This window comes from Chryseobacterium wanjuense (genome assembly GCF_900111495.1).
Taxonomy (GTDB): domain Bacteria; phylum Bacteroidota; class Bacteroidia; order Flavobacteriales; family Weeksellaceae; genus Chryseobacterium; species Chryseobacterium wanjuense.
The window spans coordinates 519,044-980,416 of sequence record NZ_FOIU01000002.1 but is presented as its reverse complement, the minus strand read 5'-3'; the positions used below and the strand labels follow the sequence as shown (position 1 = coordinate 980,416).

434 protein-coding genes, 7 tRNA genes, 2 pseudogenes and 2 riboswitches (2 of these 445 only partly in view) are annotated in these 461,373 nt (G+C 36.3%); of the genes and pseudogenes, 210 read left to right on the top strand and 233 right to left on the bottom strand.

The annotated features are described in order from the left end of the window. From BMX24_RS16260 to BMX24_RS16235, 6 genes are all read right to left on the bottom strand, one after another. On the bottom strand, positions 1-645 hold the start of the coding sequence (locus BMX24_RS16260) for a phytoene desaturase family protein (RefSeq protein ID WP_089794762.1). The gene continues 894 nt to the left of window position 1, outside the view; only the first 645 of its 1,539 coding nucleotides appear in the window; it begins with the start codon at positions 643-645; the stop codon falls past the left edge of the window. Between the two features lie 134 nt (positions 646-779). Further along, entirely contained in the window at positions 780-1,664 is an 885-nt protein-coding gene (locus tag BMX24_RS16255; RefSeq protein ID WP_089794555.1) for an LpxL/LpxP family acyltransferase, read from the bottom strand. A 113-nt stretch (positions 1,665-1,777) separates the two neighbouring features. Then, positions 1,778-2,032, bottom strand: a complete 255-nt coding sequence (locus BMX24_RS16250; protein WP_089794760.1) for a phosphopantetheine-binding protein — start codon at positions 2,030-2,032, stop codon at positions 1,778-1,780. 4 nt (positions 2,033-2,036) lie between these two features. Continuing rightward, positions 2,037-3,257 carry a beta-ketoacyl-[acyl-carrier-protein] synthase family protein gene (locus BMX24_RS16245; protein WP_089794552.1) on the bottom strand — a complete coding sequence of 407 codons (1,221 nt, stop codon included), beginning with the start codon at positions 3,255-3,257 and terminating at the stop codon, positions 2,037-2,039. A gap of 80 nt (positions 3,258-3,337) precedes the next feature. Further along, positions 3,338-4,069, bottom strand: a complete 732-nt coding sequence (gene fabG, locus BMX24_RS16240; protein WP_089794550.1) for a flexirubin biosynthesis SDR family reductase FlxB — start codon at positions 4,067-4,069, stop codon at positions 3,338-3,340. Positions 4,070-4,143: 74 nt separating this feature from the next. Then, entirely contained in the window at positions 4,144-5,664 is a 1,521-nt protein-coding gene (locus BMX24_RS16235) for a flexirubin biosynthesis tyrosine ammonia-lyase FlxA (RefSeq protein ID WP_089794548.1), read from the bottom strand. A 98-nt stretch (positions 5,665-5,762) separates the two neighbouring features. Here BMX24_RS16235 and BMX24_RS16230 point away from each other — a divergent pair, with 98 nt between their 5' ends. Next, entirely contained in the window at positions 5,763-7,007 is a 1,245-nt protein-coding gene (locus tag BMX24_RS16230; protein ID WP_089794545.1) for an NAD(P)/FAD-dependent oxidoreductase, read from the top strand. Between the two features lie 32 nt (positions 7,008-7,039). Here BMX24_RS16230 and BMX24_RS16225 read toward each other — a convergent pair whose 3' ends face one another. From BMX24_RS16225 to BMX24_RS21465, 3 genes are all read right to left on the bottom strand, one after another. Beyond that, positions 7,040-7,639: a hypothetical protein gene (locus tag BMX24_RS16225; RefSeq protein WP_089794544.1), complete on the bottom strand. Its 600-nt coding sequence runs from the start codon at positions 7,637-7,639 to the stop codon at positions 7,040-7,042. Positions 7,640-7,728: 89 nt separating this feature from the next. Further along, a complete protein-coding gene (locus BMX24_RS16220; RefSeq protein WP_089794542.1) occupies positions 7,729-9,021 on the bottom strand; it encodes a flexirubin biosynthesis putative acyl-CoA ligase FlxY in 1,293 nt (430 codons plus the stop codon). Positions 9,022-9,358: 337 nt separating this feature from the next. Then, positions 9,359-11,038, bottom strand: a complete 1,680-nt coding sequence (locus BMX24_RS21465) for a M23 family metallopeptidase (RefSeq protein WP_089794540.1) — start codon at positions 11,036-11,038, stop codon at positions 9,359-9,361. Between the two features lie 229 nt (positions 11,039-11,267). Here BMX24_RS21465 and BMX24_RS16210 point away from each other — a divergent pair, with 229 nt between their 5' ends. The 10 genes from BMX24_RS16210 (at position 11,268) to trpS (ending at position 21,808) form a co-directional block, all read left to right on the top strand. Continuing rightward, positions 11,268-13,901 (top strand): hypothetical protein, encoded by a 2,634-nt coding sequence (locus tag BMX24_RS16210; RefSeq protein WP_089794538.1) that lies wholly within the window; start codon positions 11,268-11,270, stop codon positions 13,899-13,901. 1 nt (position 13,902) lies between these two features. After that, positions 13,903-14,217 carry a hypothetical protein gene (locus BMX24_RS16205; RefSeq protein ID WP_089794536.1) on the top strand — a complete coding sequence of 105 codons (315 nt, stop codon included), beginning with the start codon at positions 13,903-13,905 and terminating at the stop codon, positions 14,215-14,217. Positions 14,218-14,253: 36 nt separating this feature from the next. Continuing rightward, on the top strand, positions 14,254-14,529 hold the full coding sequence (locus BMX24_RS16200; RefSeq protein WP_089794534.1) for a hypothetical protein: 276 nt from the start codon (positions 14,254-14,256) through the stop codon (positions 14,527-14,529). Positions 14,530-14,542: 13 nt separating this feature from the next. Further along, positions 14,543-14,866 (top strand): hypothetical protein, encoded by a 324-nt coding sequence (locus tag BMX24_RS16195; protein WP_089794532.1) that lies wholly within the window; start codon positions 14,543-14,545, stop codon positions 14,864-14,866. 236 nt (positions 14,867-15,102) lie between these two features. Next, positions 15,103-18,489, top strand: coding sequence for an isoleucine--tRNA ligase (gene ileS, locus BMX24_RS16190; protein WP_089794530.1), 3,387 nt, complete (start codon positions 15,103-15,105; stop codon positions 18,487-18,489). Between the two features lie 59 nt (positions 18,490-18,548). Next, entirely contained in the window at positions 18,549-18,929 is a 381-nt protein-coding gene (locus BMX24_RS16185) for a TraR/DksA family transcriptional regulator (RefSeq protein ID WP_089794528.1), read from the top strand. A gap of 80 nt (positions 18,930-19,009) precedes the next feature. Further along, complete coding sequence (locus BMX24_RS16180) at positions 19,010-19,255, top strand: DUF6576 domain-containing protein (protein ID WP_089794526.1); 246 nt, start codon at positions 19,010-19,012, stop codon at positions 19,253-19,255. A gap of 27 nt (positions 19,256-19,282) precedes the next feature. After that, positions 19,283-19,921 (top strand): lipoprotein signal peptidase, encoded by a 639-nt coding sequence (locus BMX24_RS16175; protein ID WP_089794524.1) that lies wholly within the window; start codon positions 19,283-19,285, stop codon positions 19,919-19,921. Between the two features lie 15 nt (positions 19,922-19,936). Continuing rightward, entirely contained in the window at positions 19,937-20,581 is a 645-nt protein-coding gene (locus BMX24_RS16170) for a SanA/YdcF family protein (RefSeq protein ID WP_089794522.1), read from the top strand. A 258-nt stretch (positions 20,582-20,839) separates the two neighbouring features. After that, a complete protein-coding gene (trpS, locus tag BMX24_RS16165; protein WP_089794520.1) occupies positions 20,840-21,808 on the top strand; it encodes a tryptophan--tRNA ligase in 969 nt (322 codons plus the stop codon). A 46-nt stretch (positions 21,809-21,854) separates the two neighbouring features. Here the strand turns inward: trpS and BMX24_RS16160 are convergent, their stop codons facing one another. Further along, complete coding sequence (locus BMX24_RS16160; RefSeq protein ID WP_089794758.1) at positions 21,855-22,265, bottom strand: winged helix-turn-helix transcriptional regulator; 411 nt, start codon at positions 22,263-22,265, stop codon at positions 21,855-21,857. 99 nt (positions 22,266-22,364) lie between these two features. On the opposite strand from BMX24_RS16160, the gene BMX24_RS16155 reads away from it, so the two are divergent. Beyond that, a complete protein-coding gene (locus BMX24_RS16155; protein WP_089794519.1) occupies positions 22,365-23,069 on the top strand; it encodes an isochorismatase family protein in 705 nt (234 codons plus the stop codon). Between the two features lie 42 nt (positions 23,070-23,111). Further along, complete coding sequence (locus BMX24_RS16150; RefSeq protein ID WP_089794517.1) at positions 23,112-23,711, top strand: FMN-dependent NADH-azoreductase; 600 nt, start codon at positions 23,112-23,114, stop codon at positions 23,709-23,711. Between the two features lie 42 nt (positions 23,712-23,753). Here BMX24_RS16150 and BMX24_RS16145 read toward each other — a convergent pair whose 3' ends face one another. The 5 genes from BMX24_RS16145 to BMX24_RS16125 all read right to left on the bottom strand — a co-directional run bounded on the left by BMX24_RS16145 (position 23,754) and on the right by BMX24_RS16125 (position 28,485). Next, positions 23,754-24,449, bottom strand: a complete 696-nt coding sequence (locus tag BMX24_RS16145) for a YjjG family noncanonical pyrimidine nucleotidase (protein ID WP_089794515.1) — start codon at positions 24,447-24,449, stop codon at positions 23,754-23,756. A 203-nt stretch (positions 24,450-24,652) separates the two neighbouring features. Further along, positions 24,653-25,243 (bottom strand): RNA polymerase sigma factor, encoded by a 591-nt coding sequence (locus BMX24_RS16140; protein WP_089794514.1) that lies wholly within the window; start codon positions 25,241-25,243, stop codon positions 24,653-24,655. A 198-nt stretch (positions 25,244-25,441) separates the two neighbouring features. Next, complete coding sequence (locus BMX24_RS16135; protein ID WP_089794511.1) at positions 25,442-25,933, bottom strand: hypothetical protein; 492 nt, start codon at positions 25,931-25,933, stop codon at positions 25,442-25,444. Between the two features lie 83 nt (positions 25,934-26,016). Then, complete coding sequence (gene metK, locus BMX24_RS16130; RefSeq protein WP_089794509.1) at positions 26,017-27,297, bottom strand: methionine adenosyltransferase; 1,281 nt, start codon at positions 27,295-27,297, stop codon at positions 26,017-26,019. A 237-nt stretch (positions 27,298-27,534) separates the two neighbouring features. Beyond that, positions 27,535-28,485: a LysR substrate-binding domain-containing protein gene (locus BMX24_RS16125; protein ID WP_089794507.1), complete on the bottom strand. Its 951-nt coding sequence runs from the start codon at positions 28,483-28,485 to the stop codon at positions 27,535-27,537. Between the two features lie 132 nt (positions 28,486-28,617). On the opposite strand from BMX24_RS16125, the gene BMX24_RS16120 reads away from it, so the two are divergent. The 5 genes from BMX24_RS16120 to BMX24_RS16100 all read left to right on the top strand — a co-directional run bounded on the left by BMX24_RS16120 (position 28,618) and on the right by BMX24_RS16100 (position 32,882). Next, positions 28,618-30,105: a catalase gene (locus BMX24_RS16120; protein WP_089794505.1), complete on the top strand. Its 1,488-nt coding sequence runs from the start codon at positions 28,618-28,620 to the stop codon at positions 30,103-30,105. A 104-nt stretch (positions 30,106-30,209) separates the two neighbouring features. Beyond that, entirely contained in the window at positions 30,210-30,977 is a 768-nt protein-coding gene (locus tag BMX24_RS16115) for an enoyl-CoA hydratase-related protein (protein WP_089794755.1), read from the top strand. A 48-nt stretch (positions 30,978-31,025) separates the two neighbouring features. After that, complete coding sequence (locus tag BMX24_RS16110; protein WP_089794503.1) at positions 31,026-31,448, top strand: deoxycytidylate deaminase; 423 nt, start codon at positions 31,026-31,028, stop codon at positions 31,446-31,448. A 7-nt stretch (positions 31,449-31,455) separates the two neighbouring features. Then, positions 31,456-32,370: a site-specific tyrosine recombinase XerD gene (xerD, locus tag BMX24_RS16105; protein ID WP_089794501.1), complete on the top strand. Its 915-nt coding sequence runs from the start codon at positions 31,456-31,458 to the stop codon at positions 32,368-32,370. Further along, positions 32,367-32,882, top strand: a complete 516-nt coding sequence (locus BMX24_RS16100) for an NUDIX hydrolase (protein ID WP_089794498.1) — start codon at positions 32,367-32,369, stop codon at positions 32,880-32,882. The genes xerD and BMX24_RS16100 overlap by 4 nt, the downstream gene beginning before the upstream one ends. Before the next feature lie 113 nt (positions 32,883-32,995). On the opposite strand, the gene BMX24_RS16095 is transcribed toward BMX24_RS16100, so the two are convergent. The 8 genes from BMX24_RS16095 to BMX24_RS16060 all read right to left on the bottom strand — a co-directional run bounded on the left by BMX24_RS16095 (position 32,996) and on the right by BMX24_RS16060 (position 43,270). Next, a complete protein-coding gene (locus BMX24_RS16095) occupies positions 32,996-33,454 on the bottom strand; it encodes a heme-binding domain-containing protein (protein ID WP_089794496.1) in 459 nt (152 codons plus the stop codon). A 6-nt stretch (positions 33,455-33,460) separates the two neighbouring features. After that, on the bottom strand, positions 33,461-35,188 hold the full coding sequence (locus BMX24_RS16090) for an Ig-like domain-containing domain (RefSeq protein ID WP_089794753.1): 1,728 nt from the start codon (positions 35,186-35,188) through the stop codon (positions 33,461-33,463). Positions 35,189-35,213: 25 nt separating this feature from the next. Continuing rightward, a complete protein-coding gene (locus tag BMX24_RS16085) occupies positions 35,214-36,476 on the bottom strand; it encodes a serine hydrolase domain-containing protein (RefSeq protein ID WP_089794494.1) in 1,263 nt (420 codons plus the stop codon). 233 nt (positions 36,477-36,709) lie between these two features. Further along, positions 36,710-37,642, bottom strand: coding sequence for a 2-hydroxyacid dehydrogenase (locus BMX24_RS16080; RefSeq protein ID WP_089794492.1), 933 nt, complete (start codon positions 37,640-37,642; stop codon positions 36,710-36,712). A gap of 444 nt (positions 37,643-38,086) precedes the next feature. Then, positions 38,087-38,629: an acyl-CoA thioesterase gene (locus BMX24_RS16075; protein ID WP_089794490.1), complete on the bottom strand. Its 543-nt coding sequence runs from the start codon at positions 38,627-38,629 to the stop codon at positions 38,087-38,089. Next, positions 38,617-39,387, bottom strand: a complete 771-nt coding sequence (locus BMX24_RS16070; RefSeq protein ID WP_170835730.1) for a hypothetical protein — start codon at positions 39,385-39,387, stop codon at positions 38,617-38,619. The genes BMX24_RS16075 and BMX24_RS16070 overlap by 13 nt, the downstream gene beginning before the upstream one ends. Before the next feature lie 653 nt (positions 39,388-40,040). Continuing rightward, complete coding sequence (locus BMX24_RS16065) at positions 40,041-42,146, bottom strand: TonB-dependent receptor (RefSeq protein WP_089794488.1); 2,106 nt, start codon at positions 42,144-42,146, stop codon at positions 40,041-40,043. Between the two features lie 356 nt (positions 42,147-42,502). Continuing rightward, on the bottom strand, positions 42,503-43,270 hold the full coding sequence (locus tag BMX24_RS16060; protein ID WP_170835729.1) for a WG repeat-containing protein: 768 nt from the start codon (positions 43,268-43,270) through the stop codon (positions 42,503-42,505). Positions 43,271-43,723: 453 nt separating this feature from the next. Between BMX24_RS16060 and BMX24_RS16055 the strand changes: the two genes are divergently transcribed. From BMX24_RS16055 to BMX24_RS16045, 3 genes are all read left to right on the top strand, one after another. After that, the gene (locus BMX24_RS16055) at positions 43,724-46,495 is read left to right on the top strand and encodes a bifunctional aconitate hydratase 2/2-methylisocitrate dehydratase (RefSeq protein ID WP_089794484.1); all 2,772 of its coding nucleotides are present in this window, start codon (positions 43,724-43,726) and stop codon (positions 46,493-46,495) included. 56 nt (positions 46,496-46,551) lie between these two features. Beyond that, complete coding sequence (locus tag BMX24_RS16050) at positions 46,552-48,822, top strand: aconitate hydratase (RefSeq protein ID WP_089794482.1); 2,271 nt, start codon at positions 46,552-46,554, stop codon at positions 48,820-48,822. A 300-nt stretch (positions 48,823-49,122) separates the two neighbouring features. Then, positions 49,123-51,354, top strand: coding sequence for an outer membrane beta-barrel family protein (locus BMX24_RS16045; protein ID WP_089794480.1), 2,232 nt, complete (start codon positions 49,123-49,125; stop codon positions 51,352-51,354). Positions 51,355-51,397: 43 nt separating this feature from the next. Here the strand turns inward: BMX24_RS16045 and BMX24_RS16040 are convergent, their stop codons facing one another. The 9 genes from BMX24_RS16040 to thiS all read right to left on the bottom strand — a co-directional run bounded on the left by BMX24_RS16040 (position 51,398) and on the right by thiS (position 60,415). Then, complete coding sequence (locus tag BMX24_RS16040) at positions 51,398-53,449, bottom strand: Ig-like domain-containing protein (RefSeq protein WP_089794478.1); 2,052 nt, start codon at positions 53,447-53,449, stop codon at positions 51,398-51,400. A 167-nt stretch (positions 53,450-53,616) separates the two neighbouring features. Beyond that, positions 53,617-54,327: a HesA/MoeB/ThiF family protein gene (locus BMX24_RS16035; protein WP_089794477.1), complete on the bottom strand. Its 711-nt coding sequence runs from the start codon at positions 54,325-54,327 to the stop codon at positions 53,617-53,619. Between the two features lie 145 nt (positions 54,328-54,472). Further along, positions 54,473-55,591 (bottom strand): 2-iminoacetate synthase ThiH, encoded by a 1,119-nt coding sequence (gene thiH / locus BMX24_RS16030; RefSeq protein WP_089794475.1) that lies wholly within the window; start codon positions 55,589-55,591, stop codon positions 54,473-54,475. 10 nt (positions 55,592-55,601) lie between these two features. After that, entirely contained in the window at positions 55,602-56,378 is a 777-nt protein-coding gene (locus BMX24_RS16025; RefSeq protein ID WP_089794473.1) for a thiazole synthase, read from the bottom strand. Then, the gene (locus BMX24_RS16020) at positions 56,375-56,989 is read right to left on the bottom strand and encodes a thiamine phosphate synthase (RefSeq protein ID WP_089794471.1); all 615 of its coding nucleotides are present in this window, start codon (positions 56,987-56,989) and stop codon (positions 56,375-56,377) included. The genes BMX24_RS16025 and BMX24_RS16020 overlap by 4 nt, the downstream gene beginning before the upstream one ends. Before the next feature lie 83 nt (positions 56,990-57,072). Beyond that, positions 57,073-57,816, bottom strand: a complete 744-nt coding sequence (locus tag BMX24_RS16015) for a hydroxymethylpyrimidine/phosphomethylpyrimidine kinase (RefSeq protein WP_089794469.1) — start codon at positions 57,814-57,816, stop codon at positions 57,073-57,075. Continuing rightward, a complete protein-coding gene (locus BMX24_RS16010) occupies positions 57,792-58,376 on the bottom strand; it encodes a thiamine phosphate synthase (RefSeq protein WP_089794467.1) in 585 nt (194 codons plus the stop codon). Before BMX24_RS16010 ends, BMX24_RS16015 begins: the two co-directional genes overlap by 25 nt. Then, on the bottom strand, positions 58,373-60,184 hold the full coding sequence (gene thiC, locus BMX24_RS16005) for a phosphomethylpyrimidine synthase ThiC (protein ID WP_089794465.1): 1,812 nt from the start codon (positions 60,182-60,184) through the stop codon (positions 58,373-58,375). The genes BMX24_RS16010 and thiC overlap by 4 nt, the downstream gene beginning before the upstream one ends. Before the next feature lie 24 nt (positions 60,185-60,208). Continuing rightward, positions 60,209-60,415, bottom strand: a complete 207-nt coding sequence (gene thiS / locus BMX24_RS16000; protein ID WP_089794462.1) for a sulfur carrier protein ThiS — start codon at positions 60,413-60,415, stop codon at positions 60,209-60,211. Between the two features lie 58 nt (positions 60,416-60,473). Continuing rightward, positions 60,474-60,573, bottom strand: a riboswitch (TPP riboswitch). On the opposite strand from thiS, the gene BMX24_RS21240 reads away from it, so the two are divergent. Then, the gene (locus BMX24_RS21240) at positions 60,546-60,713 is read left to right on the top strand and encodes a hypothetical protein (protein WP_170835728.1); all 168 of its coding nucleotides are present in this window, start codon (positions 60,546-60,548) and stop codon (positions 60,711-60,713) included. It overlaps the preceding riboswitch by 28 nt. A gap of 19 nt (positions 60,714-60,732) precedes the next feature. Here BMX24_RS21240 and BMX24_RS15995 read toward each other — a convergent pair whose 3' ends face one another. The 4 genes from BMX24_RS15995 to BMX24_RS15980 form a co-directional block, all read right to left on the bottom strand. Beyond that, the gene (locus tag BMX24_RS15995) at positions 60,733-61,410 is read right to left on the bottom strand and encodes an RluA family pseudouridine synthase (RefSeq protein ID WP_089794459.1); all 678 of its coding nucleotides are present in this window, start codon (positions 61,408-61,410) and stop codon (positions 60,733-60,735) included. A 3-nt stretch (positions 61,411-61,413) separates the two neighbouring features. Continuing rightward, positions 61,414-61,737 carry a hypothetical protein gene (locus BMX24_RS15990; protein WP_089794457.1) on the bottom strand — a complete coding sequence of 108 codons (324 nt, stop codon included), beginning with the start codon at positions 61,735-61,737 and terminating at the stop codon, positions 61,414-61,416. A gap of 9 nt (positions 61,738-61,746) precedes the next feature. Then, the gene (gene panB / locus BMX24_RS15985; RefSeq protein ID WP_089794455.1) at positions 61,747-62,562 is read right to left on the bottom strand and encodes a 3-methyl-2-oxobutanoate hydroxymethyltransferase; all 816 of its coding nucleotides are present in this window, start codon (positions 62,560-62,562) and stop codon (positions 61,747-61,749) included. 63 nt (positions 62,563-62,625) lie between these two features. Further along, positions 62,626-63,339: a Crp/Fnr family transcriptional regulator gene (locus BMX24_RS15980; RefSeq protein ID WP_089794453.1), complete on the bottom strand. Its 714-nt coding sequence runs from the start codon at positions 63,337-63,339 to the stop codon at positions 62,626-62,628. An 89-nt stretch (positions 63,340-63,428) separates the two neighbouring features. Between BMX24_RS15980 and BMX24_RS15975 the strand changes: the two genes are divergently transcribed. From BMX24_RS15975 to BMX24_RS15935, 9 genes are all read left to right on the top strand, one after another. After that, positions 63,429-65,807 (top strand): heavy metal translocating P-type ATPase, encoded by a 2,379-nt coding sequence (locus BMX24_RS15975; RefSeq protein ID WP_089794751.1) that lies wholly within the window; start codon positions 63,429-63,431, stop codon positions 65,805-65,807. A 109-nt stretch (positions 65,808-65,916) separates the two neighbouring features. Continuing rightward, positions 65,917-66,141: a cbb3-type cytochrome oxidase assembly protein CcoS gene (gene ccoS, locus BMX24_RS15970; protein ID WP_089794451.1), complete on the top strand. Its 225-nt coding sequence runs from the start codon at positions 65,917-65,919 to the stop codon at positions 66,139-66,141. Between the two features lie 5 nt (positions 66,142-66,146). Continuing rightward, complete coding sequence (gene ccoN, locus BMX24_RS15965) at positions 66,147-68,405, top strand: cytochrome-c oxidase, cbb3-type subunit I (protein WP_089794449.1); 2,259 nt, start codon at positions 66,147-66,149, stop codon at positions 68,403-68,405. A 21-nt stretch (positions 68,406-68,426) separates the two neighbouring features. Beyond that, a complete protein-coding gene (locus tag BMX24_RS15960) occupies positions 68,427-68,630 on the top strand; it encodes a cbb3-type cytochrome oxidase subunit 3 (RefSeq protein ID WP_089794447.1) in 204 nt (67 codons plus the stop codon). 10 nt (positions 68,631-68,640) lie between these two features. Beyond that, positions 68,641-69,522, top strand: coding sequence for a cbb3-type cytochrome c oxidase N-terminal domain-containing protein (locus tag BMX24_RS15955; protein ID WP_089794446.1), 882 nt, complete (start codon positions 68,641-68,643; stop codon positions 69,520-69,522). A 99-nt stretch (positions 69,523-69,621) separates the two neighbouring features. After that, on the top strand, positions 69,622-71,076 hold the full coding sequence (ccoG, locus tag BMX24_RS15950) for a cytochrome c oxidase accessory protein CcoG (RefSeq protein WP_089794444.1): 1,455 nt from the start codon (positions 69,622-69,624) through the stop codon (positions 71,074-71,076). A gap of 27 nt (positions 71,077-71,103) precedes the next feature. Then, a complete protein-coding gene (locus tag BMX24_RS15945; protein ID WP_089794442.1) occupies positions 71,104-71,556 on the top strand; it encodes a FixH family protein in 453 nt (150 codons plus the stop codon). After that, positions 71,547-72,314, top strand: coding sequence for a sulfite exporter TauE/SafE family protein (locus BMX24_RS15940; protein ID WP_089794440.1), 768 nt, complete (start codon positions 71,547-71,549; stop codon positions 72,312-72,314). The genes BMX24_RS15945 and BMX24_RS15940 overlap by 10 nt, the downstream gene beginning before the upstream one ends. A 228-nt stretch (positions 72,315-72,542) precedes the next feature. Further along, complete coding sequence (locus BMX24_RS15935) at positions 72,543-73,298, top strand: hypothetical protein (RefSeq protein WP_089794438.1); 756 nt, start codon at positions 72,543-72,545, stop codon at positions 73,296-73,298. Positions 73,299-73,434: 136 nt separating this feature from the next. Here BMX24_RS15935 and serS read toward each other — a convergent pair whose 3' ends face one another. The 9 genes from serS to BMX24_RS15890 form a co-directional block, all read right to left on the bottom strand. Next, positions 73,435-74,703, bottom strand: a complete 1,269-nt coding sequence (gene serS, locus BMX24_RS15930) for a serine--tRNA ligase (protein ID WP_089794436.1) — start codon at positions 74,701-74,703, stop codon at positions 73,435-73,437. A 69-nt stretch (positions 74,704-74,772) separates the two neighbouring features. Then, positions 74,773-75,279 carry a hypothetical protein gene (locus BMX24_RS15925; RefSeq protein WP_089794433.1) on the bottom strand — a complete coding sequence of 169 codons (507 nt, stop codon included), beginning with the start codon at positions 75,277-75,279 and terminating at the stop codon, positions 74,773-74,775. A 138-nt stretch (positions 75,280-75,417) separates the two neighbouring features. Further along, positions 75,418-76,668: a lipopolysaccharide biosynthesis protein gene (locus tag BMX24_RS15920; RefSeq protein ID WP_089794431.1), complete on the bottom strand. Its 1,251-nt coding sequence runs from the start codon at positions 76,666-76,668 to the stop codon at positions 75,418-75,420. A gap of 1 nt (position 76,669) precedes the next feature. After that, positions 76,670-77,800, bottom strand: coding sequence for a glycosyltransferase (locus BMX24_RS15915; protein WP_089794430.1), 1,131 nt, complete (start codon positions 77,798-77,800; stop codon positions 76,670-76,672). Positions 77,801-77,914: 114 nt separating this feature from the next. Next, positions 77,915-78,403 (bottom strand): hypothetical protein, encoded by a 489-nt coding sequence (locus BMX24_RS15910; RefSeq protein WP_089794428.1) that lies wholly within the window; start codon positions 78,401-78,403, stop codon positions 77,915-77,917. 80 nt (positions 78,404-78,483) lie between these two features. Next, complete coding sequence (locus BMX24_RS15905) at positions 78,484-79,269, bottom strand: (Fe-S)-binding protein (protein ID WP_089794426.1); 786 nt, start codon at positions 79,267-79,269, stop codon at positions 78,484-78,486. 87 nt (positions 79,270-79,356) lie between these two features. Then, a complete protein-coding gene (locus BMX24_RS15900; RefSeq protein ID WP_089794424.1) occupies positions 79,357-80,691 on the bottom strand; it encodes a 4Fe-4S dicluster domain-containing protein in 1,335 nt (444 codons plus the stop codon). Between the two features lie 10 nt (positions 80,692-80,701). Beyond that, positions 80,702-81,652: an MlaD family protein gene (locus tag BMX24_RS15895; RefSeq protein WP_089794422.1), complete on the bottom strand. Its 951-nt coding sequence runs from the start codon at positions 81,650-81,652 to the stop codon at positions 80,702-80,704. 128 nt (positions 81,653-81,780) lie between these two features. After that, positions 81,781-83,928: a peptidylprolyl isomerase gene (locus tag BMX24_RS15890; protein WP_089794420.1), complete on the bottom strand. Its 2,148-nt coding sequence runs from the start codon at positions 83,926-83,928 to the stop codon at positions 81,781-81,783. 260 nt (positions 83,929-84,188) lie between these two features. On the opposite strand from BMX24_RS15890, the gene lon reads away from it, so the two are divergent. Then, positions 84,189-86,594, top strand: a complete 2,406-nt coding sequence (gene lon, locus BMX24_RS15885) for an endopeptidase La (RefSeq protein WP_089794418.1) — start codon at positions 84,189-84,191, stop codon at positions 86,592-86,594. Between the two features lie 124 nt (positions 86,595-86,718). On the opposite strand, the gene BMX24_RS15880 is transcribed toward lon, so the two are convergent. Next, the gene (locus BMX24_RS15880; protein WP_089794416.1) at positions 86,719-87,633 is read right to left on the bottom strand and encodes a helix-turn-helix domain-containing protein; all 915 of its coding nucleotides are present in this window, start codon (positions 87,631-87,633) and stop codon (positions 86,719-86,721) included. Between the two features lie 169 nt (positions 87,634-87,802). Here BMX24_RS15880 and BMX24_RS15875 point away from each other — a divergent pair, with 169 nt between their 5' ends. The 5 genes from BMX24_RS15875 (at position 87,803) to BMX24_RS15855 (ending at position 91,402) form a co-directional block, all read left to right on the top strand. Next, positions 87,803-88,216: a GlcG/HbpS family heme-binding protein gene (locus BMX24_RS15875; RefSeq protein WP_089794748.1), complete on the top strand. Its 414-nt coding sequence runs from the start codon at positions 87,803-87,805 to the stop codon at positions 88,214-88,216. Positions 88,217-88,266: 50 nt separating this feature from the next. Continuing rightward, positions 88,267-89,076: an SDR family oxidoreductase gene (locus BMX24_RS15870; protein WP_089794414.1), complete on the top strand. Its 810-nt coding sequence runs from the start codon at positions 88,267-88,269 to the stop codon at positions 89,074-89,076. Between the two features lie 77 nt (positions 89,077-89,153). After that, complete coding sequence (locus BMX24_RS15865; RefSeq protein WP_228404874.1) at positions 89,154-89,588, top strand: nuclear transport factor 2 family protein; 435 nt, start codon at positions 89,154-89,156, stop codon at positions 89,586-89,588. Positions 89,589-89,686: 98 nt separating this feature from the next. Then, positions 89,687-90,799 carry an AI-2E family transporter gene (locus tag BMX24_RS15860; RefSeq protein ID WP_089794412.1) on the top strand — a complete coding sequence of 371 codons (1,113 nt, stop codon included), beginning with the start codon at positions 89,687-89,689 and terminating at the stop codon, positions 90,797-90,799. 225 nt (positions 90,800-91,024) lie between these two features. Further along, on the top strand, positions 91,025-91,402 hold the full coding sequence (locus tag BMX24_RS15855) for a DoxX family protein (protein WP_089794410.1): 378 nt from the start codon (positions 91,025-91,027) through the stop codon (positions 91,400-91,402). A gap of 98 nt (positions 91,403-91,500) precedes the next feature. Here the strand turns inward: BMX24_RS15855 and BMX24_RS15850 are convergent, their stop codons facing one another. Continuing rightward, entirely contained in the window at positions 91,501-92,859 is a 1,359-nt protein-coding gene (locus BMX24_RS15850) for an acyl-CoA dehydrogenase family protein (RefSeq protein ID WP_089794408.1), read from the bottom strand. A 204-nt stretch (positions 92,860-93,063) separates the two neighbouring features. Between BMX24_RS15850 and BMX24_RS15845 the strand changes: the two genes are divergently transcribed. Beyond that, positions 93,064-93,972 carry a DUF4349 domain-containing protein gene (locus BMX24_RS15845; protein WP_089794745.1) on the top strand — a complete coding sequence of 303 codons (909 nt, stop codon included), beginning with the start codon at positions 93,064-93,066 and terminating at the stop codon, positions 93,970-93,972. A gap of 78 nt (positions 93,973-94,050) precedes the next feature. Here BMX24_RS15845 and BMX24_RS15840 read toward each other — a convergent pair whose 3' ends face one another. After that, a complete protein-coding gene (locus tag BMX24_RS15840; RefSeq protein WP_089794406.1) occupies positions 94,051-95,481 on the bottom strand; it encodes a glycoside hydrolase family 125 protein in 1,431 nt (476 codons plus the stop codon). A 194-nt stretch (positions 95,482-95,675) separates the two neighbouring features. On the opposite strand from BMX24_RS15840, the gene pgi reads away from it, so the two are divergent. The 8 genes from pgi to BMX24_RS15800 all read left to right on the top strand — a co-directional run bounded on the left by pgi (position 95,676) and on the right by BMX24_RS15800 (position 103,239). Further along, positions 95,676-97,316: a glucose-6-phosphate isomerase gene (gene pgi, locus BMX24_RS15835; RefSeq protein WP_089794404.1), complete on the top strand. Its 1,641-nt coding sequence runs from the start codon at positions 95,676-95,678 to the stop codon at positions 97,314-97,316. 100 nt (positions 97,317-97,416) lie between these two features. Beyond that, positions 97,417-98,037 carry an FkbM family methyltransferase gene (locus BMX24_RS15830; protein WP_170835727.1) on the top strand — a complete coding sequence of 207 codons (621 nt, stop codon included), beginning with the start codon at positions 97,417-97,419 and terminating at the stop codon, positions 98,035-98,037. Between the two features lies 1 nt (position 98,038). Beyond that, positions 98,039-98,923, top strand: a complete 885-nt coding sequence (locus BMX24_RS15825; protein WP_089794401.1) for a bifunctional 5,10-methylenetetrahydrofolate dehydrogenase/5,10-methenyltetrahydrofolate cyclohydrolase — start codon at positions 98,039-98,041, stop codon at positions 98,921-98,923. Between the two features lie 7 nt (positions 98,924-98,930). Next, complete coding sequence (locus tag BMX24_RS15820; protein ID WP_089794399.1) at positions 98,931-99,560, top strand: 7-carboxy-7-deazaguanine synthase QueE; 630 nt, start codon at positions 98,931-98,933, stop codon at positions 99,558-99,560. Positions 99,561-99,601: 41 nt separating this feature from the next. After that, the gene (locus tag BMX24_RS15815) at positions 99,602-100,972 is read left to right on the top strand and encodes an exopolysaccharide biosynthesis polyprenyl glycosylphosphotransferase (protein ID WP_089794397.1); all 1,371 of its coding nucleotides are present in this window, start codon (positions 99,602-99,604) and stop codon (positions 100,970-100,972) included. A 104-nt stretch (positions 100,973-101,076) separates the two neighbouring features. Further along, entirely contained in the window at positions 101,077-101,829 is a 753-nt protein-coding gene (locus tag BMX24_RS15810; protein ID WP_089794396.1) for an MlaE family ABC transporter permease, read from the top strand. Continuing rightward, positions 101,829-102,644: an ABC transporter ATP-binding protein gene (locus BMX24_RS15805; protein WP_089794393.1), complete on the top strand. Its 816-nt coding sequence runs from the start codon at positions 101,829-101,831 to the stop codon at positions 102,642-102,644. Before BMX24_RS15810 ends, BMX24_RS15805 begins: the two co-directional genes overlap by 1 nt. Further along, positions 102,628-103,239: an outer membrane beta-barrel protein gene (locus tag BMX24_RS15800; protein ID WP_089794391.1), complete on the top strand. Its 612-nt coding sequence runs from the start codon at positions 102,628-102,630 to the stop codon at positions 103,237-103,239. Before BMX24_RS15805 ends, BMX24_RS15800 begins: the two co-directional genes overlap by 17 nt. Positions 103,240-103,276: 37 nt before the next feature. Here the strand turns inward: BMX24_RS15800 and BMX24_RS15795 are convergent, their stop codons facing one another. Both BMX24_RS15795 and BMX24_RS15790 read right to left on the bottom strand, forming a co-directional pair. Next, positions 103,277-103,591 (bottom strand): DUF1049 domain-containing protein, encoded by a 315-nt coding sequence (locus tag BMX24_RS15795; protein WP_089794389.1) that lies wholly within the window; start codon positions 103,589-103,591, stop codon positions 103,277-103,279. 93 nt (positions 103,592-103,684) lie between these two features. Further along, positions 103,685-104,491, bottom strand: a complete 807-nt coding sequence (locus BMX24_RS15790) for a M48 family metallopeptidase (RefSeq protein WP_089794387.1) — start codon at positions 104,489-104,491, stop codon at positions 103,685-103,687. Between the two features lie 107 nt (positions 104,492-104,598). Between BMX24_RS15790 and BMX24_RS15785 the strand changes: the two genes are divergently transcribed. Further along, the gene (locus BMX24_RS15785) at positions 104,599-105,141 is read left to right on the top strand and encodes a DUF4251 domain-containing protein (RefSeq protein WP_089794385.1); all 543 of its coding nucleotides are present in this window, start codon (positions 104,599-104,601) and stop codon (positions 105,139-105,141) included. 54 nt (positions 105,142-105,195) lie between these two features. Here the strand turns inward: BMX24_RS15785 and meaB are convergent, their stop codons facing one another. Beyond that, positions 105,196-106,206: a methylmalonyl Co-A mutase-associated GTPase MeaB gene (meaB, locus tag BMX24_RS15780; RefSeq protein ID WP_089794383.1), complete on the bottom strand. Its 1,011-nt coding sequence runs from the start codon at positions 106,204-106,206 to the stop codon at positions 105,196-105,198. A 401-nt stretch (positions 106,207-106,607) separates the two neighbouring features. On the opposite strand from meaB, the gene BMX24_RS15775 reads away from it, so the two are divergent. Beyond that, the gene (locus BMX24_RS15775) at positions 106,608-106,901 is read left to right on the top strand and encodes a c-type cytochrome (RefSeq protein ID WP_089794381.1); all 294 of its coding nucleotides are present in this window, start codon (positions 106,608-106,610) and stop codon (positions 106,899-106,901) included. 20 nt (positions 106,902-106,921) lie between these two features. Next, positions 106,922-107,212 (top strand): c-type cytochrome, encoded by a 291-nt coding sequence (locus tag BMX24_RS15770; protein WP_089794379.1) that lies wholly within the window; start codon positions 106,922-106,924, stop codon positions 107,210-107,212. A gap of 187 nt (positions 107,213-107,399) precedes the next feature. Here BMX24_RS15770 and BMX24_RS15765 read toward each other — a convergent pair whose 3' ends face one another. The 13 genes from BMX24_RS15765 to BMX24_RS15705 form a co-directional block, all read right to left on the bottom strand. Then, on the bottom strand, positions 107,400-108,392 hold the full coding sequence (locus tag BMX24_RS15765) for an enolase C-terminal domain-like protein (RefSeq protein ID WP_089794377.1): 993 nt from the start codon (positions 108,390-108,392) through the stop codon (positions 107,400-107,402). Between the two features lie 25 nt (positions 108,393-108,417). After that, a complete protein-coding gene (locus BMX24_RS15760; RefSeq protein WP_089794375.1) occupies positions 108,418-108,942 on the bottom strand; it encodes a hypothetical protein in 525 nt (174 codons plus the stop codon). Continuing rightward, positions 108,929-109,627: a peptide chain release factor H gene (prfH, locus tag BMX24_RS15755; RefSeq protein WP_089794373.1), complete on the bottom strand. Its 699-nt coding sequence runs from the start codon at positions 109,625-109,627 to the stop codon at positions 108,929-108,931. The genes BMX24_RS15760 and prfH overlap by 14 nt, the downstream gene beginning before the upstream one ends. Before the next feature lie 2 nt (positions 109,628-109,629). Continuing rightward, positions 109,630-110,175 (bottom strand): nucleotidyltransferase domain-containing protein, encoded by a 546-nt coding sequence (locus BMX24_RS15750; protein ID WP_089794371.1) that lies wholly within the window; start codon positions 110,173-110,175, stop codon positions 109,630-109,632. An 89-nt stretch (positions 110,176-110,264) separates the two neighbouring features. Next, complete coding sequence (locus BMX24_RS15745; RefSeq protein ID WP_089794369.1) at positions 110,265-111,656, bottom strand: RtcB family protein; 1,392 nt, start codon at positions 111,654-111,656, stop codon at positions 110,265-110,267. 610 nt (positions 111,657-112,266) lie between these two features. Beyond that, positions 112,267-112,758 carry a hypothetical protein gene (locus BMX24_RS15740; protein WP_139176864.1) on the bottom strand — a complete coding sequence of 164 codons (492 nt, stop codon included), beginning with the start codon at positions 112,756-112,758 and terminating at the stop codon, positions 112,267-112,269. Positions 112,759-112,818: 60 nt separating this feature from the next. Next, positions 112,819-114,936, bottom strand: coding sequence for a methylmalonyl-CoA mutase (gene scpA, locus BMX24_RS15735; RefSeq protein ID WP_089794364.1), 2,118 nt, complete (start codon positions 114,934-114,936; stop codon positions 112,819-112,821). Positions 114,937-115,291: 355 nt separating this feature from the next. Further along, positions 115,292-117,403, bottom strand: coding sequence for a prolyl oligopeptidase family serine peptidase (locus tag BMX24_RS15730; protein ID WP_089794743.1), 2,112 nt, complete (start codon positions 117,401-117,403; stop codon positions 115,292-115,294). 76 nt (positions 117,404-117,479) lie between these two features. Beyond that, the gene (locus BMX24_RS15725) at positions 117,480-118,145 is read right to left on the bottom strand and encodes a hypothetical protein (protein WP_139176862.1); all 666 of its coding nucleotides are present in this window, start codon (positions 118,143-118,145) and stop codon (positions 117,480-117,482) included. A gap of 235 nt (positions 118,146-118,380) precedes the next feature. Continuing rightward, on the bottom strand, positions 118,381-119,466 hold the full coding sequence (gene prfA / locus BMX24_RS15720) for a peptide chain release factor 1 (protein WP_089794359.1): 1,086 nt from the start codon (positions 119,464-119,466) through the stop codon (positions 118,381-118,383). Between the two features lie 977 nt (positions 119,467-120,443). Beyond that, the gene (locus BMX24_RS15715; RefSeq protein ID WP_089794356.1) at positions 120,444-121,751 is read right to left on the bottom strand and encodes an APC family permease; all 1,308 of its coding nucleotides are present in this window, start codon (positions 121,749-121,751) and stop codon (positions 120,444-120,446) included. 4 nt (positions 121,752-121,755) lie between these two features. Further along, positions 121,756-124,206, bottom strand: coding sequence for a TonB-dependent receptor plug domain-containing protein (locus BMX24_RS15710; protein ID WP_089794354.1), 2,451 nt, complete (start codon positions 124,204-124,206; stop codon positions 121,756-121,758). Positions 124,207-124,301: 95 nt separating this feature from the next. Beyond that, positions 124,302-124,408: riboswitch (SAM riboswitch) on the bottom strand. A gap of 136 nt (positions 124,409-124,544) precedes the next feature. Further along, on the bottom strand, positions 124,545-127,385 hold the full coding sequence (locus BMX24_RS15705; protein ID WP_089794351.1) for an alpha-amylase family glycosyl hydrolase: 2,841 nt from the start codon (positions 127,383-127,385) through the stop codon (positions 124,545-124,547). Between the two features lie 251 nt (positions 127,386-127,636). Between BMX24_RS15705 and BMX24_RS15700 the strand changes: the two genes are divergently transcribed. Together BMX24_RS15700 and BMX24_RS15695 are read left to right on the top strand one after the other, a co-directional pair. Next, positions 127,637-128,644, top strand: coding sequence for an alpha/beta fold hydrolase (locus BMX24_RS15700; protein WP_089794350.1), 1,008 nt, complete (start codon positions 127,637-127,639; stop codon positions 128,642-128,644). A gap of 136 nt (positions 128,645-128,780) precedes the next feature. Next, positions 128,781-129,212 (top strand): organic hydroperoxide resistance protein, encoded by a 432-nt coding sequence (locus BMX24_RS15695; protein ID WP_089794348.1) that lies wholly within the window; start codon positions 128,781-128,783, stop codon positions 129,210-129,212. A 152-nt stretch (positions 129,213-129,364) separates the two neighbouring features. Here the strand turns inward: BMX24_RS15695 and BMX24_RS15690 are convergent, their stop codons facing one another. Next, positions 129,365-131,422 (bottom strand): T9SS type A sorting domain-containing protein, encoded by a 2,058-nt coding sequence (locus tag BMX24_RS15690; RefSeq protein ID WP_089794346.1) that lies wholly within the window; start codon positions 131,420-131,422, stop codon positions 129,365-129,367. A gap of 149 nt (positions 131,423-131,571) precedes the next feature. Between BMX24_RS15690 and BMX24_RS15685 the strand changes: the two genes are divergently transcribed. Next, the gene (locus tag BMX24_RS15685) at positions 131,572-132,441 is read left to right on the top strand and encodes an AraC family transcriptional regulator (RefSeq protein ID WP_089794343.1); all 870 of its coding nucleotides are present in this window, start codon (positions 131,572-131,574) and stop codon (positions 132,439-132,441) included. 99 nt (positions 132,442-132,540) lie between these two features. On the opposite strand, the gene BMX24_RS15680 is transcribed toward BMX24_RS15685, so the two are convergent. Both BMX24_RS15680 and BMX24_RS15675 read right to left on the bottom strand, forming a co-directional pair. Continuing rightward, on the bottom strand, positions 132,541-132,822 hold the full coding sequence (locus BMX24_RS15680; protein WP_089794341.1) for a hypothetical protein: 282 nt from the start codon (positions 132,820-132,822) through the stop codon (positions 132,541-132,543). Positions 132,823-133,008: 186 nt separating this feature from the next. Further along, positions 133,009-134,616: a fumarate hydratase gene (locus BMX24_RS15675; protein ID WP_089794340.1), complete on the bottom strand. Its 1,608-nt coding sequence runs from the start codon at positions 134,614-134,616 to the stop codon at positions 133,009-133,011. A gap of 318 nt (positions 134,617-134,934) precedes the next feature. Here BMX24_RS15675 and fumC point away from each other — a divergent pair, with 318 nt between their 5' ends. Then, complete coding sequence (gene fumC, locus BMX24_RS15670; protein WP_089794338.1) at positions 134,935-136,329, top strand: class II fumarate hydratase; 1,395 nt, start codon at positions 134,935-134,937, stop codon at positions 136,327-136,329. Between the two features lie 65 nt (positions 136,330-136,394). On the opposite strand, the gene BMX24_RS15665 is transcribed toward fumC, so the two are convergent. The 9 genes from BMX24_RS15665 to BMX24_RS15625 all read right to left on the bottom strand — a co-directional run bounded on the left by BMX24_RS15665 (position 136,395) and on the right by BMX24_RS15625 (position 145,841). Then, positions 136,395-137,330, bottom strand: coding sequence for a Dyp-type peroxidase (locus BMX24_RS15665; RefSeq protein ID WP_089794336.1), 936 nt, complete (start codon positions 137,328-137,330; stop codon positions 136,395-136,397). 49 nt (positions 137,331-137,379) lie between these two features. Continuing rightward, positions 137,380-138,120: an ABC transporter ATP-binding protein gene (locus BMX24_RS15660; RefSeq protein WP_089794334.1), complete on the bottom strand. Its 741-nt coding sequence runs from the start codon at positions 138,118-138,120 to the stop codon at positions 137,380-137,382. Position 138,121: 1 nt separating this feature from the next. Continuing rightward, the gene (locus BMX24_RS15655; protein WP_089794332.1) at positions 138,122-139,588 is read right to left on the bottom strand and encodes a DUF5687 family protein; all 1,467 of its coding nucleotides are present in this window, start codon (positions 139,586-139,588) and stop codon (positions 138,122-138,124) included. 175 nt (positions 139,589-139,763) lie between these two features. Then, on the bottom strand, positions 139,764-141,413 hold the full coding sequence (locus tag BMX24_RS15650) for a DNA repair protein RecN (RefSeq protein ID WP_089794330.1): 1,650 nt from the start codon (positions 141,411-141,413) through the stop codon (positions 139,764-139,766). 65 nt (positions 141,414-141,478) lie between these two features. Further along, complete coding sequence (porD, locus tag BMX24_RS15645) at positions 141,479-142,387, bottom strand: type IX secretion system protein PorD (RefSeq protein WP_089794328.1); 909 nt, start codon at positions 142,385-142,387, stop codon at positions 141,479-141,481. 36 nt (positions 142,388-142,423) lie between these two features. Beyond that, positions 142,424-143,626, bottom strand: a complete 1,203-nt coding sequence (gene coaBC, locus BMX24_RS15640; RefSeq protein WP_089794326.1) for a bifunctional phosphopantothenoylcysteine decarboxylase/phosphopantothenate--cysteine ligase CoaBC — start codon at positions 143,624-143,626, stop codon at positions 142,424-142,426. Between the two features lie 122 nt (positions 143,627-143,748). Beyond that, positions 143,749-144,072, bottom strand: a complete 324-nt coding sequence (locus BMX24_RS15635; protein WP_027378789.1) for a DNA-directed RNA polymerase subunit omega — start codon at positions 144,070-144,072, stop codon at positions 143,749-143,751. A 41-nt stretch (positions 144,073-144,113) separates the two neighbouring features. Continuing rightward, positions 144,114-145,109 carry an outer membrane protein assembly factor BamD gene (locus BMX24_RS15630; protein ID WP_089794324.1) on the bottom strand — a complete coding sequence of 332 codons (996 nt, stop codon included), beginning with the start codon at positions 145,107-145,109 and terminating at the stop codon, positions 144,114-144,116. A gap of 102 nt (positions 145,110-145,211) precedes the next feature. Then, positions 145,212-145,841: a TetR/AcrR family transcriptional regulator gene (locus BMX24_RS15625; protein ID WP_089794322.1), complete on the bottom strand. Its 630-nt coding sequence runs from the start codon at positions 145,839-145,841 to the stop codon at positions 145,212-145,214. 97 nt (positions 145,842-145,938) lie between these two features. Here BMX24_RS15625 and BMX24_RS15620 point away from each other — a divergent pair, with 97 nt between their 5' ends. From BMX24_RS15620 to BMX24_RS15605, 4 genes are all read left to right on the top strand, one after another. After that, positions 145,939-146,565 (top strand): TatD family hydrolase, encoded by a 627-nt coding sequence (locus BMX24_RS15620; protein WP_089794320.1) that lies wholly within the window; start codon positions 145,939-145,941, stop codon positions 146,563-146,565. Beyond that, positions 146,558-147,283, top strand: a complete 726-nt coding sequence (locus BMX24_RS15615) for a tRNA threonylcarbamoyladenosine dehydratase (protein WP_089794318.1) — start codon at positions 146,558-146,560, stop codon at positions 147,281-147,283. The genes BMX24_RS15620 and BMX24_RS15615 overlap by 8 nt, the downstream gene beginning before the upstream one ends. Before the next feature lie 149 nt (positions 147,284-147,432). Beyond that, complete coding sequence (rnpA, locus tag BMX24_RS15610) at positions 147,433-147,807, top strand: ribonuclease P protein component (protein ID WP_089794316.1); 375 nt, start codon at positions 147,433-147,435, stop codon at positions 147,805-147,807. A 152-nt stretch (positions 147,808-147,959) separates the two neighbouring features. Next, on the top strand, positions 147,960-148,568 hold the full coding sequence (locus tag BMX24_RS15605) for a DUF4126 domain-containing protein (protein ID WP_089794313.1): 609 nt from the start codon (positions 147,960-147,962) through the stop codon (positions 148,566-148,568). Positions 148,569-148,603: 35 nt separating this feature from the next. Here BMX24_RS15605 and BMX24_RS15600 read toward each other — a convergent pair whose 3' ends face one another. The 12 genes from BMX24_RS15600 to BMX24_RS15545 form a co-directional block, all read right to left on the bottom strand. Continuing rightward, entirely contained in the window at positions 148,604-148,795 is a 192-nt protein-coding gene (locus BMX24_RS15600) for a hypothetical protein (protein ID WP_089794311.1), read from the bottom strand. An 11-nt stretch (positions 148,796-148,806) separates the two neighbouring features. Beyond that, entirely contained in the window at positions 148,807-150,912 is a 2,106-nt protein-coding gene (locus BMX24_RS15595; protein WP_089794309.1) for a hypothetical protein, read from the bottom strand. A gap of 1 nt (position 150,913) precedes the next feature. Then, positions 150,914-151,465 carry an LptE family protein gene (locus tag BMX24_RS15590; protein ID WP_089794307.1) on the bottom strand — a complete coding sequence of 184 codons (552 nt, stop codon included), beginning with the start codon at positions 151,463-151,465 and terminating at the stop codon, positions 150,914-150,916. Next, complete coding sequence (locus BMX24_RS15585) at positions 151,455-152,153, bottom strand: DUF2975 domain-containing protein (RefSeq protein WP_139176860.1); 699 nt, start codon at positions 152,151-152,153, stop codon at positions 151,455-151,457. The genes BMX24_RS15590 and BMX24_RS15585 overlap by 11 nt, the downstream gene beginning before the upstream one ends. A gap of 12 nt (positions 152,154-152,165) precedes the next feature. After that, positions 152,166-153,461, bottom strand: a complete 1,296-nt coding sequence (locus BMX24_RS15580) for a sigma-54 interaction domain-containing protein (protein ID WP_089794741.1) — start codon at positions 153,459-153,461, stop codon at positions 152,166-152,168. Positions 153,462-153,547: 86 nt separating this feature from the next. Continuing rightward, the gene (locus BMX24_RS15575; RefSeq protein WP_089794303.1) at positions 153,548-153,976 is read right to left on the bottom strand and encodes a hypothetical protein; all 429 of its coding nucleotides are present in this window, start codon (positions 153,974-153,976) and stop codon (positions 153,548-153,550) included. A gap of 64 nt (positions 153,977-154,040) precedes the next feature. Continuing rightward, positions 154,041-155,480: a tRNA (N6-isopentenyl adenosine(37)-C2)-methylthiotransferase MiaB gene (gene miaB, locus BMX24_RS15570; protein ID WP_089794301.1), complete on the bottom strand. Its 1,440-nt coding sequence runs from the start codon at positions 155,478-155,480 to the stop codon at positions 154,041-154,043. 163 nt (positions 155,481-155,643) lie between these two features. Next, positions 155,644-156,060, bottom strand: coding sequence for an energy transducer TonB (locus tag BMX24_RS15565; RefSeq protein WP_170835726.1), 417 nt, complete (start codon positions 156,058-156,060; stop codon positions 155,644-155,646). A 19-nt stretch (positions 156,061-156,079) separates the two neighbouring features. Then, positions 156,080-156,565, bottom strand: coding sequence for an energy transducer TonB (locus BMX24_RS15560; RefSeq protein ID WP_089794297.1), 486 nt, complete (start codon positions 156,563-156,565; stop codon positions 156,080-156,082). Between the two features lie 100 nt (positions 156,566-156,665). Next, positions 156,666-157,865: a diaminopimelate decarboxylase gene (gene lysA, locus BMX24_RS15555; protein WP_170835725.1), complete on the bottom strand. Its 1,200-nt coding sequence runs from the start codon at positions 157,863-157,865 to the stop codon at positions 156,666-156,668. Between the two features lie 296 nt (positions 157,866-158,161). Then, positions 158,162-159,385, bottom strand: coding sequence for a 3'-5' exonuclease (locus tag BMX24_RS15550; RefSeq protein ID WP_089794293.1), 1,224 nt, complete (start codon positions 159,383-159,385; stop codon positions 158,162-158,164). 139 nt (positions 159,386-159,524) lie between these two features. Then, on the bottom strand, positions 159,525-161,054 hold the full coding sequence (locus BMX24_RS15545) for a helicase HerA-like domain-containing protein (protein WP_089794291.1): 1,530 nt from the start codon (positions 161,052-161,054) through the stop codon (positions 159,525-159,527). Positions 161,055-161,311: 257 nt separating this feature from the next. Here BMX24_RS15545 and BMX24_RS15540 point away from each other — a divergent pair, with 257 nt between their 5' ends. From BMX24_RS15540 to BMX24_RS15530, 3 genes are all read left to right on the top strand, one after another. Further along, a complete protein-coding gene (locus BMX24_RS15540) occupies positions 161,312-162,721 on the top strand; it encodes an MBL fold metallo-hydrolase (protein WP_089794739.1) in 1,410 nt (469 codons plus the stop codon). A gap of 9 nt (positions 162,722-162,730) precedes the next feature. Beyond that, positions 162,731-163,114 (top strand): rhodanese-like domain-containing protein, encoded by a 384-nt coding sequence (locus BMX24_RS15535; protein ID WP_089794289.1) that lies wholly within the window; start codon positions 162,731-162,733, stop codon positions 163,112-163,114. A gap of 131 nt (positions 163,115-163,245) precedes the next feature. Further along, positions 163,246-163,545, top strand: coding sequence for a thioredoxin family protein (locus BMX24_RS15530; protein WP_089794287.1), 300 nt, complete (start codon positions 163,246-163,248; stop codon positions 163,543-163,545). Positions 163,546-163,693: 148 nt separating this feature from the next. Here BMX24_RS15530 and BMX24_RS15525 read toward each other — a convergent pair whose 3' ends face one another. Continuing rightward, entirely contained in the window at positions 163,694-164,446 is a 753-nt protein-coding gene (locus BMX24_RS15525; protein ID WP_089794285.1) for a nitrilase family protein, read from the bottom strand. A gap of 103 nt (positions 164,447-164,549) precedes the next feature. Between BMX24_RS15525 and BMX24_RS15520 the strand changes: the two genes are divergently transcribed. The 7 genes from BMX24_RS15520 (at position 164,550) to BMX24_RS15490 (ending at position 172,167) form a co-directional block, all read left to right on the top strand. Beyond that, complete coding sequence (locus BMX24_RS15520; protein WP_089794283.1) at positions 164,550-164,990, top strand: DUF6646 family protein; 441 nt, start codon at positions 164,550-164,552, stop codon at positions 164,988-164,990. 104 nt (positions 164,991-165,094) lie between these two features. After that, complete coding sequence (rseP, locus tag BMX24_RS15515) at positions 165,095-166,576, top strand: RIP metalloprotease RseP (protein ID WP_089794281.1); 1,482 nt, start codon at positions 165,095-165,097, stop codon at positions 166,574-166,576. Between the two features lie 79 nt (positions 166,577-166,655). Then, positions 166,656-166,732: transfer RNA gene (locus BMX24_RS15510), tRNA-Asn, on the top strand. Positions 166,733-166,830: 98 nt separating this feature from the next. Next, positions 166,831-167,382, top strand: coding sequence for a GNAT family N-acetyltransferase (locus BMX24_RS15505; RefSeq protein WP_228404872.1), 552 nt, complete (start codon positions 166,831-166,833; stop codon positions 167,380-167,382). A 246-nt stretch (positions 167,383-167,628) separates the two neighbouring features. Then, positions 167,629-167,705, top strand: a tRNA-Asn gene (locus BMX24_RS15500). A 172-nt stretch (positions 167,706-167,877) separates the two neighbouring features. Then, positions 167,878-169,467: a hypothetical protein gene (locus BMX24_RS15495; protein ID WP_089794280.1), complete on the top strand. Its 1,590-nt coding sequence runs from the start codon at positions 167,878-167,880 to the stop codon at positions 169,465-169,467. 174 nt (positions 169,468-169,641) lie between these two features. Further along, a complete protein-coding gene (locus BMX24_RS15490; RefSeq protein WP_089794278.1) occupies positions 169,642-172,167 on the top strand; it encodes a DUF5686 family protein in 2,526 nt (841 codons plus the stop codon). A 40-nt stretch (positions 172,168-172,207) separates the two neighbouring features. On the opposite strand, the gene BMX24_RS15485 is transcribed toward BMX24_RS15490, so the two are convergent. The 3 genes from BMX24_RS15485 to rplU all read right to left on the bottom strand — a co-directional run bounded on the left by BMX24_RS15485 (position 172,208) and on the right by rplU (position 173,411). Then, positions 172,208-172,393, bottom strand: coding sequence for a bacteriocin-like protein (locus BMX24_RS15485; protein WP_089794275.1), 186 nt, complete (start codon positions 172,391-172,393; stop codon positions 172,208-172,210). Positions 172,394-172,562: 169 nt separating this feature from the next. After that, entirely contained in the window at positions 172,563-172,820 is a 258-nt protein-coding gene (gene rpmA / locus BMX24_RS15480) for a 50S ribosomal protein L27 (protein WP_089794273.1), read from the bottom strand. Between the two features lie 15 nt (positions 172,821-172,835). After that, positions 172,836-173,411 carry a 50S ribosomal protein L21 gene (gene rplU, locus BMX24_RS15475; RefSeq protein WP_089794271.1) on the bottom strand — a complete coding sequence of 192 codons (576 nt, stop codon included), beginning with the start codon at positions 173,409-173,411 and terminating at the stop codon, positions 172,836-172,838. A 183-nt stretch (positions 173,412-173,594) separates the two neighbouring features. Here rplU and BMX24_RS15470 point away from each other — a divergent pair, with 183 nt between their 5' ends. Both BMX24_RS15470 and BMX24_RS15465 read left to right on the top strand, forming a co-directional pair. Further along, the gene (locus BMX24_RS15470) at positions 173,595-174,482 is read left to right on the top strand and encodes a neutral zinc metallopeptidase (protein ID WP_089794269.1); all 888 of its coding nucleotides are present in this window, start codon (positions 173,595-173,597) and stop codon (positions 174,480-174,482) included. A 201-nt stretch (positions 174,483-174,683) separates the two neighbouring features. After that, entirely contained in the window at positions 174,684-175,775 is a 1,092-nt protein-coding gene (locus BMX24_RS15465) for an acyltransferase family protein (protein ID WP_089794267.1), read from the top strand. A 5-nt stretch (positions 175,776-175,780) separates the two neighbouring features. Here BMX24_RS15465 and BMX24_RS15460 read toward each other — a convergent pair whose 3' ends face one another. After that, the gene (locus BMX24_RS15460) at positions 175,781-176,020 is read right to left on the bottom strand and encodes a hypothetical protein (RefSeq protein ID WP_089794265.1); all 240 of its coding nucleotides are present in this window, start codon (positions 176,018-176,020) and stop codon (positions 175,781-175,783) included. 157 nt (positions 176,021-176,177) lie between these two features. Here BMX24_RS15460 and miaE point away from each other — a divergent pair, with 157 nt between their 5' ends. The 5 genes from miaE to BMX24_RS15435 all read left to right on the top strand — a co-directional run bounded on the left by miaE (position 176,178) and on the right by BMX24_RS15435 (position 182,427). Further along, positions 176,178-176,759: a MiaE family protein gene (gene miaE, locus BMX24_RS15455; RefSeq protein ID WP_089794263.1), complete on the top strand. Its 582-nt coding sequence runs from the start codon at positions 176,178-176,180 to the stop codon at positions 176,757-176,759. 18 nt (positions 176,760-176,777) lie between these two features. Further along, complete coding sequence (locus BMX24_RS15450; RefSeq protein ID WP_089794261.1) at positions 176,778-177,395, top strand: DUF502 domain-containing protein; 618 nt, start codon at positions 176,778-176,780, stop codon at positions 177,393-177,395. Between the two features lie 189 nt (positions 177,396-177,584). Next, positions 177,585-178,667 (top strand): FAD-dependent oxidoreductase, encoded by a 1,083-nt coding sequence (locus BMX24_RS15445; RefSeq protein ID WP_089794260.1) that lies wholly within the window; start codon positions 177,585-177,587, stop codon positions 178,665-178,667. A 1-nt stretch (position 178,668) separates the two neighbouring features. Continuing rightward, the gene (locus BMX24_RS15440; protein ID WP_089794258.1) at positions 178,669-179,826 is read left to right on the top strand and encodes a pyridoxal phosphate-dependent aminotransferase; all 1,158 of its coding nucleotides are present in this window, start codon (positions 178,669-178,671) and stop codon (positions 179,824-179,826) included. A gap of 165 nt (positions 179,827-179,991) precedes the next feature. Next, on the top strand, positions 179,992-182,427 hold the full coding sequence (locus tag BMX24_RS15435; RefSeq protein ID WP_089794256.1) for a TonB-dependent receptor plug domain-containing protein: 2,436 nt from the start codon (positions 179,992-179,994) through the stop codon (positions 182,425-182,427). A gap of 202 nt (positions 182,428-182,629) precedes the next feature. Here BMX24_RS15435 and BMX24_RS15430 read toward each other — a convergent pair whose 3' ends face one another. Beyond that, entirely contained in the window at positions 182,630-183,841 is a 1,212-nt protein-coding gene (locus tag BMX24_RS15430) for a PQQ-dependent sugar dehydrogenase (protein ID WP_089794254.1), read from the bottom strand. A gap of 84 nt (positions 183,842-183,925) precedes the next feature. Continuing rightward, entirely contained in the window at positions 183,926-185,278 is a 1,353-nt protein-coding gene (locus tag BMX24_RS15425) for a peptide-N-glycosidase F-related protein (protein ID WP_089794252.1), read from the bottom strand. A 291-nt stretch (positions 185,279-185,569) separates the two neighbouring features. Between BMX24_RS15425 and uvrB the strand changes: the two genes are divergently transcribed. From uvrB to BMX24_RS15410, 3 genes are all read left to right on the top strand, one after another. Continuing rightward, positions 185,570-187,561, top strand: coding sequence for an excinuclease ABC subunit UvrB (uvrB, locus tag BMX24_RS15420; RefSeq protein WP_089794250.1), 1,992 nt, complete (start codon positions 185,570-185,572; stop codon positions 187,559-187,561). A 78-nt stretch (positions 187,562-187,639) separates the two neighbouring features. Beyond that, a complete protein-coding gene (locus tag BMX24_RS15415; RefSeq protein WP_089794248.1) occupies positions 187,640-188,014 on the top strand; it encodes a VOC family protein in 375 nt (124 codons plus the stop codon). 66 nt (positions 188,015-188,080) lie between these two features. Then, positions 188,081-188,830 carry an amidohydrolase family protein gene (locus BMX24_RS15410; protein ID WP_089794246.1) on the top strand — a complete coding sequence of 250 codons (750 nt, stop codon included), beginning with the start codon at positions 188,081-188,083 and terminating at the stop codon, positions 188,828-188,830. Positions 188,831-188,894: 64 nt separating this feature from the next. On the opposite strand, the gene BMX24_RS15405 is transcribed toward BMX24_RS15410, so the two are convergent. From BMX24_RS15405 to BMX24_RS15385, 5 genes are all read right to left on the bottom strand, one after another. Continuing rightward, a complete protein-coding gene (locus BMX24_RS15405; protein WP_089794244.1) occupies positions 188,895-189,890 on the bottom strand; it encodes a terpene synthase family protein in 996 nt (331 codons plus the stop codon). Positions 189,891-189,986: 96 nt separating this feature from the next. Next, a complete protein-coding gene (locus BMX24_RS15400; RefSeq protein ID WP_089794735.1) occupies positions 189,987-190,241 on the bottom strand; it encodes a DUF3820 family protein in 255 nt (84 codons plus the stop codon). 13 nt (positions 190,242-190,254) lie between these two features. Continuing rightward, positions 190,255-191,343 carry an AI-2E family transporter gene (locus BMX24_RS15395; protein ID WP_089794242.1) on the bottom strand — a complete coding sequence of 363 codons (1,089 nt, stop codon included), beginning with the start codon at positions 191,341-191,343 and terminating at the stop codon, positions 190,255-190,257. After that, complete coding sequence (locus BMX24_RS15390) at positions 191,343-192,080, bottom strand: beta-carotene 15,15'-monooxygenase (RefSeq protein WP_089794240.1); 738 nt, start codon at positions 192,078-192,080, stop codon at positions 191,343-191,345. The genes BMX24_RS15395 and BMX24_RS15390 overlap by 1 nt, the downstream gene beginning before the upstream one ends. A 74-nt stretch (positions 192,081-192,154) precedes the next feature. After that, positions 192,155-192,877 (bottom strand): hypothetical protein, encoded by a 723-nt coding sequence (locus BMX24_RS15385; RefSeq protein ID WP_089794238.1) that lies wholly within the window; start codon positions 192,875-192,877, stop codon positions 192,155-192,157. Positions 192,878-192,924: 47 nt separating this feature from the next. Between BMX24_RS15385 and BMX24_RS15380 the strand changes: the two genes are divergently transcribed. Both BMX24_RS15380 and BMX24_RS15375 read left to right on the top strand, forming a co-directional pair. Beyond that, positions 192,925-193,902 (top strand): aminodeoxychorismate synthase component I, encoded by a 978-nt coding sequence (locus tag BMX24_RS15380; RefSeq protein WP_089794236.1) that lies wholly within the window; start codon positions 192,925-192,927, stop codon positions 193,900-193,902. After that, positions 193,886-194,512 (top strand): aminotransferase class IV, encoded by a 627-nt coding sequence (locus BMX24_RS15375; protein WP_089794234.1) that lies wholly within the window; start codon positions 193,886-193,888, stop codon positions 194,510-194,512. Before BMX24_RS15380 ends, BMX24_RS15375 begins: the two co-directional genes overlap by 17 nt. Here the strand turns inward: BMX24_RS15375 and menD are convergent. After that, positions 194,509-196,188, bottom strand: a complete 1,680-nt coding sequence (menD, locus tag BMX24_RS15370) for a 2-succinyl-5-enolpyruvyl-6-hydroxy-3-cyclohexene-1-carboxylic-acid synthase (protein ID WP_089794233.1) — start codon at positions 196,186-196,188, stop codon at positions 194,509-194,511. The two genes, BMX24_RS15375 and menD, sit on opposite strands and share 4 nt — an antisense overlap. A gap of 84 nt (positions 196,189-196,272) precedes the next feature. Here menD and BMX24_RS15365 point away from each other — a divergent pair, with 84 nt between their 5' ends. After that, positions 196,273-197,223 carry an isopenicillin N synthase family dioxygenase gene (locus BMX24_RS15365; protein ID WP_089794232.1) on the top strand — a complete coding sequence of 317 codons (951 nt, stop codon included), beginning with the start codon at positions 196,273-196,275 and terminating at the stop codon, positions 197,221-197,223. 82 nt (positions 197,224-197,305) lie between these two features. After that, positions 197,306-197,467: a bacteriocin-like protein gene (locus BMX24_RS21235; RefSeq protein ID WP_170835724.1), complete on the top strand. Its 162-nt coding sequence runs from the start codon at positions 197,306-197,308 to the stop codon at positions 197,465-197,467. A gap of 219 nt (positions 197,468-197,686) precedes the next feature. Here the strand turns inward: BMX24_RS21235 and BMX24_RS15360 are convergent, their stop codons facing one another. Continuing rightward, positions 197,687-198,733, bottom strand: coding sequence for a PA0069 family radical SAM protein (locus tag BMX24_RS15360; protein ID WP_089794733.1), 1,047 nt, complete (start codon positions 198,731-198,733; stop codon positions 197,687-197,689). 123 nt (positions 198,734-198,856) lie between these two features. Next, positions 198,857-199,051 (bottom strand): hypothetical protein, encoded by a 195-nt coding sequence (locus tag BMX24_RS15355; RefSeq protein WP_089794231.1) that lies wholly within the window; start codon positions 199,049-199,051, stop codon positions 198,857-198,859. 172 nt (positions 199,052-199,223) lie between these two features. On the opposite strand from BMX24_RS15355, the gene BMX24_RS15350 reads away from it, so the two are divergent. Further along, on the top strand, positions 199,224-199,574 hold the full coding sequence (locus BMX24_RS15350; RefSeq protein ID WP_089794229.1) for a hypothetical protein: 351 nt from the start codon (positions 199,224-199,226) through the stop codon (positions 199,572-199,574). A gap of 18 nt (positions 199,575-199,592) precedes the next feature. Here the strand turns inward: BMX24_RS15350 and BMX24_RS15345 are convergent, their stop codons facing one another. Both BMX24_RS15345 and BMX24_RS15340 read right to left on the bottom strand, forming a co-directional pair. Continuing rightward, positions 199,593-202,250 (bottom strand): hypothetical protein, encoded by a 2,658-nt coding sequence (locus BMX24_RS15345; protein WP_089794227.1) that lies wholly within the window; start codon positions 202,248-202,250, stop codon positions 199,593-199,595. Between the two features lie 36 nt (positions 202,251-202,286). Beyond that, the gene (locus BMX24_RS15340; protein WP_089794225.1) at positions 202,287-203,084 is read right to left on the bottom strand and encodes a DUF2797 domain-containing protein; all 798 of its coding nucleotides are present in this window, start codon (positions 203,082-203,084) and stop codon (positions 202,287-202,289) included. An 89-nt stretch (positions 203,085-203,173) separates the two neighbouring features. Between BMX24_RS15340 and BMX24_RS15335 the strand changes: the two genes are divergently transcribed. From BMX24_RS15335 to msrA, 9 genes are all read left to right on the top strand, one after another. Further along, positions 203,174-204,196: a GDP-mannose 4,6-dehydratase gene (locus BMX24_RS15335; protein WP_089794223.1), complete on the top strand. Its 1,023-nt coding sequence runs from the start codon at positions 203,174-203,176 to the stop codon at positions 204,194-204,196. Positions 204,197-204,338: 142 nt separating this feature from the next. Beyond that, positions 204,339-204,560: a DUF2795 domain-containing protein gene (locus BMX24_RS15330; RefSeq protein WP_002662059.1), complete on the top strand. Its 222-nt coding sequence runs from the start codon at positions 204,339-204,341 to the stop codon at positions 204,558-204,560. A gap of 128 nt (positions 204,561-204,688) precedes the next feature. Next, positions 204,689-207,763, top strand: a complete 3,075-nt coding sequence (gene secA / locus BMX24_RS15325; RefSeq protein ID WP_089794221.1) for a preprotein translocase subunit SecA — start codon at positions 204,689-204,691, stop codon at positions 207,761-207,763. A 152-nt stretch (positions 207,764-207,915) separates the two neighbouring features. Then, positions 207,916-210,108 (top strand): TonB-dependent siderophore receptor, encoded by a 2,193-nt coding sequence (locus tag BMX24_RS15320; protein ID WP_089794220.1) that lies wholly within the window; start codon positions 207,916-207,918, stop codon positions 210,106-210,108. A gap of 34 nt (positions 210,109-210,142) precedes the next feature. Beyond that, positions 210,143-211,342 (top strand): PepSY-associated TM helix domain-containing protein, encoded by a 1,200-nt coding sequence (locus tag BMX24_RS15315; RefSeq protein ID WP_089794218.1) that lies wholly within the window; start codon positions 210,143-210,145, stop codon positions 211,340-211,342. Beyond that, positions 211,342-213,459 carry a TonB-dependent receptor gene (locus BMX24_RS15310; RefSeq protein WP_089794215.1) on the top strand — a complete coding sequence of 706 codons (2,118 nt, stop codon included), beginning with the start codon at positions 211,342-211,344 and terminating at the stop codon, positions 213,457-213,459. Before BMX24_RS15315 ends, BMX24_RS15310 begins: the two co-directional genes overlap by 1 nt. Positions 213,460-213,732: 273 nt before the next feature. After that, positions 213,733-214,944: a PepSY-associated TM helix domain-containing protein gene (locus BMX24_RS15305; protein ID WP_089794213.1), complete on the top strand. Its 1,212-nt coding sequence runs from the start codon at positions 213,733-213,735 to the stop codon at positions 214,942-214,944. A gap of 85 nt (positions 214,945-215,029) precedes the next feature. Then, entirely contained in the window at positions 215,030-215,998 is a 969-nt protein-coding gene (locus tag BMX24_RS15300; RefSeq protein WP_089794211.1) for an ROK family protein, read from the top strand. A 663-nt stretch (positions 215,999-216,661) separates the two neighbouring features. After that, positions 216,662-217,216: a peptide-methionine (S)-S-oxide reductase MsrA gene (gene msrA / locus BMX24_RS15295; protein ID WP_089794209.1), complete on the top strand. Its 555-nt coding sequence runs from the start codon at positions 216,662-216,664 to the stop codon at positions 217,214-217,216. 120 nt (positions 217,217-217,336) lie between these two features. Here the strand turns inward: msrA and BMX24_RS15290 are convergent, their stop codons facing one another. Then, positions 217,337-219,103, bottom strand: a complete 1,767-nt coding sequence (locus tag BMX24_RS15290; protein WP_089794207.1) for a RagB/SusD family nutrient uptake outer membrane protein — start codon at positions 219,101-219,103, stop codon at positions 217,337-217,339. A gap of 18 nt (positions 219,104-219,121) precedes the next feature. After that, positions 219,122-222,163 carry a SusC/RagA family TonB-linked outer membrane protein gene (locus BMX24_RS15285; protein ID WP_089794205.1) on the bottom strand — a complete coding sequence of 1,014 codons (3,042 nt, stop codon included), beginning with the start codon at positions 222,161-222,163 and terminating at the stop codon, positions 219,122-219,124. A gap of 331 nt (positions 222,164-222,494) precedes the next feature. On the opposite strand from BMX24_RS15285, the gene BMX24_RS15280 reads away from it, so the two are divergent. Further along, positions 222,495-223,562 (top strand): phosphatidylinositol-specific phospholipase C1-like protein, encoded by a 1,068-nt coding sequence (locus BMX24_RS15280; RefSeq protein ID WP_089794203.1) that lies wholly within the window; start codon positions 222,495-222,497, stop codon positions 223,560-223,562. A gap of 183 nt (positions 223,563-223,745) precedes the next feature. Here the strand turns inward: BMX24_RS15280 and BMX24_RS15275 are convergent, their stop codons facing one another. Both BMX24_RS15275 and BMX24_RS15270 read right to left on the bottom strand, forming a co-directional pair. Then, positions 223,746-225,533 (bottom strand): metallophosphoesterase family protein, encoded by a 1,788-nt coding sequence (locus BMX24_RS15275; RefSeq protein WP_089794201.1) that lies wholly within the window; start codon positions 225,531-225,533, stop codon positions 223,746-223,748. 73 nt (positions 225,534-225,606) lie between these two features. Continuing rightward, positions 225,607-226,422 carry a hypothetical protein gene (locus BMX24_RS15270; protein WP_089794199.1) on the bottom strand — a complete coding sequence of 272 codons (816 nt, stop codon included), beginning with the start codon at positions 226,420-226,422 and terminating at the stop codon, positions 225,607-225,609. 378 nt (positions 226,423-226,800) lie between these two features. Here BMX24_RS15270 and BMX24_RS15265 point away from each other — a divergent pair, with 378 nt between their 5' ends. The 11 genes from BMX24_RS15265 to BMX24_RS15215 all read left to right on the top strand — a co-directional run bounded on the left by BMX24_RS15265 (position 226,801) and on the right by BMX24_RS15215 (position 233,825). After that, positions 226,801-227,007, top strand: coding sequence for a hypothetical protein (locus tag BMX24_RS15265; RefSeq protein ID WP_139176858.1), 207 nt, complete (start codon positions 226,801-226,803; stop codon positions 227,005-227,007). Between the two features lie 65 nt (positions 227,008-227,072). Further along, on the top strand, positions 227,073-228,746 hold the full coding sequence (locus BMX24_RS15260; protein WP_089794196.1) for a tetratricopeptide repeat-containing sensor histidine kinase: 1,674 nt from the start codon (positions 227,073-227,075) through the stop codon (positions 228,744-228,746). Next, positions 228,739-229,401, top strand: a complete 663-nt coding sequence (locus BMX24_RS15255; protein WP_089794194.1) for a response regulator — start codon at positions 228,739-228,741, stop codon at positions 229,399-229,401. The genes BMX24_RS15260 and BMX24_RS15255 overlap by 8 nt, the downstream gene beginning before the upstream one ends. 138 nt (positions 229,402-229,539) lie before the next feature. After that, positions 229,540-229,689 carry a hypothetical protein gene (locus BMX24_RS21230; RefSeq protein ID WP_089794192.1) on the top strand — a complete coding sequence of 50 codons (150 nt, stop codon included), beginning with the start codon at positions 229,540-229,542 and terminating at the stop codon, positions 229,687-229,689. 5 nt (positions 229,690-229,694) lie between these two features. Beyond that, positions 229,695-230,030 (top strand): YegP family protein, encoded by a 336-nt coding sequence (locus tag BMX24_RS15245; protein WP_089794189.1) that lies wholly within the window; start codon positions 229,695-229,697, stop codon positions 230,028-230,030. 22 nt (positions 230,031-230,052) lie between these two features. Continuing rightward, positions 230,053-230,433, top strand: a complete 381-nt coding sequence (locus tag BMX24_RS15240; protein ID WP_089794187.1) for a DUF6232 family protein — start codon at positions 230,053-230,055, stop codon at positions 230,431-230,433. Positions 230,434-230,459: 26 nt separating this feature from the next. Beyond that, positions 230,460-230,765, top strand: a complete 306-nt coding sequence (locus tag BMX24_RS15235; protein ID WP_089794185.1) for a hypothetical protein — start codon at positions 230,460-230,462, stop codon at positions 230,763-230,765. Between the two features lie 28 nt (positions 230,766-230,793). Beyond that, positions 230,794-231,156 (top strand): DUF6804 family protein, encoded by a 363-nt coding sequence (locus BMX24_RS15230; protein ID WP_139176856.1) that lies wholly within the window; start codon positions 230,794-230,796, stop codon positions 231,154-231,156. A 6-nt stretch (positions 231,157-231,162) separates the two neighbouring features. Beyond that, on the top strand, positions 231,163-231,570 hold the full coding sequence (locus BMX24_RS15225) for a tellurite resistance TerB family protein (RefSeq protein WP_089794181.1): 408 nt from the start codon (positions 231,163-231,165) through the stop codon (positions 231,568-231,570). A gap of 16 nt (positions 231,571-231,586) precedes the next feature. After that, on the top strand, positions 231,587-232,924 hold the full coding sequence (locus BMX24_RS15220; RefSeq protein WP_089794179.1) for a beta-carotene 15,15'-monooxygenase: 1,338 nt from the start codon (positions 231,587-231,589) through the stop codon (positions 232,922-232,924). Between the two features lie 10 nt (positions 232,925-232,934). Then, positions 232,935-233,825 carry a hypothetical protein gene (locus BMX24_RS15215; RefSeq protein ID WP_089794177.1) on the top strand — a complete coding sequence of 297 codons (891 nt, stop codon included), beginning with the start codon at positions 232,935-232,937 and terminating at the stop codon, positions 233,823-233,825. Positions 233,826-233,884: 59 nt separating this feature from the next. Here BMX24_RS15215 and BMX24_RS15210 read toward each other — a convergent pair whose 3' ends face one another. The 3 genes from BMX24_RS15210 to BMX24_RS15200 all read right to left on the bottom strand — a co-directional run bounded on the left by BMX24_RS15210 (position 233,885) and on the right by BMX24_RS15200 (position 235,780). Further along, positions 233,885-234,334, bottom strand: coding sequence for a GNAT family N-acetyltransferase (locus BMX24_RS15210; protein ID WP_089794175.1), 450 nt, complete (start codon positions 234,332-234,334; stop codon positions 233,885-233,887). Next, a complete protein-coding gene (gene yihA, locus BMX24_RS15205) occupies positions 234,327-234,950 on the bottom strand; it encodes a ribosome biogenesis GTP-binding protein YihA/YsxC (protein WP_089794173.1) in 624 nt (207 codons plus the stop codon). Before yihA ends, BMX24_RS15210 begins: the two co-directional genes overlap by 8 nt. Positions 234,951-235,018: 68 nt before the next feature. Then, the gene (locus BMX24_RS15200) at positions 235,019-235,780 is read right to left on the bottom strand and encodes an alpha/beta fold hydrolase (RefSeq protein ID WP_089794171.1); all 762 of its coding nucleotides are present in this window, start codon (positions 235,778-235,780) and stop codon (positions 235,019-235,021) included. 272 nt (positions 235,781-236,052) lie between these two features. Here BMX24_RS15200 and mraZ point away from each other — a divergent pair, with 272 nt between their 5' ends. The 18 genes from mraZ (at position 236,053) to BMX24_RS15110 (ending at position 256,843) form a co-directional block, all read left to right on the top strand. Then, positions 236,053-236,511, top strand: coding sequence for a division/cell wall cluster transcriptional repressor MraZ (mraZ, locus tag BMX24_RS15195; protein ID WP_089794168.1), 459 nt, complete (start codon positions 236,053-236,055; stop codon positions 236,509-236,511). Between the two features lie 46 nt (positions 236,512-236,557). After that, positions 236,558-237,454 carry a 16S rRNA (cytosine(1402)-N(4))-methyltransferase RsmH gene (rsmH, locus tag BMX24_RS15190; RefSeq protein WP_089794166.1) on the top strand — a complete coding sequence of 299 codons (897 nt, stop codon included), beginning with the start codon at positions 236,558-236,560 and terminating at the stop codon, positions 237,452-237,454. A gap of 112 nt (positions 237,455-237,566) precedes the next feature. Beyond that, complete coding sequence (locus tag BMX24_RS15185) at positions 237,567-237,932, top strand: FtsL-like putative cell division protein (protein ID WP_089794164.1); 366 nt, start codon at positions 237,567-237,569, stop codon at positions 237,930-237,932. After that, positions 237,916-239,907, top strand: a complete 1,992-nt coding sequence (locus BMX24_RS15180) for a penicillin-binding transpeptidase domain-containing protein (RefSeq protein WP_089794162.1) — start codon at positions 237,916-237,918, stop codon at positions 239,905-239,907. Before BMX24_RS15185 ends, BMX24_RS15180 begins: the two co-directional genes overlap by 17 nt. 18 nt (positions 239,908-239,925) lie before the next feature. Further along, positions 239,926-241,386, top strand: coding sequence for a UDP-N-acetylmuramoyl-L-alanyl-D-glutamate--2,6-diaminopimelate ligase (locus BMX24_RS15175; protein ID WP_089794160.1), 1,461 nt, complete (start codon positions 239,926-239,928; stop codon positions 241,384-241,386). A gap of 50 nt (positions 241,387-241,436) precedes the next feature. Next, positions 241,437-242,678, top strand: coding sequence for a phospho-N-acetylmuramoyl-pentapeptide-transferase (gene mraY / locus BMX24_RS15170; RefSeq protein ID WP_089794158.1), 1,242 nt, complete (start codon positions 241,437-241,439; stop codon positions 242,676-242,678). A gap of 59 nt (positions 242,679-242,737) precedes the next feature. Then, the gene (gene murD / locus BMX24_RS15165) at positions 242,738-244,066 is read left to right on the top strand and encodes a UDP-N-acetylmuramoyl-L-alanine--D-glutamate ligase (RefSeq protein WP_089794156.1); all 1,329 of its coding nucleotides are present in this window, start codon (positions 242,738-242,740) and stop codon (positions 244,064-244,066) included. A gap of 70 nt (positions 244,067-244,136) precedes the next feature. Beyond that, positions 244,137-245,375, top strand: coding sequence for an FtsW/RodA/SpoVE family cell cycle protein (locus BMX24_RS15160; RefSeq protein WP_089794153.1), 1,239 nt, complete (start codon positions 244,137-244,139; stop codon positions 245,373-245,375). A gap of 17 nt (positions 245,376-245,392) precedes the next feature. Next, complete coding sequence (locus BMX24_RS15155; protein ID WP_089794151.1) at positions 245,393-245,635, top strand: hypothetical protein; 243 nt, start codon at positions 245,393-245,395, stop codon at positions 245,633-245,635. 10 nt (positions 245,636-245,645) lie between these two features. Next, complete coding sequence (gene murG / locus BMX24_RS15150) at positions 245,646-246,749, top strand: undecaprenyldiphospho-muramoylpentapeptide beta-N-acetylglucosaminyltransferase (RefSeq protein ID WP_089794150.1); 1,104 nt, start codon at positions 245,646-245,648, stop codon at positions 246,747-246,749. Beyond that, positions 246,749-247,399, top strand: a complete 651-nt coding sequence (locus tag BMX24_RS15145; RefSeq protein ID WP_089794148.1) for a hypothetical protein — start codon at positions 246,749-246,751, stop codon at positions 247,397-247,399. Before murG ends, BMX24_RS15145 begins: the two co-directional genes overlap by 1 nt. Positions 247,400-247,409: 10 nt before the next feature. After that, positions 247,410-248,768 carry a UDP-N-acetylmuramate--L-alanine ligase gene (murC, locus tag BMX24_RS15140; protein ID WP_089794146.1) on the top strand — a complete coding sequence of 453 codons (1,359 nt, stop codon included), beginning with the start codon at positions 247,410-247,412 and terminating at the stop codon, positions 248,766-248,768. A 425-nt stretch (positions 248,769-249,193) separates the two neighbouring features. After that, positions 249,194-250,180 (top strand): cell division protein FtsQ/DivIB, encoded by a 987-nt coding sequence (locus BMX24_RS15135; protein WP_089794144.1) that lies wholly within the window; start codon positions 249,194-249,196, stop codon positions 250,178-250,180. 70 nt (positions 250,181-250,250) lie between these two features. After that, on the top strand, positions 250,251-251,642 hold the full coding sequence (ftsA, locus tag BMX24_RS15130; RefSeq protein WP_089794142.1) for a cell division protein FtsA: 1,392 nt from the start codon (positions 250,251-250,253) through the stop codon (positions 251,640-251,642). A 95-nt stretch (positions 251,643-251,737) separates the two neighbouring features. Next, positions 251,738-253,663, top strand: coding sequence for a cell division protein FtsZ (ftsZ, locus tag BMX24_RS15125; protein ID WP_089794139.1), 1,926 nt, complete (start codon positions 251,738-251,740; stop codon positions 253,661-253,663). An 88-nt stretch (positions 253,664-253,751) separates the two neighbouring features. Beyond that, a complete protein-coding gene (locus tag BMX24_RS15120; RefSeq protein WP_089794137.1) occupies positions 253,752-254,198 on the top strand; it encodes a GatB/YqeY domain-containing protein in 447 nt (148 codons plus the stop codon). 426 nt (positions 254,199-254,624) lie between these two features. Next, on the top strand, positions 254,625-255,035 hold the full coding sequence (locus BMX24_RS15115) for a BrxA/BrxB family bacilliredoxin (RefSeq protein WP_089794135.1): 411 nt from the start codon (positions 254,625-254,627) through the stop codon (positions 255,033-255,035). A gap of 278 nt (positions 255,036-255,313) precedes the next feature. Continuing rightward, complete coding sequence (locus tag BMX24_RS15110; protein WP_089794133.1) at positions 255,314-256,843, top strand: GH3 auxin-responsive promoter family protein; 1,530 nt, start codon at positions 255,314-255,316, stop codon at positions 256,841-256,843. A 55-nt stretch (positions 256,844-256,898) separates the two neighbouring features. Here BMX24_RS15110 and BMX24_RS15105 read toward each other — a convergent pair whose 3' ends face one another. The 6 genes from BMX24_RS15105 to mutL form a co-directional block, all read right to left on the bottom strand. Next, complete coding sequence (locus tag BMX24_RS15105) at positions 256,899-257,309, bottom strand: hypothetical protein (RefSeq protein ID WP_089794131.1); 411 nt, start codon at positions 257,307-257,309, stop codon at positions 256,899-256,901. Between the two features lie 41 nt (positions 257,310-257,350). Continuing rightward, a complete protein-coding gene (locus BMX24_RS15100) occupies positions 257,351-257,713 on the bottom strand; it encodes a hypothetical protein (protein ID WP_089794129.1) in 363 nt (120 codons plus the stop codon). Between the two features lie 4 nt (positions 257,714-257,717). After that, positions 257,718-258,692: an endonuclease/exonuclease/phosphatase family protein gene (locus tag BMX24_RS15095; protein WP_089794127.1), complete on the bottom strand. Its 975-nt coding sequence runs from the start codon at positions 258,690-258,692 to the stop codon at positions 257,718-257,720. A 73-nt stretch (positions 258,693-258,765) separates the two neighbouring features. Next, the gene (locus BMX24_RS15090) at positions 258,766-259,770 is read right to left on the bottom strand and encodes an endonuclease/exonuclease/phosphatase family protein (protein ID WP_089794125.1); all 1,005 of its coding nucleotides are present in this window, start codon (positions 259,768-259,770) and stop codon (positions 258,766-258,768) included. A gap of 5 nt (positions 259,771-259,775) precedes the next feature. Then, positions 259,776-260,540 carry a rhomboid family intramembrane serine protease gene (locus tag BMX24_RS15085; protein ID WP_089794123.1) on the bottom strand — a complete coding sequence of 255 codons (765 nt, stop codon included), beginning with the start codon at positions 260,538-260,540 and terminating at the stop codon, positions 259,776-259,778. 5 nt (positions 260,541-260,545) lie between these two features. Beyond that, positions 260,546-262,333 carry a DNA mismatch repair endonuclease MutL gene (mutL, locus tag BMX24_RS15080; protein WP_089794121.1) on the bottom strand — a complete coding sequence of 596 codons (1,788 nt, stop codon included), beginning with the start codon at positions 262,331-262,333 and terminating at the stop codon, positions 260,546-260,548. 403 nt (positions 262,334-262,736) lie between these two features. Here mutL and BMX24_RS15075 point away from each other — a divergent pair, with 403 nt between their 5' ends. Together BMX24_RS15075 and BMX24_RS15070 are read left to right on the top strand one after the other, a co-directional pair. After that, on the top strand, positions 262,737-264,386 hold the full coding sequence (locus tag BMX24_RS15075; RefSeq protein ID WP_089794119.1) for a tail fiber domain-containing protein: 1,650 nt from the start codon (positions 262,737-262,739) through the stop codon (positions 264,384-264,386). A gap of 376 nt (positions 264,387-264,762) precedes the next feature. Then, a complete protein-coding gene (locus BMX24_RS15070) occupies positions 264,763-265,707 on the top strand; it encodes a hypothetical protein (RefSeq protein WP_089794117.1) in 945 nt (314 codons plus the stop codon). Between the two features lie 133 nt (positions 265,708-265,840). On the opposite strand, the gene BMX24_RS15065 is transcribed toward BMX24_RS15070, so the two are convergent. From BMX24_RS15065 to BMX24_RS15030, 8 genes are all read right to left on the bottom strand, one after another. After that, positions 265,841-266,680, bottom strand: coding sequence for a YoaK family protein (locus BMX24_RS15065; protein ID WP_089794115.1), 840 nt, complete (start codon positions 266,678-266,680; stop codon positions 265,841-265,843). Between the two features lie 33 nt (positions 266,681-266,713). Next, complete coding sequence (locus BMX24_RS15060) at positions 266,714-267,208, bottom strand: hypothetical protein (protein WP_089794113.1); 495 nt, start codon at positions 267,206-267,208, stop codon at positions 266,714-266,716. A 349-nt stretch (positions 267,209-267,557) separates the two neighbouring features. After that, a complete protein-coding gene (locus tag BMX24_RS15055) occupies positions 267,558-268,961 on the bottom strand; it encodes a sensor histidine kinase (protein WP_089794111.1) in 1,404 nt (467 codons plus the stop codon). Between the two features lie 3 nt (positions 268,962-268,964). Next, complete coding sequence (locus tag BMX24_RS15050; protein ID WP_089794109.1) at positions 268,965-269,672, bottom strand: response regulator transcription factor; 708 nt, start codon at positions 269,670-269,672, stop codon at positions 268,965-268,967. Positions 269,673-269,753: 81 nt separating this feature from the next. Beyond that, entirely contained in the window at positions 269,754-270,302 is a 549-nt protein-coding gene (locus tag BMX24_RS15045) for a GNAT family N-acetyltransferase (RefSeq protein ID WP_228404870.1), read from the bottom strand. A 172-nt stretch (positions 270,303-270,474) separates the two neighbouring features. Further along, a tRNA-Leu gene (locus tag BMX24_RS15040) sits at positions 270,475-270,558 on the bottom strand. Positions 270,559-270,564: 6 nt separating this feature from the next. Next, a tRNA-Gly gene (locus BMX24_RS15035) sits at positions 270,565-270,640 on the bottom strand. An 8-nt stretch (positions 270,641-270,648) separates the two neighbouring features. Continuing rightward, positions 270,649-270,730, bottom strand: a tRNA-Leu gene (locus tag BMX24_RS15030). 177 nt (positions 270,731-270,907) lie between these two features. Here BMX24_RS15030 and BMX24_RS15025 point away from each other — a divergent pair. The 3 genes from BMX24_RS15025 (at position 270,908) to BMX24_RS15015 (ending at position 272,879) form a co-directional block, all read left to right on the top strand. Beyond that, positions 270,908-271,285, top strand: a complete 378-nt coding sequence (locus BMX24_RS15025; protein ID WP_089794729.1) for a DUF3127 domain-containing protein — start codon at positions 270,908-270,910, stop codon at positions 271,283-271,285. 63 nt (positions 271,286-271,348) lie between these two features. Continuing rightward, positions 271,349-272,002 (top strand): leucyl/phenylalanyl-tRNA--protein transferase, encoded by a 654-nt coding sequence (gene aat, locus BMX24_RS15020; RefSeq protein WP_089794107.1) that lies wholly within the window; start codon positions 271,349-271,351, stop codon positions 272,000-272,002. Continuing rightward, complete coding sequence (locus tag BMX24_RS15015) at positions 271,989-272,879, top strand: DMT family transporter (RefSeq protein ID WP_089794105.1); 891 nt, start codon at positions 271,989-271,991, stop codon at positions 272,877-272,879. Before aat ends, BMX24_RS15015 begins: the two co-directional genes overlap by 14 nt. A 151-nt stretch (positions 272,880-273,030) precedes the next feature. Here BMX24_RS15015 and BMX24_RS15010 read toward each other — a convergent pair whose 3' ends face one another. The 7 genes from BMX24_RS15010 to BMX24_RS14980 form a co-directional block, all read right to left on the bottom strand. Continuing rightward, positions 273,031-274,413, bottom strand: coding sequence for a tetratricopeptide repeat protein (locus BMX24_RS15010; RefSeq protein ID WP_089794103.1), 1,383 nt, complete (start codon positions 274,411-274,413; stop codon positions 273,031-273,033). A 124-nt stretch (positions 274,414-274,537) separates the two neighbouring features. Continuing rightward, positions 274,538-275,920: a phosphoglucosamine mutase gene (glmM, locus tag BMX24_RS15005; protein ID WP_089794101.1), complete on the bottom strand. Its 1,383-nt coding sequence runs from the start codon at positions 275,918-275,920 to the stop codon at positions 274,538-274,540. A 70-nt stretch (positions 275,921-275,990) separates the two neighbouring features. Continuing rightward, positions 275,991-277,004: a DUF4421 family protein gene (locus tag BMX24_RS15000; RefSeq protein ID WP_089794099.1), complete on the bottom strand. Its 1,014-nt coding sequence runs from the start codon at positions 277,002-277,004 to the stop codon at positions 275,991-275,993. Between the two features lie 230 nt (positions 277,005-277,234). Beyond that, positions 277,235-279,268 (bottom strand): ferrous iron transport protein B, encoded by a 2,034-nt coding sequence (feoB, locus tag BMX24_RS14995; RefSeq protein WP_089794097.1) that lies wholly within the window; start codon positions 279,266-279,268, stop codon positions 277,235-277,237. Further along, on the bottom strand, positions 279,268-279,522 hold the full coding sequence (locus BMX24_RS14990; RefSeq protein ID WP_089794095.1) for a FeoA family protein: 255 nt from the start codon (positions 279,520-279,522) through the stop codon (positions 279,268-279,270). The genes feoB and BMX24_RS14990 overlap by 1 nt, the downstream gene beginning before the upstream one ends. A gap of 115 nt (positions 279,523-279,637) precedes the next feature. Beyond that, positions 279,638-280,513, bottom strand: coding sequence for a GLPGLI family protein (locus BMX24_RS14985; RefSeq protein WP_089794093.1), 876 nt, complete (start codon positions 280,511-280,513; stop codon positions 279,638-279,640). Positions 280,514-280,628: 115 nt separating this feature from the next. Continuing rightward, positions 280,629-281,537: a GLPGLI family protein gene (locus BMX24_RS14980; protein ID WP_089794091.1), complete on the bottom strand. Its 909-nt coding sequence runs from the start codon at positions 281,535-281,537 to the stop codon at positions 280,629-280,631. A gap of 366 nt (positions 281,538-281,903) precedes the next feature. Here BMX24_RS14980 and BMX24_RS14975 point away from each other — a divergent pair, with 366 nt between their 5' ends. Then, positions 281,904-282,401, top strand: a complete 498-nt coding sequence (locus tag BMX24_RS14975; protein WP_089794089.1) for a DinB family protein — start codon at positions 281,904-281,906, stop codon at positions 282,399-282,401. Positions 282,402-282,545: 144 nt separating this feature from the next. On the opposite strand, the gene BMX24_RS14970 is transcribed toward BMX24_RS14975, so the two are convergent. Further along, on the bottom strand, positions 282,546-285,257 hold the full coding sequence (locus BMX24_RS14970; RefSeq protein WP_089794087.1) for a carboxypeptidase-like regulatory domain-containing protein: 2,712 nt from the start codon (positions 285,255-285,257) through the stop codon (positions 282,546-282,548). Between the two features lie 1,207 nt (positions 285,258-286,464). On the opposite strand from BMX24_RS14970, the gene BMX24_RS14960 reads away from it, so the two are divergent. Further along, the gene (locus BMX24_RS14960; protein WP_089794083.1) at positions 286,465-287,346 is read left to right on the top strand and encodes a cupin-like domain-containing protein; all 882 of its coding nucleotides are present in this window, start codon (positions 286,465-286,467) and stop codon (positions 287,344-287,346) included. Between the two features lie 120 nt (positions 287,347-287,466). Next, the gene (locus tag BMX24_RS21225) at positions 287,467-287,625 is read left to right on the top strand and encodes a hypothetical protein (protein WP_170835722.1); all 159 of its coding nucleotides are present in this window, start codon (positions 287,467-287,469) and stop codon (positions 287,623-287,625) included. A 57-nt stretch (positions 287,626-287,682) separates the two neighbouring features. On the opposite strand, the gene BMX24_RS14955 is transcribed toward BMX24_RS21225, so the two are convergent. From BMX24_RS14955 to BMX24_RS14890, 14 genes are all read right to left on the bottom strand, one after another. Further along, positions 287,683-288,078: a hypothetical protein gene (locus BMX24_RS14955; protein ID WP_139176855.1), complete on the bottom strand. Its 396-nt coding sequence runs from the start codon at positions 288,076-288,078 to the stop codon at positions 287,683-287,685. Further along, positions 288,068-288,349: a hypothetical protein gene (locus BMX24_RS14950; protein ID WP_089794079.1), complete on the bottom strand. Its 282-nt coding sequence runs from the start codon at positions 288,347-288,349 to the stop codon at positions 288,068-288,070. The genes BMX24_RS14955 and BMX24_RS14950 overlap by 11 nt, the downstream gene beginning before the upstream one ends. Before the next feature lie 313 nt (positions 288,350-288,662). After that, positions 288,663-290,387, bottom strand: a complete 1,725-nt coding sequence (locus BMX24_RS14945; RefSeq protein ID WP_089794077.1) for a M14 family metallopeptidase — start codon at positions 290,385-290,387, stop codon at positions 288,663-288,665. 312 nt (positions 290,388-290,699) lie between these two features. Beyond that, on the bottom strand, positions 290,700-291,437 hold the full coding sequence (locus BMX24_RS14940; protein WP_089794075.1) for a metallophosphoesterase family protein: 738 nt from the start codon (positions 291,435-291,437) through the stop codon (positions 290,700-290,702). Beyond that, positions 291,434-291,976, bottom strand: coding sequence for an RNA 2'-phosphotransferase (locus tag BMX24_RS14935; protein ID WP_089794073.1), 543 nt, complete (start codon positions 291,974-291,976; stop codon positions 291,434-291,436). Before BMX24_RS14935 ends, BMX24_RS14940 begins: the two co-directional genes overlap by 4 nt. 10 nt (positions 291,977-291,986) lie before the next feature. After that, the gene (locus tag BMX24_RS14930) at positions 291,987-292,928 is read right to left on the bottom strand and encodes an ADP-ribosylglycohydrolase family protein (RefSeq protein WP_089794071.1); all 942 of its coding nucleotides are present in this window, start codon (positions 292,926-292,928) and stop codon (positions 291,987-291,989) included. Next, a complete protein-coding gene (locus BMX24_RS14925; protein WP_089794070.1) occupies positions 292,928-293,614 on the bottom strand; it encodes a Sir2 family NAD-dependent protein deacetylase in 687 nt (228 codons plus the stop codon). Before BMX24_RS14925 ends, BMX24_RS14930 begins: the two co-directional genes overlap by 1 nt. Before the next feature lie 97 nt (positions 293,615-293,711). Then, positions 293,712-294,707: an AAA family ATPase gene (locus tag BMX24_RS14920; protein ID WP_089794068.1), complete on the bottom strand. Its 996-nt coding sequence runs from the start codon at positions 294,705-294,707 to the stop codon at positions 293,712-293,714. Between the two features lies 1 nt (position 294,708). Then, positions 294,709-296,688, bottom strand: coding sequence for a TonB-dependent receptor (locus BMX24_RS14915; protein WP_089794066.1), 1,980 nt, complete (start codon positions 296,686-296,688; stop codon positions 294,709-294,711). Positions 296,689-296,700: 12 nt separating this feature from the next. Beyond that, positions 296,701-297,615, bottom strand: a complete 915-nt coding sequence (locus BMX24_RS14910; protein WP_089794064.1) for an ADP-ribosylglycohydrolase family protein — start codon at positions 297,613-297,615, stop codon at positions 296,701-296,703. Further along, a complete protein-coding gene (locus BMX24_RS14905) occupies positions 297,605-298,246 on the bottom strand; it encodes a DUF4291 domain-containing protein (RefSeq protein WP_089794062.1) in 642 nt (213 codons plus the stop codon). The genes BMX24_RS14910 and BMX24_RS14905 overlap by 11 nt, the downstream gene beginning before the upstream one ends. Positions 298,247-298,251: 5 nt before the next feature. Beyond that, on the bottom strand, positions 298,252-298,725 hold the full coding sequence (locus tag BMX24_RS14900; RefSeq protein ID WP_089794060.1) for a macro domain-containing protein: 474 nt from the start codon (positions 298,723-298,725) through the stop codon (positions 298,252-298,254). Between the two features lie 2 nt (positions 298,726-298,727). After that, positions 298,728-299,135, bottom strand: a complete 408-nt coding sequence (locus tag BMX24_RS14895; protein ID WP_089794058.1) for a hypothetical protein — start codon at positions 299,133-299,135, stop codon at positions 298,728-298,730. Positions 299,136-299,447: 312 nt separating this feature from the next. Next, the gene (locus tag BMX24_RS14890; RefSeq protein ID WP_089794056.1) at positions 299,448-300,143 is read right to left on the bottom strand and encodes an NUDIX hydrolase; all 696 of its coding nucleotides are present in this window, start codon (positions 300,141-300,143) and stop codon (positions 299,448-299,450) included. 124 nt (positions 300,144-300,267) lie between these two features. On the opposite strand from BMX24_RS14890, the gene BMX24_RS14885 reads away from it, so the two are divergent. Both BMX24_RS14885 and BMX24_RS14880 read left to right on the top strand, forming a co-directional pair. Beyond that, complete coding sequence (locus BMX24_RS14885) at positions 300,268-300,888, top strand: DUF1579 domain-containing protein (RefSeq protein WP_089794054.1); 621 nt, start codon at positions 300,268-300,270, stop codon at positions 300,886-300,888. Between the two features lie 133 nt (positions 300,889-301,021). Beyond that, a complete protein-coding gene (locus BMX24_RS14880; protein WP_089794051.1) occupies positions 301,022-301,231 on the top strand; it encodes a hypothetical protein in 210 nt (69 codons plus the stop codon). Positions 301,232-301,434: 203 nt separating this feature from the next. On the opposite strand, the gene lepA is transcribed toward BMX24_RS14880, so the two are convergent. Beyond that, positions 301,435-303,231, bottom strand: coding sequence for a translation elongation factor 4 (lepA, locus tag BMX24_RS14875; RefSeq protein ID WP_089794049.1), 1,797 nt, complete (start codon positions 303,229-303,231; stop codon positions 301,435-301,437). Between the two features lie 183 nt (positions 303,232-303,414). Between lepA and BMX24_RS14870 the strand changes: the two genes are divergently transcribed. Beyond that, positions 303,415-305,703 carry a GH92 family glycosyl hydrolase gene (locus BMX24_RS14870; RefSeq protein WP_089794047.1) on the top strand — a complete coding sequence of 763 codons (2,289 nt, stop codon included), beginning with the start codon at positions 303,415-303,417 and terminating at the stop codon, positions 305,701-305,703. Positions 305,704-305,735: 32 nt separating this feature from the next. Here the strand turns inward: BMX24_RS14870 and BMX24_RS14865 are convergent, their stop codons facing one another. The 5 genes from BMX24_RS14865 to BMX24_RS14845 form a co-directional block, all read right to left on the bottom strand. Beyond that, positions 305,736-306,767, bottom strand: coding sequence for a hypothetical protein (locus BMX24_RS14865; RefSeq protein WP_089794045.1), 1,032 nt, complete (start codon positions 306,765-306,767; stop codon positions 305,736-305,738). A 93-nt stretch (positions 306,768-306,860) separates the two neighbouring features. After that, entirely contained in the window at positions 306,861-307,889 is a 1,029-nt protein-coding gene (locus tag BMX24_RS14860) for a glycine zipper family protein (protein WP_089794042.1), read from the bottom strand. Between the two features lie 101 nt (positions 307,890-307,990). After that, on the bottom strand, positions 307,991-308,512 hold the full coding sequence (locus BMX24_RS14855) for a hypothetical protein (RefSeq protein WP_089794727.1): 522 nt from the start codon (positions 308,510-308,512) through the stop codon (positions 307,991-307,993). A gap of 8 nt (positions 308,513-308,520) precedes the next feature. Then, positions 308,521-309,150, bottom strand: a complete 630-nt coding sequence (locus BMX24_RS14850; RefSeq protein ID WP_228404867.1) for a hypothetical protein — start codon at positions 309,148-309,150, stop codon at positions 308,521-308,523. Between the two features lie 18 nt (positions 309,151-309,168). Continuing rightward, entirely contained in the window at positions 309,169-309,720 is a 552-nt protein-coding gene (locus tag BMX24_RS14845) for an RNA polymerase sigma factor (RefSeq protein WP_089794040.1), read from the bottom strand. 324 nt (positions 309,721-310,044) lie between these two features. On the opposite strand from BMX24_RS14845, the gene BMX24_RS14840 reads away from it, so the two are divergent. The 4 genes from BMX24_RS14840 (at position 310,045) to porW (ending at position 314,594) form a co-directional block, all read left to right on the top strand. Next, the gene (locus tag BMX24_RS14840; RefSeq protein ID WP_089794038.1) at positions 310,045-310,794 is read left to right on the top strand and encodes a Rossmann-like and DUF2520 domain-containing protein; all 750 of its coding nucleotides are present in this window, start codon (positions 310,045-310,047) and stop codon (positions 310,792-310,794) included. Then, positions 310,784-311,302 carry a KdsC family phosphatase gene (locus BMX24_RS14835; RefSeq protein WP_089794036.1) on the top strand — a complete coding sequence of 173 codons (519 nt, stop codon included), beginning with the start codon at positions 310,784-310,786 and terminating at the stop codon, positions 311,300-311,302. The genes BMX24_RS14840 and BMX24_RS14835 overlap by 11 nt, the downstream gene beginning before the upstream one ends. Positions 311,303-311,312: 10 nt before the next feature. Further along, positions 311,313-311,867: a Maf family protein gene (locus tag BMX24_RS14830; protein ID WP_089794035.1), complete on the top strand. Its 555-nt coding sequence runs from the start codon at positions 311,313-311,315 to the stop codon at positions 311,865-311,867. A gap of 87 nt (positions 311,868-311,954) precedes the next feature. Further along, positions 311,955-314,594 carry a type IX secretion system periplasmic lipoprotein PorW/SprE gene (gene porW / locus BMX24_RS14825; RefSeq protein ID WP_089794033.1) on the top strand — a complete coding sequence of 880 codons (2,640 nt, stop codon included), beginning with the start codon at positions 311,955-311,957 and terminating at the stop codon, positions 314,592-314,594. 19 nt (positions 314,595-314,613) lie between these two features. On the opposite strand, the gene tsaB is transcribed toward porW, so the two are convergent. The 7 genes from tsaB to rnr form a co-directional block, all read right to left on the bottom strand. After that, complete coding sequence (gene tsaB / locus BMX24_RS14820; protein ID WP_089794031.1) at positions 314,614-315,294, bottom strand: tRNA (adenosine(37)-N6)-threonylcarbamoyltransferase complex dimerization subunit type 1 TsaB; 681 nt, start codon at positions 315,292-315,294, stop codon at positions 314,614-314,616. Between the two features lie 88 nt (positions 315,295-315,382). Next, complete coding sequence (locus BMX24_RS14815) at positions 315,383-316,132, bottom strand: SDR family NAD(P)-dependent oxidoreductase (RefSeq protein WP_089794030.1); 750 nt, start codon at positions 316,130-316,132, stop codon at positions 315,383-315,385. 93 nt (positions 316,133-316,225) lie between these two features. Continuing rightward, entirely contained in the window at positions 316,226-316,597 is a 372-nt protein-coding gene (locus BMX24_RS14810) for a YraN family protein (protein WP_089794028.1), read from the bottom strand. A 15-nt stretch (positions 316,598-316,612) separates the two neighbouring features. Beyond that, positions 316,613-317,035: a hypothetical protein gene (locus BMX24_RS14805; RefSeq protein ID WP_089794026.1), complete on the bottom strand. Its 423-nt coding sequence runs from the start codon at positions 317,033-317,035 to the stop codon at positions 316,613-316,615. 3 nt (positions 317,036-317,038) lie between these two features. Continuing rightward, complete coding sequence (locus tag BMX24_RS14800) at positions 317,039-317,968, bottom strand: S66 peptidase family protein (protein ID WP_089794024.1); 930 nt, start codon at positions 317,966-317,968, stop codon at positions 317,039-317,041. Next, complete coding sequence (locus BMX24_RS14795; RefSeq protein WP_089794022.1) at positions 317,965-318,651, bottom strand: LysE family translocator; 687 nt, start codon at positions 318,649-318,651, stop codon at positions 317,965-317,967. Before BMX24_RS14795 ends, BMX24_RS14800 begins: the two co-directional genes overlap by 4 nt. A 68-nt stretch (positions 318,652-318,719) precedes the next feature. Beyond that, on the bottom strand, positions 318,720-320,873 hold the full coding sequence (gene rnr, locus BMX24_RS14790; protein ID WP_089794020.1) for a ribonuclease R: 2,154 nt from the start codon (positions 320,871-320,873) through the stop codon (positions 318,720-318,722). 69 nt (positions 320,874-320,942) lie between these two features. Between rnr and BMX24_RS14785 the strand changes: the two genes are divergently transcribed. After that, positions 320,943-321,173 carry a hypothetical protein gene (locus tag BMX24_RS14785; protein WP_089794018.1) on the top strand — a complete coding sequence of 77 codons (231 nt, stop codon included), beginning with the start codon at positions 320,943-320,945 and terminating at the stop codon, positions 321,171-321,173. A 44-nt stretch (positions 321,174-321,217) separates the two neighbouring features. On the opposite strand, the gene rpiB is transcribed toward BMX24_RS14785, so the two are convergent. Then, positions 321,218-321,652 carry a ribose 5-phosphate isomerase B gene (rpiB, locus tag BMX24_RS14780; protein WP_089794016.1) on the bottom strand — a complete coding sequence of 145 codons (435 nt, stop codon included), beginning with the start codon at positions 321,650-321,652 and terminating at the stop codon, positions 321,218-321,220. Positions 321,653-322,207: 555 nt separating this feature from the next. On the opposite strand from rpiB, the gene BMX24_RS14775 reads away from it, so the two are divergent. Next, positions 322,208-323,398, top strand: coding sequence for a phosphoglycerate kinase (locus BMX24_RS14775; protein ID WP_089794014.1), 1,191 nt, complete (start codon positions 322,208-322,210; stop codon positions 323,396-323,398). Positions 323,399-324,045: 647 nt separating this feature from the next. Here BMX24_RS14775 and BMX24_RS14770 read toward each other — a convergent pair. The 8 genes from BMX24_RS14770 to BMX24_RS14735 all read right to left on the bottom strand — a co-directional run bounded on the left by BMX24_RS14770 (position 324,046) and on the right by BMX24_RS14735 (position 333,310). Beyond that, positions 324,046-324,867, bottom strand: coding sequence for a class I SAM-dependent methyltransferase (locus tag BMX24_RS14770; protein WP_089794012.1), 822 nt, complete (start codon positions 324,865-324,867; stop codon positions 324,046-324,048). A 102-nt stretch (positions 324,868-324,969) separates the two neighbouring features. Beyond that, positions 324,970-326,832, bottom strand: coding sequence for a tRNA uridine-5-carboxymethylaminomethyl(34) synthesis enzyme MnmG (gene mnmG / locus BMX24_RS14765; RefSeq protein WP_089794010.1), 1,863 nt, complete (start codon positions 326,830-326,832; stop codon positions 324,970-324,972). Positions 326,833-327,038: 206 nt separating this feature from the next. After that, positions 327,039-327,446 (bottom strand): rRNA maturation RNase YbeY, encoded by a 408-nt coding sequence (ybeY, locus tag BMX24_RS14760; RefSeq protein ID WP_089794008.1) that lies wholly within the window; start codon positions 327,444-327,446, stop codon positions 327,039-327,041. 4 nt (positions 327,447-327,450) lie between these two features. Beyond that, entirely contained in the window at positions 327,451-329,610 is a 2,160-nt protein-coding gene (locus tag BMX24_RS14755) for a patatin-like phospholipase family protein (RefSeq protein WP_089794006.1), read from the bottom strand. 3 nt (positions 329,611-329,613) lie between these two features. Then, the gene (locus tag BMX24_RS14750; protein ID WP_089794003.1) at positions 329,614-332,061 is read right to left on the bottom strand and encodes a bifunctional UDP-N-acetylmuramoyl-tripeptide:D-alanyl-D-alanine ligase/alanine racemase; all 2,448 of its coding nucleotides are present in this window, start codon (positions 332,059-332,061) and stop codon (positions 329,614-329,616) included. After that, entirely contained in the window at positions 332,062-332,364 is a 303-nt protein-coding gene (locus BMX24_RS14745; RefSeq protein WP_089794001.1) for a hypothetical protein, read from the bottom strand. After that, positions 332,345-332,665: a hypothetical protein gene (locus tag BMX24_RS14740; protein WP_185116625.1), complete on the bottom strand. Its 321-nt coding sequence runs from the start codon at positions 332,663-332,665 to the stop codon at positions 332,345-332,347. Before BMX24_RS14740 ends, BMX24_RS14745 begins: the two co-directional genes overlap by 20 nt. A 54-nt stretch (positions 332,666-332,719) precedes the next feature. Further along, positions 332,720-333,310 carry a thymidine kinase gene (locus tag BMX24_RS14735; protein ID WP_089793999.1) on the bottom strand — a complete coding sequence of 197 codons (591 nt, stop codon included), beginning with the start codon at positions 333,308-333,310 and terminating at the stop codon, positions 332,720-332,722. 60 nt (positions 333,311-333,370) lie between these two features. Here BMX24_RS14735 and BMX24_RS14730 point away from each other — a divergent pair, with 60 nt between their 5' ends. From BMX24_RS14730 to BMX24_RS14710, 5 genes are all read left to right on the top strand, one after another. Then, positions 333,371-334,900, top strand: a complete 1,530-nt coding sequence (locus BMX24_RS14730; RefSeq protein ID WP_089793997.1) for a hypothetical protein — start codon at positions 333,371-333,373, stop codon at positions 334,898-334,900. An 8-nt stretch (positions 334,901-334,908) separates the two neighbouring features. After that, positions 334,909-335,583, top strand: a complete 675-nt coding sequence (rsmI, locus tag BMX24_RS14725) for a 16S rRNA (cytidine(1402)-2'-O)-methyltransferase (protein ID WP_089793995.1) — start codon at positions 334,909-334,911, stop codon at positions 335,581-335,583. Then, the gene (locus tag BMX24_RS14720) at positions 335,584-337,059 is read left to right on the top strand and encodes a WG repeat-containing protein (RefSeq protein WP_089793993.1); all 1,476 of its coding nucleotides are present in this window, start codon (positions 335,584-335,586) and stop codon (positions 337,057-337,059) included. Positions 337,060-337,244: 185 nt separating this feature from the next. Continuing rightward, on the top strand, positions 337,245-337,988 hold the full coding sequence (fabG, locus tag BMX24_RS14715; protein WP_089793991.1) for a 3-oxoacyl-[acyl-carrier-protein] reductase: 744 nt from the start codon (positions 337,245-337,247) through the stop codon (positions 337,986-337,988). 5 nt (positions 337,989-337,993) lie between these two features. After that, the gene (locus BMX24_RS14710) at positions 337,994-339,313 is read left to right on the top strand and encodes a DUF6056 family protein (RefSeq protein ID WP_089793988.1); all 1,320 of its coding nucleotides are present in this window, start codon (positions 337,994-337,996) and stop codon (positions 339,311-339,313) included. 16 nt (positions 339,314-339,329) lie between these two features. Here the strand turns inward: BMX24_RS14710 and BMX24_RS14705 are convergent, their stop codons facing one another. Both BMX24_RS14705 and BMX24_RS14700 read right to left on the bottom strand, forming a co-directional pair. Further along, the gene (locus BMX24_RS14705; protein WP_089793985.1) at positions 339,330-340,067 is read right to left on the bottom strand and encodes a DUF1835 domain-containing protein; all 738 of its coding nucleotides are present in this window, start codon (positions 340,065-340,067) and stop codon (positions 339,330-339,332) included. A gap of 3 nt (positions 340,068-340,070) precedes the next feature. Then, positions 340,071-341,111: a GMP reductase gene (locus tag BMX24_RS14700; protein ID WP_089793983.1), complete on the bottom strand. Its 1,041-nt coding sequence runs from the start codon at positions 341,109-341,111 to the stop codon at positions 340,071-340,073. A 275-nt stretch (positions 341,112-341,386) separates the two neighbouring features. Between BMX24_RS14700 and BMX24_RS14695 the strand changes: the two genes are divergently transcribed. Genes BMX24_RS14695 through BMX24_RS14685 form a run of 3 tightly spaced genes read left to right on the top strand, consistent with a single transcriptional unit; the run spans position 341,387 to position 343,793 of the window. Further along, positions 341,387-342,133, top strand: a complete 747-nt coding sequence (locus tag BMX24_RS14695) for a prolipoprotein diacylglyceryl transferase (protein WP_089793981.1) — start codon at positions 341,387-341,389, stop codon at positions 342,131-342,133. 10 nt (positions 342,134-342,143) lie between these two features. Next, on the top strand, positions 342,144-342,380 hold the full coding sequence (locus BMX24_RS14690) for a hypothetical protein (protein WP_089793979.1): 237 nt from the start codon (positions 342,144-342,146) through the stop codon (positions 342,378-342,380). Positions 342,381-342,389: 9 nt separating this feature from the next. Next, on the top strand, positions 342,390-343,793 hold the full coding sequence (locus BMX24_RS14685; protein WP_089793977.1) for a radical SAM protein: 1,404 nt from the start codon (positions 342,390-342,392) through the stop codon (positions 343,791-343,793). Positions 343,794-344,113: 320 nt separating this feature from the next. Here the strand turns inward: BMX24_RS14685 and surE are convergent, their stop codons facing one another. From surE to BMX24_RS21525, 7 genes are all read right to left on the bottom strand, one after another. Next, positions 344,114-344,884, bottom strand: coding sequence for a 5'/3'-nucleotidase SurE (gene surE, locus BMX24_RS14680; RefSeq protein ID WP_089793975.1), 771 nt, complete (start codon positions 344,882-344,884; stop codon positions 344,114-344,116). Positions 344,885-345,140: 256 nt separating this feature from the next. Continuing rightward, on the bottom strand, positions 345,141-345,935 hold the full coding sequence (locus BMX24_RS14675) for a DJ-1/PfpI/YhbO family deglycase/protease (protein WP_089793973.1): 795 nt from the start codon (positions 345,933-345,935) through the stop codon (positions 345,141-345,143). Positions 345,936-345,977: 42 nt separating this feature from the next. Then, the gene (locus BMX24_RS14670) at positions 345,978-346,724 is read right to left on the bottom strand and encodes a putative quinol monooxygenase (RefSeq protein ID WP_089793971.1); all 747 of its coding nucleotides are present in this window, start codon (positions 346,722-346,724) and stop codon (positions 345,978-345,980) included. 218 nt (positions 346,725-346,942) lie between these two features. Further along, positions 346,943-347,758, bottom strand: coding sequence for an alpha/beta fold hydrolase (locus BMX24_RS14665; protein WP_089793968.1), 816 nt, complete (start codon positions 347,756-347,758; stop codon positions 346,943-346,945). 135 nt (positions 347,759-347,893) lie between these two features. Further along, positions 347,894-348,463: a carboxymuconolactone decarboxylase family protein gene (locus BMX24_RS14660; RefSeq protein ID WP_089793966.1), complete on the bottom strand. Its 570-nt coding sequence runs from the start codon at positions 348,461-348,463 to the stop codon at positions 347,894-347,896. 4 nt (positions 348,464-348,467) lie between these two features. Continuing rightward, positions 348,468-349,046, bottom strand: coding sequence for a cupin domain-containing protein (locus BMX24_RS14655; RefSeq protein WP_089793964.1), 579 nt, complete (start codon positions 349,044-349,046; stop codon positions 348,468-348,470). Positions 349,047-349,048: 2 nt separating this feature from the next. Beyond that, positions 349,049-349,237, bottom strand: coding sequence for a 2TM domain-containing protein (locus BMX24_RS21525; RefSeq protein WP_394332542.1), 189 nt, complete (start codon positions 349,235-349,237; stop codon positions 349,049-349,051). A gap of 572 nt (positions 349,238-349,809) precedes the next feature. Here BMX24_RS21525 and BMX24_RS14645 point away from each other — a divergent pair. The 3 genes from BMX24_RS14645 to BMX24_RS14635 all read left to right on the top strand — a co-directional run bounded on the left by BMX24_RS14645 (position 349,810) and on the right by BMX24_RS14635 (position 352,695). Continuing rightward, on the top strand, positions 349,810-351,939 hold the full coding sequence (locus tag BMX24_RS14645) for a carboxy terminal-processing peptidase (protein WP_089793960.1): 2,130 nt from the start codon (positions 349,810-349,812) through the stop codon (positions 351,937-351,939). Between the two features lie 92 nt (positions 351,940-352,031). Beyond that, positions 352,032-352,358 carry a type II toxin-antitoxin system RelE/ParE family toxin gene (locus tag BMX24_RS14640; RefSeq protein WP_089793958.1) on the top strand — a complete coding sequence of 109 codons (327 nt, stop codon included), beginning with the start codon at positions 352,032-352,034 and terminating at the stop codon, positions 352,356-352,358. A 4-nt stretch (positions 352,359-352,362) separates the two neighbouring features. Then, on the top strand, positions 352,363-352,695 hold the full coding sequence (locus BMX24_RS14635) for a helix-turn-helix domain-containing protein (RefSeq protein ID WP_089793956.1): 333 nt from the start codon (positions 352,363-352,365) through the stop codon (positions 352,693-352,695). A 65-nt stretch (positions 352,696-352,760) separates the two neighbouring features. Here the strand turns inward: BMX24_RS14635 and BMX24_RS14630 are convergent, their stop codons facing one another. Then, positions 352,761-353,264 carry a superoxide dismutase family protein gene (locus BMX24_RS14630; protein WP_089793954.1) on the bottom strand — a complete coding sequence of 168 codons (504 nt, stop codon included), beginning with the start codon at positions 353,262-353,264 and terminating at the stop codon, positions 352,761-352,763. Positions 353,265-353,589: 325 nt separating this feature from the next. On the opposite strand from BMX24_RS14630, the gene BMX24_RS14625 reads away from it, so the two are divergent. From BMX24_RS14625 to BMX24_RS14590, 8 genes are all read left to right on the top strand, one after another. Then, positions 353,590-355,836, top strand: coding sequence for a TonB-dependent receptor (locus tag BMX24_RS14625; RefSeq protein ID WP_089793952.1), 2,247 nt, complete (start codon positions 353,590-353,592; stop codon positions 355,834-355,836). 95 nt (positions 355,837-355,931) lie between these two features. Then, positions 355,932-356,582, top strand: a complete 651-nt coding sequence (locus BMX24_RS14620) for a hypothetical protein (RefSeq protein ID WP_089793950.1) — start codon at positions 355,932-355,934, stop codon at positions 356,580-356,582. Positions 356,583-356,724: 142 nt separating this feature from the next. Continuing rightward, positions 356,725-358,041, top strand: coding sequence for a 2TM domain-containing protein (locus BMX24_RS14615; protein WP_089793948.1), 1,317 nt, complete (start codon positions 356,725-356,727; stop codon positions 358,039-358,041). 12 nt (positions 358,042-358,053) lie between these two features. After that, positions 358,054-358,362, top strand: coding sequence for a 2TM domain-containing protein (locus BMX24_RS14610; protein WP_089793946.1), 309 nt, complete (start codon positions 358,054-358,056; stop codon positions 358,360-358,362). Positions 358,363-358,503: 141 nt separating this feature from the next. Further along, positions 358,504-359,073 (top strand): methyltransferase family protein, encoded by a 570-nt coding sequence (locus tag BMX24_RS14605; protein WP_089793944.1) that lies wholly within the window; start codon positions 358,504-358,506, stop codon positions 359,071-359,073. A 303-nt stretch (positions 359,074-359,376) separates the two neighbouring features. Beyond that, the gene (locus tag BMX24_RS14600; RefSeq protein WP_089793942.1) at positions 359,377-359,673 is read left to right on the top strand and encodes a 2TM domain-containing protein; all 297 of its coding nucleotides are present in this window, start codon (positions 359,377-359,379) and stop codon (positions 359,671-359,673) included. Between the two features lie 24 nt (positions 359,674-359,697). Beyond that, positions 359,698-359,973: a 2TM domain-containing protein gene (locus BMX24_RS14595; RefSeq protein WP_089793940.1), complete on the top strand. Its 276-nt coding sequence runs from the start codon at positions 359,698-359,700 to the stop codon at positions 359,971-359,973. Positions 359,974-360,031: 58 nt separating this feature from the next. Next, on the top strand, positions 360,032-360,775 hold the full coding sequence (locus BMX24_RS14590; RefSeq protein ID WP_089793938.1) for a LytR/AlgR family response regulator transcription factor: 744 nt from the start codon (positions 360,032-360,034) through the stop codon (positions 360,773-360,775). A gap of 116 nt (positions 360,776-360,891) precedes the next feature. Here BMX24_RS14590 and BMX24_RS14585 read toward each other — a convergent pair whose 3' ends face one another. Continuing rightward, the gene (locus BMX24_RS14585) at positions 360,892-361,788 is read right to left on the bottom strand and encodes a hypothetical protein (protein WP_089793936.1); all 897 of its coding nucleotides are present in this window, start codon (positions 361,786-361,788) and stop codon (positions 360,892-360,894) included. Between the two features lie 118 nt (positions 361,789-361,906). On the opposite strand from BMX24_RS14585, the gene BMX24_RS14580 reads away from it, so the two are divergent. From BMX24_RS14580 to BMX24_RS14565, 4 genes are all read left to right on the top strand, one after another. Further along, on the top strand, positions 361,907-362,632 hold the full coding sequence (locus BMX24_RS14580; RefSeq protein ID WP_089793934.1) for a glycine-rich domain-containing protein: 726 nt from the start codon (positions 361,907-361,909) through the stop codon (positions 362,630-362,632). 12 nt (positions 362,633-362,644) lie between these two features. Beyond that, a complete protein-coding gene (locus BMX24_RS14575) occupies positions 362,645-363,007 on the top strand; it encodes a hypothetical protein (RefSeq protein ID WP_089793932.1) in 363 nt (120 codons plus the stop codon). A 247-nt stretch (positions 363,008-363,254) separates the two neighbouring features. After that, the gene (locus BMX24_RS14570; protein WP_089793930.1) at positions 363,255-365,504 is read left to right on the top strand and encodes a TonB-dependent receptor; all 2,250 of its coding nucleotides are present in this window, start codon (positions 363,255-363,257) and stop codon (positions 365,502-365,504) included. Positions 365,505-365,520: 16 nt separating this feature from the next. Then, a complete protein-coding gene (locus BMX24_RS14565) occupies positions 365,521-366,324 on the top strand; it encodes a DUF4249 domain-containing protein (RefSeq protein WP_170835720.1) in 804 nt (267 codons plus the stop codon). 132 nt (positions 366,325-366,456) lie between these two features. Here the strand turns inward: BMX24_RS14565 and mnmA are convergent, their stop codons facing one another. Continuing rightward, positions 366,457-367,644 carry a tRNA 2-thiouridine(34) synthase MnmA gene (gene mnmA, locus BMX24_RS14560; RefSeq protein ID WP_089793924.1) on the bottom strand — a complete coding sequence of 396 codons (1,188 nt, stop codon included), beginning with the start codon at positions 367,642-367,644 and terminating at the stop codon, positions 366,457-366,459. Between the two features lie 116 nt (positions 367,645-367,760). Between mnmA and BMX24_RS14555 the strand changes: the two genes are divergently transcribed. After that, entirely contained in the window at positions 367,761-368,288 is a 528-nt protein-coding gene (locus BMX24_RS14555; protein WP_089793922.1) for a hypothetical protein, read from the top strand. A 189-nt stretch (positions 368,289-368,477) separates the two neighbouring features. Here the strand turns inward: BMX24_RS14555 and BMX24_RS14550 are convergent, their stop codons facing one another. Continuing rightward, a complete protein-coding gene (locus tag BMX24_RS14550) occupies positions 368,478-371,015 on the bottom strand; it encodes an ATP-dependent Clp protease ATP-binding subunit (RefSeq protein WP_089793920.1) in 2,538 nt (845 codons plus the stop codon). Between the two features lie 152 nt (positions 371,016-371,167). Here BMX24_RS14550 and BMX24_RS14545 point away from each other — a divergent pair, with 152 nt between their 5' ends. From BMX24_RS14545 to BMX24_RS21220, 5 genes are all read left to right on the top strand, one after another. Continuing rightward, positions 371,168-371,392, top strand: a complete 225-nt coding sequence (locus BMX24_RS14545; RefSeq protein WP_089793918.1) for a uroporphyrinogen decarboxylase — start codon at positions 371,168-371,170, stop codon at positions 371,390-371,392. Then, complete coding sequence (locus BMX24_RS14540) at positions 371,392-372,489, top strand: glycosyltransferase family 4 protein (RefSeq protein ID WP_089793916.1); 1,098 nt, start codon at positions 371,392-371,394, stop codon at positions 372,487-372,489. The genes BMX24_RS14545 and BMX24_RS14540 overlap by 1 nt, the downstream gene beginning before the upstream one ends. A gap of 252 nt (positions 372,490-372,741) precedes the next feature. After that, positions 372,742-373,161, top strand: coding sequence for a SufE family protein (locus BMX24_RS14535; RefSeq protein WP_089793914.1), 420 nt, complete (start codon positions 372,742-372,744; stop codon positions 373,159-373,161). Between the two features lie 2 nt (positions 373,162-373,163). Further along, positions 373,164-374,132: a glycosyltransferase family 9 protein gene (locus BMX24_RS14530; RefSeq protein WP_228404865.1), complete on the top strand. Its 969-nt coding sequence runs from the start codon at positions 373,164-373,166 to the stop codon at positions 374,130-374,132. Positions 374,133-374,208: 76 nt separating this feature from the next. Then, positions 374,209-374,376 (top strand): hypothetical protein, encoded by a 168-nt coding sequence (locus BMX24_RS21220; protein WP_170835719.1) that lies wholly within the window; start codon positions 374,209-374,211, stop codon positions 374,374-374,376. 75 nt (positions 374,377-374,451) lie between these two features. Here BMX24_RS21220 and BMX24_RS14525 read toward each other — a convergent pair. From BMX24_RS14525 to BMX24_RS14515, 3 genes are all read right to left on the bottom strand, one after another. Next, positions 374,452-374,526, bottom strand: a tRNA-Val gene (locus tag BMX24_RS14525). Positions 374,527-374,558: 32 nt separating this feature from the next. Then, positions 374,559-374,633 (bottom strand) — tRNA-Val (locus BMX24_RS14520). Between the two features lie 42 nt (positions 374,634-374,675). Further along, positions 374,676-375,920 carry a bifunctional folylpolyglutamate synthase/dihydrofolate synthase gene (locus BMX24_RS14515; protein ID WP_089793911.1) on the bottom strand — a complete coding sequence of 415 codons (1,245 nt, stop codon included), beginning with the start codon at positions 375,918-375,920 and terminating at the stop codon, positions 374,676-374,678. 98 nt (positions 375,921-376,018) lie between these two features. Between BMX24_RS14515 and BMX24_RS14510 the strand changes: the two genes are divergently transcribed. Genes BMX24_RS14510 through BMX24_RS14490 form a run of 5 tightly spaced genes read left to right on the top strand, consistent with a single transcriptional unit; the run spans position 376,019 to position 380,240 of the window. After that, a complete protein-coding gene (locus BMX24_RS14510) occupies positions 376,019-377,353 on the top strand; it encodes a TolC family protein (protein WP_089793908.1) in 1,335 nt (444 codons plus the stop codon). Position 377,354: 1 nt separating this feature from the next. Continuing rightward, entirely contained in the window at positions 377,355-377,945 is a 591-nt protein-coding gene (locus tag BMX24_RS14505; protein ID WP_089793906.1) for a SprT-like domain-containing protein, read from the top strand. A 2-nt stretch (positions 377,946-377,947) separates the two neighbouring features. Continuing rightward, entirely contained in the window at positions 377,948-379,030 is a 1,083-nt protein-coding gene (locus BMX24_RS14500) for a mannose-1-phosphate guanylyltransferase (RefSeq protein WP_228404863.1), read from the top strand. A 33-nt stretch (positions 379,031-379,063) separates the two neighbouring features. Further along, positions 379,064-379,738, top strand: a complete 675-nt coding sequence (locus tag BMX24_RS14495) for a hypothetical protein (protein ID WP_089793904.1) — start codon at positions 379,064-379,066, stop codon at positions 379,736-379,738. Further along, on the top strand, positions 379,698-380,240 hold the full coding sequence (locus tag BMX24_RS14490) for a GNAT family N-acetyltransferase (RefSeq protein ID WP_089793902.1): 543 nt from the start codon (positions 379,698-379,700) through the stop codon (positions 380,238-380,240). Before BMX24_RS14495 ends, BMX24_RS14490 begins: the two co-directional genes overlap by 41 nt. A gap of 88 nt (positions 380,241-380,328) precedes the next feature. Here the strand turns inward: BMX24_RS14490 and bcp are convergent, their stop codons facing one another. Further along, positions 380,329-380,778, bottom strand: a complete 450-nt coding sequence (gene bcp / locus BMX24_RS14485; protein ID WP_089793900.1) for a thioredoxin-dependent thiol peroxidase — start codon at positions 380,776-380,778, stop codon at positions 380,329-380,331. Between the two features lie 33 nt (positions 380,779-380,811). On the opposite strand from bcp, the gene BMX24_RS14480 reads away from it, so the two are divergent. Continuing rightward, the gene (locus tag BMX24_RS14480) at positions 380,812-381,435 is read left to right on the top strand and encodes an endonuclease III domain-containing protein (protein ID WP_089793898.1); all 624 of its coding nucleotides are present in this window, start codon (positions 380,812-380,814) and stop codon (positions 381,433-381,435) included. 97 nt (positions 381,436-381,532) lie between these two features. Here BMX24_RS14480 and BMX24_RS14475 read toward each other — a convergent pair whose 3' ends face one another. From BMX24_RS14475 to BMX24_RS21460, 3 genes and pseudogenes are all read right to left on the bottom strand, one after another. Next, positions 381,533-381,982 carry a DinB family protein gene (locus BMX24_RS14475; RefSeq protein ID WP_089793895.1) on the bottom strand — a complete coding sequence of 150 codons (450 nt, stop codon included), beginning with the start codon at positions 381,980-381,982 and terminating at the stop codon, positions 381,533-381,535. A gap of 166 nt (positions 381,983-382,148) precedes the next feature. Further along, positions 382,149-383,075, bottom strand: a pseudogene (locus BMX24_RS14470) (DUF885 domain-containing protein); the annotation flags it as partial. Beyond that, on the bottom strand, positions 383,075-383,206 hold the full coding sequence (locus tag BMX24_RS21460; protein WP_262485642.1) for a hypothetical protein: 132 nt from the start codon (positions 383,204-383,206) through the stop codon (positions 383,075-383,077). The pseudogene BMX24_RS14470 and the gene BMX24_RS21460, both read right to left, overlap by 1 nt. 361 nt (positions 383,207-383,567) lie before the next feature. Here BMX24_RS21460 and BMX24_RS14465 point away from each other — a divergent pair, with 361 nt between their 5' ends. From BMX24_RS14465 to BMX24_RS14450, 4 genes are all read left to right on the top strand, one after another. Next, positions 383,568-384,029, top strand: coding sequence for a hypothetical protein (locus tag BMX24_RS14465; RefSeq protein ID WP_089793893.1), 462 nt, complete (start codon positions 383,568-383,570; stop codon positions 384,027-384,029). A gap of 174 nt (positions 384,030-384,203) precedes the next feature. Beyond that, the gene (locus tag BMX24_RS14460; protein WP_089793891.1) at positions 384,204-384,908 is read left to right on the top strand and encodes a MotA/TolQ/ExbB proton channel family protein; all 705 of its coding nucleotides are present in this window, start codon (positions 384,204-384,206) and stop codon (positions 384,906-384,908) included. A gap of 59 nt (positions 384,909-384,967) precedes the next feature. Next, on the top strand, positions 384,968-385,366 hold the full coding sequence (locus BMX24_RS14455) for an ExbD/TolR family protein (protein ID WP_089793890.1): 399 nt from the start codon (positions 384,968-384,970) through the stop codon (positions 385,364-385,366). Positions 385,367-385,400: 34 nt separating this feature from the next. Continuing rightward, positions 385,401-386,285: a ferric siderophore ABC transporter substrate-binding protein gene (locus BMX24_RS14450; protein ID WP_089793888.1), complete on the top strand. Its 885-nt coding sequence runs from the start codon at positions 385,401-385,403 to the stop codon at positions 386,283-386,285. Between the two features lie 14 nt (positions 386,286-386,299). Here the strand turns inward: BMX24_RS14450 and BMX24_RS14445 are convergent, their stop codons facing one another. The 8 genes from BMX24_RS14445 to BMX24_RS14415 all read right to left on the bottom strand — a co-directional run bounded on the left by BMX24_RS14445 (position 386,300) and on the right by BMX24_RS14415 (position 393,134). Beyond that, on the bottom strand, positions 386,300-386,692 hold the full coding sequence (locus BMX24_RS14445) for a hypothetical protein (RefSeq protein ID WP_089793886.1): 393 nt from the start codon (positions 386,690-386,692) through the stop codon (positions 386,300-386,302). A 17-nt stretch (positions 386,693-386,709) separates the two neighbouring features. Further along, positions 386,710-387,075, bottom strand: a complete 366-nt coding sequence (locus BMX24_RS21295) for a four helix bundle protein (RefSeq protein ID WP_194294626.1) — start codon at positions 387,073-387,075, stop codon at positions 386,710-386,712. Positions 387,076-387,126: 51 nt separating this feature from the next. Then, a complete protein-coding gene (locus BMX24_RS14440; protein WP_089793885.1) occupies positions 387,127-388,530 on the bottom strand; it encodes a nucleoside recognition domain-containing protein in 1,404 nt (467 codons plus the stop codon). 477 nt (positions 388,531-389,007) lie between these two features. Then, positions 389,008-389,520: a DUF6973 domain-containing protein gene (locus BMX24_RS14435; RefSeq protein WP_089793883.1), complete on the bottom strand. Its 513-nt coding sequence runs from the start codon at positions 389,518-389,520 to the stop codon at positions 389,008-389,010. Positions 389,521-389,574: 54 nt separating this feature from the next. Next, a complete protein-coding gene (gene accD, locus BMX24_RS14430) occupies positions 389,575-390,429 on the bottom strand; it encodes an acetyl-CoA carboxylase, carboxyltransferase subunit beta (protein ID WP_089793881.1) in 855 nt (284 codons plus the stop codon). 113 nt (positions 390,430-390,542) lie between these two features. Continuing rightward, positions 390,543-391,613, bottom strand: a complete 1,071-nt coding sequence (gene fbaA, locus BMX24_RS14425) for a class II fructose-bisphosphate aldolase (protein ID WP_089793879.1) — start codon at positions 391,611-391,613, stop codon at positions 390,543-390,545. Positions 391,614-391,685: 72 nt separating this feature from the next. After that, a complete protein-coding gene (locus BMX24_RS14420; protein WP_089793877.1) occupies positions 391,686-392,552 on the bottom strand; it encodes an NAD kinase in 867 nt (288 codons plus the stop codon). 6 nt (positions 392,553-392,558) lie between these two features. Next, positions 392,559-393,134, bottom strand: a complete 576-nt coding sequence (locus tag BMX24_RS14415; protein WP_228404861.1) for a CBS domain-containing protein — start codon at positions 393,132-393,134, stop codon at positions 392,559-392,561. A gap of 273 nt (positions 393,135-393,407) precedes the next feature. Between BMX24_RS14415 and BMX24_RS14410 the strand changes: the two are divergent. Further along, a pseudogene (locus BMX24_RS14410) lies at positions 393,408-393,890 on the top strand (GLPGLI family protein). A gap of 11 nt (positions 393,891-393,901) precedes the next feature. Further along, on the top strand, positions 393,902-394,180 hold the full coding sequence (locus BMX24_RS14400) for a hypothetical protein (RefSeq protein WP_089793870.1): 279 nt from the start codon (positions 393,902-393,904) through the stop codon (positions 394,178-394,180). A 170-nt stretch (positions 394,181-394,350) separates the two neighbouring features. Here the strand turns inward: BMX24_RS14400 and BMX24_RS14395 are convergent, their stop codons facing one another. Together BMX24_RS14395 and BMX24_RS14390 are read right to left on the bottom strand one after the other, a co-directional pair. Then, positions 394,351-394,881 carry an RNA methyltransferase gene (locus BMX24_RS14395; protein WP_089793868.1) on the bottom strand — a complete coding sequence of 177 codons (531 nt, stop codon included), beginning with the start codon at positions 394,879-394,881 and terminating at the stop codon, positions 394,351-394,353. Between the two features lie 61 nt (positions 394,882-394,942). Further along, the gene (locus BMX24_RS14390) at positions 394,943-395,821 is read right to left on the bottom strand and encodes a bestrophin family protein (RefSeq protein WP_089793866.1); all 879 of its coding nucleotides are present in this window, start codon (positions 395,819-395,821) and stop codon (positions 394,943-394,945) included. A 1,245-nt stretch (positions 395,822-397,066) separates the two neighbouring features. Here BMX24_RS14390 and BMX24_RS14385 point away from each other — a divergent pair. Then, positions 397,067-397,936: a cupin-like domain-containing protein gene (locus BMX24_RS14385; RefSeq protein WP_089793864.1), complete on the top strand. Its 870-nt coding sequence runs from the start codon at positions 397,067-397,069 to the stop codon at positions 397,934-397,936. 160 nt (positions 397,937-398,096) lie between these two features. Beyond that, positions 398,097-400,685, top strand: a complete 2,589-nt coding sequence (gene mutS / locus BMX24_RS14380) for a DNA mismatch repair protein MutS (RefSeq protein ID WP_089793862.1) — start codon at positions 398,097-398,099, stop codon at positions 400,683-400,685. A 19-nt stretch (positions 400,686-400,704) separates the two neighbouring features. Here mutS and BMX24_RS14375 read toward each other — a convergent pair whose 3' ends face one another. Beyond that, a complete protein-coding gene (locus BMX24_RS14375; RefSeq protein WP_089793859.1) occupies positions 400,705-401,136 on the bottom strand; it encodes an energy transducer TonB in 432 nt (143 codons plus the stop codon). A 145-nt stretch (positions 401,137-401,281) separates the two neighbouring features. Between BMX24_RS14375 and BMX24_RS14370 the strand changes: the two genes are divergently transcribed. The 3 genes from BMX24_RS14370 to BMX24_RS14360 all read left to right on the top strand — a co-directional run bounded on the left by BMX24_RS14370 (position 401,282) and on the right by BMX24_RS14360 (position 402,932). Beyond that, the gene (locus BMX24_RS14370) at positions 401,282-401,770 is read left to right on the top strand and encodes a TlpA family protein disulfide reductase (RefSeq protein WP_089793857.1); all 489 of its coding nucleotides are present in this window, start codon (positions 401,282-401,284) and stop codon (positions 401,768-401,770) included. 12 nt (positions 401,771-401,782) lie between these two features. Further along, the gene (locus BMX24_RS14365; RefSeq protein WP_170835718.1) at positions 401,783-402,439 is read left to right on the top strand and encodes a thioredoxin family protein; all 657 of its coding nucleotides are present in this window, start codon (positions 401,783-401,785) and stop codon (positions 402,437-402,439) included. Positions 402,440-402,524: 85 nt separating this feature from the next. After that, positions 402,525-402,932, top strand: a complete 408-nt coding sequence (locus BMX24_RS14360; RefSeq protein ID WP_089793855.1) for a ribosomal maturation YjgA family protein — start codon at positions 402,525-402,527, stop codon at positions 402,930-402,932. Positions 402,933-403,035: 103 nt separating this feature from the next. On the opposite strand, the gene BMX24_RS14355 is transcribed toward BMX24_RS14360, so the two are convergent. The 3 genes from BMX24_RS14355 to BMX24_RS14345 form a co-directional block, all read right to left on the bottom strand. Next, the gene (locus tag BMX24_RS14355; protein ID WP_170835717.1) at positions 403,036-403,953 is read right to left on the bottom strand and encodes a YARHG domain-containing protein; all 918 of its coding nucleotides are present in this window, start codon (positions 403,951-403,953) and stop codon (positions 403,036-403,038) included. An 80-nt stretch (positions 403,954-404,033) separates the two neighbouring features. Beyond that, positions 404,034-404,672, bottom strand: coding sequence for a DUF2306 domain-containing protein (locus tag BMX24_RS14350; RefSeq protein WP_089794715.1), 639 nt, complete (start codon positions 404,670-404,672; stop codon positions 404,034-404,036). 100 nt (positions 404,673-404,772) lie between these two features. After that, a complete protein-coding gene (locus BMX24_RS14345) occupies positions 404,773-405,975 on the bottom strand; it encodes a BaiN/RdsA family NAD(P)/FAD-dependent oxidoreductase (RefSeq protein ID WP_089793853.1) in 1,203 nt (400 codons plus the stop codon). Between the two features lie 318 nt (positions 405,976-406,293). On the opposite strand from BMX24_RS14345, the gene BMX24_RS14340 reads away from it, so the two are divergent. Together BMX24_RS14340 and thiL are read left to right on the top strand one after the other, a co-directional pair. Beyond that, positions 406,294-406,785 carry an acyl-CoA thioesterase gene (locus tag BMX24_RS14340; protein WP_089793851.1) on the top strand — a complete coding sequence of 164 codons (492 nt, stop codon included), beginning with the start codon at positions 406,294-406,296 and terminating at the stop codon, positions 406,783-406,785. A gap of 86 nt (positions 406,786-406,871) precedes the next feature. Beyond that, entirely contained in the window at positions 406,872-407,933 is a 1,062-nt protein-coding gene (gene thiL / locus BMX24_RS14335) for a thiamine-phosphate kinase (RefSeq protein ID WP_089793849.1), read from the top strand. Between the two features lie 71 nt (positions 407,934-408,004). Here thiL and BMX24_RS14330 read toward each other — a convergent pair whose 3' ends face one another. Both BMX24_RS14330 and pepT read right to left on the bottom strand, forming a co-directional pair. Further along, the gene (locus BMX24_RS14330; protein ID WP_089793846.1) at positions 408,005-408,292 is read right to left on the bottom strand and encodes a hypothetical protein; all 288 of its coding nucleotides are present in this window, start codon (positions 408,290-408,292) and stop codon (positions 408,005-408,007) included. 215 nt (positions 408,293-408,507) lie between these two features. Continuing rightward, positions 408,508-409,755, bottom strand: a complete 1,248-nt coding sequence (gene pepT, locus BMX24_RS14325) for a peptidase T (protein ID WP_089793843.1) — start codon at positions 409,753-409,755, stop codon at positions 408,508-408,510. Between the two features lie 186 nt (positions 409,756-409,941). Here pepT and BMX24_RS14320 point away from each other — a divergent pair, with 186 nt between their 5' ends. Both BMX24_RS14320 and BMX24_RS14315 read left to right on the top strand, forming a co-directional pair. Next, positions 409,942-410,790, top strand: a complete 849-nt coding sequence (locus BMX24_RS14320; protein WP_089793840.1) for a hydroxymethylglutaryl-CoA lyase — start codon at positions 409,942-409,944, stop codon at positions 410,788-410,790. Positions 410,791-410,977: 187 nt separating this feature from the next. Continuing rightward, a complete protein-coding gene (locus BMX24_RS14315; protein WP_089793839.1) occupies positions 410,978-411,814 on the top strand; it encodes a sulfurtransferase in 837 nt (278 codons plus the stop codon). A gap of 184 nt (positions 411,815-411,998) precedes the next feature. On the opposite strand, the gene BMX24_RS14310 is transcribed toward BMX24_RS14315, so the two are convergent. The 4 genes from BMX24_RS14310 to BMX24_RS14295 are packed head-to-tail and all read right to left on the bottom strand — an operon-like array spanning position 411,999 to position 413,908. Continuing rightward, the gene (locus BMX24_RS14310) at positions 411,999-412,325 is read right to left on the bottom strand and encodes an SUF system Fe-S cluster assembly protein (RefSeq protein ID WP_089793837.1); all 327 of its coding nucleotides are present in this window, start codon (positions 412,323-412,325) and stop codon (positions 411,999-412,001) included. Positions 412,326-412,328: 3 nt separating this feature from the next. Further along, complete coding sequence (locus tag BMX24_RS14305; protein ID WP_089793835.1) at positions 412,329-413,033, bottom strand: 3'-5' exonuclease; 705 nt, start codon at positions 413,031-413,033, stop codon at positions 412,329-412,331. 21 nt (positions 413,034-413,054) lie between these two features. Beyond that, positions 413,055-413,402 carry a tRNA-binding protein gene (locus BMX24_RS14300; protein ID WP_089793833.1) on the bottom strand — a complete coding sequence of 116 codons (348 nt, stop codon included), beginning with the start codon at positions 413,400-413,402 and terminating at the stop codon, positions 413,055-413,057. Next, positions 413,399-413,908 carry a hypothetical protein gene (locus BMX24_RS14295; protein WP_089793831.1) on the bottom strand — a complete coding sequence of 170 codons (510 nt, stop codon included), beginning with the start codon at positions 413,906-413,908 and terminating at the stop codon, positions 413,399-413,401. Before BMX24_RS14295 ends, BMX24_RS14300 begins: the two co-directional genes overlap by 4 nt. Before the next feature lie 202 nt (positions 413,909-414,110). On the opposite strand from BMX24_RS14295, the gene BMX24_RS14290 reads away from it, so the two are divergent. From BMX24_RS14290 to BMX24_RS14265, 6 genes are all read left to right on the top strand, one after another. Beyond that, positions 414,111-414,686, top strand: coding sequence for a DUF4840 domain-containing protein (locus BMX24_RS14290; protein WP_089793829.1), 576 nt, complete (start codon positions 414,111-414,113; stop codon positions 414,684-414,686). A gap of 102 nt (positions 414,687-414,788) precedes the next feature. After that, positions 414,789-415,355 (top strand): RNA polymerase sigma factor, encoded by a 567-nt coding sequence (locus BMX24_RS14285; RefSeq protein ID WP_089793827.1) that lies wholly within the window; start codon positions 414,789-414,791, stop codon positions 415,353-415,355. Further along, positions 415,348-416,757 carry an outer membrane beta-barrel protein gene (locus BMX24_RS14280; RefSeq protein ID WP_139176852.1) on the top strand — a complete coding sequence of 470 codons (1,410 nt, stop codon included), beginning with the start codon at positions 415,348-415,350 and terminating at the stop codon, positions 416,755-416,757. The genes BMX24_RS14285 and BMX24_RS14280 overlap by 8 nt, the downstream gene beginning before the upstream one ends. Before the next feature lie 39 nt (positions 416,758-416,796). Further along, the gene (locus BMX24_RS14275; RefSeq protein ID WP_089793823.1) at positions 416,797-417,759 is read left to right on the top strand and encodes a T9SS type A sorting domain-containing protein; all 963 of its coding nucleotides are present in this window, start codon (positions 416,797-416,799) and stop codon (positions 417,757-417,759) included. Between the two features lie 340 nt (positions 417,760-418,099). After that, on the top strand, positions 418,100-419,635 hold the full coding sequence (locus BMX24_RS14270; RefSeq protein ID WP_089793821.1) for a YifB family Mg chelatase-like AAA ATPase: 1,536 nt from the start codon (positions 418,100-418,102) through the stop codon (positions 419,633-419,635). 480 nt (positions 419,636-420,115) lie between these two features. Beyond that, positions 420,116-423,220, top strand: coding sequence for a non-ribosomal peptide synthetase family protein (locus BMX24_RS14265; protein WP_089793819.1), 3,105 nt, complete (start codon positions 420,116-420,118; stop codon positions 423,218-423,220). A 105-nt stretch (positions 423,221-423,325) separates the two neighbouring features. Here the strand turns inward: BMX24_RS14265 and BMX24_RS14260 are convergent, their stop codons facing one another. The 3 genes from BMX24_RS14260 to BMX24_RS14250 form a co-directional block, all read right to left on the bottom strand. Continuing rightward, the gene (locus BMX24_RS14260) at positions 423,326-423,757 is read right to left on the bottom strand and encodes a thioredoxin family protein (RefSeq protein WP_089793817.1); all 432 of its coding nucleotides are present in this window, start codon (positions 423,755-423,757) and stop codon (positions 423,326-423,328) included. 7 nt (positions 423,758-423,764) lie between these two features. After that, the gene (locus BMX24_RS14255) at positions 423,765-424,985 is read right to left on the bottom strand and encodes a spondin domain-containing protein (protein WP_089793815.1); all 1,221 of its coding nucleotides are present in this window, start codon (positions 424,983-424,985) and stop codon (positions 423,765-423,767) included. 187 nt (positions 424,986-425,172) lie between these two features. Further along, positions 425,173-427,380 (bottom strand): S46 family peptidase, encoded by a 2,208-nt coding sequence (locus BMX24_RS14250; protein ID WP_089793813.1) that lies wholly within the window; start codon positions 427,378-427,380, stop codon positions 425,173-425,175. 85 nt (positions 427,381-427,465) lie between these two features. Between BMX24_RS14250 and BMX24_RS14245 the strand changes: the two genes are divergently transcribed. After that, a complete protein-coding gene (locus tag BMX24_RS14245; protein ID WP_089793811.1) occupies positions 427,466-427,921 on the top strand; it encodes an META domain-containing protein in 456 nt (151 codons plus the stop codon). A gap of 214 nt (positions 427,922-428,135) precedes the next feature. On the opposite strand, the gene BMX24_RS14240 is transcribed toward BMX24_RS14245, so the two are convergent. From BMX24_RS14240 to BMX24_RS14225, 4 genes are all read right to left on the bottom strand, one after another. Continuing rightward, on the bottom strand, positions 428,136-428,546 hold the full coding sequence (locus tag BMX24_RS14240) for a hypothetical protein (protein ID WP_089793808.1): 411 nt from the start codon (positions 428,544-428,546) through the stop codon (positions 428,136-428,138). A gap of 6 nt (positions 428,547-428,552) precedes the next feature. Next, a complete protein-coding gene (locus tag BMX24_RS14235) occupies positions 428,553-431,075 on the bottom strand; it encodes a beta strand repeat-containing protein (protein WP_089793806.1) in 2,523 nt (840 codons plus the stop codon). 5 nt (positions 431,076-431,080) lie between these two features. After that, a complete protein-coding gene (locus BMX24_RS14230) occupies positions 431,081-431,563 on the bottom strand; it encodes a T9SS type A sorting domain-containing protein (protein WP_089793804.1) in 483 nt (160 codons plus the stop codon). 193 nt (positions 431,564-431,756) lie between these two features. Further along, positions 431,757-432,470, bottom strand: coding sequence for a LytR/AlgR family response regulator transcription factor (locus BMX24_RS14225; RefSeq protein ID WP_089793802.1), 714 nt, complete (start codon positions 432,468-432,470; stop codon positions 431,757-431,759). A gap of 207 nt (positions 432,471-432,677) precedes the next feature. Between BMX24_RS14225 and hflX the strand changes: the two genes are divergently transcribed. The 7 genes from hflX to BMX24_RS14185 all read left to right on the top strand — a co-directional run bounded on the left by hflX (position 432,678) and on the right by BMX24_RS14185 (position 439,239). Further along, positions 432,678-433,907 (top strand): GTPase HflX, encoded by a 1,230-nt coding sequence (hflX, locus tag BMX24_RS14215; RefSeq protein ID WP_089793798.1) that lies wholly within the window; start codon positions 432,678-432,680, stop codon positions 433,905-433,907. Further along, positions 433,907-434,536: a DUF4919 domain-containing protein gene (locus tag BMX24_RS14210; RefSeq protein WP_089793796.1), complete on the top strand. Its 630-nt coding sequence runs from the start codon at positions 433,907-433,909 to the stop codon at positions 434,534-434,536. The genes hflX and BMX24_RS14210 overlap by 1 nt, the downstream gene beginning before the upstream one ends. Positions 434,537-434,562: 26 nt before the next feature. Further along, entirely contained in the window at positions 434,563-435,849 is a 1,287-nt protein-coding gene (locus BMX24_RS14205; RefSeq protein ID WP_089793793.1) for a cation:proton antiporter, read from the top strand. A gap of 135 nt (positions 435,850-435,984) precedes the next feature. Further along, positions 435,985-436,920 carry a terpene synthase family protein gene (locus tag BMX24_RS14200; protein ID WP_089793791.1) on the top strand — a complete coding sequence of 312 codons (936 nt, stop codon included), beginning with the start codon at positions 435,985-435,987 and terminating at the stop codon, positions 436,918-436,920. A gap of 130 nt (positions 436,921-437,050) precedes the next feature. Then, complete coding sequence (locus BMX24_RS14195) at positions 437,051-437,773, top strand: DNA alkylation repair protein (RefSeq protein WP_089793789.1); 723 nt, start codon at positions 437,051-437,053, stop codon at positions 437,771-437,773. Further along, positions 437,773-438,102, top strand: coding sequence for a DUF6122 family protein (locus tag BMX24_RS14190; RefSeq protein WP_089793787.1), 330 nt, complete (start codon positions 437,773-437,775; stop codon positions 438,100-438,102). The genes BMX24_RS14195 and BMX24_RS14190 overlap by 1 nt, the downstream gene beginning before the upstream one ends. A gap of 66 nt (positions 438,103-438,168) precedes the next feature. After that, on the top strand, positions 438,169-439,239 hold the full coding sequence (locus tag BMX24_RS14185) for a calcium:cation antiporter (protein ID WP_089793784.1): 1,071 nt from the start codon (positions 438,169-438,171) through the stop codon (positions 439,237-439,239). Positions 439,240-439,284: 45 nt separating this feature from the next. Here BMX24_RS14185 and BMX24_RS14180 read toward each other — a convergent pair whose 3' ends face one another. After that, entirely contained in the window at positions 439,285-439,665 is a 381-nt protein-coding gene (locus tag BMX24_RS14180) for a group III truncated hemoglobin (protein WP_089793781.1), read from the bottom strand. A gap of 139 nt (positions 439,666-439,804) precedes the next feature. On the opposite strand from BMX24_RS14180, the gene BMX24_RS14175 reads away from it, so the two are divergent. The 4 genes from BMX24_RS14175 to BMX24_RS14160 all read left to right on the top strand — a co-directional run bounded on the left by BMX24_RS14175 (position 439,805) and on the right by BMX24_RS14160 (position 442,153). Further along, positions 439,805-440,776, top strand: coding sequence for an ion channel (locus BMX24_RS14175; RefSeq protein ID WP_089793779.1), 972 nt, complete (start codon positions 439,805-439,807; stop codon positions 440,774-440,776). Next, the gene (locus BMX24_RS14170) at positions 440,777-441,265 is read left to right on the top strand and encodes a YkgJ family cysteine cluster protein (RefSeq protein ID WP_089793777.1); all 489 of its coding nucleotides are present in this window, start codon (positions 440,777-440,779) and stop codon (positions 441,263-441,265) included. A gap of 121 nt (positions 441,266-441,386) precedes the next feature. After that, the gene (locus BMX24_RS14165; RefSeq protein ID WP_089793775.1) at positions 441,387-441,734 is read left to right on the top strand and encodes a hypothetical protein; all 348 of its coding nucleotides are present in this window, start codon (positions 441,387-441,389) and stop codon (positions 441,732-441,734) included. Positions 441,735-441,919: 185 nt separating this feature from the next. Beyond that, on the top strand, positions 441,920-442,153 hold the full coding sequence (locus BMX24_RS14160) for a hypothetical protein (protein ID WP_089793773.1): 234 nt from the start codon (positions 441,920-441,922) through the stop codon (positions 442,151-442,153). A gap of 31 nt (positions 442,154-442,184) precedes the next feature. Here the strand turns inward: BMX24_RS14160 and BMX24_RS14155 are convergent, their stop codons facing one another. From BMX24_RS14155 to BMX24_RS14140, 4 genes are all read right to left on the bottom strand, one after another. Beyond that, complete coding sequence (locus tag BMX24_RS14155) at positions 442,185-442,553, bottom strand: iron chaperone (protein ID WP_089793771.1); 369 nt, start codon at positions 442,551-442,553, stop codon at positions 442,185-442,187. A gap of 323 nt (positions 442,554-442,876) precedes the next feature. Further along, on the bottom strand, positions 442,877-444,235 hold the full coding sequence (gene gdhA / locus BMX24_RS14150) for an NADP-specific glutamate dehydrogenase (protein WP_089793769.1): 1,359 nt from the start codon (positions 444,233-444,235) through the stop codon (positions 442,877-442,879). A 190-nt stretch (positions 444,236-444,425) separates the two neighbouring features. Continuing rightward, positions 444,426-445,535: a DNA-processing protein DprA gene (gene dprA, locus BMX24_RS14145; protein WP_089793767.1), complete on the bottom strand. Its 1,110-nt coding sequence runs from the start codon at positions 445,533-445,535 to the stop codon at positions 444,426-444,428. A 226-nt stretch (positions 445,536-445,761) separates the two neighbouring features. Then, complete coding sequence (locus BMX24_RS14140) at positions 445,762-446,532, bottom strand: rhomboid family intramembrane serine protease (protein WP_170835716.1); 771 nt, start codon at positions 446,530-446,532, stop codon at positions 445,762-445,764. 284 nt (positions 446,533-446,816) lie between these two features. On the opposite strand from BMX24_RS14140, the gene BMX24_RS14135 reads away from it, so the two are divergent. Beyond that, positions 446,817-447,743: a DUF3078 domain-containing protein gene (locus BMX24_RS14135; protein WP_089794711.1), complete on the top strand. Its 927-nt coding sequence runs from the start codon at positions 446,817-446,819 to the stop codon at positions 447,741-447,743. 181 nt (positions 447,744-447,924) lie between these two features. Here the strand turns inward: BMX24_RS14135 and sufD are convergent, their stop codons facing one another. From sufD to BMX24_RS14115, 4 genes are all read right to left on the bottom strand, one after another. After that, positions 447,925-449,232, bottom strand: a complete 1,308-nt coding sequence (gene sufD / locus BMX24_RS14130; protein ID WP_170835732.1) for a Fe-S cluster assembly protein SufD — start codon at positions 449,230-449,232, stop codon at positions 447,925-447,927. A gap of 168 nt (positions 449,233-449,400) precedes the next feature. Further along, on the bottom strand, positions 449,401-450,144 hold the full coding sequence (gene sufC / locus BMX24_RS14125; protein ID WP_089793765.1) for a Fe-S cluster assembly ATPase SufC: 744 nt from the start codon (positions 450,142-450,144) through the stop codon (positions 449,401-449,403). Positions 450,145-450,396: 252 nt separating this feature from the next. Beyond that, the gene (gene sufB, locus BMX24_RS14120; protein ID WP_089793763.1) at positions 450,397-451,845 is read right to left on the bottom strand and encodes a Fe-S cluster assembly protein SufB; all 1,449 of its coding nucleotides are present in this window, start codon (positions 451,843-451,845) and stop codon (positions 450,397-450,399) included. Between the two features lie 65 nt (positions 451,846-451,910). Next, entirely contained in the window at positions 451,911-452,240 is a 330-nt protein-coding gene (locus BMX24_RS14115; protein WP_089793761.1) for a HesB/IscA family protein, read from the bottom strand. Positions 452,241-452,454: 214 nt separating this feature from the next. Here BMX24_RS14115 and BMX24_RS14110 point away from each other — a divergent pair, with 214 nt between their 5' ends. Genes BMX24_RS14110 through BMX24_RS14105 form a run of 3 tightly spaced genes read left to right on the top strand, consistent with a single transcriptional unit; the run spans position 452,455 to position 454,263 of the window. Beyond that, entirely contained in the window at positions 452,455-453,207 is a 753-nt protein-coding gene (locus BMX24_RS14110) for a GLPGLI family protein (protein ID WP_089793759.1), read from the top strand. Positions 453,208-453,237: 30 nt separating this feature from the next. Continuing rightward, positions 453,238-453,390, top strand: coding sequence for a hypothetical protein (locus BMX24_RS21215; RefSeq protein WP_170835715.1), 153 nt, complete (start codon positions 453,238-453,240; stop codon positions 453,388-453,390). 9 nt (positions 453,391-453,399) lie between these two features. Next, entirely contained in the window at positions 453,400-454,263 is an 864-nt protein-coding gene (locus BMX24_RS14105) for a GLPGLI family protein (protein ID WP_089793758.1), read from the top strand. A 55-nt stretch (positions 454,264-454,318) separates the two neighbouring features. On the opposite strand, the gene ypfJ is transcribed toward BMX24_RS14105, so the two are convergent. From ypfJ to BMX24_RS14070, 7 genes are all read right to left on the bottom strand, one after another. After that, on the bottom strand, positions 454,319-455,167 hold the full coding sequence (ypfJ, locus tag BMX24_RS14100) for a KPN_02809 family neutral zinc metallopeptidase (RefSeq protein WP_089793756.1): 849 nt from the start codon (positions 455,165-455,167) through the stop codon (positions 454,319-454,321). A 75-nt stretch (positions 455,168-455,242) separates the two neighbouring features. Then, positions 455,243-457,327 (bottom strand): LTA synthase family protein, encoded by a 2,085-nt coding sequence (locus tag BMX24_RS14095; RefSeq protein WP_089793754.1) that lies wholly within the window; start codon positions 457,325-457,327, stop codon positions 455,243-455,245. A 221-nt stretch (positions 457,328-457,548) separates the two neighbouring features. Next, positions 457,549-458,067: a 6,7-dimethyl-8-ribityllumazine synthase gene (ribH, locus tag BMX24_RS14090; protein WP_089793752.1), complete on the bottom strand. Its 519-nt coding sequence runs from the start codon at positions 458,065-458,067 to the stop codon at positions 457,549-457,551. A gap of 3 nt (positions 458,068-458,070) precedes the next feature. Further along, positions 458,071-458,778, bottom strand: a complete 708-nt coding sequence (locus BMX24_RS14085; protein ID WP_089793750.1) for a YfgM family protein — start codon at positions 458,776-458,778, stop codon at positions 458,071-458,073. A 260-nt stretch (positions 458,779-459,038) separates the two neighbouring features. Continuing rightward, a complete protein-coding gene (locus tag BMX24_RS14080; RefSeq protein ID WP_089793748.1) occupies positions 459,039-459,575 on the bottom strand; it encodes an adenine phosphoribosyltransferase in 537 nt (178 codons plus the stop codon). After that, positions 459,576-460,778, bottom strand: coding sequence for a RodZ family helix-turn-helix domain-containing protein (locus BMX24_RS14075; protein WP_089793746.1), 1,203 nt, complete (start codon positions 460,776-460,778; stop codon positions 459,576-459,578). 51 nt (positions 460,779-460,829) lie between these two features. Next, a protein-coding gene (locus tag BMX24_RS14070; protein ID WP_089793744.1) for a hypothetical protein crosses the window boundary here: on the bottom strand, positions 460,830-461,373 show its 3' portion. 470 nt of this gene lie beyond the right edge of the window; only the last 544 of its 1,014 coding nucleotides appear in the window; its start codon lies beyond the right edge, outside the window — the gene reads right to left on this strand; it ends in the stop codon at positions 460,830-460,832.

Below are 461,373 nucleotides of genomic sequence, written 5' to 3'. Positions count from 1 at the left end.
TCCTTTTACACATTTATAGGCACTCTGAATGTAAGAATTCACCGTCAAAGCATGCACATAAAACGGGACATTTTCAGAATCCCCGCCGTATAAAAAATTTGAACCTAATAAGACAGATTGTAGTTTTTTATTCTGGGTAATCGATTCGATGAATCTCTTGGTATTGAGATGGAGAATTTCTTCACTGTAATAGTCTCTTCCGACCACATTATATCTCGGAAAATGGTTACAAACCCGCTGAATCTCTTCACAGTAATCTTCCAGATTTTCTCTTTCTTCAGGAAAATATTTTGACAGCTGTTCTACAAAATTTTCGTAACCCTGAGCGTGAGAATACTCAATTTCATCGTTGCCGAAAGTGATTTTGTCATATCCGTTTTCATCCATTTTCTGAAGTTCCAGCTCATCCATGATCTCCAGATAAGAAAAGAACTGATGAAGATTTTGTCCTTTTGAAAGCCCGCCAAGATAATGAACTCCGGTATCGAAAATCATTTTGTCCCGTGAAAATGTCTGCAGATTTCCGCCATATTGGTTGTTTTTCTCCAAGACACAGACTTTCAGACCTTCTTTCGCTAAAACAAGAGCCGAAACAAGACCTCCCAGTCCGCTGCCGATAACCAATATGTCGTATGTTTTTTTCAAGGAGATTAATTTTTCATCAACGTTGAATTGTTCGCAGCCCGACTTGAGCGGAAATCCTTTTTTGCTTTGGGAAAGCTTAGGCAAAAAAGATTGGGAGCGGAAGGCGGAAAAGCTGCCCTAAAAATATTGAAAAATTAATCAATATCGTCCCAAAAATCGAAGTAATTGAACCATTGAAGAGGATATTTTTTAATCATAGATTCCAAATTTTGGGTATAAGAATTCAAAAGTCCCTGTGCATCACGCTTTTTGACGTTTTGAGCCACCCTTGCAAATAAATGATAATGAAGATTTTTTTCCTTCATCACATAGACATATACCACAGGAACGCCCAATCGGGAGGCAATAAGGAAAGGACCTGCCGGGAATTTGGCACTTTTTCCGAGAAGATCGCCCTCAAGGAACTTGGATCCTTCGAAATACCGGTCGCCTGTAAAACAGATCAGTTCATTTTTCGACAACGCTTCATTGATGTCGAAAATATGCGACATATCGCCTTTTACGTAAATAAATTTGATATTGCTTTTTTTAACAGAAACACTTTCAAGATATTCTTTAATGACCGTAACTTCCTGGTCTGTAGTCACTAAATTAATCTGGCAATCGAAATCAATCTCAGCAAAAAAATGTTCTGCGATTTCGAAATTTCCGATGTGGGCACTAATAAGTACGCCGCCTTTTTTTTCTGCCAAAAGGTTTCGAAGATTTTCTATTCCGTCGAATTCGTAGGTATATTTATCTCTTAATCCCGCGGAAATAGCTGTTTTATCAATCAAAACCTTTCCAAAGGTGAAATAACTTTTATAAACAGAAAGTTTTGTCTTCCAGGAGTCGTAGCTGAGTCTTTTTTTGAAATAGTATGAAATATACCGGTTGCTCTTTTTTTCGAATATAAAGTAATAGGCAGCAACAAAATAAAGCACAAAATATGAACTCCGGATCCCGATATTTCTAATGCACCAGACGAATATTTTGTATCCTAATATTGTGCCTTTAGATTTACCTTTCCACTTGTTCATAATTTTAATTTAACAATGTATCAGTCTAACAATGTAACAATATTTTTAAACATTGGTAAACTGCTAGATTGCTATATTGTTACATTTTTTTAGAGTAGATTTTCAATCAATAATTAAGCTTTTTTTTCAGCGATTTTGTTCTCGATAGTTGAGTAGAAGTCATCAAAAGTGATCATTTTCTTGAAGTCTGCTTCGCCCAATTTCACTCCGAAATTAGATTCTATCACCACAACCATATCAATATAATCTAAGCTGTCTAAGCCTAAAGTCGTTTTTAAATTTGCCTCATTGCTGATTTCATCGCCGTCTACCTCAAACTCATTAACCAAAAAGTCGTTGACGATCGCAACAATTTTTTCCCTTTCCATGTTTTTATTCAAATTTTTTAACAATTAGTGCCGAATTTGTTCCCCCAAATCCGAAAGAATTCGACAAAAATACGTCAATTTTTTGACTTTTTGTTTTAGCGACCAAATTTATCTTTTTCGCCTCATCGTCAGGACTTTCCAGATTGATATTGGGTGCTACGAAATCATTCTGCATCATCAGAATCGAGTAGATCACTTCACTTGCCCCTGCCATCCAGCATTCGTGGCCGGTCATGGATTTTGTAGAACTCACCGGAACTTCACTTCCGAAAATTTCGTAGATCGCTTTGGCTTCGTTTGCATCGCCAATCGGTGTGGAAGTCGCATGAGCATTAATATAATCGATGTCTTTTGCTGCCAATCCCGATTGTTTCAAGGCTCTGTCCATCGCTAAAGCCGGCCCGTCGACATTCGGTGTGGAAATATGTCCGCCGTTTGAAGAAAACCCATAACCAACGATTTCAGCTAAAATAGTTGCGCCTCTTTTCTGTGCAGATTCCAAGCTTTCAACAATTAAAGTTGCCGCACCTCCACTCGGAATAAGCCCGTCTCTGTCTTTATCGAAAGGTCTTGATGCTTTTGTCGGCTCGTCTTCTCTTACCGAAAAAACGCCTAATCCGTCGAAGCTCGCCATCGAATATTTGTTGGTTTCCTGAGCTCCACCGCAGACGATCATATCCTGAAACCCATTTTTAATCATCATATAAGCCAGTCCCAAAGAATGGGAACCGCTCGCACAAGCCGCACTGATGGTAAGGTTGATTCCTCTTAATTTAAAAATTGTGGAAAGGTTCATGGTCACGGTGGAATTCATAGATTTGAAAATCGCACCGGATCCCATTAAAGTTGTATCTTTTTTCTCTCTTGCAATGTCGATAGATTCTACAACTGCTTGAGAAACACTGTCGTTGCCGTATAAAATTCCGACTTCGTTATGATCCAGAAAGTCTTGGTCAATATTAGCCTGTTTTAATGCATCCAGCGTGGCAATATAAGCATATTCGCTTTCTTCGCCCATGCTTACGCGTTGTCTTCGGCTTAAAAGATTTTTCAGATCCGGTTTCGGAACAACACCTGTAAGTCCTGATCTGAAGCCAAATTCTTTTCTTTCACCCACTAAAACAATCCCGGATTTTCCCTGAAATAAAGATTCTTTCACTTCTTCCAAAGAAGTTCCGATGCAGGAATAAATTCCCATTCCGGTAATTACAACCCTATTTTCCATCTTTATAAATTTAACAATGTATCAATCTAGCAATGTAACAATAATTGGTAAACTGGTACATTGGTATATTTTTACATTAATTAAGAATAAATTCCTCCGTTAATATTAATAATTTCACCCGTAATGTACGATGACTTTTTAGAAGCTAAAAACGCCACTAAATCCGCCACTTCTTCGGCTTCACCGAATCTGTTGGCAGGAATCATTGCTTTTAATTCATCTTCGTTGAAATCCTGCGTCATATCCGTTCTGATGAAACCCGGAGCCACTGCATTTACAGTAATATTTCTTTTTGCGACTTCCTGTGCGAGAGCTTTTGTAGCTCCGACTAAAGCGCCTTTTGCTGCAGAATAATTCGTCTGGCCTGCTGTTCCTTTTACTCCGGAAACAGAAACCATGTTGATGATTCTGCCGTATTTATTTCGCAATAATTTTTGGATAAAGAAATTGGTTACGTTGAAAAAACCATTTAAGCTTGTGTTGATCACAGCGTTCCAATCTTCACTTGGCATCCACATGAATAAGCCGTCTCTTGTAATTCCGGCATTGTTTACGATCACCTCAACCACATCATCAGGATGGGCATCCTGCCATTCCGTTAAAACTTTTTGAGTTTCTTCGGCATTTCCCACATCAAATTTCAGGATTTCTCCCGTTGCTCCCAATTCTTCAACTTTAGCCAGTGTTTCCTTTGCTGCAGCTTCATTTGAAGTGTAGTTGATGAGTATATGATAATTTTTTTCTTCTGCCAGTTTTATACAGATTGCTCTTCCAATTCCTCTAGAGCCGCCTGTGACGATTGCACATTTCATGTGTTAGTTAGTAATTTTAGTTTTTAAAAGTAATTCTCTTCATCTTAGTTTAAACAATCAATTATATCAAATAATTACATTGCTTTTAAATATTTTTTCACTTCCTCCAAATACGGATACATCACCATATCATCTGAGAAAGCCGGAATAATCTTCCTGATCTCATCGTACAACTCTTTCGTTGCTGATGAAACTTTATCCTGGAAACCAAGATATTCAATAGCCTGAACGATGGTAATTGCTTCAATCGTTAATACTTCAAAAGCATTTTCGATAACTTTTCTGCAGATCACAGCTGCGTTTGTTCCCATGCTTACAATATCCTGATTATCATTATTGTTCGGAATACTGTGAACATACATCGGATTCGACAACATCTGGCTTTCCGCCGTTGTGGAAGTTGCCGTAAACTGAACACCCTGCATCCCGAAATTGAAACCTAATTTACCTAAATTTACAAAAGGAGGCAAAATTTCGTTGATTTTTGCATTTAAAAGATAATTTAATTGTCTTTCTGCGAGCATTGTAAGTTTTGTTACCACAATTTTCAGCTTGTCCATTTCCAAAGAAATATAATCTCCGTGGAAGTTTCCGCCGTGGTAAACGTGCTGATCTTCAACATTGATGATCGGGTTATCATTGGCTGAATTGATTTCGTTTTCCAATACTTTTTCAGTGTATTCTAACGTATCCAAAACAGGACCTAAAATCTGCGGAACACATCGTAAAGAATAATATTCCTGAACTTTTTCCTTGAATACTTTTTCCTGCTCTTCAAAGTGAGTATATAAATGATCTGCTCTTTTTCTGATCAATTGACTGTCAGATAAATGATCGCGCATTTTGGCAGCTATTTTCTGCTGGCCTTCATGAAGTTTTGTTCCGTTTAAAGCTTCAGACAAGTGATCATCGTAAGCCTGAACAATCTCATTGATCGCGCAAGATAATTTAATGGAAATATTGGTTAATTGATTGGCTTTGTATGCATTAACAGCACCAATTCCCGACATCACGGAAGTTCCGTTCATTAAGGCAAGACCTTCACGGATTTCCACCTGAATCGGCTGTAAATTTTCAATCTCAAAAACTTGTTTTGTAGATTTTCTTTCACCTTTATAAAAAACCTCACCTTCACCGATTAAAACCAACGCCAGGTGAGCCAATTGTACCAAGTCACCGCTTGCTCCTACTCCTCCGTGCTCGAAAATCAATGGTATAATATCTCTGTTTATTAATTCTTTAAGTAAATTAACTACAGATTGATGCACCCCTGAATTCCCCAACGATAAAGTATTTAATCTTGCCAGCATGCAGGCTTTAACTTCAGCCGCAGGAAGCGGATTTCCGATACCCGAAGAGTGGCTTCTGATCAGATTATACTGAAGCTGGTGTGTATCTTCATCACTGATTTTGAACTGAGCCATCGGCCCAAAACCGGTATTCACACCATATATTACTTTATTTTTCGAAAATTCTTTCAAAAACTGAAAACTTGCGTCCACTCTGGCAAGAAGTGTGTCATCCAGTTCTATTTTTTCATTTTCAATGATAATCCTCTGAAAATCTTTCAGTTCTAAAAAGTTATTTATTTTCATTAATTAAAAGTAATAATAAGATAATTTTGTAATTATTAATTAATTGTCATTAATTTTGCGGCAAAGATAGAAGTTATTATTAAAATAAAAAATCAAAGATGAGCAAAGAATTTGTTGACGTGCTTGTAATCGGGGCTGGGCCTTCCGGATGCGTATCTTCTTCATACTTAAAGAAGAACAATGTCAACGTAAAAGTTGTCGAAAAAACAAAATTTCCAAGACTGGTCGTTGGAGAAAGCTTGATTCCAAGGGTGATGGATCACTTTGATGAAGCGGGACTTTTTCCTGCATTGGATAAAATGGGCTTTGAAAAAAAACTGGGAGCGCGTTTTTTGCGTGGCGACGAAGTTTGTCTTTTTGATTTCAGCGACAAATTCGGGGAAGGCTGGGACTGGACGTGGCAGGTTCCGAGAGCTGATTTTGATAATACTCTTGCTCAGGAAGTGATGAACAAAGGTATTGATCTTGAATTTGAAACAGAAGTGATCGGTATTGAATTTAATGGCACAGATTCTATCACTACCGTAAAAAATAAAGATGGTGAAACGAAGGAAATTCACGCCAAATTCGTGATCGATTCCAGTGGTTACGGAAGAGTTTTACCGAGACTTTTAGATTTGGAAAAACCTTCAAAATTATCTCCTCACTCTGCGATTTTTGCCCATGTAGAGGATACTAACAGAGAGGAAGGTGTGGAAGGAACTCTAATTTCTTTTGATATTATTGAAACTGAAGTTTGGCTATGGGTAATTCCTTTTTCTAATGGGAATACAAGTTTGGGAATTGTAGGGCCTACAGAATATATTGAAAAACTGATCGAAAACGGAGACACTACGGAAGCCTTGAGAAAAGCTATTTCTCTTTCCGATTATTATGTAAAACGTTTTGGAAATGTAGATTTTCTTTTCGAGCCGAGACATCTGAAAGATTATTCATGCTCGGTGAAGAGCTTATTCGGAGACGGATTTGCGTTGACGGGAAATGCTTCAGAATTCCTCGACCCGGTTTTCTCTTCGGGAATGGCGTTTGCAACGGAAGGCGGAATGACCGCTGCAAAATTAGCAATAAGACAGCTGAACGGCGAGAAAGTGGACTGGCAAAAAGAATTTGCAGATTATATTCTGTACGGAGTTGATGTTTTCACAACCTACGTGAAGGAATGGTACACCGGAAATCTTCAGGAGTTATTTTTCCACAGACCGGAAAATCCCGATGTTAAAAGAAAAATCTGCGCAGTTTTGGCAGGCTATGTCTGGAATAAAGACAATCCTTTCGTGAAAAAACACGATACAGTAGTAAAAAATCTTGCGAACCTCATCAGAATGGAGAAGCAGCAACAATAAAAAAACGGTCTGATTTTTCAGACCGTTTTCGTTTATTTTAAAGCATTTTTAATTTCTTTTCCTAATTCTTTTCCTGTCTTTTCGTATGCTGCAGAGATTCTGCCATACTCCATTCCATAATTCACTTTGCTTCCTGTACCTTCAATTTTATCGGTTTGAATTTTGGTTAAAACTTTAGAAGGATTATCTGTTTCTACAATTCTTATTTCCGTTGATAATTTACCGGGCTGCATCACAAATCCGCTCCATCCTGCATAAATCCATTTTGAATCGATGATAAGAGTATATTTTGTTTTTAAATCTTTTCCAAATTTAATTTTCTTTGCTTTTTCATTTAACCCATCAATAAATTTATTAAAGAAAACAACATTTCTATGATTATTCCATTCTCCAATCCATGATTCCCAGAACTTTTCAGTTTTCTTTTCCAAAGATTCTTTTTTTCTTCTCTCAAGATACTGTTCTTCTGTGTAATTGTCCGTTTGAAATTTGGCATTTTCAAATAAAAATTGAACGTTCACCTCACTCTGACCTTTAAGGATATCTAAATTTCCGGATTCGAAATTAATTTTACTTTGGGCAAAAACTGTCGTTGCAATTGCCATGAATACCATTAGAAATAATTTTTTCATAGTTATTAATATTTTGAGTCCGCAAATATATTACAAAAAAGCAGCTCTTGCGAACTGCCCTATTATTTTTTACTGATTTCATTATTAATCTATCTCAAATCAATAAACGTGATCGGTTTTCTGCTGTTTGGATTAAATACCACTTTAGACAAAACATCAAAATCAATCAATTCAATTTTCGGACTTACCCTCAATTTTGCACGGAAATGGTCGCGAATTTCATTCACAAAATTTTCGTTGTCTTTGTCTGTGCTTACTTTAATGATAATTTCATCCAACCCTATTTCATTCGACTGAATTACAATCTGATAACACAAGATGTTATTAAAATCATTTAAAATATCATTCATCGCAGGCGGATACAAAGTCGTCCCTTTATATTTGATCATCTGTTGTTTTCTTCCGATCACCGGACCCAGTCTCATCGTTTTTCTGCCACATCCACAAGGTTCGTAGTGTGCTTTTACAATATCTCCTGTTTTGAATCTTAATAAAGGAATGGCTTCAACCCCTAAAGTCGTAATGGTTAATTCCCCGCTTTCCCCTTCTTTAACGAGATTTCCCTCGTCATCTAGAATTTCGGTGATGATTAATTCCGGATGATGGTGACCTCCCTGTTGAAATTCGCACTCTGTAAAAGCAGTGCTCATTTCCGTAGAAGCGTAGGTTGAAAATAATTTAATATTCCACTTTTCTTTGATCTTTTGCGAAAGAATATTATCCGTAAAATCCTGATTCTTGATACTTTCACCGATACAAACTGCACCGTAAACACTGGAATTGTTATAATCGATTCCATGTTTTTCGGCATAATCGATCATTTTTAACAAAAATGACGGAACGGTAATCAGATATTTTGGCTTATATCTAAAAATAGAATCCCACTGAAGTTCCGGAATGCCCGGCCCCATTCTCACGACGCTTGCTCCCATTTTTCTCAACCCTAAAAAATAAGCAAGTCCGGCCATGAATCTTTTATCAATCGTTGTAATCATCTGGACAACGTCCCCTTTTTGAATTCCGGCGCAGGCAAAGGAAATTGCTTCATTGTACGCCAGCCTTTCAAGGTCATTGTCTGACAATCCAAAAGTTACAGGATCGCCCAAAGTACCTGAAGTGGTGCTGTAATCCACAATTTTATCGGGAGTGATGCAGAAAAAGTCATCGTTGTTCTGCTGAATATCATTCTTCGTGGTTGTGGGGATTTTTTGCAAATCTTCCAACGTCTGAATATCAGCAATGTTGATATTATTTTCTTTGAATAATTTTTGATAAAAAGGTGAATGGGTTTCAAGATACATCAAAAGTTCCTGAAGTTTTTGCTCCTGAAACTTTTTTATTTCCTGAATGTCTGATTTTTCGATCGATGGATAGAATTCCAATGGTTTTTATTTTTAGAAGACAAATTTATTTAATTAAAATTAAAAGATTGGATTATTAAATTTTTCTCCCACAGATTTACACAAATTTTCACAGATGATTGTGTTTCATTTTCGTGTCTATTTGTGAAAACATTTGTGCTATTTGTGCTTAAATAATTTAAACGCAAAGATTTTATTTACTTTATCCTCATTTTTAAGGCTGCAAAGGCAAATAAATTTGCATCGCGAAGCTTGAAAATATAGCTTCATCAAATCAACTTGTTGATTCATCTTTGCTCACTTAAATTTAATTATCAATGAAATAAAACTTTGCGTCAAAAAAATAAATCTAGACAGTTTATCTCGAAAATGTAAAAGTCTGCACATTGGTATTTCCTGCCGTATTAATCGTTGTTACTTTCAATGTATGAGAACCCGAACTCTTCGGACATTTTTCATCAAAAATATAGACGAAATCATCTTTTACCCTGGCAAAACGAAGCCATTTCCCATCCAATTCTGCGCGGAAAGATTCTATATCGCCGATTTTGGTTGTTCCTTTTAATCTTAATAATCCGGAACTTATCAAAGCTCCGTCTTTCCAGCTTGGAGAAATGGATGGTAAAGAATTGTCGAATAAAAGCCTTGCCGTTCCAAGCCTGTTGAATTCTTCTTCTGCCCAATCGCCATTCCATTTTGCTTTGATGATATTTTTATCGCTTCCGTAATTGAGTTCTATGACTGTTTTGTTTTTTTCTTCGTCTGTTAATCTTCTATTGGACTTTATTTTTAAAGTAAAATAATCATGAACCGGAATGTATGAACCATTTAAAACAACAGCATTCGACACCGCTTCAGGATCGGATTTTTCGAACATGGTGAAATTTACAGCATCGTAAACTGCGTTTTTGCTTAAATTAATTTCCGCATTTTCTGTTTTAATTGTTTTGGCTTCGTTGGGTTTTACTGTTTTATCACCTGATGAAACTTTATCTGAGTTTTTGGCTAACTGAATTTTTGTTGTTAATCGGCTCGTGTTTCCTTTGATATCTTTTAAAATAATTTCAATATTGTGAATTTCGTTATCCTGAAGATTGATAATTCCATCTGATCCGGAGCTGTAATCTTTCAATTTCATTCCCGGTAAAGTCGACAAATGCTGAATGCTCATTTTATCGCGGACGAATTTTGTATAATCAATACAGCCATTCAAATAACGGGTATCATTGTAATGTACTTTATCAATTTTAAAATGATAAATTAATTTTCCATCCATCAATAATTCTGCATCATAAATTCCCAGATTAAACCCTTGATTAGCCTTATCAACCGCTTTTATGGCGAAACTTATTTGAGAAGAATTAACCTGAACAACATTTGAAGTATAGACATTTCCTGCTTTTTTCACCGCAATTCCATTCGCTCCGGGTTCATAGGTACTGAAACGTCGATCGTACCAATACAATCCACTGATAATCGGCGCAACATTATCTGGAATAGCAAACCCAAAAAGCAGCGGATTGATGCATTCTTCCGTTTTTGTGTCCCTGATTTCAAAATGCAAATGCGGACCAGCGGAACCTCCCGTATTCCCACTCAAAGCAATGAGCTGTCCTTTCGTCACAGGAAACTGATCCGGTGAGAAAATAATATCCTGTTCCCATTTTTCGTCTTTATATTGCCGCTCTTTTACGTATTCATCGAGCTTATCGAAATACTTATTTAAATGGGCATAAACGGTGGTGTAGCCATTCGGATGGGTGATATAAACGGCATTTCCAAAACCATATCGTTCCACTTTTATCCGACTTACATATCCATCTGCGGCGGCAACTACTTGTAAATTTTCTTGACTGTTGGTTCGAATATCCAATCCCATGTGAAAATGATTGGAACGGACAGCGCCAAAATTAGCCGCAAGATTTATTGGAATATTTAAAGGGTTTCTGAAATAATTCTGGGGATAATTATTCTGAGCCTGAGTTATCATTCCGATAAGAAAACAAACAGCAAATATCAATCGGGAAAAGGCTTTCATACAACGTTTTGGGTTATAGGTTTAATTAAATGTACAAAATTCCGGCAAATAAGCGGCTGTTCGCACAAACTATTTTTCGAATCAATTTTATTTTTATACGCCAGTTTTTGTCGTTACCAGCATTGATATTTGCCCTATAAAGGTTCAGACGAAAGAGTAATTTCTTTTAACCTGAATTTATTTATCAACAACTGGAACATAAAAATATTATTAATGAAAAAACTTAAAGATGAATTTTAAAAACCCTTTAAAAAGGATGGGCGATTTTGATAAGATAAGTAGAGAAATATGGGCAGATATGAGAGGAGAAAAGGTTGCAACCAATTCCATAGAGCCCTTTTTTACAAATCTGTGGGTAGATGAAGGCAAACTTTTCAGATTACTTGCTTCTTCAACAGATTTCAATACTTATGTTTTTGATGCAGAAAAAAACTTTATCAACTATTCGCAAGAAGTAGAAAAAGTAAACCTGAAAGAAATACCTCCTGCAAAAATTGACAATGTAAAAGTGAAGGCCAAGATGATTGAAAAATTAGTCATACAGGAGCCTAAAGTAGACCCAAAACAATTTGAAAACTCTTTTTTAGAGCGCATTGATAATAAGGTCTGGGTAAACATTAGCCCCGGATATATTGACCCTCAAAATTATACCCATCATACTGAGATAGGTATCAAAGAGAGAAAAATCGAATGTACAATTAACATCCCCTACCGTGAATATAATAGAGAGGTAACAAAAACCGTAATTAATGAGGTTGAGTCCACTTTAACCTATTCTTCTAAATCTCCTGATGCCATAAAAATTAACCTCAGCGATGTGGAGGACTATATGGATACTATCATCTATCTTTTTCCTCATCACCGGGAAATGGCTCAAGTAGGTCTCATAGCCCGCTTTGAAGAAGCAGGAAGCAGCCTTACCACAATCGATGATCTGATGTTCTTCTATAATCAGCTTCCCAATTTTGCCCTTACAGGTGTGGATTACAAAGGAAAAGCAAAGAAACTTTCAGACGAGATGTTATGGGACCACTTTTTAAAGTTTTTAAATTTTGATTCCCAACTCACCCGTGATGTAGATTCAATAAGCAAAGCAGCTGCAATGGCAGTAGAACCATTCAGAGACAAAAGCCGTTATGCCATCCGTATTCTCACAGCAATTTCCGGAGAATTCGTTTATAAAAAGATTAAAAATGATCCCAAGCTCATTCTTCACATTTATCATTCCTTAGACGGAGAAAGTGTATATATGGGAAAAGGCATTATTTCGGATACCAATCAGGTTGCCTATGGGCAGATGTTTGAAAACAAAGAGCTTTTTGTCATTTCCGTTATGGCTTTCATGCAGGCTCAACATGCAATGGATGATGCTCATCAGCCTCTGCAAAGAGGTTCTCTTTTCGCGTTGGGAGTCAGCAGAGATTCCGATACCATAGAAAGACATTGTGAGCTTACAGGATATTTTATGGAAGGAGACCCTGATAATATCGTAACTTTAATTAATACCGTAAAAGTATTTAATCTAAAAACAAAGGAAATTGAAGCTGAAAATGAAATTGAAAACGGAGAATTCAGACCTCTTGATATGCTGCATCTCAAAGTGTATGAAAAGGTAAAACTTCGTACGGGTAAAATTCAAACTCTTGAAACAGATACTGAAGTTCCTGCATTATTCCTTTATCATATAGCTCAAAAAAAAGCGGCAGAAGATGCATTAAGATGTCTGCGCGTTGCTGCCGACCTTATCGTTATATCGGCCAGTCTTGCAACTATTGAATCCGGGGTATCAGGATTACCTTTATATGTTGCTTATGCGGATATTGGGGTTGCTCTTTCAGATTTTTATATAGAGACTCAGCTCAGAGATGAGCTTAAAATGACCACCAAAGGAAAGAAGCTTTTAGAATTATGGGATGATATTTACATGGTTCAGGGCGCAACAAGTGCAATGGTGAGTATGCTGCCTAAGGCAGAAAAAGCACTGGATGCCACAGTAGAAGTCCTGTATACTTCCAGATTTCCGCGTCAACAGGAAAGTGTACAAAAGTTAATCAAAAATACATTATATTCGTTTCCTTTAAGGGATTATTCTAAAAATGGATTAAAAGTTCTTTTAAAAGACGGCATTAAAAATATCACCAAGCATTCTTCTGATTTTGAGAAGTTGAGAGTGCTTTTTGTGGAAAATGCAGCGAAAGAGATTGCAGTACTTTATAAAGGAAAAAAATTCTTTCATGCTAATTCCGCCAGAAGAACAGGTAAATTTTTAGATTATCTTTACAGGAAAGCTGGCGGTAATATTACAAAGCTTGATCAAGAGATAAGCCGCCTTGCAGGAATGGCGGAAAATCTTCCTCCTAACTTCAGTATGAAAGCAGAAGAGTTTGAAGCAGGATGGAAAGCTCTTCAGGAAGCTATAGTTGAAGGTAAAATTACTAGTGAAAATGCGATTGATTATATTTATGAAGTATTACCATATTTTAATCATCACGTGGTAAATGGAGAAGTTGTTATGATTTCTAATACTAATTGTGTAAATGTGGTTAAAAATGTAATAGAATATCTAACAACAGGTGAATTAAAGACTGCATTACCTTCTGAAGGACAAGAAGTTGATTTATTAGAACAAATTTATAATAATAAGTTTAAACCAACAACTTTAGAAGATCTTAAGGCAGAGAAAGGAATGAAAGAAGGAGAAATTGGGATTATTTTTGCCTACAAAAATATTTCCACAACTATTAAAGGACATGTTTTTAATATTGTTAAAAAGAATAACAGGCTGATTCTGCCCGATGGACAGTTTGGAATATTAGCCAGAACAAGAGACTATAAATATTTTGAATATATTAAAGTAAAATAAGATGATGCTAAGTAATGAAAAAATAGATAAAATCGCGGAAAGATATGTAAAAATGATATCTGAAAATATAAACGTAGAATTAATTATTCCCAAAGATATTATAATTGATAAACCTTATGGAAGAATTTATTTTTATGGAGCTAAAGATTACAAGAAACATCGATTGGCAGGTAATGGGCCTTTTTTGATTAAAAATGATACCGGTATTGTTATTCCATTTGGCACTGCTATGGATGTTGATTACTATATTAAGGGATATGAGGACGGCACCTGGAAACCTGCATCATATGGTGTTTGGGATCCTAATCAGAATTAACATCAAGACTTACTTTCAGATTAAATAAAAATCATAATGACAATAGAAGAAAAAGAAGAAAAGATGACCTCAACAATAAAGTTAAAGCTTGACGAGATCGATTACAGAATAACCAGTATTATATCCTATTATCATGAAAATATGAAATTAAGAGATAATACCTATAAAAATACAATTATAACTAGCTTTACTGAGCCACTACTAAACTCGGAGACTTCAATTATTACAGATTCTGAAACTTTAGAAATGCTTTATGTGTGGACTGGACCAACCCGATATATGGAAATTAATGATTTCTTTATAAAAAAATAGAATTAATAAAGTAATGTTAACAGAACAACAAGTAATAGAGATTGCAGAAAAATATGTAAAAAAAAGAAGCGCAAAAAGTAAATATGATCTTGTCATTTTAGATAACGAAGCAATAAAAAAGCCTTATGGTATTATATTTTTCTACAATACAAAAAAATATAATGACACTAGAAATGATGATGATAATACTTTACTTGGGAATGCTCCTTTCTTGTTAGAAAACAAAACAGGAAACATTGTCGTATTTGGAACCAGCAAATCTGAAGAATATTATATTCAAGAATACGAAGCAGGAAGATTTACTAACATTTTAGGGTTAAATAGTAGCCTGGAATAATTTACAGCCACCTTCCGGTGGCTTTTTCATAGATAATATGGCTTCAATTTCATGCTCGAAACAGGCAGAAAAATTCACTTATTGACTATTCACCATTCACTTTTTCTCACTTTCTCCATTTATATTTCTGAAATTGAACTTTTTAATAGAAATTACCTAAATAAAACATATATTATAAACCGACAAATTTTAGTAAATTTGCCAACTTAATTAATCAACGATATTGATATATTACAATGAGCCAATTTAAAGAATACAAAAACCTCAACCTTATTGACGTAGCAGAGAATGTAGCGGAATTTTGGAAACAAAATAAAACTTTCAATAAGAGTGTTGAGATTCGTGAGGGGAAACCTGAGTTTGTTTTTTATGAAGGTCCGCCTTCAGCAAACGGTATGCCCGGAATTCACCACGTTATGGCTAGAGCATTAAAGGATATTTTCTGTCGTTATCAGACCCAAAACGGGAAGCAGGTTTTCCGTAAAGCGGGTTGGGATACACACGGACTTCCTGTGGAACTAGGCGTAGAAAAAGAATTAGGAATCACTAAAGAAGATATTGGCCAGAAAATTTCTATTGAAGACTACAACAAAGCTTGTCGTGAAGCGGTAATGCGTTATACAGATGTTTGGAATAACCTTACTGAGAAAATCGGATATTGGGTAGACCTTGAGGATCCGTATATCACGTATAAGTCAAAATATATGGAAACCGTTTGGTGGTTGTTGAAGCAATTGTACGATAAAGGATTATTGTACAAAGGATACACGATCCAGCCTTATTCGCCGAAAGCGGGAACAGGACTTTCTTCGCACGAAGTTAATCAACCCGGAGCTTACCGTGATGTTTCAGATACGACAATTGTAGCGCAATTCAAGACACTTCCGGAAACTTTGCCTTCGTTTTTACAAGGTTTTGGAGACGTACATTTCTTAGCCTGGACGACAACTCCATGGACGCTGCCTTCCAATACAGCATTGACAGTAGGTCCGAAAATCGATTATGTTTTAGTAAAAACTTTCAATCAATATACTTTTGAGCCGATTAATATTGTTTTGGCTAAAGCTTTGGTCGGAAAACAGTTTGGGAAGAAATATGCAGAAGGAGCTGATGAAGATTTTGCTAATTACACTTCAGAAAACAAAGTTATCCCTTATCAAATTCTGGCAGAATTCAAAGGTGCTGATTTGGTAGGAATTAAATATGAGCAGCTATTGCCTTACGCTTTACCGTATCAAAATCCGGAAAATGCTTTCCGAGTAATTTCAGGAGATTTCGTAACGACAGAAGACGGAACAGGTATCGTTCACACAGCTCCGACTTTTGGTGCTGATGATGCAAAAGTGGCTAAAGAAGCTACCCCGGAAGTTCCGCCAATGTTGGTTTTAAACGAAAACGGAAATCCGGTGCCTTTGGTAGATCTACAAGGAAGGTTCACTTCGCATATGGGAGAATTTGCCGGCAAATATGTGAAAAACGAATATTATGATGCAGGAACAGCACCAGAAAAATCTGTTGATGTAGAAATTGCAATTCGTTTAAAAGAAGAGAATAAAGCTTTCAAAGTAGAAAAATACGTTCACAGTTACCCGCACAGCTGGAGAACTGATGAGCCATTGTTATATTATCCATTGGATTCTTGGTTTGTTAAAATGACTGCTGTAAAAGACAATTTGGTTAATTTAAACAAAGAAATCAACTGGAAGCCAAAATCAACCGGAGAAGGACGTTTCGCCAACTGGCTGGAAAATGTAAACGACTGGAACTTGTCCCGTTCAAGATATTGGGGAATTCCGTTGCCAATCTGGAGAACAGATGATTTGAAAGAAGAAAGAATCATCGGTTCCGTAGAAGAATTGTACAATGAGATCGAAAAATCTGTTGAGGCGGGATTAATGAAAGAAAATCCTTTCAAGGGCTTCATCATCGGAAATATGTCTGAGCAGAATTATGCTTTGGTTGATCTGCACAAAAATATCGTCGACAAAGTAATCTTGGTTTCAGATTCAGGAAAAGCCATGAGACGTGAGAGCGACCTGATCGACGTTTGGTTCGATTCCGGGGCGATGCCTTATGCGCAGCTGCATTACCCTTTTGAAAATAAAGAATTAATTGATACAAATAAAGCATTCCCGGCAGATTTCATCGCGGAAGGGGTTGACCAGACCCGTGGTTGGTTTTACACACTTCATGCGATCGGAACAGCAGTTTTTGATTCAGTTGCTTATAAAAATGTAATGAGTAACGGACTTGTTTTGGATAAAAACGGTCAGAAAATGTCAAAACGTTTAGGAAATGCAGTTGATCCGTTTGAAACTTTAGCGATCTACGGACCGGATGCAACGCGTTGGTACATGATTTCGAATGCAAATCCTTGGGAAAACCTGAAATTTGATATCGAAGGAATAGATGAAGTAAGAAGAAAATTCTTCGGTACATTGTATAATACCTATTCATTCTTTGCTTTGTATGCGAATGTTGACGGATTCAATTATTCTGAAAAAGATGTTGAAAACAGACCTGAAATCGACCGATGGATTTTATCTGAATTAAATTTATTAATCAAAGAAGTAAAAGCATTCTACGAAGATTACGAACCGACAAGAGTTGCAAGAGCCATCAACACTTTTATAAATGATAACTTATCCAACTGGTACGTAAGATTGTGCAGAAGACGTTTCTGGAAAGGAGATTACACAGAAGACAAAATCTCGGCTTATCAGACTTTATATACCTGTCTGGAAACGGTTGCCAAATTATCCGCGCCAATTGCTCCGTTCTTTATGGATCAATTGTATCAGGATTTAAATAAAGTAACAGGTAAAGAAAGTGCCGAATCTATTCACCTGACAGACTTCCCTGTTGCTGATGAAAGCCTGATCGATGAAGATCTGGTTGAAAAAACACACTTGGCACAGAGCATCACAAGTATGGTTTTCTCTTTAAGAAAAAAAGAAAACGTAAAAGTTCGCCAGCCTTTGCAAAAAGTATTGGTTCCTGTGATGGATTCTAAAGCGGAAGGCCAGATCATGGCGGTTGCAGAATTAATCAAGCAGGAAGTTAATGTTAAAGAATTGCAATTAATTAATGCAGAAGAAGCATCCCATTTAATTGTAAAACAGATAAAACCCAATTTCAAAGCGCTTGGTCCTAAGCTAGGAAAAGACATGAAAGTGGTTGGAGGAGAGATCACAAATTTTGATGCAGAACAGATTTCAAAACTTGAAAAAGAAGGAAAATTAGACGTTCAGGGATACGAAATTACACTTGATGATGTGGAAATTTCTACAAAAGATATCCCGGGATGGACAGTAACTTCTGATGGAAAAACAACTGTGGCATTAGATTTGACATTAACAGACGAATTAAAATCTGAAGGTATCGCAAGAGAATTCATCAACAGAATTCAGAACTTGAGAAAAGATAAGGATTTCGATTTGACAGACAGAATTACTATCTTCCTGGAAGAAGACACCCCTTTCCTGAATGATATTAAGAAAAATGAAGAATATATTTCTTCAGAAGTCTTGTCAAATAAAATAGAAATTGTATCTTCACTTTCAAATTTTAACGAAATCGAAATAGATGAGGTTAATTTTAAACTAAATATTGAAAAAAATTAACATATAGTTATTGTTTTTCAAATTCCATTTCATAATTTTATTAAAAAAGAGAAAAGAACATGTCAGACGAAAGAGTAAGATACAGTGATGCTGATTTACAGGAATTTAAAGCAGTCATCAAAGAAAAAATTGCGAAAGCTGAGAAAGATTTAGCATTGATCAACGAAAGTTTCATTAATGACCAGAATAATGGTACTGATGATACATCGCCTACTTTTAAGGCTTTCGAAGAAGGTGCGGAAACTTTAAGTAAAGAACAGAACGCAATTTTGGCAGGAAGACAAGAAAAATTCATCCGTGACCTGAAAAATGCTTTAATAAGAATTGAAAACAAAACTTATGGCGTTTGCAGAGTAACCGGTAAATTGATTCCTAAAGAAAGACTTTTGGCAGTTCCTCACGCTACACTAAGCATCGAAGCGAAAAATATGCAGAAATAACCCACTGGGTTAGTAAATAAATTTGGGTTTATATCGTATTTCATGAAATACTTTATAAACCTAATTTTTAATTTATATCCATGAGCGAATTGTTAATTTTAGGAATTATTATCATTGCCGTTTTAGCGTTTTTCAATAGAGACTGGATCCAGAAGAGATTCTTTCCGGACAGACAAAAAAACTATACGATTGATGATAAGTTTAATTCCGATAAACGCGAAAGGGAAAAAGAAATCGACAAACTTTTGAGTAAGATGGGCAAAAACGGGATCAACGATTTATCTGAAAAAGACAGAAAAAGACTTGATGAATTGTCCAAAATGTAGAATAAAAGCAGTTAAAACTTAGAAATCTTGAAAAAAATCTTAGCCGTAACATTTTTAATACTGTTAATAGATCAGGCTTCAAAAATTTACGTAAAAACACATTTCAATCTGGATGACAGCATTTCGGTCTTTCCGGGATTCAAATTAACTTTTGTAGAAAATCCGGGAATGGCTTACGGGCTTCATTTCGGTGGAATTTTAGGGAAATATTTCCTTGTATTCATTAGAATTATTCTAATCGGAGGAATGATTTATTTATTCAAGAAATGGCTGCAAAGAGGAGAATCCAATTACCTTCTGATTCCTATGGCAATGATTTTTGCGGGAGCGATCGGGAATTTAATTGACGGGATGTTTTACGGTCTTATTTTCGACAGCGGAACGGTGTATGACCAAAGTATCGACCGATGGATCGGCTATGGCGGAATATCAAAATTTGTTCCTGTAGGCGAAGGCTATTCTACTTTTATGAAAGGATGTGTGGTTGATATGCTCCACTTCCCTTTGGTAGACTGGAACGTTCCTGAAAATTTTCCGTTAATAGGAGGAAAACATATTGAATTTTTTAAATATATATTCAATGTAGCAGATTCGGCGATTACGGTAGGAGCAGTTTTATTACTGGTATTCAGAAAAAAAGCTTTCCCGAACGGCCTCGAATTTTAGAATATTTTTACACAGATGAAAAAAATCATTAAAATCTTATTTAAATTTTTCCTGCTTCTTCTCGTTGCAGGAATTATTTTTATTGCCTGGGCAAATTACAGCATCAAAGAAAACAGCGATTCTTATATCTCTTACAATATTGCAGATATCCCCGAAACCAAAACCGCACTACTCCTGGGAACAAGTAAAAACCTGAACAGCGGACTTCCCAACGCTTATTTTTACAACCGGATTCAGGCTGCGGTAGATCTGTACAAGAGTGGGAAAATAGAATACATCATTGTAAGCGGTGACAATAGCCGAAAAAGCTATAATGAGCCTGAGGATATGCTTTTAACATTGGTTCATTACGGGATTCCCCATGACCGGATTTTCCTGGATCATGCAGGCTTCAGAACACTGGATTCTGTAGTGAGGGCAAAAGAAATTTTCGGGCAGACCAAACTGGTGATTATTTCTCAGAAATTTCATAATGAAAGAGCCGTGTTTTTAGCCAAAAAGAATGGCATTGATGCATTCGGATATAATGCGAAAGACGTCAATAAATATATGGGCGTTAAAACAAATATCAGGGAATATTTTGCTAAAGCAAAAGCGTATTATGATTTAATTTTGGGTGTTAAACCTAAGTTTGGAGGGAAGAAGATTTTGATTCCTTGATTTTTGCTCTCTGTTTTTTTTAATGCAAAGTTTTAATCTAAATAATAATTAATATAAAGTGGACAAAGAATAGTCAACAAGTTGATTGATGAAGCTTCGCGTGGCAAATTCATTTGCCTTTGCCTTCTAAAAAATAATAGGTTTGGAAATAAAATCTTTGCACTTAAATTGATTTTTACATAAACATAAAAATCCGAGTAATCAGAGGAAAATAATTAAATTTGCAATTCATTAATTTTTAAATATAAATTTTAAACAATGTCAAGAATTCTTACCGGCATTCAAGCCACCGGAACACCGCACCTTGGTAATTTGTTGGGTGCTATCATTCCTGCGATTGAGCTATCAAAACAGGAAGGAAACGAATCATTTTTATTTATCGCCAACCTGCATGCTTTAACACAGATTAAGGATGCTGAAGTGATGAAACAATATACCTACGAGATTGCTGCGGCTTGGCTCGCTTGTGGGTTGGATACCGAAAAAACATACTTTTACAGACAAAGCGATATCGCGGAAGCCTGTGAACTTTCTTGGCATTTATCATGTTTTTTTCCTTATCAAAGACTTACTTTAGCGCATTCTTTTAAAGATAAAGCAGACAGACTGCAGGATGTAAACGCAGGTTTATTTACCTACCCGATCCTGATGGCTGCAGATATTCTGTTGTATGATGCAGAAATTGTTCCTGTAGGGAAAGACCAGCTTCAGCACTTGGAAATTGCGCGTGATGTAGCTGCCAGATTCAACAATCAGATGGGTGAAGTTTTGGTACTTCCTCAGGCTGAGCTTCAGGAAAATACGAAATATGTTCCCGGAATTGATGGCCAGAAAATGTCAAAATCCAGAGGAAACATCATCAATATTTTCTTACCTGAAAAAGAACTGAAAAAGCAGGTCATGAGCATCGAAACCGATTCGAAATCACTGGAAGAAGCTAAAGATCCTGAAACGGATAAGGTTTTTGCCATTTATCAATTGATCGCCACTCCTGAGCAGACAGAAGAGCTGAGAGCAAAATATTTAGCCGGAAACTTTGGCTACGGTCATGCTAAAAAAGAGCTTTTGGATCTGATTCTGACAAGATTCGAGAAGGAAAGAGAAACTTATAATTATTATATGAATAATCTTAGTGAGCTGGAGGCAAAACTTCAGGAAGGAGCAACGAAAACAAGAGTAATTGCTACTGAAACACTTAAAAGAGTAAGGGAAAGTTTGGGATTTTAATAATTCCTTAAACATAAATCGGGATCAGCATTGCTGATCCTTTTTTTTATATTTTATGTACAGATTGAGAGTCTTCACGATGATGCTCAAGAATTTTTTCCCTATGAAGCTCACCCCATTCTCTTAGTACCATTAAAATCCTTGTGAGAGACAGTCCGTGCTCCGTAATTTCATATTCTATAGATAAAGGATATTCATCAATAATGTTTCTGCTAATTAATAAATTTTCTTCCAAATACTTTAATTCTTTGGATAAGGTACGGTCTGTAATAGTTTTTAATTCCTTTGAAATTTCGCTAAATCTTTTTGGCTTGAACGAAAGACAAACGATAATAGGAATTTTCCATTTTCCTGCTAAAACATCAAGAGTATCAGCCATATTTAATATTTTGTTGTAACAAATATTCTGCTCGAGCTTTTTAAGATACTCATCGTCGAAATTTAATTTATTTATCATCTTTATTGAGTGCATTTATGATTCCCTATACTCCAAGATAGCAACTGAAAAAAACAACAATTGCATCCCTAACTTTGCATTATAAAATTAAAAAAAATAATGAAAACAAAATTTTTAAGTTTAATTATACTTGCAATAATCGGGCTGACAAATCTTAATGCACAGACAAAAAATATGATGAAAACAAAATCCTCACCTATTCTTCAAAAAGAAAATACGGTATTGTTATTGGTAGATGAGCAAGTCGGGCTACTTTCCGGAGTAAGGGACATCAGTACTGCCGATCTTAGAAAAAATGTAGTAGCTATGGCAAAGGCAGCTCAAATTATGGGTGTGCCGGTAATTATTACAGCCGTAGGTTCAGACGGATTATGGGGACCTGTAATACCCGAACTTACCGCTGCCTTACCTAATGTAACTGTTATTAAAAGAAGCCTAATCAATGCATGGGATGATCCGAATGTTGTAAAAGCCATAGAAGCTACAGGTCGTAAGCAAATTCTGATTGCCGGTATTTCCCTTGAAGTGTGTGCATCTCTTCCTGCAATCTCAGCTACACAGGCCGGATATGATGCAAGAGTGGTACTGGATGCTTCAGGAACTTTTAATGAAAATAAAAGAGTTGCAGGTATCCAAAGACTTACGACTCTTGGAATTCCGTTGACTGATTATGCAACGGCAGCTGTAGAATTATTAAGAGATAATGCAGACCCTAAAGCTCATGACGTATATGGTGTGCTGGGCTTAGACTTTGCAACGACAGTTTGGCAATTAAATGATGCCGTAAAAAAAGGTTATAAATAACAGATAGTTTTTCAGAAAATAAAAACATATATAAATAATAAAATGATGAAAATTTTAAATATAATTTCAAGCCCTATACATGAGGCTTCCGCAAGTACAAAATTAGGTAATGCTATTGTACATAAATTACAGGGAAAATACCCAAACAGTACCGTAACAGTAAGAAATCTGACAAAACAAACACTCCCACATCTGGAAGAAATTCAAATGAGATCATTTTTTACTGCTGATGAAAATAGAACACCAGAACAGAAGGAAGCATTAAAATTATCCGATGAAGTAGTGAATGAAGTGATGAATGCAGATATTATCGTGATTAATGTTCCGATGTATAATTTCGGAATCTCTTCTACTTTAAAAGTCTGGATAGACCATCTGATCAGAAAAGATGTTACCTTCAAACATTCTGCCAGTGGAGCCCAGGGAATGCTGAATGATAAGAAAGTATATCTTGCAATTTCCTCAGGTGGTATCTATAGTGAAGGGCCAAGAAAGCATCTGGATTATACCGAAAATTACCTTCGTTCTGTTCTTGATTTTATCGGAATCACAGATGTGACTGTCTTTAGAATAGAAGCCCAGAGCAAACCCGATTTAAAAGAAGAATTTGCTGCAAAAGCAATGGAAAGTATTTCAATATAAAATCTATCAACAGGAAAGCCTTCACCGAAGTGAAGGCTTTTATTATAAATATTCTTTAATCTGTAGAAGATGCTTAATTACTTTTAAACCTTCTTCTTTTGGATTTTCATTAAAAACATCAAAAAAAATAACATCCATTCCGAAATTCTGTGCGCCGACAACATCCGCGATCCAGTCGTCTCCGATCAGAATACTTTCTTCTTTTGAGGCTTCTGCCAACTGTAACGAATATTCAAAAATCTTAGGATTCGGTTTTCTTACACCAACAGAATCTGCGCTGGTAATGGTTTGAAAATATTTGTCGATTCTGGATAAAATACATTTTCTTTCCGTCACTTCTTTGAACCCGTTTGAGATCACATGCAGCGTATAATTTTTAGCTTTTAAATAATCCAAAATATACTGTGCGCCTTCCACCAACTCATTATGATTGAGAATTTTATCTAAAAAGTGTTCTTCGAAATACATCGACAACTCTAAGTCATCGACATTAAAATGTTTGAACGTGTCATAAAAACGATGCTTTCTTAAGTATTCTTTATCGATAATTCCGTCTCTTATTTTTTCCCATAGACTTTCGTTGATATTGTGGTAGACAGAATGAAACTCCTCAAAATCAATATTATATTTTAAAGTAATTTCTTCCGTTTCGAAAAGATCTTTGATGGTAAGGTACGCGTTCTTGCGATGATCCCAGAGCGTATTGTCGAGGTCAAAAAAAATGTGCTGAATATTCATACAGCACAAAAATAATAATTTTAATTTTTGGAAATCGGATAATTCTTGCTCTTGGTTTTTACAACCTCAAGGTTCTTCGAAAAATTGAGTAAAAACTCAATTGTTTGTTTCTTAGGTTTCAAAGTTTTCACTTTTAAGGAATCATTTTTTCTCATAGGCGATAAATGTTTTTCCTTAAAACGAGAATTTCCCGAAATTATTATCTATCTGGTCAAGATAATATTATTTTCGTCCATGATTTTTCTCAGGTTGATTAAAGCGTAGCGTACCCTTCCCAACGTGGTATTAATACTCATATCGGTATGGTCTGCAATTTCTTTAAAACTCAGTCCGTCGAAAAATCTTAATTTAATGACTTCCTGCTGATTTAGGGGAAGAAATTGAAGCATTCTCAGAAGATCCTCCTGAATCTGGTTACTTACCAGCTGATCTTCAATGTTTTCTGATGGTTCTCTTAGTAAGTCGAAAATAGAATACTCATCTGTTTCAAAAGTAGTTTCTGAAACTTTGATGTTTTTGGCTTTTGCTCTGAAATGGTCTATAATAAGATTGTGGGCGATTCTTTTTGCCCAAAGAATGAACTTTCCTTCTTCGTTGTAGCGTCCTTCTTTCAGCATTACAATGATCTTCATGAATGTATCCTGAAATACATCATTGGCAAGATCTTCATCATTAATTTTGTAAAAAATGAATGTAAACAGTTCTCTCTGATGACGATGAATAAGGGTTGACAACGCCTCCTCGTCTCCTTTCTGGTAAAGGGAAATTAGTAAACTATCCGATTTTGATTTCATAACTTTCTTCTCAATAAATATTTTTGCTGACAATCAATTATCCAGATATTTTATCTGGCTAAAACTGTAAAAACAAAACAATTCTTCAGAGTAAAGTCTAATCAATAGGCGGTACAATTTTTTATAGGTGTAAATATAATAAAATTTTAATAACTGTTAACCTATTATTAATTTTTTACAAGAAAAATTTAAAAAAAATCATTTAAACATATCGTGAATGAATACAGTAGGGATATTTAGTGTAAAATTAACATTCAGACCTTTCAGTTCTTTTCCGTTAATTCCGCTGTTTCCGATCGGGAAAGCATATCCTCCCGTCAAATCTAAGATCCCAAAAAGGGTAACACCGATTTTCGGAGCGACATATTTATTCGTTCCTTCTGCTCCGATCAGGAAATAATAAGAGTGATAAAAATCCACATTTTTTTCAAAATTTAACAAAACATCGGCCTGTAATTTCGGCATTATGGCAAATTTCGAATGGGCAGAACCCATCAAAGCAGATGCTCCCAGTCTGTATATCACATCATCGTTTTTCAGAAAAAGCAATTTCCCACCAAGTTCCCCGAAACTCTGATTTTGATAAGTATATCCTACACTTATCATTTTATGCATCGTATATTGAGCTTTTACAAACGTCGTCAGGAAAAATATGGATAGGAATGTAATTGCGAATCGAAAATTCATCATCTTTAATTATTATTTAAATGTAAAATTAAAAAAAACTGCCTTATCGGAAAGATAAAGCAGTTATTTATTATTAATAGAAAAAATTAAATTCCGAAAGAAGCTTTAATTTCGTCTACTTTGTCAAGTTTTTCCCAAGTAAAGAACTCAAGTCCTTTAAGAGTTAACTCATTTTTTTGTCCTTTATTGAAAGTCTTATCAGCTACATAGCTTTCTCTACCCATGTGTCCGTAAGAAGCTGTGTCCTGGTAAATTGGGTTTCTCAATTTCAAGTTTTGTTCGATCGCGTAAGGTCTTAAATCGAAAATTGTAGAAACTTTTTTAGCGATTTCACCATCATGAAGATCAACTTTTGCTGTTCCGTAAGTATTGATGTATAAACCACAAGGCTCAGCAACACCGATCGCGTAAGAAACCTGTACCAAAACTTCATCCGCAACACCCGCAGCCACTAAATTTTTAGCAATGTGTCTTGTTGCATAAGCAGCACTTCTGTCTACTTTTGAAGGATCTTTTCCAGAGAACGCACCACCACCGTGAGCTCCTTTTCCACCGTAAGTATCTACGATGATCTTTCTTCCCGTAAGACCTGTATCTCCGTGAGGGCCACCGATTACAAACTTACCTGTCGGGTTGATATGATATTTGATCTGATCGTTGAATAACGCTTTAATCTCTTCAGTCTGCTGAGCTACCACTCTTGGAATCAAAATATTTTTGATGTCTTCGCGGATTTTGTTCAGCATTTCTTCTTCAGTTCCGAAATCGTCATGTTGCGTAGAAACTACGATAGAATCGATTCTGATTGGCTTATGATCATCAGAATACTCGATTGTCACCTGGCTTTTTGCATCCGGACGAAGATATTTGATCTCAGAATCTTCTCTTCTGACAGCAGAAAGTTCTTTAAGAATAGTATGTGCCAAATCCAGTGCAAGAGGCATATAGTTCGCAGTTTCGTTGGTTGCATATCCAAACATCATCCCCTGGTCACCAGCTCCCTGTGCATTTGCTTTAGCTTCGAAAGATTCGTCGTTTACAGCTCTGTCAACCCCTTGGTTGATATCCGGAGACTGTTCGTGAATGGCTGAAATAACTCCACAAGAATCACCATTGAACATGTACTCACCTTTTGTATACCCGATTCCGTTGATAACGTCTCTTGCAATAGTCTGCACATCAAGATACGCATCAGACTTCACCTCACCTGCCAAAACTACCTGTCCCGTTGTTACAAGTGTTTCACAAGCTACTTTTGAAGATTTGTCGTATGCTAAAAAGTGGTCGATTAATGCATCGGAAATCTGATCGGCAATTTTATCCGGATGTCCTTCTGAAACTGATTCAGACGTAAATAAATAAGACATATTATTCTTTGTTTTTTAGATTAAAAATTACGAAGAAAAAATAAGAATAAATTGCCGGAAAGTCTAAAAAAGAAATACTGTTTTAGCATTTTTTTATAGAGGTTGCAATCAGGTCAAATTTTTCCTCGTTCGTAAACGTTGGCAAATTTAAGTACTATTTTTTTAATACTCAAATTTTTGTTTACTAATTATAAAATTCTTTAAATTAATGATTTATCAGACATTAGTAATAAAAAACTATTGCGGTTTTATGCTTACGAATTCTTTTGGACTTTCATTATAATTTAGCTTTTTCTCTAATGAAGCTCTAATAGAATGCGATAATTCATCAATAATTTTTTGTTTAAATGTCGGTTTGTAGTAAATGATACTGATCTCTCTGTACGGGAAAGGCTTCTTAAATCTGAATACATTTTCCTTTTGTGTATCAGAAAGCTGATTCAGTGCAAGCTCCGGTAAGATACTGATTCCGCCCACTTTATCTACCATATGTACCAAAGTCTGGATATTTGATGCAAGGAAATCCAAGTTTTTAGGCTTCAAAGTATTTTCCTTCAAATGACAGATATTTTCAAACTGATTTCTCAGACAGTTTCCTTCCTCAAGAAGCCATACTTTTTCTACATTAAGATCTTCAGGAACTACATAAGAGTTCTTTTTATTTGCTTCCGTATCGGAACTGTAGATCATCAATTCTTCATTGAATAAGAAATCCTGATAAAATTCATCCGCCGTATCGTAAGGTGTCGAAATAATTCCGGCATCCAGTTCACCCGCCTTTAAAGCTTTAATAATATTATCTGTTGTCATCTCTTTTACATTCATCTGGATTTTCGGGTTTTCCTCAAGGAATTTGAAAATCTCAGTCGGTAAAATAAAAGATGAAACAGTAGGGATAATTCCAATATTAATGGTACCTCCTAAAATATTATTGAGCAGGTTTGCTTTATTTTTCAATTCATTGACAGACTCTATGATCACCTTCGCCTGATCGATGATCTGAAGCCCTACATCTGTGGTACGAATCGGGTGTGTCGTTCTGTCGAAAACCTTTACATCCAGTTCATCCTCAAATTTCTGTATCATTGCACTTAAAGTAGGCTGCGTAATGAAGCATGCTTGGGCTGCTTTACCAAAATGTTTGTACTTATCTACGGCGATAAGATACTCCAGTTGCTGAATGTTCATCTGATTAATATTATCTATTACAAAGATATAATGTTTTTGCTATTGGCAATCAAAAATTCAAGTAAATTTGATATTTAGTACCTTTACATAATTCAATATAAATATCAACTCAATTATTCAAATTATAACCTTATGGATTCTAAGAAATTAACGTTAAGCAGCGGCGCTCCATATTACGAACATCAGGACTCGCAAACGGTTGGTCCGAGAGGGCCGGTTCTTTTACAAGATTTTATCCTTCAGGAAAACCTTGCCCATTTCGTAAGAGAAAGAATCCCCGAAAGAATTGTTCATGCAAAAGGAAGCGGTGCATACGGGACTTTTACCGTGACGCATGACATCAGTAATTATACAAAAGCAAAATTATTTTCCAAAGTCGGAAACTCGTGCAGAATGTTTGCCCGTTTTTCTACCGTGGGAGGTGAAAAAGGAAGTGCAGATACGGCAAGAGATCCGAGAGGTTTTGCTTTAAAATTTTATACAGAAGACGGAAACTGGGATCTTGTGGGAAACAATACGCCTGTTTTCTTTATCAAGGATGCTAAAAAGTTTCCTGATTTTATTCATACTCAAAAAAGAGTTCCGAAAACCAATCTGAAAAGCGCAACAATGATGTGGGATTTCTGGAGCCTGAATCCAGAATCTTTGCATCAGGTTTTAATTTTAATGTCAGACAGGGGAACACCTCATGGCTATAGACATATGCACGGTTTCGGCTCCCATACATTCTCGATGATTAATGATAAAAATGAGCGAGTTTGGGTGAAATTCCATTTCAAAACAAAGCAGGGAATTAAAAATTTCACAGATTCTGAAGCGGTAAAAATGGCAGGAGAAAATCCTGATTTTGCTCAGGAAGACCTTTGCAACGCCATTGAAAATGGAGATTTCCCGAAATGGACCATGTACATCCAGGTCATGACAGAAGATCAGGCAAGAGATTTCAGATGGAATCCTTTTGATGTAACGAAAGTATGGTTCCATGAAGATTTCCCGATGATCGAAGTGGGAGAAATGGAGCTTAATGAAGTTCCCGTCAATTATTTTGCTCATGTAGAGCAATCTACTTTTTCACCAAGCAATTTAATTAACGGAATCAGCTTTTCACCCGATAAAATGCTTCAGGGAAGATTATTTTCCTATCCGGATGCTCACAGATACAGAGTGGGAGTGAATTCTCATCAACTGGAAGTGAACAGATGCCCGTTTGCTGTTAATAATTATCAGCGTGACGGTTTCATGGCAGATTCCAGCCAGTATCAGGATAAACCGAATTATCATCCCAATAGTTTTGATGATATCAAAGCAGATATTTCCTATAAAAATTACGAATATGAACTGGACAGCGCTCATGTAGCGTCTTACAACCGAAATGAAAATGATGACGATCATTATACTCAGCCCGGATTGCTTTATTCCAAAGCGATGAGTCCGGAAGACCGACAGAATCTTGTCAATAATATTGTCGGAAGCATGAGAGCCATCAACGGACCAAAAAAAGACGAGATCATCAACCGCCAGTTATGCCATTTTTTCAGGGCTAATATTGAGCTTGGCATGAAAGTGGCATCTCAACTGAATGTCATTATTGATCCCAATATGATGAATCACTCAAAATAATTATATTGAACAATAATTTCATTAAGAGGAAAAAAAGTTAATATTTTTTCCTTTTTTTTATAAAAAATTTATAATTTGCACGAGATAATATTTTAATGTGGAAAATGAGTTACGAAAATATATTATTAAATAAAGAAGATAAAGTATCTATCATTACTATAAACAGACCTGAAAGTTTAAATGCATTAAATGCTCAAACGATTAAGGAAATCAGTTCAGCGCTGGACGAATTAAATTCTGACCCATCTTGTAGGGTGATCATCATTACAGGAAGTGGGGAAAAATCTTTCGTTGCAGGAGCGGACATTAAAGAATTTAGTGATTTTGGAAAAGAAAAGGCAGAAGAGCTTGCCAGAAACGGACAAAACATTTTATTCAACAAAATTGAAAATATGACCAAACCTGTGATTGCAGCCGTAAACGGTTTTGCATTGGGAGGAGGTCTGGAGCTTGCAATGGCTTGCCACATCAGATACGCATCGGAAAATGCAAGATTGGGTCTTCCGGAAGTAACACTGGGATTAATTCCGGGTTATGGAGGTACTCAGAGACTGCCGAAGCTTGTAGGAAAAGGCATCGCCAACGAAATGATCTTCTCTGCCAAAATGGTTCCTGCCCAAAGAGCAAAAGAAACCGGATTGGTAAATGAAGTATATCCTATTGAAGAATTATTAACTAAAACAAAAGAATTAGCAAACGTAATTGCCCACAATTCACCGATGGCAATTTCCAAGGCAATTCACGCTGTGAACTTATCTGATACGGATAAAGGTTTTGAAACCGAAATTACCTATTTTGGAGAGCTTTTTGAACTTGATGATAAAAAAGAAGGAGTTTCTGCGTTTCTTGAAAAAAGAAAACCAAACTTCTAAACTTATCAACCTTAATACAAATTATTTCGAAAAACCTAATGCTGCTGTATGAATAAGTTTGACAAAGCTTATCTAAAAATGGCTCAGGAATGGGCAAAACTATCCTACTGTAAACGAAAGCAAGTAGGGGCTCTTATCGTAAAAGATAGGATGATTATTTCAGATGGTTATAACGGAACTCCTTCAGGATTTGAAAACTGCTGTGAGGATGGAGACGGGAAAACACACTGGTATGTACTTCACGCAGAAGCTAATGCAATATTAAAATTAGCAGCTTCCACACAATCTGCAAAAGGAGCCACATTGTATCTCACACTCTCGCCATGTAAAGAATGCAGCAAGCTCATTCTTCAGGCAGGAATCACGAGGCTGGTGTATATTAATGAGTATTCGGACGATGACGGGATATCGTTCCTTAGAAACCATAACATTGAAATAGAGCAAATTTCGGACTGTGAACTAAAAAAATAACACAACAATGACTTGGGATGAAAAAATTAAGGATTTTGAAATCTTTCTTCGCTTCGAAAGAAATTTTTCAGAAAACACTCTCGACGCCTATATTCGAGACATCAGAAAACTAAAAGAATACGCAGAAGAAGATCTGGCAAACGTCGGTCCAGATATTATAGGGTACGAAAATCTGCAGGAATACATCTTCAATCTTTCCAAACAAAAATTCAGCGAAAGGTCTCAGGCAAGATGGATATCATCGATTAAAGCATTCTTCAAATTCCTTTTGGAGGATGAATATCGTGAAGATAATCCGGCTGCACTGCTTGAAGGGCCTAAGTTGGGATTGTATTTACCGGACACATTAAGCCTTCTTGATATCAACAAAATTATCAGTGCTATTGAGGTAAATTCTGACCTTGGAAAGAGAAACCAGTGCATCATCGAAGTACTTTACGGATGCGGTCTTCGTGTTTCGGAACTTATCGATCTGAAAATTTCCAATATTAATTTTAAAGAACAGTACATCAAGGTAAATGGAAAGGGAAACAAAACCCGTTTCGTTCCTTTGGCAGATTATACGGCAGAATTGCTGGAAAACTATATTCAGGATGTACGTTCAAAAAGTAAGATTAATAAAAAGTACGAAGACACCCTTTTCTTAAACAGCAGGGGAACATCAATGTCCAGAGTAATCGTATTTTTAATTATAAAAGAATTAACAGATAAAGCGGGGGTAAGCAAGAAAATTTCTCCACACACTTTCAGACATTCTTTTGCTACGCATTTACTTCAAAACGGGGCAGATCTTCGTTATATTCAGGAAATGCTCGGCCATTCCAGCATTACCACAACGGAAATCTACACGCATTTGAAAACGGAAGAACTCAGAGATGTCATTCTGAACTACCACCCGAGAAACATTAATATTGTTCAATGAAAATATTGAAATATTGCCCAAGCTGCGGCAAAGAAACTCTACACTGGGACGGTGAAAAAAAATGGAGCTGCCCGGAATGCAATTTCACCTTGTATAATAATGTCGCCGGAGCTGTAGCTGTGGTTATACGATATCAGGATGAAATTTACCTTACAAGAAGAAACAGAGACCCAAAAAAGGGAAAACTCGATCTTGCCGGAGGTTTTGTAGATCCCAAAGAAAGCGCCGAAGAAACATGCAAAAGAGAGCTTTTTGAGGAACTGCAGCTGGGTGTGGATATTTCAAATTTAAAATACTTGACAAGTCTTCCGAATGTATATCAGTACAAAGAGATAGATTACAATACGATCGATCTTTTTTACGAATATCATGTTTCGGAAAAATTTGAAGTGAATCTTGAGCTTTCTGAAATTTCAGAAGCCGTATGGATTCCTTTGAAAGAATTGGATCTTGAAGATATCGCTTTCGATTCTCAGAAAAATTTTTTTGAAGGGTATTTGAAGAATATTTAATTTCTTATTGAAAAAAATATCTCTCGCAGATTAGCAAATAATGCAGATTTTTAACGCAATCATCTGCTCAGTCCGCTAATTTGTGAGAGTTTTTTATTTAAATTAAATGAGAATTAATACGTTTTCGATTTCAGCATTTCCTCGAAATACTTTACCAGCAAAGTTCTCTCTGCGTCGGAAAGATTAGCCTGTTTATGATAAACGATATATCCCGGCATCGGCATTGTTTTTCCCTGAATCGTCTGGATCGTTTTACTCAACATATTTTCTTTTAAATCTTTATTATAAGTTTCCCAGACAGAAAAATTGAGATGTTCGCGACCCTCGTTTACGTGGCTTTTTACCGACCATGAAACGGGCGCAATGTAAGCGTACTTGGGATATACGGTTTCATTCGAGTGGCAGTCGTAGCACGCTCCTTTTATTAATCCTTTTATTTTTCCAGGGGTATGTTTGGCATCCACAAAATTCAGTTTGTGGTCAACAGGTTTATTCATCTTATCCGTCGGAATAAACTGAATCAACGCAAAACCAAGCACGCTCCAGAAAAGTATTTGTTTAAAGATCTTCATTATTTCTTACCTCGTGGGAGTCAGCATTGTGTTATTACTCTTCAAGTCCGTTTTTTTGGCATCCTGTGGAGGAGCTGTTGTTTTAGGAACCGTCAGTTTCGATGTATCTAATGTTCTTGTATCCTTCAGATCCCAATCTTCTACACTATCCCAAAGCGGTCGTACAATTACCACTTTGTAATAAATATAAGAATCTTCCGCAAAGACATCGTTTTGGAAATCTGCTTCGTCCCAATATTTATTTTCATTGTTGTCTGCCAGAATCCTTACAATGTATTCTCCAGGTTTTATGATATTAAATTTAACCTCATCCCCTTTTGCATATTTTTCAAACAAAACTTTATCGGAAGTGTCCAATAACTGAATCCAATAGCTGGAAGTTGGGGCATTTTGTAATTTAAATGTCAGACTACCAAAATTCTCCACTTTATCAACTTCAAAATCAAAACGTTTTGACTGATAATTTTTAGCATAAAAAGAAGAAACTGTTTCTTTCGGAACCGTCAGCTGATATTTTTTGCCAGAGATAAAATCTGATTTAACTAAAATCTGATACGGATTTGTTTCTGAAATTTTCGCAGTGAAAGGTATCGTATTTACAGAATCTCCTTCCGCTCTCAACAGCCATTTATCGGTATTGATTTTATCTAAATAATAATTGGAACTGATTTTAAAATCTGATTTCGGAGCCAGCATTCCGCCACCGTTATCACTGTTGATGTCCATTGCATTTTTCGTATTGTACTTATAAAATACAGAAACGGTGTCCTGCTTTTTGTCGGCATCATAGCTGAATTTTAAATTCTCCGTTGTACCTTGTCCGACATTATTTTTCACCGCATCAAACCAGATGTTTACCGAATCTGATTTTGGTCTGTGCGTCACTTTAATATCCTGAAGTTTATCATTAATGGAAAGAACTTTCACATCGTTTGGTCTTCCTTCGAACGTCATTAAAATTCCGCCCGGAGTTTCCTTCATTTCAACATATTTTAACGATTTTCTGGAAGGGTAAACCTTTAAATTCAGTCCTGAAATTGATTTCTCCAGCACCAGAGGATCTTTCTGGAAACCAACTTTTTCTTTTCCTGCATCATACATAGAATTTCCGTTTTCATCTTCGAAAGCAATGATTTTATATTTTCCCGGAGAAAGGTAGTTCAGTTCGTAATACCCATCATCATCCACCTTTGTAATGTAATAAGGTTTTTGTTTGTAATCGATGGTATCTTTTGCCTGATACAAGCCAACCACAAACTTATTTTCACTTCCTTTTTTAATAGACAAAGCATCCTTAACTTCCCCGCTGATGTACAAATCATCCAGCTTATCTCCCGTAGAAAAGGCAAAATTGAAATATCGCAAAATATTTCCTTCATTATTATCTGCAATCGAATTCCCGAAATTGAAATTGTAGGTCGTATTTGCCTGCAAAGTATCCTTCCATTGAATCAGAATAAACTTGTTCGCAATATTGGAGGGGATAATTCTTGTAATGCTTTTAATAGGCGGAGAAATAATCAGATTTTTATTAATATCCTTCAATGTTATATATTCATCAAAATCAAGGCGGAGTTCTCTGATATCTCTGGAAACATTAATTCTTGTTGTATCAATGTTTGAACTTAAAAATTTCGGAGCCAGTGAATCTTTTGGCCCACCAACAGGCGACCCTACTCTCGCACAAGACTGCAAAAGAAAACCGATGACGAATAATAGAAGAAGTCTTTTCATGAATATGTTTAAGCAAAAATAAACATTATTCTCCATAAACTTCGCTATGACTGTTCAAAGTATCCTTATCCTCGCTCATGATGCTGTGAAGTTTGTCTTTCTGAGGCGGGAAATCTTCAAATAATCCCGACAAAGCCAGCGCTGTATATACTCTGTTTGAATATTTATTCCCGATCGCAATAATCGTCACTTTTGATTTTAATAAATGGGCAAAAACAGAATTCGTTCCGTGCCACCAACCGTTGTGGTAGGTCAGTTTTTCACCGTTATCAAAAATTTTCATCCTGAAACCAAGACCATAATTATTCATCCCGAATTTTTCATTGCTGTAAGGCGTGAAAACCATTTCCATCAAATCCTGATTTAAAAAATCTTTTGAAAACATTGCCTTTGAAAAATTATACAAATCTCTTGGCGTCGTGTAGACATTTTTATCACCGTAAATAAGATCCAGCCTGTCTAAAGGATACAACCTGTTCCCTCCGTAATAAAACGACTGAGAAGCCGTCGGAATATCTTTTTCCTGAAAAATAAAAGTGTTTTTCATTTTTAAAGGATCAAAAATCATTTCCTTCATTGCTTGCGGGAACGCCTTTTTCGTTATTTTTTCTACCAGCAAAGCCAGTAAGGCGTAGTTTGTATTGCAATACATAAATCCCGTATCTGTTTCTCTTGCCAGCTCAGGTTTGTATTTGATAATCATATTCAATACATCTTCATTGGTGATGAATTGTTTTGAAAGTTCTGCCGGAGCCGGTTGAATTTTTGTGATAAAATATTCGTATTTCGGAAGACCGCTTCTTTGGTCTAATAATGTTTTAACGGTAACATTCGGATAAGGAAACCCGGGGAAAAACTGTGTTAAATGATCTGATAATTTTATTTTCCCGGCTTCTATCAATTTAAGCATTGCCATCGCCGTCAATGTTTTTGAAACGGATGCTACATGAAGCGGCGTATTTTTGTCAATTACTTTTTGATTATCTTCTCTTGCGAAACCTCTGTAATTTTCATAAAGAATATCGTCTCCTTTTGCCACCAATATTCCACCACTCAAATTACTTCCTACCCAAACTTTGTTGTAGTACTGATCGATGTAACGAACCAATGATGCTTTATCCGAAATCTGGCTGTCACCTTTGGTAAAAACTTTACTTAAATCTACATTCCCGTAATTAGGGAGATCGGTCGTATTTCCGACAACAGTTTCGTTGCTTTCAGATTTGTTTTTGCAGGAGAAAAGGAATAAAAAGGCAGTTAAAATGAGTACAAAATTACACTTCTTCATGAGTTTCAAAAATGAGCGGCAATTTAATAAAACTCAAAATAATTATTTTATGTTGAGGGTAAATTATGAATTATTTAACATAAAATGGTGAGATGAAGGAAAGGTGAAAATTGTTTTGTATTCTTTGTATATATGCTTTGAGAACCTCAGCCTGACAGCATTAAAAAACAACTACTAAATTAAAATGATTAGTATTAGAGATGTAATGCTGAGGCTCTCGAAGCATTTAAAATTCATTGCACAAACTGCGCGACAATCTTATCGACAATCACCTGCGCCAGTTTTTCTTTACTTTGAAGCGTCCAGCCAGCGATGTGTGGTGTAACGATCACTTTTTCGGACTCTAACAAATATTTTAAGTCTTCATTTTCTGTTTCGAGATTTTCAAAAGATGACTTTTCGTATTCCAGAACGTCGAGACATGCGCCTTTTACTTTTCCGGCTTTTAACGCTTCAACTAAACTTTTAGTTTCTACATTTTTTCCTCTTGCTGTATTCACAAAATAGAAATCGTTTTTCATATCGGAAATGAATGGTCCATCTATTAAATAATAGGAAACATCAGTCAATGGAATATGTAAGCTTAAAACCCCAGCCTGTTCTTTTAATTCCTTTAAAGAAACCTGAGTTGCATATTCATCAGAAAGATCAGGTAAAATATCATGAAAAATCACTTTACAGCCAAACCCCGAAAGTCTTTTTGCCGTGGCTTTTCCCATATTTCCGTAACCGATGAGTCCAACGGTTTTCCCGAGTAATTCGTCGCCTCTGTTTTCTTCACGAAGCCAGATTCCGTTTTTTACTTCCTGGGAAGCGATGAACAGCCGGTTCATTAAAATTAATAACATTCCGACAACGTGCTCTGCGACCGAATCTCTGTTCCCTTCCGGAGAATTGATCAACTGAATTCCCAACTTTTCAGCAACGGGAATATCGATATTTTCCATTCCGGCTCCTACTCTCGCAATGAATTTCAGATTTTTTGCTTTTTCTAAAAAGTTTTTATCTAAAGGAATTCGGCTTCGGATAATAACCCCGTCGTAGTTTTCAATTTTGCTGCAAACCTCATCGTATGAAGACATGAAATCTTCTTCCAAAATGAAGTTTTTTGCTAAAAGCTGTTCGGTGATTAATGGGTGGTTTTTATCTAAAAGTAAAATTTTCATTTCTACAATATTTGTCTTAATGCAAAGTTCGCGAAGATTTTATTAAACTTATGTAACGTTTTATGTTTTTTATGCTAAGTTTTTTTCACAATGCTTGTCATGCTGGAAGCATCTAAACCTAGTATGATTCGAATTTGGATCCTTTCAGGATGACAAACAGGGTGTTGAAGTTGTGAGCCTTGTCAAGGTTTAAAACCTTGACAAGGCTTTGACTCTTGAAATAACGACAAATACCCTAGCCCCGATTGGAACGACATCCTTTTTAGTTGCGGTGGAGCGAAGCGGAGCCGTAACCAAAAAGATATAGCACTTCGGCAGGCTCAGTATAAATTCCAAGCGGGAAAAAACTTCAAAAAAGTCAATATATAAAAAATGCTTTTAAAGCTCACAAAGGCGTTAACACTCAGCAAAGTTTAAAAGCATTAATCTTATAAAATATTTTTTTTATTTTTTGTCTTTCTTTGGCTCTTGAGGTTCCTGGAACAATTTCTTCAATTCCACAGAATCTAAAGGTTTCATTCTTCCGGAAAGAATCAATGACAGTTCTTTTCTTCTGAAAGCTGCTGCGTGTCTTGATATTTCCTCTTCTGTTTCCGGAATCATATCAGGAATCGGAATCGGTCTGTTGAATTCATCTACTGCTACAAAAGTATAAATTCCCTCGTTGGTATGCACTTTTTTCTGATTGATGGGATCATCCAGCCAAACATCAACATATACTTCCATGGAAGTTGAAAATGCTCTGGAAACTTTAGATTCCAGCACCACAACTCCACCTTCCGGAATCGGGTGATTGAAAGAAACGTGGTTTACAGAAGCCGTAACAACCCTTCTTTCGCAATGTCTTGCAGCAGAAATCGATGCACAACGATCCATTTTTGCTAGAAGCTCACCTCCGAAAAGGTTTCTCAGAGAATTTGTTTCGTTCGGAAGAACAATATTGGTCATGATAGTCAGTGATTCTGACGCCTTTTTTACTTTTGCCATTTCGTCTTAGTGTTGTTGTTTTTGGTTGTCAGAGTTTTGACACCTTTTTCCGTTACCGGCTGAGCTGGTTGCTGTACCACCGAGTCTTTTTTCAAAGAATCTGCAACCGGCGGAGTATACGGATGTACCTTCACCGTATCTTTTTCGATCCTGTGGGTTTTTGTCTGCACAGAAATATTGGTTTTGTCAAAGGATTTTTTCCCGAAAAGAAGTTCCTGCTGCGTGTAAGCCACATACAAAATCCCTAAAACCGGAATAATAATCAGGAAAGCCCAAAGAATTGATTTGTTGAATGTATAATCCTTTTCAGAATTTACGGGTACATTTTGTTTCAGGTTTTTATTATTAATGTCTGAAATTTTAATTTCTTCAAGACCGTAAAAATCAGGATGGTCAGATTGCAGCCTGTTTCCTTTAAAATGAGTTTCTCCGTCTTCAATAAAGATCGTTCCTAAGCCCTGAATTTCCAGGATTTGATCTGCCTGCAACTTTTTCTTCCAAAAGTCTGTCTGGATCTGCAGATCTGTTTTTGAAGCTTCCAATGGCATCTGTTTCTGGCTTGCGATAAAAGCCGCCAGTTCATCGGATTTCACTTCGTAATCCGGTGTGTAAACAATTTTACTTGCAGGAGGAAGGATGCTCCCATTTTCGGAATTGATAATTGCCTTGGAGTTCTCAAGAGAAAACACTCCAAAACCCGGAACCGTAACTGTCCCAAACTGTTTCAAATATTCTAAAATGTAAGCTGAAATATTCATTTGGTGGCAAATTTATGACTTTTTCGTGACTTTTTGTGAGATTTATTTATTGTGAATAAGAGTTTAAAATTGTTTTAATTTTCAGAGATTTTCAAATTGGCAATGTATGTTTGATATTGTTTGGAATTCTTTATTTTAAAGATGAAAAGAAACGGAGATTGATTTTTTTCAGGGTTGTGAGCCCTGTCAAGGTTTGGAACCTTGACAGGGCTTTTTCTGCAGGTTTTGGCTAAAGCCAATTCGGATATTCTGTTATGATGAACGGGCTAAAGCCCGTTCCTATTGATCTTTCAGGTTTTTAATATTGTAAAAAAGCTAATTTCCTAAAAAATTAATGGAAAAAGGTCGTGGCTAGATGCTTTCAGCATGACGAAGTTAATGGTTAACCTTAATGCTCAAATCCCGACTGCAACCCTAGCCCCGATAGGAACGGCATCCTTTTTTGTTGCGGCCGGAGCAAAGCGGAGGCCGTAACAAAAAAGATATAGTGGATAGCGGGAAATAGCTCCTTATTGCGTGAGAGGATTTGATAATGAGGGAGTTTGAGAGTGGAGCGTTGGAGAGTTTTGTAAAATAAAAAAGACTGCCGAGGCAGCCTTAAAAAATCTAACTTTTACTTTTTACTATAATTATTTTAAATATAGCCTGATTGATTACTGAATTTTCCAGCTGATCCCGAACATGAAATTGGTTCCGGCCTGGGAAAAATAGTAAGGAGTGCCGTCATAAACCGCACCGTTGTTCACATATTTTTTGTTGAAAATATTATTCACCAAAAGTTTCAATGCAATGTCATTGTTTTTGATTTTAAACTGATATTGCGCATTAAAATCCGTCAAAAGATAATCTTTTAATTGCAAATTTTCATCTTCCGAATTATCCAGATATTGTTTTCCAACGTATTGATTCATCAAAGCAAACATGAAATTTTTATTCGGACTGAATTTCAATCCCAAATTCGCGATAATGTCCGGAGAGAAAGAAATCTGCGTGTTTCCAAGATCTTTTACTTCCGTTTCGTTTTCGATTTTAAAATCCAAGTTTCTGTTGTTGCTGAAGCTGACATTACCCGTCAGTTCCCACTGCTTCGAAAGTTTTGCCAAGGCACCCAATTCGATCCCGCTTCTGTAACTTTTCCCGGAGTTGGTTCTGATGAATGCTCCGACATTGTTCAGTTCGCCATTCAAGACTAACTGATTAACGTAATACATATAATATAAATTCGCCGTAAACGATACAATACCGAATTGTCTTTCAATACCTGCTTCAAAATCATGTAATTTTTCCGCTTTTACATCATTATTGGCTAATAAATCGTCTCTGTTGGGTTCGCGGTGAGCGTGTGCATAGGAGAAGAAAACTTTCCCTCTTGCTATTTTATAATTCACCCCTAATTTCGGATTGAAAAACAGCCAGTTTTTGTCCAGATTCGCTCCTTCATCGTCTCCGACAGTGATAATTTTCGTATTATAATCGATATTTCTCAACTGTAAATCTCCGAAGAATTCGAAATCATTTACCCTTACCAAAGCCTTTGCAAATCCTGCAACCTCGTTTTTCACAGAACGGTTTCTGTAATATTCGTGCTCATCAATCTGCGGGAAGAAAACCCCGGTAACATTTCCAAAATGCCTTCCGTAGTATTGATTGGCAACGGCTCCGAAATTAACGTCCACCATTCCCAGTTTTCCGTAAAGTGTTGAAACGATACCATAGAAATCGTTATTCAGCCATTTTTTCCTGATAAAATCCGAATATTCCTCTCCGTTAAAATCCGGTAAATTGTATCTCGCAAAAGGATCGCCCTGCTTGTAGTTTTCGTAGTATCCTTTTCCTTTTGTATAATGCAAGGTTGTTTCCAGATTCCAACGGTCATTGAATTTCTGTTCCCAAAGCAACTGATAATGGCTTTGTCTGTAATTATCCGTCTCATTATCATAAAACCCAACAATATTTTCCCAATTGGAATCATAAATTGCCCCGGAATAATTGAATTTCGGATCTGTTTCCCAAGTTTTTCTGTCGATTCCATTCCACGCCTGATATGTTTTTTCTTTTCCTCCGAAAGCCATCAGACGAATTTTTGTGTTCCCTTCTTCATACAAAGCCGTGAAATTGTAAGAATCTAATTTTGAGAAAGCCCTGTCGATGTATCCGTCAGAATTAATATGGGTATACCGTCCCATCACAGAAAGCCTGTTTCCCCAGAATTTCCCGGAACCTATTTCCGCAGAATATTTATAGGTATTAAATGAGCCGTAACTGTCATCTGTCTTAAAATAAAATTTCTCTTCCGGATCTTTGGAAAGTACATTGATGCTTGCTCCAAACGCAGCCGCTCCGTTGTTGGAAGTTCCCACTCCCCTTTGGATCACGATTTGTGAAGCCGAGCTCGTGAGATCCGGTACATTCACGAAGAAAGTTCCCTGACTTTCAGAATCATTGTACGGAACTCCATTCATCATCACATTGATAGCGCTTCCCGCAACCCCACGAATTCTGAAACCCGTGTAACCAACACCGTTTCCGGCATCAGAAGTAGAAATGATGGAAGTTTGGTTTTTAAGAAGAATGGGTAAATCCTGTCCCAAATTTCTGCTGTCAACATCTTTGGCAACGTTGATGATTTCTTTAGCAACAGGAAGTCTCTTGGTAAAATTAACAGCTTCGATTTCCTTTACTTTCAAGGAATCGGTATTTTGCGCCCGTAAAAAAGCGAACGAGCCAACGGTAAGCCCTAAAAAAAATAATCCTTTCATTCTATAAATTTTTAAAATTTAATGAATAAAAGGGGCAGATTAAATAATGTAGCAATTTATCAATTTAACAGTCTAACAATCAAATTGGCACATTGTTATATTGTTCCATCGGTACATTTAACTTCCCTAAACAGCATTACCCGTTCAAGGTTCATTGGGTATAATCTCAGCCTGTTACAGCACCCCTTTATTTCAGCCGCAAAATTACGAAAAATTAATGATATGTTGGGAATTGGTTTTTGGGGTGAAGAGTTTTTTGGTTTAAATGGATTTTAATTAATTTTAATTTTATAGATACTTCGACTCTGCTCAGCACCAATTCGTGATATTCGTGAAAAAATTCGTAAAATTTGTGTTTAATAAGTTTTGTTTTTAGAATCAATATAATAATAATCCTTCCCATCCTTAGAAACATCAAACATTCTGCCCAGTTTCCAGCTGAAATTACGTTTGATATCAGAATATTCAAAAGGGATAATAATATTATTATTAACATCGATTACTCCGAAAGCATCATTTTTAGAAGCAATAATCATCGGGTTTACAACATCATCCCCTTCCAGAATATATAAATAATCGTATTGAGGATAGACCTGGAACTGCTTATAATCTTTAGGATCTTTAAATTTAGATTTTTCTATAATTCCATAAAAACCATTTAAAACATACGCCTGAAACAGCTGTTGAGTATATTCTTTAGGAGCACATTGAGCAAGATCGGATTGTTTAAATTGATACACTCTTTTCCCTTTTTTATCTATTCTGTATGATATTTCATCTTTTTCTACAGTCGCGTATTCTGCTGTCCCGAATTTTCTTACTTTTTCATTAGGAGAATTTAAAAGATTACAATCTTCATAGAAAAAAACCGCAATATGATATTGAGGAGGAATGACAAACTTCCCTTTTTGGTTGACATAGCCAAAATTTCCGTCTTTCTTTTTCGGAATTAATACAGGAAGCTCCTTATTGATAATGACAAGATCAGAAGTTTTCGGTGCTGTCAATGTCTTTTTACCTGCAGTTTTTGTGGTGTTTTTAATCGGCAGTTTCTTCACAGATTTGGCCTGCGAAAAAACAAAAACTGAAATAAATACACACAAAAATTGAACTACATTTTTCATATTCACCATTTACTTACAAAAATATGACCAAAAATAGAAAATATAAAATTCATATTTATAAAGAATCTAAATAATTTCAAGTGCAGAAAATATTAAAAATCCGTAAATTTGGGAACATTTTTAAGTGTTTGATAATCTAAAAACGTTTTGGAGATATGATTTTTTGATCATTAATGATATCAAAAAAGTGTACAAATCTTAGCCCAAAGAGAGTTTTTACAATAAGACAGATCGCAGGTAAGCCGCTTACACTCCCGAAAATCATATACTTAACCTTTAAGACGGAGCATTATCTCACATTTTGAATGAAGTAGATTATGTTGTATCACTACAGTCGTTTTTTTGCGGCAGCTTTAAATAATTTTATTGTAATTTAAACACTGTTAAGAAAAATGACAGTACATAAACAACTGTTTCAACTCTACATTTACAATTGAAAAGACTTCTATTATTATGAATATTTATCAGGATTACATCCAAGAAATTGAAGAACGTAAAAACCAAGGGCTTCATCCAAAGCCAATCGACAGTGCAGAACTATTAAGTGAAATCATTGCACAGATTAAAGATACAGCTAATGAGCACAGAGCTGATTCTCTTAAATTTTTTATTTATAACACTTTACCCGGAACAACAAGTGCTGCCGCTGTAAAAGCTAAGTTTTTAAAAGAAATTATTCTTGGTGAATCCGTAGTAGAAGAAATATCTCCCGCTTTTGCTTTTGAATTGCTGTCTCACATGAAAGGCGGCAAGTCAATCGAAGTATTATTAGATCTGGCTTTAGGTAACGATGTTGCTATTGCTAAAGAAGCGGCAAAAGTTCTTAAAACTCAGGTTTTCCTTTATGAAGCGGATACAAACCGTCTGAAGGAAGCATATCATAGCGGTAACGAAATCGCAAAAGAAATCCTTGAAAGCTACGCGCAGGCTGAATTCTTCACCAAACTTCCTGAAGTTGCTGAGGAAATTAAAGTCGTAACGTTCATCGCGGGTGAAGGAGACATCTCAACAGATTTACTTTCTCCGGGAAATCAGGCTCACTCGAGATCCGACCGTGAATTGCACGGAAAATGTATGATCACTCCTGAAGCACAGGCAGAAATCAAAGCTTTACAGGCACAGCATCCTGATGCAAGCGTAATGCTTATTGCAGAAAAAGGAACAATGGGTGTTGGCTCATCTCGTATGTCAGGGGTAAACAATGTTGCTCTCTGGACAGGAAAACAGGCAAGTCCGTACGTACCATTCGTAAATATCGCTCCGATTGTTGGAGGTACAAACGGTATTTCTCCGATTTTCCTTACGACAGTTGACGTTACCGGAGGCATCGGTATCGACCTTAAAAACTGGGTGAAAAAAGTTGACGAAAACGGAAATCCTATTCGTAATGAAGCCGGAGAAGTTGTTCTTGAAGAAGCTTATTCGGTAGCTACAGGAACGGTTCTTACCATTAATACAAAAACAAAAAAATTATATAACGGAGATAAAGAATTAATAGACCTTACTAAATCTTTCACTCCGCAAAAGATGGAATTCATCAAAGCTGGTGGCTCTTACGCCATTGTATTTGGTAAAAAATTACAAACATTCGCAGCTCAGGTTTTAGGAATTGAAGCTCCGTTGGTTTTTGCTCCATCTAAAGAAATTTCTCATGAAGGGCAGGGTCTTACAGCGGTTGAAAAAATCTTCAACAGAAATGCTGTTGGCATCACGCCGGGAAAAGTTTTACATGCAGGATCTGATGTTCGTGTACAGGTAAACATCGTTGGATCTCAGGACACAACCGGTTTGATGACTTCTCAGGAATTGGAATCGATGGCGGCAACTGTGATTTCTCCGATCGTTGACGGTGCTTATCAGTCAGGTTGTCACACAGCTTCCGTTTGGGATAAAAAAGCTCAGGCTAATATTCCTAAATTAATGAAATTCATGAACGAATTCGGTTTGATCACAGCCCGTGACCCGAAAGGTAAATATCACGCCATGACAGACGTAATTCATAAAGTTCTTAACGATATTACGGTTGACGAGTGGGCGATCATCATCGGTGGTGACTCTCACACAAGAATGTCTAAAGGGGTTGCTTTCGGAGCAGACTCCGGAACGGTTGCTCTTGCATTAGCGACAGGTGAAGCATCTATGCCGATCCCTGAATCTGTAAAAGTAACGTTCAAAGGAGAAATGAAAGAACATATGGATTTCCGTGATGTTGTTCATGCAACTCAGGCTCAGATGTTGAAGCAGTTTGGAGGGGAAAACGTATTTCAGGGTAGAATCATTGAGGTTCATATCGGAACACTTCCTGCTGACCAGGCATTTACCTTTACAGACTGGACTGCCGAAATGAAGGCTAAAGCTTCCATTAATATTTCTGAAGACAATACTTTGATCGAATCATTGGAAATTGCAAAAGGCAGAATCCAGATCATGATCGACAAGGGTATGGATAATAAAAACCAGGTTCTTAAAGGATTAATTGAAAAAGCAGACAAGAGAATTGCAGAAATTAAATCTGGCGAAAAACCAGCGTTAACTCCGGATGCAAATGCAAAATATTACGCAGAAGTAGTTGTAGATCTTGACGTCATCGTAGAACCGATGATTGCTGACCCGGATGTAAACAACGAAGATGTTTCGAAGAGATACACTCACGATACGATCAGAGCGCTTTCTTATTACGGAGGTGAGAAAAAAGTAGATCTTGGATTTGTAGGATCTTGTATGGTACACAAAGGAGATTTAAAAATCGTTTCTCAAATGCTTAAAAACATTGAAAAACAACAAGGTAAAGTAGAATTCAACGCTCCTCTTGTGGTAGCCGCTCCGACTTATAATATTATTGATGAATTAAAAGCGGAAGGAGACTGGGAATTTTTAGAAAAATACTCTGGCTTCGAATTTGATGATAATGCTCCTAAAGGCGAAGCTCGTGTTGAATATAAAAATATGATGTACCTTGAGCGTCCGGGATGTAACCTTTGTATGGGTAACCAGGAAAAAGCAGCTAAAGGAGACACCGTATTAGCAACTTCTACCCGCCTTTTCCAGGGAAGAGTAGTTGAAGATTCCGAACGTAAAAAAGGAGAATCTTTATTGGCTTCAACACCGGTTGTTGTTTTATCTGCCATCATTGGAAGAATTCCTAATATAGATGAATATAAAGCTGCAGTTGAGGGCATTGATCTGACTAAATTTGCACCTCCTATCAAGGAGCTTGTTAAATAAATCAGACAACATGTTTCAGCTGTCAATATAAATGTATAAACATTAATTTAACAGATATGACCTTTGATATTGATATGATCAAAAAGGTGTATGAGCGTTACCCTGAGAGAATTGCTGCGGCAAGACAAATCGTGGGAAAACCTCTTACCCTTTCAGAAAAAATCCTTTACACCCACCTTTGGGAAGGGAATGCTACAAAAGTACATGAAAGAGGAAACTCTTATGTAGACTTCGCACCAGACAGAGTAGCCATGCAGGATGCAACTGCACAGATGGCACTTTTGCAATTCATGCAGGCAGGAAAAGCTAAAGTTGCTGTTCCTTCAACTGCTCACGCCGATCACTTGATTCAGGCGAGAATAGGTGCAGAAGCAGATTTACAGGAAGGTATCAACAAAAACTCAGAGGTTTTCAACTTCCTTAGTTCAGTTTGCGATAAATACGGAATCGGTTTCTGGAAGCCGGGTGCCGGAATTATCCACCAGGTTGTATTAGAAAATTATGCTTTCCCCGGAGGTATGATGATCGGTACAGACTCTCATACGGTAAATGCAGGAGGTTTAGGAATGGTTGCTATCGGTGTAGGTGGTGCTGATGCGGTAGACGTAATGGCAGGAATGGCTTGGGAACTTAAAATGCCAAAATTAATTGGGGTAAAGTTAACAGGTAAAATGTCTGGCTGGACTTCCGCAAAAGACGTTATCCTAAAAGTTGCAGGAATCCTTACTGTAAAAGGAGGAACAGGATGCATCGTAGAATATTTCGGAGAAGGAGCAGAATCTCTTTCGGCAACAGGTAAAGGAACAATCTGTAACATGGGTGCTGAAATCGGGGCTACAACTTCTACTTTCGGATACGATGATTCAATGAGAAGATATCTGGCTGCTACAGGAAGACAGGATGTTGTAGATGCAGCTGACAAAATTGCTGAACACTTAACAGGTGATGCAGAAGTATATGCAAACCCTGAACAATATTTCGATCAATTAATAGAAATCAACCTTTCTGAATTGGCTCCTCACCTGAACGGACCTTTCACTCCGGATTTAGCTACACCGGTTTCTGAATTCAGAGCGAAAGCTGAAGCCAACGGATGGCCATTAGAAGTAGAATGGGCTTTGATCGGTTCTTGTACCAACTCTTCTTACGAAGATTTATCAAGAGCAGCTTCTATCGTGGAAGATGCTGTTGCTAAAGGAGTTAAACCTAAAGCTATCCTGGGTATCAATCCCGGATCTGAGCAGGTGAAATTCACAGCAGAAAGAGACGGTTTCTTAGATTCTTTCAGAAAATTTGAAAATGCAAGAATCTTTACCAACGCTTGTGGACCTTGTATCGGACAATGGGACAGAGAAGGTGCTGAAAAAGGAGAGAAAAATTCAATTATTCACTCTTTCAACAGAAACTTTGCAAAAAGAGCAGACGGTAACCCGAATACTCACGCTTTCGTAGCCTCTCCTGAAATGGTAGCTGCCATCGCAATCTCTGGAAGATTAGACTTTAACCCAATCACAGATACGTTAACCAACGAATCCGGAGAACAGATAAAATTAAACGAACCTCAAGGTTTTGAATTACCTGCAAAAGGATTTGCGGTAGATGACAACGGATATCAGGCTCCATCTGCTGACGGATCTTCTGTTGTTGTAAACGTAAGCCCGACTTCTGACAGACTTCAGTTATTAGAAGAATTCCCGGCTTGGGATGGCAAAAACATTACCGGAGCAAGACTTTTAATTAAAGCTTTCGGAAAATGTACAACCGACCACATTTCTATGGCTGGACCATGGTTGAAATACAGAGGTCACTTGGACAATATTTCAAACAACATGTTGATCGGAGCTGTAAATGCTTTCAATATGGAAACCAATAAGGTGAAAAATGTATTGACTGCAGAATATGGAGAAGTTCCTGCCGTACAGAGAGCTTACAAAGCTGCTGGTGTGCCTTCAATCGTTGTGGGAGATCAGAACTATGGTGAAGGTTCTTCAAGAGAACATGCAGCCATGGAGCCAAGACACCTTGGAGTAAAAGCAGTATTGGTAAAATCATTTGCGAGAATCCATGAAACGAACCTTAAAAAACAAGGAATGTTGGGGTTAACTTTTGCTAATGAAGCTGATTACGATAAAATTTTAGAAGACGATGTGATCAACTTCTTAGATCTTGATCAGTTTGCTCCTGGAAAACAATTGACTTTAGAGTTCATCCACGCAGACGGAACTAAAGATATTATCATAGCAAACCATACGTACAACGATCAGCAGATTGACTGGTTCAAGGCGGGTTCTGCCCTGAATTTGATTAAACAACAAGAAAAAAATTAATTGCTAGATTTAATTTAATCATAGAAAAAGCAACTTCAATTTTGGAGTTGCTTTTTTATTTTAGTTTTAAAAATTAATTAAAATCCTTCGACAGCTTCGCGATCAGGATGACACCGCTAATACTAACTGTTTAAAAATATTCATAGTGATTTTTCAGTGTTATCCTGAACGGAGTCGAAGGATTTTATATTTTAATAAAATTTTAATCTTTACTAAAAAATTAAAAAATCCAAAAGACATTCTTTGTAACAAAAATCATTTTTCTGCGTCTAACAAATTAGAAGAAGTAGAAAAAACATTATGAAAAAAACTATTATTGCATCACTTTTTTTGGGAACCATATTCACGTATGCCCAGGAAAAAACTAATAGTCATACCAAAGAAAAGCAAATAGAAGGTGTCACCATCACCAAAACTAAAAAAGCCGTTGAACAAAAAGCCGATCGTACAATTTTCGATTTTTCGGAACAACCTCAGCTGAATAACGGAAATGTGTTGGAAGGGATAAAAAAACTTCCCGGACTGGTATCTACCGACATCGCAGGAATGATGTATCAGGGGAAAGTTCTTGATGTTTATTTAAATGGAAGACCTTTAAATATTACTTCCAACGAACTGAATTCTTTTCTTGAAGGTATGCCCGCAAACTCTGTCGACAGAATTGAAGTGATCACCCAACCCGGAGCAGAATTTCCGGCAACTTCAGGCGGAGCCATCATGAATATCATTACGAATAAAAATGCAAATAAATATTTAACAGCAACGTATTCAGGGAATTATTCTTTTACAAATTATGATAAATTCAGAAGCAGAACGAGCAATTCCATGAATCTGAATGCCAGAAATAAACTGTTCGGCTGGCAATTAAATTTTGGACAGAACTACCGTGAAAGTATGCTTACAACCAATCAGAATGACTTGTTACGAAGCAATACAGACCGATATGGCCGTGGATATTTTGCAAAATCAGGTTTGACTTTTGATCTGGGAATGGACAGATTGCTACTGAATTACGACATTTATCACAATAATAACGACAACTATACGCTGAGTGACGGTGAAGGTAATGTAAAAATCCCGATTGAAAATACTGATCCACAGGAATATACTTACAGAGATTTTATTTTTAATGCATCGGATGCAGCACATACATTAAACACAAGACAGGAGGCTGTTGTTACCTATCAAAAACGTTTTGACGATAAAGCTCAGAAATTGGATTTCCAGTTTGGATATACAAAATCCAGCAGCAAATTTGATCAGGATAATATCTTCAGAGAGGGAAAATATTTCGACCCAGAAGAATCTTACTATATCGTCGGAGGACGGGTTTTGAGCAATAGATCTGATATGAAAATTGCCAATTTTAAAGTTGATTATTCCCAACCCTTAAAAATTCTAGATGGTGGAAAAGTAAGCTTGGGAGGGTTGTATGAAAATCAGGATTTTGATACGGAAAGCAAAGGCTTAACCAACTTAGAATACAAAAGACAAACGACAGCAACGTATCTGGAATTTCAGGCTAAGCTGAAAAAGTTTGACTTCATTTTAGGAACGCGTGCGGAAAACTATGATATTTCAGGAGTTACGAGAGTTCTTGACAGTACGAATGCGGTGGTTCAGAAAGACTTAATTCCTTTTAATAAATTTAAATTATTCCCGAATGCAAGCGTTCAGTATAATTTAATGAACCAAGTGTATGTTTCTGCGAATTATAATAAAAAGATCAGCTTACCGAGTATTTCTGCCTTAAATCCGAATAACACGACATTCCAGGGACCAAATACACAGGTAACGGGTAACCCGAATCTTCAGCCGACGATTTTTGATAATTATGAATTGAAAGTTTCTGCGTTTGATTATGCATTCATCGGATATAGTGTGAGTTCTGCAAGCAACCAGGTGGCGCAGATCATCAGAAAAGACGGTAAAAATCTATTCAATGAGCAGGTGAATATCTCAAATATGAAAATTCATAACTTTAATGTCGGACTTCCGGTTCCGTTTATGATTTTCAGCAAGCCGATCAGCGAGATTATGAAGTTTAATTTTAATCCTGATAAGATTAATTTCATGTATCTATACGCCGGATATCAAAAGCATGATATTGATAATCTGAACAATAAAGGCTTCTGGATCTTTAATATTATGACTCAGCTGATCTTGCCGAAAGATATAAAACTGACGGCAAATTACAGTTATTTGACCCCGAAAGCGGGATATTTCTACTTTACGGCAGAAAAGCCATTCAACAACTCGCTTGATATTACGTTAACGAAAAAATTCATGGATAATCGCCTGACGGTTTCTGTTTTTGCCAATGACATTTTCAACGGACAGGTAATGCAGGTGCGTTCTAATCCACCTTCAGGAGAAGCAGTTTATATGAGAAATAAGTATGATACGAGAAATTTCGGACTTTCTATCAATTATAAAATTCCAACCAAAAATAAGCTGGCGAAAGAAGATCCAAACATTTTAAACAGTACCAAAAAAGAAGATAACGGCGGCGTGATGCAGCAGGGACAATAATTAAAAATAAAAACGGCTCCGATGAAGAGCCGTTTTTTTATTGTTATTTCTTAATTGCTTTTACGGATTGTCTGGTTCCGTTTTTCATATCAAGAATCAGGATGTATAAACCTTGAGGAAGATCATTAAGCTTAATAACAGATTCCGGAAGCATATTATTTTTAATTAATTTTCCGGAAGCATCGGTCACCTGTATCGATTTTACCATTTCAGGTCTGTCGATATGAATGACATCTGTAAAAGGATTCGGATATATTTTCATCATATCTTTAGCTTTCACTTCGGAAGTAGATAAACAATTAACATCTACTGTTGCCGTTACCGCAGTTCTTGCAGATTCACATCCGGAGTTTACTTTCAGATTATACATAAAATAATAAGAATTCGAAGCTACATTAGATCCCGTTGTAATGCTGAAATTAGGAATCGAATATGGGAAAACCGCATTACTCTGATAGTTTCTGTAATAGTTTCCACCGGAAATTCTCATTCTGTACGTTCCCGGAGTCAGCAGCATATTAATAGGAACCGTTTGCGGAGTCGTTCCGTCACTTGCAATGGTCGAAGTAAAAGGAATTGTATTAATAACATTAAAAGTCGTCGGCCCCTGTAAAATTTCCAGTGTGGTGCTTTGTCCTGCCGAAGCCGGAAATACATCGGTAGAAACCAAAGTTACCGCCTGATTTGTTACTTCAAACTGAATATAATACGTCGTAATAGCTCCTGTAGTAGCCGGAGCCGTTAATGAATTCGGGTTTTGCGGCCCTACAAACATTGAAGTTCCGTTACTTGCAGAAACATAATATGGTGTCGTTGCAGACAACGCAGGTGTTGTAAACGTTGATCCTGCTCCTACCACATTTCCACCCGTGCTTGCATCATACCAAGTCAGGATAGCGGTCGGATCCGTTGTCATTGCAGACAATGTCGCTGAACTTCCCGGACAAACGGTAGCCGGTGTAGTAGATGATATGACAGGCGGTTGACAAGCCGTTGTAAACTGAACCGACTGTAAAGACCAAACACTAGTATCTCCTGCACCACAGTTTGATCTTACCCAAACATAATAGGTCGTTGCCGGAGCCAATGCTGTTAATGTTGCTGATGTTCCCGTAACATTAGGTATTGTCGGCGGCGTAGAAGATGTCGGCGGTGTAGATGAAGTACTGTAATAAATATCATAACTAGATGGAGCAGAGCTTGGAGCCGTCCAGGTGATCGCTGCAGTACTTGTAGTTGTTGATGTAACTGTTATCGCCTGCGGAACCCAGCACGTTGGAGGTGTCCAAGTGTAAGTTAATCCTGAGGACGGCATTCCCGGAGTGGCATTTACGGTATTAAAATTCTGTGAACTGGTGTTCGCTGTACCTGCCGTAGAATTTATAAATTCCAGTGTTGTGGCATTAAGCCTGTTGTTATAATCTGCATTGGAAGTTCCTCTCAGTCCGATCTGGGCTGTTCCTGAAATACTTGTATTTCCGACTATATAAGAACCCGTTTCATAGACTGTATTGATAACATTAGATGTTTCATGAAGCCTGATCTGGAACGAAAATGCATACGCAGATGTAGTAGAAGTGCTGTTGTTGGGACGGAAATTTTTCCATTGAACAATCACTTCACGATTGGGAGCCGTACCTATCGTTTCCCAAGTGATGCTTCCAGTTGTAGCATTGATATCAAACATACTGCTGATATCTCTTCCGAATGCTGCAATAGCTCCTTCATAAGCTGCCGTATTGGAAATCGGGGTTGTATTTGTGGTAGACGGTGCGGTAGATCCGAAAGTCACAAAACCATTGGTAGACACATTCATTGAACTGTAAGAAGTACCATTAAAGGTAAAATTAAAAGGCAATGTCACTGCATACACACTGCTGTTCAGATTGGTTGTGGAAGTGTTTCCTGTCGCCGTATCTAAAATTGTTCCGCCAATTCCCGTAAAGCTCCCCGTAGATTGTGAAAAACTATAGGTACTTACCTGTGCATTTACGAAAGTACTGGCCCCTAATAATAAGGCCAAACCAGCTGCAGTACGCCTAAAGAGATTTTTTCCTTTCGCCTGAAGCGAAAGAAACGTGTAAAAATGTTTCATGGGATATGGATTAAAAATTTATCTTAAATATACATTTAAAACAAACATTACCCAAAATAATTAACAAATTCAAAACAAAACTCTTAATTTATTAGCCAAAACAAAATATTATTCTTTTTTAGGTACCACAAAAAATAGAAATGTTCTTTTATGTTAAAAAAATAAATTTAAAAGTCTATCGTCTGAAATGTCCAGTTTAAAGTATCAATTAAGGTTAACTGATTTATATTCAATGGCAAATCGGTGATCATCTTTAAAGTCAGGTTGGCCATCATACTTCCCACAATTCCCGGCAAAGCTCCCAACACACCAAGGCTGTCACAGTCGGGAAGGTTTTCATCAAAAGGTGGTTCAGAGAAAATATCCCTTAAATTTTTACTTCCTTTATAATTAAAAACCGCGACCTGTCCGGAAAATCCCAGAATACTTCCGTAAATCAATGGCTTTTTTAATTTTATGCAAGTGTCATTAATCAAGTATCTTGTTTTAAAATTGTCAGACCCGTCAATAATAATATCAAATTGTGAAATGATTTCTTCTGCATTGGAGTCATCAATTTTTTGATCAATTCCAATATACTTTACCTGATGATTAAGGTTTTTTACAAATTCTCCGGCACTTTTTACCTTCAATTTCCCGATAGAATTTTCATTATGAATAATTTGTCGGTTTAAGTTGTGCAATTCAACCTCATCAAAATCCACAACACCTAATGTCCCAACTCCAGCCGCCGCTAAATATTGAATCACAGGACTTCCCAATCCACCCGCTCCGATCACAAGAACTTTTGAGTTCATTATTTTTCTTTGACCTTCCAAACCTATTTCTTCAATGAAAATCTGTCGGCTATATCGTGCAAAAATGTCTTCGTTTTTCATTAATAATTTGTTGTTAAATTGTTTTTAACACAAGGTAATTTTAAAATTATACAGAATATTTTTCGTTCGCAAGGGCATTTCATTCAGCAATTGATAGCAATTTTTAAGTCTTTGCAATTTTGCGTTTAAAATAGTTTTCAATTTTTTAAATTCCACTGTAAACTGCATCCCAATCCTTCATTATCGGATCGTAACCTGCTTTTTTAATGATATTTTTAATTTCATCCATGCTTCTCTCATCGCTGGTTTCAAATTGTTCCAAAGACTCTTTGTCAACCGCATAACCACCGGGATTGGTTTTCGAAGCCGCACTCATCGCCGTCGCTCCTAGTGAAATAATATTGTCTCTAAATTTTTCATTTTCTCTTGTGGAAATCGAAATTTCCAGATCTTCATTCCAAATTCTGTAGGCACAGATTAATTGCAATAAATCTTTGTCTGACATGATAAAATTAGGTTCGATAATTCCCTCCGCTGGCCGAAGTCTCGGAAATGAAACAGAAAATTTGCTCTTCCAATATTGCTTCTGAAGATAATCGATGTGAAGTGCATTGAAAAAACTGTCAACACGCCAATCTTCCAACCCTAGCAAAACACCCAATCCCATTTTATGAATTCCCGCTTTTCCGATTCTGTCGGGTGTTTCCAGACGAAAATTGAAATTTGATTTCTTGCCTTTCGGATGATATTCTTTGTAAACTTCCTGATGATACGTTTCCTGGTATACTAAAACGGCATTCACTCCCGCCTCGTGAAGCTGTTGATATTCTTCCTCAGACAAAGGCTGTACTTCAATGGAAATATTGGCAAAATGGGGCTTCAACAAACGAATGGCATTCAGAAAATAATCAATTCCGACCGTTTTATTCGCTTCTCCGCTCACCAGCAACACATGATTCACGCCCATTGATTTTAAAACTGTAGCTTCAATCATCAATTCGGTATCAGAAAGGGTTTTCCTTTTAATCGAATTATCTAAGCTAAAGCCACAATACGTACAGATATTCTGGCATTCGTTGCTCAAATATAACGGTGCATACAGCTGAATGGTTTTCCCGAATCGTTTTTGGGTAAGCTGCTGTGTCATTTTCGCCATTAACTCTAATTTCTGAGCAGCAACAGGTGAAAGAAAATTCAGGAAATCTTCTATAGTTCTATTCTTTTTTTGAAGGCTGCTTTCCACATCAGATAACGTCACTTTTTCAAGCTTTGTTCTGACCTCTTCCCATTGATATTTTTCAAAAAAATCTTTAAAACTCTTCATAAAATTTAGTTTAATCAAACAAAAAAGAAGTCAATGGACTTGAAGCTTCCGCATGTTGTGCAATTGCTCCCAAACCCGCTTCAAAAGCTCTTCTTCCCGCAATTACTCCTTCTTTAAAAGCCAAAGCCATATTTACAGGATTTCTGGCAACCGCGATTGCTGTATTCACTAAAACCGCATCAGCACCCATTTCCATAGCTTTTGCAGCATCGGAAGGCGCACCAATTCCGGCATCTACGACAACAGGAACATTACTCTGACTGATAATGATTTCTAAAAAATCCAGCGTTCTCAAGCCTTTATTCGTTCCAATCGGTGCTCCCAAGGGCATTACAACAGCTGTCCCTGCGTCTTCCAAACGTTTACACAACACCGGATCGGCGTGAATGTAGGGCATTACGATAAATCCTAATTTTGCCAATTCTTCCGTTGCATACAATGTTTCAATCGGGTCGGGTAATAGATATTTTGGATCTGGATGGATTTCCAGTTTTACCCAGTTTGTTTCCAACGCTTCTCTTGCCAATTGCGCTGCCAAAACGGCTTCTTTCGCTGTTCTGGCTCCGGAAGTATTGGGTAAAAGATGAGATTTTGTGGGTTTTAAAGCATTCAGCAGATCATCTTCTGAAGATTGGGAGTCGATTCTTTTCAATGCCATTGTTACCATTTCACTTCCTGAAGCGATGATGGAATCGGTCATTTCTGAAAGGTTCCCGAATTTTCCTGTTCCTAAAAACAATCTTGATTCGAAAGTTCTGTCTGCTATAATTAATGGTTGATTTTTCATTGTAAAACGGTTTTAAATTGGTTGATAATGGAAGGCTGATTCGTAATCTGTCCGGAAACCGCTGCTCCGTAAATCCCAATTGGCTGTAGTAATTCGATGTCATTCAGAACTACTCCACCGATCGCGAATATTTTTGGGATTTCTAATGACCTTTCTTTTAGATTTTGAATAATTTCTTCGTATCCTTCAAAACCTAAAATCGGACTCAATTGTTCTTTGGTAGAGGTAAATCGTAAAGGTCCCAAACCGATATAATCGCATGGTTCGTTCATTCTTTGAAGAACATCTGAAATGGTATTTGCCGTTCCTCCGATGATTTTATTTGTCCCTAAAATATGTCTCGCAATTTCGATGGAAGTATCTTTTAAACCCAGATGAACACCGTCTGCATCGATCTCTTTTGCAATCTGAACATGATCGTTAATAATACAAACCGTCTGATTGTCGGAGCATAATTTTTTTGAAATTTCACAAAGTTTGATGAATTCATTTTCGGGAGCATTTTTCCAGCGAACCTGAATCCATTTTATCCCATGATCAAGAGCTTTTCGGATATTGAGTTCCTGATCTTCTATGGTGAAGCCTTGAGAGATGTACTGTAATTTTTCCATTTTTTATTTCTTTTTTAATGCAAAGGGCTCTAAGATTTTTTTTTACTACTAACTGTTTTTAAGTTTACAAAGACCACAAAGTTTTAATGGTGAAATCCTAATAAAATAGAATTGCTTGTTAAAAATTTTTCGATGTATAATTTTCCGTTTCGGCAAGCTTCTTCCACATTTTTTCCTAAAGCTAAATAACTCGCAATAGCCGAAGAAAGCACACAACCCGAACCGTGTTTTGGATAATAAACAGAAGTTTCATCAGTGGGATAAATTGAAACTTCTTTTCCATTTTCAATCAAAATATCTGTTCCTAGCTTATCTTCGCGATGGCCGCCTTTTATTAAAACTGAGCATGTATTTTCTGATTTTTCAAAAAGATGATTTTTTTGTAAAACTTTGTATTCATTATAGTTTGGTGTGATTAAATCAATTTGTTTTAAAACATTTTCCAGCTCAGAAATTGTATTCAAATCAAAAAAAGAAAACTCGGAAGTGCTCTTCAAAACCGGATCCCAAACAATTTTGGTTTCAGAATTATTTATTTTAATGATTTTAATAATTTCACTTAAAAATTCAGCATCTTTTATCACTCCTATTTTAACGACTTCAAGGTGATAATTTTTCATTAAAACATCAATTGCAGATAAAATTTCTTCCAAAGGTTGCCAATTTAAGCTTAGACATTCAGATTCTGTCTGTAAAGTCATTGCCGTACAAACTCCCAATCCTTGAACTTTCAATTGTTCAAATGTCTTAATGTCTGCCAATAAACCCGCTCCACCACTTGGGTCGTAGCCGGCAATACTCATTACGAAAGGGCGTTCTGTCTGCATTTTTTAAAAACATTTAAAGGTTCATCACTTTCCCAGATGGCGCCTAATAAAGCCACTCCGTCTACTCCATTGTTGAAAACTTCATGAATATTATTTTCATTAATTCCTCCCAAAGCCATCAATTTTACATTTGAATGAGTTCGTTTTTTAATATCATTCAAAATTGTTGAATTTTCTCCATATCCTTTTTTAGAAATACTCGGAAAAACCGGACTGATAAAAGCATATTCCCAATCTTCATTCAATTCATTAAAAGTTTCAATATCATGAACGGACGTTGAAATCGTTTTATCAGCAAAAGATTTATATAAATCATTTTGCCTGTCAATTTCTCTAAAATGAAATCTTGAGATATTAAAATCTTTCGCCAAATCATAATGACTGTGCAAAACCAATTGATGATGAAACTCAGAATCTATCTTTTGAATAAAATCCGCCATTTCTTCTGAATTAATGAAAGGTTTTCTGATATGAAGCAAATTCAAACCTTCCTGAAATAATTCATTAATCAATTCAGTTTCGTTCTTCATCATTTCTTCAGGAGTGATTACGATGATCATATATAAATTTCTTTCCCTTTTTCGATGAATTCCTGTGATTTGTCGAACATTCCTTTTTCTGCAGATTCACGGATTTCCTGTGTAATTTTCATTGAACAGAATTTTGGTCCGCACATCGAACAGAAATGAGCAATCTTCGCTCCGTCCGCAGGAAGTGTTTCATCGTGATACGATCGTGCTGTTTCCGGATCCAGAGAAAGATTGAACTGGTCTTCCCATCGGAATTCGAATCTAGCCTTACTCAAAGCATTGTCTCTGTACTGCGCTCCGGGATGACCTTTTGCTAAATCGGCGGCATGAGCAGCCAATTTATAGGTAATAACTCCAACTTTTACGTCTTCCTTATTTGGAAGCCCCAAATGTTCTTTCGGTGTTACATAACACAACATCGCGCAACCAAACCAGCCAATCATCGCGGCTCCAATTCCTGAAGTGATGTGGTCGTAACCCGGTGCAATATCCGTCGTCAAAGGACCTAATGTGTAAAATGGCGCTTCGTCACATACTTCCAGTTGCTTCTCCATATTTTCTTTGATCATGTGCATCGGAACGTGACCGGGACCTTCAATCATTACCTGAACATTGTGTTTCCATGCAATTTTTGTCAACTCACCTAAAGTTTCTAATTCTGCAAACTGTGCTTCATCATTGGCATCGGCAATTGAACCCGGACGAAGACCGTCACCCAAAGAAAAGGCAACGTCATATTTTTTCATGATCTCACAGATTTCCTCGAAGTGTGTGTACAAAAAGTTTTCTTTATGATGAAAAAGACACCATTTTGCCATGATAGAACCGCCTCTGGAAACAATTCCTGTCACACGTTTTGCCGTCAGATGAATATATCTCAACAAAACGCCGGCGTGAATGGTGAAGTAAGAAACTCCCTGTTCTGCCTGTTCGATTAAGGTATCTTTAAAAATTTCCCAAGTTAAATCTTCTGCAACCCCCTTTACTTTTTCCAACGCCTGGTAAATAGGAACAGTCCCGATCGGAACCGGACTGTTTCTGATGATCCATTCTCTGGTTTCGTGGATATTTTTTCCGGTCGACAGATCCATAATTGTGTCTGCTCCCCATCTGCAAGCCCAGACTGTTTTTTCAACTTCTTCTTCAATACTTGATGAAATGGCACTGTTTCCAATGTTGGCATTAATTTTAACCAAGAAGTTTCGTCCGATAATCATCGGCTCACTTTCGGGGTGATTGATGTTGTTGGGGATGATTGCTCTTCCGGCCGCAATTTCATCTCTTACAAATTCCGGTGTGATTTTGCTTTTTGGAGTTTTTGCTCCAAAACTATTTCCTGGATGTTGAAAAGCCATTTCTTTTGAAACAGAATCAAGCTGCTCGATTCTTTGATTTTCTCTGATGGCAATATATTCCATTTCAGGCGTGATGATGCCCTGTTTTGCGTAGTACAATTGGGTAACTTCTTGTCCTTCTTTAGCAACTTTTGGTTTGTGATTGTAAGAAAACCGCAGTTCATCCAGTTTTGAATCGGCAAGACGGGTTTTTCCGTATTCGGATGTAATTCCGTCGAGAATTTCTACATCATTTCTATCCAAAATCCATTGTTCTCGGATTCTCGGAAGGCCTTTTTCGATATTAATATCTGAATTTTCGTCGGTGTAAGGTCCTGATGTATCGTAAATCGTGACTGGCAGGTTTTCCTCTAAAGTTCCGTTGGACAATTTTGTCGGACTTAGCTGTATTTCGCGCATCGCTACATTGATCGGGTGAATTTTTCCTTCAACGTAGATTTTTTTTGAGTTCGGAAACGGCGAACGTGTGATGTTGTGAGCCATAAAATGATTGGTTTTTTATGAGAATTAACCGCCCTGAGTGGCAGTGATAATTAAAATTGAATCTTTGTCGTTGAGAAATGTTTCCGCCCAGAATGACTGCGGAATAATGCGATTGTTGAGGGCTACCGCGATACCTTTTCGTTTTTGGGGTATTTCAATAGCCATTAATGCTTCCAGAGTTTCGGGAAGTACATCAAATGTTCTGATTGTGTGATTAATTGTGAGCTCCATTCCTAAATTTTTAAATATACTTTAGGAATGCCCATCATTGTACAATGGAATGTACAGCAAAAGTCATCTCACTTTTCCCTACGCTAGTATGATCTAGAAATCAGGTTCAAAGGGTAAAATCTCAGCCTGTTTGTCAACAGACACCCCTAAAGTCAGGACGAAGGTAGACATTTTTTTGAAATGGGCAAAATTTTTTGATGAAGATGGAAGTGGGAAGATGGAGGATGGAAGTTTGAAAATATTTAAAATTTATAATTATAAAATGGAAACCGAATTACCTCCAGCTTCCATCTTCTAACTTCCTTTCTATAATCAAATTACTCCTCACAAGCCCGCCAAACCGCATCATTCTGCGGAACCGGAGCTGTGATTTCAATATTTTCTTTGGTAACGGGATGAATAAATTCCAGTTTTCTGGCGTGAAGATTAATCCCTCCATCCGGATTGGAACGGGGTGAACCGTATTTTAGATCCCCTTTAATCGGAGTTCCTATTTTTGATAACTGAGCTCTGATCTGGTGATGCCTTCCGGTTTCCAGATCAACTTCGAGCAAAAGATAATTATCTAAATTTTTAATAATATGATACGTTAAAATTGCTTCTTTCGCCCCTTCCGTAGCTTTTGGGAAAACAATGGCCTTATTATTTTTTTCGTTTTTCTTTAAATAATGAACCAATCGCTGGGTTTGAGGAATCATTTCCTTTGCTACAACTGCCCAATATGTTTTCTTGATCTCACGGTTTTTTACCATTTGAGTCAAACGTGATAAAGCCTTCGAAGTTTTAGCATAAATCACCAAACCGGAAGTTGGCCTGTCGATGCGATGAACCAAACCGAGAAAAACATTTCCCGGCTTGTCATCTCTTTTTTTTATGAAATTCTTGATTGATTCTAATAAAGATTCATCGCCGGTTTTATCGCCCTGTACAAGCTGTCCGACTTTTTTATTGATGACCAAAAGATGGTTGTCTTCATAAACAATCTGCTCCTCCATACATTATTGTCGATAAGTTGGTCTGTTGGTAAAAGAAAGGATGATCCCCGCCAAAAGACCTATAGTTTTAAGTCCTGAAAGTTTCGAATCCTCCGGCATAAAAGCTCCGATCACACAAACAGCAGCAGCAGCGTACATCGCATACATGAAATTTTTGTTCGTAAGCATAGGTGCCTGTAAAAAGAAACTTATCCCGATTAAAATGTAAAAAACTTTTCGGGAAAGTAAATTATTGATTTCAGGAGAAAAGAAATTGAACCATCCCGCCGCAAGACAAAGCAGCGCTATGATAGATAAAATTCCTTGTATAGATTGTTGATTTTTCATTTAGTTTAATTAATAACTTTCGTTTTCGTTCGGGAAACTCACATCTTTCACATCTTTCACGTACTGAGCAACTGCTCCTGTGATTTCTGTGTAAAGATCTAAATATCTTCTTAAAAATTTTGGGCTGAAACCTTTGTTCATTCCAACCATATCGTGATATACTAGAACCTGTCCGTCGCAATGAGCTCCCGCCCCGATTCCGATGGTCGGGATAGAGATCGATTCTGTAACTTTTTTAGCCAAATCTGCTGGAATTTTCTCCAAAACAACTGAAAAACATCCCAATTCTTCCAACAACTGAGCATCAGCAATTAATTTTTCGGCTTCCGCTTCTTCTTTAGCCCTTACTTTATAGGTTCCGAATTTGTAGATAGATTGTGGAGTTAATCCCAAATGTCCCATCACAGGAATTCCTGCATTGATTATTTTTTTAATTGATTTTGAAATCTCTTTTCCGCCTTCTATTTTTACGGCATGAGCGCCCCCTTCTTTCATCATTCTTACTGCAGATTCCAGTGCTTTTTCAGGATTACTCTGGTATGTTCCGAAAGGAAGATCGGCTACTACCAAAGCTCTGTCGGTTCCTCTGGCAACACTTTGAGCATGATAGATCATCTGATCCAAAGTAATTGGCAGTGTCGTTTCAAAACCGGCCATTACGTTCGCTGCAGAATCTCCGATCAGAATAGCATCAATTCCTCCCGCATCTACCATTTTCGCAGTGGTAAAATCATATGCTGTAAGCATCGTTATTTTTTCCTTGTCGAATTTCATTTTTCGCAAGGTTTCAGTCGTAACTTTTTTAATTTCAGAGTGAACAGACATAATGTATCTATTTTTTAAAAGTTAAAAAGTCGGCGCTGGGCCGACTTCAAGTTTGTATGATTTTTATAAAACTACGTGACCTAGTTTCATTAATTTGTCGTGGTTGAGAATTTTGATATTTCGTCCGTCTACTTCAATGAGATTATCCCCTTTGAATTCAGAAATCAGACGAATTGCACTTTCTGTAGCCGTTCCGATGATGTTGGCGATTTCTTCTCTCGTTAAAGAAATTTTGATGAAGCCTTCAGGATCAACACCAAGTTTTTGTTCCAACAGCAATAAAATTTCTGCCAATCTTTCTCTTACCGTTTTCTGGGCAAGGAAAGTGATCGTATTGGAAGATTCTCCCAATTCGTAAGAAATTTTCTGAAGCATCACAAAAGAAAGCTGTGGATCAACTTCCAGAAGATACATGAAAACATCTGCGGGTAAAAACGTTGCCTCGATGTCTGTCATAGCCTCCGCTTTTGCCTGGAAATTTTCTCCGCAAAGCAAAGAACGATAGCCGATGATATCGCCTTCTTTGATAAATCTTAAAATCTGATCTTTTCCGAATGCTCCTGATTTTGACAGCTTAGCCGCACCTTTTTCCAAAACGTACACTCCTTTTGGAGTTTCCCCGTCCTCGAAAATGGTATCGTGCTTCTGAAAACTCAGTTTCTTTTTTCCGTTGATATATTTCTCAAAATCTGCACTAGAAAGTCTTTCCTTAAATGATTTATCATTAAAAACTCTGGCGAACCTCTCTTCAATTGCAATCTGTTGTTCCTGCGACATTTTATATGACATTTATCACAAAAATAGAACTTTTTAACTCGATAAACAAAAAAATTTGTTATAATTTTGTAGTTCAATAATTTATGGAGGTGAGCGAGAACTGTTTTCATTGTGGTCAAGGGATAGAAAAGGAACGAATTCTATTTGACGAAAAGACTTTCTGCTGCAACGGCTGCAAGTCTGTCTACGAAATACTGAATATCAACAACTTAACTAATTTTTATGAATTAAATAAAAGAGCGGGAATCCGTCCGAGCGATGAAAATACCACTCAGTTTGACTATTTGGATACTCCCGAGATCTTTGAAAAGGTGACCGATTTCTCCGAAGGAAACACCAGTCTTGTTACTTTCAAAATTCCTGTAATTCACTGTTCTTCTTGTATTTGGCTATTGGAAAGCTTACATACTTTAAATAAAAATATTAAATATTCCCAGGTTAATTTCACAAGAAAGACCTTACAGATCTCCTTCAGCCATAACGATTTAAAATTAAGCGAATTAGCTAATTTTTTAACGAATTTAGGATACAAACCAGTCATCAGCCTTGAAACAGCCGATAAAAATGTCGAAAATCTTGACAAATCTTTATTGATAAAATTCGCCATTGCAGCCTTCGCTTTTGGTAACGGAATGTTCCTTACTTTCCCGGAATACATAGGTGGTGAAGACTATTGGATGGAGCATTACAAAGGTCTTTTCAGAACCTTAATGTTCCTGCTGGCAACTCCGGTTGTATTTTATTCTGCTTCAGACTATTATAAATCAGCTTGGTATGGCTTAAAAAACAAAATCGTGAATATCGATGTTCCGATCGTGTTAGGAATTCTGGTTCTTTACGGCAGAAGTATCTACGAAGTCGTAACAGATTATGGTCCAGGTTATTTCGACACCCTTTGCGGCTTGTTATTCTTTATGCTTTTGGGTAAAATTTTCCAGAAAAGAACATACAATGCCCTTTCATACGACAGAGATTATAAGTCTTTCTATCCGATCGCTGTGACAAAAGTTGATTTTGAAGGAAAACAAGAGAATATATTGCTTTCTGATGTAAAAGTTGGAGACAGAATTCTCGTTAGAAATCAAGAAATTATCCCTGTAGATGCGATATTGATTAATGGTGAAGGAAATATAGATAACAGCTTTATCACCGGTGAAAGCGAAAGCATCAGCAAACAGCCGGGAGATAAAATTTTTGCGGGAGGAAAACAGGTAGGTTCATCTTTGGAGCTGGAAGTTATTAAAAATGTGGATCAAAGTTACCTAACCCAACTTTGGAACAAAGAAGCCTTCAAAAAACATGAAACAGGACTTGACACACTGACCAATACCATCAGTAAATATTTCACATTCATTATTTTAGGCATTGCATTACTCTCCGGAATTTATTGGGCGACAGTCGATTTGGAAAAAATGTTCCAGGTTGTGTCTGCGATCCTGATCATTGCCTGTCCTTGTGCACTTGCGTTGTCTGCGCCGTTTACTTTCGGACACATTATGAGGATTTTAGGTCGAAATAAGTTTTATGTAAAAGATACTTTAACGATCGAGAAAATTGCAAAATTAAACACCATTGTTTTCGACAAAACAGGAACCATCACTCACAGAAAAAAATCAAACATCAAATATGAAGGCTCCGAAATAAAAGAGTTTGATTTACTGAATATTAAAACATTATTAAAGAACTCCAACCACCCGCTTTCCAAATCTTTATATGAATTTATTGATGTAAAAGATGATTATTTCCCGGTTGAAAATTTTCAGGAAATCTCAGGAAAAGGATATCAAGGGGAAGTGAGAGGAAATCTTTATAAAATTGGTTCGGCAAAATACAATAATCAGGAATCCAAAAACCTGGAAACGGCCGTTTATATCAGCAAAAATGCTGAGTTTATCGGTAAATTTATCTTTAAAAACGAATATCGCCAAAACCTGAAAGACCTTTTCAAAAAACTGACAAATTATAAAGTTTTCATCCTGAGCGGAGACAATTCTTCGGAGGAAAATCAATTGAAAGAATTAATCCCGAATTACCAGGGAATGGCTTTCAACCAGAGTCCGGAGGATAAACTGAATTATATTAAAAATCTTCAGGATCAGAATTTGAAGGTGGCGATGCTTGGAGACGGGTTAAATGATGCCGGAGCCTTAAAACAAAGCAACGTAGGAATCGCTATTTCTGATGATTCCAATAGTTTTACACCTTCTTCTGATGTCATCATGAATGGTGAAAAAGTGGTAACGCTCAACAAATACCTGAATGTCTGTAAAGGCTCGATCACGATTGTAAAAATGACATTTATAATCAGTTTTCTTTACAATATTGTTGGTTTAAGTTACGCAGTTACAGGACACATGCATCCTCTTTTCGCTGCCTTGATCATGCCGGCAAGTTCTATAACGGTAGTTTCGTTTACTACATTTTCGACATGGATCTTGGGGAGAAAACATTTTAAAAAACAAGCGTAAACACCCTTATTTAGACTGATTTTAAATTAGCCAAAACCCGTATTTCGTGATGAATGTCATTATTTTTCCTTAAATTTGAACCCCGAAAATAGGTTAATTTTGTTGTCTGATGGATATTCTATATTTAATGATCCTTTGCAGCGTTTCTTTGGCTGCTGTTTTCTTGGTCGTTTTTATAGTGAATGCCAAGAAAGGACAGTTTGAAGACGATGAGTCTCCTGCTGTAAGAATCCTTTTTGACTCCGATGAAATCAAGGAAAAAGAGGAAGACGGCAACAAAGAAAGCGAGAATGAAAAAGGAGAAAATAATAAAATTGAAGAAAAAAGTGAATAGTTGATATGGAAACACAAAAGTTTAGTTATGACAACAGTATTGTTCGGGCATTTCTTTATGCGACCATAGTTTTTGGGATCATAGGGTTTTTGTTCGGGCTTACAGCGGCATTAATGCTTTTCTACCCCGAACTTCCGGAATTTTTATTCGGAACCGATGATGAAACCATTAAAAGTTTAGGCGGAGGGATAAAAGGTTTAATAAGCACACATGGTGCATTTGGATTCGGAAGAATCAGAATGTTGCACACAACCACTGTAATCTTTGCATTCGTATGTAATATCGTATACGTAGGAGTTTATTACTCTTTACAACGATTACTAAAAACAAGAATGTATAGTGATACATTGTCTTGGATCCACTTCTGGACTTGGCAGATCATGATTGTAGTGACTTACATTACATTCTTTATGGGAATTAATACTTCCAAAGAATATGCAGAGCACGAATGGCCAATCGATATTTTGATCGCATTCTCATGGATCATTTTCGGGGCAAATATGTTCCTGACTATTGCCAAAAGAAGAGTAAGACACCTTTATGTAGCAATCTGGTTCTACATCGGTACTTGGATTGCCGTAGCCATGCTTCATATCTTTAACAACTTAGAAGTTCCATTATCATTCACAGGCTGGAAATCATATTCAGCATATGCAGGGGTAAAAGATGCCATCGTACAATGGTGGTACGGTCACAATGCGGTAGCATTCGTATTGACGACTCCGGTTCTTGGTCTGATGTATTACTTCTTACCAAAAGCGGCAGACAGACCGGTATTCTCGTATAAATTGTCTATTATTCACTTCTGGTCATTAATCTTCGTATATATCTGGGCTGGGCCTCACCACCTTCAGTATACAGCTTTACCGGCTTGGGCTCAGGCAGTGGGAACAGGTTTCTCTATCATGCTTATCGCACCGTCTTGGGGAGGTATGCTGAACGGGCTTCTTACCTTAAGAGGAGCTTGGGATAAAGTAAGAGAAAATCCTATTTTGAAGTTCTTCGTCGTAGCTGTTACTTGTTATGGTATGGCAACATTCGAGGGTCCGCTTTTAGCAACTAAAAACATTAACAAAATTGGTCACTTTACAGACTGGGTAATTGGTCACGTACACTTAGGTGCACTAGGATGGAATGGTTTCATGGCATTCGGTGTTATCTATTACCTGATCCCGATCTTGTGGAGAACTAAATTATATTCTACAAAATTAGCTAACTGGCATTTCTGGTTAGGAACATTGGGTATCATTTTCTATGCAGTACCAATGTATATTTCAGGTTTCACGCAAGGATTAATGTGGAAACAGTTTAATCCGGACGGAACTTTAGTTTGGAAAAACTGGCTGGATACAGTAACGGCTATTATTCCTTACTTTAAAATGAGATTCGTAGGAGGATTATTCTATCTTTCAGGAGCATTATTAATGGTTGTTAACCTTATTGCCACTGTAAGAAAAGGATCATTCCAGAAGGATGTACCGGCAGAAGCTCCTGCATTGGCAAACATCAGCGGTAAACGTAAAGAAGGAGAAGGAACTCACCTTTGGTTGGAAAGAACTCCTGTATTGCTAGGTATTTTATCTTTATTGACGATCTCAATCGGTAGTATGGTGGAAATCATCCCTACACTATCTCTAAAGAAAAGTGTACCTACCATTTCAGCAGTAAAACCATATTCTCCACTGGAATTAGAAGGTAGAGATATCTATATCAGAGAAGGATGTAACGCTTGTCACTCACAGATGGTAAGACCATTCAGAGATGAGATCGTAAGATTTAACGGTAAAAACGGACAGTACTCTAAAGCAGGGGAATTCGTATATGACAGACCGTTCCTTTGGGGATCTAAGAGAACAGGACCGGATTTACAGAGAGAAGGTGGTAAAAACCCAAGTTCTTGGCATTACAAACACATGTACAATCCAAGATCTACATCTGCAGGTTCTATCATGCCTCGTTACCCTTGGTTGATCGCTACAAATCTTGACAGATCTAAAATGGTAGATAAAATGAAGCTTATGAAAAGTGCATTCGATGTACCTTACACAAAAGCTCAAATAGATTCTGCAAACTCTTGGGCTGATAATCAGGCTTCAAAAATTGTAAAAGATATCTTCTCTGAAGCAGCCGACCTGAAAGACGAATATGCTAAGAGACCTAAAGGTGAATTGGAGAAAAAAGAAGTTGTAGCTCTTATCTCTTATTTACAAAGATTAGGAACAGATATCAAGACAACTGAAATCAAAACAGCAAGTAATAACTAAAAATATTAAAAAGTTCACATCATGATACCTCAGAACTTTAAAGACATATTATCCAATACCGACAATGCTGGTTTTTACCAGACCTTGGCTCTGATTTTCTTTATGCTGTTCTTTGTTGCTCTGGTAATATATGTTTTTAGCAGGCCTAAAAAATATTACAAGGAAGAAGAAGAAGCTCCTCTGCAGGATGATGAAAATGATGATGATTTTAATTTAAAAAATTAACTAATTTATTATGAAACAAAGAACACCGGTTGTTGTAAACATTTTAATAATAATTGGACTTTTAATAGTTTTTTATTATCTGTTTGTACAAAGTTATGCTTTCTTGGGATCACCGTATTTCTGGGGAACTGTAGTAATCGCTGGTATTTTAGCATACATCCACAGTGCCATTGGAGATTTGATTGAGAATAACAAGTTTAAAAAATTATCTCCGGAAGAAAAAGCAGCTTATCTGGCTGAGAAAAAAGTACCTTATCTTAGGAGATTATATGATGCAGCATTCAAGAAACAATCTGCAGCAGAAGAAAAGGATATCCTTATCGACCACGGTTTCGATGGAATCATGGAGTTGGACAACCAATTACCAAAATGGTGGGTAGGTTTATTCTACTTTGGGACTGCTTTTTGTATTGTTTATATATGTGCGTTTTCTTTCACAAATTTTGCTCACCCGTTAAGCGAATATGAGCAGGAATATAAAGAACAATTGGCAAGCATAGAAGAATACCAGAAGACTCAGCCTCCTGTAACGATCGAAACAGCTAAATATTCGGCTGATAATATTGCAGAAGGTAAAGAATTATTCAAAACCAACTGTGCATCTTGCCACAAAGAAGACGGTAGTGGAGGTATTGGTCCGAACCTAACGGATAACTACTGGATCAACCAACCAGAGAAGACATTATTTAAGAATGTATTCCACATGGACTGGAACGGTTCACCTACCAACCCGGCGATGAGACCATTCGGTAAAAACGGAGAAGTTTCTGGTGCTGAAATTGAAAAAATTGCAGCGTATGTATACCACATCAACCAAGAACAACCTCCTGTAACAAAGGATAAAGGTGGCGCTGCTCCTCAGGGAACTGAAGCTCATTGGGAAAAAGAATAATTTTAAATAAAAAATTAAACCATATGAAAAAACATAATTTGTTATTAGAAAAAAAATAATAACGAATTATGTTTTTCTTTTTTTAAAATACTTACAAACATGTCAGACATAGAGGAAACAGAAGTACGCGGCGGACAGGGACAGGTTCTGGACCCTGAAACTTACAGAGATTCTATAGGGACAATGGATCAATCCGGTAAAAGGAAATGGGTATATCCTAGAAAACCAAAAGGAAAGTATACCAACTATAGAAACCTTGTAAGCTATATTTTACTGGTTATTTATTTTACAGTGCCATTTATGAAAATCAATGGCAACCCATTAATATTATTTAATGTAATTGATAGGGAGTTTTTCATTTTCGGGCAACCTTTCTATCCGCAGGATTTTTTCATCCTTACTCTCGGAGCTATTGCTTCCTTAATATTCATTATTGTATTTACGATTGCTTTCGGTAGAATTTTCTGCGGGTGGATTTGTCCTCAGACAATTTTTCTAGAAATGATTTTCCGTAAAATAGAATATCTTATTGAAGGAGATAGAAACAGACAGATGAAGCTCGACAGACAGGAATGGAACAGCGAAAAAATCTGGAAAAGAACTCTGAAATGGACGGTTTATCTTGTCATTTCACTCATTATTACGCACTTTATGCTCATGTATATTGTGGGTTATAAAGAAATTTTCAAGATCATTTCTGAAGGACCTTTTGCACATCCTACCAATTTCATCATCATGATTCTCTTTACGGCGGCATTTTATTTTGTATTTGCTTGGTTCAGAGAGCAGGTTTGTACATTGGTTTGTCCGTACGGAAGATTGCAGGGAGTTTTAATTGATAAAGATACCATCAATGTTTTCTACGATTTCAACAGAGGTGAAAACAGGGCAAAATGGAGAAAAGGAGAAGACAGAAAAGCTGCCGGAAAAGGAGATTGTATCGACTGCCATCAGTGTGTGGTGGTTTGCCCTACGGGAATTGACATCAGAGACGGACAGCAATTGGAATGTGTAAACTGTACAGCTTGTATCGATGCCTGTGATGAAGTCATGGAAAAAGTGGGACTTCCGAAAGGATTGATCAGATACGCTTCTGAGAATGAAATTGAAAAGCAGACTGAGTTTAAGTTTACGGGCAGAATGAAAGGTTTTGCTATATTTCTTGTTCTTTTGGTGGGATTCTTAGGATATCTTCTTTACAACAGAGGTGAAATGGAGGCTAAGTTTATTAAGCCAGCTGGAAGTACATTCTTCGTAAGAGACGGAAAAATTACCAATACTTACAATTATACTTTCTTAAATAAAACCAACGAGAAAAAGCTTGTAACAATCAAAGTAATCGAGCCTAAACACGGGGAAGTTATTTACAGTGCTTCAAGCAAAATTCCTGTAGAAAGAGATAAAATTACAAAAGGAACCATCAATATCAGCTTCCCGGAAAAGGAAATGAATCTTTCGAAACAGAATATTACCATCGGAGTATATGATATGAAAGGAAAGCTGGTAGATTCTTATCAGACGTATTTTGAGGGACCTTTTAAATTACAATTTTAATTTTTAGAAATAAATAAATCCGGAAAAATGAAAAACTTTAGTTGGGGACACGGTGTTGTAATTGCTTTATTTGCATTCATTGTTTTTATTTTATCGATGTTGTTTCTTTTCCCGAACGGGCAGAAGAACTCAGAAATGGTAACGGATAATTATTATGAAGAAGAATTAAAATACCAGGATGTCATTGATGCTAAAAAAAGAGCCGACCAGTTGCAGGAAAAACCTGTTTACAGCCAAAACAAGAACGGAATTACCATCACTTTCCCGAAAGATTACGACAATTCAAATACTACGGTAAAATTTGTTTTAAACAGAACCGACGACCAGAATTTAGACATAAAAAAATCTGTGCAGCTTGAGGCCAACAAATCATTTTTAATTCCTTCCAAGGTTTTAAGACTAGGAAATTATACCCTGAGATTAAATTGGACCAAAGACAAAACAGACTACAGAATGGATTATGATGTGATATGGAAATAGCACTTATTGTATCGGCAATCGGATTGGGTTTTGCTTCCGGATTTCACTGTATCGGAATGTGCGGACCTATTGCCTTGTCGATGGGATTAACAAAAAAACAGGCTACCAATTTTTACCTTCAAAATCTTACCTATCAATTTGGGAGAATTTTCACGTATTCGCTTTTAGGAGCAATTTTAGGAATCATTGGGGAAGGTTTTGAGATGGCCGGTTTTCAAAAATATCTTACCATTGCTGTCGGAATTTTATTAATTGTAATGGCGGTTTTTTCATTTGGAGGAAAAGATTTTGCTTCAAAAATTCCTTTCTTTTCAAAGTTTTTATTTAAAGTTAAATCAAACTTAGGAAGATTGCTTCAGAAAGCAGATTACCGCTCAAGATTCACCACAGGATTATTAAACGGATTTTTGCCCTGCGGAATGGTTTATATGGCTCTTACCGCAAGTCTGGCAAGCGGAGGAATAGGGCAGGGAGCTTTATATATGGCTTTATTCGGATTGGGAACACTTCCATTCATGTTTGCCGTAGTTCTGGCCGGAAATCTCATGAATCAGGCGTTTAGAATAAAAGTTTTAAAAGTAATTCCGGTTGTGATGATCGTTTTGGGAGGATTATTCATTGTAAGAGGCCTGGAACTGGGAATTCCTTACATTTCTCCAAGAGCAGAAGCAATGACGATATCCAAAGACAACAACGGGCAATGCCATTTACCCGGAGATCACAGCACTCACAGTCACAGCAATGTAAATTGTCATTGAGTCTGTTTTAAACTAATTTTATTAACCACAAAAGACACAAAAGTTATACGCATAATTATTGTTAGATAATCAAGGCTCTCAAAAGAATAAAAATCAGAGATTTTTTAAATGTTATGTGTTCTTCTTTTCAGTTTAGTGATAAACTTTAAATATAAATATCTGGATCTTTTGTTTCTTTTGTGTTTAAAAAAAGTTTAAACAAGTTTATTAATTAAAAAATAATACACCATGAAAAAAATCTTATTTCTACTTGTAATCGGTCTTTTTACTTTACAGTCGTGCTCCATCAATTCTGAAGTGACGTATCATAAAGATTCTGCTTCTACAACGATGATGGATATTGACATGAAAGAAGCGATGACCATGTTTAAATCCATGATTCCGGACTCGGCGAAAACTGATAAAAAAGAATTTGGAGAGCTTGAAAAACTTCCAAGAACGTGGACGAGCCTTTATGAATTGGAAAAGAAAGAAGGAAAGTTGAAAACCGATAATCCCGATTCGATAAGAATCATGAAAAAGGTTTTTATGAAATCTAATTTCGACAACGATGAGCTTGCCGGATTCTCGATGAAAATGGATCATTTTACAAAAGCGGATTATACGGCAGTAGGCAAATTATCGAAAAATGAACAGCTTCCTATCGATCAATTGGCCATGAATTCCTGGGACGGAAAAACATTGACAATCGATACCGAAAAGCTTGGTTTAAACGGGATTAAAGAAATTTTAGCTGACAAAGGCATTTCCGATGAAAAAGCAGAAATGTCGATGGGTACGCTGAAAATGATGTACAAAAAAATCGGAACTACTTTAAAATTCGAAAACAAAATAAAATCCATCTCCGGAAAACACGACTGGATCACCAAAGCGGATGATTACTCGGTAAAAATAAACTATGATCTTGATTATCTATTCGGTGAAGAGAAGGACAAAAAACCTTTGAAAAACATGGACAAGAAAATCGTTATTGTAACGGAGTAATATATTAAAACAAAGAGTTTAGATTCCTACGGAATGACAAGCTTTATGTTAAATTCTTTAGAATATTAAATATAATCGCATAAACAAACCCACCGAAAATTTCGATGGGTTTTTATTTAAATCAAATATTTGAATTTTAATTAATCAAATCAAACCTCGCATACTCCGCAATCTTCTTCGGAAGCTTAATTCCTTCCTCCGTCTGATTGTTTTCAAGCAACGCTGCCATAATTCTCGGCAAAGCCATTGCAGAACCATTCAAAGTATGTACCAGCTGAGATTTTCCGTCTGCTTTGTAACGGCATTTTAATCTGTTGGCCTGGAAGGTTTCAAAATTAGAAACAGAACTTACTTCCAGCCATTTTTCCTGTGCAGCACTCCACACCTCAAAATCATACGTCATTGCAGAAGCAAAACCCGTATCTCCGCCGCAAAGTCTCAATACTCTGTAAGGAAGCTCAAGATCGGATAAAATTTCTTTAATATGTTCCACCATTTCTTCCAAAACAGCGTAAGAATTTTCAGGTTTTTCAATTCTTACAATTTCCACTTTTTCGAATTGGTGAAGACGGTTCAAACCTCTTACGTGTGCTCCGTAACTTCCCGCTTCTCTTCTGTAACATTGAGAAAATGCTGTATTTTTAATAGGCAAATCTTTCTCGTCAAATAAAACATCACGATACAGATTCGTTACCGGAACTTCTGCAGTCGGAATTAAATATAGATCATCCGCCTGAATATAATACATCTGCCCTTCTTTATCCGGCAATTGCCCTGTTCCGTAGCCTGAAGCTTCGTTTACTACGTGAGGAGGATTAACTTCCATATACCCTTTCTCAACATTTTTGTCCAGAAAATACTGAACCAAAGCTCTCTGCAATCTCGCTCCTTTACCCAAATACACAGGGAAACCGGCTCCGGCAATTTTTACACCCAATTCAAAATCGATAAGGTTGTATTTTTTTGCCAGCTCCCAGTGAGGAATTGCTCCTTCACCAAGACCTTCTACGTCGTGAGACTGGTAAATAATTTCGTTATCATCTGCAGATGCGCCACTTTTTACCAACTCATTCGGGATATTCGGAAGCTGATACAGGATGTTGATTAAATCCTTTTCTTTTACATCTAATTGAGATTGTAATTCTTTACTCGACTCTTTAAATTGCGATGTTTTAGATTTTGCAGATTCAGCTTCTTCTTTTTTTCCTTCTTTCATCAAAAGTCCGATTTCTTTGGATATTTTGTTGATTTCGGAAAGTTGGGAATCTAATTCAAACTGAATTTTTTTTCTTTCGTCGTCAGTAGCAATAGCCTCGTCTACCAACTCAAGATTTTTGAATTGTCTTTTTTTAAGACCCTCTAAAACGCGCTCTTTATTGTCGCGCAAAAAATTGACTTGTAACATTTTATTTAGATGTTAGTTATTAGAATGTTGAGCATCAAAAAATGTCAACAGTTTTGCAAATTTAAAAAATTATTTTACGATAGTAACTACGTTTGAAGCTCCAGGTGTTTTTGTAAACCTCAAAGTATCATTATAATATATTTTCGAGACTTCAAAAACGGAGGGAGTCCATCGGTATTGAATTTCAAGAGTATCCCGAATGGTGTCCTGAACGGTATTATTCAATCTTTTTATCAATGAAAGCGCAATGACCGAATGATAGGTTTTATTGTTGGGATCAATCGTGTCCAGCCCTACTCTTTTTGCTCCTGCGATATATTCTATAAATAACGTGGAATCTGCAGTAGCCTTAAGCAAACTGCTTACCGGCGCCAAATCGGCATTACCATTCACATCATTCATGGAATAGGTGAAATAGGCCGTATCTTTCTTTTTATGGAATAAATCACGCCCTGCCCCATTTTTCATATAAAGATTGATAATCTGATCAATTTTCTGCAAATCTTCATCATCACCAGTTCTACAACTTAGAAAGGCAACGAAAACTACCAGAAATCCAAAAACAATATTCCTCATTCCCACAAAGATAAAACTTATTTTAATTTGTTGCGAAAAGTTTTACAATCACAAACCTAACAGGTTTTAAAAACCTGTTAGGTTTAGGAAACTCTTTCTAAATCATAGACCATTAATTATTGAACTTGTTTAAACTTATTATCTAAAAACTTTTCGCAACAATAAATCGACTTCTTTTTTCGACAAAATAAAATCATGAATATGAAATTCTGTGATCTGATAAAACCTCCAAAATAATAACGCAGACGACAGGCAATATGAAACCGAACTAATCACACAAGCTCCTCTGATTCCCCATTTTGGAATAATATAAAATGATGAAATGATAGTGAAAATAAGCCCGACAATGGCCTTTACATTCAGAATCCGGAGTTTGTTAATGCCTGCAAAATAATATCCGATAATATTACTTACTGCAATTGCTAAAATTCCGGGTGAAAGAAATAAAACAATTTCCTTTGTCTGATGAAAATCTTTCCCAAAAATCATCGCATAAAAATTAGCCGGAATCAGCAACATAATACCAAGAAATAAAGAAGTAATCAAAAAACTGATTCTCAATGAAATTTTTGTCTTTTCAATTGCCTCGTTGGAGTTTGTATTATTCACAATATCAGCATAAAGCACGAGAGAAAGGCTTCGGCTTACCGTCCAGATCGCTTCCGAAAAAGCAACCCCGATCGAAAAAATTCCCACGCTTACAATGCCTTTAAAATATTCAAGAAAATAAAATGATAATCTGTTGTTTAAAAACTGTAAAAAAGCACTCAGCTGAGTTTTCCAGCCATAATCGAATAATTTACTCCCAATTTGCCTAGAAAACGAAATATTTTTAAAATCACAACGCCTTAAAACCTGATAAGAACTGATCAAAAACAACAATCCGAAACAGCTAATCTGAGCAATAAAGTAAGAATTAACCGAAGTAATTTTAATAATATAAACAATAATGACAATAAATACAATGTGAATAATTTGCTGTAAAACAGTGTATAAATTGAACATTTTTATGTTCTGCTGACCGACAAATAAATTTACATTGGCAGCCAGAAGTGATGATAAAACCGAAAGAATGATCAGGTAATTGGAATATTCCAACGCATGATTAAAACTAAAAATCACAGGAATCAAAATTCCAACCAAAATTGACCATAAATAGGCAAAAGGCAGGATTTCTTCCGCTTTATATTTTGAAGCAAAATAGCTCATGCTGCTTCCCACAAAAATATTGGCAAAAAAACTGATGATAGTAAGATCGGCTATGACAATCGAAATAACCCCTTTGCCCTCGCTTCCCCACATGTTGGTGGAATAAATGACGAGTCCGAAATTTAATATTAAAATTAAAAACCGGGAAACAAAAGTCTTAAAGATTGTATTCTGCTTCATCTTATTCTATGGATTTTTTGATGAAGTTTACAAACGAATTCCGAATACCATTCCAGTTGTATTTTTTTTCGTATTCTTTTCTTGCATTTTGAGCATGAGCAGAATATAATTCAGGATTCTCAATATAATTCAAAACAATTTCCGCAATTGCGTCGGCTTTTTCAGGATCAACAAGAAATCCAAACTTTGAAACATCGACATGTTGTCTTGTCGCTTTCAGATCTGTATAAATTACAGGCTTTCCTGATGCTGCGTAGTAAAATATTTTAATGGGCAAACAATGATGATTTTCGTAATTCATTGTCCTTAAATCAAAACAAATATCTGCTTCAGCATAGGATTCGGTAAAGGTTTCAAAAGAAGTTACCTTTTCAATTTTCATGTTTTCAAATCGATATTTCGAAAGTAAATCTGAAAAATATTTTTCATCTTTTTCCTTTCTGGCTCCTCCTATTAACAAAACTGAAACATCAAGGTCAGGCTTTTTTTTCTTTACACTATCAATGACAGCGAAAAAATTACCAATTCCTTTTTCTTCTGAAAATTGTCCGGTGTAGCAAAGTGTAATTTTATTGGATTCTAATTTTTTAATATTCCGGTGAATATATTGATCATCCGGATAATACGGAGAAATGATATTTTTTTTAAACCAGAAAATATAAGCAAGCGGAAATTTTTTCGTTTCCTCTCCGAAAATAAAATGGGTGCTTACCCAGCCTGCATACAACTGGATCAGAAAAAATTTAATTGCTTGAAATACATTCAATGGAAAACGAAAATTTTCAACCATTCGCATCGATGGATACCATTCTGTAATATCGTAAATAACGCTGATTTTTTTCTCTTTTTTAATCTTTTTCGTTGAAATGACAGCCAACGGTTCAGAACAGATGATACAATCCGGTTGGAATGTTTTATACACTCTTTCGAAAACTTTCGTTTTCTCTTCCGTGCTTTTCTCCAAAATTGAATAAGACTCGATCTCAATTCCATCAACAAAACCCTGAAAATCTGACGATAAACTGCAAATTTCAACCTGATTTCCTTCATCTTTGAGCGCCTTCGCCTGATGATAAAAAATTCTATCATCGTCGTATCGGTGGGCAGTAGTTAAAAAAAGAATTTTCGGCATGTTTTATCAGAAAGAAATTAATCAAATTTTACTTCTTCAAAGATTTTTACAAATATACTTAATGCAAAAAAAGTGGAATAGTTCCACTTTTTATTTATTTGATTCCATTTAAATTTATATAATAGAAGCAGCCCAGCTCTTCTCAAATGGCAAAAGAAAATGACTCAGGAAATCCAAATACGTGTTTTTTGAAAAATCAAAAACCTGGATATCTTTAGAAATTTCTCCATTTCTCACTTTTGACTTAAAATCCAAAAGCTTCAATGTTTTTACTTCTCCATTTTCCACAAAACTTGCTTTCATTCTATCGAAAAGTCCCAGCTGATATTCTTCGTCGATCTCTCTCATCACCTTTCCCAATGCATCAATACTGCATCCGGAAGCCATTTCTTTCTCCTCATCCACACAAATGATAATAAACTGATTTTTCTCAATTTTAAAAGATGATGAAAGCGGTTTCCCGTGTGCTGCCCAAGTCGCCAGAAAATCGAATAATTTTTCGGTGATCACTTTCGCTTCTTTGGTTTCCAAAGGTCTTGATGCGGGATATATGATCACTCTATAATCGTTTGTTTCTACTATGTTTGATTCTTCAATTTTCATAATAATCTTATTTAGAAATAAAAAAGAAAAATATTAAGAGGTTTATAAAATTATACGCTCTCAATTTTTAAATTAAAATTTTACAGATCTTCTGCCTCCGCAAGAAGTTCTACAATATCTTTTACTGCAACCTCTGTATTTTTGTTGAAATGCTTCACTCCGTCAGTCATCATCGTGTTACAGAAAGGGCACCCTGTTGCAATCACTTTAGGTTCAAAAGACAAAGCTTCCTCCGTTCTTTCGATGTTGATGTCTTTATTCCCCTTTTCAGGTTCTTTGAACATTTGCGCTCCACCTGCACCGCAGCAAAGTCCATTGGTTTTGCAGCGTTTCATTTCCACAAGTTCAGCGTCCAGTTTTTCCAATAAAACTCTCGGAGCTTCGTATTCATCGTTTGCTCTTCCAAGGTAACAAGGATCATGGAAAGTGATCTTTTTCCCTTTGAAAGCACCTCCTTCAACCTTCAATCGGCCTTCTTCCATTAAGGTTTTCAGGAATTGTGTATGGTGAACAACGTCATAGTTCCCACCCAGACTTGGATATTCATTTTTAAGGGTATTGAAACAGTGCGGACAAGCCGTAACGATTTTCTTTACTTCATAAGCATTCAGCACTTCGATATTCGTCAAAGCCATCATCTGGAACACAAACTCGTTTCCGGCGCGCTTTGCAGGATCACCCGTGCAGCTTTCTTCCTGTCCTAAAACAGCAAATTCAACCCCTATTTTATTTAATATTTTGCAAAATGCTTTCGTAATTTTCTTGGCACGGTCATCAAAACTTCCGGCACAGCCCACCCAAAATAAAACTTCAGGTGATTTTCCTTCGGCAGCATATTCTGCCATTGTTTTTATATTGAAATCCATTTTAATTCAAATTTATCAATATACAATGTAACAGTTTATCAATGGAATGATTGTTACATCGTTACATTTTTTACATTGTTACATTAATTAATCATTTGCCCAGTTCAAACGATCTGCCTGGTTGTACTGCCAAGGTGCGGCATTGTTTTCCACGTTGGTCATCATCAGGTTCAATTCCTGTGGTGCAGCAGACTGTTCCATTACAAGAAATCTTCTCATTTCAAAGATGATAGAAAGCGGATCCAGCAATACCGGACAAGCTTCTGTACATGCATTACACGTTGTACAAGCCCAAAGCTCTTCTTTGGTGATATAATCGTTCAATAATTTTTTCCCGTCGTCTTCAAACTTTCCGTTTTTGTCGATGTTTCTTCCTACTTCTTCCAGACGGTCTCTGGTTTTCATTAAAATTAATCTCGGGGATAATTTTTTACCTGTAATATTAGCAGGACAAACAGCCGTACAACGACCGCATTCCGTGCAAGAATAGGCATTCAATAATTGAACTTGATTTAAATCAAAAACATCTTCCGCGCCAAATTTTGAAGGAGCCTCTGCTTCATTCCCTTCTGCCGGAGCAGCATAGGGATCTGCGTTTGGATCCATCATTAATTTAATTTCTTTGGTAACAGATTCCAAATTATTGAATTTTCCTTTTTTCTCCAGATTCGCATACCAAGTACTTGGAAAAGCCAGAATGATATGCAAATGTTTTGAATAATAAAGGTAATTCATGAAGAACAAAATCCCCACAAAATGGAACCACCAAGCTCCTCTTTCTACCAGGAACAAAAATCCGTTATCAAAACTGAAAACTTCAAGAAATGGCACAAAAGTCATCTCACTGATCGGGAAGCTTCCGTGCTCCGGAAGAACTCCTCTCTGCTGAAGAATAAAATCTGAGGAATTCATGGTAAGGAAAGCCATCATTAAGGCAAACTCGATGATAAGAATCCAGTTGGCATCCTGTTTTGGCCATCCGAAAAGTTCTTTCATCGTTAATCTTTTCACCCCGTAAAAATTTCTACGGATGAAAAAAGTAACAACACCGATCACCACCAAAAGAGCTAAAATCTCTAATGTTGCCGTAAAGAAATTGTAAAAACCATGTCCTAAAATGGTGGCTAAAAATCTATGCGTCCCGAAAATTCCGTCAACAATGATTTCAATCAACTCAATATTAATAATGATAAAACCTACGTAAACGAAAAGGTGTAACATCCCTGCAATGGGTCTTTTACTCATTTTGCTCTGTCCCATAGCTACTCGAGCCATGGTTTCCCAGCGTTCTCCTTTTCTGTCGTTTCGGTTGATTTCTCTGCCTAATCTGATGTTTCTATATATCTTTTGCAGACTTTTTGCAAACAGCCCAAAACCTGCAATTAATAAAATCAGAAAAATAATATTATCGATATATTGCATGGCTTATGTATTAGTCTTTATTATTCTTGCCAAATACCGAGAAATTGATGTATCTCTTCGGATTTGCTTTCATGTCTTCGATTAATGAATTCAGGTTGGTAGATGCAGAATTTAAATTGTTATACAACTGCTCGTCTTTCATCAGTTTTCCTAAACTTCCCTGTCCGTTGTTGATCCCTCCAATTACATCATTCAGTCTTCCTACTGTTGCATCTAAATTGGAAATGGCAGCATTCAATTTTTTAGTATCAATGCTTTCTGCGAGGTTTCCGTATTTATCTAAAGTAACTTTACCTGTCTGCATCGTAACACTTGCATCATCCAGTACTTTCTGAAGCTTCGGATCATTGTGGCCAACCAAAGTATTAACACTTCCTGCTGTTGTTTGTAGTGCTCCTACTGTTTTATTAAGATTTGAAAGCAAAGCTCTTATTTCTGCCCTGTTTTGCTCATCAACGATTTGGTTTGCATTAGACATTAAGGAATCTACACGATATAACACCGTCTGTAATTGATCTTTCACCGGACCTACCTGAGAAGAAAGACTTCCCAAAGTTCCCAGTTTGAAAGCCCCTTGTAATGTATCACCATCTTTTGCTGTAGCTCCTCCGTATGCAAGATTTACCCTCATCTCTTTTCCGGACATCAATCCCGGCTCAAAAATCTCCAGTGTTGAATTTTTTGAAAACTCAAAATTATTATCAACCGTGATTTTTACAACGAAATCGATTTTACCGTCTTTTGCCGTATGAGGAATGATCTTATCAACCTGCCCCACCTTCAAACCATTGATAGAAACGGGTGAAGATTGTGCCAGTCCCTCTACATTGTCGTACTTTGCGTAAAATATATTATCGGTAGTAAATAGGCTTCTGCCCTTCATAAATTGAAATAAGATCACGAAACCAACTATGGCTATAAGTGCGATCACACCAGCTTTTAATTCTTTACTGAACTTCACTTGCTAAATTTTTTCTAATGAGCAAATATACTACATTTAAATTAATGTTTTTCTCTATTGCTCTGCGTTAAATACAAAAAAAGCGGCAAAAACTTTGCCGCTTTTTATCCTCTATGGAAATTAATTTCTTATTGTTGCTGAGAACCTAATTTGTTCCAGATCTCGATTCTGTAATCATCGATTTTTGCATTGTCCTGTAAGCTCTTTAACCAAGCCTGACCGAACATTCCTGCACTTCTCTGGGTAACAGATTCTGTGAACTGTTTAAGATCTCCAGGTTGTTTGTTTACGATTTCGTTCTTTTTAACTAATACATAAACTCCAGTCCCTCCTTCAACCGGCTTAGAAAGCTGTCCTTTCTTAGCTCCAAATGCCGCTCCTGCAACTTTTGGCTCCATAGAACCTGCTACAGATGGATTCAACAAGTTAACCTGTGCAGATTGTTTCGTTGCTCCGAATTGTTTAGCGATCTGATCTAAGCTTCCTGCTTTACCGATTTTCTCAGAAATTTGTTTTGCAGCCAATTTGTTTTTAACCACTACTTCAATCTGATCTCTTACCGATTCAGGATCTGCAGTGCCTTTTGCCTGCTTACCGTTTAAGTAAACTACGATTTTATCTCCAGTTCCGTCTACGGTAAAGAATTCTGTATCTCCTTTTTCTCTCTTCTTATCAAATGCCCAAGCAAGGATTTCAGCATCTTTGTCCGTACCTAACCCTTGAAGCTGGCCATCGAATCTCTTCGCCTGCTTAGGATTTGAGAACTGATAGTTTCCTTTTTTAGCAATATTCACGAAATCGTTGAAAGACTTCCCTTGAACCTGCTGGATAAATCTTCTTGCTTTTTTATCTGTTTCAGCTTCAGTAGCATCAGAAGGCTTCACTGCTTTTACCAGGTTGGCCACTTTATAACCCATTGCTCCCGGTTTTTTATCTTCAATATTAATGATATGATATCCGAATTGAGTTTCTACCACCCCTGTTGCTCCTTTAGGATTGTTTGCCAAATACGTTAAGAATTCTGGAACGAAAGGAGTTTCCGGAGTTGTCCATCCAAGACTACCACCTTGAGCGGCAGAGTTAGGATCATTTGATAACTTAAGGAATTCTGTGAATTTACCAGGATTTGCTTTTACAATAGCTCCGATAGAATCTGCTAATTTCTTAGCTTGCTCTTTAGATCTTGTAACGCCCTCTCCTGCAGGACTTCCTTTAAACGCGATAAGAATATGTCTTGATAATGTAGAATCTGAAGTCTTTTTATCCAAAAGTTTAGAAACTACGTAGAAGTTTTGCTCTTTGTAAGGTCCGAAAGTCTGTCCGATAGCTGCAGACGGAATCTGAGCCTGAATAGTCTGTGGCAATTGGTTTGGCTTCAAATACTGATTGTTGAAAGGCATATCAGAATTGGCCATGACAAACATAGAGTCGTTCTTTGTATTCTGGAAATTTTCTGTACCTCCGCTTGCGTCAGTTCCTGCTGAGAATAATTTAGTGATTTCTTTCTGAGCCGCCGCATCATCTGCTGCACTTGGCTGAGAAGGGAAATAAACGATACCTAAATTTCTGCTCTCCTCTGCTTTGAACATGATCGGATGCTGATTGATATAGTTTGCTAAATCTTCAGTAGTAACTTTGATATTATTTTTTTGAAGGTAAGAAGCATAATCTATCTTTACAAAATCGATATCAGCCAGCTGATCTCTTTCTTTCATTAGCTCCTCCGCTTCTTTTTTACCAGTAGTGATTCCTGTAGAAATATTTGCAAATACCTGTCTTGCCATCAATCTGTACTCGATTGATTTTCTGGTTTTCAACCATTGGTTGTAACCTTCAGGACTCGTAGCCTTCATTTCTTCGATCTGTTTTTTCAGTTCCTGGGTTTTGAAATTACCTTTCTCATCAAAAAACTGCTTTTGCTGAGCAAACATCTGATCATACTGGATTTGGTTCCAGAAATAATCTTCCGTCATTTCGAAGCCCAATTTTTCGAATTGCTGCTTGATCAGTTTCGACTGCACAAGCAATTGCCAAGCCTGCTCCTCAAGACCAGCCTTTGGCTGCCCCTGTTGATCTGCCTGCTGCTGCAGCACGAAAAGTTGATCATTAAACTCTTCACGGGTAATTTTTTCACCATTTACTTTTCCTAAAACATCAGGATTTTTACCAAAAACCTTATCAATACTTTCGGGGTTTACAAGGAACGCCAAAAGCGCCAATGCAATTACTCCCATCAAAAGCCAAGGCTTACTCCTAATTTGTCCTAAAATTGCCATTATATAAATTATAGTTTTTTATCAGGTTGCGAAAATACACATTTTTAAGAAATTACGGAAATCCAAGTCCTTTTTTTAATTTTTAAAATTTAATTTCTGTAAAATAAGGAAATTTTGACCATATTTTTTACCAAAAAACAAATGGCATAAGTCTTGTGCAATTTAAGCACACATGCTATGCTCCCCTTTTTTAAAGCATATTATGAAATTTCACGTTAAACGAATTAAAACGACAATGACAATTTGTCATTCGATTTACTATGACAGAATTTGAAGATATTAGTCTAGAAGAAATGATAAGCGACGGATTTGACATCGTTGCCGAAGAGATCAACCTTGCCGATCTTTCGGAAACCGAGAAAAATTCTGAGCAAAAAATATTCCCCATCCTTCCTGTAAGAAATATGGTAATGTTCCCGAACGTTGTCATTCCTATTACAGCAGGGAGAAAAACATCCATACAACTTCTTGAAGAAGCCCAGAAAAACGGAGATTTTATCGGAATTGTAAGCCAGAAAAACTCTGATCTGGAGCAGCCGGCTGAAAAAGATATTTTCCAGACCGGAACTTTAGCAAAGATTATTAAGATCATTAAACTTCCCGAAGGCAATATTACCGCCATTACAAAAGGTTTTCACCGATTTAAGATCAAAAAAATGATTGAAACACAGCCTTATTTTAAAGCTGAAATTTCAAAATTAAAAGACGGAAAACCAAAAAATAAGGAAGAATACGAAGCATTACTGGAAAACATTAAAGATCTTGCCTTAAAAATCATTGAGCTTGATCCCAACATTCCGAATGCTGCGAATTTTGCAATAAAGAATATTAACAATAATGATGATTTATTAAATTTCATCTGCACAAACGCTAATTTTCCCTCTCCCGAAAAGCAGAAACTGCTTGAAGAAAAAAACCTGATGGAAAGAGCCAACAAATGTTATGAAATGATGCACGAAGATTTCAGAAAGCTGGAATTGAGAAATCAGATTCATCAGAAAACATCAAAGGATCTTGACAAACAGCAGAGAGAATATTTTCTGAATCAGCAAATAAGAACCATCCAGGAAGAATTGGGCGGCGGACCTGAAAGTGATGTGGAAGATTTGATTGACAAGGCAAGAAAAAAAACATGGAGTAAGGAAGTTGAAGAACATTTCCAAAAGGAAATCAACAGGTTACAACGTCAAAACCCCAATTCGCCGGATTATAATGTTCAGAGAAATTATCTTGATTTCTTCACCGATCTTCCTTGGGAAACGTATACTAAGGATGTTTTTGATATTGAAAAAGCTGAGAAAATTTTAGATAAAGCTCATTTCGGATTAGAAGATATTAAGAAAAGAATTTTGGAGCACATGGCTGTTTTAAAACTGAAAAACAACATGAAATCCCCTATTCTTCTATTGGTAGGACCTCCGGGAGTGGGTAAAACTTCATTAGGCAAATCCATTGCAGACGCGTTGGGAAGAAAATATGTAAGGCTTTCTTTGGGCGGGCTTCACGATGAAAGTGAGATCCGTGGACATAGAAAAACGTACATCGGAGCGATGGCCGGAAGAATACTGCAGTCCATCAAGAAATCCGGGACTTCCAATCCTGTGATTGTTTTGGATGAAATTGATAAAATCGGGCAAGGGTTACACGGTGATCCGAGTTCAGCATTACTGGAAGTTCTTGATCCTGAACAAAATAAGTCTTTCTATGATAATTTCTTAGAAATGGGTTATGATTTGTCTAAAGTAATGTTCATTGCAACAGCCAATTCTCTTTCAACGATTCAGACTCCGCTGTTGGACAGAACGGAGATCATCCAGATTGCAGGCTATACTTTGGAGGAAAAAATTGAAATCGCTAAAAGACATTTAATAAAAAAACAGCAGGAAGAAACAGGTTTGGATTCAAAATCATTCAAGCTTGGAAATTCTGAACTGAAACATATTATCGAAGCTCATACTTCCGAAAGCGGGGTAAGATCTTTAGAAAAAAGAATTGCGGCGATCGCACGTTGGGTTGCCCTGCAGACCGCTTTAGTAAAAGAATATGATTCTAAAATTTCCATTAAAAAAATTGATGAGATTTTAGGAGTTCCAAGACCGAAAAGCCTGTCTGAAATCACCGGAGTTCCGGGGGTTGTAACAGGTCTCGCATGGACGAGCGTAGGAGGAGATATCCTATTCATTGAAAGTATTTTAAGCAGTGGAAAAGGAACTCTAACAATGACCGGAAACCTGGGAACGGTAATGAAAGAATCTGCAACGATCGCTTTGGAATATATTAAGGCAAAGCATGATGAGCTGGGCATTTCGCAGGATGATATCGAAAAGAAAAACATCCACGTTCACGTTCCGGAAGGTGCGACTCCGAAAGACGGACCTTCTGCAGGGATTGCGATGCTGACTTCAATGGTTTCTTCGTTTAAAAATAAAAAAGTAAAACCTCATCTTGCCATGACCGGTGAGATTACATTAAGAGGAAAAGTGCTTCCTGTAGGCGGAATTAAAGAAAAACTACTGGCTGCGACAAGAGCCGGAATTCAGGATGTTATTCTTTGCGAAGCCAATAGAAAAGATGTAGAGGAAATCAAAAAAGATTATTTGAAAAACCTTAAAGTACATTACGTCAACCGAATGGAAGAAGTAATCGACATCGCTATTGAAAAATAATTCATAACATATCAACATTCTCAATAAAAGAAAACACGTCTCAGATTTTTGGGACGTGTTTTTGATTTATGCAGCTCGGTGTCATTCTAAATGACTGCCATCCGTTAAATTTTACTTTTAAAAATCACTCCAAAATCCCCTTCCTAAAAGCATTCGGAGTAAAGCCCGTATTCTTTTTAAAGAAAAAATTAAAATTCGGCTGGTCGGAAAAACCTACCGCATAGCTGATCTGTTCCAACGTCCAGGATGTCTGTAGCAAAAGTGCTTTACATTCATCCAAAAGTCTGCCTTTGATGTGTTTGCTCACGTTTTGACCAGTTCGTTTCTTTAAAATTCTGTTTAAATAATTCGGATGAAGTTTCAAAGAATCCGCAAATTCCTGCGCTGTTCTCAATTTGATGGGTTTTTCATAATTAATATTCGAAACCTCCTCTTCCAATAGTCCAAAAAAACGATGAATATGATCATATTCTTCCCCCGTATTTTCAGGAGCCGGAAAGTTTGACATTCTTGCGCTGTCGATCATCATCAGCTGAATATATGCCTGAATCGCCTCGTCTCCCAATTGATTTTCCTGTTCGTTGTACATGCTTTCCCAAAGCCTGATGAAACCTGGCAAATCATTTTCTCCAACACAAATTATACTTTTAGATTTATCATTAAATAAAGCCAGCCTTTCTATCGTAGCCCTCAGCATCGGATGTTTGTTGATAAAATCTTTTTTAAACAATAAATAATACCCCGCCGATTCTCCCGAAGTTTTCTGCCACGAAATAATATCGTTGGGATGAATGAAAATCATGGTCGGTTTATCAATGATGTATTTATTTAAACCTAAAGTAAAAATTCCGTCACCTCCTGTAATCATCAGAATTTTATAAAAATCCCTTCTGTTGGCGGAAAGATAATTTCTACAATCTACAATTTCACGATTAAAAACTTTAATCTGTTTAGAATCATGCGCTTCTCTATAGATCGGCGTAAGTTCCGGAAACTCGCGAAGAAGGTCAATTTCTTTAAGATCTAAACTTGTTTTCATGATTTCGGGTAAGTTTTTAATTCATAAAGGTAAAAAAATATATAAAATTTTCAAAAGGTTTGATTTTCATAAAAACGGGCATTTTTTTCCTATAAAAATCCATCTCAATCTGGTGCAACTTTGCCATAACAAAATGAAACAACAAAAACAAAATTTAAAAAACAACATTATGGAAATCAATCTCAACGAATCTAGACAGGTTGTACAACAGGCAAGAGCCAAAGCCATACAACTGAATGTAAATGTGAACATTGCAATTCTTGACACTGCAGGACACATGAAAAGTTTTGAAAGAATGGACGACGCTTTTTTAGGATCAATGGACATCGCCATCAAGAAAGCAAAAACAGCAAGCCTTTTCAGAACAAGCAGCGAAAACGTAGGTGAATATCTGAAACCAGAAGCCGGAACCTACGGGATGACAGCCACCAACGACGGATTAGTAGGTTTTGCAGGCGGACTTCCTATCCTTAAAAACAATGAAATCATAGGATATATCGGCGTTTCGGGAGGAGCTGTTTCAGAAGACCTTCAGATCGCAACAGCCGGAGCGGAAATTTTAAATCAAACTCAAATTCAATAATTAAAAATTTAAACTTAATAATTAATCACTAACACTAAAAATTTTACAAAATGGAAATTAAAACAATTTTAATCACAGGAGCAGGTACAGGATTCGGAAAAGGAGCAGCTATCGGAATGGCAAAAAACGGACACAACATCATCGCAACCGTACACGTTTCATCACAGGTAACACCCCTTCGCGAAGAAGTTGCAGCCTTAGGTTTATCAGATAAAATAAGAGTAGAACGTCTGGATCTTACCGATCAGTACGACATCAAACAAGCGTTAAAATGGGATTTTGATATCCTTTGGAACAACGCAGGAATGGGAGAAGCAGGACCTGTTTGGGAAATCCCGGTGGATATTGTCAGAAAAAATTATGAAGTGAATGTTTTCTTACCATTAATTCTTACCCAAGGCGTAGTTCAAAAATGGGTAAGAGAAGGCAAAAAAGGAAAAGTAGTGTTCACATCCTCAATGGGCGGATTGTTCACCCCTGCAAACTGGGGAACTTACGTATCTACAAAACATGCATTGGAAGCCTTTGCAGAAGCGATGCAGCAGGAACTTGCCGCATACGGAATCAAAGTACAGACCATCAATCCGGGAGCTTATTATACAGGATATAATGAAACGATGGCAGACAACCCGTTCCGTTGGCTGGATGATGAAGTAAACTTTACCAAAAGAGCTGATCTTCGTAAAGGTTTTGATGATTTCTTTGCTACACCTGAAGGAAAAATGGATCCTCAGGAAATGATCGACCGTATGATTGAAATCGTTCCTGCCGATGAAGGAAAATTCAGAAATGTAGTTCCAAAAGTGATTGAAGATATGTTGAAAGATCATCAATTAAAAGCCTGGGAAAACACAATTTAATTTCTCAAAATACAAAACAAGCCTGAAATTTTTCGGGTTTGTTTTACTTATTAAAATCAATTTTAAAATTAATTATAATGAAAACCTTATTAACACTCTTTGCTATGATTATTTTCTCTACAACAGAAGCTCAGCATTATACTCAGGAAGAACTTTCCAATAAAGAAATCATCACAAAAGCCTTTCAGGAATGGCACAACGGAAACGGAAACTTTTTTGATCTTTTGAATGACGACATGCATTGGGAAATTACAGGTTCTACTCCTTACTCCAAAATTTATACCTCAAAACAGGAGTTTCTGGATGAAGTGATTATTCCTTTAAACAAAAAACTAAAGGTGAAAATAAAACCAACCGTCCGAAATATTTTTGCGGATAATGATATGGTGATTGCCCTTTGGGACGGAGAAGCCACAGCGCTGGATGACAAGCCTTACCGCTCTTCTTACGCCTGGTTTATGAAAATGAAAAACGGGAAAATCACAAATGTGGTAGCATTTCTCGACGTATAGAATTTTCGGATGTGATGAAAAGAATTATAGTTAATTAATGAAATAAGCCCTTCAAATCGGAGGGTTTTTCTTATTTTTATGCAGCAAATTTTGAAATTATGAATTTTATTCGATTGCCTTTTCTTGTTAAACTCACCCTGGTAGTCATATCGATTATTGGGATTGTTTATATACTGGCATTAGGAGAAAGTATTTTGGCGCCTTTCTTTCTGGCTTTTTTAATGGCCATGCTTTTTTTACCGGCTGCCACTTTTATGGAAAGAAAACTAAGATTTACAAGATCCATGTCTACCATAACTTCCGTGATGATCATGTTGGTGATCTTAACAGGATTGGTCTATTTCTTTGGCTCGCAGCTGTCGGATTTCAGTAAAGATGTTCCGCATTTGCGGGTGCAGTTTACACAGGTTTTTAATGAACTTCAGAACTGGGTTTCGGAAACTTTTCATGTGAAGATCGATGAACAGCTGGATTATCTCGATCAGGGTCTGGATAAACTTCTGTCTTCTACAGGAGTGATTTTAGGCTTTACTTTCGGGATATTTTCTACGGGGCTTGGTTTTATCGTATTCTTTATTCTGTTTTTTATTTTCATCTTAAATTACAGAAGGATTTTAAATAATTTCATCGTAACGGTTTTTAACGAAAAACATAAAGCAAGCGTTCAGGAAGTGGTAAACGAAGTAAGAATCATGACGAAAAAATATATCTTCGGACTTTGTTTGCAGGTTGTTATCGTCTCGATCTTAACATCAATTGTCCTGACCATTTTAGGCGTAAAATACGCTATTCTTTTGGGTATTTTGACAGGTTTATTAAACGTCATTCCTTATTTGGGAATTTGTATTGCACTTTTAATTTCATGTTTTATCGCTTTTGCGACGACAACTCCATCGACCTGTATTTATGTGATCATCGGCTACATTGCAGTTCATATTGTTGACGGGAATATCATTCTGCCTTTTGTGGTAGGTTCAAAAGTGAAAATCAACGCCTTATTTTCCTTCATCGGAATTGTTATCGGGGAACATCTTTGGGGCATTGCAGGAATGTTTTTGTGTATTCCGGCGATCGCAATCATTAAAATTGTTTTTGAAAGAGTGGAAGGTTTAAAACCCTGGGGAAAACTACTCGGCGAAGAGGAAAAACCTCACAAAAAGAAAAAGAAATACAAAATTTCAAAGAATATTACTTTAGAGGAAATGGATTAAAAAGCCTGCAAAAGAATAAAAATCAAAGATTTTTAAAACGTATGTATTCTTATTTTCGGTTTAATAATGAACTTAAATAACCAACATGTTAGATCTTTTGTATCTTTTGTGGTTAAAATAAAAGTTTAAACAAGTTCAGAGATAATTATCAATACATTTAAAAATTATTTTAATTTTAATCAGCAAATTACAATTTTATTTAAATTTGATCAAAAATTACCAAACATGAAAATCGTAAAATTTATCTTTGCCCTCCTTTTCGGTCTGATGTTCATTAATGCAGGATTAGACAAATTCTTTCACTACAATCCAATGCCAAAACTCACACCTGAACAAATGAAAGTCTATGCTGCTTTCGGAGAAATCGGATGGCTGATGCCTTTAGTGGGTGCCGTGGAAGTGATCGGAGGAGTATTATTTATTTTCCCTAAAACAAGAGCTTTAGGTGCCATTATTATTTTACCTGTAATGGTAGGAATCCTATTGCATAATGTTTGTAAAGACCAGTCTCAGATGGGAATCATAATAGCAGTAGTTCTATTTATTATCAACATCTGGATGATTATCGACAATAAAGAAAAATATAAAGCTCTAGTCAGCTGATAAAATGTAAATGGTCAATTGCCAATTCGCTTTGCTTGTTAATTTTAAAAATTCACGGCGGAGCAAAATTCACAATTGACCATTCATTGACACTCACATCATACAAATGCGCTGAACCCGGTGATCGATCTTCCCACAATCAGTGAGTTGATTTCTTTTGTTCCTTCATAAGAATAAATGGCTTCTGCGTCGGCAACGAATCTTGCGACATCATATTCAAGCAGAATTCCGTTTCCGCCCATTACTTCACGCGCTCTGGAAACGATATCTCTTGTTCTTAATGTACAGAAAACTTTGGCTAAAGAAGCGTGTTCGTCCTTTAAAATCCCTTCATCCTGCATTTCAGAAAGCCTGAAAACCATCGTCTGCATCGCTGTAAGATTCGACAGCATTTCCACCAAATGCCCCTGAATCATCTGAAACGAAGCAATCGGTTTTCCGAACTGTTCTCTTTTTCTGGTGTAATCCAAAGCACTTTCGTAGGCACCTCTCGCACAGCCTGTTGCCATCCATGCGACTCCGGCTCTTGTCATTCTTAATACTTTTGCCGTGTCTTTAAATGAATTGGCATTTTGCAATCTGTTTTCTTCTGTCACTAAGCAATCTTTCAGGGTAATTAACCCGTTCTGAACGATTCTTAATGCCATTTTACCTTTAATTTTCTCTACAGAATAACCGGGATTATCTTTTTCAACAATAAAACCTTTCACTTCACCATCATCCATATCTCTTGCCCAGATTATGATTATGTCAGCGAATGTTGCATTTCCGATCCATTTTTTCTGGCCATTCAGAACCCAGCCTTCCGGAGTTTTTTTACAGGTCACCGTTAAACCTCCCGCTGCACCGGATCCCACTTCAGGCTCCGTTAAACCAAATGCACCGATTTTTTCAAATTTTTGCATCTGAGGAAGCCATTTTTGTTTTTGCTCTTCAGAACCGCATATATAAATGGATCCCATTGACAAACCCGATTGAACTCCGAAGAAAGTAGCAATAGAAGCATCAATTCTAGCCATTTCCATCGCCAGAACTCCTTCCATTAAAAAAGGTAATCCCGGACAACCATAGCCTTGATACGTCACTCCACAAATATCTAGTTTCTGGAATTTTGGAATTAATTCATGAGGAAATTCGTCTCTCAGCCAGTAATGATTCACCAGAGGTTTTACTTCTTTTTCCATGAAAGCTCTTACTTTAAGCTGAATTTCCCGCTGTTCCGGACTTAAGGTGTGATAAATATCGTAGAAATCCCCATCAACAGGCGGAAGTTCTTTCTTTTTCTTATTCGGATCGAGCATTTTCATTAAACCTCCAAGTTGTTTATCGTCCAACTTTGAAAAGTTTTGCATCAGTTTTGGCAAATCAATTTTCTGAGAAATAGCACTCAACTGATCAAAATCTATGGATCTGAATAATTCTATGGCGTTTCTGATTTTGGAAAACGTATTTGACATAGTGTATGGTGTGTTTGATTTGTAAAAGTTATGCAAAAATTAATCCGAAAACAAGCACATTTTATTGAAGTTATTTTACAAAACATTGATTTTAAAATATTTAAAACAGAATTTTTCTTTACAAAATTTTTACCTGCGATTTTCAAACATTACAAAAAATTCAGCACCAACTTTGGGATAAGCAAAACATTAAAAATCAATAGTATGAAAACCACTTACATCAGATTATCCATCGCAGGAGCACTTTTATTAGGAATCTATTCATGCAAAAAAGGGGAAGTTTCCGCAACAGATCTTGAAGCGTATGCAACGACAGATTCCGCAGCAGTCGTGGCGTCCGACAGCATTTCTTCAGTGGCAACCATGAAAGTAAAAGACAAGCAGTTCATTAAAACAGCAGACGTAAATATGGAAGTGAAAGATGTCTATAAAGCCACCATTTCCATTGAAAAATCGGTTCAGGAATTGGGCGGATTTGTCACCCAAAGCAACCTTCACAGTAATGTAATCTCCGAAGACACATACAATACATCCAATGAAAATGCTGTTTTGGTGAAAAAATATCAGACTGAAAACAGAATGCAATTAAGAGTTCCGACTGATAAACTGAGCGAATTATTGACTTTAATTAATGATAAAAAATTATTCCTAAACTCAAGATCAATCAACGCGGAAGATGTTACTGCCAACATCAAATATTCGGCTCTGGAAGCTCAAAGAAACAAAAAAACCACCGACAATATCGCTCAACTGAAGGTAAATAAAGACAAAGTAACCTTGAGTGATGAAAATATGCGAGAAGGAAACGACCAGCAATTGGAAAGCATGAATATGACGGATCAGTTAAAATACAGCACGATTGACATTTACATCAAAGAACCCAAAATCAGAGTCGCCGAAATCGGTATTACCAATACAAAAAGCATCGATGATAAATACAAGTTTGCTTTCGTTTACAGCGCAAAATCTGCCTTTGTAGAAGGATATTATTTAATTCAGAGAATTATTGTGGGACTAATTACGGTTTGGCCAATTTTACTGATCGGGGCGGTGATTGTTTATTTTTTAAGAAAAAGAAAACCTGCTAAAAAGCAAACTACAACAGAAGTGTAAGCTATCCTAACCTTTGGTTATCTATATATATTTTAAATTTTACAAGAAACCTCCAGAAAAATCTGGGGGTTTTTATGTCTACAACTTTCTTTTTAAAATGTCGGGTTTTGTTTTGTACAGATGCAAAATCAGTTCTCCGAAAAGAGTATTGGCCCAGGAAAACCATGATCTCGTATAGTCTTTCGGATTATCAACATGAAAAGATTCGTGGATAAATCCTGTTCCGGCATGTGTTGCTTTTAATGTTTTTAAACAATAAAGAATTTCTTCATCATCATCTGTCGTCAACGCCTGCATGATTAGACCTAAAGGCCAGATTTTATGCTCACCAATGTGAGGCCCGCCGATTCCTTTCGCAAATTTCCCTTCACTGAACCACGGATTGGCTTTACTTAAAGAAAATTTCCGGGTGTTTTTATACACTTCATCTTCTTTTGAAGCATATCCCAAATAGGGAATTGAAAGCAGATTCGGAACATTCGCATCATCCATGAATAAAGCATTTCCGAAGCCATCAATTTCCAAAGCGTAAATTTTCCCAGCTTCAGGATGATTCAAAATGGCATATTTCTGTATGGCTTCATCCACTTCTTTTGCCAGATTTTTATATTGACTGGAAAAATTTTCATCTTTTAAAACTTTAGAAAAAATCTCAGCTGTTTCTCTTAATGAAACGACCGCAAACATATTGGAAGAAATCAAAAAAGGATAAAAAGTAGCATCGTCAGAAGGCCGGAACATCGAATGAATCAGACCGATTTTCTTCGTTGGATTTCCGTAACCTTTTCCAAATTGTGTATCCAGAGGATTTCCGTTTGCCCTTTCAAAAGAATAAGTCCCTTTAGAATCTTTTCGCTGCTGTTCTTTGAAAGTCTGTAAAATTAAAAGCATCGCTTTTTTCCAATCTGCATCAAAAACCGAAGAATCTCCGGTTGTTTTCCAATAATTGTAAGACAAACGCATCACGTAGCATAAAGAATCAATTTCCCATTTTCGCTCATGAATTCCCGGTTTCATTTGTGTAGAATCGTCTTTCCATTCGCTTATTTTACTCGCATCATCGAAAAATGCATTCGCATAAGGATCAAGAAGAACGCACTCAACCTGCTTATTGATGACACCTTTCGACAGATTTTTCAATTTTTTGTCTTCATTGGCCAGACTTAAATAGGGATAAACCTGTGCAGAAGAATCACGAAGCCACATGGCATCGATATCTCCCGTGATTACGTAGGTATAAAATTTATTATTTTTCTGATAAAATTTCACCGTCGTATCCAAAGTATTGGGGAAACAATTTTCAAACATCCATGCCAGTTCTTTATCTCCAATTGATTTTTTAATGGTTTTAATGGTATTTTCAACCGCCAGAGAAGTAAATTTTCTTTGTTCCAAACTTGGTCTTTTTGAAACATAATCATCTGTATATAAAAATTTTGCAGAACCGGGCAAAGCCAAAAAGCCCACTCCCAGTGATGATTTTTTAATGAAATTTCTTCTACTAAGCATGATTTTTAATGAAAATTTTAAATTTAAAAGTAATAATTTTTAAGCTAATAGACTGTAACTTCTTGTCTATTTTTAATTATCAATTAACATCATTGAAGTAAAATTCCGTAAATTTGCAAATCAATAATTTTGCATGAGGATTTGGCGTTCAACAATCCTGGATCCGGTGCCTTAAAACCCTAATTTCTAAATATATGCTATCAAAAATAAATCCTACTCAAACCAACAGCTGGAAAGCTCTCGATGAACATTTCGGAGACAACGATTTTGATCTGAGAAGTCTTTTTCAATATAACCCGAATCGTTTCAGTGAATTTTCTTTACAGAGAGATCATTTTCTTTTTGATTATTCTAAAAACCTGATCGATGCAAGAACCAAAGAACTTCTTTTAAACCTTGCAGAAGAATGCCAATTGAAAGATGCGATTGCTAAAATGTTTTCAGGTGACAAAATCAATGAAACTGAAGGAAGAGCAGTTCTGCATACCGCTTTGAGAGATTTTTCCGATAGAGAAATTTTGGTAGACGGGGAAAATATCAAGCCTCAGATCAAAAGAGTGCTGGATCATATGAAAACTTTTTCTGAAAGCATTATTTCAGGGGCTCACAAAGGTTTTAGCGGAAAAGAAATTACGGATGTTGTGAATATCGGAATCGGAGGTTCAGACTTAGGACCTGTGATGATAGTTTCTGCTTTAAAACATTTTAAAACAAGATTAAACGTTCATTTTGTTTCCAATGTAGATGGAAATCATATTGCAGAAGTTGTAAAGAATTTAAACCCTGAAACAACTTTATTCATCATTGCTTCCAAGACATTCACCACTCAGGAAACCATGACAAACGCCAATTCGGCAAAAGACTGGTTTTTAAAAGCCGGAAAACAAGAAGATGTAGCTAAACATTTTGTTGCTTTATCCACTAACGTTCAATTCGTTAAAGACTTCGGAATCGCAGAAGAAAATATCTTCGAATTCTGGGATTGGGTGGGCGGAAGATATTCACTTTGGAGTGCGATTGGTTTAAGCATCGTCCTTTCGGTGGGTTATGAAAATTTTGAACAATTATTAAAGGGGGCTTACGATACAGACCAACATTTCCAGACTGCCAATTTCTCTGAAAACGTTCCGGTTTTAATGGGATTATTAGGAATCTGGTATCGTAATTTTTATGCAGCGACAAGCTATGCGATTCTTCCTTATTCTCAATATTTAGACAGGTTTGCAGCCTATCTTCAACAGGGAGATATGGAAAGTAACGGAAAATGTGTCGACAGAAACGGAGAATTTGTAGAGTATGAAACAGGACCCATCATTTGGGGTGAGCCGGGAACAAACGGACAACACGCATTTTATCAGCTGATCCACCAGGGAACAGAATTGATTCCTGCAGATTTTATCGCTTATGCAAAAAGCCCGAATAAAGTTTCTGATCATCAGGATAAATTATTAGCTAACTTTTTCGCTCAGACTGAAGCACTTGCCTTCGGAAAAACGGAAGAGGAAGTTGAGGAAGAATTAAAAAATTCAGGGAAGTCTGATGAAGAGATTGATTTCCTGTTAAATTATAAGGTCTTTCATGGAAATACGCCAACTAACTCCATATTATTCAAAGAATTAACGCCTTTTTCATTGGGACAGTTAATTGCCATGTATGAACATAAAATTTTTGTTCAGGGTGTGATTTGGAATATCTTCAGCTTCGACCAGTTTGGCGTGGAATTAGGAAAAGTTTTAGCTAACAAAATCTTACCGGAACTTGAAAGTAATGAGCCGATCAGCTCTCATGACTCTTCGACGAACGGGTTGATTAATTATTATAAAAAGAATGCTTAACACAATACACAAATTAAAAAGGAAAATTAAATTTATTCAATTATCCTTAAGCCCGACAACAAACCATCTAAAAAAGGATATTAGTATCCAAAAAAAATGGTTGGGAAATGATTATGGAGGATTTTATGTTGCTACAGAATTTTTAGATAAAAACTCCATTGTTTATTCTTTCGGTATCGGGGAAGATATTTCTTTTGATGAAGAGATGATTAAGGATAATAATTGCCTTGTTTTCGGCTTTGATCCCACTCCCAAATCAATTAATTGGATAAAATCCAGACAGGTTCCTGAGAATTTTAAATTTTACAGTTCCGGAATTGGAGATAAAACTACTGTAGATTATTTTTATCTTCCTAAAAATCCAAATTATGTTTCAGGAAGTCTTGTTCAGCAAAATAATGTTGATTCAGACTCAAAGATTGAAGTTCAGCTGCAATCTCTTCAAGACATTGCTCATATGCTGGAACATAAAAAAATTGATGTTTTAAAGATGGATATTGAAGGCTTTGAATATAATGTTATTGAAAGTATATTAAATTCAAATGTTGAAATTGGACAGATTCTCGTAGAAGTTCATGAGCGTTTTTTTGAAAACGGACAGCAAAGAACAATTGACATGCTGGAAAAATTAAGAAAACATGATTTTCTGGTTTTTGGTATTTCTGAGACATTTGAAGAAATATCTTTAATTAATAAAAATCTAATAAATAATAAAAAGTAAAATGGCAGAAATTCTTGACGGATTAAAAGTATCCAAAGAAATAAAACAGGAAATCAAGGCTGAAGTTGAAAAAATTGTTGCAGGGAAAAGAAGAGCGCCGCATTTGGTGGCCATTCTTGTCGGAAACAACGGAGCAAGCAAGGCTTATGTAAATGCTAAAGTAAAAGATTGTGAAGAAGTAGGATTTCAATCGAGCCTGATCAAATTTCCAAGTACGGTTTCTGAATCTGAATTATTGGAAAAAATCGAGGAACTTAATAAAGATAAATCTGTAGACGGATTCATCGTTCAGTTGCCTTTACCAGATCAGGTTGATCAGGAAAAAATTATCAATGCGATTGATCCAAGAAAAGATGTTGACGGTTTCCACCCTACAAATTTCGGGAAAATGGCGTTGGAAATGGATACTTTCCTGCCCGCAACTCCATTCGGAATTTTAACATTATTGGAGAGATACAATATTGAAACAAAAGGGAAAGACTGTGTCATCATCGGAAGAAGTAAAATCGTAGGAAGACCAATGAGTATCCTGATGGGAAGAAAAGATTTCCCGGGAAATTCTACGGTTACGTTGACACACTCTTATACAAAAGACATCGAAGAATATACTAAAAAAGCAGACATCGTCATTACAGCTTTAGGCGATCCTCATTTCCTGAAAGGAGACATGATCAAAGACGGAGCGGTGATTGTAGACGTAGGTATCACAAGAGTAGACGACGATTCTCCGAAAGGATATTATCTGGCTGGTGACGTAGATTTTGACAGCTGCGCTGCCAAAGCAAGCTGGATCACGCCTGTTCCGGGAGGTGTAGGACCTATGACAAGAGCGATGTTGATGAAAAATACCATCATTGCTTATAAAACTTCGGTCTATAACGACTAATTTTAAAATGAATTTAACAGAAGAAATATTATTAAAAGAAGGTAAAATGCTCCCAGTGATGGAGCATTTTTACACTCTTCAGGGAGAAGGAGCACACACCGGAAAAGCAGCCTATTTCATCAGACTGGGCGGTTGCGACGTCGGGTGTCACTGGTGTGATGTAAAGGAAAGCTGGGATCCGAATTTACATCCGCTGATGAATGCAGAAGAAATTGCCGAAACTGCAGCAAAGCACTGTAAGACAATCGTTTTAACAGGCGGAGAACCTTTAATGTGGAATCTTGATATTTTAACATCCAAATTAAAAGAATTGGGTTGCACCATTCATATTGAAACATCCGGAGCCTATCCGATGAGCGGACAAATCGACTGGATTACCCTTTCACCAAAAAAAACAGGACTGCCAAAAGAGGAAATTTATGCTAAAGCTCATGAGCTTAAAGTAATTGTATTTAATAATAATGATTTTAAATTTGCTCAGGAACAGGCCGCTAAAGTTTCAGGAAACTGCACATTATATCTTCAGAGTGAATGGAGCAAGCGTGATGAAATGTATCCAAAAATTACAGATTTCATTCTGGAACACCCTGAATGGCGGGCTTCAGTGCAGACCCATAAATATCTTAATATCCCGTAAAAAATATGTAACTTAGCTCTTCGTATCCGTAATACAGATAGATGCAGAGAATTCGATACTCTAGATACCTAAAATCGATCATTATTTTGCTTGACCTTTTGGTTATTGCATCTATTTTCATATTCTTTTTTGTCAGCAGAAACCAAAATCTTAAATACAATCAGGAAACCTGGTATCAAAACGTTTTTTCTTTGGTATTATTGTTTTTGTTCTGGATGCTTCTCAGTGGCAGGACAAGGATTTATAATATTCCCAGAAACCTGACCTACACTCTGTTTTTGGAAAGACTCCTGGTTCATTTTTTATTGTTTATTCTTGGGGTTTTGCTGATTGGGAAAGTCAGTTACAATGTATTTTTCAATTCGGATATTTACTGGCTGTCGTTTTATCTGTTTTTCTTTATTTTCCTTACAAAATCTTTGATTTATTTTGGAATTAAATACGTCCGTAGTCTGGGGATCAACCACAGGAATATTATGTTTCTGCATGAAGACAGCTCTACAGAAGTTTTAAAAAACATTTTAACGGAAAGAAGAGATTACGGGTATAAAATTTTCGAATATAAAAATCCTGAGATAAAACCGGAAGAATTAATCGAATTCTGGAAAACAAACGGAATTCACACGCTTTTTATTCCTATAGAAAATTCATTCAACGAGAAAACTGAGAAAGAAATTTTCAAATTGGCAGAGGCGAACAAAGTTCATATTTCTCTGATTCCCAGTATTACACAAAGTGATTTCTTTTTGTATGATATGGGATATATCCAGACACAGCCGGTTTTAAACCAAGCCAAATATCCGTTGGATTATTATTCTAATTTTTTATTAAAAAGAATATTCGACATCGTTTTTTCATCCATTATTTTGGTGTGTATCTGCTCGTGGCTGTTTCCGCTTATTGCAATTTTAATTAAATCTTCATCAAAAGGGCCCGTTTTTTTCATACAGAAAAGATATGGTTTTCATGAAGAAGTTTTTGATTGTATTAAGTTCAGAACAATGGTCGTTAATAACGAATCTTCAACGAAAACCACCAGTGAAAATGATTCCAGAATTACACGGATCGGAAAATTTTTAAGAAAAACCAGTCTCGACGAGATGCCGCAGTTTTTGAATGTTTTGAAAGGTGAAATGTCAATCGTCGGACCAAGACCACATATGCTGGCTGTTGATAATTACTACAAACCAAAAATCGGGCGATACAGTCTGAGAAGCATGGTAAGCCCGGGAATTACAGGCTTGGCGCAGGTAAACGGACTTCGCGGTGATGCAGGAGATGTGGAAGTGGAGATGAATAAGCGGGTTTTGGCAGATGCATTCTACGTAAGAAACTGGAGTTTCGTCCTGGATCTGGTTATTATTTTAAAAACCGTTTTACTGGTGATCACCGGAGATAAAAATGCAAAATAAATAGGTAAAACAGGTAAGTTTTGAGCTGATTTTTAATCATAAATGAGCGTCAGACTTAACCTCAATCTTAATCTAATTAAATAAAAAAAGTCTAATTTAGCAGAATGTTAAAAAAGTTTTTTACAGCAATAGGAGAATACATTATCCTTCTAGGTAAATCCATACAGAAACCTCAGAAAATGAGAGTGTTCTGGAAGCTGTTCATGAGAGAGATCAATGATTTGGGAGTCAATTCATTCGGATTGGTGATCTTCACATCCATATTCGTAGGAGCGGTAGTTGCCATCCAGATGTTTAATAATTTTGATGCATCTTCGTTCCCTATTCCTCCATCATTTGTAGGATATGCTACAAAGGCGGTTTTAGTCCTAGAGTTTTCCCCTACCATTATCAGCTTGATTTTAGCAGGAAAAGTAGGTTCATACATCGCTTCGAGTATCGGAACAATGAGGGTTTCTGAGCAGATCGACGCATTGGATATTATGGGAGTAAACTCTCCGAATTTTCTGATTTTACCTAAAATAATCGCCTGTGTTATTTTTAATCCTTTACTCATCGCAATCAGTATCGTTTTCGGTATCGGAGGCGGATATGTTGCAGGTATTTTAACGGGAAACTGGACGACAAATGATTATGTAGTGGGTATTCAGATGTATATGCCCAACTTATTCATTTTTTATGCATTCACAAAAACCATCGTTTTTGCATTCATTATTGCTTCAGTTCCTGCTTATTTCGGATATAATGTAAAAGGTGGTTCACTGGAAGTAGGTAGAGCTAGTACGCAGGCAGTAGTTTGGACAATGGTATTCATTATCCTTTCCGAATTATTATTAACCCAATTAATATTAAGCTAATGATTGAGGTAAAAAATCTTAAAAAAAGTTTTGATGAAGTTGAAGTACTTAAAGGAATTTCAACCTCTTTTGATAAAGGAAAAGTAAACTTAATTATTGGACAGAGTGGATCGGGAAAAACCGTTTTCCTAAAAAGCTTACTGAATGTTTACCAGCCAACTTCTGGAGAAATTCTTTTCGACGGAAGAGATATCAACGTAATGAGCCGTGAGGAGAAGCAGCATCTTCGCTCAGAAATCGGAACGGTATTCCAGGGAAGTGCTTTGTTTGACTCTTTAACAGTGGAAGAAAATATCATGTTTCCGCTGGATATGTTTACCAATCTTACTTTCCGTGAAAAAAAGAAAAGGGTTTTTGAAGTAATCGGAAGAGTGCATCTTGATAAAGCCAACAGAAAATTCCCGTCCGAGATTTCCGGGGGGATGCAAAAAAGGGTGGCCATCGCAAGAGCTATTGTAAACAACCCGAAATATCTTTTCTGTGACGAACCAAACTCCGGTCTGGATCCTTATACATCCAACGTAATCGATGACCTTTTGCTGGAAATCACAAAAGAATATAATACTACTACAATCATCAATACGCACGATATGAACTCCGTAATGACGATTGGCGAGAAAATTGTTTATCTAAGATTAGGAATTAAAGAATGGGAAGGAAATAAAGATATCCTGATCACGGCAGGCAATAAAAATTTGATTGACTTCGTTTATTCATCAGAACTCTTTAAAGAACTGAGAGAATATTTACTTGAAAATAATAAAACTATTGATAATACAATCACAAAAATAGACGAAAATGAAAAAGGTTTTTAGTATAGCATTAATAGGTTTTTCGATGTTTGCATCTGCTCAGATTTCTCTGGCGGGAAAGGCAAATATCATATTTCCGACAGGATCTCCTTCCTGGAAGAACATTAAAGGAACAGTAAACCAGGCGATTGAAGGAGAAGGAAAGAATAATGTAGGTTTCAACGTAGGACTTTCATTAAAAGTGGGCTTGCCTACATCATTTTACTTAATGCCGGAATTGTATTACACCAATTTCAAAAACGAGTTCACTGCAGACAATACAACATTTGATGTAAAAAGCAGCAGAATCGACGTTCCTATATTGTTAGGATACAATATTTTAGGAAATACGTTGGGTGTTTTTGTAGGTCCGGTAGCAAGTTATAATCTGAGCAAGGAAGATACTTTCAACGATTTTACGGAAAATGCAAGGGATAATTTCACGGTAGGTTACCAGTTCGGCGCCCAGGTTGAAATTTCAAAATTAATTCTGAATGCAAGATATGAAGGTGCTTTCAGCAAAGATTCCAGAAACTTTATCAACAGAGTTTCGGGTGAAGAAATAAGATACGACAACAGACCCAACTTATTTATGGTGGGCGTTGGATACAAATTTTAATTCCTGAAAATAACAACTATAAAAAATCCTCAGATCACTAGATCTGAGGATTTTGATTTTGCTGATTCCGAAGTTCGGCTTCACGTTTTGCGATTTCGGCCGCCTGCTTTTCCAGCTCTTCTTTATCTTTTTGTAATTGTTTGTATTCTTTTCTTTTCTGCTCTTGTTTAATAGCGCTTCCCTTACTTACATATCCTACCAATCCGCCGATAATGAGGCCAATTCCTACCCCCGCCATAACTCCCATAATATGTGAAAGGGTAATTTTCTCAACGGTAAAATCTGTCGTTAGGTAAAAAAGTAAAGCTGAAACAGCCAAAAGTACAAGTCCGGTAAGTGATAAACTCTTCATGATATTGTGTTTAAGGATTAAAAATTAAAAAGCCTTACCAAATTTACAAATTTTTGATAAGGCTTTTACTCAAGATTAAAAATTCTTTATGAATTAGATTTTTCCTCCAGCAGCCTTATAATATTCAAGCGCCTGAGGTAAATCTTTGTTGATATCTGAAATTCTCGTTTCCGGATTCGGGTGCGTAGAAAGGAATTCCGGTTGTCTTGCTCCTTTAGAAGCCGCTTCCATTCTTCCCCAGAAAGGAATTGCCTCTCTTGGATCGTAGCCTGCCATTCCCATTAAATATAATCCCATTTTATCTGCTTCAGACTCCTGATTTCTACCATATTTCAATAAAGCAACCTGTGAACCGATAGGATAAACTTTCTGGAAAACACTTGCCCACTGCGCATTGGAAATCGTCCCTCCTAAAATAGCACCACCGTATTGTGCTACCATTGCCTGAGAAATTCTCTCATTTCCGTGTCCTGCCAAAGCGTGAGAAACTTCGTGTCCCATTACTACAGCAAGTCCGTTATCATTTTTTGTAATCGGTAAAATTCCCGTATAAACAGCTACTTTTCCACCAGGCATACACCAGGCATTCAGCTCGTTGCTTTGTAAAAGATTAAATTCCCAGTTATAATTCGCAAGGTCTGCAGAACGCCCGATTGACTGATAATATCTTTCGGCAGCAGATTTTATTCTTGTTCCTACATTTACCACTCTTTTTGCATCTGCCGTTCCTGTGATTACCTTTCCTTTAGACAATGTTGTTTTATATTCCTGTGCAGACATCGTCAGAATTTCCGAATTATTTGCTAGCTGCAAAGAAGATCTTCCCGTAATCGGGTTTGTAGTACATGCTACAACTGACAGAGCAATGGCTCCTATTCCTAATAAATGTTTTATTTTCATAGTTTCGAGTGTATTAGTTCAACCTTAACAATTTTTATTCCAAAATTTTCAGAAGCGATATATTTGCATGTAATTTGCTATTTAAATTTAATAATTATTTTACTATCATGAAAAAGTATATTTCGATCATATGGATTTTTGGATTTTTATTTCTTTTCCAAAACTGTACAGCTCAGGACATGGACACCCAAACAGTGACGAATCTTGTGAATTCTAAGGATTTCTCATTTCACGCGCAAAGGGCAACTCCTACCAATTATGATGTCATTAATGTAATGAATTCTCTGCCGAATTCTACATCCACCAGATTTTTGGATCTTTCGGGAGACAATTATTCAATAGATTTAAGAAAAGATAAGCTGGAAGTGGTTTTACCTTATTTTGGAAGGGTTTTTAATCCAACTTACGGAAACACAAGCCAGAATAGCTACAGGTTTACTTCAAAAGATTTTACGGTGACTACAACTCAGGGTAGAAAAGGAAAATCGATTGTAAAAATTAAGGTGAATGATCAAAGTTCGGTGGATGAAATTACCATTGAGGTTTTCAAAAACGGAAAAGCATTTACGTCCATCCGAAGCAACGACAGACAGCCGATTTCTTATGACGGATACATTTCAAAAAATGAAGAGGAAAAAGAGAAACCCTAGGTGAGTTTATCGAGGTACGGGATGCGAGATACGGGATTTTATTTGTGAAAAATATTAATTCTCAGAATCTCGAAGCTCGGATTCCGAATTCCGTAAAAACTTTTCAACAAATAATTTTGCTTCGGTACTGGGACTTGAAACCATTGTCGAAGCATTTTTTTTATGCTGAATATAGGCTTCCTCCACAGAATTATTTTTTTTCATCATCGATAAAATATATGCCTGAACCCAATATTCAAAACGCTTTTCGGCCTGTTGTATTCTCACTTCCTCGAATCTGTGGGTTTTCTTTTTAAGGCTAATAAATTCATTAATTTTTTCGAAAACTTCTCCCAAACCTTCATTATACAAAGCAGAACCCAATAAAACAGGAACTTTCCAGTCTTTTTCTTTTGGTGGAATAAAATCCAGTGCCCGCTTCAATTCCAGTCTTGTGTTTTTTGCTTTCTGAAGATTTTCTTTTTCAACTTTATTAATGAAAATAACATCTACCATTTCCATAATTCCGCGTTTGATTCCCTGAAGCTCATCACCGCCGCCGATGATTTTTAGAAATAAAAAAACATCGGTAATATCCGCAACCAGCACTTCAGACTGCCCTACACCAACGGTTTCTATTAAAATATAATCATAGCCCGCAGCTTCACAGATCATCATGGTTTCGAAAGTGGTATTGGCAACACCTCCCAAAAATCCCGAACTCGGGGAAGGTCGGATGAAGGCATTTTCTTCTTTTGCGAGCTCTTCCATTCTGGTTTTATCGCCCAAAATACTTCCTTTATTGATTGCCGAACTGGGATCAATAGCGAGAACCGCCACTTTTTTACCATTTGAAATCGCCAACCGTCCGAAATTTTCTATAAAAGTTGATTTTCCGGCACCCGGAACTCCTGTCACTCCCACCCGGATAGAATTTCCCGTCAGCGGCATGATTTGTTTTAAAAGCTCTTCAGCTTGCGTTCTGTGTTCGGCTTTTTTACTTTCAACCAATGTAATAGCTTTTGCAATCAGGCGTTTGTTTCCCGATTTTATTCCTTCTATTAGCTCTTCTGTAGAAAATTTCATTGATTCAAAAATAATGATTTATAAGTCAATGGTCAATAGTCAATTCGCTTTGCTTGTTAATTTTTTTGATGAAAATTACTCTTAGCTTAAATTTGTTTTCTAAATTTTAATGAATGACTGCAGTCCTAGCCCTGATTGCAACGGCATCCTTTTTGGTTGCGGCGGAGCGAAGCGGAGCCGTAACCAAAAAGATATAGTGGAAAGCAGGATAAAGCTCCTGAAATTTTTATTAATAATTCTTTTTCACAACTCTAGCCACAGGGAATTTTCACTCTTTTTAAAAATTCACAATTCACAATTCACCAAATCCCTCTCTATTTGTATTTCTTCTAAATTGTCCGGCTCTACATCAATCACACAGGGAATTTGCTACATTTGTTTTAATCAAAATTTTAAAACGAATGAAAAAACTCATTGCTATAGCGTCATTTACTGCTGTTCTTTTGGCTTCCTGTACTCCAAAAACTTCTACAGCAACGGCGCCTATAGGGCCTGCAACTTCTACTGCCGAACAGATCGCTCAAGGAAAAACGATTTTTGAAAACTCTTGCGGAAGATGCCACAAATTACCGGATCCGATCTCTCATACTTCGGTACAATGGGTAGGAATCATGAATTCTATGGCTCCAAAAGCGAAACTGACAGATGAACAGCACCAATGGGTTTATGATTATATCGTTTCTGTAAAGAAATAATCACTTCAAAAAATATTATTATGAAAAAATTGATTTTGGGTATGATCTTGGGCTCCGCGGCGATGATGGTATCGTGCGGACCGAAAAGTGTAGCCGTTACCGGGCCAAAATACACCTCATCCGAACAATTGGCTCAGGGAAAAACGATTTTTGAAAACTCATGCAACAAGTGTCACGGGCTGCCAAATCCCGAAAAGCATGACGATCAGGGATGGATAAAAACGTTAAGCAGAATGGCTCCGAGAGCTAAGCTGAGCGATGACCAACATCAAATGGTTTATGATTATCTTATTTCTGTAAATAAAAAATAGGCTTCTTTTGAAGTCTATTTTTGTTTTTTGATACTATTCTTTGTTTAATTTTAATGCTAAGACGCAAAGATTTTTTGACTGTTAGAATGTTGATTTTTCGTTTGCCAGGGCGCTTCGCTCAACAAATGATATATTTCCTAAAATTCACTAGCAAAGCGAATTGACTATTGACCATTTACAATTAAATTCATTTCAAATCAATTCCCAAACCCGGTTTTTGCGAAAGCATTATTTTACCGTTTTCTACAGAATTTCCGGTCGCATAATCATTGGAAATGAGATTGGCCCCGTCTAAATCGGTATAATCGACAAGCCCTGTCAAGACACAACCCGCGGAAATTCCGACGGTGGATTCTGTCATGCAGCCGATCATGATTTTGTAGTTTAATTCCCTTGCTTTTTTGATCATTTCCAGTGCGGGAGTCAGTCCGCCACATTTCATTAATTTGATATTGATGCTTTTATAATACGGAATTAATTCGTCCAGAGAATCTAAGTTCTGACAATCTTCGTCTGCCATCCAGTTCGCAAAGCTTTCTTTTTTTAAGATTTTGTAATTGTCAATCGGTCTTGGTTGTTCGAGATAAGTAAACTTCTGAACATTAATATTTTCCTGAAGCCAAAGACAATCTTCATCGGTAAAACTTGCATTGGAATCTAATGCGATGTTTTTATTTAATTCTAAAAGTTTTTCAACAGTATTTGTATCAAGACCTTTGCATTTTACTTTGAATTTGTTCCAACTACTTTTCTCAATTTTTTGAATCTGTTTATCAATATCTCCAACGGAAATAGTGATCGAACTTTCCACCAGATTGTCAGAAGGAAGCTGATTTAATTCAATAAAACTTTTATTTTCCAGTTTTCCGAAAAGATCCCAATACGCGCAATCCAGCGCAGAAAGCAAAAACGGATGAAGATCAAGGCTCAATAAAAAATGAAAAAATTCTTTCGGATGAATGATTTTCTGAGCTTCAATTTTTCCCTTAATTTCCTTTAATTTTAAAACAAAATACTGAAGATCGATTTTATAATAGTCTATCGCAACACATTCACCGTAGCCTTTACTATTCTGATGAGAAAGTTCTATAAGTAATGCTTCCCTTTTGTTGTAGTTCCCGTAAGCAATTGAAAATGTTTCTTTTAATTGAAGATGTTTTAGTTCAAACCGTAATTCCATTATTAAATTTACAAAAAAAGGAGACTTATTTCGTCTCCTTCTTCTTTTTAATTTGTTTTTTCTTCGGCTTTTTAGGCATTTTTGCTTTGATGAATTTTTCTCTGCTGCTTAAAAAATCAAGCATACTCTGACCATAAGCGAATTTTTTTGCTTCCTGTAAAGGTTTCAAAGCTTTGTCATATTCAAATTTTATTTCGAACAGCAACGATTGATGAATAAGAATCCTGCACTTATCTATCCCTTTGATTTTCAGTGAATATTCTATCAGTTTTTCTGCTTCATCCAGATCTTCATTATCCAAAAGACATTTGATAAAATATTGTGGTGTGTTGAGATTCGACATATTGCACTGCATCGCTTCTTCAAAATACAGTTTTGCTCTTTCGTAGTCAGTCAGCATTTCGCTGTAGATTCTTCCCATCAGACACAGGCTGTCTGCATCTTCAGGATCGTAGGACAAGGCGTAGTTCAACGCTTCCAGGCAAGCTGGGAGGCTGTAAGGATAATTATCTAAGGCCTCGAAGTAGTATTTATTTTTAGTTAAGGTCATTTTTATAGTTTTTTAATTCGTTTTTCAGTTGATTTCTTTGTTTTTTGAAAGATTTTTCCTGATAATTCTTTTTAAAATCCGTTCCGGAAAATGTGCGAACCGGATTTCCTCTCTGTACCTGCAAATGATTGTTCCACGTTTCCTGCATTCGTTTCTGAAGCTGAATGATGTTCTGCTCCAAAACTTTTTCTTTCAATCTTGTGACAGACAATTTTTTATTCTCCAGCTGCGAGCGCGAATCCTGTACGAAAACACTTTGCCCCGTCGGAATATGAGTCGCCCGAACAGCAGTGTTCACTTTATTCACGTTTTGTCCGCCACTTCCCTGGCTTCTTGTCGTCTGAAACTGAATATCTTTTTCATTAAAATTAATTTTCTCCAGTCCTTCCAATTCGAAAATACCGATGAACCAATTGCTTCTTTTATGCAGTTTTCGGAATGTGCTTTTTCCCGTCCAGCAAATACTTCCCAACCATGTTTGTAAAAATTCATTTACATTTTTTGATTTTAAAAGTAGGGTTGCTGATTTTAAGGTCAGGTTTTCATCCCCATTTTCGCGGTGGATGATTTCGTAGTCTATTTTGTTATCTTTTGCTTCCTCAAGAAAGACCTTCAGAACTTTGGCAACTACCCATTGACATTCCAAAGGTCCTCTTCCTGAGGTGATTTGTATTAATTTTTCCATTGCTATTTTGGCATTTCACTTAATCTCGGGTGACCGACAGGATCAATTCCTCTTTCCAATAAATCTTTTGCAGCCATCACTGCCCAACATTTATCGCTCGAATGAATATTTCTGTAAAATGAAAGTAAAACATCAGGCTTTACCACTATAAATCCGTTGGTTGCCACCGTTTCCAAATCGTTTCTTTCGAAAAAATCGATGGTGATTCTGTGAAACTTTCCGTTTTCCAGTTCGATTGTTTTCTCATATCTGCGGAAGTTTTCTTCGCTGGGCAGATGATCGTACCTCGTCCAGACTTTCTGAAAGCCTTCCTGCTGAAGAATCATTACCACTTCAGCTACATTTTCTTTCTTTACAAAAACATCAATATCCTTATGGTCGTGAGCGTGTTTGTATTCCGTATGCCCTGTTTCAGACATAAAATGCCACGCCCATCCTCCTGATAAAATGACTTTATTTTTTAATTTTTCTAAAATTTTCAGTCCGTGTTGAATTCTAAATTCCGGCCAGACTTCACCGTATCGTTTTATGTTGTGTGGTGCTCCCATTTTTTTTTATTTTGTTAATAGCTTGTTGTTGATGGTTGCTTGCTACTAGTTATCAGATTATCAACCAGAAACTATCAACTAGCAACACATTACTTATCCATTCTCACAATTCTTGGCTGGAAAGTTCCCAGAATATCGACTAATTCGCTCTGTGCGTTCATGACTTCATTGATGTCTTTGTACGCCATCGGAGCTTCTTCGGTATTTCCGCCCATCAAAGTGACATTTTTGAGTTTTAATTCTTTTTTGATGTCATTTTGGGTGAAAAGACTTCTGCATTCTCCTCTCGAGTGTGCTCTTCCTGCTCCGTGAGAAGCCGAATTCAGCGAATCCGGGTTTCCTTTTCCACGAACGATGAAACCTTTTGCAGTCATCGATCCGGGGATCATTCCCAATTCATTTTCATTCGCCGGAGTTGCTCCTTTTCTGTGAACAATCACCTCTTTTCCGTTATGAATTTCTTTCCATGCGAAGTTGTGGTGGTTTTCAATTCTGGCTTTTACCCGGCCTCCGACAGCTTTCACCAATCTTCTGTGAATGTCGTCGTGACAAGCTGAAGCGTAATCTCCTGCCAAGTTCATAGCCGTCCAGTATTCCAAACCGAGATGCGTGTTCAAATCCAGCCAGGCGAAGTTTTGGGCTTCTTTCGGCAATGGACATTGTTCTGCCGCCACTCTTGAATAATACTGAGCTATTTCTGCTCCCAATCCACGCGATCCGCTGTGAGAAAGGATTCCAAGGTATTTTCCTTTTGGAAGTCCGATCTGGTCGTCTTCTTCCGTAATTTCAACCTCTCCGAATTCTACAAAATGATTTCCGCCTCCGGAAGTTCCCATCTGCTTAATGGCTTTTCCTTTTAATCTCCTCAAAATCGGAATCATATCGAACGTATCTCTGTCGAAAATTTCATGTTCGATGTGAGATTTATGGGTTTCATACATCCCGAATTTGGTGTGTTCGGCGAGCGCTTTTTCGTATTTATCTCTCGCACCGTCAAGATATGAAACAGGAGTATCCAAAATACTGAGCGACATTCTACAGCCGATATCCATGCCGACTCCATAAGGAATCACGGCATTTTCTACGGCGAGAACTCCACCGATCGGAAGTCCGTAACCACTGTGTGCATCGGGCATCAAAGCTCCCTGTGTTGAAATCGGAAGTTTCAATGCGGTGTACAGCTGGTTTTTTGCTTCATCCGAAATATTGTTTCCGAAAATCTGGAAAGAAGCACGGTTGGTATTGAGCATTCTTTTTTCAGTTTTCTTAGATGAAAGCAAGGCTTCTGCGATTTGTCCGAAGGTTAAATCTTTTTCATAATTTTCCGGATTGAGCAAAATTTCCTTTAAAAGAGATTTCACATGATGAATATTTTTCGTTGCAAAATTTCTTTTCATGACTTCCAAAGCGATATTGACACTCTGATTGTTTGGATAGCCTATTTTTAATATATCTTTTCCTTTTAGTTTTAAATTTCCCATTGTTTTAGATTTAAGATAATAGATGCGAGATGATAGACATTTTGCATCTATTATTTTTCCAACTAAAATTTTAGTTGATTGTTTTATTCAAACCTAACAGGTTTTTGAAACCTGCTAGGTTTTGATTGGTAGAGCGTTATCATTAGCCCCGATTGTAGCGACATCCTTTTTTGTTGCGGCCGCAGCGAAGCGGAGGCCGTAATGAAAAAGATATAGCACTTCGACTTCGCTCAGTATAAACTACAAGCGGGGAATAGCTTCAAATAAAAATTATCTGCTATTCGAAAAAGCTCCTAAATTTTATAAAAAAAGATTTCGGGGAAACTGTTTTGAGTTTGAAATATTGCGCAATAAAAAACCTGAAATCTCTACGACTTCGGGTTTTGATATTTCATTGTATTGTTATTCTAAGAGTGTACCAAACCACGAAGCCTTACCACCATAAGCGGTAATCCAACTGTAAAATTCTGTGTTGCTTTGAACATTGCTTCGTTGTTTTTTTAAATGGTTAAACTTGATTTTCAGGTGCAAATATATTAATTTTTCTGAATATCCAAATTTTTTAATAAAAAAACCTGAATACTTTCTCATTCAGGTTTTGTATTTTGTTTTAATCTTTTGATCCGAGATCGTCCATCGGGTCATCCATTCCCTTGACAACATTGGGGTGATACACCCTTTCTGATCCCAGAAAATAAATATTATGCTTTGCTTTGGCAATGATTCCGTTGTATTCTTCTTCTGTCATTCCTTCCGTAATATCCTGGTGATCCGAAGGTCTTCTGTAGACTTCAAGAGCTCCTTTTTCATTGAGAACGGTTTTTGCCAGTCTTGCGTGCTCGAGATTATCTGCATAGACAACAACGTTGTTTCGCCCTATGCTGTGTTTGCGGTAGGCATCCAACATTTCGGCGTCGTGAGCAAACACGTAATCGAAAAAGCTTTTCGTCTGCTCATCTTCCTGATAATCATCCAATCCGCTTTCTACTTTAGACTTTGAGATGATAATATTTGCTTCGTCAAAGCCTTTATCTTTTAAATCTTTTTTAATTTCCTCTGTATCTACAGTCACCGGAAATACTGAAACTACTGTATAAGCCATAATGAAATTTTTCATTAAACTATACAAAAGCTGTGCAACTTACACTTTCTAAAAGTTAATTTAATTTAAAAATTTCTCCAAAATATCTACGGCGCACTTAGGAAGATTTGTTCCCGGACCGAAGATGAAATCTGCTCCGTTGGCATATAGGAATTCATAATCCTGTTGCGGAATTACTCCACCAACAACGATGGTAATATCGTCTGCACCAAGCTTTTTCAATTCTTCAACCACCTGCGGAACCAATGTTTTGTGCCCCGCCGCCAATGATGAAACTCCCAAAATGTGAATATCATTTTCTACCGCCTGTTTTGCCACCTCTTCCGGAGTCTGGAATAACGGCGCAACGTCTACGTCAAATCCCATGTCCGCAAATGCCGTGGCTACTACTTTTGCTCCTCTGTCGTGCCCGTCCTGACCCATTTTGGCCACCATTAATCTTGGTCGGCGTCCTTCTTCTTCTTCAAATTTCTGAGTAAGGTTCAGGGCTTTTTCGAAATATTCATTTTTTCCTGCATTCATAGCATATACACCGGAAATTGTTTTAATATTTGCTTTATATCTTCCGAAGCTTTCTTCCATCGCATCGCTCATTTCACCAAGCGTCACTCTTCTGCGAGCCGCTTCGATACACAATGCGAGAAGGTTTCCTTTTCCTGTTTTTGCAGATTCTCTGATTTCATTTAAAATCTGTTCAACCGCTTCTGAATTTCTATTTTTCTTTATTGATTCTAATCTTTCGATTTGCTTTCTTCGAACTTCCGTATTATCAATATCCAAGATCTCAATAGCTTCTTGTTTTAAAGAAGACCTAAATGAATTAACTCCAATGATAAATTCTTCCCCACTATCGATTTTTGCCTGTTTTCTTGCTGCCGCTTCTTCGATTCTCATCTTTGGAATTCCTGCTTCGATGGCTTTTGTCATTCCGCCTTCCTGCTCCACCTCATCGATGTATTTCATGGCTTCCTCAATCATCTGTTGAGTCAGACTTTCCACCAGATTACTTCCACCCATCGGATCTACAACATCACAGATTCCGCTCTCCTGCTGAAGAATGATCTGTGTATTTCTCGCAATTTTCGCAGAATAATCTGTCGGAAGCGCAATGGCTTCATCCAAAGCATTGGTGTGAAGAGACTGAGTGCCGCCCAACGCTGAAGATAGTGCTTCAATCGCTGTTCTTGTAATATTGTTAAATGGTTCCTGCTCCGTTAAAGACCATCCTGATGTCTGAGAATGCGTTCTTAAAGCTAACGATTTTGGATTTTGCGGATTGAATTGCTTCAACAATTCTGCCCAGATATATCTTGCAGCACGCATTTTTGCAATTTCCATGAAGTGATTCATTCCGATAGCCCAGAAGAAGGATAATCTTGGGGCGAAATCATCGACATTCATTCCTGCTTTTATCCCTGTTCTTACATATTCCAGTCCGTCTGCAAGCGTGTAAGCCATTTCCAGAACCGGCGTTGCCCCGGCTTCCTGCATGTGATACCCGGAAATTGAAATTGAATTAAACTTAGGGATATTCTGAGAAGTGTATTCAAAAATATCGGCAATGATTTTCATTGAAGGCGCAGGTGGATAAATGTAGGTATTTCTCACCATGAATTCCTTCAAAATATCATTCTGAATGGTTCCTGAAAGTAATTCCTGCTTCACACCCTGCTCTTCCGCAGCCACGATATAAAAAGATAAAATCGGTAAAACCGCACCGTTCATCGTCATGGAAACTGAAATCTGATCTAATGGAATTTCATTAAATAAAATCTTCATATCCTCCACAGAATCAATCGCAACGCCAGCTTTTCCCACGTCACCCACCACTCTGGCGTGATCGGAATCGTATCCTCTGTGTGTCGCTAAATCGAAGGCTACGGATAGTCCTTTCTGCCCGGCTGCCAGATTTCTTCTGTAAAAAGCATTGGATTCTTCCGCTGTTGAAAATCCTGCATACTGACGGATCGTCCAAGGTTTTTGAACATACATTGTGGAATAGGGCCCTCTTAAATAGGGTGCAATTCCGGGAGCAGTGTGTGTTAATTCTTGATTTTTAACATCTTCTGCTTTGTAAGAAGATTTCAGCTGCAATCCATCTTTCTCGAATGGATAGACTTCCGTGTGTTTTTCAATGATATTAAATTGAGGAGTTTTATTCTGAACTTCCCGTCTCATACTTTCAGATTTATTAGATGGCTAAAATTACGCATTTTTGAAATAATAATTTTGGATTCATTTTTTAGCTGTTTGTGGTGTGGGAAGCATTGATTTTATTTTTTTGCTCTCGCGAATTTTGCTGATTAGGCAGATGATTGTGGGATATTTATGCTAAAAGCCGTGGATTGGTTTTAATTAAAAATACATTTTTAGTTCAGGGATGATGAAATGGGTGTCTTTTTTGTTTTCCACAGATTTCACGGATTTACACAGATTATTGTGGGTATTTGTGAAAAAATTTGTACTGATTTGTGTTTAAAATAAAAAAACGGGCTAAAGCCCGTTTCTATTGATGTTTATATTGATTTATTAATTATTTTCCTAATTTTCTAATTCCCATTTCGTATAAAGCAAAAGAAATCAGATCTGCATTTTCGCTGATCACCTGTTCGGTTGACCTTCCTGCTCCGTGTCCTGCATTTTTTTCGATTCTTAATAAAATAGGATTGTCGCAAGCCTGTTTTTCCTGTAGCTCTGCCCCGAATTTAAAAGAATGTGCCGGAACAACTCTGTCATCATGATCACTTGTAATAATCATTGTTGATGGGTAGCAAGTTCCCGCTTTTACATTATGAACCGGAGAATAAGATTTTAAATATTCGAACATTTCCTTGCTGTCTTCCGCTGTTCCATAATCGTAAGACCAACCTGCACCGGCCGTGAATTTATTATATCTCAACATATCCAAAACGCCTACCCCCGGAAAAGCAACTTTTGCCAGATCAGGACGCATCGTCATGGTTGCACCAACCAGCAATCCTCCATTTGATCGACCTGAAAGTGCCATATATTCTTTGGAAGTATATCCTTTAGTTTGTAAATATTCTCCTGCGGCAATGAAGTCGTTGAAAACATTTTTCTTTTGCTGCTTCGTTCCTGCGTCGTGCCATTTTTTACCATACTCACCACCACCACGGATGTTCGGAACGGCGTAGATACCTCCGTTTTCCATCCAGATTGCATTAACAACGGAAAAAGCAGGCTGCAAACTGATGTTGAACCCACCGTAAGAGTACAAAATAGTTGGATTTTTACCATCCAGTTTTGTTCCTTTTTTGTAATTGATCATCATCGGGATTTTTGTGCCGTCGTTGGACGTGTAAAATACCTGTTCAGAAACATAATCATCAGGATTAAACATCACTTTCGGCTTTTGATAAACCTCTGATTTTCCCGTATCTGCATTGAATTTATAGGTAGTTCCCGGAGTGATATAATTGGTAAACGAAAAATAGAGTTCTTTCTCTTTTTCTTTACCTCCGAAACCTGAAACATTTCCTTTTCCCGGAAGAGAAATTTCTCTCACCAGTTTCCCGTTTTTATCATACTGTTTTACTTTATCAATCGCATCGATCATATATGTTGCGAAGAAATAGCCTCCTCCAGTAGTGATTCCCAGTACATTTTCAGTTTGAGGGATAACATCTTTCCAGGTTTCCGGTGCCGGATTTTTAATGGTCGTTTTCACCAAACGTCCGTTCGGAGCATCTTTATCGGTATAAATAAAAATATCATCACCCTGTGTATCTACAACATTGGCATTGATATCAAAACCTTTGTTGATCTGAACAAAGTCTCCTCCGTTTTTTAAATCTTTTATATATAATTCATTTCCGTTGGTAGCGTTTGCTGCAGAAATAATCAGGTATCTCTGATCTTCAGAAACATCAGCTCCCAGATATCTTCTCGGAGTTTTTTCGCCTCCGAAAATCAATTGATCTTCAGACTGTTTTGTTCCTAATTTATGAAAATACACCTTGTGTTTATCTGTCATTCCGGAAAGTACGGTTCCTTCTTTCGGCTTGTCATAGCTTGAATAGTAGAACCCTTCATCTCCCTGCCATGCAATGCCGCTGAATTTTACATCGATTAAAGTTTCATCGATCTGTTTTTTAGAAATAGCATCAATGATGATGATTTTATTCCAGTCGCTACCGCCTTCCGAAATCGAATAAGCTGCAAGATTTCCTTTTTTGTTGAAAGATAATTGAGATAATGAAGTGGTTCCTTTTGCCGAAAATTTATTCGGATCCAGAAATACTTCCGTTACTTTTGTTTTATTATCTGTTCTGTATAAAACCGATTGTGCCTGTAATCCGTCATTTTTATAAAAATAGGTGTAATCGCCTTCTTTGAAAGGGGCAGAAATTTTTTCATAATTCCAGATATTCGTGAGCTGTTTTTTAATATCCTCTCTGAAAGGAATCTGCGAAAGGTAATTCTGGCTGTACGCCACTTCTTCATCCACCCATTTTTTCGTTGCATCAGAATCTTTTTCCAAATCCCGGAACGGGTCTGCCACTGCAGTTCCGAAATAGGTATCTTTCTGGCTGCCTTTTAATGCTTTAGGATACATCATTTTTTGTGAATACAATGTTGCCGAAAACAAAACTCCGGCGGTTAATAAGATCGGTTTAAAATTCATATCAAATTTCGATTTTACCAAAAATAATGAATCTCAACCAAATAAAAAAACCACTGAAAAGTAGTGGCTTTTAATATCAGTTTATATTTTTAAAATAAAACTCGTTCAGCTTCCAGGCCAGTTCCTGCGGTCCGCCGTTCCAGTAATAGGTGTCGCGGCCGTACTTGACCTCGTACAAATTAAAAGTGTGTTCAACTGAAATAGTCTTATCCGAATTTTTAAAATGATCTGTAAGATCTGTAAGATACTTTTTTATGGTTCCGGCATCGATAGTTTTAATATTTCCCATTTCGAATCCTGAAATATCTGAGGGAACTTTAAAACTCGCTTCATAAACAACCTCCGACAAATCCTCATTTTGCCCGTATTTATTATGAACTGATTTTACGCTTTTAATGATATATTTTCCTTCTTTAAAATTATTCACCAAAACATTAAAATAATCCTGAGCTTCTTTCTTACATTCCGAAGCAACATCAGGAGGAAGATTGGAAAGGAAAATCTTGGTAAAATATTCTACTCTCTCATTATAAGCGTCTCTAAGATTCATTCTATAAGTATTGTCTTTGCCCAAAAAATTGATGAGATAGCTATTAAGCTCTTTTACAGAATCATCGTCATATTTTACAAAGGAATTAAAATACAAACTAAAAACAGTTTCAGGCTTTAAAATATTTTGTGATTTTAAGTTTTGGATACAAAGTATCATCATCGCTACCAGAATAGCTTTAAAGATTTTCATAAGTATAGTTTTTCTCAGTTTTAGTGTAAAAAAGCCCCTGAATTCAAGAGCGGGATAAATATATTTAATTTTAATTAAAAAATATCCAATATTGATTGATTTTTTCAATAATATTCAATTATAGATAGTTATTTTTTAATGAAATACCATGTTTTCATAAAAATTAATTTTAAAACCAAAAAAAAGAAAAGCCCCCGGAAACCCGGAGACTTTAAAAAGATTTTATGTAAAGATTTTATAAACTTTCTTCTTCGCCTTTCATTTTTTCGGCGTTTTCAGCCATGATTACGGCATCGATCATTTCGGAAATATCTCCGTTCATATAGGCATCGAGGTTGTACATAGACTTGTTGATTCTATGATCTGTCACCCTTCCCTGAGGATAATTGTATGTTTTGATCTTCGCAGAACGATCACCTGTAGAAACCATCGTTTTTCTCTGTGCGGCAATATCTCCCTGCACTTCCTGCAGCTTGATATCGTATAATTTGGCACGAAGCATTTCCATCGCCAATTCACGGTTGGCCAACTGAGAACGCGCCTGCTGACAAACCACCACAATTCCTGAAGGTTTGTGTGTCAACTGAACTTTTGTTTCTACCTTGTTTACGTTCTGACCTCCGGCTCCACCTGAACGTGAAGTCTGCATCTCGATATCCGCAGGATTGATTTCAACATCCACCTCTTCAGCTTCCGGAAGAACTGCTATTGTGATTGCGGAAGTGTGAACTCTACCCTGAGATTCCGTTTCAGGAACACGCTGTACACGGTGAACTCCCGATTCAAACTTCATGATTCCGTAAACGCCTTCTCCTTCTACCTTCATGATGAGTTCTTTGTAGCCTTTCGCCGCTTCATTGGAATCCGTCACTTCATGTTTCCATCCTTTCGTTTTGAAATACATGGAATACATTCTGTAAATATCCTCCACAAAAATTGCGGCTTCATCACCACCCGTTCCGGCACGCAATTCCACGATTACGTTTTTATCATCTGCAGGATCTTTAGGAATTAATAATACTTTTAATTCTTCTTCCAATCCCGGAATTCTCGCCTGTGCTTCAAGTTTTTCTTCTTTTGCCAGATCTACCAGATCTCTGTCTGATCCATCGGCAATGATTTCGTCGGATTCTTCAATAGAATCTAAAGCACCTTTATATTGATCATAAACTTTTACAATTTTCCCCAAATCGCTATATTCTTTGTTCAGAGAAGAATATCTTTTCTGATCAGAAATAACATCAGGCTGAATAATAAGGTCTGCCACCTCATTATATCGTTGTTTTATAGCTTCTAATTTTGGAATTAATGATTTAGACATTATGAAAATTTTGTGGGTGCAAAGATAAGAATTATTAATTCAAAACTCAATAACCCATCTTATTACATTATTTTTTTGATTCTAATTTTCTATGTTTTTTTAGTTTTTACTTGATTTTATCATTCTGAATGGAGTTGGAACGTAGTAGACAATCTATTTTAAGGCATCTAGCCAGTGTCAGTTTGAGCGGAATCGAAGACTTTAACTTAAAAAATTCTTTATTAATAATGGATTTGTTTTAACGCAATGTTCGCGAAGCTTTTTCTTTGAATTAAATGTGGGTATTTTTCGTTCGCTAAGGCGTTTCACTTAGCGAATGATAGATGATTTTTAATTATTTTTTAAACCCTTTTTGTCAGTCTGAGCGGAGTCGAAGACTTTAACTTAAGATTCTATATTAAAGACGGATTTGTTTTAACGCAATGATCGCGAAGTTTTTTCTTTGAAATAATTGTAAATATTTTTCGTTTGCTAAGGCGTTTCACTCAGCGAATGATAAATGATTTTTTAATTATTTTTAAAACCTTTTTGTCAGTCTGAGCGGAGTCGAAGACTTTAACTTAAGATTCTATATTAATGACGGATTTGTTTTAACACAATGATCGCGAAGTTTTTTCTTTGAAATAATTGTAAATATTTTTTGTTCGCTAAGACGTTTCACTCAGCGAATGATAGATGATTTTTTAATTATTTTTAAAACCTTTTTGTCAGACTGGAAGAATCTAGGCTGCATTATTAGATATTCTTCGGTTTCGCTTAGAATGACATGCTAATACTAATTGTGTCTAAGTTTTTTTAACGCAAAGATTTAATTTAAAGAGTAATACATTCAAGTGAGCAAAGATTATCAACAAGTTGATTTGATGAAGTGGTATTTTCAAGCTTCGCGAAGTAAATCTATTTGCCTTTTCCTTCTAAAAATCAAAAGTTTACATAATTAATTTTTGCGTTAAAATTAAATTAATGATTCAAAAAAATCAGGAATCAATTTGAGATCTTGTAATTTTTCTATCGATCCAATACAAAACAATTCCTACCGCCACAATTCCCAAGCCGATAATGCTTTCCTTCGGATTATGAACTAAAGTGAAGTATAAAATATACACACTGAACAACAGAAAAACCGTTGGGAAAATGTAAAATAAGTTTGATTTAAAAATCTTCCTCTGATCTTTTTTAATAAAATAAGCCGTAGAAATCGCCAGACTGGCAAACAACTGAAGTATAAAAGAAGTATACACAAAAATCTCTTTAAAGCTTCCCGTTAAAATAATCAGTGATGCAATGACGGCATGTGCAAAAATAGCACGAACCGGAATTCTTTTATTATTACTGGCTGATAAGGTTTTCCATAATTTATTTTCTTTAGCAAAAGCCTGCGTCAATCTCGAACCTACCCACAAATACCCGCTGATTGTCGCCACCAATTGTAAAGCGATGAAAATATTCACCACCTTTCCAAAGGTATGACCAAGCATATTATTCGCGGCTTCTCCCATCACATCTTCTTTCCCTGCCAGCTGATGCAGGGGCGCATGTTTTAGCATAATAAAATTCACAAAAAGATAGCAAACTGTTACGAAAACCGTCCCGACAATTAATGATTTGGGAAGATTTTTTTGTACATCTTCAATTTCTCCCGCAATGTAAGAAGCCGAGTTCCATCCTGTATATGAATAGGTTACAAAAACCAAAGAAGTCGCAAAAGCAGGAAGCATGATCTCATTCTGCCAGGAATTATCAAAGTTTAAACTGTTCCCGATTTCCGGCTCAGAAAGTCCGACGCCGAGGATAATTAAGACAATGATAAAAACGATTTTAATGACTGTAAAAAAATTATGAAATCTACTCGAAGCTTTTAAACTAAATGATAAAAATATAGCAACCAGAAAAATCATTCCGATGGCAAATCCGTTTCCGAAAGAATAATTAAAAGCCGACAAATATTTTGACATCGCAAGAGCCGCGAGAGCTACCGGAGAAGAGAATCCGATAATCAGAGAAATCCAGCTCACCAGATATCCCAACAGCGGATGGTAGGTTTCTTTAAGATAAATAAAATCGCCGCCGTTCCCTTTGAAATGAGACCCTAATTCGGCATAGCAAAAAGCCCCGAATAAAGCCAGAATACCCCCGATAATCCAAAGCAGGAAAATGCTGTACGTATTGGTAACATCAACAAGCTGAAAACCCAGTGTCGTAAAAATACCCGTCCCGATCATATTCGAAACGACGATGGCTACAGCGGTTTTCCAGCCGATCTGGTGTGAAGTGGTGGTACTCATTTAATTAAAATGTAAAATTAAGTCTTCCAAAGAAATAATTCCCCAATGTTCCCATCTGAACAGGAGCATATTTGAAGACTCCAAAATAAGAATTTTCATAGATCTGCAGATCCGGGAAGACGTCAAAAACGTTGTTGGCTCCTGCGGTAAGGTTGATGTTTTTTGTAAAATTATAGCCCACACTCACGTCTGTCACTACTTTTGGGGTAAATTCTTGCACTCCTCCAAAAGGATATCCGTCTCTGGTCACTTTTCCGAAATAGGTATTTCTTACGAGAAAATTAAACTTGCCCATTCCGTAATTCAATCCCAGAGTAGCCTTTGTTTTTGGGGATAATGTTTCGATGATGTTCACCTGATCCGGTCCGAAAAATTCATTTTGCGGAGTCTGTAAATTGGCAGGAAAATGAAAATCTGTGATTTTTGTTTCGGTGTAATTTCCGGCGAGATTGATATTTAAATTTCCTCCTCCCACTTTCCAGTCGTAGGAAACCACTAGATCAACACCTTTTGTTTCCGTATCGACAGCGTTTGTGAAAAATCTCGCACTTTCCACCTCATTTCCGGCACCTACAATATTTGGATCCTGTAATCTCGAATCTGTAATATTACTTGTAATTACAATTCTGTCTTTCACGCCAATCCAGTAGCCGTCCAATGTTATGAATAATCCTCTGGCCGGTTTTAAAGTAAATCCTACACTTCCATTCACAGAAGTTTCCTGTTTTAATTTATCAAAGCCTAAAACTTCCGCAGCCTTACTGTAATTCGTGAAAATTCCTTTTGTTACAATTCCGTCTCCGGTTGTTGAGATGTCTGCATAAGAATTATTAAAATACTGCTGCTGCAAAGATGGCGCTCTGAAACCCGTTCCTACCGCAGCACGAATCGCATAGTTTTTCACAAATTCGTATCTCACCGCCAATTTCCCGTTCAATGTACTTCCAAAATCCGAGTAATTCTCGAATCTTCCGGCCAGATCAATATTTAATTTTTTATCTAAATCATAGGAAACATCCGCATAAACAGCTGTTGAATTTCTCGATTTAGACAAAGCATTTTTCGGTGAAAAACCAATGAACGATTGTGAGCCGCCAGCTCCGATAATATCACCAGAAGGAGTGGAAGCCGTCACCAAATTTCCGTAAATGTCATATCTCGCGTAAGATGCTTCATCTCCGGCTTTTATTTCATACTGTTCAAACCTGAATTCTCCTCCGAAAGCCACATTGAAATTCTTAATATTTTTAGAAACATCAAGATTAATGGTATTTTGAAGGAAACTGTGTGCTCCGGCATAAAAACTTGTAGGTGATTTTATTCCTAATGATGCATTGTTTGTGTTGCTTACATTATAATTAAAAATATTATTTCCGAAAGTATTGCTCAAATCAAAAAACCAGTCATTTTTATTATATTTTAATCCGATGGCATAAGACAGATCATACACCTTTGATCCTAAAACCGGCTGAAATCCGTTGGGATAAAGTTCCGCCACAACATTGGAAGTCTCGCTTGGAAGCCTTCTGAAACCAAAACCCTCCCCTTCTTTAATACTGAATCCTCCAAAAGAATAAAATTTCAGATGATCATTAAAAGAATATTCTGAATTGAAAAACAGCTGTGCCTGCTTTATTTGAGCATCCCCGATCTGGAAATTGAAATCATCACGGGTTAAGCCTCTTTCTTTGATGATGGCATCATCCGCAGCTCTTGCCGCCGCCGGATCTGCAGCGAAATCATAGGCAAAATTACTTCCGAAAATATCAAGATTATGATTTTGTGTTCGTATTGTTTTTCCTCTTTGGTTTAATTGTAAAGAGAGATTGATATAACTTCCTTTTTTTCCAAGAGAAGCTCCGTAATTTACTCCTGCCTGATATGTTTCTCCGTCGTTTCTTCCTGTTATTCCGTAATTTAAGCTGGCTGATCCACCGATATCTTTTTTAAGAATAATATTGATAACCCCTGCAATGGCGTCTGAACCGTACTGAGCTGCCGCTCCGTCTCTCAATACTTCTATTCTGTCGATGGCGATAACCGGAATTGTGCTTAAATCCGTTCCTACAGAACCATTTCCGACTGTATTTTGATAATTAACCAGAGATGTTGTATGTCTTCTTTTACCATTCACCAAAACCAGCACCTGATCAGGTCCCATTCCTCTCAACGTTACGGGATCGATGTGTTCCGTACCATCGGAAGCCGATTGTCTTACGGAATTGAATGACGGAATTACATAATTTAATAAATCCTGAACGGTAATCTGTGGTGAAGACTTTTGTATTTTTTCGATATTGATCACATCCACCGGAACCGGAGTTTCCACTTTCGTGCGTTTGGCATTACGGTTTCCGACGATGATCACGTCCTCTATCTGTTGTTCTTTTTCCTTTTCCTGCGCTGACGCGAAAACTGCTCCAAGCAATAAAATTGAAATGCTTAGTTTTTTCATCTTTTGTTTTTTGCAAAATTAATAATAAACCTGAACGGACAAAATCCGTAGACACAAAGACTTCAAGAAAATGGAATAACAGCAGAATTGCCATGGCATTATCTTCCCCCGATCGGGTTGGAATTAGCACCTTTACACACTGGAATTGTGTTGGTTGCTAAGGTTTCACAGGGCCAAATCCCTCCACCTTTCTTGATAAATCTACTGCAAAGGTAGACTAATTTTTGAAAACAGCAAAATGTCAATTGTGAATGGTGAATCTTGATGCCATAGAAAAGAGAGGTAGAAACTACCTCTCTTTATTTATTATTTTTGTCATTAGAATTACAAATTGTATCTTATTTTACAATCATCTTCTGAATGGCAACTCCGGTTTCAGATTTTAAATGCACCAGATAAGTTCCGGTCTGATAATTTGTTTTTAATTCATAGGTTCCGTCTTCATTTTTTAATTTAAATGAATCCATTTTTTTACCGCTCATATCGTAGATTGTGATTTCTCCGTTTTTGGCTTTGTGGTAAATTAATCTTGCCAAACCATTCTTCACAGGGTTATCAGCAATCTGTAGTGATAATTTGTTTTCAACATTTTCATCGATGGTCGACAAGCTTCCCACATAATTTCCAAAGATTCTGAATTCTCCTGGCAGAAGGGTGATCGGAGCTGTTGTAGAAGTGATATTTGAGATCGAATTATCCTTTAAATTCTGCCATTGCCCTGTGTAAGGAAAATAAGGCACAACATTTTGAGATGCAGTCGTATAATTCGCCAAAACCACAATATTTTTCACTCCGTTTGTAAGCGTATTATCATACACATAAATTCTTGTAATCAAACCATCCGGATCATTTGCAAGATTATTGGATTCTACACTGTATGTTTTTGACTTAAATACAGGATAGGTGTTTCTGATATTAATGATTTTCGCCCAAGTATCATACACTGCTTTTCTATTGGCGTTCGTGTCATATCCTAAAGTGAAGGCGATAGGTTTTTCATCTGTTCTGCAGCCGCTGTTGATAGATCCGTCCGCACATCTGTTGATGCTGAATTCATAGCCCAACTCTCCAAATTGCCAGATCATTTTCGGACCGGGAATTGTGAAGAATGTAGCACCGAAAGTTTTCATTCTTTCAAGGGCAGTGTTTAAATTTTTAACATCATAACTTCCGTTCACTGCACCATAAGCAAGATTTTTAAACATTAATCTTTCTTCATCATGGCTTTCCCCGTATCCTACGGCATGCATATTAGTAAAACCGTGAAGCGCATGATTCATTCTGTCATAGTTGCTGTTTTCTTTGTAGCCCATCGTATTCTGGTTGTAAGGATCGGTCTGCTTATTCCAAAGCATAACGCCTTTTCCTTCTGCAATTCTGTAATTTGCCCATTGCTGCTCTTCCTGATCGGTTCCCAAATGTTCAAAAATCATATAAGAATTCGGATCGATTGCCCATTGTTTGTCGGCATAATATTTCATGATGTCTACCCTGTCCTGCTGATAAGCGTTGGTACAGGTTTCATCATTTTCAGAGCAGCTTTGCGTGAATCCTTTCGTCAGATCCCAACGGAATCCGTCGATATGATATTCCGTAAGCCATTGCTGAAGACATCTTTCAACGTAATACTTAGTTGAAGAACTTGTGTGGTTAAAATCATTGAAAACATTGTATGAATGTTTCGGTACTGTATTGAAATATGGGTTGTTGGCTGCAACATTACCATAGCCGTCGCCATCCGGATCTACATTCCACAGTCTTACCAGAGGCGATCTTCCCGTTGCGTGGTTGAAGGCAACATCCAGAATAACAGCGATACCATTCTGATGGCACAGATCCACAAATTCTTTGAATTTTTCAGGCGTTCCGTACGCTTTATCCAAAGCATAATGGAAAGACGTATTGTATCCCCATGAAAGATTGCCTTCAAATTCCATGATTGGCATTAGCTCGATCGCGTTGATATTTAATCCTTTTAAATAATTGATTTTGTTAATCAATGACTGCCAGTTTTTTTCCTGGGTAAAATCTCTTAATAATAATTCATAAACAACCAAGTTTTCTTTAGCCGGCCTTGTGAAATTGGTCATCTGCCAATTGTAAGGAGTCTGCCCTGTTTTGAATAGAGAAACTTCAAATCCCTGTCCGGCAGGAAATGCAGGTAAATTCGGGTATGTTGCGGGAGAAATCCATTGATCGTCATAAGAAGATAAAATCTGTGGAGAGTAAGGATCTGCCACTTTTCTCAGGTCATTTGTCCTGTATTGGAAAGTATATAATTGCTGCGGGGTTAACCCACTCAATTCAATCCAGTATAAATCCGGATTTGTAGTGTCTCTTTTCATTAAATAAGCATCATCTACCGCCCAATTGTTGAAGCTTCCGATCACATGAACGAAATCTTTAGTCGGAGCATATAAAGCCAACCCTACTTTTGTATTATCGGTCGGATGATAATTGATTCCCTGTCTGATCCAATTCGGAATGGCTTCAGAAATTACATTCCTTGGAACCTGTAAAATAAAAGTTGCATTTTTCGAATTTGAATTTGTATCCGTTGCGATCAATTCCATATTGGCATCGCCAGTTACGGTGTAATTATATGAGTAAGAAGTTGTCGCTGTTGAAGTAGAATTTACAACAGTTCCGTTTGCTTTTAACTGAAAAGTAGCATTAACATTTGTTGTGGCCGTAATGTTGATTGAATTTCCCGTCGGAACCGAAGTCAAGCTGTTCGCGGCAGGATTTGTCATAGTTAAATTTAAAATACCAACATTTACAAAAATATCAGGAGATGTCTGATGAGAACCCGTTTTATCTTTTAATAAAAATCCAAATCTTCCGATTCCTGTTCTACCGTAAAAAGTAGTTGGTGTAAATGATAGTGAATAAGTATCTGTGACGGAATTGTAATTTAATTTATTCAACTCATTAGAATTGTTCCAGCTTCCATTGGTAGGGCAATCCTGACTGTTCTGGTAATTGGTGTCCAAAGACCACGACCAGATATAAATAGCATTATTTGAAACTCCCCATGCAGATTCATCAATCTGATTTCCAGGGACGGTAAGTGTAATGGCATCCGTTTCATTGAACGGATTTGGAGTAATGGTGTAGCTGATCTGTCCAAAAAACAGAGCAACGATAAACACCAGAACACCAGAATAAAATTTCTTCATAAAAATTGTTTTTTTCAAGTTAGTACGATACGAAAGTAATTTATTTTTTGAGAATTATTCATTTTTTATTGAAAAAAGATGAATATTAACCTGTTGAAATACTATGCATTAACTAATAAATTTAATACTTTGATTTAACCTTGCGTTTTGTCTTATTTAACGTAAGTTTTGTCCGGTTCGGCTAATTTACAATGGCTTTAAGCTGAGTAAGAACCTACTTTTGAATCATCAAATTTAAAATCTTAATAATTATGCTTTACAACTCAACACCCCAACAGATTTTTATTATTAAAAAATATTTGATCAGTGCGATCTTAGTTTTAATTTTCAGTTTTGGGTTAAACGCTCAACAAACAAAAGGCTCATTAGGCACTTTAAAACAAATCGACGCAGGAGTTCTGAATATTGGTTATACAGAAGCAGGTTCCTCTGACGGAACACCAGTCATTTTACTTCACGGATGGCCTTATGACATCCACAGTTACGAGGAAGTAGTTCCTATGCTGACAGCGAAAGGATACAGAGTAATCACCCCTTATTTAAGAGGTTTCGGAACCACTCGTTTTCTTTCTGACAAGACCATGAGAAACGGGCAGCAATCGGCTGTTGCAAGTGATATTATTGCTTTGATGGATGCATTAAAGATCGACAAAGCGATCGTTGGAGGATTTGATTGGGGAGCAAGAACGGCAGATGTAATGGCGGCACTTTGGCCGGAGCGAGTGAAAGGACTGGTTTCCGTAAGCGGATATTTGATCACTAATCTTGAAGCCAACAAAAAACCTTTGCCTCCTGCAGCGGAATTGGGATGGTGGTATCAATATTACTTCTCCACAGAGCGCGGTGAAAAAGGATATAAAGACAATACGTATGACTTTAATAAGCTGATCTGGAAAATCGCTTCTCCTTTATGGAATTTTGATAAAGCAACTTACGACCAAACCGCTCAGTCTTTCAATAATCCTGATCATGTGGCGATCGTTATTCACAATTACCGTTGGAGGTTGTCTTTAGCAAAAGGAGAAACAAAATATGATGCTTTGGAGAAAAAACTTTTTACCCGCCCGGTGATTACAGTTCCTTCAATTACCATCAGCAGTGATTTTGACGGAGCGGCCATTGACGGAAAAGCTTATGCAGACCGATTTACAGGAAAATATTCACATAAAATTTTAAAAGGAATCGGGCACAATGTTCCTCAGGAAGATCCGAAATCTTTCGCAGATGCCATTGTTGAAGTGGATGGATATTCAAAATAATTCAGGACTCGGAATGTCTTATTTAAGTTAAAAAATGTCTGGTTCATGTATTTTATAGTTACACAGAATTTTTAACAAAGCTAATTTTGACACAGAAATTTAAAAACCAATTAATAACAATCTAAATTTTTTAAAGATGGAAAATAATCAAACTTTACAAGCAAAAAAAGTACTATACACAGGAAAAACCCACACCACAGGAGGACGTGACGGATTTTCAAAAAGTTCAGACGATAATCTTAATGTAAAACTTTCAACTCCCGGAGGAACAGAACCCGGTACAAACCCTGAACAGCTTTTTGCAGCAGGATGGTCGGCTTGTTTTATCGGTGCTTTGGGAATCGCAGCGAGAAAAAGAAAAATCAGACTTTCATCTGAAACCGCTGTAGACGCAGAAGTAGATCTATGTATGGAAGATGATGCTTATTTTTTACAGGCCCGTTTGAATGTAAGCCTTCCGGGAATCGATAATGAAACTGCCAAACTGCTTACCGAAGAAGCTCATCAGACTTGTCCTTATTCTAAAATGTCAAGAGGAAATATTCATGTAGAAATTAATATCATTTAATCTTTTCAGATTTTACCTATATTTTTTATTTAAACAGAATCCGGCGCGGGACTTCGTCCCGCGCCGGATTTCCTATGTAATTTAAATGAACTCGATATTTAAAGCAAAAGGCTTAGTAAAAGCTTTTTGTCAATTAATCAAATAGGTGTAAATTAATTTTTCACCACTTTTTTAGAGAAGCTCTGCCCGTTCTTTAATGTTAATTCTACAATATACATCCCGTTCGGAAGACCTTGTATATTAATCTGATGATTAGAGAACTGAACATTTATTTTTTGTCCGACAGCATTGATAACATTTACATTTTCAATGGATGAATCTGTTTTAATATTTAAAATTCCATTGGTAGGATTTGGATATATTCCGATTGAATTCATTTTACTATTGACATCTGAAGTTGCTAATCCGGTAAAATCTTTGACACACCTTACCGACTCGCCCTGTCCCCTTGGTGCACCGGATGAAGGATTGGCGATAGTGGTTCCGATGTACAGATATTTCCCGCCTGTATTGGCTGTGTCTGAGCTCCAGTAATATCCTCTCTGCCCAACATAAGAGAAACTACCCGTGGTATTGCTTCTGTTACCTCCGGCTGGTAACTTCAGATAACTTGAATAAGCTGTGGCAGGATTGGCAATTCCTTCTGCGCTCACCAAACCTGTCCAATCTGCCTGGGAAGGCATTTTCCAACCCGAACCGATTGCTTTGCACGGATCTGCACCGATTGCCTGAGAAATTGCCGCTGCTGAATCTGCATTCCAGGCATCACTCGTTGCATTTGTCGCCCACCATGAGCCGGAACCTGAACCAATGATGAAAGCACTGATTCCTGATAATCCGTCCGGAGAATTTGTAGAAGGAGTAGTAGCCGTGGCAGAATTTCTCAACTGGTGACCGTCATCCCATCTTCCCCACTGGAAAAGGTCTCCGAAAGAATCTACATCATCAAAAGAAGAAGCAACCTTTGTGCTGCCCAAATTCTGTTGAAACCACACTTTTCCATCTGCACCTCTTACCGTTGTATAAGTCACAGACTGGCCTCTGTAATTGAATGTAACACAGCCCAGATCTCCCGTATTCGTTCCCGGATCCGTGTTATTGCAAGCCGGAGTAAGGGAAATTCTCTTCACTTTCGTTCCGTTTTGTGAATAGGCTGCAGCAAGGTAATTATTGGCTTTATCAATTGCCAAATCATTGAAGGTTGCCTGACCGTCTGAAATAAAATTTCCTCCAAAAGTCGTCCAGGTTTGGGATGCGTTATCTAATCTGTAAGCTGTATTTCTTAAATAATCATCATTTTCCCAACGGCTTGCAATCACATAAGGCGTTCCTGTGGAAGTCACCGCAATGGCAACGTGTTGCACTTTCCCACTGGAAAAATTGCTATTTCCCAGTTGTATCCAGTTTGTTCCGTCGAATTTTTTTACATTTAATTTTTGTCCGTTTGCTACATTGGAAACATAAGCGACATACAAATTATTATTGGCGTCGATCGCTATGTCTGAAGTATATTGCTCACCGGAGGAAGAAGCATCTACAATACTTCCGCCCACTAAAGTCCAGTTATCTGAAGCCGTTGCTGTCGTTGTATTCTCGTAAACTTTTACTCCGCTTGAAGTATTACAGGTATAGACTTTATTATTTGTCCCGATCACCATTTCGGCAAAAGCAGCTCCGTTTGAAAATCCTGTGTTTCCTACCTGTTCCCAGGTTCCGTTTACATACCTTTGAACCGTTCCGGAATTGTGAGTGGAATAGGTAAATAAAACATTGGAAGCAGAAACTGCCGAAGCCTGATAATTAATTGTGCTTGTGGTCGGACTTGGTAATTGTGTCCACGAATTTCCGTTGAACTGACGAACTTCAAGCCCCGTTCCCTGATTGGTATAATATAAGTTACCTACGCCATCCAAACTTAAAGAATTAAAAGTTGCCGTCCCGTTGGTAATTCCCGCACTTCCTCCTACGTACGACCATGAAGCTCCGTCAAACATCTGTACAGAACCTTTTGCAACAGAAGTATCATAATAAGAAACATAATATTTTCCATTGTTGATTACCAGATTATTATAACTGCTTCCTCCCGCGGAAATGGTTGCCACACCTCCTACATCTTCCCATTGCTGGGCATATGCATAACTCACCGCGATAGCCAAAACTCCTAAACCCACGCTCATTTTTCGCACCGCAATATGTAATTTTCCAAACATAATTATTATTATTTTTATTTATTCTAAATTATATTTAATTTTGTGCAAAATTAGCTGACATTATTAACCGCAGGTTATCATTATCAAACTTTTTGTTATCCTGTACTCAGCTTTTGCTTAAAATTGTACCATACCGTAAAAATGCTCGAATGAAGAATCAACCTGATAGAAAAATATTGTTCAGATCCGATGACATTGAAATTTGTTTGCAGGAAGATTTGTATCCTGAAAAATTTTCAAGATCGATGATGATTGAGGGGAAATCGAGTTTTAACTTACTTTTTTTGCTGAGCCAGAATATTCATCTCGAAGCCCAGGATTGCGGGACAAGATTTAGTTTTAAAAAAAATCAGTACATACTTCATTATTCGCCGCAGGAAAGTACAGCTGAGCTCTGGACGGAAAATCTGGAAACTCTGCATTATCTACAAATTCAGATTAATTATGACTATATTTTCCACCTCATCAATCCTGAATCCAATAAAGAAAATGCTGATATTCTCGAAAATATGATCAAAAACAATTATATTTTTCTTCATAAGCAGACTCCGCCTTACATGACGGTTGAAATGCATATGATTGTAAAGGAAATTGTAAGCTATTCTAAAAAAGGAGTGATGCAGAAACTTTTCATTGAAGCAAAAATTATTAAACTTTTAATCCTGATTTTCGAACAGTTTAATGAAAAAAACACCGTTGAAGAAAGTCCGGAAATCCCTTCGATGATCAAAAAATTTGTTGATGAAAATTATCACGAAAACATCAAAGTTGAAGAAATCGGAAAACGCATCGGTATTAATCAGAATAAAATCCGAAAAGAATTCAAGGCTCAGTACAACATTACTGTGAGTGATTATATTGCAGAATTAAGAATGCTGAAAGCAAAAAAAATGATCATTAATAAAAAAATCATGATTAAAGAAATTGCCATAGAATGCGGATATGAATATGTACAGAATTTTACAAGGGCATTTAAAAAGAAATTCGGCATCTCACCGGAAAAACTGAGAAATGGGTAAACGAAAAAACCACTTACAAAAATAAGTGGTTTAATATATGTTGTTTTGCTTTGATATTGCTTTCTCAGAATTCAGGTGAGAAAACAATGACAAAATCAATTAATGATGATGTCCGTGACTATCGTGTAAGAAAGGACCGTTCCCTTTAGGCTCGCTGAAGATTACTTCCACTCCTTCCTGTTCATAAATCATTTTTCTTCTGATATCTTCCGGATCGAATGGCTTCACTTTTCCGAAATACTCCTTTAAACCTTCAGTCAACCACAATGGAATTACAAAACCGAAGAACATAAAAATACACCAGAATCCTACAAGGAACATTGTAAAGAAAAAGATTGTCCAAAGGAACTGGTAAAACGGCCAAAATGCTGATAAAATCATTATCATTTCTTAAAGATTTTAGGCAAAAATAGGACTTTTTATTTTTGTACACAAAAGATATACGCCCTATTTTTATTATTTATTTTAATTTTAAACTAATAAGTAGACAAAGAAGATAATACACAAATAGAGAATAGACCAACAATCTACTATCTTTTCGTCTATCATCAATTTGTCTTTTTTATTTTAATGCGCCAAATTTGCAAAGAAATCATTCCCTTTATCATCCGTAATGATGAACGCAGGGAAGTCTTTTACTTCAATTTTTCTTACCGCTTCCATACCCAATTCCGGGAAATCTACTACATCTACAGACACAATATTATCTTTTGCCAGGATTGCAGCAGGTCCTCCGATAGATCCCAAATAGAAACCTCCGTATTTATTACAAGCATTTGTCACATCTTTACTTCTGTTTCCTTTTGCCAGCATGATCATGCTTCCGCCATGGCTTTGGAATTCATCCACATACACATCCATTCTACCTGCCGTTGTCGGCCCGAAGCTTCCTGAAGCCATTCCTTCCGGAGTTTTTGCAGGTCCGGCATAATAAATCGGGTGATTTTTAAAATATTCAGGCATCGGTTTTCCGCTATCGATAATTTCTTTGATTTTTGCGTGAGCAATGTCTCTTGCAACGATCAGCGTTCCGTTTAATTTTAATCTAGTTTTGATTGGATATTTTGAAAGTTCCGCTAAAATTTCCTGCATGGGTTTATTTAAATCAATTTCTACCGCTTCCTCCAAATGTGGTGGCGTTGCCGGTAAAAATCTTTTCGGATCCTGCTCCAGTTGCTCAAGGAAAATACCTTCTTTCGTAATTTTTCCTTTAATATTTCTGTCTGCCGAACAAGAAACTCCCATTCCAACAGGGCAAGAAGCCGCGTGACGAGGAAGCCTGATCACTCTCACGTCGTGTGTCAGATATTTCCCACCAAACTGTGCTCCAATTGCACTTTCCTGGCAGATTTTCTGAACTTTAGCTTCCCACTCCAGATCTCTGAAAGCCTGGCCCGCTTCGTTTCCTTCCGTCGGAAGATTGTCGTAATATTTTGCAGATGCTTTTTTCACAGCCGCCAAATTAGCTTCAGCAGAAGTTCCACCGATTACCAAAGCCAAATGATAAGGCGGACAGGCAGCAGTTCCCAAATCTGAAATTTTCTCCTTGATAAACTCTTCCAGAGATTTTTCGTTCAGTAAAGATTTTGTTTTTTGATATAAGAATGTTTTGTTGGCAGAACCCCCTCCTTTTGTTAAAAATAAAAATTCGTAGTAATCTCCTTTTTTAGCATAAATATCAATTTGTGCCGGAAGATTGGAACCTGAGTTTTTCTCATCAAACATCGTTAAAGGAACCACCTGAGAATATCTTAAATTTCTTTTTTGATAAGTATTAAAAATTCCTTTGCTTAAATATTCGCCGTCATCTACTCCCGTATACACATTTTCTCCTTTTTTCCCCATCACGATTGCCGTTCCCGTATCCTGGCAAGAAGGTAAAGCTCCTTCAGCAGCTACAGCAGCATTTTGCAATAAATTGTAAGCAACGAATCTGTCGTTATCTGTAGCTTCAGGATCGTCGATAATTCTCCTCAAACTTTCCAAATGAGAAGAACGAAGCATGAAGGAAACATCTGCCATCGCTTCTTCTGCCAATAGCTCAAGACCTTTCGGATCAACGGTTAAAATCTCTCTGTCACCCAGTTTTTCAACTTTTACATAATCTGATGTAAGCTTCTTGTACACCGTATCATCTTTCTGAATCGGATACGGATCCTGATATCTAAATTCCATTCTACTTTTTCTTTGGGTGCAAAAATACGGCTTACGCAAAAAACATGAGTAAAATCAGTGACTTAGATTGATATTTATAATGATTATAAATTGCGAGGGTTTTTATTATTGAGTAATTTTATTGGAGAATATTTTTAACCATAAAAGACCCAAAATTTTTTTAAACACATTAGTAATTTTTAAGTTTAATTAAATAGTGTTTTAGAAGAACTCATTAGATTTTCATTTTTGTGAACTTTTAAAGATTTTATTATTCAACTTAAAATTTAAAATAAATCTTTTGTGGTCAAATAAAAATTAAAATAAATTTCAATCACAATGAATTACAGAATAGAAAAAGACACCATGGGTGAAGTGCAGGTTCCTGCGGATAAGTTTTGGGGCGCACAGACAGAACGCTCCAGAAATAATTTCAAAATCGGTCCGGAAGGTTCTATGCCACACGAGATCATCGAAGCTTTTGCTTATTTAAAAAAAGCGGCAGCATTTACCAATACTGATTTGGGCGTTCTTCCCGCCGAAAAAAGAGATATGATCGCTACTGTTTGTGATGAAATCTTAGAAGGAAAACTAAACGAGCAATTTCCTTTGGTGATCTGGCAAACCGGTTCGGGAACCCAGTCTAACATGAATGTGAATGAAGTGATTTCAAACAGAGCTCATGTCAACAACGGCGGAACTTTAGGGGACAAATCGGAAATTCACCCGAATGATGATGTGAATAAATCCCAATCTTCCAACGACACGTATCCAACTGCCATGCATATCGCTGCTTATAAAAAAGTGGTGGAAGTAACCATTCCTGCTGTTGAAAAATTAAAAAATACACTAGCTGAAAAATCGGCTGCTTTTAAAGATATCGTTAAAATCGGGAGAACACATTTAATGGACGCTACTCCATTAACTTTAGGTCAGGAATTTTCAGGATATGTGGCTCAGTTGGAATTTGGATTGAGAGCCTTAAAAAACACGTTGCCTCACCTTTCAGAACTTGCTTTGGGAGGAACTGCAGTAGGAACAGGATTGAACACTCCTCAAGGGTATGATGTAAAAGTTGCCGAATATATTGCAAAATTTACCAACCTTCCTTTTGTAACCGCAGAAAATAAATTTGAGGCTTTGGCCGCTCATGACGCTATCGTAGAATCACACGGAGCATTGAAGCAACTGGCTGTTTCTTTATATAAAATTGCTCAAGACATTAGATTACTGGCTTCAGGGCCACGTTCGGGGATCGGGGAAATTCATATTCCGGAAAACGAACCAGGTTCATCTATCATGCCGGGAAAAGTAAATCCTACACAAAATGAAGCGATGACAATGGTTTGCGCTCAGGTGTTAGGAAATGATACAACGATCTCATTTGCAGGAACTCAGGGAAATTATGAATTGAACGTTTTCAAACCTGTGATGGCTTACAATTTCTTACAATCTGCTCAATTAATTGCTGATGCTTGCATCTCGTTTAACGACCATTGTGCAGTGGGAATTGAGCCAAATCATGAAAGAATCAAAGAACTGGTTGATAAATCTTTGATGCTGGTAACTGCTTTGAACACTCATATAGGTTACGAAAATGCAGCAAAAATCGCAAAAACCGCCCACAAGAACGGAACTACTTTAAAAGAAGAAGCCGTAAATCTGGGACTTTTAACCGCCGAGCAATTTGACGAGTGGGTAAAACCGGAAGATATGGTGGGAAGTTTAAAATAAAATGATTTTTTAATTGATAGATTAAATGTTAGAAAACCTCAGAAATTCTGAGGTTTTTATTTTGTTTAGCCTGAAAAATCATCCAGCATATTTTTTGTCGGAATAAAGAAAAGCGTTCCCGTAACTGCCGTACTGAAATCTAAAATCCGGTCATGGTTTCCCGGAGGATCACCGATGAACATATTCGTCAGCATTTTTTTTGTAGTGCTGAAAGTACTCGCATAAGAAATAAAATAAGTTCCAAATTCACCCATGGAAGGACTCCCGAAAGGCATGTTGTCTCTTACAATTTTTAATTCTTCGCCGTTTTCGCCTTCGATATTTGCCAATGCGATGTGAGAATTGGAAGGTTTTACATCATCAGACATTTCAATATCATTTTCCTTCGACCGACCGATTACTTTCTCCTGTTCCTCTACCGAAAGACTTCTCCAAGCGTTGATATTGTGAAGGTATTTTTGAGTAAAAAGATAACTTCCTCCTTTATATTGTAAATCTTCGTCCCCTATTTTAGCGAAAAAATCCCGGTCTTCATTGTGCGGATTTTCCGTTCCGTCTACAAAACCGAGAATTGAACGGTCGTCCCAATATTTAAATCCATGAATTTCCAGAATACTTTCCGCAACTGGCGTTAATAATTTTGAAATCTCAATCGCCATATCAAAAATGATACTTTTATCGTCTGCCCTCAAATGAAAATGCAAGTCTCCCGGTGTTGAAACTGCGGTATGCTTATCTCCTCTGATTTCTTCAAAATTCACCAGTTCTTTGGGAAGCGGAGTCGGAAGCTCCAGGATTTTCCATGCATTATGCCCGATTCCCATCACGCAGCTCGCCCTGCTGTCGGGAAATCTGTTGAAAACGGAATTATTAAGATTCAATACCAAAGCGCTTAATTGCTGGAAAATTTCCTTCAGCTTGGGATCATCTACCAATCTCCAAACCATGAAAATTGTATTGCTGTTCGGATAGTCGGTGACGTTTTGCGATTCTATTTTCATTATTATTAGTTTTTACTTATTCAAACCTTGAAGGTTTAATTTATATCGATTATTTTAAATCAGAGACCTCAACAGCTTCCAGCGGACTAGAAATCTGATCTGCAAAGTACTGCTCAAGATCTTTCAAAGTTTCCGGATTGGTCTGAATATCTTTTACCAATAACCCTTTATTCACAACAACAATCCTGTTGCATACCTCTGTCGTATGCGAAAGATCGTGGCTGGAAATAAGGAAGGTTACCCCGTCTTGTTTTGATAATTCTTTAATTAAATTCTTCAATTTGATCTGTGTAGAAGGATCAAGATTGGCAAAAGGCTCATCCAGAATAATGATTTCAGGATTTCCGATAATGGCTCCTACAATTCCTACTTTCTTCTGGTTTCCTTTGGATAAATCACGGACATATTTCCCTGAATTTAAAATTTCACCATTAAAAAGATCATGAAACTGTTTTAAAAATTCATCTACCGAAGCTTTGTTCTGCCCTCTCAGTTCTCCGATGAAATAGAAATATTCCTCCGGCGTCAAATATCCGATGAGGAAAGAATCGTCCACAAAAGCTGAAACTTTATTTTTCCATGCTTCAGACTCACTTACCTTGATTCCGTCGATGCTTACAAAACCGGTTGTCGCCTGGATAAGATCCAACATCAAGCTGAAAAGAGTTGTTTTCCCTGCTCCGTTGTTTCCTACCAGACCGAAAGTTTCTCCATTGGGAATTTCAAGATGCTCGATATTTAAAACGGTTGCTTTTCCGTATGTTTTTGATAAATTATTGATAGTAATCATATTAATCTTTGTTTTTGAATGCTTCTAATGTACTGTACTTTTCTACTTTGTAATGTTTTACGATGGTATCGAAAATCTTTTCTCTTAATAAAAACCCGATCAAGCCCATCACTGCAACACTCGCAACCCCGGCTTCGATTCCGAAGAAACGTTGTACAATTGCGAAAACGGCCATCGGCAGAAACATTTTTGGAATTAACAGTAACAATGCCTTTATATTAAAGCTATTTTTTTGTCCGAATCTTTTTTCTTTAGCATTAAGATCGATCTGTGTTTTGTTGAAAGCTCCCGACCAAAGCGTAAACTGGGAATTGACCCCGATGTTATACAATCCTGCCGCAAAGAACGTTAAATAAACATTCCAACCAAAATAGGCATAACACAATGCCACCACGATGGAAGCAGCTGTCACGATATTCATAAGCCACCATTTTGCCTTTAAATATTCTTTGTAAGGAACATTAAGCGTCATCATCAAAGGGTAATAAGAGCTGTCAAAAGCCGGAACCCTCTGCCCAAACATGAATTGAAAACCTCCCGTCACAAACAATCCCATAAACATCATCATCGCCGGAGTTTTGTAGATAGATGAAGTGAACATCAGCAATCCGTAAAAAAGGAACATAAAACTTCCGAGTAGAATGCCTTTTGTCACTTTATTACGTTTCAGCATTTTAATATCATTATTAATGAAAGTTCCGATGGCACCGTATTTATTTAAAAAAGCAATATTTTCCGTTTTTCCGACTGCCTTTTTTGCTTCAAGCCCCTGATCCAGATAAAAAACTTTATGGATATGATGAAAACAGATCTTCCATAAACCAAAAAACAAAATGATCGGTATCACAGTAAGATAAGGTCTTTCATAAAAATTAAAGAAAAATCTTTCGGAATAATCTAGTACGGGAACGATATTATAGTAAGTTAAACCTGCAACCGCCGTAATAATACAGCCGATAACAATGGCAACCGTTTCTTTATCATTAAAAATGATATTGATAAAATTATTAAGATAAAACAGCAGCGAGACACCGACAAACCATCCCAAGATCCCTGTAAAACTATACCCATAAAAAAGGGCAATTCCACAAAAAGTAATGAAGAATAAAGAATTGAGCCAGCTGAATACAGATAGAAAAGTCTTGGTTAACATATAATTGACCAATGTTTTCTTAGAAATATTGAGGGTAAGAAAAGGCTTGATATTTTGCGTCGGCAATTCCTGCCACAAATATTTGATAATCAAGTCAACCGCCCAGGCTGCAATTAAAAATCTGGAGACAATTTTCACCGGATTCTGTTGCATTTTTTCCTGAGTTAAGAAAAATATAAGGAATGCAGCTCCCGCAAAACACGCCATAAAATAAAGAATCCCGATAAAACGGAGAATCTTCATCGCCAGATTGATCCCTAAAGAAGAACCACGAAAAAAACTTTTGAACTCTAATCTCAGGAATTTAAAAAACATAGTTATTTTTTTTACATTAGTAAATATAATGCAAAATATGTTACAGGATTTTGTTCTATTTTAAAAGATATATTTGCATAAATCCTTTAAGGGCTTGAGGATGATATCTCTAAACACTAAATGTTTTTTGAAGTAATTTCTCTAATGATGTGAGATTGAAATGTTATTTCAAACTTTATCCAATAAGCTCTTTCGCCTGTGCCAAAGCCGCTTCCGTGATCTTGCTTCCGGAAAGTAGTTGGGCAATTTCGTTCAGCTTTTCGTCGTCGCTCAAAGGAACGATTGTGGATTGAGTTTTACCCGCAACATCCTGTTTTACCACTTTGTAGTTATTATTTCCTTTCGCGGCAACCTGCGCCAGGTGAGAGATAACGATCAGCTGCATATCTGCGGACATTTCACGCATCAGATTTCCGATTTCTTCGGCTACTTTTCCTGAAACTCCGGTGTCGATTTCATCTAAAATCAAGGTAGGAAGATCGTCGCTTTCGGCAATGATTTTCTTTACCGCCAGCATTACTCTTGATCTTTCACCGCCTGAAATAGCCGTTTGAATCGGTCTTAAAGGAAAACCGGAATTCGCCTGGAACAAAAGCTGGATATTTTCTTTTCCGAATTGGTTGAAATCAGGAGAATCCTGCAATTCTATATCAACTTTCGCCTTTTCCAGCCCTAGTTTTTTAAGCAGCTCTTCTGCTTTTTTAATGAAAACAGGAATATTTTTCTTTCTGTTTTTAGACAATTTTTCGGCTAAAGTCTGAAGTGTTTTTTCTTTTTTAGAAATACTTTCTTCAATGCCTGCAATCAGGGCTTCCAGTTCGGAGGCACCTTTCTGTTCACCTGCCAATTGATCTCTGATTTCCTTTAATTCCGTAATACCAACAACATTATGCTTTAGAAATAATGCGTTGATTTTATTATTAAGTTCGGAAAGTATCGCTAAATTTTCAGGATTGATTTCAATTTTTTCCGCTTCATTTTCGAGCTCGGAAATGATATCTTTTAATTCAACAAAAGAAGTTTCCAGCCTGCCATCAAGCTCCGCAAATCCGTTTGAAACCTCTGCGATTTTTGAAAGTTTGTTTTTAGCTTCATTAAAAAAAGACAAGATCCCGACTTCTTCCTGATGGAATCTCGATAAAACCTGAACCAGATTTTCAGAAATCATCTCTGCATTTTCCTGGATAGAAAGCTGGTTTTGCAGATCTTCATAATCTACATCATCCAATTTCAGCTCTTCCAGTTCGTTTAACAAAAATTCTTTGTAATCGCTTTCTTTATTGGTTTCGGAAAGCTGAGTCTGATATTTTTTAAGCTGAATCTTTAAACTTTGAAAATCTGAAAACTCTTTCTGATATTCTTCGATAATCTGTTTATTTCCGGAAAGTCCGTCGATAATTTTAAACTGATATTCTGAAGTAAAAAGATTGGATGTTTCAAATTGAGAATGAATATCAATCAGTTGAGAAGATAATTCTTTCAAGATATCCAGCGTCACCGGAACATCATTGATGAATGCCCTGGATTTTCCGGAAGGCAGAATTTCTCTTCGGATAATTGTCTGAAGCTCGTAATCCAGATCGTTTTCGATGAAGAATTTTTTGAATTGATTATTTAAAGCAAATTCTGTCTCTACAATGCTTTTTTCTTCTGCATTTGAGATCGACTTCACATCTGCCCTTTCCCCCAGAATAAGCCGCAAAGCACCTAAAATAATAGATTTTCCGGCACCAGTTTCACCAGTGATCACCTGTAAACCATTGTGCAGTGATACCTCCAGGGTATCAATCAGGGCAAAGTTTTTAATATAAATTCTCGAAAGCATTGATAATAGCAGATTACTTAGCTATTGCAAATATAGAACTTTAGACTTCAGGATTCAAGTTAACATTACTGTTTCCACTTACTCCATTTCTCTTCTGTGTATTTTGGAGCGAGAATGGTCATTTCGTTTTTGAGATCGGCAAGTGCAATTCCCCCGTTATTCCCTGAATTGAAGATATTAAAAATTTCGTCAGACTTATTATCCAGGAAAAGATTGAAGTAATAAGATTGTTGGAAGGTGTTTTCATACATTTTCAACTGCATTAAGGCATCAAAAATCACTTTTTTTGCTGCAGCCTGATCCTGGTTGAATAAATTATCCAGACCGGCTCTATGATAAGTGTACATCGTTGCACGCACCTGGCTCCAGTTCGGACTCATTATTTCTTTGATCAGGACGGAACGGCCTCTTGGTTCTTTGATCAGCTTCCACCCTTCATACGTATTCTGAGATTCTCCGTTTTGTGCAATCTGCTGAGCTTTTTGAAACCATTGGGTTCCACCCATCGATTGAAAGCTGTCTGCATCGTATCCTAAAATTATATATATATAAAAACTGATAACATCAATTAAATTTTTTCCGGAAAACTGTCTTTCATTAAAAATAAGATTCTCATTTTCTACATAATCGAACGAAAACCTTGTATCCTGAAGATTGATCAGCGGGGATTCATAGGTTGTATTAAAAACCGGGCGAACTGCCTGAACCACAATATTTCCTCTGAAACGGTTCCCTTCCCTTTCTGTGATAACGATCGCAAAATTGGATTTAATTTTTTCAAAATTCTGAAGTTTCTTCCCTGTCCAGCTCGTATTGTTGATAAAATCTCTAAGACTTTTCTCCAATGCCTTGTAAGCCGACTGGTTGGTTCCCCCGATCTGCTGGGAATTTACCTGAACAGTGGCTAATAATTCCTGAGAAAAATTAAGATTAAATAAAAACAGAAGTAAAAATATGCTTAAAATTTTTTTCATTATCTATTAAAAATTGAGAACGGAAATTTATTAAAATTATTTTAAAAGTTGAGCTTCAACGAAATCCAAAATATCTTTGGCTACATCATCTTTAGATTTCAGGTCAAATTCTTTCTTTTCCGTCGGGGTGAATATTTTTATTTTATTGGTATCATTTTTAAAACCGGCACCTTCATCTCGAAGTGAGTTTAAAACGATCATATCCAGATTTTTCTTGGCTAATTTTCCTTTGGCATTCTCTTCTTCATTCTGCGTTTCTAAAGCAAAACCTACCAAAAACTGATGCGTTTTCTTCTCTCCCATTGTTCTGAGAATGTCAGGATTTTTTACTAATTCAATCGTAAGATTATCATCATCTTTTTTGATTTTTTCCTTCGCAACATCCTTCGGAGCGTAGTCTGCAACGGCGGCACTGGCAATTCCGATGTCTATTTTATCATAAAATTCGAATACTTTCGCCAGCATTTCTTTTGCAGACGTAACTTTATGTACATCAACATTTTTATTATTAATTGACTGAGAGCTCGGTCCCGAGATCAGGATAACCTTAGCTCCTCTTTTTGCTGCTTCTTCAGCCAAAGAAAATCCCATTTTTCCGGAAGAATGATTTCCGATAAAACGTACAGGATCAATGGCTTCGTAAGTTGGCCCGGCGGTAATTAAAACCGTTTTTCCTTCCAATGTTTTTGTACGGTTTGCATCAAAAAAATCTTCTACCGCTTTTGCAATTGTTTCCGGTTCTGCCAATCTTCCCTGTCCGATCAATCCGCTGGCCAGTTCTCCGTTTTCCGCAGGGATGATGATGTGTCCATAGCTTTCAGCCAATTCCAGATTTTTTATTGTGGAAGGGTGAGCATACATATCCAGATCCATCGCAGGCGCAATGAATACGGGACATTTTGCAGACATATAGGTTGCAATAAGCAAATTATCACAAATCCCGTGAACCATTTTAGCCAATGTATTTGCCGTACAAGGCGCCACAACCATGACATCTGCCCACAAAGCCATTTCCACATGACTGTTCCAGCTTCCGTTGTCACCATAAAAATCTGTGTAAACAGGGTTTTTCGATAATGTTGAAATGCTCAGTTTGGTCACAAAATGTTCTGCATCAGGAGTCATAATTACCTGAACTTCCGCTCCTTTTTTCACAAAATCTCTGATGAGAAAATGAATTTTGAAAGCAGCAATTCCCCCAGAAATCGCGATGAGAATTTTTTTCCCAGAAAGACTCATTTAGTTTTAATTTTTTAAAATACTAAATTACTTATTTTTTCTCACAAACACATGGAAACAACAAAGGTCATAAAAGAACTCATTTCCTTTATGACCTTCATATATAAAAAACACACCGGTTTTTATTTTCTTTCTTCAGTTTTTCTGAAGTAAATGTCTTCGTTTAGCCACTCTTCGATCGCAATAGAAGTTGGTTTCGGAAGTTTTTCGTAATGTTTAGAGATTTCGATCTGCTCTCTGTTTTCGAAAACTTCTTCTAATGTAGAATTGTGAACTGCAAACTCATCAAGCTTATTGTGCAATTCTGTACGAATTTCAGCGTTGATCTGTTCTGCTCTCTTTCCCATGATAACAATCGCTTCGTAGATTGAACCTACTTTGTCTTCAATCTTATCCTTATCGTAAGTAATCGTGTTTACTTCTGCTTTTGTATCTTTTACACTCATTTTGAGAATATTAATTTTATTTAAGTTCGCAAATTTACGAATTATCTTTGAATTTTGAAAGTCGCTGCCGGCGGAGGTGTCTGAAGTGCCGCACTATCCCTCTGGATCTGCATTGCTTTCTTCTCTGCATCTACCTGATCTTTCATTTGTTGTTCCGTTTTTGTCTTTTCAGCGTTCTTCGCTTCCAGCTTTTTTTGTCTTTCCGTTAAAGCTGCGATTCTTGCTTCCGTCTGTTTTTTAACGACAACAAAATCTTTCTTTTCCTTTTCAAGTTTTTCTCTGATGTCTAAAGCTGTTTTCGCAACATCGGTATTCGGCATTTCTTTTTCGATCTGTCTTGTAAAAGCCAATGCGTTTTCAATACGCTCATCTTTAAGGTCATAAACAGATTTTGTAGCCAGCTCATAACGGGATTTTACGATATAATCATAAATTTTCGGACGAAGTTTTGTACTCGGGAAATCTTCCAGTACATTTTCCAAAGCTACGTTGGCAGCCTTGTAATCTCCCATACTGAAATATTGTCTTGCATTTTCGTAAGATTTAAACTCCAACTTATAAGACAATTCCTCGATAAGAGTATTGATATTTTTAGATCTTTCCGAATTCGGATAATTGTTCAAAAAGTCCTGAAGCTCATTAATTGCCAGTTCCGTACTCGACTGATCCAGGTTATAATCCATAGATCCTTCGTAGTAACATAAAGCCGACATATAAGCCGCCTCCTCCTTTCTGCTATCCTGAGGAAAGCTTATGGAAAAGTTCTTAAATTGGTGACCCGCCAATTTGTAGTTTTTATCATAATAATTCGCATATGCAGAATTAAAAACCACATTCGGAGCATCATCCGTTCCTGCCACAAGATTCGGAAGCCTGTCATAAAGCGCCAAAGCATTCTTCCACTTCTTTTTAGCAAAGTTTTCATTAGCTGCTTTCAAAATGAAATTCTTATCAGCACTTTTCATCGCTTTTTCCTGCTGACTCACGCATGACGCCACTACAGATACAGCAAAAAGACCTAAAATATATTTTTTCATATAAAAATTCAACAGTTTTCGGATTATACAGCCGATTTACTAATTTGCAAAAATATAACTTTTTTGCCAATAGATTTTTTTTTATGATTATTTAACGTAATTTTAGTCTGCAGCGTATCCCAAAATTGCAAAAACACTCATTAAAAGATTCATTCTCACTTTTTTTTCGGCTTCTTTCGAGTAAGTTTCCTCGCTTTTGTTCGGAACATAAAGCTCGTAAAAATTTCTGTTGCGGATGACAAACAATGTCGAGCCTATAATCGTCGTAAGAATATCTTCAGGTTTTGGGGTAAAGGTAAAAACTCCGGAAGCCACGCCTTTTTTAATGACTTCATCTAATTTTTTAACAAAAAGCTGATAAAAATCCAGCAATTCATCCTTTAAATTGTCGGTGTGGCGAAGTTCCTGGGTGACAAATCCATGAAAATAATTATATTTAAATAACTGAGCGACAATATATTTAATAATTTCTTTCATCTGCATTTCCGGTTTTCCGTCTTTAATGGTATCGGCAAATTCTGAAAAATTTTCTCTGGTTTTCAATACCCTGTACTGATAGAGATACGACATCATCTTTTCTTTGGAACCGAAATAATAAGAGATCATCGCAACGTTGATATTGGCTTTGGAACAAATGTCTCTTACGGATGTGCCTTCGTAACCTTTTTTTGCAATCAGCTCTTCGGCTATGTCTAAAATGTGGATTTGTTTTTCTGTAAATTTTTTCTTCATGAAGTGTACTTTGAGTAAAGTTAAGAAATTTTTAACAGATTTATAAACGTTTGTTTAAGAAATTTACGTTAATTCTAAATTAATAGTATTTTTGAAAATGGAATTTTTTGATTTTCATCATCATAAAAAAAATATTTCTTGCGGAATCTACAACCTCGATTGGAAGGGCATTCCGGCGGATTCTCCATATTCAATCGGCATCCATCCGAAAGATATTGAGGTGAATGATCTTGAAAATCAGTTCAATTGGCTGGAATCAAACATTACGGAAAATTGTTTTGCCATCGGAGAATGCGGGTTGGATTCTTTTGTAGAAATTGACCAGAAAATCCAGGGAGATGTTTTTTTAAGGCAGATTACCATTTCAAATGAAGTGAAAAAGCCTGTGATCATTCATTGTGTACGAAAATTTTATGAGGTGATTTCCTTTAAAAAATTCGCCAAACAACCGATGATCATTCATGGTTTTAATAAAAAACAAAGTATTGCGGAAGATTTGCTTAAAAATAATTTTTATCTGAGTTTTGGAAATGCTGTTTTGTATAATTTATCTTTGCAAAATACTTTGAAAATTACTCCTTTAGACAAAATCTTTTTAGAAACAGACAATGAAGATTTCAATATCGAAGAATTGTACCGGAAAGTATCTGAAATAAAGGAAATTTCTCTGGAAAATTTAAATAAACAAATCTTAGAAAATTTAGAGACGATAAAAAATGGATAAATATTGGCTGGAAAGGACGGAGCTTCTTATCAAGGAAAAAGGATTGGAAAAGTTGAATAAAGCGACAGTACTTGTTGTCGGTTTGGGTGGTGTAGGTTCCTTCGCTGCCGAATTTCTGGCAAGAGCAGGCGTCGGAAATATGACCATCGTAGATGGAGACACTGTTGATATCACCAACATAAACAGACAGTTACCCGCTTTACACTCCACCGTAGGAATGCACAAAGTAGAGGTGGTTGCCGAAAGACTTTTAGATATTAATCCGAAGCTTAACTTAACCAAAATCAATGAATTCCTGAATCCCGAAAGAATGCACCAGATTTTAGATGAAGGAAAATTTGACTATATTCTTGACTGTATCGACAGTGTAACACCAAAATTAACCTTATTAATCGCTGCAAGAAGAAGAAAAATAAAAGTAGTAAGTTCTATGGGCGCCGGCGGAAAAAGCGACCCGAGCAAGGTGATGGTAAGGGATCTCAGTAAAACCCACAATTGCTATCTTGCCAAACAGGTAAGAAAAAGGCTGAAAAAAGAAAAAATAAACAAAGGAATTCGTTGCGTTTTTTCTAATGAGCTTCAAAATGAAGACAGCCTGAAAATGACAGACGGAACCAACTATAAAAGATCTTTTTACGGGACGATCAGCTTTATTCCTGCGATTTTTGGGTTGTATGCAGCAGCGGAAGTTATTAATCATTTAATTAAAAAAGATTAAAATTATAACATTTAGATGCTTCGAGAGCCTCGGCATGACATTTCTAATGCTAACTGTTTTTTTAGCGGTTAATTTGTTAACGATGTCACGCTAAAGTTCTCGAAGCATCTTCCAAACAAATAAAATTCCCTTATATTTACACTCCGTAAATGACAAATTTCAAATATCCCAAAGCCGAAAAACTCAAAAAAAATGCTGAGATCACTTTACTTTTCGAAAAAGGTAAATGGAAAACGAATGGGAATTTGAGAATTATTATCCTTAAAAATAAACCGACGGTACCGATCGAAAGTACAAAATTTGCGGTTTCCGTTTCTAAAAAATATTTCAAAAGAGCCGTTCACAGAAATCGTATAAAAAGACTTCTGAGAGAATGTTACCGTCTGAATAAAGATCTGTTTAAAGAAACTTTTGGCGACAAGACGATGGCGATGCTTTTTTGGGTTTCTCCGGAAATGCCTGAGAAATTTCAGGATGTTCAGGAACAGTTTATTAAGCTTTGTCAGGCTCAGAAAAAACCTTAGTTTATTTTATTTTCGAAAAATTTGTGGTTATTTTTCCCCCCACAGATTACACTGATTTTTACAGATGATTGTGGTTATTTTTTTAATGATCTCTTGTTGATTTTGAGAATTTATTTTTTGTAACTTTATAAAAAACAAATCTGAAAATTAATATGTTAGACAACGTTCCTTATTTACCTTATGTGATAAGTGCATTTATTGGCATCGGCTTGGCTGCTGCAACGGGTTTCCGGGTTTTTCTTCCGATGTTTGCCGTAAGCCTGGCTTCTTATCTTCACTGGATTCCCATGAATGAGCATTTTGAATGGCTTGCCGGACTTCCAACATTAATTACTACAGGAATTGCGACCATCGTGGAAATTCTTGCGTATTACATCCCTTTTGTCGATCATTTGCTGGATACGGTTTCGGTTCCGATGGCTACTGTTGCGGGATCTGTTTTATTTGCAAGTCAGTTTGCAGATTTAGGAACGTTTCCGCAGTGGGCATTGGCTCTGATTGCGGGAGGCGGAACGGCGGCAACCATAAGTTCGGGATTTGCAGGAATTCGGGCGGCATCGACTGCTACGACGGGCGGACTGGGAAATTCTGTGGTGGGAACTACGGAAACTGCAGGAGCGGGAATTATGTCTGTTTTGGCAATGGCAGCCCCCATTATCGCTGGGATTTGTGCCATTGCATTGGTAATAGTTGTTATTTTTGTAGGGCGAAAAGCTTGGCGAAAATTAAGGCGTAATAAAGATGTAATCGATCATACATAAAAGAAGCGGCGGAAAAATTTCCGCCGCTTTTATTTTTATTTTGTTTTATTTAATTGATTTCCGAAAATGATTCCCAAAGGGCCAATCACCGGAAAAAGAATCAGTGCCAAATAAGGCAAAATACCTGATTTTGTTTTAAATAAAACCGTAATGGCTGAAATATATAATACGATCACTGCAATGGCTGCAAATATTATTTCGAAAGGTGTAATTACTAAAATATTCATTATGATCAATCTTATCCTTTAGTTCTAAAATCTTTTATTTCCTGGATTCTAGTTTCGTAGTACGCTTTCTTTTCAGGCGTCTTTCTGATCAGGGTTTCAAATGCTTTGATGGCTTTTGTATACAATTTCTGTTCAAAATAAAGATTCGCCAACGTTTCAGTCATTAAATGTGAAATATCGTCTCCTTTTTCCCTTACAACGAAACTGCTTTCTTCTTTTAACTGACTGATTTTTGGATTATTCTCGATGAAAGTTTCAATCACTTTGCTCTTTACTTCCAGCTTTTCTTTTTCGTTTTCAGGAGTTCTGTCGATTTTCAGCCAGCTTTGCCACGTGTTGATGAATCCCGGAATATTGCTGTCCGAAGGAGTTGGTTGTACGGCTTCTGGTTTAGCAGGAATTTCTTCTGTTGTATTTACATTTTCTTCAGGTTCCGTTTGTTCCTCTTTTGCAGGCTCCGGTGTCATCCATTTTGCAATATCGGATCCAAAAAAAGACACATTCATCACCGGAACTTCTTGTTTCTCAGAAGTTTCTTCTATGATAGGTGCTTCTTTGTCAATTTGAAGTTCTTCTGTAAGTTCCTCAAACTTTTCGGATTTATCTTTGGTAAATTCAGGAATTTCTTCAACTTCAGGTAAAATTTCTTCCTGTTTTGGAGCTTCTTTTTTTTCTGTTTCCTTTTCTACAATTTCCGTTTTAGGAACAACGGGTTCGGCTTTTGGCTGAGGAGTTTCTGCTGATTTATTGAGTAGAGAATCCGGAAGATTAGATTCAAAAGACATTGGTTTCCAAGTAGATTTCGCTTCGGTTGGAGTTTCTTCTTTTGGAGTTTCTTTTTTCTCTGCAATAATTTCTTTTTGGGGCTCTTCAACAACTTCAGGCTGAACAGTTTCAACTCTATTTTCTGCTTCCGGCTCTATGGGTTTTACTTCAAAACTTTGAGTTTCTGCAAAACTGATGTCGTGCCCGATATCTTCTGATTCTTCTTCTTTTTTAATTTCCTGAGAAGCCGCTTTTTCCTTCATTTTTTTCTCAACCTCCTCGATCAGACGACGCATTTCGTCTTCGTGTTTGTTGATGCTGGTTTTGGGAATTTCTGTTTTTGCTTCTTCAGCATTAGCATTAATTTTTACTTCAGGTAAGAAAGATTCCATTCCATGAAAACTTAGTTCTTCATCATCACGAACAGATTTTTCCTCTTCTTCCGATGAAATTTTATCTTCATTAATGATTTTTTCAGGAGTGAAATCTGCTGTTTCTTCGGCTTTAATTATATTGTCTGCCTTAACTTCAACCTTTTCCTCTTCAACCTCATCAATCTGATTTTCAGCCATAAAAGATGCAGTTTCATGAAAACTTAACTGAGATTCGTCTAAAATTTCTTCTTTTTCAGCCTCAGAAGCTATTTTTTCTTCTTCAATAATGGTTTCAGGAGTGAATTCTTCAATCTCTTCAGCTTCATCTTTACTTGCAATTTCAGCAGAGATTTCTTCCGGCTGAATATTTTCCTGTTTTATTTCGGCTTTCTGAGTAACGATTGACCCGGATTCCAATGTCGATTCAAGATCAATAGTTTCAACAGTATCATCATCCAGGAAGTCTTCTTCACCTTCAAATAAAATCCTGTTTCGCTCTCCTTTTACATACAGATGTTTGATTTCCGGTTTTGGATCCGGATGTATGCGGGATTCTTCTTTTGGATCGGCTGTCTGAGCTTTTGGTTCTTCAACAATTTCAGGCTGAATTTCCGTATGCTGCGGTTCTTCCCTTTTTATCGGGAAACCGGTAGCTTTTGACTGATACAAAACTTTAAGCGGATTTTCGGTAGGAATTATCTTTTCCTTTGCCAGTTCCGGTTGAATTTCAGGCTTTGGTTTTTGCTGGATTTTACCATTAATTAACTGATAAAGAATTTTTTTATCGGTGGTATAAGCAGCCGTTGTAGAAAGTACTTTCTGATAATTTTCTTTATCATGAAGATGCACTCCATACAAGTATAAAGCTCTGATATTTTGAATATAGGGGAAAGAATTAATCTCCTCTTTCAGAAGATCTAGATCCTCTGACTGAATGTTTTTTGGGGCCTTTAATAATTCTAAAACTCTATGATTCATTTTACCAATTCGCTACGATGTCGTTAAAAATCTTATTTATAATTCTGTCTGTCGCTATTTTCACCTGAGAGCTTTCAATCTCAGACTGCGACAAGTTGCTGTTGAAAACAGCTTCATCAGAATATGTTCTGTCGAAACTTGAATCCGGGTGAAGTTTATTTTCATAATGTACTTTCACCGTGATTGTCAGTTTATTCTGAGATTCCTGAATCGTTCCTCCGGAATTTGTCGGAACTGTTGTGGAACTGATCGTTGTAGGCGTGATCGAATAATCTGTGATCTCCCCTTCAATCAGAATATCAGGATTTTCCTTTGTTCCTTTTAAGGTTGTTCTTTGTAAAAATCGGTTTTGAATATCGGTAGAAAACTGCTGTGATAATGTAGGATTCACCAAAGCAGCATTGTTTGGAAATTCGTTGATCTGCACAGTTTTTTCATCCGTTAAAGATGATCCTGTAAAACTGTAGCAAGAGTGCAGAACTCCTAAACACAACAATAAAAGCCATGAAAATTTTGGCTGTTTGATTTTGATATTTTTAACTTTAAAATTCATTTTTAGATCCGATTTCTTTTATTTCGTCATTTCCGACTTGCTGAAGTGCATCTTCATAAGCAAAATAATGAGAGGTATGTACAAATGGCAATGTAAGGAAAAGACCGATACCACAGGCTAAAATCCCCAATTGCCCAAGAATACTCACAACAAGTGAAAATAAGAATATTGACAATAAATTTCCTTTTGACATTGTTGAAGACATCTGCCATGCTGTTTTGATATCTCTTACTCCACCTAAAGATATTAATCCTATCATATAAAATGCTTTAAGTGAAACGATTAAGATTACGATATACATAGCAATCATATAAATCACCACAAATATCGGCAATCCCGCAGAAGGTTCTCCTCCGTTGGCCATTGCTGCAACAGGCATAAAGATCATCATGGGAAAACATAGCAGCAAAACTGCCCCAATAAGGATAAGCTGTAACACGAAATATGCCATGAAATCGTCAAAATTGAAGATATCTCCAGGGCTTGCCTGTCTTCCCGCTTTCAAATTTCTGCAGTATTTGTAAAAATTCCCAATTGCTAAAAAGCTGCAAAACGGGATGATCGACATAACAATGCAAAGTAAAAACGCGACAAACAGGTTTCCGAAATTATTCTTTAAAAATTCGTATCCGTTGCTCAAGTAATCATTGAACTTAAAATTGATTGGCTTTGCGCTAATTTTCATCATAATTAATTTTTTTTATTCTTCGAGGTTATATTGTTTTATTTTTCTGTATAATGTTCTCTGTGAAATTCCCAATTCGTCTGCAGCTTTGTTCCTGCGTCCCTTATGCTTCTCCAATGCTTTGATAATGAGATCTTTTTCATTATTTTGAAGAGATAAAGATTCCGGTCTGTTTTCCTCAATTTCAATATCTTCGATATCTTCATAGCTCTCTTCCGGACTTGAAATAATGGTCGGATTCTGAATTACAGGAGCATCATTATTACTACTATTCTCAAAATACAACAGAGAATTCGGCGCTACATTCTGCTGGGTTTCAGGAGTATAAATTCTATTAATCAAATTTTTCTCATGATTGCTCAGATCAGAAGTTCCGCGATTCTTTATCAATTCCGAAGTTAAGGATTTTAAATCATTAATATCGTTTCGCATATCAAAGAGAATTTTGTACATGATTTCTCTTTCACTGCTGAAATCGCTTTGTTTTTGGGAATTCGGAGTATTTACCACCATCGGAAGATGAGTTTCCATCGGGATGTACTCTGCGAGTTTTTCAACGCTTACGTGTCTGTTTCTTTCCACCACGGTCATTTGTTCTACCAAATTTCTCAATTGACGGATGTTTCCCGGGAAAGTATAATTTTCGATATAATGCACTGCGCCTGGCTCCAATTCCAGTTCAGGCATTCTGTATTTTTCAGCAAAATCTATCGCAAATTTTCTGAATAACAGATGAATATCGCCTTTTCTTTCTCTCAAAGGCGGCATATCGATCTGCACCGTATTCAAACGATAGTATAAATCTTCACGGAATCTCCCATCCTGAATGGCTTTCATCATGTTAACATTGGTCGCGGCAACGATTCTTACATTCGTTTTCTGAACCTGTGAAGAACCTACCTTCATAAATTCGCCGCTTTCCAACACTCTCAACAAACGAACCTGCGTCTGCAAAGGCAGCTCTCCTACCTCATCAAGGAAAATCGTCCCGCCGTCTGCTACTTCAAAATACCCTTTTCTGGTTGCCGTAGCTCCCGTGAATGCTCCTTTTTCGTGACCAAACAATTCTGAATCGATGGTTCCTTCCGGAATTGCACCACAGTTTACGACAATATACGGCTGATGTTTTCTTTTGGATTCTGAATGAATGATTTTCGGAATAAATTCTTTACCCACCCCACTTTCTCCGATCACCAGGACAGAAATATCTGTGGGTGCCACCTGAATTGCTTTTTCCAAAGCACGATTTAAAGCCGGAAAATTTCCGATAATTCCGAAACGGTTTTTTATATTTTGTAACTCGGTACTCATAAAATTTAGATTATTGATTTTAAGTTTAACCTGCATTTATAAGCTGCAGGTCTGTTAATTAGTTTAAAAATTGCTTTGTCTTTTTTTTAACCAATTACCTCTAAATAATCTTTGTTTCTGACCTTTGAAACTTTAGTTTTAAAATATAAAATATCAGCAAAGAGGTTTTCTTTACTGTTTTTCTCGAAGTTCTGCAGAAGCTGGTTGTGCTTTTCTTTTTCAGAAAAACCGGCTCCTGTTTTATTATTGAAAGAATTAAATTGCGGTTTCCCTGAAGGTTTTCCAAAAACATCAATTGCATTCTGTTTATCATGTATCGCAAAATGATATCCCAGATTTTGTTTTACGCAAAACTCCTGAGGACGCTCACAATTTTGATTTAAAAACTGATTGTAAAGCTCATACAGCTGCTTGCAATCTTCACTATCCACAGATCCGTTGCTGATCTGCGCCGAAATATTACTGCAGATTATTACCAACAATACACTTAGGCAATATTTATGAAATTTTTCCATTGTCTGAGTTTATTTTAATATTGATAATAATTTTTTATTTAATTATTTAAGGCGAATAAGCCAATTAGTTTTTTACTGTTTCCCCTAAAAGCGTGCCTTGCGTATTGTCAAACACAAAAACGTCCACAATGTCACCAATTTTTTGTCCTTCCAGCATATCGAAAACGCAAACCGCATTCTGGGAATTTCTTCCTTTCCATTGGTTTTTATTCTTTTTGGAAATTCCTTCAATTAAAATTTTGTGTGTTTTTCCAACATATGATTTCATTCGTTTTCTGGACAATTCGCCCTGTAAAGCAATTACTTCCGCCAGACGTCTCTGTTTCACATCTGCAGGAATATTATCTTCCATTTTCTTGTGAGCCGGAGTTCCCGGTCTTTCTGAATATGCAAACATATAACCGTAATCATACTCTACTTCTTTCATCAAGCTTAATGTATCCTGGTGATCTTCCTCAGATTCGTTGCAGAAACCAACGATCATATCCTGAGAAAAAGCCACTTCAGGAACAATTTCCTTCGCTTTTCTAATTAATTCTAAATATTCTTCACGCGTATGTTGTCTGTTCATGGCTTCCAGCATATTGTTGCTTCCGCTCTGAACCGGAAGGTGAACGTATTTACAGATATTGTCGTGCTTCGCCATCATTTTGAATACATCCAGACTCATATCCTGAGGATTGGAAGTCGAGAATCTGATTCTCATTTCCGGAACAGCTTTAGCCACTAAATCAAGCAACTGAGCAAAATTAACGGCTGTTGCCTTCTGCATTTCTGATGCTTTTGCAAAATCTTTTTTAGGTCCGCCCCCATACCAAAGGTAAGAGTCTACGTTTTGACCTAACAAGGTAATTTCCTTATACCCGTTTTCCCAAAGGCTTTTACATTCTTCTAAAATAGAATGTGGATCACGGCTTCTTTCTCGACCTCTTGTAAACGGAACAACGCAGAATGTACACATATTATCACAACCTCTCGTAATGGTAACGAAAGCTGTAACACCATTTCCACCCAAACGAACAGGATTGATATCTGCGTAAGTTTCTTCTTTTGAAAGAATTACGTTGATGGCATCTCTTCCGTCTTCAGTTTCTTTTAACAAATTGGGTAAATCTCTGTATGCATCCGGTCCTACCACAAGGTCAACCAATTGTTCTTCTTCTAAGAATTTGGTTTTCAGCCTTTCAGCCATACAGCCAAGAACACCGACTGTCATGTTCGGTTTTTCTTTTTTCAGGTTTTTGAACTGGGAAAGACGCATTCTCACGGTTTGCTCAGCTTTTTCGCGGATAGAGCATGTATTAAGAAGAATAAGATCGGCTTCTTCCACTTTAAGGGTGGTGTTGTAACCTTGTTCATTAAGAATCGACGCAACGATCTCAGAATCTGAGAAATTCATCTGACAACCATAGCTCTCCAAGAATAATTTCTTAGAGTTTCCCGCTTTTTCCGCAATCGCAAAAGCTTCTCCCTGTTTTGTTTCGTCTATATATTTTTCTTGCACGATAGTGTCTGTTTATGGTTTAAAGTCTAAGGTTTAAAGTGTATTTGCCATGCAGCTCCTAACTTTAAAACATTAAACTTTGAATTCTTTGAATTTGCAAAGATACAAAATCTTGTGACAGAATGGCAGAAGTTATTTTATCTTGATTTTATGAATATTAAATTTAATCATGATCATATGTATTATGCTTAAAATTAACCTTCATCACAAACTTAGAATCTACAGGAATTCCATTTCTTGTGGCTGGGCTCCATTTACCTTTCACTTTTTTGGCGGCATATTTCATATCATCGATGAACATTTCGTTGTTTTTGAACTTTGGAAGAACATCAATTTTGTTGATTTTTCCTTTAGTATCAATATTAAAAATGAAGGTCACCTGTCCCTGAATTGCATATAAAGCCATATCGATATAGGAATATACCATATTCATAAATTCTTGTTGAAAAGCCTCATCACCACCCGGAAATTCCGCTTTCTGATAATTATTTCCGGTTTCCTGTGATTGAACAGCAGTTTCCTGTGAGAATGCCTTACCACTCAAAAGTAATAAGAATAAGATTAAAAAGTATTTTTTCATGGTTAATAAAAAGTCGTTTCTACACATCCGTCGCAATAGAAGACAAGTTCATTTTTATTTTCACTTGAGATGTTACGGGCTGTCCGTTACACATCGCGGGCGTCCAGTTTTTCTTGATTCTTCTTACAACGTATTTCATATCATCAAAGAATACCTCACTATTGGCAACTTTCGGAGAACCTTCGATATTGGTGACTTTTCCGGTCTGGTCTATTGTAAGGGTGAATGTAAAATCGCCGTTTAAAATATAGAATTCCGTGTTCAGGTAATCGTACATATATTTTCTTAATGTTTCCTTGTAAACAGGAATTCCGCCTTCAAAACTTGCTGCTTTAAAGTCGTTACAGTTTTTAACCGCAACCTGCAACAATGGCTCTTTGATATCTATTTTTAAAATATTCTTGTTGTTTTCCGTGATCATGTTATCATCCCTTTCCTCGACATCGAATTGTGCAAAGGCAAAATTTGATACAAAAAGACCTATAAATAATGCTAGTGTTTTCATAAGCTTATTATTATCGATTAAACAAAACAAAATTACATCAAAAACAAAAGAAACCTCACTGTTAGGCGAAGTTTCTTTTTAAATATTTATTCTAATTTATCTACAATACCTCAATCTGGTTTCTCAATAAATCTTCAAACTCATCTCTTTTTCTGATCAAATGAGCTTTTCCATCCAGGAATAATACTTCTGCAGGCTTTAATCTTGAATTGAAGTTTGAACTCATTTCAAAACCGTAAGCACCCGCATTGTGGAATGCCAAAATATCGCCTTCTCTTACTTCATTCAGTTTTCTGTCCCATGCAAAAGTATCTGTTTCACAGATATTTCCGACTACGGTATAAATTCTTTCCGCCCCTTTTGGATTGGATAAATTTTCAATAACATGATAAGAATCGTAGAACATCGGACGAATCAGGTGATTGAATCCGGAATTCACTCCCACGAAAACAGTAGCCGTCGTTTGCTTGATGACATTAGCTTTTACCAATAGATAACCGCTTTTTCCAACCAAAAATTTACCCGGCTCAAACCATAGCTCGAATTTTTTACCTGTAGATTTTGAAAACTCAGAGATTACTTTTTCTACTTTTTTACCCAGCGTTTTTACATCCGTCTCCTCTTCAGTGTCCTGATAAGGGATTTTGAATCCGCTTCCCATATCCAGATATTTCAGATTCGGGAAATGCTCGGAAAGTTCAAGCATGATATCCAAAGCCTGTAAAAAAACTTCAGGATCTTTGATCTCGCTTCCCGTATGCATGTGAAGACCTTCAACATTCAGATTCGTTGTTTTCATCACTCTCTCGATATGACGAAGCTGGTGAATGGAAATACCGAATTTGCTATCGATATGACCTGTTGAAATTTTATAATTACCTCCTGCAAAAATATGCGGATTGATTCTCACAAAAATCGGATAAGTATTCCCGAATTTGTTTCCAAACTGCTCAAGAATAGAAATATTATCGATGTTAATGTGCACTCCAAACTGCATTGCTTCTTCAATTTCAGCAAGATCTACACAATTGGGTGTAAATAATATTTTCTCTTTCGGAAATCCAACCTTTAGTCCAAGTTTCACTTCATTAATCGATACACAATCCAAAGAAGCACCCAAGTTCTTGACATACTTAAGAATATTAATATTTGTCAAAGCCTTCGCAGCATAGAAGAACTTAGTGTGTTTTAAAAAAGAAGATGTAAGTTTCTCATATTGAGTTTTAATAGATTCAGCATCATAAACGTACACCGGTGTGCCAAACTCATTGGCAATCTGCAACAATTCTTTTGAATTCATAATTAATAAAGTAAACTTCTTTTTTGTTAATAAGAAAATGCAAAGGTAGTAAGAAATTGTTTATAATTTAAAATCAATCACATAGAAGATTATTCTTTTAATTTAACTTTAACAGAATAAAATGCTTTTTTAGAATATTTTAAAAGTTTTTTATTTTATTGATTTAAATAATTTCCAATTAAAACCAATATGGTTAAAATCAATAATAATGCAATATTGATAATAGATTGCGCAATTTATTGAGTCCAAATTTTCATTGTTTTGGAGAAGATATTACAGAACTGATAAAAGATTACTTATTTCGGCAGTGGCAGCGTCTCAAAATCGCCACGAAGCAATGCCAACTGTAGCTCATTATTCAAATCTGTGGATTGGAAAAGGAGGTCGATTTTTAATTTAGACAATTTGCTCAATGTCTGGATTTGGGTAAAAAGCTCGTAAAAACCATAAGAAGTTACCTTCCCGTTTTCTATTATTAAGAATAATTTTTCGCCCAACTTTCTTCCCTGTCCGAGCCAAAGTTCATTTCTTTTTTTGAAATCGATTTTCTTTTTGAAAGTAGTGAGATCGCTGTATTCCTCAATCTTTCCGAAAAATTGTGTTGCTTTCGAACCTTGCGTGAAAGATTTGAATTTCAGAATCGGTTTTTCAGCTTTATTCAGCTTATTTTTTTCAACAATATATTTATTGTTCCGGTGGTAAAGTCCGAACGGAAGGACTTCTCTTTTCTTAATGCCTTTCGAATTTAAAATTAATTTGGCAATAATATCCGTTCCGGTAAGCTCAAAATTGATCTGCTCAACCGTCTGCTGAATTGTCTCCCATCTTTTAGACTTGGAATTAAAAACTTTTTTAGAAAATTTATTAATATCCTGAACGTGATCCGAAAAAATAATTTTTCCTTCCTCGTCCTGGAAATACACAAATCCTTTCTCGTTCGGAAGATCTTGTGTTAACACCTTGATTTTGTTGATATACGTTTTCGCATTTGTTTCCTCATGCTGCTTCTGAATGATCTCGTTTTCCGTATCTTTTGAAACCAATAATTTAAAAAGTTCCAGCGTTGCACGGGCATCGCCTTCCGCTCTGTGATGGTTTGTCAAAGGAATTCCCAACGATTTTACCAGTTTCCCCAGAGAATAGCTTACCTCATCCGGAATTAGTTTTTTCGCTAAAGGAATTGTATCTAACGTATTGATTTTAAAATCATAACCCAGGCGATTGAAAGACTGGCGGAGCATTCTGTAATCAAAATCGATATTGTGTCCGACTAATGTTGTATTTTGAGTAATTTCAACGATTCTCCGGGCAATTTCATGGAATTTCGGGGCAGTTTTTACCATTTTTGGGGTGATACTGGTCAGTTTCTGCACAAAAGGAGTGATATCACTTTCCGGATTCACAAGCGAAATGAACTGGTCTACAATCTTCTGACCATCATATCTGTAAATGGCAATATCTATAATGCATTCTTTTCTGTAACCTGCACCATTACTTTCTATATCAATTATTGAATACATTTAAATTTATACAACTTTATTTTTGATTAAAATTTTAATTTAAGCTTAAGCATTTGCTATAAACTAAATATAATAAATTTTATGGATAAATTCCACTTAAAATACCGACGATCCCGCTAAAATAAGAAAAAATATGTTTTTATCTTCTTCTTCCCCCTCCTAATCCCAGCATTCCAAGGATAGCTTTTGCTCCCTCTCTCATCAATGTACTGGTAAAAGTTCTTCCTGCGCTGCTCTTCAATACCTGCTCAAACACACCCGGTTCTTCTTTCACCGGCCTCGATTTTTGATCCGGCGCCACATTCTGAGCCGCTTCCTCCATTCTTCTTACTAAAATTTCATAAGCAGAATCATTATCTACCAGCTTTTCGTATTTTGCAACCAACGCCGATTTGTTGGTAAGCTCTGTGATTTCCGCATCATTCAGGACATCCATTCTGGATTCCGGAGAAATTAAATACGTGTGAACCAACGGTGTCGGAATTCCCTTTTCATCAAGCGCCGTTATAAAAGCTTCCCCGATTCCTAAATTCTGAATTAATGTTGGAGCATCATAAAATTCCGTCGTCGGATAATTTTCTACCGCCTTCGAAATCTCTTTTTTATCTTTTGCTGTAAAACCTCTCAACGCATGCTGTATTTTTAATCCCAATTGAGACAACACCGCTTCGGGAACATCCCCCGGAATCTGGGTAATAAAATAAATCCCGACTCCTTTTGAACGAATCAGCTTTACCATTGTTTCGATTTGTGAAACCAATGCTTTTGAAGATTCATCAAAAATCAAATGGGCCTCATCTATAAATAAAACCAATTTCGGTTTTCCGCTATCCCCTTCTTCAGGAAAGGTCATGTAAATTTCTGCAAAAAGTGACAACATGAAAGTCGAAAACAACTGCGGCTTACTCTGAATATCAGCAACTCTTAAAATATTCACCACTCCCTTTCCGTCTCTTGTTTCCAGCAAATCGTGAACATCAAAGCTTAATTCTCCAAAGAAACTGGCAGCTCCCTGCTGTTCCAGTGCCACGATCGATCTTAAAATCGCGCCCAAAGAAGCGGAAGCAATAGATCCGTAATCAGAAGCCAGTTCTGCTTTTCCCTGAGGATTTTCGGTGACGTACTGCAAAACTTTCTTCAAATCATTAAGGTCGATTAAAGGCAGTCCTTTATCATCACAATATTTAAAAACAATTGACATGATACTTTGCTGGGTCTCATTCAATTGCAGAATTTTACTTAATAAAACAGGTCCGAATTCGGTAACCGTAGCTCTCAGCTTCACACCTCTTTCCCCGGAAATCGTCATCAATTCTACCGGAAAAGCCTGCGGATTGTAAGGAAGCTGTGTCTTGGCATATCTCTCCTGGATTGCTGCATTTTCCGTCCCCGCTTCTGCAATTCCTGAAAAATCGCCTTTGATGTCTAAAACCAGTGAAGGAATTCCCGCATGGGAAAGCTGTTCGGCAAAAACCTGCAGCGTTTTGGTTTTCCCCGTTCCCGTCGCTCCTGCGATAAGGCCGTGACGGTTAATAGTTTTCAAAGGAATGGTAACGTTTACTTCAGGAACAATTTCTCCGTCCAGCATTCCTTTTCCTAATATAATATGCTCTCCTTTCGGAGTGTATCTTGCATTCAGTTCATTAATAAATTGTGTTTTGTCTGCCATTTGATTTTTTTAACTTATAAATATAAAAGTTTTTGGAAAATATCCGGCATAGAAATTAAGCATGATTAATTTCAGTTAGCAATTCTTGTGAATATGTTTATTTTAGCACTGAAAAATTTTGAATCGTGGAAGTTTAATTAAAACAAATAAAGACTTTATAGATTTATTCTATTGTTATAGATTCTTTATTTTAGCTTAATTTAAAAAAATAAACACGATTTTTGTATATTGAAAATAACAAAACTGTTACAGAAGAAATGAAAGTTGAACAAATATATACCGGCTGCCTTGCACAGGGCGCCTACTACATCGTATCAGAAAATGAAGCAGCGATCATTGATCCATTGAGAGAAGTAAAACCTTATCTGGACCGTTTAGAGAAAGACAATGTAACTTTAAAATATATTTTTGAGACACACTTCCATGCAGATTTTGTCTCGGGACATTTGGATTTAAGTAAAAAGACAGGCGCTCCGATCGTTTACGGACCCACTGCTCAACCTGAGTTTGAAGCAATCATTGCCGAGGACAACCAGATTTTCGAAATCGGAAAAGTAAAAATTAAAACGCTTCACACACCCGGTCATACGATGGAAAGTACAACTTACCTTCTTATCGATGAAAATGGGGTAGAAACTGCAATTTTCACGGGAGATACTCTATTTTTAGGAGATGTCGGAAGACCCGATCTTGCCCAGAAAGCCACGAATCTAACCCAGGAAGATCTTGCCGGAATTTTATACGACAGCCTTCACACGAAAATTATGCCTTTGGACGATAGTATTACGGTATATCCGGCTCATGGCGCGGGCTCTGCCTGTGGAAAAAATATGCAGAAAGAAACTGTTGACATCTTAGGAAATCAGAAAAGAACAAATTATGCCTTAAACCAACCGGACAAAGAATCTTTCATCAAAGAAGTGCTGGACGGATTGACGGCTCCTCCCAAATATTTCGGAATGAATGTTGCCATGAACAAAAGCGGCTACGAAAGTCTTGATAACGTTATGAACAAAGGCTTAACCCAAATTTCCGTTGAAGATTTTGAAGCGTATGCAGAAGAAACAGGAGCTTTGATTTTAGATACGAGAAGTGCGGCAGAATTCCATAAAGGATTTATTCCAAACTCTGTAAATATCGGTTTAAAAGGAGATTTTGCACCTTGGGTAGGAACTTTAATAGTTGACGTAAAACATCCGCTTTTATTGGTTGTTGATGAGGGTACGGAAGAAGAAGCGATCACAAGATTAAGCAGAGTGGGTTTTGATCATGTGTTAGGCTATCTAAAAGGAGGTTTTGAAGCGTGGAAAAATGCCAACAAAGAGATTGATGAAGTAAAAAGAATCTCTCCGGCTGAATTTGCAGAACAATTTACAGAAAATTCAAAAGTGATTGATGTCCGAAAACTGACAGAATATTCTGCCGAACATATTGATAATGCTTATAATAAGCCTTTGGACACGATCAGCGATTGGGTAAAATCGATCGATGATTCTGAACATTTTTTCCTACACTGTGCTGGAGGCTACAGAAGTATGATAGCGGCAAGCATCCTTAATTCGCACGGAATCAGAAACTTTACTGAAATAGAAGGAGGATTCAACGGGATAAAAAAAACAGAAAAATTTCCGATAAGCGATTTTGTCTGCCAATCGAAAACGTTGTAAAATAAAATAATGAAAGTTTATATTTTTGGAATTATTATTGCTGCAACTTTGGTGTTGAACGCCTGTACAACGGCAGCAGTACCAGAAGCTCCCAAGGCCGATCTCAGAGAAGTTGTCAACAGTCCGGATGTGACGTTGGTAGACGTGAGAGTCGCAGAGCAATATGCAGAAGGAACTGCCAAAAATGCGATTAACATTCCTCTAGCCGAAATTCAGAATAATGCAGAGTCGTTGAAAGGTAAAAAAGTGGTTGTATTTTGCAATAAAGGAATTCAGGCAGATGAAGCAGTACAAATTTTAAAGAAAAACGGAGTGGAAGTTTACGACGGCACGAGCTGGAAGAACGTAAAAGCCATTCAGGATGAGAATCATCAGAAAAATAATAATAAGTAATGACACTTTAGTTTATCCGTATAAAACAATTAAAAACACAAAGTTTTTCGACATTTTTGATTATTCTTTTCAGTGATTTTGATTTCATTTTAAACTACATAAACTAAAGTGTTTTTTTAAATAAACCAATTATGTCACAAAAATTTCAGGAAATAATTGACTCCGAAAGACCGGTCTTAATTGATTTTTTTGCAACCTGGTGTCAGCCATGCAAGGTTCAGTCTTCGGTTTTAAATACAGTAAAAGAAAACGTAGGCGAAGGAGCGAGAATCATCAAAGTAGATGTGGACCAGTATCCTAATCTGGCCGCTCAATACGGAGTGCGAGGAGTTCCGACGCTGGCAATTTTCAAAAACGGCGAAATGCTCTGGAAAGAAAGTGGTGTGCATGATGTGAATACACTTACGCAGCTTTTAAAACAATATGCTTAAATATTGAGGTTCAGGCTAAGGTTGAGAAAATTTTAGTCTTAATTTTAACCTCTTCATTTATTCTCATAATCCTTGTCAAGGTTTAAAACCTTGACAAGGATCATTAAAAAAACTCACAAAAATCCGCTTAACCTGCAAGAGAAATTAATTAAAGTTGAATCGAAAAAGAATCCCGGTCATTCAAAAACTGGAAATGATTTCTGAAATCTTTCAATTCTTCCATATTCAATTCTGCGGAAATGATATTGCCGCTTTTTTCAGAAATTTCTTTTCCATCCGCAAAAAAGCAATGCGAACTTTCCTGATAAAACAGATTATTTCCATCAGTTCCGATTCTGTTTAACCCAAATACAAAAGATAAATTTTCTATCGCTCTGGCTTTCAGCAGATGTCCCCAGGCTCCTACCCTTTTTTCGGGCCAGTTGGCAACATATAAAATCATGTCGTAATCACCATTATTTCTCGCAAAAACAGGAAAACGAAGATCATAACACACCTGCAATAAAATTCTGAAGCCTTTGTAATTCACCACAATTCTTTCCCTTCCCGGAGTATATATTTTATCCTCTCCCGAAAAGGAAAACAAATGCCTTTTATCATAAAAATCGACCTTAGAATCCGGCTGTATAAAATACATTCTGTTGTAAAATTTTCCGTCTTCCTCCACAGATGCGCTTCCGCAAAAGGCTGCATTTTTTTCTTTCGCCATTTTCTTTAAAAACTCCAGAGACTCCTGATTTCGGTCGGCAACTTCCGAGGCGTCCATACAAAATCCCGTGGAAAACATTTCTGGAAGAAGAAACAAATCTGCTTCCTGATTCTGAAGTTCCTTTTCTATCAATTGAAAATTTTCCGTTTTATTTTTCCAGACAATATCTAAATTCAGTCCTGCGATTTTCATAAACTTTGTTAAAAAACTTCAATAAAAATACGATTTTCCTTTGATTTCGGTTCTATTTTTGATGCGGATATTTTTTAGTAATAATATCGAAAAAGTAAAATTTATGAAGAAATTGGTTTTTATGCTCATGGTAATATTCTTTGGGGCGACAGCAAATGCGCAGGCATGGACAGGAAAAGGAGATCAGAAGATCAATGCGGGATTAAGCGCTTGGGGATACGGAACGGGAATTACAGGAACTTATGATTATGGTTTAAACAAGCTTATTTCTGTAGGTGCGGGTCTCAATGCTTATTTTGGCAATTATAAAGATAATGATGATGACAACCGTGTTTTCGTTTTCGGAAGGCTCAATTTCCATTTGAAGGATGCATTACAACTCCCGGAAAAGCTGGATATCTATCCCGGAATAGATGTAGGCGTTGTGGGAAGTGATTTCGGACTGGGTGCTCACATCGGAGCCAGATACTTTTTCAGTGAAAGAATCGGCGTTTTTGCAGAAGTCGGAAACAATGGCAGTCTGGGAGTATCGATCAATTTGTAAAAAAACATCGTATTATATGACAAAGCTTCTCATTTCGAGGAGCTTTTTTATTTGGCATAGTTTTGATAATTGTTACCTTTGCAAATTAAACATAAAACGTATTAATGGAATTAGCAATCAAGATTTTCCAGTTCATTTTAAGTATTTCTATTTTAGTAGTCCTTCATGAGCTTGGGCACTTTTTACCCGCAAAGTGGTTTAAGACCAGAGCAGAGAAGTTTTTCCTGTTTTTCGACCCTTGGTTTTCAATTTTTTCAATGAAAAAAATCAATGGAAAATGGCAGTATAAACTTTTCTCTAAAAACCTTCCGGACACGGAAATTATTGAAGTAAACGGAGAAAAGAAAGAAGTTGCTATCGATATATCAAAATTACCCGACAGCGATTGGAGAAAACATCCTGAAAAAACAAAATACGGGATCGGCTGGCTTCCTTTCGGCGGTTATGTAAAAATCGCAGGAATGGTGGATGAAAGTATGGATACAGAGCAGTTGAAAAAACCGGCTCAACCGTGGGAATTCAGATCAAAACCGGCTTGGCAGAGACTAATTATCATGTTGGGAGGAGTTACCGTAAACTTTTTCCTTGCCTGGGTTATTTTTTCAGCATTGGTAGGTAAAAACGGGGAACATATTTTCGACGCAGATAAAATCACTATCCCTCTTCATTATACAGAAGCTGCAAAGAAAATGGGCTTCCAGGATGGTGATAAAATTTTAAAAGTAGACGGAAAAACCCAGAAAGACTTTAAAAAATTAGCCTTAGATGTTTTATTAAGTGACGAAATTACCGTTGAAAGAAACGGAAAAGAAGTTACATTCCCAACGAGTGACGACGGAAAAGCAATGGCCTTTCAGGATCCTGAGCCGAGATCTTTTTTAACGCCGAGAATGGCTCCGGTAGTTGATACCATTGTTACAAAATCTACTATGGATGCAGGATTGAAAGTTGGAGACAAAATTCTAGCGATCAACGGAAAACCAATACAATATTACGATCAGCTAAAACCTTTGGTTGTTCCGAATGCAGGAAAAGTTACAGATTTCCAGGTGCTGAGAAACAATCAGGTAGCGGATCTGAAAATCCCTGTTTCAAAGGATGGAACTATCGGAATTCTTTCTTTCAAGGAAGTTCAAAAATATTATGTTCATAATAACTATGATTTCTTTGGGGCTATCAAAAGAGGATTTACGCTTACTATTGAGAGCTTAACGTATCAGATTAAACAATTTAAATTAATTTTCAATAAAAAAGTTCAGGGGTATAAAAAAGTTGGAGGGCCTATTGCCATTGTGAAAAATATGCCTGTAAACAAAGATGCCAAAGGAAATGTTTCTATCGACTGGTCTGCGTTCTGGGGATTCACGGCGATGTTCTCGGTTTGGCTGGCATTTTTGAACTTAATTCCTATTCCGGGATTGGATGGCGGACACGTTTTATTCACATTATACGAAATGATTGTAGGAAAACCTGTACCTCAAAAAGTGTTGGAAAACGCACAGATGGTGGGAGTTATCTTCCTGTTGGGATTGATGCTGCTGATCTTCGGAAGTGATATCTTTAAATGGATTACGGGAAGTTTATAAAATTTTAATTTTTTTTAATAAAATATTTGTAGGGTATAAATATTCGTCCTATATTTGCACCACTAAAAACGAAGGACATTCCTCCTTAGCTCAGTTGGTTAGAGCATCTGACTGTTAATCAGAGGGTCGCTGGTTCGAGCCCAGCAGGAGGAGCCAAAAAGACTTACAGAAATGTAGGTCTTTTTTTATGCATTCTTATTCTATATAAATAATTTCTTTAAAACAATAGAAAATAATATCTTTCAAATAAAAACATGAGTTCAATTATCGTAAGGCAAGCCGAGCCGAAAGATTATCCCGCAATTATCGATTTACAAAACGCCAATACTCCGGATCAATTGACTGAAGAGGAAAGAAAACAGGGATTTGTAGTTTCCAGCATGACAGAACAGACCTTGGATGGAATTAATAAAAACCTGGGCGTATTAGTTGCTGTTGAAAATGATGAGCTTGCAGGTTTTGTGTGTCTTGCAACGACCAATCCGGCTCCGGTTCATCCCGTTGTAAAAGCAATGTATGAAAGTTTTCCCAACCAAATATTTAATGATAAAAAATTAACTGATTACCGAGTTTTCATCTACGGCCCTGTTTTGATAAATTCCAGATGGAGAGGAAAAGGCATTTTAAAAAAATTATTTACAGCAGTGAAAGATTTTACGGAAAAAGAGTATGACTTAGGAACGGCTTTTATTAATGATAAAAATCCGCACTCGCTTGCCGTGCATATCGAAGGATTAGGAATGACAGCTTTAAAGCCATTTAATTATAAAGAAGAGACTTTTCAGCTGGTTGTCTTTCCTGTTTAGAAAGAGAAAAATATAAGTTGTAATTTTTTTAGAGCCAATTTGCGAAATTTTATTTCTCGTTTCATCTTTAAAGGTCATTTTTCAAAATACTGAAAAATAGACAGATAAAAACGTTGACCTTTTTATTTCCATAAATAAAATAAAAGCTTGTGAATAAAAATTCATTTTTTCGCTATAATTTGCTTTAAACACTTGCGTCATATCAATATTCATATTATATTTGCAACACGAAAAACAAAGGAAAATTCCTCCTTAGCTCAGTTGGTTAGAGCATCTGACTGTTAATCAGAGGGTCGCTGGTTCGAGCCCAGCAGGAGGAGCCAAAAAAGACTTACAGAAATGTAAGTCTTTTTTTATGTAATGATATTAATAAAATTTAATTTATTATTTCTCCCTTATTTAAAGCCCTTTACACTTAAAAATTCATTCCGCGTTGAATTATTCTCTTAATTCTTTGTAAATTAGGTACGAATTAACCCTAAAAATCAAACAATTATGAAAAAAATTCTCTTATCAATTGCATTGGTTCCACTTGCTTATTCTGCACAAATAGGAATTAACACTCCAACACCAACCTCTACTTTAGATATTACAGCAAAAGATCCAACCGGAACTGCCACCACAGTTGACGGAGTTGTCATCCCCAGAGTTGACAGACTGAGAGCGCAAAATATGTCTGCCGTTCCTACTTCCACGCTTATTTACATCAATGATATTTCTACGGGAACTGCAGCAGGAACAACAATAGATGTAACATCGGTGGGATTTTATCATTTCGACGGCACAAAATGGGTTGCCCTGATAACAACCCCATCCAATAATGACTGGAGAACCACAGGAAATACAGGTACAAGTCCTGCAACTAATTTTATTGGTACTAGGGATAATCAACCCTTATTGTTTAAGACAAATAATATTAATTCCGGTTTTATAGGAACTGCACCCAATTTTTCTGTTGCTTATGGAACTGGTTCACTTCCATATAATGCTGTTCCAAATCTTGGAAATTCGGCATTTGGAGGAAGTTCTCTTGGCCTAACTACTACTGGAACTTTTAATTCTGCGTTTGGATTGAGCTCTCTGGGCGCTAATACTTCAGGAAATCTTAATACTGCGATAGGATATCAAGCTCTCCTCAGTAATACAATTGGGGTTTCTAATACTGCAGTAGGCGTATCAGCACTTCGTCAAAATATTTCAGGGCAAAACAATACTGCTGTTGGCTTTCAGGCTCTACAAGATACGACAGGCGGATTTAATACAGCTTTTGGACGTGATGCTTTGCGTACAGCCACAACGGGTATCGAGAATATTGGAATAGGCTATCAGGCAGGATTTGATAGTAATGCAGGAGGAACTAACTCCCAAATCAGTACCGGAAGCAGAAACATATTGCTAGGGATGAATACAGGACTGCCAAATCCGGCGGGTAATGATCAAATGAATATTGGAAATATTATTTTCGGTACAAATGTTAATGGTACATTGGCAAATCCTAAAGGGAATATAGGTCTCGGAACCTCCAACCCTACTGCTAAAGTGGAAATCGCTTCCGGTACAACAGGAATATCAGGATTGAAATTCACCAATATTAATAATACAACACCTACAACTGCTAATGCTGCGGCATTAGGAGTGGATGCTTCGGGAAACGTTGTTATACAAAATATAGCACCGCTTACTACAACTTTTAAATCTTTTTCAATTGATGCAAACTCTGCAACCAATTCTTTAGTTACAATCGGATCATTACAGTTTAGGTATCCCTTAACAACATGTACAAACACAAATACTTTTGTTCAGGTGAGGTCTACAACCGGTGTCAATAATTTGGGTGTGCAACATGCCATGTTTACAACTGCACAGAGTGGATCCGGCTTCGTGAACACGACTCCATTAACGGTCACTACTACTTTCGCAGATATCGCGGGAATTCCGTTAAATTGTGTTCAGGACGGACATGCACAATTCAACTTTTTCTCTTATACGGATAGAACTTTCTATAGAGTAAATGTACATGTCGCAGATGGAGACAGTATGGGTTTTGGAGCCTTAGGATATATCTTTGTTGAACTTCAAAAATAGTTTATTTAAAATTTTATTATTTTAACAAAAAATTATCTATAACACCGTCAAAATGATGGTGTTATTTTTGTTACATTTGCAGTTTTGTATTTATTTATAAAAACTTTTAAAAAATTTAATCTTTTGATATAAACTGCATACTTTTTGTTTATGCTAATGCTTGAAGAAATACGAATGTTAATTAATAACTCCAAATATTACCCGCTCTTTTTTTTGATCTTTTTTGTTGAACTTGTTTGCGCCCAAAATTCAGCGAAAGGGAGAATCGTTGATGCGAAAACCAATAAGGAAGTCAGCGGGGTCGATGTTTTTATCAATGAAAATAATAAACCTGTTTTGACGACGACTTCGGGCAACTTTATGGTACAGTCCGACAGTATTATTTATAAATTAAAATTTTTAAGGAAAAATTACGCTTTAGAAACAGTAGATGTCACCCCTGAAAATGCTCCCAATATTTTCGTACAGCTTTCCCAGGAAAAAGAAAGTAATATTCAGGAGGTAGTAATCCATAACGAAAAACCTAAGTATAAAAATAAAAAAGAAAATCCTGCCTACGCCATCATGCAGGAAGTCTGGAAAAGAAAAAGAAACAACGGACTGGATAAATTCGACACCTATACTTACAAAGAATACGAAAAAATTCAGTTTGATGCGAATAATCTGGACAGCGCTTTCATGAAGAAAAAAATCTTCAACAAGCTTGAATTTATTTTTGAATATAAAGATTCCACGGCTGCCGGAAAAATTGGGCTTCCCATTTTCTTAAACGAAGCAATCTATGAAAATTACGGTGAAAACAGGCCATCAAAAAAAACAAAGAGACTTTTAATAGCCCAAAAAACATCGGGTTTCCAGGATAATCAGATTATTACTTTAACGGCCAAAAACCTTTATCGCGACATCAATATTTACGATAATACTTTGAATTATTTTGACATCGGATTCCCGAGTCCCGTAGGAGAAACAGGTTTCAGCACTTATGATTATAATTTGCTTGATACCATTTCGGTACGCGGAGAACAGGCTTACAAAATCCGTTATCAGCCGAAAAGAACTGAAGTTCTGGCATTTCAGGGATATCTTTATATTGATACGGATACTTATGCCGTTTTAGGAGCTACTTTAAAATCTACACAGAAAATCAATGTCAATTTCATTAATTCTATTTCAACAGAACTGGAATATGACAATCCTGATGAAAAGACTTTCCTGCCAAGAAAATTCGTGACGGAGATTGAAATGACGCCTTTCTCAAAAAAGAAAACCTCAAAAAGTATTATTGCTAAAAGATCCGTCGATTATTCGGAATATGATTTTAATAAACCTCTGGAAGACAAAGTTTTCAAGAGACAGGAAGAAGAATATGATGATAAATTTGTCGATAAGGATGATGCCTTTTGGACAAAAGCAAGACCGGATTCTTTATCAAAAACCGAGCAGGGCGTTTATGATATGCTCGATAAATTGCAGCAAACCCCGAAATTCAACCGAATTGTAAAACTATATGAAACGTTGGGTTCAGGATATTATAATGTGGTAAAAGGTATTGATTTAGGGCCTATTTTCTCTATTTACGGCAAAAATGAAGTGGAAGGAGACAGAATCCGGTTGGGAGCAAGAACCTATTTTACAAGAAATGACCCTTGGAGAGTTCAGTTTTACACAGCTTACGGTTTTAAAGATCATCAGGTAAAATATGGTGCAGAAGGAAGATTCATGTTCAACAGGGTCAACCGCTTTACAGTGGGCGCCGGAACGAGAAGGGACATCCTTCAATTGGGTGTTCAATTGACCAATGATGACGGAATTATGGCCAGAACCTTTGCCTCTTCAACGATTTTCGCAAGAGGAGAAAACGCTTCTTTGAGTTCTGTAAATCAGACCAACATATTTACGTCTATCGAACCTTGGAAAAACTTCCAGATCAGAGTAGATGGCACGATGCAGAGCATTACATCTGCCAATCCGGAAGGGTTTAACTTAATGTACTACAAAGACGGTCAGTTGAGAAAAACAGCGAACGATTCGCACGTTACCGTAAGTTTGATCGCAAGACCTGGAGCAAAATTCTCGCAAACCGGTATCGACAGATATGAGCATGGAACACTGGCTCCGACGATTGTTTTAAAATACACAAGAGGTATTCAGGGGCTTTTCGGGTCGGATTTTAATTATAATAAACTGCAGTTCATGTTCTACAAACCCATCCTGATTGGAAGCTGGGGTAAAACTTTGATTAATTTTGAAGCCGGGAAAAACTTCGACACAGTTCCTTTGGCATTGCAGAATGTTATTCCGGGTAACCAGTCTTACAGTTTGGCGGCCAATACTTTTGCACAGCTTAATTATTATGAATTTGTAGCAGATACGTATACAACGCTTCATTTGGAGCACCATTTTAATGGAAAAATTCTTTCTTATATTCCGTTAATTAAGAAATTAAAATTAAGGGAAGTCGCATTCATCAGAGGGGCTTACGGAACTTTGAGTGACGCTTCAAAAGCGATTAATGTAGAAGGATTTAAATATTCTGCACCGAGCGAACATATCTATTATGAATACGGGGTGGGAATTGAAAACATCGGTTTTGGAAACCTTAGAATTTTCAGGGTAGACTTCAACTGGCGCGGAAATTATCTCGACAGACCGGATATTTCGAAATTCGGGATCAAAGCCGGATTCCAGGTTGGGTTCTAAAATATAAAATCTCCTTCGCAATGAAGGAGATTTTTTTTAATTAAGATTCTGACGGATAATCTTTGCATCCGTTGCAGTGCGCTACAATGTATACAATATTACAAGGAGGCCTTTCTCCCTCAGGAATGCTACAATAGATATTACATGGCAAACATCCTTTTTCAGGAGCTACTCCTCCCATTACATTTTTAAGCTCATCTCTTCCGATTTTCTTTAAATTTTTCATAATAATTAATTTTTGATTTGATGTTTTAATTAAACGATGAAAATTTAAGAATATTATCCCATATAGATCGGACAAAAAGACTCCAAAATTGAGATCTGGAATATTGAGAATTAAACATAAAAAATCCTCAACAAAAATGCTGAGGATTTAATTTTTATAAAACGCTTAATTATGCGTTCGGTTCTACAGATACGAAAGATCTGTTGTTTGCTTTTTTTCTAAAAACTACTTTACCGTCTACTAATGCAAACAAAGTGTGATCTTTACCGATTCCCACGTTTTCACCTGGGTGGTGCTGAGTACCTCTTTGTCTAACAAGAATATTTCCAGCAATAGCCTCTTGTCCTCCGAAAATCTTCACACCTAATCTTTTAGAGTGAGATTCTCTACCGTTTTTGGAGCTACCAACTCCTTTCTTGTGTGCCATTTTATAAGTGGATTATTATTTATTTAACGCTTTGAAATTTTCAACATTCTTTACGATAGCAGCATCTACATCTGCGTGAGTAAGAACATCTTTTCCTAATTCTGCTTTAACTTCTTTTCCAAGAGCTACTAAAGCTTCTCTGTTTTCTTTAGACTGAGACAATCCGTTTTTCTTCAAGTGATAGTTCAATTCGTGATCTTCTCCGAAGTTTACCGTTTCGTTGTCTGAAAGAATTTCTGCCTTAGCAGTTTCTTTTTTAGCCGCTTTCTTTGGAGCTCCTTCAAAACCGGTAATACCAGTGATCTGAATTTGAGTCAAAGATTGTCTGTGACCATTTTTTACTTTGTAACCTTTTCTTCTTTTCTTTTTGAAAACGATTACTTTATCAGCTTTTACGTGGTCTAGGATCTCTGCTTCCACAGTGATTCCGTTTACAGCTGGGGCGCCTACAGTGATTGCTCCGTTTACAGTAAGAAGAACTTTGTCGAAAGAAACTTTTCCTCCTTTGTCTCCTGATAAACGGTTTACAAACAACTTCTGGTCTTGCTCAACTTTATATTGAAGCCCTGCTATTTCTACAATTGCAAACATTGTTTATAAATTTTTAGTTATTTCGAGGTGCAAATATAAGAATTATTTTCTAATTAGCTTACAATCAAACCCCTGTTTTTTTAATATTAAAATTTTAACTATGTCTTGAATAATTTTTCACCACAAAGTGATAATATTTCTGCCGGAATTTTCTATCTTCGTTTTCACCTAAAAATATTTAATATGAAAGTAAACTTTAAATTCCCCTTACTAGCGGGAGCACTTGCTGTATTCTCATTATCAGCATGTAATGACGATTCTATGGAAAATCCGGCACTGCCAGAACAGCAAACGGAAAACGCAAAAATCGATCAGCCGAATGCGCTGGAAAAAGTCTGTTATTACGTAGATCAGTACTGGAGTTCAAGCTCAGTTTTAACGACTTCTTTACAAAATTCCACAGACACCAATTTTATGAACTCTCAAATGACGAAAATTGCAAGCCTGTGGGGAAGAAGCAATCCTACCCTGAGATTTGTGAACGATCCATCGAATTTCAACTCTACGTACAATGCGATTTCGTATTCTACAGGGAAAATTTATTACGGTTATGCCATTTATTATGATGCAAAAAGCAAAGGCGGAGATATCGTTAATGCCATGATTCTTGCTCACGAATACGGACATCAGCTGCAGTACATTTTCGGATTACCTTCTGTAAGTGAATCGACTGCAAGACCAAACGAACTGGAAGCAGACGGTTTTGCAGGATATTATCTGAGAAGACCGAATGGGTACAATCAATCTAGCTTTGCACAAATTGCTGCCGCGTATGAATTTGCCCAAAGCATCGGAGATTATCAGACTACAAGTCCGGGACATCACGGAACGCCTCCACAAAGAAGGTCTGCAGTGCGTTTAGGATTTTTATTAGGTCAGTATGATCTTTCCGCATCTGCATTTGATTACAATTTCTTCTATTATTATCAGGGAGTGTTGAACGGAACTTACAAAATGGGAAAAAACTCTCAATATCCTGAAATTGACGCTTATATGAGTCAGTACATCGATGAACTGAAAAAAATCCAGAACGGGGAAATTTCTGCAGAAGAGTTTAAACAGCTTAAATAATAGCATTCATTTCTATCATATTTAAGAATGAGGTAAGCGATTTGTCTTACCTCTTTTTATTAATTTTATAGTATGGAAGATGGAAGCAGGATGCTGGAAGTGAATGACTGTGAAAATATTAAAATGATTTTAAAAACTTCCAGCATCCATCTCCCAGCTTCCAATCAATTTATTTCTTATTTTTGAAACATATTCCAAATAATGAAGAGAGACCTTTATATTGATTTCGCAAAAGGACTGGCAACACTTTCCATCATATTCATACACACGGCTTTCTGGTCGGGACAATTTTATATTCCGGCAGAGGTAAGGGTATTTTCTTTGGTTTTTGATGTTGCTCTATTCTATGCCCTGAGCGGAATTACATCCGGTTCCAATATTGAGAAGACCTTTTACAGACTTTTAAAGCTGCAGATCACCTATATGATTTTTGTGACTTTTCTGTTTTTTCTTGATTATTTCTTTAAAGTTCTCGGACTCAGCTTTTTCTCTCTGGAGTGGCTGCAACGTTTTTATTCAACTTTTGGTTCAAAATATACTACCGTAGGTATTTCCAGTGTCCCTCAATGGCAAAATTTAGGAAATTGGTACCTGCATCAATATACCAACGCAGATACTTTTCCTGTGGTAATGGGGAGTTTCTGGTATTTGAAAGTATATTTTATATTAACCGTTTTCGGAGTTTTAATTTTAAGATTTTTCCCAAAACACATCAATTGGTTTATTGGAATTTGCCTTGCATTGACTCTCATATTCAACATCTTCCCGGAAATTTATCCCACAGGACAGGTTGGGTATGTTGCTTTTTATTTATCCTTATTTTTAATTGCCAATAAAATGCGTGGCAAGACTATTCCGGCAAAAATAATTCCTCTGCTTTACGGAATCGTCGCAGCAGCCCTGATCTGGATGTTCTGGTATTATGGAAGCGAAATATTTTATAAAATCAATAAAAACAAATTCCCGCCGAAGGTTCCTTATATTATCTGGTCTTTGTTTTCATTGGTCACCCTTTTCGTTTTTTACAACAGATTAAAGGTTACAAAAGAAAATTTCGTCACCTACATTGGGAAAAACGCCATATTTTTCTACTTCGCACAAGGGATCAGCTCTTCTCTGGTCTATTTTTTAGTCGTTCCGTTGAAAGAGAAAATGTCCTGGTGGATTTTAATGATTTTAATTTATATCATTAATATCATTCTGGCTTTTATCATCTCAGGAGGATTGAAGAAAATCGACACTTTAGGTTGGAAAATCTTGGAGTTCCTGAGGATAAAAACCGCTGCAAAGTAAGGTTGTTAATCTTTTTTTCCGCCTCTCACTATTAATGCAATAATAATGATGAGAATAATGGCTCCACCAATAATATACATCGGATCTGCGTACCATTCTGTTGTGGTGGTGGTTTTTGTGCTGTTTTCTTTAGTAACAACTCCACCTGTTGTATCCTGAGCAAAAACTAATAGAGATGAAAGCATCGTGAAAGCAAGTGATAAGAAAATAGTCACTTTAGTTGTAAGCGTTTTAATTGGTTCCATTGTTAATATTTTTAATTGGTTATAATAGTAATATCAAAAAAAATACCAGCTTTTTGGAAAGTTTTAATAGAAATTGCATTTTAAAGCAAAATTTTAAACATAAATAAAACTTCTATCATATCGCAAATTATTTTAATTTTACAAAAAATTTTAAGTCATGTTCAAGTTGAAACTTCCTACCGATCCGAGGTGGGCAAATATTGCAGAGGGAAACATTGAAGAAATTTTAACGGATCACGCGTGGTGCGAGCAAAAAGCCGCTACCAATGCTATCGGATTGATTACCATGCTTCCCGAATATCCGGAAATCGTGACAGAGCTTCTTGCCATCGCGCAGGAGGAGCTTGAACATTTTAAGCAGGTGCATGAGATTATCAAGAAAAGAGGATACACTTTTGGGCGAACAAGAAAGGATGATTATGTCAACGAATTGGTAAATTTCATCCAGAAAGGAGGCAACAGAGATGATCTTATTGTTGATAAAATGCTTTTTGCAGCCATGATCGAAGCAAGAAGCTGCGAGAGATTCAAAGTGCTTACCGAAAACATTAAAGATGAAGAATTAAAGAATTTCTATAGAGAATTAATGATTTCCGAAGCCAATCATTACACCACTTTCATCAGTTTTGCAAGACAATTGGGAAATCCCGAAAAAGTAAATGCAAGATGGGAAGAATGGCTGGAATACGAAGCCAAAATCATCCAGTCTTACGGAAAAGGAGAAACAATACACGGATAAAAACAACGGAAATACACAGTGAAAAAACTGACTTTTGAAAATATCGCTAATTTTTTTCTGAAAAACTTTTTTCAGGGGTTGGTTATTATTGGTCCGATCGGGCTTACACTTTTTGTAATTTGGTATATTATTACCTCCATTGACAATATTATTCCGTCTGTTGCCAAGGAAATACCGGGATTGGTTTTTATCTCAACTATTTTAATTACAGCACTTTTAGGGTTTTTAGGAAATAAATTTGTAGTTGGAAGATTCTTCTTCGATACCATGGACAGTTTATTGGAAAAAACACCCGGAGTAAAACATATTTATACGCCTACAAAAGACGTAATGTCCTCATTTGTGGGTGATAAGAAAAAATTTAATGATCCTGTTTGGGTGAAAACCAATGAAAATCCCGAAATTTGGAGAATCGGATTTTTAACTCAAAAGGAGATGGCCGACGTTGAAAAGCACAATTACGTAGCCGTATATCTTCCTCATTCCTATGCCATCTCGGGCTGGGTGATCGTGACGGAAGAGAAAAACATCAAACCTGTAGTGGGTATGACTGCTGCTTCTGCAATGAAATTTGCGGTAAGTGGAGGTGTTGCCGGATTCCATTCCGATGATAATATTTTCAAAGCACCGGAATAATTTTCATTCTTTCAATACAATAACAACCCCATTCGGATATTATTGATTCTTAATAATTTAAATATTATGTTAAGCCCAAAATTTTACGTTTTGGATTCCGTTACATATATATTATTCCATTTGAAAAAAACTACTTTATTGGATTTATTAATTCAACAAACTAATAATAATACGATTTAAACAAAGAGGATGAGCAAAGTTGCAATCATAGGAGCAGGAGTTTCCGGATTGAGTATGGCCAATTATTTGGAAAAAAATAATATCGCCTACCACATCTACGAAAGAAGAACTCAAAACGACCTGAAAGGACACGGATTTATTCTTCCCAAAGAAGGAATCAAGCACCTTTCTAGCATCATTAATATTGATGATCTTTACGAAAAAGGGAGTTTCCTGAAAAAATATATTCATTACAGCCAAAACGGCGAAGTAATTTCCGAAAAAGACCTGGATGATGTTTTTGTGGTTTCCAGAAGTGCATTAATAGAAATTTTAGCTCAAGGGGTTCCTGCAGAAAAAATTTCTTACGAAAAAACTGTTAATTTCAATGGTTTTTCAAACGGAAAAGCCGACATCAGTCTTGACGGGAATACGCTCGATGCAGACGTTGTGATCGCTTCAGACGGATCGAGAAGCAGAATCAGACGAAATATTTTCCAGGACGAAATCATGAAAGCTGTGCTGGAAAATGAAGTGGTAAATATTATCGAAAATGAAGAACTTGCGAGCCAGATCGAAAGCAATTTTCTGAAATTCCATCACGAAAACGGCGGTCTTACTTTTGGAGTCCTCAAGCTTTCGTCTTCAAAAATCCTTTGGTATTGTCAGTTTGACATCACCAAATTCTTTATTAATGAAGATTATACGCCGGATTGTATCAGACAATTTATGCTAGATAATTTTGGTAACTGGAATCCGTTGATTTCTTCTATCATTGAAGGGTCAAGCTACGAAAATGCTCATATCTGGCGAGTGTACGAATTGGAAAAATTAAACCCTTTTCATCACGAAAACATAGTATTCATAGGCGATGCAGCGCATCCTTTGATTCCATTTACAAGCCAGGGTGTTACTTCTGCCCTGAAAGATTCTTTTACTTTAACCAATCTTTTGTTGGAAGGCAACGACCTTCAGGAAACCTTTGAAAAATATGAAGAGGAAAGAAAACCTGAGATCGAGATCCACATCAAAAACGGAAGAGCTTTATTAGAGCAATTCCTTTTACCCCTGAGCGAACAACCGAAAAATACCTTACCAATTTCTTATAAATAAAATGTTTACAAATACTAATATTAATTTCGAAGCCCTGAAAAGAAAAGCCTACAACGGCAGATGGGCAACCCTGGAAGACGGAATCATCCCTTTAACAGCCGCTGATCCGGATTTCAGAATGTCTTCTGAGATCGAGCAGGGAATTATAGAATACATCAAAGACGGCTACCTGAGCTACGGCCCGTTTTCCGGTATTCCTGAGTTTAAAAAAAGTGTTGCAGAACATTTTAATACAGAAAAAAAAGGAAACTTTACTCCTGAAAATGTATTGGCTGTGAACAGTGCCGCTCAAGGTATGTTTTTAATCGCCAAATATGTTTTAAATCCAGGGGATGAAGCCATTATTTTTGATCCGGTTGATTTCTTATTCAAGAAAACGGTAGAAGCCGTTGGCGGAAACATAAAATTGTGTGCCGTAGATTCAAAAACCGGAGATATCGATTTTGAAATGCTGGTTTCATTAATTTCTCCTAAAACCAAACTGATCAGCGTTTGCAACCCGCACAATCCCGTAGGAAGAGTATATTCTAAAGAAATTTTAAAGAAAATCTCCGAAATTGCGGCAGCTCATGATCTTTGGGTAATGAGTGACGAAATCTGGAGCGATATTGTTTACGACAAAAAGGAATTCAACACCTATTCTTCGGTTTCTGAGGAAGCAAAGAAGAAAAGTTTCACCGTGTTCGGTTTTTCCAAATCTTTTGGAATTGCCGGGTTAAGAATCGGTGCTGTTTTGTGTAATGACCAGGAACTTTTGGATGATTTTACTGAAAAATCTAATTTCAATTCTACGATTGAAGGGGTTTCTACCTTGTCTCAGATCGCCGCGAGCGTGGCCATTGACAAAGCAAAACCTTGGTTCAATGATTTCCTGACTCATTTACAGCACAACAGGGATCTCGCCCACAGCATGTTAAGTAATTCAGGAATTTTAACGCCTAATTTACCTGAAGCAACATTTGTAATTTTTCCTAAAATTGAAAACGGACTGTCGAGTGAAGAATTTGCTCAGCATGTTTTACAAAAAGGAAAAGTTGCCATTGTTCCGGGTTCTGAGAGATGGTTCGGAAAAGGTGCGGAAGGACACATCCGAATCTGTTTTTCGACTTCTCAGGAGTTGCTTACTGAAGGATTGCACAGAATTATCAATAGCTTTTAGTTAAAAATATTTTACCATATTTAATTTATAATTAAAATTTTACAAAAATTATGCTTTACATTTAATTTTATTATTATTTGATAAATAAATGTGATTTTTATTAAGGATTTAGAAATAAAATTTAATATTTTTGATCTAATCACCAACTTAAATATCAAATAATATATGAAGATTAAATACCTAAGTGTAATCTTCCTCAGCTCTTCTTCAATTTTGTATTCACAGGAAACAAAAGATACGATTTCCAATGAAAATAAGATTGAAGAAGTTGCTATTACGGGAAGCAGAAATAAAAAAAGAACCGTTGTCGATACACCCGTTCCCATTGATGTTATCGACATCAAACAAGTAAGCCAATCGACAGGCCAGGTAGAAGTGAACCAGCTTTTGCAGTTTTCAGCGCCTTCTTTTAATTCCAATAAACAATCCGGTTCGGATGGAGCAGATGCGGTAGATCCTGCAACTTTGAGAGGTCTTGGCCCTGATCAGACCTTATTGTTATTAAACGGAAAAAGATATCACCAATCTTCGTTAATCAATCTTTTCGGAACAAAAGGACGGGGAAATACCGGCTCCGACATGAATACCATTCCCATTGCAGCCATAAAAAGAATTGAAGTGCTCCGCGACGGCGCTTCTGCACAATACGGTTCGGACGCGATTGCAGGGGTTATTAATGTTGTTTTAAACGACAGAAATTCAGGCTTCGAAGGAAATGCTTTCTATGGAATGAATGTATTTAAAAGTCCAGGAAATAAAGATGTGGTTTCCGACCACAAAATCGATGGAATTACCTTTGATTTCAGCGGAAATTTAGGAACAAAAATAGGTTCAAAAGGGGGTTTTGGAAATTTTACCGTAGAATTCGTTAATAAAGATTATTCCATCAGAAATGCCAATCCTGAGATGTATGAAGCTCCCAGACAACGTTTTGGCGATGCAAAATCACAGAATTTTTATTTTTTCGGAAATATTGAAGTGCCTTTGTCGGATAATCTGAAATTGTATTCCAGACAGGGCTTTTCTCACAGAAATACAAACGCTTATGCGTGGACGAGAAGCGCAGATGCAGATGGAAATATTCCTGAAGTTTATCCTAATGGTTTTAATCCTCTTCAGGATACCAGCATTACCGATTTTACTTTCGATAATGGTTTAAAATTTAAGGTTGCAGACTGGGATGTCGATTTTTATAATGTTTTTGGAAGCAATAGATTTACGTATCAGATCAACAATACGATCAATGCAACGCTTGGAGTAAATTCACCGACAAGCTTCAATGCCGGCGGACATTCTTTGCTGCAAAACACAACAGGTTTTAATGCATCAAAACAATTTGAAGTTCTGGAAGGGTTAAATATTGCTTTCGGATCCGAATTCAGATATGAAAAATTTGAAATTATTAAAGGAGAAGAAGGTTCTTACACAATGTACGATGTAAACGGAAATGTTGTAACAGCCAGTACAGATCCAAGTTTATTGGTAATAAATCCATTAACTGGAGATGTAAGACCGGGTGGTTCTCAAGGTTTTCCGGGATACTCTCAGCAAGTCGATAAAAGCAGAAATAATTTAGCCGCCTACATTGATACCGAACTTGATATCACTAAAAAATGGATGATCAGTATCGCCGGAAGATTTGAAAATTACAACGATTTTGGAAGTACAATCAACGGGAAATTTGCCACACGATACAACTTTACTCCGCAGTTTGCCTTCAGAGGTTCGGTTTCTACCGGTTTCCGGGCGCCTTCTCTGGCTCAGAAATATTATAGTTTGCAGTTCACCAATTTTCAAGGCGGAGATTTGGTAACTATTCAATTAGCATCCAATGATAGTGATTTAGCAAGAAGAGTTGGTATTCCGCAACTAAAGCAGGAAACTTCTTTAAACGGAAGTGCAGGATTTACCTTTAATACCAGAAAATTCACCGCAACAGTCGATGGATATTACATCAGAGTAAAAGACAGAATTGTACTGACAGGGAATTTTTCAAGAGATGACCTTCCCGCTGACGTTCAGGCAGATTATCCCTACATCGATCAGGCGCAATTTTTTTCAAACGCGATTGATACCAGAACAAAAGGTGTTGACGTTATTTTAAGTTATAATGAAAACATCGGAAAAGGAAAGCTGACCGCGACATTGGCCGGAAATTATAACGACATGGAAATTACCGCCGTTCACACTTCCGAAAAGCTGAAAGGGAAAGAAGAAATTTATTTAAGTCCGAGAGAAAGAGGATTTATTTTAGCTTCTGCTCCTAAAACAAAGATTAATTTAAACCTCAACTATAAAATCAATAAATTCAACGCCAATCTTCAGTTGGTAAGATTTGATAAAGTTACATTGCTGGGATACGGCGGCGCAGATGATTTCCAGATTTACAATCCTAAAGTAACGGCAGATCTTTCTTTCGGTTACGAATTTACCAAAGGTCTTAGTTTAACGATTGGAAGTAAAAATTTATTCAACCGCTATCCGACCTTACAAAAAGCTCACGTTTCCGATGGGAATACAGAATCCGGAGGAATTTTTGATCCTGTACAGATGGGTTTTGCGGGAAGACAGGTTTTTGCGAGATTTAATTTTAAATTTTAATTAAAAGAGAAGTGTTTTGTTATTAACGCAAAGTTTTTTAACCTTCTTTTTTAATAATTTTTAAGGGAGCAAAGAGATGGAAAATAAATTTTCCTGATTAAGCAGTCGCTTCATCAAATCAGCTTTGTTGATTGTATCTTAGCTCACTCAATTTATTAAAAAAGAAGTATAAAAACTTTGCGTTTAAATAATTGATAATAAATTATTTCTTAGAAACTTTATACAGCTTTCCGCTGTCGGTCACGGCATACAGATTTCCATCCTGTCCGTTCAACACATCACGGAATCTTTCTTTCTGGTCTTCCAGCAATCGTTCTTCGCCGACTACTTTATTGTCTTTCATGACAATCCGGTTGATGTGCTCTCCGCTCAGACAGCCGATCATCAGATTTCCTTTCCATTCATCGATATTTCCGGTATAGAAGGTCACTCCGCTTGGCGAGATCACAGGATCCCAATAATAGACAGGCTGTTCTGTTCCTGTTTTTTGCGTTGTTCCGTTGTTTATTTTTTCCCCGGAATATTCAATTCCGTAAGTCACATCTCCCCAGCCGTAGTTTTTTCCGGGCTGGATGAGATTAATTTCATCTCCACCTCTCGGTCCCATTTCCACATCCCAAAGATTTCCGTTCGGGTCAATGGCCATTCCTTGGGGATTTCTTACTCCATAGGCATAAATTTCGGGTTTATATCCCGCTTTTCCTATAAATGGGTTTCCGGGAGCAGGCTTTCCGTCTTTGGTTATTTTTAAAATTTTACCTAAATAATTATCTGTTTTCTGGGCATACACTCTAGTGACCTTATCAGACCTTTCTCCCGTGCTTACAAATAAATTTCCGTCTTTGTCAAAAGCAAGTCTGCTTCCGTAATGCTTGTCGCCGTCATAGGAAGGTTCTGCCCGGAAGATCACTTTCACCTCTGAAATATTTTTTAAATCCGGAGCTAATTTTCCTTTTGCCACGGAAGTCAGATTTCCTTTTCCAAACGGCTCTGAAAAACTGAAATAAATAATATTATTGGCCTTAAAATCCGGATCAAGCGCTACATCCAGCATTCCGCCCTGCCCTTTTGAATCTACTTTAGGAAAGCCTTCAATTTTAGAAATTTGTTTTCCGTCTGCAGATACGACATTCATGTAGCCTCTTTTATCGGTAATTAAAAATCTTCCGTCGGGTAAGTTGATAATTCCCCACGGTTTTCCTAGATCTTTACTTAAAATTTCTACATTGTAAGGTGTTGTTGTTTTTACAGCCTTGATTCTCGTCTGCCCTGCAAAAGCCGGCTTATAATTAGAATTAGGTTCTTTTGTTTCTACGCTTCCGTCATTACCAACTTGTGCATTGGCATTGTTCTTCTCACAAGACAAAACTAAAAACAGACCTACAACAGGAATATAAAATCTATTGAATCTCATAATATTACGATTTGATGGTTTAAAAGTTGAATGGAAAAATAATGCCACAAAAAAAGCACTAAAAATGTAGTGCTTTTATTTTATTTATTTTTTAATTATTTTATGTTTAAAAGAAATTCCGTCTTCAAAGGTCACCTTCAAAATATAGGTTCCCGTCTGAAGTTCACTGATATCCGATTCTCCACCTTTAAAAGTTTTCACCAGTCTTCCGTCTACAGAATACATCTCCGTTTCCCGAATCTTTTTGGTACTTGAAATTTTAATAAAATTGGAAGCAGGATTTGGATAAATTTTCACGTCGGTTACCGTCATTTCTTTAACGCCTAAAACATTGGACGCTTCTCCCTGAAGATATACTGACAAAGGAAAATCTCCCTGTTGCCCCACAAACTGCGCATCCGGAACAGTAATGGTGAAAGTATGCAGACCCGGCTCCAGATTACCAACACTTATTTTTCTGATCGGGACAGAATTTCCGGGACACCAGTTGTTCCAGGAAGTCCACCAAGATGTAGATTGTGGAGAACTGCCATAAATTCCATTTCCCTGAGTATTGTACTGACGGAACGGTTCACATGAAATCCCTCCCGGCTTGTAAGTGAAAATCTGAACATCATTCAGGTAAACGTAATGTTGTCTTCGTACATACTCTTCACCTCCTGAATTGGCTCCGTGATTGGAAGTAATTAAATAAAAACTGGCATTATTAACGGTATTCGGTAATGTAAAATTCAGCATTCTTAAAGTGGTTCCCGGCTCATCTGTGGCATTATAGTTATTAAAACTTTTTAATGCAGCCATCGTGAGAAGAAAATTATTCACCGGTGGAATTGAAGAATTATTATCTGTAGTAAAACTTAAAGTTCCTTTGAAAGTATCAATTCTTCCTGCACATCCGGAAACCTGCGTCTGAGCAGCGTAAGGAACTCCTAAAACCGTAAATTCTATCCAGAAATCATACTGGCTGCGCAAATTCATATCTTTAAAAATCGCACCCAGATTATCAACCTGAAAAGTGTAGGGAACACTTGTCGGCGAAATATTTTTATTCATAAATGGTGTGACAAACCTTCCTATTTCCAGTTTTTTAACCAAATTCGTATCATAAGAACTTGCCCCTTTCGGCACCAATGCCAGTAAAACGTGGGCAAGACGGTCATAATTATCACACAAAGCGCCAATTGTAACATTCATGGTCACCTGATTTCCAAAAGAATCTAACTGGGCATCCGTCATTTTCTTGGTGTAGGTGCTGTTGCTAAGACGAACCGCATCTGTCGGTAAAGGTTGATTGACTGTCGCCGCATACATATCATAAAAAACAGCATCCTGATAGACCGTAACAACGCTCGGTGGTAAAGGATTTCCAACATTATTCTTTCCGAATAATGAAATAAAAAGACTTAAAAAAATTATAGAAAATAGATTTTGCTTCATATTGCTATTTTAAGATTAAAAGACAAATATAATTCAAAAACCAGCAAATAAAATACAACATTAACAAAAAAGGGCAATTATAATTATTAATTAATCAAAATTAAAAACTCATATTTTCTTTAAAACAAATCAAAAAGTTTTATTTAAGAAGATTTATCCGGAAAATAGAATCAAAATATTTTAATAATCTAAAAATCAATTAAAAACATTAACTGAGAATTTGGTAAGTTAAATCCTGTCGATGTCAGAAATTTCTTTCGTACTTTTGTTTATATAACATCACTTTTTTCTATGGAATTCAAACTTCAATCAGAATATAAACCAACCGGAGATCAGCCTCAAGCTATTGAAAAGCTTACCGAAGGGATTGAAATCGGGGAAAAATATCAAACCTTGTTGGGGGTAACGGGATCCGGAAAAACCTTTACCGTAGCCAATGTTATCCAGAATGTTCAAAAGCCGACATTGGTTTTGGCTCATAATAAAACTTTGGCGGCTCAGCTTTTCATGGAGTTTAAAGAATTTTTTCCGGAAAATGCAGTAGAATACTTTGTAAGTTATTACGACTATTACCAGCCGGAAGCCTACATCGCTACCACCGGAACTTATATTGAAAAAGATCTCAGCATCAACGAAGAAGTTGAAAAACTCAGGCTTTCTGCAACGGCAAGTTTACTTTCCGGAAGAAGAGACGTTTTGATTGTAGCCTCAGTTTCATGTATTTACGGTATCGGAAACCCGACAGAATTTCATAAATCATTAATTTCAGTTGGAATTGGCGAAAAAGTAACCAGAACTGCGCTTCTGCATTCTTTAGTTAATGCACTATATGCCAGAACTTTAAATGAATTTCAAAGAGGAACATTCCGGGTAAAGGGAGACGTGATTGATATTTTCCCCGCTTATGCAGATAATGCGGTGAGAATTCAGTTTTTCGGTGATGAAATTGAAAAAATTCAGAGTTTTGATCCGGTTTCAGGAAATGTAACTTCCAATTTTGAACAAATTCAAATCTATCCGGCCAACCTTTTCGTTACCTCAAAAGAAACATTGAACGGCGCCATCAGAGAAATTCAGGATGATATGGTAAAACAGGTGGATTTCTTTAATTCAATCGAAAAACCACTGGAAGCCAAAAGATTACAGGAAAGAACAGAGCTTGATCTGGAAATGATCAAAGAACTCGGTTACTGTTCGGGAATTGAGAACTATTCGAGATACTTAGACGGAAGATTACCGGGAAGCAGACCTTTCTGTTTAATTGATTATTTTCCGAAAGATTTTTTAATGGTAATTGACGAAAGTCACGTTACCGTTCCACAGGTTCATGCGATGTACGGAGGCGACCGAAGCAGAAAAGAATCTCTGGTGGAATACGGATTCCGGCTTCCTGCTGCTATGGACAACAGACCCTTGAAATTTGAAGAATTTGAAGCCATGCAGAATCAGGTAATTTATGTTTCTGCAACACCTGCCGATTACGAAATGGAGAAAACGGGCGGAAGTTATATTGAACAGATCATTCGTCCAACCGGGCTTCTGGATCCGGTTATCGAGATAAGACCGACTTTGAATCAGATTGATGATTTAATGGAAGAAATTCACAAAAGATCTGATGCAGATGAAAGGGTTTTGGTCACGACCCTGACAAAAAAAATGGCGGAAGAGCTTACAAAATATTTCACAAAATTCGGGATCAGAACAAGATATATCCATTCGGATGTAGAAACACTGGAACGTATTCAGATCATGCAGGATTTGCGTCTCGGTCTTTTTGATGTTTTAATTGGTGTCAACTTATTAAGAGAGGGATTGGATTTACCGGAAGTTTCTTTGGTTGCCATTCTCGACGCCGATAAGGAAGGGATGCTAAGAAGCAGAAGATCAATGATTCAGACGGTTGGTCGTGCGGCAAGAAACATTAACGGAAAAGCCATCATGTATGCCGATAGAATCACAAAATCGATGCAGGCAACCCTCGATGAAACAGAATATCGTCGCGCCAAACAGATAAAATACAACGAAGAACATGGAAAAGTTCCTCAGGCTTTAAATAAAAAAATTTCTGAAAGTCTGGTCGGAAGAACCAAAGATTTCCCTGATGAAAAATATACCCAGAAGGAAATTTTACAAAAAGTTGCCGAGGCAAAAGCCAATTACTCCAGTGAGGATATCGAAAAAGTAATTGCCCAAAAGCAAAAGGAAATGGAAGCCGCTGCAAAGAATCTCGATTTTATAAAAGCTGCAAAATTGAGGGATGAAATTTCTGCTTTAAAAGGATAATTCTAGGGCTTCTGCGGCCTCGTCTTCGACGAGGCCGCAGAAGCCTCACTATTTAATATTAATTCAATAAAAACTAAAATGAAAAGAGTAACAGGAATCGGAGGAATTTTCTTCAAATGTGCAGATCCGAAAGCATTAAAAGAATGGTATAAAACACATCTTGGCATTGACGTCAATGAATACGGAGCCACTTTCGACTGGAAAGAAATGGCAGAATCTAGCCCGAAAGGTTCTCTGACGTGGAGCCCGTCTCCTGAAACGACAAAATATTTTGAGCCTTCTACAAGGGAGTTTATGATTAATTATACCGTTGCAGACCTGGAAGCCTTAGTAACAGAATTAAAAAAAGAAGGTGTTGAAATTTTAGACGAAATTGCAGAATATGATTTCGGAAAATTCATTCACATCCTTGATCTTGAAGGAAATAAAATTGAGCTTTGGGAACCTAAATAGTTTAAAGTTTAAAAAAATTTCAGGAAATATTTCGGAAATTGTATATTTGGGTTTTAAACATAAATAATGAAAATATTTGATTCCCATTTCCACATTATCAATCCGAAATTCCCTCTTGTAGAGAACAACGGTTATCTTCCTCCTGAGTTTACAGTTGAAGATTACATCAACACTACCAAAAAATATAATATTCAAGGAGGAGCGGTTGTTTCAGGCTCTTTCCAGGCTTTTGACCAGGAATATTTGATGGATGCTCTTAAAACATTAGGAAATAATTTTTTCGGCGTTGCAAACATTCCGGCCAGCATTACAGACAAGGAACTCGAAGTACTGAACGATGCGAATGTCGTTGCTGTTCGTTTTAATGTTAAAAGAGGCGGCTCTGAAAAAATAGAGCATATAGAAAAGCTTTCCAACATTCTTTTTGATAAATTTGGATGGCATACCGAGCTGTATATTGACAGTAACGATTTAAAAGACTTAAAATCTGTTTTACAGAATATTCCTAAATTTTCGATTGATCATCTAGGCCTCTCGGAGAACGGGCTTGAAGACCTATATTTCTGGGTAGAAAAAGGGATAAAGGTAAAGGCAACCGGATTTGGAAGAATTGATTTTAATCCGATTCCTGTGATGAAAAAGATTTATGAGATCAATCCGAAAGCATTGATGTTCGGGACGGATTTACCATCAACACGCGCGAAAATTCCTTTCTCAGAAAAGGATGTGCAGCTAATTACCGACAATTTCTCTACCAATGAATTAGATCATATTTTTTATCAAAATGCTTTGGAATGGTATTCCAGAAAAGCTTGATGCATAGAAAATTCTAAAAATACAATTGCAGTCTACCTAAAATAGATTGCAATTTTTATTTGCTTTAATTTTCTATTTTAATTCTTTTATAATCATCACTATAAACAAATAGATAACGTTCAGTTTCAAATTCGCTCCAGACAAAGTTTCCTGCCATTTGAAGCTCTAAAATATTGACATAATATTTTAATTTACTATTGATTTCCTCATCGAAAAATGGAAGTTCGTCGGATAGTGCTATAAACTTTTTCACTTCTGCATCATGAATTTCAGCTGTAAGCAAAATAGCTTCTTCCAAAGTAATATTTTTTTCGTTTTTTATTATTGAAGGAAGATTATGTTCATCACCCAACATTTGTTCTTTACTTAACGAAAAAAGGTCGTTCGAAATACAAATAGCGTTACATGCAGCTTTCTCAAGCTCCTGAACCTTGTCATTCAATGTAACAAAGTCAGGTAAATAAACCTTTTCAATTGGCTGAATGAGAGAAAGTGTGATATTGGCGGCTCCCATATATCTTCTTTTTTCCAGATAAGTTTCTGTTGTTGGCAATTTTTTGCTTTCCGAATTTTGATACTCCAGAACAGCTGCAGCAAAGACACGTTCGATTTCTTTAACAAATGAAGCCAGCCATGCCGCATCCGCTATTGCTGTAAGCCGTGTCCAAACATCTTTTAAAGCTGAAAAAATCGGGTTTTCATCTATGAAACCTGGCTCTTCTTTCTGTTTAATAATTACTAAAAACCTTTCAATAAATTTCCTTAAAGCGGTCTCTTTCTCCAACCTCGATTGAATAAAAGGACTATCAATAAGATCATCAACCATAAATAAAAGAGTAATTAAATCATTCGCTACCGATAACCGATGATAATCTGTTCTGGGGTAAAATCTTGCCGTAAAATAACTATAATTATCACTATGGTATTTCACTATGCCTTCTTTAGAGAAAAGTTCAAAATTAATTACCCATTGATCCGAACTTTTTTTTAAAGCTTCCACATGTGGATTGATTTCAGAATCAAAAGGACAGTAAAGCCTTGGAATCATTAAGTTTTTCATGGTTAAAATTTTGAGTTGGTTAGTTTTTTTATTTAAAATTAAAGATTAAAATAATTTCGGCGGCCTTGTCTTTGACAAGGCCGCCGAAATGTTATACTAAAATTTGTAAATCTTTGTTTTGGGCTTTTCATAATTTACGACCCCTCCCCGAATCGGAATTAGCAGATCCATCAATCCATTTAATTTTATTTCGTAAATCGTTGATAACTGCATTCCCAATTTCCCTTTTGGCATCCCTTTTCGGTAAAACCATTCCAGGTAACTTATCGGAAGATCTGCCAGTACAGTCCCTTCATACTTCCCGAAAGGCATTTTTACAACACAGATTTCTTTTAATATTTCTGGGTTTATTCCGTCTTCCATTTTATACTATTAAATCAATTTTTTGTTCCAAATCACCATCACTGTCCGGTAATTTCAGTTCGGGTGGAGTATCATCATCGGCAAATTCATTTCTGTAGACCTGAATCAAAAGAAGTGTAAGAGAAATCAGAATCGGACCAAAAATAAGCCCCATAAAGCCGAATAAATTCATTCCCATAATAATCCCGAAAACAGTATTTAAAGGATGTACGTCTTCCAGTTTTTTAAGAAGGGTAAAACGTAGAAGATTATCCGTTAATCCCACTACAAATATACAATAAGCCGCCAGTCCGAGACCATGTCCTGTATCACCTTCCGCAATCATATAAATGCAAACAGGAGCATACACAAGCGCTGATCCTACGACAGGAATCATAGATGCGGCCGCCGTTAACGCAAACAGTAGAACCGGGCTTGGTGCGCCAAAAATAAAATATCCTATCAAAGCGACAAGACCTTGTCCCAAAGCGACAACGGGAATTCCGATCGCATTGGCCATTATTAATTTTCTCATTTTCTCTCCGATCAAAGAAACATTGGCTCTTTTTAAAGGCGCGGAGGATACCAAGATTCTTTCAAAAAATCGTGGCTTTTCCAGCATAAAATAGAGAATAAAATACATGGAAATAATTACAGTAAGTGTATTAAAAGTACTGCTAAGTGCCTTTGTTGAGACCTGTCCTACAGAATTCTTTAACTTGGTCATGTTTTCCTGACTCAAAATATCAAACCCTGTTTTAGAATAAATATAAGAATGTATTTTTTCCAGAAACACATTGAATTTGGTCATATAAACCTGTGCGTTTCCCAGTTTTTCAATTAAAAGATCTCCGATAAAATAAATCGGAAGAATAATGATAATCAAACTCGCAAGCATTAATAAGAGTGACGAAGCCCATGGTTTCCATTTCTTTTCTTCCTGCAGATAAAAATTATACTTCCGGCAAACGACATAGATTGTGATTGCTCCTAAAACGGATGGTATAAAAAGTGCAAGATTAAAACAGATTAAGCCCGTCAACACCAGGATAATAACAAGTAAAAATACCTGCTTTATTTTAACACTGCTTATTTGCTGATCTTTATTCATTATTTGTTAAACGTTATTTGTCTTGGTTTTCCCAGGAAGGCACAATATAGAGAATACATCACGACCATGATAAACGGAGCCGTAAGAATGATCCCAAATCCGCACAGGATAACTCCCGCAAAAGAAATTAAAATTCCTAAAACTGTCGTTCCTAAAAATGTTCCGTAATTTTCTTTAGCAATATTAAAAGTTTTTCCTAAAGCATCCATGGCCGTCGCATTTTCGAAAAGTAAGATCGGGTAGCCCAACATCAGTAAAGGATACACAAAAAATACCGGAATTACACAGAAAAATGCTGCTACAGAAGTAATAATCCCTGAAATAATACTATAAATCAAAATATTAACAAAATTCTGACGATATCCAATAAACAGATCAGAAAATTCAATCGGGTTTTTCGTGTTGTATTTATTCACCATAAAGATCAACCCTACATACAACGGAGCCAGTAAAAGCCCTAAAAGCCACGACAAAGAAATATATGACGTAAATCCGGGAGCCGCCCAGATATTGAAATCTGAAAAATCTCCGCCGTTACTTTTGATATCATCTGCGAATCCCGCGGAATTAAAACCGGTTAAAGCCTGTATTACAAATCCGCCAATTAGGTAAATAATCATCGCTACAAATGCATACAGGAAAACGCCTTTGTACATTTCGAAGGCATGAGAAATAATAGATCCCGTATTTCTTTCAGGTACGGAACCTTGTTGGTCAAATTCATTAAATTCTGACATGGTGCTATTTTTTTAATGTTGTTCTACCAAATTTAACTTTTTTTCAGTAAGAAAACATTAAACCCTGCCGAAATTTAACGTTTCTCTGAAAAAATAGTTTTATACAGGGAATAAATCATCGCATTCCAAAAAGGAAAAGTGAACAGACCGCCAATGAAAAATAAAGCAAACCCAATATATTTAAAGAAAATAGCCACAATCACACAAACAAAAATTTCAATGAAATACATTTTCAAAGCTTTAAAGTTCAAAGTAATAGCTTCAAAGATTCTTTTATCCATAAAAAACATCAGTGGCGCAACAAATACGGTAATACAAACCCATACGACCCCGAGAATAATAGTCTGAAAAGTATAGGCAAAAACAAAATACCAGAAAATATAATACCCGATATATTTAAAAAAATTAATTCCGTTGTATCCCACAAACAGATCACCAAGTGCAGGTTTCTCACCCAAATCAAATTTTCTGTAAATCTGATAAAAACCAAGATTCAGGGGATATAAAAAAATTGTAGCTCCCACCATCCACAAAGAAAAACTCTGAAACGATTCCGTTGCCAGCATTTTTTGAATTTCCGCCGTGTAAACCTGGATCCCGTCTTTTGCATATTTTGCCGTTTCCACATACTGGCTCATGATTCCGTATTTTGCATCACAGAAAAAGAATACCGTTAAAAGGATTCCAAAATATACGATGGAAAACATCAACTGAAAAATTAATGTCTTGTTCCAATAGAAAAATGCCTGCTTCAGTATAAAATCTAGTCCCGGTTTCTGTGGATATTTGTTCTGCATCAAAAAAATTTTGTGCAAAAGTAATCATCAATAAGTACTTTTGTGGAATGTTTTCAATAAATCATCAAAAATTTATGGAGATGGACGAACTTTCACTTCAGAAGGTTCCCTATTTTTTTATTATCGATTTCCTTGCCGGGAATGTGGAAGTTTTTAAAGAAAATGAATTGGAAAAATCAGGCTTATTAATTGATTTTCAATACTTTTCAAACACAAAAACCCAACACGATTTAAACAAAAAAATCGAATGGAAATCTTATCCGGAAACTTTGGAAAGCTTTAAATCAGGCTTTGATATTGTTCAGAAAAATATTCGCTTAGGAAATTCATATCTGGTAAATTATACTAGAAAAACAAAAATCGAAACAAATTTAACGCTTGAAGAAATTTTTTATCATTCAAGTGCAAAATATAAAGTTTTTTATAAAGATTTTTTTGTATTTTTTTCTCCTGAAACTTTTGTAAAGATCATCGACGGAAAAATTCTGACATATCCTATGAAAGGTACAATCGACGCCTCTTTGGAAAATGCCGCAGAAATTTTGAAGAACGACAAAAAAGAGAAAGCCGAGCATTATACCGTGGTAGATTTGCTCCGAAATGATCTCAGCATGGTGGCAGATGACGTGAGGGTTGATAAATTTCAACATATCGATTTCATCAAAACACAGCAAAAAGATTTGTATGCCATGAGTTCTGAAATTTCAGGAGTTTTGAAGCCTGAATTTGACGGAAAAGTGGGAAGTATTATGAAAAAACTGCTTCCTGCCGGTTCTATTTTAGGAGCCCCGAAGCCAAAAACACTGGAAATAATTCTCGAAGCAGAAGGCTTCCCAAGAGGATATTATACCGGAGTCTGCGGTTGGTTTGACGGTGAAAATCTCGACAGCTGCGTGATGATCCGTTTTATTGAAAAAGAAGGCGATACACTTTATTTCAAAAGCGGCGGCGGAATCACCCACATGAGCAAATTAGAAGACGAGTATCAGGAAATGAAAAACAAAATCTATGTCCCAATTTATTGAAAGCATTAAAGTAGAAGACCAGAAAATTTTCTTGTTAGAATATCACCAGAAGCGTGTAGATCAGACTTTCGCCCATTTTGGGAAAGAAGGGTCGATCGATCTTGCTAAAGTCTACAAACATCTTGAGCATGATGAAGATGGTCTGTACAAACTGAGGGTTGTCTACGATCTGGATAAAAAAGTCCGAACACAGATGATTCCTTATGCCATTCCGGAAATTGATGATTTTCAATTAGTTGAAAACAACAGCTTCGACTATTCCTTCAAGTTTGAAGATCGTAAGGAACTGGAAAAAATGAAGATGAAATCTAAAGCTGAGGAAATTATTATCGTTAAAAACAATCACATTACAGATACCTCTTTTTCCAATCTTTTATTCCTGAAAGGGAAAGACTGGTTCACACCGACCACTTACCTTCTGAATGGAGTTCAGAGACAAAATCTTTTAAAGCACAAAGAAATAAAAGAAACTGAGGTTACCTTACAAAACATAAAACAATTCTCTCATTTTCAAATCATTAACGCTTTAAATGATTTTGACGAAAACTTTATTTATCCGATTGACAGAATTATAAATCTGCCCGGAAACGAAGAATATTTAGACCTTTAATTTTCTTTTAAAAAGTTGAAATAAGCCTTTTGCACATCTGCACTATTCTTTCCGTATGTATTGACTTCCAATATTTTAGGTTGAGAATCCGGTTTAAAGAAATTTTCTAAAACTCTGTCCAGTGTCGCCTCTTCATCTACTTTGGTGTAAGAGAATCCGAAGTGTTTTGCCAAATGCTCTGCCGTTTTGTGATGTTTAGTTGCAATAAATTCGTCCAGCGTATTCGGATTGGCATTTCCCGGTCCGGGAATAATTTTGAAAATATTTCCTTCCCCGTTATTAAAGATCATAATTCTCACAAACGGTGGAATGTATTGATTCCAAAGACCATTGATATCGTAGAAGAAACTTAAATCACCTGTAATCAACAAAGTCGGATTGGCATTTTTAATGGCAAACCCCATTACTGTGGAAGTTGACCCGTCGATTCCGCTTGTTCCTCTGTTGCAGTAGATTCTGCGCTTTCCATAATCAAATAGCTGAGCATATCGGATCGCTGAACTGTTGCTAAAATGAACATTATAATTTTCCGGAATAGATTCTGAGGTTCTATTGAAAAAATAAAAATCTGAAAATTCTACCGTATTTAAAAACTGCTCATGTTTTGCATCTTTTTTATCCCTTAAAACATCCCAAAGATTGAAGTATGGTTTTGGCTCTAAATTGATGAATTTTAACAATTTAGAAAAGAAAACTTCTGGCTTGACTTCGATTTTCTCCGTTAATACAAAATAAGTATCCGGCTGCCAGACTTCATCCAGATGCCAATGCTGTTTTGGTCTCGCTTTTCTTAAAAACTGTTTTACTTTTTTAGACACTACATTTTGTCCTACAGTAATCAGTAAATCAGGTGCATAGGTCTTATAATCTTCTTCTGTAAAGTTGAAAACATATCGGTCGATATGTCTGAAGAATTTTTCGTGATATAAGTTTGAATTCGCTTCACTTAAAACCACAACAGAATGATTTTTAACCAATTGTGTTAATTGATTTTCAAGTTCCGGGCTGTAATCTTTTGTTCCGACAAGAATCATGATTCGTTGTGAAGTATTCCAGTCGGCAACAAGGTTTGACGGGATTTCGTATTCTTTATGCTTAATGGTTTTTTCCACCGTCGGGAAAGTCGGAAGCTCTGAAACTAATTCATACAGAGGCTCTTCCAACGGAATATTGATATGAACCGGACCTTGTTTTTCAATACAAAGCTCGATTGCTTTTTTAATAATGTCAAAATTAATGTCTTCTGCATTTTCCTTGCTGTCTTCCAAAAGCTGAAAATCACCATAAGAATGCTGATGAAAAAGATTATTCTGTCTGATTGTCTGTCCGTCAAAAATATCAACATAATCTGTTGGTCGATCGGCAGTTAACACCAAAAGAGGAATATTCGAATAGAAGGCTTCCGTGATCGCAGGATAATAATTCACCGCCGCTGAACCACTTGTACAGGTAATCGCAACCGGTTTTTTCTCGCTCATCGCCATTCCCAGTCCGACAAAAGCTGCACTTCTTTCATCAACAATGCTAAAAGAATGGAAAGTTCCCGGCATCTCTGCAAAATGCATCGCCAAAGGAGCATTTCTTGATCCCGGTGAAATAATAATATCTGAAATTCCGTACTGCTGAAGAAGGTGTGCAAGTATTTGAATACTTCTCTTAGAAGAATATTTTTTCATACGACAAATTTAATTTATAAAAGCTTAACACGAAATAGATTTTAATTTAAAAAATGTAAATTAGCATTCGTTAAATTTCTAAAAATGGATAAAATACCTAGTGTAGACCTGCGTGATTTCCTTTCGGGCGACCCGGAACGCAAACAGAAATTTGTAAATGAAATCGGAAAAGCTTATGAAGAAATTGGTTTTGTTGCCTTAAAAGGCCATTTTCTTGATGACAAATTGGTGGATGAATTGTATGAAGAAGTAAAAAACTTTTTTGAATTGCCAACGGAAACAAAACAGAAGTACGAAATTCCGGGAATTGGCGGACAGAGAGGCTATGTAGGATTCGGCAAGGAGACTGCAAAAGGCTTCAAAAAAGGAGACTTGAAAGAATTTTGGCACTTCGGGCAATATGTGTCTGATGATTCAAAATACAAAAATGAGTATCCTGATAATGTGATCGTTGAAGAACTTCCAAAATTCAACGAGGTAGGTAAAGAAGCTTATCAAATGTTGGAAAAAACAGGGCAGTATGTTCTGAGAGCTTTGGCTTTGTATCTTGGTCTTGATGAATTTTATTTTGATGATAAAATTGCTGAAGGAAACTCTATTTTAAGACCTATTCATTACCCGCCAATTACAGAAGAACCGAATGATGCGGTAAGAGCTGCAGCACATGGAGATATTAATTTGATTACCCTTTTGATGGGTTCTCAGGGGAAAGGTCTTCAAGTTCAAAATCATAAAGGAGACTGGATCGATGCGATTGCAGAACCGGACGAACTGATGATCAACGTTGGAGATATGCTATCAAGACATACCAACAACAAATTGAAATCTACGATTCACAGAGTGGTAAATCCGCCAAGAGAATTGTGGGGAACTTCAAGATATTCGATTCCTTTCTTTATGCATCCAGTAAGCTCAATGTCTTTAAATGCTCTTGAAAACTGCGTCGATGAAAACAATCCAAAATTGTACGAAGACACAACTGCAGGAGAATTTTTACATGAAAGATTAATCGAATTGGGACTGATCAAAAAATAATTATAAAAATATACCACAGTTGTTTGAGTTAATATTTTTTTGATTATCTTTACTTTACTATCAAATTTTTAATTAAAACAATATGAAAAATTTAAAAAAACTAAGTAAAGGCCAATTAAAAAGTATTTCCGGTGCAGGAGGAATTAAACTTCCAGAACCTGAATTTTGTATGTATGCTTGCAACGGCATGGTAATTTGTGCAGCTTGCAGCGACGATTTCAAATGTCCGGATGACACCATGTAATTGAAATTCAATACACTTATAAAGATTAAACCGTTCCTTTTGGAGCGGTTTTTTTATTTATCCTAAATCTTTTGTATAAATTTTATTAAATCCTTCGACTGCTTCGGGCTCAGAATGACAACTCTAACGACTAACTGTTAAAATAAACTGTGATTTTTCAGTGTCACCCTGAGCGCGAAGCAATCTAAGAACCTGTATTCTAATAATTTAAGTCAAAAATTAATCAAACAACCTCAGCTGTTGATCTTTACTTCCGGTAAAATTAGCTGTAGAAAGTTTCGGAAATTCTTTGCCATCAAAGAATTTTTTTCTTCCTATTTTAAAAGTATTGTGAATCATTTCTGCAATATTCCCTTCTCCTTTCTGTCGGTTGAAATATCTTTTTTCACTCAATTTTCCGCCACGCATGGAACGAATTAAGTTCAACACTTTTTGCGCACGGTCAGGAAAAGCATGTTCAATCCAATTGACAAAAACAGGTTCCACCGTATCATTTAACCTTACCAAAGTATATCCGAAACTTTGGGCTCCGGCTTCAGAAATGGCTTTTAAAATGGTTAAAGGTTCATCGCTGTTCAGCCCGGGAATGATTGGGGCAATCATGACATTCACAGGAATTTTATTCTCAGACAGAATTTCAACAGCCTTCAATTTGTTTTTTGCTGAGCTTGTCCGCGGTTCCATTTTCCTACGCAAATCTTCATTAATTGTCGGAATACTCAAAGAAACGGAAACCAAATTCTGTTCTGCCATCGGTTTTAAAATATCCAAATCCCGCAATACCAAAGCGTTTTTTGTAAGTACATTGACAGGATGCCGGTAATCTAGACAGACCTGCAGCATCTTTCTTGTAATCTCAAATTGCCTTTCTGCAGGCTGATAGCAATCGGTGTTTCCTGAAAGTAAAATCGGAGCCGGTTTGTAGCCTCTTTTCTGGAAAAATTTTTCCAATAATTCCGGGGCATTTTTCTTTACCATGATCTTTCTTTCAAAATCAATTCCGGCGCTGTATCCCCAATATTCATGGGTCGGTCTGGCAAAACAATACGAGCATCCATGTTCACACCCCTGATAAGGATTCATAGAATATTCCATCGGAAGATCTTCGCTTTTCACCTGATTTACAATCGTTTTCGGAAATACTTCTGTGAAAGACGTTTTTACAGTTTCGAAATCTTCATCTTCCGGTTCATAGGTATAGCGGTCGAAACGGTTGATAACATTTCGCTGAGCTCCCTGACCTTTTATGATATTTTCGTTCTGCATTGCAAATGTAAAATTAGATTGGAATTTTTCTAAAATAATGAGTTTTAACACTAAAGTTTTCCACAAAAAAATCCAACACTTTCAAAAGCGTTGGATTTAAACATAATTAAATATATTTTTTTACTACTTCAGCGCGTAAAATTCCACTCCGTGATATTCGTCGTCGTGGTTTTTTCCATCAAAGTGTCTGTGATAATCTGAATAGGTATCACTATATTTTTTGCCTTTTTTGTGTAATATTTTTTTAATCCCGATAATACTTAATACTGCCAAAAGACCAACTCCCCCTGCCAGTAATACTCCGACTTCTTTTTTCATATTTTGTCCGATTTATTACAATGTTTATTGCAAAAAGTATACCCAAGCCAATTTACTGAATTATAAATTTTGTTAACATTCATCAGAATTTCATTACAAAAATTATTCATTAATATACCATATATTTGATATCAATGGTTTAATTATTGTATTTTAGAAGAAAAATATTATTATGGAAAGTACAGGAAATATCGATAAAATGACGACGCTTAGTCAGGTTATGAGCAGATTAGCAGAAAGAGGCATCCACAGAGAGTTCAGAATGAATGACAACTGCGAAGTGAAACTGGAAAATTCTGAAAAAAATTACCTGCCGAATGAATTGACCATCCTGAAAACCTATCGTTTTGAAGGAGCAAGCAGTTCAGATGACAATGCTGTTTTGTACGTGGTGAAAGACGATGCCGGAAATATGGGAATGGTGATCGATTCTTACGGCGCAGAAAGCAATTATCCTAAAGAATTTGACAATTTTTTACGTGAAATCCCTATTCTGGAAAGCGATGAATTTGATTTTGATTAATATATAAAAGACCTGAAATTACTCTGTTTCAGGTCTTTCTTTTTTCTTAAAAATACCTTTCAGAAACCCTCTTTTCGGTTTTTCTTCTACAGGCTGCGGTTCTTCTTTTTTGGCATCCGAACCTTTGATCTCCTGTTTCAAATCCTTTACAGACTGCTTCATCTCTTTTATGGAAGACTTTGTATTTTCAACGGTTTTCTTTGCTTTATCGATGTTTATTCCGATTAAAGTTTTCTTCAATCCCTGTTCAATTCCTCTCCAAAACAAATTAAAGAATGACTTCGTAGGATCTCTTTCCACCTCTTCAATGATCACATCCTGAGGAAGTTTGCCCGAATCCGATCTCACGACAAGATTAGCAATTGCTGTAAGAAAGCCCTTCTTTTCCTGATTATTTTTGTCTAAAATGGCAACTTTCAGATCTTTATGTTTAAGGTTAAATCTTCCGTGCAGCCCTCTCGGATTTCCTGTGAAATTAAAAAGCATCTCCTGAATTGTTCCCGTTGCCGTTACATGAAGATACGGACGGATAAACGGATTGATGCCTTGTGCAGGAAGATTCAGCGTTCTTCCGGAAATTGTAAAAATATCCCGCTGATCGGCTACATCAAAGCCCCAGTTTACAGACAACGGAGCGAGATTCATGAACGAGCAGTTTATCTTTATGTCAACTTTAGTAGGTTTTCCTTTTGTTTTTGCTGAGTTTAAATTTTTAACATTCATATTAAAATTACTGAATGTCAGTTTTCCCGGACCTACACTTTCCGGAGTATCTTCTTCGTAGACCAAAATCGAGTTTTTCAGATCCAGGTTATTGATGATCATCGGAATTTTAATAGATCGCAACATTCTGGAATACAAAGGCTTTTCCTTTGGATCATCTTTCGGGATCTTACTCCTGAAAATATTGGCATCCGCAGATTGAATCGTAACATTCGAAGCATTAATGAATTTATTCTGAGAAAAAAGATCCCAATTTCCATCAGCCGTAATCTGCCCAGCCTTGATGTCATACAAATCTTGTTCAACAGGTATCATTTTGATAAACTGCGCTCTCGAAACGAGAGGTTTTACCGTAAAATTATTGATCTGGACTTTATTTTTATTTAATTTTAAAAGTCCGACACCCAGATTATAAAGCCTGGTTTTGTACACAAAATTTTTGGTCGTGAGAAAATAATCTTTCACTTTGAGCGTATGGCCGTGATTGTCCGATTTTGATTTGTATTCAATTTCATTTATCGTTGCATTCAACTCATTAAAAACCAATGGCTCACTTTCTTTATCATAGGTAAGATTAGAATTTTTAAGTGTGACTTTCCGCACGAGAATTTGTTCAACTTTATTTTCTTTCGGTATTTTTTTTGGTCTGGGAGGTCCAACTTTAATTGTTCCATTTACCTGATCTACCAAGACATCTTTGATATCAAGATTCAGCTTTCTGTCGATAAATTCAAATGTATTGATATTAAAAGCAACCAGATTTGCCTTCAGATTCATGCTTCTTCTTCCGGGATTTGCCGTATTGGGAGTCACAGAAAGATTTCTAAATTCTCCACTTTTCTGATTCAGTGCAAAGTTTTCGATATTATAATTCTGATGATTAGAATACAAAATATCTTTTCCGGAAAACTGAAAGCTTTTGTACCCCACCGGAATAACTTCCTCTCGGGTTTCTTTATTAAATTTTAATTGATTAACAGCAAGATTCAGCCTTCTCGCATATAAAAGCTTGTTTCCGTCCGGTTTTATGATCTGAACGGTGGCATTACTCAGTTTTACATCTTCAAGATTAAGCTCAAAATCAGACGGCTTTTTTACTTTTACAGGAACCGCATCTGTGTTATAAACCATAAGATAAGGCTGTTCAAATTCTGCATTGGCAAGAGAAACTATATTTTTTTTCAGAACAACATCCTTAAATTCCATTTTTGGAATATTGAACTGATAAAGTTTTGTTCTTTTAGGATAAAATCTTTTTAACTGATCGATATTCAGTAAAGGAATCAATTGAAAATTTTCAATTGACATTTGTCCGTTTGAAGTTTCTATTTTATTGATTTTTAAGGCGTAAATATTATCAGGTCGCACGAAAAAATTCTTCCCTCTGATGTCATATTTATCAAAAACAACGGGTAATTTATTCTCCACAGATTCTTCCGTCATCTGGAGATTTTCAACAAATAAATTCAGATCCTGAACCGACAGAAATTTCTGTTTTGTATGCCTGAAAATGCTGATATTTCCACTGTTGATCCTGATATTTTCAAACAAAAAAGGGTTTCGTTTTTTACCTGTTTTTACATCGACAGGCTTGGTCAGAACGATATTCAGATTAGGTTTTGATAATAATAAATCTGACGAGTTGATTTGTTTGTTAAAAATCGCATCATAAATTCCAAAACGGCTGACTTTTAAAGTATCAATTGTCCCCTGAAGCCCTATAACATTGGTATTCTGCGGATTTTTGCTGTTTACGGAAACCCCTGTCGATAGGATATTACCGGACATAAGATCTACTTCCAGCAGTTTGTAGGAAACTTTGTAGTCTGTATTATTTTTGATATAGTTGGGAAGTTGGGTTTTAAGCCAAATATTGAGTCCGAAGTTTGCCACTAAAACAATCAGCAGCAAAACTCCAAAACCGATCAATATTTTTTTTACCCATTTTTTCATTAATGCCAATTGTTTTAATTAACATTAAATATAGGATTAATTTTTTACATTCAGCTCAATTACATACCCCTCATGTCCTCTTACATTCATAAAATCTCCTCCCTCGAAGCCTAAATACTGGCCTTTAATCCCTGTAAGCCTTCCCGTAAACTCCGGTTTTTTATCCAAAGTAAAAGAACTTACTTTTTGTGGCTTTTCAAACGGATAATCAAATCTCCATAGATTTTCGCCTTCACTGTAGAATTTCTGGAAATCTTCGGGAAAATATTCTTTTATTTTTTGCTGAAAATCTGCCAGATCAATATCATCTTCCAGGTCATCCTGAAGCATTTTTTTCCAGCTTGTTTTATCCGGAACGTGTTGTTTTAAAGCAACTTCTATCATTCCTGCTTCGTAGCGGTTTTCGGTTCTGGCAATCGGCAAAGCAAAAGTGGCTCCCTGGTCGATCCAACGTGTCGGGATCTGTGTATTTCTTGTCACTCCTACTTTCACCTCTCCTGTATAAGCCAGATAAACGGTGTGCGGCTGAAGCTGGATTTCCTTTTCCACTTCCAGATCACGTTCTGCAACTCCTAAATGTGCTGTAGAAAGCTCGGGACGAATGATCGTATCACTTGCGTAAGGACTTTCAAAAAAACAGCTTTTACAGAAGCCCATTCGGTAAATTGTTTTGTCTAGCTGACAATTGACGCATTGGAATCCCGTATGTTTTATAGTTAATTCTTTTCCAAACAGCTCATTCATGTGAATAAGGTCTCCGGAAAGGTTAAGATAATATTGAATCGGCTCATCATTGAAGCTCGTCATTTTTAAAATTTGCCCTTGAAACTGCATATTAATTTTATGTTACTTTTTTAAGTAAATTTAATGATTATATTTTTCACGAAGTAAATTTATATTTTTGTACTAATAAAAAGACACAGATGAATTATCTTGTTACAGGAGGAAGCGGATTTATTGGTTCTCATTTGGTAGAACAATTATTAAAAAAAGGACATTCTGTCATAAACATTGACAATTTTGATGATTTCTATAGTTATCAGATAAAAATCAAGAATACTTTAGAGTCAATTGGCGAAAATTCGGATTTTGAGTTCTCTGATAAGGAAAATGATATTAAAAAACTAATTTCTATTTCAAAATCAGACAATTACACCCTTTATTATCAGGATATAAGGGATAAAAAAGGACTTGAAGAAATTTTTAAAAATCATAAGATTGATTTAATTATTCACTTGGCTGCCCTTGCCGGAGTGCGTCCTTCCATCGAAAGACCTCTGGAATACGAGGAAGTCAACGTTCGCGGAACAATGAATCTTTGGGAATTGTGCAAAGATTTAAATATTAAAAAATTCGTTTGTGCTTCTTCTTCAAGCGTTTATGGAAACAACGAAAAAATTCCTTTTGCAGAGACCGATAATGTCGACAATCCCATTTCACCATACGCTGCAACCAAAAAATGTGGTGAGATTTTAGGCCATGTTTACCATGATCTATACAAAATTGACATGATTCAGCTAAGGTTTTTCACGGTTTATGGGCCAAGACAAAGACCTGATCTGGCGATTCATAAATTCACGAAGTTAATTTCAAACAGTCAGGAAATTCCTTTCTATGGTGACGGAACTACTGCCAGAGATTATACTTTTATTGATGATATTATCGACGGAATCACAAAATCCATCACTTATCTGGAAAATAATTCAGATGTTTATGAAATCATCAATCTTGGAGAAAGCCAAGTCATTACTTTAAATGAAATGCTTTCTACCATCGAAAATACATTAGGAAAATCTGCCATCAGAAAAAATCTGCCAATGCAACCGGGAGATGTGCAGAAAACCAATGCAGATATCACAAAAGCTAAGACATTAATTGGCTACAAACCTGACACAAACTTCCAAAATGGCATAAAAAAATTTGTGGAATGGTTTTTGAGAAAATGACATCAAGTAAGTTGTAGGACATTGCTCTAAGGCTTTCTATAACGTACGATGAACGAAAATTAATAAAAAGAATTGAAAATCAGGTGTAAAAAAGCATATAATATAAGCTATTTTTATACTTTTGCAAAAAATTAGAAAAATTATGTACTGGACATTAGAATTAGCTTCATACTTAAGTGACGCACCTTGGCCAATGACAAAAGCAGAGCTTATCGATTACGCAATCAGAACTGGTGCACCTATGGAAGTAGTAGAAAACCTTCAGGCAATCGAAGACGAAGGAGAAATTTATGAATCTATTGAGGAAGTTTGGAGCGACTACCCGACGGATGAAGATTTCCTTTGGAACGAAGACGAATATTAATTAAAGCGATAAGCTTTAGGCAATAGGCTTAAAGCTTTTTTGCCCTTTTTTAAATATCAATTTTTACGCAATAAGCGTGTTAATAAAACGCTTAAAGTATATCGCTTTAAGCATAAAGTAAAAAATTTATGAGTTTTTTAAACAAAGTTCTTAAAGGGTTTTTGGGAGACAAAAAAGCGCAGGACCTAAAAGAAGTAAAAAAAGTTGTAACAAAAATCAAAGCTGTTGAACCTACCATTCAGCAATTGTCTGATGATGGTTTAAGAGAAAAAACTGCTGAGTTTAAAGAAAATATCAAATCTGCAACCAGCAAAATAACAGCTCAAATAGAACAGATTCAAGAGCAGATTAAAACATCTACCAACGTGGATGAAAAAGAAGCTCTTTTTTCAAAAATTGAGTCTCTGAAGAAAGAATCATACGAAATCGAAGAAAAAATTCTTAGCCAGATCCTTCCTGAAGCTTTTGCATTGGTAAAAGAAACAGCAAGAAGATGGGCGCAGAACGGAGAAATCCGCGTTACAGCAAACGATTGGGACAGACAATTGGCTGCTGCAGGCAAAGATTTTATAGAAATCCAGGGAGATCAAGCTGTTTGGAAAAACTCATGGGATGCTGCCGGAACGCCTGTACTTTGGGACATGGTACATTATGATGTACAGTTCATCGGAGGGGTTATTCTTCACAGCGGTAAAATTGCCGAGATGGCAACCGGTGAAGGTAAAACATTGGTAGGTACCCTTCCTATTTTCTTAAATGCACTTCCGGAAAGAGGTGTGCACGTGGTAACCGTAAACGACTACCTTGCAAAAAGGGACTCGGCGTGGATGGGACCATTGTATCAGTTCCACGGAATGTCGATCGACTGTATCGACAATCACCAACCGAACTCAGACGGAAGAAGAAAAGCATACAACTCAGATATTACTTACGGTACCAATAACGAATTTGGTTTCGATTATCTGAGAGACAACATGGTAACTTCACCTTCGGAGCTGGTACAAAGAGAATTAAACTTTGCCATCGTCGACGAGGTAGACTCCGTATTGGTAGATGATGCAAGAACTCCATTGATTATTTCAGGTCCGGTTCCACAGGGAGACAGACAGGAATTTGATGTTCTTAAGCCTTCTATTGACAGAATCGTTGAAGTTCAGAAAAAAACTGTTTCTGCAATCTTTAATGAAGCTAAAAAATTAATCGCTGCAGGAAATACAAAAGAAGGAGGATTCAAATTGCTTCAGGCTTACAGAGGTCTTCCTAAAAACAGACAATTAATCAAATTCTTATCGGAAAGCGGAAACCGTGCATTGCTTCAGAAAGTGGAAGCACAATATATGCAGGACAACAACCGTGATATGCCGATTGTAGATAAAGACCTTTATTTCGTAATCGAAGAAAAGAATAATCAGGTAGACCTTACAGACAAAGGTGTAGAATACATGTCTCAAGGAAACTCTGATGCCAACTTCTTCGTTCTTCCGGATATCGGAACAGAAATCGCAGAATTGGAAGCTAAAAATTTATCTAAAGAAGAAGAATTTGAAGCTAAAGAAAAACTTTTCTCAGATTTTGCTGAAAAATCCGAAAGAGTTCACACGATGAGCCAATTATTAAAAGCATATACATTATTTGAAAAGGATGATGAATATGTGGTCATTGATGGTGAAGTAAAAATCGTTGATGAGCAGACAGGCCGTATCATGGAAGGAAGACGTTATTCAGACGGTCTTCACCAGGCAATTGAAGCGAAAGAAAACGTAAAAATTGAGGCTGCCACCCAAACTTTTGCAACCATTACGCTTCAGAACTATTTCCGTATGTACAACAAGCTTGCGGGGATGACAGGTACTGCAGAAACGGAAGCAGGCGAGCTTTGGGAAATCTACAAACTAGACGTTGTAGTAATTCCTACCAACCGTCCTATTTTAAGACATGACAGACAAGACTTAGTTTTCAAAACTAACAGAGAAAAATATAACGCCGTAATTGAAGAAATCGAAAGATTAACAGAAGCAAGAAGACCAGTCTTAGTGGGTACAACTTCTGTTGAGATCTCTCAGTTGCTTTCAAAGGCGCTTCAGCTAAGAAAAATTCCTCACCAGGTTCTTAACGCGAAACTTCACAAGAAAGAAGCAGAAATCGTTGCAGGAGCAGGACAGCCGGGAGTTGTAACAATCGCAACCAACATGGCAGGTCGTGGTACGGATATTAAGCTTACGAAAGAAGTAAAAGAAGCAGGCGGTTTAGCAATTATCGGTACAGAAAGACACGATTCAAGACGTGTAGACAGACAGTTGAGAGGTAGAGCAGGACGTCAGGGAGATCCGGGAAGTTCTCAGTTCTATGTGTCTCTTGAAGACAACCTGATGCGTCTATTCGGTTCGGAAAGAATCGCTAAAATGATGGACAGAATGGGTCATAAAGAAGGTGAAGTTATTCAGCATTCTATGATTACCAAGTCTATCGAAAGAGCTCAGAAAAAAGTAGAAGAAAATAACTTCGGGATCAGAAAAAGACTTCTTGAGTATGATGACGTAATGAACAAACAGCGTGACGTAATCTACAAGAGAAGAAAGAATGCTCTATTCGGAGATCACCTGAAATATGATATTACGAATATGATTTTCGATGTTGCCAATTCTATCGTTACCAAAGGAAAAGCAAACGGAAGTTTCAAAGACTTCGAATTCGAAGTGATCAAGAATTTTACAATGGGTTCTCCTGTTTCTGAAAGTGATTTTGGAAATAAAAATGTTCAGGATTTAACGAATATTTTATTCAAGGCTGCTCAGGAAGATTATCAGATGAAGCTGAACTTATTGAAAGAAAAATCGTTCCCGATTATTGAGAATGTATATCAGAATCAGGGGTCTATGTTTAAAATGATTCAGGTTCCTTTCACAGACGGTCACAAAACAATGACCATCGTAGCTGATCTTAAAGAAGCTTACGAAACAAAATGTGAAAGCCTGATAAATGATTTTGAAAAGAACATTACCCTATCAATCATTGATGAAAACTGGAAACTTCACCTTCGTGAAATGGATGATTTAAGAAGATCATCTCAAGGTGCTGTTTACGAGCAAAAAGATCCGTTGGTAATTTACAAACAAGAATCTTTCCACTTATTCAGTGAAATGATCGACAAATTAAACAAAGAAATTATTTCATTCTTGTACAAAGGAGAAATTCCTGCTTAAGAAAAAATAATTCTAAAATACTTAAAAACCGCTTCAACACTGCTTGGAGCGGTTTTTTATTATTTATTGTATAATAATTTTATGATAAATGTCAACTCTGAAATTTATTTAGAATAATTAAAAACAATATATTTGCAGAAAATTTGTATTTCATGAAAAATGTACTGGTCTGTGCTTCTTTGCTAGGTTCTATGTTATCGTTTGCACAGGAAAAAGATTCAATTAAATCAAATGATATTGAAGAAGTTGTTGTAAATGGAAAATATTACAAGAAATATGTAGAGAAAGAAGGGTCTTCTTCTATGCGTTTGGATGAAGAATTGATTAAGATTCCTCAAAACGTTTCTATCATTACAAACAGAGCATTAGAAGATCAGCAGGTAACAACATTGAGCGATGGTGTCCTAAGAAATGTTGCCGGAGCACAAAGATTGGAGCACTGGGGAGACATGTACACCAGAGTAAACATGAGGGGTTCCAGGGCGGCAGCTTTCATGAACGGAGTGAATGTGACATCAAACTGGGGACCTCTTAGTGAAGATATGTCTTTCGTGGATCACATCGAATTTATCAAAGGACCATCAGGTTTCTTAATGTCTAACGGTGAGCCAAGCGGTATCTACAATATTGTTACTAAAAAACCGACAGGACAATCTTTGAACGGTTCTGCCAGAGTCACTCTTGGAAGCTACAATATGTACAGAGGAGAAACTGATATTGACACGAAAATTACTGATAAGGTAGCTTTCAGATTAAATTTAATGGCTCAGAACAAAAACAGCTTCAGAGACTACGAATTCAATGACAGATATATCATTAATCCTTCATTAAAAGTAAATCTTTCTGATAAAACCACCTTAACGGCTGAATATATTTACCAAAAGGCAAAAATGTCTGAAGTTGGTTCTGCTTATGTTTTCAGTTTTGACGGATATGCTACAAGACCTCAAAGCTATACACAAACAGATCCGGGAATCGATCCTACTAAAGTCGATAACAATACGGTAAACATCAATCTTCAACATAAATTTAACGAAAACTGGAAGCTAACTTCTCAATTAACGTATGTGAATGAATATACATTAGGAAGTGATCTTTGGCCAAGCATGTTCGAAGGAAACTATATGATCCGTCGTTTAAATTATTGGGAAGCTGATAACACGATGAAATTCGGGCAGGTTTTCTTGAATGGTTATGCAAAAACAGGAATTGTAAGTCATAAAATTTTAGCAGGACTAGATTTAGGAAGCAAAAAATATATGGCAGACTGGTCTCAGGGATATAACCTTGATAAATATAATGCAACTGATAATTATACACTACCCGTCGATCACAATTATTGGTATAATTTAAATACAAACAACTACGACATCAATGGTACTGGAAATTACTATGGTCCTAACAATACATTCGTAGCGTTTGATTCCAGCAAACCTCTTTCTGTAAGAGCTGGACTCGGAAGTACAATTGAACAAAATTATACCGGATTATACTTACAAGATGAGTTAGGATTTTTGGATGATAAATTAAGACTTACACTTGCGGCTCGTTATACAAACGTGAAAGAAAACAATTACGGAACGAAGTCCGAAGCAGATAAAATAACTCCACGTATTGGTATTAGCTATTCCATTAATGATGACATGTCTGTTTATGGTTTGTATGATCAGGCATTCGTTCCACAGGCAGCTATTTTCAGAGATGGAAGCACTGTAAAGCCGATTACAGGAAATAATCTTGAAGTTGGTATAAAGAAAGATTGGTTCGGAGGAAAATGGAATACGACAGTTTCTGCTTATAACATTATAAAAAATAACGCTACCGTTGCAGATCCTACCAACAGCCCTATTGAACAATTCTCAATTTTACTCGGAAAAACAAGAGTTCAAGGAGTTGAATTTGATTTAAAAGGTGAAATTACAAGAGGCTTTAATGCAATCTTCAATTACGCTTTTACAGAAAATAAAGTAACAGAATCCAATGATCCCGTAAACAATCCGGTAGGAATGAGAGTTCCCGGATATGCGAAGCATACTGCAAATGGATGGTTGAATTATACATTCACTGAAGGAACTTTAGAAGGTTTCGGGCTTTCATTCGGAGGAACTTATCTTGCGGATAGAAGTACTTGGTCTTGGGCAAGCACAAGCACCCAAAAAGAGTTGGGAGATTACGTGAAATTCGATGCAGGTCTTTCTTGGGAAAATACAAAATTCAGAGTGGGATTGAATGTCTTTAATGTATTCAACAGATACCTTTACTCTGGTTCACCTTACGGAAATTACTATTATTACCAGGCAGAAGCTCCAAGAAACTTCAGACTTTCGATAGGATATAAATTTTAAATAATTAAAAGCTAACCACGCTTAGCTTTTCAGCATGAAGAAGAAGCATCATTATAAAAAGAAACCTTCTTTTACAAAAAAATGGTCTGCCAAACTGCATTTGTGGTTTGGCCTGTCCATTGGCATCATTGTTTTCATTGTTTCCGGAACGGGAACGATGTATGTTTTCAAAGATGAAATTCAGGGCATTTTGCGTAAAGAATCGATGTATGTAAAGAAAGAATCGATTACGGAAAAACCTTTATCCATTGATGTGCTTCGTGAAAAAGTTTCCTTGGAAACTAATGAAAAATACCCGATAAGCTCTGTTGAAATTCCTTTAGATAAAAATAAATCCTACGAATTTCTCTATTATGAAAAAGATAAAAAAGCTTGGAATTATTTTGATGAAGTAAAAATCAATAAGCTTGTTTACGTCAATCAATACACCGGGGAAATCTTAGGAATTTATAATGAAAAATATGACCTCTTCCCTATTTTAAAAGCCATTCACTGGAGTTTATTATTAAAATCAGATTGGGGGAAATATGTGGTGGGAATTCCGGTTGTTTTGTTCATCATTATGCTGATTACGGGAATAATCCTTTGGTGGCCAAAAAAATCAAAAAAAGGACGTTTCTGGTTCAACTGGAAAAATGTGAAAACATGGAAACGAAAAAACTATGATCTTCACAATATTCTAGGATTTTATGCTTCATTTATTGCTTTATTATTAAGCTTATCAGGCATTTACTTCGCTTATCCGTGGGTGAAAAACGCTTTCAATGTCGCATTATCCGGCTCGCTCGAACTTCCCAAAGAAAAGGAAATCAAATCTCCGGATTCTCTTTTGGTAAAAAACACTTCGGTTTTTGATCTTACCGCCCAGGAAACAAGAAAATTATATGCCGGATCTTCAAGCTTCAAAATTCCGGTAAACGGAAAAAATAAAAAAGGAAAAGAATTAAAAAATATTCCTGTCACAGTCTATGGTGAAGACGGAAAATTTGCTGTAAGAAACCAGATTGTATTTGATAAATATTCAGGAAAATTATTGTCGAATAAACCTCATCAGGAACTTAACAATGCAGAAAAATATGCAAATGCCAATTATGACATTCATACCGGTTCCTATTTCGGATTAGCCGGTAAAATCATTTGGTTCATCGCAGGATTGATCTGCACCTCATTACCCGTAACGGGATTTTTAGTATGGTTGGGAAAAAAGAAGAAAAAAGCAATTAAAACACTGTAATGAAGAAAATAATACTATCTGTAGTGACATTGGCTGCAATCACAACATTTGCTCAGGAAAAAGATTCTCTGCAGACCAAAAATGTAGACGAGGTTGTCATGACAGCTTCAAGAAAAAAAGAAAACATTAAAGAAATACCAAGTTCTGTAACCATTGTTGGAGAAAAACAGATCCAGTCTCAACTGACGGTCAATTCAGATATTACAAGTATTTTACAATACACGGTTCCGAGTTTGGCTACCAGTTCCGGGCAAACCTCAAATACCGGACAAACCTTGAGAGGACGCCAGGTTTTGGTTTTAATTGACGGAATTCCACAGTCTACTCCACTTCGAAACGGTGCGAGAGATTTGAGATTGATTGATCCTTCTGTCATTGAAAGAATCGAGGTGATCAAAGGAGCTTCATCAATTTACGGTAATGGCGCAGACGGAGGTATTATTAATTATATTACAAGAAAAAGCAATTCTGATAAAAAAATTTCAGGAATTTCTCAAGTTGGCATTACAGGGCAACCTTATGGTGGAACTTTAGGGTTCAGGGCTAGTCAGCTTCTTTCCGGAAGTTTTGCGAAAAAATTCGATTATGTAGCATCTTTTGCCTACGAAAGAACGGGTTACATGAAAGATGCAGACGGAGTAAATTTAAGTCCGACCTACAGCACCGCCAAAATGAATAACTATAACGGAATGTTGAAGTTAGGCTATAATATTAATGACAATCAAAGAATTGAAGCGTCTTATATTGGTTATGCTTCAAAATCTGATCTTAATTTAGGATTAAAAACAGGAAAATACGGCTTAATTCCAACTATTGGAGAAGGAGAAGGAAAAGGTCTTGAAACCACACCGCAGGGAACTCCGAGAAACCACAATTTCAAAGTAAGCTATGACAATAAAAACCTGTGGCAGGGAACAGCATTAAATGTCAACTTATATTTACAGGATTTCCGTACGGTTTACGGATATAGCGATACTTTCCTGAATGGCGGCCAGTCTAATATTATTTCTAAAAAATATGGAGCCAGGGTAAACCTCGACACCCAATTATGGAATGCTAAAAATTCTCAGGGAGAAGTTATTTATGGAGTTGATTTTTTGAATGACCAGACCGTTCAGAAGCTGGAAGACGGCCGTTACTGGACTCCCGATATGGACATGACGAATATTGCCCCTTTTATGTTGGTTAAAATTGATTTATTAAAAAAATTAACCATCAAAGGAGGACTTAGATACGAAAATATGAAAGTGAAAGTGGGAGATTTCAACACCCTTTCCACTATTAAAAATGACGGAACTTTTACGAAAAGTATTTTTGTAACCGGCGGCGATCTGGAATATAATGCTCTAGTTGCCAATCTTGGGCTTCGATACAATATCAACCCTATGATCAACCTTTTCGGAAGTTTTTCACAGGCTTATTCCATCAATGAATTAGGGAGAATTCTGAGAACCTCAACGTCTGACACCATCAACAATCTGGAAACCAAGCCCATTATCGTTAATAATTATGAATTGGGAGCAACAGGGCAGATCACAAAATGGATCAATTATGAAATCACTTCTTATGTAAGTACTTCAAAATTAGGAGCAACGTTCATCCAAAGTCCGGACAGAGCTTTGACGATCCAGAGAGCACCTGAGGTGGTGTATGGAGTTGAAGGTTTTGTACATTTCACTCCGACCAGATGGATTAATTTCGGAGGAAGCTACAGCTGGATGGAAGGAATTACCTCTCCAAAAGACGACGGTGATTATTCAACAAAGATCAACAACAGCAGAATTTCTGCGCCGAAAGTTTTGGCATATATTCAGGCAAGACCGACTCAGAAATTGTCAGTTGGTTTAGATATGCTCCACGCCTTTAAACAAGATCGGTTCGATCCGAATACAAAAACCGGTTTGTATGTTTACGGTGAAGGAGAAGTTCCGGAATACACGGTTTTCAACTTTAAATCCAGCTATGAAGTCAACAAAAACTGGAAAGTTTCTTTAGGAATCGAAAATCTTTTCAATACAATGTATCAGCCGGCCATTGCCTGGTGGGCTGCGAGAGACAGCGATTTCAATAATTCCCTGGGAATGAGAGGAACTTTCATGGTTGAATATAAATTTTAATTATTAGAAGCTATTTCCCGCTTGGAGTTTATGCTGAGCTTGCCGAAGTGCTGTATCTTTTTGGTTACGGGCTCCGCCCGCAACCAAAAAGGATGTCGTTCCAATCGGGGCTAGGGATTTCTCCAAACCCTTGTCAAGGTTTAAAACCTTTGACAAGGGTCACAACTCTCAGGAAATAAAATCAGAATAATATTTCGAATTCACCGTTCGTTAATTATAAATATTCTAAATAAAAATTAAAAAACATTACCTTTGCCGAACTTAAGGAAGAAAATGAAGAAAAAACATCACCATAAGAAAAAACCAAGCACATTTAAGAAATGGATCGGAAAGCTGCATTTGTGGCTGGGTCTTGGTATCGGATTTTTAATCTTCATTATCTCCATTACCGGAGCTTTATATGTTTTCAAAGATGAAATTGAAAACGTAACAAGAAAAGACGTTATCTATCACAACGAACAAAATATCGGGCAAAAACAGGTTCTTCCGATTCGTGTTTTGGAGAAAGCGGTGGTAGAGCAGGTCAAGGAAAAATATCCTGTTCATTGGGTGAATATTCCCATCGATAAAAAAATGTCTTATCTTTTTTACTGGTACGAACATGACCCTAAAGGCTGGAATTATTTTGATGAATTTCCAATATACAAAGTAGCTTACGTCAATCCATATAACGGAAAGGTTTTAAAAACATACGACGAGAAAAACGGATTCTTCCAGATTGTAAAAATGATCCACTGGAGCTTCCTTTTGAAACAGGAATGGGGAACCTACGTAGTCGGAATCCCCGTGATTATCTTCGTAATCATGCTGATTTCCGGGATTATTCTTTGGTGGCCTAAAAACAAAGCAGCCAGAAAACAGCGTCTCTCTTTCAAATGGCAGAATGTAAAAAGCTGGAAAAGAAAGAACTATGACCTTCACAATATCTTAGGTTTCTATGCTTCTATTTTTGCATTAATCTTTTCATTAACGGGATTATTTTATGCGTTTTTTGCGGTTCAGGCAGCCTTCTATTTCATTTTTTCGGGCGGAAGTACACAGTATCCGGACTTTTCATCCATTAAAACAAAAGCTCCGGTCGAGCTGAGAACGGAAGGAACTTTAGACAAAATAAGCAATACCGTGAAGGCAAAATACCCGGATTCTTTCGGCTTCTCCATCGACCTTGGTCACGAACATATGGACGATCATGAGCACCCGAATTTTGAAGTGTACGTAAAACACTTATCATATTCTTATCACAAAAGCAGCAGCCTTATTTTTGATGAAAACTCAGGTGAATTGCTTCATACTCACGATATGAAAGACAAAAATTTTGGTGAAAAAACGGTTGGTGCCAATTATGACATCCATGTTGGATCTATTTTGGGACTTCCAACAAAAATCATCGCCTTTATTGTAAGTCTTATATGTGCCTCATTACCAGTGACTGGCTTCGTGATCTGGTGGGGAAGAAGAAAAAAGAAAACGGTAAAAATCGCCTGAAAAAAAATTTTAATAATTATCTAGTTAATAATCCATTAATACAATCTTTTTTATAATTTTAACCTTTTAGAATTTTAGAATAGAAATGTCATTAATCGATTTATCAAAAAACGTTGCCCTAGGAATCGACATAGGCGGAACGAATACTAAATTTGGAGTTGTAAACCACCGTGGTGAAGTTCTTGAGAAGGGCAGCATTCGAACCGATGCTTACGAAAAAGTTGAAGATTTTATCGATGCATTATACGAAACCGTTCATCCTTTGATCGAAAAATACGGTAAAGAAAAAAACTTCGACGGAATAGGAGTTGGCGCTCCCAACGGAAACTATTATAAAGGAACGATCGAGCAGGCTCCCAACCTTCCCTGGAAAGGAGTGATAGAATTTGGAGATTTGATGAAAGCTAAATTCAATCTGCCTTGCACAGTAACCAATGATGCCAATGCGGCGGCGATTGGGGAAATGCTTTTCGGAGCGGCAAGGGGAATGAAGGATTTCATTATGATCACTTTAGGAACGGGCGTAGGAAGCGGTATTGTAGCAGGTGGTAAATTGATCTACGGACATGACGGATTTGCCGGAGAACTAGGCCACACGATCGTAAAACCCGGAGGAAGAAAACACTGGAGTACCGGATCGGAAGGAAGCCTGGAAGCCTATGCTTCTGCAACAGGAATCGCGATCACCGCAAAGAAAATGAGAGCCGAATTCCCGGAATCTATGCTTAATCAATATCCTGAAGAGGAAATTAATTCTAAAACCGTTCACGAATGTGCCTTGAAGGGAGATCCGATTGCCATTGAAGTTTTCAGATATACGGGTCAGAAATTAGGTGAAGCATTGGCGAATTTTGTCATGTTCTCCTCACCGGAAGCGATTCTTTTGTTTGGTGGAGTAATAAAGGCCGGAGAATTTATTTTAAAACCAACAAAACTTCACATGGAAAGAAACCTTCTTCCTATTTTCAGAAATAAAGTAAAATTGGTTTTCAGTGAACTGGACGAGGCGGATGCTGCTATTTTGGGAGCAAGTGCTTTGGTTTGGGAAAAATAATTGAAATTAATTTTTAAATCATATTGAGCATCCTTTGGGGTGCTTTTTTTGTTTTATTTCCCACATATTTCACAGATTTGCACAGATGTTTACATTATATTTTCTTGTGATTATTTGTGAAAGCTATTCGTGTAATTTGTGTTTAAATTTTAACGCAAAGATTTAATTATTTAAAGTTTTGATTTTAGAAAGCAAAGGCAAATAAATTTGCTGGGCGAAGCTGGAACATTAATTTCATGAAATCAACTTGTTGATTCTTCTTTGCTCACTTGAATATATTGTATTTAAATTAAAACTTTGCTTTAAAACTATCCCGAGGATTATGAAAATATGAAAATCCAGGTTTGTTGAGATGCTTCGACTGCTTCGCGCTCAGCATGACATATCTAATACTAGCCACCTTATTAAACAGCTTATTTTTAGCGATGTCATGCTGAGCGCAAAGCAGTCGAAGCATCTCTAATAACAAGGTTTAAATTCTTCCAGAATGACAAAACATCGTTGAAGTTTGATTTTAAAATAATTTGTATCATCTATCATTACAATTTGCGTTTAAAAGGCTTTATAGAATATTATTTGAAAAACTTTTTCCTATTTTTGATTAGTTTTTCTCCAATGTATTTTATTAATGGAGAAAAATATTTAATACAATAATCAACTTCAATGGATAACAATAATTTAGAACAAATCACCTTTGGTGGTGGATGTTTTTGGTGTGTGGAAAGCTGTTTCAATATGTTGAAAGGTGTACAATCTGCAATTTCAGGATATTCGGGAGGTCATAAAGATAATCCGACCTATGAAGAAGTATGCACAGGGGAAACCGGACACGCAGAAGTGGTACAAATCACTTACGACCCGTCAGTCATTTCTTATGAACAATTGATGGATGTTTTCTTTTTCCTTCACGATCCTACCCAATTGAACAGACAGGGAAATGATATCGGAACGCAGTATCATTCGGTAATTTATTATAAAGATGATGCTGAAAAAGCTAAGGCAGAAGAAGCGATTGAAAAATCTAAACAGTCCGGAAGATGGCAAGGAACTTATGTGACAGAATTAACAAAATTCGACAAATTCTGGCCGGCAGAACAATACCATCAGGGATATTACAATGAAAACCCTACACAACCTTATTGCAGCGCAGTGGTTGGTCCGAAAATCCACAAGTTTAAAAAATATTTCGGAGAATTGGGAATGTTGAATGAGGAATAGATAATGTACTCAACCCTTCAAGGTTTAGATAAGAAGATTTAGATCAAAATAAAAGCGAAGAGATTTTTCTCTTCGCTTTCCTGTTTACGCAAAATAATTGTTTTTTTTGATATGAAGAAACTAATATCCTGGATTTTGTGAGAAGTCTTTCGATGCATCAAGCGTTGCCTGAGGAATCGGGAAAATTCTTCTGTAAGGTTGGGAAGCCGGTTTTGCAGTTCCCGGAAGATCAAACTTTTTGAATCTGATCATCGCTTTTCTTCTGTACATTTCCCAGTACAATTCAAATCCGGATTCTCTGAATAATGCATTTGCATCCAGAGAAGCAAGCGCAACACCGGGAGCATTGCCTTTTAAAGCATCATTCGTTCTGCTTGTTCTTAATTTATTTACATCCGTTAAAGCTGCACTTACATTTCCGCTTCTGAAATATGCTTCCGCCCTCATCATGTAAATTGTTCCCAGTCTGTACAAAGGAACATCCATTCCACTGGTTCCGTTGTTTCCGTAGCCCGGGTCGAATTCGAACTTGAAGTTTCTGACTCCTCTGTTGATCTGAGCCTGTGTAAATACTGCTTCCGAAGGATTATCGAAATTTAGTTCAGGAGTGAAATCTGCTGCAAGTGTTGTATTTTTTTCTGTGAATAATTTATACACTTTAATTCTTCCGTCTGCAGTCATATCAAAATTTCCGTTGGCAAGAATTTTAGGACCGTATTGCTGGCCAACCTGCAATCCTCTGTTGAAATGGAACCAAGGTTTTCCTGTGCCCTCCACTTTACTAGTTGACGGTACACTTACATCTGTTCCGTCATTTCTGAACCATGTTCCGTCTTCATACTGATATGTTCTTTGGAAACGGGGATCATCATGATTTCCGTTCCATGAATAATAGAATTCCGGAGTGACACAATTGGCATTTGTACCTCTGTTGTCCGGAGAAGGTTTCTGAATTCTTTCCATAGACATATACGCCAAATCGTTATCTGAACCTTTATCGGAGCTCGCAATTTTCTTCTGAACAATCGTAAAGATCATTTCCTTACTTGTATCGTTATTGATATCAAAATTGTGGAAATAATTAGATTCTAAATTGAAGTTTGGATTATTAATCAATAAATTAGAATATTCAATTACTTTATCCATATCTGTTCCTCCTCCATTTACAGCCTGTTCTAAAAAGTTGAAATCACTTGCCGTTTTATTCTTCAAGACAGCTCTGTTCAGGTACATATCTGCCAAAAATGCATAGGCAGCCTGTTTTGTAAATCTTCCCGCATGGGTGTTCTGAGTCTTAATATCAGCCAGATTCGGGATAAGCCCTTCCACTTCTTTGATAAGATCATCAATTGTAGTTTCAGCTTTTCTAATTTGTATCGGAGCATTAATATTAGATGGATCTCTGTAAGGAGCCTGCCCGAAAAGGTCGATTGTTGTGTATGTGTAATAGGCTAATAAACCTTTTGCTTCGGCTAAAAATAGAGCTTTATTGTTGATGTTGCTTTTCTCAATACTTGCGATAGCATTTAAAGATCTTGTAATTCCAAAATTCAGCTGATTCCACGTTGTTTTTACGACATCACTATTAGAATCCCACGTAAATTCGTGCATTGCTCTCCATTTTCCACCATCTCCCCAGTCGCTTCCTCTTGTTGGCAGGATCGCTTCGTCGGTAGAATATTCCTGCAAAGCAAAAACACTTCCATGATCTACAAAAGTTCCTTCACCAAGTTGGCTGTAAGCCGCAGCCAATGCACCTTCCGGATCTCCCGTTTCGGATCCCAGTACCTCATCGATTACTTTTTCATCCAGATTTGTACATCCGACTAAAGCCAGTACAGCAAAGGATAAAACGATTTTATTAATAATTAAAAATTTAGATTTCATGATTTCTTTTAACTTAAATTAAAATTTAACAGTTGCTCCCAAAATGAAAGTTTTCGCAGACGGATACGTCGTATAATCAATTCCCAAAGACTGGTTTCCTCCCACCTGTTTGTTGGTATCAACAAGCGGATCGTAACCCGTATAGCTGGTAATGGTGAATAAATTCTGTGCACTTACATAAAGATTGATGCTTCTCAGGAATTTCAATTGATTGATATCGAAAGTATATCCTAATCTTACATTATTCAGACGAAGAAAATCAGATTTTTCAAGATATAAAGAAGATAACTGTGGCTGATTTGTAAAGCTTGCCCCAGAATCATAGAAGTTTTTCAAAACGTTTCTGTCTGACGCTAAGTTGTTGATATTTAAATCCAATGCCGTATTGTTAACCAAATACCCTCCCGTTTGTCCGATGAAAGAGAATGAGAAATCAAACTTTTTGTATTTCATGTAAGAATTGATCCCGAAAGTGAAGTTGGGAATAGCACCTTCAAAAATCTTTCTGTCATTCTGATCGATTTTTCCGTCTCCGTTCAGATCTTCATAGATGTATTTTCCGTTGGCATCAACTCCCAAATAATTGTACATATAAAAAGATCCGGCTTCATAACCGTTTCTGTAAATATTCGCCGTAACTCCGGAAAGCCCCGGTCCTGAAACTTCTCCCGAATAAATTGCGGAAACAGGAAGATCTTTCACCACGTTGTTTACGGTTGCTCCGTTTACATCAAAATTCCAGGTGAAATTTTCATTTTTAATAATTTCTGAACCTAAAGAGAATTCAAAACCTTTATTTATAATCTTCGCATCAACATTTCTCCAAACTGTACTTGTAGGGCTTAGAGGGGTTGAAGGAATATTCAAGATCGGATCTTTTGTTGTCTTGTGATAATATTCCAATGATCCGTACAATTTGTTTTTAAATAAACTAAAATCTGCTCCAATATTGGTTTGCTCCACAACTTCCCATTTCAGATCAGGATTTACGGTTCTGTTGATCGAAACTCCGTTGATCAGGTTCAAATTATCATATAAATAATATCCCGCAGCCTGCGTCAATGAAGAACTTGCCTGCGTAATTTTGTTCGGAACTTCCTGATTACCTGTTTGTCCCCAGCTTCCTCTTAATTTTAATTCATTAACGAATTGAGAGTCTTTCAGGAAATTTTCATTAGAAATTGTCCAGCCCACTGCAACAGAAGGGAAATATCCGTATTTGTTGTTCTTTCCAAAACGTGTGGAACCGTCCGCTCTTAATGAAGCTGTTAATAAATATTTTTTATCAAAGTTGTAATTGACTCTTCCGAAATACGACTGTAATTCATTTTCCTGAGCATAGCCAGCTCCCGGAACAAATGCCGTTCCTGAATATCCCGGGTTAAGTTCCGGAGCAACTGCACCTTGAGCTGCGATATCTTTTAACCCAAAATAAGTTCCCGTAGATTTGAATTTCTGGTAGGAAAAACCTCCTAATACATTGAAATTATGTCTGTTTAAATTAAAATCATACGTTAAATAATGTTCCAAAAGCACATTATAAGAATCCAGATTTGCCTGAACATACATTCCTTTTGGCGTCCTGTCGGTAACGTTCGGATACATCGTTGTATTCCTTTCCGACATTGTTTTATCGATCCCTAAATTGAATTTATAATTTAGTCCCGGTAAGATTCTCAAAGTAGCTTCTGTATTCCCTAATACTCTGAAGGTATTGGTTTTATCATTATAAACACTCAATAAATACAAGGGATTGTAGTGAGCATTCATGTTGAAATTGGTATAATTTCCATTTTCATCATACACAGAACGTGTAGGATTCGCCATCAAAGCGTGGATGATTACCTGTCCGTCAGATCCTGCGTTTCCACCATTCGGAATTCCTGTTTCTTTGATGTCACTCGCCGTAAGATTTAGTTTAACCTTTAATCTTTTATTATCAAAGAAGGATTCTTCTGCATTTAAACGGGCTGTCGTTCTTTTAAAACCACTGTTCAGCACAATTCCGTCCTGATCCATGTGGGAGATCGATGCAAAATAATTTCCGGTATCTGTAGATTTTGAGAATGAAACCGAGTGGTTTGATGACACTGCACTTCTGTAAATTTCATCCTGCCAGTCTGTATTTCCACCGTGGTCGTAAGCTTTATTTATTCCCGCTGATCTGTATTCATCAGCCGTTAATAAATCTAATTTTTTAATCACAGAAGAAAAACCTAAGTATGTATCATACGTAAACATCGGCTCTCCTTTCTTTCCTCTTTTTGTCGTCACCAAAACTACCCCGTTTGAACCTCTCGCACCATAGATGGCAGCTGCGGAAGCATCTTTTAATACAGTGATTGATTCGATGTCACTCGTATTTAAAAAGTTTAATGGGTTTTTTGCTGATGTATTTCCTAAACCAACATTCGGAGATTGAGCGCTGACAGCATCATTGCTCAAAGGAACACCGTCTACAACGAATAACGGAGTACTTCCGCTTCTGATCGACCCGATTCCTCTGATGGATACATTCACACCCGCTCCCGGTTCACCGCTTGACTGAACAATGCGGACACCGGCGATTTTCCCCTGCATCAGATTATCAACAGAGATATTCATCCCTTCTTTGAAATTTTCTGCCTTCAATTGGCTTACCGCTCCCGTTAAATCAGATTTTTTCTGAGATCCGTAACCTACTAAAGTAACCTCCTCAATAGAAGTTGCATCTTTTTTAGCCTTTAATTTTACAGAAATAGAAGTGCTTGAAATTTTCACCAGCTGCGTCGCATATCCGTCATAAGAAATGGACAATGTCTGACCCATACTGGCAGAAATACTGAAATTCCCCAAAGCATCGCTGGTAGCGGTTTCTCCAGTTTCTACAACCGTGATTTTCGCTCCCTCAACAGAAGCTCCCTCCTGATCCTGAACTACACCCGTGATCGTTTCGTTCACTTGTGAAAATACAGGATGGCTCGTTGTAAGACCTTCAGCATGAACCTGGTTTGCCACCAAGAATATTAATGCTATAGGAATTAGCTTTTTAAACTTAAAAAAATTAATTTTGTGGTACATATCATTAAGTAAAGTAATTGCAAGACGTTACATTGCTTAATAAAAAGCCGCTGTTGTTGCCGCAACAGTGGTTTTATTTTAAGCCCATCGTTAGTTTTTATTTCGGCATACAAAGTAAAAGGATCTACCACAAAATCATTTTAACAGAGTATTATCTTAAAATCAACAAAATATAAATATCCCAAAATGAGAAAATATTAACCCTCTAATTACCAACTGTTTAAAAAATTGATTTTTTAACACTTCACACAATCTTAAAAAACACTTAACATAATATGTAAACTGTCTGATAAGAAGACTCCTTAATTTCGTCGTTACAAAAATTGATATAATGAAAAAGGCAGTTCTACTCGGTTTATATTTATCTTCATTAAACCTTTTCTGGTCGCAGTCACAAAATCTGAATGATTTAAAAATTAATGAAATCCAGGTGATCGGTTCGCATAACTCTTATAAAAAGGCGATTCTTCCGGAAGTTTACAGCTATTTATCCAAAAAAGATTCTTTGAATTTTCTTCCGAGGATTCAATATGAACACATTCCGATACCTCAACAGCTGGATTTGGGATTAAGAAACCTTGAAATAGATGTGTATGCAGACAGCAAAGGCGGGAAATATGCCCATCCTAAAATTTTAGATCTGGTAAAAACAACCCAGCCTTTCGATCCGGAAGGGAAAATGAAAAAGCCGGGATATAAAATGATTCATATCACAGATATTGATTATCAAACTTGGTATTATACGCTGGAAGACTGCCTGAAAGACCTGAAAAAATGGTCTGATGCACATCCCGATCACGATCCGGTTTTCATCACTCTTGAACCGAAAGACGGAAAAGCCAACCGATTCGGGACAGAACCGGAACATTATACTTCAAAACTTTTTGATGATCTCGATAATGAGCTGAAAAAATATTTAGGTAAAAATAAAATCATCACGCCGGATGACATTCGCGGTTCTTACAAAACATTGAATGAAGCGGTTTTAAACAAAAACTGGCCGAAAGTGAAAGATGCCAAAGGAAAATTCCTGTTTGTACTCGATAACAACAGTGAAAACAGAGATTTGTATATGAAAGATCATTCATCTTTAAAAGGAAGAATGATTTTCACAAATTCAACACCGGGAACACCTGAATCTGCAGTTTTATTCATGAATGATCCAAGTCCGAAAATCACCGAATTGGTGAAACAGGGCTACATTATCAGAACCAGAGCCGACGCAGATACGATGGAAGCGAGAAAGGAAGACTACTCAAGATTTGAAAAAGCGAAGGAAAGCGGAGCGCAGGTCATTACAACGGATTATTATCAGCCGAGCAAGCTTTTTAAGTCAAACTATAAAATTAGTTTTGATAACAATACTTACGAAAGAAAAAATCCTGTAAACGGAAAATAGAACATTTTTTACGATTAGATTTATAAGAGAAGGCTGTCAGAATTGATAGTCTTTTCTGTTTTACTTTCCCACAGATCTCGCAGATTTGCACAGATGTTTACCTTTTTTTGTGTTATTTGTGAAAATATCTGTGATATTCGTGTTTAAAAATCTGCGTAATCCGCCAAATCTGCGAGAAAAAAACTATAGTCTCTTTATTGAATGTCTTTTCAAATCTATTTCAAAATGATCTGCCGGATCGCCGTTTGAGAGCAGCGAAAGAATTTTGAAAACATATTTTAATTTGATGATAAACGGATCCTTTGATTGATTTTCATCAAATATTTTTTCCAGTATTTGGTATTGCTGCAGCCTTTCTTTGGGGATGTCTCTTTTGGCCAATTCATCTGCAGACTGGAATTTATATACATCCAAAAGCAGGTCTTCAAAAGTCCAGATTTTAAAATTATCTGAATTGATTCCTTTTTGTTTCAGCTGATTTTCATTTTGAATTAATAGCAACAAATCCTTGCCAGTCAAGGCTTTTGCTTCTTCAACGAAACTTTTCGGCCAATCGTCGGGAATCATTCTTAATCGAACCAATTCCTTCAAGTGAAACAGCATGAAATCATGATACGTCTTTGATTTTAAAATATCTTTATTCCAAAGAATTTTATTTTGATCTTTTTTTAAGGCTTCATATTCTTTTTCATACAAAGAAAATAATTCATCAAAATTCGGAACATCATTTAAAACTTCCGTCTGAACTTCCATCTTATTGGGAGACTTTATCGTTAAAACTTTATATGCTGGAAGATATGCCGCCAATGATGGAACCTGAACATTCAACAGCATTTTATCACCAAATTTCCGGATTCCTGTGTCGTTGATGTGCATATGTCCGGCAAAATGAATCTGTAATCCGGCTTCAGCAAAGGCTTTTGCTACTTCCTCTTCGGGAACTCTTTCCATCTGCCATTTTTTTTCGCCTAATACATTTTTAATTTCTTGTGTGGCTCCATCATTGAAATCGATCATCGGATAATGGGTAAAGGCGATGATTGTTTTTCCGTTAATCTTTGCTTCCTGTGTAATTTTTTTCACCCATTCGATCAGGTGTTTTTTATTTGTCAGGACATTATTGTATCCAATGCTTGCTCCTTTATAATTTGAAGCATTATTTGGATTTTCATTTATATTTTTTGGAATGTATGTATTTCCGTCGATGGCGATCATCCAAACACCTTTTACCGGCTCTACTACATAACTCAGATCTGGAACTGAAAACCCTTTCACAACTTCATACATTCTCCTGGAATAATCGGCATTTTGCAAGGCTTTTTCGTAGGAATAATTTTTAAAAGAATTTGAATCAAAAGGCGTGCTCCAAAACAGATTTTCTTTTTTCGGATAAAACCCGAAGTCTTTTAATTCATCTAAAATTTCGAGATAGCCCGATTCTGCAATGTCTTTAGTGATGATTTTATTTTTGATTTTCCCGATATTTTCTTTGCTGTAAATTCCCAATGGATTCCCGTCCTGTCCGAGAAAATCATCTTTTCCGGCATCCTGTCGGAACGGACCAACCGGATCGTGATTTCCTGTCGTGAGATAAAAATCGATTCCATACTTTTTGTGATATTTTTCTAAAATTTTGTGCAATCCGCGAAGATTATACGCTTGTCCGTCATCCGAAAAATCGCCGGGCATGGCAACAATTTTGATTCCTTTGGCAGCGATATCATCCAATGCTTTGAGGAAGGCAAAATAATTTTCATTAAAAATTCTGGTGGAATGCAATTGAGAATCCATCGTTCTCAGAATCGTTGGTTTTCCGGTTTTGGGATTGATAATTCCTTTAAAATCATTATCCGAAAAGCTTCCATACAAATCCTGAAAATGCACATCCGAAAGAAATGCAATTTGCACCGGTTTTTGAGCCGAAAACAGCGAGAAAATAAGCAGTAAAAATGAGAATATTCCTTTATTCATCTTAAAAAAGAACGAAATTAAAGGAATATTAGGTGAATCGTTTTAATTGAATTTTAAATTATTGTGAAGAAGTTTATTCTTCAATTTGTAGGGAGTCTGTGTTTGATCCTGCATGATGATTCAGAATTGTTTCCGAAACGTCTTTTAATGTTTTACCATTTTCAGGATGCTCCCCGGGACTCGTAAAGAACTCTACATTATTATTACTCTTATCATACCAAACCTTTCCCATCGCATTATCTGTCGTTAATGTATCTTCTCGAGTAATTCTTCTTAAGTATCTAAATGTATTTGGATTCATAGGAACTATTTCTATTTGAGGGCCAAGATCACTGCTGTCTGTTGCGATATATCTTTCGCCATTCCAATACATATATTTTTTATCTACATCAGGCTTAACATTTGACATGAAACCTAAGTTAAATGATGTATCTCCTTTTTTCTTCCCGTTTGAAAAAATAACACCTCCCGTGACAAGGAGTAAAACAAAAACCATTTCCATAATACCCAAACCATTTTTCTTAACAAAGTCTGGCATCGTAAAAATGGGCTTATTAGTAATGTTTATAACAATTTTAGATAAAGTTTGGGTAACGGCATATTCTATAGTTTTCCAATCCATACAGAAATTTCGGAAATTCTCATATCCTAAATAAATACTTAAATCATCAAGGATAGCCGCTTTAATATTATAATCACCATCGTTTTCTACAATAGTTTTATAATACGTTTCAAAAGACCTATAACTTAGATTAATTTTAAAATCATCCAACAAATCTCTTTCCAATGACTTTAAAATCCCACTAAATGATGTTTCAGTCGTCTCATTCGAGGCTTTTTGAAAAACCTCCTCAAGTAACTTTCTTTTCTGTGGTAAAAATTTTGACATATTCAACGGTTATTAGTGCGAAAATTATGACGTTTTACATCAATAGCATTACGGTTTTCCGTAACATCTCACTGAAAAAACTTTCCAAAAACTTTCCAAAAACTTTCTAACCCTTGCCTGCTTTTCCGTTGCATCTTTGCCATAGAAATCAGTGAGAAACAAAACATTACAAAAACAAATTTACAAAACTGATTTCAAAAATCGCCAGATAAAACGGAAGAAAACTCCGGGTTGGGAAGCAGATGTTTCTCTTCTGTTTTTGATGGTTCACTTCCCAAAAAATTTAAGAAGCGCTTCGAAATTTTTAAACGTGTACAGCTCGCGATAAATACTTCGTGAGAGGAAGAAAAACAATTTCAACTTCAAAATTTTTTAAAAATGTTAGACTTAATATTGATGCTAATCGCACTAGCATTCGGGAATAATAATGCAAATACATCATGTAACAACGATAATAACGGACAGGTAACAACTCAATTGGCAGATCCGGGAGGCAGTACCGATCCGGGGACGGGAACTGGTGAAGACGGTGGACCAGTAGGAGGAAATACGGGACAAACTCCCCCTCCTTTTACAAATCCGTAAAAACAATAAGGGCAGATTGCATAAATCTGCTCTTTTTTATTATTTTGCATTCAAAACTATCCACCATGAAAAATTTATTACTAATAATTTTATTAGTTCTTATAAATTCTTGTAATAAAGAAAATAAGACTAAATATTCTAGGCCTTCAACTCTTTCCACTAATCCTTATCTTGAAAGGGCAAAATTGTTTAAGGATAGGAAAATTCCAGATTCTGCTTTCTATTATTTTAATCTAGCTAAAAACGAATTTTTAAAAGATAATGATTCTTTAGGTGCAGGTCGCTCTTTAGTTAATATGGGAATAATACAAACTGAAAATGGAGATTTTTTAGGAGGGATTGAATCTTCTTTAGAAGCAAATAAGTATATTAAACTAAAAAAAGATAGTAATGTACTAAGGACATTAGCCGCAAACTACAATAATTTAGGTATAGCCTCCAACTATTTAAAATATTATGATAAATCTGTTGGATTCTATATTAAAGCAATAAATACGGCTGTTGATAAAGAAAAAAAGTATATCTATTATAATAATATTGGCGACATATTAACTACTCAAGGCAAGTATAAAGAAGCCATACAATATTTAGAAAAAGCAATTCTTTCACAAAACAAGGACGACTATTCTAGAGCATTAAACAATTTAGCTAAAGCTAAATATCTTTATAACAAAAATTATAATCCACTACCCGAATTCAATAAAGCTTTAGAGATAAGAAAAAAAGAAAATATTGGCGACGGATTAAATTCAAGTTTTGAAACTTTATCAACTTATTATTTAGATAAAGATAAAAGCCTTTCTCTAAGTTTTGCAAAAAAAATGTTTCAAGTAGCATCTGTAAATAAAAGTCCTGATGATCAAATTCTAGCCTTACAACGAATTATTTTTCTAGATCCTAAAAATTATTTGCAGTATTTTCAAAAATTTAATTTTATCAATGATAGCCTTCAAACAGCCAGAAATAATGATAAAAACCAATTTGCTTTTTTCCGATATGACTTGGAAGGTGAAAGGGCTAAAGGAGAGAAACTAAAAGCAGATAATGAAATTCAACAAGCAAGAAAAAATTTCATATTAGGTTTTTTGGTTATTCTCTTAATTGTTGGGTTCTTCTGGTACCGCAAAAGACAAATACAACTAAAACAAGAAAAAGAACTCGAAGTCAAAAACACCCAGCTTAAAATATCCAAGAAAGTGCATGATGTAGTGGCTAATGGACTGTATCATATGATGATTGATGTTCAAAATAATCCTGAAATGGATAAAACAAGAATTCTTAACGATATTGAGAAAATGTATGAAGAATCCAGAGATATTTCTCATGAAAATATTGTAGAGGAAGATTTTGCGATGCGCTTTATCAATATGATTATGTCTTATTCTTCCGATCAGCAAAAAGTTTTACCGGTAGGATACAAAGAAAGTATCTGGGAAAATATTTCGTATAACACCCAGCTTGAGCTTTACTATATCTTAAGGGAGATTCTTGTGAACATGAAAAAACACAGTCAGGCAAAATTAGCTTCCGTAAGATTTGAAAAGGACAATGACAATTTAAAAATAAGATATACAGACAATGGTGTAGGAATTAATGATTCAGACCTGCACAAAGGAACAGGGATTCGTAATACGGAAAACCGTATTGAAAGCATTGGAGGAGATATTATTTTTGAAAAAAATCCTAAAGGTGGATTAATTATTCAAATAACCATACCAATACAATCGAAATATGTTTAAAAAAGTCCTGATAGCCGAAGATCACGAAGTCAGAAATTTAGGCGTCGTGAATACCCTTGCCGAATTACAGATTCAGAATTTTGATTTTGTGAATTATTGTGATGATGCATTGCAAAAAATAAAAACCGCAGCTACGAACAACGTTTCTTATGACTTGTTAATTACAGACCTTTCCTTTGATAAAGATCATATAGATCAGAAAATCAATTCCGGACAAAAATTAATTGAAGAGGCTAAAAAAATTCAGCCGAATTTGAAAGTTATCGCCTTCTCCATAGAAAAGAAACCCAAAATAATTAATGATCTTTTTAAAACCCACAATATCAATGGGTTTGTAAGCAAAGGTAGAAATGACGGTAAAGATCTCAGAAATACTATCAGAAAGGTTTTTTCTGGTGAAGTCGTCATTCCACAAGAGATTTTAAATTCTATCCGGAACAATTCTTTTGAGTTTACAGAATATGATGTCACTCTTATTGAACTCCTTGCCAAAGGGTGGAAACAAAGTGAAATTGAAAAGTTCTTCAAAGAAAATAAAATAACTCCGGATAGCAGAAGTGCCATAGAAAAAAGATTAAATGATCTTCGTTTTGAACTCGGCGCCAAAAATAATATTGAGCTGATTGTCATATGTAAAGACATTGGTATTATATAATTTTCTATTCATAAAAACTAATAGCCTTCCAGCATTTCTGGGAGGTTTTTTTATTAAATAATCCTATTTACGGTTTTCCGTAAGGATTGGTTTTTAAAGGTTTATACTTTTGGAGTGTAAAATAAAAAACAATTTATTATGAACGTAAAGCACACACCAACAAACATTGTCCATAAAGGACAAAAAGGAGGAATGACAGGCTGTGGTACCAACACGAATACCCTTCCTGACCATTGGGTAAATACCAATGATAAGATAACATGTGATAAAAATGGATGTAAAAATTAAGAACTATGGGAAAATTTTTTATTAGTAAAAGATCAAATGGTGAATATCAGTTCGTTTTGAAAGCTGATAACCACGAACCTATCCTTACAGGTGAGGGTTACCAAACCAAAGCTGGCTGTAAAAATGGAATCGAATCAGTAAAAATGAACGCTCCTTTTGACCAGCGTTATGATCGGAGAGTTGCAACAAACGGACAATATTATTTCAATTTAAAGGCTAGTAATGGAGAAATAATCGGAACAAGTGAAATGTATACAACATCTTCTGCAAGAGAAGTCGGTATCGAATCTGTAAAGAGAAACGCTCCAAATGCACCGGTAATAGATTTAACTGGAGAATAACAATCATTAATAAGCTATTATTATGGAAACTCAAATTCAAAACGAAACAACATTCTATCAGGATGCTTCCGTTACTGTTACACAGTCCAGATTTGTTACTCAATCAAAAACTTATGCTATGAGAAATATTTCTTCTGTTTATGTTTTTGAAATCGAAAAAAGCAGGGTCTTACCCATTCTTATGATTCTTTTGGGAATTCCCTTCATCTTTTTTAAAGATGTTTTTTTAATCGGATTAATACTTATTTGTTTAGGACTAATCATCATCTTTTCCATTAAAAACGAATTTGCAGTAAGAATAAGCACAAACGCAGGAGAAGCAAACAGTATTGTCTCAAAAAATAGAGATTACATTCAAAAAATTGTAAAAGCTTTAAATGAGGCTATAATCCATCGAGGATAAACTTTTCAACATTAAAATAAATCACCATGAAAAAACTACTATTTACAAGCCTGCTAAGTTTAGGGCTATTATTACCTGCTACTATTTCAGCAACAACGAACAGTACAACTTCTACCACAGAATTTTCAACAAAAAAACCAAAGAAAGCCAAAGGTAAGAAGCACAGAAAAAGTAAAAGGAGTAAAGCAAAAAGTTCAAGATCATATTCAAGAAGTAAGGGATGTACTTATAATGGACATGAATTAATTGTCGGGCCGAGAGGCGGATGCTATTACTATTCCGGAAACAGCAAGGAATACGTAGACAGATCATACTGTTCAGGATGTAACTAATATAAAAGCCCGACTAAAAACAATAACCATGAAATACCTTATCATAATCGCAGCCCTTTTGTGTTTTATCGGAATTTTTGACCTCCCACAGAGATTTTATCTGTTGTTGAGAATTATCGTTTCCCTGATCGCTTTAATCATTATTTTTAATGAATTCAGGAGCAGAAACTTTTGGTTTTTGGCCTTCATTCTCATCTTTATTTTATTCAATCCGTTCTTTCCGATTTATCTTTATTTGAAACCGTTCTGGATTGTGATAGATATTATTGTCGGGCTTTTGTTTTCTTATTATTTCTACACATTATTTCCTAAAAAAACGGTAAAAGAGCCCGAAACCATCGATATTAAACATCAGGAAATCCCTAAAACCAGAGACAGAATAATTAAATAAAAAACTATGGAAACAATACAAATCCCTGAAAATCTGAAAGCTCATTTTTTAAGGCTTTATCAAATGGCAATCTGCGACGACGACTTTAGCCCATTAGAATTAAAAATGCTTTATAAAACAGCTGAAGAAAGAGGAATTTCTCCTAAAAATCTGGATGAGATTCTTTTAAACCCCATTAACTCAAAATCATTGGTCCCGGAGACCATTGATGAAAAAGTAGAATCGCTTTTCGATCTTACCGTAATGATCTGGGCAGATGGAGTGGTCTCAGAAAATGAATATTCTGCATTGAAAAAATATGTCGCCATGTTCGGCTTTTTGGAAGAAAACGTACAAGAAATTGCCGATTATTTTATCGAAGCGGTAAAACAGGGAAAAACTAAAAATGATATTCTTAATGATCTAAAAAACTAACCCAACTATGAATGTCATGACCAATAATATTAAAAATTTATTCCGATTAAAACCGGTTCCAATTGAGAGTCCGAAAGATGATATTGTAAAATTCGATGTCGATGCCAACAGCGAAACCAGCGAAGAAAACAGAAAAAGATCTTATCATGAAAATGGTTACCGTGACAGTTCCAGAAACAATGGGAATCATACGGCTTTGTCTATCTGTCTTGATGCTATTTATTCTAAATTTCAAAATGAAGAAAAAGAGCTCGTCGATAAACAAAATAAGCTGAAAGAGCCTTACCTCAACGAACAGAAAAATAAAGAAACCGAGATCAAAGGCCTTTCTGTATCTTTAGACAACAAAGAAGATCACCTGAAAAATATCGGCCAGGATATAGAATCTGTTCAGGATAAAATTGAAAAAATAAAATTTGAGATTAATGACCTTCCCAGAAACCCCGAAATTTATAATGTTAAAGCCACAAAAGGCGCTTCCACAAAATTTTGGATTGGTTTAATTATCCTGATCCCGATCAGCTTATATCTTTTTACCTTTTATATTTCGACTTCTTACTCTGCATTTTTTAAAAGTTTTGATACGAACGGAAATATCATTCAGAATGTTCTGGATGCGCAGGCTTTCAACAAAGCATGGGACGAAGGCCCATTGGAAGGAGCTTTTGTAACATTGATTCCTTTTGTTTTCCTTGGATTAGGGTATTTGATCCACATGTTTGGTGAAAATAAAAGTTTTGTTAATTATTCTAAAGTTGCATTACTTTTTATAATAACATTCGTCTTCGATGCTATTTTGGCTTACGAAATTGAATCTAAATTATATGAATTAAACAAAACCTTCAACTCTCCCCCTTTCGATCTTTCCATCGCTTTCACAAAAAATCAGTTTTGGGGAATTATTTTCGCCGGGTTTATTGTCTACATTATCTGGGGACTCGTTTTCGATTTTGTAATGAAAGAGCATAAAGAAAAAGATAAGATCAAGCATGAGCAAACGAAAAGGCAGAAAGATATCCTTGTATATCAGGAAAAAATCGGAGACTTTGAAAAACAAAAAGAAGAAGTACGCAATACTATCGGAAGCATCAAAGAACTGATCGCCAAAGCAAAAGGCAGGATTGAAGAGCTTCAGAATATCATCGACGGAACCATAATCCCAACCAAAGATTACAAGTTATACGCTTCGGAATACATGCAGGGCTGGATTACATTCATTAGTGAAAAACTAGCCGTTTCGCATCCCGTAAAACAAGATATGATTGAAGAATGTAAGAAGCAATATATGTACAATCTTAATAAGGTCGGAGCCAATTCCGATAGTCAGAATACCGTTTATATGTCTGTTTTATAAAAACTTTATTATGAAAAAAATATTTTATTTTTTAATTGCTTCTGTACTTTTCATTCAGTGTAGTAAGGCCAAGGAACAGGGTAAAGGTGTTTCAGCTCCGATCAGTAATACAAGTAATTTAAAGAACTTAAACGTAAGTGTTCTAATAGATCTTTCAGATAGAATCGATCCCGAAAAAAATCCGAATCCCACAATGGAATATTTCCAAAGAGATATTGAATATATCAAATCTATCGATAAAGGATTTTTAGATCATATTAAAGGTAAAAGAGTTATCCAGCTCAACGATCAGATGCAGGTTTTCTTCAATCCTGAACCTTCCGATCCGAAAATGAATGATCTCACCAAAGAACTGAAAATCTCTTTTGACAAAAACACAACAAAAGATAATATTGACCTGGTTGATAAAAAATATTCGGCTTTGCCTTCGCAGATTTACGAGTCGGCAATTAAGGACAAACAATATGTTGGTTCTGATATTTGGGAGTTTTTTAAGAATAAAGTTCAGGATTACTGCATAAAGGATGATCACCGGAATATTCTCTTTATTCTGACAGACGGATATATTTTTCACAAAGACTCTAAGTTTTCTGAGGGAAAAAAAACATCTTATCTCACACCGGAATTGGTAAGATCATTAAAGCTGAACACTTCAAATTTTAAAACAAAAATTCAGGATAAAGAATTGGGTTTTATCAAGGCTAATGATGATCTTGATAATCTTGAGGTGATTGTCTTAGGAATCAATCCTGCGAAGGGCAACCCTTTTGAAGGCGATGTCATCAAAGAATACTGGGAAAACTGGTTCAAAGAAATGAAAATCAAAAAATACCAGATCAAGTCCGCTGATCTTCCTTCCAATATTGAACCTATTATTTTAAAAGCTATTTCAGGAAAATAAAAAAACACTCCATATATTTTAACTATCAAAAAAAGCGGGGAAAAATTCCTCGCTTTTCTTTATTTTCTAACCATCTCCGTATGCGGAATGTCATCTTCCAAATATTTTTTGCCCGTATCTTCAAACCCAAATTCACTGTAGAATTTCAGCAAGTAATCTTGTGCAGAAATCCGGATTTCCGAAGTATGAAAACGGTTTTCTATGGTTTCAACGGCATATTTCATCAGTTGTCTTCCGATATTTTTTCCTCTTGCAGCTTCAGTTGTTAAAACTCTTCCTAAAGAAGCTTCATCATATTTAATTCCTTTATCGAAAACCCTACAATTCGCTAAAATTTTCCCATCTTCTTCCGCCCAGATATGAATGGCTTTCTGATCATAATTATCCAGATCCGGATAAGGACAGTTTTGCTCAATCACAAAAACATCGATTCTTGCTTTTAAAACAGCATACAATTCGGGAACGGTAAACTCATCGAAAGTTTTAATTTTCCAGATAATATTACTCATCAAAGTGCACGTTATTTTGTATTAAAAAATCATTGGTTTTCTGAATAAAAGCCAGGATTTCATCACCCCCCTCTTTCTTTTCAGCAGAGGTCACGTACAATTCCGGAAGATCTTCCCAGGTTTTGTGAAGCTCCATTTTGTAATCTTCTACATTTTTAATGACAACATTAGGCTTCAGTTTATCAGCCTTCGTAAACACAATGGAAAAAGGTACTCCGCTTTCCCCACACCACTGGATAAATTCAAGATCAATTTTCTGCGGTGTATGTCGCGAATCTACCAAAACAAAAAGATTTACCAGATTTCTTCTGTTCAGAATATAGTTGGTAATCAGCTTTTCAAAATCCTTTCTGATAGATTTGGAAACTTTTGCATAGCCATAGCCCGGCAAATCGGTCAGATACCACTGTTCATTGACTAAAAAATGATTAATAAGCTGTGTTTTTCCCGGTGTCTGGGACGTTTTAGCCAAATCCTTATGATTCATCATTGCATTAATTAATGATGATTTTCCAACATTAGACCTTCCGATAAAAGCATATTCCGGAATTGTAGGTTCGGGGCAATCCTGCCATTTTCCGCTGCTCTTTACAAACGTTGCTGTTTTAATAACCATTTTTTTAGAATATTTTTAGAAAAACAAACCATTAAGAAAAGCTCTTAATGGTTGAATTTATTTTGTTTTTAAACTTTATTTTTTAACCAGCTGTAGAGAATTTCGTTGAATTCATCCGGCTTTTCCATCATCGCAGCATGCCCGCATTTATCAATCCAGAAAAGATCCGAATTCGGGATAAATTTGTGCATATCTTCCGCCACTTCAGGAGGGGTTACATTATCCTGTTTTCCCCAGATCAGACACGTTGGTGTCAGAATTTTAGGCAGATCATTCAGCATATTGTGTTTGATCGCGCTTCTTGCCAGCATTACCGTTTTAATGCCTTTCATCCTGTCATTCACCACGCTGAAAACTTCATCCACCAAATCTTCGGTTGCAATACTTGGATCGTAGAAAACCTCTTCTGTTTTCTTTCTTATATAGGAACGGTCGTTTTTTCTGGGAAAACTATCCCCAAAAGTTCTTTCGTATAAACCTGAGCTTCCTGTAAGGACAAGATTTTTAATTAAATCCGGTCTTGCCAGTGTTAAGATAAGTCCAATATGACCTCCCATAGAATTTCCCACAATCGTTGCAGGGCCTTCAACATGGGTTTCTATAAACTTGGCGATATATTTTGCAATAGTCGTAAGATTCGTATTGAGTACCGGCAAATCGTAGATTGGCAACTGAGGAACATATACCTTGAATCCTCTGTCTGAAAAAAAATCCACCATCTTATCGAAATTACTCAAACCACCCATTAAACCGTGCAGCAGCACCAATGGATGTCCTTCTCCCGCCTCAACAAAGGTATATTTCTTTTCTTTTTTTGTACTAAATATCATATAATGCCTTAATAAAGCCTTGCAAAAATACAAATTAAACCTCAAAAATATTTTGATTACCCTAATTTAAAATAAAAATAATATACTAGACTGCTTTTTCCTTACTTTTTTAAGAACCTCTTTATTATGGCCGAAATAACACTTTCTACAACATCCATCATATCAACAAATTAGAACCCTGAAACTCAATCTTTGATAAAACTTATTAACATTAAGGCAAAAAGTGGGAAAAAGTGGGAAATTTTGGAAATTATTATATAAATTTGTCCCAAATGAAAAGTTTCATTGGAACATATGAGTGTAAAATCGACGACAAAGGCCGCTTAAAAGTCCCTTCATCATTGATCAAGCAGATGGAAAACTTCGACGACAAGGCGTTTGTAGTTAAAAGATCTGTGTTCCAACCCTGCCTGGAAGTTTACCCCATGAATGCGTGGGATAAGGTGATGGGCAAAATTAATAAACTCAACAGATTTATTAAAAAGAATGCTGATTTCATTAGAATGTTTACGGCAGGAGTAAAAACAGTAGAATTGGATAATGCGGGAAGATTACAGATTTCGAAAGACCTGACACATTTCGCAAATCTTCAGAAAGATATTGTGATTACAAGCGCAGGAGAATTGTTTGAAATTTGGGATAAAGATGCCTACGAAAAGGTAATCTCTATCAATGAGACCGATTTTGCCAGCCTTGCCGAAGATGTGATGGGCACTTTCGATGAAGAATAACCACGCTGAATGAGTAATAAAAGCGAGAAAAAAACACAACTTAAACATGTATCATAACCCCGTTTTGTTGAAGCAAAGTGTTGATGATTTGGTAACGAATCCAGACGGAACATACGTGGACTGTACTTTTGGTGGCGGAGGCCATTCAAGAGAGATATTGGGCAGGCTTTCGGATAAAGGAAGGCTGTTTAGTTTTGACCAGGACTTAGATGCTCTTAAAAATACAATTGATGATCCGAGATTTACATTAATTAATCAAAATTTCAGGTTTCTGGAAAATTCATTATTAATGTACGGAGTTTCTCAGGTAGACGGAATTCTGGCTGATCTGGGCGTTTCATCTCACCAGTTTGATGAAGCAGAAAGAGGCTTCTCGACAAGAAGCAATGCCCCATTGGATATGAGAATGAATGTGATGCAGAATCTTGATGCCAAAAGGGTAATTAATGAATATGAAGAAGGAGAGCTTGCCGACATTTTTTACCACTACGGCGAATTGAGGGAAGCAAGAAAACTGGCGAGAGACATCGTTCATCACAGAAAAACAAAAAGCATAGAAACCACAGAGGATTTGAAAAAACTGTTCAGTTATATTCCTCCTCATAAGGTTAATAAATTTTATGCGCAATTGTTTCAGGCAATAAGAATTGAGGTAAATCAGGAGCTGGAAGTGTTAAAAGAAATGCTGGTTCAGGCTTATCAGGTTTTAAAACCGGGAGGAAGACTGGTGGTAATTTCTTATCATTCTTTGGAAGACAGACTGGTAAAAAGATTTTTGAAAAACGGAATGTTTGAAGGGGAACCCGAAAGAGACATTTACGGAAATTATAAAAAAGCATTTGAGCTGGTAAAGAGTAAAGCGATCATCCCAGATGACAGGGAAATCGAAGAAAACTCAAGAGCCAGAAGTGCAAAAATGAGAACAGGAATTAAGGTAGGATAAATCTTCCGCCCACAAATTCCCCTCCTGTGGAGGGGTGGCGAAAATTCAAAGAATTTTTGACGGGGTGGTTATAAAAACTACAATTAAATAAATAATAAATCAGACAAAGTCTGTGGCAAAAAGAACAACATATCGCCCTCAGAAGAAGCTTACTTTTATAGACATTATAAAAGGAAACTTCCTAAATCGTGATGAGATCAAAATACATTACAAGTATTTTCTATTGTTGTTTATATTAATGATGGCAATGATTTACAGTAACCATTTAGTAAACAAAAAAATCAAAATCGTTAATGCCTTAAAAGAAGAAACAGAAGAATATAAATCGCGAAACGCTTACGCACAAAGTAAGCTGATCAAAGTAAAAATGGAATCGGAATTGGGGAAAGAAGTGGCAAAAGACTCTTTAATGACATTGGAAAATCATCCTCACAAACTGCTAATAAAACTGGACAGTACAGATGCAAAAACCAAATGAATACGATAACAAACGTAAAAAAACGTTGAGATGGGGCTACCTCTTTGCAGTGGTGGCTTTGTGCGTGTTTGTCATGTTTTTGGCGAGGATTGTTATCCTTCAAAATACTAATGTTCAGGAAATTAAAGACGATTACATCAATAAAAATTACCGCGAAGCTACTTTAAAAGCCGCCCGTGGAAATTTATTCGCTTCCGACGGCTCTATTCTGGCAACAACCGTAATGCGCTACGACATCTATCTGGATTTCAAAACAATGAAAGACACTGTTTACACCAATAATATCGGTGCTTTAACAGATTCCTTAAGCAAAATGTTCGGAAAATCCAGAGGTGAATTCAGAAAAAAATTCGACGAACAGAGAAAAAAGAAAAACCAATATTATGCATTGGCGAAAGGTCTCGATTTCGATCAATACGACAGAATCAGAAAGTTCCCCATCTTTAAAAAAGGTAAAAACAAAGGCGGTTTCATCGTAGACAGAAACTACAAAAGAGAACTCGCTACTTCGGAAATCGGAGCCGGAACCATCGGTATGGATAATGGCGAGTACAGTTCCGGACTTGAAGGCGCTTTCTCAAAATATCTAAGAGGAACCGACGGGAAAAGATTAGAACAGAGAATCAACTCATCTCAATGGAAACCTATTGATTTCTGGAAAGTTCAGGAACCTGTTGACGGTGAGGATGTTTATACGACTTTAGACCTTAGAATTCAGGACATTGCACATTCGGCATTAGAAAAGCAGCTGATCAATTTCGAAGCCAAACACGGAACTGTGATTGTGATGGAAGTTGAGACAGGGAAAGTTCGTGCAATGGTTAATTTAAGAAGAACTGAAGACGGAGAATATGAAGATTCTTATAATTATGGTTTAAAAGATAATATCGAACCTGGGTCTACTTTTAAAACAATTTCATTGTTGGCCGCAATGGACGACGGCTTTATCGATGAAAATACAACCGTAAATGTAGGAAACGGGGTTTGGGTATACGCAAAACAAAGAATTTCAGACGGTCACGGCGGTGGTACATACGATATCAGTGATGTTTTGGCGAAATCCAGTAACGTAGGAACGGCAAAATTAATTACAAAATATTATGCCGACAAACCTCAGATTTTCCTTGATCATCTGAAGCGTTGGAAATTATTTGACAAAATGGATATCGAGCTTCCGGGAATCACAAAACCAAAGATCGTAACTCCTGAAAATAAAAGATGGAATGCCGCAACATTGGCTTCAATTGCTTACGGATATTCATCAAACATTAATCTTTTGCAGCTAACAACCTTCTACAACGGTGTTGCCAATGGAGGCAAAATGCTGAAACCTCTATTCATCGATAAAATCATGAAAGACGGAAAGGTCATTTACAATGCAAAACCTGAAGTGATCGTCAATAAAATGGCTTCTGAAAAAGCAATTAAAATGATGACCAGCGCATTGACAAAAGCTGTAGAAAAAGGAACGGGGAAAAGTATCTTCACACCCAATTTAAAAATGGCAGGAAAAACAGGAACCGCAAGATTCGAATACTGGCTGCCTGGTCCGATGAAGTACCGTGCCTCATTCGCAGGCTTCTATCCGGCTGATAATCCGAAATATACATGTTATGTGATGATCAGTGAGCCCAATACGGCAAAAGGATTTTACGGAGGAACTGTTTCCGCCCCGGTGTTTAAAGAAATTGCAGGAAAAACATTCCTGAAAACACCACAAAACATTGAAAAAGAAATGCTTGTCGACAAAAAGGTAAACCTTAATAAAATGGTTGAGCCTAATGTGAAAGTAGCAGTAAATAATAAACAAATGCCTAATGTAGTTGGCTTAATTGGTAAAAACGTAATTCCTCAGTTGGAAAACCTAGGCTACCGTGTTGACTATAAAGGAGTTGGAAGAATTAAAGAACAATTCCCTCTGGAAGGCACTACAATTAGTAAAAATCAGAGAATTTATTTGTCTCTGCAGAATTAAAATATAAGCATCAAGGAAATGCAATTAATTGAATTATTAAAAAGAATTCCAGTTTTAGAAATTCACGGTGACGACGCTCGTGAGGTTTCAGAATTGGTGTTCGACAGCAGAAAGGTAACGGAAAACTCTTTGTACATTGCAATGAGAGGAACGGTGGTGGATGGGCATTCATTTATTGCATCTTCGGTTGAAAAAGGAGCAAAAACAATCGTTTGTGAAGAATTTCCTGAAAATTTAGATGAAAATGTTACGTATGTTAAAGTAAAAGATTCATCTAAAGCTTTAGGTCAATTAGCTTCCAATTTCTATGGAAATCCTTCTGAAAAATTAAAATTAATCGGAGTAACGGGAACCAATGGAAAAACTTCTGTTTCTACCCTTCTTTTTGATGTGTTTAAAAATTTAGGGTATGATTCTGCTTTACTTTCTACGGTTGAAATCAGAATCGGGGAAAAAGTAATTCCGGCGACACATACGACTCCGGACGTGATTACCACTAATAAAATTTTAGCTCAGGCGGTTGAAGAAGGCTGCGAATTTGCTTTTATGGAGGTTAGTTCACACGGAATTGCGCAAAACAGAATTGAAGGTCTTCATTTCAAAATTGCAGGTTTTACCAACCTTACCCACGATCATTTGGATTATCATAAAACTTTTGATGAATATTTAAAAACGAAGAAAAGGTTTTTTGATGAGCTTCAGGATACAGCCGTTGCCATCACCAATGTGGATGATAAAAACGGAAATGTCATGCTTCAGAACACAAAGGCGACGAAAAAGTCTTATGCTTTGAAAACCATGGCAGATTATCACGGAAGATTATTGGAAGTTGATTTCAACGGAATGTTGCTGAATTTCAACGGAAAAGAATTCTGGACGACACTGACAGGAAAGTTTAATGTCTACAACTTATTGCTTGTGTTCGGAATTGCTTCTGAGCTTGGTTTTGAATCAGACGAAATTTTGCAGGCCATCAGCAAGTTAAAAAGAGTTTCAGGAAGATTCGAAACCTTCAAATCAGACGGAGGAATTTTCTTCATCGTAGATTATGCGCACACTCCGGATGCTTTGGAAAACATTCTGGACAGCATCAATGATATCAGAACAAAAAACGAAAGACTGATCACAGTTTTCGGTTGCGGAGGTGATAGAGATCACGCAAAAAGACCTGAAATGGGAAATATTGCCACGAAAAAATCGACATTGGCCATCATCACTTCAGACAACCCAAGAACGGAAGATCCGGCAGCCATTATAAAGGAAATTGAAGCAGGCGTTGAGCCTCAGAATTTCAGCAAATACACTTCAATTCCGGACAGAAGAGAAGCCATAAAAATGGCCATAAAGTTTGCAGAACCGAAAGATATTGTTCTTGTAGCCGGAAAAGGCCACGAAAACTATCAGGAGATCAATGGTGTGAAACAGCATTTTGACGACAAAGAAGTAATTAATGAGCTTTGGAAATTAATGAGTAAGTAAATTATAATTTAAAAGATCTTTAAATAAATTAAATTTTAAATCAAGAACCAATGCTATACTATCTATATGAATATCTAACCAGTCAGGGAATCCACGTTCCGGGATTAGGAATGTTGAAATACATCTCTTTCCGTGCGGGGATGGCTGTTTTACTTTCTCTGATCATCGCTCTTATCTACGGAAAAAGAGTGATCAACTATCTGAGAACAAAACAGATGGGCGAGTTGGTTCGCGATCTAGGATTAGACGGCCAGAAACAGAAAGAAGGAACTCCTACGATGGGAGGTCTTATCATTATTTTGGCGACGATCATTCCGGTTTTGCTGTTTACCAGAATTACCAATATTTATATTGTGCTTCTTTTGGTTTCAATGCTTTGGATGGGAGCGATTGGCTTCCTGGACGATTATTTAAAGAAAATTAAAAAAAACAAAGACGGACTAAGCGGTAAATTCAAAATTGTAGGACAGGTAGGATTAGGGTTAATTATCGGAGTTACAATGTATTTCCATCCCGATATTACAGTTAAAAGAAAATACGCAGATGCGAAAGTAGTGAACAGAAATAATGTAGAGCAAAATTTTATGCCGACAGAAAAAATCACCGTTTCCACCGTTCCTTTTGCTAAAAATAATGAGTTCGATTACAGCGGAATACTTTTTTGGATGAATGATAAAGATGCTCACGAATGGGCCTGGATCGTTTTTATCCCGATCGTGATTTTCATTGTAACAGCCGTATCAAACGGAGCCAATATTACCGATGGTATCGATGGCCTCGCCGCAGGTACAAGTGTGGTCATACTGCTGACTCTGGCACTTTTTGCGTACTTATCCGGGAACATTATTTTTGCGGATTACCTCAACATTATGTTCCTGCCGAATATGGGTGAAACCACCATTTTTGCTGTCGCAATGGTAGGAGCCGTTATCGGATTTTTCTGGTACAATACGTATCCTGCGCAGGTTTTCATGGGCGATACGGGAAGTTTGATGTTGGGAGGCGTGATTGCTGTTTTAGCGATTATTTTAAGAAAAGAATTATTGATTCCTGTTTTATGCGGGATCTTCTTAATCGAAAACCTGTCTGTAATGCTTCAGGTAGCGGTTTTCAAATACAGAAAGAAAAAATACGGGCTGGAATATGCCCAAAACAATAGATTATTCAGAATGTCCCCACTACACCACCATTATCAGAAGGGCGGTTTCCACGAAAGTAAAATCGTTAACAGAATGATAATTATCGGGGTAATTCTGGCAATTGTGTGTCTCATTACATTAAAGATGAGATAGAAAATCAGCAATAGGCTATAAGCATCAGGCTTAAAGCGTATCGCATAAAGCAAAATAATATGAAAATAGTTGTTTTAGGAGGAGGAGAAAGTGGTTGCGGAGCTGCTTATCTGGCGAAAAAGCAAGGGATGGAAGTTTTTCTTTCAGACAAAGGTGCCATTAAGGATAACTATAAGCAGTTTCTTCTACACAATGAGATCGAATTTGAAGAAGAAAACCACGACGAAGAAAAAATTTTAAATGCAGACTGGATTGTAAAAAGCCCGGGAATTCCAAAAAAGGCAGAAATCATCCACAAAATTCATGAGAAAGGAATCAGACTTTCTTCTGAAATTGAATTTGCTTCGGAGTTTACCAATGCCAAAATCATCGCTGTCACAGGGAGTAATGGAAAAACAACAACCACGTCTTTGATCTACTATATCCTCAAAAATGATGGGTTGAACGTAGGTCTGGGCGGAAACATCGGATACAGCTTTGCAAAGCAGGTGGCCGATGAAAATTATGAGTATTATGTGTTGGAAGTAAGCTCTTTCCAATTAGATGATATTCAGAATTTTAGACCGTATATTTCTTTATTGTTGAATTTGTCTCAGGATCACCTGGATCAGTACAACTACAATTATGAAGAATATGCTTTGGCTAAGTTCAGAATCACCGAAAATCAGGAGAATGACAATTTCTTCATCTACAATAAAGATGACGAAATGAGTAAAAATATCCTTGAAAAATTAGAAGTAAAGGCGAAGATGATTCCTTTTTCAACAAAAGAAAAATTGTCTGAAGGAGGTTTTATCGATGATGATAAAATTGTGATAAAAATGAAGGATGAATTCTCAATGAAGATTGAAGAATTATCATTGCTTGGAAATCACAATGTTGCCAACAGCTTAGCGGCTTCCATTGCAGGTAAGATTTTGGAAATCAGCAATGAAAGCATCAGAAATTCATTAATGACTTTCCAGGCGGTTGAACACAGACTGGAGTTTGTCACTGAGATTGATGGCGTAAAATATATCAACGACAGCAAGGCAACGAACGTCAACGCAACGTATTACGCGCTAGAAAGTATGAAAACTCCAACCGTTTGGATTGTCGGAGGATTAGATAAAGGAAACGACTATACCGAAATTGAGGATTTAGTCAAAAGAAAAGTAAAAGCAATTGTATGTTTAGGAATTGACAATCAGAAAATTATAAACTTCTTTAAAGACAAGAAAGAATTTATTTATGATACGTCAAGCATGGAAGAAGCAGTGAAAATTTCAAAATCTCTGGCTAAAAAAGGAGATACTGTTTTACTTTCACCATGTTGTGCCAGCTTTGATTTATTCAAAAGCTATGAAGACAGAGGGCGTCAGTTCAAAGAACAGGTGCTTAAAAATTAAGAATTAACAATGAATAATTAAAAGTGAAATCCCATTTTCATTATTAATTTTTCATTATTCATTAAATAACATGAACGAACAAGACACAGAAAGCAGATTTGAATTCCTGAAGGGCGATAAAGTACTTTGGATGGTCATTCTTGTGATCTCCATTTTCTCTATTTTCCCAGTATATTCTGCAAGTTCGAATCTGGAATATATCGTAAATAACGGGACTACAACCGGTCACGTTATCAAACATATGTTCTTTGTGGTCTTAGGTTTGGGAATCATGAGACTGGCAGGAACCGTAAAATATGAATACATCGGAAAGCTGAGCAGTATTTTGCTTGGTTTAATGATTGTTTTATTGGTTGTCACCATGTTTACGGGACAGACGATCGATGGAGCAAGTGCTTCGCGATGGTTGAAAATTCCGGGGACACCGATTTCTTTCCAGCCGTCTTCGTTTGCATTTTTAATGTTGATTATTTATCTCTGCAGGTATTTAACCAAAAAAATTACCCGAGAAAGGCTTCCGATTGAGAACATTATGTACATTTTCGGGCCTATTTTATTGGTTTTTGTATTGGTTGCGAAAGATAACGGTTCTACGGCATTAATGATTTTAATGGTTTCCGTAGTTGTTTTGATTATAGGGCAATTGCACTGGAAATACATTGCAGGATTTATTTCCTCATCATTTGTCGCCATTGTTTTGTTTTTAATAATTGCTTTAAATACAAATCTAATTGGCGGAAACCGTGTTCACACATGGATGAGCCGTATCGAAACATTTACTTCGGCTAAAGCCAAAACAGCCGATGTGGATGATGAAAGCGTAAAGGCTAAAAATTATCAGGTAATGCAGGCCAAAGCGGCCATCGTTCATGGCGGAATTACCGGGATGGGACCAGGAAAAAGTGCCTTAAAACAAATGCTTCCTCAGTCTGCATCCGACTTTATTTTTGCGGTAATTGTTGAAGAATATGGGGTGATCGGTGCCGCATTTCTGATCAGTATGTATTTAATTATGATGATCCGGATTGTGATGATAGCCAGCAAAATGCCCGCATTTTTCGGATCGTTGCTTGTTCTCAGCCTCGGTGTGATGATTTTTATGCAACTATCAGTAAACATTGCCGTTGCAGTGAATCTGATTCCGGTGACGGGACAACCATTGCCTTTAATCAGTTATGGAGGAACATCGATGCTGGTAACTTATTTGCAGTTAGGGATAATTTTAAATATAAGCTCAAGAATCCAGATTTACGATGAAGAAGGAATGGGCAAAAAACAAAGCGTGGCCGAAATCAACGACATCGCTTAAAAACATAGCAGAATAAAATGGAAATAAAATTAATAAGATTCATTGATAACAAAAGTTTAGAAGACTTGTCGGTATTTGACACCGACGAACAGATGATCAGTTTTTTGAAATCTTATAATTTAGAATTTACCGAAATTATTGAACTTAATGATTCTGTTTATAATGTTAGAGAAATCTCAATAAAGCTAATTGAAGACAAAATTGAGGCTTGGGTGTATGTTGATTTTATTGACTTACTTGAGAATTTACCGACAGCATAATATTAATAAAATGAGCAAAAAACTAAAAATATTATTATCAGGTGGCGGAACAGGAGGTCACATCTTCCCTGCCATCGCTATTGCAGACGAAATCAAGAAAAGATTTCCGGATGCAGAGTTTTTGTTCATCGGAGCCAACGGAAAAATGGAAATGGAAAAAGTTCCACAGGCTGGCTATAAGATTGAAGGAATTGATATCGCCGGAATCGACAGAGGAAATATGCTATCGAATTTAGGTTTGCCTTTTAAAATTTTAAAAAGTTTATCTAAATCTAAAAAGATCATTAAAAGCTTCGCTCCCGATTTTGCAGTAGGAACAGGTGGTTTTGCAAGTGGACCTGCTTTGTATGAAGCAAGCAAGCTGGGAATTCCGATTTTTATTCAGGAGCAGAATGCACACGCAGGCGTAACGAATAAAATTTTAAGTAAAAAAGCGAAAGCTGTTTTCACGGCTTATCCGAAAGTGGAAGGTTTTCCGGCTGAAAAAATAAAGTTTTTGGGCAACCCTATTCGTTCAACTATCGTTTCAGGAATGCAGGATACAGCTCAGGCAAAAGAAAAAATGGGCTTGGATAAAGACAAACTGACGATTCTTTCGGTAGGTGGATCTTTAGGCTCAAGAACATTAAATAACGGTTGGAAAGAAAACTTAGAAAACCTTAAAGCAAAAGGCTATCAATTGATCTGGCAAACCGGAAAATTAGACTTCAGCGAATTGAGCAACGAATCTCGAATCTCGGATCTCGGATCTCAAATTCAGCTGAAAGAATTCATCAAAGACATGGAAACAGCCTATTCTGCTGCAGATGTGATTGTTTCCAGAGCAGGAGCGATTGCCATTTCAGAGCTGGCGGTAGCACAAAAGCCTGTTTTATTGGTGCCTTTCCCATTTGCAGCGGAAGACCATCAAACCAAAAATGCCATGAATCTGGTTGAAAAAAACGCAGCCAGAATGGTAAAAGACTCTGAAATGCAGGAAAAATTCTGGAATACTCTTTCAGAAATCTGCGAAAATGAAAATGTAAGAAAAGAAATGTCTGAAAATCTTAAATATTTTGCCAAGCCAAATGCTGCAAAAGAGATTGTGGATGAGATTTTTAAAATAATTAAATAATGTCAACTGAACTTTCGACATATAGAAAATTCATTTATAAAGATGATGCTTTAGAATTAATTAAAATTCTTGAAGAACATCATATTGCTTATGAATTGGCAAATAATTCTTCGCAATTGGATTCCAGTTTTGGAGGAGATATTAATACAAAACAGTTTGAACTAAAAATTCAAAAAGAAGATTTTAATCAGGTCGAGAAATTAGAAGAAGATTTAGTTAAAAAAGAAATTGAAAATGTAGAGGAAGATTATCACCTTTTTGATTATTCTGATGAAGAGCTGATCGAAATCGTGACAAAAAAAGAGGAGTGGAACAAATTTGATTATCTGCTTGCTCAAAAAATATTAAAACAAAGAGGAAAGGAAATTAATCCAGAACTTTTAAAAATTATAAATAAACAGAGAATTAAAGATCTTTCAACCCAAGAAGAAAGCCCAACCTGGTTAATAATAATCGGATACGCTTCTGCTCTTGTTGCCGGATTTTTAGGTGTTTTTGTTGGAGCTTATTTAATGTATTATAAAAAAGCTTTGCCAAACGGAGATAGAATTTATGGCTTTACTAAAAAAGACAGGAGTCATGGACAAAACATTTTAATTATCTCTGCAGTAGCTTTCTTTGTATGGATTGGAATAAGATTTTTTAGTTAATAGTATAAAAATGAACAATTTAGAAACATATCAAAATTTTTACTTCGTTGGAATCGGAGGTATCGGAATGAGTGCTCTGGCGCGTTATTTCCATGCTTCGGGCAAGAAAGTTTCAGGCTACGATAAAACCAACACCAAACTTACCCAGGCTTTGATGAGCGAGGGAATTGATATTGTTTTTGAAGATGTCATTGATGAAAGAATCACTTCGCTTCAGAAGGAAAATACATTGGTAATTTATACTCCTGCGATCAAGGTTTTAGGAATTTTAGATTATTTTAATGAAAAACAGTTTGATGTTTTAAAACGTGCAAAAGTTTTAGGATTAATTACAGAAAACACAGATTGCATCGCTGTTGCAGGAACTCATGGAAAAACGACAACTTCTACCTTGGTTTCGCACTTGTGTAAAGAAGCAGATTTGCCTTTCTCATGTTTCTTGGGCGGAATTTCTGAGAATTTTAAATCGAATTTCCTTTACAACGGATCACAATACTCTGTAGTTGAAGCAGATGAGTATGACAGAAGTTTTCTGAACCTTTCTCCGGATTGGGCAGTGATTACATCCACGGATGCAGACCATTTGGATATCTATGGTGATAAAAACACGATTGAAGAAGGATTCAGACAATTTGCAGCTTTGGTTCCAAATGATAAACAGCTTTTTGTAAGAAAAGGCATTGAAATCGGAAGACCTTCCCTGACATACGCAGTGAATGAAGTCGCTGATTATTACTCAGATAACCTTCGAATGGAGAATGACAAAATCTATTTCGATTTCCATACTCCGACAGAAACTATTAAAGATTTTATCTGGGAAATCCCTGGAATTCACAATGTTGAAAATGCGACAGTTGCATTGGCTATTTTAAACAATTTAGGCGTGGATTTCGAGACTTTAAAGAAAGCGATTGCCAATTTTAAAGGCATTAAAAGAAGATATACAAAACACAGATATCAGAACGGTAAAATTTATATCGACGATTACGCTCACCATCCGACAGAAATCAATGCAGTGATGAGCTCGATCCGAACTTTTTACCCGGGAAAAAAATTATTGGTGGCTTTCCAGCCGCATCTGTTTAGCAGAACGAGAGATTTTGCCGATGGATTTGCGGAAAGTTTAAGCCAGTCCGATGAATTGATTTTACTGGACATTTATCCTGCAAGAGAGCTTCAGGAAAATTTTAAAGGCATCACTTCAAGCTGGTTATTGGAAAAAGTGACTTTAGATAAAAAGGAAGTTTCAACATTAAATGAAGCTTTCAATAAAATAAAAGAAAAAGATTTTGACATCCTTCTCACGGTAGGCGCAGGAAATATTGATACGCTGTATGATCCTATTTGTGAGTGGATGGGAGGAAATTAGTTTAAAGAAATTTAACGCTACGAACGCAATGTAATTTTTTACAAATAAACATTAATTCCGTTCGCAAAGGCGTTTCACTCAGCAAATGATAACTGAAAATATCATTTAAGAGTAATTAAAAACACACAAATGACAGAAAATGAAATATCAAATATAGTTTTTGATGCAGGGATGAAAGTGCATCGTAAACTTGGGATTGGGAAATTTTCATTCCATCCTATTTAAAGACGGAGTAAAAAGAGCAGTAAACAAATTATAAAACAAAAGCTTAGTTTAATACCACATGCGCAAGTATAAAACTAAAATTGTAAAAATGTTTTCAGTTATCATTTGCTGAGTGAAACGCCTTTGCGAACGAAAAATAACAAGTAATATTTTTAAATAAAACCCTAGCGGGCATAGCGTTAAAACGTTTAAAAAACAAAATGAAAAATAAATACAGAATATTAAAAATTGCCATCACAGTCATCATTCTAGGATTTCTGTTGAGTTTCTCTTTGAAGAAATTCAGCGGTCAGAAGATTGTGGACAATAAGATTTCTGTAAAAATGAATGAAAAAACTCCGGTATATTTTATCGATGAAAAAGATATCCGCGAAATCGTAAAAAAAGAAAACCCTTCCGGGAAAGTCGGTGATTTGAATATTCCGGCTTTGGAGAAAAAAATTAATGACCTTCCGGCTGTTGACAGCGCTAATGTTTATTTAAACCTAAATGGAAAATTAAACCTGGATATTAAGCAAAGAGTCCCGGTTTTCAGGTTAAACAAAGACGGAAGAGATTTTTATGTAGACGAAAAAGGAATCGAATTTCCGATATCAAAAACCTATTCACATCCTTGCATGCTTGTGACAGGAAATGTGAAAAAAGATGAATATCAAAAATTGGCTGAGTTGGTTGAGAAAATCGATAAAGATGATTTCAGTAAAAAATATTTCATCGGAATTTCAAAAGATAATAACAATGACTACAATCTTCTGACAAGCGAAGGAAATTATAAAGTAGAAATAGGAGATTTAGATCATATTGATTTTAAAGTAAAAGGTTTTAAAACTTTCGTTGAGAAATACCTTGTCTATCAGGATCCTCAGAAGTACAGCATGGTTTCTGTGAAATACCAGAACCAGATTGTAACGACTTTAAATCCTTATTACAAAGAAAACGACAGTATTTTGAAGGCGGGGAATAAAGAACTGGCAAAAGTTCCGGCTCCTACCCCTGTCAGGAAAACGGCTGAACCAAAGCTAAAAGCGGCACCGAAAAAAGAAACTAAAAAACCAGCTACCACTTCCTCAAAACCGAAGGAAAGTACAAAGCCAAAAGTGGTGACCAAACCCAAGGAAACCAAAAAAACAGAGAAGAAACCTACGGCAGCAAAGCCGAAGACAAAAGCAAAAGTAAAAATAGAATAAGAGTCAAAAGAATGACAAGACAGGGATGATGAAAACCCTAATTATTAGAAAAATCAAATCGGTATAAACAATGGAAAATCAAGAGTATTCAGTAGGTCTGGACATCGGGACAACAAAGATTGTCGCGATTGTCGGAAGGAGGAATGCACACGGGAAAATTGAAGTTCTCGGTGTCGGGAAGGCTAAGAGTCTTGGTGTTCACAAAGGTATTGTGAATAATATTTCGCAAACCATTAATTCAATCAAAGCTGCTGTTTCTGAAGCACAGTCCAGCGCTGGAGTTCCTATCCGTAAAGTTACGGTTGGGATTGCAGGAAAACACATCCGTTCTCTGCAGCACTCAGATTATATTATGCGTGAACATCCGGATAAATTCATTACAGATGACGACATCGAAGCATTGAAGGATCAGGTGAAAAAACTGGTAATGCTTCCTGGTGAAGAAATTATCCATGTCCTTCCTCAAGAATATAAGGTGGATTCTGAAGGCGAAATTCAGGAGCCTATCGGTATGCACGGAAAACGTTTAGAAGCTAATTTCCACGTTGTTGTCGGGCAGATGGGAAGCATCCGAAACATTGCAAGATGCGTTCGTGAAGCAGGATTGGAAATGGAAGCCCTTACGTTGGAACCTTTGGCTTCATCAGAGGCTGTTCTTACAAAAGAAGAAAAAGAAGCAGGTGTAGCGATCGTAGACATCGGTGGCGGAACAACGGATATTGCGATCTTTAAAGACAATATCATTCGTCATACCTGCGTAATTCCTTACGGTGGCGGAATTATCACCGAAGATATTAAGGAAGGCTGTTCGATCATCGAAAAACATGCGGAACAATTGAAAGTAAAATTCGGTTCTGCAGTTCCTGAGCTTGAAAAAGACAGTACGTACGTGACAATCCCGGGATTGCACGGAAGACCTGATAAAGAAATTTCATTAAAAACTTTAGCACAGATTATCAATGCCAGAGTGGAAGAAATTCTGGAAATGGTCAATACAGAATTAAAAGCTTACGGCGCTTTCGAACAAAAGAAAAAACTGATTGCAGGAATTGTACTTACAGGAGGTGGTTCAAACTTAAAACACCTTCGTCAGCTGGCCAATTATACAACAGGTTTCGACAGCAGAATCGGTTTTGCGAACGAATATATTGCCAACGACAAAAACCAATATCTGAAAGGTCCCGAATTTGCAACTTCTATTGGATTATTAATGGAAAGTTTAAAAATAAGGGATAAAAAGCAGAATATTGTTGTGGAAGAAGCCATCCAGGAGCAGGCTCAGCCAAAAGCTGAAACAACCTCGACTCCGGCAGAAACGTTGCAGCAACCTATTCAGCAGACAGAAACCATTCAGCATCAGGAACTTTCAGAACAGCAGAAAGAAAATAAAAGAGTAGCAAAACTGACTTTCGGGCAGTCTCTGATGGAAAAAGTAAAAAAATTCTTTGAAGAAGTAGAGTAAATATAAGGGGATAAAGGATCAATGATAAAAAAGCGTACTGCATATCGCGTACTGCCTACAGCCATTGATCAATTATAATTATAAAAAGTATAGTTATGGAAAATTTAGGAACTCAGGGGTTTTCATTTGATTTACCAAAAGGAAATTCATCAATAATAAAAGTAATCGGTGTTGGCGGCGGCGGAAACAATGCGCTGAAACACATGTATGAAAAAGGTATCCACGGCGTAGACTTCGTGATTTGTAATACAGACGCCCAAACTTTAGATAATAATCCTGTTGCCAACAAAGTACAGTTGGGAACAACGATCACTGAAGGTCTTGGTGCCGGTGCAGACCCTGAAGTAGGAGAAAAATCTGCGATCGAAAGCATCGAAGACATCAAAGCTGCGATGGGGCAAAATACCAAAATGGTTTTCATCACTGCCGGAATGGGTGGTGGTACGGGAACCGGTGCAGCTCCCGTGATTGCCAAGGTAGCAAAAGACATGGGAATTTTAACGGTAGGTATCGTTACGGTTCCGTTCAGCTTTGAAGGGAAAAGAAGATTGGAACAGGCTGAAAACGGTCTTGATAAATTAAGAAATAATGTTGATTCATTAATTGTCATTAATAATGATAAATTAAGACAACAATTCGGAAACCTTGGATTTAAACAGGGGTTCTCAAAAGCCGATGAAGTTTTAACGAACGCTGCAAAAGGAATGGCGGAAGTTATTACGGGTTACTTTGATGTAAACATTGACTTTAGAGATGCTAAATCTGTGCTTCAGAATTCCGGGACAGCATTGATGTCTACCGGTGTTGCTTCAGGTGAAAATAAAGCTGAAGAAGCAGTGAAAAAAGCATTAGATTCCCCATTATTGAACGATAACAAAATCACTGGCGCGAAAAACGTCCTGTTGTTGATCAGAAGTGGTGCGGAAGAAGTTACCATGGATGAAATCGGGGTGATTATGGACCATATCCAGAAAGAAGCAGGAAACACGGCCGATATTATTTTCGGGGTGGGTTCTGATGAAGAATTGGGAGATTCTGTAAGCGTTCTTGTTATCGCGACAGGTTTTTCTAATGATAATAAAAAATTTTCGGGTCCTACGGAAAAAATCAAAATCAGCTTAAATGATAGTTTTGATTACCCGAAAGAATCGCCTTTCAAAACAAGAGATGAAAGAGAAGCTCATACAGAGCCTTCTCATGATTTTGGCGGAAAAAATCTTTTCAGATTAGATGACGAAGACAATGAAGCTCCACAGTTCAGTTCTTCGCCTGCTGAAAAAAAAATGATTATTGAAGAGGAGGAAGTAAAAACAGAAATTAAATTCTTTGATAAAGAAGAAGATACACTGGACAACCCTGCACAGAGCTGGAGAAATGAAGACGAATCTCAGGAACAGTCGTTCAATCTGTTCTCTCTTGATGATGAAGGAGAGGATCCGAATGATCTGGAAATTGAATCTTTCAAATTTGATTTTGAACAGAAAAAAGAAGAGCCTCAAACGAATTCTTTTACCAATTCATTTTCGCAGGAAAAACCTGTGGAATTCAGCTTCTTTGTGAATGAACCGAGCAATAACGAACCAAAGTCTGATCCGGGACAGCCAAAAGCAGAACTTACTTCAATCAATACGGTGAATCAGCTTACAGAAGAACCTCTTCAGAAAGTTGAGCATTTCTTTCAAAACTTGAAAGAAGAGCCAAAAGCTGAGACACAGCCGATCGTTGAAAACAAAACGGAAATCGAAACTCCGAAAACCACTGAATCAGAATTCACGTTTGTGAATAAAACAGTGGATCAGGACAGGGTGATCGAAAGAAGAAATAAATTAAAAGAATTCAATTCACGTTATCAGAGCTTTGACAGCTCAAGCGAATTTGAATCTGTTCCTGCCTTCAAAAGAAAGAATATTTCTATTGACGGAACCAATGCTTCAGACCAGAATATCAACACGTATTTATCTGATAACAACGGTTCTATGCAGATCAGAGAAAACAGATTTTTGAATAAAGATGTAGATTAAATTGCTATAAGCGATAAGCAGTAAGCTATAGGCTTTTATCAGCCAAATCAAGCCTACTGCTTATTGCCTAAAGCCTAAAGCCCAAACCATGAGTTTAGAAAATACCATCAACGAAGCTATAAAAACAGCTATGAGAGCTAAAGACAAAGTTGCTTTGGATTCTCTTCGTGCTGTAAAATCTCAAATATTATTGCTGAAAACCGAAGCCAAAGGTGCAGAAGTATCAGCTGAACAGGAAATTGCTATTCTTCAGAGAATGGTAAAACAGCGTAAGGATTCTTACGATCAGTTTGCCGCTCAGGGAAGAAACGACCTTGCTGAAGTGGAAGAAGCTCAGATGAAAGTCATTGAACAATTCTTACCAAAACAGCTTTCTCCCGAAGAACTGGAAGCGGAAATGAAAAATATTATCGCTGAAACCAGCGCTGAATCTATGAAAGATTTAGGAAAAGTAATGGGAATAGCTTCAAAAACATTAGCCGGAAAATCCGACGGAAAAAGCATTTCCGAGATGGCAAAAAGGCTACTTTCATAGAATTTCGGGTTTTGAGTTCCGGGTTTATCTGACTGTTTAAACTCGTTTCCCGTAATACGTATCTCAAACCACAACAAGGATATCCAACCTTTGCATATCGATTTGATTAAAGAAGCCCGAGACTTTCGTTTCGGGCTTCATTTTTATTTGTAAATTTAATTGAACCATATTCTCCTCAGACAGAATTGAATATTTCACTACGGTTGAGGGAAAGGGATAAAAGTTTTTTCATGGTACGTTGTTTTCAGAATCATTTCAAATTTAATAAAAATAATTGAATATTAACAAAATTAATTTATTAAAATCAATATTTTCTTAAACAATTATCATTCAACGCATTTTATTTACCAAAAGCACTGATAGTTTTTATATATTGAAGAAAAGTAAAGAATTGCTTAAATTTGTAGCTGATTAAAAAACAAAAATATGTATCCAACAGATTTAGTAATGCCTATGAAGGCTGAACTTACAGATAAAGGCTTCGAAGACTTAACTTCTCCGGCTCAGGTAGAAGAAGCATTAAAACAGTCGGGAACGACGCTTTTGGTAATCAATTCCGTATGCGGATGTGCTGCTGGTGCGGCTAGACCGGGAGTTGTTTATTCTTTGACAGGCGATAAAAAACCTGATCACTTAACAACCGTTTTCGCTGGTTTCGATACTGAAGCTGTAGCAGAAGCAAGAAAACATTTGGCGCCATTCCCTCCAAGCTCACCTTGTGTGGCTCTTTTCAAAGACGGAGAATTGGTTCATATGCTTGAAAGACATCACATTGAAGGAAATCCTGCAGGAGCTATCGCTGCAAACCTTCAGGCTGCTTACGACGAATATTGCTAAGAACAATAATTCTAAATATCAAACCGTTACATTTTTGTAGCGGTTTTTTTGTTTAAATAATGGAAAAAATATTCACAAAGTTTGTCTTCCTGTAAGGATCTAGGCACGAATTCAAGCCTTGTCAAGGTTTAAAACCTTGACAAGGCTCTGTTGGCCATTCTGAAAAATTCCAACAAATAAACCATCCGGATATTAAAGCAATAAAAAAATGAGTTTTAATTTTTATTTAACACTATAAAAAATTCTCTGAAAATCCAAATATCATTATATTTGTTGAAATGGCAACGAAAGCACTTTTCAATACTGTGGTCAATTGGTTTATCCGCCAACGGATAGATCAGATTCAGAATTTCATGAATCATCCTATTGAAACACAGAAAGGTATATTATTTTCCCAGCTATTTCATGCCGAGGATACAGAATACGGCAAGAAGTACGGTTTTAACTCTATTTCAAGTTATCAGGACTTTAAAAATAAAGTTCCGGTCGTTACGTACGAAGATATGGAGCCTTATATTGAAAAAGCGAGACAGGGGCACAAAGATGTGAGCTGGCCGGGATATATCAAGCATTTTGCAAAATCTTCCGGAACTACCAATGCCAAAAGCAAATTCATCCCTATTTCCGATGAAAGCCTTGAGTACTGCCACATGAAAGCAGGAAAAGACATGGTTTCCATCTACGCTAATAATCACCCTGAAAATCAACTATTTACCAATAAAAACCTACGTCTCGGCGGAAGTTCGGAATTGTATGCAGATTTTAATACAAAATTTGGAGACCTTTCTGCGATTCTGATTGATAATCTTCCTTTCTGGGTAGAAATAACCACGACGCCAAGCAAGAAAGTTTCATTGATGGGCGAATGGGAAAGTAAACTGAAAGCCATTGTTTCTGAGGTTAAAAATGAAGATGTGGGAAGTATTCTCGGTGTTCCTAGCTGGATGATGGTGCTTTTACAGAGGGTTTTGAAAGAAACCGATGTTAAAAACATTTCAGAATTGTGGCCCAATCTGGAGGTTTTCTTTCATGGCGGCATCAGTTTTAAGCCTTACAGAGATCAGTATAAGCAGATCATTGGCAAAAACATTAATTATTATGAGATTTACAATGCTTCTGAAGGCTTTTTCGGCATTCAGGACAGGTCGAATAGTGATGAAATGCTCCTGATGCTCGATTATGGTATTTTCTACGAATTTATCCCGATGGATCAGTTTCATTTTTCAAATCCGAAGGTTTTGAGCCTGGAAGATGTGGAAGTGGGAAAAAATTATGCCATGATCATCACTACCAATGGCGGTTTATGGAGATATTTAATCGGTGATACGGTTGTTTTTACCTCGATCAATCCTTTCAGAATAAAAATTACGGGAAGAACGAAACATTATATCAATGCTTTTGGAGAAGAGCTGATGATCACCAATGTAGAATCTGCCCTTTCCAAGGCTTGTGAAGAGACTAATGCATCCGTTTCTGACTTCACAGGGGCCCCGGTTTTCATGAAAGAAAATGAAGGTGGTGCTCATGAATGGATTTTTGAATTTTGTAAAAAACCAGACGATCTAGACCGTTTTATCGATATTTTTGATCGGCACTTAAAAGCCGTGAATTCCGATTACGAAGCTAAACGCTACAACAATATGACCCTGAAACGCCCGATCGTACACATCGCCAAAGAAAAACTATTCTACCACTGGCTGGAATCTAAGGGGAAACTCGGCGGACAGAATAAAGTACCTCGTCTGAGCAACGACAGAGAATATATTGATCCTTTACTGGAGCTGAATAGATCTTTAAAATTTAACTAAAATCAATTCTTTGATAAAAAATAAAAAACCGCAGTAAGTTCTGCGGTTCTTTTTTTTATTTGCTTAAATCTTCCTTCAATTTCTTCGCGCCTTCTTCTACCTTTGAAGCTCCTTTTGCTGCGGCATCTTTTACATCTTTGCCTACTTTATTGGCTTCTGTTTTGATGTCCTGCCCTGCCTTGTGAAGATCTTCTTTCGTCTTGTCTGCAGTGGCATCAATCTGGTTTTTTGCCTTCTCTGCAGCCTGGTCTATTTTATTTCCGGCTTCGTCTACTTTTGTTTGAACTTCTTCTTTCGTTTTGTTAATTTTTGAAGTGTCAACACCTACTCCGTTTTCAGAAACGGTAGTTGTCGTTGTCGTTACAGATCCGTCCGGATTTTCAACTTTTTCTGTTTTTGTAGTTGATTTTGTACATGATACAACCAAAGCGGCAATCATTAATGCTGATAAAATGTTTTTTTTCATACTGTTTATATTTTTTTTTAAACGTTATTTCAGGTAAAATATTATTCTGTTTTTGTATCGGTTGCAGCGGGAGTTTCAGTCTTTTTTTTCTTATCCTCCTCGCCGGTTTTTTTCTTCTCTTCTTCCGCCTTCTTTTTATTTTCCTTTTCAAGCTCTTCTTTCAGTTTTTTCTCTTCTTCCTGAAGCTTTATTGCTTCTTTTACAGAATCCTGATATTGTTGAGAAGACATCCTGATCTGGCGAACCACATCAATAGAAGTCGCTCCCGCTGAAAAAGAATCCACTGCTGCCGTATCATAATTAGCTTTTGCACTATCTGTCGGGTACAAATCTGCCGGTTCTTTTTTGGAACAGGAAATGAGTAAACCCAAAAAACTAAAGGCTGCAAAAAGTAAATTTTTCATGGAACTAATTTAATAGAAATTCTGCAATTACAGGATAGTGATCTGATAATTGTACAGAATTATCTACTTTATAGCTTAATGGAATAATGGTTTTTGAACTGAAAATATAGTCAATCCTCAAAGGGACTTTATAGTCATGGAAACTTGAAGAACTCCCGTTTCCTGCCTCTAAAAAGGCATCCTGAAGGTCTTTCCCGAGGCTGTAATATTCATAAGAATTCGGAACAGAATTAAAATCTCCAGCCAAAATCACCGGATAAGGGGAAAGGTCAATTACTTTCCTGATTTTTTTAATCTGATCTTCATGTGCTTTAAAAGTCGGAATCATATGCGCCAAAAGCGTACTGATTTTTCCTCCCTCCTTCTTGAAACCATCAAACTGAAGCATAGATTTGTGTAATCTGAAAGGTTCCAGATAAACATTGACGATTCTTATGATTTTTCCGTTGATATCAACATCTGCATAAAAAGAATTGCCTCTGGATTTGTCTGTAATAAGCTCCTGCTGTCTTACAATCTTGTGTTTTGTCTTTAAAATCACCGAAGGATATTTTACAAGATCCTGTCTCAGCGCGCGATTCGTATCTCTTTCCTGAACGAGGATAATATCTGCATCCTGATCATGAATATATTTTTTCACTTTTTCCCAACCAAAGTCGCCGTATTTAACATTGAAAGTTAATACTTTAATATCTCGTATCGATTTTAAATTTTCTGTTTTTGGAGAAAAGTTGATCCATCTTCTTACAGGATTATAAAATAAAAAAGAGCCTAAAACAAAGGCAATAGCAATTTTTTTTCTTTTAAAAACCCAAATCAGCGTAAATAAAACATGTAAGGCCATCAGATAAGGAAATCCCAATGACAAGAGGTTAAGGTTTCCCACAAAATTAGGAGGTATCCAGGCATTTCCTAAAGTACAGAGGAGTAAAACGACAACGGTAAGATGGGCAAATAGCAGTATTTGGCGAAGCTTCATGAAAACAGTCTAATGGTACCCCTGATTTTTATCAAAAATCCTACCAACGATTAAAATTTAACTGTTTTTATGATTATTTGCTTAAATTAAAACTAGCAATTATTGGATAATGGTCTGAAATTTTCACCGAGCGATCTACCTTATAACTTGTCGGTGATATCGATTTTGACGTAAAAATATAGTCGATCCTGATGGGAAGTTTATAATCGTGAAAGCTGGTCGCACTTCCGTTTCCGGCTTCTACGAAGGCGTCCTGCAGACCATCCACCAAGTGATAATATTCGTAGGAATTGGGCACAGAATTGAAATCTCCGGCAAGAATGACCGGATACGGAGAATGGTCTATTGCTTTGCGTACCTCAACGATCTGCTCCTGATGCATTTTAAAAGTCGGAATTAATCTTTTAATGATATTTTTTACCTTTTTTTCATCCTCATCACTGGAACCATTCAGTTTTACCATACTTTTCTCAAACTTATAAGGCTGGAGATACAAGTTGATGAAGCGGTATGTTTTTCCTTTTATTTCAATATCCGTTTGGGTTGCATAGGCATTATTGTATTCATAATCACTGTTTATCAACTGTTTATGACCAATAATTTTATGCTTGGAAAAGATGGCAATGATCGGAGTCTGAGGCGCTTCGTTTAAGTTTTCGAAATGATATTCCTTGTTTCCACCATATTCCTGTAACAGAACGACGTCTGCATTCTGGTTATTGACAAATGCTTCAACATCTTTCACTCCAAATGTTCCGTTTCTTGCGTTAAAAGAAACCACTTTTATGGTGTTATCCGGTTTATCAGAAGATTTATCTCCGGAAAAATTTACCCATCTTAAAACCGGATTAAAAAACAACAGCCCGAGAAAAAAGAAAACAAAAGCCCTTTTCTTCCAGCTTATGATCCAGAAAATTGTCAGGATAACATAGGAAATTATTAAAAAAGGAAATCCTAATGATAATAAATTAAACCAAGGAAAAACCTTCGGCGGAACATACGCGTTCAGCAACATTCCTACTAAAAGAAAGAATATTCCTATATGTGCTATTAAAAGAATGAGGCGGAGAATTTTCATAAATCCTATTGTGGATTAAATCTATTTAAATGTTTTTTCCATATTTTGGCTAGAATAAATCCAACTACAGCACCTCCTACATGTGCAAAATGAGCTGTTCCACTATCACTTCCACTATACCCAAAGTAAATAGAAATAACAACACTGAAAATTAAAAAATGTTTAGCCTTTATTTGAAAAGGAATGAATAAAATTCCCATTCTAGCATTTGGGAAAATTGTGGCAAAGGTTGATACTACTCCAAAAACGGCTCCTGAAGCTCCTAAAAGAGGGCTCGAAATAATTTTAATGATATTATTTATTAAAGTTTGTTGATTTTTAATTTCTTGTGCTGATCCTTTTAGTTGCTTGTTTGTACCTGAAAAATAATCATAAATATTAAATCCCAGCCTTTCCAGTTGCCTTGCAAACATTTCTACCTGTATAAATTCCCACACATTAAATAAAATATAAGCTCCAATCCCACTCAGAAAATAAAGGATTAAAAATCTTTTTCCTCCCAAAATATTTTCTAAGAAAGAAAAATTATATAAAATAAACATATTAAAGAATATATGCATCAATCCCGGTCCTCCAGCAATTGGTGCATGCATAAACATAGATGTAATAATCTGCCAAGATTTAAAGAAAGGAGAGAAAGGATAATAAGCAGACAACACATAATATAATTCGGGTTTCTGCAAGGCATACAAAAAAAAGTTTGTAATTATATATACAATAATATTGATAATGATAATATTTCTTGTAAGTGGCGGCAAATTATTAAACATTTTTTTTAAAATTTGTTTTTAAAATCATTAAACGGAACTTCAAAGAAACATCTTTTCCCGTTCGGTAAAAATTCCGGGAAGCCTAATGCTGTGAAATCTTTAATTAATTGTTCCGCATCTTTTTTATAAATAAAATCAAATCTGGACTTAGAATGCATCTTATTCCACTGATTTTGATAGAATTGCAAAAATTCTTCTTCCGTTTTGTATTCCAGGATTTCAAAAAGATTTTCAAGGAATTTCATCACCTGCGTTTCTTTCAATCCTTCCGGAACGGCATCAATCCTCAAAACACTTTCATGAGCAATACTCATTTCGAAGCCAAGTTCGGGAAGGTATTTTTTGATGGATTTATATTTATTTTTCTCAATTTCGTTCATGTGATATTCCAGGGAGAAAAGCAACGCGTGACTATTGGTTGTTCCTTTTTTTACCGGTTTTGTATTTTCAGAAACCCACAATCTGTGCATTCTTCCCAAATCCAGCATCAGCGTTTTGTCGCCTTTGTTGAACAGCCAATATCCGTTTGGCAGCCTCATCAGATCTTCATCAAAATCTTCATCTTCAAACAGATTAATTTTTGAAGGTTCTGCAGCGATATTCTGGTGATACATTTCTGCAAGATTCTGAATTTCTGCCTGTTTCACTTCCCTTTCTTCCAAAAACGGGTTGTAATCTTTATCAACGATAATTTCGGGCATTTTAATGACTCCGCTTCCTCCGCTGTTGCTCTTGCTCGGGAAAGACTTCTGCATGATCTCGTCCAGCTGCGGATCTCTTTCAAAATCAAGGCTTGGCGCAACATTGTAAATTCCCAACGCTCTTTTAATGGTTGAACGAAGCAACGCGAAGATCAGATGTTCATCTTCAAATTTAACTTCCGTTTTCTGCGGATGAATATTCACGTCGATTTTCTCCGGATCCAACTCCAGATAAAGGAAAAAAGTCGGAATATATCCCGGTAAAAGCAACCCTTCAAAGGCTTCCTGAACCGCTTTATTAAAGTACGGGCTTTTAAAATATCTTCCGTTGACGAAAAGGAATTGTTCACCTCTCGTTTTTTTTGCTCCTTCAGGTTTGGCAACAAATCCGTGAAGTTTGCACCAGATAATATCTTCTTTAATCGGAATTAACTGTGGCTGTAATTTTCTTCCAAAAATATCCACAATACGCTGCATCTGGCTTCCTTTTCTCAATCTGAAAACCGCTTCATCATCATGAAACAGGGAAAACTCCAGATTTTCATGGGCCAATGCAACACGTTGAAATTCATCGATTACATGTCTGAATTCTATATTATTATTTTTAAGGAATTTCCTTCTCGCCGGAACGTTATAAAACAGGTTTTTAACTAAGAAATTAGAACCATCCGCCGTCTGAATCGGATCCTGAAACTGGAAGACTCCGCCTTCGATGTAAATATTCGTTCCGATGGTAGCGTCTTTTTGTTTTGTCCTTAATTCGACCTGGGAAACCGCTGCAATAGAAGCCAATGCTTCACCGCGAAACCCTTTGGTGGAAATTTTGAAGATATCTTCAGTTCCTCTGATCTTGGAAGTTGCATGTCTTTCGAATGCCATTCTTGCATCGGTTTCGGACATTCCTTTTCCATCATCCACGACCTGAATCAGATTTTTTCCCGCATCTCTTATGATCAGCTCGATCTTCGTCGCTTCTGCATCGATCGCATTTTCCAAAAGTTCTTTCACAATGGATGCAGGTCTCTGCACCACTTCTCCCGCCGCAATTTGGTTGGCAACATGATCCGGTAAAAGCTGAATAATATCTGACATAAAAAAACGTAAATCAACTTACAAAAATAGGCAATGAAAACGGAAATAAAAATATAAACTATAAATGAAAATTTATTACTCAAATGCAAAAAAAATTCACTTTTCTTTTCTTCAGGATAGTTTCAGACTGTATGAATGAATTGATCGTTTTAACCAAGTCTTAAATTTTATTAAAAAATTAATTAATAGAATAAAATCATCAACTATTAATGAACAATTAATAAAAATAAAAAACTTTAAATACAATATTAATAAAAATTATTTTGCAAAATCATATCAATTAACTACATTAGCATAAACTAAATCAACCATCAATGCACAAATATTCACTTATCCTGAAGCAGGGCTTTGCTATTCAGGATTCTCTATAAACTTCCCCGACACATTTTAATACATATAATACATGAGAAAATTTATTCTTCCACTTCTTCTGGCTACTGCATATTGCAGTAACTTTCAGGCACAAACGTCTAATGTGGGCATCGACACACCCAATCCAGGTTCGAAACTTACCGTGAATGGCTCATTTGCAGCCGCTTACAGAGCAGTAACAGGTAATTATACCATGACTGTAAACGATTATTACCTCGTTTCCAATAGCGCCGCAAACAGCACCGTTACTCTCCCGGCTGCGCAAGTAGGTTCCGGTAATTTTAAAGGTCGCCTATACGAAATCAAGAATACACACACAACCAGTACTCTTACGGTAGCAGCCAACGGCACGGAACTCATCGATGATGTCGGAGCAACAGGCCTGGCTTCTATCAGCATCGCTCCCGGTGATGGCGTTCTTCTAGTGAATAACGGCAATACTGCAGGGACAACCTGGGAAGTAGTCAGCTTTCACAGCGCTACCCCAACGAAAAGTTATGACTGGCTGAAAGCCGGAAATCAATTTCCTATTAATCCAGCAGATAACAGTACCACAATCTATCACTTAGGTGGTAATGTAGGTATTGGTACAGACACGCCAACCGCCAAAGTAGATGTTGAGACAGGTAATATCGAGCTTACTCAAGGAAATTCCTTACGATGGGGGCCTGATGATACGGGAGAACGTATTTATTCTGCTTTAAACTTAGGTGGAAGTGGTAACAATTTGTATTTAGAGTCACGAGAGTATATGTATTTTATTGCAGACCGCAATAATACCTCAGATGGCAACACTGTAGGTTTTGTCTGGGCTAGTGATACCAGCTGGGCAGATGGTACACCAAAGGAACTTATGCGACTTACTGATATTGGTAATGTTGGTATTGGCACCGATAATCCAACGGAAAAACTTCATGTAAATACTTCTGTTATTAATGAGGGGATTGCCTTATCTCAGACCTCACTTACCAATACCGTAATGCTTAATTCCAACGGCGGCGGCGGCTATCTTGGTTTTATCAACAATAGCACAAGTACCGATGCCGGACTTACGGCATATATCCAGCAACGGGAACCTAATGCTACAGGTGGAGCAGGCAATGACCTGGTATATGTAGCATCAGGAGGAACCCACCATTTCCTTCAGGCGGTCGGGATCAATACTCCCACTCCTGCTGCCGGTTTCTGGCTGGATGTAGCTGGTAATATTCAATGTAATAATATCCAGTTAACTGCCTATGCGGGAGCAAGCAACAGGGAAATCGGGGTAAATACGGCTGGAAGTATCATTATTTATCCTTCGGATCAGCGTCTTAAAAAAGATGTTACTGATGTGAATGACGGTTTAAGTAAAGTCATGAAACTTCGCCCTGTATATTACAACTGGATCGATCAGAAGGAATATGGTAAGCAAAGAGAAGTTGGTTTTATCGCACAGGAACTGAATAAAATAATTCCTGAGGTGGCAAGTACTTTCAATAAAGACGGAGAAGAATACAATTCTGTGAATTATTCCAGGATAGTGGCAGTCCTTACAAAGGCTATCCAGGAGCAGCAAACTTTAATTGAAGCTCAAAACAAACGCATTGCCGAGCTTGAAGCTAAAGAAAAAACCGCCAAATCATTAGAAGAACGAGTAAAAAAAATGGAAGAACTGATTGGCACACAATTACACAAATAACATTATATATTATTTCTAATGACAGCCCTCTCTCTTTTTAAAGGGCTGTTTTTTTTATTTTATATCTTATTTAATTAAAAATATTAACCATTAATCCAACATTTGGTGAAATAATTTCAAATAACTGTGTTTAATTCACTACTTTAGCATATCACAAAAACATAGATAATTCCCTCTTCTTAATCAGATACTTTAAATCACCCTTTTATGCAAGTTTTGCGATAGTCTCATCAAAGTAGGTTATTAAAAAAATAAGTCCTACCGAGCAGATCAGAAGATTTCAGAGACAAAACATGCATAGAACAAGTGTGTCCTTATCAAAGAAAATCAACAAGATCAGAATTAAAAAAAATTTAAAAATTAAATAAAATTAATCATGAAAAAAAACATCTTCCCTCTTTTAATTGCTGTCTTTGGTTTCAGCAATCTAGCTTGTGCCCAGACTGGTAATGTGGGCATCGGCACAGATACCCCTTCAAGCAAGCTCAGTGTAAGTGGCAATCATTCTGTGGGTTCCGGTTATACAGGAGTTGCTGCCCCCGCCAATGGAGCCATTATCGAAGGAAATGTAGGAATTGGCACCTCTTCTCCGAACACTAAACTTGATGTTAATGGTCAAACAAAAATAAGCGATGGCACCATTACTCCTGCTACAGCTCCCGCAGCCGGCAGTCTTGTAGAACTGGAAAGTACCAATAAAGGATTGCGTATGCCACAGATTGCATTAACAAATACCACAACCTGGGCACCGCTTCAAGGGTTGGGAACGGCTCTTTCTTCCCGGGGAATGTCTGTTTACAATACCAATACAGCAATTGCAAGCTCCAGTACCACTTATCCGGCCAATGGTGTTGGAGAATATTATTGGGACGGAACGGGATGGGTCAACAAAAGCAGTACGGGCGCTCAGAACGCAGAAGTCCTTTTTTCGGTGAGAGGGCCGAATCAGGCTGCAGTAGACGGATCGTATGTTATTTATAATTTTACCATTAAAAATTATGATAAAAACAATAATTTCAACCTGGCTACCGATACCTTTACAGTTCCGCCAAAAGGAGCAGGATTTTATCAGATCAACGGGCTTCTCGTTACTACCGCTGAGACAACAACGCAAGGTGGGTATTTATCCTTATTCGTAAACGGTATTTTTTCCCGTTACATTACAATAGGAAATGCCGGTGTAGGAGCAGGAATTGCTGCTTCCGGCACGATTGCCGTACCTCTTGCAGTAAATGATACTGTAAGCATCAGATACCTAGCCAATACAGCAGGTCAGACTATTTCAAATATTACGGTGGATATTTATCAGCTATCCAAATAATTTAATGATAAAAAAATAACAGCCCTCGCTCCAGATAGAAGCAGAGGGCTGTTTCACAGCTAGTTTACACAAAATTAATACTGATATTTATATCTCTTATTTAACATTGTCTTTTTGTAAAAGCATCCGGAAACTAATCATCGAATACAAGCTTTCTCTTTTTCTCTCTTTTTTCTTTAATTTCAGGAATTCCGTGGATTTTATCGTATAAGAAAGCCAGGAAATTAGGCTTTTTATAAATTTTATTATACCTGTACTGCGTGTTGAAATGTCTTATATTAATTTTATACGCATCATACCCGATCACCATCAATAGACAAAGACTGATGACATAGAAAACCCTGAACTCAAGAATATAATAGGTAAGTCCTGAGAAAACCGCTCCCAAAACATAGGCAACCATAATGCTCATCAGTAATTTGGCTCTTCCTACCAGTTCTCCATTCTTCCTGAATTTTTTCTGAGTAAACATCGAGAACAAAATTCCAAGGTCGGTAGTGGTACCCGTAAGATGGGTGGTTTTTACTGAAAAGTTTGAGATACTTGCCGTCAAACCATTCTGCAATCCGGTCGCAAATAACATTAATGCAACCAGATATTCCGTTTCCTCTAATGTTTTCTGATAATAAAACTGTCCGTAAACTCCTACAAACAGTAAACAAATAATTTCCAGCACCAAAGGCATTGCATGAGCGAAATATTTACTTTTTTTATTGAAATTAATAACAATAAAATTCGATACAAAACTTCCAAAGAAAAACAGGAAAATCCATAATCCGACCACGGCAACCTGCGACCAGTTTCCTTTGCTGATCTCCGCCGCCAAAATCGCGTAATGTCCTGTGACATTCGATGTAAAAGAGAGAAATATCAATAGAGAGGCTATGTTTATAGTACCTGCCGTAAAGGCAGTCAGCGTTCCCAATCTGATGTTGTCTCCCAACGTCCTGCTGTTACTATAATTCCTTAACATTTTAAAAATTTTAGAGTGTTGTGATGTGTTATTTTAGGCTTCCACAAAGATCTCTGCCAGTCTTCCTTTCTCCGGAAGGCTTTCGCGAACCTCAACCGAAATTTCATAAGATTCAAGATCTTCGCATTTTTTGATATAAGGAATCAGGTCGAATTTCCTTTTCCCCGTGCTTCTAATGGATGGAGAATAATAAGCTTCCTCAATATTTTCCACTTTCACATAATTATTGAAAGTCCTCTGGAAGTTTCCTGTAAAAATATCGCAGACGATCTTGTTGATCAGGTGAGGATATTTATTCCTGATGATTTCATAAGCTTCACAAAACTCCAATGGTCTGAGCTTATTGAAAATCATACTTTTTGTATTAAATAAAAGATCTCTGATAGAATCTCCCATATCATATCCCGAAACCAAAAGAATATTGTACTGATTTTGGTCTTCCGAGGCATCCTTTTCTCTCAATACTTTTTTCAGAATGTTCAAAGATTCAAGAGAATAATCTGTGGCTATTAAAATCGTTTTGATCATATTGTTAAGATTTAGGTTCGTATTTATCTTTTTTGATGATACAAAACTAAAATGACCAAATTAGAAGCTCTTTGGAACGGAATTAAAATGTGATTAAAGAGATTAAAATGAGATTAGAAAATTGTTAAGGATAATTAATATAAGCGAAATTCGTTAAACGCAAAGGCGCAATATATTTTACAATCTTTATGTTTTAAGACCCAAGGATTTTATCTTCGATAAAATTTCATACTTAATAATTGAAAATCTCCTGTCACACTGAGCTTGTTGAAGTGTTCTGGCGTCTTAAAGCAGTATTTAAAATCAAAAACGTTGCGTCTTTGCGCTTAGCCAACCCAGTGCTTGAATATTAAATAATTTCCTGTTGTGTACTGTAAAAATTCGGGAAACGCAGCTGCACCGTTGTTCCCTGGTTTTCGTGAGAACTTACGATCAATTCGCCGTGGTGCATTCTTACGATATTTCTTGCCAATGGAAGTCCGATTCCGTAGCCTTCATAGTTTTTCGTATTGGATGCCCGGAAAAACGGATCGTAGATTTTATTCATTTCTTCCTCGGGAATTCCGATACCGTTGTCTTTTACGATGATGTAAACGTCTGTATCTGTTGCTCCTAACGAAACTTTCACCTGTTGAAAATTAGAATATTTACACCCGTTTTGAATAATATTGGTAACCGCGAGATGCAGTAATTGTTCGTTACCCTGCACTTTCAGTTTTTTCGGATTCTCCGGCAACATGCTTATATCCAGATAGATATTATTTCTTGAATCTATTCTTCTTAATGTTTCGATGACATCCCAAAGCAACTGATCGATACGTACTTTATCCATTTTCTGGATCTTGCCGTCGAAGCCGGTTTGAGCGATCATTAATAAAGCCTTGATTTTTTTGTCTAATTTTTCAGCTTCGTCGAGGATAATTCCCAGCGTTTCCTTGTATTCTTCATTGGTTCTGCTGATGGAGAGGGCAACGTCGGCCTCACCCATGATTGAGGTGAGAGGCGTTCTCAATTCATGCGACACATTTCCGATCAGGTGATTCTGGGTTTCAAAAGACGTTTCGATACGGTTGAGCATATCGTTAAAAGTATCAACCAATTCGTTTAATTCTTTATTATCCGGCTGAGATTCCAGTCTTAAATGAAGGTTTTCGGAGCTGATTTCCTTTACTTTTCCCGTTATTTTTAAAATAGGTTTAAATAAAGTTTTAGACAGATAAAAAGAGAAAATCATACTAAAAAACAACGAAAGTACGATACAGGTAATTAAAGTTCGCTTCAAGAAGCCCAAATAATAAACCACATAATGATTTTTGGCGGAAGCTATGGCAATGTAATCTTTATCGTCGTATTTAAAAGTCTGCCCGATGTAGTAAAATTCTTTATCGTTATAATTTGCTTCCCCGTTTTTAACTATACTTTTGAAAAAATAGCTCGGAATATGAACTTCCTGCGAAATTTTATTGAAATTGGAATCCGTCGGAATAGCAAAAACATAGTCCCGCTCCATTGGAAGTTCCTCGTCGTTCAATCCGTTTAAAATATAATTTTCGGGAAGGTCGAGATCATCTTTACTTTTTTCAATCTGGATGATGGTGGTCGTCCGGATTTTAAGCAATTCATAAAACCTCTGATGAGAAAAGTTGACAATGGAAAAATACACCAATCCACTGAACAGCAATATGATGGCGGTAAAAACCAACATCAGAAGCACCATCGTTTTGGTCTGATTTGTGACAACTCTATTAAACATTCATTAAGGTTTTTTCAATACATACCCCATCCCTATCACCGTGTGAATCAACTTATTATCATCTTGGTTATCTAATTTTTTTCTTAAATAATTAACGTAAACATCCACAACATTGGTTCCCAGTTCGTAGTTTACTCCCCAAACCGCATCCAGAATTTCTGCTCTGGAGATTACTTTTTCGGGGTTATTCATGAAATATAAAAGTAATTTGTATTCTGTGGACGTGAGTGAAATTTCTTCGCCGGCGCGGGTAACTTTCTTGGTATAATCATTTAAAATTAAATCTGAAAACTGAAAAACGTGCTCACTATCAATCTCAGGCTCAACGATTTCCTGATGATTTCCGTTATTGCTTCGTCTCAGTAAAGACTTCACACGAGCCACTAATTCAATGAATTTGAATGGTTTAACCAAATAATCATCTCCCCCGCTTTCCAAGCCCAGAACAATATTTTCAGAAGTTCCCAATGCCGTTAAAAACAAAATCGGAACATATTGATTGGTTTTCCGGATTTCTTTACAAACATCCAACCCGTTCATTTCCGGCAGCATAATATCCAAAATCACCAGATCGAAGTCGTTTGACTGTACCAATTGTACTCCGGTTTTCCCGTCAAAAGCAACAGAAACTTCATATCCGTTTTCCTGCAAACCTTTCTTAATAAAGGATACAACACTCGTTTCGTCTTCAATTAGGATAATTTTTTTCATTGAAATAAGGAATTTTACAAAAATAGAAAATTATTTTTGCCTGGAAGACCGATCGCAGAAAGCTGGAAATTTTAATTATACTTAAAATTCAAGCTTCATCTTTGTATCGCAGCGTTCGTAAGGAGAATCTGTCACGCAAATATGTTGAAATCCTAACTTTTCATACAATTTTATCGCAGGGATCAGAGAAGAATTTGTTTCAAGAAAAACTTCTTTTGCATTGGCTTTTTTTGCTTTTTCAAGCAAGCTTTGTCCAATTAAATAACCGATTTTTTTTCCCTGCGCCTTTGGACTTACCGCCATTTTTGCCAATTCAAATTTTAACGGATCTTCCGACGATTTTATAAGTGCACAGGTTCCTACCACTTCATTATCGAGAAGAGCAAAAACGATATGGCCTCCTTTATTTAAAATATATTCTTCGGGATGATCGAGCATTTTATAATCACTTTCCTCCATTTTGAAAAACTTGTTGATCCATTCTTCATTTAAATTTCTGAAATCCTGCTGGTATTCTGGAGAATAATCGATTATTTTTACCTCATTGCTGCTGTCATTCATTGTTTTATTGATTTTAAATTCTGTTTTTAAAATTTTTTCCAATTCTTCAAGGTCTCTTTTCACTTCCATCTGTTCCGGATTTTGGAAGTTTCGGAAGATGTTTAACAAATTTACAGATTATCACAACTTAGATACAGATACAGAAGTTTGTATTTTTATGAGTACAGATTTATTTACAGAAATTTTGAAACAGTATAAAAACAAAAAACCCTCTGTTAACCGAAGTTACAGAGGGTTTTAGTACCCCGGGCGGGACTTGAACCCGCACGCCAAAAGAGGCACAGGATTTTAAGTCCTGCGTGTCTACCAGTTCCACCACCAGGGCATGGAGTGGAGCGAAAAACGGGATTCGAACCCGCGACCCCAACCTTGGCAAGGTTGTGCTCTACCAGCTGAGCTATTTTCGCAAAACGTGTGCGGATGAAGGGACTCGAACCCCCACGCCTCTCGGCACCAGATCCTAAGTCTGGCGTGGCTACCAATTACACCACATCCGCGTGTTTTATTAAGTTTTATTTTAAAGAGCTTGCTTCGTTTTTGTGAGTGCAAATATAGGACATTTTTCTTTAGTTGCAAGCCTTTTCAGAAAAAAAATTAAAATTTTTGCATTTTTTTTCCATGAGGCTTTTTATTACATTTCATTTTCTTACTTTTACATCGTTAATAATTATGATATGGAATTACAAGGAACGGTAAAGAAACTTTTTGAAACTCAAACATTTGCAAGCGGATTTCAGAAAAGAGAATTGGTTATTCTTACTCAGGAGCAGTATCCGCAACCGATCAACATAGAATTTTTGTCTGATAAGATCAATTTATTGGATAATCTTTCAGAAGGAGAAAATGTGAAAATAGGAATCAATATCAGAGGTAGAGAATGGGTATCTCCTCAGGGCGAAACAAAATACTTCAACTCTATTACAGGGTGGAGAGTAGAAAAAGTTTTGGACAACGGATCTGAACCTACACAGGCTGCACCTTCTCAATCTGCATCTCCTGTTTCGAATGAAAACCCGTTTGCCGGAGACGACGATGATGATTTGCCTTTTTAATTAAAGAATACTATCAAATAACAATCCTGCTTTTCATTAAGTGGGATTTTTTTTCCCTTAAAAATGGTTCGACTAGACGAAAATGAAATTTCATTCCCCGATCCTGAAATTTATGATGGCCACGAAGGGCTCATTGCCTTTGGCGGCGACCTGTCGATAGAGAGAATTTGGTTTGCCTACCAGCTGGGGATTTTCCCATGGTACAATCCGGGAGAGGAAATTCTTTGGTGGTGTCCCGATCCGAGGTTTGTTTTGTTTCCTGACGAGTTGAAGGTTTCAAAATCTATGCGGAAAATTTTGCATCAAAATGTTTTTAGTTTTACTGAAAATCAGAATTTCAGGGGAGTGATCAAAAATTGTCAGCAAATCAGCAGAAAAGGGCAGACCGGAACCTGGCTTTCGGATGAACTGATGGAAACTTTCATTACACTTCATGAATTTGGCCTGGCAAAAAGCATAGAAGTCTGGCAGAATGAAGAGCTTGTGGGCGGATTTTACGGACTTCAGATCGGAAATGTTTTCTGCGGAGAAAGTATGTTTGCCAAAGTAAGCAATGCTTCCAAAGCCGGATTTATTCATTTTGTTGAAACCCATAAAAATGACATCGAACTCATTGACTGCCAATCTCATACCTCCCATCTTGAAAGCTTGGGGGCAAGGATGATTTCCAAAAAAGAATTTTTAAAAATTTTACACAAAAATAATGAACGCAGATAAAGAAAAATGGATTCTTCTGATCATCCTGAGCATCATTTGGGGATCATCTTTTATTTTAATAAAAAAATCTCTAGAACATTTCACTCCGTACCAGGTTGGAGCTTTGAGGGTTTTGATTGCCGGAATTATTTTAATGCCGATTGCGATTTCGAAGTATAAATTATTTCCGAAAAAACACCTGAAATGGCTTTTACTGGCTGCTTTTACAGGAAACTTTATCCCGATGTTCCTATTTCCGATTGCGGAAACCGAGGTAAGCAGCAGTATTGCAGGAATCATCAACTCTATGATGCCTATTTTCGTCATTATTGTCGGTGCGTTGATCTGGAAATTTCAGACAACAAAACCGCAAATTGTGGGCACTTTAATAAGCTTCACGGGAGTTTGTTTACTGGCTTTCGGTGGCGATGGAGAAGGTGGAAAATTTAAACTGATTCCTATTTTATTGTTATTATTGGCCACTTTATGCTATGCGGTAAGTACAACAACGGTAAAATCTAAATTAATGGAAGTTTCCTCTACCGTTTTGTCGGCTTTTGTTTTTGCCTTTGTTTTATTTCTTCCTTCGTTAATTGCATTAATCTTTACAGGATTCTTTTCAACCTTTAGTTTGGATGAAAATAATTTAACAGGATTGATGTTTGTAAGTTTATTATCCATTTTCGGAACCGGTTTGGCGATGATGATGAATTACCGTTTGCTGAAGGTTTCTTCACCCCTTTTTGCCTCAACAGTAACTTTGCTGATGCCTATTGTAGCTATTGTCTGGGGATTTCTGGACGGAGACAGACTGAGTGTGATGCAATTTGTCGGTGCCGGAATTATTATTGCCGGATTGATCTTTTTAAGAACAAAACCGAACGTCATAAAAAAATAAATCCTGCATTCCTGCAGGATTTTTATTTAAAATTATTTTTTCAATTTTAACCATTAAGGTCATTTAAGTTATTAAGTTAAATTAAGGGCGAATCATTCTGATTTTAAGTGAGGGTTTTAATACTTCCCTCTCCCATCATCAAGCTTCTAGCCTATGAGTTCTTCTTTTTAACTTTCGCCTTCACTTTCTTCACCTCATCTTTAATGAAAGGATATTTTTTCTGCATATCCGTAACCAAAGAAGGATCTAATTCCAAAGCCTTTTTAAGTGATTCAATGCCGTTTTCCTGATCTTTCAGGTTGAAATAGCAGTTGCTTAGCTGATAATACAATTCTGCTCTGTGATGCGCTTTTAAAGCTTTATTTAAAATAATAATTGCTTCTTCATATTCGCCCAAAAGCATTAATACTTCCGAGTAAGCATACCAATTGTAGAATCTTGACGGCTCTACGTCTACCAGTTTTTTCAGGCAGGAAAGACTTTCTTCAAACTTCCCCGAATCGATGAATAAAAAAGCTAATCTTTTCTGATAATCAAGATTGTTTTCATTCAGCTGAGTGGCTTCTTTGGCGAAGTGTAAGGCTTCTGTCATGCCGCCCATTTCTTCGTAAAGATAAGACTGTTCCATCATCGCAAGATAAAACTGAGGGTCTTCTCTCAACGATTTCTGGAAAGCATTTAAAGCGACAATAGGCTGTTTTAAAGCTTTATAGCAAAGTCCGATTTTATAAAATGTAAATGCTTTTGTATATTCCAACTCGAGCATTTCTTCGTAGACTTCGATGGCTTTTTTATATTGACCTAATGCTTCATAGCAAGCCGCTTTATTGGCATAAACCCCAACAGAACTAGAGTTGATCGCCAATAAATAGTCGTAACCCTTTATCGCTTCCTCGTAGTTTTTTCTGTTGAAATAATACTGCCCGTATTCCAGCCATGCCACTTCAGAATAGGCAAATTCGTCTAAATATTCATTAAGAAAGGCAATAGCCTCCTCACTCTTATTCAAATCGCTGAAGCAGACCATACAGTTTTCCAACGCATATTCGTCGGTAGGGTCTTCTTTTAAAGCTTTTTTATAATGTTTAAGAGCGTTAAAAGGATCTCCGAGATTCACATATTCATCGGCAATGAAGTTGTGAAGGAAGTTTTCTTCTTCTTTCAGTTCCAAAGCTTTTTTGCAAATTTCAATGGATTTTCTAGGATTTCCTAAGTTCGAATAATACTTCGCATAGCAAACCAAAAAGTCTGTGTTTTCCATAGATGAACCCTTCAACTCGTCGATAAGCTCTTTTGCCGTATTATAATCTTCCCACTCCAGAAGAATTTCAAGTTTTTTGATCTTGATATCTAAGGAATTGGGGTGAAGCTTCAGACCGTAATTCACAGCTGTATCTGCATAATTAAAATCTCCCAGCTCCAAATAATAAATAATAATGTCTTCCAACTCTTCTGTATCAAAGTAGAATTCATCATTATTTTCCATCATTTCTTCGAACTTTTTTACAAGTTCATTTCCAAAATACTCTTCCAATATAAACAGTTTTAAGATTTAAGACTTGAGATATGAGATATACAAATACTCGGTTCTGAAAATCTTAGTACTATAAAGTTAATAATAATTCTTTTGTTAAATGATGAAATAGATGTTAAATTTTTTAGATCAGACTATTGATTTTAGCTATCATTTCATCACCTAACGTATCGGCTTCTTCCTGAGATTTGGCCTCTGTATAAATCCTGATAATCGGCTCTGTATTAGATTTTCTAAGATGAACCCAATTATTTTCAAAATCTATTTTTACTCCGTCTACTGTAGACACCTCTTCATTTTGATATTCTTTTTCCATTTTAGTTAAAATATCATCCACATTGATCTCCGGAGTCAGTTCAATTTTCTTTTTACCCATAAAATAGCTCGGATATCCTGCTCTCAGTTCAGAAACAGTTTTGTTTTCCTTCGCCAAATGAGTTAAAAATAACGCCACTCCTACCAAAGAATCTCTTCCGTAGTGCAGATCAGGGTAGATAATTCCTCCATTTCCTTCTCCTCCGATCACTGCATTTTTCTCTTTCATTAAAGTAACAACATTTACCTCTCCCACAGCACTTGCAAAATATTCTGAGTTGTGAGTCTGTGCTACATCTCTTAATGCACGGCTAGAAGAAAGATTGGAAATTGCCACTCCGTTTTTATTTTTCAATAAATAATCTGCAACAGCAACCAGGGTGTATTCTTCCCCGAACATTTCACCTTTCTCATCGATTAAGGCTAATCTGTCTACATCCGGATCTACTACGATTCCCAGGTCTGCATTTTCCTTTTTTACCAATTCGCAGATGTCTCCCAAATGTTCCTTCAACGGTTCAGGATTGTGAGGGAAATGCCCTGTCGGCTCGCAATATAATTTTACTGTTTCACAACCAAGTTTGTCCAACAACATCGGAATTGCGATCCCTCCCGTAGAATTTACGGCATCCAGAACCACTTTGAAATTTTTAGCTTTAATAGCTTCAACATCCACCATCGGCAGGTCAAGAATCTGCTGAATATGAATATCAAAAACATCATCCCTTGTTTCATATTTTCCCAAATCATCTACCTCTGCATAATTGAAGTCTTCACTTTCAGCCAAAGCCAAAACTTCGGCCCCGTTTTCCCCACTGATAAATTCTCCTTTATCATTCAATAATTTAAGGGCGTTCCATTGTTTCGGGTTGTGGGAAGCGGTAAGGATAATTCCTCCGTCCGCATTCAGTTCCGGAACCATTACCTCAACAGTCGGCGTTGTGGAAAGTCCCAGATCAACTACATTGATACCCAGACCTTGTAATGTCGCCGTAACCAAAGAGGAAACCATTTGTCCGGAAATTCTTGCATCTCTTCCGATAACAAGAGTTAAATCTTTTTTATTCTTCTGATTCTGAAGCCAGGTTCCGAATGCTGAAGCAAACTTTACCACATCCAGCGGCGTCAGATTATCGTTTACTTTTCCACCGATTGTTCCTCTGATCCCTGAAATAGATTTGATTAACGACATTATGCTTTTATTTTAATTTATTATTTTAACGTTTATTTTTCGCTGCAAAGATACTTAAAAAGACTTTCAATTATAGGATCGGTATTTTTTTCTGAATTTTATCATAATTTTCGCTCACTGCTTTTGGCGGTGCAAAACGATATCCGACATAGATCAAGCCATAGATATTGTTGTTTCTTACTCTTGATTCGGAATCAATCCTATAATTGTGCGAGGTAACATCTATTTTTGTGCCATATAAAAACCGGTCGGAATTGTATCCGATATGAATTCCGCTGCCCCATCTGAAAGTAAGGGAACGGTATGTTTCTTTTTCGTCTTTTGTACCGTCTGAGAATGTTCCTTGTGAAACACCCCATTTTCCTCCGCTTCCCAGCCAGGTGTAAGGTGCGATGCTTACTTTTTTGGAGATCACCCAGTTGTAATAATATCCTAAATTCAGCCCGAGAGTATATTGCTGCTCCTTGCTTTCATATTCATCCATCTGATTAGAAAAAATCGTAAGATCATAATCGATCGCTGCAACCAAGCTTCCTTTGCTTACTTTCTGCCATTCTCTCTGGGTGTAAATTCCTTTTAATGAAAAATCTTTATTAAAAACATATGAAGTCAGTCCTCCAAAACTTTGAACCCTAAGATCCGGAAACTGTATATAAGGATCTATTTTTCTTCTCCATCTGGGTATAAAATCTTCTGTATTTCTTATATAAAATCCTTTTACATTTTTATAATAAACTTCCTGGATAAAACTTTTAGGAAAAAACCTGAACTCTAAATTGGTATAAGAACTTTTTCCCTTCAATTCATTTTGATTATTCCCGGGAATAAAATTCGGCGCAAACGAGACACTGGCACTTATTATTCTATAATCAAGACTTAAGGAAGTTTTTATCTTATTATTTACGGAAATTTTGATTACTTCCTCAATTCCTTCACTTTTAGAATTGAATACAAAATCTTCCAGGTTTGTATCAAAGTTGACACGCACCATGACCTGATGCTCGTATGATGTAATTTTTGCCGTATCTATTTGTGCATTAATTTTAGTACACAAAAATGCGATTATCAGAAAATATATTCTCATTCAGATGTGTTTATAATTCCCGAAATGAAATTACAATATTTTTTTAGAATTATTTACCTGAATGATAATCTGTTTCAACTATGAGCATCCGCAGTCTTTATCACAGTTCGTTCTTTTTGAACTGAATTTCTTCGGTGCGAAGTTTTTCCTGAGTATCTTAAATAAAGAATAACAGGCAAATGCAACGATCAGTAAAACAATTATATACTGTAAAATTAATGAAGAGTCCATTATTTTAAAATCTGATAAGCTATCATCGACACAAAATATGCCAAACCTGTCATCATCGCTACCTGTAAGCCGGTCCATCTCCAGCTTTTGGTTTCTCTGTAGACTACTGCAAGTGTAGAAACACACTGCATTGCAAATGCATAAAATAAAAGTACTGAAACCCCTGTCGCAAAACTGAACACTTTTTCGCCGTTCGGTTTTACATCGCGTCTCATTTTATCGATTACTTTCACTTCCGGGGCATCATCTTCCAGACTGTATAGTGTAGACATCGTTCCTACGAAAACTTCTCTCGCCACGAAACTTGTCAGAATACCAACTCCCATTTTCCAATCGTATCCGAGAGGAGCAATTACAGGTTCGATTCCTTTCCCCATTTTTGCCAGATAAGAATGATCCAGCTCTACATTGGCAGCAACGAACTGATCCGGTTTCTGTTTTGGCCCGAAATAACTCAAGAACCATATAATGATGCTTACAATGAAAATAATCTTCCCTGCTCCCGTGATAAATTCCCAGACTTTACCCAAAACCATTTTGAAATCATAGCCAAAAAGCGGTTTTTTGTAAGTTGGTAAATCCATTACAAGATAGGTTTTACCTTTACTTTTAATAAATTTTTTAAGAATTGACGCAGAAAGCAGTGCTACTATAAAACCAAGCAGATACATCCCCATCAACACCAGCGCTTTATATTTTATTCCTAAAAATGTTCCGTCTGAAATGATCAATCCGATGATGATACTGTACACCGGAAGTCTCGCAGAACATGTCATGAAAGGTGTCACTAAAATCGTCAACAATCTTTCCTTTAAATTTTCAATATTTCTTGTTGAAATGACCGCCGGAATGGCACAAGCAGTCCCTGAAACCAACGGAACAATACTTTTCCCGTTTAATCCGAAAGGTCTTAAAAGCCTGTCCATCAGGAAAACCACTCTCGCCATATATCCCGAATCTTCCAGCAAATACAGAAAGTACAGCAAAATTCCGATCTGTGGTGCAAAAACTACGATTCCTCCTATTCCCGGAATAATTCCGTTCGAAATGAGTGAATTAATCGGTCCTTCCGGTAAATGTTCTGCGGTAAATGTTGCTAACCAAGAGAACAAATCGTCGATCCAGTTCATCGGATATTCTGCCAAAAAGAAAACACTCTGGAAAATGATTAATAAAATCATCAGGAAAACAGCGTATCCCCAGAATTTATGAACTAAAACTTTGTCTAATTTCTCAGTTAATAATTCTTTAAACTGAGGTTTTTTGGAAATAACATTCGATAAAATCTTATCTACATGCTGATATCTCCTTACCGTTTCCTGAACCTGTAACCGTTTCGGAACCAAACTTTTAGAATCCGGCTCATTCATAAGCTCCATTACAGTTTCTATTCTTCCGAGGTCTGTTCCCAAAGAAAGGCTCATCCACGCTTTGTATTCGTTATCAATTCCTTTGTGGGAAGCCACTTTCTGGATAAAATCTTTATGCTCGTTCGGTGTTTCAAACGAAATTTTTTCTGATTTTACGAACTGATTGTGTAAAACAGCTTCTTTAATGGCATCAATCCCAACATTTTCTTTTGCGTTGGTCTGAATGATTTTAATACCTAAAGCTTCGGAAAATTTTTCAATATCGATAGTAATTCCCCTTCTTTCTGCCTGATCGATTTGATTGACCACTAAAATCATAGGAATTCCCAGATCCTGGATCTGCTGAAACAGAAGAAGACCTCTTTTTAAGCTTAAAGCTTCAAGAATATAAATAACTCCTGCATAGTTTTTCTGCTCATCAATAAGAAATTTGGAAAAAATAGCCTCATCCTCCGAACTTGGATAAATACTGTACGAACCGGGTAAGTCGATCACCTCAACTTCCTCATTCTTAAAAGTATAGTTTCCGGAATGACTCGCCACTGTAACTCCTGCATAATTTCCGGTCTTTTGTTTTTTGTTGCAAAGTGCATTAAAAACCGTAGACTTTCCGACATTAGGATTTCCGACTAAAAGTACCTGCTTTTTCTTATTTTCCTGCATTAATTCAATTCTTCAACAATGATAAACTCACCCTCTTCCTCACGAAGCGCGATGCGGCTTTTCTCATCCCCAAATTCCACATACATCGGTCCGTTGAAAGGAGCCTGGTACAAAACCCTGAAAGCAGTCTCCGGAAGAAGACCCATTTCGATGATCTTATTGGGCATTCTCAGACTGTCATTATCATACCCGATGATCTTTCCTATTTTGTTTTTAGGAAATCTGCTCAACTTATGTAAATCCTTATCTTTCAAAGCCTGCTTTTTTGTGATGCAAATATACGCTATTTAAATTTAATCTAAATAACATCACATTATGAAAAAAAACAATCCCATTCATAGAAATGGGATTAAGTATTTTAAATATTTTTTATTTTTTTGAAGGAAGCTCGATGGGATTATTTAATGCGTTAATTCTTTCTTTTTCCTTCTTTTCTTCTTCTCTAAACATCTCACCCATTGTTTTATTTTCTCCGGGCACCATCTCATTCATCATCTCTGGAGTTAGCCTTTCTCTTAAACCTCTCAATGGATTCGACTGATAGCTTTCCCGAGCTTTCTCAAACTTTTCTTTGGTAGTAATAATAGGCGTAAAACTAAGCCCTTGATTTTCTATCATTCTTCGAGTATAAGAGACCTCGTCATAGTTTTCAATTTTTTTATTTCCCTGTAAAACCCATGAGTAATTTTTTCCTGTGTCCTCAATTTTTACGATCAACCCGGGAAGTCCATAAAACTTATAAGGTCCGTCCTGAAAGGGAATTTCTGTGCTGAACCAGGCTGTCCATTGTCTACCTCCAAATTCAGTCGTTGCTTTTTGAGTATTATACTCTCCGATTTTCTCTTTTTCGTTCAGGACTTTCCAGTTGAATTTTATGTTTTCAGTATATTGGTAAAATTCAGATCCCGTAAAATCATTAATAATTTCTTTTTCCATATTGGGATAAGGCTTCGTGATTTTATGATCAAACTTTTTATCTTTTATAAAATTTGCAAGATCATAATGCTGTCCGGATTTTTCTGCCGTTTCCACCACATTTTTTACAATTGAATCTTGTGCGCGTTCAGTAAAATCTTCATATACAGATTTTTTATCCAAAATATCCAATGCCGTCATTACCTTATCGGTAAGTTCAGATTGTTTTTTGGGTTTAAAAGTAAGCTCATAAAAGAATCGGTTTGCTTTCTGTTGAGCCTGTGATGTAATAAAGCCAATGATGGCTAATGTTAAAAGTAATTTTTTCATCTTTGTTTTTTGTGCATTGAAGCAAATACAATACCAGAATTTTCTGTAAAAAAAATCAACCCAAACACGAGACGTATTTGGGTTGATTTAAATATAATTTAGTTGATATGAATGTCTATTTTTTCTTTTTATCAGAAGATGGCTGATTCAGCTCGATCGGATTATCATTAGAATTAAAGAAATCTTTATACATTTTTTCCTGCTTCTTCATCATATCTCCGATAGTTCCGTCCATTCCCGGAATGGATTTCGACATCATTTCCTGATTCATCATCGGTCTTACAGAAGCGAAAGGATCTTTTTTAAAGTCATTAAATGTTTTTTCAAACTTTTCTCTTGGCATTTCCGTTACTTTTAAGCTCATATTGGAGATCTTCTCTGCATAAGATAATTCTTCCCAATTTGGGACTTTTTTATTTCCCTGCAGAACCCATGAATAGTTTTTACCATCATCTTCGATTTTTACGATTAAGCCGGGAAGTCCTGAGAATTTATATGGTCCGTCTTGGAATGGAAGTTCTGTACTGAACCAAGCTGTCCATTTTCTTCCGCCAAATTCTGCCGTTGCTTTTTGAGCGTTATAAGCTCCGATTTTTTCTTTTTCGTTTGAAATTTTCCAGTCGAATTTTATTGTTTCATTATATGCAATACCCATTGGTGAGAATCCGCTTGCAATTCTTTCAATGTATTGTACTTTCATATCCGGATAAATTTTCACAATTTTTTCTGAAAATTTTGGCATTCTGATTGACTTTGACATGTCTTTGAATACACCTGATTTCTGCATCGCTTCGATCTGCACTTTAATGATAGAATCCTGCCCGATCACAGTATAATCTCTATAAACGGATCTATCTTTTACAATATCAAGAACACTCATTACTTTTTCAAGCTTTGCAGAATCATTTTTCGGTTTGAAAGTCAATTCATAAAAGAAACGGTTTGCAGTTTCTTTAGAGTCTTTATCCTGAGCGTTTGCAATCGCAAAAAGAGCTATAAAGAATATTGAAAATAGTTGTTTCATTTTTTTCTAATGTTTACTAATTAGTTAGTGGTTTCTAACTTTTGTTACAGATTTTTTTGAAATTATTTTTTGCTTGTATTTTTAAAATGCAAAGAACACTAAGATTTTATTCAAAATAATTCTGTTGATTTTCGTTCGCAAAGGCGTTTCACTCAGCTACGTCTTATAAACATTTCGTTTTATTTGTATTGTCATTTTCGACGACAGGAAAAATTTTTTTTTAATGAACAAATTCTTTTTTCAACTTTATTTCGATAAAATGGCAAACGAATGTCTCATATTTTATCTTAAATAAAATTTATGATTCCTTTAAAATATTTACAGCATGAAAAATATTAACTTTAAGCTGCTTAAAAACAAAATATTATGGACACTTTATCTCAATTAAAAGACGAACTTCAGGACGAGTATCAAACGACAAGAAAGTTTTTTGAAATCTTCCCTGAAGGAAAAAATGATTACGCACCACACGAAAAAAGTATGAAAATGATGCCTCTTGCCACACATATTGCAGAAGTTTTCGGATGGGCAGACACGATGCTGAAAACCTCTGATCTTGATTTTGCCAATACGGATTATCAGCCAAAAAAACTTTCAACAAAAGAGGACTTGCTAAAGGCTTTAGATGAAAATTACAAACTAAGCAATGAAGCATTATCCAACGCCACAGAAGACGACCTCAACCAAAGCTGGGCATTGAAAAACAATGGTCAGGAGCTGGCAAAATGGTCAAAATACGGCTCGATTCGTCACAGTTTGAATCAGGCGACTCATCACAGAGCGCAATTGGGCGTTTATTACAGATTGAATGATATTCCGCTGCCGGGAAGCTATGGTCCTTCTGCGGATTATCAAGGGTTTTAGAGAGTTGCGGGGTTCGGGATGCGAGTTATGAGTTGCGGGATTCGGGTTTGCGTGGTTTGAGTTTTGGATCTGACGACATTTTTTATGCAGCCTCGAAATAATAATACAAAAAAACCAACCTCTGTGAGATTGGTTTTTCTTTTTTTATTTAAAATTGAATTTTACGGTAAACATGACCTGGCTTGGGCGGAGTTGGATTCTTGTGTATCTTATGGCATTAAATTGACCATCCAAATCATATGTTTCAAAAACTCTACGATTTCCGACATTCATCCATTTAATCTCAAAATCAACTTTCTTTTTAGCCCATGAGAATTGATAAGATATATCATAGAACGGGTTGTTATATTTATTAGTTCCGTTCGTTGTATTTACCTGATCCCAGTTGAAACCTATTGTATGATTTTCAATTGGGTAGAAAAACAAAGCTAAATTATGATTATATCCTTTATTAATACCTAAAGTTCCACCACGACTGTCTTGCTTCGTTCTTGAAAAACTCATGTTATAGTCTACACTCATCCAGCTGAAATAGGTATTATTTAATTTGAAGCCATAAGTCTGGGAATTGTTTTTATTTTTAAACTCTTCATCATCCAAGAAAGCATCTGATATTGACGTTGTATTTCCGTAGCTCACTGATGCATTGGTTTTAAATTTAGGGAAGTATTTTCCAACCTCAACACTTAATCTGTTACTTTTCGAATGGTTTTCCTGATCTCTATACTGCATTAAGGTAAAACCTGTGGTCGGATCAAGAATTGGTGCTCCAAGAAGGTTTCTTTTACTGTCACTTAGTGAATAATTAACGTTAAAAAATAAATTATTCAATGGGTTTCTGTACTCTATCCTCGAACCAGCACTGGATGTTGTTGTCTGAGGAATCGGATTCTTTGGATCCATTACATTAAACCCTGTAGGTGACAGTAGCATATATCCTGCATAAGCAGATTGAATATCCCCAAAGTTGTTGCTGATATTTCCATTTACACTAGCTTTCCAGAAAGAAGCAAATGTATATTGTGCGAAAATGTTGGGTGTAAATGTTGTTCTATTTAAAGACTTTGAAACACCTCTTAAATCGTCATCTGCTTTAATATTGTTAAAGTTTACCGGGAAGTTTGCAAATAAACTCCAGCTTTCGGATTTATAATTTACACCTACGGAAGCATTTGGATTGATTTCTGTAAATCTCAAACTATTTTCATACGCTGGAGTATTAAAATCCGGTTGTATATCGCCAGGATCTGAAGGAATTGCAAGACCATCAAAATTTGTATCTAATTTGTCTGATGAGAAATCAAATCCTATTTGTGGAGTAAACGTCCATCCTTTCGTTGAAAAACTAATATTTGCAGAATGTGAAGTATCTAAAGTTTTTAATCTAAATCTTTGTTCTGCAATTGATCCCGGAGCAAAATTGATTCTTCCGATTGAGTCTGCACTCACCTTAAAAGGAATCTGCATATAATTTGCCGGAGAAATCTGAAGAGTCTGTCTGTCATCCTGATAATTGATAAATGATTTGAAATTTACCATTTTCTCCTTCCAAGGAATAATCGTACTCAATGAATTTTGAAATGATGAAGTCGGAGATTCCACAGATTCATTTCCTGTTCTTCCTTCTCTTACGGCAACAGCTCTGTCTCCGTTCCAAAACTGACTAAAACTTGTTGTATTTTTAAAGAATCCTTTTTTTGCATTTTTAGTGAAAATCAATTCTCCTTTTACTTTATCTGTGTAGAAATTATTTCGTGTACTATTGATGACTTTCGCCCCGTTTTGATAGGTTGTTTCTCTATAGTCTTCTCTTTCAACAGCATTATTAGTATAATTCGCATTCGCTTTTAGTTCCCATTCTTTTTTATTGTCAATATTTGTAAGATAATTTGCAGACAAATAATGAACATTATTCATTAAATATCTCTTTACGGGTGTATTTGGAGTGCTTGCAGTCTCTACATTCAACCAATCGTTCTGGGCGGCATTAATTCTTCTTCCTTCCCATCCGCTTCCAAATGCTAAAATATTCCCTTCATTTTCCACCTGCTCTCCCATGTTGTTGGTTTTGTAATTCACCACCCACTGGCTTTTTTGCCCGAAGAACATCGGTGTCAGTTTTACATTCCAAAGCCATGGATCTCCAAAGCCTGTTCCTACTTCTCCACGACCGGTCATGGTAACTGAATTTTTTAGTTTGATATTAATGGCAGCTTGGTCTGAAGGTACTTTATCCTGAAGAATTTTTACCGGTTGGTGATTTTCAAGAACCTCAACTTTTTGTACGGCGTCTTTCGGTAAAGAGTTGTTGATCGTTCCATATCCTCCTTCCATTAAATCTTTCCCGTTGACGTAAAATTTGTTGATTGCATTTCCCTGATAAAGGATTGTTCCGTCTGTATTTACTTCGATTCCCGGAATTTTTTTCATTACATCGGCAAGAGTTCTGTCGCTTTTGCTGTCGAAAGCCTTCAGGTCGTAAGCGATGGTATCGCCTCTCGCGGTAATTAATTTTGTTTTCAGCTGAACTTCTTTGATCTCAGTGGCTTCACCCTCCATATTAAAGTTCAGGGTCTGATCACTATTGCTGATTTGTTTTGTTAAAGGTCTTTGGTTGAATGCCTTCACTTTCAGGTCTACATTGGGCTCAGCAGAAGTGAAGCTTACTTTATATTCACCCTTAGAATTGGTAATTGCATATGCCAGAATTGCATCTTTTCCCGGTTCCTCCACGGTCACACTCGCGCTGGGAATTGCCACGCCGTCCTGATCCGTGATTTTTCCTGAAACTGTTTTTTGTGCAAAAGACAAGATCGAGAAAAAAATCAAGAGGAATAAAGAAATTTTCTTTTCCATAATTTATTATTTGCTTAATTAGTTAGTGGTTACAGCTTTTTGTTACACGTCATCTATAAAGATTGATTTTTACGAATAAAGTTAAAGCCATATTTTATCACTACAAACATAGTGATATTTTTTTTATTTATTTCATCCCCTTTATTTTCTTTATATTTTATTCTTTTTTTACAGAAAAATATTCTCTTTTTTGGGTTGATTTTGCCTTAATTGATTCCAAAACAAAAATTCCGTCATTTTTATTTTAGATTTTTCTTCACAGCAATTATTTTTGCAACATAATTTCTCTCTATGGTGAATTTATTCACAAGCAATTATTTTAGTACTCGTGCTATCTAAAGAGATTAATTAAGTTTTCATCTAAATTTGTGTTTTATACCCTGATTCTTTCAGGGTTTTTTGTTTTTTATACGGATTATTTTTTACCATTAAACCTTTCTTCTAGTAGAATAATTTTCTCTTTTTTTCATTGTTTCAAATACATTTAAGGGGAAAATTAAATTTCTTCCGTTTTGATTTTTGATTATTATATGCAATACATAGTTTTGCAAAGTTCTCACAATGGTGAGTTCTTTACTTCCAAACTTTAACTTTAATTTATTGTACAAAACTTTGGGAAAGTATTTAGTAAGTGTTTTTTTCTTTAAATGTGATTAAATACCCTGTTATTTCAGGGTATTTTTTGTACGCTTTTAATAATAATTTTAATTTATTTGATTATGTGAAGCAACTTATTATCACAAAGTGATGAATTTTACCACATCGCATTATCCATTCAATCAATCACTTACAATCATGTTTTCAAAAAAATTAAAAAAAATAAAAATATTTTTTAGCTTAAAAACTTTCCCTAGTTTATCGGTCTTTATTTTTTATTTAAAGCAATATTATTTTATCGCAAAAAAAAATAAAAAACATTGTCAAAAACTCAATATTTTATCCTGTTTAAGCCGATTTTTTTTATAAAATAAATGTTTTATCTTCGCCATACGAATGAATTTTTATTCAATCAATTTGTGTTTTTGCCCTGTAAATATTTTTGCAGGGTATTTTGTTGTATCTATACAGAAATTTTCGCGATACCTGCTATTTCAATGTTTTTATTTAGTCTAAATTGTCAAAAATGATTTGAATCATAGATTAAAAAAAACTTAAAGCTGTTAACATAAATTTTTATTTAATAATTTTGTAACATAAATTTTAAAAGATGGGAATTAACTTAAAGCCTATAGATATAGTAGATGATATTACTCAAGAAGAATTTATCGAAAAATATCTGAAGCAGAGAAAGCCTGTTGTCATTAAAAACATGGCAAGAAAATGGCCCGCGTACCAAAAATGGACGATGGAATACATGAAGGAAATCGTTGGAGATGTGGAAGTACCGTTATATGATAGTTCCAAAGCCGATCCCGCAGCTCCCATCAATGCTTCTGCTGCAAAAATGATGTTTAAAGATTATATCGATCTTATCCAAAGAGAACCTACTGATCTTAGAATTTTCTTTTTTGATCCTATAAAGCACGCCAAAAAATTATTGGAAGACTACATTGCCCCAAAAGATCTGATGGGAGGATTCTTAGATAAGTACCCATCTATGTTTTTTGGTGGAAAAGGTTCTGTGACTTTCCTTCATTATGATATTGATTTGGCTCATATTTTCCACACTCATTTCAACGGAAGAAAGCATGTTCTTCTTTTTGATTATAAATGGAAAGAAAGATTATATCAAATTCCTTATGCAACCTACGCTTTGGAAGATTACGATATCGAAAATCCTGACTTTACAAAATTCCCTGCACTGGATGGCGTTGAAGGAATCGAATGTTTCCTTGAGCATGGCGATACATTGTTTATGCCGACCGGATGGTGGCACTGGATGAAATATCTGGATGGAAGTTTCTCCATTTCCCTGAGAGCATGGGACAAATCCTGGGCGGTAAAAGCGCACTCTTTGTGGAATCTTACGGTTCAGCGAAAATTTGATGATATCATGAAGAAAAATTTCAAGAAAAAATACATGGACTGGAAAGAAAAAGTAGCCGTCAAACGAGCAGAAATTGCTTTAAAAAGAGGTCTACCAAGATAAAATGAAAGACGTTTCTACATGAAGCGTCTTTTTTATTTTTAGATACCACATGTTGATTTTTGCCCTGAAAATGGTACACTTTTAGATTAAATGATTTTACCACACTAAAAAATATTACATATGAATTCATCTACACAATCTGAAAGCAACAACTCCCATTTCAACAGAGAAATCGAAAGACAAAAAGCACTTAAAGCTTTGGAAAAAGCGAAAAGCATTAAAAGAAAAGTTGTTTTCCTGCCTCAGGGAGCAACCGGAAATCTAAATTTCATAGACTAAATTTAGATTCTTATACAAAAAATAAGCTGCAATTTGTAGCTTATTTTTTTTGATAAATTACATGGTAAGAAGCAATTCTTCCATATTTCTTGTCACCTCATTGCAAGAGAAACACGCTTCATTTCCATCCTGAGAAAACCAGCGGCATTGCGAGCGGATCGGGCAATAAGATAATTCCTTATTTTGATTTAAGTCCAAATTCTGAACTTTTTTGGATAAAGAACATTTAGATTCTTCATTATTCCATTGTGCACAGCCTTTTTCAACACATTTTCCGGTAAAACGGAATCGCTGTTCGAGATGATCATTCTGCTGTACAAACTCTTCTGTAACGGTAAGAGGTGTTATAAACTGCACCTTTCCGTCTTTATTCACTACTCCAAAAAGCTGTGCCCCGACTTTCCCAAGATAGCTGGGACACATCTTCTTTGAAGAATTAAAACTAGCCTCCATAACTTTTTATTTGAGACTGAATGTCTTTAATCTGGCTCTGAATATCAATTCCGGGTTTGAAAATAATGATTCCCCAAGGAAACCAGTCTTTCACTCTGAGAGGTTTTAGCAATCCCCTGAAGTCTCTGTGCGCTCCAAAAGCCTGGGTATTATCCATTTTTGAAAGCTCAGAAAGAACAACACTTTGAATTCCCCTGTCGATGTTTTTCAGCTGCTCGTCTGTAAGGTCTACACCTTCCAATGAAACGAAAAATTGCTTTTTAGTTGCCATAAATGTTAGTTTTTATTGGTTTTATTAAAGCAAATTTCGTCTGATAAAAATTAAAAATGATCAGGGAAAACAACAATTTTGTATGTGAAAAACCCTGAAATTACAAACTGATTATCAATATTTTAACTAAAACTAAAGGTTGGTAATCGCAAAGGCGCAAAAGAAGTTTAATTTTTTTCTAAGGCGCAAGGATTTTATCTGCGATAAAATTGATAACGGTTAACCCTTGCTGAAAATCTTTGATTTTCTTGCGCCTTAAAAACATCTTGAATATTAAGAATCTTTGCTCCTTTGCGTTTTCCAACAAATAAGCTTACAAGATTCTATAAATCGGATATTGTCTGAATGTCTTTTCTTCGAAATAGGGAGAATTTCTATAGATCCAGTCAAGCTGGGCAGTTCCGTCATCTGCAAATTTTTTGTCGGATGCTTTTTTGGCTTCGAATTTTTGTTTTAACTCTTTATCTTTTTTTAATAATTCCGCCGCCGTATCTTCAAAAATATAGGCTGAATAATATTCTTTCTGTGCTAAAATCCCATCAAAGAAATTCCAATTGAAGAAAGAATCAAGCGCTTCCGGCTCTAGGGTTTCGATGATGTATTTTACTCCTTCCTGATTAGTTGGAACAATATAATCTCCTGCAGAAAATGTTATGCTTTTATTTGATTTATCAACCGTCGTTTCAAAATGCAGATAATGGCCTTCGTAAGGATTTTTCACTGTTTTAAAATCATTAATTTTATAAGATTCCACAGCAATGATGCTGTCTTTCTGCAGCGGTTTCATCTGAATCTGATTCCTTTTAAACTCTTCAATCACACGATATTGCGACTGAGGGATCACATAATATTTCGGAATCATGATATAACCCGTCGGAACAGCAGTTGTAAACAATTTTATATTCTTTGTGAAAGGCTTATTTCTATCGTAATACAATCTCGGTTTTCCGGAAATTTCGCTTGGTTTATATTTTCCTTCAAAACCTTTAAAATCCATCGTAGAATATCTTGTAGAATCGATTTTCCAGCGAATTCCGTAGGGTTTTCCGGCTTGATATTGTTTTAAATTTTCAATTCTAAGCCGTTTTATTGTTTTATATTCTTTATCCAAATTTTCAAGGTTTACGAGCATGTATTTGTAGGTTGCATCCACCCTTTTGTCGTAAGGTTTCAGCATATGCGTTTCAGGAACGGTTCCCAAAGAATTAAACAAAGATGTATACCCCGTCGAATATCTCGGAGAATCTTCAAAAGCGGCAAAGCCAACTTCCGGCACATCCCCATGAATATTGACATAAGGTGTACTTTTGTAGCCCAATTTCTGTAAATCTTTAAGGTTTTTAGCCTGAAAATTATTATAAAAATATTCTCCTAAAATACTTCCCAGCCGTTCTTTGAAAGTAGAAATATAGGTAAATGTATACTGATAATCTGCCCCATTACTCACATGATTATCAATAAAAACATCCGGTTTCAGCCATTGATAAATCTCCTGAAAACTTCTGGCATTTTTAGAATCTGCTTTGATAAAATCTCTGTTCAAATCGTAATTCTTCGCATTTCCCCTGAAACCATATTGCTCGGGACCATTTTGATTGGCTCGTGAAAATGAACCGCGGTTCAGCATTCCGCTCACATTATAAGCTGAAATGGCTGCCACAATGAAATTCTGCGGTGTTTTGATTTTTTTCGTCGCCAGGTCGCGCATCAGCATCATCGTAGCATCAATTCCGTCCGGTTCACCGGGATGAATTCCGTTGTTGACAAAGAGAATTGCTTTTTCTTTTCTTACCTGATTTAAATCTTTTTCCGGAAAAGGATTATACACGACAACATAAATCGGTTTTCCATTATCATCTTCTCCTTTTTTTACGTATTGAATTGTATTAAAATTTTTAGCCAAATTCTGATAATAAGCATTCATCTCATCATAAGTAACCGTCTGATTTCCATTCCCTCTCTCAAAAGTTGTCTGGAAATTATGTTGAGCAAACAGTAAAGATGAAGTAAGAGAGAATAAGAGATATTTCAGTTTCATTGAAGTGATATTTCGAGCTTTAAAATTACAAAACTGATTGTTTGTTTTGAATGCAAATCACAAAGATTTAATTTAAAATTGTTTTGCATAGTTTCGTTCGCAAACGTGTTTTCACTCGGCGAAGAGAAAGAGTGTTATTATACGCAGTTTGTCATTCTGACGAAGGAAGAATCTAAACTACATTATTAGAGATTCTTCATTCCATTTCGTTCCATTCTGAATGACAAACTTTTTTAATTCTAGCAAATTTTGCAGATTGGCAGATTTTTTTTAAATATTCTCTTATTAAAAATGATTAATGTTTTTTAGCTTTTACAGATAATTATTCCTTCCTTTTTCATCAGGATATAAAGACGGTAGCGGATCGCTTTGCCAGAACTTTTTTGTATCAACATCCATGATCGACAATGCGCCGGTGAAAGCCGCTCCCGTGTCTAAATTCCAGATATTGGCTTTGTTCACGGGTTCTTTAATTCCCAAATGTAAAGTCGGTGTGTGACCAATGAAAATTTCTTTATACAAAAGAAACCTTTTCGGATAAAGCTCTGAGTTTCTTGATAATTTTTTATCCATCGCGACAGCCGTCTCCCAAAGTGTTCTGTCCCAACGATAATTGCTCGTATACACTTCTTTTTCAGGACCGTGCATAGAAGAATACCCCGCATGAATAAACAAACGGTTGTCTTCATCAATATGATAATTTTTCATTCGCTGAAAAAATTCCAGGTGAAGATCCATGTCCTGCAAAGAATAATCGGAGTAGCCTTCAACAGTGCTTTTCCCTCCGTTGAAAAGCCAGACATCCTCATTTTTACCAAAGGAAAGCCAGTCTTCGCACCAGGCATCGTGGTTTCCTTTGATGAAGATGCGTTCCTGCCTTTGGGAAAGTTCCATTAAAAATCGAATGATTTCTGAAGATTCGCACCAGCCATCAACATAATCTCCGAGGAAAATTAAAGTGTCATTTTCGGTGACGTCCGCTCTTTCCAAAATCTGTTTCAATGCTTTGAATCCACCGTGAATATCTCCTATTGCTAATGTTCTTTTCATCTCGAAATGTATTTTGACTCTATAAAATCTGTCAGCCAGACCTTGTTTTCAGAAAGATAAAACAAAACTCCGTCTTCATACATTTTTCCCGTTCTGATGGTGAGAATTACCGGTTTGCCGTGGCGCATTCCGACTTTGGTGGCTGTTTCTTTATCCAAGCTTAAATGAACATGCTGTCTGCTCCTTTTCTCAATACCTTTTTCTAAAATGGAATCGACGTTATTCTGAGCCGTTCCGTGGTAGAGAAATTCTGGTGGCTGCTGTGGTTTCAACGCCAGATCGATATCAATCGAATGCCCCTGGTTTGCCCTGATTTTGGTCTTATCTTCATTAAAAATAAACCGTTTTTTGTCATTGTTTTCTACCACCTCATCCAATTCTTCCAAAGTGAAATCCATATTATTTTTTGAGCATTTTTCTTTTAATTCATCAACATTTGCCCACCCGTTTTTGTCTAAAGTTAAGTTGATGATTTCAGGCTGATGCCGGAGAATTAAGCTTAGAAATTTGCTGATTTTTTTCTTTTGTTGTTCGTTCATGGTTTGTGTTTTAGTTTATTAATTTGTTCTCTAATTTAATGCATAGTTTCTCAATATCCTCTTTCCTCACCAGCTCTGACACCCATTCCTCCGGAATATTTTCAAATCCATAATAAACCCCTGCAATTCCACCTGTTATAGCTCCGGTTGTGTCGGTATCTTCTCCCAAATTAACGGCTTTCAAGACCGCTTCCGAATAACTTTCAGAATTTAGAAAACACCATAATGATGCTTCTAAACTGTGGAGAACGTAGCCGGAAGAACTAATGGTATCTTCGTCATATTTTGAAATATCATTCTTTAAAATTCTTTCAAAAAGTTGAATCTCTTTAGGATTAAAACCTTGAAATTCTGCAAATTTTAAGGCTGCATTTTGAATATGATTGTACGCTTCTTTTTTATCTTTACCTTTAATTAATTCAATTGCAAAAATTACGTAGAGAAAACACGCAAAGACAGAACGAAAATGCCCATGCGTAATAGATGAAACTTCTTTTACCGTTTGATATACTTTTTCAATATTTTCTTCATCTTTAAGATAAAAAGCTAAGGGAAGAATTCTCATCAAAGAACCATTCCCATTATCTTCTTCAAAAATATTTCCTGAAAATCTGGCACTTTCCCCTTTAATTAATCTCGCAATGGAATGACGTGTTGTTCCTCCAATATCGAAAAGTCTTCCGTGAGCTGTCCAATGTCCATATTTTACCCATTTAACAAAACTCTCTCCTATCTTTTCTAAATCATATCCTTTCGTTAATTCTTCTGCAAGGCAAAGCGTTAAAGAACTGTCATCACTCCAAGTTCCTTTCGGCTGATTCCAAGATCCAAACTCTTGCATTTTCGTAACAGGAAATTGTTTTAATGTTTCTCTATTTTTAAACTCCACCGGAACACCCAATGCATCACCAACACAAACTCCAAAAATTCCTGCTTTTACCATATTTTTCATTAGGCCAGATTTACTAATTTGTCGAACAGTAATTTCATTCCCTGGGTTGCCGTTTCTTTCATGACAACAGCTCTTTGTCCGTATCCGAAACCGGTTTCGTTGGGATTGATGACAATTAAAAGACAATCATCTTTAATCTCATGAATCAGTCCGGCAGCCGGATAAACCTGCAAAGAAGTTCCGATCACCAACAAAATATCTGCATCTTTCACCTTCTCTCTCGCCGTCTGGTATAAAGGAACATCCTCACCGAACCACACGATGAAAGGTCTCAATTGAGCTCCATCTTCTGCCTTGTCCCCGATGTTGATATCTCCTTTTTGCTCGTAAATCAAGCTTTTATTGTTGCATGAACACGACTTGAACAATTCTCCGTGAATGTGAAGAATATTCGTAGAACCTGCTCTTTCGTGAAGATCATCGATGTTTTGTGTAATGATCTGAACGTCAAAATATTTTTCTAAATTACCAATTAATTTATGAGCCTCATTAGGCTCTACCTCATGAAGCTGGCGGCGTCTCTGGTTGTAAAATTCCAATACCAAAGCTCTGTCTTTTCGCCATCCTTCCGGACTTGCCACATCCGTTACATTATGATTTTCCCAAAGACCATCTCCGTCTCTGAATGTTTTTATTCCGCTTTCGGCGCTAATTCCGGCGCCGCTTAATATGGTTAGTTTTTTCATTTGTTTTTTCGTTTAATTTTTTGAATCTGCTTTTAGTAATATTTTTTTTTAGCGCAAAGCCCGCAAAATATTTTTTTATTACTAATTGCTTTTACAATTAATTTTTAAACATCACTTGTCTTTTCAAAATTAAATTTTCAATAAAATGTATCGCTCTTTTTTCTCTTTCAAGCCAGCTTCCGGAAAGCTCCAGGAAATCGATTTTTTCTTCTTTTAAAATCTTCCGGTGGCTTTCATCCAACTGGTTTCTTTCTTCAAATTCAAGCCTCGTCCCGTCCTGAATATATTCTGCATCTTTCGTTGAATAGAGATAAAGATCAGCCTTATTTTTTTCTATAATTTCATTTGGAACCGATAATTTTTTTCCAAAAATAAACTCAGAATAGGATTTTGTGATATGAATATCGGTGTCGATTAAGGTTAGAAAACTCTTCTCGTAATTCACATTTTCAATTTGCCCTGCGTGTGTTGTGTACACTTTTTCCAAATCTTCAAATGCAAACTGTTTTGAATCTGAAATTAAATCTCTTCCTGCTTCTGAAACTTTATTGGCTTTAAAATATTCGGATAAATTATTCGTCATTACTGTTTTCCCTGTTGATTCCGTACCGAGAAAAACCACTTTTAATGCAAAATATTTTTGAACTGCTAACGGGAGGTAGTTCCAGTATTTAAATATATTTTCACGAATTTCTGAAGCCGAAATCCGAATATTTTCCCTGTTTTCATCGAACATAAAATGGTCAATATCCATCATCACAGAAAGCATTTCTCCATATTCTTCGGAAGTCACCAGAAAATCTTCATCTTTAAAATATTCTCTGAAAACCTGGCTCCAGATTTTGGAAACTTCCCAGTCTGAAACAGAAGTATTCGGGAAGTCGGCTTCTTTGTATTTAAAAACCTTTACTTTAAGATTTTTGTTGTTTCGAAAAGTTTCTTTAATCCATTCTTTTCTAATATTTCCGTCGATTTTTTCCTTTTCTTCTTCACATACCAAAACCGTTACGCTTCCTTTTTCAAGGGCAAATTCGATCATCTTCTGATGACCGGTGTGAAACGGATAAAATTTTCCAAATACAAAACCTTTCATTTTAAAAAACTTTAAATTTCAAAGAAGCCATATAGTTTCTCGGCATCTGAATAAAATATTTTCCGGCACCATCTGTTTCTGTATAACCATAATTATAATATCGTTTATTCGTAATATTATTCACAAAAAATCCGATTTGCCATTGCTTCCAGTCATACAAAATCCCAGAATTGAAAATAATATACGATGGAAGTTTTGCCGAGTTGGAAAAATCCATATACGAACTATCCTGAAATCTGGAAGATATATTAATTTTAAAATTGTTAATTTTATAGTTTACTTCCTGATTTACAATTATTTTCGGAGTCAACACCGGGCTAAACGAAATATTATCTTCTTTAATTTTTGAATATACAAAAGATGAATTATTTTTTAGGCTCCAATGTTCATTAATCTGATAATTAAATGATAATTCTGCTCCCAACCTATAACTTTTATCAACTTTATTGGTCAATGCCAATCCGTTTGGACCGAAATTTCCGTTTAACACAATTTCATCTTTAAAATCCATATAAAACAGATTCAATTCCAGTTTTATTTTTTCTTTATTAAAACGGTAACCTATCTCATAATCAGTTACATATTCCGGCATCGTTGTTCCTAACGTCAATTGATTATTTTCATCCGGCATCAGATTATCATTTCCCATAAAAATATCATTTCTGGTCGGCTCTCTTCCTACTCTTCCCAAACTGAAAAATACATTTGAGTGATTGTTAATCAAATAATTAACCCCAACTTTCGGATTCAAAAAATTCCATTCCAGTTGATCCATTGAAAGATCCCCTTTATACCTGAAATCTGCAAATCTGTATTGAATATCTCCTGAGAAAATCCATTTTCCGGCCTTTAATTCTACTTCTGCAAAAGCACTCACATCATTTTTGTAACCTGTATTTCGGTACAATTCGCCCAAAGAAAGTTCGCTTCCCTTATGATTTCTGTGGTACAGATTTCCATTAATTCCTGCTGTAACTTTTCCGTTTTTAAATTTATTCTGAAAATTGGTGTAAAATCCTAAAAATTTTGATGTAAATGCATAATTATACATTTCTCCATTTTCCGGCAATCCGATGAAATTATTCCAGTTGAAATCATAATTTCCATTCAAATAAGTATAATGAATACTGCTTTGAAGAGAAGAAGATTCACCCAATTTTGTCTGATTAAAAACCTGTAGAAAGGTCTGGAAAAATTGATCTTTCTCATCCCTGTTTCCGTTGGTTCGCGGATCTTTTTCAATCTGCTCCTGCGTTACTCCGAGCCAGGCCAGTTGATTTCTCTGATTTCCCATCAGTGCATTGAATTTCCAGATGCTTTTATCTTTAAAAATTCCACCACTGATGAATGCAGACTGCCCATGATTAGAAGAATTATACTTATAGCCATCAGAATAAATTTCGGACAATCTCACATGAATTCCCATGTCATTTTTAATTCCTGAAGTATATTTTCCGTACACTCTCAACGAATTATAAGAGCCATAATTTGCTCCAAATTCAAGATTTTTTTCCTTTAAATCGGGAGAAAAAAGCTGAATACTTCCGCCATAACTCGCTGTTCCGTTCTTCGACAAACCGACTCCTTTCTGGATCTGAATTTTATCAAAAGAATTAAAAATATCCGGATAATTCGAAAAATAAGATCCCTGATCTTCCGGCTCATTCATCGGCGCCCCATCGATCGAAACATTGATTCTCGTCTGATCGATCCCACGAATTCTGTAGTAAGAATAGCCATTGTTTCCACCCGTATCCGAATATGCCGTGACCGATGGAACCAGCTCCGACAACAAAAATGAGGGCTCCTGACCTACATTTTTACTACTTTTAGCCGGGTCGACATTATGAAAATTCACCGCCTGCAATCTTCCCGCTTCGCTTTGTATCTTCACCTCCTGAATATCCCTGATCGAATCGTTTTCCTGTGAAAAAGCGTTGGAAAATGAGATAAATGCTGCTAAAAGTATTGTTTTTTTCATGGTTTTAAAGGTTTAAAGTTCATTGTAAAAAGAACTGTTTTTCCAGTTTTCTACATTTTTTGTCCATTCAGGAACTGTATTTTCTTCACAACACAAAATACTAATTCCTCCTGCCATTGCACATGTCGTATCTCTGTCTCCCAAAGCCGAAACGGTATTCCAAATACATTCTTCAAAATTGCTTCTGTATCTAGAAAGCATCCAGATTACAATAGGAACTGTATCTTGAGCAGTCATTTTTGTTCCGTTTCCTAACGTTTTCACCAATAATTCAATACTTGGATTTCCGTCTAAGTAAAGACATTTATTCAACTTACTTTTTATATCGGAATCATCCAATTCGTTTTGAATTTTTTGGATAAATTCTTGTTGATTCAATTGTTTTATTCCTAATTTTTCCTGAACAGCAAAAGCTGCTGCCAATGCAATTGCTTTTGTTCCTTCTATTGCTTCTTTATTAGCATGAGTAACTTCACAGGAAAGCTCTGCATTAAGTCTAAGCTTATCCAAATCATCATAAAAATATGCCCCAATGACTGATGCTCTCATTGCTCCGCCATTTCCCATTGAACCTTGCCCTTCAAATTTTGAATACGAAACTTTTTTCCAGTTTTCTCCGCCTTTTACAGCTCTGAAATACTGATGCATCGAAGGTCCATAACCTCTATTAATATCTAAATAATAGTTTTTTGTAAACTCTTCAGATAAAAAATCCTGATTGATTTCTCCCAATTTTTCCAAAGATTTAAAAACAGCAATTGCCATAATTGTATCATCTGTAAAATCAATGAACTTTTCAGGAAGAATTCTTTGATGTATGTATGAGTTAATTAAACCTTCTTCCCCAAAAAAGCTTTCTCCAAAAGCATCACCAATGGCAATTCCGTTGAGGGATTCTGAAGCTAAAAACTGTTTATCAGATTTCATTTAGTTTTAGTTTTTTATTTAATTTTTCCTCATTAAACAATAATGGTTTTTCTTCAGGAATGAATAAGCTCTCTAAATCATTTTTCAAGACAAACTGATGCTGTTCTTTTACAAAATCTGAAATATCTTCAATTAAAATTATATCTTCTTTAGCAAAAGATTTGACGAAATCATTTCTCAATCCAATTTGGATTGCTCTTCTTTCCAATTTATTTCCAAAAGGATCATGATCCGGATCCCATTGTAATCTCACGGATGATTCCTTTATTTGATTTTGCCATTCTTCCTTTGAGATTTTACATGTTTCATCATAAGACGAATACACTGCGTTTTCCAGATACCCTTTAAATGCATCCATTTTTAGATGAATTGCCACAACACATTCCTGACCTTCTTTTGTTCCCCACCCATTTCGATACATCATCCAAAGAAAATTTGGTTTTATCCAAGTCATTCTCTCCAGACTGAAGGCTCCTCCAAAATATTGGTTTTGTACGGCAAAGTTCCCGATTTCTTTTCTATAAGATTGATAAACAATTATTTTCTTATCATCATATTGTGCCATGATGTAATGTCCTTTTTGCGGCCAGCTTTGTAATTGTTCTTTATACTTTTTTAATTTAAGTTTCATTTTTTTCAGTTAAAATCATAAACATATACTTTCATATTGCCCTGCAGCAGTGTTCTTGCAATAATTGGTTCTATTTCTTCCCATTTTCCTCCGGCTAAGCCACAACCAATCCTGGGCATATGAATACTTGCATTTATATCTAAAGCTTTATTTACTAGTTTTTCCAGACACTTTTCAACAGCTTCATATCGAATCGGGGGAACTCCTTCTGAATTTGATATTATTTTATGTTGTCCAATCATATTACAAACCCAAATATCATTTTCAACCTGAACCATTTGAATTTCGCCAAGATTGAAATTTTCATCACTACTAAACCATTTTCTATATTGATTTTCCGGTTCTTTCCATCGTTTAGATATTGCCATGACAAAACCTTTTCCCCAGCCTCCTCTATCATTGCAGATATGAATAATTATTTTATTTCCTTCAATCTTGGGATTTGTTGCGTCTCCTTTTAAATATTTTATAGCATTCATGGTTATTCGATTTTAATTTTATTTAGGTTCTGGCAATTTTCAATATTTTTTAAAGTTCCACTTTTTCTTTTTTCATCAGAATTAAAATCGATCGCGAGAAAATGTGTACAATTAACAATTCCAAAAGTGTCTCTTTCCAAATCAGAAGTAAAACCTCCTATCCTTTTCCAGTTTTGTGCTTTTGTTTTAAAAGTATTTACAAAATATCTTGCCTTTTCATCCATGTGAATGATCGTAACATTTTCAGATTTATTCTTTAAAAATTCCATCATTAAAGTATCTGTTCCGTTAAAATCTCCAATGATAAATTCACATTCAGAAAGGTTAACTTTTTTTAATGGTTCAATATAAAACTCATTGAAACTTTCCCAAGATAAATTTCCATTTCCAAAAACATAAATTTTTTTCATGATTGTGTTATTTTTACGCAAATTTAAAAGATTATAATTTTATTCTCCAAATTTATTTGCGTTGATTTTACACTAAAAATTTTAATTAATTGATTTTCAGTGGCAAATTTTTATTTTTTTTTTGAAATACTAATGACACAAATGTTTTCACAAGTGACACCATTTTAAATAATTGCAAGGCGTTTTTGTTTAATTAAAATGGAAATATAATATAGAAAAAAATCTATGAATATGCAGATTCTTCACTTCACCTCATTCCGTTCAGAATGAAATGTGTTAATTCGTGTAAAAATCCGTGAAATCTGTGTTTAACTATTTAATCTCAAAATAAAATCCCTCCTGTTCAAGTTCTTTATACTTTTCCTGATTGAAAGTAAATAATTTTCCGGGTCTGCCGCTACCTTCTTTTTTCACATTGTTCGTCTCATTCAGAAGACCATAACTCATGATTTTTTTACGAAAATTCCGGCGGTCAATTTCCTGTCCGATGATTGTTTTGTACAGATTTTCAAGGTCTGAAAAGGGAAATTCTTCATTGAGAAGATTGAAGCCGATCGGCTGATACTGAATTTTGGTACGAAGTCTTTTTAACGCAATATCAATAATATTCTGGTGGTCAAAAGCAAGTTTTGGAAGATCATTGACACTGAACCACTGTGCGTCTTCCGCATCAGAATCTGCAAACAGCTCATGATAGGAAGGATTTACCAAGCCCAAATAAGCTATAGAAACGACTCTGTTTCGAGGATCACGACCCACATTCCCAAAAGTGTAAAGTTGCTCCAAAAAATCGGGTTTTATACCGGCTTCTTCGTGAAGTTCCCTTCTTACCGCATCATCGAGATTTTCATTATCCAGAACAAGCCCTCCCGGAAGTGCCCACCCTCCTTTGAAAGGTTCGATATTCCTCTTAATCAAAAGAATCTGAAGGTCTTTTTTATCAAAATATCCGAAAATGACTGCATCTACAGCAACTTTTATATCCTGTAATTTCTTTGGAGACTCCATTGTATTAATTTGCGTTATGAATACACAAAGCTACGATTTAGAATAAACATTTTCAACATTAAAATAAAATTTCTGTGAATAATAATTTTTATTAAATTTATAAACAACTTAAAACGAAACGATTATGAAAAATTTATTATTTGTTGCCGCTCTGGCATTTCTGTTTGTAGCTTGTGATAAAGTGAAAATGGACGTAAAAACAACCAACTCTGAAGAATGGAAACCCGTAGATTCTGCCACGGCTACCAAAGCATGGATGGATTATGCGACACCGGGAGACATGCACAAAATGTTAGCAAAATCCGATGGAGCCTGGACCGGAGAAAACACAATGTGGATGGAAAACGGAAAAAAACCAACGACAAGCACTTCAGAAGCGAACAATAAAATGATTTTCGACGGACGTTATCAGCTAAGCGAGCATAAAGGAAATTTTATGGGAATGCCTTTCGAAGGAATGAGCATTACAGGCTATGACAACGCCAAGAAAAAATTTGTAAGCACCTGGATCGACAATATGGGAACGGGAATCATGAGTATGGAAGGAGATTGGAATCCGTCAACAAAATCTATTGAATTTAAAGGAAAAATGACCGATCCTACAAGACCGGGAAAAGACTGTGAGGTGAGGGAAATTTACACATTCGTTGATGATAATACCCAAAAAATGGAAATGTTCGGTCCTGATGCCAAAACAGGAAAAGAGTTTAAAACAATGGAAATAAAATTCACCCGCAAAAAATAATTTATCGTAGAATCACTGTCGTTAAATAGTGATTTTACTTATTGATTTATTGATAGTTATACTCAAATTTGGTGTAAACAAAGGTAACGCCGAAATCCTAAAACAGTAGGCAAAAAAACTAATTTATACCATCATGAAAACATTATTAAAAGTCTTTATTGTAGTCATCATTATTATTGGCGGAGTATTAATCATTATCGTAGGGAAAAAGCCTTTCCCGGAACCGGAATGTCTCGTTTGTGGACCAAATCTTGTGAGAATTTTAGGCATCGCTGAAGTAATCCTCGGATTGGGAGCATTGGTCATTCAGGGAAATCTGATCGAGAAGCAAAGAAATCTTTGAAAATTGTTGGACAAACGCAAAGGCGCAATTTTTTCCCTTTCAACACTTTGTTAAGACGCAAGGATTTTATCTACGATAAAATTTATACTAAATATTTCGCTGAAAATATTTGTCACATTGAGCCTGTCAAAGTGTTTTTGACCCTTTGCGATTATCAATCAAAAAAATAAAAAGACCGATAAAATTTATCGGTCTTTTTTATATTAATCATTAAGTTTCAAAACTGCCATGAAAGCTGATTGCGGCACTTCTACACGGCCAATCTGCTTCATTTTCTTTTTACCTTCTTTCTGCTTCTCCAAAAGCTTTCTCTTTCTGGAAATATCTCCTCCGTAACATTTTGCGGTAACGTCTTTTCTTAAAGCTTTAATGGTTTCTCTTGCAATAACCTTCGCTCCCAACGCTGCCTGAACGGCAATATCAAATTGCTGTCTAGGAATCAGCTCACGAAGTTTTTCACACATCTTTTTACCGATGTGATAAGCGTTGCTATCGTGAATTAATGAAGAAAGAGCATCCACCATATCACCATTGATCAAAATATCCATTTTCACCAATTTAGATGCACGCATTCCGATTGGTGAATAATCGAATGATGCATATCCTTTTGAGATTGATTTCAAACGGTCATAAAAGTCGAAAACCACTTCCGCCAAAGGCATATTGAAGGTTAATTCAACTCTGTCCGCTGTCAGATAGCTTTGATTTACAATTTCACCCCTTTTCTCAATACACAGTGTCATTACGGCACCTACAAAATCGGATTTCGTGATAATGGAAGCTTTTATATAAGGTTCTTCAACTCTGTCTAAAAGATTGGGATCAATCATTTCAGATGGGTTGTTGATCAAAATTGCAGTTTCGGGATCTTTTTTAGAATATCCGTGGTATGAAACGTTGGGTACAGTGGTAATAACGTTCATATTAAACTCTCTGTCAAGACGTTCCTGAACGATTTCCATATGAAGCATTCCCAAGAATCCGCATCGGAAACCAAATCCAAGAGCTGCAGAACTTTCCGGTTCGAAAACCAAAGAAGCATCATTCAGCCTTAATTTTTCAAGCGAAAATCTAAGCTCTTCAAAATCCTCAGAATCAATAGGATAAATACCTGCAAAAACCATTGGTTTTACTTCTTCAAATCCGTCAATTGCTTCAGCGGCAGGATTTTCAAATGACGTAATTGTATCTCCTACTTTTACTTCTCTTGCATCCTTAATTCCGGAAATAATATACCCTACATCTCCACATTCAATTGTCTTTTTTGGGACTTGTTTTAGTTTTAAAGTTCCCACCTCATCAGCAGCATATTCCTTTCCTGTTGCGAAAAATTTAATTTTTTCGTTTTTAGAAATACTTCCGTTCACCACTTTAAAATATGCTTCAATTCCTCTGAACGGATTGTAAACAGAATCAAAGATCAAAGCCTGAAGCGGCGCTTTCGGATCTCCCACAGGTGCAGGAATTCTTTCAACAATCTGCTCAAGAAGATGAAGTACCCCTTCTCCCGTTTTTCCGGAAACTCTAAGAACATCTTCCGGTTTACATCCCAAAAGACCAACGATTTCGTCTGTTACCTCTTCAGGATTAGCCGAAGGAAGATCAATTTTATTAAGAATAGGAATGATTTCAAGATCATTTTCCAATGCCAGATACAAATTACTAATTGTCTGTGCCTGAATACTTTGTGCAGCATCTACAATAAGAAGTGCCCCTTCACAGGCAGCGATTGAACGGGAAACTTCGTAAGAGAAATCTACGTGTCCCGGTGTATCAATCAGATTTAAAATATATTTTTCTCCTTTATATTCATAATCCATCTGGATCGCGTGAGACTTGATTGTGATCCCGCGCTCTTTCTCCAAATCCATATCATCCAGCGTCTGAGACTGTAGTTCTCTTTGGGTAACAGTATTGGTATATTCCAATAGTCTATCCGCCAAAGTACTTTTCCCGTGGTCGATATGAGCGATTATGCAAAAATTTCGTATGTTTTTCATTTAAGAATCTTGTAATTTGCAAAGATAAGAAAATGCAGCATAATTTCTCATTCTTAATTTTAAATCTGAATTAAACACAAATCGCACAAATTTTTAACACTAAAAACACAAATGTTAATTGTGTAATTTGTGAAATTATTGGTGATATTTGTTTTTAAATTTAGCCAAAACTTATTTTAATTCATGAAAAAAGTTCTTTTACTCCTTTTCATTGTTCCTTTCACGCAGCTGAAATCGCAGTGGGTTGAAAATGCAATACAAAATCCTGAAGAATTTGTAAATCCTTTGATCGGAACACTTTCAAAACCATCGTTGTCAAACGGAAACACATATCCGGCCGTCGCAGTTCCACACGGAATGAATCTCTGGACCCCCCAGACCGGAAAAAACGGAAACGGATGGCAATACACTTACGATGCCGATAAGATCCGTGGAATAAAACAGACGCACCAACCATCACCTTGGATGAACGATTACGGAATGTTTTCCATTATGCCTGTAACGGGAAAAATGCGTTTTAATGAAGACGAAAGAGCAAGCTGGTTTTCACACAAATCAGAAGTTTCAAAACCATATTATTACAGTGTTTACCTGGCTGATCATAATGTAACCGCGGAAGTTACGCCTACGGAAAGAGCCGCTCAATTGCGATTGACTTATCCTGATTCTGAAAATTCGTGGTTTGTGGTGGATGCTTTTGATAAAGGTTCGAGCATCACCATTATTCCGTCTCAGGGGAAAATTGTTGGTTATTCGACAAGATATTCCAGAGGAAAATTGGTAGGTTTTAAAAATTATTTCGTGATTTATGCTGATAAACCTTTCACAAAATATTCAACCTGGAAAGATAAAGATTTTGTAAAAGATGCCTTGGAAATTACAGGAGATCATTGCGGCGCTGTTGTTGGTTTTGCAACAAAAAAAGGCGAAAAAGTGAATTTAAAAGTTGCTTCTTCATTCATCAGTCTGGAACAGGCAGAATTAAACTTAGCAAGAGAACTCAATAAAGATTCATTCGATGATACTTTTAAAAAAGCAAAATCTGCATGGAATGAAAAATTAAAAAAAGTTGAAGTTGCCGGCGGAACCATCGACCAGATGAGAACGTTCTATTCTTCTCTGTACAGAATGCTTTGTTTTCCGCACAAAATGTATGAGATTAATAAAGCCGGAGAAGTTGTGCATTACAGTCCGTATTCCGGAAAAACGGAGGCTGGATATCGTTTTGCAGGAACAGGTTTCTGGGATACTTTCAGAGCGCTCTACCCTTTCTTGAATCTGGTCTATCCAAGCATCAATGTTGAAATGCAGAAAGGTTTAATTAATGATTATAAAGAAGGCGGCTGGCTTCCGGAATGGTCGAGTCCTTCGTATTCTGATATTATGATTGGAAATAATTCTGCTTCAGTCGTTGCCGATGCATATATGAAAGGTCTTCGAGGGTATGATATCGAAACATTATATCAGGCTTTGCTTCATGGTGCAAATAATGAAGGTCCACAAGCAACAGGAAGACTGGGAATTGAATATTATAAAAAATTGGGCTATGTTCCTTACGATGTAAAAATAAATGAAAATGCAGCAAGAACCTTGGAATATGCTTATGATGATTTCGCCATTGCACAATTAGGAAAAGCCTTAGGAAAACCGGAATCCGAGTGGGGAGAATATTACAGACGTTCACAAAATTTCCAGAAAGTTATTGATCCTGAGACAAAATTGGCTCGCGGAAGAAATCAGGACGGAAGTTTTCAGGCTCCTTTTAATCCTTTCAAATGGGGAGATGCTTTTACGGAAGGAAATTCCTGGCATTATACCTGGTCGGTTTTTCAGGATATTGAAGGATTGGCAAAACTGATGGGCGGAAAGAAAGAGTTTTCGAAAAATTTGGATAAAGTTTTTGAAATGCCTCCTGTTTTTGATGATTCTTATTATGGTTCAACAATCCACGAAATTCAGGAAATGGTGAATGCAAATATGGGGCAATATGCTCATGGAAATCAGCCTGCTCAACATATTATTTATTTGTATAATTATTCCGGAGAGCCTTGGAAAACGCAATATTGGGTTCGCGAAACGATGAATCGACTATATCAGCCTACTCCGGACGGATATTGCGGCGATGAAGATAACGGACAGACTTCAGCCTGGTATATTTTCTCGGCACTTGGTTTTTATCCGGTAACTCCGGCGACGGATCAGTATGTTTTGGGGGCTCCTTTGTTTAAAAAAGCAACGATTCATTTAGAAAATGGAAAAACTATAGAAATTAAAGCTGATAATAACAGCGATGAAAACCGTTATGTAAAATCATTAAACATGAACGGTCAGACTTACTCTAAAAACTGGCTGAGTCATGCAGAACTGCTGAAAGGTGCTACTCTACAGTTCAATATGGATGACAAGCCGAATAAAAACCGGGGAACGAACGAAAAAGATTTTCCTTATTCTTATTCTACGGATAAAAAATAAAGTAAAAGAGAGACGGTTTGTCTCTCTTTTTATTATTTAGATTTATTGAAGTTTTCAGGTAAGATATAATGTCCTGTGAGAGGATCTAGCGAAACTTCAGTTCCTGCCATAGCTTTTCTCTTTTTGGCTGCACCCGAGTCAATGGCCACAATGGCCACATTAGCAACAATACTTCCTACCAAGCCTGCAACGCCACCGCCAATCATGATAAAAGAACTATTAGATTCTGGGAAAAGTTCTTCTTTTTTTACTTCAATAAAAAGCCCTTGATCATCTCTGAAAATTTCAACATAACCGACAGGAATTACCTTAAACGGAATTCCATTATGAACAAATGCATAGAAGTTTCTTATAGGCTCTTTTTTCTCTCCGTTAACTGCTTTTGTTACGACTCCTTTTGAATTGGTTTCAATAGTAAAACCGGGTTCAGGATTGTGGGTGAAAAAGCTGTAATAATTTTTATACACTCCATCCTTTAAACTGTCTGTCTTTAAAATATCAAGCTTATCTTTTAACAAAGAAGTATAATTTGGAAGTTCATTTTCTGAAACAGTATATTCCCAAGGCTCTAATTTATAAGAACTTTTAAATAAATCTGTAAAAATAAGTGTCGCTTTTTTTGCCAAACTTTGTGCTAAATACGGTGTAGTACGTGATGAAACTGTTGCGGCTGTATCTATCCTATAAACAAAATGATACCCATCATCTTTTTTAATGAAAGTACTTGCTCTTAACTCAAGTTTCCCAATAGAATATTTTTCTTTTTTATCTTCCGAAATATTTAAGTTTTCAAGTAAAAGAACCATATCATTCTGACCTCTTACAGGATTGTTTTTATAAAACCAGTCTTGAAGATCTTTTGAAGCATTGTTTTCAAAAATAATACGTACCGAATCTTTATGATACATCACCTTTCCAATTTCCTGATTGGGTCTTTGATCTATTACTGTAAATGTTTTAATAGAGTTTTTGCTGTCTTTAATAGATTTTGAAAGGTCTATAGTTTCTGTTTTCTGAGCAGATAATAAGAAAGATAAGAGTAAAAAGAAAAATGTTTTTTTCATCAACTTATGTTTTAAGTTTTTACAAAACTAAGAATTAATTTAAAACAAAAACAGCCTTCAAAATTTGAAAAAGACTGTTTTTTATCTTACAGTTTATTTAGTAAAAATATATGCCCCTGTTAAAGAATCGATATAAACCTTAGTCATAGTCGGAGATTTAAAACCAAAACCCTTTACTGCTGCTATATTAGAACCAGAATCAATGGCCGCACCAATGGCTGCTCCTACCAATCCACCTGCGATAGCTCCAATCATAGCTCCGTTTCCACTTTTTTCTGTGAAAAGCTGAGCTCTGGATGTGATAATGTAATATCCTTTTTCATCTTTTTTCATTTCCTGAAAGCCTGTAGGAATTAATCTGTATGCTATACCTCCATCTACATAGCCAAAGGTTTCACCCAAAGAAATGGTAAGATCTTCTTGATTTTTTATCCTCACTACTTTTCCTTTTTTATTTTTTTCAAAATAATATCCTTCAGCAGGTTTCTGATCAGAAAAACTTTTAAAATTCAAATAAACACCATTTTTTAGTTCCTGATTTAATGACTTGTTGTTCTTACTGAAATCAGCATTATAATTTGCTATATCATTTTCAACAATATATTGACTTAAAACCGGACCGGAATAAGAGGTTTTAATAAATTCTGCAAGTATTTCTTCAATGGTAAGAGATAAATATTTTGAAACGCTTGCCGTTCTTTTTGGATCACAGACAATTACATTATCAAAACGGTTGATAAAATAATATTTGTCATTTCTTTTTAAGAAACTTGAAATTTTTATTTTAGCTTTTGCATACATTATTATATCATTCTCTGCCTGTTCATCGTAGACTTTTAAATCTTCAAGCATTAAAACAATATCATTATTTCCTTTTACTTTGTTGTCTTGTGCAAACCAGGCTTCAATAAAGCTTTTAAGGTCTCCTTCAGGAAGTTCTATTTCTACCTCTCCTTTTTTATTAGAGACTTTACCTATCTCTTTATCTGCTCTGTTATCAATTAACGTAAGGGATTTTGTAAGTCCCTTCCTGTCTTTTATATTTTCTTTTAATTCAATAATTTCTGTTTTCTGCGCAGAAAGAAAAACTGAGAACAAAAAGAATACAATAATTTTTTTCATCAACTTATGTTTTAAATTTTTGCAAAACTAAGAATTAATTTAAAATTAAACGACTCTCACAATAAATTGCAAGAGTCGTCCAACATTAAAAAAATAAACTATTATGGGTTTTGTCTAGGTCTCAAAGCATTGCTGCTATTGCTTCCGTTTCCTCGAGGTTTTCTTTCGTTCATCTTATCTCTCATCATTCCCTCAGACTGAAACAGCTTCAAGACTTTTTGGCAAGGAATTACCTGCTGCATTTTATCAGCATATTTTTTTCTATTATCCAATAATTTTTGCCCTACTTCAAAGCTTTGCTGAAGCTTGGCTTTCGCCTCTTCATCCGATAAGGATTCAGGATTAAAATTAGAATTAAACTGACTTTTAATCTGTTTCTGGCTTTCCAGATATTCGTTGTAAATGTCTGTAAATTCTGCCTTATCGCTCGGATCGATGTCCAGATTATCCATCACCATGTTATTCCTGAACTTGGTAAGAAGCGCCTTTCTTTCTTCAGGAGAAAGATTGTTTATTACTTCTTTTCTTTGTTTAGGGTCCATTTTTTTCCAGTCGTAATCCGTCCTTTGGGCATTTAAGCCAAAACCATAAATAATAAAAAGCGTAAATAATATCTTTTTCATCTTTCTCATTAGTTATATAAATCCAAATAAACATCCTGAGTCGAATTGCTTGCCAATTCCGTAATTTCGGAATTAGAGAAAGAATCCAGATACTCGTTTATTTGAGTTTCTTGCTGTTTCGAAACAGGTTTTACTGTTTTTGTTTCTGCCTTTTGTTCTACGGTTGTGTTATCCTGAGCAAAAGATCTATTATTATCTTGACTTTCAACTGTTTGATTGTTATTTTCAACAGAAGTTAAATCAGATTTTAAAGTTTCATAAGCGACTTCGCTTTCTGTCTTTGGTTCCTGAGATTTCGAAGCATAAGATGCCTGAGATTCTGCCGGATCTTTTGTATCATTCACAGAATTGAAAACAAAAGTCGATCCGAAAACCAAAGCTAATGATGCAGCCACAGCATATCCCCAATTTAGCTTAAAAATAGGTGCTTTTTTTGCAGGCTGTACATGAGTCATCACCTTTTCCTGAATATTCTCAAATAGATTTTCAGGAACTGTATAAATATTTTTACGTTCTAATTTTTCTAGATCAAAATCATTTATACCACTCAACACCTTCCCCTGAATGTCTTCAAACAAGTTCTCAGGGACTTTATAGATGTTTTTGCGTTCTAATTTTTCTAGATCAAAATCTTTCATCTTGTTGTTTCTCAAAAATTATCTCTCGTAATTCTCTTTAATATATTCTTCTATTTTTTGTTTGGCATAATGATAATTCGTTTTCAAAGTTCCTACCGACATATCTACAATTTTCGATATTTCTTCGTAAGGCAAATCATCATAATACCGCATCATAAATACCAGCTTCTGCTTCTCAGGCAGGCTATGTATAGCGTTCTGCAGCAATATCTGTATTTCTTCGGCATCTCCGTCTGTATTATCAGCTACAAGATTCTGCATATGATACTCAGGGTCTTCATCAGTTTTCTGCATTTTTTTCAACTTATTTATTTGCTGTAATGCTTCGTTGGTAGCGATTCTGTACAGCCATGTGTACAACTGGCTATCGTTTTTGAACTGGTGAAAATTCTGATAAGCTTTAATAAAAGTTTCCTGCAAAGTATCCTGAGCAAGATCTCCGTCTACAATAATTCTTCTTATGTGCCAATACAATCTGCTTTGATAAGCATCCATTAAAGCACGAACTCCTTTTTCCTGAGTTCGTGGACTTTGCATCAACGAAATAATTTCCGCGTCCTTAATCTTCATAAGATGCTTTCATTGTTTTGGATTACAAAAATAACTGAAAGTTAAATTACTTATTCAATTTTTAGTCCAATAAATTAATTATTTATAAAAAATTTTAAATCTGTTGCTTAAATGATCTTAATAATAATTCCGATTCTTCCCTTCACAGTGGATATATATCTATAAAACACAAACATCCGTGTAATCTGAAAAATCTGCGAGAAATTTTTTTAATGTAAAAAATCCTTGCCCTGAAATAACATCAAATCAAAATAAAAATCCGAATCATAAAACTTCCCCCTTCCCGCATCCATCTTCCTGTCCTAAAAACCTTATCTTTGTTATATGCAAATTGTAATTATCGGTTCCGGAAATGTTGCCTATCACATGGCAAAAGCTTTTGTTCTGAATAATATTCCTTTGACTCAAATTTTTGGAAGGAATGAAAAAGAATTGAATAAAATTTCTGATGAATTAAAAATCCCATTCTCCACAGAAAAACTGGAAGATGCAGATCTGTACATCATTTGTGTAAGTGACAATGCTGTTGAAACAGTTTCTAAAATCATTACTAAAAAAGACAGTCTGGTTGCGCATACCTCTGGTTCGCTTCCAAAAGAAATTCTAGCAGGAGAGTACAGAAAGTCAAGCTTTTATCCTTTGCAGACTTTTTCAAAATCTAAAGAATTGGAATATTCCAACATTCCTTTTTTTATTGAAACAGAAAATGAAGAGGATAAAAAAACCCTGTTTGAAATTGCCTCTAAAATTTCCAAAAATGTCATGGAAAGTACCCACGAAAAGAGAAAATATATTCATCTTACAGCTGTTTTTGCCTGCAATTTTGTGAATCATCTTTTTTCCAGGGCGAAAGAAATTTCCGATTCTCAGGAAATCCCTTTTAATTATTTTTTACCGTTAATAGATGAAACAGTTCAAAAAATTCATGAAATCGATCCAAAATCGGCACAAACCGGTCCGGCTGTAAGAAACGACAAAAGAATTCTGGAATTACATGAGCAATTATTAAAAGACGAAAGTCTGGAGATCTATAAAACAATGAATCATTCTATCCAAAAAATGTATGAGTTATAAAGAAAAATTAAAAGATATAAAAGCATTTGTATTCGATGTAGACGGTGTTTTCACAGACGGAAGCGTGTATCTGATGCCCGGAGGAAATATGTCGAGAGTGATGAATGTTTTAGATGGTTATGCAGTGGTTAAAGCCTTAAAAAACAATTATTTAATCGGGGTCATTACGGGAGGAAATGATGAGATGGTAAAACACAGAATCAATTATCTTGGGATTCAGGATTATTATCCGAAGTCTCACAATAAAATGGCAGATTTTGAAGATTTTAAAGCAAAATATAATCTTAAAAACGAAGAAATTTTAACGATGGGAGACGATCTTCCGGATTTACATATCATGGAAAACTCTGCCATTGCAGCCTGCCCGGAAAATGCAGTTCCTGAAATCAAAGGAATTGCCACTTATATTTCTCCGAAACAGGGTGGAAGCGGGGCTGTACGTGATGTGATCGAACAGGTAATGAAAGTACAGGGAAACTGGCATGATGATAATACACAATCTGTTTAATTAATTGAAAATGAAATTATTATTAGCATCACAATCTCCCAGAAGAAAAGAATTGCTTTCAAGCTTGGGTTTTGCGTTTGAAGTTGTAAAAATCGATTGTGAAGAAATTGTTCCTGAACATATCAAAGTAGGAGAGTCGGCAGCCTATTTATCTGAATTAAAAGCAGATGCATTCCGGAAACTGGAAGAAGATGAAGTTTTGTTGACGGCAGATACAGTAGTCGCCATTGATAATCAGTTCCTTGGAAAACCACAGAATGAAGACGATGCCAAAAATATGCTGAAGCTTTTATCCGGCAAAACCCATCAGGTATATACAGGAATTACCATTAAAACTTTAGAAAAAACCATCACAGAAACTGATGTAGCGGATGTAGAATTTGATGAGATTACAGATGATGAGATAGAATTTTATATTAAAAATTATAAACCTTTCGACAAAGCAGGAAGCTACGGCATCCAGGAATGGCTTGGAATGGCGAAAATCAAAAAGATGAACGGAAGCTTTTATACCATTATGGGACTTCCTACCCATTTGGTTTACAAAATTTTGAAAGAAATATAAAGAGTTTCAATATAAAATTTTATTATTTTTACAAAATCATCAAACCTACTGATAATAAAAAGTAGATTAGCGAGTTATATTGAAATAATGAAAAAGAATATTTTATTCCTTTTAACGCTTTGTATCGTTGCTTCTTGTGCCACAAAAACCAAGAGGCCGGATCAGCGATCGAAGTTCATGAAAGGATTTTCCACATACTACAACACACTTTTTAATGCAAAAGATGCATTGAATTATGAGTTCGAATCAAGAGATAAGGCACACAAAGACAACTTTTATGCGCCTTATATTCCTATCCTTACGTACGAAGATCAACCGTTGGGAAGTGATCTGGGGCAATCTTCAGCTTTTGCTGAAAACTCCATGAAAATGGCGGAAGTAAACCGTCCTCAAAACAACACTCCTGGAAGAGGAGGCCCTCCGGGAATGCCCGGAAATCCGATGTCTGGAGGAACCGGGGCTCCTACATTATCCGGAGCTGTAAACGGGGCAATGGATAAAATGGGATTAGGCAAAGATTCAGAAGAACAACCCGAACAAACCGGAGCAACCTCTCTGGAAATTGCGGAAGCGAAAGCTTTAAAAGCAATTAATAAATATTCGGTGATTAAACACGGAGAAGAGCAGAACAAGAAAATTTTCGACGCATATATGATCCTTGCGCAGGCAAGAATTTACAGAGGAAAATCTCTGGAAGCTTTGGATGCCCTGAACTATGTTTTCACCCACATGAAGGATGATAAAAGGCTTCCTTTAGCTAGAATCTATCAGGGTTTAGCGTACGATCAGATTAAAAATTATCATAAAGCTCACGAAACTTTTGCCAAATTAAAAGGGGAAAAAATTGATAAAGATTATCAAAAACTTTTAAGTATTTACTACGCCGAATCTCTTCTGGATGCAGGAAAAAAAGAAGAAGCTGTAAGAGAATTGGATAACGCTTATGAACTTAATAGCAACAGAAAACTGAAAAGTAGAATTGCCTATTTGAGAGGGCAGGTTTTAACCAATTTAAATCAGCCGGAAAGAGCCAGAGAAAGCTTCATGGCAGCTTACAAGTATGCCAATGATTTTGAATTTGAAGTAAAATCTCAAATCGAAACCGCCAAAACGTTTAACGGAAAAGGTGACTACAGCGGTGCTAAAAAATATCTTGAAGACATCAGTAAAAAAGGAACTTACGCTTCAAGAAAGAACGAATTTTACTATGCTTTGGGGTTAATGGCCAATAAAGCCGGAAAAAAAGACGAAGCTCAGGACTATTTCAGAAAATCTTTAAAAGAAAAAGTTTCAGATCCACAGATCCGCGGGCTGGCTTATTATGAAATAGGGAAAGGATTTTTAGATAAAAATGACTATATCGGAGCCGGTGTTTACTACGATTCCGCTTTGGCTGTGATGACGTATGAACCATCAAAAGTTCTTCTGGCAGATCAATCGACTTACATTAAAAAGATCTCCAGAAATTATTATTTAATTAAGAAAAATGACAGTATTCTGAACTTAGCCAAAATGACTACAGAACAGAAAACGGATTTTTTCTCAAAATATATTGCTAAAATAAAAGCTAAAGAAGAGAAAGAAGAACTGGAAAGAAGACGTGCAGAAAGAAGCAAAGGTTTCGATACGGGAGATTACAGTTCAACTTCAATTTTTGCTAACAGCTCGAATGCTTTCGAAGATTTTGGAGTAACAACAAAAGGTTTTTATTTTGCCAATACCGGAACCGTAAGCAAAGGAACTTCTACCTTTAAACAAACGTGGGGAGACAGAGCATTGGTCGACAACTGGCGTTTTTCCAAAAAAATGTCTACTATCGATGATATGAAAAACGAAGCATTAGGAACGACAGACGTACCGAATCCTAGACGTTTTGAGCCCGCTTTCTACATCGAACAGATTCCTGCAGATGCCGGAAAATTGAGCCAACTGAAAAAAGACAGAGATACCGCTTCTCTGGGACTGGGAGTGATGTATCAGAATTACTTTACAAACACCCCGCTGGCTACCAAAACCTTGTATGACCTTGTCGATGTAAAACCTGAAGAAAAAGTAATGCTGCAGGCTTTATACGAGATTTTTGCCATGAATTATCTGAAAAATCCGCAGGCAGCAGAAAGAGCAAAACAGATCTTATTGACCGATTATCCATATACTTCCTATGCAGAATTTGCGAGAAACCCGAAGAACACCACTTTTGTGAAATCTTCAGAAGATGTGGAAAATCAATACAAACAGGCTTTTGCTTTGTATGAATCTGAGAAATTCGGGGAGAGTAAAGATATTATAGAACAGGCCATCCAGAAATATCCGAAAGATGCTTTGGTTCCGAAATTATATTTGTTAAATGCCTTCAATGCAGGAAAAGCGAGTGGGAAAGAGGTAATGATCCTCCAGCTGGAACAAATTGCTTTAAACTACGGGAAAACCCCGGAAGGAGAAAAGGCCAAAGAAATGCTTAATTATCTGAAAAGCGACCTGAGCTTTCAGGCAACGGATAACAAAGGAAATTCAATACCTCAAACTGCTGTAAACACAGCTAATAATACTCCGCAACAGCCGCAACAACCTAACAGTATAGGAGTTCCGGAAAACTCGGCTGGTCAAATGAATAATCCTCAACCAATGCAGCCATCAAGCGGTAACAGCAACAAACCACCGAAAAAACAAAATAATAATCAACAACAAATACTGAATCCGGCTACAATGCCGTCGAAACCACAATAAAAAAGAAAAAAGCGAAGAATTAATCTTCGCTTTTCTTTTTCTTTACCCCATGAAAATCTTTCAGATAAAATGGTTCGAAATAGGCTACATCTTCAAACTCTTTTTTATCAATCTTCTCCATGGTTTTTCTGATTAAATATTGTGCGGAAGGGTAGACATCTTCATTAAAATCAGCATTCGGAAGCTGTAAAATCTCCTTGGCTTTTTTTGCGCCGTCTCCTACAAATAGTATTTTTTTATCTTTAAATTCTTCAAACGAAGTTTCATCTAAAATTTTGGCTTCCGTCTCAGAAATTTCTTTCCCCGTTTTTCCGTCGTAAACTGCGGTATAGACCTCCATTCTCCTGGCATCGATCAAAGGGATTACAAAATCATAGTTTTGGCCTAAAAAAGGCTCTATCATCGTTTCAAGAGAGTTTATGGCAATTAAAGGAACTTTCAGTCCGTAGCAAAACCCTTTTGCAGAAGATGCCCCGATTCTTAATCCTGTATAAGAACCCGGACCTTTGCCCAGAGAAACCACTTCAATATCTTTCATTGAAATTCCGGCTCCTTCCAAAGCCCATTCTACAAAGGTGTGAAGACTTTCGGACTGTTTATAATTTTCGGAAACTTCTTCGGTAAGACAAAGCAGCTTTTCATTATCTGAAATAGCCACAGAACAGTTTTTTGAAGATGTTTCGATGTATAGAATTTTCATTTTTTTAAATGTAACAATTTAACAGTAGAACAATTTATTAATGAATAAAATGCTAATATTCCTGCAAATTTAAGTCATTATTTTGATACTATTTTCTGTAAATCGTTCTCGGCTCGGACTGAGCAGTGGGATAGATCGTCATATCTGAAACACACACATGTTTCGGTGCATTTACACAATATGCGATGGAATCGGCAATATCCTCAGCCTTTAGAGGTTCATAACCTGCGTAAACTGTAGAAGCTTTTTCGCTGTCACCTTTAAATCTCACCATAGAAAAGTCTGTTTCCACAGCTCCGGGTTGAATATTGGTAACTTTAATTCCGAATTCAGTTAATTCTATTCGCATTCCTTCGGAAATAACATCGACAGCTTTTTTCGTCGCACAATAAACGACTCCATTCGCGTAAGTCTGTCTTGCAGCTACTGAACTAATATTTACTATATGTCCGGAATTTCTTTCTTTCATGCCCGGAATAATCATTTTTGAAACATATAAAAGTCCCTTTACATTTCCGTCGATCATAGAATCCCAGTCGTCTGTTTTTCCTGCAGAAAGAGGATCCAAACCGTGGGCATTCCCGGCATTATTGATCAGTACATCAATATTTTTCCATTCTTCGGGAAGGGAAGTGATCGCGGTTTCCACTTCTTCTAAATTCCTTACATCAAACTTTAAACTAAATATTTCGGTGAAGGCAGAAAGTTCTGTTTTTAATGATTCCAAAACCTCGGATCTTCTCCCACAGATAATGATTCTGTTTCCTTGTTTCGCAAAAAGTTCCGCAGTTGATTTCCCTATTCCGGAAGTCGCTCCGGTGACTAATATTGTTTTCATAAAAAATTTTCAATTTTTAAATGTACCAGTCTAAAAATTTATCAATGTAACAATCATTGGTAAACTGCTAGATTGATACATTACTACATTATATCAATTGGCGTCAAATGCTTCAAAAGCATCAGGTATATGTTCAATAATTAATTTTCCTTTTTCGTCCGGAAGCACGGAAATAATATCAAATCTTACTTCCTGGTTTTTATTAAATTCTTCCAGATAATGATTTGCCGCGGAAACTATCGACTTAATCTTTGTTTTTGTAACCGCTTCCTGAGGCAGCATAAAAGCGTCTGTTGACCGGGCTTTTACTTCTGTTACAATAATTAAATTATCCTTTTCAGCAATAATATCAATCTCAGCTTTCTGAAAACGGAAATTTCTTACCAGGATTTTATAGCCGTTTTTTAATAAAAATTCAGCAGCTAAATCTTCTGCCAGTTTTCCGAGATCGTTGTGTGTAGCCATGCTTGAGTTGGAGGGTTATTGAAAAGATAGTTTATGTTTTTCTGAGATCCAGACTTCTTTATTTTTACAATCCCAATAAAACTGCATTCCAAAAGGTTTTGTTCCTCTTTGCTTTCTTCTTGAGATTGTATCGTTTAATTTCATAATATCAAGATGTGTCAATTTATCAACTGTAAAACCTAATCGATTTTCCAGTTTAAATGTTTTAAAATCTTTCAAATCATATTTATTTCTTTCCAATAAAGTTCCTCTGTCTTTATATTGATACAAAGTATATTTTGAGTCTGCACAGGGGCATTCTTCTGTATGTTCTAGTTTCAAACTTCTATCAAAAAATATAAAATAAACAGCTAAAATCAAAAGAAATAAAATATAGAGAATACCCTTTATCACATTTTTAGTGACATGTATAGGTTCAATATTCTCTTTATTGATCATATCTTAAAACTCAATCTTAACCTTATCCTTACCTTGTAATTTCACATTTCCGCCGATAATTAAAGGACGGTTATCTTTAATATGACCATTCGGAAAACCGAAAACCACCGGAAAATGATACTTAGAAATTCTGTCTGATATTAATTTGTAAGCGAATTCATCAAAGCTGTCTTCGTATTGTTTGTTTTCTTTTTCATCGCCCATGTTGGTCATTCCGCCGATAATTAACCCTGAAATTTTAGTAAAAACTCCGGCCAATTCCAGACTCATGATCATTCGATCCAGAGCATAAAAATTTTCGCCAATATCTTCAATGAATAAAATTTTATTCTTACAGTCAAAGGCATATTTGGTTCCTAAAAGCGCATAGATCAAGGCCAAATTTCCTCCAACCAATTCTCCTTCAGCAGAACCCGTTTTATTAAATTGATGCGATTTTAAGCTATATTTTGGAGTTTTTCCTTTTAAAATATCAAAAATGAGATCATAACTTTCATCCGTCACTCCGAAACTTGAAGTTTTTACGGTTTGTCCGTGAATGGAAGCAAAGCCTTTTTTCAATAAATAACTCTGGATCACTGTATTATCAGAATAGCCGATGTACCATTTAGGATTTTTAGTGAAATTTTTAAGTTTTAAATGTTCAACCAGATGCTGGCAACCATAACCTCCTCTGGAAGCCCAGATTGCGGAGATTTCATGGTCATTCAAAGCCCAGTTGATATCTTTTATTCTTTCCTGTTCCGTGCCTGCATAATTGTACCCGTTGGAAAATTTTGTATAAAGATGTTCGCCCAAGACAGGTTCGAAACCTTTATTTTTAATCATTTCGATTCCCTTTGTCAATTGGGTTTCATCTACGGCTCCTGCAGGGGAAATTATGGCTATTTTGTCACCTTTTTTAAGTGATTTCGGAAAGATTATTTTTTTCATTTTGCTTTTTGATATTTTACTTCGGTCTTTTCTGCTTCTTCCAAACGTTTATCAAACTGATTGAATTTTTTGAAGCTCTGTAAAAAGATAAAGAAACTGAATATGATAAGAATGCCACCCACGATTCTTCTGATCTGGTTGGCCAATTTTTGTGTCAATTTATCGTGAAACTGCTTTGCCAGGAAGATTTTAGCAAGATCAATACAAAGGTATGTGGCGATCACAACTCCGATATATAAAATAAAATTGCCGGTATCCGGATATTGATTTCTCACGGAAATCACCGTTACCAGCCAGAATAGGATCACTCCTACATTGAGAAGATTAAAGAAAAAACCATTAATAAAAGTTTTAAAATAATTCTGATTAATGATTTTCTCTTCACCGGGCATGTGCATTTTGGTTTTGGTGACCATCATGACAATACCGTAAATAAAAATGAGTATCGCTGTAATCCTGTAAAAACCAGGATGTTTATCTATCAACGTTACAATATCTGCACTCGCATAATACGCTGCCAGAATACACAGAAGATCTGCGGAAATCACTCCAATATCCAACGCAAGCGCATGTCTCGGACCTCTGGAAAAGCTGGTTTCAATTAAAAGGAAAAATATAGGTCCTATGAAAACCAGACTCAGCATAAATCCTAATACGATAGCAGATAAAATAAGTTCAAACATTCAGTATTTTTTTAAAATGAAAAATTAATCTCATCCCATTTTATACAAATTTAAACTTTATGTTTTAATTAATCAACTATCTTAAAATCCAATTGCTTTTGAATCAGGTTTGCTTTCACCACTTTGATCTGCACCTTATCTCCCAATTGATATCTTTTGCCGTGTCTCATCCCGTATACAGCGTGAGTTTTGGCATCAAACATATAAGAATCGTCTACCAGATCTCTTAATTTAATTAAACCTTCTGCACCATTTTCAGGAATTTCTACCCAGAATCCAAATTCTGCCACTCCTGAAATTACTCCATTGAAAGTCTCTCCCAAATATTTTTCCATGAATTTCACCTGCATGTATTTGATAGAATCTCTTTCTGCATCTGCTGCCAGTCTTTCCATGGAGCTGCAGTGTTTCGCTTTTTCTTCCAGTTCCGGTTTGTTTGGAGATTTTCCTCCGTCCAAATAATGCTGAAGCAGTCTGTGGGCTATCAAATCCGGATAACGTCGGATAGGAGAGGTGAAGTGCGTATAATATTCAAAACCAAGACCATAGTGACCGATCGGCTCTGTAGAATACACCGCTTTGCTCATACTTCGCATGGCTAGTGTTTCAATCATATTTTCTTCGCCTTTTCCTTTGACATCGTGTAATAATTTATTCAAAGATTCAGCAACTTTTTTCGTATTTGCCAGATCCATTTTATATCCGAAAGTCGAAACAAAATCTCTCAAAGATTCCAGTTTTGCAGGATCCGGATCATCGTGAACCCTATAAATAAAGGTATTCTGAGTGATATCTCCTTTTCTGTTTAATGAAACAAATTCAGACACTTTTTTATTCGCAAGCAACATGAATTCTTCGATCAAATGGTTTGAGTCTTTGCTTATTTTAAAATATACTCCAACCGGTTCATTATTTTCATCAAGATTAAATCGAACTTCGCTTCTGTCAAAGGTAATTGCACCTTTTCTGATACGTTCTGCACGCATGATTTTGGCTAATCTGTCTAATACATTGATTTCTTCCTGAAGATCTCCCTGTTTTGTCTCAATTCTTTCCTGAGCTTCCTCATACGTAAATCTTCTGTCGGAATGAATAACCGTTCTTCCAAACCATTGCTTCTGGATTTTGGCATTATCGTCCAATTCGAAAACGGCTGAAAATGTAAATTTATCTTCATTTGGACGAAGTGAGCAGACATCATTACTCAAAACTTCGGGAAGCATCGGTACCACACGGTCTACAAGGTAAACGGAAGTCGCTCTCTGATAAGCTTCGTCATCCAGCATCGTTCCCGGAATCACATAATGAGAAACGTCTGCGATATGCACACCGATTTCCCAGTTTCCGTTTTCTAATTTCCTGATGGATAAAGCATCATCGAAGTCTTTTGCATCTTTCGGGTCGATAGTGAAGGTACAGATATTTCGCATATCCCAACGTTTTGCCACTTCTTCATCAGTGATTCTTCTGTCGATTTTATCAGCATCTCTTTCCACTTCTTCAGGGAATTCGTATGGCAAACCGTATTCTGCAAGGATAGAGTGGATCTCCGTTTCGTGTTCTCCGGGAGCTCCCAAAACCTGAATAATTTCGCCTTCCGGATTTTTATCTCCCGGCCTCCATTCTGTCATTTTTACGATCACCTTGTCGCCGTCTTCGGCACTGTTAAATTTAGTTTTCGGAATAAAAATATCGGTATTAATTGTTTTTTTATCACAAACAACAAACCCAAAATCTTTATGAGCCACCTTTTGAAAAGTTCCCACAAATTCCGTTCTTCCTCTTTCCAGAACTTCCAATACCGATCCTTCCAGCTTTTTACCTTTATAGTTATAGGTGATAATTAAAACTTTATCACCCTGCAATGCATCCTTTACATTTTTAGAATGGATAAAAATATCGTCTTCCAGCCCTTCTACGGCTACATATGCATTTCCGGATTGGTTGAAATCGATAATTCCTGTCAATGTTCCTGCAATATTGAGGTTGACAATATATTTTCCTTTTTCTGCTTCTTTTATTTTTTCTGAAGCCTGAAGTTTATGCAAAGCCTGAACCACAAGCTCTCTCTGTCTTGGATTCTTATAATCTATTCCGTCTGCGATCTGTTTATAGTTATAAATTTTCGTCGCATTTTCGTTCATGAAACGCAGGATCAATCTTCCGATTTCCATAAGTTTCAAATCATTTTTATGACTTATATATTTTCTTTTTTTTGGCATATTAATTTTATTATTAATTAGTTACAGTTTTAATATATAATTAAAACCATTTTAAAATTATCTTAATATATGGTAAAGACAATTTTAATATTTATTTTAAACTTTACTCTTTTATTCAACAACATCAATTTTCCTTCCAAATATTTCACAATGGAAGCTTTACTGCTGTATAAAAATACTACAAATATGGAGAAGAGGGGAGAAAAACCTTCTGTTAAATATCTTTTAAATATTTCTATAGGTTTACATGGGAATAATAGACTGGTAAATTCTATTGAACGGTACAAAGATACAAAATAAAAAATAAATAAGGCTTGTAATGTGATTTACAAGCCTTTATATGTTTAGCAAAATGCAATTTTATCAACTCTGTTCTGGTGTCTTCCTCCTTCGAAATCTGTTGAGAGAAACTTGTCTGCAATTTCTATCGCCAGTTCTTTAGAGATAAATCTCGCAGGTATTGAAATCATATTCGCATCATTATGCTGTCTTGCCAGGCTTGCAATCTCCGGCATCCAGCAAAGCGCGCAACGAATCTTCTGATGTTTGTTAGCTGTGATCTGAACGCCATTTCCGCTTCCGCAGATCAAAATTCCCAATTCATTTTCACCGTTCTCAACAGACGTTGCGGCAGGGTGTACATAGTCAGGATAATCCACACTGTCTGTGGAAAACGTTCCAAAATCCTGAACATCAAAGTTTTCCGAAAGATGTTTTTTCACAATCTCTTTATATTCGAAACCTGCATGGTCAGCTGCAATAGCGATTTTTCTTTTCATAGTACTTGTATTAAGTCTTTTTTAGATTTATTTCTTTACAAAGATAAAAATAATAATAATGCTTGTTAGTCTTTCGGGAGTAAATTGTGAAAAGCATTGTGAATAACTGTGGATAACTTCGGTGAAATAAATGTTTCGTAACATTAAAAAAATCACTAATGAAATTTCGCAACAAAAATTTTAACCACAATTTTCAAAAACTTCTTTCCAGTTACTCTATGTCTTTTCCATAAACCGGTTATTAATAAAGGGAATTGGGGAAAAGTTATCCATATTTGTTAGTAACCAAGTGAAAAATCAGATTTACAGCAAATTATATTGTTAATTAAATATGAATTGAATAAAAATTGAGTGTTATGAAGTATTTCAAAAAAACTTATCCCCTAAATTCACAACACTCAACAACAATGACATATTCTTTTTTTTTATAAAAGAGATAAATGTTGATTAGTGAATGTTGGGTCTGCGGGAAAGTTTTTGAAAACTTTTGTCGGGTTGCAGCTTTTCCAAAATTTTAAAATCTTACATTTGTGAAAAGAAAATTCTAGGTTATTTATGAAAACAATCAATGATTTCAATTTTAAAGACAAGAAGGCTCTGGTAAGGGTGGATTTCAATGTTCCGCAGGACGACCAGCTTAAAGTTACAGACAATACAAGAATTGTGGCGGTAAAGCCAACTATCGATAAAATCCTTAAAGACGGAGGTTCCGTGATTCTGATGGCTCACCTGGGGAGACCTAAAGGAGAGGTGAAAGATGAATTTTCTCTTAAACATATTGTAGAAGAAGTATCCAATGTATTGGGTCAGGAAGTAAAATTCGTAGACGAATGCATAGGAGAGAAGGCTGAACAGGCCTCTTCAGAGCTTAAGCCGGGGGAAATCCTTTTATTGGAAAATCTGCGTTTTCATAATGAAGAAGAAAAAGGTGATGAAGCCTTTGCAGAAAAGCTTTCTAAATTGGCTGATGCTTATGTAAATGATGCCTTCGGAACGGCTCACAGAGCACATGCTTCTACAGCTGTAATTGCTAAGTTTTTTCCTTCAACTAAATTTTTCGGTTTACTGATGGCAAAAGAACTTCAGGCGATTGACAGAGTTTTAAAAAGCGGCGAACGCCCTGTAACTGCGATACTTGGAGGTTCTAAAGTTTCAACTAAAATTACCATTATAGAAAATATTTTACCTGCTATTGACAACCTGATCATTGGTGGCGGAATGGCTTTTACTTTTATTAAAGCTCTTGGTGGGAAGATAGGAAATTCATTGGTGGAAGAAGATAAATTACCTCTTGCAATTGAGATTTTAGGAAAAGCAAAAGAACATAATGTAAAAGTATATCTTCCTTCTGATACCATTATTGCCGAAAGTTTCAGTAATGATGCCGACAGAAAAGAAGTTGATATCTATGCAATTCCTGAAGGATGGATGGGACTGGATGCCGGTCAGAAATCCAGAGATCAGTTCAATGATGTTCTTTTAAATTCCAGAACAATTCTTTGGAACGGGCCGATCGGGGTTTTCGAAATGTCAAACTTCGCTGCAGGAACGATTGCTCTAGGTGAAAGTATTGCTGAAGCTACAAGACAAGGAGCTTTCTCACTTGTAGGAGGAGGGGACAGTGTTGCCTTCGTGAAGCAGTTCGGTTATGGAGACAAAGTAAGTTATGTTTCTACCGGTGGAGGAGCGATGCTTGAAAGTCTGGAAGGGTTGGAACTTCCGGGAGTTGCTGCGATTAATAATTAAGATAATTTAATTTTAAATATTTTTAAGTCCGCTGAATTTTTCAGTGGACTTTTGTTTTTCTTAAAATAAGGATCTATTAAAAAAATAGGAAAAATTAAAAAAGTGTCAAAAATTGACTTTCAGAAATATATTTAAAATCTAAAAACAGATCTTTTTTGAATATTTATTTTTTAAAAAAATTTGAGGCTTTAAAAGGTGTGTTTTTGTAAGAATTTGCATTTTGTAACTGGATTTTTTCGTGATTTTGTTATTTTTTCTTTTTTATGTTAATTCTGATTTCTAATTGTTTTTCTTTTCATTGAATTTATTTGGATGCTTGGACTCCGCTCAACATGACATCACTAATGCTAAGAGTTTAATTTTATCAATGTGATCTACCCGGGTCATGTTGAGCGGAGTCGAAACATTTAATAATTTTTGTAAATCTAAAAACAATAAAAATCTTTTGAATATAAAAAAATAATTAGTCATAGGGGAGAAGCATTAAAATTTCTAAATCACAATAAAAAATTTCTTTGAAAAAAAAATTATAAATATTTTTTAAGAAGCTTAAAAAATAAAAACTCAGGAAATTTTCCTGAGTTTTTTAAAATTTATACCAAAAATGCGAAAAATTGACCTTTAGAAATAGGTCAAAATTCGGTTTTCTACTTTTTTTCGATAATGTATATCAAACTTGAAAATTCGTTCGAAAAAAGGGCTTTTACGTTAGAAATTGTTCCATAGACTACAGCTTTTAGCCAAAAAAGAGGAGATTTTTTGTATTTTTCGCTCAACATGGAGATGTAATAAGAATCTAAAATCAGTGGTTTAATTTTTCTCATTTTCCAGTTCGGCTTTTTTGAAATCAGATTTTCCATGCCTTTTTTTGAGAAATGATAAATGTGTCTCGGTACATCATATGCTGCCCAATATTCTTTATAATGTTTTGCATCATAAGAAGTAGGGTTGGGAACAGCGATAATTAGTAGACCTTTTTCTTTTAACTTTTTATTGAAAATTTCCAGCATTTCATCCTGATTTTCCACGTGCTCGAAGACATGCCAAAGTGTAATTGCATCCAGACTTTCATCTTCAATATCATTAATATTATCTAAAATCTGAGCTTTTGTAATTTTACTTTGTGCTGCTTTTCTTGCATCAGCATCGGGTTCGAATCCTAAAGTCTGAAAATCATTTTCTATATATTTTACAAATTCTCCGGCTCCGCATCCATAGTCTAAAACCTTAGATCCTTTATTAATTCTGTCTAAAAGAATTGTTTTTTTATACTGAAGATTGAATGATTGTAAAAATTTATATAGCTTTTCTTTTATACTTCCTGAATCCTGATGATGAGAAATATAATCTTCGCTTTCATAGTATTTCGAAATATTGGATGGAATAGGGGAGGTTTTAAAAACCCCTTTGGTTTCTATTTCTTTAATTTCAAATATTTCCTGTGAAAGAAAATGATCTTTAATTTTCATTATGATATTCTATTTAAAATGAAATTGAGGCTGTTGTAAGCCTCTAATTTCAATTAATTTTATTTCAAATTGTTCTTATGTTTCACGTGAAACATAGTGCTCTTATCGCCCTAAATAAACCAATAAAACATTGATATCTGCAGGAGAAACACCACTTATTCTTCCGGCCTGTGCGATGGTTTTTGGTTTTACATTTGCCATTTTTTGCTTCGCTTCGCTGGAAAGGCTCGATAACTTTGAATAGTCAAAATCTTCTGGAATTTTAATATTTTCCAAACGGTTCAGCTTGGCTACGTTTTCTTTTTCCTTTTCGATATATCCTCTATACTTAATATTTACTTCTGCCTGCTCTCTTACTTCATCATCATAGGTGGAAGAAACTTCATTAATGAAGTCGATCCCGTCCAGTTTTTCTAATGTCATATTAGGTCTGGTAAGGATTTGAGCTGCTCTGAAAGCCTGATCAACAGGGCTGCTTTCGATAGTTTCTAAGATAGGATTGATAACTCCCGGCTTTAAAGAAGTTTCTCTTAAAAAGCTTTCAAGTTCCTCACTCTTAGTGATTTTCTCTTCAACTCTTTTTAATCTGTCCTCTTTCGCAAGACCTAATTTATACGCCTTTTCAGTAAGTCTGATATCTGCATTATCCTGTCTTAAAAGAAGCCTGTATTCTGCTCTGGAAGTAAACATTCTGTAGGGTTCTTCCGTACCTTTTGTGATTAAATCATCAATTAAAACTCCGATATATGCTTCATCTCTGTTAAGGATGAATTCATCTTTTTCGTGTACTTTATTGTGAGCATTAATCCCGGCAATCAGTCCTTGTCCGGCTGCTTCTTCATATCCTGTTGTCCCATTTATCTGTCCTGCAAAGTATAAATTATTGATCAATTTTGTCTCTAAAGTACGCTTTAACTGAGTAGGAGGGAAGTAGTCATATTCAATTGCATAGCCCGGACGGAATACTTTTACATTCTCGAATCCCGGAATATGCTTCATCGCCTTCACCTGAACATCTTCCGGAAGAGAAGAACTGAACCCGTTTACATAGATTTCAATAGTCTTCCAGCCTTCCGGTTCTACGAAAAGCTGATGTCTTGTTCTTTCTGCAAAACGATTGATTTTATCCTCTATACTTGGGCAATATCTAGGTCCTAAACTCTGGATTGTACCATTAAACATTGGGCTTCTGTCGAATCCTTCACGTAAAATATCATGTACAATTTCGTTGGTGTAAGTGATATGACAGCTTAATTGTTTGGTTAATTTAGGAGTATCTAAATAACTGAATTTTTGAGGGTTTTCATCTCCTTTTTGTTCTTCCATTTTAGAATAATCAAGGCTTCTTCCGTCTACTCGCGGTGGAGTACCGGTCTTCATTCTTCCTGCTTCAAAACCTAAGGAAACCAGCTGTTCTGTTATTCCAAAAGCTCTTGGTTCGCCCATTCTTCCGCCACCTAATTGCTTATCTCCAACGTGGATTAATCCATTCAGGAAGGTTCCGTTGGTAAGCACTACGGAGTGTCCTTTAATCTCAATTCCTAATGAAGTAACAACGCCTACAACCTTGTTATCCTCTACAATAAGCTGTTTTACCATATCCTGAAAGAAATCAAGATTTGGTGTATTTTCTAACGCCAAACGCCACTCTTCTGCGAAAAGCATTCTATCGTTCTGTGTTCTTGGAGACCACATGGCAGGACCTTTGGAAAGGTTCAGCATCTTAAACTGAATAGCCGATTTGTCAGCTACAATCCCTGAATAACCTCCCATAGCATCAATTTCCCTTACGATCTGCCCTTTTGCAATGCCTCCCATTGCCGGGTTGCAGCTCATTTGCCCGATAGTCTGCATATTCATTGTGATAAGCAGGGTTTTCGAACCTAGGTTGGCTGCTGCAGCTGCTGCTTCACATCCTGCGTGACCGGCACCAACTACGATTACATCATATATTTCTGAAATCATCTTCTTATTGCTTGTTTTAAGCCTTAAATTTTAATCTTTTCTATAAATGTTTCACGTGAAACATTGTTTTAATTTACAAGCTGAAATTGCCTGTAATGGGGCTTATTTAGCCCCGATCGCAGCATTTGTCTGAGCTCTTTTTTCTTTGAAAAAGAAAAAAAGCGAGTGCGGAGAGCGGGATTAAGCTTCTAAAAAAAATAGAAACATTAATTGTATTTTGCTAAATAAAAATCTTCTTTGCTTCGCATCAACAGTTCTTCTTCTTCGGTTTTATCCTTGAATCCGCAAAGATGAAGTATGCCGTGAGCCAAAACTCTTCTCAGCTCTTCTTCATATTCTTTGGATAGAGTAGAAGCGTTGTCTGAAATGCGCTGCAAAGATACGAAAATCTCTCCGCTTATTGTCTTGCCTTTTACATAGTCGAATGTAATGATGTCTGTATAATAATCGTGCTGCAAATAATCCTGATTTACCTTCAGGAGATATTCGTCGTCACAGAAGATATAATTGATTTCTCCCGTCTTTTTTCCTTCCGAAAGAATGATATCTTCCAGCCATGTTTTGTAGTTTGTGTTTACAGTTTCGGGTAAGTTTTCGTAAAAGAATTGTATCATTGTTTTAAAACCAGTGCCCTAAAATAACACTGAATATGCCTTTTTGATTATTTTTAAGTGAGTGACTGAAATTAATTTTAATCTGCCCGAAAGGAGATTTGTATCCTGCGGTGATTCCGAATGAGCTGTAATTTAATTTTACGGCATCTTCAAAAGTAAGATCATCGGAAAGATTTGCAAAGGAGAAATTTCCGCTGATGAAATAGTTTTTATTAAACCTAAACTGAAGATCGTTTGAAACTAAAACCACATTATTGGTATTCAACTGACCGAAATAGAATCCGGAAAAACTTTTAAAATTAACAACATTCTGTTCGAAGATTCCTCCCAATCGATATTGGTAGAACTGTGGAAGATTTTCCCCGATGGTAATTCCACCGTAGAGATTCAATCGGTATGTGAAATGTTTTGCCACACGAATGTTAATTCTGATATCGGCTTTTACCTGAACCAGCCTTTTATCCACTTCAGATTTCATAAGATCTATGACTTTTCCTTCTGCGTTGATGTAAATTCCGCGGGTAGGGAAGTCCTTGTCATTCTGTGTATCGCTTTTTAAGAACACATAAGGGTTCAAAAATCGACTATAACGTTTATTATTACCATTGTCCTCGGCATCGAAGTAATCGTGGCTAATTCCGCCTCCTATGGCGAATTTATCTCTCCAGATAGACTGGATGTAGGCTTCATTCCTGAACCATTCCCATTTATCGATGTCATAATTATTTTCGTCCATGATATTAAAGCTCATTCCGGAAGAATAAATACCAAAGCCTGGGATATATCCGTTGTCGATAAAATAGTTTAAATAATACCTTGGCTTATCACCTACAATGACATCCAGGGAAAGATTTGAGTTTTTAAAAAGAAGACGTTTGGCAGAATAATTCAGAAGCAATCCTGTTTTGAAAATTTCGTCATAATGCAAACCGAATTTCAGGAAATGCCGTGTGTCATCTTCCGTTACATATAGCTTCAGGTAATTGGATTCGTTTTCAGGAATAATATCGTAATTAATGAACTTATAATTATTGGTTGCTACAAGCTTATCAATTTTTTTATTAATGCTTCCATACGTCTGCATGGAAGGAAGTCTGAGTCCCATTTTACCCAAGACATAATTTTTACCATAAATCCGGCTTCCGACGACTTCAATGCTGTCGATCTTATAGACATTGGAATAGATAGGATTTACTTTTTCTCGGAGCCGGTCAAAAGGACGTTTTGGTAATTCGTTTAATATATGGGTGTATTTTAAGCCTTCCGCATAGCCGCTGTCGAGAATTTTTTTCTTGTCATCATAGCTTGTTGCGGTCATGCCTTTTAAATTAGGCTTAATATTAATATCAGTGTATTTGTATTGCTTTCGGGTATCTTTTTTGATTCCCATATCAATAATCTGATTGAGAATCGCGATAATATTGTTTAAATCCTCTCTTTTTGCCAAATCCTGGTTAAGATCCACGCCGATCACGATATCGATTCCTTTGTCCTTTAATGGCTTTGAGGGATAGTTTACGGTCATAGCTCCGTCTATGTAAATGCTGTCACCGATTTTCACGGGATCCATCAACGAAGGAAATGCTGAACTTGCCATAATGGATTGTACCAGATCTCCTTTTTCGAAAATCTGCATATTTCCACTTTCAAGATTGGTGGCAACACACATGAAAGGAATGGGAAGTTTTGAAAAGTCGTTGATATTTGATACGTTTTTGAAAAGTTCTTTCAGGAGGTAGACATTTTTTTGTCCGGTGCTTATGGAAGAGGGAAGGGTGATTTTTCCGTTTTTGAGTGGAATTGATAAAAGATATTTATCGACAGATTTATTGAAGAAAGTTGTTTCCTGGCGCGTGGCTTTCGGATCTAAAATGAGGGAATAAAAATCCGTATCCATCACAATTTTTTCGATTTCCTTTCCGGAATATCCCGAAGCATACAGACCACCTACAATTGCTCCCATGCTGGTTCCGGCGATATAATCTACTTTTACTCCCAGAGAATCCAGTACTTTAAGGACACCTACATGAGAAAATCCTTTGGCTCCGCCGCCTGCAAGCGAAAGTCCGATTTTGGGATTTTTAGGAATCACCAGATCTTTCTTTACCTGAGACTGGATCAAAAGCAATTGAAATACGAATAAAATGATCAGGAGCTTTCTCATAGGTTAATCTTTTACATAAATCCGTTTCACCCGGGGCGAAATGGAGGTTAATACTTCGTAGGTTATGGTTTTGCAGTATTCTGCGAATTCTTTTAAGCTTGGTTTTGCATTAAAAACGGTTACCGTATCGCCTTCTTTTACATTCGGGACATGGTCTACATTGATCATCATCATATCCATACAAATGCTTCCGACAATGGGAGCGAGGGTTTTATTGATCCCTACATTTCCTACTTCATTTCCTATTAATCTTGGAATTCCGTCTGCATATCCTACCGGAATGGTAGCGATTTTTGTTTTATGATCTGTTTTAAATTTTCTGCTGTAACCTACTGATTCTCCATTTTCTACCATTGAAATCTGTGAAATTACGGTTTTAAAACTTACCACGGAGCGCAGCTGTTTCTGTATTTCACTATTTGGTGATTCTCCCAACATTCCGATTCCTATTCTCACCATGTCATACTGATGATCGGTGTAGCCTGTAATTCCTGAAGAATTTAAGATATGTCGGATAGGAGAATAGCCCAATTTTTCTATCAAATAGCTTGAATTTTTTTCAAAAGTTTTTAATTGATGTAAGGTAAATTCTTTCTCAGTCGGTATATCTGAAGACGAAAGATGGCTGAAAATACTTTGAACTTTAAGATTTTTATTTTCTAAAGTCTGGCTGAGCTGATCCAGTTCATATTCCTTAAAACCAAGACGATGCATTCCTGTTTCGAGTTTAATGTGAATAGGATATTTTTTGTCATAACCGGATTTTTGAACGGCTTGATAAAATAACTCCAAAACCCTGAAACTGTAAATTTCCGGCTCCAGATTGTATTCAATCACGGTTTCATAGCTGTGCTGTTCAGGATTCATGACAACGATCGGAACGGTGATTCCTTTTTTTCGAAGTTCCACGCCTTCATCCACGAAAGCGACTCCGAGATAATCAATATGATGGTGTTGTAAGAATTCTGAAATCTCATAACTTCCTAATCCATAAGAATTTGCCTTTACCATTGCCATCATTTTTGTGGTTGGTTTCAGTAAAGATTTATGGTAATTGATATTATGAAGAATAGCATTTAAATTAATTTCTAAAACCGTATCATGTTTTCTGAGCTCAAGAAGATCTTTCAGTTTTTCGATTTCAAATTTTCTTGCGCCTTTCAGCAGAATGATCTGATTTTCAATTTCTGTAAGATGTTTACTGTCAATTAATTCCTGAGTATTAATAAAAGTAAAAGTTTTAGCTTTAAATAATTCACTAAACTTTGAAATTTCACTGCCGATTAAGAAAAGCGAATCAAATTTTTGTTCATTTACCAGTTCGGAAACTTCTTCATACAACTCTTTTGAATTCGAATTTACACCGACAATATCCGTCAGAACCAAAGATTTTTTCGGTTTTTTATATTCATTGAGGAATTGAAGGGCAGTTTTGAGAGAATCCAGATCGAGATTGAAAGAATCATTAATGACAATATTATTTTTAATTCCTTCAATCGCTTCCAGACGCATTTCCACAGCCTTCAAAGCATTGATTTTTTCGACGATCTTTTGATTTTCGATGCCAAGCTCTTTCAAAACCGTTACAAGTGCCAAAGCATTCGTTAAAGTGGCTTCATCCCTTTGATGAACAGGAAAACTGATCTCTTCATCGAAATATTGAACAATTACATTTTCGTCCTTGGAAATATTATTGGTGATGAAAACCTGATTCTCTTTTTTAAAACCGTAAGAAATTAATTTTTTACTTGAATATAATTCCTTTATTTTTTTGTCAACCAGTATATTATCTCCATTGTAAATAATGACTTTTGAATCTTTAAAAAGCTTGATTTTTTCATCAATTAATTCTTCCTCGGATTCAAAATTGGCGAGATGGGCAGTTCCAATGTGGGTGAGCAAACCAATTTGCGGATGGAAAATATACTCCAGTTTTTCCATTTCATTCGGCTTTGAGATGCCGACTTCAAAAATTCCCAGTTCGTGAGAATCATTAATCTGAAGCAGAGAAAGCGGCAATCCGATTTGGGAATTGAAGCTTTTCGGGCTTTTTACCGTTGGGAATTCGTTCCAAACGCATTGATACAGCCATTCTTTTAAAATGGTTTTCCCGTTGCTTCCCGTAATTCCGATAGATTTTAAATGTGAATTTTCGAAATGATATTTGGCTAATTTTTGAAGAAAATCCACAGAATTCTGAACGATAATCCAGGTAATATTTTCAAACTGAGGAAACTGATGTTCGGAAATAATCACATTTATTCCTCTGTCAATCGCTGCTTCAATGAATTTTTCACCAGAATTTTTATGTGTATTAATCGCAATAAATGCTGTATTTTTGGTAGAATAGATAATCCTGCTGTCGAAAGCAATATTTTTGATTGTCAAACTATCGTCACCAATAACTTTTGAATTGGTAATTTTCGCAATATCTTCTACTGTATAATTCATTTATAAATCTTCTACTATAAATTTTTTGTCTTCGTCCTGAAAATTATTATACAAACGGAAAATTTTCAGGTTGTTTAATTCTAATCTGTAGATAAGAGTTGTTTGTTCTGTAATTAAAAGTTTATTGTATTCAGGATATTTTTCCAGTTTTTGAAATATCACTTTTCTATCAAGAATTAATCCTATTTTATGATTAAAAATATTCATGAAAATTTGATATTCACGGTAAGTAAATCTATTTCCGATATAATCTTCTATCTGCTCCAGATCTTGGAGTGCAAACTTAGACGACCTTATTTCCATATTTTTTCAGAAAACGGTCTTCAGAAATTTTCATTACTTCATCATGAGAATAATAAACTTCATTTTTGAAATCATTTTCTGCTTCTTCAAGTGATTTTAAAAACGATTCTTCAGGCTTAATGATCTCAGCAATCTTCAACAATTCTTCGGGAAGAAATTTTTTCTCCTTCATCTTTCGGAAAAATGTAGGTTCAGAAATTCCGCTTTTCTCAATAATATATTTCAATTTGAAAGGCGAATTTTTCAAAATCTCATCAATAGAATTACTGATTTTTATATAATTTTTGATTTCTGATATCATTTTTTGATAGTTTTTACTATTAAATTCTAAACAAATTTAAAAATTAATTTGATATTAAATGTCTTTTTTGTTTAAAACTTCATCTACAAAAACTCTTCTGCTTACCGCATCGTAAGATTCTGTTTCTCCGAGCTCTACAAGATCTTTTCCTGGAGAAGTTCTCATCGAATAATTGGCAAGATTTCCGGTTCTCATGCAAATAGCATGTACTTTTGTTACATATTCTGCAGTAGCCATCAGATTCGGCATCGGTCCGAAAGGGCGGCCCAAAAAATCCATATCCAGGCCTGCGATAACGACTCTTATCCCACTATTTGCCAGCTGATTGGCTACATCTACAATGCCCTGATCGAAAAACTGTGCTTCATCAATCCCTACAACATCACAATTGGAGGCCAGCAGAAGGATTTCATTGGGATTTTCCACCGGTGTACTTCGGATTTTATTCTGATTATGAGAAATAACATCCTCTTCCGAATAACGTGTATCCAGTTTAGGTTTAAAAATCTCCACATTCTGCCCCGCCATTTCTGCTCTGCGTAGTCTTCGGATCAACTCTTCGGTTTTTCCGGAAAACATAGAGCCACAAATAACTTCCATCCAACCACTTTGTTTGGAATGATTAATTGTATTTTCTAAAAACATTTGTTAAATTAGCCGTATATTTTTAAGATCAAAAGTAAGCAATTTTAACAAGATTCTTATATGCAGAACATCCAAGATTTAAAGGAAAAGATTTTTTTTGAATCCAAGAATATCATCGCTATTCTGGACAAAATAAGCAATGTAGACGAGTTACTTTCCAAGCAAGATCTTGTGGATGAGCTTGCTAACAGGATTTCGTTCTTACGTTTGCTGGAAAAAAATATAGAGTATTTCGGGAATGAAAATCCACAAAATCCGGAAAATGATGAAAAATCTTCGGCAATCGGCAATACTGCTGAAAATGAAGATTTGAGCAATGAAGTGACGGAGGAAGAAGCGATTTTCAATAATGAATTAAATGAGATCAACGAAAACGAAAATGAATCTTACTCAAGTGAAGTCACTGAAGAGGAGGCTATTTTTAATAATCAGCTGAATGAAATCGTTGAAGGCGAATTTCATGAATCTATTGTAAATCTTGTTGAAGAAAATTCTGAGCCGGAGATTGTTGAGAATCATGAAGAAATTAAATCAAATGATGTAACGGAAGAAGAGGCTATTTTCAATAATCAGTTGAATGAAATTGATAATGATGAAGCATCCGATTACAGCGGAAACGCCTTGAATTTTGTGGATGAAGAAAGAATTTTAGCAGATTCTGAGCCGGAAAATGATGATGATATCCATGAAGAAATGTTCAATGATAAAACTACGGAAGAAGAAGCTATTTTTAATAATCAACTAAACGAAATTGATGAATTTGAAAATGAAGTTTCAGATGATGAAGGGGATGTTTTGAATGATTTTGATGAAGAGGAAAAAATTCAGGATAATTTTGAATCTCCGATTAAAAACGATGAAATTCCTGAAGTTACGGAAACGATTCCAAGTATTTTTGACACCGAAATTTTAGAATATGAAGAAGAAATTTTAGTGGAAGAAAATGAAGAGCAGTTTGTGGTTTCCAATGTAGCGATTGAGCAGGGAGAAATGGCAACGGAGACTTCCAACGTCGATCATATTGTAAGCGAAATCAAAAACGAGCCTGCTGAAGAAGAAAAGCAGGAACAATCGATTCTTGCGGAAATCAACGACAGAAGAAAGATTGTGGAAATCGATAAACCTCAGGTAGAAAAAGAAATACATCCTTCTGATGAAAGCTTCGAAAATCTGGAAGAATATCATCAGGAGAAAAAAATAAGACTAGCCAACATCAAAGGATTAAAAGCGGTACAGACACTTTTTGACGACGATCCTCTGGAAAGAGAATTCCCGGAAGAAAAACCCGCTCCTGCGACAAAAGAAGATGCAGGAAGCATCCTTAAAACCAATATTCCGACCGATTTTATGGAGGCGGAAAAACCAAAACCTGAGTTTAAGCTGGATCTGAACGACAGAATCGCTTTCTCGAAAACATTATTCGGGGGAAGCCAGTCTGAGCTGAATGAAGTAGTGTCTAATCTTAACAGTTTCAGGACGTTGGAAGAAGCAAAGGAATATCTGAGCGATCTGTATTACCAGAAAAAATGGAGCAAAGTAGACGAATATGCCCAGAGACTTTGGATATTGGTAGAAAATAAATTCTTATAAATTACATTTTGAGCGGAATCCTTTATTTTGTTCCTACACCGATCGGGAACTTGGAAGATATGACTTTCAGAGCGGTAAATGTGCTGAAAGAGGTTGATTATATTTTATGCGAAGACACAAGAACTTCCGGAATTCTTCTGAAGCATTTCGAGATTTCAAAGCCTTTAAAATCTTATCATCTGCACAACGAGCACCAGACGACGGAAAAGGTGATTACAGACCTTAAAAACGGGCAGAATATCGCTATTATTACCGATGCCGGAACGCCGGGAATTTCAGATCCGGGGTATTTGCTGGGAAAAGCAGGCGCAGACAATAATATTGATATGATCTGTTTGCCGGGGGCAACGGCTTTTGTGCCGGCTTTGGTGGTTTCAGGATTGCCGAACAACGAATTTCTTTTTGCCGGATTTTTACCTCAGAAAAAAGGAAGACAAACTAAGCTGAAACAATTGGCGGAAGAGAAAAAAACCGTCGTTTTATATGAAAGTCCGCACAAAATCAACACGACGTTGGAGCAGATCAAAGAATTTTTTGGGGAAGAAACCAAAGTAAGTCTGAGCAGGGAAATTTCCAAGAAATTTGAAGAAACCAAACGCGGGACCATCAATGAATTAATTGAATTCTCAAAAAGCAAAACTTTAAAAGGTGAGATTGTACTCATCGTAAATAATTCTATTTAATTGAAAAAATTAATTTTCGTGCTGCTTTCGTCTGTTTGCCTTGGACAGACCGATCAGTACAAACAGATACTTTTAACTAAAAAACTGGGCAAAGAGGTACGTTCTTATTCTAAAGGTTACGGAATGATCACCGACCCCAAAACCGGAAATGCAGGGATTGTAGACTCTTTAGGCAATATTACTTTTGATTATCCTTTTAAAAGTGAGATCTCCCATCTCTGGAAAGATCGTTTTATTTTGAAGGTGAAAACCGGAAATTCCAACGCAAAAACAGCTTTAATTGATGAGAAAGGCAATCAATTGATTCCTTTGGACAATTTTAAATTCAGAACCTGGGAAAATAAAGACAGAATGATCTATTCCAGACAGGGAAAAGACTGTGTTTATGACTTTAACGGGAAGCAGATTATACCTTTTTCGGATAAAATAGAATTCGGCAGCGAGAATAGATTTTTCGTTAAAAATAACAATATCTGGCTCATTTATGACTTTGATGGGAAACAGGTTTCCGACAGACAATTTACTGAAGATCTTCGTTTTTACAAAGGCAGAGCATACATTTCAAAAGGCGAAAAATCGGGTGAAGTTATTGATAACAACGGGAAAACATTAAGCTCAATTTCCAATCATAATATTGATAATATTAATGCTTTTCCTTATCTCGTTACTCTGGATACATCCAAAAACAGATACGGAATTGTAGACGAAAAGGAAAACGTTATCAGCGATGAAATCTACGAACAGGCTTTTGTGGGAAGAGAATATATTTACCTTACCAAAGATGATAAAGTAAGCATTTTTTCGAAGAAAGAAGGGAAGGTGTATGATCTTGATTATCATTATGTAAACCCTTTATTTAATGGTTTATTCAAGACTTCGCAGGATCAGACCAATCCTAAGGCAGCCGTTATCCGCCTGAATGGAGAAATTGTTTTTCCTAAAGAATACGACAGGATAGAAGGCCTGAATATCGCAGGAGACAAATACCTGTACCTGAGAAAAGATGATGTAGAAACGCTTTTGGATAAAAATTTAAAAAGTATTTTAAATGACAGTTACGAGATTGAAAAAATATTCCCTAATGCATTGATTCTAAGTAAAGACGGTGTTTATTATTCATTTTCACCAAAAAATAATACTTACAAAGAATTGAAGGGATTTAAAGAAATGAAACCTTTCGAGCTGTACCCATTGTTAATAGGCAAAAACATTGATAATTTCTACGGAATTCTGGATGAAGAGGGAAATGAAGTAGTTCCTTTTATCTATGATGATATCGAAACGTTCCTCGGAGCCAATGAATTTGTCGTGAAAAAAGACAATAAATTTGGTGTTACCAATCATAAAAACGAACCGTTGACGGAAGTTGTTTTCGATAAATATGTTCAGGATAAAAAAGGAATAAAACTCACCAAAGGAAAAGAAACGGAATTCATCTATTTTACAGAACAAAAAGAAAGAAATTTCATCGAGTAGATCTTAAATGATCACTTATATGATAAAAAACAGCAATAAATTTTCGCTAAAAATGTGATTTAAAATGTATTGAATAACATTTTATAATATCTTTGCGCACTGATTAATTTTGATAAAATTAAATATATTATATTAGCCAACTTTCAAAAGGTTAATAAGTTATAAAGAAAATAATTGTCATAAATATGAAACTATTAGAAGGAAAAGTAGCGGTAATTACGGGAGCTACAAGAGGAATCGGGAAAGGTATTGCTGAAATGTACGCTCAACACGGAGCTAAAATAGCATTTACTTATGCCGGCTCTGTAGACAAAGCGAAGGAATTAGAAGCTGCTTTAAGTTCTGTAACTCAAATTAAAGGTTACCAATCTGATGCATCGGATTTTGATGCGGCTCAAAAATTAATTGATGATGTCATCGCTGAGTTTGGCCAGATCGATATTCTGATCAACAATGCAGGAATCACGAAAGATAATTTGCTGTTGAGAATGTCTAAAGAAGATTGGGATAAAGTAATTAAAGTAAATCTGGATTCTGTATTCAACCTTACAAAAGCGGTTATTAAACCCATGATGAAAGCAAAAGCAGGGTCTATCATTAATATGACTTCCGTTGTAGGAATCAGCGGAAATGCAGGACAGGCAAACTATGCGGCTTCCAAAGCGGGTGTAATTGGTTTTACAAAATCTGTTGCGCTTGAATTAGGCTCTAGAAACATCCGTTGCAATGCGATCGCTCCTGGTTTCATCGAAACTGAAATGACGGCTGCTTTAGACGAAAAAGCAACTCAGAAATGGAACGATTCGATCCCTATGAAAAAACTGGGAAAACCGCAGGATGTAGCTAATGCTTGTGTATTCTTAGGAAGCGAAATGTCTTCTTACGTTACAGGGCAGACGTTAAACGTTGACGGCGGATTACTGACATAAAAAATATGAAATTAGCAAAGAATATTCTCGTATTCTTGTCGATTTTATTATATATCGGTCTGATTTACATTGCTTTTTTTAATGTATATCAGACCGATGATTATATTTATTCCTATGGAACCAAGAAGTTGGGAATTATTGGAAACAGTTTAGATTTTTACAAAAACTGGGGTGGAAGGTATTTTGGATACACCATCAATACGCTTAACCCGGTTTCCAATGACCCGGAAAATATTTTACCGAAAGTTTATCCAGCCTTGCTATTTTCAATATTTATTGGTATTTCAGCGTTGAATTTTAAACAATATTTTAAATATTCATTATCTGAATCATTATTAAAAGGCTTTCTCTTATTTTTTTTCTACACCGTTATTCTAGTCAGTCTTCCTGAGCATTTTTACTGGATCACAGGATCCAACATCTATTTTCTGCCTGTTATTTTATCGGGAATTTTACTCTATTCATACGGAAAATTTCAAGAATCAGGAAAGAAGATTTGGTTCTTTTTAAGCGCAATATTTGTAGCGGTCATTATGGGATCGAATGAAATATTAGCCTTACTTCTTTTAGGAGTTTTAATTGTTTTAAATTTTCAAATTAAATCAAAAGAAAACAGAATATTATTAATTGTTGGCTTAATAGGTCTTCTGTTAAGTTTTCTGGCGCCCGGAAACTTCAAAAGACTCGCCGATTCCACAGATGTTTTTTATATCAAATGGCTGAAAAGGATAGGGATATTTGGAGCCAATTCAATCTATATTTCCTTTAAAATAATCTTGATCTTACCGCTTTTCCTTACCATTTTTGGAAAAGAATTAAAGGGAATTATTGAAAAAATAAGCTTTAAAAAAGCAATTCTGATCTGGTTAATATCCTTTGTCCCATTGCTTTTTACCGGATATATTCTGAATACGATCGGAAGGCAGTTTGAGAATATTATTTTCTTCTATCTTCTTACTTTTTCGCTTGTGATGATGTTTAGATTTGAAAAAATCAGGAAATTCTGGTGGATAAGTATTATCATTGTTTTCTTGCCTGAAACCCATATTTTCCCTGAGAAATATGCTAATTTCAATATTGATTTTAATGTAAATAATATTTTTAAAGAAATCTTTCTCACAGATCTGAAAACATACGATCAGGAAATAGAAAACCGCATTTATACGATTAAAAATTCAAAAGAAGATTCTTTGATACTGGATAAAATAAAAACGGTTCCTAAAGTGCTGTATTTTGATGAAATGTCTTCCGTACACGAGGATAAAAAATACGTGAACGACCAGCTTCAAAAGTATTTTGACAAGAAATATATCAGAACAAAATAAGGCATCTCACGATACCTTAATTCTGTTTTTCAGCTACAATTTTATCATAAAAAGTTTTCACCTGAAGATCACCAAATCCGAAAATTCCCAATTCATCCCGAAACTTTTCAAAGATATCATTAAAGTCTGTTATTCCTTTTTCCATTAAATTTTTAATGAAAACTTCAGGATCTGTGTGGAGATAAGCATCAATAACTTCGTCTAAATAATGAAAGCAATCTGATTGATTTTCAGAAAGTTTTTTCAATGATTCACGGTCGTTATTCTGGTATGCCTTCCAAAGATTGAGAGCCAATTTGATATCTTTTTCCTGAAACAAAACTCTGGATTGCAACGCATCTTCCAAATCCGAATTTTTTGAAACCGAAAACCCTTTCCAATGGTCTTCTTTTCCTTTTTTTGGAAATATTCTGTAAATTTTAATGTCTTTATGTTGAAGCAAAGAAACACAAAACCAGAGATTTACCTGGCAAAACAAATCGTCCTCAAACCAAAGATTGACTTCCGAACCATCGGCAATCTGCATAATTTTTTCAAATTCTGAAACAACTTTCTTATAATAGCTGTTTTGCGAAGCTTTATAATCTTTAAGAATAAATTCAGATCTTATTTTCCAGAAATCTTCCAGATTATCAGCCTGTAACGGGCCGGTAACTAAAGCTTCTCTACACATAATCATCTCGCCTTCAATCGAAGTTTCCTTCAACTGATCCGCGAGATAATCACCGTTTGTTATATTCAATATATTATTCAATTGCTAATCTTTAAATACTTGATTTTCTTGCTCCTGAACCCTGATGAAAGTTGTCCTTTTCGACAATTCCTTAAGTTTTGAAGCACCAACATACGTGCAAGTAGAACGAACACCGCCCAAAATATCTTTCACCGTTTCCGAAACCGGACCTTTATAAGCCACTTTCACCGTTTTTCCTTCTGAAGCCCGGTATTCTGCAACACCTCCAGAATGTTTATCCATCGCTGTTTTAGAACTCATCCCGTAAAATAAACGGAATTTTTTGCCATTTTCTTCGATCATTTCACCGCCGCTTTCATCATGACCGGCAAACATTCCTCCGAGCATCACAAAATCTGCACCTCCGCCAAAAGCTTTGGCCACATCTCCGGGAACTTTACAGCCGCCGTCTGCGATGATATGACCGCCCAATCCATGCGCGGCATCAGCACATTCGATAATTGCCGAAAGCTGGGGATAGCCGACACCGGTTTTTACACGGGTAGTACAGACAGATCCCGGGCCGATTCCTACTTTTATGATATCTGCGCCCACCAAAAGAAGCTCTTCCACCATTTCGCCCGTTACGACGTTTCCCGCGATGATAATTTTATCGGGAAAATTGGTTCTTGCCTTCTTCACAAATTGCACGAAATGCTCGGAATAGCCATTGGCTACATCAATGCAGAGAAACTCAATTTTTGGGTGCTTTTCGAGGATGGTTCTTATTTTTTCTTCATCCGCCTTTCCGGTTCCGGTGCTTAAAGCGATATATTGATGAATATTTTCCGGCTGATTATTTAAAAACTCACTCCATTCATCCACGGAATAGTGTTTGTGAATTGCCGTTATAATTTTGTCCTTTGCCAGTTCTACAGCCATTTCAAAAGTCCCGACCGTATCCATATTGGCAGCAATAACGGGAACTCCATTCCATTTTTTCTGAGTATGTCTGAATGTGAATTCTCTTTCCAGATCAACCTCGGAGCGGGATTTCAGCGTGGAACGTTTTGGTCTGAACATTACATCTTTAAAACCCAGCTTTATTTCATATTCTATTCTCATATTTGGAAAATTATTTTACTTAAAATTAGGAAAAAGATTGATTAAAAGTTGAATTAAAAGGATTTTAAAAATTTTTTAATAAAATTCTTTTCCTGAGTTTGCCTATTTTTCGATAATGCTTTCATATGCATGGTTTGTAAATTTAATTTAAAAAGAATTTGAAGATATTATTAAAAAGATCTGCGCAATCTGCAAAATCAGCGTGAGCAAAAAAAAACAAATTAAAAACCTTCCTGAATATTAAATTCATTCAAAAAAGCAATACTTTTGAAACCATGGATTTTCCTGTTACTTTTCACATTTTCGACACAACAGTTCTTGCACATCCGGTTTTTGAAGCGTTAGGGATGTTTATCGGGATGCGGTATTATTTTTTTTTAAAACGAAAATCTAAAGAAAAACTTTCATTCAACACTTCTGCAGCAGTTTTAATAGGAGCGACGGCGGGAGCATTAATCGGTTCAAAATTGATTGGCAATCTCGAAAATCCATACAAGCTTTTTGAACACTTTGATTTTAAAACCATCTGGACAAATAATACCATCGTTGGAGGATTGGCTTTTGGATTAATGGGCGTAGAATTAGCCAAAAAAATTGTAGGACATAAGGAAAGTACGGGAGACTTGATTGTTTTTCCCTTGATGCTGGCAATGATTATCGGAAGAATTGGCTGTTTTCTCACCGGAATTTATGAAGAAACTTATGGTCTGCCAACAAAATCAATCTTCGGGATGCATTTGGGAGATCAATATTTAAGACATCCTGTTGCTTTGTATGAAATTGCTTTTTTAATTGTTCTGTGGATTGTATTAAAAATGATTCAAAGACAGAAAAAACACCCTTCAGGTTTTGTATTTCAATCGTTTATGCTGAGTTATTTCGCATTCAGATTTCTGCTGGATTTTATTAAGCCGAGATTAGAATTAGTGGGAAATTTAGGCACGATCCAATTGGTTTGTCTATGCGTAATTATTTATTATATTTTTAAAATAAAAAACATAAAAACCGTACATTCACATTAAAATTTTCACTATGAAATCTCTAACATTGCTGGAAGTCGGAAATCTGGGAGGATTATTTGCCATGATCATCATTATTTTTCTTGTAGTGGCACTGTTTATTTCCTTCATTATCACCATGATTGTAAAAGTTTCGTACGAATGGAAAGGCGATAAGAAATTTTCCAGAAAACAGTTTATACAGACAATGCTTATTTCCTTGCTGTTGTGCGGTTTGATAAGCGGAGCGATTTGTGGTGGTGGACTTTAAATTAAAAATATGCCTGTAAGAAATTATACCTATTACGATTATACGATCAGTCTCTGCCCGGAATGCCTGAAAAGGGTGGGTGCTAAGATTATCATCGAAGATGAAGCAGTTTTCATGACCAAAAGATGTCCTGATCATGGATTTTTTAAAACAAAAATTGCTTCGGATGTTCACTATTACAAAAATATTAGAAACTATAATAAAGCTTCGGAAATGCCAGTTCATTTCGGAACCGATGTAGAGTACGGATGTCCTTATGATTGTGGCTTATGTGTTGATCATGAGCAGCATAGCTGTCTTTCGATTGTGGAAGTGACAGATCGTTGCAATCTCACTTGTCCGACCTGTTATGCCATGTCTTCGCCACATTACGGAAGCCATCGAAGTTTGGAGGAAATTGAAGCCATGTTTGATATCATCGTTAAAAATGAAGGAGAACCTGATGTCGTTCAGATCAGTGGAGGTGAACCGACGATTCATCCCGAGTTTTTCAAAATAATGGATATTGCGAAATCAAAACCGATCAAACATCTGATGCTGAATACCAATGGAGTACGAATTGCCAACGATCCCGGGTTTGCAGAAAAACTGGCAACGTATGCTCCGGAATTTGAGATTTATCTTCAGTTTGATTCTTTTAAACCGGAAGTTTTAGAAGATTTCAGAGGGAAAGATCTTACGGATGTGCGAATGAAAGCTTTGGAGAAATTAAATGCTTTAAATCTTTCTACAACGCTGGTAATTGTCCTTCAAAAAGGAAAAAATATTGATGAAATAGGGAAAATCATCGATTTTGCCTTGAAACAAAAATGCGTCCGCGGAATTACTTTCCAACCCGTAGAAATTGCCGGAAGGAACAGAGACGATTCTGCCCACGAAAAAATAACGTTGACGGAAGTGAGACAGGAGATTTTAAACCAGTTTCCGCTTCTGAATTCGGATGATATTATCCCGGTTCCGTGTAATCCTGATGCGTTGGCAATGGGATATATTTTAAAGCTGGAAGGTGAAACTATTCCTTTAACAAGATATATTAACCCGGCTGATTTACTGAATAATGAAACGAAAAATACAATCGTTTACGAACAGGACACCGGACTTCAGATGCAGCTTCTTGATATTTTCAGCACCGGAATTTCTGTAGATAAAGTGCAGCCTAAAGTAAATCAATTATTATGCTGTCTCCCAGAAGCTTCTGCTCCGAATCTGGATTATGATAATTTATTCCGGATTATTATTATGAATTTCATGGATGCCCATGATTTTGATGTTCGTGCCGTAAAGAAATCATGTGTTCATATCGTGAATAAAGATTTAAAATTAATTCCATTTGAAACCATGAATCTTTTTTATCGTGATGATAAAATTAAATATTTGGAAGAGCTTCGAAAAGAGGATAAAGTTTTGTTTTAATCCCACAGATTTTACAAATTTGCACAGATTCTTTCGGTGTAGTAACGAAGACATAGGAAGCTGAAGCGTAAAGAAAATTACAAATTAATCCGTTAAAAAATTCCTACTGTTTGAAGCGCGACACAAATTTTGAACCGAAGAACAAATGCTGAATTCGTGCAAGTTTTTGGAATTTCAGGATTGATTTTTAGCATTCAGATTCCAGGTCTTGAAATAATATTCGCCGACTTTATGGAGGCAATTTTTCGTTCTTTTGTTTCAAGACAAAAGGACATCTAAATAAAAAAAATAAGGCGTAAAATAATTACGCCTCAATATAATTAATCAAAATTCATTACCTCTTCCAGAGTCTTCATATACTCATATGCTGTAAGGTCGAACTTTACGGGGACAATTGAAATATATCCGTTGGCCAAAGCCGTTTCATCAGCATCTTCAGAATCATCCATATTATTGAAATATCCTGTAAGCCAGTAATATTTTTTGCCATGCGGATTTACTCTTTCATCAAAGCTTTCTTCCCATTTTGCATTAGCCTGTTTGCAGACTTTTACGCCTTTTATTTCTTCTTTCGGAAGCTTGGGAATGTTTACATTTAAAACAATTCCTTTCGGCATTGGCTTTTCTAAAGTTCTTCTTACAATATTCTGAATATAGTCTTTCGCCTGTGTAAAATCTGCTTCCCAGCTGAAATCCAACAGTGAAAATCCTATCGAGGGAAGTCCTTCTACGCCGCCTTCTACAGCCGCAGACATCGTCCCGGAATAGATCACATTGATCGAAGAATTGGCTCCGTGATTGATCCCCGAAACCACAATATCTGGTCTTCTCGGCAAAATTTTGTCGAGAGCCATTTTTACACAGTCTACAGGTGTTCCGCTGCAGGAAAAATCTCTTTGCGGGCCTTCAAGATGTACTTCTTCGTAGCTTAGGGTAGAATTGATGGTAATGGCGTGACCTTTACCGCTTTGTGGAGAATTGGGAGCTACGACAACTACTTCTCCGATTTCGTTCATAAAATTGACAAGATTTCTGACACCCGGTGCTGTAATTCCGTCATCATTAGTAACCAGAATAAGTGGTCTTTCCATATAAAAGTATAATTTTTGAGAAAATTTTGTGCAAATTATTCTATTTTAGATACTGATCCTGCGATGGGCGGAAACAGAATTCACACGTATCAAATTTAATTAAAAGTTTTATAACAAAATAATGGATTGTTAAAAATTAAAGTTCTCAAATACACTTAAAACAAAAAGAGCAGAAGATTTTACACATAAAATCAACTACTCTTCAATAAACACTTCACATGAAAGGTCTTACTTTTTGTGATATTTTTTAATTCAATTAATGTTTTACCAACCAGCTTTCTACAGCTCTTGAGAAGTCTGCAACGTCGATTGGGTGACGGCTTGTAACGATATTTCCGTCTGTCACTACAGGTTCGTCCACTACCGTTGCTCCTGCATTTTTCAAGTCAACCTGTATATTCCAGTATCCGGTAAGTTTTCTTCCTTTTAAAATATCAGCAGAAGCCAATACAACCGGAGCGTGACAAATTGCAGCGATCAGTTTTCCTGATTTGTTGAAATCCTGAAGGAATTTAATTACATCTTTGTCATAACGAAGGTTATCCGGATTCCATGCTCCACCGGGGATAAATACGGCATGATAATCATTTACGTTGATCTGATCGGCAGTTTTATCAAATTTAATCCATCCTACAGGCTGCAAATACTGAATGGCCATAATGTGTGTTTTAGACATTTCAGGGTAAACAAGCCCGTATCTTGCAGGAGCAGGATTGAATTTCGGAGCTACAATATCCACCTGAGCGCCTAATTGTTTGAAATACCAAACCGGGCCTAATAATTCGATTTCTTCAAAGCCATCGGCAGCGATTACAGCGATTTTTTTGCCTTTAAGAACGGTCTTATCTTTTACAGGTTTGAAGAAAAAGTCTCTCAAAGCTTCGTTTCCGGGAGCGTTTAATAATTGGGAAACAGGCATGTTGACAACAGCTGGCTGTGAAGCTAATTGGTTTACTACTTCAAGCTCATGGCTGGTCTTTTGTGCGTTTAGATTGTTGATAGCAAATATACCAATGATAGCTGCTACGATTGTTTTGTAAATAGTTTTCATTTTTTTTAGGTTTAAGGATTAATTATTTTAATTAAATGTTTTTTATTCACGGATAAGAGGTGCAAATTCAATCAGATTATGAATACCCGTCTGAAAAGGCTGTTTTTTAATACTTGAATTCAGAAAATCAATAACAGGCTGGATAGGAGGGAATTTCAAATGATATTGAAAGGCATCATCTCCCCTGAATTTTTCATACGTTACAAATTGTGTCGGGTCATTTTCAAATTGAGAAAGCTGATAAGTCACGACTCCCGGCTCGCTTCTGAACTGCGGCATTGCAGCATGATAAACATCTTTAAATGTTTGTTCCGTGCCCGCTTTTGCGTCTACAAACAGCATGATTGTGAGTTGATTATCCTCTTTTTTTGAGGTTCTGCGCCATTCTTCTTTTGAAAGCGGCTCCAGGTCTTTTACCTGAATTGTTTTAAGAGGCTCTGTTAATGCTTTTTTCGCTAAAGAATTGATTTTTTTCGCTTGCGGACCCATATTGAAATTTTCCAGTTCGCTTACATTTTTCCAGCGTTCGATAAGCCATAAAACAGAAGGTTTTTCTCTTTCGTAATACGCTTCAGCCATGATGTTTCCGTCTTTGGAAATGGCGTTTTTTACATACAGGCTTAATGTCTCTTTCAATTGATTCTGGTAGTCTGCTTTTACTTCAAACCGTGTCAGTTTTACTGTGATTTCCTGTGCTTTTATCGACATTCCGGAGAAGAGAAGAAATGCTGAAAACGCGACGATCAGATGGTGCAAAACATATCCTAATGTTCGATTTGTTTTAGTCATAATATGAAGTTTAAATAGTTGAAAAAATTAATGTAAATGATATCTGACTGTTTTAGATACCTTATTGATATTCAAATTTCTAATACAAATTTATCACTGTATGAAATCCCAAGAAAGGTCGGGAGTCACTAAAAACGAGTGACTAGAATCACAAACAATGTTTAAAAAGAAACAACCAACCTATCAACCGATTGGTCATTTCTTATGTTTAAGTCAGATTATTTCCCGATTTTGATCAGTAAATCTGAAACGTCGTTTGGTTTAGACAAAAACGGAGAGTGGCTTGTATTCACTTCATACACTTTTGAAATTCCTGCCTTGCTGATCATCTGATCCTGAAAAGCCGGGGAAATCACAATATCCTGAAGCGTTTTGATATATACTTTTTGTACGCTTCCGAAGTTCTGGCTGGTTAATGTAACTTTATCATCAAGAGGAATAGCCGGTTCCGGACGGTAGTTGCTCACGACAAGATCTTTTGCGGCTTGCGAACCGTCACCGATGAAAAGATGGGTTAGGTTTTCACTTTTTACATCAAATGTCAGATGATCTGCAGACTGTACGAGCGAACCTCCCAGTTGAGAACCCGGATCTAACAGAGCTAAATCCCCTAAAGACTGCCCGGATTCCGGAAGAAAAGCACCGATGTATACCAATTTTTGGATTTTTGAAGGAACTTTTTCTGCCACATTGGAAATGACCATTCCAGCCATGCTGTGTCCTACGAGAATTACTTTTCCTTCTGCTTTATTCATTGCTTCTATCACTTTATCACGATAAACATCTAAAGTTAAAGTATGAGTAGGGGTGTTGTCTGCTCCGTGTCCCGGAAGTTCTACGACAATTACTTTCTGACCTTGTTTTTCAAGGTTAGCTCTTACCGTATTCCAAACGTAAGGAGCTTGCCATGCACCGTGTACCAATACGTATGTTTGCGGCGGTACAGTGGTAGTGTTATCATCATCTGTCGAGCAAGATGAAGACGTAAGGAGTGTGAACGCTGCTAGTAACAGCGTCAAAAACATTGTTTTCATTTTTCTATGTTAAATTGTTATTGTGTTGATTTTTAAGAGAATATTTCTAATTCATCTGTTGATGAAAAGGAGTTCATCCTGAGTAAGATTAATATCGATGGATTTTGCATTACACTAAAAACGTGTGACGAAAAATCACTCATTATTTTCCGGAGCGGGAATATCAAATCCATTTAAAATCATGGCAATAAGGCTATAGCTCCCGATTAAGAAAAAAAGCTCTCCAACGGCTTCCTTTCCTAATACATCCACGGCGTGTCTGTATGTTGAATTGGAAACAATTTTTCCGTGGGTTAATGTGTAAGCAATATCATAAGTAATGGCCTCCTGTTCATTCAATCCTTCCGGACGAATTCCTGCCGAAAGTGAAGCAACAATACTTTTAGAAAAACCAAAAGCTTCCGCCATAATTTCATGAACGTACAGTTCAAAACGGGCTCCGAATGTACTTCCGACTGTTAAAATGGCAACTTCACGCACTTTTTTATCCAGTGTTGCATAGGTATCCAGCGTTCTGATAAAACTCAAAGCCGGAATTCCGAATTTTGGAAAATGAAGCATAGCTGGAAAAGGACCTAATAAAGCACCTTCATCATTAATCATGGATGCCTGTCCCTGGCTTTTTGTAATGAGATTCGAGATTTCGTCGTGTACAAAACGTAATTCTGAAGTAAGATTTTCCGGAGGTAGTGGTTGTAGACGCATGATATTAGTTTTTAAGATTAAAATTGTTGGTAAACTGTCCGTCGATTAATACAAAAGCCATTCGGCAATTCTTTCCAGATCTGTTTGACCATGCATGGTTCGTCCCTACCTGAATGACAATATCTCCTGCCTTAATTGTTGTCTCTCCTTTATCCAGAATCATGGTGATTTCTCCTTCCAAAACAATCCCGTAATCAAGCGTTTCGGTGCGATGCATCAATGGATGGGGAGCGCCTTGCGATGAAGTGGAAGCATTTTCGTCTCCCATTGATCTGAATTTTTCGGCGGCTTCTTTTTCTGTAAGGTTTCTGATCTCGTCTCCTTCCGGCGGAAAATCGATAACCCTTATTCTGGTTCCGTTTTTTGGAGGAGGTAATATCAAACCGTTTTCGTCTGTTTCATCGGGTTGAGGGTGTATTAAAACCGGAGTTTCTACCGTATGCCATACTTCAAAAAATGTGGCTCCTCCTTTTCCTCCTACAAGGTGTGTATTTACGGGTGGTGCATCGCAAATGATTGTTGCTTTCCCTTCCGGATCGTGACCTGTCACAATACGTCTGAATGTTTTTGTTGGGGTTTCCATTATTATTTATTTTTAAAATTTTTAAAAAAATAGACTCCAAGGAAGTGGAAAAGAATTCCGACCACCCATGCTAGCGTAGACCAAAGTGGCCATATATAAGTTCTGTCGGTTAGATACCATACCAACCAGATAAGCGGTGTGGTAAGTAAAAAAACTAAAAAGTGTATTCTAAAACCTTTTTTTGCATTCATATGAGCTGATGTTGAGCTCAGTTTTCTTTGGTGTGTCATGATCATTTAATTTTTCTGTGAAACGTATTTTTATTTTTGACAACAGGAACTTTTTACTTTAGCTTTTTTATTGTAATTAATTTGATACTAAGCTGTTGTCAATTGCTGTTGTTTAATTTTCTATTGCAAAGTTGGCAAAGAAATGAAGGCTGTACCTGACACAAATGTGTCAAAAAGTATTGAGGGATTTTTTTTTGACAAAAGGGAGAAGATATTGTTGTTCAAGAGTAAGAAATACAACAAATACATCGAAAAATTGAGGAATCTGAACGATAAAAAAGAATAAAAAAATAGTAATAGAAGTAAAAACAATCTACTTTTAGAAAAGGGGGATTTTTAATTCATTGTGTATATGATGCTTTGCTGAGTAAAATAGAGATCAATAGATGACGTAAATCTTTTTTAACAAAAAATCTAAAAATAATAGATATTTGTAAAGAAGGTATTAAATTTGATATTTTGTAACAGTAATTTAAAAATTACTACTTATTGAAATACTTTTTAGAAAATTAATAAAAATACATGACAGATTTATGTGGAAAAATTTTAAACTAAATAAATTTTTACTCCTAATTCCATTAACAAGTCTAATGTTTTGTTTCAACTCGCCACAGAATGATGACGAAAAGATGCAGACGATAATGGTGAGCGTAAAGAATACACTTTCTTATTTGCATTATAGCCCAAAGCCAATCAATGATGCTTATTCTAAGGACGTTTACAAGCATTATTTTGAGTTGGTAGACCCGGCAAAAAGATACTTTTTACAGTCGGATATGGATGAGTTCAGCAAGCATGAAAATAAGCTTGATGATTATATCAACGTAGGAGACCTTACCTTTTATAAACTGACGATCGACAGATTGTATCAAAGAGTGGACGAAATTGATAAGATGACTCAGGATATCTTCAGCAAGCCGATTAATCTTGAAGAAGATGAGGCATTAACGCTTGAGCCGAAGCTGAAAAAAGTACCTGTAAACAAACAGGAACAGTACAACGAGTGGAAAAAATTCATCAAATACAATATTCTTCAGGAAATTGAATCGATGAACAGCAAGGAAGAAGCTCAGAAAGAGAAGAAAGATTCTGTTCAGAAATACAATTTAAAAGATACCATTAAATATCAGCCTTTAAACCAGGAAGCGAAGATTAAAAAAGCAACCAATGAGGTGAAAGATCTTGTAAAAGAGACATTTACGAGGTTTAAAAAGAGAAAGAAGATGGATTGGTTTACAGTCTATATGAATGCTTATACTGAAGTTTTCGACCCGCATACCAACTATTATTCTCCAAAAGATAAAGAAGATTTTGATACTAATTTTACAGGAAAAGTTATCGGAATCGGAGCCATTATTCAGGAGAAAAAAGGGAACCTGTATTTGGGAGCCTTAACGATCGGTGCACCGGCATGGAAATCCAAGCAGCTTTCTGAAGGGGATAAAATTTTAAAAGTAAAATCTAAGCCGAAAGAAGATGCCGTAAACGTTGTAGGAATGCTTTCTGACGAAGCCGTACGTTTGATCAGAGGGGAAAAGGGAACACCAGTTACTTTAACGGTTCAGAAAAAAGACGGAACCATCAAAGACGTTACCATGATTCGTGAAGAAGTAGCTATTGAAGATACTTTTGCAAGAAGTATTGTGGTAAATTCTCCGAACGGTAAAAAATACGGTTTCATCAATTTACCAAGCTTCAATGCTGATTTTGAGAACCCTAACGGAAGAAATGCTTCAGATGATATCAAAAATGAAGTTCTTAAACTGAAAGAACAAAACATCGAAGGAATTGTGTTGGATTTAAGAAATAATGGAGGTGGATCATTAACGGAAGTTGGTGACATCATGGGACTTTTCATGAATGCAGGACCTTATGTTCAGGTAAAAGATGGAAACGGAAAAATTCAGACCTTAAAAAATAAAAACGATGTTCCGATCTGGACAGGGCCACTTGTAATTATGCAAAACGAACTTTCTGCTTCTGCTTCTGAAATTTTGGCAGGAGTAATGCAGGATTACGGCAGAGCGATGGTCATTGGGTCGCCTCAGTCTTTTGGTAAAGGAACAGTTCAGACTTTTGTGGATCTAAACAGATTCTTAAATACAGAAGATGATTTCGGATCTTTAAAGCTTACCATCCAGAAATTCTATAGAATCACCGGAGAATCTACTCAGAGAAAAGGTATTGTTTCAGATATTCAGATGAAAGATTTCTTCACCTATGCTGAAATCGGAGAAAGATATGATGAGTTTGCTTTAGCTTGGGATAAAATTCCTGCTACAAACTTCCAGAAACTGAATTATTTTGATATCAAAGCTTTAGAAGCTAAGAGTACAGGCAGAATGGCTAAAAACAACAATTACCAGCTGTTATTGGAGTCTGCTCAGTGGAGAGAAAAGCTGGATAAGGAAGAAACCATTACGCTTAATATCAATAAGTTTAATGAATTGATGAAGCAGAGAAAAGCTCAGATCGAGAAATTCAAAGTATTGACAAAATTTGATAACGGCTTAAAATTCATGATGTATCCTTCAGAAATCGAAAGGGAGAAAAAAGATGAAGCATTCAAGAAAAAATCTGAAATGTGGATCAAAAACCTTAGAAAAGATACTTACCTTCAGGAAGCAATGAATATTATTGCAGACATGAGTGTAAAATCTTAATATATAAAACCGCTAATTTTTTAGCGGTTTTTATTTTATTTGAAAGTTTCCATTTATGGAAACTTTTTTTTATATTTGAACAAACAACAAATGTGAAATATTTCGATACTATATTTTTGGAAGAAGCTGAAAGGTTTATTTCAAAATTAGATAATAAATCGGCACGTAAAATAATTTATAATATTGATTTGGCGGAGCAGACCAATGACCCAAAATTATTTAAAAAAATAAGTGATGAAATTTGGGAGTTCAGATCCAAATATTTAGGAAATCAATATAGATTATTAGCTTTTTGGGACAAAAGAGATCATAAAAATACCTTAGTAATCGCTACTCATGGATTTGTAAAAAAGGATCAGAAAGTGCCTCAAAAAGAAATAGATAAAGCAAAGAAAATAAGGGAAATTTATTTAAAATAAAGTTATGGCAAAGAAAGAGATTAAAAAATATACCCTTGCAGAGATGAAAGATCGCTACGTCGGTAAAGAAGGCAGTGGGGAAAGACATACTTATGAATATGAATTAAGAATGGATGTTTTGGGACATTTGATAAAGGCCGCACGCAAAGAAAGAAAGTTGACCCAGGTAGAACTCGGAAACTTAGTGGGAGTACAAAAGGCTCAGATTTCTAAAATTGAGAATAATATAAATAATGTTACCATTGCGACCATTTTAAAAATCTTTGAAGCTCTTAATGCAGATGTGAGCTTCAATGTTAAGCTTGATGATAAAAAACTGGAATTGCAAGCTGGGTAATTCTAAAATAAAAACCCCGTTGATTACTACAATCAACGGGGTTTTTTATTTAAAACAATAAATAATTATTTAATTTCTACACAACCCACTCTTCCTCCGGCATTTCCTGTTGGCTGAGTATGGAAATCGTCTGCTGCAGCGTGTACAATAAGACCTTTTCCGATGATGTTTTTAGATTCGTCTGCGCATCCAAGGCACCATTTATCAGTCTTAAATGTCAAAGTAGCCACTCCTTCCTGATTGGCCACCAGGTTACCGATATCTCCCATGTGGAAATGCTCGGCGCCCCATTTTCCGTGGTCGTCTTTTGCAGGATTCCAGTGTCCTCCGGTTGAGGTTCCGTCTGCTGCAGAACAGTCGCCTTTCTCATGAATATGTACGGCATGGATTCCCGGAGTAAGGTTCGTTACATCCAATTTCATGATAACTTCATCTCCTTTCTGAGTAAACTTTGCCGTTCCTCCTGTTTGTGTGTTGCTTTTAGACAGGACTTGGTACGTTTTTGTTGTTCCGCAAGAAACAGCAAATAGCGCACATCCGGCTAATAATGCTAATGTTTTACTATTCATTTTTAAATGATTTAAAGTGATTCTACGATAAATTTATAAAAGATTTCCCAAAGCGCTTTATGATTGCAGTTCTTTTTTTATTAAATGTGCTTTTCCCTCCATTAAGGAGCGGTTTTAAAATTCCCCTCCACTGGAGGGGTGGCGAAAATTCAAAGAATTTTTGACGGGGTGGTTAATAATTTACATTAATAATTTCGTCTTAAATTAAAATTTCAAATCAGAAAAAACAAAAAACAACGGTTCAGAATTCAAATTCTACAACTCAGCAATAAAAATTTATAATCAATAAAAATTCGTCATATTTTTGATTCGAAAATTAACAGCTATGAAAACACGGGGTAAAAAATTACTATTTCTAATTTCATTTCTTTCCTTCTCTTTGAGTTTTGCTCAGGTGAAAATCTCAGGAAAAGTGGCCTACAGAAATAAAGGAATAGGAGAGGTAAATGTCACGCTGAAAGATACTTATGATGGAGCAACAACAGACAGCAACGGAAATTTTTCTTTCGAAACTTCAGAAAAAGGAAATAAAGTTTTGACATTCACGCATCCGAAATATATCGATGTTGAAAAATCAATTACCATTGATAATCAGGATGTTTCGGTAAATGCTGAATTAAAAGAACAAATTAATGAAATCGATGCAGTGGTAGTTTCAGCGGGTTCCATTGAAGCAAGTGATAAAAAAAGAGCGACCGCACTTTTGACACCTATTGATATTTACACAACAGCTGGAGCCGATGGGCAAATTTCCTCGGCTTTGACGTATCTTCCGGGAGTTCAGAAAGTGGGTGAAACAGAAGGACTTTTCATCAGGGGAGGTACAGGAACCGAATCCAAAATTTTTATGGATGGGAGTTTGATTAATAATTATTTCTCCAATTCAGTTCCGGGAATTGCGGGAAGGGATCGTTTCAATACCTCACTTTTTAAAGGGAATGTTTTTTCAAGTGGCGGGTATTCTGCGCTTTACGGGCAGGCTCTTTCCGGGGCATTGATGCTGGAAAGTGTTGATCTTCCGGATCAGAGTTCTTACGACTTTGGCATTTCTCCGATATTTTTAAATGCAGGATTTCAAAAATTAAATGATAATAAAAATTCTTCTTTTGGAGCTACAGTTGGTTATTCCAATTTAAAATTGATGCAGGAAGTGTTTAATTTTAATACCAATTTTAGCGACGCTCCACAAGGCCTTAATACGGATTTTAATGTTAGAATTAAAACAAAATCGGGAGGATTTTTCAAATATTACGGTATGTACGACTCCAACAGAATGAGCGTGAAGGTTGAAAGCCTGGAACCGGAAAACGATTTTTCTTTGGTTAATTTGAAAGGAAAAAACACCTACCACAATTTATCTTTCAAACAAAAATTCGGAAAATATCTGTTGAATGCGGGAACTTCCTATTCTTACAACAAATCGGATCTTGATTTTTCAACACAGAAAAACGATATTGAAACCGGAAACACAAAACTTTTAAATGACGGAAATTATATCAATTTTAAAGCTGTTTTAGATCGAAAAATAAATAAAATCAGTGCTTTACGAGGCGGCTTTGAACTCAACAGCGCCAGTGAAAAACTGAATTTCAATGATGTGGCCAACAAGCATTATAAAGATTTGATTTCAGCCGTTTTTGTAGAAACAGATCTGGGTTTCAGCAACCAATTGTCTGCAAAAATCGGGGTAAGAGCGGAGAATTCATCTTATCTTAAAAAAAGCAATATTGCGCCCCGTTTTGCTCTGGCGTACCGTTTGGCTAAAGACTGGACAACCTCTTTTGCATACGGGCTTTTCTACCAGAATCCGGAAAGTAAATACATCAACGGCCCTGCAAATCTTGATTTTCAAAAATCGCAGCATTATATTTTCCAGTTGCAGCGCGCAACAGAAGGAAGAAGCTTGAGGTTGGAAGCGTTTTACAAAAAATATGATGATCTTTTGAAAGTTAAAAATCTTCCGTACGTCGACGGGCAGAATCAATACGTACAAACTGCCGATAACAACAGCGGATACGGCTATGCAAAGGGGCTGGAGCTATTCTGGAGAGATAAAAAAACATTCGAAAATATCGATTACTGGATCAGTTATTCGTTTCTGGATTCTAAAAGGGATTTTATGAATTATCCTTTAAGTTTAAAACCAAATTTCGCTTCAGAACATACTATTTCGGCAGTGGCGAAAAGATTTGTTCCAAAATGGAAAACGGGCTTCAATATTTCTTACACCTACGCAAAAGGACGTCCTTATTATGATATTGCTACCAAAGATGTCAATGGAGATTCTGTCTATTATGTAAGAAATGAAGGACAATTAAAAGATTACAACGCTTTGAATTTTAGTGTAAATTATCTTCCGAATCTGGGCAAAAAAGACGCAAAAGCATTTACGGTGTTTGTATTAAGTGTATCGAATATTTTAGGAACAAAAAATGTCTACGGATACAATTTTTCCATGGACGGATCTAGAAATTCGGCAGTCGTTCCTCCGGTAAATACCTTTGTTTTTGTAGGAGCTTTCATCAGCTTTGGGGTTGATAAAACGCAGGATGCCATTAATAATAATTTATAAAAATCTCAATAAACTAACCTTTTGATGATTTAATTATATAAATTAAATACATATCTTTGAATAATATAAAATATAACCTTAAAAAAATAGAAAAAATGAAGAAATATCTATTAAGTTTTGCTTTAGCTTTTGTGAGCTTAACAGCTTTCGCTCAATCTGATTACGAAAAAGCAATGAAAGAAAATATCGCAAAGATCGAAACCAGTAAAACGGTAGAAGAATATACAACGGTAGCGAATAATTTTCACAGAATTGCAGGAAAGGATGAAAACAACTGGCTGCCTTTTTATTACGCTGCTTTGGCTAATATCCAAAAAGGGAGAGTTTTAATGAGAGAAGGAAAAACTCAGGATCTGGATTTCATTGCAGGGCAGGCTCAGAAATACATCGATGCGGCAGCTCACGTGGCTCCAACTGACAATGCAGAACTTCACCTGTTGACCAAAATGGCTTATTCTTTAAAAATGATGGTAAATCCTCAACAAAGATATATGACAGACGGAGCAAAAGCAGCTGAAGAAATGAAAATTGCTGAAAAGCTTGATCCGAACAACCCAAGAGTTGCTTTAATTAAGGCTGAAGACACGTATTTCACGCCTGAGCAATACGGAGGAAGCAAAACAAAGGGAATAGAGCAGTTTAAAGATGCTCTGGCAAAATTCAATTCGTACACTCCGAAATCAGCTCTAGATCCAAGCTGGGGTAAAGCAGAAGCTGAATATTTCGCTAATGGTGCAAAAAAATAATATTTTTTAATATCTCATCTGAAACCTTCCTGTTTTTTGCGGAAGGTTTTTTTATGCGGCTCAGTCAGCAAAAATGACGGCTCAGCAAAAAATAATTTTTGATACCTTTAATATCAGCTAATTTTGAACCAAGAAAACTGCTATGAAACGTAAAGGCATAATAATATTACTGTGGATATCGCTGGGAACGGCTTTGTTTTTCTTTTTTGTTTTTAATGACGAAAAGACTTTTAAAAACTTTGCGCTTACCCTTTTGGTTTCCACGATGTATTCGTTTATTCTTGGCTTCGGAAATGCTTTGATTAACGATTTTCTCAACAAAAAGTTCCCCTGGTCTGAAACAACGAGAACGAGGGCAATTTTAAGTGTGATCTCGATTCTGATTGCCAATTTTATTTTAGTGTACTTCTGCAACTATATGAATTTTGTAGTGATCCAGAAGACGGCGACGACAGAAGAGTTTTTTTCGAGCAAATACAACACTTCCAATTGGTTCATGATCAATATTGCACTGCTGATCTCGGCTTTCCTGCACGCAAAAAGTTTCATGGAAGAGCTTCGGAAAACCTCCAAAAAAGAGGTGGTAGAGCAGAAATTGATTGCAAAATCGGCCAACGCACAATTTGAAAGCCTTAAAAACCAGCTTGATCCGCATTTTTTGTTTAATTCTTTAAATGTTTTAAGCTCATTAATTGATGAAAATCCGAAACAGGCGCAGAAGTTTACAGCTTCAATGTCAAAGATTTACAGATACGTTTTGGAACAGAAAGACAAGGAATTAGTTACTGTAGAAGACGAGCTGGAATTTGCAAAAACCTATTGTGATCTGCTGAAAACCAGATTCGAAGACAGTGTAGATTTTGTTTTTGATGTTAAAAAAGAAGATTACAGGAGATTTGTGGTGCCGTTGTCACTACAATTGCTGTTGGAAAACTGTATCAAGCATAATTTTGCCACATCTTCAAAACCACTGATCATAAAAATCTTTTCTGAAAATGATACACTTTGCATAGAGAATAATCTGCAGGTAAGAGAACAAATAAAAGAAAGCTCAGGCATCGGTTTGGCGAATATTGTTCAGCGATATTCTTTGCTTACGAAACGAAATGTTTTCATCGAAAAATCCGAAGATTATTTTAAAGTAAAACTTCCGGTATTGGCAGATAAACCAAACGTTGTGAGTGTAAAAATAGAAGATAAAGATAAAGCCTACGAAAGAGCACAGAAAAGGGTAAAGGAAATCAAGAGTTTTTATGGAAACCTTATTTCTTACTGTATTATCATTCCTTTTTTGATGATCATTAATTTAACGACAAACCCAAAAAACATTTGGTTTTATTTTCCGATGCTGGGTTGGGGAATTGGCTTGGCAGCCCACGGGATGAGTGTTTTTGCCATTGGTAAAAGCTGGGAAGAAAAAAAGATCCGGGAAATTTTAGAAAAACAAAACAAACGATAAAAAGCAAACATCATGGAAAATATTGACAAAGATGATATCAGATACAGAGAAGCGGAACGAAGGGTGAAAAAAATTAAGAATTTCTATGTCTTTACATTCATTTATTTCGCTGTGAATATTTTTATCCTGTTCTTGAATTACAGAGGATTGAAACCTAACGAAAGCATTTGGCGGTTAAAATATTTCTCACTTCCGTTGTTTTGGGGAATCGGAGTCATGGGTTACGGAATGAGTGTGTTTCTACCCGGATTTGTGTTAGGAAATAAATGGGAAGAAAAGAAAATTAAAGAGCTGATGGAGAAGGAAAAAAGCTCTAAATAAAGTGAACGTCTATAATCTGGAAGATTCAATATGACACAGCATAAACGATAGAAAAGTACTATTAGAAATGTCATGCTTGGCTTAGCCTGTAGTGAGCTTGTCAAACCATCGAAACATTTATCACAATATAAAAACAACAAAATGAATACTTTAGGAATCATATTTACCATTTCAATGATTGCCTGGTTTTTGAGTGAATTTCTATACAAAAACATTTTAAAATCCGGTGAAAAAGATAAAAAAGGCAAGGACAAATCTACCCTTAATCTTTTGTGGATCGCGATTCCGCTTTCGGTTGCACTGGCGGTCACATTTTCTTACATCACTGAATTCCCGATTACAAATGAACTCTGGATTTTATATGTAGGCGAAGCATTTATTCTTATTGGAATTATTTTAAGGGTTTTCATTATCAGGTCTTTAGGAAAATATTTCACGGTGGATGTTACGATCAGGGAAAATCACAAAATCAAAAAAGAAGGCTTTTACAAATATCTGAGACATCCGTCATACTCATTTTCTTTGTTGACTTCCCTCGGACTTGGATTATACTTAAATAATTGGCTATCACTGCTTTTTGCTTTCATTCCACCTTTTGTAGCATTCAGCTACAGGATTAGAATTGAAGAACGAACTTTGATCGAGCAGTTCGGAGAAGAATACCTGGAATACAGAAGAAAAACAAAGAAGCTGATTCCTTTTATGTATTAAAAATTTTTAAATGCACCAATAGAGCTCAGTGGGCATCGTTATAAATGAACGGTTAAAATAAAACAAGTATAAGGAATGTCTTGCTGAGCAAAGCTTGTAGTGAGTTTGTCGAACTATCGAAGCATCTATTTAAAAGAAAAATCACGCTTAAAATATCTCCACAATTTTCATTATTCCCCATTTTTTACAATTCAGTTTGCATTTTCTACGGTTCGGTAAGATAAAATTGATTTGAGCCTGTTTTCCGACCTACATTTGTCTCAACAAAAACAAACAAATTAACTTTTTTAAATCATAACAATTATGGAAACTACATCATTCAACAAAGAAAATCTTGCATACGAAAGAGCAACAAGAAGAGTAAAAGAATTGAAAGGATTCTACGGAAATCTTACTTCATATTGCCTGGTTATTCCGTTTTTAGTGTTTCTTAATCTTTTGACTTCTCCAGATCAATTATGGTTTTACTGGCCGATGCTGGGTTGGGGAATAGGTCTTGTCGCACACGGAATCAATACTTTCGGAATCGGAAGAAACTGGGAAGAGAAAAAGATCAGAGAATTAATGGAAGAAGAAAGAAAAAATACAAAAACACTTTAATAATAACCTTTAAAACTTAATACAATGGACTATAATCAAGCACAGGAAAGAGTAAATCAATTAAAAAAATTCTATAAAAGCCTTCTATGGTTTGGAATTGTTTCAGCAATTATTTTTTTTAACGATATTTTTGAACAAGGAAAACTGGATTTCTCTTTATTTAAAGGCTCTATTATTCTTACGATTTGGGGAATTATTTTGACCGTAAAAGCCGTAAAATTATTCATTCTCGATTCCGAATGGGAAAGAAAAGTTATACAGAAAGAAATGGGAAAATCAAAAGAGCCGATTCAATTTTAAAAACTGATATCTTTTAAGTATTTTTATTCGAATTTTAAAACTAAAAAACGGGAACTCAATGATCAAAACAGTCATTATCGAAGACGAAAAACCTGCTTCAAGGAAATTGGAAAGAATGCTGAGCGAATTTCCTGAAATAGAAGTGGTTGCAAAGATAGAATCTGTAGAAGAAGGGGTGGAATGGTTTTCCAATAACGAGCATCCCCAACTGATTTTTTCAGACATTGTTTTAGGAGACGGTCTGTCGTTCGATATTTTTGAGAAAGTTCCTACCAAAGGTTTTATTATTTACACGACAGCTTTTGATCAATACACTTTAAAAGCGTTTAAACTAAACAGTATCGACTATCTTTTAAAGCCTATTTTAGATGAAGATCTGAGTGGTGCGATTGAAAAATTCAAATCATTCCTTCCTTCAGATAACTCTGTCAATTCTAAGGAAATCAAAGAATTAATAAAAAAAGATAAGACGACGCTTTCCCGGATTTTAGTGAAGATCGGATACAATTTGAAGATTGTTCAGACCCAGGAAGTAAGTTGTTTTTACAGTGAAAACAAAATTGTTTACCTGCAGACTCAGGATCGGGCTTATCCTTCAGACTTTACGCTGGATGAACTGGAAGATGTTCTGGATGAAAAGAAATTTTTCCGGGTAAACCGACAGTTTATTGTCAATTCAGATTACATCAAAAACATTCATACTTCGCCCAATTATAAGGTAGAACTGGAATTTCAGCCACAGGAAGAAATTACCGTGAGCCGCGATCGTGTGAAAGATTTTAAAGATTGGCTAGTGAATTAGTTTTATAAGGAAAAAGGGAAAAGTAAAAAGAGCCAAGACTTTCAAAACTATCAACCATCAACCATCAATCAACAACTCGCAACTCAAAACTCGCATCCCGAAACTCGAAACCCGCATCACCTATAATCAATCCTATTAGACTCCGTGTCTTCAAGTTGTTTTATAATTGATTTTGGAATTTCATCGCTGTCAATCGGAAAGCTGATGGAATCGGGGAGAAATGTCTTTCGGTCTGCCTTCTGAAAGATTTCGAAAAGAGCGATCGGCTCCTGATTAAAACTGATACAAGTACTTATAAAATGCAACTCATGGAGCTTATAATCTGGATTTTTCAACTTTTCCTTGATATCTTTTATTCTTGAAATAAAATGTCTCTGGCGAATGAAAGTATTGCTGTTCATGATGATAAAAACATAGTCGGAATAAGCGGTCACCTTCCCAAAATACTTGTGATGATCGCCACCGCTTCTCTCTATAAAATATTCGCCGGAAGTTTCAGATTTGTAGATTTCCATGGCAGAACGCCAGATGCGGTTGTCTTTAGCCTGCAAAGGATTATCCGGGAGATTTCTGTTGTAAGAATACCAGCTGCCAACCAATCGATCCAACAGTTTTGTATTTTGTTTTGCATTATTCATATCAATTCTCAGGTCATTAAAATTGAATGATTCTGTATTGGTATTAATAAAATCAATATAATTTGAATATCCCAATACCTTTACAATAAGGCTTAATTTGGCAAGATTAGGCTTGCTTAATACAATTTTTTCGTCCTGATAATATTTCTTTAGCTTATTGATAATCAAATGTTCATAAAGGTAATTTGATCCCAGCAAATCAGGGTTTTTCTTGATGTTTTTCTCCGCATGATCTGCAACAATAAGATCATTAATCTCTGCAACGATGTATGACCATTCGGTTTTCGTGACATCGTGCCAATGGTTTTTCTTTAAGAAATGAAGACTTAAAAAGTTCATCAGTTTCTCCAGATGCAGGATATCTTCTTTTTTCATGGATTGGGTTTTATTGATAAGACTAATTTAAGATTTTTTTACAACCAAAAAAGACTGTTGTAAGACTTTTATATTTTTAATTCAATCCATATTTGAGTAGAAAATAAAAGTTAAGACAATGGAAACAAAAATGTTATTACAAAACGATTCCCTCTGGAGCAGACTTCAGGAATTTTCGTTAGACACTCCCAATGTTGATTTTCCTTTCTCAAAAAAATTAGCCAAAGAAGAAAAATGGACTTTAGATTTTACTAAAAAAGCGATAGAAGAGTATAAAAAATTCGTTTACCTCTGCTGTGTTCTTCCCAACGGAGCTTCGCCAAGCGAAATAGTAGATAAAGTTTGGCATATGCATCTTATTTATACTCAGAATTATTGGGAAGAATTTTGCCCGAATATTTTACAGAAAAAACTTCATCATCACCCATCAAAAGGTGGTTTTGCAGAAAAAGAAAAGCATCAGAACTGGTTTTCGGACACTTTAAAAAGCTATCGGGAAATATTTCAGCAGGAAGCGCCGGAAGAAATCTGGAAAGAAAAGCCCAAAGTAAAGTCATGGTTAAAAAGAATGGCTGTCTTTTCTCCACTCATAATTTTGCTTTTGATGTATTCATGTTCAGATGGAGAAGGCTTTATCAGTGTGATGTTTATGGTAGTTGTCTGTGCAAGTATTTTTATTTTTGGAATCGTCGAATCGATACTCGGAGACAATGAAGTTTCAGATCCTCACAAAAAAGATAAGGGTAATAATGATGGCGGAGGCTGTAGCGGAGGCGGCTCTGGTTGCAGTGGAGGCGGTGGTTGTGGAGGTGGCTGCGGTGGATGTGGTGGTTGCGGAGGTTAAAAAAATATAACTATGAAAAATATACTCATTCATTCAGTTTCAGTAGTAATAAGTTTTTTCTGGCTTGTTACGGAGAAAGAAACTTATAATCCCATTTCTTTGAAAGGTCCGGATTTTCTGAAGTTTTACCTGATTCTTTTGCTATGTTTTTACACTTCGGTTTTTGTCCTGAATTTTTTAAAAGAAAGAGTAACGAAAGTAACCATACTTTTCATCATTCTCATTTTTGTGTTAGGAATGGTGAAATTAATAAAAGGGATGATTTTAGATAAACCAGTAGGGTATCTTTTACTCATTTTGTTTTTCGAGGGTGTTTTTTATATTTATTTTATGTTATTTTATTTTAATAAAAAGTTAAAATTATCCTCAAAATAACCCAGTTGAGATGCCAAAAAGTTAAAATAATATTAATCTATCTTTGTTTTGAATTATTTAAAAAAACGTAAAATATTCAAACAAATTAATAAATACAGTTATTTAAGTTAAATAGCCAAAAAAAAATAATTTTAAAAATGTTTTTAGTAAATATTTTAAATTTTTGAGAAAAATTGACTGCTTGAGTATAAATTTTGTGAAGGTTAAAATCTATATATCTTTGTGAAAAGTAAAAAGATAAACCACAATGATGAGAATAACAACAATGGCAGTTTTTTTGTCAGTATGTTCCTATGCCCAAAAAAATTATTCTATTAACGGAGTCGTAAAAGACCAAGACACGGGAGAGCTCATATCCGGAGCTGTCATAAAAATTAAAGAAAAACCTGAAATCTCTATTGAAACCAACGAATACGGATTCTATTCCTTATCGTTACCGGAAAATGATTATACGCTGATAATCAGTCACGACAAGCACAAGGACGCTGCCCAAAACATTCATCTTGATTCTACAAAAAAGATAGATTGGACTCTTAAAAAGGATGAGTACCTTATTGAAGAAATTAATCTAAAAGATGTAAAAAGATCAAAAGCTTTTTCCACACAATCTAAAATGGGAGCTGAAAAACTTGATATTCAGGGGATTTCTAAGCTTCCTGTTTTGCTTGGCGAGAAAGATATTATGAAGACATTACAGTTTTTGCCAGGAGTCAGCTCGCAGGAAGGAAGTTCGGGATTCAGCGTGCGGGGAGGAAATTTAGACCAAAACCTTATACTGCTTGATGAGGCTCCGGTTTTTAATAATTCTCATTTGGCGGGCTTTTTCAGTACGTTTAACAGCGATGCGCTGAGGAGTGTTACTCTGTATAAAGGCAATATTCCTTCTCAATATGGGGGAAGACTATCTTCCGTTGTTGATGTGAAAATGAAGGAAGGAAATAACCAGAACTTTGGAGTTGCAGGAGGGATCGGTTTGATAAGCAGTAGAATAAGCTTTGAAGGGCCTATCCAAAAAGGAAAATCATCTTTTATTGTTTCTGCCAGACGTACATATCTGGATCTTTTCCTGAATTCTACTGGAGAAAACGGAGGAAATACTAAATTATATTTCTATGATCTAAACGCAAAATTTAATTATCAGATTAATAAAAATAATAGTATTCACTTTTCGAGCTATCTTGGAAGAGATATTATGTCTTTTGATAAGTTTAAAAACAATTGGGGAAATTTAGTTGGTACACTGAGATGGAATAGTATTATCAATAGCAATTTATTTTCAAATACATCGCTCACATACAGTAACTATGATTATAGAACGAATATCATAGGCTATACCGGAAATATTGTGGAAATTAACCCCAACGTCAGAAACTGGGGATTTAAGCAGGATTTTTCAAATTATGTAGGAACAAGTCATACATTTAATTACGGACTGCAGGCTTCTTATTATGATTTTTTCACCAATAAACTTCCGGATTACATCAATTCTGAATTTCTTAAGAAAGAAAGAACAATGTGGGAAAGTGCATTGTATTTTAATGATGATTATAAAATTTCCGAAAAACTTTTCATGAATTATGGTGTAAGGCTGTCAATGCTTAATCGGGGGAAGGACATTGAAAAGGATGGAGAAACTTCCAAAAGGTATATCAATTTTGAGCCTCGTTTGATGTTAAATTATGAATTTAATAAAAATAATAGTATACGGGCGGGTTACACGAGACTTACACAAAATTTACAGACTTTAAGTAACGGAGGGTATGGCCAATTTATTAATAATGATATTTGGCTGAATCTCAAAAAACCGTTAACGATGGATCAGGTGAATCTTGCTTATACCAAGAAATTTAATAAAGGCTACGAAGTGACAAGCGAAGTATTCTATAAAAAAATGGCAAATCTTGTCGATTATAAAGACGGTTTAGTAGTAGATGTGCTGGATAATGTGGAAAATAACCTTTTGTATAACGGTATCGGAAGAGCTTACGGATTTGAGCTTTTAGCAAAAAAAACAAAAGGCAGGCTTACAGGTTGGGTTTCATACACATTATCTAAAACGGAAAGAAAAATTGATGGAATCAATGAAGGGAACTGGTACAATGCCAATTCTGATAAAACCCACAATCTATCTGTGGTTGCCAGCTATGAATTGACGCCTGCAATAACATTTTCAGGAGCTTTTGTTTACAGTACAGGAAATGCAGTGACTTTTCCGGTCGGGGTGTATAACATCGACGGACAAACCGTGTTTCAATATGGTGCAAGAAACAGTAATCGAATGCCGGCTTATCACCGTCTTGATCTGAATGTAACTTATGAACCGAAGACAACAAAACGCTTTAAAAGCTCTTGGTCTTTTGGAGTGTATAATATTTATGGCAAACAAAATCCTTATACCATTAGTTTTGAAAAAGATATGTTTACAAATACAATACGGGCAAAACAGGAGACGCTGCTTTCCATTGTTCCCAATGTGGCCTATAATTTTAAATTTTAATATAAACCGTAAAAAAATGATGATAAACAAAAAATATTTTATTATCTCCGCTTTTATGCTTCTTTTATTAAGTTGCGGAGATAGAGATGCGGATATTCCTTTAGATAATATGAGTGGGAGAATAGTTATCGAAGGAAATATTTCTGATCAAAATGGGCAGTCTTTTGTTGCTGTATCGAGAACCGTTAAAATCTCATCGGGAGATGATGAATACTCACCCGTGGCGAATGCAATCGTGACAGTAAGTGATAGTCAAGGACATGTTGATACATTGAAATATGAAAACGGAGTCTATAAACCAGTCAATCTTGTGTCCAATTACGGAGAGATTTATACACTATCGGTTACTGTAGACGGAGTTACCTATAAGGCAACGAGTAAAATGCCGGAATATGTGAATTTGGATGATGTAAAACAGTCCAAAATTTTTGACGGATTTAATAATGTTTCAGGGCTTATTCCTATTTTTACTGATCCGGCAGCCAAAGGGAATTATTATCTTTTTAAAAGTAAACTGAAAGACGATGACAATAACGATACTAGTTATACTGTAATGTCAGACGAAATTGGGAATGGAGAAGTAAACGGTAAACCTATTTCTATTGATGTTCAGTATGGAGTAAATCAATATGTGACAGTAGAATTGCAATGTATTGATGCTTCAGTTTATAATTACTTTAAAGCTTTTCCGCAAGCCGTTTTGCATAATTCAGGAGCTACCATTACGCCTACTAATCCTCCGAGTAATATAAGCAATGGAGCTTTGGGGTATTTTTCTGCACATACTTCATCTAGTAAAACTATTACAATTCAGGAATAAAGAAGCTAAAGTCAAATTTTGATAAATAAAAGAGGTTTGGAAATTTCCAAACCTCTTGTTATGTTTAATCCTTTAGTTTAAAAAGTTTAAGAATTAATGGAATCTAAATTTAATCTTAAATCTAGTATCTCATTACGCAATAACTCCGCTTCCTAAAAGCTCATCACCAATATACCAAGACGCAAACTGTCCTTCCGCGATGGCAGATTGGGCGTCTTCAAATTCGATATAAAAGCCATCTTCAAACTGATGTAATGTCGCTTTCTGCAACGGTTGTCTGTATCGTATCCTTGCCATTACTTCCATCGTTTCTCCATTTTTTAAGGCTAAATCTTCACGCACCCAATGAACTTCAGAATTGTCAATTTTCAATGCTTTTTTGTACAATCCGGGGAAGCTGTGACCTTCACCCACAAAAAGAATATTGTTTTCCATGTCTCTGGAGATGATAAAACAACTTTCTTTGTGTCCGCCGATTCCTAGACCCTTGCTTTGTCCGATCGTGAAAAATTGGGCTCCCTGATGTTTTCCAATTACTTTTCCGCCGGATTTTTTATAATTGATTTTTTTGCTTAAAAATTCAAGTTCTTCCTGTTTTGAAGAAAATACTGGAGTTTCTTCTGCGAAAATAGGAGAATCTCTGAAAATTTCTACAATTTCTCCTTCTTTGGGAACCAATTGCTGCTGCAAAAACTGCGGAAGGCTCACTTTTCCGATAAAGCATAATCCCTGAGAATCTTTTTTATCAGCGGTTACCAATCCGATTTCTTTCGCGATTTCCCTTACTTCGGGTTTTGTTAATTCTCCAATGGGAAACAAAGCTTTAGACAATTGATCCTGACTTAATTGACATAAAAAATAAGACTGATCTTTATTATTATCCTTTCCTGCCAGAAGATGAAAAATTTCCTTTCCGTTTTCATCAAAAGTGGAAGTTACCTGCGCATAATGTCCTGTAGCTACTTTATCAGCACCCAATGACATTGCCGTTTTCATGAAAACATCGAATTTTACTTCCCGGTTACACAAAACATCCGGATTCGGGGTTCTTCCTTTCTGATATTCATCGAACATATAATCCACGATTCTTTCTTTATAAAGCTCGCTCATATCGATCACCTGAAACGGAATTCCCAGCTTTTGGGCAACCATCAGGGCATCATTACTATCCTCAATCCACGGACATTCATCTTCCAACGTCACGGAAGCATCATTCCAGTTTCTCATAAACAAAGCCACCACTTCATGACCTTGCTGCTGCAGCAAATATGCTGTTACACTTGAGTCTACGCCTCCGGAAAGGCCTACTACTACTTTCATTGTATTTCAATTTTACGAAACTCTTAACGGGAGTTCTTAGTTTGACGCCGCAAAAATACAACTAAATAAATTCGCAAAAAAACCATAATTTTAAACATCGATAAAAACAATGTAATATGAAAAAGTTTATTATTTCTTTATTTGTAATGATTTCAGGGGTTCTTTTTTCCCAGGTTTCCGTAGGAGCTTCACCCGAAAGCACCAACCGCTGGACTTTCGGGGGCGGAATCGGGGTTGGTTTCGGAAGCCAGAGCGCATTTTACTTACAGGCTTCTCCCAGAGTAGGTTACAGGCTTACCAATGATCTTGAAGGTGGAGTAGTGGGAAGCGTTTCGTGGCAGACTTCGGATTATTATCGTTCGACAATGTTTGGTGTTGGCCCGTTTCTGAATTATTATATTGCCCGAACTTTTTATTTAAGTGCTAATTATCAGCATTATTTCATTAATTATAAACATAAATATTACGACTATAAAACGAATGCAGAAGAAGATGCTTTATATCTAGGTGGCGGATATATGCAGCGAATCGGGAATAATTCTTTCATGCAGATAGGTTTGATGTATAATGTTCTCTGGAAAGAAAATGAAAGTATTTTTTCAACAGGGTTGGTTCCGAGTATTGGTTTTGTGGTGGGGCTTTAATTATTTTCTACCACAGATTTTCACAAGATTTGCACATATGATTTTGGTTAAAGATCTGTGTAATCCTCCAATTTTTAATACAAATAATGACCCTTGTCAAGGTTTTAAACCTTGACAAGGGTTGCAAGATAAAAAACAAAAAAGCATCGAGAAAATTCCCGATGCTTTTTTTATAATCAAATTATTTATTTATGATTGAGAAGACTTTTCAGCAGCAGACTTCTTAGTTTTAGAAGCCTTTCCTGTGAGTGCATCTTTCGCTTCATTAAGGTCAAGAACTACAGTTTCTCCTTCATTCAATTGTTTGTTTACCAGCATTTCGGCTAATAAATCTTCAATATATTTCTGGATAGCTCGTTTCAATGGTCTTGCGCCGAAGTCTTTATCCCAGCCTTTTTCAGAGATGAAGTCTTTTGCTTCTTCGGTTAATTCCACTTTGTACCCTAATTTTTCTAATCTGCTGTACAGTTTGTTCAATTCAAGATCAATAATTTTCTTGATATCGTCTTGTACAAGAGAGTTGAAGATGATAATATCGTCAATTCTGTTTAGGAATTCAGGGGCAAATGCTTTTTTAAGCGCATTTTCGATGGTACTTCTTGCTCTGGTATCTGTGTTTGACTTTTTCGCAGAAGTTCCGAATCCTACACCATCTCCGAAATCTTTAAGATCTCTCGTACCGATGTTTGAAGTAAGGATAATAATCGTATTTCTGAAGTCAATTTTTCTACCTAAACTGTCCGTAACGTGACCTTCATCCAAAATCTGCAACAGAATGTTGAATACATCAGGGTGAGCTTTTTCGATCTCATCCAAAAGAACCACAGCATAAGGTTTTCTTCTCACCGCTTCTGTTAATTGTCCACCTTCTTCGTATCCAACGTATCCCGGAGGCGCACCAACTAATCTTGAAACCGCAAATTTTTCCATGTATTCACTCATATCAATTCTGATCAAAGCTTCGTCAGAATCGAATAATTCTCTTGCCATTACTTTGGCCAGCTCCGTTTTACCGACACCGGTTGTTCCTAAGAAAATGAAAGTACCGATCGGACGGTTCGGATCTTTAAGTCCGGCTCTGTTTCTCTGAATTGCTTTCACAACTTTTTTCACAGCGTCTTCCTGACCGATTACTTTTCCGTTCAGTTTTCCGTCCATCTGAGCTAATTTATCAAGCTCATTTTTACCTACTTTCGTTACCGGAACACCACTCATCATGGAAACCACTTCCGCTACATTTTCTTCTGTTACGGTTTCTTTTTTCTCCTTCACATCTTTGTCCCACTTATCCTGGGCAGCATTCAGTTCCATCTGAAGTCTTTCCTCTTCATCTTTCAGTTTTCTTGCTTCAAGATAATCCTGAGCTTTTACTGCTTTCTGCTTCATTTCCTTGATATCTTCGATTTTCTTTTCAAAATCAATGATTTCTGTAGGAACTTTCATGTTTTTAATATAAACACGAGATCCGGCTTCATCCATGGCATCAATCGCTTTATCCGGTAAGAAACGGTCTGTAATATATCTTGATGTCAAATTGACACATGCCAGAATTGCTTCCGGAGTATAGATTACATTATGATGTTCTTCGTATTTATCTTTAATCTGATTTAAGATCTGAACGGTTTCTTCGATCGAAGTCGGCTCCACCATTACTTTCTGGAATCTTCTTTCTAAAGCACCGTCTTTCTCGATGTACTGACGATATTCATCCAGGGTAGTTGCCCCGATGCATTGGATTTCTCCTCTTGCCAAAGCAGGTTTGAACATATTTGACGCATCCAAGCTTCCTGTAGAACTTCCCGCACCGACAATAGTGTGAAGCTCATCAATGAATAAGATGACATCTCTGTTTTTCTCCAGCTCCGTCATGATCGCCTTCATTCTTTCCTCAAACTGACCACGGTATTTTGTTCCGGCAACTAAACTCGCCAGATCCAAAGTGATCACTCTTTTACCATAAAGAACTCTTGAAACTTTCTTCTGTTGAATTCTTAAGGCCAAACCTTCAGCGATGGCAGATTTACCAACACCCGGTTCACCGATAAGCAACGGATTGTTTTTCTTTCTTCTTGATAAAATCTGAGAAACTCTCTCAATTTCTTTTTCACGACCGATCACAGGGTCCAATTTCCCGTCTCTTGCCAAAGAAGTAAGGTCTCTACCAAAGTTGTCCAAAGTAGGAGTTTTACTTTTTCCGGAACCTAAATTTCCTGTTGGCTTTCTCATTTGCTCAAATTCCTCTCTTTCATCATCGTCGTCATAAGCACTCATCTGTGGTGCCTGTCCGGAATTTTTCAGCATCGTCTGATACTCTTTTGAAACTCCTTCATAATCGATGTCGTAAGCTCCTAAAATATTTGAAGTCGGGTCCTCATATTTGTATAGAATGCCTAAAAGCAAATGAACGGTATTAATCTCATTGCTTTTGTATTGTCTGCATTCCAGCTCCGCACGTTTGATCGCATGATCTGCCATCTTAGTGAAAGAAATATTGGTAACCTCCTCAGAAATAGGATTTAGACTTGCTGTATTTAGAGTTTCAATTTTTCTTCTGATTTGTGTTAAATCCGCATTAAGGTTTTGAAGGATTTCTTTTGCAGAGTTTTCCGTTTTTATAATACCTAAAAGTAGATGTTCTGTATTAAGAAATTCACTTTTCAGCCTTTTAGCTTCGCTTTTGCTTTGTTTGAACACTTGGCTCAAACCTTGTGAAAACTTATAATCCATAATATATCTCATTAGAATAAAAGCAGCATTGCCATTTATTCATTATCTAAATTACAAATATTTTACCAAAAATCAATAAATGACTTTATGGCAGAAAAAATTTTATTATCTTATTGAAAATGATTAAGTTTGTTCTGCTCTAAATTTTTCTCATGAACCCCGAAACTGCTACTTATATCGGATATTCTGCTTCACTTTTTATCGTGTTGAGTTTTATCCTGAAAGATGTAAGAAAAATTAGAATTGTCAATATGGTCGGCTGTATATGTTTTGTCATTTATGGTATCTTCAGCGGAATGCTCTGGCCGGTAATCATCCCAAACGGGATGATTTGCTTTATTCAAATTTACCACCTTTTAGCGGATAAAAAAAAGTAATGAACAGAAAAAAAGTCATTACCTCTGCTTTTAGTAATCTGTACACAGATCAGCGTATAGAGAAGGTTTGCAGGACTTTACATGAAAACGGATACGGCATTGAATTGATAGGAAACGACTGGGGTGGAAGTGAAAAAATTTCGCGGCCTTATGCTTTTAATAGAATAAAATTAATTTCAACAAGTTTAAAAACCGCATATTTCGAATTCAACTGGAAATTGTACCATGAACTAAAGAAAAAAGCGGATAAAAACACGATTCTTCATGCCAACGATCTGGATGCTCTGCTTCCGAATTATTTAATATCAAAAAAGCTAAATATTCCGCTAGTTTTTGACAGTCATGAAATTTTTTCCGAAATGCCGGCAATTCAGGGCAAAATGTCACAAAAATTATGGCGTTATCTGGAAAAAAATGTAATCCCGAAGATCCAATTTATGATGACGGCAAGTTCAGGATATGCCAATTGGTTTAAAAATCAGTACGGAATTCTGCCTGTTGTGGTTCAAAATGCTCCCAGAAAATTAGATTTTACTGGAGAAATTCTTGAAAATAATCCGAAAATTCTTTTGTATCAAGGTGTCATTAATCCTTTTCGGGGTATTGATAAAGCTATTTTGGCAATGCATCACCTGGAAAATGTCATTTTTAAAGTTGCCGGAGATGGCCCCAAGAAAAAGGAATATGAAGATTTGGTAATTAAAGAAAATCTTCAACAAAAAGTTCAGTTTTTAGGAAAATTATTACCTGAAGATTTAAGGAAAATTACACCGACGGTAGATTGTGGAATGAGCATCGAAGAAAATGGAGGGGACAGCTATTATTATTCTTTACCGAATAAAGTACTGGATTGTATCCAGGCACGTGTTCCTTTAATTCTGTCAAATCTTCCTGAAATGCAGAATCTTAAAGCTCAATTTGATATCGGAGAAATTATCAGAGATCATAGACCCGAAAGTATTGCAGAGGCAATAAAAAGAGTTTTAAATAAAGGAAGAAGAAGTTATCTGCCCGAGCTTGAAAAAGCAGCAAATATTCTTTGCTGGGAAAATGAAGAAATAAAATTGCTTGAAGTTTTTGAAAAGGCTTCGCTTTGATTTTATTTCTCTCTTAAAAAGTATTCCGTAAAGTTTGTCATGCTGAAAGCATCTGGACTCGAATCTTTCCAGACTGTTTTCTAATATAACGCTAAGATCCTTCCAGGATGACAAACATTGTGTATATTTTTCTGTTGTTTAAAAGAATGACTGCAACTCTAGCTAAGGATAATTTCAAATCTTCTTCATATTAAATCTCTATTAAATTATCTTTTATAAATTGGTTATCTTTGCAGAAAGAAATTAGTTAAAATGACCATTAAAGAAAAACAGCAGGAAATTATCGACGAATTTGCATTTCTTGACGATTGGGAACAAAAATATGAGTATATTATTGATCTGGGAAAAGAATTGAAAGGACTTTCGGAAGATAAGAAAACTGACGAAAATCTGATTAAAGGCTGCCAGAGCAAAGTCTGGATCGATGCTGAGTACAAAGATGGAAAATTGTTTTTCAATGCAGATTCTGACGGTATTTTGCCGAAAGGGATAGTTTCTCTTTTGGTGAGCATCTACAGCGGTCATTCTACGCAGGAAATTTTAGATTCTGATTTCGAATTTATCTCTGAAATCGGGCTGCAGGAATTCCTTTCTCCTTCCAGAGCCAACGGTTTGATGGCCATGACAAAACAAATTAAATTTTACGCAGTTGCCTATCAGTTGAAATCGTAATTGTGACAAGAATTCTAGCATATCGTTTTTCTGCCTTTGGTGATGTCGCGATGACAGCACCGGTGTTTCGGGAATTTTTAGAACAGAATCCAGACGTAGAAATTGTCATGGTTTCCCGCAAAAATTTTGAAAGCTTATTCTCTGATATTCCGAATGTTATATTCAAGGGAGTGAACCTTGATGATTACAAAGGTTTTTTTGGATTAACGAGATTGGCAAATGAACTGGTGAAGGAATTTCATCCTGACCTGATAGCAAATCTTCATGATGTGATCAGAACGAAAGTTTTAGATAAAATTTATCGCAGAAAAGGGTTAAAAGTTTTTAAAATCAATAAAGGGAAGGAAGAAAAAGAACATCTTACCGATATCTGGAACCTCCATAAAACACAGCTTAAAAAAACTGTTGAACGCTACGCCGATGTCTTTCGGGAAATGGGCTTTAAGGTTGAATTATCGCATCAGTTAAGACCTTTTTCCGTAATCAAATCAGGAATTGGTTTCGCGCCTTTCGCTCAGCATCGCGGGAAAATGCTTCCGCTGGAAAAATCTTATGAATTAGCGAAAATTTTAGCTCAAAAACATAAAATCTATTTCTTTGGAGGCGGCAAAAATGAAACAGAAACGTTGGGAAAATGGGAAAGAGAAATCCCCAATACACAGAGTTTATCAGGAAAACTAAGCCTTACAGAAGAATTGAACAAAATATCCGAATTAGAATTAATGATCTCTATGGATTCCGCCAACATGCATTTGGCAAGTCTTGTGGGAACGAGATGTGTTTCTATTTGGGGGCAGACGCATCCTTATGCCGGATTTTTAGGATTCGGGCAGAGTGAGGATGATGTGGTTCAGATTAAAGATTTGAGCTGCAGACCATGTTCCGTTTTCGGCGATAAAGAATGCTATCGAGGTGACTGGGCGTGTCTGGAAGAGCTTGCTATTCAGAAAATTGTCAATAAAATTCTTTAATCCTGTTTTCTCTTTACAATAAAATTATTTATCACCCACATTGGCACAATATTTTTATATATTGTAAAAAAGCAATATGAAAAAATTGAAAAAAATAGGAGCTGTTATTTTGGTAGGATTATTTGTAATTTCCTGCGCTCCCCGCTTAAAACCCAATGGAAATAATGGACTTCCTCCGGGACAGGTAAAAAAGGTAACCGGGGCAAAATCGGCTAAATATTACGCGCCGGGCCACCGTAAATAAGATATTAACAACCGCAGCAGAACGTTGCGGTTTTTTTAAAATAAAAAAATCTCCCAATTTCTTGAGAGATTTCTGTGGGTCCTGAGGGATTCGAACCCCCGACCCTCTGGGTGTAAACCAGATGCTCTGAACCAACTGAGCTAAGAACCCGAATTTTTTTAAAAGGTTTCGATCCTTTTGTGTGGGTCCTGAGGGATTCGAACCCCCGACCCTCTGGGTGTAAACCAGATGCTCTGAACCAACTGAGCTAAGAACCCTCTATCTTTGTTTCCTCGATTAGAGTGGTGCAAATATACGACTTATTCGGAAATCTCCAAATTTTTTTCTAAAAATTCTCCGACTACAAAGTTGCTTCCGCCGATAAAAATCATTTCTTCGTTTGTACATTGCTCTTTTGCAGAAAGATACGCTTCCTGTACAGAATCGAAAATTTTATAAGAAATTTTTGCTTCAACAAGTAAGTTTTCATAATCTTCCGGGTGTCTTCCCCTATGGATAGACGGTTTTGCAAAATAAAATTCAGAATTTTCCGGTAAGATTTTCATGACTTCATCGATCTTTTTATCATTTACAAAGCCCAAAATAACGTGTTTATGCTTTTTAATGGAGTTTAATTGTTCAAAAACATGCTCCAAACCGGCTTGGTTGTGGCCTGTATCACAAATCGTCAACGGATTTTTTGAGAACTCAAACCAACGGCCAATAAAGCCTGTATTTTCATGAACATGCAAAAGCCCTTTTTCAATATTGGCATCAGAAATATTGAAGTTTAATTTTTTTAATTCTTCAATTAAAGCTAACACCACTTTAATGTTTTTCTCCTGATAATTTCCTTTTAGATCAGATTTTAAATCAGTTTTTAATAAAGTAGCATCAATGAAAGGTGCATTTTCTCTTTCTGCTTTATTTTTAATAATATTTTTTGCAACCTCATTTTCATCACCGAAAATGACAGGAATGCTATTTTTAATGATTCCTGCTTTTTCTCCGGCAATTTCCTCGAGCGTATCTCCTAAAATATTTTGATGATCCAGCTGAACATTTGTAATTGCTGAAACCAAAGGTTTAATAATATTTGTCGAATCCAATCTTCCGCCCAAACCAACTTCAATTATCGCAATATCCACATTCTGCTGGTAAAAATATTCGAAAGCCATGATGGTGGTAAATTCAAAAAAAGAAGGCTGAATATCTTCGGGCAAATCTTTCAGTTTCTGAATGAAATGATACACAAACTCTTTGTCACAATTTTCACCGTTAATTTTTATACGTTCTGTAAAATCAATAAGATGAGGTGAGTTATATAAACCTGTTTTATACCCTGATTCCTGAAGTACAGAAGCCAGCATATTGCTCGAAGAACCTTTCCCATTGGTTCCTCCGATGTGGATGCATTTTATTTTTTCCTGAGGATTTCCAAAAAAATCACAAAGCCTGATGATATTGTCTAATCCCGGCTTATAGGCTTTCTGCCCGTCGATCTGGTAGTTTGGGGCCTGTACGAAAAGCCAATCTACGGCTTCCTGGTATTGTTCGATAGTCATACTGCAAAATTCTCAAAAGTTTCATAAATATGAAACAATAATTTTCTGAAGCTGTAACTTTTTTATATTTAATTCGTCTAATAAGGAAAAATCTTAATATGAAAAAAGTTTTGACTGTTATTTTGGGATTATCTTGCCTGGCTGTCAATGCCCAGAAAAAGTGGTCTTTGAGAGAATGTGTAGATTATGCAACAAAACATAATCTTCAGGTGATCCAAAATGAATATTCAAAACAAACGCAGGATCTTAATCTGAAAATTGCAAAGCGAAATTATCTTCCGTCTGTTTCCGCAAGTGTAGGAAATAGTGTGAGTTTCGGGCAGGCTTCATTGGGTACGGGAAGTATCAGAAATGACAGATTCAGCAATAATTCAAATATAGGCGCGGATATCTTGGTTTACAACAACGGGAGACTGGAAAAAACCGTTAGAAAAACTGAATTTGATGTAGAAGCAAGCCAATATGATATTGAAACTATTAAAAATGATATTTCGCTTCAGATCGCTCAGCAATATTTAACAACATTATTAAATAAAGAAATTGTAAAAATTTCTCAGGCAGCGGTTGAAAACGCTCAAAAACAGTACAACCGCTCAAAAATAACGACAGAAGTAGGAACGACGGCTCAGACTGTTTTAGCAGAAGCAGAAGCGGGATTGGCAAGAGAAAAGCAAAACTTAAAAACGGCGGAAATCAACGTGGGAAGAAGCCTGTTTGCTTTGGCTCAGCTTTTACAGCTTCAAGAGTATAAAGATTTTGATGTGGAAGATGTTGATGTTCCGGATCAGTTGGCTCCTCAGTTGAAAGATGTGGATGAGGTTTTAACAACAGCTTATGAAACACAGCCTCAGGTAAAAGCGGCAGAAAGCAGAATCCGATCTGCGGAAGCTCAGACTGAAGTTTCGAAAACAGCTTTTTGGCCTACGGTGACGGCAAGTGCAGGAATCGGAAGTTTTTACAATAATATTTTAACGCGATATGATCAATATGGTAATCCTATTATTGATCCTACGTTTTTCAGTCAGTACAATGATAACTTTGGACAAAATGTAGGCATTTCTGTCAATATTCCTATTTTTAACAAAGGAATTACAAAACTTCAGGTAGAGCAATCGAAACTGAATGAAAGTATTGCGAAAATCACTTTGCTGCAACAGAAACAGGCGGTGAGAGAGAATGTTCAGAAGGCTCAGTTTGATGTTGATGCGAATTATGAAATTTATTTATCTGCGGTACAGGCCGAGAAAAGTACCAAGCTTGCTCTGGAGTTTGCAGATAAAAGTTATGCAGCGGGAAGATCTACCATCTATGATGTAAACGTTGCGAGGAACAACTACGCCAATGCGCAAGGTTCTGTTGCTCAGGCGAAATATAATTATCTTTTCAGTCTTAAATTGTTGAATTTCTATGCGGGAATTCCACTAAGTTTGTAAAATGTCGATCCAATCATTAGAAAAATATTTACCACAAAATACGCTTCAATATTTAAAAATCTGGTTTTCAGATTATTATATTCATATAAAAATTACACGAAACAGGAATTCTAAGTTGGGAGATTATCGTAAGCTTCCGGATCATTCTCATGAAATTACGATAAATTCTACCCTGGTTCCGCAGCTTTTTTTCTTTGTGCTTACTCATGAGCTGGCACACCTTATTGCTTTTGAAAAATACGGAAGAAGAATCTCTCCACACGGAAACGAATGGAAGGAAACCTTCAGGCAAATGCTGCTGCAAAGCCTTGATGTATATGAAGAAGAACTAAGACCGATCATCATAAAATTTTCAAAATCACCGAAGGCTAATTTTATGGCAAGCCCGGATTTGGTGAAATATTTTCATATTGAAAGACAAGATGATACCCTTCAGTTTATCGAAAAGCTGCAAAAAGGAGATTTCTTTATTTACCGAAATGAAAAGTATTTATTAGAAGGTCTGATTAAAAAAAACTATCTTTGTAAGAACCTGGCTACGGGAAGGAAGTATTCTTTCAAGCCTTTGGCAAGGGTAGAAAAATGCACTTAAGAATGTCAAAATCAGATAGATATTGCGTGATCATGGCAGGAGGAATCGGCAGTAGATTCTGGCCTATGAGTACACAGAAATTTCCGAAACAGTTTCAGGATATTTTAGGAGTTGGGCGTACAATGATTCAGCAGACGTATGACAGAATCAGCAAAATAATTCCTAAAGAAAACATATTTATAATTACCAACAAAGAATATGTTGAGCTCTCTCATCAGCAGTTACCGGAAGTACCGCAAGAGAATATTGTGGGCGAACCGTTATTAAAAAATACCGCGCCGTGCAATCTTTATATGGCCAATAAAATTGCTGAAATAAACCCGAATGCAACCATGATTGTTTTACCTGCCGATCATTTGATCTTAAAGGAACAAACATTTCTGGACAAAGTAGAACTTGCTTTTGACTTAGCTGCAAAACATGAATACCTTGTAACTCTGGGGATTACACCGACCAGGCCGGATACGGGCTATGGCTACATCCAGTTTGTAGATAAAAAAGACTCCGATTATTACAAAGTAAAAACTTTTACGGAAAAACCTATTCTGGAAATTGCAAAAAGCTTTCTGGAAAGTGGGGATTTTCTTTGGAACGCAGGGATTTTTATCTGGAGCGTAAAAAGCATTCATCACGCATTTGAAACGTATCTTCCGGAGATGACACAGCATTTTATGGCTTGTGAATACAATGCGGACAGTGAAAAAAGCTGTATTGAATTAATTTATCCTAAAGTCCAGAAAATCTCGATAGATAACGGAATTTTAGAAAAGGCTAAAAATGTATACGTAATTCCTGCAGACTTAGGATGGAGCGATCTCGGAACTTGGACTTCAGTGTATGAGAATACCGAAAAAGACGAAAACAGAAATGCCGTAAAGCTGAAACATATTCTTACCTACAATTCAAAAGGAAACGTTATCCGATTGAAAAACAGTAATAAAGCTGTAATCATTGACGGACTGAAAGATTATATCATCGTAGACACCGATAAGGCACTGCTTATCTGCCCGAGAGATCACGATCAGCTGATAAAAGAGTACGTTCTCGACCTAAAAAATTTAAAGAAGGGAGACAAATTCATGTAAAATATTTGGTATGCTTTCTGCGTTGTTTGCATTATGATAAAGTTTATATTTAAATTTAGTGTAGTCATTTTTATGCTTTCGGGTGTACTTTCGTACGCTCAGCAGAAGAGGCAATTTTCAAGTGTAGCGAGCATTCTGCAGAATATTACACCAAATATGAGAACAGATTCCTGGCTTTTAATTCAAAAAAGCTACGGGAAAGATAATATTATTAAACAATCGGGAGTGCCAAAGGATTATGTTTCTCAAAATTCCGGTTTTAATATAGGCATTGCCGAAGAAGGAAACTTTTACTACATCGTTTATTCTTCCGCCGGAAAAACTGAATATATTACAGATCTGGAAGGGCTGAAAAAGTTTGTAGGCAAGATCGATGATGTTCAGGATGCAGCGGTTTTTGCAGCGACAGAAGGGTATATTGTAGATGAAGATTTCAAAGATGTTGCAGGAAATTATTACGAAGATATTTCAAATTATTACCTGGATTTAGGAAAGCTGATATCAAAAGAATGTCCTTACCAGAAAAAGCATTATACTTTAACGATCAGTAAGGTAACAGGAACCATTAATTTTGTAAAAGACAACGGATCTTACATTGAACTTTACAATAAAAAATGCACCAACAATCCAAGGCTTTTAAAAATCGAGAAAAAAGAAGAACCAAAAGATGAGCCTAAAAAACCAGCCAAATCAACAAAACGCAGATAAAATCTACGAAACAGAGCGATTAATCATTCGTCCCATGTCTTTGGAGGATGGAGATTTTATATTGGATCTTTACAACAGACCAAAATTTATTCAATATATCGGAGACCGTCATATCAAAACAGTTTCCGACGCAGAAAATTATATCACAAACCGTTTTCTTCCGCAGTTTGAAAGGTTGGGCTACGGAAATTATTTAATTCTTACAAAAGAAGGAAATCATAAAATCGGAGGAGTAGGGATCTTTGAAAGGGAGGGTCTGGATGTTGTAGATATTGGTTTTTCTCTTCTAGACGAATATGAAGGAAAAGGTTACGCTTATGAAGCGGCTTTGAAGGTAAAATCCATCGGGATGGATGATTTTGGCTTAAAAAAGCTTTCTGCGATTACCACAAAAGATAACTTTTCTTCCCAAAAACTTATCGAAAAATTAGGACTAAAATTCCAGAAATATATCACCATTCCGGATGATAATGAGGAATTGATGTATTACGAAACAGAATAAGCGAAATACGACTGTCACAAATATTTTCACAGATAGCACTAATAATTGTGTCATTTGTGAAAATATTTGTGCAATTCGTGTTTAAAAACTATCCTTCCAAAATCTGCTCCGCCGCCGTTTTAGAAGTCACTTTTTCAATTACCCTTGTACAAACCCCCTGTTCATCGAAGATAAAAGTCGTTCTTACGATTCCCATATACGTCTTTCCGAAGGTTGTTTTCTCCTGCCAAACGCCGAACTTTTCGATGATTTCACGATTTTCATCAGCAATTAAATCATAAGGAAAAGCAAATTTACTATGAAAATTTTTCTGTTTTTTTACAGAATCTCCGCTTATTCCCAACAATTGAAATCCGTTTTTTTTAAGCTTTGAATAATTATCACTCAGATTACAGGCTTCCACAGTACAGGTCGGCGTATTTGCCTGAGGATAAAAGAAAATAATTAATTTTTTTCCAATTAATTTTTCAGATTTTACCGTTTTTCCGTCTTGATTTGTTCCTTCAAATTGTGGTAATTTATCTCCAACTTTCAACATAATAATTTAATTTTGCTCAAATTTAATGGTTACATGACAAAAAAGCAAAGAGCCGAGCTTGTACAGACAGAATTAGAAAAATTATATCCTCAGGTTCCCATTCCGTTGGATCACACCGATCCTTATACTTTGATGGTTGCTGTGGCACTTTCTGCACAAACGACTGATAAAAAGGTAAATCAGGTGACGCCGGAACTTTTCGCTGTTGCTGGGACACCACAGAGAATGGCAAAACTGGAAGTATTTGAAATAAAAGAGCTCATCAAAGAAATCGGGCTAGCCAATACCAAAGCTAAAAACCTGAAAAGAATGGCCGAACTTCTCTTGGAAAGACACAATGGAGTAGTGCCGCAAACTTACGAGGAATTGGAAGCTCTTCCCGGAGTTGGTCATAAAACAGCTTCGGTAGTAATGAGTCAGGCATTCGGATTTCCTGCTTTTCCCGTTGATACACACATTCATCGATTGATGACGCAATGGAAGCTCACCTCCGGAAAAAATGTTGTAGAAACAGAGAAAGATGCAAAAAGCATCTGGCCCGAAAGTGTTTGGAATAAACTTCACCTCCAGATCATTTTCTACGGAAGAGAATATTCTCCCGCGAGAGGAAAGGGGGAAAAGGATTTTATTACGAAAATGATGTTTGATAAAGATTAACTAAAGAAAATCACCGCCGCAAAATTCCCCTCCAAGGGAGGGGTGGCGAAAATTCAAAGAATTTTTGAAGGGGTGGTGAAGAAAAACAAGTTAAAAACTATTCTACATCCAGCAATCTTCTATGATAATTGATCTGCCCCAAATGATAGCTCAGATGCCCAAACAAATGCATTAAAAAATATTCGGTGGTCATTGCATATCCGAAAGGTTCAAGCGGATATTCTTTTTCAAGTTCTTCTGTAGACAGATTGTCCAACGTTGAGGTTACAATATGTAAGGTTTCTTCAATTTTTTTAATCAATTCCGCTCTTGGAACATCTTTTAAAGAAAATTCAAGCTCGCGGGTTCTCACATATCCAGAATTTCCGAGAATCGCACCAACGAAATGGCTTAGATTTCCTACCAGGTGAAGGCATAAATTTCCTGCAGAATTGGAAACACTTTTATCTGTTTTCCAAATATTTGCTTCATCTTGATAAGCCTCAATTTCTGTTTTTAATTTATTTAAATCTCTTGTAAAAAGGGATTTTAGGTTTTGTGATATCATTTTTTTAATATTATTTAAAAAATCCTTCGACTGCTTCGCGCTCAGGATAACAGACGCTAATACTAACCGCAACAATCTTTATGCGAAATTTTACGGTATAGTCTTGAGCGCGAAGCAGTCGAAGGATCTCAATGTTTTTCTTTTATTAATTTAAAAATAATCAAAATTACTTCTGCTTTTTCGCCCAAAGTTCCATCTTCCTATTCAAAACATCCAGCGGAAGACAGCCCTGGCTCAAAACTTCATCATGGAATTTTGCCAGATTGAATTTACTTCCAAGCTGTTTCTGATACTTTTCTCTCAATTCACGGATTCTCAAAGAACCGATTTTGTAGCCTAAAGCCTGTCCCGGCATCGCCATATAGCGTTCCACTTCGGCTGTTGCGCCGGCTTCATCGTATGAAATATTGTTTAAAAAATATTTAATCGCTTCTTCTCTCGTCATTTTTCCGGTGTGTAAACCTGTGTCAACAACTAATCTCACCGCTCTCAACATCTGATCGCTCAAATACCCCATCTTTTGATAAGGATCTGTATACAACCCGAATTCCGGACCTAATGTTTCACAATAGTGCGCCCAGCCTTCGCCATACGCTCCAAACCATCCAAAACGCATGAATTTCGGAAGTTTTGTATTTTCCTGCTGCAAAGAGACCTGATAATGGTGTCCCGGAATAGCTTCATGAAGGAAAAGGGATTCCATGCCGGAGGTTACATTGAACTTCGAAGGATCTGGAAGCGGAACATAAAATATCCCAGGTCTTTTTCCGTCCGGTGTTCCCTGGATGTATTCTGCACTCGCACTTGCTTCCCTGAATTTTTCCGTTTGTCTGATCTCAAAACCGGTTTTCGGAGTTACACTGAACATGGTTTTCAGTTTCGGAGTGATTTTCGTTAAAATCCCATTAAATCCAGCCAATACTTCTTTTGAAGTTTTGTACGGCATGGCTTTCGGATCTGTTTTTACATAATTGATGAATTCTTCCAACGTTCCTGTAAAACCAACCTGCTGCTTTACTTTTTCCATTTCTGCACGAAGCATCGCAACCTGTTGAAGCCCTATTTTATTAATTTCTTCAGGAGATTTGTTCGTTAATAATTGGCGGCAATGGAGTCTAAATTGGTAGGCGTCACTTTCGTTAACGGAGAATCGGATTTTTTACAGGAAGCAAGGCTTACGATTAACCCCAATCCTAAAATACTTTTCGATAAAATGTTTCTCATTTTCAGAATTCTTTATAAAACAAAAATAAATATTAAAACGATTGATTTATTTTAAAATTTTAAAACCAATGATATAATATTGAAAATCATTGAATAAGCGCGTCAAAAATCAAACAATTAGCAAGATACAAATCAATGGTTTGTCATTTTTTTAAACCCTTCCTTCGTCAGAATGACAGAATGGGAGACCACTTGAGTCAATCCGGATCTCGACATTAATCTCAACCCAGCTTTCCGGTAAATTAAATAAAGGTGTTTTTTCAAAAATACTTTTCAAAAAATTTTTCACGTTCAATCTATTTTTTATCTTTGTTGAAAACGTTTAACAATCATATTATTACAGTTCTTTTTTTAAGAAAAAATGAAAGGGATTTTAAAAATTTACCATCCGGACGAGACGCTAAAGTACAATATCAGAAACACTTATTGTAAAGCGGTCTATAGCAACCAGCAGCATTTTTTAGAGGTTGAGATTATTACGGATGACGGGTTGGATCATGTGGAAGATGATTCACTACAATATAACTTTCCTCAGCTTTCGCTTGAGGTTTTCGATTTCCCTATCGAATCTGCAGAGATAGAAGGAAAAACCATTACCATTGCCGATACGGAAGAAGATACCTATACAGAGGTAGACCTTTTCGATGACGAGGAAGCTTTCATCTACGACAACGAACTTTTGTTTGAGAAAAATGAAGAAGGCGAGCTTCAGGTGATCTGGAAAGGAACGATCGATGACTTCTATACCGGATCTGGTACGCCGATCCCTTTTAGGCTTAAATGCGAATTTAAACAGGATGATATTGAGGTAGACGAAGATTAATTTTAATCTTTACCCTCAGTTTATATATTCAAATTTCTTTTCAAATCATTTTTGGAAAGAAATTTGCTATTTATGAAAATAACAATTTTTAAGTTGTTTTTAAACATTTTTTAAGAGATCAATTCATAATATTCCACTACATTTGTCGTTAAAACTTTTATAAAATTCACTTTAATGCTGTTAACGGAACTTACTCAGATTTTATTTGCACAGGTTGCTGCACCTGCAGTAGCTGTGGACGATTTAGAATTTTCATTTTGGAAGATCATGTTTCACGGGGGAGCTTTCGCTAAAATAGTGATGGTAACCGTTTTGTTACTTGGTGTGTTTTCCGTCTATCTGTTTTTCGAAAGATTTTTCTTTATTAAAAGGATAACTTCAAAGACGGACTCCAATTTTATGGATAATATTGAAGATTTTATCAAAGAAGGTAAAATAGAATCTGCGGCAGATTACTGCAAGAGACAGAATTCACCGGAAGGAAGAATTTTAGAAAAAGGAATTTCAAGACTGGGACGCCCTGTTTCCGATATCGTAAGCGCGATGGAATCTCAGGCGCAGGTAGAAGTTGCCAACATGGAAAAAAACTTAAACCTTTTGGCGGTTGTTCCGAGTATTGCACCGATGTTGGGGCTTTTGGGAACGGTAATCGGGATGATTATTGCTTTCTTTAATCTTTCTCATGCATCCGGTTCTTTTTCTCCAAAAACGTTGTCTGAAGGTATTTATACGGCGTTGGGACAAACGGCGGTGGGTCTTGCTGTGGCAATTCCGGCCAACTTTTTCTACAATATTCTTTTAACGAGAATTGATAAATTTGTATTGAGAGCTCAGAATATGTCCGGCGAATTTTTAGATTTAATCAACAAACCTTTATAAATCTTCGATATGAAACCAAAAGGTTCCATCTGACGATAAAAAAATAAAAAAGTAAACAGATGAAAATTCAGAGAAGAAATAAAGCGAACCCGGAGTTCAGTTTGGCAGCGATGACCGATGTTATCTTGCTGATGCTGATATTCTTTATGATCACGTCTTCTGCGGCCAATCAAAGCGCCATTGATGTGAAATTGCCGAAAGCCGGAGCTGTTGACGACAATATTCCAAATCCTCTTACGGTAAGCATCAAACCGGATGGTTCTTATTTTGTAGATGATGTTCCGGTAACAAAAGATCAGCTTGAAGCCACGATTGTGAATAAATTAACAAACCAGACCAACAAATCTTTTACGATAAGAGCCGACGAAAATACGATGCATAAAGATGTTGTTTTTGCAATGGAAATTGCAGAGAAGAATAAATTTAATATTGCCATTGCAACGGTTAAAGATAAATAACAAACCCGAAAATTTCGGGAAGGATCATTTTAAAATGAGAAGCCAGATAATTAATAAAGACGAACAAAATAAAGACAGGTTGAAAAGCGCATTGCTTTCCATCCTGATCTGGTCTGCGATCCTGCTGTTTGTTTTTTTATATAAATTAAAACCTGAACTCGAGCAACAGCCGGAAGTTGTCACCACAATGCTGGTTAATTTCGGGGACAACAGAAACGGAAATGGAGCAGAGGAGCCCGCCGAGCAACCCGGAAGCCTGGCAGCAGCAACGGAAGAAGTGACTCCTGAACCTGTGGAAACACCCGTTCCTGAAACAAAAACAGCGATAAAGCCTGAGCCACAGCCTGAAACCAAAAAGTCTGAAGCAAAGGAGAAAATCATCACAGGAAATAATGCGAAAGTTTCTGTTCCGAAAAAAGAAGAGTCCAAAAAATCGGATAAAGCAACAGCTACCAGTACTTCTGCCAGTAAAAATACCAAGAAATCCGGCGCAACAACAGCCAATTCGAAAACCGGAAATGGGGATGGAAAAGGAACTGCAGCGATTGGAAATTTAATCAAAGGAAGAGGGACAAAAGCAGGAAGCCAAGGCGACGGAACAGGAATCGGAAATGCAGGAGATCCTTTAGGTGGAGACGGAAACGGTGACAGTAAAGTCGGGATCGACCGAAAATTGGTAGGATTCATCCCGGGAACAATGGGAAGAGGTGGAGCACAACCCGCAAATAGCTGTACAGCGAGCGGAACCATTACCGTTGCCTACACTGTTGACAAAGCAGGAAATGTAGTTTCTGCAAGAAGATCGGGGGGAACCTCTGATCCTTGTATTACTTCCAATGCGGTTTCCTGGGTTAAGAAATATGTAAAAGCGGAAAAAGCGAATACATCTTCCACCGGAACATATAAAATCACATTCTAAAATACAAAAGCACTTTATTCAAGTGCTTTTTTTATTTCTGAGATTCTGTTGATAACGGGTAATGCAAATATTCCGCTGGTTTGAAGATACAGCTCGTAGAATGTTTTTGCTTTGTCTAAAAAATCAGTGTTGTTGGTTTGTTTTCCTGTAAAGTAGAAAAGATTTCCCAACATTTCATAGTAATCTTTGTGATCTCTTTCCTGTCTTTCGTTGACAATTTCTATAATTTCTTCTTTTGTTTTCGATGAAAGAACGGTAAAATCAAATTTAAAAATATCCCTCATCAAAGAATCAAAATCTAGTTCTTTCTGCATTAAACTTTCTTCGGGTTTATCCAAAATCAGTTTTTCCAACGCCTGAGATAACTGGCGGATTAGTCGTAATGTGAATTCTTTATCTGTGATCATAGTTTAGTTGCTTGTTTTTATGTACGCCAATTTAGTTGGACATATTTTATAAAGTTATTTATTTTTCCTCCTAAGAGTTTGTACTGTTCAGCTTTATTTTCAAAATCAGAATTTAATTCAGGATAAAGTCTTGATAATTTTGATAAATGGCTTACTGTTTCATCACAACTTCCTTGTGAATAAACTAAGAAGCGGATTAATTCACCCTTGTAAACTTTTCTTCCATATCCTTCGACAATATTGGTAACGATGGAGTCTGATGACCTTCTCAGCTGACTGCCCAGCTCATAAGTTTCATACGTTGGCAACTTAAAAGTAAGTTGATGAGTTTCGATAAATAACTCAAACGAAGTGTTGTAAATGTCAAGTTTTGTATAGCTCATATTGTGTTTTGCAGTTAGAACAATTAACTAGCAACCAACAACCATCAACTTTTATGCAAAAAACAAATAAGCCAAAGCAACCGAAGTAATAATCCCCACCAAATCGGCCAAAAGCATGGCAATTACCGTATATCTCGTGTTCTTTACGGCTACGGCTCCAAAATATACCGCAATCACGTAGAACGTCGTATCTGAGCTCCCCTGAAGAACCGCTGCCAGTTTTCCCTGGAAACTATCTGCTCCGAAAGTTGACATGGTATCGACCATCATTCCGCGGGCTCCGGAACCGGATAGAGGTTTGATTAAAGCTGTCGGAAGACCGTCTACAAATCGTGCATCTAAGTTTGCATTGTAAGCAACCCACTTCATCCCGTCAATAATGACGTCAAATACTCCTGAAGTTCTTAAAAGGGAAATGGCAATCAGCATTCCGACCAGATAAGGAATAATTTTCACACAGGTTGTGAAACCTTCTTTTGCACCCTCAATAAAAGCATCAAAAACATTGATTTTTTTATAAACCGCACCCAAAATTATCGCTAGGAAAATAAAGAGAATCAGGCCATTACTTAAAACCTTGCTGAAATCATCCAGTTCATCTTTACTCAATTGAACCAGATACAAAACCAGCAAAGCAATAACAGCCGAAATTCCACCGACATAAGTGATAACAATAGGTCTTAATAAATTGATTTTCTGATATAAAGAAACAATAATCATTGCCGCTAAAGTCGCTGCAAAGGTCGCAATCATACACGGAAGAAAAATATCCGTCGGAGTTTTAGATCCCATTGAAGCCCTGATCGCAATGATGGAAACCGGAATCAAAGTCATTCCACCGGCGTGAAGACACAAAAACATGATTTGTGAATTGCTTGCCGTTTCTTTATTTGGATTTAATGTCTGTAAACTTTCCATCGCTTTTAAACCAAATGGAGTGGCAGCATTATCCAGCCCCAAAAGATTTGCACTGAAATTCATCAACATATGCCCGAAAGCGGGATGGTTTTTAGGAATTTCAGGAAATAATTTGGAGAAAAAAGGTTGAATTAATCGGCTCAAAAGGTTGATTCCCCCGGCTTTTTCCGCAATACTCATGAATCCCATGAATAAGGTCATAATTCCGATCAGACCCAGACAGATTTTCACTGCGGTTTCAGATGTTCCTATCACGCCGTCAGCTTCCTGAACACGGTACACTTTAACATCCTGACGTAAAGAATCGGTTTTATAATGAATTCTGCTGTCTGCAAAATCAGGTTTTTTCATCAGACTGTCCCGAACGATAGGAGAGAGTGTATTCATTTTCTGTGTTGCAATCTGCACCGTATCACCGCCTTTTCCGACCACCATATCATTGAAGATGGTTTTGTAATGGCTTGATGAAATGTACTTTATACTTGCAATAGCAATGGCAACAATGATAAATGCCGACCAAATTCTGCTGAGAACCATTTGATTAAATTATAATTGTTTAAACTTATCAAAAAAACTTCAGATTACAAAGAAACGAGAGATTTTAAAGGTTTCATTTTCTTTTTTTAGGAGCTTTCTCCCGCTATCCACTGTATCTTTTTTGTTACGGTCTCCGCTTTGCTCCGCCCGCAACAAAAAAGGATGCCGTTTCTATCGGGGCTAGCTGGTAGGCGATAATTAACATTGTAAAAATTAACCATTAACTATTAAAGCATTCACTTTTAAAAACCACCCCGTCAAAAATTCTTTGAATTTTCGCCACCCCTCCAGAGGAGGGGAATTCTAGTCGCTACAACTATTTGTCATCGCGAACAGACTGAAGGTCTGCGAACGTAGTTCAGAAGCGACGAAGCAATCTCTATAAAATCAGGCTATCCCTGAATTGTGTTTTGTATTTCACTGTTGAGATCCTTTCGGGATGACAAACTTTCTGGGTAATTTAATAAAAAGAAAAAATTACTTCTCATCAAGATAAACCAAAAAACCTTCAAAATCATCATCTAAATTTTTCAAAACTTTCGCGTCTTTCATTTTTTTCTCAAGGCCGTCAATGAAAAAACTTTTTTCGAAGAACTGGCGATGAACACCAGGAAGTAATTCCATAAAATAATCCATTCCGACTTTGTTATTGTGAAGATCCATTTTCGTTTCCAATGGCTGATTTGGAAACAAATCCTCGTGCATATCTGTAATTCTTTTACAAAAATCCAATGCCTTTTTCGGAGACGAAACCTTACAGCAGTACATCATGATAAAGCAGCACCAAAGCGCGTGTCTGAAAGAATTGCCAATCCCGTTGTTGGAGGCAGTATCAGGAAATTTTTTCTGAGCAATCGCAAATGCCTGAACGGTTGCATGAAAACTTAATAAAGAAAATAAAGGATGTGGCAGAATAAGCGATAAAAGACGCATGATCTTTTTAAAGCTTAATGTACGAATCGTATTAAAAAATATCTTAAAAGTTCTCATAAATAAAAATCTCTCCCCAATTAGAGAGAGATTATAGTATTTTGTTACAAATTATTAAGCATTTACCGCCAATAAATTTACTGTTTTAGCAACGGTATCTTTGATCTCGGTTCTTTTTACGATGAAATCAACAAATCCTTTCTCCTGAAGGAACTCAGATGTCTGGAACCCTTCCGGTAGATCTCTACCAATTGTTTCACGGATTACTCTTGGCCCTGCGAAACCGATCAAAGCTCCCGGTTCAGCCATGATAATATCTGCTGTCATCGCGAAAGATGCTGTAATCCCTCCAAAAGTAGGGTCGCAAAGGTAAGCGATGTATAAAAGTCCTGCTTCTGAAAGCTGAGCCAGTTTTGCCTGTACTTTTGCCAACTGCATCAAAGAATATGTAGCTTCCTGCATTCTCGCTCCTCCTGACTGACAAATGATCATATAAGGAAGTTTGTTTTTAATACAATAATCTACTGCTCTTCTGATTTTTTCGCCCATCACAGATCCCAAAGAACCTCCGATAAATGCGAAATCCATACAGGAAACCACCATTTCAGTTCCTTTTACGGTTCCTACGGCATTTCTGATAGAGTCTGTAAGTTTTGTTTTAGCTTTTACTTCTTTCAGACGGTCTGTATAAGACTTCGTGTCTTTGAAGTTCAGCATGTCTATACTTTCAACATTAGCATCTAGTTCAGTGAATTTACCTTCATCAAAAAGGATGTCAAAAAATTCTGCACTTCCTATTCTTACATGAAATCCGTCTTCCGGAGAAACATAGTTGTTTCTCTTCAACTCATCGTGTTCTACTACTTTTCCTGACGGAGTCTGATGCCAAAGACCTTTGGGAACATCCTTTTTTTCATCAGTAGAGGTGGTAATGTTTTTTGCTTTTCTTTTAAACCAGTCGAATGCCATTTATGAAATTTTAGATTTTTAATTTCAAATTATAGATTGTAAAAGAGCCTGTTTTAATTTTATTTAAATTATTGAGGATGAATATTTAAAATCTATAATCCAAAATTTATAATTTATTTAAGCGTATTTACGTTATTTAAATCTTCAAATGCTTTTACCAATCTTGTAGAGAATGTTTCTTCACCTTTTCTCATCCAGACTCTAGGGTCGTAGAATTTCTTGTTTGGTGCTTCTTCTCCTTCAGGATTTCCGATTTGAGTTCTTAAATAATCAATTTTGTTGACCATGTAATCTCTGATACCTTCTGTGTATGCAAACTGAAGGTCAGTATCAATATTCATTTTGATAACTCCGTAGTCGATAGCCTCTCTGATTTCTTCCAAAGTAGAACCAGAACCTCCGTGGAATACGAAATTAACAGGCTTCGCAGCAGTTCCGAATTTCTCCTGAACATACTTTTGAGAATTGTCAAGGATTTTTGGTGTAAGAACCACGTTTCCTGGCTTGTAAACTCCGTGTACGTTTCCGAAAGCAGCAGCAATCGTGAAGTTGTCGGAAATAGCTTTCAGTTTTTCATATGTATAAGCTACATCTTCCGGCTGAGTATATAATTTTGAGTTATCAACATCTGAATTGTCAACACCATCTTCTTCACCTCCTGTCACTCCGATTTCTACCTCAAGAGTCATCTGCATTTTAGCCATTCTTTCAAAATATTTAGCAGAAACTTCCAGGTTTTCTTCTAAAGATTCTTCAGAAAGATCCAACATATGAGAAGAGTAGAGAGATTTTCCTGTCTGCTTGAAGAATTCTTCGTTAGCATCCATTAATCCGTCGATCCAAGGCAACAATTTCTTTGCACAGTGGTCTGTGTGAAGAATTACCGTAGCTCCGTAAGCTTCTGCAAGGGTATGAATATGTTTTGCTCCGGCGATACCTCCTAAAATAGCCGCTTTCTGCCCGTCATTGCTTAATCCTTTTCCTGCATTGTAAGCAGCTCCACCATTAGAGAACTGAATAATAACAGGTGAGTTTAATTTTGCTGCAGTTTCCAATACCGCATTTACGTTGCTGGAACCAATCACGTTTACTGCAGGTAATGCAAATTTGTTTTCTTTAGCATGCTGAAAAATATCAGTAACTAACTGACCTGTGGCAACTCCTGCCGGGAAAATTCTGCTCATGTTTTACTTTTTAATGATAAATTATTAGGTGTTTTTAAAATTCCTGTAAAGGTAATAATTTTTGATTAATTGTTAATTTCTTTTATCCCTTCCCCAAAGTAGCTTTTGGCGGATGGTCTCATAGAAACTCAGGTTGTTGGGCTGCACCAGCAAAATCTGGAAATTGGCCTTTCTGATAACAATTTCTTTGTCCGTTTCTATGTGTATCAATCGGGAATCCAGCGAAAGGGAATATTGTGAAACCCTGCTTTCCACTTTAAATTTAATTTCTACCCTGTCGTTTACCACCAAAGGTCTCACATTCAGGTTGTGGGGAGCGATGGGGGTGATGACGAAATTTTCGTTGTTCGGAGAGATGATCGGCCCGCCGCAGCTCAAAGAATAGGCGGTAGAACCAGTCGGTGTGGAAACGATCACTCCGTCTCCCCAGAAAACATTTAAAAACTCGCCATTAATATAAGAATCCACTGTTACCATTGATGTTGTTTCTTTTCTGGAAACCGTAACATCATTTAAGGCATAAGGGAAAAAATCTTCTAATTGAGGCGAAACGACTTCAATGACAGATCTGCGGCTTGTTTTTACATCACCTTTCAGAATAGAATCGAGCTCTGCAAAGGCTTCTTCTTTGGTAAAGCTTGCCAGAAACCCTAATCTTCCGGTATTTACCCCTACGATCGGGATTTCAAGGTCTTCGATAAAGGTTAAAGAATTAACGATCGTTCCGTCTCCACCGAAAGTGAAGAAAAGATCGACTTCCTTATCCAGAAGATCCTGTTTACAATTGAAGGTTTCGAAAATTTTTGAAAACTGAAGAGCTTCTGCCATTTCATCATACAAAACAGATTTTACTCCTCGGTTTTCCAACTCGGAAATAAATTTGCTTAAATATAAAAAAGTATCAAGATCTTTTTTCTGAGAATATATGGCTGCCTTCATTAGTTTTTATATTTCTATGAATTTTTGTAAAAATCCGAATCTGTCTTTAAACAAATCCGATTTTTCATCAGAATAGTATTTTTCAACGATTCTATAATCATATCGGTCGAATGTTTCATCAATGGAGCTCAGGTTTTCGTTGCCGATCTTTATGGTTACCTGGATCACTTCATCGGACATGAAACTGATGAATGCACCATAAAATTTGGAGTTATTACTTTCCACAATGTTGGCGATTTCCGTCATCGAATATTTTCTGGACGGAACTTCCACGGTAAGAATGGCTCCCGATTCCGAAAACAGAGGATACTTCGACAAATCCTGGAAAATATCTTCACAGCTTATATATCCCAAATACTTTTCAGCCTTGTTGATCACCGGAATTACATTGGCATTGAAGGTATAAAACAACCTGATGCTATCCATGATATTGTTGTCTTCAAGAATAGCGAAACGCTCGATCTGATGCTCGAGATCCTTTAGCGTTCCTTCTTCTTCATAAAGAAAATCTTCTGCAAGTGCCCCGTAAAAGTGATGGGATTTTTTTATGAAAACATGAGAATATCCAAATGCTTCTAACATGTCTCTTGCTGATTCTATTGAGTCAGTCAAGCTAAAACACGGGTAATCTTTTGAGATATATTCCTTGATAAACATAGTGCTAATTTATAAAAAATTAAATAAAATTTCTATCAAAAAGCAAAAGTTTCGCAAAAGAAAAAATACTCAACAGTTATGACATTCTCGTTTTAGAGAGATGTTGAAATCTTAAATGGTTAAATTTAATACTTTGAAACTATTCAGATTTTAAGGAAATAATAAATCCTTAGTTGTTGAATAATTGTATATTTGATAATGAAAGCATGTGTATTTTGTTTTTTTCTGCCAGTTTTTCTTTTTTGCCAGTCAAATCGATTTGTTTATGAATACAAATCCAATAAAGATATTAATAAAATAAAAGATACTACAAAATCAATCATGTATTTGGATGTTTATAAAGAAGGATCTGTTTTTTATGATATTCAAAACTATAAAAATGATTCGATTGCATCACTTCAGGGTTATAAATTAAGTCTTTTTGTAGACAGGGTTTATAAGGAATATCCACAAAAAGTTTTTCTCATTACTTCTATAAATAATGATTTTTATTCAGTCTCTGATGTAAGAAATTTGAACTGGGATATTTCTTCAGAAAAAAAAGAAATCAATAAAATAAATGCACAGAAAGCTACTGTGAATTTCGGCGGCAGAGTTTAGGAGGCATGGTTTTCTACAGATATTCCCCTATCAGACGGACCATATAAATTTCACGGCTTACCGGGACTCATCATAAAATAACAGACAGCACTTTGACTCATACTTTTCAGCTTATTTCAATTCAAAAAATCAAAGGAACTTTAAGTAAGAAAACCAATAATGTAAAGCTTTATCCCATAGACCAAAAGCAATATAAAAAATTATATAAGGAATATCGGGAAAACCCAAATAAAAATTTTCAGGGTATGGATATCCTTGAAACCCAAGACGGAAAAAGCAGTAGTGAATTTAAAAAGAATATGGAAAGATATTATAAAAATAAGATTAAAAAAGAAAACAACATTATCGAAATTGATTTATTTGACGATTAATGCTGATCTATTACAAATAAATTTAAAATGTTTATTTTGATAAAATTCAAAAAAAAGCAATCTTAAAATTTGTTTGTGAAGAAAAAAAACTTACCTTTGTAGCCTTTCATTTTTACTTTTTATTAGATTTATTTCAAACTGCACTGTCTATTAGGACTTCTGCAGTTTTTTTATTTTAAGGCCTTTGCAAACTCCCACATTACGATTCCGCCACAGACACTTACATTCAAAGAATGCTTTGTTCCCAACTGTGGAATTTCTATGAAAGAATCGATGTTTTGTAAGGCTTCATCACTGATTCCTTCCACTTCATTTCCTAAAATAATGGCATATTTTTTAGATTGATCAATCACAAAATCAGTAATCATCCGGCTGTCGGTGGTCTGCTCAATGCCAACAATTTCAAAACCCTGAGACTTTAAATCATTTATTGCTGTATTAATATCACTTTCATGGCTCCAGTCAACGCTCTCCGTTGCGCCTAATGCTGCTTTATGAATTTCACGATGTGGCGGTTGAGGAGTAATTCCGCAAAGAACAATTTTCTGAATCAAAAAAGCATCCGCCGTTCTGAACGTCGCTCCTACATTGTGCATACTTCTGATATTATCCAAAACCACGACCAAAGGAATTTTTTCAACATTTTTGAATGTTTCCACATCGATCCTGTTGAGCTCTTCCAGTTTTAATTTGTGTACCAATTTTATTTTTTTACAAAATTAATTATAAATAGTTACGATTTTTCAGTTGAAAAAGATTTTATCATTTTAAATCCATGATCTGATGAACACTTTTCTCAATATTTTGGGCAATAGCTTCCATCGGAATATCATTTTCATCATTACTGAAAGGGTCTTCTATTTCTTCGGCGATCATTTCAAGGCTCATTAAAACATAATAAACAAAAACCGTAAGCGGAATAATGAAAAACCCGATAGATATTACATAAGCAACAGGTAATGCCAAAACATACAGAATGATAAACTTCTTCACAAAAGAAGAATAAGAATACGGAATCGGAGTGTTTTTAATTCTCTCGCAACCTCCGCAGACATCAAGAAACCCGGAAAGCTGGGTGTCGAGATACAGCATTTCAACATCTGAGATTTTTCCTTCTTTTTTTAATTGATTTAATTTATGGGTTAAAAGAATGATAATTTCACTCGGGCCATGATGTTTGATGTATTCTTCAATCTCAGAATAATCTTCATCCAAAGCAAGTCTTGTTGATTCTTTTGAAAGATGTTTAGCCAGAAAATGCGGGAAATATTTTAAATACCTTGCGATTTGTTCGGCATCTTGTCTGTCGTTTTCAAGAATTGCATTGATTTTTATCGCAAAATTCCGAGTGTCATTCACCAGCTTTCCCCAAAGTTTTCTCCCTTCCCACCATCGGTCATACGCTGTATTTGTCCTGAAAACAAGCAATAAAGAAAGCACAAAACCCAGCAGAGAATGAATCAGGCTTACATTACTGACCGTAGATTTTGAAGAAAGATGAAAATATTCAACTTCCAGAAATTCGATGCCCCACGAATATAACCCTACCAGAACCATGGTCGGGAAAAGGATTTTCATGGTGTCGCTTTTGTGCAGACTGAAAAGGATTTTCAGGAAATTTTTAGTGTTGTAAACTCTCATAAAATTTGTTGGTCTTACAAAGATAAATTTTTCGTTTTATCCTTGCTTTAATAAAAATCTTAAAATTTTGGTAAAAAAAAATAGAAAAATTTATTTAAACGTAATTTACTCAAGTGTTTTTCTTCGTATTACAAATATTTTTGATGGCAACGACTTTTCTATTGCTATCATTTGCTGAACAAAGTGCCTTTGCGACCGAAAAATGTTCATAAAAAATTTAAATAAAATATTTGTGGGCTTTGCATTAAAAGAAAAATTTATTTAAACGTAATTTACTCAAATGTTTTTCTTCGTATTACAAATATTTTTGATGGCAACGACTTTTCTATTGCTATCATTTGCTGAACGAAGTGCCTTTGCGCCCGAAAAATGTCCATAAAAAATTTAAATAAAATCTTTGTGAGCTTTGCATTAAAAGAAAAATTTATTTAAAAGTAATTTACTCAAATGTTTTTCTTCGCATTGCAAATATTTTTGATGGCAACGACTTTTCTATTGCTATCATTTGCTGAACGAAGTGCCTTTGCGCCCGAAAAATGTCCATAAAAAATTTAAATAAAATCTTTGTGAGCTTTGCATTAAAAGAAAAATTTATTTAAAAGTAATTTACTCAAATGTTTTTCTTCGCATTGCAAATATTTTTGATGGCAACGACTTTTCTATTGCTATCATTTGCTGAACGAAGTGCCTTTGCGACCAAAAAATGTCCATAAAAAATTTAAATAAAATCTTTGTGAGCTTTGCATTAAAAGAAAAATTTATTTAAAAGTAATTTACTCAAATGTTTTTCTTCGTATTACAAATATTTTTTGATGGCAACGACTTTTCTATTGCTATCATTTGCTGAACGAAGTGCCTTTGCGACCGAAAAATGTTCATAAAAAATTTAAATAAAATCTTGTGAACTTTGCATTAAAAGAAAAATTTATTTAAACGTAATTTACTCAAATGTTTTTCTTCGTATTACAAATATTTTTGATGGCAACGACTTTTCTATTGCTATCATTTGCTGAACGAAGTGCCTTTGTGACCGAAAAATATTCATAAAAAATTTAAATAAAATCTTTGTGAACTTTGCATTAAAAATTATATTCTTCACTACGCTTTCACTTCATTCAGAATGACATTATATAGAAAAAAGCTTGTATAGACCTGTGAAATCAGCGGGAGATAAATTTAACCTCAAAATTTCCCCAAAATTCAAAAAAACACTACTTTTATTTCGCATTTAAAATACCACACAAAATGATTCTCGAAAACGTAGATGTTGTAACAGATATTAGTAAAGAAGATTTTCAGAAAAATTATTTCAAAAAGCACAGACCTCTTTTGATCAAGAATTTTGCGAGCCGATGGGATGCTTTCGACAAATGGAATTTTGATTTTATTAGGGAAAAAGCAGGAGATCAGGAAGTTCCGTTATATGATAACAAACCAGCAGATGCCTCCAAAAGCTCTGATGCTCCGGTAACGCATATGAAAATGCGGGATTATATCGATACGATTAAAAGTAAACCTTCAGACTTGCGTATTTTCTTTTACATCATCACCGACCGTTTACCTGAATTGTTAAAAAATTTCACCTATCCTGATTTGGGAATGAAATTTTTTAAGCGCCTTCCAACCTTGTTTTTCGGGGGTAGCGAAGCTCATGTTTTAATGCACTATGATGTGGATCTGGGAGATTTTCTTCACATTCATTTTGAGGGAAAAAAAAGGATTTTATTATTTGATCAAAAACAGTCTGCATTTTTATATAAAGTTCCGTTGTCTGTACATACCATCTATGAATTGGATTATGAAAATCCGGATTATGAAAAATTTCCCGCCCTGAAGCATGCCAAAGGTTTTGAAATTTTCATGGAACACGGTGATGCGCTCTTTATTCCCGGGGCTTTCTGGCATTTCAACAGATATTTGGAGCCTGGATTTTCAATGTCGCTTCGTGCGCTTCCCAATAAACCGAATGTTTTTGCAAGTATGCTGTATCATGTTTTTGTGATGCGATATACGGATAAATTAATGCGAAAAGTTTTCAAAGCTAAGTGGGTGAATTACAAACAGAAATGGGCATATAAGAAGAGTTCGAAGGCCATGGATAAATATTCTGAATAATATTTTTGAGTTCAATGATCCTTGTCAAGGTTTTAAACCTTGACAAGGATTACGTATTCAATATTAAAAAAATTCTTTTTTGAGCTGTAAGTTTTCAAAAACTTTACTTCTACTATTTTATTTCATACTTTTACCGACCTAATTCTTAAGAACGATTTTAATGGCAAAAGCGACGAAGAAAGAAACCCCGTTAATGACACAGTACAATACCATCAAGGCGAAATATCCTGATGCGCTTTTACTTTTCAGGGTGGGCGATTTTTATGAAACTTTCGGGCAGGATGCTGTTAGAACTTCTCAGATTTTAGGCATTGTTCTTACGAAAAGAGCGAATGGGGAAGGACATATCGAATTGGCCGGATTTCCGCATCATTCGGTAGATTCTTACTTGCCAAAATTGGTGCGCGCTGGGATGAGGGTTGCGATCTGCGACCAGCTGGAAGATCCGAAAACGGTGAAAGGAATTGTAAAGAGAGGCGTTACCGAACTGGTGACTCCCGGTGTTACATTCAACGATCAGGTTTTAAATTCAAAAAAGAATAATTTCCTGTTGTCTCTTCATAAAGAAAAAGAGAAGTTCGGGATTGCTTTGGTGGATATTTCGACGGGAGAATTTCTGGTGAGTGAAGGAAATTTAGAAAAACTGCTTCATATTGTCAATACTTTTGATCCGAGTGAGATTATCTATCAGCGGAGCGTTCAGATTCCGGAGCAGATTAAAAATAAAAATGCGTTTAAACTTGAAGACTGGGCATATCAATATAATTTTGCTTACGAAAAACTGACGAATCAATTTAAAACCAATTCATTAAAAGGTTTTGGTGTTGAAAATCAACCGTTAGCAATTACGGCAGCGGGAGCTATTTTCGCTTATCTTGTGGAAGATACCCACCACAATTTATTAGCTCACATCACAAAAATTCAAGTAATTCCACAGGAGGATTATCTGATGATGGATAATTTTACGTTGAGAAACCTTGAAATTGTGTATCCAAGCAACCCACAGGGGAAATCTCTCTTGGATATTATCGACAAAACATCAACGCCGATGGGCGGTAGATTGCTCAGAAGAAGAATTATTTTACCGTTAAAATCAGTTGACGAAATCAACAGAAGGCTTTCTTTAATTGATTTTTTAAACGAAAACGATCATCTTAAATATGAAATTTCCCAGTTATTAAAATCCATCTCCGATTTGGATCGATTGATGGGAAAACTGGCGGCAGAAAAAATTTCACCGAAAGAACTAGGCTATCTTCGTCAGAGCTTGATTAATATTCATAAAATTAAGGCGTTACTTCATCCTCATGCCGATGTTTTGGCCTGGTTGGATCCTTTGTATGACCAGGATGAACTGATAAAATGTCTTCAAAATCATCTGAATGACGAGCTTCCCGTAAACCTGGCGAAAGGAAATGTGATTAAAGAAGGGATTTCCGAAGAACTTGACCGATTAAGAGGGCTTCAGTCCAAAGGTCGCGGTTTCCTGGACGAAATGTGCCAGAGAGAAATTGAAAGAACAGGAATTTCAAGCCTTAAAATTGATTTTAATAATGTTTTCGGATATTATATTGAAGTCCGAAATACCCATAAAGATAAGGTTCCAAGCGATTGGCTAAGAAAGCAGACGCTGGTAAATGCGGAACGTTACATTACGGAAGAATTAAAAGAATACGAAAATCAGATTCTCGGAGCTGAGGAAAAAATAGGGGTTTTAGAAAATGAGCTGTACAGAAATGTCTGCTCTGAAACAATGATTTATATCGATCAGATTCAGGAAAATTCGAATATTATTGCACAATTGGATGTTGCGGTTGGGCTGTCGGAACTTGCTGTTTCTGAGAGTTATACAAAGCCTGTTTTGAACGAAAGTTTTTCCATCGATTTAAAAGAGGCAAGGCATCCGATCATTGAAAATGCACTTCCTCTGGGCGAAAAATATATTCCGAATGATATTTTCTTAGACAAAGATTCTCAGCAGATTATCATGGTGACGGGACCCAACATGGCGGGTAAATCGGCGATTCTTCGTCAGACAGCGATTGTTTGTCTGTTGGCGCAGATCGGGAGTTTTGTCCCTGCAAAACATGCGGAAATCGGAATTTTAGATAAAATTTTTACAAGGGTAGGAGCGACGGATAATATTTCTGCAGGTGAATCCACTTTTATGGTAGAAATGAACGAAGCGGCGAATATTTTAAATAATATTTCCGAAAGAAGTTTAATTTTATTAGATGAAATCGGTCGTGGAACTTCCACTTACGACGGGGTTTCGATTGCATGGGCGATTGCGGAATATCTTCACCAGCATCCGACGCAGGCCAAGACATTATTTGCAACACACTACCACGAGCTGAACGAAATGACCGTGAATTTTGAAAGAGTGAAAAATTTCCACGTGTCTATTCAGGAAAACAAAGGAAATATTATTTTCTTAAGAAAATTAATTTCGGGCGGAAGCGAGCACAGTTTCGGTATTCATGTGGCAAAACTAGCGGGAATGCCTGCAAAAGTCGTGAATCGTGCCAATGAAATCCTGAAAACGCTGGAAGCAAGCCGGTCTCAAAGCGGTTCTTCCGAGAAAATTAAAAGGGTAACGGAAGAAAATATGCAATTGTCTTTCTTTCAGTTGGACGATCCGGTTCTCGAAAATATCCGTGAGGAATTAACGAAAATTGATATTAATACATTGACACCTATTGAAGCTTTAATGAAGCTTAATTCGATAAAAAAAATGATTGGAGGGTAGTTTCCAATCATTTTTTATTTTAATCATATTTCTTCAAAGACAAAGGAAAAGTATAAAGATAACGAACCGGTTCCCCATTGATGGTTGCGGGTTTCCACTTTACAAATAATCTTCTGACGGCAATTTCTGCGGCATGTGAATGTTTCTCATCGCTCCCGGTTGCAACGACATATCGTACATAGCCGGTTTTTTCAACGATAAAATAGACGCGGGTATCGATTTTATTTGATTTTACATCAATTACGTCCATGCTTTCGGCAAATTTTCTTTTAAAAGTGGCCATTCCGCCGGGAAATTCTGCGGGAACGTCTGCTTTGGTGTAAACGGCATCATCCAGCTTCATTTTTGTTCTTAAAATGGCATAATCCGGAAGCTGAGTAACATTACTATATTCCTGAGCAAAAACTGCAGCACTAAAAAAAAGACCTAAAAAAAGAATTATTTTCTTCATAATTTATAAAATGCTTGTTTTTTAGCACAGCAAAAAAAGAGCCGAATAAGATTAATAATCAATTAGAATAATGAATAAAATGTTAAAAATCAGGTAGAATGTTCTTAATGATACTATGATTTACAATAATTGATTAATTTTGAATATGAAGAATGTAATCAAAATACTATTTCTGATGTTGTGCTTTACCATTTCAAAGGCGCAGCAGACAACGGTTTCGGCCGTGAAATATGAAGAACTTGAAAAACGGATTCAGGAAGAAAAAAATAAACTTCTGGTTGTGAATTTCTGGGCAACAACCTGTGCGCCGTGTGTGAAAGAACTTCCGCATTTTATGGAAATCAATAAAAAGTATTCTGAAAACCCAAATTTTAAAATGATTTTGGTTTCGCTGGATAGATTGGTTGACAAAGAAAGAGTGATAAAATTCATTAAAAATAAAAATCTTACCGCCGAGGTCATTCTTCTAGATGATATCAAAAGAATGAACACCTGGATTCCGCGTTTTGAAAAAAACTGGGACGGAAATATTCCGGTGACGATCTTCTATAAAAACAGTGAAAAAGTACATTTCAATGACGGAGAAATGAGCAAGGAAGACCTTGAAAAGACAATTGTAAAAAATTTACCTTAAAACAAATATGCTATGAAAAATTTTAAAATTTTAGTAATGATTTTCATGGTTGGACTCGGATTATTGAGCTTCACAACGATAAATCAGGATAAAAACAAGCCTCAAAAAGAAAATATTTCTTCTGCAAAAGGCTACGAAATAGGCGATGAAGCAACAGATTTTAAACTTAAAAATGTCGACGGGAAAATGGTTTCTCTGAGCGATTTCAAAACGGCAAAAGGTTTCATTGTTGTGTTCACGTGCAATCATTGTCCGTACGCGAAAAAGTATGAAGACAGAATCATCGAATTAGACAAAAAATACAAATCTCAAGGGTATCCTGTGATCGCAATCAACCCCAATGATCCTTCCGTACAGCCTGAAGACGACTATCAGAAAATGATCGAAAGGGCAAAACAAAAGGGATTCACATTTCCGTATCTGGTAGATGAAGGTCAGAAAATTTTCCCTCAATACGGGGCAACAAAAACGCCTCATGTGTTCCTTTTGCAAAAAGAAGACGGTAAAAATATCGTAAAATACATCGGAGCGATCGATAACAATTACGAAAATCCAAATGATGTTTCAGAATATTATGTTCAGGATGCGGTAAATGCGCTAATTAAAAACGAACCGATAAAAATGACAAAAACTGTGGCCATCGGATGTACAGTGAAGGTGAAGAAATAATATCTTTGTCAAATAGATCAATAAGAACGGGCTTTAGCCCGTTTTTTTAATAACAAAACAGTTCGGCTTTAGCCAAAACACACCTATGAAATTCAGATTCAGTTTAAAATATTTCGTTGCAACACTACTCATTTTCTTGGTTGAGGTTCTCATCGCCACTGCTTTAAAAGACATTTTCTTTATCAGAGCCTATCTTGGAGACGTTATTGTGGTGATGCTTTTGTACACCTTTATTAAGAGTTTTATAGAAATTAATGATCAAAAACTGATTGTCGGAATTCTCATTTTTTCCTGTATGGTTGAGTTGGCACAGTATTTTAAAATTGCTGATAGATTAGGTTTAGAGCCTGGAAGCGTGATGTATATCGTTGTCGGAAATTCTTTTTCGTGGATTGATATTTTGTGTTATGCGGTTGGATGTTTGCTGCTTTACGTATTCGTGCGATTACAACTTAAAAAAATAAATCCTTCGACTGCTTCGCACTCAGGATGACATCTCTAATACTAAGTGTTCCTGTTTAAGCGGAATAATTTGCCAGTATCATCCTGAGCGAAGTCGAAGGATCTAATAATCAATCTTAATAAAGTTTCAAAAACTACCTTCCAAAACTATCATATTTATCCTCCGCATATTTAATAAAACGGTTCAATAAAGCCACATTTTCCTTCTCCATCGGCGAAAGATCATTGTCTACATTATTGGAAACGGGAATGTACCAGTCTGTCTGTTCAAAGAAATTTCTGTAGGTCGCTTTTTTGAAAGAATATCCGTGTCTTGCAAAAACCGAATTTTTAATGATTTCCAGATCCAGTTTTCTGAGGTTTTTAAGGTCTTTTTCAGTAAGTTTTTGTTTGGAAGCATTCAGTTTAAAAACAGCATCAGAAGCAATTCTGTTTTTTGAGGCAGTGTAGCTTTCTGTTTTTCCGGTTTCTTCGTCGGTGTATTTTTCAACAAAATTTTTCGGATTTTCCCAGTCGATAAGGTCATTGTCTTCACTCAACATGAAATTTGGATTGTAGACGAACTCTTTTTTTATAAGCTTTAACGTTTTAACCGGAGCTTTTACAGCAGATTTATTGAAAGCATTCCAGTTTCCGGTGAGGCTGTCATTGTTTAATTTTACTTCAAATCTCCCGTCGGTTTTATCATTGCCCGGTTCATCCAGAATAAAGGATTTTGTGCTTTCGTTAAAAACCCCTCGGAAAGGGCGCTGGTTTCCATTGACAATGCTTTGTCCGTACACGCTGTCTTTAGTGATTCTGTTGATTTTTAAAGAAATTTTCTTGTAAACCTCGCCTTCGTATTCCTCGCCAATCTCAGGAGTAATCATTTCTTTTCCTGCAAAATCGCCCATGTAAATTCCGTAATATTCCTTATAAATTTCAGGGACGACCACCGAATCTTTCTTCGCTGTAAGGCTGTCTTTCGAAGAGCTTGTAGTTTTTGCATCCTTTTTACAGGCAATGAAACTAATTGCAAATAAGGAGATTAATGTTAATTTTAAAATTTTCATATGTAATTTGTTATTGATTTTTATTGGTCATATGTAATCGCAGAAAGGAGTGTTGTTTTACAAAAAATGAGAGAGCGATTTCATATGTATTTTTTTGTGATTAAATATTCAATTAAAATAATATTGGGAATCCAGCCCATCCATGCGATGATCTGGTAAACATCCATCGGATTGGGGTGAAATAAATAGACAATAATGACCTTCCACATTCTCAGGCTGATCGCAGAAATGGTGAGTGCAAAACTGCGCCACATCCATTGCTTGTGTTCTTTAAATTTTTTCTGTCGCGCAAGTTGATACGCTTTAAAGGTCGAAAACCACCACAAACAGCCCAGAATAACAAACGAAGTTTTAGATAAAATTCCACCGTTGGCAAAAATTCCCATGTAAATTCCTGATGGGGCAGCAAAAATTAAAATCAGAAAAATATAAATGTTTCCTGCGTTTTTATGAAAATTTTTTACTCCAAAATCTTTTCTGATTAAGGCTAAAAATCCGCTCAATAAAACAAAAATACTTGTATAAACGTGAGTGTAGAAAAAGTAGAGATATTCCGGTCTTTCGCCGACTTCGGTTTGTTTGATCATTAAAAAACTTACATCTGTTTTTAAAGGAATATATTCTAAAGTGATTTTCAGCATGAGCCAAAAGAAATACCCGAATCCTATGGTTAAAAGGATTTTAAAAGCATTCAGAATATTTTTTTTAGCTAAAAGCATTTTATAATTTGTGTTCTTTTTTAAAACACTAATATCACAAATTTTTCCGCAGATATTCACAAATATTGTGGTAAAAATATTAGTGGGATTTGTGTTTAAATCATTTTGAATTCAAATCCTGAGCAATCAGCCACGCTTCACTCCAACACGCCTGAAAATTAAACCCTCCCGTCACTGCATCAATATTCAAAACTTCTCCGGCAACGTAAAAGTTAGGCAAGATCTTCGAAGACATATTTTTGAAATTAATTTCCTTTAAATCAACACCTCCCGCAGTTACAAACTCATCTTTGAAAGTCGATTTTCCCGTCACCTGAAATTTCTTTTTGCATATATTTTCAAGAATTGTCTGCATTTCTTTTCCTGAGATATTGGCTACTTGCTTATTCAAATCAACTTTTGAAACTTCTAAAATTCTCTGCCAAAAACGATTGGTCACATCAAAAATTTTCGATTGTCCAATGGTCTTTTTAGGGTTTGATTGTTTAAAGCTTTGGAACAGTTCTTCCGCATCACCGATGTCTTTTGAAATAAAATTAACCTGAATTTCAAAATTATATTTCACTTTCGCCAGATTGATTGCTTCCCAAGCCGAAATTTTCAGAATCGCAGGACCCGAAAGGCCCCAATGGGTAATTAATAATGGTCCACTTTCTTCGGTTTTTAACTTTGGAATCGATGTTTCTGCCATTTCAAAGCTTGTTCCAGCCAGGTCTTTCAGTAAATCATCTTTAATATTAAATGTGAAAAGCGAAGGAACCAGATCAATGATTTTATGACCTAAGTTTTCAATCATTTTCAACGATTTTGGAGAACTTCCGGTAGTATAAATCACAAAATCAGCTTCGAAATCTCCCAAACTTGTTTTAACGGAATATTTTCCGTCTAATTTTTCAATTTCCTTTACAGAACATTTGGTTTTTACTTCAACATTTTTTTGCTGAATTTCGTGTAAAAAAGTATTGATAATCGTCTGCGACGAGTTACTTTCAGGGAAAATTCTGTTATCATTTTCGATCTTCAACGAAACTTTTCGTTGGTCAAACCAATCCATCGTGTCACCAGGCTGAAACTTGGTGAAAACACTTAATAATTCTTTGTTTCCACGGGGATAAAACTGAACTAATTCTCTTGGGTCAAAACAAGCGTGCGTCACATTGCATCGCCCTCCTCCCGAAATTTTCACTTTTTGAAGGACATCCGAATTTTGTTCGAGAATGGTAATTTTATATTTGGTTTCGTCAAGGTTCGCCGCGCAGAAAAATCCTGCCGCTCCGCCTCCGATAATGATAATTTGCTTCATAGTATGATTAATCTTATGCTCAAGATTATTTTTACAAAACTACAATTTTTATAAACCATCTTATTTGAGTAATTTTGAAGAATATAATTTTTTGAACCATAACGCCGAAAAATTATTAATCACAAAAGTCACAAAAGTTTTTTTTAATTGCATTTTAGTAGTAAAAAAGAACACATTAGTTTTTGAAAATCTTTGATTTTCCTCTTATGTGAACTCTATTGCAATTTATTTTAGCTTTTTGTTCTAAAGTGTTAAAAAACTTTTGTGACTTTTGTGGTGAGGAAATTTAAAGTTCATACTTACTTAAAATAAATTTAAATGATTTTTTACCATAAATTCGAAGTACGTTGGAGTGACCTTGATGCCAACAAACATTTAGCAAATTCATCTTATGTGCAATATTGTGCACAAACCAGAATGGCTTTTATGAAGCAGGAAAAAATGGGCGTTACCCAAATGAGCCGATGGGGAATTGGTCCCGTGATCATGCATGAACGATTTTCTTTTTTTAAGGAAATATTTGCAGATCAGACGGTTATCGTAAGCCTTGAGATCGATGGATGTGCAGAAGATTCTTCAATCTATCGTTTTGTGCACAAATTTTATACGCCGGAAGGAGAGCATTGTGCGACTTCGGAAGCGACAGGTGTGTGGATCGATACGATGTTGAGAAAAATGACGACTCCGCCGGATGATGTGGTAGAAGCAATGAATAAATATAAAGGTCCGAATACGGTAATTTTAACCAAGGAAGATTTTAAAAAATTGCCTTTCCGTCCGGAAAATATTGATCCGGCACAACTTATTTAAGGATTAAAGTTTAATGTTTGGAGTTCAGGGTTATTTGTGGCTGAAACATTACTTATTACCAATTACTCATTACTTATAATTAAAATATGTTTGAAGATAAAGAACCAGAATTAACACCAATCTCTAAATTAGGAGAATTTGGATTAATAAAACATTTGACAGAGCATTTTCCTTTATCCAACGAATCTTCGGAGCTTGGAGTAGGAGATGATGCGGCGGTCATTAATCCCGGAAGCAAAAAGGTTGTCCTTACAACGGATGTTTTGGCAGAGGGTGTTCATTTCAATTTAGGATATGTTCCGTTGAAACATTTGGGATATAAAGCTGTTGTTGTGAATCTTAGTGATATTGCAGCAATGAATGCTACTCCAACACAGATTTTGGTTTCTTTGGCCGTTTCCAACCGTTTTCCGGTGGAAGCTCTGGAAGAAATTTATTCCGGAATTCAGGCGGCTTGCGCAAGATATAAAGTTGATTTGATAGGTGGTGACACTACGAGTTCAAATGCAGGACTTGTCATGAGCATTACAGCTGTCGGAATCGAAAATGACGAAAATATTGTCAAAAGAAGCGGCACAAAACCAAACGATTTACTTGTTGTGACAGGAGATTTAGGTGGGGCTTATATGGGACTTCAGATTTTGGAAAGAGAGCACGCCGTTTTCCTGGCTGACCCGAATATGCAGCCTGAAATGGAAGGTTACGACTATATTCTGGAAAGACAATTAAAGCCTGAAGCAAGAACGGATGTGAAAGAAATTTTAGAACAATTGGATATCAAACCAACTTCTATGATCGATATTTCAGACGGTCTGGCTTCTGAAATTCTGCATCTTTCTGATCAGTCTAAAGTTGGTTTCAGATTGTATGAAGAGAAAGTTCCGATGGATAATCTGACGATCACGACGGCGGATGAATTTAATTTAAATCCTGTAATGGCGGCTTTGAGTGGCGGTGAAGACTATGAACTATTGTTCACAATTTCTCCGAATGATTTTGATAAAATTAAAAATCACCCTGATTTTACCATTATCGGACATGCGGTGGAAAAAGAGGAAGGAAATTTTATGGTAGCAAGAGGTTCCAATCAATTGGTGGCTTTGACGGCGCAGGGCTGGGATGCTTTTTTGGGCAATCAGCAAATATAAAATATTCAATTTTTTTAATACATAAACCACTGCCATGGCAGTGGTTTATTATATCCTATTTTTTTCTGTTATTAATCTTTCTTAATATCTGTTTTTACATCCTGGTAGGTTTTATCTACGGCTTTTGCTCCTTTTTTAGCTGTTTTCTTAGTCCATTTTACTGCGTTTTTTACGCCTTTTTTTGTAGCGTCATAACCTTTTTCAGCAGTTTTGCCAGTCCATTCTGCACCATCTTTAACGGCTGTTTCTACTTTTTTAGCATCTTTTTTTATCTCTTGCTTTACAGAATCAGTTTTTTGTGCAGATACACCGATTCCAAATAAAAGAACCACTGCAGTTGAATATAATCTCTTTTTCATTTTTGAAATTTTTTGTTTTATAGTTTTCAAAAATCAGACCATTAATTTTTAAAACTGAAGGATGAATTTGTAATGATTTGATTTTTATCCCTTTATGGTCGTAAATGGGAAGTGCTATGGCTAGTTTATAATGTGTATCAATTTTTCAGGCCCGGATATATAGTAAATAAAAAAGCCGGCTCACTCAGCCGGCTTTCAATTTGTATGTTGAAAAATTACGCTTTCACAATATTAATAATCACCTCCGTCGCCTTCTCCATGCTCTCCAACGCCACATACTCATACGGTCCGTGGAAATTGATTCCGCCCGCAAAAATATTCGGACAAGGAAGTCCCATGTAAGATAATTGTGCACCATCTGTTCCTCCCCTGATCGCCTTGATCTTTGGTTCAATACCTGCTTCCTTCATTGCCTGAGCTGCAAGATCTATGATGTGCATTTTGCCTTCAAACTGCTGCTTCATGTTTCTGTATTGCTCTTTAATTTCGATTTCGGCAGTTCCGGCGCCGTGTTTTTGATTAAATTCCGCCACTTTTTCTTCCATGAATTTCTTTCTTGCCTCAAATTTATCAGCATCGTGGTCACGGATGATGTATTGCAATTTAGCTTCGGAAATATCCGCGTTTAAATCCATTAAATGATAAAAACCATCAAACCCTTTCGTCGTTGCCGGAGTTTCATCAGCAGGAAGCATCTGGGCAAATTCAGAAGCCAATAAAGCGGCATTTACCATTTTTCCGTACGCGTAACCAGGGTGAACACTCAATCCGTGGATTTTTACCACAGCTCCGGCCGCGTTGAAGTTTTCATATTCCAGTTCTCCAACTTCTCCGCCATCCATCGTGTAAGCAAATTCTGCCCCGAATTTGGCCACGTCAAATTTATGCGCTCCTCTTCCGATTTCCTCGTCAGGGGTGAATCCAATAGCGATTCTTCCGTGCTTGATTTCCGGATGAGCAATTAAATATTCTGCCGCCGTCACGATTTCCGCACAGCCGGCTTTGTCATCGGCTCCTAGAAGCGTGTTTCCGTCGGTGGTAATTAAAGTCTGACCGATATATTTTTTTAAACTTTCAAATTTTGAAGGCGATAAAGTAAATCCTGTTGTCTGATTTAAAACCAAATCGTTCCCATCATAATTTTCCCAAACCTGAGGTTTCACATTTTCCCCGCTAAAATCCGGTGAAGTGTCGTAATGCGAGATAAATCCAATTGTCGGTTTGTCATCATTTTCAAGGTTAGAAGGAACATATCCCATGATATAACCGTTGTCGTCTATCGATACATTTTCAAGACCGATCGTTTTCAGTTCTTCAACGATATAATTTGCGATATCCCACTGTCTTTCTGTTGAAGGAGTCGTTTCGCTTTCCGCGTCGCTCGTTGAATATATTTTTACATAATTAATAAAACGGTTCAGTAACTTTTCTTTCCACAATTGGTTGAATTCTATTGCACTCATTATTAGTATAAATTTCCAGCAAAGTTAACAAATTCCCTGCTCAGAATAATTTATTTGTAATTGAATATAAAGTATTGAAATTTTAAATCGGATATAAATGTTTGAGAATCAAAATAATGTTAGATTTGTAGGTGCCGTATACGAAATTGTTTAGTTTTATTATATTTGAGAAAATCTAAAGTAAAAATGTTTCTTACTGAATGTCCGCGTGATGCAATGCAGGGTTGGGGAGAATTTATCCCTACAGATAAAAAAATAGATTATATCAACTCTTTGATGGATGTTGGTTTTGATGTATTGGATTGTCTTAGTTTTGTATCTCCAAAAGCGATTCCGCAAATGGCAGACTCTGATGAGGTTGCCGAAAATATCGATAAATCCAGATCAAATACAAAAGTTTCTGCAATTATAGGAAACTATAGAGGTGCTGAAAAAGCGCTGAAACATCAGTCGGTGGATATTCTCGGGTTTCCGTTTTCTATTTCCGAAACCTTCCAGCACAGGAATACCAACAAAAGTCAGGATGAAGCTTTTCAGGAGATTGTCAAAATGCTGGAGCTGGTAAAAAGTGAGGGCAGACAACTGAATATTTATTTCTCAATGGCTTTCGGAAATCCTTATGGAGAAATGTGGAAATGGGAAGATGTAGATTTCTGGGCTCAGAGATTTTCAGAAATTGGAGTTAAAGATATCTTACTGTCTGATACTACGGGAGTTGCAACCCCGGAAACGATTGCTCTTTTATTTGAAAAAATACCTTCAAAATATCCTGAAATCAATTTCGGGGGACATTTTCATAACCGATATGAAGATTCTTACTCAAAACTAAAAGCGGCTTACGATAAAGGCTGTACAAGGTTTGACAGCGCCATCAAAGGAATCGGAGGATGTCCGATGGCAAAAGACGATCTGGTAGGAAATATGCCGACAGAGCAGGTGATCAACTTCATGAGCGTTGAAAAAATTGATCACAAACTGAATTTATTAAACTTCGAAAGTTCTTATAACAAAGCGAAGGATATTTTTCATTTTTGAAATAAAATCTCTCGCATACTTAACAGATCAAGCAGATTAAAAAACAAAGTGCTCTTATTGTTCTCTTTAAAAAAATCTGCGAGAGACAAAAAAATAAAAACATCAATAGAAGCGGGCTTTAGCCCGCTTTAAATATTAAAAAATCAATTGGCTTTAGCCAAAACATATTTAACTAAAATCACCAAAAATGAAACCCATAATCTCCCCATTCGAATTAAAAAACCTCCCATCCGAAAATCTCATCATTCTCGATGCAAGAGTAGGAAAAGACGTTCATCAAAATTATCTGAACAAACATATCAAAGGAGCAAGATTCATCGATCTGGATAAAGATCTGGCTGAAATTGGGGAAGATGCGGCTTTTGGTGGAAGACATCCGCTTCCCAATGTTGAAAAATTTGCGGAAACCCTTTCAAATCTCGGGATCTCGGAAGGCTCTCATGTTGTGGTCTACGACGATAAAAACGGATCCAATGCTGCCGCAAGAGCTTGGTGGATGTTGAAATCATTTGGTTTAAAAAATGTTCAGGTTTTGGATGGTGGATTTCAAAATGCTGAAAAAGAAGATATAGAATTTTCATCCGGAGAAGAAAGTTTTGAAAAATCAGATTTAATTAAAAAAGATAATTGGCTTCTGCCAACTTCGACACTGGAAGTTGTTGAAAATGAATTAACAAACCTTTCCTCAGCGGTGATAGATGTAAGAGATGCTTACCGCTATAAAGGAGAATCTGAGCCGATCGATTTGGTTGCCGGTCATATTCCCGGAGCGATCAATATTCCTTTTTCTGAAAACCTTGATGAAAACGGAAATTTCCTTTCACCGGAGATTTTAAAAGAAAAGTATTCAAAACTTTTACAGGATAAACCGCAAAATCTTATCATTCATTGTGGTTCGGGAGTAACGGCTTGTCACACGATTTTAGCGTTGGATTATGCAGGTTTTCCCATTCCGAATTTATATGTAGGCTCTTGGAGTGAGTGGAGCAGAAGGGAAGGAAAGGAGATTGCTAGAGAGATTTAACAGAAATATTTTTGAACCATTAAGGAAAGGTTAAGAAGTTAAGTTTAATCAAGCAAATCTTCGATTCTTAAGATGAATTAATCTTAATGGTTTAAATTAAAGAATCAAATTTCAAAGATTGTTGTTTGAAGTAAAAATAAAAGGCTGCCAAAACTGACAGCCTTTTTTATTTTTTAATCCAAAATTAAAGCATTCCCAGCTCAAATTTTGCTTCTTCGCTCATCATATCCTTGTTCCAGCTTGGCTCGAAAGTAAGTTCTAAATCAACACTTTTCACATGTTCTACTTCTGCCACTTTATCTTTTACCTCCTGAGGAAGCGTTTCAGCAACAGGGCAGTTCGGTGTGGTAAGTGTCATGATAATTTTAACATCCGCATCGTCGGAAATCTGAACATCATAAACCAAACCCAATTCGTAGATATCTACCGGAATTTCAGGGTCATACACGGTTTTTAAGACACGGATGATTTCTTCACCTATGTCAGCAATCTGATCGTCTGTAAATTTCATTTTTTAATCTAAATTGATGTACCTTTTCAACAAATCTTCCTGACGCATTCGCCGGAAAATATTTGCCAAAGTTAAGACATCTTTTTCACAATAGTCAACTATTCTTTGCAAGTCTTTTTCTATGTAGTAGATTGATGAAACCATTGAGCCGTCGATATCGTCTTTCGGAGTAGGAATCCCGAAAAGATGCGCCAATAATTCTAAAGAAACAAAACTTTTATAATCTCCGAATTTCCAGAGTTCCATCGTATCGATATGCGGAATTTCCCATGGTTTTTTTCCGAACATCTGAAACGGAGTCGGAGGCTGCATTCCGTTGATTAAGAATCTTCTAGATATCCACGGGAAGTCAAATTCTTTTCCGTTGTGGGCACAGAGAATGACGTCGCGAAGCCTCGGACTGTTAAAGATTTCTCCAAATTCCAGCAGCAATTTTTTCTCATCATCATCCGCAAAACTCTTTATTTTTAAAGTGTCGTTTTTTTCGACCATTCCGATCGTGATGCAGATAATCTTTCCAAATTCTGCCATGATTCCGGCTCTTTCGGAATAAAATTCTTCGGCGGTAAAATCTTCTTTTCGCTGAAATCTTGTTTTTTTATCCCAAAGCATTTGCTCGGTTTCAGATAAGTCTTCCCAAGATCCAAATCCTGGAACCGTCTCAATATCAAGAAATAAGATTCTTTCTAAAGGAATATTCTGTATCATTTATTTTTTACTGCTTTATTATTATCCAACCGGCATTCCGTTTTTTGTTGGCAATGAAGGTGTTAAAAGAGTAACATCTTTTTTGTCTTCACTGTAAACTCCCAAAACAAGACATTCGCTGAAAAAATTGGCGATCTGTTTTTTCGGAAAATTAACAACCGCTAAAACCTGTTGCCCGATCAATTCTTCTTTCTGATACAATGTGGTAATTTGTGCGGATGATTTTTTGATGCCCAAATCCCCAAAATCTATTTCCAATTGATAAGACGGATTCCTGGCTTTTTCAAAATCATTAACGGAAATGATGGTTCCGCATCGGATGTCTATTTTTTCAAAGTCTGCCCAAGTGATTTCGGGTTTTATGATCATGGTAATGAATTGATTAAGTGTTCTACTTCTGTTTTCTGTTCTGCATATTGGTGTTGTAATTCGGAACCTTCACCCATTCTTCTGTAATATTCCAAAGCTTTGTTTCCGAAAAATTTTCTGTGGAAATCTGAAACATCAGGAATTTGTGGAAAAACTTTATGAAAAAGCATTTCATAATAGGCCTGAAATTCCCTTTCATTCTTATCTTCAATGACTTGTCCGGGTGCTTTTTGCCTTACGTGAAGCATTTCATGGGCAACCATATTCAAGACTAAATTCAGATCAAAATCAAATAAATTTTTAGGAATCATGACTTTCTGCGGACCTCCCAATTCTCCTTCCGCCGTTAAAAGCATCGAATTAGGGGAAAGCTCCTCCCGGAAGCCGAATCCTGCAAAGTTTTCATGCTCCAACTCGAATGAACGAATTAAATATTCTGCCGCGTCAATGATTTGGTCGTGTTCTTTATAGGCATCCAGGTGCAGATTGATCTGTTCAAAATTCATCTCAAAATATGTTTTAACAAATGTATTAAAATAATAAAAAAGAGAAAACGCTTTTAATTAAATGAATTTTTTTCATTTTAAAATCAACTAGTTATGAATTTTTTTTGAACTTTTTTAAAATTCCGGTGCAAGATTCTCTAAAAACGCGATTTATATAAATGAGTACTCAAGGAATAATGTTTAATGTCAAAAATCAAAATTAATGAAGAAATTAACAGTACTTAAATCTCTGGTAGTTGCAATGATTGTGTTTTTAGGATTTTCTTTAACGTCCTGCAACGACGAAAGATACGAGCCGATCCCAGTAAAGCTGAGTGATGTGGACGGAAGTTATAAAGCGAGATTGGTAACATCACAGGGAAACAAATTCAATGAAAAGATTATTGAGTTTCAGGCAAAAGATACGATTATCACTTTTAAGGATTTTCCTGTAAGAGAGATTGTAAAAACGATAATAACGGATCCGGTAAAGGCAGATACAGCTCTGGCACACATCGGGAAAGTTGAATATAAATTAGAGTATACATCAAAAATAAACGCCAGTCAAAACTTAGTGGAACTTACGTTTGAGCCCAAAACTTTAGCCCTTCAGATTCCTGTAGACGGAGTCACAAAAAATGCGGTGGTAAAGTTGGCGGCAAAGCAAAAAGGATTCTTTGTAGGATACGACTGGTCTTTGAGATTTGGATTGGAAGCTGAGAAAATAACCGTTGATGGAGTAGAGTTAACCCCTTATCAGACAATTAAGTATGATGTCCCAATTAGTGTTAAAAATTAAGTAATGGTTATTTGTCAGGTAGGTTGAGCCTCTTCGTGAGGCTTGCCTATCTTTGCATTATTAAGTCAATAGTTTATATTGGGATGTTATCATAATTAATGCATGGAAGAAAGTAAGGAGCAGATTTTGGCGCACCGCCTTTTACAGAAGGAAGAAGCCGCTTGGAAGGAGCTTTTCGGAGCTTATTCAGGCAGTCTGAGCTATGTCTGTTCGCGATATATTCTTGATAAGGAAGACGTGCATGATGTTTTGCAGAATAGTTTTATACAAATGTTCCGTTCTATCGATTCTTTCGAATACCGGGGAAGCGGTTCTCTGAGAGCCTGGATTACAAGAATTGTAGTGAACGAATCTTTAAAGCATATTAAGCAAAATCCTGATTTTAAAACAGTTTCCGATGATTTCGAAATTCCGGATGAAGCCAATGAAGAGGAACCGAATTTTGAAGAAATATCACAAAATACAATCATGATGATGATCCGCTCTCTTCCCGACGGCTACAGAACAGTTTTCAACCTGTATGTTTTCGAGGAAAAAAGCCATAAAGAAATTGCAGAAACGCTGGGAATTGCAGAAAATTCTTCAGCCTCACAATTTCACAGAGCAAAAGCATTGCTTGCTCAGAAAATAAAAGAATACAAAATGTCAAAAACAGCGCAATATGAGTAATGATTGGTTAAATGATCTGCGCCGTAAAATGGAAGATCATACGGAAGAAGTTCCGGATGGGTTGTGGGAAGATATCAAAAACGAATTATTCGAAGAGAATGATGCGAAAGGTGTTGTTGGGTTTAATGATCTTAAAGCTCGGGAAAAAGCTGTTTCAAAGACGAATTATAAGACGTTCTTTTATCGTGCGGGAGGTATTGCCGCTGCTGTTGCCATGTTTTTTGTTGCAGATAAACTAATTGATTTTAATGGAAAAAAAGCCACTTCACAAGATCCAACGTATTCATCAGACCAAATCAAGGCAAATATCGATGAAACTATTTCTTATCATCAGAAAATATCAAATGAAAAAGAGAAACAGGCTGTTGAGAATGCTGTTAAAGAAAGAAATGAATTAATTGCAGCTAATTCAAATATAATTAATGTTTTAAAAGAAAATGTTTTTAATAATATTTTAAACAAAACAAAAAATGCAGCCCTTGATCTTTGGAATAATAAAACTTCTGAAAACCAAAGTAAAAATCAGTCTGAAAATATATTGAGCAAGAGTAATGAAAATCTGGCTCAGGGACAAAACAAGGATGCCATTGAAGGAGAGAAAACCAATGGAGAGGAGGTAGAGAAATACGAGCTTCTGACGAAGGAAGAAAAAGAGTGGAAAGAAAAATTTGAAGAAACAAAGAAATTGAAGCTAACGAACAAATCTAAAAAATCCTGGATGGTGGGTATTCTTTCAGGAAATGCTTCTTCAAACTCAACAGAACAGTTTCCGGGGTATGCTACTTTAAACGGAACGACACTCAGCCTTCCCGATGTATGGGGCTTGGAATATGGAGATGATCCTTTAATGGCGATCCTTATTGCAAACCAGGATAAAAAAGTAGACGCCAAGATCAAACATAAGACACCGATTACCTTCGGAGCTTCTGTTTATCATGGGTTAGGAAAAAAATGGGGAATCGCGACGGGTATAAATTACACCAAACTTTCCGCAGAACTTACCACCGGAACCAGCTCGAATTTTATCACCAGCGAGCAGAATATTCATTACGTTGGAGTTCCTGTTCAGGTTAATTATAACGTGATTCAAAAGGGAGCTTTCACAGGCTATGTTACAGGTGGCGGATTGGTAGAAAAGGCCGTTTCGGGTGATATTAAAACCAAATATATCGTCGACGGGGTCTTGAAGGAAGAAACTAAGGAAGAAATCAGTGAAAAACCGGTTCAGGTTTCTGTAAACAGTGCTGTCGGATTACAGCTGAAAGTGATTAAAAACATAGGAATCTATGCGGAACCGGGAGTCAGCTATCATTTCAACGACAACAGTTCGCTGAATACCGTGTACAAAGAAAAACCTCTGAATTTCAATTTGAAATTCGGGATCAGAGTGTTGCTTGATTAAGCAATTCTCATCAACATCGACTACAAATAAATCTTTTATATGAAAACAAAACTAATCTTTTTAAGTCTTTTATTTTTAAGTCTTTTAAATCTAAAAGCACAATGTACCCCGGAAATCACGAGTCCGAGATTGGGAACAATGTTTCCCGGAAGTGTTGTTTTTTGTAATTCTGAAAGCGAAACACTTTCTACGACACAGACCTACGCAAGCTACCAATGGTACAAGCAGGAATGGTATTGGCAAAACCCGAATCCGAATCCTTGGGTTCCGATTGCAGGAGCAACTTCCCAGACACTGACGATCAACGGAACGGATGATATGCTGTATAATTTCAAAGTAGAAGTTACTCAAGGTGATTGTACTGCAGAAAGTCAATCGATCCTTGCAGACGGCTATGCTTACGGACTTCCGTTTTTGATGGCCAATTTCACACCGGGAACATACGAAGAAGTAAACGGTGAATATAACGTTTGCGAAGGAGCATCAGTAGAACTGCAAGACGGTTTCGGAGGCGTTTACGGATTACATACATGGTTTAAATGTCTTCCTAGCAGCAACCCGCCTTCACCAACAGATCCTTGTATCATCAGCGGAGCAACAGGTGACACTTACACAGCGACTGTATCGGGAGTGTACGGATTTTACGCTTGTACAGAATATTGCCCTAGCCAATGCGAAATGCTGAGCGATATTGCTTTCATTAAATTAAATTTCGGGAACTTCAGTTTCTGTAATTTGGCAACAGGCGAAACAAAACCTAAAGAAAATACTTTAAGTCTTTATCCAAACCCTACTACGCAGCTTTTATACATCGGAAAAGAGTCTGATAAAAAATATCCTGAAGTTTCCATCATCGATATGTCAGGAAAATTGGTACAACAAAAAAGAGATCACAAATTTTCTGAGCCGATTGACGTGAGCAGCCTTGTTCCGGGAACTTATATGGTGGTTTCTAAATCTGCAGATGGAAAAGTTTATAAAAATAAATTCATCAAAAAATAAATAAGAAAAAAGTCCAATACAGTGGATTTTAGTTTTTTCAATAATTCTCTCTTGGCGCAAGGTTTACTTTGCGCCTTTTTTATGGAAGTTGTCTACGTTTTTATTTACCTGCAAAAGGTACAAAAGATCAATCCGTTAATTATTTTAAACTAAAACTCTAATCGTTCAGTAATTAGCTTTTGTGGTAAAATTTTCAATTGCTTTAAACAGACTTATGATTAAAATTTAGATTAAAACATTAAAAAACACCATTTAAAAAGGAAATTAATTGAATTTTATAAACAAATCGGCCTGTTTTTTAAAATGAAATATTAATTATTTTTACGCCAAAACACAACAAATGCTGATTAAAGTTTTTGGAAGCGCAATTCACGGAGTTGCAGCACAAACCATTACCATTGAAGTAAATGTAGATACCGGAGGAATAGGATATCATCTTGTAGGACTTGCCGATAGTGCCATCAAAGAAAGCAGCTACAGAATTTCCGCTGCGTTGAAAAATGTCGGATACAAAATTCCCGGAAAGAAAATCACGATCAATATGGCTCCTGCAGACCTTAGGAAAGAGGGTGCTGCCTATGATTTGAGTATTGCGATTGGTATTCTGGCAGCTTCAGATCAGATTCTTGCGGAAAATATTCAGGATTATATTATTATGGGTGAACTTTCTCTGGACGGGACTTTGCAGCCTATCCGCGGTGTTTTGCCGATTGCCATTCAGGCTCGGGAAGAAGGTTTTAAAGGAATTATTTTACCCAAACAAAATACACGCGAAGCAGCTATTGTTAACAATCTTGAAGTCTACGAAGCAGAAAATATTAAAGAAGTTATCGACTTTTTTAATGAAGGAAAACCGCTTCACAGAGTTACCATAGACACCAGAAAAGAATTCCAGGAAAAAGTAAATGATTTTCCCTTCGATTTTTCTGAAGTTAAAGGCCAGGAAACCGCAAAAAGAGCGATGGAAGTCGCAGCAGCAGGTGGACACAATATCATTTTGATCGGACCTCCCGGAAGCGGAAAAACGATGCTGGCGAAAAGGGTTCCAAGCATTTTACCCCCATTGAGTTTAAAAGAAGCTTTGGAAACCACAAAAATTCATTCCGTAGCCGGAAAAATGGGAGCCGTAACTTCTTTGATGACGGTTCGGCCGTTTCGCGCACCTCATCACACGATTTCGGACGTCGCACTCGTCGGTGGTGGGGGCTATCCTCAACCCGGCGAAATTTCCTTAGCGCATAATGGAGTGTTATTTTTAGATGAAATGCCCGAATTTAAAAGGACGGTTTTGGAAGTCATGCGGCAGCCGTTGGAAGACCGCGAAGTGACGATTTCAAGAGCCAGGTTTACGGTAAATTATCCTGCAAGCTTTATGCTGGTTGCCTCTATGAATCCCAGTCCGAGCGGGTTTTTCCCGGATGACCCGAATAATACGTCGACGACTTACGAAATGCAGCGGTATATGAATAAACTTTCGGGACCGCTTTTAGATCGGATTGATATTCATATTGAAGTTCAGAAAGTTGAATTTGAACAGCTTGCAGAAAAAAGAAAAGGCGAGAAAAGCGAAGAAATCCGAAAACGGGTTCTGATAGCCCGCGAGATTCAACGGGAGCGATATAAAGATTTAAAAATCAGTTACAACGCTCAAATTGGGCCAAGAGAAATCGAAAAATTTTGCGAACTGGATGAAGTGTCTTTCAATCTGATCAAATTGGCGATGGAAAAACTCAATCTCTCCGCGAGAGCTTATGACAGAATTTTAAAGGTAGCAAGAACCATTGCCGATCTCGAAGAATCTGAAAATATCTTGTCACAGCACGTTTCAGAGGCAATACAATACAGAAGCCTTGATAGGGAATTTTGGAATGCTTGATTTTTTTAATTAAAATAAAATTAGAAAAATCATAAAATGTAACATCTCTGAAGTGTCTATTTTTCGGAGTAATTCTCTTTTTTGTGAAAAAATTACATTGATTTAATTGTTTGTTAAAATTATTATGTTAAATTTGAGTACCACATAAAAATATTACACCATGAAAAAAAGATTTATTAAATACATACTAATTTTCGATAGTTAGATTAAAAACCAAAAATAATTATTGACTAAAAATAAAAACACGTTACGTTTTTATCGTTCTGCTTTGAAGCAGATCTTCCCTGACCTGTAAAATAATCAAACAAAAAAACTACCATGAAAACACGTTTACTCTTAAACAGTGCAGATCTTCTGTACCCATTATTTCCCTGTAGATAAGCTTTTTTTAAATCACATCTCAATATTTTAAATGTTGAGATTTACACCTTGATAAAACAACTGATAAAATAAAGTTTTAACCAAAACCACTCTATTAACATGTCAAACACATTGTCAACACAGGCACTTTCAAGCGGTGCAATTGTTTCATTGTCTCCTGAAGACAGAGCAAAACTTTTAACTGATTTCAACAAAACAGGTTGGGATTATCCGGAAGCAGAAACGTTGGTTTCTCTTTTCCAGAAACAAGTAAAACGCTTTCCGGAAAATACTGCCGCAGTATTTCAGAATCAGCAAATTAGTTATCAGGAACTGGACGAAAGAAGTAACCAGATTGCGAATGTACTTTTAGCCCAGGGAATCAAAGAAGGAATGTATGTTCCCGTCTGGCTCGACCGCTCGCTGGAATGGGTTGCTGCAATACTTGGGGTTCTTAAAACCGGCGCAGCGTATGTTCCCATTGATCCTGCATATCCTGCAAAAAGAGTAGAGTTTATACTTTCCGATACTTCCGCAAAAGTATTGATTACCAATAGTTTGTTGGCCGGAACTTTAACTAGAAAGGAAAACACAGGATTTTTTATTGTAGACACAATGGAAGACCTTTCAGACCTTGCTGCAGATCCTAAGGATATTACGATTCATCAGGAAGCTTTGGCTTATACGATTTACACTTCCGGATCTACAGGAAATCCGAAAGGAGTGATGATTTCGCATCACAGCATCCAGCATTTGGTAACGTGGCACAACGAATATTTTCATGTTGATCATACTTCAAAATTGAGCCTTGTTGCAGGATTGGCTTTTGATATTTCGGTTTGGGAAACCTGGTCTGCGCTTACTTCCGGAGCCACAATTTTTATCGCAGACAATGAAGAACGGACAGAAGCTTCCGCGTTGGTCAATTATTACCGGAATAATAAAATTACACATGGTTTTGTACCTACTGTTCTTGCTCCTGCTGTTGTAGAAAAGACCAAGAGTTACAATGATTTAGATTTAAAATATCTTTTCACGGCAGGTGAAAAACTGAAACCCGTTTTAACATCAGAGTTGAGCTATGAATTGGTAGATTATTATGGGCCGACAGAATGTACCGTTTACGCAACCTTCAAAAAAGTGAAGGATATCAACGGACAATATATCTCGTCGATCGGAAAACCAATCGCCAATGCCCAGGCTTATATTTTAAGTGAAAATTTAGAATTATTACCTGTTGGAGCTACGGGAGAGCTGTATATCGGAGGAAATTTACTGGCAAAAGGGTATCTTAATAATGAAGAATTAACGAATACAAAATTCATTTCCAATCCATTTAAGGAAAAAGAAAAAATATACCGTACCGGAGATTTGGCAAGATGGACGCCGGAAGGAGATATTGAGTTTTTGGGGAGAATTGATAATCAGGTGAAAATTCGCGGATTCCGAGTTGAATTAGGCGAAATAGAGCGTGCTTTAGCAAAAATTAATGATGTAAAAGAAGTTTCTGTCATCACAAAAGACAACCATGGAGGAAATAAATATCTGGTGGCTTTTATTGTGTTAAACGATGGTGCTGAAAAAAATGTTTCCTTCATAAGAACTCAATTAAAGGAAGAATTGCCGGGATATATGATTCCTGCACAGATCATCTTTATTGATAAAATTCCATTGACAGCAAACGGAAAAACGGATGGTAATTTATTAAAAGAAATCGCCGACAAAGAAGCAAAAGATTTGGTCTCTCACGAGCCGCCAACCAATGAAACCGAAAGAATCATTGCCGATATTTGGGCAGAAGAGCTGGAACGTCCTGTCATCAATATTACCGATAATTTCTTCGATATTGGAGGGAATTCTCTTTTGGTGGCGATTGCTGCCGTGTCTTTACAGGAAAAACTGGGTGTAAAAGTTTATATCCGTGATGTATATCAGTATCCTGTTTTGAGGGATTTTGCCAATACTTTAATTGCCAGAGCTAAAGCGGAAAGGGAAGCGATTCCCGTAGAAGATGTGGAGCCGTATGTTGAATTGCAAAATGATGTATATCTCAATCCCGGAACTGTTTTTGAAGGAACTTTTGATCCGAAACAATTGGAAAATCCGAAATCCATATTCTTAACCGGAGTTACCGGATTTGTGGGAATTCATTTGCTGCAGGAGCTTTTAGATACAACCGACGCAGATATTTATTGTCTGGTAAGAGCTCAGGATGAATTTCACGCACTGGAAAAAATCAGCAAATGTTATCAGCAGTTTAATGTTCCAAGAAAAACGGAGCAAACCTCAAGAATTATTCCTGTAATTGGTGATCTTGCATTGCCATCATTAGGTTTTTCAGATGAAAAATTTAAAGAATTGGCGGGAACATTGGATCTTATTTATCACTCCGGAAGTTCCGTGAATTTTATTGAACCTTACTCTTACATGAAAGCCCCAAATGTAGAAGGTTTAAGAGAAATCATCCGTCTTGCAGGAGCGAAAAAAACAAAATGTCTGGCTTTACTATCAACAATTTCGGTATATAGTTGGGGACACATTTTTACAGGAAAAACTGTCATGCTGGAAAGTGATGATATCGAACAAAATATCATTTCGGTAAGCAAAGACATTGGATATGTTCGAAGCAAATATGTGATGGAAGCTATTGCAGACCTTGCGGCGAAAGAAGGGCTGCCCTTAATTACTTACCGCCTCGGTTATGCTATGTGTCACAGTAAAACCGGAGCCAGCGCACCTTATCAGTGGTGGTCGGGCTTGGTGAAAAACTGTATTGAGTTTAAATCATATCCGATGCTTACAGAGCTTAGGGAAGGATTAATTACGGTTGATTATATGACCAAATCCATGGCTCATATCACAAAAAATAAAGAAGCCATCGGGAAAAAATTCAATCTGATTGCAAGACCGGAAACGAATCTGACGTTAGAAAATTTCTTTGGTTTGATTAAAAAATATTACCCATTTGTTTTGGAAGGGCTTTCCTACAAAGACTGGAGAAAGCAATGGGAAAATGACAGTAAAAACCGCCTGTATCCACTGACAAGTTTGTTTAAAGACAATATGCACGAAGGGTTATCGACGGTTGAGTTATATCAAAACACTTATGTCTGGGATTGTTCCAACGTGATTCAATTCCTTGAAGGATCAGGAATTGAAGAGCCTGTTTTTGATAAATCCTTACTGGATTCTTATCTGAATTATTTAGGAATTCCTATTTCATAATATTATTTTTTTTTGGATGAGTCCGGGGCAGCGAAGCTGCTCCGGACTTTTTTGTTTAAAATTTAAACAAAAAAGCGTTTAGAAATTTTTCTAAACGCTTTTACTTTATTTTATTTCTTTCACGATTTCCAACAGTTGTTTTCCGTCGTAATATCCCAAAGTTTTATTCACAATATTTCCATTGGTGTCAATAAAAAGTAAGGAAGGATAACCTTTCAGCTGATATTTTTGTACAATTTCCTTGCCTTCACCTTCTTCACCATTTATTTCCAGGCTGATGAATTTTTTATTAAGATAATCGCTCAATTCAGGATCCTTGAACGTTGTTTTTTTTAAAAGCTTACAAGGTCCGCACCAAGTTGCATAAATATCAAGAAAAATCATTTTCTTCTCTTTTTTAGCTTTTATCACGGCTTCTTTTAATGAGCCATTATAAAAGTTAACCTCACTGTTGATCTTGTTTTCATGTATTGTTTTAAAAGAATATACCGAAACAAAAACAAGAAATACACTTAAAATTAACAATATTTTTTTCATTTTAAATTTAATTGATAGTTACTTTGATAACATTTTGAACTGGTGGAACAGGATACTCATTTCCTACTTTTGAAATAACAATATTTTCAGGCTGTGGCATTCCTCCGAATAGAGCCTGATGATTTCCAGCTCCCGGATATTGATTAACGCCCGTTCCAGAATCGAATAAGGATGTTTTTGTACTGATATCTCCTATAGTGTTCGTATTGATCACTTCTTCATTGGCAAAAAACCAATCATTCGAAAACCCAAACATCGTAACATATGCAATTTTATCTTCTGAATTTGCTTCGAAACTCGTTGAAATCTTCTGTCCCGGAGATACAGGCGCATTTCCGGCAACATAAACTCCTTTTACATTCGGAAGAGATTGTAAGCTGTTCTGGAGTTTTGAAACGTCTCCAGACTGAGAAATTTCTTTCAGTCCTTTACCTGCATCCAGTTGTCCCAATTCGTAGATTGGATTTTTTTCACCACGATAAACAACTACCAATGCTGGTGAAAGTCCGGTCATAATTCCGGTATTAGCATTCAGTTTTGTCACCATTTTATCGGTATTCCCCATCTGTGCAATGTCTGTGATTTCAGGATTTGATAAAGCATTTGGAGTAAAAAACGGGGCAGGATTCAACAATTGTGACCCGTTATAGTTGGAAACGGCCCAAACTCCTGGAGAAAAAGGCGTTTCGTTGGCTGTACCTCCGGAAGTGTTGGTGATTGTCAAGGTGAATTCTGAAGATGCATCATCGAAAGCAAGATCTAATTTCATGAGCTGAGATGCATTTACACCCGGAACCTGAGCGATAGGATTGTTTTCTGCCTGTCCTGTAGCATTGTTTTTCGTTCCATTATCCCATAAAAGAACTTCTGAAGATACATCTCCCGTAATGGCGTTTCCGTTGTTGTCAAATAACTTAATTCCAGGTTGCTTAAAAGCGAAAAACCAGTCTTTTGAAGCACCATACATCGTGGCAAACATTAAAGATTGTGCTTTTCCTGCACTGAATTTAATAGTAACAGATTGTCCCGGAGCAATAATAGGAGTTCCAGCTCCCTGAAAACGTCCGCTTTGAACAAAATCTTTCGGAACAACTACATTTTCAAACGTGATGGTTCTTTGCTGTGATAGATTTTCCATCATATTGTCCCGGTCATCACAAGAAGAAAGAGAAAATGTTGCAAAGATTCCTGCCGTAATTGCTGTAATTTTAAATAAGTTTTTTTTCATAAATAAATTTTATAGTTATAATTATTGTTTCATAACTACAGTCGGCTGGTTTTCAGAATCCTGACAAAAATTGATTTAATTTATCGAAATTTTAATATAATATATTGAAAATCAAATATGATTTAAATTAAAAATAAAAAAACCGTGAAAGTTTTCTTTCACGGTTCTTAAAATATATCAATAAAGATTATTTTGCTTTTTTAGCGGCCTTTACATGATCTGGTCTGGCTGCTTTTGTTTTTGTATCTGCAGGAGTATTTTCGTCTCTTACTAATTGTAATTCGTCTACTAATCTTCTTGCACCAGCGTATTTGTCGATTGTCCAAAGAACGAAACGAACGTCTACGTTGATTGTTTTCTGCCATTCCGGTTCGAAAACGATGTCACCGCTTAATGCTTCACTGTTTCCGTCAAATGCGATACCGATAAGATTTCCGTCTCCGTCGATTACCGGTGATCCGGAGTTACCTCCTGTAATATCGTTGTTTGACAAGAAGTTTACCGGCATATATCCTTTAGCATCAGCATACTGACCAAAATCTTTCATATTATAAAGATCGATCACTCTTTGCGGAAGGTCGAATTCTTCGTCACCTTTCTTGTATTTTCCAACAAGACCTGTCATGTCTGTATAATAGTTATCAGTAATACCAAAATAGTTTCTGTCTGTTCTGATAGGCAATTTATCTACTGTTCCGTATGTTAATCTCATGGTAGAGTTGGCATCCGGATAGAATTTTTTCTCAGGCATAGCCTTCATTAATCCTGCTAAGAATAAACGGTTGTTTTTAGCAAAATTATCATCAATTTTTACAAATCTTTCAGCGGAAGCTTTTTGATCTGCAACAAGTGCGTTGGCAATTTTCCAAAGTGGGTCTGCGTCTAATTTCAAACGATCCGGGTTCAACATAAAGTTGGTTGCAGATGTTTTATTAGCGAAGATTGAAGAATACGCTACGTTTGAAAGTGTATTCGCATCCAATCCCATAAGCGTCGGAGAAGCAACGTCTGGTTTTACCTTTGTTTTGTAAAGGTTCACCATAGAGTTTAGCATTTCTCCTTCAAGGTTTGTATTAATGTTTTCGTAAGCAGATTTTAAAGCAGCTTCTACTTTTGGTTTCATAGCTACTCTTCCCTGCATATCTTGTTCTGCGTAAGATTTAAGAACAGCTCCTACCTGTAATGCCAAAGTGAAATACTTAGCATTTCTGGAAAGCTGAGACATATAGTTTCTTTCAACGTTTCTGTCAGATGTCTGCTTGTAATAGATTGCAATATCATCCAAAACCGTTTCATAATCTGTAATATTGGCAGGTTGCAAAGCCCATGTTCTGAATTTCTCTTCAATGCCTTGCTTATCTGTGATAGTCCCGTTTTTGATTACGGCATCAATTGTTCCTTGTCTGTTTTTCCAGTAGTTCGCTACAGAAGCATACTGAGAAGCATAGTTAAGCTGAGTAGCTTTGTCTTTATCCATATACTTCTTCATAACATCCATTGCCAGTTTGGAAGCTTCAACCCAAGCCGGATAGTCTTTTCCAACCATTTGCTGAATTCCGTAAGATGTAAGATAACGGTTTGTTCTTCCCGGATATCCTAAAATCATTGAGAAATCACCAGGCTTAATTCCTTTAAGAGAAACCGGTAAGAAATGCTTAGGCTTCAAAGGAACATTGCTCGGAGAATATTCAGCAGGGTTTCCTGCAGCGTCAGCATACACTCTGAAAACCGTGAAATCTGCAGTGTGTCTTGGCCATTCCCAGTTATCAGTATCTCCACCGAATTTTCCTAATGATGAAGGCGGAGCTCCTACCAATCTGATATCTTTGTAATCTTGATAAACGAAATAGTAGAATTCGTTTCCGTTGAAGAAATCTCTTACAACGACAGTATATTTTCCATTTTCAGAGTTTTCCGTCTGGATTGCTTTTGTTTCAGCATCGATCACAGCTTTTCTCTCTGCAGCGGTCATGTTGTTATTAAGTTTAGAATTGATTCTCTGTGTAGCATCATCCATTCTTACCAAAAATCTTACATAAAGATCTTTTGCATTGAATTCGTCTTTTTGCTTCATTGCCCAGAAACCATTCTTCAGGTAATCTTTTTCCGGTGTAGAAGCCGCAGCTACCGCCCCGTAACCACAGTGGTGGTTGGTAAAGATAAGACCCTGGTTAGAAACAATTTCTCCGGTACAGAATCCTCCGAAGCTTACAATAGCATCTTTTAAGCTTGAATTGTTTACCGAATAAATTTCTTCAGGTGTAAGATGCAAACCTTCTTTTTGCATATCTACACCATTAAGTCTTTTGATAAGCATTAATAGCCACATTCCTTCGTCAGCTCTCATCTGAGCAAAACCCAGCAAGAATGTGAATAGTAGAAATAGTCTTTTCATTTTATAAAATAATTTTGTGTCGCTAATTTACTAATTTTTATGCTATTCTGCCCCGGAATGGTATGAAAATGGATTTGAGAGGAATATGAAAAAGATATTAGTTTCATTTTTTGCCATTTTATTTCTTGGAATACTAATGAATTGTACCTCTGCAGCGAAGCAAAACACTCAGCCTGCAGCTCGTGATTATAAGATCCAAAGAGAATGGATGTTGGTCGCTTTTGGAAACTATTCTAAACCTGATTTAATAAAAAAAGGTGCTAAAATTGATCTCACAGCGAATATGGAAGACGGGAAAATCAGGGGAGGAGCTTTTATGGGCTGCAACAATGTGTTTTTTACTTCCGAGTTTAAAGATAAAGGGAAAGTGAAAATTTCCGGAATAGGGTCGACACTGAAGGCTTGTCCTGATATGAGCCTGGAAGATGATTTTTCTAAAAGTTTTAAAAACATGACGAAATATTCTGTGGAAGGACATTTTTTAACATTGTCTGATGATCAGGGAAACCAGATGAAGTTTGTAGCTGCGGATTGGGATTAAATTTGATTTAAAATAATTCATATAAATAACAGATCCTTCAACTTTGCTCAGGATGATAAGTCGCTAATACTTACTGTTTACTTAGACAGAATAATTTGCCAGTGTCATCGTGAGCGCGTAGCAGTCGAAGTATTTAATAATTTTAAACATAAAAAACAAAAGTCCGCACCTCGATGCGGACTTCTTTGTTGTTGAAAAATCTAGTGTTTTGTTATTAGTTTTTTGGGATAGTTTTTTTAATGTCGTAGATTGTAAGTTCAGGAGTACTGAGTAATCCCTGAACATTGTTATTTGTGTTCCTAGAATTCGTTGCCTTATGAGGTTGTCTTCCGGGGATCGTAGCCCGTATTTCGTCTAAACTTGCTGTATTGGGCAAGAGTTTTCCGGAATTATTTCCGACTTCCTGTTTCGGAGCCTGTTTTTTTACTTCAAGTCCCTGCTCAGAAGGCAATGTGGTGGAAGGGGTTTGTTTGGCTCTGTCCTGAGCTTCCTTCATCATTTTGGCTTCGAACTCTTTAGACTCTTTAAAATTGGCAGCTTCCTGTGTTTCAGAAACTTTTTTGTCCTGCTGAGCATAAATATTTACGCTTAATGCTAAAAAAGCAATGATATATAATGATTTCATGATTGTTTATTTAATGTTTACCAATACGTTGATTTTTCCGATTCCGTTCTGATCATAATCCTGAAGGGCTTTTCCAAGAACCTGTCCGATTTTCACTTTTTTAAGGTTACCTTTCATGGCTACTCCGGATTTTGAAGATGTTACCAAAAGGTCACCTCTTTTTATTTTTCCACCTTCCAGACAAACTTTTGTAGGAATTACACCGATTACTCCCATTGGAACTTTACCGGAAAGATCTGCATCAATATGTTCTTCCGTTAATAAAACTCCAGGTTTAGTTGCATAAACTCCGGCCACAAGATTTGAATATGGCGTTGAAGATTTTTCTACGGATCTGTCTTTTGTGGTTGAAATCACCAGGATATCTCCCGGCTCATAGCTGGAAATGTTTCCTTCCACATCAAAAGCTTCCGCAACGTCGGCTCCACTGCTTTGTGTGCCACCGTTAAAGAATCCTCTACCGTCATTGCCAATTCTCGCCACATTCACTGCTCCCGGATTTCCTGATCTGAATACGGCAATAGAACCGCCGCTTCGTGTTTCTGCCGTAAGAGGAGGGTTGGTATTGGCTGTATTATAATTCACAAATCTTGCAGCACGTCCGGTTCCAAAGTTTGGAATCCATGCATAGATGGCGCTTCCTGTTCCGTCTGCAGTAGTTTCGACACCGTCACCTGTATTGGAGGCATTGGCAGTGATACCGTTTCCGTTACCATCAGCAATGGCGATCAATGCAGGGCCATTTCCTGAAGGGTTCGATGCGTGGAATAACCCGGCGTAGCCTCCTGTTCCTGAGGAAATACCATAAATACCTGCCGTGCCAAAATTAGCAAACTGAGAATTTACTTCCCCTTTTACAGCAGCAGAAGTACCGGTTACCCTGTCAACTTTAAAGTTACCTGCAATACCGTTTCCGACTGTAGTTACAGTAATTACATCACTTGTATTGGCATCATTAAAGATATTAAATCTACCTGCACGTCCTGTCGAAAAAGTAGGAACCCAGGCATAAAGAGCATTTCCTGCTCCGTCGATATTGGTTTCGATACCATTTCCGTCTTTTCCGGCATTGGCTGTGATGGCATTTCCGTTTCCATCGGTTAAGGCAATTAATGAAGCGCCGTTTCCTGCCGGGTTGGATGCGTAAAATAATCCTGCACGTCCTCCTGTTCCTGAGGAAATACCGAAAATACCTGCAGCACCAAAGTTTCCGAAAATAGTATTTACTTCACCTCTTACTGCAGCTCCCACACTATTTGTATTGTCAAGTAAGAAAGAGGCGGCGTTACCTTGGGTATTATCCGGAATGTTTCCGTTTCCATTTGATTCTACTTCGAAAGTATTATTGATATTATTTGAAGCATTAAAATTCTCAAAGCGTCCTGCGCGTCCCATACTGTTATTAAGCCCGACCTGTCCCAAAACTCCGACTGCTGTTCCGGAAGTATTTGTTGCAATAAAACCTCTTACACCATAACCGCCTCCATCGTTTCTACCTACTACGGCTCCTGCAATATCACTGGTAGTTCTACCCACAACAGCTTCACCGGCTCCGTTATTATCTCCGATAACACCGGCAGATGTCTGAGCAGAAGTGATACCATGTATGGCAAATCCGCTTCCTGTAGAACTTCTTACACCGGCCCCGTTTCCTGTTGTGGTAACGTTTACAACAGTTCCATTTCCTACAGTGTTGGCATTAAGGACATTGTTGTTATTAGCATTATTAAAGATTGCTATATTAGCGCCAATACCATTATTACTGGTGGCATTAAGACCTGTTCCTGTATTACTGTTGGCATAAACTCCATATCCGTTTGCAGAAGAATTTCCATAGACTCCAAGTCCGTCTGGTGTTACACCATATACTCCCCATCCGCTTCCGGCCTGGCTTCCCCAAACACCAACACCTAGACCTCCTGTGCCATTATTAATACCGCGAACTCCTGAAGAAAATCCTCCCGGAGCTGTATTGCTTACAATACCTCTTACAGAAGCAACGCTGGATGTGGTTGTATTATTCACTCCTTCTACTGAGGTTCCGTCACCGTCATTGATTAAAGAGAAAAGAGTTCCTGCATTATTGACCGTATTTGTATAAGGAATGGCAAAACTTCCGCCACCGCCGCCTGCAGTTTTTGCGTACATAGCGTAAGGAACACTTAGTAATTGGCTGGTTCCTGTGATGGTATAATTAGTTCCGCCAGTTGGGTCGGTTTCTGTTTTTAGATAATAGCTTCCTGTTGACCAGTTGATGGTGTTGAATGTTCCTGTAAGAACGGTTCCTGATCCGATTTCCAAAGTGAGAAGACCGTTGGCATTGGTATTTCCTGTAAGTCTTTCAGAATAAACGGCCGCTCCTGCAGGTGATCCCTGCAAAATGCTTGCTCTGATTCCTACACTTTGATTGGCTAAAATTTGTCCTCCCGTATTTCGGACAATTGCCTGATAGCTCATTTTTTCGGGTACTTGTGCAAAGGCTAGGTGTGATCCCAGCACAATTCCCACTGCGAATAATATTTTTTTCATGGTTGTTATTTTTTAATGATTTTAAATGTTTTTAAATTTTCTCCGTTTTGGATAATCCTGATGATATACATGGCGGATGGAAGAGAAGAAAAATTGAATTCAGACTTCGATTGGGTGATTTTGTCCCTTTTGATAAGTTTTCCCTGAGCATCGAAAAGCTGATACTCCGAACCTTTAAAATTATTTGTGGTAAAATCGAGATACAAAAAATCTTTGAAAGGATTAGGATAAAGTAAAATGCCTTCTTCAGTTGTTGAGGTTTCATTGGTAGCCAGTGTTATGATTTCGTAGGCGTGTTGCAGGCCTTCCATAATCTCGTTGTTGCTCCCCTTAACGATGTAGGCAGGCAGTCCTACACTGTAAGAAACCGAGCCGTTGCTTCCTGTAGCATTTGCTCCTGTTGCCAAAACTGCTGATTGTGCTTTCAGCAGAATAATGGGGACGGTGAGCAAAATGAGAAAGAAGCATTGAATAGATGTTCTTTTCATATAAATGGTTTTGTGGTTATTAATTGGTTAGTCAAAATTTTTAAAGAGAATTTTGGAAGACTAAATTACCACATATCACAGACGGATATTTGGAAAATAGACAAACGACAAAAAAAATCGACAAACGACGAAAAGTGGAAATATTTATGATTTTTTCACCGGAAATATCACTGTTTACCGTTATTTTTGAAAATTAGCCGTGAGGGGTAAAAAAGGACAAATTCTCTTTATAGGCTCTTCCGATCGGTAATTTTATCTGATGTACGAGCTCTACTTCATGATTGTTTTTACTGCGGATCAGATGTCTGGGAACGGCAAAACTTCTGTGGATTCTCACGAAAGAATCAAAATAGCTTTTATGTAAAATATTTCCGATAGAATCCAGAATACAGTGTTTTTTTTCGGGAGTAACGATTCTTGTGTAATCTTTTAAAGCTTCAAGATAAAGGATATCTGTGATCTTCACCTGATAAATATTGCTTCCTTCTTTTATTTTAATACAATTTTCACCAAGTAAAGCATCAAAACACTCGCATTTTTCTTTCATTTCAAAAAAATCAAAAAGCTTTTGCATAGAAATATGGAAACGTTCTGTTTTTAATGGCTTTGGAATGAAGTCTAAAGTGTCAATTTCAAAAGTATTAATTGCCATTTCCGGGTGGGAGCTTATAAAAATACAGGCGGGAATTTTGTGGGCTAATTTCCTGAACTCCAATCCATTCATGCCTTTGAGTTTCGTTTCGGCGACCAGAAGATCAATGGGAAGGTCAAGATAAGGGATGGCTTTTTCCGCTGAGTCAAAAGACGCAACGACTTCTATATTGTCATATTGCTTAAGATGATGAAGAAGAACCAGCCTGTCCAGCTCATCATCATCAATAATCATACATCTTATATTGGTAATCATGATACTCTGGATATTAGTTTTTAATGATAATTTTAAAACTTTATATCTAAAAAAATTAAAACTACTTCATAAAGTTATTGAATTTTTTGCAAATCAATCCCAACATGAACCTTATTTAACATTTAAAAATAATTCAATAAAATTCATTTTGTTTTTTTTCCTGAAAAATGGTAACTTGTAAATCTCACAAACTATAGATAGAATTTAATGCTAGAAAAGAAAGAACATAATTATGAAAAGGCGGTCTTGGTAGGGTTAATTACCAAAGATCAGGATGAAGAAAAACTAACGGAATACATGGATGAACTGGAGTTTTTGGCTTACACAGCCGGAGCGACCGTTGAAAAAAGATTCACCCAGAAACTATCACAGCCGGATTCAAGAACATTCGTAGGTAGCGGAAAAGCGATAGAAATAAAAGATTATGTAAAGGAACATGAGATCGGCACTGTTATATTTGACGACGAGCTTTCCCCTTCACAGCTTAAAAACCTGGAAAGAGAGCTTGAAGTGAAAATTTTGGACAGAACCAATCTTATTCTCGATATTTTTGCCCAGAGAGCCCAGACTTCCTATGCAAGAACGCAGGTGGAACTTGCTCAGTATGAATATCTTCTTCCACGACTGACCAGGATGTGGACCCACTTGGAACGTCAGCGAGGGGGGATCGGGATGAGAGGTCCCGGTGAAACGGAAATTGAAACCGACCGTCGTATCATTCGTGACAGAATTTCCCTGTTAAAAGAGAAGCTGAAAACGATTGATAAACAAATGGCTACCCAAAGAAACAACCGCGGAAAAATGGTGCGTGTTGCGTTGGTAGGATACACAAACGTAGGAAAATCTACTTTGATGAATTCACTTTCAAAATCGGAAGTTTTCGCTGAAAATAAACTGTTTGCGACATTAGATACAACGGTAAGAAAAGTCGTGATCGGAAATCTGCCGTTTTTATTGACAGACACCGTAGGATTCATCAGAAAATTGCCGACTCAGCTTGTAGAATCGTTCAAATCTACGCTGGATGAGGTAAGAGAAGCGGATTTACTGATTCACGTTGTCGATATTTCTCACGAAAGCTTTGAAGATCATATTGATTCCGTTAATCAGATTTTGCAGGAGATTGATGCGCATAGAAAGCCGATGGTAATGGTTTTCAACAAAATTGATGATTTCAGTTACGAGAAAAAAGATGAGGATGATCTTACGCCGGCAACGAGGAAAAACGTTTCTCTGGAAGAATGGAAAAAAACATGGATGGCGAAGTCTAAATATCCGACCGTTTTTATCTCGGCCTTAACGAAAGAAAACTTCCCGGAAATGAAGAGAATGATCTACGATGAGGTCATGAAAATCCATATTTCCAGGTTTCCTTACAACGATTTCCTTTTCGAATATTTCGATAACGACGAGGAAGAAGAAGAAAACAACGATTAATGAAATATCACTTTTTCCTTTTATTGCTTTTGGTATCGGTTTTTGGTTTTAGTCAAAAATCAAAGATTGATTTTAAAGCGGTCGAGAAAGATCTTAAAAATGACAAATCTCCTTACAACTACGATAAGCTGATTTTTAAGTATAAAGCGTATCCGAGATCATTGGACACGATAGAAGCCCAGCATCTTTACTATGGAAGAAATTTCAGGAAAGATGTGGTTTCTACAACGGATGAAGATTTTAAAACGCTCGCGGAAGCTTTTAAAACGGGGAATTTTGATGAATGTATAAAGCAGGGAAAAGTTTTATATGAGAAAGATCCGACCAATCTGGATGTTCTTTTGATTTTACTGAAAGCTTATGATTCGAAGAAAGACGGGGACAACTTTATGCACCACCTGAGCCAGTTCAGGATACTTACAGACGCGATCAAAAGTTCCGGAGACGGAAAAACCGAGAAAATGCCTTATCTGGTAAATTCTGTTGGTGATGAATATATTTTATTAAATATTCTGAACCTCGGGAAAGATTACACAAGAGGATCAAAATCCGTGAGGGATGGCATTCTAGACATTTGGGAAAAAGACAATGACAAAGTTTATATTAAAGTACTTTATATCGATTATTAATTAAATAAATTTTTAAAAAAAGCTTAGTGGAGTTATATTATTCATTTTCAGCGTTAATAGTTTTAGCATCCATATTTTCATACCTTAATTACAGATTTCTGAAACTTCCGAGTACGATCGGGATTATGGTGATTGCCATTGTAGTTTCAATATTTTTGGTTTCCTTCGGGGAAACTGTTTTACCGAGAACTTTCGGGCACCTCAACAAACTGATGATCAGTATCGATTTTACGGAGGTTTTGATGGGCGCAATGCTCAATTTTCTTCTGTTTGCGGGAGGAATTCACATTAACATAGATGATCTCAAAGAACAATTCTGGCCTGTCGTGATTTTCTCGACTGCGGGAGTGGTGATTTCTACTTTCGTGGTGGGCTTTGGCGTGTATTATCTGCTGCCTTTGGTGGGGCTTCAACTGCCATTTATTTACTGCTTGCTTTTCGGGGCATTGATTTCGCCGACAGATCCTGTTGCAGTTTTGAGTATTTTAAAACAGGCGAACGTTTCAAAGGCACTGGAAACCAAAGTTGCAGGAGAATCCCTGTTCAATGACGGGATGGCGGTGGTTGTATTCACGGTTGTTCTTCAGTTGGCCATTGGAAATGAAGTGGATCTTGGCGTTGAAAGCATCGGATTGTTATTGCTGAAAGAAGCTGGAGGAGGACTTTTATTGGGTGTTGTTTTAGGTTGGATCACTTCCAGGCTGATGCGTGAAGTGGACGATTATATTATTTCCGTGTTGGTGACGTTGTCTGTGGTAATGGGAGGTTATCTCATTGCAAGACAAATGCATATTTCGGGACCGTTGACGATGGTTGCTGCGGGATTATTCATGGGTAATTTTAATATGAAATTCAAAATGAAATCTGTCACACAGGATTACTTGATCAAATTCTGGGAACTTATCGACGAAATCCTCAATGCTGTGCTATTCTTATTCATCGGTTTTGAATTATTGATGATCAAAGACTTAAGGCATTTCATGATTCCCGGAGCATTGGCGATCGTAGTGGTTTTATTGGCGAGATTCATTTCAATTTGGGGTCCGACGAAGTTTATGTCTTTTAAAACAAGATTCAGTCCGCAAACGGTGAAGGTACTCGTTTGGGGAGGAATCCGGGGTGGTGTTTCCATTGCTTTGGCCTTATCTATTCCGAAAAATGAATACAGTACGATTGTTTTAAGTATTACGTATTGTGTAGTGGTCTTTTCAATTATTGTTCAGGGACTTACCATTGCAAAAGTAGCCAATCCGAACAAGATTGCGAAGGAAGAGGAAGAACTGGAAAGTGTTGCTTCAAATACTACAAAATAATGAATTGATTTTTAGATTTAATTTAAAATAAAAATAATAAATAAGGGGATTGGTAATACATTTTATCAATCCTTTATTGTTTTCCACCATATTGGGATTTATTTTGTAATTTTAATACAACTAATATCACCAAATATGAAAACTCCCACATTCACCATTGAGTATCCTTTCGAGCTCAGACACAATCCTCATTTAGAATCTTTAGAAAAGCAAGTTTCCACTTGGATTGACGATTACAAATGTCTCCCGGAATCACTGAAAAAAAGATACCGGAAATCAAACTTCGGAAAATTTACCACCAGCTTTTTTCCTGCGGCGAATGCTGAACAATCAACGATTATCGGACGTTGGATTTTGGCTGCTTTTGCTTTTGATGATTTGTATGGTTCGAATTCTTTAGAAAATTTGAGACTTCAGTGTCAGAAAGTTATTGATATTCTTGAAGGAAAGGCCACAGAATTTGAAAATGAAATTTTTGAAGCTTTCGGAACCGTACGAAAAGAAATTTTATCTGCTGTCACAGAAAACTGGATGAAAAGATTTGTAGCCCATCATCAGTTTTGGTTTGAAGGAATGGAGGAGGAAACCATTTACAGTTACAATGATAAAGTTTCATATCCATCACTTGAAGAATATAAAATCATTAGAGAAAAAGTTTCCGGCGGAAGAACGCTTTGTGATTTTTTGGAGGTCATTTCGGGATTTATTATGCCTGATGAAATTTTTTCACATCCCGCAATTTTCAGGATTCGGCAGTTGGTTACACTTATGTTGTCTTGGTTTAATGATATTCATTCTGTTCCCTGGGAATTGGAAAGAGGTGAAGCAACAAACCTTGTTTTGGTCATTAAAAATGAAAATAGCTGTACCATGGAAGAAGCTTATGATAAAGCCATTGAAATCCATGACGATGATCTGGCAGAATTTATCAGAATTAAAGAAAATCTTCCCGACTTCGGACGATATAACGAACAGGTCAGAAAATATATTGATCACGCAGAACTCTTGTTGAAAGGGCAGGAAATCTGGTATTTCGGAGGGACTGAAAGATATACTTCAGCGGAGAAGTAGTTGGGGTTTATTATTTTAATTTGTATTATTGTGAAAAAAGGACAAACCTACGATGAGTAATATCTTAAAATTAAGAATGGAGCTCGTTTGTTTTTTGTGAAAACCATCTATCATAAAGATATGTTTAAAGATGTCAAATAATATAATTAAAGAAATCCAAGAAGCATTAGCCGTTTTATCGATTCCCGAAAAAGCCGCATTTTTTCCGAAATTTTTCAAGACCGGAAAAGGAGAGTATGGCGAAGGAGATTTATTCCTTGGAGTGAAAGTTCCGGATCAAAGGGCTGTTGCGAAAGAATATTATTCTAAAATTTCTTTGGATGAATTGAGTGAACTGCTTTCTTCAAAATACCATGAGCATCGGCTGACGGCATTGTTTATCTTGATTTTAAAATTTGAAAAAACAAAAGATAAAGCTGTAAGAGATGAGATTGTGGAGTTTTACTTAAATCATTTGCCGTATGTAAACAATTGGGATTTGGTAGATTCGAGCTGTTATAAAATTTTAGGACGGTATGCCTTTGAAAATAAGAAAGAAGACTTGCTGAAAGAACTTTCCGATTCCGAAGAAATGTGGCATAAAAGGATTGCGGTAGTCGGAACGATGCATTATGTGAAAAAGGGGTCATTTGATTTGACGAAAGAATTTGTTACTCAAAACCTGAAGCATACTCACGATCTGATGCATAAAGCAAACGGCTGGCTACTGAGAGAAATGGGACAGAAAAATGAAAAAGAACTGATCGACTATCTCAACAAATATTACAAAGAAATGCCGCGAACCTGCTTACGATACGCTATTGAAAAGCTGGATGAAGATTTGAGACAGGATTATTTAAAAGGCAGAATCTGATGGATTGTTTCTTTTGGAAGACCTGTGTGCATTATTTTCTGCACTTTATATTTCCGGTTTTTATTGCCTTAATTTTTTACCGAGAAAACTGGAAAAAGGTTTATCTTATTCTTTTGGCAACAATGCTTGTAGACCTCGATCATTTATTTGCAAATCCTATTTTTGATCCCAACAGAGGAAGTATTGGTTTCCATTTTTTACATTCTTATTATGCGATTGCGGTGTATTTTTTGATGCTCTTTTTTAAAGGAAATATCAGGATTATAGGTATCGGGCTTTTGTTTCATATGCTGACGGATTTTCAGGATTTTAATCTGTGGTGTCATTAAAATGTTATTAATATTTTCTTTTAATATTTCAAATTTCATAGATTTTTTGTATTTTGTAAAAACTTTATGAAATTAAAAGAACTCTTACATTACACGTATATTTTTCCATTCCTGACGGTTGGGTATTATTTTTCCGGACTGATGGGAACGGGTGTCGTATTTGATGTAATTGCAGGCATTCTATTGACAGGAAGTGTCTTATCGGCGGTTCATCATGCTGAAGTTGTTGCTCATAAAGTAGGCGAGCCTTTCGGAACGATCATCCTTGCGATTTGTATTACCATTATTGAAGTAGCTTTAATCATCTCACTGATGATTGCTGGTGGAGATCAGGCGATCACACTGGCCAGAGATACGATTTTTGCTGCGGTAATGCTTATTCTTAATGGGATCCTCGGAATTTGTATTCTTGTAGGCGGCGTGAAATATTATGAACAGTTTTTTGCCAGAACTTCGGCTACGACGTATTTGGTAAGTATTGTTTCTATTTTAATACTCACTTTAGTGCTTCCCAATTTTACTTCCAGCATCAACGGTCCTTTTTACAATGAAGCGCAACTGATCTTTGTCTCTATTGCATGTCTTGTAATTTATGGTATTTTTCTGATGGTTCAGACTGTGCGACACCGGAATTACTTCATCGTCCCGGATGAACATCCTGAAGAACATTATATTCCTTCTCGCAAAAAAACAGTGATCAGTTTTATATTTCTTGTGATATGTCTTACTATTGTTGTGATGATGGCAAAAGGTCTTTCTTCTACGATTGAGAGTATGGTGCAGAGCTTAGGCGCTCCAAAATCTTTGGTTGGGGTAATTATTGCGGCGGTTGTTTTACTTCCGGAGGGTGTTGCGGCGATCAGGGCAGCCCGGGCGAATCAGATTCAATCCAGTTTAAATCTTGCGTTGGGATCTGCATTGGCAAGTATCGGACTTACGATTCCCGCAGTTGCCGTAGTTTGTGTGGTGTATGATATTCCGTTGGTTTTAGGATTGGATAAAAAAGATATTATACTGCTTTCTTTATCGGTGTTTATCGTAATGCTTTCTTTAAGTAGAGGAAAAACCAATATCTTATACGGAACGGTTTTATTAGTAAACCTTGCCGCTTATATTTTCACCGTCATTGTTCCTTAAACCAACTCAGAATCCAAAACTCAAAACTCGAATCTCAAAAATCCGCTAAAGCTTTCTCGCCGATTCCATTTTAAAAGCCATCAGCTTGGCAATATTTTCAGATTTGTAGATGGCCATATCAGCATTTTCTCCAACAAAATTTTCTTCAACAGTCATTCTCCAAAGCTCCAGCCAGCGGTTAAAATGTTTTTGTTCCATGGCCTGCATTTCATTTACCGGAAAATGGACAGCCATAGGATTGCCTTTGTAAGACATCTGGCCAAAAAGAATGGTCTCCCAAAACGAATACATTTTAGGTAAATGTTTATCCCAATCGACTTTAGCAACATCATTAAAGAAAAACGAAATCGTTTCATCCTTAACGACTTTGGCGTAAAACGAATTCACAAGATGCTCAATATCTTCTCTCGATTCCAGCTTTTTCATGCTTCAAAGTTAAGGCAAAATCAATTTATACATTCAATCGTTACGTTGATAAATTTCATAAAAACAATATTTTATCTTTGCATGATATTTTACAACTGAAAAAAGTTTAAAATAAATAAACTAAACAACTGAAATAAAAATGGCAAGAGGATTCAGACAAAAAATTCGCCAGACAAATACGGAAAACAGTGGTTTTGGAGACAATGCCTCGGGAAGATTTATCAATAAAGACGGTCTTCCGAATGTCCATAGAAAAGGAGTGGATATTTTAAACAGATTCAGCTGGTATCATACGATGCTGGATTTATCTACATTCCAGTTTCTTTCGTATCTGGTGGTGGCGTATGTGATGGTGAATATTCTCTTTGCCTTAATTTATTATCTGATCGGCGTAGAACACTTGACCGGCATTGATAAAAGCGATCCGATGAATGAGTTTATCGATGTATTTTTCTTCAGTTCACAGACGTTTACCACGGTTGGGTACGGAAGAATTGCTCCGATAGGTTTTATGGCGAGCTTGGTGGCTACTTTTGAGGCTTTTTTGGGATTGCTTACCTTTGCCATTGCAACGGGACTTTTTTACGGAAGATTTTCGCGACCGAGAGCCTATCTGAAGTTTTCTGATATTGCCGTTATCGCACCTTTTAAAAATGCTTCGGCTTTAATGTTCAGATTAGCACCTTATAAAAATAATTCCCTTACAGATGCCGATGTTATTGTTTCAACGGCGATTGAAGTGATTGAGGAAAGTGTTCCGAAGAGTAAATTTTATACTTTAAAGACTCAATTAAGCAAGATTAATACATTGGCGCTGAACTGGACGGTTGTTCATAAAATAGATGAAGATTCGCCGTTCTATGGCTTTTCCGAAGAAGATTTCAAAAACACGGATATTGAAATTATTGTTCATGTACGTGCATTTGATGAAGTATTTTCGAATACCGTGGTGCAGAGAACTTCTTATGTGACCAAAGAAATCATCTACGGAGCAAAATTTGTCCCGATGTATTATCCGGATAAAGAAAACCTTTCTACGATTTTGGATCTGGGAAGAATTAATCATCATCAAAAAACAGATCTTCCCGTTTTTATGGAAGAGGATAAATAAATGGATCTAGAACTTTACAAAAAGCAGGCATTACAAAAACAAAAAGAACATAAAAAGTTTCTGGACGGATTAAAGAAAAAACCGCCCAAAAATCTCGATTATATTGTTCAGGAAACCCATGAAGAAGTGTTTGAGAAGGTCGATTGTCTCCAGTGTGCCAATTGCTGTAAAACGACAGGTCCGCTCTACACGGAAAAAGATATTGAGCGTATTTCCAAGCATCTCCGCATGAAGCAGGTGGATTTTGAAGCAAAATTTTTGCGGGTTGATGAAGATAACGATAAGGTTCTGCAAAATCTTCCATGTTTTTTTCTGAATGAAGATAACACCTGTTCCATCTACGAAGTGCGTCCCAAAGCCTGCAGAGAATATCCTCATACCGACAGGAAGAAGATCTACCAGATCAATAACCTGATGATAAAAAATACAGTGATTTGCCCTGCTGCATTTGAATTTGTAGAGAAAATTATGAAAAATTTAGGAAAATAAACTATAATCCAAAATCATCTTAAAAAATTATAAAGTACGTTAAATAAACATCTTTCACATACTATTACTTTCGAATAGGTCGTTCTACAAATATTAAACAACCATTTAAAATATTAGTATAATGAAAAAATTAGTTTTAACAGCAGCGTTTACATTAGTCGGCGTAATCGCAGTATCGGCACAGACCGGAACACCAGAAAATTCAACACAAAATTCTAATAACCAGACGACTACTCAAACTCAACAAAACACACAGGCAACTTCAAACTGGGGTACAACTTCAGGAACAGCTGCCCAGAATCAGAATACAACTGCAACAACTGCAACAACAGCAACTGTAGACACTACTCCGGCAACCGCTGCCACTGACGCAACAGCAAGTGTAAGTGCAGAAGCAGCCGTAGATGCAACAAAACCTGCAGAAGCGACTAAAGAAGAAAAGAAGTCTAAAAAGAAAAAGTCTAAGTAAGTATTAATCAATCAAAGTAGAAATGGGATATCCTGGAACATTATGTTTCAGGATTTTTCTAATAATAGATTTATAATGTAATTTATCTTAAATAATTATAAATCTAGTTAAAAATATTAATCAAAATAACGATTAGTACGAAAATTGCATTTAACATAATACCAAATCATTAAAATATTAGTATTATGAAAAAATTCATTTTAGCGACAGCTTTTGCGTTCGTAGGAACAATTGCTGTTTCGGCGCAGGTAACGCCACAAAAGACAGACACTGTGAGACCTGATACTACCAGAACTCATCGAGACATGAAGAAAGATGACAAAAATTGGGACAAATCCAAGTCCGACACCACCAAATGGAAAAATAAAGACACCGTAGAAGGCGACAAAAAAATGAAGAGAAAAGAGAAAACGAATTAATGAAGTTAGATAAGTCCTGGAACACAATGTTTCAGGATTTTTTATTTTCAATTTCTTCCATTCTGAATTTGACCATTTTTGTGATTAAATCTACCGGAACCTCATCATTAACCGGAAACTGCACCGCTCCTTTTGAAAATTTGTACTTCCTTTCTTTAAAATCTGTTTCAAATCTTCTAATACCTTCCGCACCGGGATAAAACCCGATATGTTTTTTATAACCCGCAAAATATACCAATGGTTTCTTTTTGTATTTAAAAGCAGGCATTTGATAGCCAATGTATTCTTCAATCTCGGGATTTTGAGTATGAATAACTTTTCTTATCTCCTGCAATTTTTCCTGAACTTCTTCGGGAAAAAGAAGAATGTAGTCATCGATATTTTCAAACGTGTTTTTCATATTTTAAAATTAATGATTTTAGATTTTCAGCATTATATTTATTTAAAGAATTATAAAATAGTAGTTGAAATTCTTTAGAAATGACAAATAATTCTTAATTAAAAAATAACTGTTATTAGCTGAACGAAACACCCTCGCGACTGAAAATACACAGCATATTTTTTTTTTAAATCCTTACGACTATTGCGCGTTAAAATAGAGCACTAAAAAAAGCGCTGAATATATCAACGCTTTCTCCTTTCACTTTTTACTTTTTTCCCATTTATACTCCCGGGAACAGGCTATATCAAAAAAGGTCGGGAATTCTCCCAACCTTTATATTTTTATACTACTCCCTGAGCCAGCATTGCTTCTGCAACTTTCACGAAGCCGGCGATATTTGCGCCTTTTACGTAGTTTACATAGCCGTCTTCCTCTTTACCGTAGTCTCTGCAAGCTTTGTGGATTCCGATCATGATCTCTTTCAGTCTTGCATCTACTTCTTCAGATGTCCAGTTTAGACGGATTGAGTTTTGCGTCATTTCAAGACCTGAAGTTGCTACTCCACCGGCGTTAGAAGCCTTACCTGGAGAGAATAATACTTTATTGTCTAGGAAATAGTTGATCGCATCCAATGTAGAAGGCATATTCGCAGCCTCAGTTACACAGATACATCCGTTTTCCACTAATTTTTTAGCATCTTCAAGATCCAATTCGTTTTGTGTTGCAGATGGCATTGCCACATCACACTTCACTTCCCAAGGACGTTTTCCAGCATGGAATTCTGCAGACGGATATTTCTTGGCATAATCTTCCGCTCTGTTGTTTCCGGAAGCTCTTAATTCTAATAAATAATCAATTTTTTCTCCGTCGATTCCGTCTTTATCGTAAACATATCCGTCCGGTCCGGAAATCGTAACTACTTTTCCGCCTAGTTCAGATACTTTTTTGATAACTCCCCAAGCTACGTTTCCGAAACCTGAAACCGTTACCGTTTTATCTTTGAAAGTTTGTCCGATAGTTTTAAGCATCTGCTCAGCGAAGTAAACAACACCGTATCCTGTCGCTTCAGGACGGATTAATGAACCTCCGTAAGCAAGACCTTTTCCTGTAAGAACTCCTGTAAATTCGTTTCTGATTTTCTTGTATTGTCCGAACAAATATCCGATTTCTCTTGCTCCAACACCGATATCTCCGGCAGGAACGTCTGTTTCAGGACCTACATGCTTGCACAATTCTGTCATGAAAGCCTGGCAAAAACGCATTACTTCCATATCAGATTTTCCTTGCGGATCGAAGTCTGAACCTCCTTTACCACCTCCCATCGGAAGAGTAGTTAATGAGTTTTTGAAAACCTGCTCGAATGCTAAGAATTTTAGAACCGAAAGGTTTACCGTAGGGTGAAAACGGATTCCGCCTTTGTATGGCCCGATCGCAGAGTTCATCTGGATTCTGAAACCTCTGTTTACCTGGATTTCCCCTTTATCGTCAACCCATGGAACTCTGAAGATGATGATTCTTTCAGCCTCAGCCATTCTTTCAAGAAGTTTCATTCCCGTGTATTCCTTTTTCGTCATAATAAACGGAATTACTGTAACAGCAACTTCTTTTACGGCTTGTAAAAATTCTGGCTCATTAGGGTTTTTGGCCTCAATTTTTGCTATAAACTCTTGGATTTTCTGGTCAATATTATATTGTTCCATATATTAGGGTTGAATATTATTGCCAACAAATTTAATTTTTTTTTCAAGATTCACAACACCTTAAAGAATGATTGTTGAAAATTTAATAATATAATGACTTAATATTGTTGAATTAATAATTTTGACTTAAATTTTGTTAATAATTAAATGTTATCTCTAAAACAATGAAATATTAAGAAATCGTTAATTCTCAAATTGTCACAAATTGTCTCCCCGAAAATGATTTTACTTTCCCTAAAAGCTCCAATTCTAAAATTATGGGTAAAATTTTGTGTGACGAAAGGTCAATTTTTTCGGCAAGATCGTCCAGGGAAATCTGTGGATTATTAAAAATTGTTTTAAATATTAATTCCTGACTTTCAGTTAATTGTATGCTAATTTCACTACTCGGAAATAATTCTTCCGTTTTCACCTTTGCTTTATTAAAACCTAAAGAATCGATCAGATCTTTCATAGTCGAAATGGGGCTGGCTTTGTGCTGAAAAATCAAATGATTGCAACCTTGGCTCTGCTTATCGGTAATTTTTCCCGGAAGCGCAAAAACTTCCCGGTTATAGGTATTCGCGAATGTCGCGGTGCTTATTGAGCCGCCTCCAAAGGCTGTTTCTACCACAATTGTAGAAGGTGAAATTCCTGCCACAACTCTGTTTCTCTGAATAAAATTCTCGCGGTCAGGCTTTCTGGAAGAATTAAATTCAGTAAATAAAGTTCCGCCTTCTTCAAGAATTTTCTCAGATAATTTTTTATTCTTTGCGGGATATAAAAGATGAAATCCGTGAGCCAAAACAGCAGTCGTAGGAATTTGATAATGAATGGATTGTTCATGAACTTCTTTGTCTACTCCCAATGCCAAACCACTTACTGAAACATACTGACAGGATTTTGTCTCTTCAAAAAAATCATGAATAAACTGTTTTCCATATGAAGTCATATTTCGGGTTCCGACGATGCTTATTTTAGGTTTGGAATCATCGAAATTACCTTTTTGATATAAAATCGCAGGGGCATCATCGCATTCGTTCAAAAGTTTGGGAAGCTCGTTAAGATGGCGAAGATTGATTCTGATATTATTGGCTTCACAAAATTTGAGTTCTTTCTCTGCAAATTTTAAATGTTCGGGGTTTCCAATGTCAGACACGATTTTTTTACCGATACCGTCTAGGTTTTTATATTCTTTCGGAGTTTTTTCCCAGGCATTTTTTGCGCTTCCGAAAATTCGGACAAGTTTATAGAAATTGATATCACCGATCAGGTTACACTCTCGCAGGGCGATGGCATAAAGATGTTCTTCAGAATACATTTGTGTTGTTTTGGCAAATGTAAAGAATTTTTGAAATTAATTTTAATTTTGACGGGATGAGTATTAAAATCATGTAAGAATTTATAGATGCTTCGACTGTTTCGCGCTCAGCATGACATCTCTAATACTAACCGTCGTTTATGAAAATAAATTTGTAGCAATGTCATGCTGAGCGCGAAACAGTCGAAGCATTTTTAATTTATAAATTATTAAATTTTTAAAAAAACTATCTCTTTCTCAATTCATCAAGATGTTCCCAGATGTCATCTCTTTTCTTATAAGGTAATTCCATGAAATCTTCCGGGTGATTTTCCTTGTATTCCTGCCAAAGTTTGTCATCTTTTTCGCTGTAATAATTCGGAAATTCCCAGATATATCTTTTTCTTTTTTCGCCTACTTTTTTAAACATAAATGCAAGAATAATTCCTACAACGGCACCCGCAAGATGCGCCTGCCAAGAGATTTTGCTGGGTTCCTGAAGCTCGGAAAACAGCTCTTCCGGGAGCATTCCCCAAACCAGACTTCCGTAATATAAAACGACAAGCAGGGAAATGGTTAAAAGGGTCATATTCCATTTAAAAACTCCGCTGAAAAACAGGAAGAACGCAAGTACATAAACCACTCCGCTGGCTCCGATCGTACAAGTATAAAGATATTCTCCGGTCATGATATCAATCGGAGGGAGGAGCCAGACCAATAAGCCTGTAAAAATCCATCCGAAAATGAAAACCTTATTGGCAACCAAAGGATAAAATTGATACAGCAAAAACATCAAAACCCCAATAGGGATAGAGTTTCCTACAATATGATCCAAATTTCCATGTAAAAGGGGAGAAGTGATCACTCCCAACAGGCCTTCCGGCAATAGGGGGATGATCGCCCCGAAGCAACTTTCAAAAAAGCCGTGCAACTGTAAGAAATAGCCAAACCACATGGCTGCAAGCATCAGCAAAGGGTATATAATAGCTCTTTTGGAAATTACGTTATTTTTCAACATGAAGTTTGTACGTCAAATGGAAAGCCAATGATAAATTTCGGAAAAATTGGCGATCAATTGTATGGTTTCAATTTTATTTGAGACAAAAAGTAATGATTTTCATCAGCTTTTTATTTTTAACATCAAATTTTGGCATTGAAATGTTGAAAGTGGCTTGGTTTTAGTAGGTTATAGCCTCAAAAATATTTGTTGAAGAATATTCATAGCAAGTAAGGTCTTGCATTAACAAAAAATTATATTTAATAATTTTGTATAGAATTTTGTAAATGAAAAATCTTGGAATAATGAAGAAGTTTTTATTAATTCTTTCCATTTCTATTGGAGTTTTTGCTTTCGCGCAAGAAGAAATTAAAAAAGATTCTGTTGTTGTAGACACAGTAAAACACTGGTCGGTTTTAGGAAAACAATCTTTAATGATCAATCAGGCAGCCTTCTCAAACTGGGTAGGAGGGGGAGCCAACAATGTAGGCTGGCTTGCCGGAGTAGATTACAATATAACCTATGAAAAAGATAAAGATCTGTGGGAAAATATTATCCTTTTAAATTACGGACAAAATGATACGAAAGGTCTTGGAGTAAGAAAAACCCAGGATGTCATTAATGTTTCTACCAATTACGGCAGAAAGGTTTCAAAAAGCTGGTATATGTCTGTAGGCGCCGGTTTTCAATCGCAGTTTATGGCAGGTTACGAAGACGGAAACAATCCTGCGGCGAAAAAGATCTCCAATTTCATGGCGCCGGGTTATCTGAACGTCGGGATGGGGATCACTTACAGGCCGAATGACAACATCAATGTCACCCTGAGACCCACCAACGCCAGATGGACTTTTGTGCTTGATAAAGACCTGCAAACGGCCGGAACTTACGGCTTGAGAGCGGACGGCGATTCTTCTTTGCTTCAGTTCGGTTTCCTGGGAACAGCTTATTATAAAGTAAAATTAATGGAAAATGTTTCTGTGACGAACACGGCTTCGGTTTTTTCTAATTATTTGGATCATCCCGAAAGACTGGTTTTGGCGTATGGAATGGTGCTTAATTTAAAGGTGAATAAATTCATTTCTTCCAATATTACGGTTGATGTTTTGTACGATCACAATCAAATCCAAAAAACACAGCTGAAACAAACACTGGGAGTGGGTCTTGCCTATACGCTGAATAATGGAGTGAAACGATCTGATAGGAAAGACAGCCAGTGGTGGATTAAAAAATAATGACAATATTTTCTGTTGGGCCGCTATCACTTGCTGAGTAAAACGTCATTGCGAACAAAAAATATGCTCAATCATTTCAAAAAACCTTCGCGATCTTTAGCGTTAAAAAAAATCAAAAAGATTACGAAAAAAACAAAAGCACCCCAATCGGAGTGCTTTTTTATTTATCAATTATATATTGTTAAAACTCTATATCAACTTCCAGTTTCTCAGCCAAAAGCTTTGAAATTTTTTCTTTTAAAGGCTCAATATCAATATTCTGCATCGCATCGTTGGCAAATGCATACAACAATAAAGCCTGTGCTTCTTTTTTAGAAATACCTCTTGCTCTCAGATAGAACATCGCGTCTTCATTCAGCTGACCTACCGTACAACCGTGAGAACACTTCACATCGTCTGCGAAAATCTCCAATTGCGGTTTTGTGTCAATCGTTGCTCCTTCGCTTAATAAAACATTGTTATTCTGTTGATAAGCATTGGTTTTCTGGGCAATTTTATTTACAAAAACTTTCCCGTTGAAAACCCCGTGAGATTTTCCATCGAAAATACCTTTGTAGTTTTGATAACTTTCACAGTTCGGCTGATTGTGGTGAACCGCCGTGTGGTGGTCTACCAACTGATCTTTTCCGATGATCGTGATCCCGTTCATGAATGAATTGATATTCGATCCGTTATGAATAAAATCAAGATTGTTTCTTACCAGTTTACCTCCGAAAGAGAACGTATTCACAGTCGTTAAGCTGTCTTTTTCCTGTTTTGCGAAAGTATTGTCGATAAGATATGAAGTGTCGTTATCATTCTGAAGCTTGTGCCAGTCTGCTTTTGCATTAGGATGGGTGAAAATTTCTGTCACAGAATTGGTCAATACATAAGTACTGTCAAAATTATGGTGACTTTCGATGATTTCCACTTTTGCTCCTTCTTCTACGATTAATAAATTTCTTGTGTTGTAGAATGTGTTTTCTTCCTGATTCTGAGAAATGTAGAAAATATGGATTGGTTTTTCAATCACTACATTTTTAGGAACTTTCAAAAAGAAACCATACTTGCAGTAAGCCTGATTTAAGTTCGTAAAAGCAGATTTATCTGAAGCAATTGTATTAAAATACTGATCAAAAACATCTCTGTGCTTTTCGTCATTCAATGCATAATTAAATGAAAGAAACTCAACATTTTCAATCGAAACATTTGATAATTCTTTATGAAGCTTACCGTTTACGAAAGTGATCCAGTCAAAATTTTCTTCACCAAGATGAAGCTCATCCAGTTGTTCCTTTGTGATATTGTGACTTTCTTTCGGGAAAAAGTTGTACCCTTTTTCAGTAATCTCCTTTAGGTTGGTATATTTATATTCTTCGTCTTTTTTTGTCGGAAAACCAAGATTTTCAAACCTTTGAAGAGCAGCCTTTCTATCATCATCCAGAAATCTGTGACGAAGACTCTCCAAAAATTCACCGTGATTTTCTGTAATTTGTTCTTTTAATGCCATTACTGGTATATCTGTGGTTTGCACCATTTTTTCTTTTTTTTGAGCTAAAATATTGTCATTCCGAGGAACGAGAAATCTAATTTTTACTATTAGAGATTCTTCACTTTGCGATGCTTCATTCAGAATGACAACGAAATTTTTTTAATCTCTGAAATAATCTTTTTCTTCTTAGTTAAGAAGCCAGTCGTACCCTTTTTCTTCCAGTTCCAAAGCAAGAGATTTGTCTCCGGTTTTGATGATTTTTCCGTTCGCTAAAACGTGAACGAAGTCAGGTTGAATATAATTAAGCAATCTTTGATAGTGGGTAATCAAAAGCACTGCATTTCCTTCATTTTTAAATGCATTTACTCCATCTGCAACGATTCTCAATGCATCGATATCTAATCCTGAATCGGTTTCATCAAGAATAGCCAGTTTCGGATTAAGCATCATCATCTGGAAGATCTCGTTTCTTTTCTTTTCACCTCCCGAAAAACCTTCGTTCAATGATCTTGAAAGGAAATCTTTTTTAATGCCTAATTTTTCAGATTTGTCACGAATCATCGCAAGCATTTCCTTTGCGGGCATTTCTCCCAATCCGTTTGCTTTTCTGTTTTCATTCATCGCAGCTTTGATGAAATTCGTTACAGAAACCCCCGGAATCTCTACCGGATACTGGAAAGAAAGGAAAATTCCTTTGTGAGCCCTTTCTTCGGGAGCATCTTCGATGATGTTTTCACCATCGAAAATAATTTCTCCGTCTGTAACTTCGTAATCTTCTTTTCCTGCGATTACAGAAGAAAGAGTAGATTTACCGGCTCCGTTCGGTCCCATGATCGCGTGAACTTCACCCGGTTTTATTTCAAGATTGATACCTTTTAAAATTTCTGCGCCGTCTTCAATTTGGGCGTGCAAGTTTTTTATCTCTAACATATTTTCAAATTTATCGCAAGGTCAAACTTTGAGTATATCCTTTGTAACACTAAACTACAATTAACAAAGGCATCAACGCTGGCGAATGAAATATTATTTTTTATTTTTAAACATTAAAATCTGATCTATCTTAATGTACTTTTTTCTTTCTGTTGTCATTTCGACGAAGGAGAAATCTGTTTTTTATATTTAGATTCTTCACTCCGCTTTGCTTCATTCAGAATGGCAAAACTGGTCAGACTGAGCGAAGTCTTATCCTACAGAACCTTCCAAAGAAATCTCCAACAATTTCTGAGCTTCAATAGCAAATTCCATCGGTAATTTATTCAAAACCTCTTTGCTGAAACCATTTACGATCAAAGCGATTGCTCTTTCTGTATCGATACCTCTCTGGTTGCAGTAGAAAATCTGGTCTTCCCCGATTTTTGAAGTCGTTGCTTCGTGCTCCAGTTGTGCAGAAGGATCTTTGATTTCGATGTAAGGGAAAGTATGTGCTCCACATTCATTACCCATCAGTAAAGAGTCGCACTGAGAGAAGTTTCTCGCACCTTTTGCTGTCGGCATTACTTTTACCAAACCTCTGTACGAATTCTGAGATTTTCCTGCAGAAATACCTTTAGAAATAATCGTTGATTTCGTATTTTTCCCGATATGGATCATTTTTGTTCCTGTATCAGCATATTGGTGATTATTGGTCACGGCGATAGAGTAAAACTCACCGATTGAATTGTCACCTTTTAAGATACAAGACGGATACTTCCAAGTTACGGCAGAACCTGTTTCTACCTGAGTCCAGGAGATTTTTGCATTTCTTTCGCAAAGTCCTCTTTTCGTTACGAAATTGAAAACTCCACCTTTTCCTTCTTCATTTCCGGGATACCAGTTCTGAACGGTTGAATATTTAATTTCAGCATTATCTAAAGCGATAAGCTCAACAACCGCCGCGTGAAGCTGGTTTTCGTCTCTCGATGGCGCTGTACAACCTTCAAGATAAGAAACATAACTTCCCTCATCTGCAATTACAAGCGTTCTTTCAAACTGACCTGTTCCTGCTTGATTGATACGGAAATATGTTGATAATTCCATCGGGCATCTTACCCCTTTCGGAATATAGCAGAAACTTCCGTCAGAAAATACTGCGGAATTCAATGCTGCATAGAAGTTATCTCCTCTCGGAACTACTTTTCCAAGATATTTTCTCACCAAGTCAGGGTGATTTTTAATAGCCTCAGAAATAGAGCAGAAAATAATTCCTTTTTCCATTAAAGTATCCTGAAAAGTTGTCTTTACAGAAACCGAGTCTATTACGATATCTACAGCCACTCCGGAAAGTCTTTTTTGCTCCTCGATATTGATCCCTAATTTTGCAAAAGTTGCCAATAATTCAGGATCTACTTCGTCTAAGCTTTCTAATTCCGGCTTAGCTTTCGGTGCTGCGTAATATTTAATTGCCTGGAAATCCGGTTTTTCATACTTGATGTTTGCCCAAGTAGGCTCCACCATTTTCAACCAGATTCTGAAAGATTCCAAACGCCATTCTGTCATCCATTCAGGTTCCTCTTTTTTAGCGGAAATTGCTCGGACGATATCTTCATTTAAACCAGTCGGGAAATCTTCATAGTCGATTTTCGTTTCCCAGCCGAATTCATATTTTTTATTTTCTAGATCGACTCTTAGATCGTCTTCAGTATATTTACTCATTTTATTAGATTTTAGATGTTAGCTTCAGATGTCAGTGTTATTTAACTTCTGGGCCTAACTTCTAATTATAAAGAAAAACTCTCACCACACCCACATGTTCTGGATGCGTTAGGATTGTTGAAAACAAATCCTTTTCCGTTTAAACCTCCTGAAAATTCAAGAGTAGTTCCTGCCAAATAGAGGATTGATTTTTTATCTACAATAATTTTGATGTTATTGTCTTCAAAAATTTGATCAGTGTCTGTTTTTTCGTTGTCAAATCTCAAAACATATTCTAAACCTGAGCATCCTCCGCTTTTCACCCCCACTCTTATATAATCTTCAGCAGGGTTGAAGCCTTCCTCTGTCATCAGTTGGATGGCTTTTGCCTTTGCTTGATCTGATACTTTTATCATTGTATTTATTTAGAATGATTTAATGGTGCAAAAATACGAACTAATTTCCGCAATCTCAAATCGAAGATATCTATTTTAATGATTCTGTTCTTAATAGCATTATTTTTAAGATAAATTTAATGTTAAAATTACATAAACTTTTTTCTGAAAATCTGCAGATTGCGTTTTTGATTTAACTTTGAATGCTATTTTTCATCTATAATTAAAATTAATAATGAGACAAAAATTACTTGGTTTTTTTGTGTTGTTTTTAGCGTCATTGTCCTATGGACAGACCACGAGATATATTTATGAAACTGCAGTGAATCCGGATTCTATTAATCTGGTGAGCATGAAGATAGAAAAAACTTTCCTGGATGTTAAAGGAAATAGATCTTTCTTCATCAGTGAAAATAAATTAATTAAAGATTCTCTTTTTGCCTCTTTTAAACCTGAAGAGAAAGAAGAACGTAAAAAAGATAAGAAAGATTTGTCAAAAACTGAGGTGAGAAAACATGCAGAACCTACTTTTTTTGAATTTTTTATCACTAAAAATATTCCGGAACAAAAGGTTTATTATTATGACAGAGTAGGCGGAAAACAAGTTTATTATCAGGAAGACAGACCTTTGAAATGGGAAATATCTGATGTGACGGAAAAGCAAAACGGGTATCCTGCTCAAAAAGCCGTTGCCAATTTTGGAGGAAGAATCTGGACGGCCTGGTTTACAAAAGACATCAATATTTCCGACGGACCGTATAAATTCTCCGGATTACCGGGACTTATCGTAAAATTAGAAGATGACAAAGGAGATTACAAATTTGATCTTGTTAAAAAAATCACCATTCAGAATGCTTTTGAAGAACCGATGAAGTCTGATGTGAAACAAAGCACAAGAAGAGATTTTAACGGAGACAAAGCGGCATTGGAACTGGAATTTAATAAAAACAGAAAAGCGATTGCCGGAAGTAAAAGCCCTGAAATGTAGAATTTTTCAGGCGGCAGACATGGAGGAGGAATGAATGGCGGCAGCATGGGCGGAATGCGGGGCGGACACGGTGGAGGAATGCACAGGGAAGGAATGGGAGGAAATAATTTTCCGATGCAGAGTTCTGGGGCAGAAAATATTCCTTTTACCGGTGGAAGTCAAAACCCAATTGAATTAAAATAAAATTATATAATGAAAAAATTAGGCATCATTGCTTTAGCATTATTCATGCAGACCGCTTTTGCACAGGTCAATAGATTTGTGTATCAGGTGACTATGAAACCCGACGCTTCGAATAAGAGTGATATTAAAACAGAGAATGCATACCTGGATATTTCTCCTGAAAAATCGGTTTTCTATTCTGAAAACAGGATAAAAAGAGATTCTATCATGCAGAAAGCCTTCCAGAGTGGTGGTGGAAGAGGAAGTATTAATAGAGAACAAATGGAAGGTTTGAGATCGAATATTAATTATTCTATCGAAAAAGATAAAAAAAATCAGAAAACTTTCTTTAAAGACCGAATCGGAAGAGATGTGTATACATACGAAGAAGATCGACCGATCAACTGGAAAATTTCGTCTGAAACGATGAAAATCGGTGAATATAAGGTTCAGAAAGCAGAAACCGATTTCGGAGGAAGAAAATGGACAGCATGGTTTACCACAGATCTTCCTTATCAGGACGGGCCTTACAAATTTGGCGGACTTCCCGGACTTATCGTAAAAGTAGAAGATGATAAAGGAGAATATTCTTTTGATTTAATGAAAAACTATAAGATTGCCGATTTTCCTTCGATGAATCAATTCGGAAATACCATTAAAGTAAAAAGAGCAGATTTTGCCAAGCAGCAGAAAAAATTCATGGAAGATCCGATGTCGTTCATGACGCAAGGCGGAGGCGGATTCGGACAAACCCGTGTAATGGGTGGAGGCGGAATCTCTGCTCCAAGAGGCGGTGGTGGCGGAAACCAAAATCCGGCAGATATGAGAAAAAGAATGGAGGAGAGAATAAAAGATGAAGCAAAAAGAAACAGTAATCCAATCGAATTGCAATAAAACAAAACCCTTGAAGATTTCTTCAGGGGTTTTTAATTTTTATCTTATTTAAAATTTATTTTAAAAGCTGGTTGAAAGTATCACCTTGTCTGATATCTCCACTGTTATAGCCTTTCATAAACCATTCTTTACGTTGCGCAGAAGATCCGTGTGTAAAGCTTTCCTGGTTGACATACCCCTGTGATCTTTTCTGGATATTATCGTCTCCCACCGCTTCGGCCGCATCTATTGCAGATTGGATATCTCCGGGTTCTAAAATATGTTCCCTACTGTCAGTTCTTCTGGCCCATAATCCAGCATAAAAATCAGCCTGTAACTCTGTTGCTACAGAAACTCTGTTCATTTGTTCTTCAGAATATCTGCCACTTCTTCTTAAAGCATCCACTTTTTGAGTTGTTCCTAAAAGAGTTTGAACATGATGGCCTACTTCATGAGCCAAAACATATGCAACAGTAAATTCTGTAACCTTTGCTCCAAATCTTGATTGTAGTTCATTAAAAAAGCTCATATCCATATAAACCGACTGATCGGCAGGACAGTAAAAAGGTCCCATTGCAGATTGTGCGGTTCCGCATCCGGATTGTGTCGTGTTTTCAAAAAGAATAATTTTTGGAGGAGTATAGGTCATTCCGTTCTCTTTGAAAACCTGATCCCAGGTAATGATGTTCCATTTTCCCATCATGTCTACCATTTCCCCAATCTTTTTATCATTTTCATTCAGTTCCCGTTGTTCGGTATTTACTGATCCGGAACCTCCGGAAGATAAAACTGAAGAAGGATCTCCTCCAAGGAAAAATATAATTGCAGCAATAATAAGAGTTCCCAATCCGCCTCCTACAACGGCTCCGCCGCCAAGTCCGCGTCTGTCTTCTACATTACCACCTCTGTCGTCTGTCCATTTCATAGTTTGTAATTTTTGTATGTAAATTTAAAAATTTAATGTTTACTTTCTATGAATGGAAGGAATATTTTACAATTATTAACGATTGAGCTGATTTTTTTTCAACCAATAAGATGTTGACTGGTACGCTGAAATTGTTTCTTCAACCAGCTTCTTATTCTGATTAGGGGCGGGGACATTTGTTTCATCAAAATAAATATTGAAATCGGGAGCCTGCATATTTTTTTGTTGTGTTAAAACATATTGCTTTACTTTTCTTACTGGTGAGATAATCGTTAAATAGTTATCCTTTATGAATCCCAAGTCTTCATAAGTTGCAACGTAAGCTTTCGGCTGGAATTCTTTTTTAAATATATCCTGTCCTAAAAATTTTGATTGATAATTAAAATTCAGCAATCCAAAAAGAGTAGGCATCACATCGATCTGCGACATTGTCTTCGTAAATTTCTGAGGTTTGATAAACCCTTCTGAAAAAATCATTGCAGGAATTCTGTATTTATCCATAGGAAGTTCCGTATCTCCTGCGCTTGAAGCACAATGATCGGCAATGATGATAAACACGGTATTTTTATACCAGTCCTGTTTTTTAGCCATTTCAAAAAACTTTCGCAATGAATAATCGGTATATTTTACGCCACCTTCACGGGATTTTGCATTTCCGGGAATATCGACTCTTCCTTCAGGATAGGTAAAAGGACGGTGATTGGAAACCGTCATCCAATGGTTAAAAAACGGTTTTCCGGATTTTGCTTCTGCATTCATCGTCTGGATCGCTTTTTTAGCCATGTCTTCATCGGAAACACCCCAAACATTCGCGAAAGTGATTTCTTCGGGTTTAAAATTATTTCTGTCTACAATTCCATAGCCATTTCCTGCAAAGAAATCCTGCATATTGTCGAAATAGCTATAGCCGCCGTACAAAAATTTCACGTCATAACCTTTAGATTTAAAAACACTTCCCGTCGTGAATTTATTTTTATTGTTTTCTCTTTTAATAATACTTTCTCCGGCCGTTGGCGGAATGCAGAGCGTCAAAGCTTCAAGACCGCGAACGGTTCTGTTCCCGGTTGCGTAAAGATTGGTAAACATCAATGATTGATCTGCTAAACTGTCAAGGAAAGGTGTCAGGTTTTGTTTGTTTCCGTAATGCTGTAAAAAATCTGCAGATAAGCTTTCAATGGAAATTAAAACTACATTTTTCTTTAGTTCAGGCTGATCTGAAGTAATGCTTCTTTGTAACTTGGGTTCTGAAAATTGACTCAAGAAATTTCTTTCCGCCTGCTTTTCATTGATCTCAGGGTAAAATTGAAAATAATCTAATTCATTATGAGTAAATGCCCAATAAAATTTCGGAAGGCCATTCGCCTGGATTTCCTCTTCAAAAACGTCAGCAGGTTTAATCTTTGTTGTAAAATTTAACCCTAACAAACTTATTCCGACCAGTGCGACAAAAGAACCCAGCAAAATCAGTTTTTGTTTCAGATTCGGAAGTTCCTGAAGTTCGTTTTTTGTTTTTCTATATATGAAAAGGGTAATCAGAATTGCAACGGCAAAAATCCCGAGAAATAAAGGAACCACCGGATAACTTTCCATAATGTTGCCGATCACCTCGTTGGTGTAGATAAGATAATCTACCGCAATAAAATTATATCTTAAACCAAATTCGTTATAAAAGAAATATTCACTTACCGCATTGAAAACTATTAATAAAACATAGAGAAAAACGGTAATAAAATATAGTGTGTTCCTGATTTTTATACGTTTTTCCGGTAGGAAAAGCATAAGTCCGAAGAAAATGATTTTTAATCCTATAAAAGCTAATGCGATCTCCGCGATCGAACCTCCGTATTGCTTGAAAATATTATTGGGAATGAGAAGGATGTATAAAAAAAGAAGCATCAATACTCCCAAAATGATATGACCGTAAGGCTTTTGGTATTTTGAATCGGATAAAAACAAAAAATAAAGCGCTAAAAACGGGCATGTTAAAACGAATACAAAAGAATCATTGACTATCCCGATCAATAAGATTTTTATTATTTCAAAAAAACCGAAGCTCGTTGTAGTAATGGGATGAAAGAAGAAAATAATTCTTACGATCAACGATATGATAAGATAAAAAACGCCCAGATATAAAAAGGGTTTTATTTTTTGCAAAAACATTTGTAATGATTAAAATATAATTCTTACAAATTTAGTTAATGTATATAATTTTTCCGTATAAAATCTTAAAATTGGATATTAATTAGAAACTTTATAAATATTTAAAATATTATTAAAAAATCCATATTTCGAAAAAATAATCATATAACCTGCTATTTTAAATGAAAAAAGAGCTATAAAAATAGCCCTTCATATTTTAAATTTTATAAAAACTGTTAAAATTAAGAATGTCCAAAACCAATATTTCCTTTCTTGCTGGAAAGATTTTTCCTGAAATCGATCATTCTTAAAGCCGTTACTGCTGCTTCAACACCTTTATTTCCCAGGTCTCCGCCGCTTCTTTCGATAGATTGCTCTTTTGTATCGTCTGTCAGTACACAGAAAATGGTAGGGGTATCCGTAAGAATATTACAATCTTTGATTCCCTGAGCCACGGCCGAACACACATAGTCGAAATGTGGAGTTTCCCCGCGGATAACGCATCCGATCGCAATGATCGCGTCATATTTTCTTTCTTTGCAAAGCTGCATGCTTGCGTAGTTGAGTTCAAAAGCACCCGGAACCGGAAAAAGTTTGATGTTTTCAGATTTTATTCCTTCTTTTTGAAGGATTTCCAGAGCTGCATCACGAAGATTGTAGGTTACAAAATCATTCCACTCAGAAAAAACAATGCCGATAGAAAACTCATCGGCATTGGTTATATTAAGTGGCTTGTAATCGGAAAGATTAACTGTTGCCATTATTTAGTAATATTTAGTCATTTCAATATAAGAATCAGACATTCCGTTGTCGTAGTCCTGATATTTTTCGTCAATAGTTGCGAAATATTTTTTAGCTTCTGCTTTTTTATTCAATCCTAAAGCCAGAATACCTGCTTTTCTTGTAAAATAATACATGGTGTAAGGATCATCAGAAGCAGATGTAGCTTTGTCTAATAATTGTAAAGCGTCATCATTTTTATTAAGACCTGATTGTGCATCTGCCATAGCTCCGTATTTCATCGCCATCATCGTCTTGTTGTCAGAAGAAAATTTGTCAAGAAGATCATAAGCTTCCTGGAATTTTCCTTCTTTGAATTTCAATATTCCTGCATTATAAGCAGAAAGTTTACCGATATTCGTTCCAGAATATTCATTGTAAGTTCCCAAGAACCCAGGATTTGCAGCAGATTTCCCTCCCAGAGCTTCTTTATCTTTACCATCAGCAAGATTTTTCTGAGCAGCAAGGAAACTTTTTACAGCTTCAGCATTTTTAGGAGCCACAACGAATTGTTTGTATCCAAAGAAACCAAGAACACCTAAAACAAGTACTCCAAAAACAATACCTAATGGTTTTGAATATCTTTCAAGGAATCTTTCTGTGTTTAAAGCCTCTCTGTCAAGATCTTTAAAAAACTCCACTGTTTCTTTACCTTCTTGCTCATTGTGAGCATTCTTTGTAAGTTTTGCCATAAATTCTTAAAAATTGAACTGCAAATTTAATTGTTTCTGAATGATTTACAAAATACTTTGTGCGTATTATTGAATTTATTTGAAGAATTGAAGTGAATTGTTAATTGTGAATCGTGAATTTATTAAAAAAATATGCTTCGACTCCGCCCAGCATGACATCTCTAATACTATTCGCCTTATCTTAATGAATAATAAAACAGACTGTTTTTCACAATGTCATGCCGAGCAGAGTCGAAGCATTTATCTTTGAAATGAAAAGTTTAATATTCTAAAATATGATAAACTTCTGCATTGAATTTTTTCAGCTTTTCCTCACCGTTCAAACTTTTTAAACCAATTAAAAAGCTGAATTGAGAAACCGTAGCGCCTTGTTTTTCGACCAGTTTTGCGGCAGCTTCCGTTGTTCCTCCGGTTGCTAAAAGATCATCATGGATAAGAACTCTTTGTCCGGGTTTTATCTGTCCTTCACGGGTTTCGATGATAGCACTTCCGTATTCAAGGTCATATTTTTCTGAAATAACCGGTGGCGGAAGTTTGCCCGATTTTCTGATTAAGATAAATGGAACTTCCAAAGCAACAGCGATGGCGATCCCGAAAAGATAGCCGCGACTTTCGATTCCGCAGACCGCATCTACTTTTCCTTTACTGAAAGCGACAAGATCGGCGATCACATCTTCATACAGTTTGGGGTTTAAGAAAATAGGGGAGATATCCTTGAACTGAATTCCTGGAATCGGAAAATCTGGGATATTTTCTATCGTCTCTTCTAAATTCTTAATTAATTCTTGAGAAGCCATTTATGGATTGGTTTTATAACTTGAAATTTTCCAGTCTCCGTTTACGTTTTTAAGTCCGAAAGTAACTTTTAAAGAGGTTGTTTTTCCACTTTTATCAGTTACGTCATACGTTGCATTTACACTTGCTGCATTGGGATTGCTTGCGCTTGTTGTAATATTTTTTACACTTACACTCTTTACCGAACCAAAACCGGAAGTCGAATTTGAGAAAGATTCATAGCTTCCCCAGTTCGGATTGCTCGATGAATTGTAAGCTGCTTTTAAATTTTGAGAACTTACATTATTCAAAAACGCTGAAACTACATTTTTAGGATCTGCAGCAGGCTGTTTTGGAGTCGCCGGAGTTGTTGCCGGTGAAGGCGTTGCATTAGGATCTGTAGTTGGTGTCGTTGCGCCCGGATTATTTGGATCAATTACTGCCGGATCCGTATTTACTGCTGTGGAATCCACTTTTGGCGGAGCCGGAACTTTTAATAAGGCTGGATTTACATCTAGTCCTATCTTAGACATTTTAAATGTTTTTGCTGTAGTTTTTACAGAAACAGTGATGTCGATTTTATTATCTATTACTTTAGCCGCAGGAATTGATGAAAATTTTAAATTAAAACCTTTAAAATTATTATCCTGCATTAAATTTTTCGCTGTTGATAGTTTTACCCCGTTGCTGAAAACTTCAAGAGTTGCTTCCAGACCCGCTCCTGTAAATGAAACAGGATTTCCGGTATTGTCTACCAGTCTTGGTACGATCTGAAGTGCTGTCGGTGCGCCGGTTCCATCATCTCCGGTAGGTCTTGTGATGACGCTTAGTGAGCTTGCTTTCACATCATTCGGATCGCTTTCTTTAGCTTTTTCGTCGCCGAAGATATTCATTTCACCTAAGGACGGAGGAGCTGTACTTGCCCATTCGATGCCGTTTTTCTGGGCAACCTGATCTGCCATTGACATGATTTCGGGAACTTTTTTTCCGTTAATTAATTGGCCAAGAGCTTTTAGTTCTGCGACATCGCCATCTGCTTCCACTCCAAAAGTCTTTAAAATATAAAGCGCTTCATTAAACTTAATCTGTTTAATGGTAGAAAGGCTGGCTGTCATATCATTGATACTTGACTGTAAAGTTTTCGTATTTGTAGCATCTACAGAGTCTTTTTTACATGCTGTAAAAAGCAACAAGCTGAAAACTAGAAGAAAAGACAACTTTTTCATTTTTATTCTGTTTGCCACAAATTTAATAAAACCTTTATTAATAGAAGGTTTTTATTTTTCATTTTGTTGCTCTTTTAAGTTTTCCTTAAAAAATGAACTGAAGACTGTCTGCATATTCGGAAACGATGAATCTTCCCAGTATTTTGTCTTGTAGCTGCTATGATCAGTCTTGAATTTTACTTTTTCAATATCATTATTGTTACTGAAACTGAATTCTGTAGGGTAAAAATTTGTATAAAGAACCAATTGATTGTAATCGGGTTCGGTTTTATGTTTAAGTTTTATAAATCCGATTTCATTGAATTCCAACAAATCACGCAGTGTTTTTTGTGTTGATTTTTCGTAAGATGCATTTAAAATACTTTTCATATCAAAAAATCTGTATCCAAATAAGGCAAATTCTTTTTTCTGTAAAGCTTCTCCGGTGATTTCAATCTGATCTTTTTGTTCGCCTTTCAGCTCTTTGATGGTGGAATTTCTTCTTTTAAAGTCTAAAATATTTCCCACTTCCTTAAGATCCGGAACCTCCAGAGTTCCATCGTAATCCCACATTGCGGTTTGTTTCTTTTCGAATTTGGCATCTTCCAATCGGTAT

Coding starts and splice junctions, on each gene's coding strand:
- BMX24_RS14735 (WP_089793999.1), bottom strand. CDS start 333,310: ATGTTTTTAGAAAATACAATTAATCATTCCAAACAAAGTGGTTGGATG.
- BMX24_RS14495 (WP_089793904.1), top strand. CDS start 379,064: ATGATAAAGTTTATATTTAAATTTAGTGTAGTCATTTTTATGCTTTCG.
- BMX24_RS15095 (WP_089794127.1), bottom strand. CDS start 258,692: ATGAAGCTTCGCCAAATACTGCTATTTGCCCATCTTACCGTTGTCGTT.
- BMX24_RS14200 (WP_089793791.1), top strand. CDS start 435,985: ATGAAAACTCCCACATTCACCATTGAGTATCCTTTCGAGCTCAGACAC.
- BMX24_RS15775 (WP_089794381.1), top strand. CDS start 106,608: ATGAAAAAACTCATTGCTATAGCGTCATTTACTGCTGTTCTTTTGGCT.
- BMX24_RS14665 (WP_089793968.1), bottom strand. CDS start 347,758: ATGAAAACAATGTTTTTGACGCTGTTACTAGCAGCGTTCACACTCCTT.
- BMX24_RS14385 (WP_089793864.1), top strand. CDS start 397,067: ATGATTCTCGAAAACGTAGATGTTGTAACAGATATTAGTAAAGAAGAT.
- BMX24_RS14360 (WP_089793855.1), top strand. CDS start 402,525: ATGAAATTCAGATTCAGTTTAAAATATTTCGTTGCAACACTACTCATT.
- BMX24_RS15215 (WP_089794177.1), top strand. CDS start 232,935: ATGAAAAAAATATTTTATTTTTTAATTGCTTCTGTACTTTTCATTCAG.
- BMX24_RS15765 (WP_089794377.1), bottom strand. CDS start 108,392: ATGGAATTACGGTTTGAACTAAAACATCTTCAATTAAAAGAAACATTT.
- BMX24_RS16120 (WP_089794505.1), top strand. CDS start 28,618: ATGGATTCTAAGAAATTAACGTTAAGCAGCGGCGCTCCATATTACGAA.
- BMX24_RS14955 (WP_139176855.1), bottom strand. CDS start 288,078: ATGGAGGCTAGTTTTAATTCTTCAAAGAAGATGTGTCCCAGCTATCTT.
- coaBC (WP_089794326.1), bottom strand. CDS start 143,626: ATGAGTCTTTCTGGGAAAAAAATTCTCATCGCGATTTCTGGGGGAATT.
- BMX24_RS15900 (WP_089794424.1), bottom strand. CDS start 80,691: ATGCAATATATCGATAATATTATTTTTCTGATTTTATTAATTGCAGGT.
- BMX24_RS15395 (WP_089794242.1), bottom strand. CDS start 191,343: ATGAATAAAGATCAGCAAATAAGCAGTGTTAAAATAAAGCAGGTATTT.
- BMX24_RS15265 (WP_139176858.1), top strand. CDS start 226,801: ATGTTAGACTTAATATTGATGCTAATCGCACTAGCATTCGGGAATAAT.
- BMX24_RS21215 (WP_170835715.1), top strand. CDS start 453,238: ATGAATGGCGGCAGCATGGGCGGAATGCGGGGCGGACACGGTGGAGGA.
- BMX24_RS14290 (WP_089793829.1), top strand. CDS start 414,111: ATGAAGAAATTAACAGTACTTAAATCTCTGGTAGTTGCAATGATTGTG.
- rsmH (WP_089794166.1), top strand. CDS start 236,558: ATGTATCATAACCCCGTTTTGTTGAAGCAAAGTGTTGATGATTTGGTA.
- BMX24_RS14835 (WP_089794036.1), top strand. CDS start 310,784: ATGAGTTATAAAGAAAAATTAAAAGATATAAAAGCATTTGTATTCGAT.
- BMX24_RS21225 (WP_170835722.1), top strand. CDS start 287,467: ATGAATTCATCTACACAATCTGAAAGCAACAACTCCCATTTCAACAGA.
- BMX24_RS15485 (WP_089794275.1), bottom strand. CDS start 172,393: ATGAAAAATTTAAAGAAAATCGGAAGAGATGAGCTTAAAAATGTAATG.
- BMX24_RS14945 (WP_089794077.1), bottom strand. CDS start 290,387: ATGAAACTGAAATATCTCTTATTCTCTCTTACTTCATCTTTACTGTTT.
- BMX24_RS15220 (WP_089794179.1), top strand. CDS start 231,587: ATGACCAATAATATTAAAAATTTATTCCGATTAAAACCGGTTCCAATT.
- BMX24_RS15530 (WP_089794287.1), top strand. CDS start 163,246: ATGTCACAAAAATTTCAGGAAATAATTGACTCCGAAAGACCGGTCTTA.
- BMX24_RS14265 (WP_089793819.1), top strand. CDS start 420,116: ATGTCAAACACATTGTCAACACAGGCACTTTCAAGCGGTGCAATTGTT.
- BMX24_RS14635 (WP_089793956.1), top strand. CDS start 352,363: ATGGCAAAGAAAGAGATTAAAAAATATACCCTTGCAGAGATGAAAGAT.
- BMX24_RS14080 (WP_089793748.1), bottom strand. CDS start 459,575: ATGGCTTCTCAAGAATTAATTAAGAATTTAGAAGAGACGATAGAAAAT.
- BMX24_RS14900 (WP_089794060.1), bottom strand. CDS start 298,725: ATGAATGCTATAAAATATTTAAAAGGAGACGCAACAAATCCCAAGATT.
- BMX24_RS15760 (WP_089794375.1), bottom strand. CDS start 108,942: ATGACCTTAACTAAAAATAAATACTACTTCGAGGCCTTAGATAATTAT.
- BMX24_RS15235 (WP_089794185.1), top strand. CDS start 230,460: ATGAAAAAACTACTATTTACAAGCCTGCTAAGTTTAGGGCTATTATTA.
- BMX24_RS15105 (WP_089794131.1), bottom strand. CDS start 257,309: ATGAAAAAAAACATTTTATCAGCATTAATGATTGCCGCTTTGGTTGTA.
- ypfJ (WP_089793756.1), bottom strand. CDS start 455,167: ATGAAATGGACAGACGACAGAGGTGGTAATGTAGAAGACAGACGCGGA.
- BMX24_RS14885 (WP_089794054.1), top strand. CDS start 300,268: ATGAAAAATTTATTATTTGTTGCCGCTCTGGCATTTCTGTTTGTAGCT.
- BMX24_RS14115 (WP_089793761.1), bottom strand. CDS start 452,240: ATGATAAAAGTATCAGATCAAGCAAAGGCAAAAGCCATCCAACTGATG.
- BMX24_RS14540 (WP_089793916.1), top strand. CDS start 371,392: ATGAACAGAAAAAAAGTCATTACCTCTGCTTTTAGTAATCTGTACACA.
- BMX24_RS14890 (WP_089794056.1), bottom strand. CDS start 300,143: ATGGAGTCTCCAAAGAAATTACAGGATATAAAAGTTGCTGTAGATGCA.
- BMX24_RS15545 (WP_089794291.1), bottom strand. CDS start 161,054: ATGGCAGACAAAACACAATTTATTAATGAACTGAATGCAAGATACACT.
- BMX24_RS14270 (WP_089793821.1), top strand. CDS start 418,100: ATGCTGATTAAAGTTTTTGGAAGCGCAATTCACGGAGTTGCAGCACAA.
- BMX24_RS16255 (WP_089794555.1), bottom strand. CDS start 1,664: ATGAACAAGTGGAAAGGTAAATCTAAAGGCACAATATTAGGATACAAA.
- BMX24_RS15805 (WP_089794393.1), top strand. CDS start 101,829: ATGATTGAGGTAAAAAATCTTAAAAAAAGTTTTGATGAAGTTGAAGTA.
- rpmA (WP_089794273.1), bottom strand. CDS start 172,820: ATGGCACACAAGAAAGGAGTTGGTAGCTCCAAAAACGGTAGAGAATCT.
- fumC (WP_089794338.1), top strand. CDS start 134,935: ATGAATTACAGAATAGAAAAAGACACCATGGGTGAAGTGCAGGTTCCT.
- sufD (WP_170835732.1), bottom strand. CDS start 449,232: ATGGCATTAAAAGAACAAATTACAGAAAATCACGGTGAATTTTTGGAG.
- BMX24_RS15240 (WP_089794187.1), top strand. CDS start 230,053: ATGGAAACTCAAATTCAAAACGAAACAACATTCTATCAGGATGCTTCC.
- BMX24_RS15385 (WP_089794238.1), bottom strand. CDS start 192,877: ATGCAGAACAAATATCCACAGAAACCGGGACTAGATTTTATACTGAAG.
- BMX24_RS15310 (WP_089794215.1), top strand. CDS start 211,342: ATGAAGAAAATAATACTATCTGTAGTGACATTGGCTGCAATCACAACA.
- BMX24_RS14240 (WP_089793808.1), bottom strand. CDS start 428,546: ATGAAATCATTATATATCATTGCTTTTTTAGCATTAAGCGTAAATATT.
- BMX24_RS14675 (WP_089793973.1), bottom strand. CDS start 345,935: ATGAAAACTATTTACAAAACAATCGTAGCAGCTATCATTGGTATATTT.
- BMX24_RS14230 (WP_089793804.1), bottom strand. CDS start 431,563: ATGAAAAGAACATCTATTCAATGCTTCTTTCTCATTTTGCTCACCGTC.
- thiS (WP_089794462.1), bottom strand. CDS start 60,415: ATGGAGCTCACAATTAATCACACAATCAGAACATTTGATGTACTTCCC.
- BMX24_RS14420 (WP_089793877.1), bottom strand. CDS start 392,552: ATGAAGGCAGCCATATATTCTCAGAAAAAAGATCTTGATACTTTTTTA.
- secA (WP_089794221.1), top strand. CDS start 204,689: ATGAGTTTTTTAAACAAAGTTCTTAAAGGGTTTTTGGGAGACAAAAAA.
- BMX24_RS14095 (WP_089793754.1), bottom strand. CDS start 457,327: ATGTTTTTGCAAAAAATAAAACCCTTTTTATATCTGGGCGTTTTTTAT.
- ftsZ (WP_089794139.1), top strand. CDS start 251,738: ATGGAAAATTTAGGAACTCAGGGGTTTTCATTTGATTTACCAAAAGGA.
- BMX24_RS14110 (WP_089793759.1), top strand. CDS start 452,455: ATGAGACAAAAATTACTTGGTTTTTTTGTGTTGTTTTTAGCGTCATTG.
- BMX24_RS15935 (WP_089794438.1), top strand. CDS start 72,543: ATGAAAAAAATCTTATTTCTACTTGTAATCGGTCTTTTTACTTTACAG.
- BMX24_RS15865 (WP_228404874.1), top strand. CDS start 89,154: ATGAAAACCTTATTAACACTCTTTGCTATGATTATTTTCTCTACAACA.
- BMX24_RS15870 (WP_089794414.1), top strand. CDS start 88,267: ATGGAAATTAAAACAATTTTAATCACAGGAGCAGGTACAGGATTCGGA.
- BMX24_RS16155 (WP_089794519.1), top strand. CDS start 22,365: ATGAAAACAAAATTTTTAAGTTTAATTATACTTGCAATAATCGGGCTG.
- BMX24_RS15625 (WP_089794322.1), bottom strand. CDS start 145,841: ATGAAGAAAAAATTTACAGAAAAACAAATCCACATTTTAGACATAGCC.
- BMX24_RS15175 (WP_089794160.1), top strand. CDS start 239,926: ATGCAATTAATTGAATTATTAAAAAGAATTCCAGTTTTAGAAATTCAC.
- fabG (WP_089793991.1), top strand. CDS start 337,245: ATGAAACTATTAGAAGGAAAAGTAGCGGTAATTACGGGAGCTACAAGA.
- BMX24_RS15995 (WP_089794459.1), bottom strand. CDS start 61,410: ATGGAGGAGCAGATTGTTTATGAAGACAACCATCTTTTGGTCATCAAT.
- BMX24_RS15745 (WP_089794369.1), bottom strand. CDS start 111,656: ATGGGAAATTTAAAACTAAAAGGAAAAGATATATTAAAAATAGGCTAT.
- BMX24_RS14585 (WP_089793936.1), bottom strand. CDS start 361,788: ATGAAAAAAGAAGATATCCTGCATCTGGAGAAACTGATGAACTTTTTA.
- glmM (WP_089794101.1), bottom strand. CDS start 275,920: ATGTCGTTAATCAAATCTATTTCAGGGATCAGAGGAACAATCGGTGGA.
- BMX24_RS15715 (WP_089794356.1), bottom strand. CDS start 121,751: ATGAGTACCACCACTTCACACCAGATCGGCTGGAAAACCGCTGTAGCC.
- murD (WP_089794156.1), top strand. CDS start 242,738: ATGAAAATAGTTGTTTTAGGAGGAGGAGAAAGTGGTTGCGGAGCTGCT.
- BMX24_RS15305 (WP_089794213.1), top strand. CDS start 213,733: ATGAAGAAAAAACATCACCATAAGAAAAAACCAAGCACATTTAAGAAA.
- BMX24_RS14865 (WP_089794045.1), bottom strand. CDS start 306,767: ATGAAAAAAACATTTTTCTTTTTACTCTTATCTTTCTTATTATCTGCT.
- BMX24_RS14310 (WP_089793837.1), bottom strand. CDS start 412,325: ATGAAATTTACAGACGATCAGATTGCTGACATAGGTGAAGAAATCATC.
- BMX24_RS15620 (WP_089794320.1), top strand. CDS start 145,939: ATGGAATTTTTTGATTTTCATCATCATAAAAAAAATATTTCTTGCGGA.
- BMX24_RS14475 (WP_089793895.1), bottom strand. CDS start 381,982: ATGATATCACAAAACCTAAAATCCCTTTTTACAAGAGATTTAAATAAA.
- ccoG (WP_089794444.1), top strand. CDS start 69,622: ATGTCAGACATAGAGGAAACAGAAGTACGCGGCGGACAGGGACAGGTT.
- BMX24_RS16145 (WP_089794515.1), bottom strand. CDS start 24,449: ATGAATATTCAGCACATTTTTTTTGACCTCGACAATACGCTCTGGGAT.
- xerD (WP_089794501.1), top strand. CDS start 31,456: ATGACTTGGGATGAAAAAATTAAGGATTTTGAAATCTTTCTTCGCTTC.
- BMX24_RS14870 (WP_089794047.1), top strand. CDS start 303,415: ATGAAAAAAGTTCTTTTACTCCTTTTCATTGTTCCTTTCACGCAGCTG.
- BMX24_RS14085 (WP_089793750.1), bottom strand. CDS start 458,778: ATGGCAAAACTTACAAAGAATGCTCACAATGAGCAAGAAGGTAAAGAA.
- BMX24_RS15925 (WP_089794433.1), bottom strand. CDS start 75,279: ATGAGGAATATTGTTTTTGGATTTCTGGTAGTTTTCGTTGCCTTTCTA.
- BMX24_RS14330 (WP_089793846.1), bottom strand. CDS start 408,292: ATGAAAAAGAGATTATATTCAACTGCAGTGGTTCTTTTATTTGGAATC.
- BMX24_RS16140 (WP_089794514.1), bottom strand. CDS start 25,243: ATGAAATCAAAATCGGATAGTTTACTAATTTCCCTTTACCAGAAAGGA.
- BMX24_RS14370 (WP_089793857.1), top strand. CDS start 401,282: ATGAAGAATGTAATCAAAATACTATTTCTGATGTTGTGCTTTACCATT.
- BMX24_RS15225 (WP_089794181.1), top strand. CDS start 231,163: ATGGAAACAATACAAATCCCTGAAAATCTGAAAGCTCATTTTTTAAGG.
- fabG (WP_089794550.1), bottom strand. CDS start 4,069: ATGAAATGTGCAATCGTCACAGGCGGCTCTAGAGGAATTGGAAGAGCA.
- rnpA (WP_089794316.1), top strand. CDS start 147,433: ATGACAAATTTCAAATATCCCAAAGCCGAAAAACTCAAAAAAAATGCT.
- BMX24_RS15100 (WP_089794129.1), bottom strand. CDS start 257,713: ATGAAAAATTTACTTTTTGCAGCCTTTAGTTTTTTGGGTTTACTCATT.
- BMX24_RS15840 (WP_089794406.1), bottom strand. CDS start 95,481: ATGCTTAGTAGAAGAAATTTCATTAAAAAATCATCACTGGGAGTGGGC.
- BMX24_RS15730 (WP_089794743.1), bottom strand. CDS start 117,403: ATGAATTTTAAACCGATCTTATTAACCGCCGGAGTTTTGTTTTCGGCA.
- BMX24_RS16015 (WP_089794469.1), bottom strand. CDS start 57,816: ATGCAGACAGAACGCCCTTTCGTAATGAGTATTGCCGGCTACGACCCA.
- BMX24_RS15580 (WP_089794741.1), bottom strand. CDS start 153,461: ATGAGTACCGAGTTACAAAATATAAAAAACCGTTTCGGAATTATCGGA.
- BMX24_RS16080 (WP_089794492.1), bottom strand. CDS start 37,642: ATGAAAATTTTACTTTTAGATAAAAACCACCCATTAATCACCGAACAG.
- BMX24_RS14710 (WP_089793988.1), top strand. CDS start 337,994: ATGAAATTAGCAAAGAATATTCTCGTATTCTTGTCGATTTTATTATAT.
- BMX24_RS14320 (WP_089793840.1), top strand. CDS start 409,942: ATGTTTCTTACTGAATGTCCGCGTGATGCAATGCAGGGTTGGGGAGAA.
- mraZ (WP_089794168.1), top strand. CDS start 236,053: ATGAAAAGTTTCATTGGAACATATGAGTGTAAAATCGACGACAAAGGC.
- hflX (WP_089793798.1), top strand. CDS start 432,678: ATGCTAGAAAAGAAAGAACATAATTATGAAAAGGCGGTCTTGGTAGGG.
- BMX24_RS16110 (WP_089794503.1), top strand. CDS start 31,026: ATGAATAAGTTTGACAAAGCTTATCTAAAAATGGCTCAGGAATGGGCA.
- BMX24_RS15815 (WP_089794397.1), top strand. CDS start 99,602: ATGCAGAGAATTCGATACTCTAGATACCTAAAATCGATCATTATTTTG.
- ccoS (WP_089794451.1), top strand. CDS start 65,917: ATGGATATTCTATATTTAATGATCCTTTGCAGCGTTTCTTTGGCTGCT.
- BMX24_RS16075 (WP_089794490.1), bottom strand. CDS start 38,629: ATGGCAAAAGTAAAAAAGGCGTCAGAATCACTGACTATCATGACCAAT.
- BMX24_RS16065 (WP_089794488.1), bottom strand. CDS start 42,146: ATGAAAGGATTATTTTTTTTAGGGCTTACCGTTGGCTCGTTCGCTTTT.
- BMX24_RS16035 (WP_089794477.1), bottom strand. CDS start 54,327: ATGAAAAACGAAGACATTTTTGCACGATATAGCCGACAGATTTTCATT.
- BMX24_RS15850 (WP_089794408.1), bottom strand. CDS start 92,859: ATGTCAAATACGTTTTCCAAAATCAGAAACGCCATAGAATTATTCAGA.
- BMX24_RS15365 (WP_089794232.1), top strand. CDS start 196,273: ATGGATAAAATACCTAGTGTAGACCTGCGTGATTTCCTTTCGGGCGAC.
- BMX24_RS14350 (WP_089794715.1), bottom strand. CDS start 404,672: ATGCTTTTAGCTAAAAAAAATATTCTGAATGCTTTTAAAATCCTTTTA.
- lepA (WP_089794049.1), bottom strand. CDS start 303,231: ATGAAAAACATACGAAATTTTTGCATAATCGCTCATATCGACCACGGG.
- meaB (WP_089794383.1), bottom strand. CDS start 106,206: ATGAAATTTTCTACAGAAGAGCTAATAGAAGGAATAAAATCGGGAAAC.
- BMX24_RS14850 (WP_228404867.1), bottom strand. CDS start 309,150: ATGAAAGATTTTGATCTAGAAAAATTAGAACGCAAAAACATCTATAAA.
- BMX24_RS14980 (WP_089794091.1), bottom strand. CDS start 281,537: ATGAAACAACTATTTTCAATATTCTTTATAGCTCTTTTTGCGATTGCA.
- BMX24_RS14950 (WP_089794079.1), bottom strand. CDS start 288,349: ATGGCAACTAAAAAGCAATTTTTCGTTTCATTGGAAGGTGTAGACCTT.
- BMX24_RS15915 (WP_089794430.1), bottom strand. CDS start 77,800: ATGCCGAAAATTCTTTTTTTAACTACTGCCCACCGATACGACGATGAT.
- BMX24_RS14490 (WP_089793902.1), top strand. CDS start 379,698: ATGAGCCTAAAAAACCAGCCAAATCAACAAAACGCAGATAAAATCTAC.
- BMX24_RS14210 (WP_089793796.1), top strand. CDS start 433,907: ATGAAATATCACTTTTTCCTTTTATTGCTTTTGGTATCGGTTTTTGGT.
- BMX24_RS14810 (WP_089794028.1), bottom strand. CDS start 316,597: ATGGCTACACACAACGATCTCGGAAAACTGGCAGAAGATTTAGCTGCT.
- BMX24_RS14160 (WP_089793773.1), top strand. CDS start 441,920: ATGAAAAAATTCATTTTAGCGACAGCTTTTGCGTTCGTAGGAACAATT.
- rnr (WP_089794020.1), bottom strand. CDS start 320,873: ATGCCAAAAAAAAGAAAATATATAAGTCATAAAAATGATTTGAAACTT.
- BMX24_RS14355 (WP_170835717.1), bottom strand. CDS start 403,953: ATGAAAATTTTAAAATTAACATTAATCTCCTTATTTGCAATTAGTTTC.
- BMX24_RS15245 (WP_089794189.1), top strand. CDS start 229,695: ATGGGAAAATTTTTTATTAGTAAAAGATCAAATGGTGAATATCAGTTC.
- BMX24_RS16100 (WP_089794498.1), top strand. CDS start 32,367: ATGAAAATATTGAAATATTGCCCAAGCTGCGGCAAAGAAACTCTACAC.
- BMX24_RS16210 (WP_089794538.1), top strand. CDS start 11,268: ATGAATTTTAAAAACCCTTTAAAAAGGATGGGCGATTTTGATAAGATA.
- BMX24_RS15260 (WP_089794196.1), top strand. CDS start 227,073: ATGAAAAATTTATTACTAATAATTTTATTAGTTCTTATAAATTCTTGT.
- BMX24_RS14505 (WP_089793906.1), top strand. CDS start 377,355: ATGTCGATCCAATCATTAGAAAAATATTTACCACAAAATACGCTTCAA.
- rplU (WP_089794271.1), bottom strand. CDS start 173,411: ATGTTTGCAATTGTAGAAATAGCAGGGCTTCAATATAAAGTTGAGCAA.
- BMX24_RS14910 (WP_089794064.1), bottom strand. CDS start 297,615: ATGAAATCTGATAAACAGTTTTTAGCTTCAGAATCCCTCAACGGAATT.
- BMX24_RS14275 (WP_089793823.1), top strand. CDS start 416,797: ATGAAAACAAAACTAATCTTTTTAAGTCTTTTATTTTTAAGTCTTTTA.
- BMX24_RS14750 (WP_089794003.1), bottom strand. CDS start 332,061: ATGAATTATACAGTAGAAGATATTGCGAAAATTACCAATTCAAAAGTT.
- BMX24_RS15550 (WP_089794293.1), bottom strand. CDS start 159,385: ATGTATTCAATAATTGATATAGAAAGTAATGGTGCAGGTTACAGAAAA.
- BMX24_RS14390 (WP_089793866.1), bottom strand. CDS start 395,821: ATGAGAGTTTACAACACTAAAAATTTCCTGAAAATCCTTTTCAGTCTG.
- BMX24_RS15905 (WP_089794426.1), bottom strand. CDS start 79,269: ATGGATTTCAATATAAAAACAATGGCAGAATATGCTGCCGAAGGAAAA.
- mutL (WP_089794121.1), bottom strand. CDS start 262,333: ATGTCAGATATTATTCAGCTTTTACCGGATCATGTTGCCAACCAAATT.
- BMX24_RS15700 (WP_089794350.1), top strand. CDS start 127,637: ATGCTTTACAACTCAACACCCCAACAGATTTTTATTATTAAAAAATAT.
- BMX24_RS15290 (WP_089794207.1), bottom strand. CDS start 219,103: ATGAAATCTAAATTTTTAATTATTAATAAAATCGTTTTATCCTTTGCT.
- BMX24_RS15390 (WP_089794240.1), bottom strand. CDS start 192,080: ATGTCAGAATTTAATGAATTTGACCAACAAGGTTCCGTACCTGAAAGA.
- BMX24_RS15330 (WP_002662059.1), top strand. CDS start 204,339: ATGTACTGGACATTAGAATTAGCTTCATACTTAAGTGACGCACCTTGG.
- BMX24_RS14250 (WP_089793813.1), bottom strand. CDS start 427,380: ATGAAAAGACTATTTCTACTATTCACATTCTTGCTGGGTTTTGCTCAG.
- BMX24_RS15435 (WP_089794256.1), top strand. CDS start 179,992: ATGAAGATTAAATACCTAAGTGTAATCTTCCTCAGCTCTTCTTCAATT.
- BMX24_RS15955 (WP_089794446.1), top strand. CDS start 68,641: ATGAAACAAAGAACACCGGTTGTTGTAAACATTTTAATAATAATTGGA.
- lysA (WP_170835725.1), bottom strand. CDS start 157,865: ATGAATTCAAAAGAATTGTTGCAGATTGCCAATGAGTTTGGCACACCG.
- pgi (WP_089794404.1), top strand. CDS start 95,676: ATGCTATCAAAAATAAATCCTACTCAAACCAACAGCTGGAAAGCTCTC.
- BMX24_RS21525 (WP_394332542.1), bottom strand. CDS start 349,237: ATGAATGCAAAAAAAGGTTTTAGAATACACTTTTTAGTTTTTTTACTT.
- BMX24_RS14930 (WP_089794071.1), bottom strand. CDS start 292,928: ATGAAAAATATGGTAAAAGCAGGAATTTTTGGAGTTTGTGTTGGTGAT.
- BMX24_RS14925 (WP_089794070.1), bottom strand. CDS start 293,614: ATGAAAAAACTAACCATATTAAGCGGCGCCGGAATTAGCGCCGAAAGC.
- BMX24_RS15825 (WP_089794401.1), top strand. CDS start 98,039: ATGGCAGAAATTCTTGACGGATTAAAAGTATCCAAAGAAATAAAACAG.
- BMX24_RS15875 (WP_089794748.1), top strand. CDS start 87,803: ATGGAAATCAATCTCAACGAATCTAGACAGGTTGTACAACAGGCAAGA.
- BMX24_RS14185 (WP_089793784.1), top strand. CDS start 438,169: ATGAAATTAAAAGAACTCTTACATTACACGTATATTTTTCCATTCCTG.
- BMX24_RS14985 (WP_089794093.1), bottom strand. CDS start 280,513: ATGAAAAAATTACTTTTAACATTAGCCATCATTGGCTTTATTACATCA.
- BMX24_RS14695 (WP_089793981.1), top strand. CDS start 341,387: ATGGATTTTCCTGTTACTTTTCACATTTTCGACACAACAGTTCTTGCA.
- BMX24_RS14170 (WP_089793777.1), top strand. CDS start 440,777: ATGGATCTAGAACTTTACAAAAAGCAGGCATTACAAAAACAAAAAGAA.
- BMX24_RS16090 (WP_089794753.1), bottom strand. CDS start 35,188: ATGAAAAGACTTCTTCTATTATTCGTCATCGGTTTTCTTTTGCAGTCT.
- BMX24_RS15380 (WP_089794236.1), top strand. CDS start 192,925: ATGTTTTCAATAAATCATCAAAAATTTATGGAGATGGACGAACTTTCA.
- BMX24_RS15230 (WP_139176856.1), top strand. CDS start 230,794: ATGAAATACCTTATCATAATCGCAGCCCTTTTGTGTTTTATCGGAATT.
- BMX24_RS14550 (WP_089793920.1), bottom strand. CDS start 371,015: ATGGATTATAAGTTTTCACAAGGTTTGAGCCAAGTGTTCAAACAAAGC.
- BMX24_RS14915 (WP_089794066.1), bottom strand. CDS start 296,688: ATGAAAAAAACAATACTTTTAGCAGCATTTATCTCATTTTCCAACGCT.
- BMX24_RS15025 (WP_089794729.1), top strand. CDS start 270,908: ATGGAATTACAAGGAACGGTAAAGAAACTTTTTGAAACTCAAACATTT.
- BMX24_RS14155 (WP_089793771.1), bottom strand. CDS start 442,553: ATGAAAAACACGTTTGAAAATATCGATGACTACATTCTTCTTTTTCCC.
- BMX24_RS14935 (WP_089794073.1), bottom strand. CDS start 291,976: ATGAACGAACAACAAAAGAAAAAAATCAGCAAATTTCTAAGCTTAATT.
- BMX24_RS15350 (WP_089794229.1), top strand. CDS start 199,224: ATGGAAAGTACAGGAAATATCGATAAAATGACGACGCTTAGTCAGGTT.
- BMX24_RS14445 (WP_089793886.1), bottom strand. CDS start 386,692: ATGATCACAGATAAAGAATTCACATTACGACTAATCCGCCAGTTATCT.
- BMX24_RS15560 (WP_089794297.1), bottom strand. CDS start 156,565: ATGAAAACACTAGCATTATTTATAGGTCTTTTTGTATCAAATTTTGCC.
- BMX24_RS14340 (WP_089793851.1), top strand. CDS start 406,294: ATGATTTTTTACCATAAATTCGAAGTACGTTGGAGTGACCTTGATGCC.
- BMX24_RS15000 (WP_089794099.1), bottom strand. CDS start 277,004: ATGAGAATATATTTTCTGATAATCGCATTTTTGTGTACTAAAATTAAT.
- BMX24_RS14515 (WP_089793911.1), bottom strand. CDS start 375,920: ATGACTATCGAACAATACCAGGAAGCCGTAGATTGGCTTTTCGTACAG.
- BMX24_RS15050 (WP_089794109.1), bottom strand. CDS start 269,672: ATGAAAAAAATTATCCTAATTGAAGACGAAACGAGTGTTGTATCCTTT.
- BMX24_RS15015 (WP_089794105.1), top strand. CDS start 271,989: ATGAACGCAGATAAAGAAAAATGGATTCTTCTGATCATCCTGAGCATC.
- BMX24_RS15465 (WP_089794267.1), top strand. CDS start 174,684: ATGAAGAGAGACCTTTATATTGATTTCGCAAAAGGACTGGCAACACTT.
- BMX24_RS15055 (WP_089794111.1), bottom strand. CDS start 268,961: ATGTTTAATAGAGTTGTCACAAATCAGACCAAAACGATGGTGCTTCTG.
- BMX24_RS15575 (WP_089794303.1), bottom strand. CDS start 153,976: ATGGAAAAATTTCATAAATATTGCCTAAGTGTATTGTTGGTAATAATC.
- BMX24_RS14545 (WP_089793918.1), top strand. CDS start 371,168: ATGAACCCCGAAACTGCTACTTATATCGGATATTCTGCTTCACTTTTT.
- BMX24_RS15320 (WP_089794220.1), top strand. CDS start 207,916: ATGAAAAATGTACTGGTCTGTGCTTCTTTGCTAGGTTCTATGTTATCG.
- BMX24_RS15315 (WP_089794218.1), top strand. CDS start 210,143: ATGAAGAAGAAGCATCATTATAAAAAGAAACCTTCTTTTACAAAAAAA.
- BMX24_RS16070 (WP_170835730.1), bottom strand. CDS start 39,387: ATGAATATTTCAGCTTACATTTTAGAATATTTGAAACAGTTTGGGACA.
- BMX24_RS15445 (WP_089794260.1), top strand. CDS start 177,585: ATGAGCAAAGTTGCAATCATAGGAGCAGGAGTTTCCGGATTGAGTATG.
- BMX24_RS15820 (WP_089794399.1), top strand. CDS start 98,931: ATGAATTTAACAGAAGAAATATTATTAAAAGAAGGTAAAATGCTCCCA.
- BMX24_RS15685 (WP_089794343.1), top strand. CDS start 131,572: ATGAAGAATCAACCTGATAGAAAAATATTGTTCAGATCCGATGACATT.
- pepT (WP_089793843.1), bottom strand. CDS start 409,755: ATGAGTGCAATAGAATTCAACCAATTGTGGAAAGAAAAGTTACTGAAC.
- BMX24_RS15440 (WP_089794258.1), top strand. CDS start 178,669: ATGTTTACAAATACTAATATTAATTTCGAAGCCCTGAAAAGAAAAGCC.
- BMX24_RS14510 (WP_089793908.1), top strand. CDS start 376,019: ATGAAAAAAGTTTTGACTGTTATTTTGGGATTATCTTGCCTGGCTGTC.
- mraY (WP_089794158.1), top strand. CDS start 241,437: ATGCTATACTATCTATATGAATATCTAACCAGTCAGGGAATCCACGTT.
- prfA (WP_089794359.1), bottom strand. CDS start 119,466: ATGTCTAAATCATTAATTCCAAAATTAGAAGCTATAAAACAACGATAT.
- BMX24_RS14940 (WP_089794075.1), bottom strand. CDS start 291,437: ATGAAAAGAACATTAGCAATAGGAGATATTCACGGTGGATTCAAAGCA.
- BMX24_RS15430 (WP_089794254.1), bottom strand. CDS start 183,841: ATGAGATTCAATAGATTTTATATTCCTGTTGTAGGTCTGTTTTTAGTT.
- BMX24_RS14455 (WP_089793890.1), top strand. CDS start 384,968: ATGAAAATTCAGAGAAGAAATAAAGCGAACCCGGAGTTCAGTTTGGCA.
- BMX24_RS14555 (WP_089793922.1), top strand. CDS start 367,761: ATGAAAAAGTTTATTATTTCTTTATTTGTAATGATTTCAGGGGTTCTT.
- BMX24_RS15890 (WP_089794420.1), bottom strand. CDS start 83,928: ATGGCAATTTTAGGACAAATTAGGAGTAAGCCTTGGCTTTTGATGGGA.
- BMX24_RS14800 (WP_089794024.1), bottom strand. CDS start 317,968: ATGAAAAAAATAATCTTTCCGAAATCACTTAAAAAAGGTGACAAAATA.
- BMX24_RS21220 (WP_170835719.1), top strand. CDS start 374,209: ATGAAAAAATTGAAAAAAATAGGAGCTGTTATTTTGGTAGGATTATTT.
- BMX24_RS15285 (WP_089794205.1), bottom strand. CDS start 222,163: ATGTACCACAAAATTAATTTTTTTAAGTTTAAAAAGCTAATTCCTATA.
- BMX24_RS14235 (WP_089793806.1), bottom strand. CDS start 431,075: ATGAAAAAAATATTATTCGCAGTGGGAATTGTGCTGGGATCACACCTA.
- BMX24_RS14855 (WP_089794727.1), bottom strand. CDS start 308,512: ATGAAAAAGATATTATTTACGCTTTTTATTATTTATGGTTTTGGCTTA.
- BMX24_RS14460 (WP_089793891.1), top strand. CDS start 384,204: ATGCTGTTAACGGAACTTACTCAGATTTTATTTGCACAGGTTGCTGCA.
- BMX24_RS14260 (WP_089793817.1), bottom strand. CDS start 423,757: ATGAAAAAAATATTGTTAATTTTAAGTGTATTTCTTGTTTTTGTTTCG.
- BMX24_RS15060 (WP_089794113.1), bottom strand. CDS start 267,208: ATGATCAAAACGATTTTAATAGCCACAGATTATTCTCTTGAATCTTTG.
- msrA (WP_089794209.1), top strand. CDS start 216,662: ATGGATAACAATAATTTAGAACAAATCACCTTTGGTGGTGGATGTTTT.
- BMX24_RS15115 (WP_089794135.1), top strand. CDS start 254,625: ATGTATCCAACAGATTTAGTAATGCCTATGAAGGCTGAACTTACAGAT.
- BMX24_RS14135 (WP_089794711.1), top strand. CDS start 446,817: ATGAAGAAGTTTTTATTAATTCTTTCCATTTCTATTGGAGTTTTTGCT.
- BMX24_RS15135 (WP_089794144.1), top strand. CDS start 249,194: ATGAAAAATAAATACAGAATATTAAAAATTGCCATCACAGTCATCATT.
- thiH (WP_089794475.1), bottom strand. CDS start 55,591: ATGAAGAGTTTTAAAGATTTTTTTGAAAAATATCAATGGGAAGAGGTC.
- BMX24_RS16230 (WP_089794545.1), top strand. CDS start 5,763: ATGAGCAAAGAATTTGTTGACGTGCTTGTAATCGGGGCTGGGCCTTCC.
- BMX24_RS14605 (WP_089793944.1), top strand. CDS start 358,504: ATGAATACTTTAGGAATCATATTTACCATTTCAATGATTGCCTGGTTT.
- BMX24_RS14415 (WP_228404861.1), bottom strand. CDS start 393,134: ATGTTAGAAGCATTTGGATATTCTCATGTTTTCATAAAAAAATCCCAT.
- BMX24_RS15860 (WP_089794412.1), top strand. CDS start 89,687: ATGAATTTTATTCGATTGCCTTTTCTTGTTAAACTCACCCTGGTAGTC.
- BMX24_RS14365 (WP_170835718.1), top strand. CDS start 401,783: ATGAAAAATTTTAAAATTTTAGTAATGATTTTCATGGTTGGACTCGGA.
- rpiB (WP_089794016.1), bottom strand. CDS start 321,652: ATGAAAAGAAAAATCGCTATTGCAGCTGACCATGCAGGTTTCGAATAT.
- BMX24_RS14450 (WP_089793888.1), top strand. CDS start 385,401: ATGAGAAGCCAGATAATTAATAAAGACGAACAAAATAAAGACAGGTTG.
- BMX24_RS16170 (WP_089794522.1), top strand. CDS start 19,937: ATGAAAAAAATCATTAAAATCTTATTTAAATTTTTCCTGCTTCTTCTC.
- BMX24_RS14175 (WP_089793779.1), top strand. CDS start 439,805: ATGGCAAGAGGATTCAGACAAAAAATTCGCCAGACAAATACGGAAAAC.
- BMX24_RS14620 (WP_089793950.1), top strand. CDS start 355,932: ATGAAGAAATATCTATTAAGTTTTGCTTTAGCTTTTGTGAGCTTAACA.
- BMX24_RS14255 (WP_089793815.1), bottom strand. CDS start 424,985: ATGAAAAAAAACTTATTTAAAATTACAGCAATTACGGCAGGAATCTTT.
- BMX24_RS15725 (WP_139176862.1), bottom strand. CDS start 118,145: ATGAAAATCTTTAAAGCTATTCTGGTAGCGATGATGATACTTTGTATC.
- BMX24_RS15070 (WP_089794117.1), top strand. CDS start 264,763: ATGAAAAAAAACATCTTCCCTCTTTTAATTGCTGTCTTTGGTTTCAGC.
- BMX24_RS15535 (WP_089794289.1), top strand. CDS start 162,731: ATGAAAGTTTATATTTTTGGAATTATTATTGCTGCAACTTTGGTGTTG.
- BMX24_RS15460 (WP_089794265.1), bottom strand. CDS start 176,020: ATGGAACCAATTAAAACGCTTACAACTAAAGTGACTATTTTCTTATCA.
- BMX24_RS16010 (WP_089794467.1), bottom strand. CDS start 58,376: ATGATCATCGTAATCACTCCTGAAGAAATGATGAAGAACGAAACTGAA.
- BMX24_RS15210 (WP_089794175.1), bottom strand. CDS start 234,334: ATGAGTAATATTATCTGGAAAATTAAAACTTTCGATGAGTTTACCGTT.
- BMX24_RS21230 (WP_089794192.1), top strand. CDS start 229,540: ATGAACGTAAAGCACACACCAACAAACATTGTCCATAAAGGACAAAAA.
- BMX24_RS14600 (WP_089793942.1), top strand. CDS start 359,377: ATGGAAACTACATCATTCAACAAAGAAAATCTTGCATACGAAAGAGCA.
- thiL (WP_089793849.1), top strand. CDS start 406,872: ATGTTTGAAGATAAAGAACCAGAATTAACACCAATCTCTAAATTAGGA.
- BMX24_RS14645 (WP_089793960.1), top strand. CDS start 349,810: ATGTGGAAAAATTTTAAACTAAATAAATTTTTACTCCTAATTCCATTA.
- BMX24_RS15650 (WP_089794330.1), bottom strand. CDS start 141,413: ATGCTTTCGAGAATTTATATTAAAAACTTTGCCCTGATTGATACCCTG.
- BMX24_RS14300 (WP_089793833.1), bottom strand. CDS start 413,402: ATGATCATAAAACCCGAAATCACTTGGGCAGACTTTGAAAAAATAGAC.
- menD (WP_089794233.1), bottom strand. CDS start 196,188: ATGAAAAAATATTCTTCTAAGAGAAGTATTCAAATACTTGCACACCTT.
- BMX24_RS15750 (WP_089794371.1), bottom strand. CDS start 110,175: ATGGGAGCACCACACAACATAAAACGATACGGTGAAGTCTGGCCGGAA.
- BMX24_RS15525 (WP_089794285.1), bottom strand. CDS start 164,446: ATGAAAATCGCAGGACTGAATTTAGATATTGTCTGGAAAAATAAAACG.
- BMX24_RS15615 (WP_089794318.1), top strand. CDS start 146,558: ATGGATAAATATTGGCTGGAAAGGACGGAGCTTCTTATCAAGGAAAAA.
- BMX24_RS16085 (WP_089794494.1), bottom strand. CDS start 36,476: ATGAAGAAGTGTAATTTTGTACTCATTTTAACTGCCTTTTTATTCCTT.
- BMX24_RS15110 (WP_089794133.1), top strand. CDS start 255,314: ATGGCAACGAAAGCACTTTTCAATACTGTGGTCAATTGGTTTATCCGC.
- BMX24_RS16200 (WP_089794534.1), top strand. CDS start 14,254: ATGACAATAGAAGAAAAAGAAGAAAAGATGACCTCAACAATAAAGTTA.
- BMX24_RS14105 (WP_089793758.1), top strand. CDS start 453,400: ATGAAAAAATTAGGCATCATTGCTTTAGCATTATTCATGCAGACCGCT.
- BMX24_RS15470 (WP_089794269.1), top strand. CDS start 173,595: ATGAAAGTAAACTTTAAATTCCCCTTACTAGCGGGAGCACTTGCTGTA.
- BMX24_RS15600 (WP_089794311.1), bottom strand. CDS start 148,795: ATGAATATTTTAGTAATTACACCTTTCGAAATAATATTTGCAGCCATT.
- BMX24_RS14630 (WP_089793954.1), bottom strand. CDS start 353,264: ATGAATAGTAAAACATTAGCATTATTAGCCGGATGTGCGCTATTTGCT.
- BMX24_RS21465 (WP_089794540.1), bottom strand. CDS start 11,038: ATGAAAGCCTTTTCCCGATTGATATTTGCTGTTTGTTTTCTTATCGGA.
- BMX24_RS15540 (WP_089794739.1), top strand. CDS start 161,312: ATGAAAGTTGAACAAATATATACCGGCTGCCTTGCACAGGGCGCCTAC.
- BMX24_RS15690 (WP_089794346.1), bottom strand. CDS start 131,422: ATGTTTGGAAAATTACATATTGCGGTGCGAAAAATGAGCGTGGGTTTA.
- prfH (WP_089794373.1), bottom strand. CDS start 109,627: ATGGAAAAATTAATACAAATCACCTCAGGAAGAGGACCTTTGGAATGT.
- BMX24_RS14580 (WP_089793934.1), top strand. CDS start 361,907: ATGGAAACAAAAATGTTATTACAAAACGATTCCCTCTGGAGCAGACTT.
- BMX24_RS15200 (WP_089794171.1), bottom strand. CDS start 235,780: ATGATATTTAGTACAAAAAAAGAAAAGAAATATACCTTTGTTGAGGCG.
- gdhA (WP_089793769.1), bottom strand. CDS start 444,235: ATGGAACAATATAATATTGACCAGAAAATCCAAGAGTTTATAGCAAAA.
- BMX24_RS14970 (WP_089794087.1), bottom strand. CDS start 285,257: ATGGAAAAGAAAATTTCTTTATTCCTCTTGATTTTTTTCTCGATCTTG.
- BMX24_RS14840 (WP_089794038.1), top strand. CDS start 310,045: ATGCAAATTGTAATTATCGGTTCCGGAAATGTTGCCTATCACATGGCA.
- BMX24_RS14700 (WP_089793983.1), bottom strand. CDS start 341,111: ATGAGAATAGAATATGAAATAAAGCTGGGTTTTAAAGATGTAATGTTC.
- murG (WP_089794150.1), top strand. CDS start 245,646: ATGAGCAAAAAACTAAAAATATTATTATCAGGTGGCGGAACAGGAGGT.
- BMX24_RS16025 (WP_089794473.1), bottom strand. CDS start 56,378: ATGAAAAATCAACCATTAATTATAGCAGACAGAACTTTCGAATCAAGA.
- BMX24_RS15635 (WP_027378789.1), bottom strand. CDS start 144,072: ATGAGTGTAAAAGATACAAAAGCAGAAGTAAACACGATTACTTACGAT.
- ftsA (WP_089794142.1), top strand. CDS start 250,251: ATGGAAAATCAAGAGTATTCAGTAGGTCTGGACATCGGGACAACAAAG.
- BMX24_RS14625 (WP_089793952.1), top strand. CDS start 353,590: ATGAAAACACGGGGTAAAAAATTACTATTTCTAATTTCATTTCTTTCC.
- porW (WP_089794033.1), top strand. CDS start 311,955: ATGAAAAAGAATATTTTATTCCTTTTAACGCTTTGTATCGTTGCTTCT.
- tsaB (WP_089794031.1), bottom strand. CDS start 315,294: ATGAAAATTCTATACATCGAAACATCTTCAAAAAACTGTTCTGTGGCT.
- BMX24_RS15740 (WP_139176864.1), bottom strand. CDS start 112,758: ATGGCTTATACAGTAGTTTCAGTATTTCCGGTGACTGTAGATACAGAG.
- BMX24_RS14440 (WP_089793885.1), bottom strand. CDS start 388,530: ATGGTTCTCAGCAGAATTTGGTCGGCATTTATCATTGTTGCCATTGCT.
- BMX24_RS15785 (WP_089794385.1), top strand. CDS start 104,599: ATGAAAAAGTATATTTCGATCATATGGATTTTTGGATTTTTATTTCTT.
- BMX24_RS15490 (WP_089794278.1), top strand. CDS start 169,642: ATGTTAATTAATAACTCCAAATATTACCCGCTCTTTTTTTTGATCTTT.
- BMX24_RS14880 (WP_089794051.1), top strand. CDS start 301,022: ATGAAAACATTATTAAAAGTCTTTATTGTAGTCATCATTATTATTGGC.
- BMX24_RS15880 (WP_089794416.1), bottom strand. CDS start 87,633: ATGAAAACAAGTTTAGATCTTAAAGAAATTGACCTTCTTCGCGAGTTT.
- BMX24_RS15505 (WP_228404872.1), top strand. CDS start 166,831: ATGAGTTCAATTATCGTAAGGCAAGCCGAGCCGAAAGATTATCCCGCA.
- surE (WP_089793975.1), bottom strand. CDS start 344,884: ATGGAAAGACCACTTATTCTGGTTACTAATGATGACGGAATTACAGCA.
- BMX24_RS14295 (WP_089793831.1), bottom strand. CDS start 413,908: ATGAATTTTGAACAGATCAATCTGCACCTGGATGCCTATAAAGAACAC.
- fbaA (WP_089793879.1), bottom strand. CDS start 391,613: ATGAGCAGAATTTTCCCGGCAGGAGTTGCCACAGGTCAGTTAGTTACT.
- BMX24_RS15770 (WP_089794379.1), top strand. CDS start 106,922: ATGAAAAAATTGATTTTGGGTATGATCTTGGGCTCCGCGGCGATGATG.
- BMX24_RS14920 (WP_089794068.1), bottom strand. CDS start 294,707: ATGAAAGGTTTTGTATTTGGAAAATTTTATCCGTTTCACACCGGTCAT.
- BMX24_RS15335 (WP_089794223.1), top strand. CDS start 203,174: ATGAATTATCTTGTTACAGGAGGAAGCGGATTTATTGGTTCTCATTTG.
- BMX24_RS14575 (WP_089793932.1), top strand. CDS start 362,645: ATGAAAAATATACTCATTCATTCAGTTTCAGTAGTAATAAGTTTTTTC.
- BMX24_RS14590 (WP_089793938.1), top strand. CDS start 360,032: ATGATCAAAACAGTCATTATCGAAGACGAAAAACCTGCTTCAAGGAAA.
- BMX24_RS16180 (WP_089794526.1), top strand. CDS start 19,010: ATGAGCGAATTGTTAATTTTAGGAATTATTATCATTGCCGTTTTAGCG.
- BMX24_RS14745 (WP_089794001.1), bottom strand. CDS start 332,364: ATGGAAATAAGGTCGTCTAAGTTTGCACTCCAAGATCTGGAGCAGATA.
- BMX24_RS14975 (WP_089794089.1), top strand. CDS start 281,904: ATGGACACTTTATCTCAATTAAAAGACGAACTTCAGGACGAGTATCAA.
- BMX24_RS16095 (WP_089794496.1), bottom strand. CDS start 33,454: ATGAAGATCTTTAAACAAATACTTTTCTGGAGCGTGCTTGGTTTTGCG.
- BMX24_RS15910 (WP_089794428.1), bottom strand. CDS start 78,403: ATGAAAATTGAAGAATCAAACATAGTAGAAACAAACGATTATAGAGTG.
- BMX24_RS15565 (WP_170835726.1), bottom strand. CDS start 156,060: ATGAAAAAATACTTTTTAATCTTATTCTTATTACTTTTGAGTGGTAAG.
- lon (WP_089794418.1), top strand. CDS start 84,189: ATGACAGAATTTGAAGATATTAGTCTAGAAGAAATGATAAGCGACGGA.
- BMX24_RS15795 (WP_089794389.1), bottom strand. CDS start 103,591: ATGAAGAGTTTATCACTTACCGGACTTGTACTTTTGGCTGTTTCAGCT.
- metK (WP_089794509.1), bottom strand. CDS start 27,297: ATGTCTTATTTATTTACGTCTGAATCAGTTTCAGAAGGACATCCGGAT.
- BMX24_RS16185 (WP_089794528.1), top strand. CDS start 18,549: ATGTCAGACGAAAGAGTAAGATACAGTGATGCTGATTTACAGGAATTT.
- BMX24_RS14860 (WP_089794042.1), bottom strand. CDS start 307,889: ATGAAAAAAATTATTGTATTCTTTTTGTTCTCAGTTTTTCTTTCTGCG.
- BMX24_RS14500 (WP_228404863.1), top strand. CDS start 377,948: ATGTCAAAATCAGATAGATATTGCGTGATCATGGCAGGAGGAATCGGC.
- scpA (WP_089794364.1), bottom strand. CDS start 114,936: ATGAGACGGGAAGTTCAGAATAAAACTCCTCAATTTAATATCATTGAA.
- accD (WP_089793881.1), bottom strand. CDS start 390,429: ATGGCATTCGACTGGTTTAAAAGAAAAGCAAAAAACATTACCACCTCT.
- BMX24_RS14245 (WP_089793811.1), top strand. CDS start 427,466: ATGAAAAAGATATTAGTTTCATTTTTTGCCATTTTATTTCTTGGAATA.
- BMX24_RS15155 (WP_089794151.1), top strand. CDS start 245,393: ATGGAAATAAAATTAATAAGATTCATTGATAACAAAAGTTTAGAAGAC.
- BMX24_RS15655 (WP_089794332.1), bottom strand. CDS start 139,588: ATGTTTTTTAAATTCCTGAGATTAGAGTTCAAAAGTTTTTTTCGTGGT.
- BMX24_RS15355 (WP_089794231.1), bottom strand. CDS start 199,051: ATGAAAAAAGAAGTCGGAGTATTACTGGCAGGGGGAGTTGGTCTTTTG.
- BMX24_RS15845 (WP_089794745.1), top strand. CDS start 93,064: ATGAAAACCACTTACATCAGATTATCCATCGCAGGAGCACTTTTATTA.
- BMX24_RS14785 (WP_089794018.1), top strand. CDS start 320,943: ATGGTAAAGACAATTTTAATATTTATTTTAAACTTTACTCTTTTATTC.
- BMX24_RS14610 (WP_089793946.1), top strand. CDS start 358,054: ATGGAAAATATTGACAAAGATGATATCAGATACAGAGAAGCGGAACGA.
- BMX24_RS16020 (WP_089794471.1), bottom strand. CDS start 56,989: ATGGAAAAATTACAGTACATCTCTCAAGGCTTCACCATAGAAGATCAG.
- BMX24_RS15590 (WP_089794307.1), bottom strand. CDS start 151,465: ATGAATTTTAAAGTTAAAAATATCAAAATCAAACAGCCAAAATTTTCA.
- BMX24_RS14845 (WP_089794040.1), bottom strand. CDS start 309,720: ATGAAGATTAAGGACGCGGAAATTATTTCGTTGATGCAAAGTCCACGA.
- bcp (WP_089793900.1), bottom strand. CDS start 380,778: ATGTTGAAAGTTGGAGATAAATTACCACAATTTGAAGGAACAAATCAA.
- BMX24_RS16055 (WP_089794484.1), top strand. CDS start 43,724: ATGAATATTTATCAGGATTACATCCAAGAAATTGAAGAACGTAAAAAC.
- BMX24_RS15855 (WP_089794410.1), top strand. CDS start 91,025: ATGAAAATCGTAAAATTTATCTTTGCCCTCCTTTTCGGTCTGATGTTC.
- BMX24_RS14655 (WP_089793964.1), bottom strand. CDS start 349,046: ATGGAAACCCCAACAAAAACATTCAGACGTATTGTGACAGGTCACGAT.
- ribH (WP_089793752.1), bottom strand. CDS start 458,067: ATGGCAACAGTTAATCTTTCCGATTACAAGCCACTTAATATAACCAAT.
- BMX24_RS14285 (WP_089793827.1), top strand. CDS start 414,789: ATGGAAGAAAGTAAGGAGCAGATTTTGGCGCACCGCCTTTTACAGAAG.
- BMX24_RS14435 (WP_089793883.1), bottom strand. CDS start 389,520: ATGAGAACTTTTAAGATATTTTTTAATACGATTCGTACATTAAGCTTT.
- BMX24_RS16045 (WP_089794480.1), top strand. CDS start 49,123: ATGAAAAAAACTATTATTGCATCACTTTTTTTGGGAACCATATTCACG.
- BMX24_RS14730 (WP_089793997.1), top strand. CDS start 333,371: ATGCAGAACATCCAAGATTTAAAGGAAAAGATTTTTTTTGAATCCAAG.
- BMX24_RS15920 (WP_089794431.1), bottom strand. CDS start 76,668: ATGAAGCAGAATACAATCTTTAAGACTTTTGTTTCCCGGTTTTTAATT.
- BMX24_RS15605 (WP_089794313.1), top strand. CDS start 147,960: ATGTTAGACAACGTTCCTTATTTACCTTATGTGATAAGTGCATTTATT.
- trpS (WP_089794520.1), top strand. CDS start 20,840: ATGTCAAGAATTCTTACCGGCATTCAAGCCACCGGAACACCGCACCTT.
- BMX24_RS14775 (WP_089794014.1), top strand. CDS start 322,208: ATGAAAACAATCAATGATTTCAATTTTAAAGACAAGAAGGCTCTGGTA.
- BMX24_RS16225 (WP_089794544.1), bottom strand. CDS start 7,639: ATGAAAAAATTATTTCTAATGGTATTCATGGCAATTGCAACGACAGTT.
- BMX24_RS14165 (WP_089793775.1), top strand. CDS start 441,387: ATGAAAAAATTAGTTTTAACAGCAGCGTTTACATTAGTCGGCGTAATC.
- ybeY (WP_089794008.1), bottom strand. CDS start 327,446: ATGATACAATTCTTTTACGAAAACTTACCCGAAACTGTAAACACAAAC.
- BMX24_RS14805 (WP_089794026.1), bottom strand. CDS start 317,035: ATGATCAATAAAGAGAATATTGAACCTATACATGTCACTAAAAATGTG.
- feoB (WP_089794097.1), bottom strand. CDS start 279,268: ATGCAGGAAAATAAGAAAAAGCAGGTACTTTTAGTCGGAAATCCTAAT.
- BMX24_RS21460 (WP_262485642.1), bottom strand. CDS start 383,206: ATGAGAAACATTTTATCGAAAAGTATTTTAGGATTGGGGTTAATCGTA.
- porD (WP_089794328.1), bottom strand. CDS start 142,387: ATGAAAAAAATTTTAAGCATATTTTTACTTCTGTTTTTATTTAATCTT.
- BMX24_RS14615 (WP_089793948.1), top strand. CDS start 356,725: ATGAAACGTAAAGGCATAATAATATTACTGTGGATATCGCTGGGAACG.
- uvrB (WP_089794250.1), top strand. CDS start 185,570: ATGGAATTCAAACTTCAATCAGAATATAAACCAACCGGAGATCAGCCT.
- BMX24_RS16060 (WP_170835729.1), bottom strand. CDS start 43,270: ATGAAAAATGTAGTTCAATTTTTGTGTGTATTTATTTCAGTTTTTGTT.
- BMX24_RS14225 (WP_089793802.1), bottom strand. CDS start 432,470: ATGATTACCAATATAAGATGTATGATTATTGATGATGATGAGCTGGAC.
- BMX24_RS15045 (WP_228404870.1), bottom strand. CDS start 270,302: ATGGAAGTGAAAAGAGACCTTGAAGAATTGGAAAAAATTTTAAAAACA.
- BMX24_RS15940 (WP_089794440.1), top strand. CDS start 71,547: ATGGAAATAGCACTTATTGTATCGGCAATCGGATTGGGTTTTGCTTCC.
- BMX24_RS15710 (WP_089794354.1), bottom strand. CDS start 124,206: ATGAAAAAACTAAGCATTTCAATTTTATTGCTTGGAGCAGTTTTCGCG.
- BMX24_RS16160 (WP_089794758.1), bottom strand. CDS start 22,265: ATGATAAATAAATTAAATTTCGACGATGAGTATCTTAAAAAGCTCGAG.
- BMX24_RS14740 (WP_185116625.1), bottom strand. CDS start 332,665: ATGATATCAGAAATCAAAAATTATATAAAAATCAGTAATTCTATTGAT.
- sufB (WP_089793763.1), bottom strand. CDS start 451,845: ATGAGTAAATATACTGAAGACGATCTAAGAGTCGATCTAGAAAATAAA.
- yihA (WP_089794173.1), bottom strand. CDS start 234,950: ATGGTTATTAAAACAGCAACGTTTGTAAAGAGCAGCGGAAAATGGCAG.
- BMX24_RS14305 (WP_089793835.1), bottom strand. CDS start 413,033: ATGATACAGAATATTCCTTTAGAAAGAATCTTATTTCTTGATATTGAG.
- serS (WP_089794436.1), bottom strand. CDS start 74,703: ATGTTACAAGTCAATTTTTTGCGCGACAATAAAGAGCGCGTTTTAGAG.
- BMX24_RS14895 (WP_089794058.1), bottom strand. CDS start 299,135: ATGAAAAAAATTTATGTTTTTGGAAATGGAAATTTATCTTGGGAAAGT.
- BMX24_RS15705 (WP_089794351.1), bottom strand. CDS start 127,385: ATGAAGAAATTTTATTCTGGTGTTCTGGTGTTTATCGTTGCTCTGTTT.
- BMX24_RS15075 (WP_089794119.1), top strand. CDS start 262,737: ATGAGAAAATTTATTCTTCCACTTCTTCTGGCTACTGCATATTGCAGT.
- BMX24_RS15145 (WP_089794148.1), top strand. CDS start 246,749: ATGTCAACTGAACTTTCGACATATAGAAAATTCATTTATAAAGATGAT.
- BMX24_RS14685 (WP_089793977.1), top strand. CDS start 342,390: ATGCCTGTAAGAAATTATACCTATTACGATTATACGATCAGTCTCTGC.
- rseP (WP_089794281.1), top strand. CDS start 165,095: ATGGAATTAGCAATCAAGATTTTCCAGTTCATTTTAAGTATTTCTATT.
- ccoN (WP_089794449.1), top strand. CDS start 66,147: ATGGAAACACAAAAGTTTAGTTATGACAACAGTATTGTTCGGGCATTT.
- BMX24_RS15375 (WP_089794234.1), top strand. CDS start 193,886: ATGTCCCAATTTATTGAAAGCATTAAAGTAGAAGACCAGAAAATTTTC.
- BMX24_RS15360 (WP_089794733.1), bottom strand. CDS start 198,733: ATGCAGAACGAAAATATCATAAAAGGTCAGGGAGCTCAGCGAAATGTT.
- BMX24_RS14375 (WP_089793859.1), bottom strand. CDS start 401,136: ATGAAGAAAATAATTCTTTTTTTAGGTCTTTTTTTTAGTGCTGCAGTT.
- BMX24_RS15695 (WP_089794348.1), top strand. CDS start 128,781: ATGGAAAATAATCAAACTTTACAAGCAAAAAAAGTACTATACACAGGA.
- BMX24_RS14190 (WP_089793787.1), top strand. CDS start 437,773: ATGGATTGTTTCTTTTGGAAGACCTGTGTGCATTATTTTCTGCACTTT.
- BMX24_RS16150 (WP_089794517.1), top strand. CDS start 23,112: ATGATGAAAATTTTAAATATAATTTCAAGCCCTATACATGAGGCTTCC.
- BMX24_RS21295 (WP_194294626.1), bottom strand. CDS start 387,075: ATGAGCTATACAAAACTTGACATTTACAACACTTCGTTTGAGTTATTT.
- BMX24_RS14770 (WP_089794012.1), bottom strand. CDS start 324,867: ATGAAAATTAAAGATCATTTTCTTTCACAGGAAATATTTGAAATTAAA.
- BMX24_RS15160 (WP_089794153.1), top strand. CDS start 244,137: ATGAACGAACAAGACACAGAAAGCAGATTTGAATTCCTGAAGGGCGAT.
- BMX24_RS15800 (WP_089794391.1), top strand. CDS start 102,628: ATGAAAAAGGTTTTTAGTATAGCATTAATAGGTTTTTCGATGTTTGCA.
- BMX24_RS15660 (WP_089794334.1), bottom strand. CDS start 138,120: ATGATTACTATCAATAATTTATCAAAAACATACGGAAAAGCAACCGTT.
- BMX24_RS15180 (WP_089794162.1), top strand. CDS start 237,916: ATGCAAAAACCAAATGAATACGATAACAAACGTAAAAAAACGTTGAGA.
- BMX24_RS14795 (WP_089794022.1), bottom strand. CDS start 318,651: ATGTTTGAACTTATTTTATCTGCTATCGTATTAGGATTTATGCTGAGT.
- BMX24_RS14075 (WP_089793746.1), bottom strand. CDS start 460,778: ATGAAAAAGTTGTCTTTTCTTCTAGTTTTCAGCTTGTTGCTTTTTACA.
- BMX24_RS14830 (WP_089794035.1), top strand. CDS start 311,313: ATGAAATTATTATTAGCATCACAATCTCCCAGAAGAAAAGAATTGCTT.
- murC (WP_089794146.1), top strand. CDS start 247,410: ATGAACAATTTAGAAACATATCAAAATTTTTACTTCGTTGGAATCGGA.
- BMX24_RS15340 (WP_089794225.1), bottom strand. CDS start 203,084: ATGCAGTTTCAAGGGCAAATTTTAAAAATGACGAGCTTCAATGATGAG.
- BMX24_RS14180 (WP_089793781.1), bottom strand. CDS start 439,665: ATGAAAAAGCTGGAATCGAGAGAAGATATTGAGCATCTTGTGAATTCG.
- BMX24_RS15665 (WP_089794336.1), bottom strand. CDS start 137,330: ATGAAAATAGAATCGCAAAACGTCACCGACTATCCGAACAGCAATACA.
- BMX24_RS15085 (WP_089794123.1), bottom strand. CDS start 260,540: ATGTTTAATAATTTGCCGCCACTTACAAGAAATATTATCATTATCAAT.
- BMX24_RS14570 (WP_089793930.1), top strand. CDS start 363,255: ATGATGAGAATAACAACAATGGCAGTTTTTTTGTCAGTATGTTCCTAT.
- BMX24_RS14670 (WP_089793971.1), bottom strand. CDS start 346,724: ATGACTAAAACAAATCGAACATTAGGATATGTTTTGCACCATCTGATC.
- BMX24_RS15415 (WP_089794248.1), top strand. CDS start 187,640: ATGAAAAGAGTAACAGGAATCGGAGGAATTTTCTTCAAATGTGCAGAT.
- BMX24_RS15960 (WP_089794447.1), top strand. CDS start 68,427: ATGATACCTCAGAACTTTAAAGACATATTATCCAATACCGACAATGCT.
- BMX24_RS14480 (WP_089793898.1), top strand. CDS start 380,812: ATGACAAAAAAGCAAAGAGCCGAGCTTGTACAGACAGAATTAGAAAAA.
- BMX24_RS16040 (WP_089794478.1), bottom strand. CDS start 53,449: ATGAAACATTTTTACACGTTTCTTTCGCTTCAGGCGAAAGGAAAAAAT.
- ileS (WP_089794530.1), top strand. CDS start 15,103: ATGAGCCAATTTAAAGAATACAAAAACCTCAACCTTATTGACGTAGCA.
- BMX24_RS14195 (WP_089793789.1), top strand. CDS start 437,051: ATGTCAAATAATATAATTAAAGAAATCCAAGAAGCATTAGCCGTTTTA.
- BMX24_RS14595 (WP_089793940.1), top strand. CDS start 359,698: ATGGACTATAATCAAGCACAGGAAAGAGTAAATCAATTAAAAAAATTC.
- BMX24_RS14565 (WP_170835720.1), top strand. CDS start 365,521: ATGATGATAAACAAAAAATATTTTATTATCTCCGCTTTTATGCTTCTT.
- BMX24_RS15675 (WP_089794340.1), bottom strand. CDS start 134,616: ATGGAATTTAGATATCAGGATCCGTATCCGATTCAGAAAGATGATACG.
- BMX24_RS15990 (WP_089794457.1), bottom strand. CDS start 61,737: ATGAAAAATCAACAATCTATACAAGGAATTTTATCTATCATAGCGCTG.
- BMX24_RS15810 (WP_089794396.1), top strand. CDS start 101,077: ATGTTAAAAAAGTTTTTTACAGCAATAGGAGAATACATTATCCTTCTA.
- aat (WP_089794107.1), top strand. CDS start 271,349: ATGGTTCGACTAGACGAAAATGAAATTTCATTCCCCGATCCTGAAATT.
- BMX24_RS15280 (WP_089794203.1), top strand. CDS start 222,495: ATGAAAAAGGCAGTTCTACTCGGTTTATATTTATCTTCATTAAACCTT.
- BMX24_RS14535 (WP_089793914.1), top strand. CDS start 372,742: ATGACCATTAAAGAAAAACAGCAGGAAATTATCGACGAATTTGCATTT.
- BMX24_RS14815 (WP_089794030.1), bottom strand. CDS start 316,132: ATGAAAACAATATTAGTCACCGGAGCGACTTCCGGAATAGGGAAATCA.
- BMX24_RS15090 (WP_089794125.1), bottom strand. CDS start 259,770: ATGAAAATTCTCCGCCTCATTCTTTTAATAGCACATATAGGAATATTC.
- BMX24_RS16115 (WP_089794755.1), top strand. CDS start 30,210: ATGAGTTACGAAAATATATTATTAAATAAAGAAGATAAAGTATCTATC.
- BMX24_RS15425 (WP_089794252.1), bottom strand. CDS start 185,278: ATGAAGCAAAATCTATTTTCTATAATTTTTTTAAGTCTTTTTATTTCA.
- panB (WP_089794455.1), bottom strand. CDS start 62,562: ATGTCTGTTCACTCTGAAATTAAAAAAGTTACGACTGAAACCTTGCGA.
- BMX24_RS21235 (WP_170835724.1), top strand. CDS start 197,306: ATGAAAAATTTAAAAAAACTAAGTAAAGGCCAATTAAAAAGTATTTCC.
- BMX24_RS15275 (WP_089794201.1), bottom strand. CDS start 225,533: ATGAATAAAGGAATATTCTCATTTTTACTGCTTATTTTCTCGCTGTTT.
- BMX24_RS15945 (WP_089794442.1), top strand. CDS start 71,104: ATGAAAAACTTTAGTTGGGGACACGGTGTTGTAATTGCTTTATTTGCA.
- BMX24_RS14315 (WP_089793839.1), top strand. CDS start 410,978: ATGAAACCCATAATCTCCCCATTCGAATTAAAAAACCTCCCATCCGAA.
- sufC (WP_089793765.1), bottom strand. CDS start 450,144: ATGTTAGAGATAAAAAACTTGCACGCCCAAATTGAAGACGGCGCAGAA.
- BMX24_RS16135 (WP_089794511.1), bottom strand. CDS start 25,933: ATGATGAATTTTCGATTCGCAATTACATTCCTATCCATATTTTTCCTG.
- BMX24_RS16050 (WP_089794482.1), top strand. CDS start 46,552: ATGACCTTTGATATTGATATGATCAAAAAGGTGTATGAGCGTTACCCT.
- mnmG (WP_089794010.1), bottom strand. CDS start 326,832: ATGATTTCAGAAATATATGATGTAATCGTAGTTGGTGCCGGTCACGCA.
- BMX24_RS14660 (WP_089793966.1), bottom strand. CDS start 348,463: ATGCGTCTACAACCACTACCTCCGGAAAATCTTACTTCAGAATTACGT.
- BMX24_RS15345 (WP_089794227.1), bottom strand. CDS start 202,250: ATGAAAAAATGGGTAAAAAAAATATTGATCGGTTTTGGAGTTTTGCTG.
- BMX24_RS15520 (WP_089794283.1), top strand. CDS start 164,550: ATGAAGAAATTGGTTTTTATGCTCATGGTAATATTCTTTGGGGCGACA.
- BMX24_RS14690 (WP_089793979.1), top strand. CDS start 342,144: ATGAAATCTCTAACATTGCTGGAAGTCGGAAATCTGGGAGGATTATTT.
- BMX24_RS16125 (WP_089794507.1), bottom strand. CDS start 28,485: ATGAACATTCAGCAACTGGAGTATCTTATCGCCGTAGATAAGTACAAA.
- BMX24_RS16245 (WP_089794552.1), bottom strand. CDS start 3,257: ATGGAAAATAGGGTTGTAATTACCGGAATGGGAATTTATTCCTGCATC.
- BMX24_RS15405 (WP_089794244.1), bottom strand. CDS start 189,890: ATGAAAAACTTAATGATTCCAAGGCTTTACTGTCCTTTTGATTCTGAA.
- miaE (WP_089794263.1), top strand. CDS start 176,178: ATGTTCAAGTTGAAACTTCCTACCGATCCGAGGTGGGCAAATATTGCA.
- BMX24_RS15585 (WP_139176860.1), bottom strand. CDS start 152,153: ATGATGAAAATTAGCGCAAAGCCAATCAATTTTAAGTTCAATGATTAC.
- BMX24_RS16195 (WP_089794532.1), top strand. CDS start 14,543: ATGTTAACAGAACAACAAGTAATAGAGATTGCAGAAAAATATGTAAAA.
- BMX24_RS14960 (WP_089794083.1), top strand. CDS start 286,465: ATGGGAATTAACTTAAAGCCTATAGATATAGTAGATGATATTACTCAA.
- mutS (WP_089793862.1), top strand. CDS start 398,097: ATGGCAAAAGCGACGAAGAAAGAAACCCCGTTAATGACACAGTACAAT.
- BMX24_RS14345 (WP_089793853.1), bottom strand. CDS start 405,975: ATGAAGCAAATTATCATTATCGGAGGCGGAGCGGCAGGATTTTTCTGC.
- BMX24_RS15410 (WP_089794246.1), top strand. CDS start 188,081: ATGAAAATATTTGATTCCCATTTCCACATTATCAATCCGAAATTCCCT.
- BMX24_RS14905 (WP_089794062.1), bottom strand. CDS start 298,246: ATGAAACTTAAATTAAAAAAGTATAAAGAACAATTACAAAGCTGGCCG.
- BMX24_RS15980 (WP_089794453.1), bottom strand. CDS start 63,339: ATGTCGCAGGAACAACAGATTGCAATTGAAGAGAGGTTCGCCAGAGTT.
- BMX24_RS16205 (WP_089794536.1), top strand. CDS start 13,903: ATGATGCTAAGTAATGAAAAAATAGATAAAATCGCGGAAAGATATGTA.
- BMX24_RS14140 (WP_170835716.1), bottom strand. CDS start 446,532: ATGTTGAAAAATAACGTAATTTCCAAAAGAGCTATTATATACCCTTTG.
- BMX24_RS14755 (WP_089794006.1), bottom strand. CDS start 329,610: ATGAGAAAGCTCCTGATCATTTTATTCGTATTTCAATTGCTTTTGATC.
- BMX24_RS15300 (WP_089794211.1), top strand. CDS start 215,030: ATGTCATTAATCGATTTATCAAAAAACGTTGCCCTAGGAATCGACATA.
- thiC (WP_089794465.1), bottom strand. CDS start 60,184: ATGGCTCACAACATCACACGTTCGCCGTTTCCGAACTCAAAAAAAATC.
- BMX24_RS15255 (WP_089794194.1), top strand. CDS start 228,739: ATGTTTAAAAAAGTCCTGATAGCCGAAGATCACGAAGTCAGAAATTTA.
- BMX24_RS16250 (WP_089794760.1), bottom strand. CDS start 2,032: ATGGAAAGGGAAAAAATTGTTGCGATCGTCAACGACTTTTTGGTTAAT.
- BMX24_RS15595 (WP_089794309.1), bottom strand. CDS start 150,912: ATGAATCATAGAGTTTTAGAATTATTAAAGGCCCCAAAAAACATTCAG.
- BMX24_RS15120 (WP_089794137.1), top strand. CDS start 253,752: ATGAGTTTAGAAAATACCATCAACGAAGCTATAAAAACAGCTATGAGA.
- mnmA (WP_089793924.1), bottom strand. CDS start 367,644: ATGAAAGTAGTAGTAGGCCTTTCCGGAGGCGTAGACTCAAGTGTAACA.
- BMX24_RS16235 (WP_089794548.1), bottom strand. CDS start 5,664: ATGAAAATAAATAACTTTTTAGAACTGAAAGATTTTCAGAGGATTATC.
- BMX24_RS15270 (WP_089794199.1), bottom strand. CDS start 226,422: ATGTCAAAATTTTTACCACAGAAAAGAAAGTTACTTGAGGAGGTTTTT.
- dprA (WP_089793767.1), bottom strand. CDS start 445,535: ATGTATTCTGAAGAACATCTTTATGCCATCGCCCTGCGAGAGTGTAAC.
- BMX24_RS15065 (WP_089794115.1), bottom strand. CDS start 266,680: ATGTTAAGGAATTATAGTAACAGCAGGACGTTGGGAGACAACATCAGA.
- BMX24_RS14465 (WP_089793893.1), top strand. CDS start 383,568: ATGAAAGGGATTTTAAAAATTTACCATCCGGACGAGACGCTAAAGTAC.
- BMX24_RS15630 (WP_089794324.1), bottom strand. CDS start 145,109: ATGAAAAAATATATTTTAGGTCTTTTTGCTGTATCTGTAGTGGCGTCA.
- BMX24_RS15680 (WP_089794341.1), bottom strand. CDS start 132,822: ATGATTTTATCAGCATTTTGGCCGTTTTACCAGTTCCTTTGGACAATC.
- BMX24_RS14280 (WP_139176852.1), top strand. CDS start 415,348: ATGAGTAATGATTGGTTAAATGATCTGCGCCGTAAAATGGAAGATCAT.
- BMX24_RS15790 (WP_089794387.1), bottom strand. CDS start 104,491: ATGAAAATAAAACATTTATTAGGAATAGGAGCCATTGCTCTGTCAGTT.
- BMX24_RS15495 (WP_089794280.1), top strand. CDS start 167,878: ATGAAAAAAATTCTCTTATCAATTGCATTGGTTCCACTTGCTTATTCT.